The sequence below is a fragment of the Pseudoalteromonas sp. MIP2626 genome, from assembly GCF_013414205.1.
In the GTDB taxonomy this organism is placed as follows: Bacteria; Pseudomonadota; Gammaproteobacteria; order Enterobacterales; family Alteromonadaceae; genus Pseudoalteromonas; species Pseudoalteromonas nigrifaciens.
In genome coordinates this window covers 1-405,789 of record NZ_JAATTW010000001.1, presented here as the reverse complement: position 1 = coordinate 405,789, position 405,789 = coordinate 1, and the positions used below count along the sequence as shown (strand labels likewise).

Annotated in this window: 351 protein-coding genes, 8 tRNA genes, 7 pseudogenes and 2 riboswitches; of the genes and pseudogenes, 208 read left to right on the top strand and 158 right to left on the bottom strand. The window is 39.9% G+C overall.

The window, feature by feature from the left end; genetic code table 11:
- The first annotated feature begins 158 nt into the window (after positions 1 to 158).
- The 3 genes from HC000_RS01815 (at position 159) to HC000_RS01805 (ending at position 3,686) form a co-directional block, all read left to right on the top strand.
- Positions 159 to 234: transfer RNA gene (locus HC000_RS01815), tRNA-Glu, on the top strand.
- A 193-nt stretch (positions 235 to 427) separates the two neighbouring features.
- Complete coding sequence (locus HC000_RS01810; RefSeq protein WP_179806772.1) at positions 428 to 3,295, top strand: pitrilysin family protein; 2,868 nt, start codon at positions 428 to 430, stop codon at positions 3,293 to 3,295.
- Positions 3,296 to 3,419: 124 nt separating this feature from the next.
- Complete coding sequence (locus HC000_RS01805) at positions 3,420 to 3,686, top strand: DksA/TraR family C4-type zinc finger protein (protein ID WP_179806771.1); 267 nt, start codon at positions 3,420 to 3,422, stop codon at positions 3,684 to 3,686.
- A 53-nt stretch (positions 3,687 to 3,739) separates the two neighbouring features.
- Here HC000_RS01805 and gloA read toward each other — a convergent pair whose 3' ends face one another.
- Positions 3,740 to 4,141: a lactoylglutathione lyase gene (gene gloA, locus HC000_RS01800; RefSeq protein ID WP_179806770.1), complete on the bottom strand. Its 402-nt coding sequence runs from the start codon at positions 4,139 to 4,141 to the stop codon at positions 3,740 to 3,742.
- Positions 4,142 to 4,903: 762 nt separating this feature from the next.
- Here gloA and fbaA point away from each other — a divergent pair.
- Positions 4,904 to 5,986, top strand: a complete 1,083-nt coding sequence (gene fbaA / locus HC000_RS01795) for a class II fructose-bisphosphate aldolase (protein WP_179806769.1) — start codon at positions 4,904 to 4,906, stop codon at positions 5,984 to 5,986.
- A 232-nt stretch (positions 5,987 to 6,218) separates the two neighbouring features.
- Here fbaA and HC000_RS01790 read toward each other — a convergent pair whose 3' ends face one another.
- The 15 genes and pseudogenes from HC000_RS01790 to HC000_RS01720 all read right to left on the bottom strand — a co-directional run bounded on the left by HC000_RS01790 (position 6,219) and on the right by HC000_RS01720 (position 19,778).
- The gene (locus tag HC000_RS01790; protein WP_179806768.1) at positions 6,219 to 8,126 is read right to left on the bottom strand and encodes an aminotransferase class V-fold PLP-dependent enzyme; all 1,908 of its coding nucleotides are present in this window, start codon (positions 8,124 to 8,126) and stop codon (positions 6,219 to 6,221) included.
- 514 nt (positions 8,127 to 8,640) lie between these two features.
- Positions 8,641 to 9,690, bottom strand: coding sequence for a GGDEF domain-containing protein (locus HC000_RS01785; RefSeq protein WP_179806767.1), 1,050 nt, complete (start codon positions 9,688 to 9,690; stop codon positions 8,641 to 8,643).
- A gap of 218 nt (positions 9,691 to 9,908) precedes the next feature.
- Positions 9,909 to 10,209, bottom strand: a pseudogene (locus HC000_RS01780) (integrase core domain-containing protein); the annotation flags it as partial.
- Positions 10,210 to 10,421: 212 nt separating this feature from the next.
- The gene (gene nth / locus HC000_RS01775; protein WP_041454385.1) at positions 10,422 to 11,057 is read right to left on the bottom strand and encodes an endonuclease III; all 636 of its coding nucleotides are present in this window, start codon (positions 11,055 to 11,057) and stop codon (positions 10,422 to 10,424) included.
- A gap of 40 nt (positions 11,058 to 11,097) precedes the next feature.
- Positions 11,098 to 11,796: an electron transport complex subunit E gene (locus HC000_RS01770; RefSeq protein WP_041454386.1), complete on the bottom strand. Its 699-nt coding sequence runs from the start codon at positions 11,794 to 11,796 to the stop codon at positions 11,098 to 11,100.
- The gene (gene rsxG, locus HC000_RS01765) at positions 11,793 to 12,434 is read right to left on the bottom strand and encodes an electron transport complex subunit RsxG (RefSeq protein ID WP_179806766.1); all 642 of its coding nucleotides are present in this window, start codon (positions 12,432 to 12,434) and stop codon (positions 11,793 to 11,795) included. Before rsxG ends, HC000_RS01770 begins: the two co-directional genes overlap by 4 nt.
- Complete coding sequence (rsxD, locus tag HC000_RS01760) at positions 12,431 to 13,489, bottom strand: electron transport complex subunit RsxD (RefSeq protein WP_179806765.1); 1,059 nt, start codon at positions 13,487 to 13,489, stop codon at positions 12,431 to 12,433. Before rsxD ends, rsxG begins: the two co-directional genes overlap by 4 nt.
- The gene (gene rsxC, locus HC000_RS01755; protein ID WP_179806764.1) at positions 13,486 to 15,906 is read right to left on the bottom strand and encodes an electron transport complex subunit RsxC; all 2,421 of its coding nucleotides are present in this window, start codon (positions 15,904 to 15,906) and stop codon (positions 13,486 to 13,488) included. The genes rsxD and rsxC overlap by 4 nt, the downstream gene beginning before the upstream one ends.
- A gap of 8 nt (positions 15,907 to 15,914) precedes the next feature.
- On the bottom strand, positions 15,915 to 16,469 hold the full coding sequence (rsxB, locus tag HC000_RS01750) for an electron transport complex subunit RsxB (RefSeq protein WP_058373000.1): 555 nt from the start codon (positions 16,467 to 16,469) through the stop codon (positions 15,915 to 15,917).
- A gap of 1 nt (position 16,470) precedes the next feature.
- The gene (rsxA, locus tag HC000_RS01745) at positions 16,471 to 17,052 is read right to left on the bottom strand and encodes an electron transport complex subunit RsxA (protein ID WP_011327791.1); all 582 of its coding nucleotides are present in this window, start codon (positions 17,050 to 17,052) and stop codon (positions 16,471 to 16,473) included.
- Between the two features lie 273 nt (positions 17,053 to 17,325).
- Complete coding sequence (locus HC000_RS01740) at positions 17,326 to 19,269, bottom strand: EAL domain-containing protein (protein WP_179806763.1); 1,944 nt, start codon at positions 19,267 to 19,269, stop codon at positions 17,326 to 17,328.
- A gap of 150 nt (positions 19,270 to 19,419) precedes the next feature.
- Positions 19,420 to 19,496 (bottom strand) — tRNA-Asn (locus HC000_RS01735).
- A gap of 22 nt (positions 19,497 to 19,518) precedes the next feature.
- Positions 19,519 to 19,595 (bottom strand) — tRNA-Asn (locus HC000_RS01730).
- Between the two features lie 16 nt (positions 19,596 to 19,611).
- Positions 19,612 to 19,688: transfer RNA gene (locus tag HC000_RS01725), tRNA-Asn, on the bottom strand.
- A 13-nt stretch (positions 19,689 to 19,701) separates the two neighbouring features.
- Positions 19,702 to 19,778: transfer RNA gene (locus HC000_RS01720), tRNA-Asn, on the bottom strand.
- Between the two features lie 1,049 nt (positions 19,779 to 20,827).
- Here HC000_RS01720 and HC000_RS01715 point away from each other — a divergent pair.
- The 4 genes from HC000_RS01715 (at position 20,828) to HC000_RS01700 (ending at position 26,485) form a co-directional block, all read left to right on the top strand.
- The gene (locus tag HC000_RS01715) at positions 20,828 to 22,204 is read left to right on the top strand and encodes an MATE family efflux transporter (protein ID WP_179806762.1); all 1,377 of its coding nucleotides are present in this window, start codon (positions 20,828 to 20,830) and stop codon (positions 22,202 to 22,204) included.
- On the top strand, positions 22,201 to 24,195 hold the full coding sequence (gene uvrB, locus HC000_RS01710) for an excinuclease ABC subunit UvrB (protein WP_179806761.1): 1,995 nt from the start codon (positions 22,201 to 22,203) through the stop codon (positions 24,193 to 24,195). The genes HC000_RS01715 and uvrB overlap by 4 nt, the downstream gene beginning before the upstream one ends.
- A 2-nt stretch (positions 24,196 to 24,197) precedes the next feature.
- A complete protein-coding gene (locus HC000_RS01705; protein WP_179806760.1) occupies positions 24,198 to 25,136 on the top strand; it encodes a class I SAM-dependent methyltransferase in 939 nt (312 codons plus the stop codon).
- 308 nt (positions 25,137 to 25,444) lie between these two features.
- Entirely contained in the window at positions 25,445 to 26,485 is a 1,041-nt protein-coding gene (locus HC000_RS01700) for a hypothetical protein (protein ID WP_179806759.1), read from the top strand.
- Here the strand turns inward: HC000_RS01700 and HC000_RS01695 are convergent.
- Complete coding sequence (locus HC000_RS01695) at positions 26,480 to 26,722, bottom strand: hypothetical protein (RefSeq protein WP_011327800.1); 243 nt, start codon at positions 26,720 to 26,722, stop codon at positions 26,480 to 26,482. The two genes, HC000_RS01700 and HC000_RS01695, sit on opposite strands and share 6 nt — an antisense overlap.
- Before the next feature lie 185 nt (positions 26,723 to 26,907).
- Between HC000_RS01695 and HC000_RS01690 the strand changes: the two genes are divergently transcribed.
- Positions 26,908 to 27,357: an isoprenylcysteine carboxylmethyltransferase family protein gene (locus HC000_RS01690; protein ID WP_058373006.1), complete on the top strand. Its 450-nt coding sequence runs from the start codon at positions 26,908 to 26,910 to the stop codon at positions 27,355 to 27,357.
- Positions 27,358 to 27,419: 62 nt separating this feature from the next.
- Here the strand turns inward: HC000_RS01690 and queC are convergent, their stop codons facing one another.
- Positions 27,420 to 28,076, bottom strand: coding sequence for a 7-cyano-7-deazaguanine synthase QueC (gene queC, locus HC000_RS01685; protein ID WP_179806758.1), 657 nt, complete (start codon positions 28,074 to 28,076; stop codon positions 27,420 to 27,422).
- 146 nt (positions 28,077 to 28,222) lie between these two features.
- Here queC and queE point away from each other — a divergent pair, with 146 nt between their 5' ends.
- From queE to HC000_RS01665, 4 genes are all read left to right on the top strand, one after another.
- Entirely contained in the window at positions 28,223 to 28,888 is a 666-nt protein-coding gene (gene queE, locus HC000_RS01680) for a 7-carboxy-7-deazaguanine synthase QueE (RefSeq protein WP_058373007.1), read from the top strand.
- Between the two features lie 157 nt (positions 28,889 to 29,045).
- Positions 29,046 to 29,789 (top strand): class I SAM-dependent methyltransferase, encoded by a 744-nt coding sequence (locus HC000_RS01675; RefSeq protein ID WP_179806757.1) that lies wholly within the window; start codon positions 29,046 to 29,048, stop codon positions 29,787 to 29,789.
- A gap of 427 nt (positions 29,790 to 30,216) precedes the next feature.
- Positions 30,217 to 30,678, top strand: a complete 462-nt coding sequence (locus HC000_RS01670) for a flavodoxin family protein (RefSeq protein WP_179806756.1) — start codon at positions 30,217 to 30,219, stop codon at positions 30,676 to 30,678.
- Between the two features lie 102 nt (positions 30,679 to 30,780).
- Complete coding sequence (locus tag HC000_RS01665) at positions 30,781 to 31,023, top strand: DUF2789 domain-containing protein (RefSeq protein WP_011327807.1); 243 nt, start codon at positions 30,781 to 30,783, stop codon at positions 31,021 to 31,023.
- Between the two features lie 188 nt (positions 31,024 to 31,211).
- Here HC000_RS01665 and bcp read toward each other — a convergent pair whose 3' ends face one another.
- On the bottom strand, positions 31,212 to 31,691 hold the full coding sequence (bcp, locus tag HC000_RS01660) for a thioredoxin-dependent thiol peroxidase (protein ID WP_058373011.1): 480 nt from the start codon (positions 31,689 to 31,691) through the stop codon (positions 31,212 to 31,214).
- A gap of 14 nt (positions 31,692 to 31,705) precedes the next feature.
- A complete protein-coding gene (locus HC000_RS01655; RefSeq protein ID WP_179806755.1) occupies positions 31,706 to 32,242 on the bottom strand; it encodes an ACT domain-containing protein in 537 nt (178 codons plus the stop codon).
- A 353-nt stretch (positions 32,243 to 32,595) separates the two neighbouring features.
- On the opposite strand from HC000_RS01655, the gene bamC reads away from it, so the two are divergent.
- On the top strand, positions 32,596 to 33,654 hold the full coding sequence (gene bamC, locus HC000_RS01650) for an outer membrane protein assembly factor BamC (protein ID WP_179806754.1): 1,059 nt from the start codon (positions 32,596 to 32,598) through the stop codon (positions 33,652 to 33,654).
- A gap of 65 nt (positions 33,655 to 33,719) precedes the next feature.
- Complete coding sequence (locus HC000_RS01645) at positions 33,720 to 35,135, top strand: YjiH family protein (protein ID WP_179806753.1); 1,416 nt, start codon at positions 33,720 to 33,722, stop codon at positions 35,133 to 35,135.
- Positions 35,136 to 35,180: 45 nt separating this feature from the next.
- Here the strand turns inward: HC000_RS01645 and HC000_RS01640 are convergent, their stop codons facing one another.
- Positions 35,181 to 35,327 (bottom strand): DUF2897 family protein, encoded by a 147-nt coding sequence (locus HC000_RS01640; protein ID WP_011327813.1) that lies wholly within the window; start codon positions 35,325 to 35,327, stop codon positions 35,181 to 35,183.
- 94 nt (positions 35,328 to 35,421) lie between these two features.
- Positions 35,422 to 35,949 (bottom strand): acyloxyacyl hydrolase, encoded by a 528-nt coding sequence (locus HC000_RS01635; protein WP_179806752.1) that lies wholly within the window; start codon positions 35,947 to 35,949, stop codon positions 35,422 to 35,424.
- Positions 35,950 to 36,194: 245 nt separating this feature from the next.
- Between HC000_RS01635 and HC000_RS01630 the strand changes: the two genes are divergently transcribed.
- Positions 36,195 to 36,788 carry an ABC transporter substrate-binding protein gene (locus tag HC000_RS01630; RefSeq protein WP_179806751.1) on the top strand — a complete coding sequence of 198 codons (594 nt, stop codon included), beginning with the start codon at positions 36,195 to 36,197 and terminating at the stop codon, positions 36,786 to 36,788.
- A 221-nt stretch (positions 36,789 to 37,009) separates the two neighbouring features.
- Complete coding sequence (locus HC000_RS01625; protein ID WP_179806750.1) at positions 37,010 to 38,347, top strand: ankyrin repeat domain-containing protein; 1,338 nt, start codon at positions 37,010 to 37,012, stop codon at positions 38,345 to 38,347.
- A 58-nt stretch (positions 38,348 to 38,405) separates the two neighbouring features.
- Here HC000_RS01625 and HC000_RS01620 read toward each other — a convergent pair whose 3' ends face one another.
- From HC000_RS01620 to HC000_RS01600, 5 genes are read right to left on the bottom strand one after another with little or no spacing between them, the layout of a single operon-like run.
- Positions 38,406 to 38,855, bottom strand: coding sequence for a DUF2069 domain-containing protein (locus HC000_RS01620; RefSeq protein WP_179806749.1), 450 nt, complete (start codon positions 38,853 to 38,855; stop codon positions 38,406 to 38,408).
- Positions 38,852 to 39,406 carry an NAD(P)H:quinone oxidoreductase gene (gene wrbA, locus HC000_RS01615; RefSeq protein ID WP_011327818.1) on the bottom strand — a complete coding sequence of 185 codons (555 nt, stop codon included), beginning with the start codon at positions 39,404 to 39,406 and terminating at the stop codon, positions 38,852 to 38,854. The genes HC000_RS01620 and wrbA overlap by 4 nt, the downstream gene beginning before the upstream one ends.
- Entirely contained in the window at positions 39,406 to 39,753 is a 348-nt protein-coding gene (gene arsC / locus HC000_RS01610; RefSeq protein WP_058373018.1) for an arsenate reductase (glutaredoxin), read from the bottom strand. Before arsC ends, wrbA begins: the two co-directional genes overlap by 1 nt.
- A 53-nt stretch (positions 39,754 to 39,806) precedes the next feature.
- Positions 39,807 to 41,264 (bottom strand): M48 family metalloprotease, encoded by a 1,458-nt coding sequence (locus HC000_RS01605; RefSeq protein ID WP_011327820.1) that lies wholly within the window; start codon positions 41,262 to 41,264, stop codon positions 39,807 to 39,809.
- A gap of 1 nt (position 41,265) precedes the next feature.
- Positions 41,266 to 41,931: a hypothetical protein gene (locus HC000_RS01600; RefSeq protein WP_058373020.1), complete on the bottom strand. Its 666-nt coding sequence runs from the start codon at positions 41,929 to 41,931 to the stop codon at positions 41,266 to 41,268.
- Positions 41,932 to 42,076: 145 nt separating this feature from the next.
- Here HC000_RS01600 and HC000_RS01595 point away from each other — a divergent pair, with 145 nt between their 5' ends.
- From HC000_RS01595 to HC000_RS01545, 11 genes are all read left to right on the top strand, one after another.
- Complete coding sequence (locus HC000_RS01595; RefSeq protein WP_011327822.1) at positions 42,077 to 42,295, top strand: hypothetical protein; 219 nt, start codon at positions 42,077 to 42,079, stop codon at positions 42,293 to 42,295.
- The gene (locus HC000_RS01590) at positions 42,288 to 43,361 is read left to right on the top strand and encodes an AI-2E family transporter (RefSeq protein WP_179806748.1); all 1,074 of its coding nucleotides are present in this window, start codon (positions 42,288 to 42,290) and stop codon (positions 43,359 to 43,361) included. The genes HC000_RS01595 and HC000_RS01590 overlap by 8 nt, the downstream gene beginning before the upstream one ends.
- Before the next feature lie 133 nt (positions 43,362 to 43,494).
- On the top strand, positions 43,495 to 45,753 hold the full coding sequence (locus HC000_RS01585; protein ID WP_179806747.1) for an aminotransferase class V-fold PLP-dependent enzyme: 2,259 nt from the start codon (positions 43,495 to 43,497) through the stop codon (positions 45,751 to 45,753).
- Positions 45,754 to 46,025: 272 nt separating this feature from the next.
- Complete coding sequence (gene pgi, locus HC000_RS01580) at positions 46,026 to 47,672, top strand: glucose-6-phosphate isomerase (RefSeq protein ID WP_179806746.1); 1,647 nt, start codon at positions 46,026 to 46,028, stop codon at positions 47,670 to 47,672.
- 299 nt (positions 47,673 to 47,971) lie between these two features.
- On the top strand, positions 47,972 to 49,447 hold the full coding sequence (gene zwf / locus HC000_RS01575; protein WP_179806745.1) for a glucose-6-phosphate dehydrogenase: 1,476 nt from the start codon (positions 47,972 to 47,974) through the stop codon (positions 49,445 to 49,447).
- Entirely contained in the window at positions 49,447 to 50,157 is a 711-nt protein-coding gene (gene pgl, locus HC000_RS01570; RefSeq protein ID WP_179806744.1) for a 6-phosphogluconolactonase, read from the top strand. Before zwf ends, pgl begins: the two co-directional genes overlap by 1 nt.
- 342 nt (positions 50,158 to 50,499) lie before the next feature.
- A complete protein-coding gene (locus HC000_RS01565) occupies positions 50,500 to 51,204 on the top strand; it encodes a SapC family protein (RefSeq protein WP_011327828.1) in 705 nt (234 codons plus the stop codon).
- 121 nt (positions 51,205 to 51,325) lie between these two features.
- Positions 51,326 to 52,360, top strand: a complete 1,035-nt coding sequence (locus HC000_RS01560) for an isoaspartyl peptidase/L-asparaginase (RefSeq protein WP_179806743.1) — start codon at positions 51,326 to 51,328, stop codon at positions 52,358 to 52,360.
- A gap of 127 nt (positions 52,361 to 52,487) precedes the next feature.
- Positions 52,488 to 56,375 (top strand): ATP-dependent RNA helicase HrpA, encoded by a 3,888-nt coding sequence (gene hrpA, locus HC000_RS01555; RefSeq protein WP_179806742.1) that lies wholly within the window; start codon positions 52,488 to 52,490, stop codon positions 56,373 to 56,375.
- A gap of 76 nt (positions 56,376 to 56,451) precedes the next feature.
- Complete coding sequence (locus HC000_RS01550; RefSeq protein WP_086998104.1) at positions 56,452 to 56,832, top strand: response regulator; 381 nt, start codon at positions 56,452 to 56,454, stop codon at positions 56,830 to 56,832.
- An 8-nt stretch (positions 56,833 to 56,840) separates the two neighbouring features.
- Entirely contained in the window at positions 56,841 to 57,137 is a 297-nt protein-coding gene (locus HC000_RS01545; RefSeq protein ID WP_179806741.1) for a PilZ domain-containing protein, read from the top strand.
- A 79-nt stretch (positions 57,138 to 57,216) separates the two neighbouring features.
- Here HC000_RS01545 and HC000_RS01540 read toward each other — a convergent pair whose 3' ends face one another.
- Positions 57,217 to 58,407, bottom strand: a complete 1,191-nt coding sequence (locus HC000_RS01540) for a class I SAM-dependent methyltransferase (protein ID WP_179806740.1) — start codon at positions 58,405 to 58,407, stop codon at positions 57,217 to 57,219.
- A gap of 140 nt (positions 58,408 to 58,547) precedes the next feature.
- Between HC000_RS01540 and HC000_RS01535 the strand changes: the two genes are divergently transcribed.
- Together HC000_RS01535 and HC000_RS01530 are read left to right on the top strand one after the other, a co-directional pair.
- The gene (locus HC000_RS01535) at positions 58,548 to 59,219 is read left to right on the top strand and encodes an HD domain-containing protein (protein ID WP_041454389.1); all 672 of its coding nucleotides are present in this window, start codon (positions 58,548 to 58,550) and stop codon (positions 59,217 to 59,219) included.
- Positions 59,206 to 59,637, top strand: coding sequence for a VOC family protein (locus HC000_RS01530; RefSeq protein WP_086993303.1), 432 nt, complete (start codon positions 59,206 to 59,208; stop codon positions 59,635 to 59,637). The genes HC000_RS01535 and HC000_RS01530 overlap by 14 nt, the downstream gene beginning before the upstream one ends.
- A 1-nt stretch (position 59,638) precedes the next feature.
- Here HC000_RS01530 and HC000_RS01525 read toward each other — a convergent pair whose 3' ends face one another.
- The gene (locus tag HC000_RS01525; protein WP_179806739.1) at positions 59,639 to 60,634 is read right to left on the bottom strand and encodes a two-component system response regulator; all 996 of its coding nucleotides are present in this window, start codon (positions 60,632 to 60,634) and stop codon (positions 59,639 to 59,641) included.
- Between the two features lie 3 nt (positions 60,635 to 60,637).
- Entirely contained in the window at positions 60,638 to 63,961 is a 3,324-nt protein-coding gene (locus HC000_RS01520; RefSeq protein WP_179806738.1) for an MHYT domain-containing protein, read from the bottom strand.
- A gap of 162 nt (positions 63,962 to 64,123) precedes the next feature.
- Here HC000_RS01520 and HC000_RS01515 point away from each other — a divergent pair, with 162 nt between their 5' ends.
- A complete protein-coding gene (locus HC000_RS01515; RefSeq protein WP_179806737.1) occupies positions 64,124 to 64,810 on the top strand; it encodes a SprT family zinc-dependent metalloprotease in 687 nt (228 codons plus the stop codon).
- A 76-nt stretch (positions 64,811 to 64,886) separates the two neighbouring features.
- Here HC000_RS01515 and HC000_RS01510 read toward each other — a convergent pair.
- Positions 64,887 to 64,971 (bottom strand) — tRNA-Tyr (locus HC000_RS01510).
- 49 nt (positions 64,972 to 65,020) lie between these two features.
- Positions 65,021 to 65,105, bottom strand: a tRNA-Tyr gene (locus HC000_RS01505).
- A 112-nt stretch (positions 65,106 to 65,217) separates the two neighbouring features.
- On the opposite strand from HC000_RS01505, the gene HC000_RS01500 reads away from it, so the two are divergent.
- From HC000_RS01500 to HC000_RS01490, 3 genes are all read left to right on the top strand, one after another.
- Positions 65,218 to 65,745 carry a VC2046/SO_2500 family protein gene (locus HC000_RS01500; protein ID WP_179806736.1) on the top strand — a complete coding sequence of 176 codons (528 nt, stop codon included), beginning with the start codon at positions 65,218 to 65,220 and terminating at the stop codon, positions 65,743 to 65,745.
- Positions 65,746 to 66,027: 282 nt separating this feature from the next.
- A complete protein-coding gene (locus tag HC000_RS01495; RefSeq protein WP_011327840.1) occupies positions 66,028 to 66,330 on the top strand; it encodes a DUF6172 family protein in 303 nt (100 codons plus the stop codon).
- Between the two features lie 307 nt (positions 66,331 to 66,637).
- Positions 66,638 to 67,558 (top strand): diguanylate cyclase, encoded by a 921-nt coding sequence (locus HC000_RS01490; protein WP_179806735.1) that lies wholly within the window; start codon positions 66,638 to 66,640, stop codon positions 67,556 to 67,558.
- Between the two features lie 218 nt (positions 67,559 to 67,776).
- On the opposite strand, the gene HC000_RS01485 is transcribed toward HC000_RS01490, so the two are convergent.
- Both HC000_RS01485 and HC000_RS01480 read right to left on the bottom strand, forming a co-directional pair.
- Positions 67,777 to 68,256 (bottom strand): YchJ family protein, encoded by a 480-nt coding sequence (locus HC000_RS01485; RefSeq protein ID WP_179806734.1) that lies wholly within the window; start codon positions 68,254 to 68,256, stop codon positions 67,777 to 67,779.
- 40 nt (positions 68,257 to 68,296) lie between these two features.
- Positions 68,297 to 68,731 carry a SulA-like leucine-rich domain-containing protein gene (locus tag HC000_RS01480; protein ID WP_011327844.1) on the bottom strand — a complete coding sequence of 145 codons (435 nt, stop codon included), beginning with the start codon at positions 68,729 to 68,731 and terminating at the stop codon, positions 68,297 to 68,299.
- Between the two features lie 437 nt (positions 68,732 to 69,168).
- On the opposite strand from HC000_RS01480, the gene HC000_RS01475 reads away from it, so the two are divergent.
- Complete coding sequence (locus HC000_RS01475) at positions 69,169 to 70,461, top strand: NCS2 family permease (RefSeq protein ID WP_050754470.1); 1,293 nt, start codon at positions 69,169 to 69,171, stop codon at positions 70,459 to 70,461.
- A gap of 76 nt (positions 70,462 to 70,537) precedes the next feature.
- Here the strand turns inward: HC000_RS01475 and HC000_RS01470 are convergent, their stop codons facing one another.
- Positions 70,538 to 71,296 (bottom strand): hypothetical protein, encoded by a 759-nt coding sequence (locus HC000_RS01470; protein WP_179806733.1) that lies wholly within the window; start codon positions 71,294 to 71,296, stop codon positions 70,538 to 70,540.
- A gap of 286 nt (positions 71,297 to 71,582) precedes the next feature.
- Between HC000_RS01470 and cysB the strand changes: the two genes are divergently transcribed.
- Positions 71,583 to 72,560: an HTH-type transcriptional regulator CysB gene (gene cysB / locus HC000_RS01465; protein ID WP_011327847.1), complete on the top strand. Its 978-nt coding sequence runs from the start codon at positions 71,583 to 71,585 to the stop codon at positions 72,558 to 72,560.
- A 115-nt stretch (positions 72,561 to 72,675) separates the two neighbouring features.
- Here the strand turns inward: cysB and HC000_RS01460 are convergent, their stop codons facing one another.
- From HC000_RS01460 to pabB, 3 genes are all read right to left on the bottom strand, one after another.
- Entirely contained in the window at positions 72,676 to 74,052 is a 1,377-nt protein-coding gene (locus HC000_RS01460; RefSeq protein WP_011327848.1) for an L-serine ammonia-lyase, read from the bottom strand.
- Positions 74,053 to 74,152: 100 nt separating this feature from the next.
- Entirely contained in the window at positions 74,153 to 74,728 is a 576-nt protein-coding gene (locus HC000_RS01455; protein WP_011327849.1) for a CoA pyrophosphatase, read from the bottom strand.
- Between the two features lie 16 nt (positions 74,729 to 74,744).
- Positions 74,745 to 76,085 (bottom strand): aminodeoxychorismate synthase component I, encoded by a 1,341-nt coding sequence (gene pabB, locus HC000_RS01450; protein ID WP_089368018.1) that lies wholly within the window; start codon positions 76,083 to 76,085, stop codon positions 74,745 to 74,747.
- A 165-nt stretch (positions 76,086 to 76,250) separates the two neighbouring features.
- On the opposite strand from pabB, the gene HC000_RS01445 reads away from it, so the two are divergent.
- The 6 genes from HC000_RS01445 (at position 76,251) to HC000_RS01420 (ending at position 87,392) form a co-directional block, all read left to right on the top strand.
- Positions 76,251 to 77,777, top strand: a complete 1,527-nt coding sequence (locus tag HC000_RS01445) for a fumarate hydratase (protein ID WP_011327851.1) — start codon at positions 76,251 to 76,253, stop codon at positions 77,775 to 77,777.
- A 622-nt stretch (positions 77,778 to 78,399) separates the two neighbouring features.
- Complete coding sequence (locus HC000_RS01440) at positions 78,400 to 79,440, top strand: Glu/Leu/Phe/Val dehydrogenase (RefSeq protein WP_089368020.1); 1,041 nt, start codon at positions 78,400 to 78,402, stop codon at positions 79,438 to 79,440.
- A 123-nt stretch (positions 79,441 to 79,563) separates the two neighbouring features.
- Positions 79,564 to 80,202, top strand: a complete 639-nt coding sequence (locus HC000_RS01435) for a chloramphenicol acetyltransferase (RefSeq protein ID WP_080516808.1) — start codon at positions 79,564 to 79,566, stop codon at positions 80,200 to 80,202.
- Positions 80,203 to 80,389: 187 nt separating this feature from the next.
- On the top strand, positions 80,390 to 83,227 hold the full coding sequence (locus HC000_RS01430) for a two-component regulator propeller domain-containing protein (protein ID WP_346010160.1): 2,838 nt from the start codon (positions 80,390 to 80,392) through the stop codon (positions 83,225 to 83,227).
- A gap of 58 nt (positions 83,228 to 83,285) precedes the next feature.
- Positions 83,286 to 84,110 carry a M90 family metallopeptidase gene (locus tag HC000_RS01425; RefSeq protein ID WP_179806731.1) on the top strand — a complete coding sequence of 275 codons (825 nt, stop codon included), beginning with the start codon at positions 83,286 to 83,288 and terminating at the stop codon, positions 84,108 to 84,110.
- A gap of 99 nt (positions 84,111 to 84,209) precedes the next feature.
- A complete protein-coding gene (locus tag HC000_RS01420; protein WP_179806730.1) occupies positions 84,210 to 87,392 on the top strand; it encodes an amidohydrolase family protein in 3,183 nt (1,060 codons plus the stop codon).
- Positions 87,393 to 87,521: 129 nt separating this feature from the next.
- On the opposite strand, the gene HC000_RS01415 is transcribed toward HC000_RS01420, so the two are convergent.
- A complete protein-coding gene (locus HC000_RS01415) occupies positions 87,522 to 87,863 on the bottom strand; it encodes a hypothetical protein (protein WP_011327857.1) in 342 nt (113 codons plus the stop codon).
- A gap of 150 nt (positions 87,864 to 88,013) precedes the next feature.
- Here HC000_RS01415 and HC000_RS01410 point away from each other — a divergent pair, with 150 nt between their 5' ends.
- The 3 genes from HC000_RS01410 to HC000_RS01400 all read left to right on the top strand — a co-directional run bounded on the left by HC000_RS01410 (position 88,014) and on the right by HC000_RS01400 (position 91,178).
- A complete protein-coding gene (locus HC000_RS01410; protein ID WP_179806729.1) occupies positions 88,014 to 88,766 on the top strand; it encodes a Nif3-like dinuclear metal center hexameric protein in 753 nt (250 codons plus the stop codon).
- 370 nt (positions 88,767 to 89,136) lie between these two features.
- On the top strand, positions 89,137 to 89,469 hold the full coding sequence (locus HC000_RS01405) for a YnfA family protein (protein WP_179806728.1): 333 nt from the start codon (positions 89,137 to 89,139) through the stop codon (positions 89,467 to 89,469).
- Between the two features lie 527 nt (positions 89,470 to 89,996).
- On the top strand, positions 89,997 to 91,178 hold the full coding sequence (locus HC000_RS01400; protein WP_179806727.1) for an MFS transporter: 1,182 nt from the start codon (positions 89,997 to 89,999) through the stop codon (positions 91,176 to 91,178).
- 324 nt (positions 91,179 to 91,502) lie between these two features.
- Here the strand turns inward: HC000_RS01400 and HC000_RS01395 are convergent, their stop codons facing one another.
- From HC000_RS01395 to HC000_RS01385, 3 genes are all read right to left on the bottom strand, one after another.
- Positions 91,503 to 92,267, bottom strand: a complete 765-nt coding sequence (locus HC000_RS01395) for a YdcF family protein (protein WP_179806726.1) — start codon at positions 92,265 to 92,267, stop codon at positions 91,503 to 91,505.
- Positions 92,268 to 92,320: 53 nt separating this feature from the next.
- Positions 92,321 to 93,208, bottom strand: coding sequence for a LysR family transcriptional regulator (locus HC000_RS01390; RefSeq protein ID WP_011327866.1), 888 nt, complete (start codon positions 93,206 to 93,208; stop codon positions 92,321 to 92,323).
- Positions 93,209 to 93,724: 516 nt separating this feature from the next.
- Positions 93,725 to 96,094 (bottom strand): GGDEF domain-containing protein, encoded by a 2,370-nt coding sequence (locus HC000_RS01385; protein ID WP_179806725.1) that lies wholly within the window; start codon positions 96,092 to 96,094, stop codon positions 93,725 to 93,727.
- Between the two features lie 206 nt (positions 96,095 to 96,300).
- Here HC000_RS01385 and pyrC point away from each other — a divergent pair, with 206 nt between their 5' ends.
- The 9 genes from pyrC to HC000_RS01340 all read left to right on the top strand — a co-directional run bounded on the left by pyrC (position 96,301) and on the right by HC000_RS01340 (position 105,581).
- On the top strand, positions 96,301 to 97,353 hold the full coding sequence (pyrC, locus tag HC000_RS01380) for a dihydroorotase (RefSeq protein ID WP_179806724.1): 1,053 nt from the start codon (positions 96,301 to 96,303) through the stop codon (positions 97,351 to 97,353).
- 492 nt (positions 97,354 to 97,845) lie between these two features.
- Entirely contained in the window at positions 97,846 to 98,049 is a 204-nt protein-coding gene (locus HC000_RS01375) for a cold-shock protein (protein ID WP_002961702.1), read from the top strand.
- A gap of 1,453 nt (positions 98,050 to 99,502) precedes the next feature.
- A complete protein-coding gene (locus tag HC000_RS01370) occupies positions 99,503 to 100,273 on the top strand; it encodes a DUF3450 domain-containing protein (RefSeq protein WP_058373057.1) in 771 nt (256 codons plus the stop codon).
- A gap of 6 nt (positions 100,274 to 100,279) precedes the next feature.
- Entirely contained in the window at positions 100,280 to 101,644 is a 1,365-nt protein-coding gene (locus HC000_RS01365) for a MotA/TolQ/ExbB proton channel family protein (RefSeq protein WP_179806723.1), read from the top strand.
- Positions 101,644 to 102,168 (top strand): MotA/TolQ/ExbB proton channel family protein, encoded by a 525-nt coding sequence (locus HC000_RS01360; RefSeq protein ID WP_011327873.1) that lies wholly within the window; start codon positions 101,644 to 101,646, stop codon positions 102,166 to 102,168. The genes HC000_RS01365 and HC000_RS01360 overlap by 1 nt, the downstream gene beginning before the upstream one ends.
- Positions 102,169 to 102,182: 14 nt before the next feature.
- Positions 102,183 to 102,587, top strand: a complete 405-nt coding sequence (locus HC000_RS01355) for a biopolymer transporter ExbD (RefSeq protein WP_007583867.1) — start codon at positions 102,183 to 102,185, stop codon at positions 102,585 to 102,587.
- Complete coding sequence (locus HC000_RS01350) at positions 102,587 to 103,204, top strand: energy transducer TonB (protein ID WP_089368026.1); 618 nt, start codon at positions 102,587 to 102,589, stop codon at positions 103,202 to 103,204. The genes HC000_RS01355 and HC000_RS01350 overlap by 1 nt, the downstream gene beginning before the upstream one ends.
- 11 nt (positions 103,205 to 103,215) lie before the next feature.
- Positions 103,216 to 104,475, top strand: a complete 1,260-nt coding sequence (locus HC000_RS01345) for a tetratricopeptide repeat protein (RefSeq protein WP_179806722.1) — start codon at positions 103,216 to 103,218, stop codon at positions 104,473 to 104,475.
- 62 nt (positions 104,476 to 104,537) lie between these two features.
- Complete coding sequence (locus tag HC000_RS01340; RefSeq protein WP_179806721.1) at positions 104,538 to 105,581, top strand: hypothetical protein; 1,044 nt, start codon at positions 104,538 to 104,540, stop codon at positions 105,579 to 105,581.
- A 26-nt stretch (positions 105,582 to 105,607) separates the two neighbouring features.
- On the opposite strand, the gene HC000_RS01335 is transcribed toward HC000_RS01340, so the two are convergent.
- The gene (locus HC000_RS01335) at positions 105,608 to 105,934 is read right to left on the bottom strand and encodes a conjugal transfer protein TraR (RefSeq protein ID WP_179806720.1); all 327 of its coding nucleotides are present in this window, start codon (positions 105,932 to 105,934) and stop codon (positions 105,608 to 105,610) included.
- Positions 105,935 to 105,994: 60 nt separating this feature from the next.
- On the bottom strand, positions 105,995 to 106,975 hold the full coding sequence (locus tag HC000_RS01330) for a tRNA-dihydrouridine synthase (protein WP_086993336.1): 981 nt from the start codon (positions 106,973 to 106,975) through the stop codon (positions 105,995 to 105,997).
- A gap of 217 nt (positions 106,976 to 107,192) precedes the next feature.
- Between HC000_RS01330 and HC000_RS01325 the strand changes: the two genes are divergently transcribed.
- From HC000_RS01325 to adk, 11 genes are all read left to right on the top strand, one after another.
- Positions 107,193 to 107,627: a hypothetical protein gene (locus HC000_RS01325; protein ID WP_179806719.1), complete on the top strand. Its 435-nt coding sequence runs from the start codon at positions 107,193 to 107,195 to the stop codon at positions 107,625 to 107,627.
- 122 nt (positions 107,628 to 107,749) lie between these two features.
- On the top strand, positions 107,750 to 108,577 hold the full coding sequence (locus tag HC000_RS01320; protein WP_179806781.1) for a DUF692 domain-containing protein: 828 nt from the start codon (positions 107,750 to 107,752) through the stop codon (positions 108,575 to 108,577).
- A gap of 45 nt (positions 108,578 to 108,622) precedes the next feature.
- The gene (locus HC000_RS01315; protein WP_179806718.1) at positions 108,623 to 109,375 is read left to right on the top strand and encodes a putative DNA-binding domain-containing protein; all 753 of its coding nucleotides are present in this window, start codon (positions 108,623 to 108,625) and stop codon (positions 109,373 to 109,375) included.
- Positions 109,376 to 109,447: 72 nt separating this feature from the next.
- Positions 109,448 to 109,570 carry a hypothetical protein gene (locus tag HC000_RS18485; protein WP_011327883.1) on the top strand — a complete coding sequence of 41 codons (123 nt, stop codon included), beginning with the start codon at positions 109,448 to 109,450 and terminating at the stop codon, positions 109,568 to 109,570.
- A 164-nt stretch (positions 109,571 to 109,734) separates the two neighbouring features.
- Positions 109,735 to 110,280, top strand: a complete 546-nt coding sequence (gene apt / locus HC000_RS01310; RefSeq protein ID WP_179806717.1) for an adenine phosphoribosyltransferase — start codon at positions 109,735 to 109,737, stop codon at positions 110,278 to 110,280.
- 3 nt (positions 110,281 to 110,283) lie between these two features.
- A complete protein-coding gene (dnaX, locus tag HC000_RS01305; RefSeq protein ID WP_179806716.1) occupies positions 110,284 to 112,806 on the top strand; it encodes a DNA polymerase III subunit gamma/tau in 2,523 nt (840 codons plus the stop codon).
- A gap of 63 nt (positions 112,807 to 112,869) precedes the next feature.
- Positions 112,870 to 113,196, top strand: coding sequence for a YbaB/EbfC family nucleoid-associated protein (locus HC000_RS01300; protein WP_011327886.1), 327 nt, complete (start codon positions 112,870 to 112,872; stop codon positions 113,194 to 113,196).
- Positions 113,197 to 113,202: 6 nt separating this feature from the next.
- Positions 113,203 to 113,811, top strand: a complete 609-nt coding sequence (gene recR / locus HC000_RS01295) for a recombination mediator RecR (RefSeq protein ID WP_179806715.1) — start codon at positions 113,203 to 113,205, stop codon at positions 113,809 to 113,811.
- Positions 113,812 to 114,162: 351 nt separating this feature from the next.
- Positions 114,163 to 114,876, top strand: a complete 714-nt coding sequence (locus HC000_RS01290; RefSeq protein ID WP_179806714.1) for an RluA family pseudouridine synthase — start codon at positions 114,163 to 114,165, stop codon at positions 114,874 to 114,876.
- 110 nt (positions 114,877 to 114,986) lie between these two features.
- On the top strand, positions 114,987 to 116,900 hold the full coding sequence (htpG, locus tag HC000_RS01285; RefSeq protein WP_179806713.1) for a molecular chaperone HtpG: 1,914 nt from the start codon (positions 114,987 to 114,989) through the stop codon (positions 116,898 to 116,900).
- A 164-nt stretch (positions 116,901 to 117,064) separates the two neighbouring features.
- A complete protein-coding gene (gene adk / locus HC000_RS01280; protein WP_011327892.1) occupies positions 117,065 to 117,709 on the top strand; it encodes an adenylate kinase in 645 nt (214 codons plus the stop codon).
- Between the two features lie 74 nt (positions 117,710 to 117,783).
- On the opposite strand, the gene tpx is transcribed toward adk, so the two are convergent.
- Positions 117,784 to 118,365 carry a thiol peroxidase gene (tpx, locus tag HC000_RS01275; protein ID WP_179806712.1) on the bottom strand — a complete coding sequence of 194 codons (582 nt, stop codon included), beginning with the start codon at positions 118,363 to 118,365 and terminating at the stop codon, positions 117,784 to 117,786.
- Positions 118,366 to 118,590: 225 nt separating this feature from the next.
- Here tpx and HC000_RS01270 point away from each other — a divergent pair, with 225 nt between their 5' ends.
- Both HC000_RS01270 and HC000_RS01265 read left to right on the top strand, forming a co-directional pair.
- On the top strand, positions 118,591 to 119,595 hold the full coding sequence (locus HC000_RS01270) for a response regulator (RefSeq protein ID WP_179806711.1): 1,005 nt from the start codon (positions 118,591 to 118,593) through the stop codon (positions 119,593 to 119,595).
- A 5-nt stretch (positions 119,596 to 119,600) separates the two neighbouring features.
- Complete coding sequence (locus tag HC000_RS01265; protein WP_179806710.1) at positions 119,601 to 120,572, top strand: diguanylate cyclase; 972 nt, start codon at positions 119,601 to 119,603, stop codon at positions 120,570 to 120,572.
- 78 nt (positions 120,573 to 120,650) lie between these two features.
- Here HC000_RS01265 and HC000_RS01260 read toward each other — a convergent pair whose 3' ends face one another.
- From HC000_RS01260 to HC000_RS01245, 4 genes are all read right to left on the bottom strand, one after another.
- On the bottom strand, positions 120,651 to 122,165 hold the full coding sequence (locus tag HC000_RS01260; protein ID WP_179806709.1) for a SpoVR family protein: 1,515 nt from the start codon (positions 122,163 to 122,165) through the stop codon (positions 120,651 to 120,653).
- Between the two features lie 19 nt (positions 122,166 to 122,184).
- Positions 122,185 to 123,468, bottom strand: coding sequence for a YeaH/YhbH family protein (locus tag HC000_RS01255; protein ID WP_179806708.1), 1,284 nt, complete (start codon positions 123,466 to 123,468; stop codon positions 122,185 to 122,187).
- Positions 123,469 to 123,498: 30 nt separating this feature from the next.
- Positions 123,499 to 125,421: a PrkA family serine protein kinase gene (locus HC000_RS01250; protein ID WP_179806707.1), complete on the bottom strand. Its 1,923-nt coding sequence runs from the start codon at positions 125,419 to 125,421 to the stop codon at positions 123,499 to 123,501.
- 210 nt (positions 125,422 to 125,631) lie between these two features.
- Entirely contained in the window at positions 125,632 to 126,213 is a 582-nt protein-coding gene (locus HC000_RS01245) for a Fe-Mn family superoxide dismutase (protein ID WP_179806706.1), read from the bottom strand.
- Between the two features lie 266 nt (positions 126,214 to 126,479).
- On the opposite strand from HC000_RS01245, the gene HC000_RS01240 reads away from it, so the two are divergent.
- Positions 126,480 to 126,818, top strand: a complete 339-nt coding sequence (locus HC000_RS01240) for a Grx4 family monothiol glutaredoxin (RefSeq protein WP_004335359.1) — start codon at positions 126,480 to 126,482, stop codon at positions 126,816 to 126,818.
- Positions 126,819 to 127,001: 183 nt separating this feature from the next.
- A complete protein-coding gene (locus HC000_RS01235; RefSeq protein ID WP_179806705.1) occupies positions 127,002 to 127,970 on the top strand; it encodes an IS30 family transposase in 969 nt (322 codons plus the stop codon).
- A 630-nt stretch (positions 127,971 to 128,600) separates the two neighbouring features.
- Here HC000_RS01235 and recN read toward each other — a convergent pair.
- The 3 genes from recN to nadK all read right to left on the bottom strand — a co-directional run bounded on the left by recN (position 128,601) and on the right by nadK (position 131,869).
- Positions 128,601 to 130,274, bottom strand: a complete 1,674-nt coding sequence (recN, locus tag HC000_RS01230; protein WP_179806704.1) for a DNA repair protein RecN — start codon at positions 130,272 to 130,274, stop codon at positions 128,601 to 128,603.
- 75 nt (positions 130,275 to 130,349) lie between these two features.
- A complete protein-coding gene (locus HC000_RS01225; RefSeq protein ID WP_179806703.1) occupies positions 130,350 to 130,907 on the bottom strand; it encodes a hypothetical protein in 558 nt (185 codons plus the stop codon).
- 77 nt (positions 130,908 to 130,984) lie between these two features.
- Positions 130,985 to 131,869, bottom strand: coding sequence for an NAD(+) kinase (nadK, locus tag HC000_RS01220; protein ID WP_179806702.1), 885 nt, complete (start codon positions 131,867 to 131,869; stop codon positions 130,985 to 130,987).
- Positions 131,870 to 132,036: 167 nt separating this feature from the next.
- Between nadK and HC000_RS01215 the strand changes: the two genes are divergently transcribed.
- Together HC000_RS01215 and grpE are read left to right on the top strand one after the other, a co-directional pair.
- Positions 132,037 to 133,002 (top strand): HrcA family transcriptional regulator, encoded by a 966-nt coding sequence (locus HC000_RS01215; RefSeq protein WP_179806701.1) that lies wholly within the window; start codon positions 132,037 to 132,039, stop codon positions 133,000 to 133,002.
- Positions 133,003 to 133,059: 57 nt separating this feature from the next.
- Entirely contained in the window at positions 133,060 to 133,671 is a 612-nt protein-coding gene (gene grpE / locus HC000_RS01210; protein ID WP_011327905.1) for a nucleotide exchange factor GrpE, read from the top strand.
- Positions 133,672 to 133,697: 26 nt separating this feature from the next.
- Here the strand turns inward: grpE and HC000_RS01205 are convergent, their stop codons facing one another.
- Positions 133,698 to 134,900 carry a Bcr/CflA family efflux MFS transporter gene (locus tag HC000_RS01205; protein WP_179806700.1) on the bottom strand — a complete coding sequence of 401 codons (1,203 nt, stop codon included), beginning with the start codon at positions 134,898 to 134,900 and terminating at the stop codon, positions 133,698 to 133,700.
- 402 nt (positions 134,901 to 135,302) lie between these two features.
- On the opposite strand from HC000_RS01205, the gene HC000_RS01200 reads away from it, so the two are divergent.
- Entirely contained in the window at positions 135,303 to 136,100 is a 798-nt protein-coding gene (locus HC000_RS01200; RefSeq protein ID WP_179806699.1) for a M48 family metallopeptidase, read from the top strand.
- A gap of 93 nt (positions 136,101 to 136,193) precedes the next feature.
- Here the strand turns inward: HC000_RS01200 and HC000_RS01195 are convergent, their stop codons facing one another.
- Positions 136,194 to 136,982 carry a nucleoside-binding protein gene (locus HC000_RS01195; protein ID WP_179806698.1) on the bottom strand — a complete coding sequence of 263 codons (789 nt, stop codon included), beginning with the start codon at positions 136,980 to 136,982 and terminating at the stop codon, positions 136,194 to 136,196.
- Between the two features lie 115 nt (positions 136,983 to 137,097).
- Positions 137,098 to 138,411: a Na+/H+ antiporter NhaC family protein gene (locus HC000_RS01190; protein WP_179806780.1), complete on the bottom strand. Its 1,314-nt coding sequence runs from the start codon at positions 138,409 to 138,411 to the stop codon at positions 137,098 to 137,100.
- 308 nt (positions 138,412 to 138,719) lie between these two features.
- On the opposite strand from HC000_RS01190, the gene dapB reads away from it, so the two are divergent.
- From dapB to ribB, 7 genes are all read left to right on the top strand, one after another.
- Positions 138,720 to 139,523: a 4-hydroxy-tetrahydrodipicolinate reductase gene (gene dapB, locus HC000_RS01185; protein ID WP_179806697.1), complete on the top strand. Its 804-nt coding sequence runs from the start codon at positions 138,720 to 138,722 to the stop codon at positions 139,521 to 139,523.
- Between the two features lie 359 nt (positions 139,524 to 139,882).
- Entirely contained in the window at positions 139,883 to 141,019 is a 1,137-nt protein-coding gene (carA, locus tag HC000_RS01180) for a glutamine-hydrolyzing carbamoyl-phosphate synthase small subunit (RefSeq protein ID WP_179806696.1), read from the top strand.
- 16 nt (positions 141,020 to 141,035) lie between these two features.
- Positions 141,036 to 144,254, top strand: coding sequence for a carbamoyl-phosphate synthase large subunit (gene carB, locus HC000_RS01175; RefSeq protein WP_179806695.1), 3,219 nt, complete (start codon positions 141,036 to 141,038; stop codon positions 144,252 to 144,254).
- Between the two features lie 53 nt (positions 144,255 to 144,307).
- Positions 144,308 to 144,784 carry a transcription elongation factor GreA gene (greA, locus tag HC000_RS01170; protein ID WP_011327913.1) on the top strand — a complete coding sequence of 159 codons (477 nt, stop codon included), beginning with the start codon at positions 144,308 to 144,310 and terminating at the stop codon, positions 144,782 to 144,784.
- Positions 144,785 to 145,306: 522 nt separating this feature from the next.
- A complete protein-coding gene (locus HC000_RS01165) occupies positions 145,307 to 146,152 on the top strand; it encodes a magnesium transporter (RefSeq protein WP_011327914.1) in 846 nt (281 codons plus the stop codon).
- Between the two features lie 207 nt (positions 146,153 to 146,359).
- A complete protein-coding gene (locus HC000_RS01160) occupies positions 146,360 to 147,418 on the top strand; it encodes a S66 peptidase family protein (protein WP_089368110.1) in 1,059 nt (352 codons plus the stop codon).
- A 64-nt stretch (positions 147,419 to 147,482) separates the two neighbouring features.
- A riboswitch (FMN riboswitch) is annotated at positions 147,483 to 147,662 on the top strand.
- A 159-nt stretch (positions 147,663 to 147,821) separates the two neighbouring features.
- Positions 147,822 to 148,475, top strand: coding sequence for a 3,4-dihydroxy-2-butanone-4-phosphate synthase (ribB, locus tag HC000_RS01155; RefSeq protein ID WP_179806779.1), 654 nt, complete (start codon positions 147,822 to 147,824; stop codon positions 148,473 to 148,475).
- 72 nt (positions 148,476 to 148,547) lie between these two features.
- Here ribB and HC000_RS01150 read toward each other — a convergent pair whose 3' ends face one another.
- Positions 148,548 to 149,204 carry a nitroreductase family protein gene (locus HC000_RS01150; RefSeq protein WP_086993412.1) on the bottom strand — a complete coding sequence of 219 codons (657 nt, stop codon included), beginning with the start codon at positions 149,202 to 149,204 and terminating at the stop codon, positions 148,548 to 148,550.
- A gap of 168 nt (positions 149,205 to 149,372) precedes the next feature.
- On the opposite strand from HC000_RS01150, the gene HC000_RS01145 reads away from it, so the two are divergent.
- Both HC000_RS01145 and HC000_RS01140 read left to right on the top strand, forming a co-directional pair.
- Entirely contained in the window at positions 149,373 to 150,308 is a 936-nt protein-coding gene (locus HC000_RS01145) for a LysR family transcriptional regulator (RefSeq protein ID WP_179806694.1), read from the top strand.
- A 120-nt stretch (positions 150,309 to 150,428) separates the two neighbouring features.
- Positions 150,429 to 151,052: a LysE family translocator gene (locus HC000_RS01140; protein ID WP_011327920.1), complete on the top strand. Its 624-nt coding sequence runs from the start codon at positions 150,429 to 150,431 to the stop codon at positions 151,050 to 151,052.
- A 62-nt stretch (positions 151,053 to 151,114) separates the two neighbouring features.
- Here HC000_RS01140 and HC000_RS01135 read toward each other — a convergent pair whose 3' ends face one another.
- The 3 genes from HC000_RS01135 to HC000_RS01125 all read right to left on the bottom strand — a co-directional run bounded on the left by HC000_RS01135 (position 151,115) and on the right by HC000_RS01125 (position 157,297).
- Positions 151,115 to 152,785, bottom strand: a complete 1,671-nt coding sequence (locus HC000_RS01135; RefSeq protein WP_179806693.1) for an RluA family pseudouridine synthase — start codon at positions 152,783 to 152,785, stop codon at positions 151,115 to 151,117.
- 184 nt (positions 152,786 to 152,969) lie between these two features.
- The gene (locus tag HC000_RS01130; protein ID WP_179806692.1) at positions 152,970 to 156,119 is read right to left on the bottom strand and encodes an efflux RND transporter permease subunit; all 3,150 of its coding nucleotides are present in this window, start codon (positions 156,117 to 156,119) and stop codon (positions 152,970 to 152,972) included.
- Between the two features lie 2 nt (positions 156,120 to 156,121).
- Positions 156,122 to 157,297, bottom strand: a complete 1,176-nt coding sequence (locus HC000_RS01125; RefSeq protein ID WP_011327923.1) for an efflux RND transporter periplasmic adaptor subunit — start codon at positions 157,295 to 157,297, stop codon at positions 156,122 to 156,124.
- A gap of 160 nt (positions 157,298 to 157,457) precedes the next feature.
- On the opposite strand from HC000_RS01125, the gene HC000_RS01120 reads away from it, so the two are divergent.
- Positions 157,458 to 157,721, top strand: a complete 264-nt coding sequence (locus tag HC000_RS01120; protein WP_011327924.1) for a YkgJ family cysteine cluster protein — start codon at positions 157,458 to 157,460, stop codon at positions 157,719 to 157,721.
- Positions 157,722 to 158,132: 411 nt separating this feature from the next.
- On the opposite strand, the gene HC000_RS01115 is transcribed toward HC000_RS01120, so the two are convergent.
- A complete protein-coding gene (locus HC000_RS01115) occupies positions 158,133 to 160,001 on the bottom strand; it encodes a TonB-dependent receptor (protein WP_179806691.1) in 1,869 nt (622 codons plus the stop codon).
- A 163-nt stretch (positions 160,002 to 160,164) separates the two neighbouring features.
- Here HC000_RS01115 and HC000_RS01110 point away from each other — a divergent pair, with 163 nt between their 5' ends.
- Positions 160,165 to 160,674: a peptide-methionine (S)-S-oxide reductase gene (locus HC000_RS01110; protein ID WP_179806690.1), complete on the top strand. Its 510-nt coding sequence runs from the start codon at positions 160,165 to 160,167 to the stop codon at positions 160,672 to 160,674.
- 144 nt (positions 160,675 to 160,818) lie between these two features.
- Here HC000_RS01110 and HC000_RS01105 read toward each other — a convergent pair whose 3' ends face one another.
- The 4 genes from HC000_RS01105 to HC000_RS01090 all read right to left on the bottom strand — a co-directional run bounded on the left by HC000_RS01105 (position 160,819) and on the right by HC000_RS01090 (position 166,070).
- Entirely contained in the window at positions 160,819 to 161,364 is a 546-nt protein-coding gene (locus HC000_RS01105) for a DUF4136 domain-containing protein (protein ID WP_179806689.1), read from the bottom strand.
- A gap of 109 nt (positions 161,365 to 161,473) precedes the next feature.
- Entirely contained in the window at positions 161,474 to 164,248 is a 2,775-nt protein-coding gene (locus tag HC000_RS01100) for an ATPase (protein ID WP_179806688.1), read from the bottom strand.
- Positions 164,245 to 164,793, bottom strand: coding sequence for a hypothetical protein (locus tag HC000_RS01095; RefSeq protein ID WP_058373159.1), 549 nt, complete (start codon positions 164,791 to 164,793; stop codon positions 164,245 to 164,247). The genes HC000_RS01100 and HC000_RS01095 overlap by 4 nt, the downstream gene beginning before the upstream one ends.
- 5 nt (positions 164,794 to 164,798) lie before the next feature.
- Positions 164,799 to 166,070 (bottom strand): hypothetical protein, encoded by a 1,272-nt coding sequence (locus HC000_RS01090; RefSeq protein ID WP_179806687.1) that lies wholly within the window; start codon positions 166,068 to 166,070, stop codon positions 164,799 to 164,801.
- 231 nt (positions 166,071 to 166,301) lie between these two features.
- Here HC000_RS01090 and nhaD point away from each other — a divergent pair, with 231 nt between their 5' ends.
- Positions 166,302 to 167,549, top strand: a complete 1,248-nt coding sequence (gene nhaD, locus HC000_RS01085) for a sodium:proton antiporter NhaD (RefSeq protein ID WP_089368114.1) — start codon at positions 166,302 to 166,304, stop codon at positions 167,547 to 167,549.
- A 132-nt stretch (positions 167,550 to 167,681) separates the two neighbouring features.
- Positions 167,682 to 167,854: riboswitch (Lysine riboswitch) on the top strand.
- 75 nt (positions 167,855 to 167,929) lie between these two features.
- Positions 167,930 to 169,321 carry a lysine-sensitive aspartokinase 3 gene (lysC, locus tag HC000_RS01080; protein ID WP_179806686.1) on the top strand — a complete coding sequence of 464 codons (1,392 nt, stop codon included), beginning with the start codon at positions 167,930 to 167,932 and terminating at the stop codon, positions 169,319 to 169,321.
- On the opposite strand, the gene HC000_RS01075 is transcribed toward lysC, so the two are convergent.
- Positions 169,298 to 170,041 (bottom strand): 4'-phosphopantetheinyl transferase superfamily protein, encoded by a 744-nt coding sequence (locus HC000_RS01075; protein ID WP_179806685.1) that lies wholly within the window; start codon positions 170,039 to 170,041, stop codon positions 169,298 to 169,300. The two genes, lysC and HC000_RS01075, sit on opposite strands and share 24 nt — an antisense overlap.
- Before the next feature lie 173 nt (positions 170,042 to 170,214).
- Between HC000_RS01075 and HC000_RS01070 the strand changes: the two genes are divergently transcribed.
- Positions 170,215 to 171,540, top strand: a complete 1,326-nt coding sequence (locus HC000_RS01070) for a sodium-dependent transporter (protein ID WP_179806684.1) — start codon at positions 170,215 to 170,217, stop codon at positions 171,538 to 171,540.
- 53 nt (positions 171,541 to 171,593) lie between these two features.
- On the opposite strand, the gene HC000_RS01065 is transcribed toward HC000_RS01070, so the two are convergent.
- The gene (locus HC000_RS01065) at positions 171,594 to 172,088 is read right to left on the bottom strand and encodes a glutathione peroxidase (RefSeq protein ID WP_179806683.1); all 495 of its coding nucleotides are present in this window, start codon (positions 172,086 to 172,088) and stop codon (positions 171,594 to 171,596) included.
- A gap of 118 nt (positions 172,089 to 172,206) precedes the next feature.
- On the opposite strand from HC000_RS01065, the gene HC000_RS01060 reads away from it, so the two are divergent.
- Positions 172,207 to 173,088, top strand: a complete 882-nt coding sequence (locus tag HC000_RS01060; protein ID WP_179806682.1) for an NAD(P)-dependent oxidoreductase — start codon at positions 172,207 to 172,209, stop codon at positions 173,086 to 173,088.
- A 174-nt stretch (positions 173,089 to 173,262) separates the two neighbouring features.
- Here HC000_RS01060 and sbcB read toward each other — a convergent pair whose 3' ends face one another.
- The 6 genes and pseudogenes from sbcB to HC000_RS01030 form a co-directional block, all read right to left on the bottom strand.
- Positions 173,263 to 174,708, bottom strand: a complete 1,446-nt coding sequence (gene sbcB / locus HC000_RS01055; protein WP_179806681.1) for an exodeoxyribonuclease I — start codon at positions 174,706 to 174,708, stop codon at positions 173,263 to 173,265.
- A 163-nt stretch (positions 174,709 to 174,871) separates the two neighbouring features.
- Entirely contained in the window at positions 174,872 to 175,720 is an 849-nt protein-coding gene (locus tag HC000_RS01050; RefSeq protein WP_179806680.1) for a putative phage abortive infection protein, read from the bottom strand.
- 199 nt (positions 175,721 to 175,919) lie between these two features.
- On the bottom strand, positions 175,920 to 177,125 hold the full coding sequence (locus tag HC000_RS01045; protein WP_179806679.1) for a hypothetical protein: 1,206 nt from the start codon (positions 177,123 to 177,125) through the stop codon (positions 175,920 to 175,922).
- A gap of 34 nt (positions 177,126 to 177,159) precedes the next feature.
- Positions 177,160 to 177,420 (bottom strand): annotated as a pseudogene (locus HC000_RS01040) (S24 family peptidase); the annotation flags it as partial.
- 442 nt (positions 177,421 to 177,862) lie between these two features.
- Entirely contained in the window at positions 177,863 to 178,021 is a 159-nt protein-coding gene (locus HC000_RS01035; protein WP_179806678.1) for a hypothetical protein, read from the bottom strand.
- A gap of 13 nt (positions 178,022 to 178,034) precedes the next feature.
- The gene (locus HC000_RS01030; protein WP_179806677.1) at positions 178,035 to 178,742 is read right to left on the bottom strand and encodes a zeta toxin family protein; all 708 of its coding nucleotides are present in this window, start codon (positions 178,740 to 178,742) and stop codon (positions 178,035 to 178,037) included.
- A 293-nt stretch (positions 178,743 to 179,035) separates the two neighbouring features.
- Here HC000_RS01030 and HC000_RS01025 point away from each other — a divergent pair, with 293 nt between their 5' ends.
- Together HC000_RS01025 and HC000_RS01020 are read left to right on the top strand one after the other, a co-directional pair.
- Positions 179,036 to 180,286 carry a sodium:proton antiporter gene (locus tag HC000_RS01025; RefSeq protein WP_179806676.1) on the top strand — a complete coding sequence of 417 codons (1,251 nt, stop codon included), beginning with the start codon at positions 179,036 to 179,038 and terminating at the stop codon, positions 180,284 to 180,286.
- Between the two features lie 237 nt (positions 180,287 to 180,523).
- The gene (locus HC000_RS01020; RefSeq protein ID WP_011327941.1) at positions 180,524 to 180,931 is read left to right on the top strand and encodes a hypothetical protein; all 408 of its coding nucleotides are present in this window, start codon (positions 180,524 to 180,526) and stop codon (positions 180,929 to 180,931) included.
- 121 nt (positions 180,932 to 181,052) lie between these two features.
- Here HC000_RS01020 and HC000_RS01015 read toward each other — a convergent pair whose 3' ends face one another.
- Together HC000_RS01015 and HC000_RS01010 are read right to left on the bottom strand one after the other, a co-directional pair.
- Positions 181,053 to 182,222 carry an MFS transporter gene (locus tag HC000_RS01015; protein ID WP_179806675.1) on the bottom strand — a complete coding sequence of 390 codons (1,170 nt, stop codon included), beginning with the start codon at positions 182,220 to 182,222 and terminating at the stop codon, positions 181,053 to 181,055.
- 423 nt (positions 182,223 to 182,645) lie between these two features.
- Positions 182,646 to 183,593 carry a sodium-dependent bicarbonate transport family permease gene (locus HC000_RS01010; protein ID WP_179806674.1) on the bottom strand — a complete coding sequence of 316 codons (948 nt, stop codon included), beginning with the start codon at positions 183,591 to 183,593 and terminating at the stop codon, positions 182,646 to 182,648.
- 108 nt (positions 183,594 to 183,701) lie between these two features.
- On the opposite strand from HC000_RS01010, the gene HC000_RS01005 reads away from it, so the two are divergent.
- The 5 genes from HC000_RS01005 to HC000_RS00985 all read left to right on the top strand — a co-directional run bounded on the left by HC000_RS01005 (position 183,702) and on the right by HC000_RS00985 (position 187,327).
- The gene (locus HC000_RS01005) at positions 183,702 to 184,655 is read left to right on the top strand and encodes a LysR substrate-binding domain-containing protein (protein ID WP_179806673.1); all 954 of its coding nucleotides are present in this window, start codon (positions 183,702 to 183,704) and stop codon (positions 184,653 to 184,655) included.
- Positions 184,656 to 184,850: 195 nt separating this feature from the next.
- Positions 184,851 to 185,258, top strand: a complete 408-nt coding sequence (locus tag HC000_RS01000; RefSeq protein WP_179806672.1) for a hypothetical protein — start codon at positions 184,851 to 184,853, stop codon at positions 185,256 to 185,258.
- A gap of 87 nt (positions 185,259 to 185,345) precedes the next feature.
- Positions 185,346 to 185,849, top strand: a complete 504-nt coding sequence (locus HC000_RS00995; RefSeq protein ID WP_089368158.1) for an Mpo1-like protein — start codon at positions 185,346 to 185,348, stop codon at positions 185,847 to 185,849.
- A 50-nt stretch (positions 185,850 to 185,899) separates the two neighbouring features.
- A complete protein-coding gene (locus tag HC000_RS00990; protein WP_179806671.1) occupies positions 185,900 to 186,691 on the top strand; it encodes an SDR family oxidoreductase in 792 nt (263 codons plus the stop codon).
- A gap of 42 nt (positions 186,692 to 186,733) precedes the next feature.
- A complete protein-coding gene (locus tag HC000_RS00985) occupies positions 186,734 to 187,327 on the top strand; it encodes a DUF2238 domain-containing protein (protein ID WP_179806778.1) in 594 nt (197 codons plus the stop codon).
- A 30-nt stretch (positions 187,328 to 187,357) separates the two neighbouring features.
- On the opposite strand, the gene HC000_RS00980 is transcribed toward HC000_RS00985, so the two are convergent.
- Positions 187,358 to 187,780 carry a GNAT family N-acetyltransferase gene (locus tag HC000_RS00980; protein WP_179806670.1) on the bottom strand — a complete coding sequence of 141 codons (423 nt, stop codon included), beginning with the start codon at positions 187,778 to 187,780 and terminating at the stop codon, positions 187,358 to 187,360.
- 159 nt (positions 187,781 to 187,939) lie between these two features.
- On the opposite strand from HC000_RS00980, the gene HC000_RS00975 reads away from it, so the two are divergent.
- Positions 187,940 to 188,164, top strand: a complete 225-nt coding sequence (locus HC000_RS00975; RefSeq protein WP_179806669.1) for a hypothetical protein — start codon at positions 187,940 to 187,942, stop codon at positions 188,162 to 188,164.
- A gap of 70 nt (positions 188,165 to 188,234) precedes the next feature.
- Here HC000_RS00975 and HC000_RS00970 read toward each other — a convergent pair whose 3' ends face one another.
- Positions 188,235 to 188,414: a DUF6435 family protein gene (locus tag HC000_RS00970; protein WP_041454400.1), complete on the bottom strand. Its 180-nt coding sequence runs from the start codon at positions 188,412 to 188,414 to the stop codon at positions 188,235 to 188,237.
- Positions 188,415 to 188,641: 227 nt separating this feature from the next.
- On the opposite strand from HC000_RS00970, the gene HC000_RS00965 reads away from it, so the two are divergent.
- The 3 genes from HC000_RS00965 to HC000_RS00955 all read left to right on the top strand — a co-directional run bounded on the left by HC000_RS00965 (position 188,642) and on the right by HC000_RS00955 (position 191,960).
- A complete protein-coding gene (locus HC000_RS00965; protein WP_179806668.1) occupies positions 188,642 to 189,685 on the top strand; it encodes an FAD-binding oxidoreductase in 1,044 nt (347 codons plus the stop codon).
- Positions 189,682 to 190,734 carry an acyl-CoA desaturase gene (locus tag HC000_RS00960; protein WP_179806667.1) on the top strand — a complete coding sequence of 351 codons (1,053 nt, stop codon included), beginning with the start codon at positions 189,682 to 189,684 and terminating at the stop codon, positions 190,732 to 190,734. Before HC000_RS00965 ends, HC000_RS00960 begins: the two co-directional genes overlap by 4 nt.
- A gap of 224 nt (positions 190,735 to 190,958) precedes the next feature.
- Positions 190,959 to 191,960 (top strand): branched-chain amino acid aminotransferase, encoded by a 1,002-nt coding sequence (locus tag HC000_RS00955; protein ID WP_346010161.1) that lies wholly within the window; start codon positions 190,959 to 190,961, stop codon positions 191,958 to 191,960.
- Positions 191,961 to 192,069: 109 nt separating this feature from the next.
- Here HC000_RS00955 and HC000_RS00950 read toward each other — a convergent pair.
- A pseudogene (locus tag HC000_RS00950) lies at positions 192,070 to 194,654 on the bottom strand (TonB-dependent receptor).
- A gap of 202 nt (positions 194,655 to 194,856) precedes the next feature.
- Positions 194,857 to 195,165, bottom strand: a complete 309-nt coding sequence (locus HC000_RS00945) for a DUF962 domain-containing protein (RefSeq protein ID WP_179806665.1) — start codon at positions 195,163 to 195,165, stop codon at positions 194,857 to 194,859.
- Between the two features lie 158 nt (positions 195,166 to 195,323).
- Between HC000_RS00945 and HC000_RS00940 the strand changes: the two genes are divergently transcribed.
- Complete coding sequence (locus HC000_RS00940) at positions 195,324 to 197,480, top strand: prolyl oligopeptidase family serine peptidase (RefSeq protein ID WP_179806664.1); 2,157 nt, start codon at positions 195,324 to 195,326, stop codon at positions 197,478 to 197,480.
- A gap of 88 nt (positions 197,481 to 197,568) precedes the next feature.
- Here the strand turns inward: HC000_RS00940 and HC000_RS00935 are convergent, their stop codons facing one another.
- Positions 197,569 to 198,861: an anti-phage deoxyguanosine triphosphatase gene (locus tag HC000_RS00935; RefSeq protein WP_179806663.1), complete on the bottom strand. Its 1,293-nt coding sequence runs from the start codon at positions 198,859 to 198,861 to the stop codon at positions 197,569 to 197,571.
- 190 nt (positions 198,862 to 199,051) lie between these two features.
- Between HC000_RS00935 and HC000_RS00930 the strand changes: the two genes are divergently transcribed.
- Both HC000_RS00930 and HC000_RS00925 read left to right on the top strand, forming a co-directional pair.
- Positions 199,052 to 199,861 (top strand): glucosaminidase domain-containing protein, encoded by an 810-nt coding sequence (locus HC000_RS00930; RefSeq protein WP_179806662.1) that lies wholly within the window; start codon positions 199,052 to 199,054, stop codon positions 199,859 to 199,861.
- Positions 199,854 to 200,522, top strand: a complete 669-nt coding sequence (locus tag HC000_RS00925) for a DUF2987 domain-containing protein (RefSeq protein WP_179806661.1) — start codon at positions 199,854 to 199,856, stop codon at positions 200,520 to 200,522. The genes HC000_RS00930 and HC000_RS00925 overlap by 8 nt, the downstream gene beginning before the upstream one ends.
- Before the next feature lie 71 nt (positions 200,523 to 200,593).
- Here HC000_RS00925 and HC000_RS00920 read toward each other — a convergent pair whose 3' ends face one another.
- Positions 200,594 to 201,772 carry a GGDEF domain-containing protein gene (locus tag HC000_RS00920; protein ID WP_179806660.1) on the bottom strand — a complete coding sequence of 393 codons (1,179 nt, stop codon included), beginning with the start codon at positions 201,770 to 201,772 and terminating at the stop codon, positions 200,594 to 200,596.
- 139 nt (positions 201,773 to 201,911) lie between these two features.
- Positions 201,912 to 202,802 carry a TIGR01777 family oxidoreductase gene (locus HC000_RS00915; protein ID WP_179806659.1) on the bottom strand — a complete coding sequence of 297 codons (891 nt, stop codon included), beginning with the start codon at positions 202,800 to 202,802 and terminating at the stop codon, positions 201,912 to 201,914.
- 172 nt (positions 202,803 to 202,974) lie between these two features.
- Here HC000_RS00915 and HC000_RS00910 point away from each other — a divergent pair, with 172 nt between their 5' ends.
- A complete protein-coding gene (locus HC000_RS00910; protein WP_179806658.1) occupies positions 202,975 to 204,009 on the top strand; it encodes an AI-2E family transporter in 1,035 nt (344 codons plus the stop codon).
- 50 nt (positions 204,010 to 204,059) lie between these two features.
- On the opposite strand, the pseudogene HC000_RS00905 reads toward HC000_RS00910, so the two are convergent.
- The 6 genes and pseudogenes from HC000_RS00905 to HC000_RS00880 all read right to left on the bottom strand — a co-directional run bounded on the left by HC000_RS00905 (position 204,060) and on the right by HC000_RS00880 (position 208,381).
- Positions 204,060 to 205,153: pseudogene (locus HC000_RS00905) on the bottom strand (FAD-dependent oxidoreductase).
- A gap of 102 nt (positions 205,154 to 205,255) precedes the next feature.
- Entirely contained in the window at positions 205,256 to 205,666 is a 411-nt protein-coding gene (locus HC000_RS00900) for a hypothetical protein (RefSeq protein ID WP_179806657.1), read from the bottom strand.
- Positions 205,653 to 206,990, bottom strand: coding sequence for an ATP-binding protein (locus tag HC000_RS00895; RefSeq protein ID WP_011327965.1), 1,338 nt, complete (start codon positions 206,988 to 206,990; stop codon positions 205,653 to 205,655). The genes HC000_RS00900 and HC000_RS00895 overlap by 14 nt, the downstream gene beginning before the upstream one ends.
- Positions 206,984 to 207,658 (bottom strand): response regulator transcription factor, encoded by a 675-nt coding sequence (locus tag HC000_RS00890; protein WP_179806656.1) that lies wholly within the window; start codon positions 207,656 to 207,658, stop codon positions 206,984 to 206,986. Before HC000_RS00890 ends, HC000_RS00895 begins: the two co-directional genes overlap by 7 nt.
- Before the next feature lie 3 nt (positions 207,659 to 207,661).
- Entirely contained in the window at positions 207,662 to 207,919 is a 258-nt protein-coding gene (locus tag HC000_RS00885; protein ID WP_011327966.1) for a PepSY domain-containing protein, read from the bottom strand.
- A gap of 159 nt (positions 207,920 to 208,078) precedes the next feature.
- Positions 208,079 to 208,381, bottom strand: coding sequence for a YciI family protein (locus tag HC000_RS00880; RefSeq protein WP_058373227.1), 303 nt, complete (start codon positions 208,379 to 208,381; stop codon positions 208,079 to 208,081).
- Positions 208,382 to 208,569: 188 nt separating this feature from the next.
- Here HC000_RS00880 and HC000_RS00875 point away from each other — a divergent pair, with 188 nt between their 5' ends.
- Both HC000_RS00875 and HC000_RS00870 read left to right on the top strand, forming a co-directional pair.
- Positions 208,570 to 209,994: a sodium-dependent transporter gene (locus HC000_RS00875; RefSeq protein WP_179806655.1), complete on the top strand. Its 1,425-nt coding sequence runs from the start codon at positions 208,570 to 208,572 to the stop codon at positions 209,992 to 209,994.
- Between the two features lie 198 nt (positions 209,995 to 210,192).
- A complete protein-coding gene (locus tag HC000_RS00870; RefSeq protein ID WP_058373229.1) occupies positions 210,193 to 210,462 on the top strand; it encodes an HU family DNA-binding protein in 270 nt (89 codons plus the stop codon).
- Between the two features lie 83 nt (positions 210,463 to 210,545).
- Here HC000_RS00870 and trpA read toward each other — a convergent pair whose 3' ends face one another.
- The 6 genes from trpA to HC000_RS00840 are packed head-to-tail and all read right to left on the bottom strand — an operon-like array spanning position 210,546 to position 217,164.
- On the bottom strand, positions 210,546 to 211,367 hold the full coding sequence (gene trpA, locus HC000_RS00865; RefSeq protein WP_058373230.1) for a tryptophan synthase subunit alpha: 822 nt from the start codon (positions 211,365 to 211,367) through the stop codon (positions 210,546 to 210,548).
- Entirely contained in the window at positions 211,364 to 212,548 is a 1,185-nt protein-coding gene (trpB, locus tag HC000_RS00860; protein WP_011327971.1) for a tryptophan synthase subunit beta, read from the bottom strand. Before trpB ends, trpA begins: the two co-directional genes overlap by 4 nt.
- 7 nt (positions 212,549 to 212,555) lie before the next feature.
- The gene (trpCF, locus tag HC000_RS00855) at positions 212,556 to 213,920 is read right to left on the bottom strand and encodes a bifunctional indole-3-glycerol-phosphate synthase TrpC/phosphoribosylanthranilate isomerase TrpF (protein ID WP_179806654.1); all 1,365 of its coding nucleotides are present in this window, start codon (positions 213,918 to 213,920) and stop codon (positions 212,556 to 212,558) included.
- Positions 213,913 to 214,980 (bottom strand): anthranilate phosphoribosyltransferase, encoded by a 1,068-nt coding sequence (gene trpD, locus HC000_RS00850; RefSeq protein WP_179806653.1) that lies wholly within the window; start codon positions 214,978 to 214,980, stop codon positions 213,913 to 213,915. The genes trpCF and trpD overlap by 8 nt, the downstream gene beginning before the upstream one ends.
- Positions 214,981 to 214,991: 11 nt before the next feature.
- Positions 214,992 to 215,594, bottom strand: a complete 603-nt coding sequence (locus tag HC000_RS00845; protein ID WP_179806652.1) for an aminodeoxychorismate/anthranilate synthase component II — start codon at positions 215,592 to 215,594, stop codon at positions 214,992 to 214,994.
- 1 nt (position 215,595) lies between these two features.
- Complete coding sequence (locus HC000_RS00840; protein WP_179806651.1) at positions 215,596 to 217,164, bottom strand: anthranilate synthase component 1; 1,569 nt, start codon at positions 217,162 to 217,164, stop codon at positions 215,596 to 215,598.
- A 487-nt stretch (positions 217,165 to 217,651) separates the two neighbouring features.
- On the opposite strand from HC000_RS00840, the gene HC000_RS00835 reads away from it, so the two are divergent.
- The 5 genes from HC000_RS00835 to HC000_RS00815 all read left to right on the top strand — a co-directional run bounded on the left by HC000_RS00835 (position 217,652) and on the right by HC000_RS00815 (position 221,406).
- Positions 217,652 to 218,506 carry a PHP domain-containing protein gene (locus HC000_RS00835; protein WP_179806650.1) on the top strand — a complete coding sequence of 285 codons (855 nt, stop codon included), beginning with the start codon at positions 217,652 to 217,654 and terminating at the stop codon, positions 218,504 to 218,506.
- Positions 218,503 to 219,123, top strand: coding sequence for an L-threonylcarbamoyladenylate synthase (locus HC000_RS00830; protein WP_179806649.1), 621 nt, complete (start codon positions 218,503 to 218,505; stop codon positions 219,121 to 219,123). Before HC000_RS00835 ends, HC000_RS00830 begins: the two co-directional genes overlap by 4 nt.
- Positions 219,124 to 219,219: 96 nt before the next feature.
- Positions 219,220 to 219,972, top strand: a complete 753-nt coding sequence (locus tag HC000_RS00825) for a ScpA family protein (RefSeq protein ID WP_231617945.1) — start codon at positions 219,220 to 219,222, stop codon at positions 219,970 to 219,972.
- 233 nt (positions 219,973 to 220,205) lie between these two features.
- Positions 220,206 to 220,760: a cytochrome b gene (locus tag HC000_RS00820; RefSeq protein WP_179806648.1), complete on the top strand. Its 555-nt coding sequence runs from the start codon at positions 220,206 to 220,208 to the stop codon at positions 220,758 to 220,760.
- Positions 220,761 to 220,827: 67 nt separating this feature from the next.
- The gene (locus HC000_RS00815) at positions 220,828 to 221,406 is read left to right on the top strand and encodes a YceI family protein (RefSeq protein ID WP_179806647.1); all 579 of its coding nucleotides are present in this window, start codon (positions 220,828 to 220,830) and stop codon (positions 221,404 to 221,406) included.
- 35 nt (positions 221,407 to 221,441) lie between these two features.
- Here the strand turns inward: HC000_RS00815 and HC000_RS00810 are convergent, their stop codons facing one another.
- Together HC000_RS00810 and HC000_RS00805 are read right to left on the bottom strand one after the other, a co-directional pair.
- Positions 221,442 to 222,293 (bottom strand): transporter substrate-binding domain-containing protein, encoded by an 852-nt coding sequence (locus HC000_RS00810; protein ID WP_179806776.1) that lies wholly within the window; start codon positions 222,291 to 222,293, stop codon positions 221,442 to 221,444.
- Between the two features lie 137 nt (positions 222,294 to 222,430).
- On the bottom strand, positions 222,431 to 222,598 hold the full coding sequence (locus HC000_RS00805; protein ID WP_007375427.1) for a hypothetical protein: 168 nt from the start codon (positions 222,596 to 222,598) through the stop codon (positions 222,431 to 222,433).
- Between the two features lie 341 nt (positions 222,599 to 222,939).
- Here HC000_RS00805 and HC000_RS00800 point away from each other — a divergent pair, with 341 nt between their 5' ends.
- Positions 222,940 to 223,503 (top strand): hypothetical protein, encoded by a 564-nt coding sequence (locus HC000_RS00800; RefSeq protein WP_218910903.1) that lies wholly within the window; start codon positions 222,940 to 222,942, stop codon positions 223,501 to 223,503.
- Between the two features lie 225 nt (positions 223,504 to 223,728).
- Positions 223,729 to 224,979, top strand: a complete 1,251-nt coding sequence (gene icd / locus HC000_RS00795; protein WP_179806646.1) for an NADP-dependent isocitrate dehydrogenase — start codon at positions 223,729 to 223,731, stop codon at positions 224,977 to 224,979.
- A 12-nt stretch (positions 224,980 to 224,991) separates the two neighbouring features.
- Here icd and HC000_RS00790 read toward each other — a convergent pair whose 3' ends face one another.
- Positions 224,992 to 225,438, bottom strand: coding sequence for a hypothetical protein (locus HC000_RS00790; protein WP_179806645.1), 447 nt, complete (start codon positions 225,436 to 225,438; stop codon positions 224,992 to 224,994).
- 313 nt (positions 225,439 to 225,751) lie between these two features.
- Here HC000_RS00790 and HC000_RS00785 point away from each other — a divergent pair, with 313 nt between their 5' ends.
- Positions 225,752 to 226,120, top strand: coding sequence for an MliC family protein (locus HC000_RS00785; protein WP_011327986.1), 369 nt, complete (start codon positions 225,752 to 225,754; stop codon positions 226,118 to 226,120).
- Positions 226,121 to 226,232: 112 nt separating this feature from the next.
- Here the strand turns inward: HC000_RS00785 and HC000_RS00780 are convergent, their stop codons facing one another.
- On the bottom strand, positions 226,233 to 227,180 hold the full coding sequence (locus HC000_RS00780) for a LysR family transcriptional regulator (protein ID WP_011327987.1): 948 nt from the start codon (positions 227,178 to 227,180) through the stop codon (positions 226,233 to 226,235).
- Positions 227,181 to 227,282: 102 nt separating this feature from the next.
- Here HC000_RS00780 and aceK point away from each other — a divergent pair, with 102 nt between their 5' ends.
- The 7 genes from aceK (at position 227,283) to HC000_RS00745 (ending at position 234,052) form a co-directional block, all read left to right on the top strand.
- Positions 227,283 to 229,061 (top strand): bifunctional isocitrate dehydrogenase kinase/phosphatase, encoded by a 1,779-nt coding sequence (aceK, locus tag HC000_RS00775; RefSeq protein WP_179806644.1) that lies wholly within the window; start codon positions 227,283 to 227,285, stop codon positions 229,059 to 229,061.
- A gap of 89 nt (positions 229,062 to 229,150) precedes the next feature.
- Positions 229,151 to 230,113: a zinc-binding dehydrogenase gene (locus HC000_RS00770; protein WP_179806643.1), complete on the top strand. Its 963-nt coding sequence runs from the start codon at positions 229,151 to 229,153 to the stop codon at positions 230,111 to 230,113.
- Between the two features lie 83 nt (positions 230,114 to 230,196).
- Positions 230,197 to 230,448: a DUF2999 domain-containing protein gene (locus tag HC000_RS00765; RefSeq protein ID WP_058373242.1), complete on the top strand. Its 252-nt coding sequence runs from the start codon at positions 230,197 to 230,199 to the stop codon at positions 230,446 to 230,448.
- A gap of 141 nt (positions 230,449 to 230,589) precedes the next feature.
- Positions 230,590 to 231,240, top strand: coding sequence for a signal peptidase I (gene lepB / locus HC000_RS00760; protein ID WP_179806642.1), 651 nt, complete (start codon positions 230,590 to 230,592; stop codon positions 231,238 to 231,240).
- A gap of 150 nt (positions 231,241 to 231,390) precedes the next feature.
- Complete coding sequence (locus HC000_RS00755) at positions 231,391 to 231,807, top strand: DCC1-like thiol-disulfide oxidoreductase family protein (protein WP_179806641.1); 417 nt, start codon at positions 231,391 to 231,393, stop codon at positions 231,805 to 231,807.
- 52 nt (positions 231,808 to 231,859) lie between these two features.
- Positions 231,860 to 232,384 (top strand): DUF2937 family protein, encoded by a 525-nt coding sequence (locus tag HC000_RS00750; protein ID WP_089368178.1) that lies wholly within the window; start codon positions 231,860 to 231,862, stop codon positions 232,382 to 232,384.
- A 111-nt stretch (positions 232,385 to 232,495) separates the two neighbouring features.
- Entirely contained in the window at positions 232,496 to 234,052 is a 1,557-nt protein-coding gene (locus HC000_RS00745) for a phospholipase D family protein (RefSeq protein WP_179806640.1), read from the top strand.
- An 89-nt stretch (positions 234,053 to 234,141) separates the two neighbouring features.
- Here HC000_RS00745 and HC000_RS00740 read toward each other — a convergent pair whose 3' ends face one another.
- Complete coding sequence (locus HC000_RS00740; protein WP_179806639.1) at positions 234,142 to 234,678, bottom strand: DUF3365 domain-containing protein; 537 nt, start codon at positions 234,676 to 234,678, stop codon at positions 234,142 to 234,144.
- Positions 234,679 to 234,859: 181 nt separating this feature from the next.
- On the opposite strand from HC000_RS00740, the gene HC000_RS00735 reads away from it, so the two are divergent.
- On the top strand, positions 234,860 to 235,042 hold the full coding sequence (locus tag HC000_RS00735) for a hypothetical protein (RefSeq protein ID WP_179806638.1): 183 nt from the start codon (positions 234,860 to 234,862) through the stop codon (positions 235,040 to 235,042).
- 28 nt (positions 235,043 to 235,070) lie between these two features.
- Positions 235,071 to 235,859 carry a hypothetical protein gene (locus HC000_RS00730; RefSeq protein WP_179806637.1) on the top strand — a complete coding sequence of 263 codons (789 nt, stop codon included), beginning with the start codon at positions 235,071 to 235,073 and terminating at the stop codon, positions 235,857 to 235,859.
- A 58-nt stretch (positions 235,860 to 235,917) separates the two neighbouring features.
- Here the strand turns inward: HC000_RS00730 and metG are convergent, their stop codons facing one another.
- Entirely contained in the window at positions 235,918 to 237,939 is a 2,022-nt protein-coding gene (gene metG, locus HC000_RS00725; RefSeq protein WP_179806636.1) for a methionine--tRNA ligase, read from the bottom strand.
- Between the two features lie 176 nt (positions 237,940 to 238,115).
- Here metG and apbC point away from each other — a divergent pair, with 176 nt between their 5' ends.
- Both apbC and dcd read left to right on the top strand, forming a co-directional pair.
- A complete protein-coding gene (gene apbC, locus HC000_RS00720; protein ID WP_179806635.1) occupies positions 238,116 to 239,192 on the top strand; it encodes an iron-sulfur cluster carrier protein ApbC in 1,077 nt (358 codons plus the stop codon).
- 6 nt (positions 239,193 to 239,198) lie between these two features.
- The gene (gene dcd / locus HC000_RS00715) at positions 239,199 to 239,783 is read left to right on the top strand and encodes a dCTP deaminase (RefSeq protein ID WP_011328000.1); all 585 of its coding nucleotides are present in this window, start codon (positions 239,199 to 239,201) and stop codon (positions 239,781 to 239,783) included.
- A gap of 17 nt (positions 239,784 to 239,800) precedes the next feature.
- Here the strand turns inward: dcd and HC000_RS00710 are convergent, their stop codons facing one another.
- Together HC000_RS00710 and HC000_RS00705 are read right to left on the bottom strand one after the other, a co-directional pair.
- Complete coding sequence (locus HC000_RS00710) at positions 239,801 to 240,586, bottom strand: CLCA_X family protein (RefSeq protein ID WP_179806634.1); 786 nt, start codon at positions 240,584 to 240,586, stop codon at positions 239,801 to 239,803.
- A gap of 32 nt (positions 240,587 to 240,618) precedes the next feature.
- The gene (locus tag HC000_RS00705) at positions 240,619 to 241,212 is read right to left on the bottom strand and encodes a tRNA-uridine aminocarboxypropyltransferase (protein WP_179806633.1); all 594 of its coding nucleotides are present in this window, start codon (positions 241,210 to 241,212) and stop codon (positions 240,619 to 240,621) included.
- Positions 241,213 to 241,349: 137 nt separating this feature from the next.
- Between HC000_RS00705 and HC000_RS00700 the strand changes: the two genes are divergently transcribed.
- Complete coding sequence (locus HC000_RS00700) at positions 241,350 to 241,694, top strand: Hpt domain-containing protein (protein ID WP_179806632.1); 345 nt, start codon at positions 241,350 to 241,352, stop codon at positions 241,692 to 241,694.
- Between the two features lie 130 nt (positions 241,695 to 241,824).
- Positions 241,825 to 243,042, top strand: coding sequence for a pyridoxal phosphate-dependent aminotransferase (locus tag HC000_RS00695; RefSeq protein ID WP_089368185.1), 1,218 nt, complete (start codon positions 241,825 to 241,827; stop codon positions 243,040 to 243,042).
- Positions 243,043 to 243,113: 71 nt separating this feature from the next.
- Here HC000_RS00695 and HC000_RS00690 read toward each other — a convergent pair whose 3' ends face one another.
- Genes HC000_RS00690 through HC000_RS00675 form a run of 4 tightly spaced genes read right to left on the bottom strand, consistent with a single transcriptional unit; the run spans position 243,114 to position 246,028 of the window.
- Positions 243,114 to 243,581, bottom strand: coding sequence for a glycine zipper 2TM domain-containing protein (locus HC000_RS00690; protein ID WP_011328005.1), 468 nt, complete (start codon positions 243,579 to 243,581; stop codon positions 243,114 to 243,116).
- Positions 243,582 to 243,597: 16 nt separating this feature from the next.
- Complete coding sequence (gene lpoB, locus HC000_RS00685) at positions 243,598 to 244,218, bottom strand: penicillin-binding protein activator LpoB (protein ID WP_011328006.1); 621 nt, start codon at positions 244,216 to 244,218, stop codon at positions 243,598 to 243,600.
- Positions 244,219 to 244,229: 11 nt separating this feature from the next.
- Positions 244,230 to 244,655 (bottom strand): YcfL family protein, encoded by a 426-nt coding sequence (locus HC000_RS00680; protein WP_011328007.1) that lies wholly within the window; start codon positions 244,653 to 244,655, stop codon positions 244,230 to 244,232.
- Between the two features lie 8 nt (positions 244,656 to 244,663).
- Entirely contained in the window at positions 244,664 to 246,028 is a 1,365-nt protein-coding gene (locus HC000_RS00675; RefSeq protein ID WP_179806631.1) for an adenine DNA methylase, read from the bottom strand.
- A 204-nt stretch (positions 246,029 to 246,232) separates the two neighbouring features.
- Between HC000_RS00675 and HC000_RS00670 the strand changes: the two genes are divergently transcribed.
- Positions 246,233 to 247,105, top strand: a complete 873-nt coding sequence (locus HC000_RS00670; protein ID WP_179806630.1) for a DMT family transporter — start codon at positions 246,233 to 246,235, stop codon at positions 247,103 to 247,105.
- Here HC000_RS00670 and HC000_RS00665 read toward each other — a convergent pair.
- The 4 genes from HC000_RS00665 to HC000_RS00650 are packed head-to-tail and all read right to left on the bottom strand — an operon-like array spanning position 247,102 to position 249,761.
- Positions 247,102 to 247,785: a M15 family metallopeptidase gene (locus tag HC000_RS00665; protein ID WP_179806629.1), complete on the bottom strand. Its 684-nt coding sequence runs from the start codon at positions 247,783 to 247,785 to the stop codon at positions 247,102 to 247,104. The two genes, HC000_RS00670 and HC000_RS00665, sit on opposite strands and share 4 nt — an antisense overlap.
- Positions 247,785 to 248,915 carry a succinyl-diaminopimelate desuccinylase gene (gene dapE, locus HC000_RS00660; RefSeq protein WP_011328012.1) on the bottom strand — a complete coding sequence of 377 codons (1,131 nt, stop codon included), beginning with the start codon at positions 248,913 to 248,915 and terminating at the stop codon, positions 247,785 to 247,787. The genes HC000_RS00665 and dapE overlap by 1 nt, the downstream gene beginning before the upstream one ends.
- Complete coding sequence (locus tag HC000_RS00655; protein ID WP_086994314.1) at positions 248,915 to 249,259, bottom strand: ArsC family reductase; 345 nt, start codon at positions 249,257 to 249,259, stop codon at positions 248,915 to 248,917. Before HC000_RS00655 ends, dapE begins: the two co-directional genes overlap by 1 nt.
- Positions 249,260 to 249,263: 4 nt before the next feature.
- Positions 249,264 to 249,761: a PTS glucose transporter subunit IIA gene (locus tag HC000_RS00650; RefSeq protein ID WP_179806628.1), complete on the bottom strand. Its 498-nt coding sequence runs from the start codon at positions 249,759 to 249,761 to the stop codon at positions 249,264 to 249,266.
- A gap of 538 nt (positions 249,762 to 250,299) precedes the next feature.
- On the opposite strand from HC000_RS00650, the gene yfbV reads away from it, so the two are divergent.
- Positions 250,300 to 250,746: a terminus macrodomain insulation protein YfbV gene (gene yfbV, locus HC000_RS00645; RefSeq protein WP_011328017.1), complete on the top strand. Its 447-nt coding sequence runs from the start codon at positions 250,300 to 250,302 to the stop codon at positions 250,744 to 250,746.
- A 13-nt stretch (positions 250,747 to 250,759) separates the two neighbouring features.
- On the opposite strand, the gene HC000_RS00640 is transcribed toward yfbV, so the two are convergent.
- From HC000_RS00640 to xthA, 3 genes are read right to left on the bottom strand one after another with little or no spacing between them, the layout of a single operon-like run.
- Positions 250,760 to 251,581, bottom strand: coding sequence for an L-histidine N(alpha)-methyltransferase (locus HC000_RS00640; RefSeq protein ID WP_179806627.1), 822 nt, complete (start codon positions 251,579 to 251,581; stop codon positions 250,760 to 250,762).
- Complete coding sequence (locus HC000_RS00635; RefSeq protein WP_041454686.1) at positions 251,578 to 252,225, bottom strand: energy-coupling factor ABC transporter permease; 648 nt, start codon at positions 252,223 to 252,225, stop codon at positions 251,578 to 251,580. The genes HC000_RS00640 and HC000_RS00635 overlap by 4 nt, the downstream gene beginning before the upstream one ends.
- Positions 252,226 to 252,229: 4 nt before the next feature.
- Positions 252,230 to 253,036 carry an exodeoxyribonuclease III gene (gene xthA, locus HC000_RS00630; protein WP_011328020.1) on the bottom strand — a complete coding sequence of 269 codons (807 nt, stop codon included), beginning with the start codon at positions 253,034 to 253,036 and terminating at the stop codon, positions 252,230 to 252,232.
- 313 nt (positions 253,037 to 253,349) lie between these two features.
- On the opposite strand from xthA, the gene HC000_RS00625 reads away from it, so the two are divergent.
- The 3 genes from HC000_RS00625 to rluB all read left to right on the top strand — a co-directional run bounded on the left by HC000_RS00625 (position 253,350) and on the right by rluB (position 255,483).
- A complete protein-coding gene (locus tag HC000_RS00625; protein ID WP_058373266.1) occupies positions 253,350 to 253,871 on the top strand; it encodes a calcium-binding protein in 522 nt (173 codons plus the stop codon).
- Between the two features lie 152 nt (positions 253,872 to 254,023).
- The gene (gene scpB, locus HC000_RS00620; protein ID WP_086994328.1) at positions 254,024 to 254,614 is read left to right on the top strand and encodes an SMC-Scp complex subunit ScpB; all 591 of its coding nucleotides are present in this window, start codon (positions 254,024 to 254,026) and stop codon (positions 254,612 to 254,614) included.
- Complete coding sequence (gene rluB, locus HC000_RS00615; protein ID WP_011328023.1) at positions 254,611 to 255,483, top strand: 23S rRNA pseudouridine(2605) synthase RluB; 873 nt, start codon at positions 254,611 to 254,613, stop codon at positions 255,481 to 255,483. The genes scpB and rluB overlap by 4 nt, the downstream gene beginning before the upstream one ends.
- A gap of 285 nt (positions 255,484 to 255,768) precedes the next feature.
- Here the strand turns inward: rluB and HC000_RS00610 are convergent, their stop codons facing one another.
- Entirely contained in the window at positions 255,769 to 256,515 is a 747-nt protein-coding gene (locus HC000_RS00610) for a YciK family oxidoreductase (RefSeq protein WP_011328024.1), read from the bottom strand.
- Between the two features lie 206 nt (positions 256,516 to 256,721).
- Between HC000_RS00610 and HC000_RS00605 the strand changes: the two genes are divergently transcribed.
- Together HC000_RS00605 and sohB are read left to right on the top strand one after the other, a co-directional pair.
- Positions 256,722 to 259,133 (top strand): VolA/Pla-1 family phospholipase, encoded by a 2,412-nt coding sequence (locus HC000_RS00605; protein WP_179806626.1) that lies wholly within the window; start codon positions 256,722 to 256,724, stop codon positions 259,131 to 259,133.
- 100 nt (positions 259,134 to 259,233) lie between these two features.
- Positions 259,234 to 260,250 (top strand): protease SohB, encoded by a 1,017-nt coding sequence (sohB, locus tag HC000_RS00600; protein ID WP_179806774.1) that lies wholly within the window; start codon positions 259,234 to 259,236, stop codon positions 260,248 to 260,250.
- An 85-nt stretch (positions 260,251 to 260,335) separates the two neighbouring features.
- On the opposite strand, the gene HC000_RS00595 is transcribed toward sohB, so the two are convergent.
- Positions 260,336 to 261,667, bottom strand: a complete 1,332-nt coding sequence (locus HC000_RS00595; protein WP_011328027.1) for a dicarboxylate/amino acid:cation symporter — start codon at positions 261,665 to 261,667, stop codon at positions 260,336 to 260,338.
- A gap of 185 nt (positions 261,668 to 261,852) precedes the next feature.
- Between HC000_RS00595 and HC000_RS00590 the strand changes: the two genes are divergently transcribed.
- Together HC000_RS00590 and topA are read left to right on the top strand one after the other, a co-directional pair.
- Positions 261,853 to 264,564 (top strand): Ig-like domain-containing protein, encoded by a 2,712-nt coding sequence (locus tag HC000_RS00590; protein ID WP_179806625.1) that lies wholly within the window; start codon positions 261,853 to 261,855, stop codon positions 264,562 to 264,564.
- 253 nt (positions 264,565 to 264,817) lie between these two features.
- Entirely contained in the window at positions 264,818 to 267,535 is a 2,718-nt protein-coding gene (gene topA, locus HC000_RS00585; RefSeq protein ID WP_179806624.1) for a type I DNA topoisomerase, read from the top strand.
- Positions 267,536 to 267,687: 152 nt separating this feature from the next.
- On the opposite strand, the gene HC000_RS00580 is transcribed toward topA, so the two are convergent.
- Positions 267,688 to 267,930 carry a hypothetical protein gene (locus HC000_RS00580; RefSeq protein ID WP_011328030.1) on the bottom strand — a complete coding sequence of 81 codons (243 nt, stop codon included), beginning with the start codon at positions 267,928 to 267,930 and terminating at the stop codon, positions 267,688 to 267,690.
- A gap of 224 nt (positions 267,931 to 268,154) precedes the next feature.
- On the opposite strand from HC000_RS00580, the gene HC000_RS00575 reads away from it, so the two are divergent.
- Complete coding sequence (locus tag HC000_RS00575) at positions 268,155 to 268,697, top strand: TIGR00645 family protein (RefSeq protein WP_011328031.1); 543 nt, start codon at positions 268,155 to 268,157, stop codon at positions 268,695 to 268,697.
- Between the two features lie 60 nt (positions 268,698 to 268,757).
- Here the strand turns inward: HC000_RS00575 and HC000_RS00570 are convergent, their stop codons facing one another.
- Positions 268,758 to 270,383, bottom strand: coding sequence for an alpha-glucosidase family protein (locus HC000_RS00570; protein WP_179806623.1), 1,626 nt, complete (start codon positions 270,381 to 270,383; stop codon positions 268,758 to 268,760).
- A gap of 660 nt (positions 270,384 to 271,043) precedes the next feature.
- On the opposite strand from HC000_RS00570, the gene HC000_RS00565 reads away from it, so the two are divergent.
- The 9 genes from HC000_RS00565 to HC000_RS00525 all read left to right on the top strand — a co-directional run bounded on the left by HC000_RS00565 (position 271,044) and on the right by HC000_RS00525 (position 284,187).
- Complete coding sequence (locus HC000_RS00565; protein WP_179806773.1) at positions 271,044 to 273,830, top strand: TonB-dependent receptor; 2,787 nt, start codon at positions 271,044 to 271,046, stop codon at positions 273,828 to 273,830.
- A gap of 98 nt (positions 273,831 to 273,928) precedes the next feature.
- The gene (locus HC000_RS00560) at positions 273,929 to 275,425 is read left to right on the top strand and encodes a tryptophan halogenase family protein (RefSeq protein ID WP_179806622.1); all 1,497 of its coding nucleotides are present in this window, start codon (positions 273,929 to 273,931) and stop codon (positions 275,423 to 275,425) included.
- A complete protein-coding gene (locus tag HC000_RS00555) occupies positions 275,426 to 277,282 on the top strand; it encodes a glycoside hydrolase family 13 protein (RefSeq protein ID WP_179806621.1) in 1,857 nt (618 codons plus the stop codon).
- 107 nt (positions 277,283 to 277,389) lie between these two features.
- Positions 277,390 to 279,261: an alpha-amylase family glycosyl hydrolase gene (locus tag HC000_RS00550; protein ID WP_179806620.1), complete on the top strand. Its 1,872-nt coding sequence runs from the start codon at positions 277,390 to 277,392 to the stop codon at positions 279,259 to 279,261.
- On the top strand, positions 279,251 to 280,744 hold the full coding sequence (locus tag HC000_RS00545; RefSeq protein WP_179806619.1) for an MFS transporter: 1,494 nt from the start codon (positions 279,251 to 279,253) through the stop codon (positions 280,742 to 280,744). Before HC000_RS00550 ends, HC000_RS00545 begins: the two co-directional genes overlap by 11 nt.
- A 171-nt stretch (positions 280,745 to 280,915) precedes the next feature.
- Positions 280,916 to 282,637, top strand: coding sequence for an alpha-amylase family glycosyl hydrolase (locus tag HC000_RS00540; protein ID WP_179806618.1), 1,722 nt, complete (start codon positions 280,916 to 280,918; stop codon positions 282,635 to 282,637).
- Positions 282,638 to 283,017: 380 nt separating this feature from the next.
- Entirely contained in the window at positions 283,018 to 283,437 is a 420-nt protein-coding gene (locus HC000_RS00535; RefSeq protein WP_179806617.1) for a hypothetical protein, read from the top strand.
- Positions 283,438 to 283,533: 96 nt separating this feature from the next.
- The gene (locus HC000_RS00530) at positions 283,534 to 283,755 is read left to right on the top strand and encodes a hypothetical protein (RefSeq protein WP_089368207.1); all 222 of its coding nucleotides are present in this window, start codon (positions 283,534 to 283,536) and stop codon (positions 283,753 to 283,755) included.
- 114 nt (positions 283,756 to 283,869) lie between these two features.
- Positions 283,870 to 284,187, top strand: coding sequence for a hypothetical protein (locus HC000_RS00525; protein ID WP_179806616.1), 318 nt, complete (start codon positions 283,870 to 283,872; stop codon positions 284,185 to 284,187).
- Between the two features lie 32 nt (positions 284,188 to 284,219).
- Here HC000_RS00525 and HC000_RS18480 read toward each other — a convergent pair.
- Positions 284,220 to 284,417: pseudogene (locus HC000_RS18480) on the bottom strand (IS110 family transposase); the annotation flags it as partial.
- Between the two features lie 253 nt (positions 284,418 to 284,670).
- Here HC000_RS18480 and HC000_RS00520 point away from each other — a divergent pair.
- Entirely contained in the window at positions 284,671 to 284,967 is a 297-nt protein-coding gene (locus tag HC000_RS00520) for a hypothetical protein (RefSeq protein WP_179806615.1), read from the top strand.
- A gap of 16 nt (positions 284,968 to 284,983) precedes the next feature.
- On the opposite strand, the gene HC000_RS00515 is transcribed toward HC000_RS00520, so the two are convergent.
- Complete coding sequence (locus HC000_RS00515) at positions 284,984 to 285,601, bottom strand: trimeric intracellular cation channel family protein (protein ID WP_179806614.1); 618 nt, start codon at positions 285,599 to 285,601, stop codon at positions 284,984 to 284,986.
- A gap of 293 nt (positions 285,602 to 285,894) precedes the next feature.
- Complete coding sequence (locus tag HC000_RS00510) at positions 285,895 to 286,911, bottom strand: LacI family DNA-binding transcriptional regulator (protein ID WP_179806613.1); 1,017 nt, start codon at positions 286,909 to 286,911, stop codon at positions 285,895 to 285,897.
- A gap of 471 nt (positions 286,912 to 287,382) precedes the next feature.
- Here HC000_RS00510 and glk point away from each other — a divergent pair, with 471 nt between their 5' ends.
- The 5 genes from glk (at position 287,383) to gap (ending at position 293,287) form a co-directional block, all read left to right on the top strand.
- Positions 287,383 to 288,381, top strand: coding sequence for a glucokinase (gene glk / locus HC000_RS00505; RefSeq protein ID WP_179806612.1), 999 nt, complete (start codon positions 287,383 to 287,385; stop codon positions 288,379 to 288,381).
- Between the two features lie 26 nt (positions 288,382 to 288,407).
- A complete protein-coding gene (locus HC000_RS00500; RefSeq protein ID WP_011328046.1) occupies positions 288,408 to 289,421 on the top strand; it encodes a LacI family DNA-binding transcriptional regulator in 1,014 nt (337 codons plus the stop codon).
- Between the two features lie 348 nt (positions 289,422 to 289,769).
- Entirely contained in the window at positions 289,770 to 291,623 is a 1,854-nt protein-coding gene (gene edd, locus HC000_RS00495) for a phosphogluconate dehydratase (RefSeq protein WP_179806611.1), read from the top strand.
- A 30-nt stretch (positions 291,624 to 291,653) separates the two neighbouring features.
- Entirely contained in the window at positions 291,654 to 292,286 is a 633-nt protein-coding gene (eda, locus tag HC000_RS00490; RefSeq protein ID WP_011328048.1) for a bifunctional 4-hydroxy-2-oxoglutarate aldolase/2-dehydro-3-deoxy-phosphogluconate aldolase, read from the top strand.
- The gene (gap, locus tag HC000_RS00485) at positions 292,283 to 293,287 is read left to right on the top strand and encodes a type I glyceraldehyde-3-phosphate dehydrogenase (RefSeq protein WP_179806610.1); all 1,005 of its coding nucleotides are present in this window, start codon (positions 292,283 to 292,285) and stop codon (positions 293,285 to 293,287) included. The genes eda and gap overlap by 4 nt, the downstream gene beginning before the upstream one ends.
- An 88-nt stretch (positions 293,288 to 293,375) precedes the next feature.
- Here the strand turns inward: gap and HC000_RS00480 are convergent, their stop codons facing one another.
- From HC000_RS00480 to HC000_RS00465, 4 genes are all read right to left on the bottom strand, one after another.
- Complete coding sequence (locus HC000_RS00480) at positions 293,376 to 294,662, bottom strand: leucine-rich repeat-containing protein kinase family protein (protein WP_179806609.1); 1,287 nt, start codon at positions 294,660 to 294,662, stop codon at positions 293,376 to 293,378.
- Between the two features lie 74 nt (positions 294,663 to 294,736).
- Complete coding sequence (locus HC000_RS00475; RefSeq protein WP_011328051.1) at positions 294,737 to 295,450, bottom strand: YebC/PmpR family DNA-binding transcriptional regulator; 714 nt, start codon at positions 295,448 to 295,450, stop codon at positions 294,737 to 294,739.
- A 210-nt stretch (positions 295,451 to 295,660) separates the two neighbouring features.
- Entirely contained in the window at positions 295,661 to 297,742 is a 2,082-nt protein-coding gene (locus tag HC000_RS00470) for a M13 family metallopeptidase (RefSeq protein ID WP_179806608.1), read from the bottom strand.
- Between the two features lie 189 nt (positions 297,743 to 297,931).
- Entirely contained in the window at positions 297,932 to 299,722 is a 1,791-nt protein-coding gene (locus tag HC000_RS00465; RefSeq protein ID WP_179806607.1) for an ABC transporter ATP-binding protein/permease, read from the bottom strand.
- Positions 299,723 to 299,859: 137 nt separating this feature from the next.
- On the opposite strand from HC000_RS00465, the gene HC000_RS00460 reads away from it, so the two are divergent.
- The 8 genes from HC000_RS00460 to HC000_RS00425 all read left to right on the top strand — a co-directional run bounded on the left by HC000_RS00460 (position 299,860) and on the right by HC000_RS00425 (position 308,528).
- Positions 299,860 to 300,426 carry a hypothetical protein gene (locus HC000_RS00460; RefSeq protein WP_179806606.1) on the top strand — a complete coding sequence of 189 codons (567 nt, stop codon included), beginning with the start codon at positions 299,860 to 299,862 and terminating at the stop codon, positions 300,424 to 300,426.
- Positions 300,427 to 300,534: 108 nt separating this feature from the next.
- Positions 300,535 to 302,373 (top strand): protein translocase subunit SecD, encoded by a 1,839-nt coding sequence (secD, locus tag HC000_RS00455; RefSeq protein ID WP_179806605.1) that lies wholly within the window; start codon positions 300,535 to 300,537, stop codon positions 302,371 to 302,373.
- Positions 302,366 to 303,307 carry a protein translocase subunit SecF gene (gene secF / locus HC000_RS00450; protein WP_179806604.1) on the top strand — a complete coding sequence of 314 codons (942 nt, stop codon included), beginning with the start codon at positions 302,366 to 302,368 and terminating at the stop codon, positions 303,305 to 303,307. Before secD ends, secF begins: the two co-directional genes overlap by 8 nt.
- A 109-nt stretch (positions 303,308 to 303,416) precedes the next feature.
- On the top strand, positions 303,417 to 303,893 hold the full coding sequence (locus HC000_RS00445; protein WP_179806603.1) for a transcription elongation factor GreAB: 477 nt from the start codon (positions 303,417 to 303,419) through the stop codon (positions 303,891 to 303,893).
- Positions 303,894 to 304,068: 175 nt separating this feature from the next.
- Positions 304,069 to 304,572 carry a transposase gene (locus HC000_RS00440; protein WP_089368219.1) on the top strand — a complete coding sequence of 168 codons (504 nt, stop codon included), beginning with the start codon at positions 304,069 to 304,071 and terminating at the stop codon, positions 304,570 to 304,572.
- 846 nt (positions 304,573 to 305,418) lie between these two features.
- A complete protein-coding gene (locus HC000_RS00435) occupies positions 305,419 to 306,813 on the top strand; it encodes a RimK family protein (RefSeq protein WP_011328058.1) in 1,395 nt (464 codons plus the stop codon).
- A complete protein-coding gene (locus tag HC000_RS00430; protein WP_172459230.1) occupies positions 306,813 to 307,970 on the top strand; it encodes a GNAT family N-acetyltransferase/peptidase C39 family protein in 1,158 nt (385 codons plus the stop codon). The genes HC000_RS00435 and HC000_RS00430 overlap by 1 nt, the downstream gene beginning before the upstream one ends.
- Before the next feature lie 42 nt (positions 307,971 to 308,012).
- Entirely contained in the window at positions 308,013 to 308,528 is a 516-nt protein-coding gene (locus tag HC000_RS00425) for an MgtC/SapB family protein (protein WP_179806602.1), read from the top strand.
- A gap of 28 nt (positions 308,529 to 308,556) precedes the next feature.
- Here the strand turns inward: HC000_RS00425 and HC000_RS00420 are convergent, their stop codons facing one another.
- Both HC000_RS00420 and HC000_RS00415 read right to left on the bottom strand, forming a co-directional pair.
- On the bottom strand, positions 308,557 to 309,792 hold the full coding sequence (locus tag HC000_RS00420; protein ID WP_179806601.1) for an EAL domain-containing protein: 1,236 nt from the start codon (positions 309,790 to 309,792) through the stop codon (positions 308,557 to 308,559).
- Positions 309,793 to 309,861: 69 nt separating this feature from the next.
- On the bottom strand, positions 309,862 to 310,872 hold the full coding sequence (locus HC000_RS00415; RefSeq protein ID WP_179806600.1) for a helix-turn-helix domain-containing protein: 1,011 nt from the start codon (positions 310,870 to 310,872) through the stop codon (positions 309,862 to 309,864).
- 127 nt (positions 310,873 to 310,999) lie between these two features.
- Here HC000_RS00415 and HC000_RS00410 point away from each other — a divergent pair, with 127 nt between their 5' ends.
- A complete protein-coding gene (locus HC000_RS00410; RefSeq protein ID WP_179806599.1) occupies positions 311,000 to 312,907 on the top strand; it encodes a beta-ketoacyl synthase in 1,908 nt (635 codons plus the stop codon).
- Positions 312,908 to 312,979: 72 nt separating this feature from the next.
- Here the strand turns inward: HC000_RS00410 and HC000_RS00405 are convergent, their stop codons facing one another.
- The gene (locus HC000_RS00405; protein ID WP_011328064.1) at positions 312,980 to 313,396 is read right to left on the bottom strand and encodes an MgtC/SapB family protein; all 417 of its coding nucleotides are present in this window, start codon (positions 313,394 to 313,396) and stop codon (positions 312,980 to 312,982) included.
- A gap of 292 nt (positions 313,397 to 313,688) precedes the next feature.
- Here HC000_RS00405 and HC000_RS00400 point away from each other — a divergent pair.
- Positions 313,689 to 313,928: pseudogene (locus HC000_RS00400) on the top strand (BCCT family transporter); the annotation flags it as partial.
- Between the two features lie 211 nt (positions 313,929 to 314,139).
- Here HC000_RS00400 and fghA read toward each other — a convergent pair.
- Both fghA and HC000_RS00390 read right to left on the bottom strand, forming a co-directional pair.
- Positions 314,140 to 314,982, bottom strand: a complete 843-nt coding sequence (gene fghA, locus HC000_RS00395) for an S-formylglutathione hydrolase (protein WP_011328066.1) — start codon at positions 314,980 to 314,982, stop codon at positions 314,140 to 314,142.
- A gap of 58 nt (positions 314,983 to 315,040) precedes the next feature.
- Complete coding sequence (locus tag HC000_RS00390) at positions 315,041 to 316,162, bottom strand: S-(hydroxymethyl)glutathione dehydrogenase/class III alcohol dehydrogenase (RefSeq protein WP_011328067.1); 1,122 nt, start codon at positions 316,160 to 316,162, stop codon at positions 315,041 to 315,043.
- A gap of 129 nt (positions 316,163 to 316,291) precedes the next feature.
- On the opposite strand from HC000_RS00390, the gene HC000_RS00385 reads away from it, so the two are divergent.
- From HC000_RS00385 to hflX, 7 genes are all read left to right on the top strand, one after another.
- The gene (locus HC000_RS00385; protein ID WP_086996014.1) at positions 316,292 to 317,164 is read left to right on the top strand and encodes a LysR family transcriptional regulator; all 873 of its coding nucleotides are present in this window, start codon (positions 316,292 to 316,294) and stop codon (positions 317,162 to 317,164) included.
- A 138-nt stretch (positions 317,165 to 317,302) separates the two neighbouring features.
- Positions 317,303 to 318,520, top strand: coding sequence for a lipoprotein-releasing ABC transporter permease subunit (locus tag HC000_RS00380; RefSeq protein WP_041454692.1), 1,218 nt, complete (start codon positions 317,303 to 317,305; stop codon positions 318,518 to 318,520).
- Positions 318,513 to 319,211 carry a lipoprotein-releasing ABC transporter ATP-binding protein LolD gene (gene lolD, locus HC000_RS00375; RefSeq protein WP_011328070.1) on the top strand — a complete coding sequence of 233 codons (699 nt, stop codon included), beginning with the start codon at positions 318,513 to 318,515 and terminating at the stop codon, positions 319,209 to 319,211. The genes HC000_RS00380 and lolD overlap by 8 nt, the downstream gene beginning before the upstream one ends.
- Positions 319,201 to 320,445, top strand: coding sequence for a lipoprotein-releasing ABC transporter permease subunit (locus tag HC000_RS00370; protein ID WP_179806597.1), 1,245 nt, complete (start codon positions 319,201 to 319,203; stop codon positions 320,443 to 320,445). The genes lolD and HC000_RS00370 overlap by 11 nt, the downstream gene beginning before the upstream one ends.
- Positions 320,446 to 320,579: 134 nt before the next feature.
- On the top strand, positions 320,580 to 321,053 hold the full coding sequence (locus HC000_RS00365; RefSeq protein ID WP_011328072.1) for a DUF1456 family protein: 474 nt from the start codon (positions 320,580 to 320,582) through the stop codon (positions 321,051 to 321,053).
- Between the two features lie 433 nt (positions 321,054 to 321,486).
- Positions 321,487 to 322,839 carry an NADP-specific glutamate dehydrogenase gene (gene gdhA / locus HC000_RS00360; protein WP_011328073.1) on the top strand — a complete coding sequence of 451 codons (1,353 nt, stop codon included), beginning with the start codon at positions 321,487 to 321,489 and terminating at the stop codon, positions 322,837 to 322,839.
- 208 nt (positions 322,840 to 323,047) lie between these two features.
- Entirely contained in the window at positions 323,048 to 324,394 is a 1,347-nt protein-coding gene (gene hflX / locus HC000_RS00355; protein WP_179806596.1) for a GTPase HflX, read from the top strand.
- 264 nt (positions 324,395 to 324,658) lie between these two features.
- On the opposite strand, the gene HC000_RS00350 is transcribed toward hflX, so the two are convergent.
- Both HC000_RS00350 and HC000_RS00345 read right to left on the bottom strand, forming a co-directional pair.
- Positions 324,659 to 326,392, bottom strand: a complete 1,734-nt coding sequence (locus HC000_RS00350) for an AMP-binding protein (RefSeq protein ID WP_179806595.1) — start codon at positions 326,390 to 326,392, stop codon at positions 324,659 to 324,661.
- A 183-nt stretch (positions 326,393 to 326,575) separates the two neighbouring features.
- A complete protein-coding gene (locus tag HC000_RS00345) occupies positions 326,576 to 327,022 on the bottom strand; it encodes a DUF3010 family protein (RefSeq protein ID WP_011328076.1) in 447 nt (148 codons plus the stop codon).
- A gap of 382 nt (positions 327,023 to 327,404) precedes the next feature.
- Here HC000_RS00345 and thrS point away from each other — a divergent pair, with 382 nt between their 5' ends.
- From thrS to HC000_RS00295, 10 genes are all read left to right on the top strand, one after another.
- On the top strand, positions 327,405 to 329,315 hold the full coding sequence (gene thrS / locus HC000_RS00340) for a threonine--tRNA ligase (RefSeq protein ID WP_179806594.1): 1,911 nt from the start codon (positions 327,405 to 327,407) through the stop codon (positions 329,313 to 329,315).
- A 61-nt stretch (positions 329,316 to 329,376) separates the two neighbouring features.
- Positions 329,377 to 329,937, top strand: coding sequence for a translation initiation factor IF-3 (gene infC / locus HC000_RS00335; protein ID WP_080516827.1), 561 nt, complete (start codon positions 329,377 to 329,379; stop codon positions 329,935 to 329,937).
- A gap of 212 nt (positions 329,938 to 330,149) precedes the next feature.
- Complete coding sequence (rpmI, locus tag HC000_RS00330) at positions 330,150 to 330,350, top strand: 50S ribosomal protein L35 (protein WP_004587840.1); 201 nt, start codon at positions 330,150 to 330,152, stop codon at positions 330,348 to 330,350.
- 15 nt (positions 330,351 to 330,365) lie between these two features.
- Complete coding sequence (gene rplT / locus HC000_RS00325; RefSeq protein ID WP_011328079.1) at positions 330,366 to 330,728, top strand: 50S ribosomal protein L20; 363 nt, start codon at positions 330,366 to 330,368, stop codon at positions 330,726 to 330,728.
- A 273-nt stretch (positions 330,729 to 331,001) separates the two neighbouring features.
- The gene (locus HC000_RS00320; protein WP_179806593.1) at positions 331,002 to 332,819 is read left to right on the top strand and encodes a M14 family metallopeptidase; all 1,818 of its coding nucleotides are present in this window, start codon (positions 331,002 to 331,004) and stop codon (positions 332,817 to 332,819) included.
- A 1-nt stretch (position 332,820) separates the two neighbouring features.
- The gene (locus HC000_RS00315; protein WP_011328081.1) at positions 332,821 to 333,462 is read left to right on the top strand and encodes an MBL fold metallo-hydrolase; all 642 of its coding nucleotides are present in this window, start codon (positions 332,821 to 332,823) and stop codon (positions 333,460 to 333,462) included.
- A gap of 94 nt (positions 333,463 to 333,556) precedes the next feature.
- The gene (locus tag HC000_RS00310; RefSeq protein WP_011328082.1) at positions 333,557 to 334,015 is read left to right on the top strand and encodes an Lrp/AsnC family transcriptional regulator; all 459 of its coding nucleotides are present in this window, start codon (positions 333,557 to 333,559) and stop codon (positions 334,013 to 334,015) included.
- 132 nt (positions 334,016 to 334,147) lie between these two features.
- Positions 334,148 to 335,704, top strand: a complete 1,557-nt coding sequence (locus HC000_RS00305; protein WP_179806592.1) for a SulP family inorganic anion transporter — start codon at positions 334,148 to 334,150, stop codon at positions 335,702 to 335,704.
- A 195-nt stretch (positions 335,705 to 335,899) separates the two neighbouring features.
- Positions 335,900 to 336,970 (top strand): histidine kinase, encoded by a 1,071-nt coding sequence (locus HC000_RS00300; RefSeq protein WP_011328084.1) that lies wholly within the window; start codon positions 335,900 to 335,902, stop codon positions 336,968 to 336,970.
- Positions 336,970 to 337,794, top strand: a complete 825-nt coding sequence (locus tag HC000_RS00295; RefSeq protein ID WP_089368227.1) for a LytTR family DNA-binding domain-containing protein — start codon at positions 336,970 to 336,972, stop codon at positions 337,792 to 337,794. Before HC000_RS00300 ends, HC000_RS00295 begins: the two co-directional genes overlap by 1 nt.
- An 81-nt stretch (positions 337,795 to 337,875) precedes the next feature.
- Here HC000_RS00295 and pyk read toward each other — a convergent pair whose 3' ends face one another.
- The gene (pyk, locus tag HC000_RS00290) at positions 337,876 to 339,312 is read right to left on the bottom strand and encodes a pyruvate kinase (protein WP_011328086.1); all 1,437 of its coding nucleotides are present in this window, start codon (positions 339,310 to 339,312) and stop codon (positions 337,876 to 337,878) included.
- 337 nt (positions 339,313 to 339,649) lie between these two features.
- On the opposite strand from pyk, the gene gndA reads away from it, so the two are divergent.
- Positions 339,650 to 341,023 (top strand): NADP-dependent phosphogluconate dehydrogenase, encoded by a 1,374-nt coding sequence (gene gndA / locus HC000_RS00285; RefSeq protein ID WP_011328087.1) that lies wholly within the window; start codon positions 339,650 to 339,652, stop codon positions 341,021 to 341,023.
- Positions 341,024 to 341,281: 258 nt separating this feature from the next.
- Here gndA and ansA read toward each other — a convergent pair whose 3' ends face one another.
- Positions 341,282 to 342,292: an asparaginase gene (gene ansA, locus HC000_RS00280; RefSeq protein WP_011328088.1), complete on the bottom strand. Its 1,011-nt coding sequence runs from the start codon at positions 342,290 to 342,292 to the stop codon at positions 341,282 to 341,284.
- Positions 342,293 to 342,364: 72 nt separating this feature from the next.
- Positions 342,365 to 344,230 carry a signal peptide peptidase SppA gene (gene sppA / locus HC000_RS00275; RefSeq protein ID WP_011328089.1) on the bottom strand — a complete coding sequence of 622 codons (1,866 nt, stop codon included), beginning with the start codon at positions 344,228 to 344,230 and terminating at the stop codon, positions 342,365 to 342,367.
- 316 nt (positions 344,231 to 344,546) lie between these two features.
- Here sppA and HC000_RS00270 point away from each other — a divergent pair, with 316 nt between their 5' ends.
- The 6 genes from HC000_RS00270 (at position 344,547) to HC000_RS00245 (ending at position 349,356) form a co-directional block, all read left to right on the top strand.
- Positions 344,547 to 346,508, top strand: a complete 1,962-nt coding sequence (locus HC000_RS00270; protein WP_179806591.1) for an NADPH-dependent 2,4-dienoyl-CoA reductase — start codon at positions 344,547 to 344,549, stop codon at positions 346,506 to 346,508.
- A 225-nt stretch (positions 346,509 to 346,733) separates the two neighbouring features.
- On the top strand, positions 346,734 to 347,282 hold the full coding sequence (locus HC000_RS00265; protein WP_179806590.1) for an NAD(P)H nitroreductase: 549 nt from the start codon (positions 346,734 to 346,736) through the stop codon (positions 347,280 to 347,282).
- A gap of 324 nt (positions 347,283 to 347,606) precedes the next feature.
- Complete coding sequence (locus HC000_RS00260; RefSeq protein ID WP_179806589.1) at positions 347,607 to 347,984, top strand: hypothetical protein; 378 nt, start codon at positions 347,607 to 347,609, stop codon at positions 347,982 to 347,984.
- Positions 347,985 to 348,138: 154 nt separating this feature from the next.
- Positions 348,139 to 348,229: transfer RNA gene (locus HC000_RS00255), tRNA-Ser, on the top strand.
- Between the two features lie 50 nt (positions 348,230 to 348,279).
- Positions 348,280 to 348,666 (top strand): hypothetical protein, encoded by a 387-nt coding sequence (locus HC000_RS00250; protein ID WP_179806588.1) that lies wholly within the window; start codon positions 348,280 to 348,282, stop codon positions 348,664 to 348,666.
- A gap of 69 nt (positions 348,667 to 348,735) precedes the next feature.
- Positions 348,736 to 349,356: an FKBP-type peptidyl-prolyl cis-trans isomerase gene (locus tag HC000_RS00245; protein WP_011328094.1), complete on the top strand. Its 621-nt coding sequence runs from the start codon at positions 348,736 to 348,738 to the stop codon at positions 349,354 to 349,356.
- Between the two features lie 232 nt (positions 349,357 to 349,588).
- On the opposite strand, the gene HC000_RS00240 is transcribed toward HC000_RS00245, so the two are convergent.
- The 6 genes from HC000_RS00240 to ubiG form a co-directional block, all read right to left on the bottom strand.
- Positions 349,589 to 351,955: a TonB-dependent receptor gene (locus HC000_RS00240; RefSeq protein WP_179806587.1), complete on the bottom strand. Its 2,367-nt coding sequence runs from the start codon at positions 351,953 to 351,955 to the stop codon at positions 349,589 to 349,591.
- Between the two features lie 273 nt (positions 351,956 to 352,228).
- Positions 352,229 to 352,498 (bottom strand): class I ribonucleotide reductase maintenance protein YfaE, encoded by a 270-nt coding sequence (yfaE, locus tag HC000_RS00235; RefSeq protein WP_011328096.1) that lies wholly within the window; start codon positions 352,496 to 352,498, stop codon positions 352,229 to 352,231.
- Positions 352,498 to 353,628 (bottom strand): class Ia ribonucleoside-diphosphate reductase subunit beta, encoded by a 1,131-nt coding sequence (gene nrdB, locus HC000_RS00230; protein WP_011328097.1) that lies wholly within the window; start codon positions 353,626 to 353,628, stop codon positions 352,498 to 352,500. Before nrdB ends, yfaE begins: the two co-directional genes overlap by 1 nt.
- Positions 353,629 to 353,695: 67 nt before the next feature.
- The gene (gene nrdA, locus HC000_RS00225) at positions 353,696 to 355,978 is read right to left on the bottom strand and encodes a class 1a ribonucleoside-diphosphate reductase subunit alpha (RefSeq protein ID WP_011328098.1); all 2,283 of its coding nucleotides are present in this window, start codon (positions 355,976 to 355,978) and stop codon (positions 353,696 to 353,698) included.
- A gap of 412 nt (positions 355,979 to 356,390) precedes the next feature.
- Positions 356,391 to 357,071 (bottom strand): HAD-IA family hydrolase, encoded by a 681-nt coding sequence (locus HC000_RS00220; protein ID WP_179806586.1) that lies wholly within the window; start codon positions 357,069 to 357,071, stop codon positions 356,391 to 356,393.
- On the bottom strand, positions 357,071 to 357,781 hold the full coding sequence (gene ubiG, locus HC000_RS00215; RefSeq protein ID WP_086996055.1) for a bifunctional 2-polyprenyl-6-hydroxyphenol methylase/3-demethylubiquinol 3-O-methyltransferase UbiG: 711 nt from the start codon (positions 357,779 to 357,781) through the stop codon (positions 357,071 to 357,073). Before ubiG ends, HC000_RS00220 begins: the two co-directional genes overlap by 1 nt.
- 177 nt (positions 357,782 to 357,958) lie before the next feature.
- On the opposite strand from ubiG, the gene gyrA reads away from it, so the two are divergent.
- The 10 genes from gyrA (at position 357,959) to HC000_RS00165 (ending at position 368,933) form a co-directional block, all read left to right on the top strand.
- Positions 357,959 to 360,658, top strand: a complete 2,700-nt coding sequence (gene gyrA / locus HC000_RS00210) for a DNA topoisomerase (ATP-hydrolyzing) subunit A (protein WP_011328101.1) — start codon at positions 357,959 to 357,961, stop codon at positions 360,656 to 360,658.
- A 324-nt stretch (positions 360,659 to 360,982) separates the two neighbouring features.
- Positions 360,983 to 362,065 (top strand): 3-phosphoserine/phosphohydroxythreonine transaminase, encoded by a 1,083-nt coding sequence (gene serC, locus HC000_RS00205; protein WP_011328102.1) that lies wholly within the window; start codon positions 360,983 to 360,985, stop codon positions 362,063 to 362,065.
- Positions 362,065 to 363,342 carry a 3-phosphoshikimate 1-carboxyvinyltransferase gene (gene aroA, locus HC000_RS00200; RefSeq protein WP_179806585.1) on the top strand — a complete coding sequence of 426 codons (1,278 nt, stop codon included), beginning with the start codon at positions 362,065 to 362,067 and terminating at the stop codon, positions 363,340 to 363,342. Before serC ends, aroA begins: the two co-directional genes overlap by 1 nt.
- A gap of 105 nt (positions 363,343 to 363,447) precedes the next feature.
- Positions 363,448 to 364,158 (top strand): (d)CMP kinase, encoded by a 711-nt coding sequence (gene cmk / locus HC000_RS00195; RefSeq protein WP_011328104.1) that lies wholly within the window; start codon positions 363,448 to 363,450, stop codon positions 364,156 to 364,158.
- Between the two features lie 95 nt (positions 364,159 to 364,253).
- Positions 364,254 to 365,921 (top strand): 30S ribosomal protein S1, encoded by a 1,668-nt coding sequence (gene rpsA, locus HC000_RS00190; RefSeq protein WP_011328105.1) that lies wholly within the window; start codon positions 364,254 to 364,256, stop codon positions 365,919 to 365,921.
- A 63-nt stretch (positions 365,922 to 365,984) separates the two neighbouring features.
- Positions 365,985 to 366,272 carry an integration host factor subunit beta gene (gene ihfB, locus HC000_RS00185; protein WP_011328106.1) on the top strand — a complete coding sequence of 96 codons (288 nt, stop codon included), beginning with the start codon at positions 365,985 to 365,987 and terminating at the stop codon, positions 366,270 to 366,272.
- Positions 366,273 to 366,294: 22 nt separating this feature from the next.
- The gene (locus HC000_RS00180; RefSeq protein WP_011328107.1) at positions 366,295 to 366,576 is read left to right on the top strand and encodes a LapA family protein; all 282 of its coding nucleotides are present in this window, start codon (positions 366,295 to 366,297) and stop codon (positions 366,574 to 366,576) included.
- Between the two features lie 2 nt (positions 366,577 to 366,578).
- Complete coding sequence (lapB, locus tag HC000_RS00175; RefSeq protein ID WP_086996072.1) at positions 366,579 to 367,715, top strand: lipopolysaccharide assembly protein LapB; 1,137 nt, start codon at positions 366,579 to 366,581, stop codon at positions 367,713 to 367,715.
- 45 nt (positions 367,716 to 367,760) lie between these two features.
- Positions 367,761 to 368,465, top strand: coding sequence for an orotidine-5'-phosphate decarboxylase (pyrF, locus tag HC000_RS00170; protein WP_011328109.1), 705 nt, complete (start codon positions 367,761 to 367,763; stop codon positions 368,463 to 368,465).
- A 102-nt stretch (positions 368,466 to 368,567) separates the two neighbouring features.
- Complete coding sequence (locus HC000_RS00165; RefSeq protein WP_257025378.1) at positions 368,568 to 368,933, top strand: hypothetical protein; 366 nt, start codon at positions 368,568 to 368,570, stop codon at positions 368,931 to 368,933.
- Between the two features lie 65 nt (positions 368,934 to 368,998).
- Here the strand turns inward: HC000_RS00165 and HC000_RS00160 are convergent, their stop codons facing one another.
- Together HC000_RS00160 and HC000_RS00155 are read right to left on the bottom strand one after the other, a co-directional pair.
- Entirely contained in the window at positions 368,999 to 369,829 is an 831-nt protein-coding gene (locus tag HC000_RS00160) for a S1-like domain-containing RNA-binding protein (protein WP_058373336.1), read from the bottom strand.
- A 2-nt stretch (positions 369,830 to 369,831) separates the two neighbouring features.
- The gene (locus tag HC000_RS00155) at positions 369,832 to 371,154 is read right to left on the bottom strand and encodes a DEAD/DEAH box helicase (protein ID WP_179806583.1); all 1,323 of its coding nucleotides are present in this window, start codon (positions 371,152 to 371,154) and stop codon (positions 369,832 to 369,834) included.
- Positions 371,155 to 371,350: 196 nt separating this feature from the next.
- On the opposite strand from HC000_RS00155, the gene HC000_RS00150 reads away from it, so the two are divergent.
- The 3 genes from HC000_RS00150 to HC000_RS00140 all read left to right on the top strand — a co-directional run bounded on the left by HC000_RS00150 (position 371,351) and on the right by HC000_RS00140 (position 375,129).
- On the top strand, positions 371,351 to 372,358 hold the full coding sequence (locus tag HC000_RS00150) for a rhodanese-related sulfurtransferase (protein ID WP_011328113.1): 1,008 nt from the start codon (positions 371,351 to 371,353) through the stop codon (positions 372,356 to 372,358).
- A gap of 157 nt (positions 372,359 to 372,515) precedes the next feature.
- The gene (locus HC000_RS00145) at positions 372,516 to 374,411 is read left to right on the top strand and encodes a putative nucleotidyltransferase substrate binding domain-containing protein (protein WP_179806582.1); all 1,896 of its coding nucleotides are present in this window, start codon (positions 372,516 to 372,518) and stop codon (positions 374,409 to 374,411) included.
- 7 nt (positions 374,412 to 374,418) lie between these two features.
- Positions 374,419 to 375,129 carry a 3'-5' exonuclease gene (locus tag HC000_RS00140; protein ID WP_011328115.1) on the top strand — a complete coding sequence of 237 codons (711 nt, stop codon included), beginning with the start codon at positions 374,419 to 374,421 and terminating at the stop codon, positions 375,127 to 375,129.
- 90 nt (positions 375,130 to 375,219) lie between these two features.
- On the opposite strand, the gene HC000_RS00135 is transcribed toward HC000_RS00140, so the two are convergent.
- The gene (locus HC000_RS00135) at positions 375,220 to 376,800 is read right to left on the bottom strand and encodes a BCCT family transporter (RefSeq protein WP_011328116.1); all 1,581 of its coding nucleotides are present in this window, start codon (positions 376,798 to 376,800) and stop codon (positions 375,220 to 375,222) included.
- A gap of 496 nt (positions 376,801 to 377,296) precedes the next feature.
- Between HC000_RS00135 and egtB the strand changes: the two genes are divergently transcribed.
- Both egtB and egtD read left to right on the top strand, forming a co-directional pair.
- Positions 377,297 to 378,571, top strand: coding sequence for an ergothioneine biosynthesis protein EgtB (gene egtB, locus HC000_RS00130; RefSeq protein WP_179806581.1), 1,275 nt, complete (start codon positions 377,297 to 377,299; stop codon positions 378,569 to 378,571).
- On the top strand, positions 378,568 to 379,554 hold the full coding sequence (gene egtD, locus HC000_RS00125; protein ID WP_179806580.1) for an L-histidine N(alpha)-methyltransferase: 987 nt from the start codon (positions 378,568 to 378,570) through the stop codon (positions 379,552 to 379,554). Before egtB ends, egtD begins: the two co-directional genes overlap by 4 nt.
- A 4-nt stretch (positions 379,555 to 379,558) precedes the next feature.
- On the opposite strand, the gene HC000_RS00120 is transcribed toward egtD, so the two are convergent.
- The 6 genes from HC000_RS00120 to pxpB all read right to left on the bottom strand — a co-directional run bounded on the left by HC000_RS00120 (position 379,559) and on the right by pxpB (position 384,594).
- Entirely contained in the window at positions 379,559 to 380,398 is an 840-nt protein-coding gene (locus HC000_RS00120) for a PhzF family phenazine biosynthesis protein (protein ID WP_179806579.1), read from the bottom strand.
- The gene (asnB, locus tag HC000_RS00115; protein ID WP_086996100.1) at positions 380,382 to 382,055 is read right to left on the bottom strand and encodes an asparagine synthase B; all 1,674 of its coding nucleotides are present in this window, start codon (positions 382,053 to 382,055) and stop codon (positions 380,382 to 380,384) included. The genes HC000_RS00120 and asnB overlap by 17 nt, the downstream gene beginning before the upstream one ends.
- Positions 382,056 to 382,212: 157 nt before the next feature.
- Positions 382,213 to 382,881, bottom strand: a complete 669-nt coding sequence (gene pcp, locus HC000_RS00110) for a pyroglutamyl-peptidase I (protein ID WP_011328121.1) — start codon at positions 382,879 to 382,881, stop codon at positions 382,213 to 382,215.
- A complete protein-coding gene (locus tag HC000_RS18660; protein ID WP_303394021.1) occupies positions 382,874 to 382,954 on the bottom strand; it encodes a hypothetical protein in 81 nt (26 codons plus the stop codon). Before HC000_RS18660 ends, pcp begins: the two co-directional genes overlap by 8 nt.
- A 42-nt stretch (positions 382,955 to 382,996) precedes the next feature.
- Positions 382,997 to 383,935, bottom strand: a complete 939-nt coding sequence (locus HC000_RS00105; RefSeq protein ID WP_179806578.1) for a biotin-dependent carboxyltransferase family protein — start codon at positions 383,933 to 383,935, stop codon at positions 382,997 to 382,999.
- Positions 383,932 to 384,594, bottom strand: coding sequence for a 5-oxoprolinase subunit PxpB (pxpB, locus tag HC000_RS00100; RefSeq protein ID WP_011328123.1), 663 nt, complete (start codon positions 384,592 to 384,594; stop codon positions 383,932 to 383,934). Before pxpB ends, HC000_RS00105 begins: the two co-directional genes overlap by 4 nt.
- 251 nt (positions 384,595 to 384,845) lie before the next feature.
- On the opposite strand from pxpB, the gene msrA reads away from it, so the two are divergent.
- The gene (gene msrA, locus HC000_RS00095) at positions 384,846 to 386,129 is read left to right on the top strand and encodes a peptide-methionine (S)-S-oxide reductase MsrA (protein ID WP_179806577.1); all 1,284 of its coding nucleotides are present in this window, start codon (positions 384,846 to 384,848) and stop codon (positions 386,127 to 386,129) included.
- Between the two features lie 327 nt (positions 386,130 to 386,456).
- Here the strand turns inward: msrA and HC000_RS00090 are convergent, their stop codons facing one another.
- The 9 genes from HC000_RS00090 to HC000_RS00050 form a co-directional block, all read right to left on the bottom strand.
- Positions 386,457 to 387,350 carry a LysR family transcriptional regulator gene (locus HC000_RS00090; RefSeq protein WP_089368239.1) on the bottom strand — a complete coding sequence of 298 codons (894 nt, stop codon included), beginning with the start codon at positions 387,348 to 387,350 and terminating at the stop codon, positions 386,457 to 386,459.
- A gap of 298 nt (positions 387,351 to 387,648) precedes the next feature.
- The gene (locus HC000_RS00085) at positions 387,649 to 388,305 is read right to left on the bottom strand and encodes a 3-oxoacid CoA-transferase subunit B (protein WP_011328126.1); all 657 of its coding nucleotides are present in this window, start codon (positions 388,303 to 388,305) and stop codon (positions 387,649 to 387,651) included.
- A 17-nt stretch (positions 388,306 to 388,322) separates the two neighbouring features.
- Positions 388,323 to 389,021, bottom strand: coding sequence for a CoA transferase subunit A (locus HC000_RS00080; protein WP_011328127.1), 699 nt, complete (start codon positions 389,019 to 389,021; stop codon positions 388,323 to 388,325).
- Between the two features lie 88 nt (positions 389,022 to 389,109).
- A complete protein-coding gene (locus HC000_RS00075; RefSeq protein ID WP_179806576.1) occupies positions 389,110 to 390,006 on the bottom strand; it encodes a hydroxymethylglutaryl-CoA lyase in 897 nt (298 codons plus the stop codon).
- Positions 390,006 to 392,009, bottom strand: coding sequence for an acetyl/propionyl/methylcrotonyl-CoA carboxylase subunit alpha (locus HC000_RS00070; RefSeq protein ID WP_179806575.1), 2,004 nt, complete (start codon positions 392,007 to 392,009; stop codon positions 390,006 to 390,008). Before HC000_RS00070 ends, HC000_RS00075 begins: the two co-directional genes overlap by 1 nt.
- 8 nt (positions 392,010 to 392,017) lie before the next feature.
- A complete protein-coding gene (locus HC000_RS00065; protein ID WP_011328130.1) occupies positions 392,018 to 392,788 on the bottom strand; it encodes an enoyl-CoA hydratase/isomerase family protein in 771 nt (256 codons plus the stop codon).
- Between the two features lie 12 nt (positions 392,789 to 392,800).
- The gene (locus HC000_RS00060; protein WP_179806574.1) at positions 392,801 to 394,408 is read right to left on the bottom strand and encodes a carboxyl transferase domain-containing protein; all 1,608 of its coding nucleotides are present in this window, start codon (positions 394,406 to 394,408) and stop codon (positions 392,801 to 392,803) included.
- A gap of 10 nt (positions 394,409 to 394,418) precedes the next feature.
- Positions 394,419 to 395,594, bottom strand: a complete 1,176-nt coding sequence (locus HC000_RS00055) for an isovaleryl-CoA dehydrogenase (RefSeq protein WP_011328132.1) — start codon at positions 395,592 to 395,594, stop codon at positions 394,419 to 394,421.
- 39 nt (positions 395,595 to 395,633) lie between these two features.
- Positions 395,634 to 396,068: a MerR family DNA-binding transcriptional regulator gene (locus HC000_RS00050; RefSeq protein WP_011328133.1), complete on the bottom strand. Its 435-nt coding sequence runs from the start codon at positions 396,066 to 396,068 to the stop codon at positions 395,634 to 395,636.
- A 330-nt stretch (positions 396,069 to 396,398) separates the two neighbouring features.
- Between HC000_RS00050 and HC000_RS00045 the strand changes: the two genes are divergently transcribed.
- From HC000_RS00045 to HC000_RS00015, 7 genes are all read left to right on the top strand, one after another.
- Positions 396,399 to 397,580, top strand: coding sequence for an acetyl-CoA C-acyltransferase (locus HC000_RS00045; protein WP_179806573.1), 1,182 nt, complete (start codon positions 396,399 to 396,401; stop codon positions 397,578 to 397,580).
- Between the two features lie 91 nt (positions 397,581 to 397,671).
- The gene (locus HC000_RS00040) at positions 397,672 to 399,162 is read left to right on the top strand and encodes a CoA-acylating methylmalonate-semialdehyde dehydrogenase (protein ID WP_011328135.1); all 1,491 of its coding nucleotides are present in this window, start codon (positions 397,672 to 397,674) and stop codon (positions 399,160 to 399,162) included.
- A gap of 125 nt (positions 399,163 to 399,287) precedes the next feature.
- Positions 399,288 to 400,445 (top strand): acyl-CoA dehydrogenase family protein, encoded by a 1,158-nt coding sequence (locus HC000_RS00035; RefSeq protein WP_011328136.1) that lies wholly within the window; start codon positions 399,288 to 399,290, stop codon positions 400,443 to 400,445.
- 10 nt (positions 400,446 to 400,455) lie between these two features.
- Positions 400,456 to 401,253, top strand: coding sequence for an enoyl-CoA hydratase (locus HC000_RS00030; RefSeq protein ID WP_179806572.1), 798 nt, complete (start codon positions 400,456 to 400,458; stop codon positions 401,251 to 401,253).
- Entirely contained in the window at positions 401,253 to 402,395 is a 1,143-nt protein-coding gene (locus HC000_RS00025; RefSeq protein WP_011328138.1) for an enoyl-CoA hydratase/isomerase family protein, read from the top strand. Before HC000_RS00030 ends, HC000_RS00025 begins: the two co-directional genes overlap by 1 nt.
- Before the next feature lie 4 nt (positions 402,396 to 402,399).
- The gene (gene mmsB, locus HC000_RS00020; protein ID WP_086996141.1) at positions 402,400 to 403,290 is read left to right on the top strand and encodes a 3-hydroxyisobutyrate dehydrogenase; all 891 of its coding nucleotides are present in this window, start codon (positions 402,400 to 402,402) and stop codon (positions 403,288 to 403,290) included.
- 9 nt (positions 403,291 to 403,299) lie between these two features.
- Positions 403,300 to 404,070 (top strand): SDR family oxidoreductase, encoded by a 771-nt coding sequence (locus tag HC000_RS00015; RefSeq protein ID WP_086996146.1) that lies wholly within the window; start codon positions 403,300 to 403,302, stop codon positions 404,068 to 404,070.
- A gap of 73 nt (positions 404,071 to 404,143) precedes the next feature.
- Here the strand turns inward: HC000_RS00015 and HC000_RS00010 are convergent.
- Positions 404,144 to 405,107, bottom strand: a pseudogene (locus HC000_RS00010) (integron integrase).
- A 257-nt stretch (positions 405,108 to 405,364) separates the two neighbouring features.
- On the opposite strand from HC000_RS00010, the gene HC000_RS00005 reads away from it, so the two are divergent.
- Complete coding sequence (locus HC000_RS00005) at positions 405,365 to 405,703, top strand: YkvA family protein (protein WP_179806571.1); 339 nt, start codon at positions 405,365 to 405,367, stop codon at positions 405,701 to 405,703.
- The last annotated feature ends 86 nt before the right edge of the window (positions 405,704 to 405,789 follow it).

Sequence of the window (405,789 nt, the reverse complement as noted above, 5' to 3'; positions counted from 1 at the left end):
CTAGAGGCCTAGGACACCGCCCTTTCACGGCGGTAACAGGGGTTCGAATCCCCTTGGGGACGCCACTTACTTATTTTTAATAGGGAAGTGCAGTGTTATTAAGAAAGCTTGCCTGAAACAAGTCTAAAAATTCAGTTGTCCTAGTGACACATTTATGTGTCCCCATCGTCTAGAGGCCTAGGACACCGCCCTTTCACGGCGGTAACAGGGGTTCGAATCCCCTTGGGGACGCCACTTACTTATTTTAATAGGGAGTGCAGTGTTATCAGAATAAAGCTACAAATTAATATCCTCATTTCATACTTCATTTTTATATCAATCTATTTACACTTAGTTACAAAACCAAACCTATAATCGCTCCATATTCCTTGTTGTACTTTTAATTAGTCTTTAAACTCATTGAGTTAATTTAAATATGGACTAAAAAATGAAACTCACAAAAATTGCACTTGCTGTTTTACTTGCATCAGGGTTAGTTGCATGTAATAGCTCAACTCAAGCTGTTGATAAAAATATTATTACAGAAGCATCAATCCCAGGCGTTACACTTATTGAATTAGTGAAATCAAACGCAGGTGAAATCAACATACCGTATAAAAAATATAAACTAGATAACGGTTTAACTGTAATTGTGCATGAGGATCATTCAGATCCCTTAGTACATGTAGATGTAACTTACCATGTTGGTTCTGCACGCGAAGAGTTGGGTAAGTCAGGCTTTGCTCACTTTTTTGAGCATATGATGTTTCAAGGCTCAGAGAATGTTGCTGATGAAGAGCATTTTAAAATAATCTCTGAAGCAGGTGGTACTTTAAATGGTACAACTAACTCAGATAGAACAAATTATTTTGAAACAGTACCAGTAAATCAACTAGAAAAAATGTTGTGGCTAGAAGCCGATCGAATGGGCTTTTTACTCGATGCTGTAACCCAAGAAAAATTTGAAGTACAACGCGAAACGGTAAAAAATGAGCGCGGTCAACGTGTTGATAATCGTCCCTATGGTCGCTTAGGTGAGCGTATAGCACAAGCAATGTACCCAGATGGGCATCCGTATTCTTGGCCTGTAATTGGTTTTATGGATGATTTAAATCGCGTAAACGTGAATGACTTAAAAGCATTCTTTTTAAAGTGGTATGGTCCTAATAATGCAACGCTTACTATTGGTGGCGATATCAACGCTAATGAAATACTGCCATTAGTTACTAAATACTTTGCACCAATTCCAAAAGGCCCTGAAATCCCTACAGTAGAAAAAACAGCTGTAACACTCAATGCTGATAGATATATTTCAATGGAAGATAAGGTACATTTACCTTTATTAAGTATGAGTTTCCCAACTACTTACGCTCGCTCTGAAGATGAAGCACCACTGGATATACTTGCAGAAATATTAGGTGGGGGGAACAATTCATTACTATACAAAAATCTAGTTAAAAACCAGCTTGCAGTTCAAGCAAGTGCAAACCATCCATGCCAAGAGTTAGCGTGTTCAATTAGTATTTATGCTTTACCTAATCCAACAGCAGGAAAAACGTTAGCTGATATGGAAAAAATCATTCGTGATTCATTTGTAGAATTTGAAAAACGTGGTGTTACACAAGACGATTTAGATAAAGTAAAAGCTAAAATAGAATCAGGTGCTATTTTTGGTCTGCAAAGTGTATCAGGAAAAGTCTCTCAACTAGCCGCATCTGAAACGTTTACAGGTAACCCAAACTCAGCTAAAGATGAAATTACACGTTATAACAAGGTTACAAAAGCCGATGTTATGCGTGTTTTTAATCAATATATCAAAGGTAAACCTGCCGTTATTATGAGTGTTGTGCCAGAAGGGCAAACTCAGCTAATAGCAGCTCCAGATAATTTCACACCTAAAACGCATGATTTTGGTGGCCCGTCTACAACCTCTGCTGATGATTTAGTAGCGAGAAGAGCTGTTGATACGTTTGATCGAAGTGTACATCCAGTAGCAGGTACAAATCCTGCTGTGGATGTGCCTGCACTTTGGCAAGCTAATACTGCAAACGGTATTAAAATATTAGGTACTCAAAGTACAGAAACGCCAACGACTGCTATTTTCATTAAAGTTCCGGGTGGCTTGTATAATGAACAAGCGAGTAAAGTGGGTTTATCGTCAATGACCGCATCGTTAATGAGTGAGGCTACGCAAAACTACACCACAGAGCAAATGAGTAACGCGCTTGAAAAGTTGGGTAGCCAAGTAAGCATATACACTGATAAAACACATACAAATGTATATGTTTCTAGCTTAACTAAAAATCTAGATGCAACATTAAAGCTTGTAGAAGAAAAGTTATTTAAACCGGCATTTAATGCAGATGACTTTGAGCGTAATAAAAAGCAAATCATTCAAAATATTCAACATTCAATGAAGGATGCTGGGTATTTAGCCTCTAATACGTATAGCAAATTACTATACGGAAATAACATAGCTTCACTACCAGGTAGTGGTACTGTTGAAAGTATAGAAGCCATTACGCTCGATGATGTTAAAGCTTTTTATAATGCAAATTTTAAACCGCAGGGTGCTCAAGTTATTATTGTTTCTGATTTAAAAGAATCAACAATTGAACCTAAAATTAAAGCGGCACTTACAAACTGGCAGGGCAAAGGTTCAAGCGTTGATTTGGATTTTTCTGAGCCAAAAGTACAAACAAACGTAATTTATCTTGTAGATAAACCTGGCGCACCGCAATCAGAAATTCGTATTGGTAAGCGTGGCATGGTTGAAGATATTACCGGTGAGTTTTTTAAAGCTAATTTAATGAACTTTGCACTGGGTGGCACGTTTAACAGTCGTATTAATCTAAATTTACGCGAAGATAAAGGCTACACTTATGGTGCTCGCTCTCATTTTTGGGGTGATAAAATATCTGGTGGCTTTACTGCCTCTGCAGCAGTAAGAGCAGATTCGACTGCTGCGTCTATTACAGAGTTTACCAACGAGCTTAATAATTATGCTCAAAATGGTGTAACAGACGAAGAGCTTATGTTTATGCGCAAAGCTATTAATCAAAAAGATGCGCTTAAATACGAAACACCTAATGCAAAACTTGGCTTTTTAGCACAAATATTAGAGTTTGATTTAAAACCTAGCTTTGTAAAAGAAAGAAATGAAATTGTTAGTAGTATCAGCAAAGGAGAAGTTAACGCCTTAGCTAAAAAACATTTAAACACTAAAGAGATGGTTTATTTAGTTGTTGGTGATGCCAAAACATTGCGCCCTGAGCTTGAAAAGTTAGGCATGCAGGTGATTGATTACAGTTTATAACTGTTAAGATTAATCGATTAAAAACAAAAAGCCGCTAAAAGCGGCTTTTTTGTTCTATTCAGTGCCAATAAAGCTGTTAATAGCTATTATAAATATAAACGTCCAACTCATTAGGAGGTTATATATGGCAAGTGGATGGGCACGAGAAGGTGCAGTTCAAGATCAAATAGACGCAAGTGTTAACGATGCTGTTCAGTACGCTCGCAGTAATTTGGCTTCAGGCTCAAGTGCTGAGTTGTGCGAAGAATGTGATGCTGCTATCCCTCAAGCGCGTAGATTGGCGTTACCCGGTGTTCGCTATTGCGTTACATGCCAGCAAGCAATAGAAGGTAAGAGCGCAACAGCAGGAGCTTTTAATCGCCGAGGTAGTAAAGACAGTCAACTGCGCTAAAAAAGGTGCTAAAGCACCTTTTTTAATTTAAAAATACTTGTTTAGATACAAATTTAAAAACGAGTCATATCTTCTTTTTTCTGAATAAGCTCAATTGCATAGCCATCGGGGTCTTTTACAAAAGCAATTTCAGTGCTGCCGCCTTTTACCGGGCCAGGCTCACGACTCACATTACCACCGGCTGCTTTAATATCGGCGCAGGTTTGGTAAATATCGTCAAACTCAATTGCAATATGTCCATAAGCATTGCCTAAGTCGTAACTGTCTTGATCCCAGTTATAGGTTAGCTCTAATACCGTATTGTCTTTTTCGTCTCCGTAACCAACAAAGGCTAAGGTATAACGATATTCTTCGTTATCTGCACGGCGTAACTCTTTCATCCCAAGTACTTTGGTATAAAATTCGATTGATTTTTCTAAATCAGCAACACGTAACATAGTGTGTAATAAACGCATTTAAGCACCCTTGGATTGTCTTTAAATTTAAAAATACTGTTACAACATGGCTAAGGCTGCGCAAAATAGCGCTTATTATAAAAGTAAGCTAAAACTCATTTTTATAATATATCTCCTGTTTGCTTAGCAACTACTTTGGCAATACACAAAGTAAAGCACTGCAATTTGAGACTCAAAATATAATTGTGTATTCAGCGCAGGCCTCAAAATATAACAGTAGTAAGTCTTGATGCACATTCTATGGCTTTCATATAGATTTGCAATACATCTAGGTTGCACAACCTCTTAAACAACTTCACTATGGCATTTATTTAGCGTGCAGAATCTAATTGCTCTGTTTCTACTAAGGCGCAAGCTTAGTTGAGGTATTAAAAGCAATAAAAACACCTGGTGAAGCTTAAAGTAGGTACAGGTACAGTCATAAATACAGCTATACTAGAGCAAGTATGTGCAGTGGGTACCGATTTTATAGGTACAACTGCTACTTAACCAAAATCACTCAGCGAACTTGTTAACTGTAATGTGCCTGTATTACCCGATGTTTTTAATACCGTGATATTATGGCGTTAAAATACAGCTTTGATGAGCAAAAACACTTTGCGCCATCTTTGTGTGATGGTATTGATTTTTTATCGGCTGTATTTTTTTGCTCTGTTAGTTTTTGCCGTAACAGGCGTTGCTAAAAAGGGTGAGTAGAGCAACAAAACTGGCGAGCAATTACAGATGCTTGTATAAAAGCTTTAAAACAGTAAGGAACCAATAATGAATTATTTAGCTACAACTATTCAACCCGGCGTTATAGTTGGCGATGAAGTTAGTGCGGTATATAAGCATGCCCGTACAAATCAATATGCATTACCTGCAGTTAACGTTGTTAGTACCTCGTCTATAAATGCAACTCTTGAAGCCGCGCAAACAATGAAGTCACCGGTTATCATTCAACTTTCAAATGGTGGAGCGCAGTTTTTTTGTGGTAAGGGCCTGTCGCTACCTGAGCACCAAGGGGCTGTACTTGGCGCGGTTAGTGCTGCTAAGTATGTTCATTCTGTTGCTAAGCATTATGGTGTAGCGGTTATGCTGCATACCGATCATGCTTCAAAAAAATTACTACCTTGGATTGATGGTTTATTAGATGAAGGCGAGCAGCATTTTGCACTTACTGGCAAGCCGCTTTTTAGTTCGCACATGATCGATCTTTCAGAAGAATCTTTAGAAGAAAACATTGAAATATGTGAACGTTACTTAGCGCGCATGGCAAAAATAGGCATGACCCTGGAAATTGAACTAGGGTGTACCGGTGGTGAAGAAGACGGGGTAGATAACTCACATCTCGATAGCTCTGCGCTTTATACTCAACCAGAAGATGTAGCTTACGCTTACGAGCGCTTAAGTCGTATTAGTCCAAACTTTATTATAGCGGCGTCATTTGGCAATGTTCATGGGGTATATAAACCGGGTAATGTTGTGCTTACTCCTACTATATTAAAAGACTCACAGGCCTATGTAGCAAAACAATTTGGCTTAGAGCATAACGCAATCAATTTTGTGTTTCATGGCGGTAGTGGCTCTGAGTACGATAAAATTGCAGAGTCGTTAACATACGGCGTAGTAAAAATGAATATCGATACAGATACGCAGTGGGCGTGTTGGAACGGTATTTTAAGTTATTACCAAGACAAACAAGCGTATTTACAAGGGCAAATTGGTAACCCAGATGGGGACGACAAGCCTAATAAAAAATATTATGACCCTCGCGTATGGCTTCGTCATACAGAGCAACATATGGCTGCAAGACTAGAGCAGTGTTTTAACGATCTAAATTGTGTAAATCGGTACAGCTCATAAAAATAGCTTGTTAGTAAGCTAAGCAGAGTTACCAGGTGTTTTAGGCTCAACAGATCTGTTGAGCCTTTTAATATTAATAACACTATTTTCTATGGCTAAATTATTTACTCGCTAAATAAAATACAGCTAAGCATTAAAATAGTAATTCAAAAATTATCTCAATAACGCTTTATACAGCAGCAATGCCTAGCGACACTGCTGCCCAGTATAAAGACTATAACCAAAAAATGCCTTACTTCTTAACCTTGCCTTTAAGAACATAGATCTCGCCATCGAAGCTTCCCTGAATCGTCAATCCTTGTCCCGCTAACTCTTTGAGATACTCAATATGATCTTCAGTGATATGCTGCCCCGGAACCAACAGTGGGATGCCAGGTGGATATGGCGTAACTAAACCGGCACAAATGCGGTTGTTGCTTTTGCTAATAGGCACAGATTCACGCTCACCATAAAAAGCATCGCTTGGAATACAAGCTAGGTCAATGGCAGGCAAATTCTCCGGCAAGCGGGAGCGACGCGTCGATGTTGAGAGCTTCACCTTACCGCTGTCGAGTTTTTTTAATGCATTGTACAGACGAATGATCTTCGAGCGTGTGCCTCCAAGCGTAAGTAAAACCAAGATAGTGCTGTGGGTGTATTTTTCTATTTCTAGCCCAATTTCATCCAGCAGGAATTTATGAATATCCTTTAATGAATAAGGCAATTGACTAATATCGATGAGAATTTTTAGTGGATCATGGCCCATATTGTCTCCGCTAAAATGCGGGAATATTTCCATAAAGTCTTGCTTACCAAGCACTTTAATATGGTTGAGCGAGGCCATTTGTTGTTTAAATTCTTCCACATGTTTTAACAAGGCATTGAGCAGCTTATAGCCTTCCATTTCTAACTGCTTTTGGCACACGTCAAGCGACGCTATAAGCTGATACTTCGGCGATGTGCTGGCGTAAATACTGTAAATCTCTCGAAAAAAATCGGCATCAAAATCAGGATCGTTAATATGAATATAAGACGCCTGAGAAAACGCCGATACCACTTTATGCGCAGAATGGGTGATATAGTCAGCCCCAGCATGAATGGCAGAATAATAGCGTAAGCTGGGATGAAAAAGGGAGTAAGCAAACCACGCTTCGTCAATAAACACTTTAATACCATGTTGATGGGCAAAAGCTACCACTTGTTTCAGATCGCTAAGTAAGCCATCGTAAGTGCAACCAGTGAGAACCAGCAATTTTGCATCGGTATTTTGCTCGATCGCCTGCTTTATGTCGGCCAACGAAGGTGGCGCAAAAATCCCATATTTAGGATTTAAAATACTCGATAAATAAATAGGAAAACTAGCTGATTGCAATATGCCATAGTGCACAGACTTATGACAATTTCGATCGATGATTACTTTATCGCCCTTGCGCAGCAGGGTCTGTAAAATGATTTTATTTGAGGTAGATGAACCGTTCGTAACGAAATAGGTATGCTTAACTTCAAACGTTGCCGCTGCTGATTCTTGAGCACGGCCAATGGTATTGGTACTGTCTGACAATGAACCTAACGAATCGACTGAAACCGACAGGTCGCCAACAAATACATTGCGGCCATAAAACTGATAAAAATCTTTGATATAAGGAGAGTTTCTAAAGCTAGAACCGCCGCTATGGCCAGGCGTGTGCCATGAATCGTTTGCTTCGCCAACATAACGGCGATATGCCGTCCAGAATGGGGTTTCTCCTCGATCATCGAAGTCGTTGATCATATAACCTAAAATTGCTTCAGGGTCAGAAATCACCTCATCTTTAAAAAAGAAAGACTCAATTTCCCCCGACTCGTTGACTATTTCTAACCCTTTAGTGTCGTCGCCGATAACATATACAGGCAACTCGATACGGATCCCTTTTAACTGCTCGATAAAGCGACTATATGTTCGCTCGCCCTTGTTGTGTACATCCCAACTGAGAACAACAGCTTGAATATCACCATCTTCCTCTACATATTCCAACGCTTGCTTCAGATCAAGACATTCAATTATGTCGATATGAACATCATTTCGCTCAAAGTTAGGGATCGTTTTCGACAGATTCGTAGAAAGCTCTTGCAAGATGATAGGGTCTTGTTCAATTAACAAGATACGAAGTAAAGGTAACATAGGCGTTTTCGCAATAAAATTTCATAATGTTTAGTAGCATAACCAAAGGATTGATACTTGTGAAATTAATAGTTTGAAAATGCGCCAATAATTACGCAAAATCACGAATAAATAGATTTTATTTAAATTGACTTACAAGGTATGAAAAATCAAAGGTGACTAAAGTCAGGCACCTACTTTAATAAACAAAAAGTAATACTGGAATGCGCATTAATTATTGAGTTGAAGTAGCTCATATCTGACTTACAGCTATGAGCGAGAAGCGGACAGTGATAAATTTATGATGTATGAATTCAAGATTTGCCCCCCATTGGTCACATTGATTTTCAGGACACTGTGGTTTTTCCTAACAAAAACCCATGAATTAAATTATTGTAAATAGTGTAAGAGCCGTATAACAAGTCACTCCACTCGGATAAATTACTCGCTTCGCTCCCAATTTACCGGTGAGCAAAGCGTTATGTGCTTTTTACTAAAGTAAGGTAGTTTCATTTACAATATCAGAACCTTATTCTTAATAAACGGTTTGGTTTTTTCCGTTACCTTTTGCTTTATATAAATTCATATCAGCCTCCTTGATGGCAGCATCCAGTGTTTCCGTTATTAATATTTCTTTAATACCGGCACTAATCGTAAAATATACTGTTTTATTATCAATAACCATCGGTGATGACTTCAGTGTATTATGAATTTTTTCAACCAATTTGAACGCGCCCTCTTTATTTGTGTTCTCTAAAACAATTAAAAACTCTTCACCGCCCCAACGTGAAACTATATCGCTGCTACGACACGTTTTATTGAAAATATTAGCTATATATTTAAGTGCTTCATCGCCGACCTGATGCCCATACTGATCGTTTGTTTTTTTAAAGTCATCAATATCAACAAGAATGATTGCAACACCATCCTTATCATTTTTCGCAATAGCGCTTTTAGAAGCTAGTTCTTTCATAGCGTGTCGTCGGTTAGGTAAATTTGTTAAAGGGTCTGTTGTTGCTAGTTCTTCATTTTTTTTAGCTAATAAAGTTAATTTTTTGATATGTGTTTCTCTAAATAATTCATAAAAGCCACTTAACAATGCCACTATGGCAAAAGAAAAGGTAATTCTTAATACATATTTAGGTGAGCTATAGTCATAAAAATCCAAATAACTATTTAAAGTAAAAGCAAGTATGACACCAATGATAAACACAATAATATTAATTATGCCTACCCTTAATCCACTGATGAAAAAAGTTACCGGTGAAACAATAAATATCCAAATAGGGCCTGTTCCATCAACTCCACCTGTAACAACCAAATAAAACATTAAAATATAGAGGGTGTATAAAATTATTGCAGCGGATACTTGTTCTTTTTCAGGAGTAAACAACGGAGAAATAAATAGCAAGGAAGAGGCAAAAAACAAAGACGATATTAGAAGAATAAAAAATAATAAATATTCTGTATTTAAAAAAGCGATAACCGACATTAAAGCTGTTGTTATAAGCCCAACAATGGCGAATAATTTAAGTATAAATTTTCGTTCCGATAAAGCTGAGTAGATTTCAAGATTGCTTATCATATTCTTATCCCTTTTGACAATATATAATTCCATTTTTTACTTTGCGTGAAAACATTGAGCTAATCAATTTAGTACATGAATCGGCGCTAAATATCGCACGATGAAAGCGCTTACATTTAATGTATATTAAATAGATCTATTCGAATTGACCAGAATATAATAAGCTAAAATAAATTATGGAAGTTGCTTCTGTTCCGACCTGAAATAGGTTGACGGTTTTAATTAAAGACTAGTAGTTTTTGCTCCTGGCCTTTTTTGTGCACTTTGCTTGGGGTTTTCATTCCCAAACTTAAATGTGGTCGTATTCCATTGTATATGAATATCGATTCTACAACGAGTTGCTTTAAATCTTCAATATTACGACATTTATACAATAAACATTCTTGTTTCAATATACCATTAATTCTCTCTGCCAGTGCATTTTGATAGCAATCATCAGCTGAGGGTAATACCACTATTATCCAACACTGTTTGATAAACCTGTGAACAATATTGTAACCCTCTATCTGAATGATGAATAACGCGGTAAGTCGGGCTGTTTCTAGTAAACTCATCATTTTTTTCGGATGGCGTGGCTTCGCTACTTATCCGGCTACCCTGTACAGTAACGTTAAAAGGTAGGTTGGTTAAGCCGAAGGCGCCACCCAACAAAGTTTCAGATTCACGCCTTGAAGGCCCGTTAATGGCACACATGGGACTGTCAGATTTAATCGAGTCTTATTAGCTGCTTTTTATTCTTCGGTCTTTTCTTTAAATTCACATAAATCTTCGATGATACAACTGCCACACTTAGGTTTGCGCGCCACGCAAGTATAACGCCCGTGCAATATAAGCCAGTGGTGTACATCAACCTTAAATTCTTTAGGGACTACTTTTTCAAGCTTTTGCTCAACGGCTACAACATCTTTACCCATGGCGAGTTTAGTACGGTTAGAAACACGAAATATATGCGTGTCTACGGCGATTACAGGCCAGCCAAAGGCTGTGTTGAGTACTACGTTTGCGGTTTTTCGGCCAACGCCAGGTAGGGCTTCTAGTGCTTCTCGGTTTTCGGGAACTATGCTGTTGTGTTCATCCACCAAAATTTGGCACATTTTATAAACGTTTGCCGCTTTAGAATTAAATAAGCCGATGGTTTTTATATAATCTCGAAGTGTATCGTGCCCTAAATCTAAAATGGCTTGTGGTGTGTTAGCCACAGGGAACAGCTTTCGAGTGGCTTTATTAACGCCTACATCGGTTGCTTGCGCTGAGAGCGTTACAGCGACAAGTAACTCAAACGGGCTTGAGTATTCAAGCTCGGTTTCTGGGTGCGGGTTATCATCGCGTAAGCGAGTAAGAATTTGGTGGCGTTTTTCTTTATTCATATTACTTAAGCGCACACCTTATTAATGTGCGCTTTTCCTATTAAGTTAAGCTAGTAACACGAGCACGAGGGCCTTTTTCAGGCTCTGGTGGGGTAACTTGTTTTGACTTTATTTGTGCGTCAATTACATTTTTAGCGGCAATAAGTAGCCCAAGACCTAAAAAGGCACCCGGTGGTAAAATTGCGAGTAAAAATTGATTATCAAAGCTAAATACTTCAATGCGCAGGCTTTGCGCCCAAGGGCCAAGTAACAAGTCGGCGGCATCAAATAAAGTGCCTTGCCCAATTAGCTCTCGCATTGCGCCTAAAACAACAAGCACAATCATAAAGCCCAAACCCATCATTAGCCCATCAAACGCTGATAAGTGAACTGGGTTTTTAGACGCGTATGCTTCAGCGCGACCAATAATGGCGCAGTTAGTAACAATTAACGGAATAAAAATACCTAACGATTGATAAAGGCCATAGGTATAAGCGTTCATTAATAGCTGCACTATAGTTACAAAGCCAGCAATAATCATAACAAATACCGGTATACGAATATCTTTAGGTACCCAGTTTCGCACTATTGATACACTAATGTTAGAACCTACTAAAACAAGCAGTGTAGCCAGCCCTAAGCCAAGTGCGTTAGTAATTGTAGACGTAACAGCAAGCAGTGGGCAAAGGCCTAATAGCTGTACTAGGGCAGGGTTGTTGACCCACATACCGTCTTTATATAGTGTTTTTAATTCACTCATTTAGTTACCTCTACACATTCGGCATTAGGTGCTGCAAAAATAGCATCAAATTCACTTTGAGCAAATAATACGGCATTTTTTACCGAGCCAACCACAGCGCGAGGTGTAATGGTTGCACCGGTAAATTGATCAAACTGGCCACCGTCTTTTTTAACCGCCCAACGTGCATCGCTACTGCTTTGTACAGTTAACGTTTTAAAGGTAGTGATCCACGGTGATTTTTTAACTTCTACTTTATCGCCAAGCCCAGGGGTTTCTTCGTGCTTAGTGGTACGCACACCGGCAATACTACCGTCACTTAAAACCGCGGTTAGTAAGTTAATATCACCACTGTAACCACTTGGCGTTACGTGCCTTACAATAAGTGCTACAGGTTCATTATTTTTACGGGCACGGTAAACTATTTGATTAGCGTAAGGGCCTAGTCGTTCATCTGAAATAATAACGCAATCTGTTGATAGCTCGTTGTCGTAAGTACTCGGGTCGAGCACTTCTTGTAATTGCGAAGTAAGGTGCAATAGCTCTTGCTCTGCTATTTTATCGGCGGTAAGCATATTAATAGAGGCAACCAGCCCTGTGGTCACTAATGCAAAAGCAGTTAAAATAGCGCCGTTTTTAGCCATAGAGGATAGTATCATTTTGCTGCTCCGTGGCCATAAGTGCGCGGCTGTGTGTAGTAGTCAATTAAGGGAACAGCAATATTGAGCAGTAATACACTAAAAGCAACAGCATCGGGGAAACCACCAAAAGTGCGAATTAAATACACTAATAAGCCAATTGCTGCGCCATAAATTAAGCGCCCTTTATTGGTTGTGGCAGCCGACACCGGATCGGTAGCAATAAAAAATGCAGCCATCATAGTGGCACCACTTAATAGATGAAATATTATACCGGGCTCTGTACCGGGCGCCGCTATATAACCTATGCCACTGCACAGTGCTAAGCTTGCAATAAAACTTACTGGGATATGCCAGTTAATTATTTTTTCTTTTAAAAGGTATAAACCACCGGCTAAAAAGCCTAAGTTAACCCACACCCATCCATGTCCAGCCCACTCATTAAATATCGGCTTTTGCATGCTTTCGGTTACGGTTAAACCATGAGCAATATCTGTTTTAATAGTGTCCAGTGGGGTTGCCATAGTAATGCCATCTATACCTGCACGTACTTGATCTAAACTAAAACCGGTGGCAGTAAAGTCGGTAAAAACAACCTTAAGCTGCTCGGTAAAACCAATCGGAGTATTTAATAACTCGGTAATTGGCATCCACGCGGTCATTTGTACCGGAAACGAAATTAATAATAATACATAAGCGGCCATAGCAGGGTTAAATAAATTAAACCCTAAACCACCATAGAGCTGTTTAACTATAACGATGGCAAATAAACAGCCAATAATAACTATCCACCAAGGAGCTAATGGCGGAATACTTAATGCAAGTAGTACTGCGCTAAGCCACGCACTGCCATCACTTAACGCAGGCCAAACGGGGCGTTTGCGAAGTAGCATTACTGCAGCTTCAAATACACTTACAGCAATCAGCGCTAATATGAGCTGAATAAGCACACCTGTACCAAAAAAGATGAGCTGAGCAATTAGCCCAGGAATACACGCAGCAATAACGCAAAGCATTAATCGGGTTAACGATTTATGGCTATGGCTGTGAGGCGAACTGGCCATGGTTAATTTCACGACTGATCATTTCCTTCTTTTTGAGACTTTTTGGCTTTTGTGCGGGCAATAGCAGCAGCTACTGCGGCTTTTTTCTTGTCATCGTTCGCTTTAGGCTCGTCGGCTTTAGGGCTAGATGCGGCGTCGTTATTCTCAACAGCGCTCGTTACTTGCGCATCATCAGTTGTATTTTCAGCATCGGCTAACGCTTTAGCGGCCTTTTTCGCTTTGGCGCGAGCAATGGCTGCGGCTACAGCAGCTTTTTTGTCATCTACGGGCGCATCGTTTTGCGGTGTATCGTCAGTTGTACTTTCAGCATCGGCTAACGCTTTAGCGGCCTTTTTCGCTTTAGCGCGAGCAATGGCAGCGGCTACAGCTGCTTTTTTGTCATCAACGGGTGCATCGTTTTGCGGCGCATCGTCAGTTGTATTTTCAGCATCGGCTAATGCTTTAGCGGCTTTTTTCGCTTTGGCGCGAGCAATGGCTGCGGCTACAGCAGCTTTTTTGTCATCAACAGGGGCATCGTTTTGCGGTGTATCGTCAGTGGTATTTTCAGCGTCTGCTAGTTGCGCGGCTTTTTTCGCTTTAGCGCGAGCTATGGCAGCGGCTACAGCTGCTTTTTTGTCATCAACAGGTGCATTGTTTTGCGGCGCATCGTCAGTGGCATTTTCAGCGTCTGCTAGTTGTGCGGCTTTTTTCGCTTTAGCGCGAGCAATAGCAGCAGCTACGGCTGATTTTTTATCATCAGGGCTTGCTGGCTCATCACTTTGTGCTTTTTGCTCTTTATATTGTCGAGCTTGTTCTTTACGCAATGCGCGTTCTTTTGCTACTTCGCTATTATCAGGTTCAAGTGCATCGCCTTGTTGCTTTTTAGCTTTAGCACGTGCAATAGCAGCGGCTACGGCTGATTTTTCATCGCTATTAGCTGATTTGCTTTTAACTCTTGCTAAAGCATCGGCTACTTTTTGTTTTTCGTCTGGTGTTTTAACTGCAGGTTTACGTTTATGGCGATTTTGTCGCTCAGCTTGTTCGCGATCAAGGCGCTCTTTTCGCGCATCAAAACGCTCTTTAGCACGATCTGCTTTAATTTTTTCTGCCTGCTGCTCTTTTATTTCTACTTTGGCTACCCGGTAATACTGCACTAGTGGTATTTCACTTGGGCAAACGTAGGCACATGCACCGCATTCTATGCAGTCAAATAAATTATGTTCTTGTAGTTTGTCGTATTCTTTTGACTTAGCAAACCATTGTAATTGCTGAGGTAATAAAGAAGCAGGGCAAGCATCTGCACAGGCGCTACAGCGTATACAGGCTTTTTCTGGACCGGGCTCTGCAAGCTCTTTATGATCGGGCGCAAGTATACAGTTAGTGGTTTTTACCACGCCAATACGAATTGTTGGCAGGGTAAAGCCCATCATTGGGCCGCCCATAATTACTTGTTGTTGTGGTACAGGTGAAAAACCTTGGCAATCGAGCAAGTGCTTTATTTCGCTGCCTAATAAAGCCCATACATTCCCAGGTTTATGAATAGTATTACCCGTTACTGTGACTACGCGCTCAATTAAGGGTTTACCTTCATAAACGGCTTGTTGTATAGCAAATAAAGTACCGGTGTTATGTACCAGTATACCAACATCTGCCGGAATACCATTATTAGGCACTTCGCGATTAGTAAGCAGTTTAATAAGCTGTTTTTCGCCACCAGAGGGGTAAATAGTGGGCACTTTTTGCACCAATATTAAGCTGTTATGCTCCGCTGCTTGTATCATTGCAGCAATCGCTTCTGGTTTGTTGTCCTCTATTCCCACTAGGCATAACGTAGGATTGAGCAGTTGTTGCATTAGCTCAATACCTTGCACAATTTGCTTGGCATGCTCGCGCATTAGCATGTCATCAGCTGTTATATAAGGTTCACACTCAACCGCATTAATAATTAAAAATTCGATAGGTTGCTTGGTATCGGCTTTAACATAAGTTGGAAAACCAGCGCCCCCCATACCACTAATGCCCGCTTGATGAATAATATTAATAAGTTCATCGTGGCTTAGCGTTGCTGGGTTTTTAATTGGGTTAAGCTCGCACCATAAATCTTTACCATCGGGTTCAATAATTACACTCAGCTCAGGCAGGGCAGAAGGGTGCGCCGAAGGCATTAACTTTATGTCGGTTATTGTGCCTGAGGTTGGCGCATGCATAGGCACCGACCAGTTAGCAGTAGGTATGGTTAAAGCTTGGCCTTTTAAAACGTGCTGGCCTTTTTCAACAATAAGTTTACCGTTTGCGCCTATGTGCTGTTTAAGTGCAACTACGAGTTTGTCGGGTAGTGGCAAGCGAGTAATACTGGCACTATTAGAGAGTGATTTTTGTTGTGGTGGGTGAACGCCGCCAGGGAATGGCCAAACGACCCCTTTTTTTATTTGTTCAAGTAACTTATCCACTCAAACCTCTAATCTATTTGTGTAACGGGAATTGCATTTAACTGCCATTTCCAGTTTTGTTTAGTTTCGGCTACAGGGAGCATATCAATGCAATCTACAGGGCAGGGCTCTACGCATAAATCGCAGCCAGTACATTCATCAATTAATACAGTATGCATTTGTCGAGTTGCACCAACAATGGCGTCAACCGGGCATGCTTGTATACACTTGGTACAGCCAATGCATTCGTCTTCGCGAATATAAGCCACCGTTTTAATTGGTTCAGCTTGCTCTCCGCCAGCTAATGGCTTGGGGTCAACGCCCATTAAATCGGCGAGCTTTTTCATGGTGGCTTCGCCGCCAGGAGGGCATTTGTTTATTTCGTCGCCATTGGCAATCGCTTCGGCGTATGGTCTACAGCCAGGGTAGCCACATTGGCCGCATTGAGTTTGCGGTAAAATGGTATCAATTTGTTCAACAATAGGGTTACTTTCTACCCTAAAGCGAATAGCGGCAAACCCTAAAATTAGGCCAAAGACTAATGCCAGTGAGCCTAGTGCTATTAATGCATAAAACAAGGTCATATTAAAACTTCACTAATCCGGTAAATCCCATAAACGCCATCGACATTAAGCCTGCGGTAATTAAGGCAATAGAGGCACCTTTAAAGGGGGTAGGAACATCGGCCGCTGCAAGGCGCTCTCGCAGGGCAGCAAACAATACAAGTACTAACGAAAAACCAACTGCGGCACCAAAACCATAAACCGCCGACTGTAAAAAGGAATGATCTTCTTTAATATTAAGTAATGCAACGCCTAATACAGCACAGTTTGTGGTTATAAGGGGTAAAAATATACCCAGTAAGCGATATAAAGTAGGGCTTGTTTTACGTACTACCATTTCAGTAAATTGTACTACCACGGCGATTACTAAAATAAAGCTCATGGTGCGTAAATAGGTAATATCCAGCGGTATTAAAATATATTGGTTAACTAAATAGCTGGTTACAGAGGCAAGGGTAAGCACAAAAGTGGTAGCCAAAGACATACCTATAGCCGTGTCAAGTTTACTCGACACCCCCATAAACGGGCACAAGCCTAAAAATTGTACCAATACAAAGTTATTAACCAGAACAGTGCCAATCAATAACAATACATATTCTGTCATGTGTGCCTCGCGCTATTAAAATCCAATGCATTATCCATTTTTCTGCCGAGATAAACAACATGTGGAGTAGTTATCAGTCAAATAAATAAGGTAAAATAATTAACGCATAATGAAGATGTAAAATTACTGTAATTTGTTTGTAGAGTTTACTTAACGTTATGGTTTTAGTATGGGTTTAAAGTACTAGGCGGTAGTGAAAATAAAGCAAAAAAGAGCAACAAGTGCTCTTTTTATTAATTAAATAACCTAAACTTTGTTAACTACTGCCTTAGATCAAATGTCTTTAGGTTTTTCTATGTAATAACCTTGTACACCATCTAAGCACAGGGTTTCTATAATGTGCTTTTCTTCTTGGCTTTCGACCCCTTCAGCAAAAACACTCACACCAATTCTGTGTGCTAAGTCGACCATTAAGCGCATAAAATATTGATTGTTTTTATCATCTTCTAAGCCGCGGGTATAACTGGCATCCATTTTAATAAAGTCTGGTTTTAAATCGCGGAAAAACTTAAACGACGTTAAGCCAACACCAAAGCGTTCAACGGTTATGCGAGCACCAACGCGATGAATCATGTCAATAAAGCGTTTACTCGCTTTAATGTTTTGCTGGAGTCCAAACTCGCTTACTTCAAAAACAAGTTTTGATGCAATATGGGTGTCTTTTAATAATCGGCGTTCTAACCAAATTACAAACTGGTCGTTGTGCGCACTTGAAGGCGTAACATTTAAACCAAAAAACTTTTCTGAAAGGTTTCTGCTTTTTATTTTTTCAAGTGAAGAGTCAATAATTAGCCTGTCGATTTCTATAGCCATGTCGAGCTTTTCGGCCATGGCTAAAAATGAGGCTGTAGGCAGCATTTGATTATCTTCGGTTTTAAATCGCACCTGAATTTCAGCATACGCTTTAATATTTTTTCCCAAAGGCATAATATTTTGCATTACTAAATGCACACGTTTTGCTTCAATTACTTCATTTATAACTTTGCGCCAATTTTGATTACCAAATCCAGCACTTACATTATTAATTAAATCGCTTTCGCGTTGTACATGCCAAGCGTTAGCATGTTTTGATTGCGCCATACTCATGGCGTTATCTACTACCGAGAGCAGTTCACCAAGTGGTTTTGCTTTTTCGTAAGCAACAATACCAGTATTAGCTACTGAGCTAAGCTCTTGGGTTTGTTGATACTGAGTAAAGCGAGATTGTAAGTTTTCACCAAAACGTTCGGCTTCTTTTAGCGGTATATTAGGTAATATAGCTACAAAATCAGAGCTGTTAAGTCTAAATACTTGGCTACCAGTATAGGTGCCACTAATGTGCTTAATAATATCAGCCACACCTTTAATGTATTCATCACCTTTTTGATAACCGCGGGTTTGGTTAATCGATTGCAGTTCACTACATCTAATTAAAGCGAGTGTACCAAAAGTGCTTTTTTCGCTGTTTTCTATATTTTTTTCATAATACTCAACAAACATATTCCGATTGCCTAAATCGGTTACGCCGTCTTTATAGGCTTGATGTTTTATTGTGAGTGCTGCATTTTGAAGGTCTTCATTTTTACTTTTCAAAAAGTGCGATAAGCGATTAAAGCTAGGAACTAAGCCCTTTCCTTGGTTTTTGAGCCTGCTTGTGTCAAGGCTTACTTCTAGGTCATGATCTAGCTGGTTTTGATTTATATAAACATCGATAACATCAGCCACGTCCATACTAACTCTTTGATTTACTCTATGAGAAAGGCTCTTCATTAACGCCATAGGAATAAGGACTAAAAAAGTACTAACAAGCACAATAATAAAAAACGCGCTTTGTAATAAGTGTGCAAAGCGTTGCACATTAAGTGTAAATTCTACTTTTATATCAGTATTACTACCGCTTACAAACTGAGGACGTACCGAGTTAAAGTTTGTTTGTACAAATTCGGCAATAAAAGGCAGTGCAGGGGAGTGCGTTACTTTAAATACTTCAGTTCCTTGATTGTCTCTAAGGATGAAGTTTGCAAAAGTATCGTTATTAGTAATAGCGCGTTTAAAATTGTTTGTTGATATATCAGATAAAGTTAAACCATCTATATAGTTTTGAACTGTAGCTTGTGCATTCTTTTGCGCTTCGTTAACTGTGTAATTAAAGCTAATAGCTATAAAATAACTACCAACGGCAACACATGCTAACCAAGAGAGTATTTGTATTAATATGAGTTTTTTAAAGCCTGCCATTTTTTCAATCTTTTAATTGTCAGAAAGGGAAGGAATCAAATCCTTGATTTATAAACTAATCGTAACACGAAAATTGAGTGAATATACTATAGTTATTAATCAGAAAGGGTAGTAGATATTGAGAGGAATGTCTATGGAATTATTAGCTATTGGCTCCCCCTCCCCGACTCGAACGGGGGACCTGCGGATTAACAGTCCGTCGCTCTAACCAACTGAGCTAAGGGGGAACTACTATCATAAACATAAACTTGGCTCCCCCTCCCCGACTCGAACGGGGGACCTGCGGATTAACAGTCCGTCGCTCTAACCAACTGAGCTAAGGGGGAACTACTATGATAAACTTGGCTCCCCCTCCCCGACTCGAACGGGGGACCTGCGGATTAACAGTCCGTCGCTCTAACCAACTGAGCTAAGGGGGAATCGTAAAAAACTTGGCTCCCCCTCCCCGACTCGAACGGGGGACCTGCGGATTAACAGTCCGTCGCTCTAACCAACTGAGCTAAGGGGGAAGCGTCTTGCCTTTCAACGGGGCGAAATATTAATGATCCAGCCGCAAAGTGTCAACACATAAAAGATCATAAATACAAAAAAGAACTCTATTCGTTGTTTTTGTGTTCGATCTGCACGTTTTATAGCACAAATGCCAAAATTAAAGCGCGTGATTTTTATGAAAAAGCACTTTTGTTTTTTAAAATTATTAAATTAAAGGGCGTATTTACTTAATTTAAAATACAAAAAACAGCCATTACACCTAAAAATAGTGCTCAATATTATAAAAACATTACCGTAAAGTGCTTACACAGGCAGTGTGGTTTTTAAAATTTAACGCTTAAAATCGATTTAATACTTAAATTTTATAACAAACGAATACGGCAAAAATTAAAAACATCTTTATTTAATTACGTATTAGCTAATAATTAGCCAACCGTAAAGGTTTGTACAAAAACAACACAATCAATAGCTTAAATAATATTATTTACACCTTTAGGTTACTTAAAAATGCAGTGATTGCAGCTAGCAGCAAGCTTTACATTAAAGCCCAAGAAAGTTTTCATATTGGTAACGTGGATAAGTTTAATACGGCATTTTATTTGATCCCCCGTAACCCCTTTATAAATGCGGCTTTGAATGAGTTATCCACGGTTTCTGTGGATAACTCTGTTTATTAAACTTTATGAACTTCAGTACCCCCAGTATTTTAGGGGGCTGCAACGATTTCAAGTCTTTAAAAATGTTTTTTTAAATCATTAAAAAACAGTGCGTTACAAATTGATGCTGAAAGCGACTCTAACGATAAGTAAAACTTTTCGTGACGATAAAGTAAAAAAATATGTTGTGTGATAATGCACCATTTATGAAGCATTAAATGTTATAAAAGTAATTTAAATGATCTATATTTGTTTTTTGGCGCTCTCAGGGTGAATTTATACGCTAAGGCTTAAAAATCAAGCTTTACTCCTTGGTTGGGTATTTAGTTCTCTATACTCAATAAAGCATGGCTTGAATTGCCCAGATGCTTTAAAATGTTTAGCTCAGTAAAAAGAGGCCAACTTATTCTATGCGCGTAATTTCAGAAAAACATACTCGCCCTGATTTACTCAATGATCCTATCTCGCCAACACTAAAAAAAATGACCATTCCAATGATATTTGGTTTGGTGTCTTTGATGATGTTTAACATTGTTGATACGTTTTTTATTAGCTTATTAGGAACAGAGCCATTAGCAGCTGTGAGCTTTACATTTCCGGTTACTTTTATGGTAATAAGCTTAGCCATTGGCTTGGGCATAGGCACTTCTGCGGTTATAGCAAAAGCCTTGGGCAGCCACAAAGTAAATGAAGCACGTTTTGATGCCAGTGTTTCTTTATTAGTAGCTGTGGTTTTGGTACTTATATTATCTTTTTTTGGTTATGTGTTTATTGACCCCATATTTACCTTATTAGGGGCCGGTGAAAACGTATTACCGCTAATACACCAGTATATGAATATATGGTTTTTAGGCAGCGTGTGTTTAATAACACCTATGATTGGCAACTCGGTATTACGTGCCAGCGGCGACACTAAAACCCCTAGCTTAGTTATGGGTGGGGCAGGGCTAATAAATGCCATTTGCGATCCCATACTTATTTTTGGCTTTGGACCAATTCCGGCATTAGGTATTGAAGGCGCGGCTATTTCTAGTGTTATTGCCTGGTCGGTAGCGGTAGTCGTTATTTTATATATATTACTAAAAAAACGTTTATTGAGCTTAAAAGCAGGTAAGCAAACGGTTATTGGCGCTATTAGTAAAATATTAAAAATTGGGTTGCCAGCAGCAGGGGCAAATATGCTTACGCCAGTTGCAATGGCGGTAATGACCGCATTAGTAGCTCACCATGGACCCGAAGCGGTTGCTGCATTTGGGGTAGGGAGCAAAATAGAATCTATTGCCAGCTTGTTGGTATTGGCGCTGTCGATGACATTACCGCCATTTATAAGCCAAAACTTTGGTGCCAGTAAATTATCAAGAGTGAAAGACGCTTATATTGGTACATTAAAATTTGTAATGGTATGGCAGTTTATTATTTATATATTACTAATTGCTAGTGCAGGCGTGTTAAGCCAGTTATTTGGTAAAGAACAAGCCGTTATTGATGTTATAAAACTATTTATTTACACCATCCCATTAAGTTACGGCTTACAAGGGGTGATCATATTATCAAACTCATCGTTTAATGCTTTGCATAAACCGATGAATGCGTTGTTTTTAAGTGTTATTCGCTTATTTATTTTTTATTTACCCTTTGCGTATATAGGCAACGAACTTGCTGGCTTATTGGGGTTATTTATTGGCGCTGCTGTGGGTAACTTATTTACCGCTTTGGTAGCCTATAAATGGTTTATGAAAGAGCTTGAAACATTAAGTAGTCAATCGTTACAGGAGTGCAGTCATTGAGCGATCATTTTCAACTAAAGTCACACTTTAAGCCTGCGGGAGATCAGCCTACCGCGATTGCGCAGTTATGCGAAGGGCTTGAAGCCGGGCTTGCTCATCAAACCTTGCTAGGTGCTACCGGTACAGGTAAAACCTTTACCATGGCTAACATTATTAACGACTTAAACCGTCCAACCATAATAATGGCACATAACAAAACCTTAGCCGCGCAACTTTATGGGGAAATGAAAGAGTTTTTTCCTAAAAACGCAGTTGAATATTTTGTTTCTTATTATGATTATTACCAGCCAGAAGCCTATGTGGTTTCTAGTGATACGTTTATAGAAAAAGACGCATCCATTAACGAGCACATTGAGCAAATGCGTTTAAGTGCTACAAAAGCGCTGCTTGAGCGCCGCGATACTATTATTGTAGCCTCAGTGTCGGCCATTTATGGTTTGGGCGATCCAAAATCATACATGAAAATGATGCTACTTTTAAAAGTGGGCGAAAAAGTGGATCAGCGCGACATGCTACGCCGCTTAGCCGAAATACAATATACCCGTAACGATGTAGACTTTAGCCGCGGCACATACCGAGTACGTGGCGAAGTGGTTGATATATTTCCTGCAGAATCAAGCACATTTGCAATACGTGTAGAGATGTTTGATGACGAAATAGAACGCTTAAGTATTTTTGACCCCCTTACTGGCGCAATTGAAAAACACATAGTGCGCACCACTATTTACCCTAAAACACACTATGTAACCCCGCGTGAAAAAATTCTTGGGGCTATCGAAAAAATACAAGAAGAGTTAAAAGATCGCCGAGCGCAGCTATTAAGTGCTAACAAATTAGTAGAAGAGCAACGCGTAACGCAGCGTACGCAGTACGACATTGAAATGATGCGCGAGCTAGGTTATTGCTCGGGTATAGAAAACTACAGCCGTTACTTATCGGGGCGTACACCGGGCGACCCGCCGCCAACTTTACTTGATTATTTACCCGACGATGCATTAATGATTATTGATGAATCGCATGTAACTGTGTCGCAAATCGGCGCTATGTACAAAGGCGACAGAAGCCGTAAAGAAAACCTGGTTGAATATGGTTTTAGAATGCCATCGGCCATGGATAATCGGCCACTGCGCTTTGAAGAATTTGAAGCTATTTCGCCACAAACAATTTATGTATCGGCAACCCCGGGCGACTTTGAATTAGATCGTTGCGTAGGCGCAATTGCAGAGCAAGTAATTCGTCCAACAGGACTGCTTGATCCACTTATTGAAGTGCGCCCAGTGGGGGACCAGGTTGACGACTTGCTTTCAGAAATTTATAAAAGTGTTGAAAAAGGTGAACGCGTACTGGTTACCACGCTAACCAAACGTATGTCGGAGGATTTAACCGACTACTTAAGTGAGCACAATGTAAAAGTGCGCTACCTCCACTCAGACATAGACACCGTAGAGCGAGTCGAAATTATTCGCGATTTACGCGCTGGAGTGTTTGATGTGTTAGTAGGTATTAACTTACTACGTGAAGGCCTCGATATGCCTGAGGTAGCACTAGTAGCAATACTTGATGCCGATAAAGAAGGCTTTTTACGCTCAGCGCGTTCCATTATTCAAACCGTAGGCCGCGCCGCACGTCATTTAGAAGGGCGCGCAATTTTATACGGTGACCGAATTACAAAATCGATGGCTAAGGCGATGGACGAAACCGCACGTAGGCGCGAAATTCAACATGCTTATAATATTGAACACGGTATTGAACCACATTCGTTAGCCAAAAAGATTCTAGATTCGATGGACGTAGGCGAAGAAGCAGGGTCAAAAGATAACCTTAGACTCATTCGTAAAGAGTCTAAAAAAGTACTTAGTGCTAAAGAAATCACAGTGCAAATTAAGCAACTCGACAGTAAAATGCACGCTTACGCCAGTGATCTAGAATTTGAAAAAGCAGCCTCAGTGCGTGATGAAATACACGAACTCCAACAACAGTTGATAAATTAATTATGACCCCTAATTTTACTCCACTTATTGACGCATTAGCCAATGCCCCTTTATTAAAAAACGAGCTGTGCCGCGTGTTTCATGGCCGCGGCCATAGCGTAGCAGCGCTGAGCCATATTAACTTAGACTTTTACCCACCTAGTTTGTTTTTAGTCTCTTATGATGAAATAGATGAGCCAACGCTGAGCGAACTAACCAGTGTGCTGTGGCAATGGGGGCAGCAGCATCACCCTGAGCTTATTACTGCTCTTGTGTATCAGCAACGCGCGGGTGTACAAAGCCAAAACACTCTGGTTTATGGGCAATTGCCTAGCCAGCATGTGGTAAAAGAAAACGGTATTGGCTTTTTAGTTGATTTAACCAGCCGCCAAAATACCGGAATATTTCCTGATATGCGCAGCGGACGTGAGTTTGTGCAAGCAAACAGTAAACAGGCAAAAGTGCTTAACTTATTTTCGTATACCTGTGGGTTTTCGCTGGCGGCAATGCAAGGCGGAGCCGATCATGTAATGAACATGGATATGAGCAAAGGCGTGCTTAGAGTGGGTAAACAAAATCATCAGCTCAATGGCTTTGATAAAGGGGTGAGCTTTTTACCGCATGATATTTTAAAGTCGTTTGGTAAATTAAAAAAAGCAGCACCGTTTGATCTCATTATTGTTGATCCGCCAAGCTTTCAAAAAGGCAGCTTTATTTTAACGAAAGACTATCAAAAAGTGCTGCGCAGGTTACCTGAGCTATTAAGCGATACAACGCAGCTATTACTTTGCGCTAACAGCCCAGAGCTTAGTGAAGAGGCTTTTAAAGCCTTAATTACAGAGCACACAGAGGGCGCTATTGAGTTTGTTGAGCGTTTAGCTGCTACAGAGCGTTTTATTGAAGTAGACCGTGACAGAAGCTTAAAAGCACTTGTTTATAAAACGTCGCAAACAGCAGCCTAACTTAAATTGTGACTATTAATTAATAACCAGTTTTTAGTTAATAGTTACCAGTAAAAAATGAGCCGTGGCGCAATGTTTAATACATGCGCCATTTTTATTACTAAGGCGTTATTTACCCTAAAACAGCGTTTATGAGGGAAGTGGGTAGTTTTATTTTTAAGGCAGGCATTCCTGCACCCGATCATCACAAACACAGAGCTTAATTAATTAAATATTAGCCACTTAGAATTGCACATAAAAGTGATCTAATATCATCGTTAATAACGTAAATAGCTACAGACAATACATTGCCATGTGCGAACCAATTTATGCCAAATAAAAACACCCACTCTATACCTTTCGTCAATAATAAAAAATGGCAATACAGTTACGAGCAGCCAATATCGTATGCCCCTTTAGTGCAATTAAAAAATAATAATTGGGTTGTTCCACAGCATTTTTTACGCTACCAACACACACTTGAAAGTGTTAACACGGTGCTTGAAAATATCGACTTTTCGGCGCACTTCAGAGTGGTTGCTGCTCAGCAAAATGAACAGCTTTACTTACAAGTGGCAGTGCTTAGCCCAGACAATTATTCAAATAATTCAACCAGCGAATCAAACAGTGAATCAAATAATACTCGGGCAAAAAAATTATTATTTGGCAGGCGCTGGCTAGTAGAAAAAAACCTACCGACTTCAGAGCTTATTCAAACTGCATTTTTAGCACTTAAAATAGCACGGGAACACGAAGTGCGAGAGCTGTTGCAGTTAACGCATAAAGGGGCAACAAGTACGCCATTTAATAACCACCACGACTTGTCATTAATGGCGCAAAACCCTGAGCTGGTAAGTAATAATAGTGATCAAGCGAGCGCTCAATCAGTAGCTAAACGGCTAATATTTGCTGGTATGGGTATAGAGCTTAAAAACCATCAAGTAATAACCAGTGAGCAGCATTTATATACGCTTGAGCTTAACTGTAGTGATTGCCAATTAAATGAGTTTAATAATAAAACCATAGCATTTTTAACAACCGATACGTCGGCAAATAGCTTTTTACATGGCTTTATTACAGCGCTGGTAGCCATTAGCAATGAGTATGTAAGTGAGCACTTTAAATATAAAAATTTTGCACGCTTTAGCAAACAGGTAATAGCCGAGCAAATAGGGGAATTAAGTATAGCTATACGTTCGCCAGACGCGGTAGGCTTGTGCTCTATGGGCAAGCAGCACGCTAACCAATTAAACTTTGAAATAGATAGCACCCGAGCACCACAAGGCTGCGGTCAGGTTATTGGTGGTTTTTTAGCTGCCCACGGTATTGAGCAGCCAGAAAACGCTCATTTATATGAAAATTATTTATAACTTATTTATTTCTTGTTTTACGTCAAAACTTGAATCGGTAACTATGGTTTCAAGAGTTTGCACACGCTCTTTTAATGCTTGAACTTGTGCACTTACTTCAGCAAGGTGCTTATTAGCATCGCTATTATTATTTTGCATACGGTGTTTAAATTCTAAATGTTTTTTGTACATATCGTATATGACTCCAGAGCCAACAGATATAAGTACAATTAATACAATCATGGTAGTGCCCGACATAACCGCTTCCTATTAATTACTTTGGTTAAAGTATAACCGTAATACATTTACGATAAAGCGCCTAATTGTAACTTTATTTTTCTAAATGTTGATTGCCGGTGTGCTGGTAGTTTATACATTGGCTATATTGTGTAATGATTAAGCAAAGAGTTTGCCCCTTGTATTAACTAATTAAGTGAGCTGCTATGTTAAATAATAAAATTCCCCCACTTGTTGTTGTGCTTTTTTTTGCATTAATAATGGCCTTAATTGCACATTATAGTGTGATTGATTTTAGTGCCTTTATTTTATATTTAACGGTGAGTTTAGTAACTATAGGCTGCGTGTTTTGTATTGCCGGATTGGTTAGTTTTCGTTTGGCAAGCACCACAGTAAACCCAAGTAAACCAGAACAAGCAACAAATTTAGTTACCAGTGGCGTTTATAGGTTTTCTCGTAACCCTATGTATGTGGGTTTTGTATTTATACTACTAGGGTGGGGTATTTGGTTAAGCTCGTTATGGGCACTTTTGTGTGTGGCGGGGTTTATTGCCTACTTAACACTATTTCAAATTATTCCTGAAGAGCGAGCGCTTACTAAGCTCTTTGGTGAGGATTACACCCAATACAAAAACAAAGTAAAACGCTGGCTATAAATAATAACTAAATAAACAAGCACCCATAAAAAAGGCTATCGATGATAGCCTTAATAAACTGTTTATTCGTATTCTAACGGGTCGGTTAAGTTATTTACCGCAAATGCTTCTAAGCGCTCTTGGCATGCTCCACATTTACCACAGGCTTTTTCACGGCCGTTATAACAGGTCCATGTTTGGCTGTAATCTAAGCCCATTGCAATACCATCGGTTAAAATATCAATTTTTGTATTGTTTAAATACGGGCTAAAAATTTCTACGGCATCGTAGTTGGCAATGCGGCACACATCATCCATTTTTTGCACAAATTCAGGACGACAATCAGGGTAAATAGCATGATCCCCAGAGTGGGCACCATAATAAACTTGGCTCGCTTTAAGCGACACTGCATAACCTACCGCTAAAGACAGTAAAATCATATTACGGTTTGGCACTATTGTGCTTTTCATACTGTCTTCTTCGTAATGACCTTCGGGTACTTCAATATCATCAGTTAAAGATGAGCCGCCAATAATTTGATTAATAGCCGAAATATCAACAATTTTGTGTGGCACATTTAATTGCTTACATACCTGGGCTGCCACTTTAAGTTCTTTTACATGACGCTGACCATAGTCAAACGATAAGGCATAAACATCATGTCCTTGTTGCAGGGCCTTATTTAATACGGTAAATGAATCCATACCGCCGGAATAAATAACTACTACTTTTTGCGTCATATCTGGTTTTGCTCTTTAGTTTTAATAGAGGTTTATATCAGGGCACGATATACTACATGCCCACGGCATAAATAACAATTTTTGCGCTGCGCTATTTAGTCCTTAATGGTAGCAATTTTGCTGCTTGATCGTAAGTGAGTTCTCTTTTGTACAAAATAAATGAAGTGTTTGAAACCATCCAAGGTGAAGCTAGTTTTACTGGTACACCGTCTATATTTTTGCGTTTGCAAGGTTGCCCAGTAGGGTGCTCTTGGTGCGATACAAAACAAACATGGGATGTTGATAATGTGTACAAAGTGTCGCTTGACGAAACAGTAGAAAAAAAGGCCGACTCAGATCATTGGGCACAAGCCAGTGCAGCAAACATATTAGCGTTATTTCAATCACGTGGTTATACCGCAAAGCATGTGGTGATCACAGGTGGCGAGCCTTGCATGTACGACTTAAACCCAGTGTGTAATTTATTGCACGAAAACGGTTTTAGCACGCAAATAGAAACCAGCGGCACCTTTGAAATACTTGCCCCAGCGCAAACATGGGTTACAGTATCGCCAAAAATTAATATGCGCGGCGGTTTTGAGGTACTTACAACCGCCATGCAGCGCGCCGACGAAATTAAACACCCTATTGCCATGCAAAAGCATGTTGAGGAGCTAGAAGAGCTGTTTGCTAAAACAGGTGTTAATCCTAAATTGGTTTATTTACAGCCTATTAGCCAAAAAGAGTCTGCAACTAAATTGGCTATTAAAACCTGTATTGCTAAAAACTGGCGCTTATCAATTCAAGTACATAAGTATTTAGGGATTAGTTAATACCTGCTCCACATAAAGCTATATTACGTAGGTCGGATAAGCGAAACGCTATCCGACAACCCTTAATTACATCTACCCTAAAGCTTACTTCGCTAATAGTGCTTATTAGTTTACTATGCGCCACCCAAATTACTTACCCTTTAATAGCTAGGCTAATATGTCCGCAAATGCTTTATACACAGATCTCTCTGGTTACTATGATTTAATGTGCGCTGATATAGATTATCAAGCCCAAAGCCATTTTATTAAACGGTTACACCAAATTTTTGGTAATGGCGCAAATACACACCTAGATTTAGCGTGCGGCACAGGCCCGCATGTAAGGCATTTTATTGATTTTGGCTATATAAGCAGTGGCCTCGACATTAATCAACCTATGCTAGATAGAGCCGCTATTCGCTGCCCAGAAGCGCAATTTACATTGCAAAATATGAGCGAGTTTACCGTAGCGCAGCAGCAAAATTTAATTACCTGTTTTTTGTATTCAATTCACTATTGCGATGGTATTGAAAAATTAAAAGCATGTATCATTAGCGCACATAACGCACTAAAAACCGGTGGTATGTTGTGTTTTAACGCGGTTGATAAAAATACTATAAATAACGATTCATTTGTAAAACATACAGCGACTAGCGAAAATAGTTTATTTACCTTCAGCTCTGGTTGGCATTACAGTGGCGCGGGCGAAAAACAGTCGCTAAAACTGCGTATTGAAAAAGTCACAAGCGCTGAAACATTCATCTGGAACGATGAGCACCCTATGGTGGCGCTTAGCTTCACTGAGCTAAAAGCAGTCTTGCAGCCTTATTTCGAAATCCATATGTTTGAGCATAACTATGAGCAAATAACCCCGTGGAATGGCAATTCGGGCAATGCTATTTTTGTTTGCGTAAAAATTTAAGACAAACGACGTTGGTTGGGTAGAGCGCAGCGAAACCCAACGAATACGCACCTCCCCTAATAAACCCGCATTATATATTTGAAAACGTAGGTCGGATAAGCGAAGCGCCATCCGACACAGCAAAATACCTTACCAATTATTATCAGCATTTAGCATTGTCGTACGATTGGAGAACAGTCGTTATTAATTTATCGTGATGTCTGAAGTCCAAATTTGACTCCTTTCCCTTTGTCTGTTTGCTTTGTCTCCACAGGCGGCATTTTTTCACGTGGCCTTGCTGAGCGGTGGCAATTTGTGCCGATATTTTATCTAATGCATAGTATTAACTTATCAATGGCTTTATCTTATAGTATAAAAATTCTACTCTATCGGCAGTAAAACAGCTGGCGAAAAACAGTTGCCGCTAAAACACAAAAGCAGGAAAACTATGAAAACACTGTTAATTGTTGCCCATGCGCCCTCTAAAAATACCCAGTTAATGGTTAATGCTGTTTTGAGAGGGGCGCAGCACCCTGATATTGAGCAAGTACAAGCCCGCTGGGTATCACCATTAAACGCTACACCTGAAGATGTATTAGCTTGCGATGCGATAATTATGGGCACGACAGAAAACCTCGGCTATATGAGTGGTGCATTGAAAGATTTTTTTGACCGCTGTTATTATCCTTGCTTAGATGTAAAACAGAGTTTGCCTTGTGCATTATTTGTTCGTGCTGGTAACGATGGCACTGGTACTTGCCGAGCAGTTGAATCAATCTGTAACGGCTTGCGTTGGCACTGGGCTCATCCGCCCTTAGTGTGCCGTGGCGACTGGCAACCAGCGTTTATTGACCAATGCGAAGAGTTAGGTATGACCATAGCTGCCGGGCTTGATGTGGGTATTTATTAATGGGCCATAACACTGAATAACCCCGCGGCTTACCCAGGCTGAGTATACTTACCTGCGCTAATATGCTAAGGTCAAAATTAAAATAATTGTAGGGGAAACAAAATGTTAGCAGAATCAGAATATACGATGAATAACTTGTTTGCGCAATTAGGATTAGACAGTTCGGATGACGCCATTAATGAGTTTATCGAAAAAAACCAATTGGCAGCGGGCGAATCATTAAAAGAATCTAAAATTTGGAATGATAGCCAACGCACGTTTCTCCAAGAGGAATGGGATAAAAACAGCATGTGGACTCAAGTCATCGATGATTTAAATTTACTTTTATCAAACGTCGCTGAGTAAAAAGTTATTGTAGTTATCAGATAATAAATATGTCGATCATGAGCGTAGCAAATATAGCGCACCGCTCAGGCGGCTAATAGTTGCTGTGAGTTCGCCTTTCGATGAAAAATATAATTTAATTAACACGTACAAAAAAGCGTTGCCCTTGAGCAACGCTTTTTTGTGTCTAATTTCTAACAGCGAGTAACTTACTCTGCCGCGAGATAATCCAACACTACTTGATGGTGATCTTTGGTTTTAAACTTATCAAACAGGTGTTTAATTTTGCCGTCTTGACCGATTAAAAATGTCAGGCGGTGAATACCATCGTATTCTTTACCCATAAATTTTTTGTAGCCCCAAATCCCAAATGCGTCTGCAATGGCATGATCTTCATCTGAGAGTAAATCGAAGTTAAGTTCTTTTTTAGTTTCGAAGTTTTTAAGGCGTTTAATTGGATCTGGGCTTATGCCTACTACGCGGGTGTTAAATTTTGCCAGCTCTGCTTGCTGGTCGCGTAGGTTTTCGGCTTGTACGGTACAGCCAGGTGTTGACGCCTTAGGGTAAAAGTAAACCAGTACCTGTTGCTGTTTTAACAACTCGCTTAAAGTAATTGTTTCGTCGTTTTGGTTTTGTAAGCTAAAAGCGGGGGCGTTATCGCCGGCTTGTAATGGGCTGATTTTGTTCATACTTGCTCCTTAATTTAACGAATACGTCTAAATATATAGTCTACATTGAGAAGGTGAGAAAGTTTTTCAAAACTAATTTTAAATTGGTCTACATCTACTTCAACAGGAATATTAAACTCTAGTTCACAACGCATTCTCATTACTGCTTCTTCGTCATCATAAGTGTCTGACTTTAATGAGCAAATAATAATATTGTTGTCTGCAAAAAAGCGCGTAACTTTACTCAAAGTACCGGGTGTGTCGGTGCCTGTGTATTCTAGTGTATAACCGGCGCGAAATGTTCCTTGGTTATGACTTGCTGTGCGCTTCATCATAGTGAGCAAACCCAGTTCCATCGCTTTAGTAGGTAGGGTGTGTTCTATGCGGCTAATGGCCGACATATCACCGCTAAGTAGCATGATAAATGTAAATTCGTTACCTAAAATAGCAATGCGGCTATCTATTATATTACAGTGGCAATCGCTTACTAGCTGAGTTAACTCACTAACTATGCCAGACCTGTCTTCGCCAATAGCTGTTAAAACAATTTGATGATTTGAGTGTGCAGTCATGGGTTTAAATACCTAAGTTACTTGAATTACAACAGCGCAGTTGGCAACACAAAAAGTAAACACATAAAGTTGCGTGGCGGCGAAGTTTAACACAAAAACGCGTTTAAACTACACAGGCTGCTAATTTAGCAGTTTAAAAGTACAGTGTTTCTTGTTTTTACAAGCATGGGAAAGTACCATAGCCCAAATGTGTCTATTTGTTGCTTACTTTTGTTAACAGAGGTGAGTATTAAGCAACCAGACAACCAAATTATAACTGTAAAGTTAATATTGATTTTACACTGAACCAAATCGGCATTACCCACTCATATACTTGTTAAAACAATTAAAGGGTATGCTAAGGAGAAATATCTGTGCAGTATTGGATCCCAAAAGCACTAACAGTAAGTGTATTGGTAAGTTTATCAGGATGTAGTGTATTTACTAATGATGCACATGACGAGCGTAATTATCGCGCTCATGAAGCAGTTAAAGTGCCTGCATCGTTATCACAACCCGCTCAAGATCCAACATATAAAATGGATGTAGGCCAATATAGTAATAATCCAGATGCTACAAATTACCGTCCGCCGGCTCAGGTACTTACAGTAGCAAAGGGTAGTTGGGTTGAAGAAACAGATAAAAACGCCCGTGTTTATTTTGATAAAAACGATGGCATTGATGACCTAGATGAGTTTATTTGGGAGTCTATTAATGCGGTTTTAGCCGACAATAACACGCAAGCGACGAAAGCAGACAAGCTATTAGGCATTATAGAAACAGATTGGTACGCTATTATTAAACCTGAAGAAAGCTGGTTATGGGATAGCGGTGAGAGTGTTGATTTAGAACGCTTTAAATTTACAATTGAAGAAAAATCGCATCAGCGTACGGCTTCATTAAGTGCTGAACTTATTGACTTTAAAGGTGATCAGCCTTTAAGTGATTTATTTAAGCAACAGTTAGAAGTACGTGCACTTAACCAAGTTATTAGCGAGTTTGATTATCGCTATCGTCAACTTGAAGTTGATATGCGCAAACGCCAAGGTATTATTTCTTTAGAGATGGGCTTTGATAACAAAGGTAATGCAGCACTTGTAACTGAGCAGTCGTATGAAGCTGTATTTGACCGTTTTTCAGGGTTTTTAGAACGCTTGTCGTTCACTATCGTAGAAATTAACCAAGATACAGGCTTAATTACCGCAGATTACAAAAAACCAGAGTCAAGTGTATGGGATTCTATTTGGGGTGACGAAGTAACCCAATTACCTATTGATGAAGGTCAATATCAAATATTAGTAAGTAAAACCAAACAAGGCGGCACTAGCCTAACCTGGATGGATGAACAAGGCGATACGCTTGAGCCAGGTACTATGAATGGTTTACAGCAAGCATTAGTGGCTGCACTCATTCAGCGCGGTATTAATATTTAATAATAATAAACTTTTACCACAAAAAGAGCACTTTGCTCTTTTTGTGGTTTTTATAGGTTAAAAATATGTCTCAGTTACCCACTTCGTCGCAGTATGATATGCGCACTTGGCTTACCTTTTTAGTTCCTTCGCTAATTGGTTTGTTTTTATTTATGACACCAATCCCTATTGCTGATGGCATGACCATTCCCATTGCATTAATGGCTAAAGCAATTAAAGAGGGAATTAGCTCTATTATGATTGAGCTACTTACATTCATTATTTGTGTAACGGGTGTGCTCTCGCTATTAGCTAAAGTTGTTAAGCCTAGCTTTATTAAAAAGTCTTTTATACTAAAACACTTATTTGATGTTAACTGGCTTTGGCTAGGTATTCGTTTACTGGGTATGCTGTTTATTGTTTTGACCTTTATTAGTCAAACCGGCGCAGACGTAAGCTCGGTGCTTCCTGCGTTTTTATTACCGGTATTTAATGCCATTACTTCGGCAGATACGGGCGGCTTGGTTTTAAACGACTTATTGCCTATTTTGTTTTCGGTATTTGTTTTAGCAGGTTTATTACTGCCGCTGTTATTAAATTTTGGGTTATTAGAGCTAGTGGGCACCTTGTTTACTAAACTTATGCGTCCATTATTTGGTGTGCCAGGGCGCAGTGCAGTTGACTGTGCGGCGTCGTGGTTAGGTGATGGTAGCGTAGGTATTTTAATGACCGCGCGCCAGTACGAAGAAAAACATTACACTGAGCGAGAAGCGGCCATAATTGGTACTACTTTTTCGGCAGTTTCGATTACCTTTAGCTTAGTGGTTATTGAACAAGTGGGCTTAGAGAGTCACTTTGCACCGTTTTATTTAACAGTGTGTTTAGCCGGTGTGGTTGCAGCAATTATTGTGCCGCGCTTACCGCCGTTACGCTTCAAAAAAGATAGCTTTATAGATGGCAGTAAACGCGATGAGCATGCTGAGTCTGTACCAAGTGGTAAAACCTTGTTTGGCCATTCTTTAGATGTTGCGTTAGCTAAAGCGCATAGATCGCCAGGGTTTAAAGGCACGTTAAAAGAAGGCTTACACAATGCATTTGATATGGTGTTTGCTGTATTACCTGTCGTAATGGCGGTAGGTACCTTTGCGTTAATTATTGCCACGTACACGCCCATTTTTCAGTATTTGGGTATGCCGTTTATTCCATTTTTAGAGTTGCTACGAATACCAGAAGCTGAGCTTGCTTCACAAACGATTATGGTTGGTTTTGCTGATATGTTTATTCCTTCAATATTAGCAGCAGGCACAATTGAGAGCGACGTAACTCGCTTCATTATTGCAGCAATGAGTGTAACGCAACTTATTTATATGTCGGAAGTGGGCGCACTTTTACTAGGTAGTAAAATACCGGTAAATATTTTTGAATTGTTTATTATTTTTATTCTTAGAACCTTAATCACTTTACCGGTTATTGCCCTAATGGCGCACTGGTTAGTTGGTTAGCTGGTTAGTGAGTTATAAAGATTAAGCAGTAAAAAGCCCTGATATTCAGGGCTTTTTTGTATCTGTAGAGTTAGTTTTATCGGGCTTTGTTTTTTTAAAGGGTAAATTTGCCGAGTGCTTTAGCAGTGCAAGATTACCAATAATAATAGCAAATACAATGATAACAATAACAACCATGTGCCAAGTTTGCATAGCAACGTCCGTTAATTATAAGCAAAGTATAAGTGTGAATGTTTTAGTTTAAAACAGCAACAAAGTGACTTAAAAAGTGGCGCTTATGTTGTATTTAAAAGCGCTTTGCTACCGATAGAGTTAAAAAGTTTAGCCCAGGGTTGGGATCTTTAAAGCCCGCATTAGAGTAATGAATAATTCTTAGCGCCACATTAGTTTTACCAAAGTCAGCAACTAAGCCAATTCTGTCTTCAAACTGATAGTGAGTGCTAATGTTTTTACCCGCAAAATAGATTTCATCAACCAATGAAATACCAATACCCGCCTCTACATATATGGGGGTATTGTTAATGCTAAATGCTGGGAACAACAGCACAGGCGACATGGCAAGCACTACATTAGACTGTGTTTTATCGCCATGGTTATATTGCCAAAGGTTTACACTGGTTTCGAAATAAAAGCGCGTATCGCCAAGTAATGACTGCAACCCAGTAGGATAATATTGATGGGCTAGCTTAAAGCCATTTACGCCTCTTTCGCCCTTGAGCAGATCAATTGCGTAGCCGTGCTGCGATTGTGCGAATGCATGTTGACTCGTAAATAATAAAACAAATATAAATAATGATAAAAATGACGTTTTCATAGGTGTCAGTGCTGCGCTTGAGTTAAATAGTGACTAAATAGTAAGGGCGCAACATGGGTGTTTTCAATGGGACAAAAATACGCTTGTATATAGGGTGTTAACCGAGGTTGATTAACTAATTGAATTTATTTACTTTGTTTTATTGGTGCTAAATTGGCATTAATAAGTTGCTTATTTAAGTCTATTTAAAGGTGTAATTATCGCGTAAATTAGCGTCATCTTAATCACACAGACAATAATTTATTATGAAGTTTTTAAAACTGTTTCTCGTTGTAGCTGTATTTTTTAGCAGCTCACTTTTTGCTCAAGCGCAACAATCTCCACAACAACTCCTGAAAAGCGTAGCCGATACTTTATTTGCCGATATAGCCCAAGTTAATGCCAAAGGCGATGCAAGTAAAGAAGACATGTTTAACATTGTTGAGCAGCGCTTAATGCCGCATATTGATATAAAGTTTGTAGCATTTAAATTATTAGGCAAACATATAAAGGGCATTGAGCGCGAGCAAGCAGTTAACTTTATTGGTGCAGTAGATCATTATTTAACAGGTACTTATGCCGGCGCATTAATGAAGTACACAGGGCAAAAAGTAGTTTTTGAGCAAGATAACGCTTTGAGCGACTCACAGTACGCAACGGTTAAAACCCAGATAATAGAAGCAAATGCGCCTACTATAAATTTACATTTTAAATTGCGCTTAGGGAAAGATGAACAATGGAAAGTATACGATATAGTTGCAGAAGGTATTTCATTGCTCAGCGCCAAGCAAAAAGAAATTATACAACGTATTTCTGATGTAGGTATAGAGAGCGTTATTAGCGAATTAAAAAGCAACTAATAGTACATTATGTGACCCTGATTAAGTCCAGCTCCAACCAAATAAGCAGCCAACTAGTTATGTAGTTGGCTGCTTTTTTATTTTATAAGTATTGCGGTACTTTGCGCTAGCGTGGCGATCAAGGTGTGCTAGAATATCGGCTCGTCGATTAAGCGTGGTGTCAGCTAAAAGCTGCTATAACTGACCACTGTCCCAAGCTACACTGGAGTTGTGTTGTTTTAATGGAAAATGTACTGATTTGGCCAAAGGAATACCCATTACTTATCAAAGGACTTGTAGAACAAAATGGTGCCTTTATTTTAGATGCTTTAGAAGCTTGGCCTGCCTGTCGTTCTACCCATGAAGATGATGGTGTATGTACTACTGTTTTACCGCCCATATTTTATTTAGCGTGGTTTACTCCGCTAGAGCCTTTTGAAGAGTGTTATTTTCAACATATTTGCGAGTATGATGAAAGTGCACAAACGTATATAAGCGCGGTAAAAGAACATTATTTTGATAACGAATATACCCCCGAAAGCTTAGTACTTATGCTTTGCCAACGGCTCGAAAAATACGCGAATGTATCGGCGCAAAATGAGATTGATACACCGCAGTCGTTATTTAGTTTATTTTTTGCTAAACGCTACTTTACTTTAATTGAGCATGCGTTAAATAATCGCAGTAAATTATCGGCGGTTGACACGCTAGCTTTGTGGCAAGAAGTTGATTTTAGAGAGCGTTTAAGTGCTTATATTCCTGGTTCAATTGCCGATATTGAGCATTTAACTGAACTGGCAAGTGAAAAAGTGGCTAAAGGCAAAGACTACTTTACTTTACTCACTCAAGTATCGCCGGATGTAGACTCTGTGGTGTTACTTGAAAAAGCTTTGCTTGCTCATTTAAATAAAAAAACCGCTAAGCAAATGATGGCCATGCGCTTTATTGAGCAAGGCGCAACCGGTACGCTTGCCGATGAGCACAATAAAACGGCCTTTATGTGGGCTGCTGAAAAAGGCTACGTTAATGTAGTTGAAACCCTGCTGAGCCAACAAGATAAAAAAGCAGTTGATGATAAGGGTAATACTGCGCTGCACTATGCTGTGCTCTCTAAAAACGAATCGCTAATGGTATTGCTGCTTAAGGCGGGGTATGACTTTAGAGTACGTAATAACGAAGGGCTTAGCTGTTATCGTTTAGCGGTGAGCATAAAAGCGAGTAACTTAGTAAAGTGCCTTGAGCGTGACTTTGGTATTAAAGAGTTGTCGCCTGAAGGGCAGTTTGATCGCATTAAAAAAGTGCATGCGCTACATGCTCTGGTTACTTTATTATTGCCGGTGCAATTGTTTTTCTTTTTTGATGAAACAATAACCATAAAAAGCGAGTTAACATTAACTCTGACTATGATTGCCGCGGTGTGTTTCTTTTTTGCGGCTACTTTAAAGCGCTGTGCGCTATACCCGCACATTAAACACCCGTGGGGATTATTTGTATTAAGGGGCTTTTCTTTAGTTAGCCTAGTAGGGCAGTTAGGTTTAGCCGCTATTGTAACCCTTGCTGCATTAAGCTCTTTAGTTTAATGATTAACATAAATAAAAAACGCGCTAATTAGCGCGTTTTTTGTATTTAAATTATAATTTAATCTATTTTTTCGTGCTCGTGCGCTGCTTTTTCTTCGGCGAGATCGTCTTTTAATTTACGAATTTTTAAGCCAAGTTCTTGCCCACGATGCCTAGCATAGTAGGTACAGCCAATAAACATAGCAGAGGCAAATAACAGCTCTAACAATACCCATATTAGCTCATCTTGCGCTACCCAAAGCAATGTAAGGCCATGAATAAAATAAAGCATAACAATAAAGTTTGCCCATGCATACGTATATGCTTTGTCTTGAATTATGCCTTTAAGAGGAAATAATAATGGCAGTATGTACACAGCAAAAATAAAGCCATTGCTGTGGCCTTCTCTCGGTGCATATACAAACATCCATAACGGCATTAAAATTAATAAACCGACATAACCAAAAATCGCGGTACGTTGAAATTTAACAGTAATTGGCTTTTTAGCTGGAATTTCAGCTGTTTTCATTGAAGTTTTCTCGCAATTTGAGTGAGGCGTTTGCCAACACTTTGGCATATTTTAATTTCGTCTTTACTTAATTCAGTACTATTACTACTACCAGCAACATGTGTTGCACCATAGGGTGTGCCACCGGTTTGTGTTGCTAGCAATTCGGGTACATCGTAAGGCACACCAAGTAACATCATGCCATGGTGCAGTAACGGCAGCGATAAGTTAAGTAATGTAGCTTCGTTGCCGCCATGCATACTGCTTGACGACGAAAAAACACAGGCTGGTTTGTCAATTAATTGCCCTTTTAACCATAATTCGCTGGTGGTTTCCCAAAACATTTTTGCTTGAGAGGCCATCATACCAAAGCGAGTAGGTGTGCCAAAGGCAAGACCATCACAGTTTATTAAATCGTCTTTAGTGATAATAATGTCATGTGGGTTTTTAGCTACAAAAGTACGCAACAGGGCGCTCGCCCCTTGTTGCTCTATAGACTCGGCAATTTCATGGGCCATAGCTTCAACTGAGCCATGGCTTGAATGGTAAAGCACCACTATGGTTGTGCTCATTATAAAACGCTTAATACGTTTTCTGGTGGGCGACCAACAGCAGCTTTGCCATTGTTAACCACAATAGGGCGCTCGATTAGTTTTGGATTTTGTACCATAGCATTAATAAGTGCAGCTTCACTGGTTTCATCTTTTAAGTTTAGCGTTTTGTAAATGTCTTCTTTGGTACGCATTAACTTGCGTGCAGATGTAAAACCCAGCTGCTTAACTAATGTAGTTAGCTGCTCGCTACTTAAAGGCGTATTTAAGTATTCAACTATACTTGGCTCAATAGCTTTGCTTTGTAATAAAGCTAAGGTTTCGCGTGATTTAGAGCAGCGCGGATTATGATAAATAGTAACAGACATAAAATGGTTCCAATAAATGAGTTGCGGCCATTTTAGGCCAAGCGCTTGTAGACTTAAAGCCTAGCAAGCTCTTTTTGTAAAAGTCGGTATTGTGTAAGTAGTGCTTTTAACCTTTGTTGTTTAACTAGCTCGTTTGGCTCAATAAAGTTAAGTGCTTTTTGTATTTCGTCGGCAGCTTTTAAATAAGCGCCGTATTGCGATAATACATCGGCATTGGCTTCGTGATAGGCGGCGAGTTTTTCTTGCTTTTTATAGGCGTCGGTTAATAGTTGCTTACCTAAGCTGTGATCTGGTTTTTCTAGTAAAAAGCTTTTTAAGATGTTTTCGGCAAGCTCGTATTGCTTTGCTTCTAGTGCTGCGTTGGCATAGTTTAGTGTAATTACCTGATTATTAGGACGATAATTGTTTAATTCTGCTAAATAGGTAACGGCTTCAGCGGCCTTTTTTTGCGCTATTAATAAATCGGTATAGGTATCTATATAAAATAAATTTTTAGGGTCGCTTTTTAATAGTTCATCTAAAATTGGCTGCGCTTCATCAAGCTTTTTTTGATCCAGTAAACTAATGCCTAAGCCATATTTTAGGGCAGCATTATTGTAGCTATTTTCGCGAATTAACTTTCTAAACAGTGATTCTGCTGCTTCTGGTTTATTGTCGTATCTTGCCAGCACGCGACTTTTTGCTAAGTTAAACTCAAGGCTCGGGTTTACTTGGCGTTTAGGGTATTGCTGCGCGCGTAATCTTACATCAGACACACGACTTTCAGGAAGCGGGTGAGTAAGTAAAAACGCAGGTGGTTTATATTTATAACGAATTTGCGCAGCTAGCTTAGTTAAAAACTCACTTGATGCGCGAGGATCAAAGCCCGCATTATTAAGCGTTTGCATACCAATACGGTCGGCTTCTTGCTCTGCTGAGCGGCTATGCGTTAGTTGGCTAAAAGCCGATTGTGTTTGGCTTGCTGAAATAATAGCAATACCAGCATCGGGCACGACTACAGCGGCTAAAATACCGGCAATCATTCCGGCTATGGTCATTGCGCTGTTGTCTTGTTGTTGCTGTAAGCGCCGTGCTAAATGGCGCTGGGTAACGTGGGCAATTTCATGGCCAAGTACCGATGCAAATTGACTTTCATCATCAGCTTGCGCAATTAATCCTGTGTGTACGCCAACATGGCCGCCATAAAATGCAAAGGCGTTTATTTCAGAGTTATTTAACCAAAAAAATGAAAACGGAAACCGCACATCATTGGCGCTAGCTACAAGTTTGCGGCCCACTGTGGTTAAGTACTCATCAAGCACAGGGTCGTTAATTATTGGCGACGATCCTCTAATTTGCATCATCATTACTTCGCCAATCGCTTGTTCTTTTTCGAGCGGCAGCACTTGTAAGGCTGAGGTCCCTAAATCTGGCAATTTAAAGTTTGTTTGCGCCTTTAAAGGCTCACTTACTAATAGGCTAAATGTAAGCGCGGCACTACATAAAGTGATAAAGGCTGATTTTAGCTGCATTTTATTCCCTGTTAATTGGTTCACCAAGAGCAATTTTGGCAATGTTTATTTCGTCACTGCATGCACGGCTGTCTTTTTCACATAATTGATAAAGCGCTTTTATTGTGACCCCATCTAGCTTTACTACGTTCAATTGTATTTGTAAAAAAGTAATAATTTTATGCACTACCTTGTGTGCGTGTAAAATAATAGCTTTATCGGCTTTGTCTCCACGTTCAAAATAAAAGCCAATAAATGTATGTAATTGATTTATTCTAATTAAGCACTTCATGGAAAGTGGATCCCATACTTTAAATTCCATAAAACGATTGTTTTTAACGTATTGATCAATAATAACATCTTTAGCGTACGGTTGAGCCCAAAGCTCAAAACCACGATCGGTAAATACTTGATGCAGTGCAATGCGTGGCTTTTTATTACAGTGAATTTCGCCTAGCTGGCTTTCGTAGCCGTCAAGTAGATCAAGGTTCCAATTACGTTTGTCTAAAAGGCTTTTTACTGCATTATCGAACCCATGCTCTAAAATACCTTCAGCTTCGCTGACCGATGAGGCAACAAGGTGATAAAAAGGTGGTAACTCGCCCCAATTTATTTGTTTTTTATACCAATTAATCTCTTTGAGTGTTGGATTACTGGGTAATTGCGCTTTATTATGCGTGCCAGGCATTAACCTATCCTTACTGCTAATTATGCCCTAAGGATAAACTATTGCCGAGGTTGTTTTAAGGAAAAGTTATGCATGTTCACACTTAATACATTTTAGGTGGTGACTATGGGACTTATTATTGATGTGAACTCAAGGTGAAACGAGTATGCTAGAGCAAAATTTATCAGCTTATAAATGCCCACAGCAGTTTATTCAATTTAAACTTGGGCTGCGTAAAGCCGTGTCGTTACAACAAAGTATTACTTTTAGTTTTAATAATGCAGAAAATATAAACGACATTGAACGATTTTTACAAAAACATGCATATTGTTATACCTTAAATAAGCGCCAAGGAATGTTATTAGTGGAGCCATTACGTGTTTGAATATATAAAAGCCTGGTACGAAAAAAAGTTTTCTGACCCTCATTCAGTTACTTTATTATTTTTATTATTGGCGTTAGTAGCCTTATTATATTTTATTGGCTCCTTGATAGTGCCGGTATTGGTGGCACTTATTATTGCCTATTTACTCGATTGGCCGGTGCTGCATTTAGAGCGTTTTGGGTTAAGGCGTTTTACCGCTACAGTAATTGTTATGCTTATATTTACAGGTATTATGCTGACACTTATTTTAGTTATTGGCCCTGTGCTGTGGCAGCAAACCAGTAATTTATTTCAAGAAACACCGCATATGGTAGAGCAAGGCAAATCGTTTTTATTGGCCTTGCCTGCGCAGTACCCTAGTTTAATTACTGCAGAACAAGTACAAACCATTGTATTAACAGTAGAGGCTAAAGTAATTGAATTTGGCCAAGTGGTGCTGTCGGTGTCGCTCACGTCTTTAAAAGATGCGGTTGCGTGGTTAATTTACTTAATTTTAGTGCCTTTGTTAGTGTTTTTTATGCTTAAAGACAAACTAGAACTTAGCCACAGTATTGCTAAACTTATTCCACAACAACGCCGCTTAATAATGCAGGTGTGGAATGAAATGAATCAGCAAATAATGAACTACATTCGCGGTAAAGTGTTTGAAATACTGATTGTTGGCTCGGTGTCGTTTATTGCCTTTACGGTACTTGATTTACGCTATGCAGCGTTATTGGGTGTATTAGTGGGCTTTTCGGTGTTGATCCCTTTTGTGGGCGCGGCTTTGGTAACCATTCCGGTGGCGGCAGTGGCGTTGTTTCAGTTTGGAATTGAAACCCAATTTTGGACCGTTTTAATTATTTACGGCATTATTCAAGCGCTTGATGGCAATGTACTCGTGCCTTTGTTGTTCTCTGAAGCGGTTGATTTAAATCCGGTATTTATTATTGTAGCGGTATTGTTTTTTGGAGGCTTGTGGGGTTTTTGGGGCGTGTTTTTTGCCATTCCGCTGGCGTCATTAGTCAAAGCGCTGATCAATGCGTGGTCATCTACTCAAGAAGAAATTATTAAAGAGCTGAGTTAAAAGTTAGCACCGCTTTAAGTATAAAAAAGCATAGAAAACGCATCTTTAAAACTAATTGATTATTATCTATTACCGCCAAAACTATGTAATATTGGTATAAGATATATTTATTAGCAATAAGGTGCGTTTTTTAATGTCTGAGTTTTTATTACCCGATGAGCCAGTAAAACAAGTTTACCTTGATGCAAATGCAACGACCCCTGTGTTGCCATGCATAGTTGATGTAGTGTGCCATGCAATGCAAACCTGTTTTGGTAATCCTTCTAGCCCACACATAACGGGTATTCAAGCTAAGCACTTATTGGAGCAAACTCGACAAAAAGCACGCGCGGTAATTGGCGCTAATAATGGTGATATTTTATTTACCTCTGGGGCAACCGAAGGTATTCAAACGGCTGTAGTGTCTACGCTGATAAATGCTAAAACCCATAATAAAAAAAATCCGGTGTTACTTTATGGCGCTACAGAGCACAAAGCAGTACCAAACACCCTAAAACATTGGAACCAAGTGCTAGAAATTAACGCTCAAGTACTTGCCATTCCGGTTGATAGTAACGGCATTTTAGACTTAGATTTTATTGCTCAGCATGTTGATGATGCGCTGATGATTTGCACTATGGCGGTTAATAATGAAACCGGTGTATATCAAGATCTAGCGGCAATAGAGCAGGTTATTCGTAGTCGCAATAGCAGCGTGTCTTGGATGGTCGATTGCGTTCAAGCATTAGGTAAGCAGCAGCTTATGTTGAGCGAAACAACAATAGATTACGCACCGTTTTCGGGCCATAAACTCTACGCACCCAAAGGCATTGGCTTATTATATATTCGCCAAGGCAGTGCGTATACGGCATTTATAGCTGGTGGTGGGCAAGAAAGTGGTATGCGCTCAGGTACTGAAAACCTTCCTGGTATTGCAGGGCTTAATAAATTATTTAGTTTGTTATTAGATAAAACCGATGACACGTTTAAATCAACTGCTGTGCTTGCGCAATATCGCAGCCAATTACACAATGCAATAAGCGACACGTTTGGTGCCATTACCTTTAACCATGATTTTGCATACTCTGTACCTACCACACTTAATTTTGCGGTTAACGACTTAACCAGTAAAGAAGTTATTGATTTATTTGATGCTGCTGGCATACGCGTGAGCGGCGGCTCTGCGTGTAGCACTGGCGCTTCACAAAGTTTTGTACTAGATGCAATGGGCGCAAGTCAGTGGCAAAGTGAAAACGCCATACGTTTATCGTTTGGACCTGCCGCCACACAGCAAGACATTGACCATGCCTGTGAGCGAATTCGCGCCCTTAAGCAAGTATTACAAGCAAATTGCCTGGTAGTATCCGACAGCGCTACACCTGCACAGGAATTATGTGCACTTGGCTTAACCCAATTTAGGCACCAAGGCGCGTGCAGCTGGTTATATGTTAATAGTGATAACCAAGCGGTGATCATCGACCCTATTATCGAGTTAATACCGCGCTTTGAAAAAATAGCCAATACGCAAAATTTAACCATAACCGCTATTTTAGACACCCATGTACACCAAGATCGTAATAGTGCAGTTGCCTTATTACGCAGTGTGTTAGCAGCACGTTTAGTAGCAGGAGAGGTTGATCAATTAGGTTGGCCAGTTAACCAAACGGTGATTAATTTAAATGGGCAGCGCCTAGAAAAACTTGCCACACCTGGGCATAGCCAAGATAGCGTGAGTTACTTATTAAAAGAAGCCTCGGGTGAGGTTCGTTATTGTTTTTGTGGTGATCTCATTTTACCAGCGGGGCTTGGTAATACTCACTTGCTTGGTGGTAGTGCAGAGCAAATGGCTGACTCGTTAATATTACTAGCGCAGCAGTTAACCCCGGAGGCGATTATTTGCTCAGGACACGATTACCAACAGTGTTTTGCCATGAACTGGGCGGTACAGCAACAGCAAACTCCTTTATTGAGCGCGTTGTTATCTAAGCAAATAACGAAAAATGAATTTGCTGCTAAAAAACAGCAGCACGATGAGCAAAAACAAACAGCTAATAACAACCAGCTTTGTGGTTATGTAAATGCCCAACCAGATACAAATACACAGCAATTGAGCTACTCACAGGCAAAAGAGATGCTCAGCCACGGCAATGTATATTTAATTGATACGCGCGAACCCTATGAGCATGGCGCTAATAATATTTCATCGTTGTTAAATGTTGCTACAGCTAAAACTTTAAATATTCCGCTAAGCCGTATGGCAAATGCAATAGTAGAGCAGCAGCTAGATAAAAATAACCAATATATTTTAGTGTGCCGCAGTGGTAACCGCTCAAAGTTGGCAGCAGCTAATTTAATTGAGCTAGGTTATACCTCGGTTTATAATTTAAATGGCGGTTTGGCACTGGGAAGTTAAAATTAGTCAGCAAATAAATATAAGTAAGGCCGACATTTGTCGGCCTTTTTATTTATTTGCCAAATTAAGCTAAGTGAGTCGCCTCTGAATGGGTTGTTAAATTAATATATTAATTTTATGATACCGGTGTCAAAAGCAAAAAATTACGTTATCATTCACAGCATAAAATATAAAAACAGCTCATTTTTAACTTTGCTATATATGTTAATTAACTAAGTTTTATATAATAAATACATTTAAATCAATAGATTAATATTTTAGGGGATGTTTACATGACTAACCGTTCGCAATTAGCAAGTTGGCAAGCGCTTGAAAAAAGTGCAACCAAGATGAAACAAAGCCATCTTAGGGATTTATTTGCTAAAGATGACGCGCGTTTTTCTCAGTTTTCTACGCAAATCCCTGGATTATTATTTGATTACTCAAAACAACGTATTGATAAAGATGTTTTTACACAATTAATTGCATTGGCTAAAGAGTGTGACATTAGCGCTTGGCGTGAAAAAATGTTTAACGGTGAAAAAATTAATATCACCGAAAACCGAGCCGTTTTACACACAGCATTACGTAACCGCGCTCATACGCCACTTATTGTTGATGGCGAAAATGTAACTGAGTTGGTTGATAACGAACTTGCTAAAATTAAACTGTTTGTTGAAAAAGTGCGCAGTGGCAAGTGGTTAGGTTACAGTGGTAAGCCAGTAAAAGATGTAGTAAGTATAGGTGTAGGTGGTTCAAACCTTGGCCCGCAAATGGCAACCGAAGCATTAAAAGCGTTAAGTGACGATACCTTAAATGTACATTATGTGTCGAATGCTGACGGGGTACAAATTGCCTCGGTATTAAAAAACATTGATGCAGAAACAACCTTGTTTGTTATTGCATCAAAAACGTTTACCACGTCAGAGACAATGACCAACGCTAAAACAGCGGTTGATTGGTTTTTACAAACAGCTAAAGATAACGCCGCTATTGCTAAGCATTTTGTTGCGGTGAGCACTAATTTAGAAAAAACAGCCGAGTTTGGCATTAGTAACGACAACGTATTTACTATGTGGGATTGGGTTGGTGGTCGCTTTTCATTATGGAGCGCTATTGGTTTACCGATTGCATTATATGCAGGGTATGACGCTTTTGAAGCAATTTTAGAGGGTGCATACGAAGTTGATGAGCACTTTAAAAACGCGCCATTAGAGCAAAATATTCCGCTTATTATGGCATTGTTAAGCGTGTGGAATACCAGCTTTTTAGGTTACACCTCGCAAGCTATTTTACCTTATGACCAAGCGCTGCACATGTTGCCTGCGTACTTACAACAAGGCGAAATGGAAAGTAACGGCAAGCATGTTAACTTTGCCGGTGAAACTGTGCCTTATACAACAGTGCCAATTATTTGGGGTATGACCGGGATTAACGGGCAACACGCATTTTACCAATGTTTGCATCAAGGTAATGTGATTGTACCGGCTGATTTTATTGCCTCAATTAAGCCGCAAGTAAGCGTTGAGAAGCATCACGATATTTTATTATCGAACTTTTTTGCGCAAACAGAAGCACTAATGAATGGCGTAGATGAGCAAGAGATCACCGCAGATTTAACCGCTAAGGGTAAATCTCAGGCGCAAATAGATGAGTTACTAAAGCACAAAGTTCATCAAGGCAACCGCCCAACTACCTCTATGTTACTAGATAGCGTAGACGCTAAAACGGTAGGGCGCTTAATTGCGTTGTATGAGCATAAGATTTTTTGCCAAGGCATTATTTTAGAAATTTGCTCATTTGATCAATGGGGTGTTGAGCTAGGTAAAGGGTTAGCATCAAAAATAGAAGCAGAGTTAGTTGATGAGCGCGTAAAATATGCTCATGATAGTTCAACTAATGGCTTAATGGCGTATTATAAGCAACATCGTACGCAGTAAAAAATTAGCTTAGTAACATAAGCAACCAAATACCTTTGAACGGGTAGCGCTGGTGTACTTAGGGACTGTATTTTTGTGAGAGGAATTACAGTTCCCTAAGGCCCATTTTTAAGCGCAGATGATAAAATTAAAAATAAATAGCCAGCAGTACGGTTAAATAAAAAACATCATCATCACAGCATAACAAAGCAGGTTTTTGTGCAAATATATTTATAAAAACCGACATCATTCAAGCAATAAACCGCTATATCTGATTACCTAACGGGTAGTGCCAGGTAGCACAAACGTAGAGAGTAACTATGCTTAATCCTTTTGATATTATAATTTTTGGGGGCGGTGGTGATCTTGCGTTACGCAAATTACTACCTGCAATGTATCGAGCATATCAAGAAGGTAATTTACCTGAAGGCTCACGTATTTTGCCAACGGTACGCGAAGAAACCCAACGTGCTGAGTACATAGAAACAGCACACAAGGCCTTAAAAGAATTTTTAGCAAAGGATGAGTTTAATGCTAAAGATTGGAAAGCTTTTGCTACTTTTTTAGTACCTGTTGTTAGCAATGTAACAGCCCCTGACGATAACTGGGATGTGCTAAAAGGTATTTTAGATGAGCACGACAGCACTAAATCTCGCGTATTTTACTTATCACTACCACCTGCTGTATACGGCACTTGCTGTGAAATTTTATCTGTTAAAAACTTAATAACGCCTACTTCACGTGTAGTGGTTGAAAAACCTATTGGTTATTGTGGAGAATCTGCCGAGGCTATTAATGGAAAAATCGCCGAGTATTTTAGCGAAGAGCAAATTTTCCGAATTGATCATTACTTAGGTAAAGAAACCGTTCAAAACTTAATGGCACTGCGTTTTTCAAACTCGTTGTTTGAAAACATGTGGGATGCTAAATCAATCGATAATATTCAAATTAGCATTTCAGAGACTGTGGGCCTTGAAACTCGTGCAGGCTTTTACGACAAAGCCGGTGCACTGCGTGACATGGTTCAAAACCACTTGTTACAGCTGTTATGTTTAGTAGCAATGGAGTCGCCGCATAAACTTAATGCCAGTAGTATTCGCAACGAAAAGCTCAAAGTATTAGAAGCGCTGCGTCCACTTATTGGCAGCGACGTAGATAAAAATATTATTCGTGGTCAATATGTACCAGGTGACCTAAACGGTAAAATTGTACCAGGTTACTTAGAAGAGCTTAATGAAGGTTCAAGTAAAACCGAAACCTTTGTGGGTATTCGAGCGCATATTGATAACTGGCGTTGGGCAGGTGTGCCATTTTATTTGCGCACGGGTAAACGTATGGCTAAACGCTGTGCTGAAATTGTAGTGCAATACAAAAAAGTATCACACAATGTGTACGAAGACAGCGTTGGCGAAATAGAGCCAAACCGCTTGGTTATTCGCCTGCAACCAGAGGAAACTATTCAGTTAACCTTGATGTCTAAACGCTTAGATAATCTTGAGATGCAGCTTGAGCCAGTAACGATGAATATTGAGCTTTCACAAGCCTATAGCAATGGTTTTCACTCAGATGCCTATAAGCGTTTAATGCTAGATGCAGCCGCTAATAATCCTTCGTTATTTATCCATCGTGATGAAGTACGCCAAGCATGGAAGTGGATTGATCCAATCATCGACCGCTGGCAAGAAAAAGGCAAACCGGCGCTTTATCGTGCAGGTAGCTGGGGCCCAGAAGATGCAGACGAATTATTAGCAGAGAACAACCATGTATGGTTTAACACCGGTGATAAGGGAGCATAATGGCAACTATAATTGAAAAGTTTTTTGATAGTAAAGAGGCGCTTACAGCAGAGTTGTCGGCAACACTTGAACAATCATTACGTGATGGCATAAGCAATGATGGTCGTGCAGTATTAATGGTATCGGGCGGCTCATCGCCTGCTGCGGCGTATAAGCATTTATCAACCCTTGATTTAAATTGGCAACATATTGATGTTGCTATGGTTGACGAGCGCTGGGTAGATGCGAGCCACGAAAAAAGTAACGAAGCATTTATTAGCAGCACGTTATTACAAAATTATGGTGCAGCGGCTAACTTTGTCACGATGAAAAATAGCGCCGAGACAGCGCAGCAAGGCACTGCAGTGTGTGAAGCTGCCTATGCTGCGCTAAAACGCCCGTATGATGTGACTATTTTAGGTATGGGCCCTGATGGCCATACTGCGTCATTATTCCCACATGCAGAGGGTTTAGACGTTGGCCTAAGCTCGGATCAACTGGTGTGTGCAATTAATGCCATTGAAAGTGATGTAACTGGCAGTATTACTGAGCGTATGACACTTACGTTAAACGCGATAGCGCAATCTAAAGTGGTGAAGCTACTTATTAGCGGTGATGAAAAGCTCGCTGTGTACAAGCAAGCCAAAGCGGGTGGAGATGTAAACGACATGCCACTACGCGCAGTGCTAAATCACCCAAGTATTAATATTGAGGTTTATTGGGCGCCGTAATTTTAATTGAGTGCGAATAAACAAATTAAAAGGCAGCTATAACTAGCTGCTTTTTTTATTTGTGTAAATATCACTCAAAACAACGTAGTTAGTAACATGGTTTTGTTAAAACTGATTAACATTAAAAACAAGCCTGTATGTTAAATAGTCTTTTGGCGTATTCTTTTTAAGCAGCTTTTACCTTTGTTATGTGTACGTTTTTTGGCAAGATGCAGATTTATTTAAATTTTATTTTATCATAGCGGTTGTCATAAAAGTTTCCCTTCCTTTTTTTGCTCAAAAGCATTAGCCTAAAGGTATTAACAAAGAAACATACAAATTAAAAATAAACGGAGCAGTAACATGGCGGAGCAACAAGTACAGCCTTTACACAACGAAAAACATGCCAATACTAAAATTAAAAACGGCATCAATGTAGAATTTATGAAAACGCAACATTTAGTGCCAGTAGTTGCACATGAATTTGCGCGTATAGCGAATGAATTTCCAATGTCTTTCGTTAAAAATAACGAAACAGGCACTTTTCAAGCAGTTGCTATGTTTGGCCTTGAGCCAGGCGAAAACTTGTTTGTTGAAGGCGATAAGTGGACGGCAGCATTTGCACCAATGGCTACGACTCGCTACCCACTAGGTTTAGTAAAACACCCAGATCAAGACCAATACGGTATTGTTATTGACGAAGCGAGCCCATTAGTTGGCGAAGAAGAAGGTAATGCGTTGTTTGAAAACGGCGAAGAAACTGACTACTTAAAGCGTCGTAAAGAAGCCTTAGTATCGTTTATTGAGTTTTCTCAGATCACAGATGCTTTTACTAAGTTTTTAGCAGATAAAGAGCTTTTAGTAGCGCAAACACTAACAGTTGATATTAAAGGCGAGAAAAAAGACATCAACGGTATTTACCTTATCGATGAGAAAAAACTTAATGAATTAAGTGATGCTGACTTTTTAGAGCTACGTAAACGCGGTTATTTAGCACCAATATATTCTTTTTTAACGTCTACGCATCAAGTAGCACGTTTAGCTCGTTTAAAAGCGCAACAAGCGTAATAATTAAAACCAGCAAAAAAAGCGCCTTTGGGCGCTTTTTTTATGTGTTTAAACTTACTTTACTTGATAAATAGTTAGCGACCATCCACATTAGTTTCACTGAAGTTTATAAGAGCTCATTATGAAAAAATCACTTTTAATGGCGCTTATCGCCACTAGTTGTATTAGCGTAAGCAATAACGCCTTAAGCGCAGAAGTACCTTTTGCTATTGCCATTCATGGCGGTGCGGGCACGATTGAAAAAAGTAAATTTACGCCCAAAGAAGAGCAAGCTTATCGTGCTAAATTAACCGAAGCGGTAGAGGCCGGTTATAAAGTACTTGAGCAAGGCGGCGAAAGCTTAGATGCCATAACGGCAGCGATTCAAGTGATGGAGCAGTCACCATATTTTAATGCCGGGCGTGGTGCGGTTTATACTTACGATGGCAGCCATGAGCTAGACGCATCAATTATGGATGGTCGAAATCGTCAGGCGGGCGCTGTTGCAGGTGTTAAGCATGTAGAGAGCCCAATTAATTTAGCGCGCTTGGTTATGGATAATTCAGTACACGTCATGCTCAGTGGCCAAGGCGCTGAAGAGTTTGCTAAAGAGCAAGGTATTCCCTTAATCGAAAATAACTTATTTGATACCGATCACCGCTATAAAGCATTATTAAAAGCAAAGCAAAAATTAGATAAAGCCAAAGCAACCAGTAAAGATTACCAAGCAGCGCATAAAGCTCTGCCTAATAACTATAAAATGGGCACGGTTGGTGCGGTAGCACTGGATAAAAATGGCAATTTAGCAGCTGGTACATCAACCGGCGGTATGACCGCAAAACGCTATGGCCGTATTGGTGATGCGCCGGTAATTGGTGCAGGAACGTTTGCGGAAAATGAATCGTGTGCGGTATCGGCTACCGGCCATGGTGAGTATTTTATTCGTTACAATGTAGCCAGCGATATTTGTGCGCGCGTTAAATACCAAGGTAAAACCATAACGCAAGCAGGGGACGAAGTGATTAATGGGGTACTTGCACCAATAGGCGGTACGGGCGGTGTTATTATAGTGGATACTAAAGGTAATATTAGTTTGCCGTTTAATACCTCAGGTATGTACAGAGCCAGTAAATCAAATACCCAAGCCACTTATGTAGGCATTTTTAAAGGCGAATAAGCGCTTTATTTGTTTGGCTGGTGGCTTATATAACAAACTACTAAGGGTTATGTACTTTGTAGGATTAACCCCAGCCATTTAATTTGCTACAATTGCGGCTCTTTTACTAATTTTATAAGGTATGCGGGTGGTAAACCTAGGTCAGTTGTTTGGCGAGCTAAAGACGTGCTTGAAAAAAGATCAATTCATTTTTAAAAAACGCTTACATGGCGTAAAAAAAATAACCGATGAGAATAAGCATGCCAACGCGCTTGAAAAAATAGCGGCCGACATTACCCGTAGCCAAGCACTGCGCGCGCAGCGTTTAGCCGCTCTGCCTAAAGTGACTTACCCAGAGCAATTACCGGTGAGTCAAAAAAAGGATGTGATTAAAAACGCCATTGCTAATAACCAAGTGGTTATTATTGCAGGTGAAACAGGTTCAGGTAAAACCACGCAAATTCCTAAAATGTGTTTAGAGCTGGGGCGTGGGGTTGATGGCTTAATTGGCCACACTCAACCAAGGCGACTAGCAGCACGAACGGTGGCGAATCGTATTGCAGAAGAAATGCAGTGTGAACTTGGCCAACAAGTTGGTTTTAAAATACGCTTTAGTGATCAGGTCTCGAATAATACCTATATTAAGCTAATGACCGACGGTATTTTACTTGCCGAAATTCAACAAGATCGATTTTTAAATCAATACGACACCATTATTATTGATGAAGCGCACGAACGTAGCTTAAACATTGACTTTATTTTAGGTTATTTAAAAAACTTACTTCCTAAGCGCCCCGATTTAAAAATAATAATTACCTCAGCAACGATCGATCCGGAGCGTTTTTCAAAGCACTTTGATGATGCGCCAATTATAGAAGTATCAGGGCGAACCTTCCCGGTTGATGTACGTTACAACCCAGTTACTGAGATAAATAAAGAGGATATGGAAGCCGAAGGCGACCAACTGCAAGGTATTTTTGATGCAGTAGATGAGCTGTGTGCAGAAGGCCCCGGCGACATTTTAATATTTTTAAATGGTGAGCGTGAAATACGCGATACCGCCGATGCTCTCAGTAAACGTAATTTAAAACACACTGATATATTGCCGCTTTATTCGCGTTTATCAAGCGCCGAGCAAAACCGTATATTTGCACCGCACTCGCGCCGCCATATTATTTTATCGACCAATGTGGCCGAAACATCGTTAACCGTACCGGGGATTCGTTATGTAATTGATCCGGGTACGGCGCGTATTAGCCGTTATAGTTACCGCACCAAGGTACAACGCCTGCCGATAGAGCCAATATCGCAAGCCAGTGCAAATCAGCGTATGGGGCGTTGTGGCCGGGTAGAGGCGGGTATTTGTATTCGTTTATACGCCGAGGATGACTTTTTATCGCGCCCTGAGTTTACCGACCCTGAAATATTACGTACTAACTTAGCCTCGGTTATTTTACAAATGTTAGCGCTGGGTTTAGGCGACATGGCGCAGTTTCCATTTGTACAAGCTCCAGATAGTCGTAATATTAGCGACGGTTTAACCTTGCTTGAGGAACTTCAAGCCGTACATCCCACTAAACGTAACGACAAAACAGCGCTTACCCAGTCAGGGCGAGAATTAAGCCGTTTACCGGTCGATCCGCGTTTAGCTAAAATGGTGTTAACCGCACATAAGCTAGGTGCGCTGCGCGAAGTAATTATTATAGTGGCGGCACTGTCTATTCAAGACCCCCGTGAACGCCCGCAAGAAAAACGTGCTGCGGCAAACGAAAAACACGGCCGTTTTGATGATCCTGATTCAGACTTTATTGCATTTTTAAATCTGTGGAATTACTTAGAAGAGCAGCAAAGCGAGCTGACTAATAGCCAGTTTAGAAAACTTTGCCAAAAAGACTTCCTCGCTTATATGCGCCTTCGTGAGTGGCAAGATATTGTTTATCAAATAAGTACCGTATGTAACGAAATGGGTATGAAAGCCACATCGAATGCTGCCGACGGTGAGCAAGTTCACAAAGCATTACTGAGCGGTATGCTTAGCCATATTGGCTTTAAAGATGAAAAACAAATTTATAAAGGCGCGCGTAATAGCCAGTTTCATATTTTTCCGGGGTCGGGGTTATTTAAAAAGAGCCCAAAATGGTTAATGTCGGCAGAGTTGGTAGAAACCAGCAAATTATATGCCCGTACTAACGCTAAAATAGACATTAACTGGGTTGAGCCACTGGCGCAGCATTTGGTTAAGCGCAGTTATACTGAGCCACATTGGGAGAAAAAACCCGGTGCGGTAATCGCCTTTGAGCAACAAACCTTGTACGGCCTGCTAATCGTTAATAAACGCCGCTGTGTGTATAGCAATATTGATCCTAAAGTGAGCCGTGAGCTGTTTATTCGCACTGCATTAGTTGAGCAAGAGCTGGGTTTAAACGAAAGTTTTTTAGAGTTTAACCGCGAGCTGATTGAAGATATTCAAGTGCTTGAAAACAAGTCGCGCAGGCGCGATATTTTAGTTGATGAGCAAACTTTATTTGAGTTTTACGATAAAAAAATTCCAAAAGAAATTAATAATCGTGCAGCATTTTTAAAATGGTATAAAACGCAAAAAAAACAAAATAAACACTATTTGCAAATGAGCCGCGATGACTTAATGCAGCATGGTGCAAGCAGTATTACTGAGTTTGACTACCCAGATACTTGGCAGCAAGATAATTTAATTTTGCCCTTAGCGTATCATTTCGATCCCGGTCAAGCGGTTGACGGTGTGGCAGTACAAATACCGGTTGCGCTATTAAACCAAGTACAAGAAAGTGGCTTTGACTGGCATATACCTGCGTTTCGACATGAGTTAATAAGTGGTTTAATTAAATCCCTGCCTAAGTCACTGCGCCGTAACTTTGTACCTGCGCCTAACTATGCCGATGCTGTTTTGGCGGCCATTGAGCCATTGCAGGGGAGTTTAATTGACGCACTTAGTAATCGACTATTAAAAATGACAGGGGTGCGAGTTGACCCTGATGCCTGGGATTTAAGTGCCTTGGCAGCGCATTTACGTTTGCAGTTTGAAGTACGTGGCGATAACAATAAGTTACTTGCGCGTGGCCTAGATTTAGCCAAACTTAAAGCACAGCTACAAGGCGAAGTAACGCAAACATTATCCAAAGTAGCCGATAAAGGCATAGAAAAAGTAGACTTAACGCAGTGGGATTTTGGTGAGCTACCTAACTCATATGTAAAAAAACAAGGGCAATACGAAATTAAAGCGTACCCGGCGCTGGTGGATAAAAAATCTACTGCTGCTATTGAGCTTTTCGATAACGAAGTAAAAGCACAGGTTGCCCATCAACAAGGGCTGCGCCGATTAGTATTATTAAATGTGCCTTCACCAATAAAGTATTTGCAGCAAAACTTACCAAATAAGGCTAAGCTTGGATTGTATTTTAATCCTTTTGGTAAAATAGCCGATTTAATTGATGACTGCATTGCCGCCGGTGTTGATAGCTTATTATTAAAGTACGGTGACATTCGCACCAGCGACGCATTTGAAAGTGTAAAAGAGCATATACGGGGTGAGCTTGGCGACGCTGTAGTTGAAATTGCCACGCAAGTAGAGCAAGTGTTAAGTATTGCCCATGCCTTACATAAAAAAATGAAAGGACGCGTAGATTTAACCATGATCACTGCGCATGGTGATATTAAATCGCAATTAGAGTCTCTTGTTTTTAAAGGTTTTGTAAGCCAACATGGGGCAACTAAGCTAAGTGACTTAATCCGTTATTTAAAAGCGATTCAAAAACGTTTAGAAAAGTTACCCATAGATCCAAATCGCGATAGATTATGTGTACTTGAGCTTGATAAAGTGGCTCAAGAATATAAAAAGCAAGCAAACAAAACCCCTAAAGGGATGCCTATTCCAAAAGAAGTAGAAGCTATATTTTGGATGCAGCAAGAGCTGAGAGTGTCTTTATTTGCACAGACCCTGGGTACTCCGTATCCAATTTCGGCAAAACGTGTGTTAAATGCAATAAAAGAAATAGAGTAAAAGGTGTATCTATTATTAAGCTTAAGTGCTTAATAATAGAACTTATTTTTTGTTTTGAGAAGGAAACGACATAGCCATGTCCTCATCAATAGAACATAAAGTACAACAACTACTAGTGGTAGACGACGAGTATTTTAATTATGAAATACTCAAAGCAGCACTTAGCGCAAAGTTTGCTGTTAATTATGCCGATTCTGGAACAAGCTGTTTAGCCTCTGCTATTGCTAATCCACCCGATATTATTTTGCTTGATGTATGTATGCCAGGGCTGGATGGTTACGATACGTGTAGAATGCTTAAACATACACCTGAGACAAAAAACATCCCTATTGTTATGGTGTCTGGGCTGGAGTCACCGCTTGAAAAACAAGCTGGGTTTGACGCAGGCTGTGATGCTTATGTGGTTAAGCCGTTTTCTGTACCACTGTTGTTAGAGCAAATTAATAAAATAGTATAGGAAAAATTATGTTTACAGATGATAAGCGAAATTTTCGACGTATGCAGATCAATACTCCGGCAAAACTAACCACAATAGAGCCGATTGCTGGTTTAAATTATACTGCCGAATGCGTGGATTTGAGTGCGACTGGGTTGTCGTTGCATTTAGATGAGCTACTTGAGCCAAACACTATTTTATTGGTACATATAGACTCAACTCATCCGAGTATTGCGCCTTTAGATGCAACGGCTAAGGTGATACGCGCCAGCAAAGAAGATGACGGTACAATAACTGCTGGACTTGAGATAATACAGTTTAATTAGCTTTTTAGCTTAGGCAGCATGGTTATTACCCATTAAAATAGGTAATAACCATGCATAAATACTGATCAAGGCCTAGGCGTTAGTAAACCTTACAAATTAAGCCTTTTAAGTAAAAACCTTCAGGGTAACTACCCGCAATAGGATGATCGGCAGCTTGGTTTAAACGCTCCATAATAAGTAAGTCTTTACCAGCATCAAGGGCTGCATCAGCCACCACTTTTTGAAACAAATTTTGCTCCATTAAGCCCGAACACGAGAAGGTTAATAAGGTGCCACCTGGTTTTAATATTTGCATAGCAATCATGTTGATATCTTTATAGCCACGACACGCACCAGTAAGTTGTGCTTTGTTGTCGGCAAACTTTGGCGGATCCATTACTATAGTGTCAAACAATACACCGTCTTCGCGGTATTGACGCAGTAACTTAAATACATCTTGCTTCACAAAATCAACCTTATCTAAATCAAGATTGTTATGCTCAACATTGCGCTTAGCTGTATCGAGAGCTGGCTGCGATACATCTACGTTAGTTACGTGTTTACAGCCGCCACGCAGGGCATACAACGAAAATGTACCCGTGTAGCTAAAGCAGTTTAATACGGTTTTATCCTTAGAAAAGCGTTCAAGTGCAGCGCGGCTATCGCGTTGATCTAAATAAAAGCCGGTTTTATGGCCATCAATAATATCAACTTCAATTTTAAAGCCATTTTCTGCAATGAGTACTGGGGCAGTTGGTTCATTGCCCCATAATGCTCCTTTAATTGGCTCAAGGCCTTCTTTGGTACGTACTTCTACGTCTGAGCGCTCGTAAATGCTCATACCAGGGAATATAGCCATTAACGCGCCAACAATTTCACCTTTATGACGCTCAGCACCCGCGCTTAGTAATTGACACACTAATACGTTGTCAAACTTATCTATGGTAACGCCGGGTAAAAAATCAGATTCTGCGGCGCAGAGTCTAAAGCCGGTTAAACAACCTTCTTCGATTACTTGGCTACGGGCTTCTAGTGCACGGCGTAGGCGGCGTTCAAAAAAGTGTTGATCAATAACTTCTTTTTCGTCAAAGCTCCAAACACGGGCACGAATTTGTGAATGTGGGCTATAAGCTGCTGTTGCTAAAAATTTACCTTCACTGTCGTGAATAGTAACTGTGTCACCTAGGCCTGGTTTACCTTTAATTTTTTTGATGGCTTTGGAAAATAACCAAGGGTGTTTTCTTTTTAATGATTTATCGCGGCCAGCTTGCAGGTAAACGGCAGATGTCATAAAGCTTCTCAGTAGTAATAAATAAGCGCTGTATTTTAGTCAAGGCAAGGGCAACATACAATGAATGTTTTGCATGGAGCCCATAAATCGCGGTAAAGTATGGCTAATTCAATATGTTAATTAGGTATTTGGAACACGTTGTGACAGACATAATGTTAAGCCCTGAGCTGCAGCAGCTCAATTTACAGTGCAGAGCCTTTATTACCACACTAATTCATGCCGATGTGGCGCATGATATAACCCATATTGAACGCGTAGTTCGGGTTGCTATTAAATTGTGCGATGCAGAGCAAGCTAATATGAAGGTAGTGCTCCCGGCTGCATGGTTACACGACTGTGTTGCCGTGGCTAAAAACCACCCAGATAGGGCTAAAGCCTCTACTATGGCCGCCGATAAAGCGATTGCTTTTTTAGCTTCTATTAATTACGACGCGCAATTATTTACTCAAATTCATCATGCAATAGCGGCGCATAGCTTTAGCGCCAATATTAAAGTGAACTCAGTAGAAGCACAAATAGTGCAAGACGCAGACAGAATGGATGCACTAGGCGCGATTGGTATAAGCCGCTGCATGAAAGTAGGTGGCTCAATAAGTCGATTACTATATAACCCGGATGACCCATTTTGCCTACAACGCGAAGCAGATGATAAAAAATACACGCTTGATCACTTTTTTATTAAGTTATTACACATAGCTCAAAGCATGAATACTCCCTCGGCTAAGGCCGAAGCACTAAGACGCACTGAGTATATGCATGACTTTTTAGAGCAACTAAAGTCTGAAATAGGAGAGCAGCGTGAGTATACCTAAGCTAGCTGGGATTGATCATTGTCATTTAAATGTGGATGATTTAGCGCAAGCGGTTAAATGGTATGAGCGTGTTTTAGGTTTTAGTGTGGTTGAAGCGCTCGCCTTTTGGAATGAAGATGGCAAAGGGCCATTAACCCTTGAAGATGCAAATGCTACCACGCGTTTAGCGTTATTTACTGCACAGGGACGTAGTAAAGGCATTGCTTTTTTAGCCACTGGGGAGCAATTTATTGCATGGCTTGAGCATTTTGAACACCTGAATATTAAAACAGTATTAGCTGATCACGGCGTTACGTTTTCAATTTATTTTAAAGATAACAGCGGAAATAGCCATGAAATTACCTCTCATGACTATACGCAGATTAAAACTGTGTATCCGCAGGTATTATTAGGCTCGCATACAGCCAAAAAGAGCTAAATTAAAATCGCTCCTGATGAGCATTTTTTATGGCAATAATATCGTCAATTTTGCCAATAAATAGCTCAACCAATTGCGGGTCGAAGTGTTTACCGGCTTGTTGTTGCATATGTTCTATAGTTTGCTCTATGCTCCAAGGCTCTTTATAGGGGCGTTTTGAGGTAAGTGCATCAAATACATCGGCAATGGCAACAATACGGCCTTCCAGCGATATGGCTTCTCCTTTTAGGCCATTGGGGTAGCCAGTACCATCCCACTTTTCATGATGTTCAATTGCCAGCACATGCGCCAGTTGTAATAGTGGCGATGATGAATTTGCTAAAATTTGTGCACCAATTAAAGCGTGCTCTTTCATGTGGGTAAACTCATCGGCAGTTAACTTTCCGGGTTTTAGCAAAATGGCATCCGGAATACCTATTTTACCTACATCGTGCATAGGGGCTGCTTGGCGTAATAATTCGGCGTGTTGCTCATCCATACCCAGCGCCAATGCAAGTACTTTGCTGTATTGACTCATACGTATAATATGCTCACCGGTATCGGTGTCTTTATATTCTGCAGCACGACCTAAACGCTGTACTAAATCGACATGAGCTTGTTTTAGCTGCTCAGCTTGCACTAACGACAGGTGAGTTTTAACCCGTGCCCGTACAATAGCAGGGCTAATGGGTTTGGTTATATAGTCTACAGCGCCTAGTTCAAAACCCTTAAACTCATCACTTTCATCACTTAGTGCAGTAACAAAAATAATAGGAATATGCGATGTAGCAGGGTTAGCTTTAACAATTTGGCATACTTCAAAGCCATTCATATCGGGCATCATAATATCGAGTAAAATTAGCTTTGGCAGTTCTTTTTCAAGTAATGCTATAGCGGCAGCGCCCGATTTAGCAAACGACATCCTATATTGATTACCAAGCACCTCGCGCATTACTTTTAAGTTTGCAGGCTCGTCGTCAACAATTAATATACGCGGCTTATCTAGAATAAAATCCATTAATTAATTCTCCTTTATGGTTAACTTTTTAAGTAAATTTGCTAATTTAACTTGCGCGTTATCAAAGTCGAATTCATCAAAGGCACTGGCTATTTCATCTATATCTACTTGTACTGATACTATACATTTACGTTGTAACTGTTCGAGAAGATCATCATTAAGTTCGGCATTTTGTGCATCAGCATAGAGTTCTTGGCAAATATCTATCAGCTCAGCTGTTGATAACGGCTCAGCATTGTCGATAAGTTTGGCAGGCTCTTTACATATAGTGCTTGCTAATAATTGGCCGATAAGCGCCAATTCAGTTTTTATATCTGCCAAAGCGCTGGTTAGCGCAGCTTCATCGTCTGCGTTCTCTAAGCGCGTTAACAGTGTCATTAAGGTTAATAACCCTAAATTACCAGCCACGCCTTTTAAAGTATGAATAAGCGTATAAACACTTTTAATATCGCTTAGTTGGAGGTTAAATAAGCTTATAAATTGCTTTTCGTTGGTATTAATAAATTTAGTAATTTCGGTAAGCTGTTTACATTTAGAGCCCCACAAAGCTAACCCTTTTTCAAAGTCTATGTGCTTGGCATCGGGGTCGGTTTGCGCAATTAATGTTTCTTTGGCTAAGCTAAGTCCAAGCACCAGTGCTATTTCTTGATTAAGTTGGTTTATATCAACCGGCTTATTAGCAAACCCATTCATGCCTGCATTTTTAGCGGTTAGTTTATCTTGCTGTAACACGCTGGCTGTTAAGGCAATAATAGGCGTAAATTTTATTTGTTTTAGCTGCTCCAATTCACGAATTTTAATGGTGGCTTCAATACCGTCACATTCAGGCATATGAATGTCCATTAAAATGACATCAAAGTCTTGCTGATTAAACGCCTCAATTGCTTTTAAGCCGTTACTTGCAGTGCTTACTGTGTGTTGATCTCGCGAAAGTAATATAGAAAGTAGCTCTGTATTTTGCTCTATATCATCAACCACTAATATTCTAAGTGGAGGCAATTGGGTATGTAGGCCTTCAAAATAATCTATTTTATTTTCATCACCAACAGTAAAAGGTAATGAAAAGTAAAAGCAGCTGCCTTTATCAACTTCACTCACTAAATCAATTGAGCCATGCATAAGCTCTACTAATTGTTTACTTATTGTTGTACCTAAACCCGTGCCACCAAACCGACGTGTGGTCGTGCCATCGGCTTGCACAAAAGGCTGAAAAACCGCTTTAATACGATCTTTAGCAATACCAATGCCTGTATCTTGTACTTCAAAAAATAGGTGATTATTTTGTGTGGTACTTACGGTAACAGTAACAGCGCCTTGCTCGGTAAATTTAATGGCGTTACCAATAAGGTTTGTAAGTATTTGCCTAAGGCGGTCGGGATCACCGTAGTATGCGGTGCTAACTGATTTATTAATATTAAGCGTTAAATTAAGGTTTTTCTTTTTAGCTTCTAACCAAAAAGTGGAAATAATACTGTCGATAACGGGCTTTAAATTAAAATGCACAGGCTCAATGGTTAGTTTTCCACGTTCTAACTTTGCAGAGTCGAGAATCTCATTAAGCAGGCGCAGTAAAGAGCGTGCTGCACTATTAACCGTAACAAGGTGCTTTTGCTGCTCTTTACTTAGCGGTGTATCCATGAGCAGATCGCTAAAGCCAATAATTGCATTCATAGGGGTGCGTATTTCATGGCTCATATTTGCCATAAAAGATTGCTTAGCATTGGCAGCTTCTTCTGCTTGCAGTTTAGCGTGCTCTAATTTTGCTTCATACTCTTTGCGCTCAGTAATATCAACAAGTACACCATCAATCCACTGTGCAACATCGGTATTATTAAAGTCAAAACTACCTTTCTCTAATACCCATACAGTTGCGCCGTTGCGATGGCGAATTCTATATTCAACAGAGTATTGACGCTTTTCGGTAACGGCATTAGTGAGCGTGGTAATAATCATTTGTTGATCAGACTTTAAAATCAGGTCTGTAAACTCAATGTGTTGCTCAATAAATTCATCCGGTGTATAGCCAGTTAAATCCAATATACTTGGGCTAACAAATAGCATGGTCCAGTTAGTATCAAATTTACATCTAAAGGCAACGCCTGGCATATTTTGCATTAATGAGCGATATTTTTGCTCATTTTCAACGACCGTTTTTTGTAGTGCTCGTTGCTGCGTTAAGTCAGTAATAAAGCCAACATACAAAGGAGGTTGTCCAGTTTGCGTCACTTGGCCAATACCAAGGCGCACAGGGATCAAATGGTTATCTTTATGTTTGGCAAAAGTATCGCGGTTTATGCCTATAATACCGCTTAAATCAAGAGTCATATCGCCAGACGATGACGCATTGTTTAGGGCGTTATTATCATTTAAAAGAATCTGTACACTTTTACCTTGTAACTCATGTTCTTGCCAACCTAAAATCTTACTCGCAGCATCATTAAAGCTTAAAATAATACCTTGATGATCAATAGTCACAATGCCATCTATTGCTGTTTCTAATATGGCGTTTAACCGCGACTCGTCGGCTGATTTTTCTTCAAGTAGCAGTTTATAGCGTACCATGCCATTAATCACAGCAACCACACTGGTTATTGCAACAGTTGCAGTGGCAACCGCAATAGCAACAAATGTAAGCCCTGCAGACGCATTTTCGTCTGCGTAAATAAGTGGGGAGGTTGCTACAAAACGAGTTGCTGCCATACCCATATAATGCATACCAGTAACGGCAAAGCCTAATATAACGGCGCTGGTTGAGCGAATTTGTAACTGCGATAACCGAGGGAAAATTATTTCAAGATTAAAGCGGCTATATAAAGCTATAAACGATAGGGTAACGGCCACCAAAATAGACAACCCAAACATAACTGGGTCATACCTTAGCATAGGCGCAAGCTCCATCGCCGCCATACCACTGTAATGCATGGTGCCAATACCCGAGCCTAATAATACCGAGCAAACAGCTAATACTTTAAAGTTACCATTGCTTTTTACCAGTATAGATACTGCATATTGGCACGCCAAAAATGCGGGTATGAAAGAGAGTAAGGTAATAGTTGGGTTATATTTAATGTTAGTACACAAAGAAAAAGCCAACATACCAATAAAATGCATGCTCCAAATACCCGCAGAAAAAACAGCAGCTGCGGTTACGGTAGCTAAACGTTGATAGCTTGGGAAAGTAGTTTTTTTAGCTAAGTCAATGAGTTTTGTAGTAAAAAAAGCGGCAAATATCACTATTAAAACTGAAAGAGAAACCAAGAGAGGATCGTAAACCCCGTTTATAATTAAACTAGGATCTTGGTCAGTAATAAAGAAAGCTGATAACATGGCGGCTCTAAATAGGCATTTTAATCGCGTAGTTTAATAGAATTAATTAATTAATAAACAGTTAATTTTATGATTGCTTATTAAGCTATAAATAAACAACGCTGCATTAATTAACTATTAGACGAAAAGTAGCCCCTAGCTAGTACAGTGTGAGAGATTAATTTGTTTGCTTACCAACTAAAAAAAAGTACCCGACGAAAGACCGTCGCTATTAAAGTGCATAATCAAAATGTAACGGTATATGCACCCCATCACGTACCAAAAAAAATGCTCGATAACTGGTTATTAGAAAAAAAATCATGGATTGAGGCGCAGCTGCAAAAGCAGCTTACTTTGGTTGATACAAAACAGTATCCACTTAAGGACAAAAAAATCTGGATTTTTTCAGAGGCAATTAATTTAACGTTTCAGCAAGGCAATACCTCTACAGTGGAACGCCAACAAGATGGCCTGCTTATTACCGTTTCTGCTCGTGTTAAGCATCAGCAGCAAAAGTACCAATTACTTTTAGAGGCGTATTTAAAAGAGCAGTTAACCGCATACATTGAAATGCGACTTAATGACTTTTGCACGCAAATGCAAGAAGCGCTACCTAACGATTTAAATATTGCAGTTTATAAACGCAAATGGGGAAGTTGTAATAGTAAAAGGGCGCTAACATTTAACTTATTATTGATTGGTGCACCCCATAGCATTATTGATTATGTAATAGTGCATGAGCTGGCGCATTTACGGTATTTAAATCATAGCAAAGCATTTTGGCAGCGCGTGGCACAATTTTGTCCCGACTATAAAGCAAGTACGTTATGGCTAAAACAACATGGTATGAGTTTACAATGGGTATTTTAATGTTTAACTAAGAAAAAACACGGAGATTACTAACAAGGAATGTAGTAACTATATAACTAGGAAATAAGTAGAAAAGTGGTGGAGGGAGCTGGATTCGAACCAGCGAAGGCTGAGCCGTCAGATTTACAGTCTGATCCCTTTGGCCGCTCGGGAACCCCTCCACACTAATTTTGTTACATTTGGCCCCACTTAACTTAGCGGTAAGAAAAGTGGTGGAGGGAGCTGGATTCGAACCAGCGAAGGCTGAGCCGTCAGATTTACAGTCTGATCCCTTTGGCCGCTCGGGAACCCCTCCAATGCAACGGCGCTGATAATAGCAAACATCGTATTTAAGTAAAGAAAAAAGCTAAAGAAAAATGAAATAAAGCCGATAAATAGGTATTACTTACTTCAATCGGCTAAAGTCTATGCAAATCGGTGATTTGTTAATCACAGAGAGTCAGCTCAATACTCGACTCAATAAAAGTGTGCATGAAAAGCGCCGAGGAGAGTTTGCGCTTTTACTCGCTATGCTATCTCATGATGCACTCGATTTTAGCCAATTCCATTTACCAAAAACAGAAATTGAAGATTCAACTGTTGGCGAAGACACCCTTCGTAAACAAATTGGAGCAGGTCCAAAGCAACTTTTAGCGCCAGATAAGTTTGATATGTTGATAGGGCAGTTTAACGCCTCACTATTAATGCAAGCAGGGGAACGCGCTGGAATGGGCGATATTAAATTAAATCACTGTTTAAACCCTGAACCACTGTTTATAAGAGATGATGTAAGCCATATTCCGCTTCAGGTGCGTGATAATTGTGAATTAGCAGTGCGCAGGCGTATAAATAACACACAAACGCAACTATCTAACCCGCAACTCGATGCTGCTGCCTTTTACGAAAGCCTAAATAATGATGCGCTACACCACCCATTGCATGTAGTAAGTGCCTAATTATAAAGCATACGCTGTAACTGCTTTGCAATCACCAATCATATTAATAGGGCTTTGCAAACGATTGTGCCACCACTCTAACTATTAAGTTACTTGTCTGTAATATAAAGCTGCTAACTTTCTACACTTAAGCGCATTTTAGCGATACTTTATTTTATTAATGGATTAATAATTGATTTAATATAAAAAAAGCATCCAAAAATTAAATGCAATTGCTATAATAGGCTCAAATGGTATGACATTAAATGCCGTTATCATTAAACCAAGGTAATTAGGAACGTAATGAAGAAAATATTCACGCTAAATCACGAGAAAATCAAATATCCTCGTATGGTTGACGCCGCAAAGCATGAAGTGAAAAAATATTTGAAAAGAGAGCGTAACAAAACTCTACCACTCGATGCTGATTACTGGGCGTTTGATTGTAAGTTTGGTAATACCGCTGAAGATGCACAAGTAGTGCACGTTGCAGAGCTTAGTAATCATATAAGCGAAATAGAAAAGCAAAGCTTAACTTCTTTTTATGTAGAAATTTTAGCGCGCCCAGCTCAACGTCAACAACCAGATTTGGATGACGACGAATAAGACGCTTATAAAGTAATTTGCGTAATTTTTAAAATGGGCCCTAGTGGCCCATTTTTTGTTTGTACGTTTATACAAACGCGATTTAAAACTTGAGCATTCAAGTACAAGCAGCTTATAAGCAGTGCTTACTTTCAGTATTACCCTGAAAATTATGGCCGTGATTTTCTAAAACAATTAACAACAACTCTGTATCGCCATTTTTATATTTGGTTGTAAGTTTGATTAAAAACCCAACTTTAATACATTTGCATAACATAAGGCTGTATTATACTGTGATAGTTAATAATTATAGAAAACAGTAGTATTTATGCCATTAAATTATGCCGATAGCGATTTAAAACTTAGCCTTAAAGCCTCAAAAGTCCTCATTGTAGATGATCAGTTACTCAGCTTAATTGTACTGAAAAAAATACTATCAAAGCACTTTATTGTTAATACCGCCAACAGCGGTGAAGAAGCAGTTGAAATATGTAAATCAAATACTCCCGATATCGTACTGCTTGATATTTCAATGGACGGCATATGCGGTATAGAAACCTGTTTAAAACTTAAAACGACGACACAAACCCAAGATATTCCCGTTATATTTGTTACCTCCTTTGAAAACCAAGAAGAGGACTGCTGGGAAGCGGGCGCGGTAGACTTTATTCAAAAACCGATTAACCCAGAAACCTTATACAGAAGAGTAAGAGCGCACTTAACTATTAAGCTGCAACATGACTTATTAAGCCAAAAAGTGTTTCTTGATGACTTAACTAAAGTATTTAACCGTCGTTATTTTGATACTCATATTAATAAAATACAATTGAGTGCATTAAGAGAGAATGCAGAATATGCTTTATTACTTATGGATATTGATTACTTTAAGCAATACAACGATATTTATGGACACGTAGAAGGCGACGCTGTTTTACACTTAGTTGCTCAAACAATTGCCAACAGCCTACAAAGGCCAAGCGATTTTGTTGCTCGATATGGCGGCGAAGAATTTGTGGTTGTGCTACCGCATACCAACGAGGAAGGCGCTCGCTGTGTTGCTGAAAAAATTAAAAGTAACATATCCGGCTTGGGTGTTTTACATAAGTACTCAGAGTTTGAATTTGTCACTATAAGTATAGGTGGGGCTACGTTATTGCAATCAGACGAAGGCAGCATAGATATTTTGCAACGCGCAGATAAAAAAATGTACGCCGCTAAAGCACAAGGGCGAAATAAGGTGTGCTTTTAAAGCGCAGCGAGCCCAGTAGCAAAATATACGGTAGAGCAGTTATTAACGCAGTAGGCCTATAGGTATGTAAGTAAATAGCCAATAGCTGCTCGAAAGTAAAATTTTATTTTAGCCATACACCGCTTCATAACAGCGATTGCTAGGTATGGCTATTTGTATTTAAGGTTTAGTTGCCTGTAATTACCTACTTTACTCACCGCACAGTTAGTTGCAGTTTGTTATATGCTATGACACTTTTTATATTTTTTGCCACTTTGGCAAGGACAGTTATCATTTCTGCTTATTTTAATATCGGCTACCGGAAATAGTGTGCCTTCAAGGTAGCGCCACTGCCCATCTTGTTTAATAAACAACGACTTTTCGTGCAACTCGCAATATAGGTTTTGGTAAAAGTAATTTACTTTAAATGTTACAAAGCCTTCGCTTGCATCGTGCTCAGTGTCGATAACGGTTAGCTTTATAAAGCGGCAGCTATCTGCAAAGTCTTTAATCTCTTTTACAGGGTTTTCTGCCTGCTTTTCACTTGCATAAGTTTGATAAACATAAGTTGCATTTTTAAGTACATATGCACTGTAGCGAGCACGCATAAGTTGCTCAGGTGTTTCAGCTATTTTTGATGCTAAATGAAGTGGTTCACAGCAGTCAGCATAGTTTTGCTGGCTGCCACAAAAGCAAGGAGAAGTCGTTAATGAGGTCATAATACTAATATAAAGTGTTTAAAACACGAGTTTAACAAGCTTATTGAGTCAGTGGTATCTCAAGGTTGTGAGTATTTTTAGTAAAACAGTAAAGCTTAGTATTTGTAGTGCTTAAATTTAATGATAGCTGTGTCAGCTGTTGATCATTAATAATATCGGTCCAGGTAATAACCGCAGCAAAGTTTCCGTTGTGTAGCGCCGAGCTAAGTACATATTCTAAGTTTACTAAATGTTTTTGCCTGATCACCAGTAATTTGCTGGTATCAATGGAGCATGAATCAAGTAAAGCTTTACTTGGTACATGGTCAGGTGCAATCAGCAGTGTCCATGCATTTAAGCTATTGTATTGGTGTAATACTTTAAGCAATTCAAAGGTTGCTGAAATTTCATCTTCAATTTGAATTAAATTCACACAATCACTTTTATCGTCTTGCTGATAACTTTTAACGGTTCTTACGGTAATAGGCTGTAACATAAATCTCTCACTCACTGGGTTTTTATACAGTACCTGTATACAGTAGTTTATACAGTGTTATGGTGCAAGTGTTTTTTTGCTAATTATTTGTACAGTCATTCAGTTTTAAATTTTCACACGGATAAAAAAACAAAAATAACTATTAAAAACAGAGCGTTAATATTTTAGATTTGTACTTTATATTTTTTACTAAAATTATGCGGCGAATAACACCTATACAGTGCTTTATGCTCTATTATTTACGTTAAAGTAAAACTAATTATTTAGCATGTAAGCACGGTAATTATTATTTTTAAAACCTAAAGTACATACGTATTACCGTGTCATATTTATTATTTCAGCTACTTCAATAACTTAATGCATAACAAGGTAAAATGTCCGGTATTTCGCTATTTTTATGCTAAAATCTCGCCACTTTTTACTACCTTAAGTTTGTTATGCTCGAAGCCTTATTTAAAATCCGCGCAAATGATTCCTCAGTACAACGTGAATGTGTTGCCGGTATGACTACTTTTATTACTATGGTTTATATTGTTTTTGTTAACCCAGCAATGCTTGCCCAAGCAGGAATGGATCAAGGCGCTGCGTTTGTAGCTACATGTATTGCAGCTGCAATAGGCTGTTTTATTATGGGCCTATGGGCCAATTATCCGTTAGCGTTAGCACCAGGTATGGGATTAAATGCTTTTTTTACCTATGGCGTTGTTTTAGGAATGGGTTATACCTGGGAAGCGGCATTAGGTGCTGTGTTTATGTCGGGTTGTATATTTTTATTTTTAAGCTTATTTAAAGTACGAGAGTGGATTATTAATGCCATTCCACTGGTGCTTAAACAAGCAATAGCGACCGGTATTGGTGCTTTTTTAGCGCTAATTGCGCTTAAAAGTGCAGGGATCATAGTATCTAGCCCAGCAACCTTAGTACAGCTAGGTGATATTACTGCGCCTGGGCCATTACTTGCTATTTTAAGTTTTTTTGTGATTGCGGCATTGTTATATCGCGACTTTAAAAGTGGTGTGTTAATTAGTATTTTACTAGTAACTGGTATTGCTCTGGCTTTTGGTTTGGTTGAATATCAGGGGGTTATGTCTATGCCGCCGTCAATTTTACCAACTTTTATGCAACTTGATTTTAGTGCTGCATTTGAGCTTTCAATGTTGAGTGTTATTTTTGCATTTTTATTTGTAGATTTATTTGATACCTCGGGCACCTTAGTTGCGGTCACGCAAAAAGCAGGGCTTGCAGATGAAAAAGGCAATATGCCACGTTTAGGGCGCGCCCTTAGTGCTGATAGCACTGCAACTATTGCCGGTGCAATGTTAGGTACATCTACTACTACATCTTATATAGAGTCGGTGGCTGGTGTTTCTGTAGGAGGACGCACAGGCTTAACAGCCGTTGTTGTGGGTATTTGTTTTTTATTGATGATGTTTTTTGCGCCACTAGCGCAAATGGTGCCAGCCTATGCTACTGCCGGTGCTATTTTATATGTTTCGGTACTTATGCTACAAAACTTAAAGTTTGTAAACTGGGACGACATGACAGATGCCATTCCTGTTAGTGTGGTGTTATTAATGACCCCGCTGACATTTTCTATTGCTCATGGTATTGCGCTTGGGTTTATTTCTTACACCGCGGTTAAAGTGTTATGCGGTAAAAAGGATCAAGTAAGTATTAGTGTGTGGATTTTAACGGCATTGTTTATTGTTAAGTTTGCATTTTTATCTTAAAAAACTTATTTATCTATCAATAAAAAAAAGCCCATACAAAATTGTATGGGCTTTTTTTATAAATTTTAGTGCCAATTTACCATTTCTTTTTCGGAGCAAATAATATGTCTAGGTCATCTTGCTCTTGCTCAGTTTTCTTTTTAAGTGCACTGGCATTAGATGCTCTTAACTCAACACTAATAGCTTCTAAGTAGCCTTCTACTTCTTGGTATTTAGCAGTTACATATGGATCGCTATACGATACCGCACTGAGTGAAGCATGGGCTTTTTCAAAATACTGCCTAGCTGAACCTACCATGCCTGCAGAGCGCGCCGATAAACCACGTTTAATTTGGCTTTCAATATTTATTTGTAACTGCAGTTTTTCCATTCGTTTGTCTTCAATTACAAATAGTTGGCTATCGAGGTTACCTTTATTGTGCTCAGAGCGTAGAATAATACGTAATTTTTTTATGCCCTGTATTAGCGATACCAATTGCTTATCGTTACTTGGCAGTGAAAGCGATTCGCTATTGCTTCCTTGAACTGGGTTGTTTAAACGCTCTTTCGCTTCATTTAAACGGTTTTTTAATATTTTAGAACCAGGTGAAAGCGATACCATGGTACTAAGCGCATCATGATTACGACGCTGTAAAACACGAAGTGTGTTATCTGAAAACGGGATATTAGCGTTATTCATTAACGCTTCCTCGGTTTCCTCAATGATAGCTTTTTGTTTGGTTAGTTCTTTACGGCGATCAGCTTCTTGTTTTTCTTTATGCTGTTGCACCGCACTTACCCAAAGCGCAATCACAATAAGAGCAACAATGAGTATAATTATAATAGAGACGATCATGTTACAGTTCTCGGGTTCTAAACCTAATTGCTCAATCTTACATTAAATATATAAGAACAGGAAAACTTTGCGCTAATTAACTATAAAAGCAGGCTAAGAAAGCGTTTAAATCTTAATGCTTTATATGATAATCATTGCTATCTGAAGTATATTTATTGTGCTAGCCTAAGCCTATATTTATTAAATACGATATTATCAATTAAAACCTACCATTTGTCGGGTGGTCAGTTTTTAAAGATAAAGTATTTACCCCCTCAAAAACGAATAATAACGAAAATACATAGCTATGAAATTACAACAACTTAGATATATTGTAGAAGTTCAAAATCATAAATTAAATGTCTCAGCAACAGCTGAAAGTTTATTTACCTCACAACCAGGTATTTCTAAGCAAGTGCGCATGCTTGAAGATGAGTTAGGTATTCAAATTTTTGGTCGCAGTGGTAAACATTTAACGCATGTAACGAGTGCCGGTGAAGAAGTCATTAATATATCGCGCGAAATCCTCTCAAAAGTGGAAGGTATTAAAGCGGTTGCTCATGAGCATACTTTACCTGATCAAGGTAAGCTTAATATTGCCACTACTCATACCCAAGCACGTTACGCATTGCCGAATGTTATTAAAGGGTTTATGAAAAAATACCCCGCAGTGTCACTTCATATGCACCAAGGTACACCGCAGCAAATATCAGATGCAGCTGCACGTGGCGATGCCGACTTTGCTATTGCAACAGAAGCGCTACACTTATATTCAGACCTTGTTATGCTGCCTTGTTATCATTGGAACCGTAGTATTGTGGTGGCAAAAGACCACCCATTAGCTAAAAAAGCCAATAGTATAACCGTGGCTGATATTGCAAAATATCCGCTTATTACTTATGTATTTGGCTTTACTGGCCGCTCAGAACTAGATAAAGCATTTAGTGCCCATGGGCTTGAGCCGCACATAGTATTTACCGCCACCGATGCCGACGTTATTAAAACGTATGTACGCTTAGGATTAGGTGTTGGAGTGGTTGCGTCAATGGCGATTGACCAGGTCAGTGATACAGATTTAGTGTGTATTGATGCCAGCCATTTATTTGAAGCGAGTACCACTAAAATTGGTTTTAGAAAAGGCAGTTTTTTACGCACTTATATGTATGACTTTATTGAACGCTTTGCACCACACTTAACAAAAGAGCGAGTAGAGCGTGCTAACTTATTACGCAACCAAGAGGATGTTGATAAGTTATTTGCTGATATAGAATTGCCAGTTAAATAATTGTTTTAGTGTCGAGTATTTTAGGTGTTTAGTATTTAGCTATCTATATTAAAGTTACTAATAAAAAAGGCGCCTGTTTTTAAACAGGCGCCTTTTTTAATTATAATTAAGTGTGTTAACACTCAATTATATTAACGGCTAAACCACCACGAGCGGTTTCTTTATATTTAGTTTTCATATCGTTACCGGTTTCGAGCATAGTTTTAATCACTTTATCGAGTGATACTTTTTGCTCACCACTACCACGAATTGCAAGGCGTGACGCATTAATTGCTTTTATCGCGCCCATGGCGTTGCGTTCAATACACGGTACTTGCACTAAGCCACCAACTGGGTCACACGTAAGCCCTAAGTTATGCTCCATGCCAATTTCGGCGGCATTTTCTACTTGCACTACATTACCACCTACAATTTCGGTAAGTGCGCCTGCAGCCATTGAGCAAGCCACGCCCACTTCACCTTGGCAACCTACTTCGGCACCCGAAATAGAGGCGTTCTTTTTATATAAAATACCGATAGCGGCGGCGGTTAATAAATAACGCGTAACTATATCGCGATCGACTTCTTTTATAAAAGTATGATAATACATAAGTACTGCTGGTAAAATACCCGCTGCGCCATTGGTAGGCGCGGTTACAACACGGCCGCCTGCGGCGTTTTCTTCATTTACAGCTAAAGCAAATAAGTCGACCCAATCCATAGCACGTAGGGGGTCGTTACTTACTTCAACATTAAGTTTTAAATGTAAATTAGGAGCACGACGTTTTACTTTTAAACCGCCTGGTAAAATCCCTTCGGTACGCATACCACGCTCAATACAGGCTTTCATTACCTGCCAAATATTAAATAACTCGTCTTTAATGTCGTTTTCGCTGCGTAGTGTTTTTTCGTTATGCATCATTAAAGTAGATACACTGAAACCCGACTCTTTACACATTTCCAGTAATTCTTGTGCGCTACCAAACGGAAAAGGTGCAGGGTTTTCTTCACGAATATCAAGCGCTGCTTGTTTTTCGTTTTCAAAATCTTGATCGGTAACAATAAAGCCACCGCCAATTGAGTAATAAATTTGGCTATAAACCTTCTCGCCATTATTAGAGGCAATAATTTCCATTGCATTAGAGTGCTTAGGTAGCGTTTTACGACGGTGAAAAACAATAGCCCCTTGCTTTGGGAATTTAGCCTTATGCGTTTGATTTAAATAAATAACTTGTTCTTTTTCAATTGTGGCTAAAATAGTATCAACCAAATCGGCGTCGATGGTTTCAGGATCATACCCAGCAAGGCCAAGTATTACTGCTTTACCCGAGCCGTGGCCAATACCAGTTTGGCCTAACGATCCATATAGCTCTACTTTAATGTCGGTAACGTTTGCTAATAATTGTTTTTCTTGTAGGTCATTAACAAATAAACGAGATGCGCGCATTGGGCCAACGGTATGTGACGAAGAAGGGCCAATACCAATACTAAACATATCAAATGCACTTATCATAATGTGTCTCTTCTGTGTTTACTCAGCACTAGGCTGCTTTTTTGAACGGTCGTGTATAGTAACGCTAAATTGTGACTATGTAACCATTAATCAAGAACATTTAAACTGGTAAGGCGAGTTGTTTTGTAAAGTTTTTAATGATGCTTGCAGTTGCACCCCAAAGTAAACCATGTGGGGTATTGTAACCATATAAAATAATGGTTTTACCAAAACGCTGAAAAGGCAGGGGCTGCCAATTAGCCTCGTTAGTTAAATCACGCAGTGGTAATAAAAAACTAGCTTGTACCTCATTATGATCGTTCTCCCAAATAGTGTGTTTATTAAGCATGCCAACAAAAGGGCTAATGTTAAAGCCGGTGAGTGTTGAGTACAAAGGTAATTGGCCAAATACTTTAACATTACTGGGCGTAATATTTAGCTCTTCATGTAGTTCACGCAGGGCAGTAGTGCGAAGCGTAATATCACTTGCTTCAAACTTACCACCGGGCAAGCAAATTTCACCGGGATGATGGTGCAAATAAATAGGGCGCTTACACAGTAAAATATGCGCATGATCATCTACATCAATAAGCGGCAACATGACTGCGCTGGCACGCTTTTTAGGGGTATCTATTCCTTGATCTGGCGCTGCCGTAGGGCTTAACTGAAACCGCGCTATAATGTGTTCACTATTCAAAGCGACCTACTGTTATTTATAATAATGGAAGTATTTTATTTACTTTATCGTATGTTTCTTGATATTCCAATGCAACTTTAGAATCAGCTACTATGCCACCACCGGCCCAGCAGTGTATTTGTTGAGCGTGGCATACTAAAGTACGAATAGTAATGCTGGTATCCATGTTACCACAAGCACTTAAATAGCCTATTGAACCACAATAAATACTGCGACGATGCGGTTCAAGTTCTTCAATAATCTCCATTGCTCTCACTTTAGGCGCGCCAGTAATCGAGCCCCCAGGAAATGCTGCAGCGAGTTGATCAACCGCCGTTTTACCCTCTGCCAATGTAGCTGTAACGGTACTAACTAAATGATGCACCGCCGGAAAGCTCTCAATAGCAAATAACGAGGGCACCTGAACCGATCCTGGTTTGGCTACTTTACCTAAATCGTTTCGTAATAAATCAACAATCATTACATTTTCGGCGCGATCTTTGGCAGAGTTTGCCAATAATTGTGCTTGTTGGGCGTCTTGCTGCGGATCCGCTTTTCGCGGTAACGTGCCTTTAATCGGCTTAGTTTGCACTTGGTTATCGCTTACTAATATAAAACGCTCCGGAGAAATAGACAAAATTGCGCCTTGCGGATGGTTTATAAAGCTAGAAAACGGCGCTTTATTCGCTGCTGTTAATTTAACGTAGGCAGCCCAAGGCGAGCCTTCATATTGGGCACTAAAACGCTGTGCTAAATTTATTTGATAGCAATCGCCTGTTTTTAAATAATCTTCAATTACGGCAAATTTTTGCGCATAATCAGCGCGGCTCATATTAGATTGCCACGCCGTTTTAAGTGCAAAGCTAGGCATAATGGCAGGTTGTGCTAAATACTGCTGATAAAGTGCTAAGCGATTAACCTTAGGCTGGGCAATATAAAACCAACTGTTTTGTTGTTTATCGTATATGAGTGCATCTAAGTACAAGCCAACGGCCATTTGTGGCAAGTCTATATCGTTTATAGCGCTACTTGGGAGGTTTTCAAGTGTGCGGCCTAAGTCATAACCCAAATAACCCAGCCAGCCACCACTAAAGGGTAGGTTGTTGGCCGCTTTGTTGTTATTAAGTTTTAGCAGTTCGCTGTTCATTATTTCAAAGCAGCTTCTTGCATCGGGTTGGTTATTTAAAATACTGAGGTTGTTTTGTACTTCCAGTGTGCTTTTGGGCTCGATGGCAATAATATCAAAACGACTGTCTACATGCTCACTATTGGCCGAATCGAGTAAAATGGCATAAGGCAAGTGGGCAAAATGCGCAAATACATCAATACAGCTTTGTGTTATGGCTAATTTTATACAATTATTTTTATTGTTTAGCATTTACTACCCCTTTAAGAACTGGCTCGAAACGGGCGAGGAGGGTATCATAAGTCAAATTTTTTTGGCAGCGTTTAGTTGCTTCCCAAATTAAAAACAGTGCAAACCACCGTCACCGGTTTGATATAGCTTACGCGACACCGCGTAACGGTAACTTAAGGAACCACTATGAGTACAATCCGTCAGCAAGACTTTATAGATAGCATTGAAGATGCTTTGCAGTATATTTCCTTCTATCATCCCCTTGATTTTGTTCAAGCGCTTGAAAAAGCCTATAACAAAGAACAAAGTAAAGCAGCAAAAGATGCCATCGCACAAATTCTAATTAACTCGCGTATGTCGGCTGAGGGCAAGCGTCCGCTTTGCCAAGACACAGGTATTATTACCTGTTTTGTTAAAGTAGGTATGGATGTTAACTGGGATAAAACCGATTTAACCGTTCAACAAATGGTTGATGAAGGCACACGCCGTGCATACTTAAATCCAGACAACCCGCTGCGCGCCTCTATTGTTGCAGACCCTGCAGGTACTCGTAAAAACACCAAAGACAATACCCCTTCAGTTGTACATATAGATTTAGTAGCGGGCGGTAAGGTTGAAGTAATGGTAGCGGCTAAAGGCGGCGGCTCTGAAAACAAAAGTAAAATGGTTATGTTAAACCCATCTGACGATGTGGCAGAATGGGTAGAAAAAACGCTACCTACAATGGGCGCAGGCTGGTGTCCGCCTGGCATGCTAGGTATAGGTATTGGTGGTACGGCTGAAAAAGCGGCAGTAATGGCTAAAGAGTCGTTAATGGATCCGGTAGATATTCATGAATTAATGGAACGCGGTGCAGAAACCACAGAAGAAAAGCTACGTTTAGAAATATTTGAACGCGCTAATAAATTAGGTATTGGCGCACAAGGCTTAGGCGGTTTAACAACGGTTGTTGATGTTAAAATTAAAACAGCACCAACGCATGCAGCGTCAAAACCGGTCGTGATGATCCCTAACTGTGCGGCTACTCGCCACGTACACTTTACCCTTGATGGTTCAGGCCCAGCAAACCTAAAAGCACCTAAGTTAGAAGATTGGCCACAAGTAACCTTTGAAGTGGGCGAAGGCACACGTCGTGTTGATTTAAATACCTTGACCAAAAAAGATGTGCAAGAATGGAAAATGGGTGAAACTGTTTTACTTTCGGGTACTATTTTAACGGGTCGAGATGCCGCGCATAAGCGTTTGCAAGACATGATCAACTCAGGCGAAGGTTTACCTAAAGGCGTAGACTTCGATAATAAATTTATTTATTACGTAGGCCCAGTAGATGCTGTACGTGACGAAGCAGTGGGCCCTGCGGGTCCGACAACGGCTACGCGTATGGATAAATTTACCGATATGATGCTAGAAAAAACCGGCATTGTAGGCATGATAGGTAAAGCAGAGCGTGGTCCTGCTACGGTTGAGTCTATTAAGCAGCATAAGTCAGTGTACTTAATGGCAGTTGGCGGCGCGGCGTATTTGGTATCTAAAGCAATTAAAAAAGCACGTGTTGTTGCTTTTGAAGATTTAGGTATGGAAGCCATCTACGAGTTTGAAGTAGAAGATATGCCAGTAACAGTCGCTGTTGATAGCGAAGGCGCTAATGCGCATACGCAAGGCCCTGCAATTTGGAAAGCTAAAATTGAAGAGCTAGATAGTAAGCTAAAGTAACTTAACTTACTTAATTTACTAAATATACAAAGCGAGCCCAGTGCTCGCTTTTTGTTTAACTTAAACTAAATAACCTGATCTCTGGATAATAAACCTATCTCAAACAGCTATTTTCAGCGCTAACTGCGTTGAATTCACTGAAAATCTCTGGCTAGAGAAAATAAAGATAAATATAACTATGATTCAATACGTTAGTAAATCTCTTAACCAGAGTTCAGGTTAAATAACCTGTTCTATTGCCCGTAATTTAATTTGCTTAGCAAAAGAGTAAACAGCTCTGACCAGTTCTCCTAAACCAACACCTTTTAAGGCAAGCCTGTGCAGCATAAGCGTTTGCATATTATGCTTGCGTGTAATTTAAACTTTACAGTTACTTGGTGTGTTACGTTCACGTAAGCGTAAACTTTGTGGTATTTGTTGTTTTTAGCATTTAAAACTTAAATACGCTACTTTTTAGTGTTTTTTATGTGCTTTATTGCTTTTATTTGGTTATTTAATTCAATACCGTTTTGCGCTTGGGTTTATCCTCTCATGGTATAGCGAAGCGTTATCCGAAGTGATAAAGTCTCGGCAATTTCATGCATGCATACCCTTTAAGGGTAACTATTTCGGAGTATTAAAAGTGGTTGTGTTTAATCAAGTTGAATTTGATAACCATGAACAAGTGGTTTTTTGTACTGATAAAGAGTCGGGTTTAAAAGCAATCATTGCGGTACATAATACTAACCTAGGTCCGGCAGTGGGCGGATGTAGAATGTGGGATTATGCAAATGATGAAGATGCAGTTTACGACGTGCTGCGTTTATCCAAAGGCATGACCTATAAAAATGCAGTTGCGCGCTTGCCATTTGGTGGCGGTAAATCTGTGATTATTGGTAATGCTAAAGAAATTAAATCTGAGCAATTATTCCGTGCTTTTGGTCGTCAATTAGAGCGATTAAACGGCAGCTACTATTCAGCTGAAGATGTAAATATCAACTGCGACGATGTTGCAATGATGAACAAAGAAACCAGTTATGTACTTGGCCTTGAAGGCAAAAGTGGTAACCCATCACCATTTACAGCATACGGTACGTTTTTAGGTATAAAAGCGGCATTAAACCATCAGCGTGGTCATCAAAACTTTGCTGGTATTAAAGTAGCAGTACAAGGGTTAGGGACAGTTGCTTATACTTTATGTAAGCATTTGTCAGAGGCAGGCGCTGAGCTATATGTTACTGATATTAACCAAGCAGCAATTGACCGTGTTGTTAATGAATTTGGTGCTACAGCCGTTGGCATTGACGAAATTTACGATTTAGACGTAGACGTGTACGCACCTTGTGCACTAGGTGCAACTATAAACGATGCAACTATACCGCGCCTTAAAGCTACTATAATTGCAGGCTGTGCCAATAACCAGTTGGCACAATCGCGCCATGGTGAAATTATTCGTGAGAAAGGTATTTTATATGCACCAGATTACGTAATTAACGCCGGTGGTATTATTAATGTTTATTATGAAACGCTACCAGAAGGGTACAGTGCTGCTGCGTCAAATAAACATGTTGAAGGTATTTTTGATACCCTAACTGAAATTTTTGCGCGTAGTGAAAAAGAGCAAAAATCTACGCATTTAATTGCTGATGAGCTTGCACAAGAGATCCTTAAAAACGGTCTTTAATCGGCTAAATAAGTTAACCGTAAATATTAGGGCGTGCAATTGCACGCCTTTTTTTTGTTTATACGTTAAACTTAATTTTTTATTTTATGTGTTTATTTATCTATGTCTTCTTCGCCTGTTTCTATGCAGCCTATTGATTTTGATAGCTGGCCCCGTAAACAACATTTTGAGTTGTTTAAACACTTTTCTCAACCTTACTTTAATGTGTGTGTACAGCTAAACGCGAAGGCCTTATATAATTACTGTAAAGCGCATCAGCTGTCTTTTTTTCAGGCCTATACTTATGCCACACTTAAAGCGTGCCATGCGTACCCGCCAATTATGCTGCGTATTATTAATGATAAGCCATGGTTACTAAGTAACACCCGCGCTAGTGTGGTTGAGCTGGCAGCAGATGACTCGTTCAGGTTTAGTTACTTTAGTGATAAGGCCAACTTTACTGAGTTTGCCGTGCATGCCAGCGCAGTTAGTTTTAATGCTAAATCGCAGCCTTTATTTTCTGACGCCTTTGCACAAACCGAAGGGCAGGCCGACTTAATTCATATTTCGGTGTTACCTTGGCTAAATTTTAGTGCTTTTTCGCATGCGTTTAGTGAAGGGAAATGTTTAGGGATCCCTAAATTTGTATTTGGTCAGCTTAATAAACAGCAGCAAACTATGCCCTTAGCCATTGATGTACATCACTCTTTAATGGATGGTTTACACGTGGCAAAGTTTATAAACATTTTACAAGATACATTTGATAACTTTTGTAAAGATTAGTTAATGAAATGCTACTGCAGGCTGTGGTAGTATTTTCTTAGTTTAGCTGGTTTTGGTTGGTTTTTAATCACTTAGGATTGCTTTAAATTTGGTGGGTAATACTAATTAATCAATAATAATTATAAAGGTCGCAGTGATGAAGCATTTAGGGATTTTATGTGTATTTTTCGTCATGTTCACGTGTCAGGTGCAGTCACAAGCTCGTTTACCTCTAAGTGATTATTTTTTTGAAACATGGAATACCCGCTCAGGCCTGCCTCACAATAGTATTAATAGCTTAGCGCAAACTCAAGACGGTTATTTATGGATAGCAACATGGGAGGGTTTAGCGCGCTTTAATGGCCAAGAATTTAAACTATTTACTCGCGCTGAAATAAATAATATTCCCGACTCAGGGCTTCGTGCACTTACTCCTACCGATGACGGCGGCTTATTAATAGCCGGTGCAAGAGGTGGTATCAGCTTATATCAATATAGACAGTGGAATACTCAGCCGAGTGCCTCAGCTATGGTTAATCACATAATTAAAAGTAACGATGACGGGTTTTGGCTGGCATTAGAAAACGATGGCGTATTTTACCGCGGGGCTAATAGTAAACACGATCAGGCCATTGTTCATAATGTTAGCGCCTATCGTGTGCTTGAAGATGCCAATGGCGTTATTTGGGCTGCTACTAGCGATGGTTTATATAAAATTGTTGATCAGCAAGCAAGCTTAATAACAGCCGATGACGGGCTACCCAATGCAGCAGTTTATACTCTACTACTTACTCGCCAAGGGAAATTAATTATTGGCAGTGAGCGCGGCGCTTATATTCTCAAAGACGCAGTATTTACTGCCATCCATCCACAGCTCAGTGTCGAGTCTATTTCTAGTTTATTAGAAGATAACCACGGTGATTTATGGTTTGGCACTATTAATAAAGGTATTTTTCGACTCAGTGTGGCTGGGCTTGAGCAATTAGATGCGAAAGGCGGACTCCCTGCTAATAGAATATTGTCTTTATTACAAGATAGAGAAAACAGTATTTGGGTGGGCACTAATGCGGGGCTTTTTAGATTAAGAGAAGCGCCATTTACCGCCTGGACTACTAAGCGGGGTTTAGCTGGGGATTATGTGCGAACAGTATTATCGCACTCCGATGGTAGTTTATGGGTAGGGAGTAGTGCTGGCCTTAACAAAATTAAAAATAATAATGTAATTCAAATAGAAGGCACTAAAGAAGGTTCTCCCTATTCGGTATTGAGCTTACTAGAAGACAAGGATGGTGATGTATGGATTGGCACTTATACATCGGGTGTACTAAAGGTCAGTAATAATAAAATAACACCTTATTTAAATCGTAGTAATGGCCTTGGGAGTAACGAAGTAAGAGGGCTATTACTCGACTCTAAACAGCGGTTATGGATTGGCTCTGCTATGGGGTTAACGCGAGTTGAAAAAGATGGCTCATTAGTACAATTTACCAATAAAAAAGAGCTGCCTAGCGGTTTTGTTTTAGCACTTAGTGAAGACAAAAAAGGCAACATTTGGGTTGGCACCGGTAATGGTGTTGTGGTGTTTAATATGCTAACTGAGCAATTTAGTGCCATAAGCTTTCCTGCGCAATTTGCTGCCGAGTATGGGTTTGGTTTTTATTTTGATGACGACTACACATGGATTACTACAGATCGTGGGTTAATGCGCTATGAGTATAGTACAGAGAAAATGGCTATTTTAGGGCGTGAGCAAGGACTGCCAGTCGATAAGTTATTTCAAATTGTGGCCCACAAAAATTCATTTTGGTTATCGAGTAACCGCGGGGTTATTCAGGTTGATCGCCAGCACGTTAATCATGTTCTAGATGAAAAACAAAAAAATATAAATATTCCACTTGTATTCCAACTTTATGACGAGGGCGATGGCATGCTCAGCGCACAAGTTAATGGTGGCTCGACCCCATCAGCAACAGTGCATAAAGATGGCACAATTTGGTTTGCTACTGCAAAAGGAGTAAGCGCGCTAAAACCTGAGTTATTGCAAGCATCAACTAAAGTAGACTTACCTACTATGATTGAGAGCTTTAGCGTTAACGGCAGAGCAACAGCGCTCCCATTAGATGGTGAAACAGTATTATTGCCGCCTAATGTTTCTAGGTTATCTTTTCAGTATGCGGGTTTGAGTTTTATTATGCCGCAGCGTTTAAGTTTTCAAACACAGTTAGAAGGTTTTAATAAAGAGTGGGTAAACCGCCAGCACATGACAGGTGCAGAATACACCAACTTACCTGCAGGTAAGTATACGTTTAAGGTGCGCGCCGGGTATCCAAATACGCAATGGCAGCAAAATGAGCAAAAAATTAGCTTTATAATTCAGGCGCATTATTGGCAAAAACTGAGCTTTAAATTAACACTGTTTTTTACTTTTTTGGTCACTATATATGCTATTTATAAATACCGCTTATATCATTATAAAAAAGTAGAGGCAGAGCTAACCAAACGAGTAGAGAAGCAAACACAAGACCTTCAAGATCAAGCCAATGCCTTTGCTTATCAAGCTACTCACGACCAACTTACTGACATGCCTAACCGGCGCGCTTTTGATAGTTGGTTAGCAGCAAACTTTGCCACTTATAAGCAGGAAAATAAAATATTAGCTATTGCTATCATGGATATAGATCACTTTAAGCGAGTGAACGATGGCTGGTCACACATTGTTGGTGATAAAGTTATTTGTGAAATAGCCAAAATGCTTAAATCGCGCTGTGAAGGAGAGCAACAAGTAGCTCGCTGGGGCGGGGAGGAATTTACCTTAGTATTCCCTAACAAAACAGCAGCAGAAGCAAAGCTCATGTGTGAACTATTACGCGAGGATATTGCAAGTAACGATTTTTCAGTAATTGCAGAAGGGTTGCATCAAGTAACCGTAAGTTTTGGTGTTTCTGACTCCAATAATATAGACGATTACGACCGACTGTTATCAGGAGCCGATCAGGCATTATACAAAGCAAAAAACGGTGGCCGTAATCGTACCGAAATCATGTAATTGAAAAGTGCCTCAGTTGCACACATATAGAGAGTATACATTGAGCGAAGGCATCAGCATGATAAATGGATTGTTAATTGTTACCTTAATTATTTTTGTGGTTATTTTTTGGCGTTGGCCTGCTATTCAAAATAGATTATGGCGACGTAAATATAAAACTCTTGAGCTTAATTCGCAGCAAAAAGATATTTTACTGCGTTGTATGCCTATTTATAAAAAAATGACCGATGCCGATAGAGCAAAGTTAGAGCGCCATATTATGTGGTTTTTAAGCGAAAAACGCTTTGTAGGGTGCGATGGCTTAAAACTAACTGGCGCAATGAAGTTAATAGTTGCTGCAGATGCCTGCCTGCTAGTGCTCAATAAGCCTTGGCCTTTGTATAAAAACGTAAAAGAAATACTCCTATACCCAAGTGCTTATTATGCACCACAGTCAACGCGTGATAGTGCTGGCTTAGTTAGCTATCATAATGCAGTTAGGCTTGGAGAGTCGTGGCCAGGAGGTACACTAGTACTTAGTTGGCACGATGTACTAGAGGGAAATAGATTACCCAGTGATGGCCATAACTTAGTGTTTCATGAATTCGCGCATCAGCTAGATCAAGAAACCGGCAAAACAACCGGCACGCCGTTACTTAAAACTGCAGCCGAGTATAAAGAATGGGGGCGCGTATTTAGTCGTGCCTTTAATCAGTTAAAAAGTCATGTTGCTTATAGTATGGAGCATGTTATTCATAGTTATGGTGCGACTAATGAGGCTGAATTTTTTGCGGTGATCACCGAAACCTTTTTAGAAAAACCAGCAGAGCTGCGCCGATATGACCCTGAAATTTATCGCTTGCTGGTGGACTATTATCAATTTGACCCTATAGTCTGGCATTAATTTACGGCATTTCATCCTATAACGCTGGCAACTTGTCGGCGTTTTTGTTGCAATCATGTAAGAGAGTTACATAGAGCAACAATAATAAGTGAGAATTGCATGAAAAAAATGCTGCAAACGGTGCTAGCTTTATCTGTGTCATTGGCATTAGGCAACGCACAAGCCCAACAAGACGATGAGCCAAAATGGCAAGTAGATTCACCTAAAGGGCAATTTGTAGACGCCACCATTAGTGTTGATCAAGGCACATGGATGAACTTAGATATTAGCCCTGATGGTAAAACACTGGTGTTTGATTTACTTGGCGATATTTATACTATGCCAATAAGTGGTGGCAGTGCCACACAACTAACCTCAGATATTGCATGGCAAATGCAACCGCGCTTTAGCCCAAATGGTAAACACATTGCTTTTACCTCAGATCAAGGGGGCGGCGATAATATTTGGATTATGGATTTAAACGGCGAAAACCAAAGTGCAGTAACCGACGAAACCTTTCGCTTATTAAACAGCCCTGCATGGAGTCCTGATGGCGACTACCTAGTTGCCCGTAAACACTTCACCGCAAGTCGCTCATTAGGGGCAGGCGAAGTATGGCTTTACCATAAAGCGGGTGGCAAAGGAGTACAGCTTACTAAGCGAGCTGACGATCAAAAAGACTTGGGTGAGCCGATGTTTTCGCCCGATGGTCGTTATGTGTACTTTTCACATGATGCAACACCTGGTAAAACCTTTCATTATTCAAAAGACTCTGTAGCGGGAATTTATAAAGTAAAACGTTACGACCGTGAAACTGGCGAAATTGAAACGGTGATTAGTGGCATGGGTGGCGCAATAAGACCAACACCCTCACCCGATGGTAAAAAGCTTGCTTATATAAAGCGTGATGACTTTCAAACTAGCCTGTATTTATACGACTTAACTAGCGGTGAGCATACTAAACTCTACGATAAGTTAGAGCGTGATATGCAAGAAACCTGGGCTATTCATGGTGTTTACCCCACGATTGCTTGGACGCCAGATAACCAACAGCTGGTATTTTGGGCTGGTGGCACAATACATAAACTCGATGTTAGCGATAAATCGGTAGAAACCATTGCTTTTAAAGTACAAACCACTAAAAAAATTCAAAAAGCAGTGCGTTTTACACAAAACCTCGATACAGATGAATTTGATGTAAAAATGCTGCGTAACGTACAAATTAGCCCAGATGGTGAAACGGCTATTTTTGAAGCGTTAGGACACATTTATAAACGTGATTTAGAATCAGGTAAAATTAAACGCTTAACCAAACAAACCGATCATTATGAGCTATTTCCGCAGTACTCGCGCGATGGCAAAAAAATAGTTTACGCCACATGGGACGATAACGAGCAAGGCCAAGTACGTGTGGTTTCTGCGAGCAGTGGCCGTGGCGACACTATAACTGAGCAACCGGGTAAATACGTTGAGCCTACCTTTAGCCCAGACGGTAAAACAGTGGTTTATCGCAAAGCCACTGGTGGCAGTATTTTAAACCCTAAGTGGTCGCTAAACCCAGGCGTTTACAGCGTAAGCACTAAAGGTGGCAAAAGTGAGTTAATTTCAAAAAGTGGTTATCAGCCACAGTTTGGTGCAGCTAACGATCGGGTTTACATTATGAGCCCATGGCCAAAACCAACGCTTAGTGTAGTTGAGCTTGATACTAAAAAAGTACGTAAGCTTTACGAATCTGAGCATGCCACCGAATTTAGAGTATCGCCAGATGGCCAATACCTTGCGTTTGCGGAGCGTTTTAAAGTATTTGTAACACCGTTTGTAGAAAGCGGTAAAACGCTTAATATTAGCCCCACAGACAACCAATTTCCTATTGAGCAGCTCTCTGTTCGTGCGGGAGAAAGCATTAGTTGGAGCGCTAACAGCAATAAGTTATATTGGACCTTAGGCCCTGAGCTTTACCATGCCAGCCTTGAGGGTATGTTTGCTATTAACAAAGCTGACGATAAAGACTTTAAAGTAAAAAGTGGAGATAACATTAGCTTTAGTAAAAAAATGGCTGAGCCAAAGGGCATGATAGCCCTAACTGGCGCTAAAATTATTACTATGGATGGTGAAAAAGTGATTGAGAATGGCGTGATTATCACCGATGGTAAGCATATAAAAGCCATTGGTACAGCCGCTGATATAAGCATTCCTAAAGGTGCTAAAGTAGTTGATGTAACAGGCAAAACGATTATGCCTGGGATAGTCGATGCTCATGCGCATGGCTCGCAAGCAAGTGATGAAATTATTCCACAACAAAACTGGAAAAACTTTGCAGGGCTTGCATTAGGTGTAACCACAATTCACGATCCATCAAACGATACCTCTGAAATATTCACCGCCAGCGAAATGCAAAAAGCAGGCATGATAGTTGGCCCGCGTATATTCTCTACCGGTACGATTTTATATGGCGCCAATATGCCAGGGTATACCTCGCATATTGACTCGTTAGATGATGCTAAATTTCATTTAGAGCGTTTAAAAAAGGTCGGTGCATTTAGTGTTAAATCGTACAACCAACCGCGTCGCGAGCAACGCCAGCAAGTAATAGAGGCTGGGCGTGAACTGCAAATGATGGTAGTGCCTGAAGGTGGTTCATTACTACAGCATAACTTAAGTATGATAGTAGATGGGCATACAGGCATTGAGCATTCAATTCCAGTAGAGCATATTTACGACGATATAAAACAGCTGTGGTCACAAAGTGATGTAGGTTATACGCCAACGCTGGTTGTAGCCTATGGCGGTATTTGGGGCGAAAATTACTGGTACGATAAAACGGATGTGTGGAATCACCCACGGTTAAGTAAATTTGTACCTAAAAACCAATTACTACCACGCTCAATGCGCCGTGTTAAAGCACCTGAGTATCACTATAACCACTTTAACAATGCCCGCGTAGCTGCTGAGCTGCAAGACTTAGGTGTGCTAGTTAACTTAGGTGCGCATGGCCAACGTGAAGGTTTAGGTGCGCACTGGGAAATGTGGATGTTTGCCCAAGGTGGTATGACCCCACTTGAAGCAATTAGGGCCTCAACACTTGATCCTGCTAAGTACTTAGGGCTAGATAAAAACGTCGGATCGCTTGAAGTAGGTAAACTTGCTGATTTAATGGTAATTGATGGCGACCCGCTAAGTAATATCCGCGACTCAGACAAAATTGACTACACCATGATCAACGGCCGCTTATTTAATGCCGCAACTATGGTTGAAGTGGGTAAAAAGCAGCGTAAACCACTTTATTTTGAAAACAACAAATAGCATTTAAAGTTAGAGTTTAAATAACCCATAACACATTTAAAAGCGGCTAACTTAGTTTTAAGTTAGCCGCTTTTTTATAGGCATAAAAAAACCGCTTAACGCGGTTTATTTTAAAATCAAATTAGGTTGTTAAACAACACCGCGCGGTAAACGACAGTCGTGCTCTTTACGCGCTAATTCTACAATCCAAAACTCTTCAGCTGTGTAACCGTCTTCATTTTCGGTAACAACAGTAAATGGTGCTTTTTTCTGTGCTTTAGCAGGCGCAGCCACTTTAGTTTTTTTCGTTTTAGCAGTTTTGCCAGAAGTTAACTTTTTAGTTAACTCTGCTACATCAGCTAGGCGTAGGTTTTTTCCGCCATCGATGCTGTACCAGCCTGGTTTTGTAGTGATTTCAGGTTTTTTACCGTTGGCAGCTTCATACGCTGATTCAAAGGCAGATAACACTGCTGTTTTGTCTAGTTTGCTCATTAGAGACCCTATACGTTGTTAACACAGATAAAGAAGTCCTATTTATACCTATTTTAAAAGTGTTTTTCAATTTTTTGCGATTTTCCTTCCATTTTAGCCCATAAACAGCCAAAATTTGCACAAAATTCAGTGTTAAGTAAGGTAACTTGTATGCAACGTCGAGAATTTAACCAGCTGTTAAATGACATTTTAAAACCCCACACAATTAATGATTTCTGCCCAAATGGCCTACAAGTTGAAGGCAAAAATGAAATTAAAACCATAATTACTGGTGTTACTGCAAGCCAAGCACTGATCGATGCTGCAATAGAAAAAAATGCTGATGCAATATTAGTGCACCATGGGTACTTTTGGAAAGGCGAATCGCAACCAATTACAGGTATGAAAAAACGCCGCATTGGTGCGTTGTTAGCAAATGACATTAACTTATTTGCTTATCATTTACCGCTCGATATACATCCGGTACTAGGTAATAACGCACAATTAGCACTGCTGCTAGATATTGAAATTGAGGCGGGTTTAGAGCCTGTTGCAAACAGCGTAGCGATGAAAGGGCGTTTAAAAACACCGTTAACGGGTGAAGAGTTTGCCAATAAAATAGCCCAAGTGTTAAACAGAACACCACTGAGCAGTTTAGTACGAACCGATAAAATAGAGACAATTGGGTTATGCACAGGTGGCGGGCAAGGTTACATTGACCTAGCTGCAGAGCAGGGCCTTGACGCCTATTTAACCGGCGAAGCGTCGGAGCAAACTATTCATAGCTCGCGCGAGCAGAATATTGACTTTTTTGCCGCAGGGCACCACGCCACAGAACGCTACGGCATTAAAGCATTAGGCGAGCTGCTCGCTCAAGAGCATGGTTTTGACGTCACATTTATTGACATAGATAACCCAGTATAAATAGTTGAAAATGTAATACATACAGAATCATCATTAGCTACCTAGCTGCTATATAAAGTTAAGTAGCAGCTAGGTGATTAATTAGCTAATGGCTAATGCATTGAGAAATTATTTATAAAGAGATGAGGCTCATCATTAGCTGCCATGGTTTTGGTAAATAACGCAAAAACCGTATTAATACATGTGTTAGTGAACGTTGCGGCTGTGGAGTTTTTACTACATGCAAAGTAACAGTTTAAAATTAAGCTATTAATATTAAAAACTATTTTATATTTAAGCAGCTATCGCGTTTTAGGGCTTAGTGTTTGAAGGCTTTTTCTATAACTAGAAGCTTCAGAGTCTCGAATATAAGTAATGATAGGAGTCACTTTTGAGCGAAATAAAAATATTTAGTCTTTTTTTAATTACTGCCTTGGCAGAAATAATAGGCTGTTACTTACCATACCTTTGGTTGCGCGAGGGGAAATCGGTTTGGTTACTGGTTCCTGCAGCCCTTAGCCTGGCACTATTTGCTTGGTTATTGTCGTTACACCCAGCCGCTTCGGGTAGGGTTTATGCCGCTTATGGTGGCGTGTATATTTTTATGGCTATTTTGTGGTTGTGGATTGTTGATGGTATTCGTCCAATTACATGGGATCTGGTGGGTTCCGGTGTAGCACTTGTGGGTATGGCTATCATTATGTTTGCTCCACGTAGCGTATAACAACAGTACCTGAGGTAATAGGTTGTAATTACAGCGTAGTTAAAAAAACTGCATATATTCGTAAATTATCAGGTCTAAATCAGTTCAACCGCACATTAAAAATGTAGCTCTAATTGTTGAGAACTACGACTATGCTATTTAGTTTTATACTAAGAAACTTCAACTTATACTCCTCGGAAATACTGATTTAGGCGGCAGGAAATGCTGAGTTTAGGTTTGTTTTTAAATGCTAATGACACGAATTTACTTTTGGCTCAAGGATCGAAAACGAGCAGGCACAAGCTGTTGGTTACCAAGTCTGGGTGTGTTTTGCTATTTTACAGACCAACGATTTCTGGCGAGACTATGAGATAATGAAAGCAAATGGGGTTGTGTTTAATTATCAACCACTAGTTGAAGAGTATGCGACTGTAGTGTTTATAGAGTAACAAATGGGCTTTACTGCAACTCAATAGCTGTTTTCACCACATACTTAATCTGGCCACATCCAAGCCAATAAATTTAAAAGTTAAGAACCGATAAAAACTATGAGCACTGAAAATATTTCTCAAAAAAACGCTAGCTTTTTCCCTTGGCTGATTATGATCTTAATGTCGTCAGTGACCTTTGTAGGAATACTGTCGGAGTTGATGCCCTCAGGTGTTATGCCTTTAATGATGGCCGATCTTAATATTAGTGAAATGCAAACAGGTAATTTAGTGGGTTACTACGCCATTGCGTCAGCGATATTTGCAATTCCGCTCATTTCAATGACCATGCAATTTAATCGTAAGCACTTGCTACTGCTTTTATTGAGTGGCTTTGCTGTTTCAAACATTGTGGTTGGGCTGATTGATAATTATAACGTTATTATTTTTCTTAGGATTATCGGAGGCATTTGTGCAGGTGTGATGTGGCCAATGATTGCAGCCTACGGTATGCGACTGGTAGATGAGGAACATCATGGTAAGGCTATTGCGGTTATTATGGCAGGCACCACGCTGGGAATTAGTATTGGTATGCCCATAATGACCACTATTGGCAATGAATATGGTTGGCGAAGTGAGTTTACTGGCTTTGGGCTGGTTATTATTGCTATTGCAGTTATTAGCTTTTTTGCTTTGCCTTCAGCGCCCGGTGAAAAGCTGACCAAAAGCTCCTCACCTTTTGCGGTATTAACAAATCCAGCTGTACTAGTTATTCTTGTGCTTACCTTGCTTGGTGTAACCGCACATTATGGTGCTTATGTGTACATTACAAGCCTGGTTGAGGAAATTGGTTTAGCGGGTGGGATTGAAAGTGCTTTATTGTTTTTTGGTGTAGGTTCGATGATTTCTGTTTTTTTAGCTATAAAACTTATCGATAAATACCTGCGGCTATTAACAATCACCATGTTTGCATTACTTATTATTGCTATGCTCACATTACTCATATTTGGCAAAGTTAAGGGCATAGGGCATTTTTCTTTTTTTATATGGGGTCTTTCGTTTGGTCCATTAGTCACTTTAATGCAAGCAGCGGTTAGCAGGCAGGTAAAAAATGCCAAAGATGTTGCTACTTCAGTTCAGTCATCGGTATTTAATTTATCCGTTATGATCGCATCTTCTGTTGCTGGGCTGCTGCTGGGGAATTACTCCCCGATGAGCTTGGTGTACTTTGCCGTTGTTTTATCTATTCCGGGTATTATCATCGCATTTTTTGCGAAAAAGACTTTAAGTAAGGCGTTTTAGAAAAACTTACAGATACCGAAAATGACAGTTGTAGCTTGTTTATGCAGTAAAAGGGCCTAGATTGAGAGCTCTATTTACCTGCTTTGGCATTTTGAATTTGACTCTAAGCGCGATGTAAAATCACTTCTTGTTGGCTAACAAAGTAATCAAAGCCGTCATCGGTAAGTGGACTAACACGCGTGATTTTTTGGGATGCTATGCCGCTCACTGACAGAATGTACGACACTTATAACTGGCGAAAAGAGTTATAAATTAATAAAACCGGACACTTATTTAAGTAATCCGGTTTGATACACTTTTTGTAATAACGGCGCTGCACTTACGTTAAAGTGCTTCTGGGTCTGTCCAGCGGCGCATGCTGATCCACGCTTTACCCACTACTTCATGGCCGTATTGTGTTACTACATGCAAAGCTTGGGCATTTGGTACGAGTTGTTTGTGCCAAGGCAATACAGCAAAGTTATGATAGTCAGTTGCCGCTGTTATTACCTCAACGCCTTGGGCGGTAAATAAGTCTTTTGCACGCGGCATATGTAAAACAGAAGTAACCAATGCCACTTTATAGTCAACTAATATGGGGGCTAATAACTTTGCTTCGGCTGCGGTATCCATAGCAGCTGGGTTTTGCACTAAGCGATTTTTATTAATACCTAAACTTATTGCTGTTTTGTACATTAAGCTACTATTAGTAACTTTTTGGTATCCGCCGCCCGATACAATAAGTTGTGCATTTGGGTAGAGTTTGGCTAGCTTTATGCCTTCGACTAAACGAGTAAGTGCGCAGTTGCCAAGTTGGTTATTAGCACTTAAAGCCGTGTTGGGGTTAATGTCGCAACCGAGTACGACTATTTTATCAATTTTTGGCTGTTTTAATGAGTTAAATGCCAGTGCGGCTGGCTCGTTATTTTTTATAATTAGGTTAGCAACCAGCGGTGTGCTGAGTAAAAGCAGCGTCGCTAAGCTTATAAAAGATAAAAGCAAAGCAGGCCTTTTACCTCTAAATGCCAAAAGCAGCATAATAAGTGCAAATAGACCCAATAAAGGCAGTGGCATTAATAAACCACCCAGTAATTTTTTAATGGCAAACATAATGAGTAATATAAAAAGCTAAGTTAGCTTTATATTACTCATGTGTAAGGTGTTTATCGACCGTTATTTAACTTACAGGTATTTAAAAAGTGACGATAAACAGGGTTGTCTTTCATTTCTTTTTTCATCGCTAAATACATAGGGCGAGTTAATCCTAATGCTCCTAGCGGAATTGACTTAATTAATCCTTGGCTTTCGTAAGGTGTAACCAGCCAGTCGGGTAATGCAGCCACGCCCATACCCGCACTAACGAGTTGAAAAATAAGTAACCCCTGGTCAACTGTTTTAAGTGTGCCATCAAAACGGGCATTTTGAATAAAGTGTTTAAAAATATCTTGGCGTTCACGCGGAATAGGGTAGGAAATAATAGTTTCGTTTTTTAAATCAAGCGCCGTTACATAGGCTTTTTTAGCAAGATCATGGTCGGGGGCAACAATGAGCTTTAATTTAAAGTCGAATAAATGGGCGTATTCTAGCTGGTCGGGTTCGCGTATATCTGAGGTGAGCACTAGGTCTAGTTCATCACTTAATAAATCAGGAATAGCGTCGTAGCTAAAACCGCGTTCGTAATCAATTTTTATATCGGGCCAAAAATTATTAAATTCTTTAATTGTTGGCAGTAACCAATGAAAGCACGCATGGCATTCAACACTTAAGCGCATTTGTGAAATAGGCTGGTTTAAACTTTCTTTTAAGCGGCACTTGGTTGCTTCTACTTTTGGTAATATTTCGTGGGCTAATTCAAGTAATAGCATACCCTGGGGGGTAAATCGTACTGGTTGGGTTTTTCTCTCGAACAATTGGCAGTCTAATTTGTTCTCTAAATCTTTGATTTGATGTGATAAAGCCGATTGCGTTAAAAATAACTCACGTGCGGTATTAACCAAAGATCCCGTTTCTTTTAAGGTAGCAATGGTTTTTAAGTGTTTAAGACCAATCATCTTTAAAAATTCTCATGAAAAAGGTGAGTTTAACTCAGAGTAAGCACATATTACGCTTTTACAAAAAACGTTTCAACGTCTAGAAGGCTGTTAATTGTGTTTTATTAGTAACCTCTATGCTTAACATTAAGTTTTTTAATCATGAAAGTCATTTTAAAATAGATTTGATGGATTTTGCATGAGTTTAGCTCATGTTGGGTTTTGGTGTAATTACTAAAAATATTGTGGGCGAGCATGGATTTATTACAAAGGTTTTAAATGTTGATTACCCGAATGACACTGACCAAGTGTATTAGGATATTAATACAGCTAAGATGCCTAGTATTGCATGGATAAATCCAGATTGTGGTTTAAAACCAGATCATGGGACAAGCACTTACCAACATGGTTAAAACAACCAAAGAGCTGCGTGATGAGTTAAAGGTTAGATCTACACCTTAAAAATGTAGCTTACGTATATTACTTATATAAAAATAATCGTAAAAATAAGCCAGCAATAATTAGCTGGCTTTTTTATTATAGTGGGGCGTCGATTAGTAAAATAGCTTCTTGGGCTGTTACCGGTTTTGATTTTAAATAGCCTTGCCCGTAATTGCACTGCGTAGTTTGTAAAATAGCGAGTTGCTCAGCAGTTTCAATCCCCTCAGCAACCACTGCAAGATTAAGTGATATTGCTAGCGACAAAATAGCATCAACGAGTGGGTTGGCTGAGTCATGTAAGTGATCAATAAAGCTCTTATCTATTTTTAAAATATGAATAGGTAGCTGATGCAAGTAACCAAGCGCTGAGTAACCTGTACCAAAGTCATCAAGGCAAAGCTTTACTTTTAATGGCGATAAGCCTTCAATTATTTGCGTAGCTAAGTCTAAATTTTCGATTAATCCCGACTCTGTAATTTCTAAACACAAAGATCCCAGCGGGAGCTGATATTTATTATAAATAGCGTGAATTTGTGCCACAAAATCTAAACTGGCAAAGTGACGAGACGATACATTAACGGTGACTTTTAAAAATCTGTGTCCTTGTTGATGCCAAGTGCTAATTTGTTGTGCGGCTAAATCTAATAAATGTAAGTCTAAATTAATTATTTGCCCGGTTTTTTCAGCAATTTGAATAAAGTCATTTGGCGGTACAAACCCTTTACTGGGATGATGCCAACGAACAAGTGCTTCAAAACCGATTACTTCACATGTTGCAATGGTAAATATAGGCTGAAAATACAGCTCAAACTCATTGTGCTCTATACCGTGTTGTAAGTCGTTTTCAATATCGGCATGTGTTTTAAGCTTTTTACGCATAATATTATTAAATAGCTTAACTTGTCCGCGTCCTGTCGATTTAGCTTCGTACATAGCTGCATCAGCTTGTTGCAATAAAATATAGGCTTTGTCGCTTTCGTTATCACTAAATGCTACGCCAATACTTGTAGATGCTTGTAATAGGTGTCCGTCAATATTAATTGGCTTTGAAAGAGCAAGTTGTATGCGTTTGAGTGCATCGGTTACCTGATTGCGGTGAGTGATGTTTTCCATAAAAATAGCAAACTCATCCCCGCCTAAGCGTGAAAATGTGTCGGTATTGCGTACTGTGCCTTTAATTAGTTGGCATATTTTTATTAAAAAGTGATCACCAACTTCATGACCAAGTGAGTCATTAATACTTTTAAATCGATCAAAATCTAAATAGAGTAACGCGTGACTAGTGCCTTTTTTTACTCTTGCAAGGCGTAAAATAGCATGCTTAATTCGCTCAATAAGTAATGAGCGATTAGCTAGGCCAGTAAGATCATCGTGCAGGGCGCGGTGCTCTAATTCTTGGCGAGCTAATTGGCGGTCAATCGCCATACTTATTTGCCGGCTAACATAGGTTAGCAGCGCATTATCGTGTTGGCTGTAATGTAACGCTTTATCGTAACTTTGCACTACTATAACGCCGCTATGGCGATCGTTGACCCTAAATGGGACACCCAACCAAGATTCTGCTCGCCTACCCACCATTTTAAAATGTTGTTGTTCTACATGGTGTAAAAACTCACTATTAGTGAGCAGTAAAGATTGCTCTGTAACTAGTAAATAATACGAGGCAGTGTCTTTTAATTGCTCTTTTGAAATTTTTTGATGGCTGTTGGTTTTAATACCTTCCTCAACAATATAAACAATATCTAACACGTCAATTTGTTTATCGTATAGCGCTATAAAAAAGTTATCAGCAGGCAGTAAACTATCAATAATTAAATGCAGTGATTCAAAGAAAACGTCTAAATTTTTAGCTTTATAAGTTAAGTTTGCAATTTGCAGCAGGCTATTTTCTAACTTTTGGGCATTATTTAATTGTAAAACCGTTGTTTGTAAGCTGTTTACTGTATTAACTTGGTTTATTTTGGCACTTAATAAATGAGCAACCGTGGTGAGTATTTCGAGGTGCGAGTTAGTAAAATAATTTTTAATTGGGTGCTCACAATCTATAACCCCTAAAACATGATCCTTGTATATAAGCGGAACACATATTTCAGATTGAGCAGGGCGCTCATCAGCAATATAGCGGCTATCTTTGGTTACATCGCCAATCATGATTGCTTTAGCTGTGGTTGCTACATGGCCGGTGATACCTTCATCAAAGCGGATCACTTTTCGCTGTGCTTGATATTCTTTGCGCTCACTGGCAACGCCCATAGAAGCGGCTTGAATAAGCGTTAAATTGGCAGTATCAGCAAGATAAATAACACAATCAACAAAGCCAAGCCTATTAATTACTTGGGTAGTTACATATTCAAATAGCTCATCAAGCGTATCTAATTGCAGTAAGCTTGAGGAGAACTGATTAATTATACTCAGCTGATCGGTTTTAACTTCGAGCGCTGTAGTGGTATCTACTTTGTTAGGCATAGCAAATAATGTGGTTCTTAGTTAAGTATAAATACGGGTACTAATTTAACATGGTATTAACTTTCCCACAAAACAAAATGATAATTGCTTTATGCTAACTGTAAAGTTTAATTGCAGCGCTACGCAGGTTGATTATTTATAATAAGATCTTTACTCGAAAACGTCCTATGCCTATGATCGGATAAATTTAGCTTAGGGACCAACTCATGACCGTTAAAAATACAGACTCTGCAGCAACACTCACTATTACCAGACCAGATGATTGGCACGTACATTTACGTGATGGCGATCAATTAAAAGACACGGTTCGTGATATTAGCCGTTATATGGGCCGCGCAATTATTATGCCTAACTTAATGCCGCCAGCAACCTGCACAGATACGGCATTAGCTTACAGGGAACGTATAATGGCTGCAGGTCCACAAGGCAAATTTGAGCCTTTAATGGTGCTATACCTTACAGATAAAACAACCCCAGATGAAATAAAAAAAGCCAAAGCTACCGGCAAAATAGTTGCAGCAAAACTATATCCGGCAGGTGCTACAACAAACTCAGATTCAGGTGTTACCTCAATTAAAAATATTTACCCTGTTTTAGCTGCAATGCAAGACGTAGGCATGCTGCTGTTAATACACGGTGAGGTGACAGATTCGTCTATAGATATTTTTGACCGTGAAAAAATATTTATCGAAACGATTTTAGGTGACGTAGTAGCTGACTTTCCTGAGCTAAAAATAGTACTTGAGCATATTACAACCAAAGATGCGGTAGAGTTTGTAACCAATGCGCCGGATAATGTTGCAGCAACAATCACTGCTCATCATTTACTTTACAATCGCAACCATATGCTAGCAGGGGGCATTCGCCCTCATTATTACTGCTTACCTATTTTAAAGCGTAATATTCACCAACAGGCTTTAATGGCTGCTGCAGTAAGTGGTAATAAAAAATTCTTTTTAGGTACTGACTCTGCGCCTCATTATAAAGATAAAAAAGAAGCTGCGTGTGGTTGTGCAGGAGCTTATACCGCACATGCTGCTATTGAGTTATACGCAGAGGCATTTGAAGGTGCCGGTAAACTAGACAAGCTAGAAGGCTTTGCAAGCTTTTTTGGCCCAGACTTTTATGGCCTTGCACGTAATAAAGACACCATTACTTTAGAAAGAAGCCCGTGGCAAGTGCCTGCAAGTTATACGCTTGGCGACTCACAAGTAGTACCTATAAAGGCAGAAGATACAATTGACTGGCAAGTTAAGTAGCTTGGTTGCCTAAAGGACCTAAAATTTTAAAGCCGTTTATCTAAGCTAAGCGGCTTTTTCATTTTTTAAACGGAGTTTAAAGTTTAGGTAGAATCAGCTGGTAATTTTAGAAAAGCGCTTTAGATTTATTGTTAGATGATTATAGAAAATACTAAAGCGTTTAATAGTATTGCCAGCAAGGTGACAATTACAGGATAAAATCTATATTTATTTGCTTTTAAATTAACCGTTTAAGAAAAAAAATCAGAAACAACGCATTATTGATAAATATTTTCTAATTAATAGAGCGAAATAAAATTTAATGTGCTAATCTTAACTTGCTTTGAGTTTTTGCCTAATGAATTTACGGATGTTGTGCTGCGTTTAAGGTTACCGGTTTGGTTATTACTTCTTCCTGTACTGTACCTCCATATTTTTGAGCATTGATTCAAGGAGGATATTGCCATAATAATATGGCTGAATTTTAATTATTGACTTACAGGAAAATTTAGTATGTCGGTTACTGGTAAAGTAAAGTTTTTCAACGAAGCTAAAGGCTTTGGTTTCATTGAACAAGAAAATGGTCCTGACGTGTTTGTACATTTCAGCGCAATCACTGGTTCTGGTTTTCGCACTCTTAGCGAAGGTCAAGCAGTGACATTCAGCATCAAGCAAGGTCAAAAAGGCCCTGAAGCTGAGAACGTAGAAGCAGCATAATTTATTATGTGAACCTTCGTTCAACGTGGTGAAACAGGCTACTGTTTCACCATAATTTTCTTTTTAAATAATCCACACTCCCGCAAATAAAATCAAAATAATTACCTCAAAATATTTTAATTATCACTTACCAGTTTAAACACTATGCAGTCATATATTATTTTAATAATTCGTATTAGTAAAAACACCATCACTCAATAAATAAAATCACCCTTTTTGTATTTGCTATTTGTGGTTAAAAAACCACAAACACAGCTAATCATGGGATATAAAGTTTAATACTAATACTAACCCAATTTAAAATATGGCCATTCTAGCTTATTAAATAGTTTATACGCTGTGTTGAAAGTAGCTTATAAAAGGCAGCTATTAATTTAAATCCCCTTGCTATTTAACTCCCACTGAATTTAAACCAGCTTTAAGAAGTTTGCTACAAGGTCATTAAGGGTATTAAAAGTAACTTGTGAACGCATGTAAGATGCGTATATACGTGCTGCAAGCGTACTAAGGCGCGACAGTGACAACAGGGTATGACAGATTATCAGCCCATAGTTTAAGGGGTAAGCAGTCCTTAGGTTTAGCTTTAATGCAGTGTTAAATCAATTCACATCATTTTAAATTAATAAAAAATAATCAGGCTATTGAATTAAATGCTCATTAGCTGCGTTAAACATTATTTTTAGTCACTGCACGTACGTAATAAGGAAGAAGTGGTTGCGAAGTAATATTTCATAGCAACAAAATATAAAACCTTCATTAAGAGCAAGAAACCAGCTCACCATTAAACAACTCTTTTAATTAAGCATATTAATATTATTGCCTTAAGGTCTGTAGTAATTATCAACTACCCTAAAATAAGCTTACAGATACAGTTTTAGCAGCAAACACTGAATATAAACATTGTGCTAATAGGGCGGTAATGCTTTATATTATTTTTTATATTTTAAAAAATAGATGAACCGTATTTATTGTTTTAATTCTACCTTTATGACTAGTTTTTTATAATATAGTACACAGTAATTATTATGGAGTGAGTTGTAGATTCTCTATGATACAAATGTGTTTCGTGTATAAAACGCTCAAAAATTGTTAAAGATAAAATAATAGAAGGTTATTTATATTTTTTTTTTAGTCTCTAAATAGTTAATATTAAATGTTATAATAATGTTTACTTTTAAGTTGTTAATTATGAATGTTGTTATTACAAAAGGGTTTCATGAAAGTATTTGCGGTAAAGTGGTTGCAATAATGTTAATATTGTCAGGTTGGTATATTAAATAACTAGTTCATATGCATATTTATTTACAGGTAATGCTAAACATCAAGTTGACATGACTTACTGCATTTAGCATTATTGAAAGGTTGATATCTATTAAAAGATATCAGGGTTGTCTTCCTCTTGTAGGTTGATAATTAAATTATAAAAGTAACATTACTTAATTGGTTGGGAACTATGTCTGTTAAAATCAGAAAGAGTCTTGTAGCAACTGCGTTGGTTGGCGCATTTGCATTTGCAAGCAGCAATGTGATTGCAGATCCTTTGAATGACGTGCAACAAGCAGGTCAGCAAATTCAAAAGGCTGCAGTTAAGTCTCAAACTAAAATTGACAATGTATATGGTCAAACTCAAGAGCTAATAGCTGAGTACCGTAGCATCGTTGATGAGACTGAACTTATGAAAGTGTACAACGATCACGTAGCACGTTTGGTTGATGACCAAAACGCGTCTATTGAATCGTTTGACCGTCAAATAGCAACTATTGATAACACTAAACAAAACGTTGTGCCTCTGATGTATCGCATGATCGATACGCTTGAGCAATTCATCAAAGCGGACGTTCCATTTAATCTTGAAACGCGCTTAGGTCGTGTTGAAAGATTACGTGAAATCATGTCTTCTTCTTCTGTAACAACGTCTGAGAAATTCCGTCAAGTACTTGAAGCTTACACAGTAGAAACATCATACAGCTCAGCTGTAAATGCTTCACAAGGTACACTTGATGTTGATGGCCGTAGCATTAACGTTGATATCGGTCGTTTAGGTCGTATTACTTATGTTGCACAGTCTTTTGACTTAAAACATGCTTGGGTTTGGGATAACAACACTAAACAGTGGAAAGAATTAGGTGAAGAATACCTAAAATCTGTTAAAGAAGTGATCCGTATGGCACGTAAGCAAGCGACACTAGAACTTGTTAAACTACCAATTTTTGGCGCGGAGTAATCAATAATGAAGAAACTATTTAAAGGTTTTGCTGTTGCAGCAGTACTAACTGTTTCTGCAGGTACCGCGCTTAATGCACACGCAAATACGAATGCATTAGATAAAATTCTTGAGCAAGTAAAGCAAGAGCGTATCTCTGAAGGTAAAATCAATAAGCAACGTGAGCAAGAGTTCTTATCAGAACGTGCTGACAAGCAATCATTACTTAATAAAGCGAAAAGCCAATTAGTTGCTGAAAAGTCACGTGGCGATCGTTTAACTAAAGAATATGCACAAAACGAAAACACCCTAGCTGAGAAAGAGCAAGCACTACAAAATGCTCAAGGTACACTTGGTGAAATGTTTGGTGTTGTACGTCGTGCAGCTCAAGATGCTATCGGTTCTATCGAAGCGTCATTAGTAAGTGCTGAAAAGCCAGGTCGTGCTGAAGTATTACGTTCATTAGCTGCGGCTAAAGAGCTTCCTACAGTTCGTGAGTTAGAAGAGCTTTGGATTTCACTTCAAACTGAAATGACTGAGTCTGCTAAAGTTTCTACTTTTGAAACTGAAGTTGCTGGTCTTGACGGTAACCCGTCAATGAAGAAAGTAACACGTATTGGTAACTTTAACTTAGTTACAGACGACGGTTACTTAATTTATTCACCAGAAACTAAGTCGATTCAACCACTTGGTAAGCAGCCTGATAGCTACATTTTAGACGGTATTACTGACCTTGAAAAAACATCACCTGACAACTATGCTGGTGTATATGTGGATCCAACACGTGGCGCGATTTTGCGTATTAACACTCAAAAAGCAACACTTATGGAATACTTCCATCAAGGTGGCGTAGTAGGTTACATAATTACTGCGTTGTTAGCTTTAGGTATGTTAATTACTCTAATCCGTTTTGTTGACCTTACGCTTACTACAAGCAAAATTAAGAGCCAACTTAAAAATGTTGCTACACCGAATACAAATAACCCATTGGGTCGTATTCTTAAAGTGTACCATGACAACAAGAATCAAGATGTTGAAAACCTTGAGCTTAAACTTGATGAAGCGATTCTTCGTGAAACGCCACGCATCGAAGCTGGTATCAACATTATCAAGATCCTTGCTGCCATCGCACCATTACTTGGTCTACTAGGTACAGTAATCGGTATGATATTAACGTTCCAAACAATCACATTGTTCGGTACGGGCGATCCGAAGATTATGGCTGGTAATATCTCTCTAGCACTTGTAACTACAGCGCTAGGTCTAATTGCTGCACTACCACTAATTCTACTTCACGCACTTGTAGCTGGTCGTAGTAAGTCGGTATTACACATCCTAGATGAGCAAAGCGCAGGTATCGTTGCGACTCACGCGGAGAAGGAGAAAGCCTAATGCTAGTCCTGATGGAGATATGGGAATCTATCAGGGATTTTGTTGGCACAGGCGGCCAGGTTTTATACGTGGTCGCGATAGCACTCTTTCTGATGTGGGTTTTAATGATTGAGCGCTATTGGTTCTTACTTGCAGAGTTTCCGCGTTTATCGCAAGAAATTATTGCAAAGTGGGATGCCCGCCAAGACACTACGTCTTGGTACGCACACAGAATCCGTGAAGCATGGATTTCTGAAGCGTCTGAAAAATTAGATCAGCGTATGTTGTTGATTAAAACATTAGTAGCTGTTTGTCCTTTAATAGGTTTGTTAGGTACTGTTACGGGTATGATTTCGGTTTTCGAAACCATGGCTAGTCAAGGTACTGGTAATGCACGATTAATGGCATCAGGTATTTCAATGGCAACAATCCCAACAATGGCTGGAATGGTTGCGGCACTATCTGGAGTGTTTTTTAGCTCACGTCTTGAGACAAAAGCTAAAATGGTGAAAGCCAAACTTGTAGATAACATGCCTCATCACTAGAGAGAGAATTAAATATGGCACGTAAACAACGTTTTCGTGAAGAAGAAGAAGCAGCGGTCGATATGACGCCGATGCTTGACATCGTATTTATCATGCTTATTTTCTTTATCGTAACTACATCGTTCGTTAAAGAGGCTGGTATCGAGGTCAATAAACCAAAAGCTGCCCAAGCTACTAAGCAAAAAAATGCTAACATTTTTATTGCTATACGTAGTAACGGCGAAATCTGGGTTGATAAACAACAAATTGATGTTGAACGTATTTCAGCAAAAATTGAAAGTTTATTAGCAGAGCAACCTACCGAAGTTGTGATTATACAAGCTGATAAAGAAGCTAAGCACGGCACGGTAGTTAAAGTGATGGACCAGATTAAAGCGACGGGTGATAACCTAAGAATTTCAATCGCTGGAGATCAGTAATGATTCGTTTTCTGTTTTCACTGATTGCAGGTGGGGCAGTTACTTTCGGCTTGTTCTACTTCATGGCATTCCTCATCTCTGGTGGGGCTGACCGTAATACTGAACAAAAAGAGCAGATCATAGTCGAAATAATGACGAATCCGCCTGAATCTAAGGTGCAGGAAAGAAGGCGTGTTCCGCCTCCTCCTCCTCCACCGCCTAAGCAGCCGCCTAAACCGCAGCCGCCACAGCCGGAAAATAACAACCCTAATCCTGGTGGATTGTCATTTAATATGCCAAGCATCGATGTGGGAAGCACGGCAGGTGGACTAAGTGGTCCGGGTGCATTTGGACGAGATGGTGATGCGACACCTATCGTTCGTATTGAACCAAAATATCCAACGCAAGCAGCACGTGATGGTAGAGAAGGTTGGGTTCAACTTTCGTTCACTATCGATGAGTTAGGTGGCGTGGTTGACGTTGATGTAATTGACGCTGACCCGAAACGTATCTTTGACCGTGAAGCTAAACGTGCATTGCGCAAGTGGAAGTACCGTCCTAAAATTATTGATGGTAAGCCACAAAGACAAGTTGGTTTACAAGTTCAATTAGACTTTAAACTTAACCAAGGCAACTAAGGAGGCGAGTAATGAGAAATTTATCTAAAGTAACTGCTCTTGCAATTCTTATGTCTGTGTCGGGTGCAGCTTTGACTGCACCTGTTTTAGCGGCGCCAAATTACGCAAAAATAGAAGAGCGTAAAAAAGCAAAAACTAAAATCATGGGCGAGCGTACTGGTAAAAAGGTAATTAAAGCGTTTGACTTGTATAATGAAGATGATGTTGATGGTGCAATTGCTTTACTTAAAGAGTTAGATCCGTCTAACGATTTTGATAAAGCAACTGTAAATCGTTACTTAGGTAGTATGTATGCTCAAAAAGAGCAATACAAAACAGCCATTAAGTATATGAAAGCAGCGGTTGCACCAGATGTATTAAACTTTGCCGATCAAGCACAGGGTTTAAAAACCTTAGGTGACATGTATGCAGGTACTGAGCAATATAGTGCTGCAAAAAAAGCCTACGCTGATTGGATGGACTTTACAGGTGAAGAAGATCCGAAAGTTTATACTCGTATTGCGCAAGCAAGTTACGAACTTAAACAGTTTAAGGATGTTATAGAACCTGCAGATAAAGCTATTAAGCTTGAAAAAGAGCCTACAAAAGCTCCTTATCAACTTAAGTTAGCTTCATATTTTGAACAAAAACAGTATCAAAATATGGTTCAAGTTGCAGAAGAAATCGTTCGTGTATGGCCAGATGATAAAAAATCTTGGGTAGGCTTAGGTAAGTATTACTTACAAACTGAAGACTACAAAAAAGGCCTTGCAACTATGGAAGTTGCATACAAAAACGGTTACTTTGAGAACGAAGTTGAATACAAAGTACTAGCTAACTTTTATTCTTTAAACGAAATACCTTATAAAGCGGCATTAACGCTTGAAAAAGGCGTTAAAGAAGAAAAAGTACAACGCACTAAGCAAAATATCAGTGCAATTGCTAGTAACTATCATCGTTCAAAAGATATTGAAAAAGCCGCTAAGTATTACGAAGAAGCTGCAAAATTTGATAACGATGCTGAGCTTTATCGCAAAGCCGGTTCGTTACTTTTACAATCTGAAAACTTTAGCGCTGCAGTTGTTCGTTTGAACAAAGCACTAGAGTTAGGCTCTGATAAAAAGGGCACTATTTATTCAGATTTAGCTGAAGCGTACTACTACCAAGCTAAGTATAAGCAAGCACATGCTGCAATTACTAAAGCTATGGATGACCCTCGCACACGTAAGTTTGCAAAAGGTTGGGCTACGTATATTAAAGATAAAGCCGCTCGCAACGGTGTTAAAATTTAATTTTTAATGTATATTAGCAATTTATAAAAAGCCCCAATGGGGCTTTTTTTATTGGGATGAACATGAACAAAACGCTTATTTTTTCTTTTTTACTGTGTCTATTTTTGACCTCTTGCTCTAAGCAACCACAACCGTACACATCATTCGATGAAGCGCAGCACGCATTAAAATCGCTTAACCTAGCTTTACACCAGCCAAAAAATAGTAAACACACAGAGCTGCGAAGTGAGCAATTGCCTTTTACAGATGCGTATTTACAAAAGCGCCACGTTATTTATCAAAGCTTAATGCAAATGCAACTAACTAAGTCGCAAACTGAGCAGGTTAATTACCTTGTTATTGCAGAGCGTTTTCCTGAGCGTTACTTTGCCTGGCCAGCACATACAAATGTTTTAGTTAATTTGCTTAACTTAGCAAATTCAGAGAGTGACTATCAAAATATAAGTAATTGGCTTGAATTTGTGCAGCTACAATTAGAGAGCGCGCAGTTAAGTAATTTAAAGTTAAATAAAATTGAGCACAATTTAATAAAAAATTATGTACTTAGCGCACTTAACGATAAAAATATGCCAAATAGCTTATTAGCTCAACTTAATATTTTAAAAAAATATTTAGCGCAATATAGTCCAAGAGGAAGTGTAGGGCTATACGGTTTAGCTAATGGCAGTGAGTGGTATCAAAGTAAGTTAAACTATTTTAGTGGTGTTGTGCACTCTCCGCTAGAGTGGCTTACTATTATAAATGAGCAGCTAAAAAAAGAGGAAAAAAATCGAGTTAATCAGGAGGTTAGCCAAATTTATCCGAACTCATTTTTGGTGCAGTTTACTAATAGCGATAAAGAAGTGCCAGGTTTAGATTGGTTGTCGGGGTTTAGAGACTTACCCGCTATAGCTGAAAATAAATCACTTTTAGCGCAGCAAAAAACGCTAATGTTAGCAATGATGGAAACTGATGTAGGGCTGCATATTCATGCGTGGACCTTGCCACAGGCTAAGGTTAACTTAGTAAAGCGCTTAAATATTAGCGAAGTAAATGCAACAAGGTTGGTTAAAGATATAGTGCTTTACCCTGGGCAAGCGTTTAGCTTTGCTCAGCAATTACTTTAACTGTCCGCCAGTGACTCAATGTGCGCTTATTTAGCGCACTGTTCACAGCGTTGTGTAGCTGGATCTAATTCGAGTAAAGCTGTTGTTATAGGCTCTTCACAATCACAGCAATAACCGTACTGACCTATCTCAATTTGACTCACAGCAGCCTCTAAAGTAGTCATTCGTTGAATATACTCACCGTATTCTGGGCCGAGCTTTTGCGCTGCCAAGTCGAGCCACTCTGCATTTACTGTTTGCGTTAATAAAGATAATAAATGCTGGTGAGATAAATGCGCTGATTGAGAAAGTAAGTTTAATATTGTTAATTTTACTTCCTCTATTTCATTAATTAACCTTTGCAGATGTTGCATCGCGTATAACCCCTTTATAATTAGCATTGAGCAATAGGGGTATTATCTAGGTAGATTTACTTACGCGTTATGATTTGCATCAAACTGTGGCGCTTTGGCATACTTACTTAGTACCTCTGCGACATCTTCTTTGGCCTTTAATCGACGGATCTCATCAAATAATGTTATCGCCTGTGGGTACTGACGTTTTAAGTAACCTAGCCACTGCTTAGTACGCGATGCAAAGTACTTTTCATCTTTAGCGGGGTCGTGATGAATAGCTGAATTTATTAAATGATAAAGAATATGCTCCCACTCGAGCCCTACATAAGGTTCATTATTTATATTCGCTTTAATTTTTTTTGCTAAATCGGGATGAGATAACGCACCACGACCAAGCATTAAGTCGGTACAAGCACTGCGTTTTTGGCACAACATAGCATCTTCTACTTGCCATATTTCGCCATTGGCCACAACGGCAATATTTTTATCTTTAATTAAAGGTGGGATCTTTTCCCAATAAGCAGGTGGGTTATAGCCATCACGTTTAGTGCGAGCATGAATTGCAATACTACTTGCACCAGCGCTGACAACAGCATCTACTATTTCTTGGCTGTTACTGTCATCATCAAAACCAAGACGAATTTTTGCACTCACTTGATGCTTGCTATCAACGGCGTCTCTTACCGCTTTAATTATTTCATACATGTGCTCGGGATCTTTAAGTAGTACAGCCCCACCTTTACTTTTATTAACTGTTTTTGCAGGGCAGCCAAAATTCAGGTCTATGCCGTGAGAGCCCAAGCTAATTGCTTTAACTGCATTTTCTGCAAGCGCACCTGCAACTTGACCTAATAACTGAATGCGTACCGGTGTACCAGCACTAGTGAGGCCATTATTGCTAAGTTCAGGACAGTAACGATAAAAAACCTTATCCGGTAAGCAAGCATCAACAACACGCACAAACTCAGTCACACATAAGTCAAAACCACCTATATTGGTAAGAAGTTGGCGCATTTTGAAGTCAACAACACCTTCCATCGGTGCTAAAACAAGTTTCATAGAGAGATTAATTATGGCTAAATAAAGGGATGTGTAGTGTAACCGTTAATCATAAATTGATAAATCCGTAATTACCGCGCATAGTTACTTTAGTCAAAAAGTTTACAAATAATTAAACTAAAATGAAATTTTTATTTTTTATACAGGTCTACTTAAACACATACTCGTATTTTCCAATTTTTTGGTTATACAATCTTATTAAAAAGAGAGTCACATAATGAATACAATCAAAAAAAGTTCAATCGCGTTAACACTAGGTGCAGTTGTTGTCGGCTCTGCAAGCTTTGTATCAGTGGATGTGCAAGCAAATCCTTTTGAGTTTCAACAAATGGTTACCGGTTATCAAATAGATGCTACCGAAGGTAAGTGCGGCGAAGGTAAATGTGGCGCAGATGCAAAAGCTAAAAAAGAAGGAAAATGCGGCGAAGCTAAATGCGGCGCAGATGCAAAAGCTAAAAAAGAAGGCAAATGCGGCGAAGCTAAATGCGGTGCAGATGCAAAAGCTAAAAAAGAAGGCAAATGTGGCGAAGCTAAATGCGGTGCAGATGCAAAAGCTAAAAAAGAAGGCAAATGTGGCGAAGCTAAAAGTGGCGCAGATAAAAAAGCCAAAAAAGAAGGCAAGTGTGGTGAAGGTAAGTGTGGCGGTCATTAAATTTTATTAAGGTATTTAACTTTACTTCAAGTTAAATACCTTAATAGCATATAGAATAAAGGGCCGGTTGGCCCTTTTTGTTGAGAGTGGTTATGACACAAATTATAAATACTGACCTAGGTATGGTTGGTTTAGGCTTACGTAGAGAAATGCTTGACGAGTTACTATCGCATGTACCTAAACAAGTCGATTTTATGGAAGTTGCTCCAGAAAACTGGCTAAAATTAGGCGGGCGTTTTAAAAAACAATTTAAAGCATTAACCAGTGCTAATAGTTTTGCTTGTCATGGCTTATCGCTTTCAATTGGTTCAACTGCGCCAATTGATATTGAATTTGTAAAATCACTAAAAATGTTTTTTGATGAACATGATATAAAAATTTACAGCGAGCACTTAAGTTACTGCTCTGGCACTGGGCATATGTACGATTTAATGCCTATTCCGTTTACTTTAGAAGCGATTGATCATGTAGTGCCGCGTATCAAACAAGTACAAGATATATTAGGGCGGCAAATTGCCATAGAAAATGTGTCTTATTACGCAGCCCCTGGGCAGCAAATGTCAGAGCTGGCGTTTACTAATGCTATTTTAGAGCAAGCTGATTGTAAGCTGTTACTCGATGTGAATAATATTTATGTGAACTCAGTAAACCATGGTTATGACGCAGAAGCCTTTTTAACCGGATTACCTACACAACGTATTGCTTACGGCCATGTAGCCGGGCATTACAATGAAGCAGATGATCTAATTGTAGATACCCATGGTGCAGATGTAATTGACCCAGTTTGGCAGTTGCTCGATAAAGCGTACCAAGCTCACGGTGTATTTTCGACGCTGCTCGAGCGAGATTTTAATATACCGACCATTAATGTATTAACTAAAGAGCTGGATATTATTCATAACCTGCAAGCAAAATACTTTGATAAATCACTAATCAAACAGCGAGCTTAATAAGTATGTCTGAACCTAGGGTGCCTGCAAAAGGAGTATTTAGTTATGAGCTTTATTGAAATACAAAACGAATTTATGGCGCATATTCGCAAACCCAGCCAAAATAAAAAGCCGCAAGGGATTGAAGATAGACGCATGGCTATTTACCGCGATTTATTTTTTAATAATATTGTTGGGTTTATTTCGTCAGGTTTTCCGGTGTTAAAAACCTTATACAGCGATAAACAATGGCAAATGCTTATTCGCCGATTTTTTAGTGAATATGATTGTCACTCGCCGTACTTTTTAGATATAGCAGGGGAGTTTATTAATTACTTATCAAGTAATTATGAAATGCAAAAATATGATCCGCCATTTATGCTCGAACTTGCCCATTATGAATGGATTGAATTAGATGTAGCTATTACACAGCAGGCTGAAGATGAGCAACTCATAGATTCTGATCAGGTTGCCTCTGCGCGTTTATACTTATCAAGTACCGCGCGTAATTTAAGTTACCAATTTGCGGTGCAAACAATAAGTAGGCAGTTTCAGCCGCAACAGCCATCAGTACAACCTAATTATTTTGTAGTATATCGCGATGGCGATGATGAAGTTCAATTTTTAGCAACGAATGCCATGACAGCCTTGTTATTATCGATTATAAGTGAGCATGATGGTTTAATACTCGATACTATTTGCGAGCAAGTAACCCGCCATGCTGTGCTGTTTAGCGCTGCACAAATTGCCCAAGGCGCACTCGTTACCTTACGCGCTATGGCTCAGCTTGGGATTATAGTGACAAAAAATCAAGCTTAAGCTCTTTATAGATTATTTTACATCGTTTATTATGACGCCCTTATGTGTCGTGCTTAATAAAAGGTTGTAACAATGTCAGATGATAAAGAATTTAAAGATCCGTTCAATGCAGCGTACTTTTTTGGCTTCGTAGCTATATTTGTAGGTATTGGTTGCTTAAATGCAATTGTTGGCTGGTTTGCTGTGTTATCTTAATTATTTATCTCAAGGCTGTTGTTACCAACAGCCTTATTTTTTAAAACTTCCCCTCGCCTGAAACGGTTAAAACACCTTTTATAATAACGTCAAACTCGCAATCAAAGGTCACTTAAGGTTATAATCAGCTGCTTTGTAATATAAACCATTGAGCAGTTAAAATTATGACTCAAGTAACACCAGCAATTATCAAAAACAGCATAACTACTATTGCTGATTACCCTAAAGCGGGCATTATGTTTCGCGATGTAACGACACTAATGGCAAACCCAGATGCATTTAAAGCGACTATCGATGCTTTTATTGCTGCATATAAAGATCAGGACTTTACCAAAATTATTGGTACTGAATCACGAGGTTTTATTTTTGGTGCACCCTTGTCTTATGCTTTGGGTATTCCATTTATTCCAGTGCGTAAGCCTGGCAAACTGCCGCGTGAAGTTGTTCGTCAAGACTACCTACTTGAATATGGCGAAGACACATTAGAACTGCATGTAGATGCTATCGTTCCAGGTGACAAAGTATTGCTTGTGGATGACTTACTAGCAACCGGTGGTACTATTGAAGCAACCATTAAATTAGTGCAAAAATTAGGTGGCGAAGCCACTGATGCAGCATTTGTTGTTTCATTACCAGAGCTTGGTGGTGAAAAGCGTATCGCAAAAATGGGTATTAAAATCCTAAAATTGGTTGAATTCGAAGGCGAGTAATCGATGAGTTATCAGGTTCTAGCGAGAAAATGGCGTCCACAAACCTTTCATGAATTGGTTGGACAGTCTCATGTTAAACAAGCGCTGGTTAATGCGCTAACGCAAAATAGACTGCACCACGCTTATTTATTCACTGGAACCCGAGGTGTGGGTAAAACCACAATAGCGCGTATTTTTGCTAAAAGCTTAAATTGTGATGAAGGCATTTCGGCAAATCCGTGTGGTCAATGTAGTAGCTGTAAAGATATAGAAGCAGGACGTTACATTGACCTACTCGAAATAGATGCAGCTTCGCGCACTAAAGTAGAAGACACCCGCGAAATACTCGATAACGTACAATACGCACCCACACGAGGGCGCTATAAAGTATACCTAATCGATGAAGTTCACATGCTTTCTAAGCACAGCTTTAATGCGTTACTAAAAACGTTGGAAGAGCCGCCTGAGCATGTAAAATTTTTACTTGCGACTACCGATCCACAAAAGCTACCAGTCACTATATTATCTCGCTGTTTGCAATTTAACTTAAATGCGTTATCGCAAAATGAAATAAAAACTCAGCTTGAACACGTACTGACGCATGAAAAACTGAACTTTGACAACGATGCTTTGCGCATTATTGCCAAAGCTGCAGACGGTAGTATGCGAGATGCACTTAGCTTAACCGACCAAGCTATAGCACAAACTAATGGTGATATTAACAACCAAGCGGTACAAACTATGCTTGGTTTAATGGACACGCATTATAGCCAAAGTTTACTAGCCGCGTTACTTGCCCAAGATGGCGCAGCGCTAATGAAAGAAGTAGCAAATGTTGCTAGCAGAAACCCTAACTTTGTGGCCTTACTAGATGATTTAATTGCATTAACGCATTTGACACAGTTAAGCCAATTAGTACCTGAAGCTGCCGCTCTTGATGAAACAAATGCCGATTACATCACGCATGTTGCTCAAAATACAAATCCACAGCAAATTCAAATTTACTATCAGCTACTGTTAAACGGGAAAAAAGATCTACAATGGGCGCCAGAGCCTCGTTTAGGCTTTGAAATGATTATGCTAAGGCTGTTAGCGTTTCAACCAATTGATACACAAAACCAGCAACCAGTAGCTGTAAATACACAGCCTGTGCAAAGTAATACAACAAAGGCCAGTGCCTTACGTGATATTTTAAATAAAAGTAAACCGCTGCCAAGCACAGCTCAAAATAATGATACAACGCAACCACAAATTATTGAGCCAAAACCAGCTGAGGTCGCTAAGCTATCAGAGCAGCAAAACGTAACGCCCGACACTCTTAATAATCACTCTAATACAACGCAGCAGGTTTCTACTACTGTATCAGCAGTAGAGCAAGCAGTTGTTTCGGCTGTGCAAAATGAAACGACGAGTGAGCAATTAGTTACTCAGCAACATCAGCATACAAATGACGTAACTGACGAGCAAGCGCAGCGTCAAAGCGAAGATGAAGCCTACTTACAGCAAAGTAATTTAGAGCACTCATTAGCAGCACAGTTTGATGATGTTATTAGTAGTGCGGTTGATCAAGGGTTTAACCCTGCAACAAATACGGCAGCGCCAGCTCAGCAAAGCCAAGCAACAGACACCTCAATTAGCGAACAAGAAGCGCGAGCACAATCTGCTATTGCACGTATTTTAAGAGATAGAAATATATCGGGTGCGGGTAAGCTCTCAAATGCAAAAGAGACTGAACAGCAAAATACAGCAAATTTAAGCTCTGCTAACACTCGGCCGAGTCGCTTTACTGTTAATAGCAGTGACAGCAATGAGCAAAATGTTACAACAAATAGCGATGCAATTAATCACAGTAGAGCTAACAATAATGCGCAGCAAACACACACAGATAATCCGCCGCCGTGGCCTAATGATTTCGCAGGTGAGAGCGAAAAAAAGCCACAGCTCCCACTAGCGGGGAGCCAAAACAAGGCAGCAAGCCAAGCTCAGTTTGAGTCAAAGCCTGAGCGAAAAATAGACTTTAAAGCAAAGCACCAAACAATTACCGAAAATTTAGCCCCTGAGTTACTTGAGCAAATTAACCCGCAAAAAGTACCCGAAGTTGTTGTAGCGCAGCCTAGCATTCCAGCGCCTGATGATTTTCAGAGCCCAATAAGCGAAATTCGCTTTGCGCATCAGCAAGACGAGTGGGCATATTTAATTAAACGCATGGGATTAGGCGGGCGTATGCGCCAGTTTGCGTTGCACTCTATTTTTACTAAGCAAGGCAATAATTTGCATATAGATGTTGATGAATCACAAAAACATTTAGATACGCCCATGCTACGCCAAAGGCTTGATGCGGCGTTATCCAGTATTTATGAGCATAATGTAACACTGAGTATTAATTTTGCTAAAGGGGTGATTGATTCGCCTTATTTAATTCAGCAAAAAATTGATGCAGGTCGTCATCAGCAAGCAATAGATGTGATCACCTCAGACGATAATATAGTACAATTTCAGCAGCTATTTAGCGCCGAAATTGACGAAAACAGCATTCAGGCATTGTAATTTATTACAACAGCCCTTATTTAGTAACCTAGTTAATGTATTAAAAAAGAAAGAGAGAAAGTTATGTTTAAAGGTGGAATGGGTAACATGATGAAGCAGGCGCAGCAAATGCAAGATCGCATGCAAAAAGCCCAAGACGAAATTGCAACATTAGAAGTTGTAGGCGAAGCCGGTGCCGGTTTAGTTAAAGTAACTATGCTAGGTAACCACAACGTTCGTCGCGTAGAGCTTGATGAGAGCTTAATGCAAGACGACAAAGACATGATTGAAGACTTACTTGCAGCAGCATGTAACGATGCTGTTCGCCGTGTAGCAGACGAAACACAAGAGCGTATGGGCAAAGTAACTGGCGGTATGCAATTACCACCAGGTATGAAAATGCCGTTTTAAGCCTATATGCAACTTTCAGCTAGTTTAACTCAGCTTATAGAGGCATTGCGCTGTCAGCCGGGCATTGGCCCTAAGTCAGCGCAACGTATTGCTTTTCATTTACTGGAGCGCGACCGTAAAGGCGGCACTCAGCTTGGCAATGCACTGACAAGAGCTATGACGGCGGTTGGTCATTGTGAGTCATGTCGCACTTTTTGCGAGCAGTCGCAGTGCGACATTTGTTTAAGTACTAAACGCCAAGACAGCGGCATATTATGTGTTGTTGAATCGCCAAGCGACGTACTTGCTATAGAGCAAACGGGTCAATATTTAGGGTTGTACTTTGTATTAATGGGGCATTTATCGCCTATTGATGGTATTGGCCCTAAAGAAATTGGCCTAGATGTTTTAGAGGAAAAGCTGGCACAAAGCGGTATAAGTGAGGTGATTTTAGCAACCAACCCTACGGTTGAAGGCGAAACCACGGCACATTATATTGCTCAGCTTTGTCATAAGTACAAAGTAGGTGCCTCACGTATTGCTCATGGTATACCGGTAGGTGGTGAGCTTGACTTAGTCGACGGTACAACGTTAATGCATGCCTTTAGTGGCAGGCGCACGGTAACACAAGACTAACTTATAACTGCTGTTAGAAATTGTAAAAAGCCTGCATAATTAAGTTATGTGGGCTTTTTTGTTGTACGTAAGCCAACTAGATTAAAGACGTGCATTGCCAGTATGATCATGTTTTTATAATTGGATTGCTATAAATATTAAGCCTACTAATTCAGGCATAGTAAGTAACCTAAACTCCGGATAATAAACCTAGCTCAAGCAGCTATTGACGCGTAAATTCGCCTTGTTTTCACTGAAAACCTCAGGCTAGAGAAATTAATTTAAATATAATTATGATTCAATACGTTAGTAAATCTCTTAACCAGAGTTTAGGTTAAGCAGTATAACCAGTCCTAATTTTAAGGAATAATTATGCCGACTCCTGACTCCGATACCATGATTATAGTTGATGATTTTGTAGCACCACAGTGTGATGGCTTGGTTGAAATCCTCTTTGCAGATGAAGACATTTTACTGATCAACAAACCCAGTGGTTTGTTGAGCTTGTCGGGGAAAAACCCGCTCAATTGGGATTCAGTGCATTATCGTTTAGTGAATGGGCAAGCCGGTATTACGGCTGCTTACCCAGAGGCTAAGTTACCGCACAGGTTAGACTTAGGTACATCGGGCATTATGGTTGTGGGATTAAACGCAGCGGCTTCTAAGCATCTAAATAAACAGTTTCAGGCGCGTACAATTAAAAAGCGCTATGTAGCTATGTTACACGGGTGGTTAATTGACGACGAAGGGAAAATTAGTGCGTCGATAGCAAAAGATAAACTGCTTTTTCCGCGGGTTAAAATTTGCGAAGCCACAGGCAAAACTGCCGTAAGTGAATATAAAGTGCTGCAGCGCCTAACGCAACCACAGCGAACCTTAGTGCAATTTACACCCATTACAGGGCGTACGCACCAATTGCGTATTCACAGCCAGTTTATAGGGCACCCTATTTTAGGGTGCGATTTATATAACAATGCACAAAGCGAGCATATGGCAGGGCGCTTACAGCTTCATGCAAGCGATTTGTATTTTCAGCACCCGGTAAGCAATGAGCAAATTCATATGCAATGCGCTAGTACGTTTTAGTTTTAAGACAATATTGGTTGGGACTTTTTTTATTTTTTCCCTTGAAGTTCTAGCAGCTCCCCCCATATTAAGTGCATAACGCAGACACTTTGCAAATTGGAGATATATAAATGACTGCAGCACAAAAAGAAACATTAGGCTTTCAAACAGAAGTAAAACAACTATTAAACCTGATGATCCATTCTCTTTATTCTAATAAAGAAATATTTTTACGTGAACTTGTGTCAAATGCCTCAGATGCAGCAGACAAGTTACGCTTTTTAGCATTATCACAAGGTGATCTGTACCAAGGCGACGCTGACTTACGTGTACGTATTAGCGCTGACAAAGAAGCTAACACTATTACTATTTCTGATAATGGTATTGGTATGACACGCGATGAAGTAATTAGCTCTTTAGGGACGATTGCTAAGTCGGGTACTGCTGAATTTTTCAAAAACTTAACTGGCGATCAAAGTAAAGATTCGCAGTTAATTGGTCAGTTTGGTGTTGGTTTTTACTCAGCATTTATTGTGGCAGATTTAGTAACGGTACGTACCCGTAAAGCCGGCGAAACAACAGCTTACGAGTGGGAGTCTCAAGGCGAAGGCGAGTACACGCTGCAAGAAATTGAAAAAGAAGGCCGTGGTACCGACATTATTCTACATCTTCGCGAAGAAGAAAAAGAGTTTGCTGATGAGTGGCGTCTGCGCAGCATAGTGACTAAATACTCGGATCATATTTCGACCCCAGTACAAATGTACAAAGCAGAAGTACCAGAGTCTGAAGGTGAAGATGGCGAAAAAATCCCAGCAGTACCAGGTGAATGGGAAAGTATTAACCGCGCTACGGCACTGTGGACTCGTGATAAGTCAGAGCTTTCAGATGACGAATACAAAGAGTTTTACAAACACGTAAGCCACGATTGGGAAGATCCACTAAGCTGGGCGCATAACAAGGTAGAAGGTAAAACTGAATACACTAGTTTGTTATACATCCCTAAAAAAGCGCCATTCGACTTATGGAACCGTGATCGCCAAAGTGGTTTAAAACTGTACGTACAGCGCGTATTTATTATGGATGACGCTGAACAGTTCATGCCAAGTTATTTACGTTTTGTAAAAGGTTTATTAGATTCAAACGATTTACCACTAAACGTATCTCGCGAAATTTTACAAGACAACAAAGTAACGCAAGCTATTCGTAAAGGGTGCACATCGCGTATTATTAAAATGCTTGAGCGTATGGCTAAAAACAAAGCTGACGATTACCAAGTATTTTGGAATGAATTTGGTCAAGTGATCAAAGAAGGCCCTGCAGAGGATGCAGCTAATAAAGAAGCAATTTGTAAACTATTACGTTTTTCTTCTACGCATACCGATTCAGCAACGCAAGATGTATCGCTTGAGCAATATGTTGAGCGCATGAATGAAGGCCAAGACAAAATATACTATGTAGTGGCTGACACGTTTACTGCTGCGAAAAACTCTCCACATTTAGAGATTTTCCGCAAAAAAGGCATTGAAGTATTACTGCTAAGCGACCGTGTAGATGAGTGGATGATGAGCCACTTAACTGAATTTGCCGATAAGCAACTACAATCAATCACCCGTGGTGATTTAGACTTAGGTAAGCTTGACGACGAAGAGACTAAAAAAGCGCAAGAAGAGTCTGAAAAAGAAGTTGCCGGTTTAGTAGAGCGTATTAAAACAGCGCTAGGTGATGAAGTTAAAGAAGTGCGCTTTACGCATCGTTTAACCGACTCTCCAGCATGTGTTGTTAGCGATGACAACGACATGAGCTCACAAATGCAAAAGCTAATGGAGTCGGTTGGTCAAGCTGCTCCTGAAGCAAAACCTGTGTTTGAGCTAAACCCAGAGCATCAACTTGTTAAGCATTTAAATGATGAGCAAGACGAAGATAAGTTTGCACAGTGGTCGCATGTACTACTTGACCAAGCGCTACTTGCAGAGCGTGGCACACTTAAAGATCCTACAGGGTTTGTAACTCGCTTAAATAAACTAATGCTTGAATTAAGCAAATAAGCTTAAAAAATGAAAGATTAAGTTAAAAGGGAACGTAAGTTCCCTTTTTTATCCGCTATAAGCCCGCGAATGACTTATCAATTAGTATAAGTTGCTTGAGTATCGGCGGCGCTTATGGAAGAATTCAGGCTTCAAAAAACAAACTATTACTAAGGGACAATGATATGCGCATTATTCTTTTGGGCGCGCCGGGTGCAGGTAAAGGCACTCAAGCTCAGTACTTGATGGATAAATACGGTATTCCACAAATTTCGACTGGTGATATGTTACGTGCAGCAATTAAAGAAGGCACTCCACTGGGTCTTGAAGCAAAAAAAGTAATGGATGCAGGCCAGTTAATTTCTGACGATATTATCATTGGTTTAGTAAAAGAGCGTATTACTAAAGCTGATTGCGAAAATGGTTTTTTATTAGACGGTTTCCCACGCACTATTCCACAAGCTGATGCAATGAAAGAAAATGGCGTAGTGGTTGATCACGTTATTGAATTTGATGTTGCTGATGAAGTGATTGTTGAGCGTATGGGTGGACGTCGTGTTCATCCAGGTTCTGGTCGTGTTTATCACGTTGTTTATAACCCACCAAAAGTGGCAGATAAAGACAACGAAACAGGTGAAGAGCTTATTATTCGTGCAGACGATACAGAAGAAACAGTACGTAAACGCTTAGGTATTTACCATGAGCAAACTATGCCATTGGTTGATTACTACCAAGCAGAAGCTGCTGCGGGTAACACCCAGTATCATAAGCTAGATGGTACACAAGCTGTTGATGCTATTAGCAAACAGCTAGGTGAGCTATTAGGCTAATTTACAGTCCTATATTAAATAAAAAACCGCTAATGTAAAATTTAGCGGTTTTTTTGTGCAGAATTTACGTTAATTTAGAGTGCCTTTAGTTTTTCAATCACGCTGGCGTATTCTGGTTCAGTTGCAAGGCTACTCACTAATTGCTTATAAACCACGTTATGGTTTTTATCTAAAATAAGTACAGCGCGTGTTAATAGCCCCATATCTTTAATTATAAATCCATACTTCTGACCAAAGTCGTGCCATACCGAATCAGAAAGCACAATTACCTTATCTATGTTCTCAGCTTTGCAAAAACGTTTTTGCGCAAAAGGTAAATCGCTACTAATGGTGAACATGGTTATGTTTGGAAATTGTTGTGCTACTTTTTCGTTAAAGTGTTTAGTTTGTAGGCTGCAAATACCGGTATCTAAACTAGGTACTACGCTAATCAAAACGGCTTGGCCTTTATACGAACTTAATGTAACAGGGGTAAAGTTAGCGTCGACCACTTTAAACTCTGGTGCGCTATCACCTACAGCAACTCCCTTACCTAATAAAGTAACAGGTTTACCTTGTGCAGATACTTTACCTGCATCAAGCGTATTTTCGGTATAATCGGCGGCAAAAGCCACAGAACTAAATGCACTTAATGCAAAAATTAACGAGCGAAACATAGGGTATTTCCTTTTAGATTCAGGCTGTAATAGCGTTAAGTGTATTATACTGCGAAGTGCTCACCAAGTAGAATAAGCCTGTGCTTTTATTTATTAATCAAAAATTGTAAACAAGGTATACTTTGATATAACATACATATGTAAAAAATATGTGTATAAAAATAATAATTAAACCTTTATTAATGCAGTTTGATACCTAGAGTAGGGTCAAAATAGAGAGAGAATATGTCGACATCGGTACTAATATGTGATGATTCAAAATTAGCTAGACGCCAGTTAGCTCGATCTTTGCCAGAGGATTGGGATATTAAAATTGAATTTGCGCATGACGGTGTAGATTGTATAAACCAAATAAAAAAAATACAGCCCGAAATTCTTTTTCTTGATTTAAATATGCCGGAAATGGATGGCTATGAAGTACTTATAGCGATACGAGAGCTGGGTCTTAATGTGCTCACTGTGGTGGTTTCTGGCGATATTCAGCCAGCGGCCCATGAGCGTGTATTAGAGCTAGGTGCAATTGATTTTATCCAAAAACCTTGCTCCACAGAAAAGCTAGCCACTATTATTGAACATCACGGCATTAAAGACAAAGCAATACGAGAACGCCTTGCGCATTCGTTAGGGGAGCAGGTAGACCCAGATGTGCGAGATATATACCAAGAGCTCACTAACGTAGCCATGGGGCAAGCAGGAGATTTGCTGGCAAGACTACTAAATGTATTTGTTAAGTTGCCCATACCGAATGTAAATATTTTAGAGGTAAATGAGCTTGATATGGCGCTGCGCTCAATTGATAACAGCACCTCAACCTCGGGTATTTGCCAAGGCTTTATAGGCGGTGGTATATCAGGAGAAGCGTTATTACTTTTAAATGACTCGAGCTTTAAAGAAATAGCATCGCTAATGAACTACGACGGTGAGCTTAACGAAAAAGTAGAGCTAGAGCTGTTAATGGATATCAGCAATATACTTATTGGCGCTATTTTAACAGGACTCTCTAAGCAGCTCGACATGACATTTAGCCAAGGGCATCCCATAGTGCTGGGCCAACATAGAGATGTATCAGAGCTGGTTAAATCTAACAAACCACGCTGGCAACGTACCTTAGCAATTGAAATAAGTTACGGTATTGAAAACCACGATATAAACTGCGATTTGATGTTGTTATTTACCGAAGACTCACTAAAAACTTTGAAGTACAAAGTTGCCTACCTATTAGAAGATTAACGATTATGTCAGCTGATTTAAATATGAATGAAATCCATTGGTTAATGGATATGTTTAATACTGTTGATGTGGGCCTAGTGGTGCTCGACAGAGAATATAAAGTGTGTGTGTGGAATGGTTTTATGGAAAATCATTCAGGATTACTGCCAAGCGCAGTTAAACACAAAGACTTATTTGACTTATTTCCTGCAATAGATGAAAAATGGTTTAGAAGTAAATCTGAATCTGTATTTGTATTAAAAAACCGCTCATTTACAATTTGGGAACAGCAGCCTTATATTTTTCGCTTTAAAAACTATCGGCCAATTACCGGTAAAGCAGATTATATGTACCAAAACGCTACTTTTATCCCATTAACAAATACCCGTGGTGACGTTGAGCATATATGCATTATTATTTACGATGTAACCGATGTAGCCGTTAATAAAAAAGAACTCGAACAGTTAAATAAAAAACTTGAGCAAGTGAGTCAAACCGACAGCTTAACGCAGCTAGCTAACCGAGGGCATTGGGAGCATACGCTACGACAAGAGTTTTTGCGTACTAAACGCAGTGGTGGTTGCAGTACTTTATTAATGTTTGATATTGACCACTTTAAAAAAGTGAACGATGAGTACGGCCACAGTTGTGGTGATGAGGCATTGCGTCATATTGCAAAACTACTAAAAGACACTTTGCGCGAAACCGATATAGCAGGGCGCTACGGTGGCGAAGAATTTGCTATCACCTTACTCGACACTGATAAGCAAGGTGCACTGATAATAGCTGAGCGTTTACGCGAGCTAATAGCGGCAACTCCGGTGGTTTACAAAGATCAGCTAGTGAGTATGACGGTCAGTATTGGCATTGCCTCTTATAGTAATGAATTTAAAAACCATGAACGCTGGATTGAGGCGGCCGATAAAGCACTTTATAATTCAAAACATAATGGTAGAAATAGTATTACTATATTTGACGATATAAAAAATGACGCCTAAGCGTCATTTTTTATATCGGTTAGTTAACGCAAGTATACAGCGTTGTTTAATAAATCTATTATCCATGACCTAGGTTATTTACTGTGTAGTATGACGATAATCATCTATTGGGCATTGGCTAAGAATAGAAACCTCACCGCTACTCGACTCTTGCTCTAGCTTTACTTTAAACCCCCATAAACGGTACAGATGTTTAAGTACTTCATTGTGTGAGTTAGCGAGTGGAATATTATTGTGCGGCACATAACGTAATGTAAGTGATCTGTCGCCTCTAATATCAACATTATAGATTTGAATATTAGGCTCGTGATTACTTAAATTATATTGCGCCGACAGCGCTTCTCTTACTGCTTTATAGCCATTATCATCATGAATAGCGCCTATTTCTAAATGAGGGTTATTTGTATGATCAACAATAGTAAATAATTTAAAGTCACGGATCAGTTTAGGTGATAAAAACTGGCTTATAAAACTCTCATCTTTAAAGTTTTGCATTGCAAAGTGCAGCGTGTCGAGCCAATTACTGCCAGCATACTGCGGGAACCAGCGTATATCTTCCTCTGTTGGCTGCTCACAAATACGGCGAATGTCTACCATCATATTAAAGCCCAGAGCATAAGGGTTTATACCCGAGTAATATTGGCTATTATAAGGTGGTTGATAAATCACATTAGTATGGCTTTGTAAAAACTCCATCATAAATGAATCAGTCAATTTTCCTTCGTCATATAAGTGATTCAAAATAGTATAATGCCAAAATGTAGCCCAACCTTCATTCATCACCTGGGTTTGTTTTTGCGGATAAAAATATTGCGATATTTTACGTACAATCCGAATGATTTCACGCTGCCATGACTCTAGCAGCGGCGCATTTTTTTCAATAAAGTATAAAATGTTTTCTTGTGGCTCTTGTGGAAAATGACGCTCATGCTTTTTAGCTTCTTGTTGTTGCGCAGGAATAGTGCGCCACAACTCGTTTACTTGTGATTGTAGATAGTCTTTTCGTTCTTGCTGGCGCTTTTGTTCTTCAAATAATGAAATACGTTGCGGGCGCTTGTATCTGTCTACGCCGTAATTCATTAGCGCATGGCAAGAGTCGAGCAGGGTTTCTACCTCAGTAATACCGTATTTCTCTTCGCAGCGGCTAATGTACTTTTTAGCAAACAGTAGGTAATCGATAATTGAGCCGGCGTCGGTCCAGGTTTTAAATAAGTAATTCCCTTTAAAAAAAGAATTATGCCCATAACAAGCATGCGCCATAACCAGTGCTTGCATGGGCAGGGTGTTTTCTTCCATTAAATAGGCAATACACGGATCGGAGTTAATGACGATTTCGTAGGCTAATCCCATTTGACCGCGTTTATAATTTTGCTCAGTTTGAATAAACTTTTTACCGTATGACCAATGGCTATAGCCTATAGGCATACCAACGCTAGAATAGGCATCCATCATCTGCTCAGCGGTGATCACTTCAATTTGATTAGGGTACGTGTCTAAGCGGTAGTGCTGTGCAACACGGGCTATTTCATCACGGTACTGGGCCAATAACTCAAAAGTCCAATCTGGGCCATCACTTATATGTTTATCCTTCATATTTACTACCTCGCTTAGGCTATGCAGCCCCTTGCTGCTGACGACCTTTTTTAAATAGCTCTCTAAAAATAGGGTAAATATCCTCAACGCTTTGAATATGTTGTATGGCAAAATTAGCATGGCTTTGGGTGATGTCTTGATACTCGCGCCATAAACTTTGATGCGCCCGTGTGGTTATTTCTATATAGGCAAAATAGCGCACTGCGTTTAATAATTTATTACGCAAAATTTGTCCACATTGCGGTGTGTCGTCTGCCCAGTTATCACCATCAGACGCTTGCGCGGCATACACATTCCATTGTTCAGAGTTGTAGCGCTCTTTAATTATTTCGTCCATGAGTTTAAGGGCACTCGAAACAATCGTGCCGCCGGTCTCTTGGGAGTAAAAAAACTCTTGTTCGTCAACTTCTTTAGCTTGCGTGTGATGTCGAATATATACCACTTCAATGTCTTTATAGCTGCGTGTTAAAAACTGATATAGCAAAATATAAAAGCGCTTAGCCATGTCTTTTGTGGCCTGATCCATAGAGCCAGACACATCCATAATACAAAACATCACGGCTTTGCTGGTAGGATGAGGGCGTTTTTCGTAATTACGAAAACGTAAGTCGTAATTATCAATAAAAGGCACTGCCTTAATTTGCTTTTTAATCAGTTCAATTTCACTACTTAACAGCACAATAGCAGCTTTATCAGGATGTGCTTGTGCAAGTAAAATAACTAACTGAGCTTCAAGCACTGCTAATAAACGCTTTTTACCTGCGCTCATGGCCACGCGCCGTGCTAACGAGCCTTTGAGTGAGCGTACAATATCAATATTACTTGGCATACCATCGCTGCAAAAACCAGCGCGATGAGTTTTCATTTGTACTAGTTTGTCGAGCTGATTTTCTTGCAGGTTTGGCAGCTCTAAATCCTCAAACAACAAATCTAAATATTCATCCTTTGAAATCGAAAATACAAATTCGTCTTGACCTTCTCCCGAGTCGCTCGCTTCACCGCCTCCTGCGCCACCACCTTGCCCACCTTTAGGGCGCTCTACTTTATCGCCAGTAGAGAACTGATCGTTCCCTGGGTGTATTTGTTCTCTATTGCCGCCTTTGCCTTGATGAAATGTAGGTTCGCTAATATCGCGCTGCGGAATAGAAATGCTCTCCCCCGAGCTTGCGTCGGTGACACTGCGTTTATTAATCGCATCAGAAACCGCTTCTTTAATTTGTTTTTTATAGCGCCTAATAAAGCGCTGGCGATTAAGCGTGCTTTTATTCTTTGCGTTTAATCGCCTATCTATAAAATGCGCCATTAATTACCTCCTAAACTACCAACATGAAGGTTATTGCGATTTTCTAACCCGTAAATACCACTCAGATAACAACCGCACTTGTTTTTGTGTGTAGCCTTTTTCGACCATACGATTAACAAAGTCTTCGTGTTTTTGCTGATCCTCGGCAGAGGTTTTGGTATTAAACGAAATAACGGGTAGTAAATCTTCGGTGTTAGAGAACATTTTTTTCTCGATCACAGTGCGCAATTTTTCGTAGCTGGTCCACAGTGGATTTTTACCGTTATGGTGCGCTCGAGCCCTAAGCACAAAGTTTACTATTTCGTTACGAAAATCTTTTGGATTAGAAATACCCGCTGGCTTTTCTATTTTTTCAAGTTCTGCATTAAGGGCATCACGGTCAAATAGTTGGCCAGTATCGGGGTCGCGGTATTCTTGATCTTGAATCCAAAAATCGGCGTAAATAACATAACGGTCAAAAATATTTTGTCCGTATTCAGAGTACGACTCTAAGTATGCGGTTTGCAGCTCCTTACCAATAAACTCAACATATTGTGGAATTAAATAGCCTTTTAAAAAACTCAAATAACGCTCTTCGGTATCAGATGCAAACTGCTCACGCTCAATTTGTTGTTCTAACACATAAAATAAATGTACTGGGTTCGCAGCAACCTCAAGGGTGTCAAAATTAAATACTCGCGATAAAATTTTAAAAGCAAAGCGGGTAGAAAGCCCTGTCATACCTTCATCAACCCCAGCATAGTCTCGATACTCTTGATACGATTTAGCTTTTGGGTCGGTGTCTTTTAGGGTTTCGCCGTCATATACTCGCATTTTTGAAAAAAGGCTCGAGTTTTCAGGCTCTTTTAACCGTGATAACGTTGTAAACTGCGCTAAAATTTTAAGTGTTCCTGGGGCGCACGGCGCGTTGTACAACTCACTGTGCTGAAGTAGCTTATCGTAAATTTTAATTTCTTCGGTAACACGTAAGCAATAAGGAACCTTAACAATATATACCCGGTCTAGGAATGCCTCATTGTTTTTATTGTTTTTAAAAGTTTGCCACTCAGATTCGTTTGAGTGGGCTAGTATCATGCCGTTAAAGGGCAGAGCACTAATACCTTCAGTACCGTTATAGTTACCCTCTTGGGTGGCAGTTAGCAGAGGATGCAGTACCTTAATAGGCGCTTTAAACATCTCAACAAACTCCATTAAGCCTTGGTTTGCTAAACATAAAGATCCAGAGTAGGCGTAAGCATCGGGATCATTTTGTGCAAAATGTTCTAGTTGGCGAATATCTACTTTACCCACTAGTGCCGAAATATCTTGGTTGTTTTCATCCCCAGGCTCTGTTTTGGCAATCCCTATTTGATTTAAAATAGAAGGGTAGCGCTTAACCACTTTAAATTGGCTAATGTCGCCGTTAAATTCTTTTAAGCGTTTTCCGGCCCAAGGCGACATAATGGTTTTTAAATAGCGAGGTTTAATGCCGTATTCTTGTTCAAGTAATTTAGCATCTTCAATCGGGTCGAATAAAGACAGTGGATGGTCGTTTACAGGGGAGCCTTTAATAGAATAAATTGGTACTTGTTGCATCAAGTATTTAAGTTTTTCGGCAATTGATGATTTACCACCACCAACCGGACCCAATAAATAAAGAATTTGTTTACATTCTTCAAGGCCCTGAGAGGCGTGTTTTAAATAAGAAACAATTTGCTCGATGGCATCTTCCATACCATAAAAATCAGCAAAGGCAGGGTAGCGCGCTACAACACGATTAGAAAACAATCGACTTAAGCGTGCGTCTGTTGCTGTGTCTATCATTTGTGGCTCGCCAATTGCCATTAGTAGACGCTCAGGAGCGCTTGCGTAGGCAGATTTGTCGGTTTTACAAATATCTAAAAACTCAGCGATACTGTACTCTTCTTCTTGTCCAGCTTCATATCGTGCTTGGTAATGATCAAAAATCGTCATAAAGACCTCCAAAACCCACTTTAAAAATAGCTTAACTTCTTAAAGTCTAGTCACGATTTTGAATTTTTGTGCAATAAAATTAAAAATTTATATTAAAAATGATGATCTTGACTTTTTAATATAAGAGGTACTAGTGCGAGGAGGTGGGAATTGACCAAGCATAAAAAAAGACGCCGTAGCGTCTTTTTAAATTTAGCTTTTAAGGGCTAATTAAGCGAAGTTAGCGTTCGCAAATTCCCAGTTAACTAGCGACCAAAAACCTTTAAGGTAATCTGGACGAACGTTACGGTAATCGATGTAGTAAGCGTGTTCCCATAAATCCACAGTTAGGATTGGAGTAACGCCATCATCAGTTAATGGTGTAGCAGCGTTAGAAGTGTTAACTATGTCTAGTGAACCATCAGCTAGTTTAACTAACCAAGTCCAGCTTGAACCAAAGTTATTAACTGCTTTGTCGTTTAATGCTTCTTTAAATGCATCAAAAGAGCCCCATTTAGCATTGATTGCATCAGCAATCGCGCCAGTAGGTGCACCACCGCCATTTGGCGATAAACTGTTCCAGTAGAACGTATGGTTCCAGATTTGTGCAGCGTTGTTAAACACGCCACCGTCTGATGAACATACGATTTCTTCTAGAGATTTGTTTTCAAACTCAGTGCCTGGGATCAAGCCATTAAGTTTAACAACATAAGTGTTGTGGTGTTTACCATGATGAAACTCAAGAGTTTCTTTTGAAATATGTGGCTCAAGTGCATCAATTGCATATGGTAGTGACGGTAGTTCAAATGCCATTTTTTATCTCCATCTTCTTTTAGTTAATAGTCCATTTAGTAATACGTAATGCCTGTTGGAACAGGCCAGTTATCTATACCAAACGGGAATATAGTGTTACTATAATTGTTGAGTATTCTACTCAAGTTTTAGCAAACAGCAATGCTATTGCTAAAGACTATTTCAATTGCGGCTTTATTTGCCCATTTTAAGTTATAGATCTATGGTCTCACTGAGTTATTTTCAAGGCCTAGGTATATTAAATTATCGTCATTTTGAGGTTGTAGATGGAAACCATTGATAAAATTAAACAGCAAATTTCAGAAAACCCAATAATCCTTTTCATGAAAGGATCGCCTAAGTTGCCTAACTGTGGTTTTTCTTCACAAGCATCGCAAGCGTTAATGTCATGTGGTGAACCATTTGCATATGTTGATATTTTACTTAATCCAGACATTCGTGCTGAGCTTCCTGCTTATGCAAATTGGCCTACATTCCCACAGTTATGGGTAGATGGCGAATTAGTTGGTGGTTGTGATATTATCATCGAAATGTTTCAGCGTGGTGAATTACAACCATTAATTACTGAAACAGCAGCTAAATATAAAGAAGCTGACGCAGAATAATATATCTCAATAAGCATGCTTTTTAAGGTGTATTGATACAAAATTTTGCTAAAACAATAAAACCACTTTTATAGTGGTTTTATTGTCCTAGATTCAAATTGTAAGTGCATAACTTGTTTTGGCTAGATTAAGTGGTCAGTTGCTCATAAGCTAACTGCTTTTTCTCCGGCAAGAGATTTTACAATGAGACATTACAAACAACTGACCTATGCGCAAAGATGCCAGATCGCCGTTCTAAAGAAAAGCGGTTTTACGCAACAAAGTATTGCTGAGCTAACTAATTTATCGCAATCTACCATTTCAAGAGAGCTTTCTAGAAATACAGGTAAGCGAGGTTACAGATACAAACAAGCTCATGAGCGGGCTTTGTTTCGCCGAAGAAGTGCAAGAAAACCGCTTAAGATGACACCAGAAATGATAGCCTTAATTACCCAGAAGCTTAATGAGAAGTGGAGTCCTGAACAAATAACGGGATGGTTGCGCAAAGAAAGTGAACGGTCTGTCAGCCATGAATGCATTTATCTGTATATCTGGGAAGATAAAAAAGCAGGTGGTGAGTTATACCTACATCTGCGCCGACACGGTAAGAAATATCACAAGCGCAGTCATGGTAAAACAAACCGAGGGCAAATAAAAAATCGCGTTAGCATTGAAGTACGTCCACAAATAGTTGATGAGAAAGGCCGTATCGGAGATTGGGAAATAGATACCGTCATAGGTAAAGGTCATCGAGGCGCCCTTGTTACCATTGTAGAGCGGGTCACCCAATTCACTGTATCAACTCAGGTGGCAGGAAAAACAGCACAAGCCGTCACTGCGGCGACGATAGAACTATTAAGGCCATATAGGTCAGCGCTTCATACCATCACGGCTGACAATGGAAAAGAGTTCGCTTATCACGAGCAAATCACAGAGGCTTTAAGTGTTCCTGTTTATTTTGCTCACCCTTATCATTCATGGGAGCGCGGATTGAATGAAAACACGAATGGATTACTACGTCAGTATTGGCCGAAGAGCACAGATTTTAAGGCGGTAACACCAGCGCAAGTTATACCAGTACTTGAGCAACTTAATAATCGTCCGAGGAAGACACTTGGATTTGAAACGCCTGCAAAATTGATGCAGGATCACTTGGCGGCTAAAGCCGCCTAAACGTTATGCACTTCAGATTTGAATCCGCGTGTTTTTATTAATCGTTTCTTTTGCATTATTTTAGGGTTGAAAATTTACAAAACAGCCCGAACTTTGAAAGCATATCCACTATGCAACCAGAGCCTCCAGCCTTAAAAAGATAACGTAGCTTATCAATAAAATACCTACTAAAAGCCAACATCAAAGCATTACATTAAAACGCTTTACTACACTGTAAGTTCTTTATTTATTGCTTGAATAAAATGCAGGAACACTTAGTCCATAGAAAAATAATCTAAAGAGGGCCGGCCTTTTGCTTTTGCGCGTTTTAAACCTAAATAACAGGCTAAATTACATAGTAATTGCAATGTAATTATTACCCCACAACTAATAATAAAATTGTTTAAAGTGGCTGTGGTATTATTCATTATAAAAACCAGCGTGACCAATAACTGCCAAACCAATGCTGTATTTAAATAGCGCAATAAAATCTGCTTAAAGTGAGTATGTTTAAAGGTACTCAAAATCAGAAAAACGAGGCTAACGATTAACACTAACCAGCCCGCAGTTAAACAAAAGTAGGCAACTGTATTTTGCATTTTAATCCTTAATCCTACTAATCACTTATCAAAATAAATGCACAAACTAATATTAAGCGTGTGCCATTATTAGCTCTTTAGCGTTTGCTTTTGCTGTTTTACTTATATTGTCACCCCCTAATAGGCGGGCTATTTCGTTAACTCTGCCATCTTTGTTTAAAGGCAGCATTTGGGTAAAGGTTTCTCCATTTGCTATTTCTTTAGCAACAAAAAATTGTTGATGCGCGCTACTGGCTACTTGCGGTAAATGGGTAACACAGATCACTTGGGTAGACTTACCTAATTGACGCAATAACTTACCAACAGCAGAGGCCGTTGGCCCAGAAATACCCACATCAACTTCATCAAAAATGAGAGTAGGTGTTGTGACTTTTTGCGCAATAATGACCTGAATAGCTAAACTTATACGCGACAGCTCACCACCCGAAGCAACCTTTGCTAATGGTTGTAATGGTTGCCCTGGGTTGGTTGACACTAAAAACGATACATTGTCGTAACCTAAGCTATTGGGTGCGCGTTCGGTTTCTTGAGTTAGGGCAATTTCAAATATGCCGTTTTCCATTGACAGGTTTGCCATGCTGTCACTAATTAAGCGGTTGAGTGTATTAGCATACTCACGGCGGCTTTGGCTTAGTTGTTCACTAGCATGTTGATAATGGCTAAGTGTATTTTCAATTTCAGATTCTAACTGCTCTAAGCGAGAGCTGTTATTACTAATAGACTCAAGCTCTTGGCTAATAGCTTGGTGAAACTCAACCAATGCTTGCGGTTTAATATGGTGTTTACGCGCTAAATCCATAGCGCCGCTTAATCTGTTTTCTACCTCTACTAAGCGAGCTGGGTCTAAATCGGCCTGTTCAGTGTAACTGCGTACTTCTCGGCTAGCTTCCTCTACTTGTACAGCGGCCTCTGCAAGCAATGTAGCTACGCTTGCTAACGTTTCGTCATATTGTGCCAGCTCAGAAAATTGTTGCGCGCTGTGTTGCAATAACGAACAAGCATTTTGCTCATCACTTTCGTATAAATGCTGTAACTCACGTTGACACGTTTCTAAAATCGTTTGGCTATTACTTAATTTGTAATGTTCAGCTTCTATTTGTTCAAATTCACCATCTTGTAGGGCAAACTCGTTAAGCTCTGCTACTTGGTACTCTAATAGTTGTTTTTGCGCAGCTTGTTGCTGCTGTTGTTGTTGTAAGTGTTTAAATTCTTTTTGTAAATTAGCAAATTGCTTATAGCTTTGGCTAACGTCACTGACCAAGTTATGATGTCCAGCATAGGCATCTAGTAGCTGCAGTTGATGCTCGGCTTTTAACAAGTGTTGGTGGGCATGTTGGCCATGAATAGAAATTAAATACTGGCCAAGTTCTTTTAGTTGCGCTGCTGTTACGGCACTGCCATTAATGTAGCTTTTGCTGCGGCCACTTTTACACACCACGCGGCGCAATAAACATTCGTTATCGGCGTTGCTCAACATATGTTGTTCTAAAAAAGCATGAGCGAGGGGCAAATTACTTAAATCAAATTGCGCGCATACTTCCGCTTTATCTGTGTTTGGGCGCACAGCAGAGGCTTCGGCGCGCTCGCCTAGGCATAGCGAAAGGGCATCAATAGCAATCGACTTACCCGCACCCGTTTCACCGGTAATTGCGGTCATGCCGTTTTGCCACTCTGTACTCAAATTACTTACAATTGCGAAATTCTTAATTTCTAAACCAATTAACATACTGTTTATCCATCCAGTCAATTAACTGTTAATTTATACAGTGTTTTGGTTTTTTGCAAATTAAATTTTTATGACTTACGCAATTTCTTTATCTTGAATATTTTTAGAGTGGCTATTAATGTCGCTTATTTCGTCAGCATTATTAATATTATCAGCGAGTTGTTCTATGTCTTCTGTTTTAATATTAACAATAAGAGCGGGTAAAATAGTTTGATAAAAAGTCTTGTTATATAAAATACCTTGCATAGGAAGTTCTGCTACAAAGTACTGTATGTTATCGACTAAATTTTGTGAGTAGTTGCTTTGATAAGTTTTAATTAACTCGTTCGACAGTACATTAATAAGTAAATCGGCAGTGCTTTCTAACTGGTTTAGGTTTTCATCTGTGTGAGCTTGCACCACAAAAAAATTACTTACAATTGCTTGTATACGTGGCAGGTATTTGGGGCGGATAAGCTTAGCGTCAAGTAACTCATTGAGCTTTAGCTTTAAGCGAGTATTAACTTGTGATACTCGAGCATTAAAAAGCTTTTTTTTCGCTTCGATGGCTTTTTTGCGGTTATTTTCAACAATTAAATAACTAGCTAATAATGTAATTAATAATAATAAAGCAAAAAAAACAATATAAGTCATTGCCGCACAATCCTGATTTGGTTAGCTATTTTATAAAAAATATATTTTGATCTAAAGCACGATACTTAGCAATAAAATTAGTATAAACGACTGCCCCAATTGAGCTTTTGGCGTAATACGTTGTAATAAGAGTAATTTTTAGGATGAATAAGGCGCAGCTTTTTATCGGCTTTTTTTATTACTACCTCATCACCGGGTAAAACGGCGAGCACCACATGACTGTCGCAGCTAACTTGCAAGCTATCGGTGTTTTCAAGGCTTAGTTTTAAGCGTACTTCGTTATCGGCATCAACTACCAGCGGACGGCTCGATAAAGTATGTGGAAACATAGGTACTAGCGCTATTGCGTTAAGCTCAGGAGTAAGGATAGGGCCGCCCCCCGATAGTGAATAAGCAGTTGAGCCGGTAGGGGTTGATACAATAAGTCCATCTGAGCGCTGAGAAAACACAAAGTCGTTATTTATAAAGGCTTCAAACTCAATCATGTGTGCTACTTTGTCGGCATGTAAAACGGCTTCGTTTACAGCAGAGTTAGCACTTTTAAGCTCGTTATGACGATACACTTCTACTTCAAGTAAAAAGCGCTTTTCTTCAATATACTCGCCGCTGAGTACCTGCTCTAAACTGGCTTCAAAACCCTCGGGGTTTAAATCGGTTAAAAACCCAAGGTTGCCTCGGTTTACACCTATAACGGCTATATCAAAGCGGGCTAATACACGCGCTGCGCCAAGCATATTGCCATCGCCACCTACTACAATGGCTAAATCAGCTTGTTCACCTAAGTCGACCAGTTTAACTAACTTATTTTTGGGTATATCAATAAGTTGGCTTCCTGTACGTTTTTCTACAATAACTGTAAAACCAAGCGCAAGTAAAAATGTATGCAGGCGTTGCAAGGTTGCCGCCGCATCTGGATGATTTGGTTTACCAATAAGGCCGATAGTGCGAAAAGGAGAATCCATAATAAATACACAGCAAGTTTTAATATTTGTAGAGTAACCTAAAACAGAAGTGTTTGAAAATACAGATCGTTAGCAATACTGCCATGAATTTATCCTGCAGCTCATTAATTTAGGTGTCGTATAGCTAATCACTTGAAATTAAGAAGCTCTGCCCCGATATAAAGCACATGAGACAAGATGCAGTAACCATGAAACTAAACCCACGAGATCAACAAATTTTTGCGGCAGTAATGAGCACGTATTGTAATGGTGAGGGTTTACCTGTGCCATCAACAAAAATTGCCAAGCTAAAAGGTATGGCAGTTTGCTCGGCTACAGTACGTAATGCCATGGCACGTTTAGAAAAAGTGGGCTTGCTCTATTCACCCCACACATCAGCGGGGCGCGTGCCAACAGACTACGGATTTGATTATTGGTTTGAGGAATTTTTTGCACTCGCCGATATAGCTAATTACTGGCAACCTGTGCAAACACAATTAGTTGAATTAGCGCATGGTTTAAGTCAGCGTTATCAGGTGTGTTGTTGTGTTGGTTTGCCACAAGTACGCTCGCAACAAGTATTTAGAGTGGAAGTGCTCGATTTTGATTCCACTGATTGGTTAATCTTATTAATAGACAGAGCAGGGCAAAGCCATAATATTTGTATTAATAAGCCCGATGACGCAAGTGATACTGTGCGTTATCAGTTTGCCACGTGGTTAAATACAGTATTTAGCCAACAAACCTTAATAGAAGGTTTGTACCGTATGCAGGCAATGGCTAATACTGCGCCGCGTAACTGTCATGATTCACTTAACCAGTGGACGCGTGAACTAAGCCAAAAGCTTGGATCTGATAATAGTATTGTGGTTGGTGAAAACTATTTGTATAAACAAATAGATTGCGAGCAAAGCCTAAACATTGGGGTGTCTTTTTTAAATTTTGTTGAAGACAAACTAGTATTTAAAAATGGGGTGTCGGTACTTAATACTGAAAACCTACCTTTTTCAGATTGTAACGAATTGATTGTGATTAGCTTGCCGTACTTTCAAAATCAAGAATATCAGAGTCGTTTTTGTGTAATTTGTCCAAAATCAGCGCCAATCGAAAAAATAATCCAAGAATTTAAATTAATTGAGACATCTAACTCTTGAATCTTTTAATTCAATCCCCATAATTACCGCAGTTGTAAAGAATTGGAGCACATATTTATGTCTGAGCAGAGACAAAACCCAGAACAAGAAGTAGAACTAAACGAAGACCTAGCAAAAATGGAAGCTGACGTTGAAGCCGCTGTACAAGCAGCAGAAGAACACGCAGAGCAAGAGCAAAGCCCTGAAGCTGAAATTGCAATGTTATATGCAGAGCTTGAAGTAGCAAAGCAAACAATAGCAGATCAAAAAGACGGTGTAGTTCGCGCCGCTGCTGATGTTGAAAACATGCGTCGTCGTGCCGCACAAGACGTAGAAAAAGCACATAAATTTGCACTAGAGAAGTTTGCTAACGAATTGCTCCCGGTTATTGATAACTTAGAGCGCGCAATTGAGTTTTCTGATAAAGAAAACGAAACGCTAAAGCCTGTGCTAGAAGGTATTAGCATGACGGTAAAAAGCTTTAACGATGCAGTTGCAAAATTTGGCGTTGAAATTGTTAACCCACAGGGTGAGCAGTTTAATCCAGAATTTCATCAAGCTATGTCAATTCAGCCAAGCAACGATGTATCGCCAAATACAGTATTAGCGGTAATGCAAAAAGGCTACACCTTAAACGGACGTTTATTACGCCCAGCTATGGTTATGGTATCTAAAGCAGCTGACGCTTAAGTTGTTATAAATGATTTAAAAATGCCTCAATTTGAGGCATTTTTTTTGCCTTTTAAATAGTGAACCAATTGCACTAAAACAGTGAGTATTACAGCGGCAAACATCAAGCTTGAAAAAGGCACGGCACTTTTAGCATGTAGTATTGCTAATAGCGGGCCGACCAAAGCACCACTACCAAAGCGTAACGTGCCAATAACCGCGGTTGCTGTGCCTGTATTTGCTTCAAATTTCATTAAAATAAGTGAGTCGGCATTACTGGCTATTATACCTAAGCTCATCATCAGTGGTGCAATAGCGCCAACAATAAAGTAAAGCGACAGCTGCATAACACTAAAAGTAAGTAGCGCAGAGCCTGAAAGTAAGCCAAATATTAATCCGTAGTAGAGCATTTTACGAGAGCCAATTCGCGGCACAATGCGAGTATTTAAAAAATTCCCCAACATGAGCGCTACAACGTTAAACGCAAACAAAATGCCAAATAACTGCTCCGATACTTTAAATAGGTCTAAGTATACAAACGGCACTGAGGTTAAAAAACAAAAAAATCCAAACGATACAAACATAGAGCTTAAAATATCGGCGCGTGCATCTTTGTTGCTTAGTATTGTTTTATAACTATTAAAAAATAATGGCAGCCCTTTAAGCTCACTTTTAAAAATAGGAATGTCGATTAAATACACATGCACAAAAGCTAAAATAATAAAACTGTAGGCCGCTAAAATTAAAAATATGGTAGACCAAACAGAAAACCCTAAAATAAGCGAACCAATTGAAGGTGCAAGTAACGGCGCTACCATCATAATCATCGACACATAGGACATGCCTTTGGCGGTGTTTTTTTGATAAATATGCCTAATTATTCCAGGTACTACCACGGTTGCGGCTGCACCGGTAAATGCCTGCACGGTACGCAATACCCAAAATGCATATATATCGGTAGTAAAGGCAAGAGCTAATGACGTTATACCAAATAAAGTTAAGCCAATTTTAGCCAGTTTACGGCGACCAATTTGATCGGCAATAGGGCCAAAAAATAACATCCCTAATGCATAGCCCGCTAAATAAATACTCAACGATATTTGTACGTTAGGCATACTGGTTTGTAAGTCACCCGCAATAACTAACATTGCCGGTAAATACATATCAATTGCTAAAGGCGTAATTGCCACAATACTGGCGAGTAAAGGCAATAAAATACGGGTGTTAAAAGACGAAGCCGAGGCAGGCATGTATAAACTCAATCATTACTAAACAGGATGTGTAGTGTAACAGGGCATGCTGATTGGATAAACTTAGTTTGCCTGCTAAGTTAATTTTAATGGGCAAATAACCTGATCTCCGGATAATAAACCTATCTCAAGCAGCTATTTTCAGCGCTAACTGCGTTGAATTTACTTGCAATAGGCCAGCTATTGACACGTAAATTCGCCTTATTTTCACTGAAAATCTCTGGCTAGAGAAAATAAGATTAAATATAACTATGATTCAATACGTTAGTAAATATCTTAACCAGAGTTCAGGTTAAATAAACAACAAAAATTTATCGTTACTTGCTAAAAAGCAATTATTTTAAACAGTGGTGGTATTTGCTATTCTAGTGCTAACAAACAAATATGATTTGAGGGAATATAATGAAAAAACTCGTGATAGCTATATTAGCTACTGCAGTGCTGGCTGGCTGTAAAACATCACCAACAGGGCGCACCCAAATAGCGCTTTATTCTGATCAACAAATGAGTGAAATGGGCACAGCCAGTTTTGCTGAGATGAAAAAAAATCAGCCTATTAATAAAAATCCACAAACTAACGCGTATGTAAATTGTATTGCAGAGCAAGTAGTGGCTGTATTACCAAAAGAATACGCGTCGCAAAATTGGGAAGTAGTGGTATTTGAAGATGAATCTGCTAACGCTTTTGCACTACCTGGTGGTTACATTGGGGTTCATACGGGCTTATTAAAAATAGCCACCAATCAAGACCAACTAGCAACAGTGCTAGGGCACGAAGTAGGGCACGTAATTGCAGAGCATTCGAACGAACGTGTATCGCAAAGCTCAATGCTACAAACCGGTATGCAACTTGGTAGTGCAGCACTTGAAATGGGAAATGTTGGGTATCGTAACGAAATTATGCAGGGCTTGGGCTTGGGCGCACAATATGGTGTTGTATTGCCGTTTAGCCGTTCGCACGAATCTGAAGCTGACGAAATTGGCTTGGATTTAATGGCGCAAGCTGGTTTTGATCCAAAAGAGTCAGTTACTTTATGGGAAAACATGAGCAAAGCGGGTGGTGGTGCAACGCCTGAGTTTTTATCAACTCACCCAGCACCAGCAAGCCGCATTAAAGACTTACAAGCACAAATGAGCCAAGCATTAGGCGAGCAAAAAACAGCAAGAACACAGGGTAAAAACCCACAATGTAAGCTGTAATCTAGTTTAACTACAAATAAAGCCCTGTGAGTAACTACTCACAGGGCTTTATTATATTCATTATTTTCTGAGTAAAGAGCTGTTGATTAAAGCTTAAAATGTCCACTCAACATGAAGTTGTGGTACCGACTCTGTTACATCAGTACCAAATTTGTGATGCCAATATTGCCATTCCATCCCTAGTAATAGGGTGTTTTCTTTCATTTCAAGGGCATGACCTAAATCCCAGGTAATGATAGGCTGCGCTAAAAACCACGCACGCACATCTTGACCAAATTCATTTTCACGCTCAGCAATGTATTCAACATGGCCTTTTACATTAAATTTTTGCGTGCCAATCATAAATGGGTAGTCAAACGCAACATCAAACATCCAGCTATTAGTCTCTATTGGTGCGCCACCTTTTGCTACACCTTCACTGTCATCAATGTAGGCAGTTACTAGTGTCTGAAAAAAGTTAAATCCAGGTACATCCCAGCTCAATTTAACACCTGGTAAGTATTTCATTACCTTGGCGTCTCCTGCTACGTTAATACCGGCGGTTAAACCAACATCAATTAACGCGCCCGAACCAACCTGTTGGCCAGTAATAGCCGATAGGCTAACGGTTGAATACCATTCGCCATAAAAATCACGGTCTTGAAAGCCATCTTCAAGATCGTCTTTACTGTAATCAATAAAGAAAAAGTTATCGCCGTAATCATAACCAGATGCGTGCTGAATTGAATACACAGCGGTATCTGACTCTTGCTCTGTAAATGGGTTTGTTTGCTCGCCATAATTAATGTGTAGAGCAGTGCTGCTCCAGTTAGCAGCAACAGCTGAGCTAGATAAAACGCAAGTGCTTAAATATAAAGCAGGAAGTAATTTTTTTAGTTTCATAATAATAATTAGTGTGACACGCGGGAGCGCTAGTATAAGCAAAGGGAGGTGGTTTGTTAATTATTATATTACACGTTGTAGCTTAATCACTAAGCTACAACGTAGTAGCGTTAATTTATGCTTTATTTCTGCGCAGACAAATAACCGCAATCGCACTAAAAGCTAATATAAAGCAGTAGTAAGAAGAAGTTGATACTTCCCATGGGCTAATTTTAAATGTAGCTCCAAGTAGTAATGCTTGCGCGCCATAAGGCAGTGTACCTTGCGTTACACAGGCAAATATATCGAGCAAACTGGCTGAGCGTTTGCCTGTAATGTTACCATCATCTGCAAGCTTTTTAGCAATTGGGCCGGTAACAATAATAGACACTGTGTTATTAGCAATACACATATTGCTGGCCATTACTAACGCTGCAATACCAAGTTGGTCTGCCACTTTTCTATGCCACTTAGCAATTACTTTAGTAATTGATTGGATTTTTTGCGCTATGTAATCCAGGCCACCATTAAGGCGAATAAATTCAGACAGACCGCCTATAAACATCGACAGCAAAAATATTTCTTGCATGTCGGTAAAGCCTTTATAAATATCTTTTACAAAGCTGGCGCCTTCGTAACTGCCAGTAAAGCCCATAAGTGCAGCAAAAATAATACCGCTAAGCAAAACTACAAATACGTTAAAGCCCATTATCGCAAGCACTAAAATAAACGCATAAGGCAACACTAATAAAATGTCGTAATCTTTGGTTTCAACAACTTGAGCAGCGGGTGTTAAATATAACAACAACGCAATTGTAACAATAGCGGCCGGAATAGCTATTTTAAGGTTTTCTTTAAACTTATCTTTCATTTCACAGCCCTGAGTACGGGTGGCTGCAATAGTGGTATCCGAAATTATCGATAAGTTATCACCAAACATTGCGCCCGACACTATAGTACCGGCCATAAGTGCTGGATCTATACCTGTTTTAACCGATACTGCATACGCTATAGGGCCAATAGCACCAATAGTACCCATTGAAGTACCCATGGCGGTAGAAATAACGGCGGCAATTAAAAACAATCCAGGGAGTAATAAAGAAGGTGGAATAATTGACAAACCAGCGTTAACAACCGCATCAACGCCACCTGTAGCACCGGCAACAGCAGAAAATGCACCCGCTAGTAAGTAAATTAAACACATGGTAATTATGTTGTTATTACCTACACCTTTAATAAAGGTTTCGACGCTTTGGTTGATTGAAGTTTTATTTAAAATAAAAGCCAGAATAATGGCAGGTAAAATAGCAACGGGGGCAGGTAATTGATAAAAAGCGTAATCAACCCCTTGCGATTGTAAATATAAGCCTGAGCCTAAAAATATCGCTACAAATGTAAGTAGGGGAAGCAAAGAAAGAATTGCTTTATTTTTGTTAAATGATGGCTGCATCATATTCCTCGTATTATTGAAAAAAGATCACAGCCAAAACTCCTCTTTTAGCTGTGTTTAGCGAATCCTCCACTGTATTTAAACTAGGAGACCACTGCGCCCGCAAGCCAAAGACCAAATCGACGCTGAAAAAGAAGTTTAAATGTATAGATGGCTAAAGTAAACTGGTATTATTATTTAAATTAAAACTGTGACCTGACTATTACATGCTATTTAGGTAATATCTAGCCTAGTAAATAGCGTTGATTGATCAATAGTATCTTCGGGCGATCCACAAGGTGCTGCAAATTAAAATATTAGGTAAGGTAATGACAAAAAATAGAATCGGTGTTTTTGGTGCCAACGGCAGAATGGGCTCAGCCTTATTAGAAGCAGCAAGTACAAAAGAGTATAGTGAACTTGCTGCCGCTTATGTGCGCAGTAGTTCACCGTTATTAGGCATTAATGTTAATCAACTAAACAGTGCTGCAGATAAAACAGTAACCTTTAGTGATGAAGCTAATATAACGAATGTTGATGTATTAATTGATTTTACTTTGCCAGCCGGCATGCGCACGCATTTACAAACAGCGGTTAAGCAAGGTGTACCTATGGTAATTGGTACCACGGGGCTTAACGAAGCCGATATGACATTACTACACGAGGCTGCAAAGCATATTCCTATTGTATTTGCGCGCAATTACAGTGTGGGGGTAAATGTATTACTTAATTTAGTGCAAACAGCTGCCACTAAGTTTGGCGATGATATGGATATTGAAATTTTTGAAGCGCATCATCGCCATAAAATAGATGCGCCGTCGGGCACAGCGCTGGCCATTGGCGAAGCCATTGCTGATGCAAAAGGCTGGGATCACGACGATGTTGCCGTATACGACCGCAGTAAAGTTGAGCAGGCTAAGTCGCAAAATGAAATAGGTTATTCGGTGCTCAGAGGCGGCGACATAGTAGGTGAACACACCGCATACTTCGCAACAATGGGCGAAAGGCTCGAATTAACCCATAAAGCAAGCTCAAGAATGACCTTTGCATTAGGTGCTATAAGAGCTGCAGGCTGGTTAGTAAATAAACCGGCAGGACTTTATGATATGCAAGATGTACTAGATTTGAAGTAGTTAAGTTGTTCTTTCGGCTGTTTGGGTCTGAATAAAGGTACAAGCAGTTATTTATTATAATTTACTAAATAGCGTTAGATCTAAAAGAAAACTTAATGTAAAATGCAGCCAATTTGCCAAAAATTAATAATCGCGTGTTTCCAATTATACCCAAGTGGCTTGAAAAAAGCAGGGTTCAGTGGGAATAAAGTCGTTTAAAGGCAAGAAAAAATGATTAAGGTTTAAAGCTCGTTATCGACGTCATTTAACACTGTTTATAAAATTACTTTATCCACAAAACTCGCTTTAACAATCGCCTGGGTATTGGCGGGGCGTTAAGCATTTTGCTTAGCCTCGTTTTTTACTGTTAGGAGGTTAATTTGACTAAATCCGCTCTGTTAGTCCTAGAAGACGGCACAGTGTTTCGCGGTACTGCAATCGGCGCTGACGGCATGTCAGTAGGTGAAGTAGTATTCAATACGTCTATGACTGGTTATCAAGAAATTTTGACTGACCCATCATACGCGGAACAAATCGTAACTTTGACGTACCCACATATAGGTAATACGGGTACTAATAGCGAAGACGAAGAAGCGAATCAAATATGGGCCAAAGGCCTAGTGATCCGTGATTTGCCACTGCTAGCAAGTAATTTTCGTAGCGAGCAATCGTTAGATGATTACTTAAAACAACGTAATATTTTAGGTATTGCGGACATCGACACCAGAAAGCTAACGCGTATTTTGCGTGATAAAGGCGCTCAAAACGGGTGTATTATAGCCGGTGACGAATTAGACGAAAACAAAGCGCTTCAAGCCGCGCAAGCCTTCCCAGGCTTAAAAGGTATGGATTTAGCAAAAGTAGTCTCAACCAAGGAAATGTTTGAGTGGCGCGAATCAAGCTGGACATTAGGCGAAGGTTTTAAAACCTTAAACGCGGCTGATGAAAAGTTTCATGTTGTTGCCTACGACTTCGGTGTTAAGCGTAATATTTTACGTATGCTTGTAGATCGTGGTTGTAAATTGACTGTAGTACCAGCGCAAACCTCTGCCGCTGACGTACTAGCATTAAACCCAGATGGTATCTTTTTATCTAATGGCCCGGGCGATCCAGCACCGTGTACTTATGCCATTGATGCAACTAAAACCCTTTTAGAAACCGAAATTCCTATTTTTGGTATTTGTTTAGGCCATCAATTATTAGCGCTTGCCTCAGGTGCTAAAACAGTCAAAATGAAGTTTGGCCATCATGGTGCCAACCACCCAGTTAAAGACTTAGAACGTGATGTAGTGATGATCACCGCACAAAATCATGGTTTTGCTGCCGATGAAGCTACGCTACCTGATAACCTGCGTGCTACGCACACATCGTTATTTGACGGTACTTTGCAAGGTATTCATCGTACAGATAAGCCAGCGTTTAGCTTCCAAGGTCACCCTGAAGCAAGCCCAGGCCCGCACGATGCCGCCCCATTATTTGATCACTTCATCGATTTGATGCAAGCGCGTAAACACTAATTTAACCGGAGTAATAATGCCAAAACGTACCGACATAAAAAGCATTCTTATCTTAGGCGCAGGCCCAATTGTTATTGGTCAGGCTTGTGAATTTGACTACTCTGGTGCACAAGCGTGTAAAGCACTGAGAGAAGAAGGCTATCGAGTTATATTAGTTAACTCAAACCCAGCAACAATTATGACCGACCCTGATATGGCCGATGCGACGTACATCGAACCAATTCACTGGGAAGTTGTAGAAAAAATTATCGAAAAAGAAAAGCCAGATGCAATCCTACCGACTATGGGTGGGCAAACAGCATTAAACTGTGCGCTTGAATTAGACAAGCACGGTGTATTGGCTAAGCACGGCGTTGAGCTAATTGGCGCAACAGCAGATGCAATCGACAAAGCAGAAAACCGCGAACGTTTCGATACAGCAATGAAAAACATTGGTTTAGAATGCCCACGTGCTGAAATTGCTCATTCAATGGATGAAGCAAGAGACATCATTACACGCATTGGCTTACCGTGTATTATCAGGCCTTCTTTTACTATGGGCGGCACCGGTGGTGGTGTAGCGTATAACCTAGAAGAGTTTGAAGAAATTTGTGAGCGCGGCTTAGACTTATCGCCAACGAACGAATTGCTAATTGATGAATCACTGATTGGTTGGAAAGAATACGAAACAGAAGTTGTACGTGATAAAAACGACAACTGTATTATTGTTTGTACCATTGAAAACTTTGACCCTATGGGCGTGCACACGGGTGATTCGATCACAGTTGCACCAGCGCAAACATTAACCGACAAAGAATACCAAATTATGCGTAACGCCTCTATGGCGGTATTACGTGAAATTGGTGTTGAAACCGGTGGCTCTAACGTACAGTTTGGTATTAATCCTGCAGATGGCCGTATGGTTATCATTGAGATGAACCCACGCGTATCACGCTCATCAGCATTAGCGTCAAAAGCAACGGGTTTCCCAATTGCTAAAATTGCTGCAAAATTAGCTGTAGGCTACACACTTGACGAGCTACAAAATGATATTACTGGCGGTAAAACACCAGCGTCGTTTGAGCCGGCAATTGACTATGTAGTTACAAAAATACCTCGCTTTAACTTTGAAAAATTTGCCGGTGCGAACGACCGTTTAACCACGCAAATGAAATCAGTAGGCGAAGTAATGGCGATTGGTCGTAACCAACAAGAGTCATTACAAAAAGCATTACGTGGCCTTGAAGTGGGTGCAACTGGTTTTAACCCAATTGTGGCGCTTGACGACCCTAAAGCAAAAGAAATTATCATTCGTGAACTACGCGAGCCAGGTGCAGAGCGTATTTGGTATATTGCCGATGCAATGCGCCATGGTATGAGCGTTGAGGATGTTTACGAGCTAACAAAAGTTAACCGCTGGTTCTTAGTACAAATAGAAGACATTTTAAAAGACGAAGCAAAAATTAGCGACGTAGGCATGGCTGGTTTAAATGCCGACTTCCTACGCAAGTTAAAGCGTAAAGGCTTTGCTGACCCACGTATTGCAGAAATTGCTGGCGTATCAGAAGCTGAAATTCGTAAAAAGCGTCATTTGCTCAATATATTACCAGTATACAAGCGTGTTGATACCTGTGCTGCAGAGTTTAGCTCAGACACAGCCTACATGTACTCAACTTACGATGAAGAGTGCGAAGCTAATCCAACAACCCGTGACAAAATCATGGTGATTGGTGGCGGTCCTAACCGTATTGGTCAAGGCATTGAGTTTGATTACTGTTGTGTACACGCCTCGCTTGCACTGCGTGAAGATGGTTATGAAACCATTATGGTTAACTGTAACCCTGAAACGGTATCTACCGATTACGACACCTCAGATCGTTTATACTTTGAACCAATTACCCTTGAAGACGTGCTAGAAATTGTACGTGTTGAAAAGCCAGTGGGTGTCATTGTGCAGTACGGTGGTCAAACACCGCTTAAATTAGCGCGTGAACTTGAAGCGAATGGCGTGCCTGTGATTGGTACATCGCCAGATGCAATCGACCGTGCAGAAGACCGCGAACGTTTTCAACAATTAGTTGAGCGTTTAAATCTACTGCAACCAGAAAACGCTACGGTAACATCAACTGAAGAAGCAATTTTAAAATCAGTTGAAATTGGCTTTCCATTAGTAGTACGTCCATCGTATGTACTAGGTGGTCGCGCCATGGAAATTGTATACGACGAGCAAGACTTACGTCGCTACATGACCGAAGCAGTACAAGCCTCAAACGAAGCACCAGTATTATTAGACCGCTTTTTAGATAACGCGATTGAAGTTGACGTTGACGCAATTTGCGACGGCGAGCAAGTAATTATTGGCGGCATCATGGAGCACATAGAGCAAGCGGGTGTTCACTCAGGTGACTCAGCGTGTTCATTACCTGCTCATACGCTATCGCAAGAAGTACAAGATGTAATGCGCAAGCAAGTTACTGATATGGCACTTGAGCTTGGTGTGGTTGGTTTAATGAATACTCAGTTTGCTGTTAAAGATGGCTTAGTGTATTTAATTGAAGTTAACCCACGTGCTGCACGAACTGTACCGTTTGTATCAAAAGCAACCGGTGTTGCACTTGCAAAAGTAGCTGCACGTTGTATGGCGGGTCAGTCTTTGGCAAGCCAAGGTATAACTAAAGAAGTTATTCCTCCATATTACAGCGTAAAAGAAGTTGTTTTACCATTTGCTAAGTTTCAAGGTGTGGATCCAATCCGTGGCCCTGAGATGCGTTCAACCGGTGAAGTGATGGGTGTTGGTGATACTTTCGCCGAAGCGTTTGCAAAAGCACAATTAGGTGCAAGCAATACTTTACCACGCGGTGGTCGCGCGCTATTATCCGTGCGTGATAGCGATAAGCCACGTATTGTTGAACTAGCTAAAATCATGACAGACCTTGGTTTTGAAATAGATGCAACAGGTGGTACAGCTGCTGCACTTGAAAATGCTGACATTGCGGTTCGCCGTGTAAATAAAGTATTTGAAGGGCGCCCGCACATTCTTGATAGAATCAAAAGTGGCGAGTATAGCTATATTGTTAATACCACAGAAGGTCGCCAAGCGATTGAAGATTCGAAGGTGTTACGTCGTGGTGCTTTACAGCACAAAACCAACTATACTACGACCTTAAATGCGGCGTTTGCAAACTGTACAGCAAACCAAGCAGATGACCGTGGGAAGGTGACGTCAGTTCAAGAACTACACCTGCGATTGAACTAAGGAAATGTGCCAAGGCCGTTAAATTGCGGCCTTGGGATTAAGTGAGAAAAAGTATGCAAACAATTCCGATGACAGTTCGTGGTGCAGATTTACTGCGCAAAGAACTTACCGAATTAAAAACAGTTACCCGTCCTAAAATCGTCAGCGATATTGCAGTTGCACGAGAGCATGGTGACTTAAAAGAGAATGCTGAGTATCACGCTGCGCGTGAGCAACAGGGTTTTTGTGAAGGCCGAATTCAAGAAATTGAAGCTAAGCTTTCAAATGTACAAATAATTGATGTAACTAAAATGCCTAATACCGGCAAAGTTATTTTTGGTACAACAGTTACTATTGTCAACGTTGAAACTGATGTTGAAGTTAAATACCAGATTGTTGGTGATGACGAAGCAAGTATTAAAGATAATCGTATTTCGGTTAATTCACCGATCGCACGAGGTTTAATTGGTAAGCAAGCAGATGATGCTGTGAACATTGAAACCCCTAAAGGCACCGTTGAATACGAAATCATCGAGGTTGAGTATATTTAATAACTCACTTTACGTATAAATAAAAGCCAGTGTATTAATACACTGGCTTTTTTGTTTTAAAGTGTTTAAAAGTGTTAAAACAGCCCTTATAAATTGGCCTTAAAAATTTTACTTTGTTACCATATACAGGCTGCAAATTAAGCAGTTTACTCGGAGATATTTATGAACGATACCGACCATCCCTCTAGATTGAGGGCAGAAAAATAACCCGTATTGGTATTTATCTTCTATAAATCTACCTAAGCGGTAGAGTAATTTTATTCTTTCCTATTTTTCTTCTCTCAGACACCTAGATATAAATAATGAAATTAGCCTTATTAAAGTGCTGATTATAGTTACTAGTACGCTGGTATTTTAATCAGTCATATAGTTTCATTATTTGATGGTCGTTACCTTATGCTAATGTGTTTTACTCCTAATTAATGGCTATTAGCTAAGCAGTAGTTTTAACTGTTTGAACGCCATGTTATTAATTTAAATAAAATACAATTAGCCTAGCATTAGCCAATCGGGAGATTCGCCATGACGGTAATGAGCAAAAACTACGTAGAAAATAACCCACACTTTTCTCAAGCAGAAATAGGGGCGGCTAGAAAAGTGTTTTTAGCGCACAGCTATAATAAACAAGTGCACTTATTAACAATAATGGATGTTGAAGAAGCGGTTGCTATTTTACAGCACTGTTCAATTACTTATGTACAAGACTTAATAAGTCGTTTAGAAAAAGACGGTTACGACAAACTCGCTCGACACTATGCGCATCAGTTGGGTTTTATTCACTCAGAAGTTGAAACAGCGCAAAGTTATTTAAATACCTCGGCACTGGGGCATGTGCAGCAGCGTATTGGCTGGATCATAGTATTAGCGTTATTAGGTATAGTGTCTGGGTTAATTATTACTCAATACGAAGACACATTAAGCCAGTTAGTATTGTTGGCAGTGTACATGCCGGTTATTGCGGCTGCGGGCGGTAACACAGGCTCACAAGCGGCTACTTTGGTAATACGGGCGTTAGCAACAGGCGAGCTGAAAAAAAGACAATGGTTTGCTGTGTTTCTTAAAGAAAGCCAAATTGCAGTGTGTCTTGCGTTAGCGGTGGCGGGCGTAATGGTTATTCGCATCTTATTTTTTAGCGATGTTAAATCTGCCGGTGGGTTCGATTTAAATATAATTGCGATGGCCATCGCAGTGGCATTGTTTATTCAGGTAACTATTTCTACTACGCTAGGGGGGTTATTACCTATTTTAGCGCGGGCACTTAAGCTAGACCCCGCGGTATTAGTGAGCCCTGTATTGGCATCAATTGTTGATATATCGGGGATGTGGATTTACTTTACCGTAGTTAACTATTTTTTAGAAATTGGTTAAATCAAAAGTTTTAGGTTTATATGTTTTGCGCTAATCACTTAACACTCAGTAATTAGCGCAAAACTTAGTTTGAATTTATTCTTGCACATTTCCCCCTCTACCAATTACTTTTAACTAAAATTTCTTTAGGTTATTCATCTGCCATCAATTTGATCTATGCTGATATGGAGCAATACGGTTTAACGTCCTCTCAAATAAGGATAAATAATGGCTAATATACTTTACCCGGCACCTTTAAAAGTAGGTTCTAAAATTGCGGTGTGTTCGCTTTCAGAAGGGATCGCGGCTAAATATCATGCTCGTTTAGAGAGTGTAATAAACGGTTTAAAACAGCGTGGCTATGAAGTAATTGAGGGGGCGTTTTTACGGCGCAGCGAAGCAACAGCAGAATTAGCTACCAAAGCCCATGCAGAGCAGTTAATGGGCTTTTTAGTTGACGATAGTATTGATGCAATTATGCCTCCCTTTGGTGGCGAACTTGCGATGGAAATACTGCCGCAACTTGATTTTAATGCTATTAAACAGGCTAAACCCAAATGGCTTGTGGGGTTTTCAGATGTGAGTACTGTGGCCTGTGCACTCACTGCTAAATGCCAATGGGCAACGCTGCATTGTGCCAATTTAATGCAATTGCACCCAAACGAAAAAAGCCCGTATTGCTTACAAATATTTGAAACCCTAAGTTATGCAGCAAATAGTGAGTTTACACAGGCACCATCAACACATTATCAAAAAGTAGCCCCCGATTATGCACAGCACCCAGAAGCCTTATTTAATTATACCGAGACGACTCAGTGGCAATGCTTAAATTACTTTGATCAGCGTACTATCGAAATGTCGGGGCGTTTATTTGGAGGCTGCCTAGATACCGTGGGTTTATTACTCGATTCACCATTTTTAGACCTGCATGAATTTAAAAAGCACAGCGCGCCCGAAGGGCTAATTTTATACTTAGAAAATTCAGAGTTAACCCCCACTACTGTAGCGCGATTTTTACTGTCGTTAAAACTAGCCGGTATATTTGACGACATTAACGGCATAATTATCGGCCGCAGTGAAATTACACAAGGCAAAAACCCCGAATTTGACTATCGCCACGCATTAAATGTAGCGCTTGGGGGCTGTATGTTTCCGGTTATTATAGATGCAGATATAGGCCATATTGCACCTAACTTAAATTTAATTAACGGTGCTACTTGCACATTAATTGCCGATATAAACGAAGGCAGAGTAATAAAAGCATCATTAAATACGTCGCTCTCTTAATTGGCTTTGAATAACGTGCCGATACAGGGGTATAATAAGCTGGCTTTTATAATTCGTTATTTAAGTACATTCTCAGGGCGGGGCGAAATTCCCCACCGGCGGTATGTTTAATTACTATTTTAATTACATTTGTAGTGTTTAAATAAGCCCGCGAGCGCTTTGTTGTTTTATATAATATCAAAGGTCAGCAGATCTGGTGAGATGCCAGAGCCGACGGTTACAGTCCGGATGAAAGAGAATATGGCTTAAATATAGCGTTAATAGTGCGTGGCTTTTGGCTGTGTGCTATTTATGTTTTTTAATTTAAGTTATTGTTGGTACTTATACTTTAATGCTTTTAGAGTTTATTTTATCGATCCTTTCAGTGTCCTGAATCTATTTATTTTTAATCAGGAATATAATGATGATTCAGTCTCTACTTACTCAATTTGGCGAGCCGTTAACGCGCGTCGAAAATGCCATTACCGCACTACAGCAAGGCCAAGGCGTATTGGTTGTTGATGACGAAAACCGTGAAAACGAAGGTGACTTTGTATTTTCAGCCGAGCATTTAACCACCGCCCAAATGGCTGAGATGATCCGCGAAGGCAGCGGCATTGTGTGTTTATGCATGGGGGAGGAGCGCATAAAACAGCTCGACCTACCGCAAATGGTTACTCATAACACCAGTCAAAACAATACCGCTTACACCATAACCATTGAGGCCAAAGAGGGCGTAACTACAGGCGTTTCTGCAGCCGATAGAGTTACAACGATTAAAGCCGCCACAGCCGACAATGCTAAACCTGAGGATTTATCGCGCCCAGGGCATGTATTTGGCTTAAAAGCTAAAACGGGTGGAGTACAGGTACGCCGTGGTCATACCGAAGCATCTGTAGATTTAATGCAACTTGCGGGTTTAAAGCCGTTTGGCGTTATTTGCGAGCTAACTAACCCCGATGGCTCAATGGCGCGTTTACCTGAGGTGAGCGGTTATGCAAATAAGCATAATATGCCAGTGGTATCGATAGAGGATTTAGTGCAGTACATTCAAATTGCACAACAAAAAGTAAGTTAACTGCAATAAAAAACCCCTGTTTAATTTAATTAAACAGGGGTTTAAATTATTAAAAACGGGCGATAAACGCGATTATAAAACCTGAATTACTTGCTCAGCGTCTAAACGCGATTTAGGTAACTTAGCATTATAGTCCTCAGCGCTATCGTGATAGCCCAGCGCTAATGCGACATCACATACGTAACCATCTAATTCTTTCGCAAAAATTTCACCAAGTAACTGCGCATCTACGCCTTCCATTGGGGTTGAGTCAATGCCTAAACGAGCTGCTGCGTGCATGGTATTACCAAGTGCAATGTAAGTTTGCGCTTTAGTCCAAGTTGCATTATTGCCTTGCTCATCGGTATTCATATCTACAAACGCAAACGCGCCAAAAGCTTGTTCACGGTTTTCGCTTTGCGTGCGACCATTTTTAATATCTGTGTCTATAACGTGTGCGTAATCATCACGGGTATAGTTAGTTTTGTGAGCAAAAAGCACAATATGCGATGCTGTTTTTGCGTGCTTTTGATTAAACTGAAACATATTTGCAAAGCTGTCATGAAAACGTTGCTTAGCTTGATCAGACTCAATAACAATAAACTTCCACGGTTGCGAGTTAATTGATGAAGGCGATAAACGCATAGCTTCATAAATTACGTTAAGGTCGTGATCGCTAATACGTTTAGCTGCATCATAATGTTTGGCCGTGTGGCGTTTTTCTAAATCGCTAATAATAGGGTGAGTCATGGTTTTCTCCGGGTAAATTTAACTTTAAAACAATCATACTTAACAGATAAAAATTAACGATTGGTTAGAGTAATAAGTGCTTAGTGCGAATGGCAGCTAATATACGCTTTGCTTTGTGAAAAATAAACAGCATAATAATTGAAACATTATCAAATAAAAATAGATAATATGCAGATAGACGATCTTAAACTTATTTTAAAAGTTGCAGAATTTAGAAGCATTACTTTAGCCGCAGCAAAATGCGATATGCGCACCGCAACCGCGAGTGCTGCCATTAAACGTGTAGAGTTAGCCCTTGGCAGTGAGCTGTTTATAAGAACAACACGCCACTTACGCCTTTCGGCAGCGGGTGAGCGTTACATTCCTCAGTGTGAGCAAGCACTTGCAGTGCTAGAGCAAGCAAAACAAAACCTCAAAGGCGAACATGATGAAATTGAGGGAGAGCTGCGCGTTGCACTGTCATCAGATTTTGGGCGTAATTTAGTGATCCCCTGGATTGATGAGCTTATGGATAATTATCCTAAACTCAGTTTAAGAACGCATATAAGCGACAGTAACGTTGATTTTTATCGTGATTCGGTCGATATAGCGCTGCGTTATGGATCTCCAAGCGATACTAATATGTATGGTTTTAAAATTTGTAACGTACCACGGCTCCTTTGCGCCACTAAAGAATACTTAATAGCACATGGTAGCCCCAATCACCCAGACGAATTGAATCGTCATCAGGGCATGTTTTATCAACTACAAGACATTATAAATAACAGCTGGGAATTTACCGACGGGCAAAGTAAGTTTAAAGTTAAAATGCAAGGTAAGCGTGCCTCTAACGATGGCGATTTAGTTAGACGCTGGTGCGTTGCCGGTAAGGGGCTGGCGGTTAAGTCAGCGCTCGATATAGCAGATGATTTACTGGCCGATAGGGTGGTTACGGTGATGCCAAATTATCAACATGTTAGCGGTGAGTTATGGCTTATTTGCCCAAGCAGGCAGTCAATTACTCCCGCGGTGCGTTTACTGCGCGATGTGTGCCGTGAAAAATGCCGCACAATTATAAAACAGTTAATTGCCAAAGGTATTATTGATAAAAGTGTATTGGACTAGCCATTTATTTACGCTTGATAATTTTAAGTGTAGGGTATAAATATAAGGCTTTAGCTTAAGGTGGTAAATATTAAGTCGGGCAGTTAAATTTAAATAAAGGACTTTTAATAAGGTGTGCTTATGGATTATTTAGTTGCAACCGTATTTTTTGCTGTATCAGCTTCGGTCACTCCTGGGCCAAATAACATCATGCTTATGACCTCAGGGGTAAATTTTGGCGTGCGAAAAAGCCTACCTTTACTTACGGGGATCTGTATTGGTTTTGCCTTAATGATACTACTGATAGGCTTAGGCTTTGGGCAATTATTTGCGTTGTTCCCTAATTTGCATTTAATTATTAAGTGCTTAGGAACACTGTACTTGCTGTATTTAGCATGGCTCATTGCTAAATCTGGCAGTGTAAACTCAACAAACAGTCAAACCAAGCCGCTTACTTTTATAAAAGGAGCACTATTTCAGTGGGTAAATGGTAAAGCATGGGTTGTAGCCACTGGTGCTATTGCGGCGTTTACAACCGTTGGCGCAGGTTATTACGGGCAAAGTTTTACATTAGCGCTGACGTTTTTGTTGGTTGCTTTTCCGTGTGCAGGAGTATGGTTGTTTTTTGGTACATTATTAAAGCAAGTATTAAAGTCTGAACGTTATAGACGCTACTTTAATTATACTATGTCGGCGTTACTGGTTTTATCGGTAGCACCTGTGGTGAAAGAAATTACGCTGCAGGTATTCTCCCAAGGCGTTTAAACAAAACACCCTGAGAGCAAATTTAAACAATAAGAAGTCAATGGGCCTAGGCTCGACCATTTTTAAAAGTCGGGCGCTACTTCAAACTCTAACTGCTGATGATAAATCGGGTGGCAAAACGATAAGTACTCGGCATGTAAATGTAATCTATTGGCTTTTTCACCGTAGTGATCATCACCAACTATGGGCATATTTAAGCCTAACTTATGCGCGCAATGTACTCTTAGCTGGTGCGTACGCCCCGTTTTAGGGTAAAGGTGCAAGCGGGTAATATTATCTTTTCGCTCTAACACCTGCCAAGTAGTAAGGGATGCTTTACCGTGTTGATAACACACTAATTGGCGCGGTTTGTCATCAAAATCTAAGCGCAGAGGTAAATCAATTGTACCACTGTTTTGAACTACATTTCCGGCAACTAAAGCAACGTAACGTTTTTCTATGGTACGCTCTATAAACTGTTTTTGCAGGGCTTTATGCGCTCTTTTATTGAGTGCAATAATTAATAACCCTGACGTTGACATATCTAAGCGATGCACAATGAGCGGGCCGGTAGCGTGTGGAAATTGTGTTTTAATGCGCAAATAAACCGAGTCTTCAATATTAACCCCAGGAACGGACAAAAATTCAGCAGGTTTATTGATCACTAATATATCGTGATCTTGGTAAATAATAGTTAAATCTTTACCAATAGCAGGGTTGATCAATAATGGATTTTCTTCTACATGTAAGCCTTTGAGCATATGCCCTAAAATAGGTTGGCATTTACTATAACAAGACGGGTAGTAATGTTTATGATGCCTAATAGCTGATTTAGGCGCAGCGCCCCACCAAAATTCTGCTAAAGCTAAAGGTTTTAAATTATGTTGATACGCATATTGCAATAACTTAGGCGCGGCGCAATCTCCTGCGCCTGCTGGTGGCGTATGCTCAGGCAAGGGTGCAAAAATAGCGTTTAGATCTTTAGTTTCGTTATTAGCATTTAAAAATTGGTATTGCGCAAACAGCTTTTTTTGTAAGCTTTTAGAAAGTGTTTTACGACGTTTTTTTAAGTGTGCAATTTCATCAGTAATATTATTTAGAGCTTGCTGCAGGGTGTCGAGTTTACTTTGCCATTGCTGCTTTAGTGCTTGCAGTTGCTTTTTTTCGACAATACTTTGCCCAGCTAACTGAATTTTTAGCTGCTCAAAGTCAGTTGGGGATAACTGAGTGCTTGCATCAGTGCGTTGTTGTTTACGCATTCGGCGGCTAACTTGCATTAACGCTTGCTGCGCTTCTAACTGCTGCTGATAAGTGGCATTGGCTTGGTTAAATGCGTTATTAAGAGTGCTAAATTGCTCACTATTTTCTAGCTGCTCAATTTGGGCGTTAATATTATTAATAATGCTGCTTTGTGCTAAATACTCAGCATCGTGTAGCTGCATATCGGCCACGGCAGGTACAAAGTTAATTTTACTGCTTACGCCCTCAAGTTGCCCTGAGTAAGCGGCTAAATAACCAAGCTGTTGCTGATTATTTTGCACCACTAGTACACCAAACATTTTACCCGACTCTTCATTATTAGCTGGATTTGCCAAGTACTCTAACTGTGTTTCGAGCTGTTGTTGCAACTGCTCGGTTGCTGCTACAGCAATTGCTTTAGGCTCATAGTAAAAAGGGAAAGTGAATTTTTCTGGCAGCGCAATGTGATTTACAGGCGCTGAAAATGGCGTAAAGCAAGAAGCAATATTTGGCATGGGCAATATAATAATGAAGTTTTTAACGAAATAATTAGCCAATATAATAACATAGTCGTTGCTATGTCACTAAGTGTGTTGTGTAACCTGTGTTATCCATATTTCAGGTAAGTTGTGGCGTTGCGATTAAAAAAAGCTCGGTATTAAATACCGAGCTTTGTAGGTTGGGTTGGGCTGTTTATAATTAACTATTTGTTGTGGTTGGGTGGCCATCTACCATTTGGGGTTTACCGCGCATTTTAGCAATTAAGCGCTTAGTGTCCTCTAGCGCCACATACTGACACGGAATAAGTATTAGCGTTATTACGGTGGCAAATAACACCCCAAAAGCCAGTGATACAGCCATAGGAATAACTATTTTAGCTTGTAAGCTGGTTTCCATAATAATAGGCATAACGCCAATAAACGTAGTCACTGAGGTGAGTAAAATTGCTCTAAAGCGCCGAGCGCCAGCTTGCATTACCGCCTCTTTAATAGGCACACCTTCAGCGCGTGCTTTGTTTACAAAGTCAACCATCACGAGCGAATCGTTTACCACTACACCGGCCACGGCAATAATGCCAAACATTGATAAGCTACTCATGGTCATGCCTAAAATCATGTGGCCAAACATAGCGCCAATGACGCCAAATGGAATAACCGACATAATAATAAGCGGCTGCGAGTAAGAGCGTAGCGGAATAGCCAGTAGCGCAAATATAATGATCATCGATAATGCAAAATCGCGTTTTTGTTCATCAGCACTGTCCATTTCTTCTTGAACACGCCCAGCTACGTCGCTTTGTACACCCGGATAGCTTTTTAATAAAGCGGGCAGGTACTGATCCCGAATTTCCTCTGCAATAGCAAAAGGCTCTGCTTTGTCGGTATTTACCGCTGCCCACACATTAACGGTGCGTTTTGAGTCTTCGCGTCGAATACGATTTACCCCATCAACTAAACTTACTTGCGCTATTTCGCTAAGCGGTACTTCTGCGCCGCTTGGAGTAATAATACGTACACTTTGAATATCGCTAATAGAATTACGCTCATCTTCGGGGTAGCGTATCATTACTTTAATTTCTTCACCTTCGCGTAAAATACGCTGTGCTTCTAGACCGTAATAACTAAAGCTCACCTGCGACGCTACATCGGCAAGGGTTAAGCCCATACTGTAGGCAAGCGGTTTTAAATCAAGTTGTACTTCGTCGGTGGCGCTTTGCATTGAGTCGTTTACATCGCCCACACCTTCGATAGTTTGTAACTTGGCTTTTAATTTAGCGGCAACTTCTTTAAGTACGGCAGCATTTTTACCTTCAAGTTTAAAGCTAATATCACCATCATCACGGCCACCGTTCATTATGCTATCTTCAATGGTGAGGGTTTTAACACCCGGCAATGGAGGCATTTGCTCGCGCCACGATGCACTTAGCGCAAAGGTGTCTATGGGGCGTAAATCGGGCTCTACTAAAATAGCCATAATATTGGCTTGTGTACGGCCACGTAAACTGACCGATAAATCGCGGATCATCGATTTACCATATTGCTGTTGTAGTTGTTGATCTACTTTTAGCAGCACACTTTCTATTTTTTGTGCCGTCTCTAAGGTGGCTTGCTCAGAAGAAGCCAAGTTCATTTCTATTCGAATACGTGGAAAATCATGCGGTATTTTAGGATTAGGAACAAATTTAACTAATCCTCCTGCAAACATCCCAGCGCTAATAATTAATAAGCACATAAAGCCTATTATTACTGTGTAACGATAATGAATACAGTGGCCAATAAAGGGCGTGTAATAATGGCTAACAAAGCTTTTTAAGCCGTTATCCATTACTGTACGAATACGATACAGTGGGTTTTTAGGGTTAGGTTTACGCTTACTCATAGCAGCAATATGTGCGGGTAAAATTAGTTTTGATTCAATCAAGGAAAAAATCAAACATAAAATAATCACGCCACCAATCGCTTTTGAAAACGCAGCACCTGGGCCTGTTGCTAAAGTTTGTGGTAAAAAGGCGGCAATAGTGGTCAGTACGCCAAAAGTTGCTGGTATAGCAACGCGTTTAACTCCGCGTACTACGTTATCTAGAGTGTGGCCGTGCTTTTCTATTTCGGCGCTCGCCGACTCGCCAACCACTATGGCGTCGTCTACTACTATGCCGAGCACTAAAATAAAGGCAAATAATGAGGCTAAGTTAATTGTCACGTCTAAAAAGCCAATTGGCATAAATAAAAATGCGCCTAAAAACGACACGGGTAAGCCCATCATCACCCAAAACGCTAAGCGTAATGGTAAAAATAAAGCCAGTACTAGCATGACTAACAAGCCACCCCAAATCATGTTATCGACCATCATATCAAGCCGACCTTCAAGGTAGTAAGTTAAATCAAGAATAGGGGTTAGCTTTACACCTGCGGGTAACTGCGATTCTTTTGCTGCCATGTAACTTTTAAGTACTTTGGCTACGTCGGTAATATCTTGATCTTTTGAGGCGTTTATTTCAAACGACAATGAATTTTTACCATTGTACTTTGAATATTGTAGGCCCTCGGCAAAGCCATCGTTAATAGTAGCTACATCGCCTAAATAAATTTGTGCGCCGTCGGGCAGGGTAATAAGCGGCAATTTTGCAAACTCGTTACCCCGGTAGGCTTGCTTTTCTACCCGCATAGAAATATAGCCATTTTTTGAGCGAATTTGCCCAGCCGACATATTGGCCGAAAAGCTTTGTACGGCGCTGGCAATATCTCTAAATGTTAAACCGTACTCACGCAGTTTATCTGGGCTCACTTCTATGCCTATTTCGTAATCTAGGCCAGCATTAAACTCAACCAAATTAATATTAGGCAGGGCTTGGAGTTCGTCTTTTATGTTATTACCTAGCTCTTTTAGCTGGTAGTTGCTCATGTCGCCATACAGCGCGAGGATCATAACCTCTTGCTCGTACTTATCGCGGCGCACCACAGGGCGCTCCATATCGGCAGGAAAAGTATTGATTGAATCAACCTGAACTTTTATTTCGTCAAGTACGTCTTGGGGATTATATTGCTCTTCTATTTCAACCCAGGCTTGCGAAAACCCACGGTTAGAATAAGTGATAAGGCGTTTTATGCCTTCAATTCCTTCTAGGTTTTCTTCTATTTTTATGGTTATACCTTCTTCAACCTCTTGCGGAGCAGCCCCAGGGTAAACAGCTTGTACGCTGATCCAATTACTTTCAAACTGTGGAAACATCTGTTTGCGAATAGTAAATGCCGTTAAAATACCGCCAATTAATATAAAAATCATTAATAGGTTTGCGGCTACGGGGTTTCGGGCAAACCAGGCAATTAAGCCTTTTTCACGAGTACTCATGGTTATTCCTCTTTAAGGGCAAGCTGGGTTACATCGCTATTAGGCGTGGTTTCTTCAATTTTAACGGCCATGCCCTCGGTTGGGTATTCAAGCGCTGAGGTAATAAGCTGATCACCCTCATTTAAACCTTGATTGGCTATTATCATGCCGTTTTGCTCACGAATTATATTGAGGGTTTTAAACGATAGGGTTAAGTTATTATTTAAAATGGCAATTTTATTATTTTTTACTAAATGATGCGGCACAATAATAGCGTTATCGAGTGCGCGTCCCTCAATAGTGGCATTAATGTAAGAGCCAAATCGCAGTGGTTGGCTGTTATTAGCATAAGGAGTAGCAAGCTGCGCGACTAAGTAACTCATTCTACTTTTTTGATCAACCACGCCTTCACTGCGTATTATTTTAGCTTGCCATGTTGTTTGCTTACCTGCGTACTGGGCGCTAAAAGTGACGTTTGCGTTTATGCCGCCGTTGCTTAAGAATTGCAGCTCGTTATCGGCCACGGGTAAACGTACTTCAGCAACTGCTATAGCACTTAATGCACCCAACCGACTTCCTTGATTTACCACTGAGCCTAAGCTAATGCTGCGCTCATTAATAATCGCGTTGTAGGGGGCTTTTATGTAAGTGCGTTCAAGGTTGCGGTTAGCGCGTTTAACACTGGCTTGCGCTGAGCGGTAACGTGCCATTTTTTCGGCGAGTTGCGGTTTACGTAAATACAGCTGAGATGCAATTGCATCGCTGGCATCGGCTTTAATTCGCTCCCATTCTGCTTTTGCTACGTGGGCTTGAGCACGTTCTATTTCGAGTGCAGAACTTGCTTGGGCTAAACCAGCCTGGGCTTCAATTAAGTCGGCTTCGTAATCATTTGGATCAATTCGTGCTAAAATATCGCCTTGTTTTACAAATGCGCCTTCAACAAACTGCCCGGCAACCGAAATAACTTGCCCACCTACTTGTGCAATTAACTCTGTTTTATCTTTTGGTTTTACAATACCGTAAGATTTTACATCGAGTGTTATTGCATCAAGGTGAACGTGTTGCGTGGCAATAAGTGGGCGAGTATCTTGTTCTGGTTTTTCTTCGGGTGGCGTTTTCATGGTTGAAAAAGCGAAAGCTAACGCAATTCCGCCAATTAAAACCGCAAACGGCAGTATTATTTGTTTTTTAGAAGCCACGAGGCATTCCTTCATAATTGTGGTGACCAGCTAATAATGCGCAACAAAATGTTTACAAAGCATTTAAAGATGTAACAAGGTATTGCGCTTCACTACCTGTTTATTTAAGGCATGACTAAAAAATGCAGCAGCAAACAAATATATTTATATTGAGGTTATTATGAAAACACAGCCTATGGCGTGTCGGTTAGGCTGTGGGGCATGTTGTATTGCGCCAAGTATTAGCTCACCCATTCCAGGAATGCCAAACGGTAAAAAGGCCGGAGAGCGTTGTATTCAGCTAGATGAGCGTAATTTATGTAAGTTATTTGGCGACGCTAGTCGGCCAAAAGTGTGCAGCGATTTTAGCGCCACACTGGATGTATGCGGTACAACTAACGCGCAGGCTTTAGCGCTTATTACTGAGCTTGAAGAGTTGACTTAATCCTCGTTTTTAATACACACATATTTACATTTATTTATGAATAAGTGTTTTAAATACTTGAATGCAAAAATTGAAAGCCGCGCTTTTCGCAGCAGCAAGCTCAACGCTTACGATTAAAGTACAGGTTTGTGGCTGTTTTTGTAGATGCGAAGCTTGCTTGCGTGACGGGCAAAGCCTGTAAAGTGATTTACTTACAAAGAGGTTAAGAGACGCTGCGCTTTTAGAGGAAGAGATAGACCCGAAATAAGTCCTTATTATCCGAACTTAGGATTATATATTGACTCATTTACTCCCATTATCGGCTGTTTGTACAATAGTGTTTTACTTTAAATAATTGAACTGTGCTTTTCACGTGAGCAAGCCTATCATCTACAACTATCTGGTAAATAATAAGCTTGCTTGTGTAGTGCGCTACCAGCTATAGGTTGCGCTTAGCGTATATTGCTCGCCCCGTCCAGGAGTGCCCGGGATCTCTTGAAACGATTCATTCCACAGGTTATCTGCGGCCAATGTAATAAATAAGTTTTTAATCTGCGGCGGCATTATTTTTAAGGTTAAATGAGTGAATAACGCATCATCACCGCCACTGCGCAGCGTATTTTCATGTTGTTTGCGCCATTCGTTATCTATACGAAACTCTAAAATATCTGTTGGGTTCCAAATAGCCGCAAGGGTTAGCCTATGATCGGGGTAGTTTAATGCGTAAAAGCTAGCATCTATATCGGCTGCGCCATAATTCTCTGATTTTTTTAAAAAGCTATAACTGGCAATAATTTCTGCGTTATCAAAATGCTTAGTGGCAAGAAACTCAACCCCCGAGGTATTAATATCTACCGGATTGGCAAAGCGGGCAGAAGTGGCATCTAAACTATAAGTCCAATCGGTTAAGTTATCATCTTGGCGATAAAAAACAACAGAGTTAAAGCGCCAACTTTGTTGTTCTAATAATAAGCCCAGCTCGAGGTTTTTAGTGGTTTCGCGTTCAAGGTTATAGTTACTTCTAAACAAACCGCCAGTGTCACTGCCGCCAATTGCGGTATAGCCTGCTACTTGGCTTGCCTGTGCATACGATAAATAAACAGTGCGCTCAGTGCCGTCGCTGTTTTGTGTATTTAAAGTTATATCACCAATAAGTGAAATTTCAGAATCGTCACGATTGGTATCGTCAAAAGCCGCACCAAGGCGAATAGTAAGGTGTTGATCGCTCTCAAGTGCCATTTGGTACTCTGGCAGCACGCTTACTTTATAATAATTACGAGAGGTGAAATTATTTTCAAGCGTGGTCGATTCTATCGAATCATTAATAAATTGCGCAGAGTAATTGAGTGCAAAAGACGCACTGTGTGCATGGCGCCCCGAAAGTGCTAGTGATTTAACGTCGGTTTGATGAAACGCTTCGAACGACATTGGGTTTTCACGAGAGTGCACATAGTGATCCTCGTGTTTACGATAATACGTAGATACTTCAAACGAACTCTCTGCGCCATAGTTTTGTTTATGGTTGAGCATAAATAGCTGAGTTTTAAGATCTTCAGTTTCGTTAACTCCAAACGGAGTATACAAATTTGGCCAACCAAAAAACTTTTCTTGAGAGCCAAAAAACAGATCGGTTTGTGAGTCTGGGCCCACTAATTGAACACGGCTTGAGGCGCGGGTAAAGTCATGATCGCCATAATCAATAGAGCCATCACTTTGTGAGTGAGAAAACTCGCCTTCTACACCCAACTGCCAATCGGAAATACCATCCAATGGTATATTTATGCCCGCATGCAGGCTTTGTAAATTAAAGTCGTTGCTGCCAACCCCAAGTGATACGCTACCACCGGTACTAATAGGCTTCCAAGCAAACGATACTGTACCAACGGAACTGTTAACGCCATAAAGTGCATTATCTGCTGCGGTGAATATAGCTGGGCCACGTAACATTTGTGGCGCTATAGGAATTTCGGCAAAATAATGTCCCGACTGCGGATCGAACAATGTTGCGCTGCCAACCCTAAAACCAGTATTTTCGAAAATACCACCACGAATAGTTACATCGGCTTGTGCTTCGGCCATATTACGCGATTGCACATCAACACGCGGATCATACTCTAAATTAGAAACCGGTGAGTCGAAGGTGCCCACGGGTTCTTTATTTGCTGTAGGGGAAGCTTCAACCGTTATTTGCTCTATTGCTGTGGCATTTTTAGTTTGTACTTCAGCGTAGGCAAAGCCAGTAACACTGCATAGCAATGTAGGTAATAATACAGGTAATATAAGGCGCGGGGCACGATTCATGTTTTTCTCATTTTTGTATATGTAATTGTGCTAACAATTAAATCCGAAACACCTTGTTAAGGCGTGATAAAGTAGTCAAATAATTGTAATTTGGCTTGGTATTGTATATTAATCTTAAAAAATTGCATTTGATAATCATTCGTAAAGTAGGGTAATTGATTTTATGAGCACAGTACAAACAAACGAAAATTCGCATCTAGAAAGCATTTACTTTGCTGGAGGCTGCCTTTGGGGGGTACAAGAGTTTATTAAGTACTTACCCGGCGTTGTTACCACTGAGGCTGGGCGAGCTAATGGCACAAATAATAATACACAAGGTGAATACGACGGTTATGCCGAGTGCGTTAAAGTAACCTTTGATACAACAGCCGTGACACTCAATAAACTGATTGAATACTTTTTTGAGATTATTGACCCTTACAGTGTTAATAAGCAGGGTAACGATGTTGGTTTAAAATACCGTAGTGCTATTTATAGTAAACAGCAATGTCACTTAACAATTGCAAACGACTATATAAATCAACGCGCTGATGCAGATAAAATAGTGGTACAAGTTCAGTTGCTAACCAATTATGTTCCCAGCGATGCAGAGCACCAAGACCGGTTAACTAATTTTCCCGATGACTATTGTCATATCCCACCTGAGTTATTACATAAATATAAATCGAAATAAAGTTAAAGTCTGCTATATAAATTACGCTAAAAGCGACTGCTTTTATCAGCAGGCTCTGTGGCTATAGTAAAACTTTAATAAAAAACATTCAGCCACAAAAAAGCTCACAAATTGTGAGCTTTTTATGTGCTTTAAAACCTGCCGCTACTTTTGTGGCGGGAAGTTATTTAAAATTTTAGCGACTGTTTTTCTAACCGACAGTTCACGTTGCTCAGGAGATTGGTTTTTCTTTAATCGACCATCTTCAGCGCCGCGCCATACTAACTGGTTTGATTCACGGTCAATAATATCAATAACTAAAGTACCTACTTCGTATTCACGAGCAGATATATCGTTTTGATACCCTAAACCCCACGAACTCCAACGAGCGCCGTAGCCAATGTTAAAAGAACTTACGTCTAGCTCTTTATCTACCGACGCATGGTAGTTTACCAGCACGTCTGCTTGAGCAGAATCGGTTAAGCTCATGCCCATTTTTTGATTAAGCTCACTGCTTATTGCGCTGCGTACACGTTTTTCCATTAACGCGTTAATTTGATAGTTATTGGTATCTTTTGTTAAATCAGCATTTTCTACCCACGCAAAGGTTTTATAGTTAGCAAAGTTTGCTGACTTGTCGTAATCCCAATCTGCGGTTTGCGTACAAGCAGTTAAAAACGCAAGTGCGGCTACAATAAAAATATTTTTCATACAGTTTGCTCCTAATCTTTTTTATAAAATAACACACATTGTTAGGCAGTGTGATATTTAAGCGCTTAACAACAGTTTAGCTGCTATAGCTGAACCATTGATTAATTACTTAATGTTCCACTTCTATCCAATCTTTTTCGTCTACCCAGTTTTGTGCACCGTCTTTAACTGAACGAATTGGCACAATATAATCGCAGCTTGTTTGCGGTTTAACTGACGCAAATATAGGGACGAAGCCAAAGCTAAGCGCGGTTTCAATAATTGCCTTTTGATTTTGCGGATCAATGTCGGCGGCTTCATCTATGTATATAGGTATACGGTATAAATTTTGTTCTTGTGAGCTTAACAAATAGCGAATAAACAACATACCACATAATAACTTAATAGTTATACGCGTACCGTTGGAACCCGCCGAGTCTATTTTGTCAAAGTGTTCGGTATCGCCTGCGCGATTAACTACTTCAAAACGAATATCAAATAAATCGGTGAGGGTAAGGCCAGCTTTGTCGGATGCGAGCTTAATTAAATGATCTTTCGCCTCGTTTACTGCGCTTTCGCTATAGGGTTCTTGGCTGAGTAAATCCAGCGTGTCCCCTTGTTCAAACTGATGCGAGGTACTAATTATAGTATCTATGCTATCAACTAACATTTTGCGCGGTATTACATTAATTTTAAATGCTTGCAGGTTCGAAATGCGATGCTGGCTAATGCCTTTATTAAAGCTGTTCATTTCGCGGCGCAGGCGGTCTAAATCTTCGCGCAGGCCCTTAATGGTTGCGGCTACTTCAGTTAGAGCCACGCGCCCTTGACGCTCAACGGCATCGCGTTCGTTATCAATGTTATGAAACGCACTAATGAGTTTTTGATACTTACTAAATTCATCGTTTTCGTTATCAAACTTGGTAATACCGGCGTTATAAATATGCAAATAGGTATTACGTACGTTTATCTCAAAGTTACGCAGCTCTTGGCAGTCTTTATTAAAGTGATGCACTAGGTCGCTTAAATTATCAAAGTCTATTGTTACCTCTATCATGTAAGGGGTAACTTTGCCGCTGTATAAATCAAGGGTGTGGTCAATTCGCTCACTTTTAACTTGGCGCAAACGATCAGACTGGCGATTAATTTGCGCCTGTTTTGATTTAATTATTGAGCGTCGGTCGCTAATTGAGCCGCTATTTTTTTGAATGTCTTGTAGGTAGTCGTCAACCTGATCGCGCTCGGCTAACAATTGCTCTTTTAGCATGGTTTGTGCTTCTGCCGATTGCAGCATAGTGTCAAACTGCTCTAAACGTTTAAGGGCAGCCTCGGCGCTCATTAGCTCATCGTACAAGGTGTCTTTTTCTTTTTGCTTGTCGGCCACATTTGCAGCTACATCGCGCTGTTGCTTAAACTCTTTTAAAGCCTGTTCAAGGGCGCTTAGCTGAGCAGTTAGCTGCTCTTTATTTTCGCCGCTTTGCATTTGTACAGGGGAGAGCTTTTTAAGCTTAATACTCGCACCAGGCAGAGTAAGTACGCCGCCTTTAACGTTTTCACTTAAGTGCGATAAAAATTCCCCAAACGCATCTTCGTCATCAATACTTATATCGCCATTGCTGGTGGTTGCAAACGAGAGCATGTCGGGGTTTAAAATGCGCGAAATTTCTTCCACTTCTTTTAACGACAGTTCTTCGCGCATGCGGGTAAATAAATTAAACTCCAAGTTTTTAAGTTGCAGCTTTAAGCTCTTAATTTGTTTTTGGGTTTCGCTAATACGGTAGTCAAGAGTATGCAGGCTTTGCCCTTGTGCGCTGGTAATAGAGTGCGAAAGCGACTCGTAGTCTTGCTTTAACTGGGTTAGGTTCGTTTTAAGTGTGGCTTTGTTAACCAGTTCAAATTCATTTTTAAGTGCGTTAAAATCTAAAAACCATTGCTCTATTTGCGTTTGCCTGCGCTCTATATCGCGCGACTGCTGCACGTACAAACTTTGCTTTTGTTCAAACTCGTGTTTTTCGTGCTCTATGTTTTCAAGCGCTATTGCTAGCTCTTGTAGTTGCGATTCTTGGTAGTTGTCAAAGTCAATGAGTGCCTGGTCAATTTTTGGAGCATAAGCCGCTAATTTACCTTTTAGTACGGTTTGGTTCTCTAGCATCGACTCAAGCGCGGCTATGGGCTCTTGCATCGATTCAAGGGCGTGTAACTCGCGTTTACTGCGGTTTACTTTGTCGAACGAGCGACGCCACACTTCATAAAAGTCGACCTTAGAGTTAGACATATGGCGCTCAAATACACGTAGCATAAAGCGTTTTACATCGGCGGCACCGAGTTTATGTAAGTTAAGAATACGGCGAAATATTTCTTTATAAATAGTAGAATCTTGAACGTTATTAAGCGGGATCATTTTTAAGTTGATCTCGTCGTCAAATGGGGTTGCGCCGCCGGTGAGTAGGGCGTTTAGCTCTTGCGCTTTTAACTCTATGGGGTTGTAACCAAGCTGTTTTAAATGGCTGAACAGCTTAGTGTATTTAATAATGGTTTTACCTTGGGTGTACTGCTCTAAATCAAGCTTACCTTGGTAGCAAAAATATTGGTGCGCATAACCGGCAATTTTACCCAAACCAGCTACACCAATTACTACTGAGCCATGGGGCAGGTTTGCTTCAAGCAAAATGTAGGATTGATCGGATGAAAAATAAAACTTACGGGTTTCGTCTAAATCGTGGCCATCCCATTCGGTTAGGCGTAAATCGTTAATAAGCGGAAACTGCAGGGCATTTATTACTGAGCTTTTACCGGTATTGTTGGGCGCACAAATAGAGCTGCTTTTATCCAGCGGGATCACACATTTTGCGTAACCTGCAGTATTGAGTAGGGCGAGTTTACTTAGTCCGTATAAATTTTTCATTGCTCGTCCTCTGTTAGGTAGGTTTCTTCGTTTACTTCCATTAAGGCATCTATATAGCGATGAATTGGGGCTTGTAGCATAAAGCCTGCTTCTACTTCGCGTGCCAAACCTAAGCGTACCATGCGCAGGTACACGTCTTTGCGCAGATCGGAGCCCGAAAATATCTCCAGTTGATCAAACAAGTGTTTGTTAATTTGCACTAAGGTTTGCATTAACTCTAAATCGTTTACTTCGTCGAACAAGGCGCGCATTGGGTCTTTGCCGGTGTTGGCGTAGTGCTCAATTAAAATATAAATAGTGAGCGCAATAGCCCGGGATATTTTGCCCATATTGGGTGTGCTTTCGTCGCTGCTAAAGTAATAAAAGCCACGGCTGTCGTGTTTTAGCTCGTTACCTAGGGCGCTAAATAGCGCACTGTAAGCGTCTATGTTTTGATCCAGCTCTTGCCACATTAGGTTGTCTTGTTCGCAAATATGATAACCCGCCACTAATTTTTTATTAATTGCTTGTAAGTGGGTAAGCTCGTTTAAGTTTATTTGTGTCATGGTGATTACTCATCTGCCTTACTAGGTGTTTGCGGCTGTGAATTATAGGGATAAAGAGAAAAATACTGACCGGCAATTTTAAAGCGTGCTTTTTCATCGCTTTGGCTTTTTTCAAGCTCGTCGTCACTCACTAATTTTTGATACAAAAACAGCATTTCTTCGGCATCTAAATTGGGGTAACTTTCGTCTAAAAATTGCAGCAATGGTTGCGGCTTTTTACGTTTTGTATTGAAGCGTTTTGCAAAGCTGCTTTTAACATCGTTGTAATCGGGAATGTTTGGCGTTTGAAAAGGCGGTACATCTTGCTGATCGGGCAATTGGTATTCTTGGTGTTCAAACTCAACCAAACTTGCCATATAGGCAACTATATGGCGTTGTTGCCCCAACGAGTAACGCTGTGCGTCGCTCACAAAGTGTGGTTGCACCGCTGTTAGCATGTTATCTACGCCATTTTTACGCACTAATCCAAGCACTTTTGCAGCTTGGCGGGTAATTAAGTTATTTCGGCGTAGCTCTTCACGCAGCGGCATTAGCATGTCGGCACTTTTACGCAGGCTTTCGCGGCCTATTAAATGCATTTCGAGAATACGGGTACGTAATTGCTCTAGCATGCGTTTGTCGGTATATGCTTTACCCGATTGCTCAATACGCTCTATTTGCGTACTAATTTGCTGCTCTATAAGGTTAAAACAGGCATGAAATTCGCCGCGAATATCAACCATTTCAAGCATTGGCTCTATGTATTCGTCAAACGCTTCTATTACCGCTTTATAACGTTTTTGCAGCGATTGCACCGCGTTATTAGATTTAGCTTGCTCAACAATATTTAAAATAGCGTTTTCGTTGTGTGCGTATAGTTTCATTATTTTGCGCACCCGATCATCCATAATACGGCTAAAACGGCGTAAGTCGTCAAAATCTTCCACTTCGCCCGCGTTAGCTAAGCGATCGCCAAGGCGGGCTAAGTCCTCTACTAATACACTAATTTCTTGTGCTAAACCTAAATGCTCTTCTTGCAGTAAAAAAGTAGCAAAGTCGGCAATGGCACGGTTTATTTCAAGCTGCGAGGATTTAGCCAAAGGAATTATAATATCTTGATTTAACAAGCGATTAGTTTCTTTATAAATACGATCGTTATGCCATGTAGGTTGTTTGTGCTTAATGGCATTTTGCAAATCTTTAATACTAAAGTCGGCCATTTTAAAACGTTTAAATAATAGCTCTAGCACCCCCCAATGTTCGCTAAGGGTATTTAATAGCTTTTTAGCTGGGATCATAAGGCGTTTATACATCCTAGTATGTTGTTAAATAACGAGCTAAATAAGCGAGTTATTCATAATTTTAATAGCGCTGATAGCTATATGGTATTCGTTTTTACAACGATTTAATAATAGTTTTTATCAGGTCATAGTGATAACATCCGCACCGAAAATAGGCACACGAAATATGCGGCTCTATTTTCTTCATAGGTTCAATTTTTACATTATTCCAAAGGTTGTTCAATTATCATGGTTTCCTCTATTATCCTGACTTTAATAGCGATTGCATTTTTGCTGATTGTTATTGAGGATATAATCCACGTAAACAAAGCTAAAACGACACTTTTTTTTGGTACGCTCTGCTGGATTATCTCTTTTATCTTCCCTATTAATGGGCAAAGCCCTGATACGATTCAATCACTCCTTAATCATAATATTTTAGAAATTGCCTCCTTATGGTTGTTTTTAATGGCGGCAATGACCTTTGTTGCCTATTTAAACTCAAAAGGGTTTATCGAAAATATTGTTAATCGGATTATGCCAAAACGAATTAGCGAACGTAAGTTAATGTTTTTGGTTGGTGTTTTTGCATTTATATTCTCTTCTATTTCGGATAACGTAACCGCTACGCTTATATCTTTAGCGGTGGTTTTATCATTAAAACTTGAAGCCAAAAAGCTAATTAGATACGCCACGCTGATAATTTTTGCGGTTAACTCTGGTGGTGTGTCGTTAATTACCGGTGATGTAACCACGTTAATGATATTTTTAGATGGCAAAGTAACTATTAGCAATTTGTTATTGTTAATTGGGCCAGCATTTGTAAGTGTGATGCTGTTAGCTGCGCTGTTATCAATTGGCTTAAATGGCCAGCTCGACTTTACTAAAACCAAGCAAAAACGCATTGAAAAAACCGATATTACAATTGCAGTTATCTTTTTATCTACGGTTATTGCTACCTTAACGCTGAGTGTTTTATACAGTGTACCGCCATTGCTTACCTTTTTGTTTGGTTTGTCTATGATGTTTTTAGTAGCGCAATTTTTAATGCGTAAAAAAGACATAAACAAAGACATGATAGATTTTATTCGTGAAATAGAATACGACACCTTATTGTTTTTTGTAGGTGTATTATTACTGGTAGGGGCGCTAAAAGAAGTTGGTATGTTAAGCCACTTTAGCGACCTGTACACAATAATGGCACCTGAATACGCAAATTATTTAATGGGTATATTGTCGGCAGGTGTTGATAACGTACCACTTACTGCTGCGCTATTAAAAGCAGATATAGTAATGACACAGCAGCATTGGCTGTCGTTTACCTATGCCACAGGTGTAGGGGGCTCTATGTTAATTATAGGCTCTGCGGCGGGTATTATTGCCATGAGTAAAGTTAAAGAACTAACCTTTATGAACTACTTACGTTTGTCGTTTTATTTATTAATTTGTTACACCGTAGGCTATACCGGCTCGTACTTAATGGCTGGTTTTGTTTAATATTAGTTATTAAAGTGCTTGACAGCTAGATGTCTAAACGATAACTTTCAAAGCCCCAGTAATGTATTGAGCTTTTCAATATATTGCTGGGGTTTTGTTTTATTAGTGATTGCTAAAATAGCCATTAATACAACATTCAGAAGAGGTGCGATACTTAGGTATTTAATGTGAGGTGACGAACGCCGTTGAGCATTAAAGAGGGAAGTACTCGCCGAGAAAAATAACACGTCGTCGTCGTTATTTTTCGGTTTATGGGGCTGAATCCTCAAAACTGTCACCAATATAGGTGGAGAGCTTCTGGCAGTGAATTTTCTTACCTTATATTTGCTGCCAAGTTCTTCTTGTTTTATTACGGTTTGGATGCCGTGAAAGGAGACGAAATGACAACCCAATCAGTGCCACATGTAGTATTAGGCAACAAATCAAATTATACCGTTGCTAAATTTGGCGGCACCAGCGTAGCTAACTTTGCAGCTATGGATCACAGTAGTAAAATAATAGTAGCAGATAAAAGCGTGCGTATTGTTGCGCTAAGCGCCAGCGCAGGAGTCACTAATCATTTAGTTGAGCTGTGCAATAGCAGCCTTAGCGCAGATGAGCGCCAAGCGCATATTAACGGTGTGTTGGCGATTCAGCAGGCTATTTTATCCGAATTGAGTTTAGATACCGATTTAGCGCAGGGCTTTGCTCAAACGTTAGCGGTATTTGAAAAACTAGCCAGCCAAACGCTACAAACAAAAGCGTTACATGACGAACTATTAAGTTTTGGCGAGCGATTATCAACTTATTTATTTACCCAAGTGCTGCGCTCAAAAGGTTTAAATGCAATACGCTTTGACGTGCGCCAAGTGCTTAAAACCGACAGTCAATTTGGTAAAGCAACTCCTAATGTTGCAGCTACTGCGCAAGCGGCAAGCGCATTACTTATTCCGCTGTTAGACGATCAAGTAATTGTTACACAGGGCTTTATTGGCAGTGACGAACACGGCCAAACGACCACTTTAGGGCGCGGCGGATCAGACTACAGCGCGGCATTACTGGCCGAGGCTATTCATGCTAAAAGTGTACATATTTGGACTGACGTAGTGGGTATTTTTAGTACCGACCCGCGTTTATGTGTAAAAGCCACGCCTATTGCACGCCTCAGTTTTGATGAAGCTGCCGAAATGGCTACCTTTGGTGCAAAAGTATTGCATCCGGCAACTATTTTACCCGCCAGTCGCAGCCATATTAATGTGTTTGTAGGGTCGAGCCGTGAGCCGCAGCGCGGTGGTACTTGGATTGAGCGTGAAAAATCGCAACTGCCAGGAATTCGCGCAGTAACACAACGTAAAAACCAAATATTACTTACCCTTAAAAGCCCCGAAATGCTATTAGCTAGTGGCTTTTTAGCCCGAGTATTTACCATTTTAAGTGAGTTTAACATTTCGGTAGATTTAGTGACTACTTCTGAAATTAGCGTAGCAATAACGCTTGATAACGCGCCTAATGCATCGCGCCCAGAGCTTGATCAGGGTTGCTTAGATAAACTTGCTGAGTTTTGCCATGTGTCGGTAGAAAACAACTTAACCTTAGTGGCGCTTATTGGCTCAGAAATACAGTTGCGCCAGCACGAAATGAACTTAATGCAGGTATTAAGCGACTTTAATATACGGCTAATTTGCCACGGTGCAAGTAAGCATAACTTGTGCTTTTTGGTCGAGCAAGGCGAATCCGACAACGTAGTGCAAGCTATTCATAGCCGACTACTAGAGAGCGATTGCGCGGCCTAATACAGCTAAATTAATAAGAGAGCACTGCCAGTCAGTGCTTTTTTCGCTCACTACACTTATATCAAATTCACCCACCACTGAACTGCTGGCATTAAGCTGCGCGCAAGTTAACTCGGTAAACACATTAGGGCTTAGCAATTTGGCAATAGGGCGGCTAGTGGCTTTAGCGAGCGCTTCTTTTAAGGTCCAAATTCTAAAAAAGTGTTTAGCTTGATCCTCTGCATTGCTGGGCTTGGTGATCAGCGCAATTTCATCGGTATGATAAAAATGCTTTGCGAGTTTTTCAAAAGGGCGCTTTGTACTTATTTTTTCAATATCGAAACCAAACTGGGCTTTTGTAGGGTTAAGTGCAGCGCCAACAAAACCATTAGAATGCGATATACAGGTATTAATAACGGTGTGGCTGTTATTAATGTGTAGCGCTAATTTACTTGTTTGTAGGTTAAACTCTGAGCTTATATTACATGGCTTAATGCCCGCCATATTAGGGTGCGAGGTTATAACTAAATACTTAAGTAATAATCGCGTGGCTAAATACTCTTGCTTGGCAGATACGCTTTTACGGCGGTTTATTATTTGCAGCTCAAAAGGGCTTAAATAATCAGGCAAATTAAATTGGCTTATATCGAGCGTTTTAGCGTCAAACAATAAAATAGGGCTTTTATTGTTACTAAAAGGCTGATTAATTTGCAGGGTGTTTTTAAAGTAAAGTGAACTCATAAACGCTCAAAATAATAATAAATTTAATACCGATTACCTGCTTGTATGCATAAGCTGAACATATAGTGAGCGGTTGTTAGTTGTTGTGCGCGCTAGGTGCATTTTTATTACTAAGGCGCGATGAAATATGGTTTAATTCACAACAGCTAAAATAATAACAGATTTGTAGGTGTATGACACAAGTGCGTGATGGTTTTCAAAGTCGACTTGGTTTTGTATTGGCCGCCGCTGGCGCAGCGGTAGGTTTAGGTAATATATGGGGTTTTCCTACGCAGGCTGCTAACCATGGTGGTGGTGCTTTTTTGCTGGTTTACTTTATTGTTATATTTTTACTTGCTTTGCCGGCTTTATATACCGAGCTGTATTTAGGGTATTACGCCCAAGCTAATCCGGTAAAAGCACTTAGGCAAGCATGGCAAAATAAAGCCCCTAAAGTAGGCGCGGCTGCAGGTTATATTGGCCTTGGCGGCGCTATTGTAATGCTTAGCTTTTATTCAATAGTGGCGGGGTGGATGCTGTCGTATGCTATTGAACCAGTAACTACATTTTTAGGTTTTAGCGGCGCTAGTGAATTTTTACATAGCGACTCTGCGCTGCGTAATTTTGTGTTTACCCCACTTATGCTTATTTTAACCGCGAGTATTATTTTAAAAGGGGTTAAATCAGGTATTGAAACCTGGTCACGGCGTTTAATGCCGGTGCTGCTAGTATTGCTAATTGGTTTAATTATTTATATTGCAACGCTTGATGGTGCAAGTGATGGTTTTGCTGCGTATTTAATACCAGACTTTAGCCAAATACTCGACCCTAACTTAATTATTGCAGCTATGGGGCAAGCCTTTTTCTCTTTATCCTTAGGTGTGGGCTGCATGATGATTTACGGCTCGTATTTAAAACCCGGTGCTAATTTACCAAAACTGACTGCCAGCGTAGCACTACTTGATACCAGTGTGGCATTTTTAGCTGGTTTACTTATTGTGCCTGCTATATATGTGGCGCAGCACAACGGCGTAGAAGTATTTAGTAACGGTAAATTAATTGGCGAAGGGCAGCTTATTTTTGCCATTTTACCCGCGTTATTTAACACCATGGGCGATATTGGCTTATTGGTTGGGTTATTGTTTTTTGTATTAATGTCGATAGCCTCGGTTACTTCTACTATATCAACCACCGAAATACCGGTGGCGTTTTTAGTCGAAAACCACAGTGTTGACCGCACTAAAGCTACGTGGCTGGTTAGTGGCGTAGTGCTAGTGTTTGCCAGCTTAATAATACTTAATTTTGATTGGTTATTTGGCTTGGTTATTATGGTATTTACTCAGTACCAATTACCGTTAATGGGGTTGTTTTACTTTGTTACTGTGGGCTGGTTATGGCAGCGCGGTAACAAACTACACCAAGCAACTAGCGGCGCGCATTACTGGTTTGCTCAGTACATACGTTTTGTTTGCCCAATATTAATGACCTTGGTATTTGCCAATGTGGCATTTAGTAGCTAAACGTTACTACAGGTAATAAATAAAACGGGAGCTTTTGCTCTCGTTTTGCTTTGTTATTTAGCTGTTAGCAATAACTGATTTTCAATTGCCTGCTTTAACGTTTCTGGCTTGGTGCGCGGCGCATAACGGGAAACAAGTTGGCCTTGCGAATTAATTAAAAATTTAGTGAAGTTCCACTTTATTACTCGCCCTTGCGAAATGCCTCTGGTGTGCTGCTTTAAGTAATTAAACAAGGGGTGGGCTTCTGGGCCGTTTACCATTACTTTGGCAAATATTTCAAATGTGGTATTAAATTGCGTTTTATAAAAGCTGTTAATGGCTAAATTATCAAGCGGTTCATTTTGGCCAAATTGATTGCACGGAAACGCCAAAATGGTAAACCCACTGTTTTTATATTGCTGATACAGCTTTTCTAAAGCGGTTAACTGCGCCGAAAAATGACATTCACTGGCAATATTTACAATAAGTAGCGTTTTGCCTTTTAACTGCTTAAAAGAAAAAAGCGCCTTGTTACAGCACTCTGCGTTAAATTGATAAATACTATCCATAGATCACCTACTTAATTTCCTATTAAATAAACTTTATAAAGACTTCATTCGCTTTTTTATCAACCGATTGACATAATCAGGCATGGTTTTTAAGTTATCAGTTTAATAGGTCATTTTTATGTCAATGAAAGTAGCATTTATTGGTTTAGGCGTAATGGGTTACCCAATGGCGGGGCATTTAGCAAAAGCAGGGCACAGTGTGTACGTTTATAACCGTACTCAAGCTAAAGCTCAAAAGTGGGCTAACGAATTTAGCGGCAACTTTGCAGCCACTCCACGCGAAGCTGTAAACGGTGCCGACATTGTATTTATGTGTGTGGGTAACGACGACGATTTACGCTCGGTAGTATATGGCGAAAACGGAGTGTTAGCCGGTATTAAAGCGGGCAGTATTTTGGTCGATCATACCACTACTTCAGCTACAGTGGCGCGCGAAGTGGCAGCAAAAGCGGCGTTATTAAAAGTCGACTTTATTGACGCGCCAGTATCGGGTGGCCAAGCTGGCGCCGAAAATGGCGTGCTTACGGTAATGGCTGGTGGCAGCGAAGCTGTATTTGCTAAAGTGCAACCTGTTATGACGGCATTTAGTCGTTTTAGCCAATTGTTAGGTGGCGTAGGCTCGGGGCAATTATGTAAAATGGTTAATCAAATTTGTATTGCGGGTGCAGTACAGGGCTTAGCCGAAGGCTTACATTTTGCAAAGCAAGCAGGGCTTGATGGTGAAAAAGTAATAGAAACTATTTCTAAAGGCGCTGCCGGTTCGTGGCAAATGGAAAACCGTTACAAAACCATGTGGGCAGGAGAATACGACTTTGGTTTTGCAGTTGATTGGATGCGTAAAGACTTAGGCATAGCGCTAGATGAGGCTAAAAATAATGGCGCAACGCTAGCAATGACAGCCACAGTAGATGGGTACTACGCCGATGTGCAAGCATTAGGCGGTGGCCGCTACGATACATCAAGCTTACTTGCGCGTATTGAAGCACAGCATAAAAAATAACGTTTACCTTGAGTATATCGTTGTAGACGCCAAGCTGGTTTGCGTATAAAAACGTAGTTTTAAAATGGTAAAGATATTAAAAGCTTCGCCTATCAAAATTCAAAAAAAACGCGACGCTTAAATTACTATAGCGTCGCGTTTTTATATGCGTTGTATAAGTACGTCTAAAGCAAGCTACATGCTTTGTGCGTAATTATACAGCGCCTTTAAAATAGTTAGGTTTTTTTCACTGTCGTCATGCTCATGGGCTAAATTTTCCAGCGTGATCATAAAGTCTTGAGCGTTAATTGAGGGTTGATCTTCCCCGTGCATTAACTTGTTTTGACAATACTGACGCCATTGATCCAGCTCTTGCTGGTTAAGCGTTTGCGGCCAGTTACGGGCGCGGTATCTAAACAATAAAGTATTAAACTTTTTGTCTTCAAAATCGAGTTTTAAATCGGCTAAGTCTTCGGGTTTTGCACCGCGAATAATCGCAAATTTAGCTTTATCAGCATGGCTAGTAAACCCATCGTAAAGTAAATAGTCAACGTTAGTTGTTGCGCTGTAATCGCCTTGTTCGTTAAACACCTCAGTTACTTTATCGCGCAGCTCGCTATTGGCTTTTAACACCGCCAAGTTTTTTAAACATTGCTCGCGGTCAATGCCTAAACGCGCTGCATTTTCAGGTAATAACGTTTTAGCAGGTGCTAAAATAGGGCACTTGTTTAAATGCACTAGCTTTAATCCTACTGGTAACTCGTCTTCAGCTAAATCAATACGCTTGGTATATAAACGTTTACGTAATTGCTCAACACTTAAATCAATAAGTACTTGTGGGCTTTGAGTTAAATCAAAACAAATTACGGCATTTTTATTTACCGGATGAAAGCTCATAGGTGCAACCCAGCTAGTACAGCCTTGCGTTGCTGGAATGCGTGAGCTGGTATGCACAAGCGGGGTCATGTTAAATACATCAACCAACTCAGCCAAGGCTTTTTTACCACGTAAACTAAAAAAGAAGTTATACAGCTTTGGCTGCTTGTCTTTTATTAGTTTAGCCAATGCAATAGTAGCGGTTACATCGCTTAGTGCATCGTGCGCCGCAGCGTGTTCAATACCGTTGGCAACGGTTAAATGCTCTAACTTAAAGCTTGGACTACCGTCTTCTTTTAACGGCCATTCAATGCCCTCTGGGCGTAGCGCATAACAAGCACGTACTAAATCAATAATGTCCCAGCGGCTATTGTTGTTTTTATATTCGCGCTCGTACGGGTCGTAAAAGTTACGGTAAAAGCTATAGCGGCTTACTTCGTCATCAAACCGAATACTGTTATAACCAGCAACACAGGTATTTGGCACACTAAATTGTGCATGAATTTTTGCTATAAATTCAGCCTCAACCAAGCCTTTTTTCATCGCCACTTGTGGCGTAATGCCGGTAATTAAACACGCCTCAGGATGCGGTAAGTAATCCGCCTGCGGTTTACAGTATTCAATAAGCGGCTCACCAATAATATTTAAATCAAGATCGGTACGAACACCCGCAAACTGGCTCGGCTTATCCTTTTGCGGACTAGCCCCCCAGGTCTCGTAGTCGTGCCAATAGATTGTTGCTTGATTTTGCTCTTGATATGCCATGCGTAAAACCTTGAGTAGTTAACTTTAAAGTGCCAAAAATAGCGCCAAGTTACTAAAATTATGAATTATTTAGATTATGGCATATGGGCGGGGGAGTTTATAGTTTTGGGTGAGAAAACGAGTTTTATTATAAGAAAGCCCACTGTTAGCAGGCTTTTTAGTACTACTGGTTTACCAGGTTTTTGAACTTACAATAATCCATAATTTGAGTGTTCTGGCCAAAGGCTGACTTAAGGAACGTGCCATTTGTATCTTTTAGTATGTACTGGTCGGTTTCATTACTAGTCAAATGTAGCGTTGGGTTATTTATTGTGAAAGTTGCGATGTTATCACCACCTAAATTGTAGGTGATATCTAAATGCTCGAGTAGCTCGAAGTGAATTACTAGCTTTCTGAATTGGCCATTATCAACACTAGAGCATAAACAATTCAAAAATAGAAGTGTTAGCTCTTGGTTTGATAATTGAGCTCTTAAGATATTACTGTACTTCTTTTGAACTTGATAACTTGAGGTACTCGTTTTTATAAGTTTAAGTAGTTGATAAAGGTTTCTAAAGTAGCTGCCAAACTGTTTGTTTTCATATAGATAAAAACAATTGAAAACATGTATAATTGATGGTTTTTTACCAACACGCTCGTGAGCATCTTTCATGGATATCAACAACTTATTAAAACTAAATATTCCCGGTTGTTGTAAATTATTACTAACAGTTAGAAAGTAAGGGATTTTTAGTTCATCACTTATAGCATCAAGTGAGTCACTATAACTATAATTAAATCTATCAAGCAGACTACTATGCAATTCCAACATATTAAAAAAGGTAGTTTCAAAGCTTTGTACTGCCAATAAGCTAGCTTGCTCTTCTAATGCTTTTGAGGAGTTGGCAAGTTCATTACGTGTAAGTTCTAGCTCTTTATTACTCACTTGTAGGGCTTTTTCATTTTGCTTTATAGCCTTAGTGCCTTGCTCAATAGCTTTTTCACTTTGCTCCAGCGCTTTTTTATTTTGCATTAGTGTATAAGCAATTAAAATTAAGCTTAATAGAGCGAATGTTGGATTTAGTACACCGCCAAAAAAGTCACCAACTGCGCCCCAGTTACCTATCGTTGAAGCTGGGCCAAACCCAAATTTCGATACAAAAAATATAATTGCGATAATGGCGGCTAGCCCTGCAATTCCACAAATTATAAAAACAATCCTTTTCATACTCTTAAGTCTTTTTTAAAGATGATAGTAATTTTGTAATTTGATCCATTCCATCAAAGGTGCTAGGTAGGTTTTCCGCGTCGCTAATAATCCCACTAAAAATAAGATTCTCAAATTTCTCTAAAACTGCGGGATCATCTTTTTTAATATCTTTAGAGTAATCTGCATAGTTTTGAATGAACTGGCAAAGCGTTTGTCTTAACTCAATTTGTAAAACTTGGGCTTGTACTGACTTATAGTTGTGTAATACAACTCTGAAGAAGTATATAAGGATTAGCTCTAAGGATATTAATGGCAAGAAGGCTAACAAATGAGTAAAAGGGGTATGGCTATTTAAATCACTACTTGGGCTATAAACAGTCACCATTCCATATAGAGGAAAAATAATTAATGCAAATGATAGTATGAGCAAAAAGATGAACGAGTTTGTTGATTCTTTTTGTTTTCTTATAGCTAAATTATTAAACCCTTTATATAAGCCAACAAAATTAAAAGCTGTTTCATATCTACTTAACGTGTTTTCTAAATCTTTTACTTCTTTTAGTTTCTCAGTCAAGGAGGATTCATGGTCAAGTTTTAACTTAAGCAGCCGTTCTTCTAATCTAGAAGATTCGGTATGAAGCACGTCAATTTTACTTACAGATTTATCTAGTGATTTAATTGCCTGAACCTCTTTACTAAAGTAGAGGTTTTTCATCAAATCTAGAGGTACAGTATATTTAGCATTAAGTAGGGCAGCTTTGTACTCTGAGTCAAACTTATCACTTTCAGTATAGCAGTCTAAGTTCTTTTTAAACTGCTCAATTGATTCATTATTAAGTAACTTACTACTGTTTAAATCCGTTTCAGAAAAAAAAGTTACCTCCATTAAAAAATTTATGCATATCAGATATAAATCCCGAATATCAGAATTTTCAAATTGAGAATCAATCCCCAGCTCATTTGATAAATACTTATAGTTTTTGAGATAATTTATGAATTTCTCACCATATTTATGAATGCTTATTTCACAAAATATATCCCAAGAACTTGGTGAAGTATAAATCTCCCTCACAATAATTAATATATCTTTAAAAAGGTTATTTAATAATTGAATTCCATCTGAAGAATCAGTGTTATTAATTCTTTTTTCAAAACCTTTATCTGCAAGATTATGATTTAATAAAAACTTGTTAATTATTTCATAATTTACATTGTTATGAAAAAACATAATTAGTCCTTTAATTTTATTGTTATTAACAGCTTTACAGTGACTTACCGGTAAATATTACTTTTCCAACCAAGGTACAGTTGCCGTTTATCGGTATTAGTTGTTCAGGCCAATTAGGGTTGGCGGCTTTTAGGAATTTGTGGCCGTTTTCGATAATAAGCTGTTTTAATGTAGCTTGGTTGTCGTCTAGGTGGGTTACTACGTACGAACCCTAAATGCACTCTGCTTCAGGGTATACAAAAATCAAATCACCCTCATCAAACTTTGGCTCCATGCTAATACCTTGCACTTAAAGGCTAGAACACTGTAGCTAATACGTTAGGCGCTATAGGATTTAACTTCAATTGTACCTATATTGCTGGAAACAATACATAAAAGTATTTAACATTGAAGATTATTTCAAAACAGCACCCATTTATAATAATGAAAAAACTAATAGAATTCACTATTTTCGCTTACTCATGATTTGTCAGTGTGCTTTAGCTGAACCGGCTAAAGTTCAAGAATACGGCTGTGATATGTAGTACGAGCTAACTGGTAAAGGTAAGCTAGCTATTATTTTACTTGAAGCAGGTGGTTCTGCGAAAATAAAATAATAGCTCAGAGGAATATGCAGCAGAGGCTTTGCTTCAATAAAGCTTGGTGATGTGAAAAATGGAATATCGAGTCAGTATTTAGCTTTTTATTTTGGTAAGTATTAAAAAGGCCGCTATTTAGCGACTTTCAGAAAGCTTATATTAACTACACGCTTGTGCTTTTTTAATCATTTCATTTTGTTCAGCAATTGTATCTTTAATCACTTTATCAAAAAACTTACGTTTTTCTCTTGAAGATGCATTACGAACGAAGTCTGAGAAAGGTGTAGACTTAACTTTTTCGCGTTTACTTTCAAACATAGCCATACTCCTATTATTTACTGCTTGTTATAGCCTCTAATGAAGCCCGATTATACTTTTTGCCAAGTAACAGGTCAATATCAGTAATATTAAAGTGGGGCTTTTCACGTGTTCCGTCAAGGTTTTTTTCCATAAAAATAATATCAATCTTATCTCTAAATAACTTTTTTAATTCACTGACGACAAGTTGAGAGTTAATGAATTGCTCGATAAAAACATCTTTAGGTACACGTCGCCCTTCTACGATCTCTCTAGCTTTAACTAATTTCCATGCTTGAGCAGGTTCTTGATATACGAAAATAATTAATACATATCTGTTTTTACTTAAAGAACGTTCAATATTAGACTTTGCTTTTGTTAGGCTTGAGAGTGTTGAATCGAGAACAAAACTTACTTTTTGTTTTAAAGCTCTATCGTGTATTGCTTCAACTAATATGGTTGCAGGTTTTTGAAATAAAGGTGAGTTAATACCGTTGTAATCACCAAACTGCTTTCGAAGTTCATCGTTCTCAATGTGTACTACATTTGCATTATGTTCGGTCTTAAATTGCTTGATAATATTCTTAGCAGTTTCTGTTTTACCCGCACCTGGAGAACCAGCCATAAAAACTGAAACAGCACTTTCTTCTTCTGGTAAATGATCAATGAACTTTTTTGCAAATGTTTTTTTCATTGCTTTAGCCTGTGCTAAAGCTTTTGATTCAATTTCGCCATTGTTCATGAAAAACCTTTAAGCTTTGTCAGGTAAGTCGGTTCAACTATGATGTTTGATTTGTGTACATCTTTGAGTATACATTTTTTAGATTGAATTTAAAGATGTAGGCTTATGTACTTAATCTTTTAATTAAAAAGATAAATATTATAAAAGCTTATTTACTGATATTAATGTCAGATATCAGTATTTTGACTATGCTAATTTAACGCCAACAAACGTAACCTTATAATTAAACAAGCGCTATTCTTCTGTCTTGCTCGTTTTGAGCAAAAGTTATTACATATATTGAGGCTTAAATTATGGCATCAGCAACTGGCCTAACCGTATTTGATATAAGTGCTATATTTTTATCGATTACCGCATTACTAACCTATGTTAATCATCGCTTTATTGGTTTACCTACAACCATTGGGGTTATGGTTATTTCTATGTTGGTATCGATTGCTGCAATATTTTTGGGCTTTTTAGGGTTTGATCAGCTAATAGATTACGAAGTTAGTTTACTTGAGCAATTAGATTTTACGGAGGTTTTGCTCGATGGCATGCTTTCAATGTTGCTTTTTGCCGGTGCTTTGCACGTTAATGTAAGCGATTTAAAGCGTTATAAACTGCCTATTGGTATTTTGGCTTGTGTGGGCACTTTGTTATCTACCGTTATGATTGCAGCAGCCCTTTATTATATGTTGCCCTTGCTGGGGTTTAGCTTGCCATTTATTTGGTGTTTATTATTTGGTGCTTTAATATCGCCAACGGACCCTATTGCTGTGATGGGAATTTTACAATCTGCTGGTGCTCCTAAAAGTATTGAAACTGTGATTGCTGGTGAGTCGTTATTTAATGACGGTATTAGCGTAGTTATTTTTTTACTTTTGTTAGGGATTTTGTCTAGCGGTGATATTCCAACAACTTATTATGTAGCAAATATGCTGGTGGTAGAGGTTGGTGGCGGTATTGTTTTTGGTTTAGTGCTGGGCGGTATTTTGTATTACTTGCTAAAAAGTATTGATAGTTACCAAGAAGAAGTACTACTGACTTTAGCCGGTGTTATTGGTGGTTATGCGCTTGCAAGCCATTGGCATCTGTCGGGGCCGCTCGCAATGGTAATGATGGGGCTGATGGTTGGTAATCGGGGGCGTAGCTTGGCTATGAGCGGAAAAACTCGCCATTATGTTGATTTGTTTTGGGAGCTAATAGACGAAATTTTAAATGCAATTTTGTTTGTTTTGATTGGGCTTGAAGTAGTAATGATAATTTACTCAGGTAATTTATTTATTGCCGCAGGTTTAACCATTTTAATTGCTCTACTAGCGCGGCTTATTGTGGTTGGCATTACCACCACAACTTTTAGGCAACAGCTAAAATTGCCGACGGGGGCTTGGAAGGTTTTGACGTGGGGCGGTTTGCGCGGCGGGATTTCGGTAGCATTAGTACTTCAGCTACCTACAGGCTCCGAACGCGATATTTTATTGGCACTAACCTACGCTGTTGTGGTGTTTTCTATTTTAGTGCAAGGCTTAAGTATTGGTAAAGTTGCGAAAAGTATTCGTTAGATACAAATAACATGAAACGTTAATCCGCCGAAGAATAATAGCCACTCAGGCAATTTACTTTTTTGTAAAATATTTCACATTACTCAGTATAACTTTAACTACGCACCACTAGACTAAAGTCTATAGGTTAGTTTAATTCACCTATCGAGTTTATTTTAATCGTTTGTCGATTTTGTGTTAATTCTCTAAAGTTCAGTTGTCGGCAACAAGCACGACTTAACTAATAGGACTATGACCATGAAATTAACACTTATCAAAACTATCGCTCTTAGCTCACTACTTACATGTTCAGCTGCTGCAATGGCTGAGCAAAGTGATTACAAATTAATGGTTATTGAAACCGCAACTGCACCACAGCAGTTGGAGCAATCGTTTAACAGCTGTGCGCTTAACGTTAAGTCAAAAAATTACGCTGAAGCTGAAGCCGTGTGTACACAAGCAATTGCACTATTAAATAATGCACAAGGCTCTAAGTTTAAACTACGCCAGCTTACATCGTACGCGTTAAGTAACCGTGGTGTTGCACGTTTAAAAGCAAATAACGAAACTGCTGCAATCGCTGATTTATACGAGGCAGTGCAGCTTAATAAAAACGCACTTGTATCTCATAATTTAACGCGCGCTAAACAAGAGCTATCTTTATAAAAAGCATAAACAATAAAGAGTGATACCTTTCTAAAGTATTCTTATTAATTGTGAATAACAAAAAATGCCGCTCATTTTACTGAGCGGCATTTTTGTATCACTAATTTATGTGGTTATTAGCTTAGCCTGCAACGGGTGTGCTACCTGTTGGAATGTCTTTCATGCTTTTAATTAGCATGTAAATACAGGTGGTGGCTAAGCAGCCGCCTAAATAAAGTAAAATACCATCGCTTGCATCAGAGAAGTTGGCCGCAAGCATTGGGCCTAGCACAGAGCCTAGGCTGTAGCTTAAAAGCATGATTTCGGTTGCTGATACAATTTTAGCCATAGGCAAAGAGTCGCAAGCGAGCGTAATGGCAATAGGGTAAAGTGCAAAACTTGCTGCCCCTAACACTAAGTAGCTAATAACTAAGCCGCTAAAGCTGGTTGTTTGCAATATACCTAACACGCTTGCTGCACCTAAAAAGCAAAACATTGCCATGAGTAAGTTTTTACCCATACGAGTTGATAAGTAACTTACAAGTGGCTGTACTAACATGCCGCCAAGAATAATAATTGCCATTAACAAACCTGTGTATTGAGCTTGCTCGCTTTGTGCTGCGATATATACAGGCATTAATCCGTAAATTGGCCCCAGTAATAGCCCCGACGCTAAGCAACCTAATATTGCTGGGCGGCTAAGGGTTTTAATTTCTTTTAATGGCAGTTTTTGTAGTTCTTGGCTATCTGGTTGGCCTGATGTAATTAATAACGGTGCTAAAATTGCTAGCAATAATAAACCAACAACAAATAAGTAGGGCACAGCACCTACCGTGCCTAGCGGTGCTATAGCAAGTTGGCCTACTGCGCTGCCGCCATAAAGCGAGGTCATGTAAAGGCCTAAACGTTTAGCACGAGCTTTAGGCGTGTTGGTCATTAATAACCACGATTCAACCACCACAAATACACCTGCAACGGCCATACCGGCAACAAAACGCGCCATTAACCAAACCCCAGCTTTAGGCATAACTAGCTGAGCAAGAACACTTAAAATTAATAAACTAAGAAATAAAATAAAAGCAAACCTGTGGCCTATTTTTACCACTATGCGTTCAATGCATGTAGCGCCAATAAGTAAGCCAAAATAAAATACACTCGCTAGCCATGGGGCAAGATCTACATCGAGTTTAAATGCCGATAGCGATAGCGGGATCAGGCTCATTAAAAAGCCAGAAGCTATAGCAAAAAAAGACAAACCGATAACAGGTGCTAACGGGTTATTTGACTTGCTAGTAGCAACGAATTCTATCATTAGAATTATCCGATTTTAAGGTCATAAATAAACGCTGTTTACCGACTCTGTTTTAAGGCGATTATTTAATGTTGGTTGATTTTGCGGCGAATGTAGGACTCTTTTGAAAGGAAGTAAAGTGATTTTTTATTAATCAATGAAAATAAATTTTTAACTGCACAATTACGTAAAATAAGCGCACAATTGCGACGTATTTGTGTTTTAAACGTATTAAAATTGTATGGTTTTTGTTATTTTATTTGCTTGGTTTAATGCGATAAGAGCAATAAATTTAAGCCATTGAGCAAACCATTAGTAAGTGTTTTTAAGTTATAAACAGTTGCGGCACAACAAATAAAAGTAACAGCCTTTAAAACGATTACTTTTATGTGTTGTAAACGAGCGGTTTTAATTTATGCAGCTGAGTTAAAACTAAACGTTTGATTACTGCATTAGCAGCGCTAATTGATGATACAAACCAATACCTATTAAAACATTAAACGGAAAGGTAATACCTAAAGAGCACAGCATAGCAAGGCCAATATTCGCTTCTGGAATAGCGGCTTTTATGGCTGCAGGCGCTGCAATGTATGAGGCACTGGCAACTAGGCTCCCTAAAACTACAATTGAACCCATTTCCAGGTGTAAAAGTGTACCGACTGCTACGCCAAGCGTGCCCAAAAATAAAGGGGTAATAATAGCAAATAAAGCTAACTTCCAATGATGCCAAGGCACAGGGCGCAAAGTTTGCGCTGCGGTTAAACCCATTTCAAGTAAAAATAATGCCAGTACAACCTTAAAGCCGTTAGTTAATAAGCTGGTAACTTGGCTACCTTGTTGCGTGCCGTACATTATGCCAATAATTACACCGCCAACGAGTAAAATAACGCTTTTATTGGTTAGTGCTTCGTGCCAAACCGCTTTTAAAGACAGCTTTTTAGTTGGTGCACTTTCTTTATTAAATTTTCTATATATTAGCAGGCCAACAATAATAGCCGGCAGCTCTAGCATCACTAAATATAAAGTTACTTCAGCGCCTACAACCAAACTAGACGACTCTGCGTAAGCAAGCGCAACAGCAAATGTACCCGCACTAACAGAGCCATAATGCGCCGCAATACTGGCACTATTAGCATGAGAAAGTGTAATAACGTACTTTAAAATAGGGTACAGCATTAAAGGAATAAGCCCGCCAAGCAGCATAATGGCCCCCATTTCTGGGAGTAGTTGCCAATTTAAATTACCGTGTAAAACCATACCGCCTTTTAAACCAATAGTAAGCATTAGCAGCAGGCTTAGGGTTTCGTAAGTGGCTTTGGGTATAGCAAGATCAGAGTGTATAAGTCCGGCGATTAAACCTAATATAAAAAACATAACAACAATATCGGGCACGGTGTTTCCTAGTTGTAAAATTAAGTGGCGCTATTGTAGAGAAAACTTTGTATAGTAAATAATAAAATGAACAGTGGTTATATATAGATAATTATCTATGAGGTGGGTATGGATTTAAGACATATATCGTTTAGATTACTAGAAGTGTTTATGAGTGTAGTAAAAACCCGTTCGTTAAGTGAAACAGCAAGGCAGCTTTATTTAACGCAACCTACTGTTTCACTACAAATAAAACGCTTACAAGAAGAAATAGGAGAGCCACTAATAACTATGCAACAGCAAAAGTTACAGGTAACCGAGGCTGGCCTTGAGCTATTTAGAACCTGCAAGCAGGTGTTTGCTCATTTTGAAGATTATCAAGATTTTTTAGCGGAATTACGTGGAGGCGAGCGAGGGCGATGTAAAATTGCCATGGTAAATACGGCGCAATATATTTTGCCTAAATTGCTCGGTCCTTATAGTAATTTGCATCCGCATGTAGAGTTACCACTGGAAATAGGCAATCGCGAAGAGGTATTAGCCCGCTTTGAGCGTGGAGAAGACGACATTTACGTTTTTAGCCACCCACCATCGTTAGAGCAAGCCCAAGCCGCTCGGTTTTTACATAATCCATTAGAGTTTATTGTGCCTAATAATCATCCTCTATTGAATGAAAAAACCGTAACATTGGCGGATTTAATGCCATATCGATTTTTACTGCGTGAAAACGGTTCTGCCACACGTATGCTATTTGAAAGTGAGCTACAAAGCCGAGGTTTAATGCTTAGCGATAGTGTACAAATGGCGAGTAACGAAGCCATACGTGTTGCAGTATCATCGGGTATGGGAATTAGCTTGCTGTCGCATCATGTTTTACCAAAAGGTGATAATAGCTATACAAAACTGCATGTTATCGATACCGATATAGCCAGCCAATGGTACTTTGTAATGCGTACCGACAGACACATTTCGCACGCAGCGCGCAGCTTTTTAAAATTTGCCCAAGCTAATTTAGAGCATTACCTCGATACAAAATGGGTGCGTAATGAACTCCATACATTACATTTAGAACCTAAAAATTAAATAAGCAGTCGTTATGTTGCTATCAATACATAGTTATAAAAACACCGATAATAACTTAGATCTAACTATTTATTATTTTGCTTTTATTTTAAATAAAATTAAGTAAGGTTTAAGTTTATATTTTGTTAGGGCTTTTTTACTTAGTTGGAACCAAAATTGCTGCATAGCTTGTAACACAACAATGGGTTTGAGCTAATGACAACAATAACGTTTAAAAATCAATACAGTAACTATAATTCCCCTAGTGTAAATAAAGCGGCAAGCCCAAGCGAAGTTGCGGCAACCAATCCCCCCATTGATGAAAAAGCAAGTGATGTTAAGGGCATAAACTCAGCCCCTAAAGAGCAATCATTTTTAGAAAAAGCTCAAGAAGCGCTTGTTTATCAGCGTTTAGGTGTAAATAAAGACAAAATAGACGAGTTAAAAGCGGCAATAGAGGAGCTTACTAAAGAGTTACAAGCGCAAGGCGCTGATCTTGATGTAATTGCAGATAAAATTAACGAACTTGAAAAAATGCTTGAGCAAGAATACCAACAAGGGCGCGATCGAATGGATATGAAACCTCAGCATGAGGCGGGTAAAATAATTTCTGCACTTGTTTAATTTACATAATATTGAATAGTTTACATTGTTATTGTGCTTACTTTTGCTAAGGTAAAAACTTATAACAAAAATAAACAAGGATTACTAATGAAAACCCTGCAGCAGCAACTAGGTAACTACGGGCTTTACCACCGTTCAAAACGCAATGTACTCACCCACCTGTTAGGCATTCCGCTCATTGTATTTGCCGTATTGTGCTTATTGGCGCGCATTCAGATCCCGTTGGGAGGCCTTGTTATAGATGGCGGGCAACTTATTGTATTTGTTTCAGTTGTGTATTATTTAATGTTAAGTGTGTCGTTGGGCCTTATTATGGCTGTGCTATTAACTATATTACTTGTTGGCGCGCAACCTATTGCAGCTATGGCATTTACGCCTTGGTTAACGATTAGTATAGGGCTGTTTGTATTTGGTTGGATTTTACAGTTTGCTGGCCACTATTTTGAAGGTAAAAAACCCGCGTTTATAGATGATATATCGGGGCTTATTATTGGCCCTTTGTATGTAACTGCAGAGCTATTATTTATGTTGGGCTGTTATAAAAAGCTAGAGCAACAAGTAACCGACATTGCTGGCCCAACTAAGCCATAAAACAATAACAAACGTGCTGTGACTAAAGCATAAAAATACGGTAACAAAGTATGGATTATAATAATAAAACAGTGTGGATCACCGGTGCGTCATCGGGCATAGGTAAGGAGCTGGCAATACAGTTTGCAGAGCTGGGCGCTAGCGTTATTTTATCGGCGCGTAATGTTGACAAACTGACAGCGCTTAAGGCTGAACTAAAAGGAGAAGGGCATTTAATATTGCCACTCGATTTAGCAAAGCCCGAAGAAGTATTGAGTAAAGTTACCGCGGCAATAAATGAGTTGCCCGCAATCGATATTTTAATTAATAACGGCGGGATATCGCAGCGTAGTTTATTTTTAGAAAACGACTTTAAAGTGTATCGCCAATTAATGGAGGTTAACTATTTTGGTTTAGTGGCGTTAACTAAAGCGGTATTGCCCTCTATGGTTGCAAGAAAAAGTGGCTCGGTTGTGGCTATAAGTAGTGTGGCAGGAAAGGTAGGCTCTAAACTAAGAACCGGTTACTCAGGTACTAAATTTGCAGTGGTGGGGTTTATGGATTGCCTGCGCGCAGAAGTAAAAGAGCATAACATTCATTGTTTAACAATTTGCCCAGGTTTTATAAAAACCGCGATTGCGCACAACTCATTAAACCCGCAAGGTGTTGCACAAAATAAATCTGAGCAAGCTATAGAAAATGGCATGGATGTTAAAGTAGCCGCATCAAAAATGATTAACGCTATTAATAGCAAAAAAGATGAAGTGATTGTTGGCCAAGGTTTAAGTGGTTGGGCTCCTACCATTAAACGCTTTTTTCCGCGTTTATTTAACCGTTTAACTGCAAAAGTTAACTTTAAGTAATACCAAAATTCAAGAAAGCTATAGTTGAGTATAAAAATGATAATAAAGTATATATGGCTCGGATTATTTTTTAGCGTGCTGATCTGGTCGGGCATAAACCCAAAAGATCAATTTACTTGGTTTTTAGAAGTGCTACCAGCGATTATTGGTGTGGTAATTATACTTTGCACCTATAAACACTTTAAGTTAACCCCTATTTTATATTGGTTTATTTTAGTGCATTGTATTGTGTTGATGGTGGGCGGCTATTACACCTATGCTGAAGTACCGCTATTCGATAATTTATTTGGCAGTGAGCGCAATAACTACGACAAAGTAGGGCACTTTTTTCAGGGTTTTGTACCGGCATTACTAGCACGCGAAATTTTACTGCGTAAAAATGTAGTTAACGGTAAAGGGTGGCTAATAACCTTTGTTATTTCAATATGCTTAGCCTTCAGTGCTTTTTATGAACTACTAGAGTGGTGGGTGGCAGTGTTAAGCGGCGAAAATGCCGAAGCGTTTTTAGGCACCCAAGGTTATATTTGGGATACCCAATCAGATATGGGATTAGCACTATTAGGTGCTATTTGCTCGCTATTAGTGCTTTCTAAAGTACACGACAAGCAGCTAAAAAACGTTAAAGATTATGGATGAGTTATTATGCTTAGGCGTTTATAGCGCTTGTTAATAGATCTTTCGTGACATATAGAAAAACCGGTCTTCTTCTTTGTCTATTACGAAACCATTTCTCGTATACAGATGATACGCAGGACTAATTTTAAAAACTCGTAGTCTAAGTAAATTAACACCAGCTTTAATCGCTAATCGTTCGCACTCTGCCAGAGCAGCTGCCCCAATTCCCTTATTTTGAAATTTCTCACTAACCTGTATATCTCGGATATAACATCCTTCATTATCAAAGGCTAAACGAATTGCGCCAACGAGCGAAGTATTATAAAGAATATCCCAATTTTCTAAGTCTAGAATTTGCTCTTGTATCTTAGATTGTTCCCAGCAAACCGAATAATGTTCATAGTATGAACGCATATTTTTATATGTAATATCTGCCGATGCATAAAGATCGACTGTTGCTTGATATGAAATCACTGCAAATCTCCCTGCTTGAGTTACTTATATGGATAATGAGTCCCACTTTTTGAGTTATCACACCCCCAAAATAGCGTTTATTATATTGTTCAATAATTCCACTTAAAAACGCCTATGTAAACAATTGTTTATATGGGGGTATAAAGTAAGTTTACTGTTATGCCTAAAACAACTTTTAATAAGGTTATAGGGCAAAATATAAAAACGGTTTCAATGCGCGGTAGTTGTCGCTTAATAATTTATTTGGTTTTATTGAGTGGGGTTTATTTAGTAGTTAAGTTTTTAAGTGATTTTATGGGCGCGGGGAGGCTGATTAATACTTATTTGCTGCTTTTACTTGAAAGTAATCAGAAAATACCACAGCGGTATAAAAAGGAAGTTTGAATTTATTAGTTATTTTACTAAATGCTGCCCGGTGTTTTTAATGCAAAGAGCAGCGTTTAACTATATGCATTTACTTGGCTTTTTTAGCCTCAAGAGTTTCTATTTCACTCCAAATTTTTTCTGCCTCGGCGCTTAACATAGCGTAGCTTTTAATATCGCCTTTACGCTGTGCCTGCATGCCTTGCTCTAATTTTGCGTCGTACTCTTTGCGTAGTTTTTTGCTTGGATCTGATTTAAATATCGAAAACATGCTTACTCTCTTAATTACTTTTAATGTATTTGCTTGATTGAGTATACATACGATGCCGCGTGGAAAATCGATTATTAAAGTATAAATTAGTCCTGCAGCTAAATATTGAATAATTACTCTAACAGGGTTGAAATCACAAATATTGAGCGTACACTTGTGCGCTGAAAGTTTGGGAGCACACGTGTAAGCCTAAAGTGTTTTGAATCGCAATAGAGAATTAAGTGCTTATGATCACGCAAATATTAGATCAATTTTCAAAATGGTTTTTACACCATCAAAGTTTTGCCAGTTATATAGAGCCAATTATGCAGGTGTTTAAACCCGCATGGCGCGCTGGGCAATATAGAGCGCAAGTAGTTGACGCAGTTAGCCTTAATGGGAGTTTTTTAAGTGTGCAACTTAAGCCAAGTAAACAATGGCCTAAGCATACTGCTGGGCAGCATATAAGTTTAACCCTTGAAATTAACGGGCGATTATTAACGCGTGTTTTTACTGTGGCTTCAAGCGCTCAGCAATTTAAAAACACAGGCTTAGTGCGTTTACTAATCAAAACAAATCCACAAGGGCGTTTTACAAGTTTACTAAATAACACCTTAAAAGCGGGTTTGTGGTGCAGTATTTCTGCGCCAAACGGCGACTTTGTATTTAAAAACACACATACACCGGCCACTTTTATTGCTGGTGGGTCGGGCATTACCCCCATGCTGGCTATGCTTGATGATTACCTAAGCCAAACAGCGCAAAAGGTGTTGTTAGTGTATTACGCAAAAGTAACTGAACATCAATGTGTTGATGAGTTGAGTGAACTGGCAGCACGGTTTGCGCATTTTTCGTTTTTATTATTAACACGTGAGCAGGCAAGCGATATAACCAGCAATATTAAACCATGGGAAAACCCCGATATTTATTGCTGTGGCCCTGCAGCCTTTATGCAAACGGTGAGTGACTTTGCTAAAAAGCATGATTTAAATTACTACCAAGAGGCATTTGGTTTAGCGTTGCCGCGCTTAAAAGACGACAGCCAATTTAATGTAAAAATTAACAGTGGCGCGCATGTGGTATTGGGCAACGATGTTTTGCTAACTCAGTTTGAAGAAAAAAAGCTACCCGTTAAACGCGGTTGCGGCATTGGTATTTGCCATCAGTGCCAATGTATTAAAAAGTCGGGCGTGGTACGCAATTTAAAAACCGGTGAATTGAGTGATAGCGGCGAGCAGTTAATTCAACTTTGCGTAAGCCAAGCGGTAAGTGATTTGGAGCTACAATTATGAAAACCATTAACTTTGAGCAATTAGAAAAAGAATTAAATGCCATAAAAATGGACACCCTTGGCAAAGTAGGCCAGCAAGATGCTGATTATCTTCGCGCTGTTGTACGTAAACAGCGAGTATGCGAATGGAGCGGGCGTATTTTACTTATGCTTGGTTTTATTGTGCCATTACTGTGGGTTGTGGGTGTGCTGTTACTCGCCCTTGCTAAAATTTTAGATAATATGGAAATTGGCCACAATGTAATGCATGGTCAGTACGATTGGATGAACGACAAGCAACTTAATTCACAAAACTATGAATGGGACATAGCCTGCGATGGACAAAGTTGGCAACGCGTGCATAACTTTGAGCACCACACTTATACCAATATTATAGGTAAGGACCGCGATTTTGGTTATGGCTTATTAAGGTTAAGTGACGATTTTAAATGGCGTTTAAAAAACACGTGGCAATTTATAACCTATTTAAATTTAAGTGTGTTATTTCAATGGGGGGTGTCGTATCACGAACTGGCAGGCGAGCGCGTGTTTATAGGTAAAAAGAAGCCACACCGCGATGGTGCCGTGTTGCATAGTACCTTAAAACAGCGCTTTTTTAGTAAAGGCGCGCGCCAATTAATTAAAGACTATGTGATATTTCCGTTACTTGCTGGGCCATTATTTTTGTGGGTATTAGCGGGTAATTTAGTGGCAAATTTAATTCGTAACTTATGGACATCGACCATTATATTTTGTGGTCACTTTACTGAGCAAACCCACACTTTTAAAGAACAAGACTGTGTAAACGAAAGCCAAGGGCAGTGGTATTACCGCCAAGTACTGGGCTCGTCAAATATAAAAGGGCCGCGTTGGTTTCATGTATTAACCGGGCATTTGAGTTTTCAAATTGAGCATCACTTATTTCCAGATATGCCTTCGTCGCGCTATCAAGAAGTGGCATCGCAAGTACAAGCTGTATTGCAAAAACAAGGGATTACCTACAATACGGGAGGGTTTTTTAGTCAATATGCCTCGGTGTTAAAGCGTATATTTCGGTATTCGTTTAAATAATGATTAATAAAGTAGCAGTAACGGTAATGCCTGCATTAAATAATCGGTTAGTGTAAAGGCGTTAGCTGATTATTGCATTAAAGTGTTGTAAATGGCTTTTTTGATTAAATAACCACCACCACATGCAAAAAACTCTTCTAATTAATTTAAAAACAGGCCGGTTTGCTATGGTTAAGTAGTAGTTGGTTGTCATACAATGGGGAAAAATAGACCACACAAGAGAGATTAAAATGGCCGCATTTGGTACTGTGTTTATGCCGCAGATGATTCAAGCTCGTTTTTCTGATAATAAATGGAGCGAAAGCTCAATTGTCCCTTCTGATAAGCTTGAACTGCATCCTGGCGCTCACGTTTTACATTATTCAAGCACATGTTTTGAAGGCTTAAAAGCCTTTCGCCATGAAGATGGCTCAGTCTATATTTTTAGAATGGATGCAAACATTGCGCGCATGCAGCAGAGTTCTGAATTGCTTAGTTTACCAAGTGTTGATGCCGAGATGCTAAAAACCATGATTATTGATATTGTGCGCCAATACGCTGATGAAACGCCTTTACCACCGGGCTCTATGTATATTCGCCCAACGCATATTGGTACTGAGGCAGCAATTGGTAAAGCCGCTGCGCCTTCTATGAGCTCATTGCTATATACTTTGTTATCGCCAGTAGGTGATTACTTTAGTGGCGGTGCAACGGCACTGCGCGTATTACTTGAAGAAGATGGTATGCGCTGTGCGCCGCACATGGGCATGATAAAAAGTGGTGGCAACTACGCCAGTGCACTAGGACCAATTTCAGCAGCACGTACTAAGCATCAGGCAGATCAAATTTTATTTTGTCCAGGTGGCGACGTACAAGAAACCGGTGCAGCTAACTTTATTTTAATTGATGGCAACGAAATTATTACTAAAGCGCTCGATAGCACGTTTTTACATGGTGTTACCCGTAATAGTATTTTAACCATAGCTAAAGACTTAGGTATGACGGTAAGCGAGCGTAACTTTAGCGTTACTGAACTTTTAGAGCGCGCAGCTAAACCGGGCACTGAAGCAGCACTTTCGGGTACTGCGGCAGTATTAACACCAGTGGGCACCTTTATTCATAATGATAAAGAATACCAAGTTGGTAACGGCGAAGCAGGCCCAACTACGGCGCGCCTGCGCCAAGCATTGAACGACATTCAATGGGGTAAAGCTGCAGATACACACGGTTGGTTAACTAAAATTTAGTTTTTAATTTAACCCACTAAAAAGCCACCTAATTAACTTTAATTAGGTGGCTTTTGTATTTTTGCTATTTAATTAGCGCTTAGGTTAAATAACTTTACACCTTAGCGGATTAAAATCTCATTTCTATTTTGCCGTAAACGTAGCGGCCATTAAAACCAAATGGCGAAAAGCTTGAGTACGAAAATAAGCGTGAGAATGTAGTTACGTCATCAACTAGGTCGCGGGTTGGATCTGGGTATACATCAAAAATATTATTAGCACCTAAGCTTACCGATACATTGTCAGTTAGTGCATAGGCTACATCTAAATCGGTGATCCATTTAGGTTTTAAAACTTCGTTACGCTGTGCAATATCCGATGGATCTTGGGTTTCGCCGTAGCGAGTGTTTCGTAGGGTGGCGCGCCAATCATCCATAGTCCAAACCGCGCTTAAGTTATATTTATTACGCGGGGTACTTACTTCAAAGCGACGTAGTTCGTTACCAGAGAATAAGTTGTCTTGATCAAACCCAGCGCCTTGCAGCTCTGCAGGTGGGGCAATAATGTCGGTTACTTGGTTTTTGCCATAGTTAAAGCCTAAATTAAATGCCACATCGCCGTAGTTATCTGTAATTAAATTATATGAAGCAACCACATCAACACCGCGAGTTTTGCTATCAATAGCGTTTAAGAAAAATCGCCCTTGATTAGCGCCCGTACCTTCGAGTAAATCGGCAATAGCAGCGCCAGATAAGTTATTCGACAGTACAATACGGTCATCAATAAGTATTTGATAGTAATCTACCGATAAACTGAAATTAAAGTCGGTTGACCAAGTAAAGCCTATTCCATAGTTGGTGGCTTCTTCGGCATCTAGGCCCGGTGATCCGAGTGCTTTTGCAACGTTACTGCTGGGTGCAAAAGTACCGGTTTGTGTGGGTTCACCATCAACAAATACAGTAGCAACTGAAGTAAAATGTTGTTGCTGTAGCGAAGGCGCTCTAAAACCGGTTGATACTGAGGCGCGCAGCGCTAAATCTTCGGTTAGTGTATAACGTGTAGCAATTTTACCATTTAAGGTATCGCCAAAGTCAGAGTAATCTTCGTAACGCGCTGCAACGGTTAAGTTCCAGTTATCGGTAATGTAGGCTTCTAAATCTACGTATAAACTTACATTATGGCGGCTGTTATCGCTTGCCGATTCAGGGGTAAAACCAGGAAATACTTGTGAGCCTGCTGAACCAAATGGGCCGTTTACCGGATCGGTTACTGCACCACCTGGGCCAAATGTGCCTTGGGCATAAGAGGCTTCTTCGCCTGCTTGAATTTCGTAGCCTTCGCGGCGATACTCAGCACCTACAGCAATGTTTAAACCGCTGGCTAAAAAGTCGACATCAACCTCGCGGCTAAAATCAACATTAAGCGTAAGTTGGTCGTAGGTAAGTGTACCGGCATCAAAACGTGTTTGGCTGCTTGGCCCATACGAGGTATTTACGCTATCTATTACACCAAATTCAAAGTCATCTAGCCCGTATACGGCAGACACATCGTAATTCCACTCACTCACAAAGCCTTTAACACCCAGTGCGAGAGAAAAGTCGTTTATATCTGAAGTGATCACCGGTAAAAAGCCGTCGGGGTAAATATCGGTGACATTACGATTATCTTGCGCGCGGCGGTAAAAACCACCACCTTCGCCTTCGCGTTTACTATAAGAGCCAAAAGAATATAGCTCAGCGTTATTGGTTAGCTCATATCCTGCGTTATAAAAAACAGAAAGGTCTTCTACATTGCCATTACCAAAATTATGATTGTAGCGATCCCAGGTTAACTCGCGCGGATCGAGTGCGCCATTTACGGAGCCATCATCTAAACGAGCGTAGTTTTCACGTTGGTCGTAGTCAGAGCGATTGGTTGAATGACGATCGCGATATTCGGTAGATATATTTAAAAAACCATTATCGCCTAGCTCAAACCCCATATTGCCTTGCAGTGTTAACGTTTGGCCATCGGTTAATGAACGGTCGCCCCCTTCGTTAAAGGCTAAATTACCATTAGCATCTTCTGATACCGATTTAAGTTCAGGCACGCCATCCATTTCGGTCATGTTTGCGCCATAAATAGCCGAAAAAGAACCGCCACTACTAGCATTTTTAAGTACTATATTAATAACACCGGCTATTGCGTCGGAGCCATATTGTGCAGCAGCGCCATCACGCAGTACTTCAATTCGGGCAATCATCGCATTGGCTGGAATAGCATTTAAATCAACTGATGATGAGCCACGACCCGTTGAGCCATTTAAATTAAGCAACGCATTACTATGGCGACGCTTACCATTAACAAGCACTAAGGTGTGATCGGGTGCTAAACCACGCAGTTGAGCCGGGCGTACATGGTCACTACCATCGGTAAGTGATGCTTGCGGAAAGTTAAAGCTAGGCAGTAAGCTACTAAGCAGGGCGTTGGTTTCGGTTTGACCTGAGTTTTTAAGCGAATCGGCACCAATAATATCAATTGGAACTGGGCTGTCCTCTACAGTTCGGCCTAGTCGCGTGAGCCAATAACACTAATTTGTTCAATATTTGCCTCGGCTTGGGTGTCTTGCTCAGCAGCAGATGCGTACATAGACCCTAGTAATGCCGCCGATACGCTTAGCGCTCATACCGTGAGTGGCGTTGATTTTTGCAGTTTTAATAATAATTTATTATTCATGTTGATTCCCTCATTCAAAAACGCAGTAAATTAGTTCAGTTAAATTTGCAGTAACAATAGAGCTAATTTAAATTACATCTTTTAACATATATCCAAGCAGCAAAGGCAGTCAATTGAATAACATTCAATAAACATTATGTTTACTTGAAAGTGAGGTGTTAATAATAGAAATTGATTATCTAGAGTTTAAGTTAGCTATAGTTCACCACTTTATTTGTCCAATGAGCATATCTTTAAACATAACCCAGTCGCCACACAAACTGTAAAAAGGGTGCTTGAAGGTAGCGGGTCTGTTTTTGTCAAAAAAGAAATGCCCAACCCAGGCAAAACCATAGCCAATTACTGGTAACAACCACAATAAACGGTATTGTGATTTAAGTACCGCTACGCCAATAACAAAAAGTACTAAAGTGCTGCCAATAAAGTGTAAGCGTCGGCACGTAATATTGCGGTGCTCTGTTAAGTAGTAGGGGTAAAATGCTTTAAAGCTATTAAATTTAGGGCTGGGCATGTATTGCTCTTATTTATTTATGCTGCGTAATCTTATTAAAGCCTAAATTTACACTTGTTTACAGCGACAAGTGGTATTGAACGTATCTAGCTAGACAAACTAGCTTAAAGTTAATAACTTAGGCCTACTATTAAAAACCAATAATAATGGAGAGATAAATGTTTAAAAAAACCCTAGCATGTGCTGTTCTTGTAGCACTTAGCGGCTGTTCAGAGCCAACTAATACCGCAACTAATAAAGAAGCTAAAGCACCCATGAGCCAAGCAAATTCAGTAAACTACCCAGTAACTAAAAAGGGTGATGTAGTAGATAACTACTTTGGCGAAACACTGGCCGACCCATATCGCTGGTTAGAAGATGATATGAGCGCAGAGACTGCCAATTGGGTTAAAGCACAAAACAAGGTAACCTTTTCGTATTTAGAGCAAATTCCTTATCGCGATAAGTTAAAGCAGCGTCTTGAAAAGTTAATGAACTACGAAAAAATAGGCGCTCCCTTTACCGAGGGCGATTACACCTACTTTTATAAAAACGATGGCCTGCAAAACCAGTATGTTTTATACCGCAGTAAAGAGGGCGGTGACGTTGAGGTGTTTTTAGATCCAAACAAATTTAGCGACGATGGCACTACGTCTATGTCGGGGCTGTCGTTTTCAAAAGATGGCTCATTACTCGCGTATCAAATATCGGAAGGCGGCAGTGATTGGCGCAAAATTATTATTATAGACACGCAAACTAAAGAGCAAGTGGAACAGGCTTTAGTTGATGTGAAATTTAGTGGCATAGATTGGTTAGGCAACGAGGGTTTTTACTATTCTAGCTACGATAAACCTGAAGGCAGTGAGTTGTCGGCTAAAACCGATCAGCATAAAGTGTACTATCACACCTTAGGATCTGATCAAGCAACCGATAAACTGGTGTTTGGTGCAACCGATGAGCAAAAACATCGTTATGTAGGAGCAGATGTAACGCATGATGGCCGTTATTTACTTATTTCGGCTAGTACTTCTACTTCGGGTAATAAACTATTTATTAAAGACTTAACTCAAAAAAATAGCGAGTTTGTGACTATTGTAGGAAACACCGACTCAGATACATCGGTTATTGATAACGAAGGCAGTAAGCTGTTTTTAGTGACTAATTTAAATGCTCCAAATCAAAAAGTAGTGACGGTAGATGCAGCTGATCCTGGTCCGCAAAACTGGCAAGACTTTATTCCCGAAACCGAAAATGTATTAAAGCTTACTAAAGGCGGTGATACCTTTTTTGCAAATTACATGGTTGATGCTATTTCAAAAGTGAAACAGTACAACAAAAAGGGTGAGCTAATTCGTGATATTACCTTACCGGGTGTGGGCACTGCGGGTGGCTTTAGTGGCAAAAAAGAGCAAACAACGCTGTATTACTCTTTTACCAATTATAAAACCCCAGGAACGACTTATACGTTTGATGTAACTACGGGAGAGTCGGGTGTTTATCGTAAGTCTGGGGTTGATTTTAATAGTGACGATTACACCTCTGAGCAAGTGTTTTATAACTCAAAAGACGGCACTAAAGTACCTATGATAATTACCTACAAAAACGGTATAAAGTTAGATGGTTCAAACCCAACAATTTTATACGGTTATGGTGGGTTTAATATTAGCTTAACGCCAAGCTTTAGCCCAACGACTGCCGCGTGGCTTGAACAAGGCGGCGTGTATGCGGTGGCCAATATTCGCGGTGGTGGTGAGTACGGGAAAGAGTGGCACAATGCAGGCACTAAATTACAAAAACAAAATGTATTTGATGATTTTATTGCCGCAGCTGAGTATTTACAAAGCAAAAAGTACACATCTAAACAGCGTTTAGCTCTACGTGGTGGCTCAAATGGTGGCTTATTGGTAGGCGCAGTTATGACCCAGCGACCTGACTTGTTTCAAGTAGCGCTGCCGGCTGTAGGCGTACTCGATATGCTGCGTTACCATACATTTACTGCAGGCGCAGGCTGGGCGTACGATTATGGAACCAGTGAGCAAAGCAAAGAAATGTTTACTTACATAAAAAACTACTCACCGCTGCATAATGTAAAAGCGGGCATAGAATACCCTGCAACTATGATAACAACAGGGGATCATGACGATAGAGTAGTGCCTTCGCACTCATTTAAATTTGCTGCGGAGTTACAAGCTAAACAAGCGGGTGCAAATCCTACGCTTATTCGTATTGAAACAAACGCCGGACATGGTGCAGGCACACCAACGAGTAAAATTATTGATTTGTACGCGGATATGTATGGCTTTACGCTTTATAACATGGGAGTTAAGTCACTTTAATTACGGCTTTTTGAAAGTGAAGTAACCACAAAAAAACCGAGTAAATTAACTTACTCGGTTTTTTTATTAATCGTTTATAAGCCACTCATTATTGAACGGGTGAAAACAGCCGTTGATAGGTTTTATAGGCGTATTCATCACTCATACCGCTGAGGTAATCGCAAATAATACGCATACCTTGGTTTTGTTTTTGCGCCTCTATGTACTGGGCTTGCGTGGTTTCGGGTAATAACCGCAGCGGATCGCTGGCAAAAGCGGTAAATAATTCAATCAGTAGGTTTTGCCCTTTAAACTCAATTTGTTGCATTTTAGGATTACGAATTAAGCGCTGAAAGACAAAGTGTTTAAGTATTTGCAGTACACTTTCGTACTGAGTTTCTAGCTTGGCTGTGTATTTTAAAATAGGGCATTCGAACGCTTCGTTTTGCACATCTAAATGAATATGAATGATAAAGGTATTAACCAGTTCGCCTATGGCATCTTTGCGCTCAAAATCATGCTTTGAAAACAGTCGTAAAGTGAGTGATTCGAGCATGTCGTTTAACCAGCTAAAGTTAAGCGCCTGCAGTTGTGGCAAAGCATGGGTTTGCCAATCATCAAGAGTGAGTACTTTGGTGGCTATGGCATCTTCTAGGTCGTGTACCGCATAAGCTATATCGTCGGCATGCTCCATTATGGCGCTATCAAGCGATTTATAGCTGGTTTTAGCGCGGTACTTATCTATTGCCGTGTGGTTGCTTAATAAGGTTTTATCGTTTTGACTTAAGGGCTCTATTATCCAATTGAATATAGCCGCATCGTCGTTATATAAGCCTTTAGCTGGTCGCCAATCGTCTGCTTTAATAAATGTGCGCTCAGGGTTTGCTTTAGGAATAGTGTGCCAAAGCTCATTTATAAATGCAGGGTATTTTATAAAGCCCAATAAGGTACGGCGCGTAAGGTTCATACCATGGCCGTCGCTGTATGGTTCAAGCTTGGCAACAATACGCAGCGTTTGCGCGTTGCCTTCAAAACCACCCTGTTCGCGCATCATATAATTAAGTGCAATTTCGCCGCCATGGCCAAACGGCGGGTGGCCAATATCGTGGGCTAAACATAGGGTTTCCAGTAATCCGGTTGACGGAAAATGGCTAAAGTCGCTGTGTTGTACTTTTAAATGGCGCAGTATGCCGGTGCCAATTTGCGACACTTCTAATGAGTGAGTAAGGCGAGTTCGGTAAAAGTCGTTTAAGCCAATACCCATAATTTGAGTTTTAGCTTGCAGACGCCTAAACGCAGCAGCATGAATAATTCGTGAGCGATCAACCTGCCACGGTGAGCGATTATCATTAGGGCGATGTTTATATTGTTCTATAATTCGGCTTTGCCACTGTTTGTCCATACTACTGACTCGTAATTAGTTAATAACGTTAGAATATACCCATGAACTATAAATTGCGAGTGCACACGTTGTACGGTATTTGCGCAGTTAGTGAAAGTTCGCCTTTATAAAGTGGCTTAGGTATAATAACGCTTCGTATGTATGTATGTGCATTACCCATACATAATTTAAAGTTTTATTGAGAGAGTACATGTTAAAAAACATTATAAAGTTTTTATTAGCCGCACTTTTTATTTGGGCACTGGCGTTTCCTTTTTTACAAAGTGACGAGGGTGATTCAGATGAGCAAACAAGTTCAGAGCAACCTACAAAGCAAAAGAAAAAAGAAAAACCACTGCACAGTGTAACGCTACCAAAGTTTTCTGAGTTTGCGGATGTAAAAGATAAAAAGCGGGCATTTTTTAACTTTATTAAACCGCATGTAGAAGCCGAAAATAAAAAGATTTTACAGCAACGCGCTAATTTAGAAATTGCCCGAATGATGCTTGAAAACGACCTAGCGTTAGACGAAAAACAGAGCAATGATATTGTTAAAATATTAAAGTCGTACGACCTACCCACCACAGTAAATAGCTTCACGCTTAAACAAGCACTTCGCCGTGTAGACGTGATCCCTAAAGAACTAGCCCTAATGCAAGCTGCTAATGAGTCTGCGTGGGGAACATCGCGATTTGCACGTATTGGCCTGAACTTTTTTGGCCAGTGGTGTTATTCAAAAGGCTGCGGTATGGTCCCTGGTAGACGCGATACCGGTGCTGCACATGAAGTGGCTGCGTTTAAGTCGGTGCGTGCTGCGGTTAGCTCTTACTTTAAAAATATAAACACCCATAATGCTTATAAAGAGCTGCGATCTATTCGCGAAAACTTACGTTTAGAACAACAACCCATAGCAGCAACATTATTAACGCAGGGTTTAATGTCGTATTCAGAGCGTGGTGAAGCGTATATAGAAGAGCTAAACACTATGATTAACCAAAATAGAGCTTACTTTGATGAATAAAAGTGTATTAAATATAGTTACAGTATTGTCGTTAACACTACTGAGTGTTACCGCATTAAATGCCTCTGCTAGAGAGTTTGTAATGTCGTACGATGGCTTTTACGATCGCTTAAAAGTGGTTAATAAAGGTGATTTTCAATATGCGCGAGTTAATTTTTATATTAGCGATATTGGCACTAACGAAGCCTGTGCAATTAAAAGTGGCACAATTTTAACCGAAAATAACGAATACCCGCTCAATTACACCGAACAAGCGCAATTATTACTGCCTTTTGATAAGCAACTTGATACAGATAAAGCGGTTATTGTGGTGCAACCGCAAAACCCGATACACGACTGTCAGTTAAAATTACAAATAGAAGCGAATGAACTTGAAGGCTTAAGTTTTACTAAACAGTCGTTATTTACTATACACACTGAACTTGACGAACTGTTGGCTGATTTATCGGGCTTTTTTGTTAGTAAATTAATGTGGTTTTTATTACCAGAACAAAAAGGCGTAGTTGTTACCTTTAAAAAGCCAATGCATTTTGATGATGAAAGCATTGAGTGTAAAAAATCAGTGTGCTATTTCGCTGTTGCAGATAATTGGCAAGACGATACTAAAGAATTAGCTGATATTGCAGATGTTATAAAAGTAACACCTTGGATAACTAAATAAATATAATTTTTATAAAAATTACTTAAAGCGGCTTTTGCCGCTTTTTTATTTAGCTGAACTCTAGTTAAGTATTATATTGCGGAAGTGTTGGCTTGCGAGAAGAGGGCGTGATCGTATTGGCTAACTACTTTGTCGCGGCCTGTTTCTTTTGCAAGGTATAGGTGTTTGTCGGCGTGTAATAATAGCTCTTTTAAATTTAGCTGGTTAATAGTGGTACTACTAACACCGGCACTAACAGACAGAGGAATGGGTTGATCATTACAATAAAATGGTTGCTGACGAATATTAACGCTTAATTGCTCTGCCAAGCTATTTGCTTGCTCAAGCGTATAACCATTAAGCAACACTGCAAACTCTTCTCCCCCTATTCGCGCTGTTATGCCAATATTCATAAATAATTGGCTGATATGTTGCGCTATCCATTTTAATGCTTGGTCGCCTACATCATGGCCATATTTATCGTTTACACGCTTAAAAAAATCTATATCTAACATAATTAAAGCAAGGGTATGATTTTTATCGGCTGTATTGGCCTTAATGTTTTTACAGGTAGAGAAAAGCCCGCGGCGATTTAATAATTGCGTTAGCGAATCATTATTGGCCAAGTTAATCAGCTTAGATTCTGAATTTGCAAAAATAATAAAAGGCAAAATTAGAGCACAGAGTGTGGTAATAAAAAGGTGCGCTATTAATAGTATGTGTAACTGGGGCTTAAAGTCATCATTATTTGAGGTTATAAAGGGTAGCAACAATAAAATTGCTTGTCCTAACATCACTAAGCTATGTGTTACTAAGCCTATTATAAGTAATCGTTGCTGTAATTTAGCAGCGCAGTGTGTTTTTAATAAAATAAAAGCGCCGTATAAAAATAAAACGGCAACCATAAAGCTTGTTAGTATTTGGCTTAAAACATGATTGTATACAAGTACGAGTAATAAAGCGCATAAGCCATAAAGGTAAGCCAAAGGGGTTAAGTTTATTACAGCTTTGTTGTTAAACTTACTTAAGCCGATTACAAGTAATAGTGGGCTAAGTATAATAAATAAGTTTGCAAGGTAGTGGGTTAGCCATGGGAGGTTTAGCTGTTCTTTAAAGCTCACAAGTAAAATAGCGGTGGCAAACGAGAAACAAGCACCGCCAAACAACAAAAAGCTAGTTGTTTTTTTGTGTAGGTAAAAAGAAGTAAACAGTATACCTATCAGTAAGTTAAAAATAAAAGATAGGCTAATTATAGTCGGTAAGTGCAGCATGTTGTAAGTACTCTTAAATATAAGTGGCAGAGCAATTCGCTGCGTCCGTGTATTATATACTGTTATAATTTTAAAAAAATCGTTGTAAAGCATTGTATTTATAACTAAATAAGTATTTATAAATGCTGAATGACTGTGCTTATACTAAACTCTCTAATGCCGAATCTATGTCAGAAAAATGAAATCGGTAGTTATGCTCTAATGCTTTTTGGGGTAAAACATATTGTCCGGTAATGAGCAGATCAGCCATTTCGCCCATTAACAGCTTTAACACAAGCGCTGGCATAGGAATTAGCGCGGGCCGAGATAACGCTTTACCTAAACTTTTGCTAAATACTTTGCTACTTACAGGGTTTGGCGCAGTTGCATTAATAGGCCCAGTCATATTTTTATGTTTTATAATAAATAATATTAACTGCGTCATATCGTCAATATGGATCCACGACATACCTTGCTCGCCATTGCCAATAGGGCCGCCTAAACAAAGCTTAAACGCTGGTAGCATTTTGCTCAATGTACCGCCTTTTTTTGCTAATACTATACCAGTGCGCAGTAAACACACGCGGGTGCTAGCTGATTGAGCTGCTAATGCTGCGTTTTCCCAGTCTTTACAAAGCTGGTGGCTAAACTCATCGTGGGGTTTATTATTTTCTTCATCAATTGGGGTAATGCCTTGGCGACCATAAAAACCAACTGCACTGCCTGATATAAACGTATGCGGTGGGGTATTGGATGCAGCGATTGCTGCGGATATTTGCTTTGTTAGCTCAATGCGGCTCTCGCGAATAATCGATTTTTGCTTATCACTCCAGCGCTTATTTACAATGGGCTCTCCCGCAAGGTTAATTACTACATCAATATTATTAAAATCAACCGCGTCTATGTTGGTAACTGCATTTATTTTATGCCCTAAAAGTACGTTTGCTTTTGTAGGGTTACGGCTTAGTACAGTAATACTATGATGGTGGGTTAAAAAAGGACAAAGGTGTTGGCCAATTAAGCCAGTAGCTCCAGTAATAAAAATATGCATAACACAGCCTTATTTTTTAAATGCTAGCAAGTGTTTAAAATTTATACTCGCTAGTGCTTGGTTTTGCAAATTTATACGTGTAATGCAGTTTTATGATCACTTAGTAAATATTTCATTTTATTAGCTTTTGCCTTACACTAAAGGCTAATAAAAAATAATAAGGATCATAATATTGGCAAGTTTAACTGGGGTAAATAAAAGCTTAATTATTTTTGCTGCACTGGTTATTGTGCTCGCAGGGATCAAGTCGGCTAGCGCTATTATTATTCCCTTTATTTTAGCGGCGTTTATTGCAATTATTTGCAGCCCGCTAATTAAATTTTTTGCTCGCTATCGTATTCCCAAAGGCATTGCTGTTGTTTTTGTGGTGCTTATTATTGTTGGACTAGGCGTTAGCCTTGGCGGCTTGGTAGGGCAGTCAGTTAACGATTTTTCGCAGCAACTTCCGCAATTTAAAGTTAAATTAAAAGAAGAGTTTGTTTGGCTGGTTGATATAGCGTCGCAGTACAATATTTTAATTAATAAAGACCAAATATTATCTATGTTTGATCCAGGTAAACTGGTTGATGTTGCCACCAATATGCTCGCCAGCTTAGGTGGTGTAATGGCGAATATGTTTTTAATTATTTTAACCGTGGTTTTTATGCTATTTGAAGGGCCGTCACTTAATCATAAAATACATTCGGCGCTTAACGATCCTGATAAAAAAATGAAACAAATTAATCGCTTTTTAGACTCAATTAACTCTTATTTAGCTATTAAAACCTTAGTAAGTTTAGGAACGGGTATATTAGCTGCTTCTTTACTGTGGTTTTTAGATGTCGATTATTTTGTATTGTGGGGTGTATTAGCCTTTATGTTTAATTACATTCCAAATATCGGTTCAATTATTGCTGCTGTACCTGCGGTATTATTGGCACTTATAACGCAAGGCCCTTTAGTTGCTGGTTTAGTGGGAGCCGGATATTTAGTTATTAATACTGTGATGGGTAATATAGTAGAGCCTAAATTTTTAGGTAAAGGGCTGGGGCTTTCTACCTTAGTGGTGTTTTTGTCTTTGATATTTTGGGGCTGGTTATTAGGCTCTGTAGGTATGTTGCTGTCGGTACCTTTAACTATGATAGTTAAAATAGGGCTTGAAGCAAGTGACGAAGGTCGCTGGGTGGCAACATTACTAGGTACAGGCGAAGAGCTTACTGAAAACTAATTTATAGCAAAGTAGTATATTACTTTGCTATAAGCATAACTTTACGGCTATTAAACTTTTAAAGCATTAATAGCCGTATTTGCTGCGTTAATTGCACCTTCTAAGTATCCTGCCTCTTGCTGCGAAAACTCGCTGCCAACAAAATGAATATTTAAGTTAGCTAACTGTGAGCTTAGCCCCGAGTAGTTAAACTCTGGGTGTTGCGAAGGCCCTGTTTTATCATCTTTATTTGCCACATAGGAGTCAGCTGCCCAGTCCTTAATAAAATACCCTGTAGCTGCGTATACTTCATCGCCATAAAAATAAGCAAGTTGCTCTATACACGCTTGTTTTAATTGCTCAGTGGTTACTGTACTGCGCGTTGAGTAAGGTACACCAATAAAGCCAAATAGGGCGGGGTGAGTATTATGACTGGCGCTTGCATCGTGAACCTCTACTAATGGGCCGACACGGCTAAAACATTGGCCAGATAAGTTTTTATCACGCCAAAAAGCATGTTCAAAAGTTGCTATAAATTTAGCTTGCCTGCCATCCATGTAGGCACTGCAGTTAAGCGATTTATAAGTGTTTGGTTAGCCCAAAGATCAGGGGTTAAGTGTTGGGTTATCATACGCGGGGGGAGCGCTGCAATTAGTTGCTTTGCGCTAAATTGCTTAACTTCGTCATTGTGATTAGCGGTTATATGCCAAGTATTGTGTTGTTTATGTAATTTAACAACGTGATGCTCTGTTAGGATTGAAGCTGGGTTAAGCTGCTCATACAAGGCTTTAATTAAGCTGTACATGCCGCCTGTTAATCTTAGGAGGTGCATTTCGCCTGCACCGGCTATTTGTTGCGGCTTTAGCGTTTGTGCAGCCTGATATAACACATCGCCTTGTGTGTATTGTGCAAATACAGGTAAGCGTAATAACGAAATAAGTTGTTGAATTTTAGGTTGATGATCAAAAATCCAAGTAGGGCCTAAATCAAAGCTAATAGCACTATTGTGAGTAGTATGTGCTGCTTCAATTCGCCCGCCTAACTGTGGTTTTGCTTCTAATAATAGGTAGGGAATATTACGTTTTTGTAGCAGGTATGCACTATACAACCCAGCTAAGCCGCCACCAATAATAATAACGGGTTTATTTGTAGTGGGTTTGCTCATAGTAACCTTTTATACCTTTATGGTTTGCATTGTAAGGCGCTGGACTATTTATTAATATCGCTACTCATGTCGATATTAATAGCGCAGTACTTATTTTAAATATTAAAGAGGCCGCTTTAAGTCTAAAGTAAATTGCTCTACTAGTGATAACTCGCAGGTTTTATAGGTTATTGCGGCACTTAAAGCGTTAGGTAACTTTAATGAGTAGCGCCACTGGCAACTATGCTTAATATAATTTTCGTTACTGGCAATGCTTTTTATAAACAGCTGTAAAATTTGCGTATTGCCAGTTTCAAATTCTAATTTGTTTAACTCAAATTTGCGCTTTTGAATCCAAGTGTTTTGCAGTTGTTTAGCTGTATTTAATTGATCATCAAGGCACTGAATGTAACGCTTAGTAATCTCTGGTGTTGCTTGATCAGGTAATTTACATGTTTGCTGGGCAAAGCTTACTGAGCTAAAAAATAATAAAGTTAAGCTTAATAAATAAATTATAAGGTTACTTTTTTTCATGGTAATTAAACTCTAGCATAAACTTGGCTCCGCCTAATTGCTCAGACTTAGAAATTGTGAGTAAGCCACGATACGACTTAACTAAGTCAGATACGATTGCCATACCCACACCATGGCCGCTTTCGTAGGTATCTAAGCGTGTGCCTCTGGTAAGTAGAGATTCGCGTTTGTCTTGTGGTACACCTGGGCCGTCGTCGCTAATACTAATACACAGGGTTTTACCTTGCGCTACTTTAATAGTTACTTGTGAGCGACATGCTTTACAGGCGTTATCAATTAAATTACCGAGTAATTCCATTAGGTCGGTTTTATCACCTAAAAAGTAATCTTTTTTACCTACTTTACAATCAAAAATAATATCTTTATCGCGGTATACTTTACCCATAGCGCTTAAAATAGAGTCTAAAACAGGTTTAATAACGGTTTGTTTTTTCCAAGTGTCGGAAGCACCTGTAGCAGCACGTTTTAATTGATGCTCGATCATCACATTAATGCGATCGAGTTGTTCTTGTGCATCGGCATCATTTGCCAATGGACTAGACTTTAGTACGGCCAATGGTGTTTTAAGTGCGTGGGCTAAGTCGCTTAATGACGCTCTATAGCGCTCTTTTTGGCGTTGTTGCGACTCAAGTAATAAGTTTAAATCAGCTTTTATTGTTTGTAACTCTACAGGGTATAAGCCTTTTATTTCTTGTATATCGCCAGACTCTATCGCTTTAATTTCTTTATCTAGGCGCTGCAGTGGGCGGGCACTCCAAATAAAACCAATAGCCATTAACCCAGCAATTGCTATTCCCATTATAAACATCCAATCAACCAGCGTTTGTTTAAAGCCATCCATAAGCTTTACTAGCGCGTCGTTACGCTTGAGTAAAATAAAGCGTGCTTGCTCAGACTGATCAATATTATTGAGAATAACGGTTAAGCTTAGTTGCCAATAGCTGGTGTTATTATACTCTACACGCCTAAAATCAGCAGCGCCCGCTTTGGGCTCAATATATTCTGGCGTAAAATTAACATTCACCGCCGACTCAGAATACCAAATAGGTACATCATCGCGGTATATCATTGCGTAGGTATCTGAATTTAAATTATTAAGTTCGGGGGTTAAAATAGTGCTGGGCATAATAATGCCGCGCTCAGTAAAGTCGACTTCAGAAATAAGGGAGTAGAGGTGAGCTTCGAGATTTTTTTCTGTCGCATCAACCAAAGAGGCATAATAAGCGGTGCCTATAGAGTAAAACAAAATAGGCAGGGCGACTAATAAAACAAAGACAAGGATAAATCCTTGCCTTATTTTTAACGATATTTGCGGTGCTACCACTGGCTTTTAAGCCTGTAGCCGCGTCCTCGTAGTGTTTCTACAGGGTTTAATACGCCTTCAGGATCTAATTTTTTACGTAAACGCAGAACAAATACTTCAATTACGTTCGAATCAAGGTCAAAGTCTTGGTCGTAAATATGCTCAGTAAGCTCTGATTTAGAAATTACCTTTTGCGGATTAACCATCAGGTATTCTAGTACTTTGTATTCGTATGCAGTTAAGCTTAACTCTTTATCGTCAACCCAGACTTGCTGCGAGCGAGTATGAATTTTAATTGGTCCTGCTGTCATTTCTGGGTTTGCTTTACCTGCGCTACGGCGAATTAGTGCATTACAACGGGCAATTAGCTCCTCAACATGAAACGGTTTTGTTAGGTAGTCATCTGCACCGGCATCTAAGCCTTCTACTTTATCTTGCCAACGATCACGCGCTGTTAATATTAAAATAGGAATGGTAATACCTTGAGCTCGGGCTTTATTAATAAGCTCAATCCCGTCTATTTTAGGTAAACCTAAGTCAACTACAGCCATGTCAAGAGGGTACTCGGTGATATGAAAAAGACCCGATTCACCATCGTGGCATAAGTCTACGCTGTAACGTTCTTTTTCTAGAGCATTACGCAGGTTATCTGCTAAGTGTAAATCATCTTCTATAACTAAAATTCGCATCAATCAATCCTTTTTCACTTCGCCAGTTTTTTTATTTATTTTTAAATCTACGACGTGGCCGTCAGATTTTAAAATTCGTACAGTATAAAAATTTATTTTTTCGGTAATTTTTAATGTCGTACCGTCAGTGGTTTCTTTTGCAAGTACTACCGCTTTCTTTTTGCTTATCTCAACGCTATTAACCTTAGTTATTGTATTAGCTTGCAGCGTATTAGCAAAACAAATACAAGCGAAAAAGTTGAGGATTAATAATACGCGCATGACGGGACTCCTAGATCAGACCTACTCAGTTTAGTAAACCGAGTTACCAAAATTCAATTAAATACTTAATAAGAATTTTACGGCAACAGTTTAGTAATTAACGAGTGAACAAACCCTGAATTTTATACTGAGATCATTCAGCGTTAGGTACATGTGTTATTAAGCAGGGAATACTTTTTTATACGGTTTAACAATTGAGTTTTCGTATACGCCAGCCGCAACATAAGGGTCGGCTGCTGCCCATTCTCGGGCGGCTTCTAAAGAGTCAAACTGAGCAATTACCAGTGAACCGGTAAAACCTGCATCACTTGGATCTTCATTATCGATAGCCGGAAGCGGGCCTGCAGTCAGTAAACGGTTTTGCGAATCAAGTTCACTTAAGCGTGCAAGGTGCGCTGGTCGGGCCTCTTTACGCAGTGCTAAGCTGTTTTCAACATCGATTGAATAAATCATGTACAACATACAGAATCTCATAAAATTTGTTAAATTTATTTAAGTGTATACTAGCATAGCGTTGAAAAATGGTGAATTAAAAGTGTTTACAGCTTTGTTTACAGTGAGAATGTTTTTTTACTGTGTAATTGCTTGAAAAGCGTTGCGTAACACTGGTAGAGTCCCATGGATAAGATAAATAATAACAAGGTTTATACATGAGTGAAAATAGAGAGCATTTTAGCTCCCGCCTAGGGTTTATATTAGCAGCGGCGGGCTCTGCTGTGGGCATTGGTAATTTAGTGGGCTTTCCTGTTTCTGCAACAAAAAACGGTGGTGGCGCATTTTTGCTCGTCTATGCCTTGTTTGTCGCATTTATTTGTTTACCTGTAATGATGGCTGAAATGGCCATGGGCCGTAAAGCGCAAAAAGATCCCCTAGGTTCATACAAAATATTGGGCAACAACGACACAAAATGGAAGTTGGCTGGTTTTTTAGCTGTGTTTACTCCTTTTATGATAGCGGTTTTTTATATGGTTATTACTGTATGGATTTTTGGCTATTTAATGCAAACCGCACTTGGTAATTTAGATTCGCTGGCAAACCCTGGACACTTTGGGCTGTTTATTAATAGCTACACTGTATTTGCTTATATGGCAGCAGTGGTACTTGTTGTTAACTTAATTTTGTTAGGTGGTGTAAAGCAAGGAATAGAAAAAGCGGCTAAATTTTTAATGCCGGCATTATTTGTCATGTTAATTGTGTTAGTGGGTTATGTATTAACGCTAGATAATGCGATGGCAGGTGTTAAGTATTATATTATTCCTGATTTTTCTAAAATGAATGCCAGTGTGTTAAATGGTGCGTTAGCGCAAGCATTTTTCTCATTATCGCTTGGTATGGGTATTTTAATGACGTATGCGTCTTATATATCTAAAAAGGATGATATTGTAGGCAGTGCAAAAATGGTCGCGATTACCGACTCATTGGTTGCGTTTGTTGCAGGTTTAATGGTGTTACCGGCTATTTTTAGCTTTGATCCAAATACAGATCCAGCCACGCTTTCTGATTCATCAGTATCGATGATATTTGTATACCTACCTAAAATACTGTTAGCACTGCAACATGATATTGGTTACTTTGGTGCATCGGCAGTGGCGTTTTTATTCTTTTTATTAGTATTTTTTGCTGCAATTACATCACTCGTTTCTATTGTAGAAGTACCTACAGCAACATTGAGCGATCGCAAAGGTATAAGCCGTAAAAAAGCATTGGGTATTTTAACCTTAGCCACAGGCGTGCTTACAGTTTTATGTACTATGTCGTTTGGTATGATAGATAGCTTAACGTCGTTTACTGGTTACGGCGGTGAAAGTAAGAGCTTTTTTGATGTGGTTTACGATGTATTTTACGATACCATCTTACCGTTTAACGGTTTAATGGTGTGTTTATTTGTAATGTACCGCTGGAAAAAAGCAAATTTAAGTAAAGAGTTGAGTATAGGCTCGCCTAATTATGCAGGCAGCTTTATGGAAAAGTATGTTAACTTTTCGCTTTCAACGTTTATTCCAATTATTTTAGCGACTATATTTATAAACACAGTTGCAACTAAGTTTTTTGGATTGAAATTATTTGGTTTTTAAAAACTGATTAATATTAATTAAGCCGCGTATTTCGCGGCTTTTTTATGTCTGTAGTAAATGTATAGCTAATATCAATTGTATTAACGCTGCAGGGTTGACTTGCGTCCTTGTAAGCCTTAGCCTCCCTGACTTTATTTTATATTATGGTTAAATTCCCACGCTTAACTAATTCATTTTGCGTGTATTTAGGAGCATTCAATGAATAAAGCACAACTAGTTACCGCTATGGCTCAAAAAAGTGAGTTAACTAAAAAAGACGCACAAGCAGCACTTACCAGTTTACAAAAAGTAATTACTAAGTCGCTTGCAGAAGGGGATCAAGTACAAATAAACGGTTTTGGTACTTTTGCATTAAGCTATTACCCTGCACGCACTGGGCGTAATCCACAAACCGGTGCTAGTATTGAAATTGAAGGGGCTAATAAAGCGGTGTTTAAAGCTTCTAAAACGTTAAAAGACCTTCTTTAATTTCATTCTCTGTTAAACACTTTTTTTATAAAAACGAAAAGGGCATTTTTAAAATGCCCTTTTTTAATTTCCGTAGGAACTAATTAAAGCGCTGTAGCAGCTTTCATTTTAGTTACAAAGGCTTTTAATTGCGCTGTCATGGTAGGTAAGTCATCAAGGTTTGCTTCGATAATTTTAACCACTGCCGAGCCCGAAATAGCCCCAGCAGCACCGGCATTTAATGCAGCTTTTACATCATCAGGCGTTGAAATACCAAAACCTAATAGCGCAGGTGCGCTATGGTATTCTTTTAATTTAGTTACAATGTTGCCCGCTGGCATTTGCGCTTTTTCGTCAGTGCCGGTAACTCCCGCACGCGACAGTAAATAAGTGTAACCTCTGCCATACGATGCGCATGCGCGAAGCGTGTCGTCATCAGCATTAGGGGTGGCAATAAAGATAGGGTCTACACCGTTTGCCATGGCTGCCTTTCTAAATGTTTTTGACTCATGTAGTGGCACATCGGCCACTAAAATAGAGTCTACGCCGGCGGCTTTAGCATCTTTATAAAAGGTGTCGATACCGCGTTTAAAAACTAAGTTTGAATACAGTAATAAACCAATTGGAATATCTGCATTGTACTGGCGTATTTGCTTAATAATATCAAAGCAGTCTTGGGTGTTAATGTGCACATTAAGGGCGCGAATATTCGCTTTTTGTATTACTGGTCCATCTGCAATTGGATCTGAAAACGGAATACCAAGTTCAAGGGCATCAGCGCCGCCATCAATTAAACTTTTAATAATAGCAATACTTTGCTCTTTACCGGGGTCGCCAATGGTTACAAAGGGTACAAATGCCCCATGTTTTTGCTCATTAAGGGTGGCAAACATTTTACCGTAGCGATCTGTATTTACTTGGCTCATATTTGACCTCCTTGCGACAATACATTGTGAACGTGGGCTAAGTCTTTATCGCCTCGGCCACTTAAATTAACCACTATAATGCTTTCATCAGTTAGCGCTTCTGCATATTTAAGTGCATAAGCTAGGGCATGGCTAGATTCAAGTGCCGGAATAATACCTTCATTTTTGGCAAGCGACTGAAAAGCGTCTAGTGCTTCGGTGTCGGTGATGGCTACATATTGTGCACGACCTGTTTCGTGTAAAAATGCATGTTGCGGCCCAACAGCCGGGTAATCAAGACCAGCAGATACAGAGTACGACTCTTCTATTTGGCCGTCGTCATTTTGCATAATATAGGTGTAAGTGCCGTGCAATATACCTTTAGTGCCTTTACAAATAGTGGCACCGTGCTCGTGTGTATCTAAACCTTTACCTGCAGGTTCAACACCAATGAGCTTTACACTTGGCTCGTTAATAAAATCACTAAACATACCAATGGCATTTGAGCCGCCGCCAACACAGGCAATAACGGCATCTGGTAGGCGGCCTTCAGCTTTAAGCACTTGTTGTTTTGCTTCTTCGCCAATAATTTTTTGGTATTCACGCACAATAGTAGGGAATGGGTGTGGGCCCGCTGCAGTACCAAGTAGGTAATGCGCATCTTGATAATTTGCTGACCAGTCACGCAGTGCTTCGTTTACAGCATCTTTTAATGTGCCAGATCCCGCTGTTACCGGAATAACTGTCGCGCCCATTAGCTCCATTCTAAATACGTTTGGTTGCTGACGTTCAACGTCTTTTGCGCCCATGTAAATACGGCATTTCAAACCCAGTAGAGCACAGGCAAGTGCTGTAGCAACACCATGTTGGCCTGCACCTGTTTCGGCAATAACCTCTGTTTTACCCATACGTTTAGTTAATAACGCTTGGCCAAGTACTTGGTTAGTTTTGTGCGCGCCACCGTGCAGTAAATCTTCACGCTTTAAATACAGTTTAACCTTTGGATTTTTAATTAAATTACGCGTTAAAGTAAGTGGCGTAGGGCGACCCGCGTACTCGTTAAGTAATTTTGAAAGTTCAGCCTGAAACTGTGGATCTTTTTGTGCTTTATTAAATTCGTTTTCTAACTGCTTAAGCGCAGGGACAAGTAGCTCGGGTACAAACATACCGCCAAACTCGCCAAAATAAGCTGGATTTTTCATTTTAACCTCAATAATTTCTAATACTTGTAAATGCGTTTTGTAATTTGTTAGGGCACTTTTTACCCGGAGACTGTTCTACTCCAGAATTAAGGTCTAGCCCTAGGGCGCCTTGAAAAAGTGCCTCTTTAATGTTCTCAGGATTTAAGCCTCCAGCAAGCATAAAGGGGGTGGTGGCATCACGCAGCACCGACCAATCAAAGGTTTTACCTGTACCGCCAGCTTGGGTGTTGCTGTGGGTGTCGTACAAAATGCGATCAACACCGTTTACTGGAGTCGGCAGCGCATCTTTTATTGCCTGTGCTTTCCAAACTTCGCAGTCGGTAGGTAGTTGTGTACGCAAGGTGGTAATGTAATCGTCACTTTCTTGACCGTGTAATTGCACAGCCGCCAATTTTAATACACTTGCGTAGTGGGCTACTTGCTCTATAGGCGCATCTACAAATACCCCAACAAAGTTAAGTGGTGCACTTTGGCTAAGCTCTATGGCGCAGTCTAAGTCGACATAACGAGGCGATTTAGGATGAAAAATTAACCCGCCATATACGGCACCATTTTCATACGCTGCAAGCGCATCTTGGCTGCGCGTTAAGCCACATACTTTGTTATCGCCTAAAATAACTCTTTTGCAGGCTTGCTCTAAATCGCGTTCGCTCATAAGTGAACTGCCAATTAAAAAGCCATCGCAAAGTGGCGCTAATCGTTTTACGTCTTGGTGGGTGTAAATACCCGACTCCGAAATAACGACTTTATTAGCCGGAATAAGTTTACGTAGTTTTTCGGTAGTGGCCAAATCTGTGCTTAAATCGCGTAAATCGCGGTTGTTAATGCCAATTATTTTAGCATCAAGGGCAAGCGCACGGTGTACTTCTGCTTCATTACTTACCTCAGTTAGCACCGACATATTTAACGAGTCAGCAACGCTATGCAGTGCTTTATAGCTTTCATCGTCAAGTACTGAGAGCATTAATAATATAGCGTCGCCGCCATAAATACGCGCCATATATACTTGATACTCGTCTATAAAAAAATCTTTGCAAATAAGAGGCTGCTCTACTTGGCTACGTACAAACTCTAAGTAATCAAAGCTGCCTTGAAAATACTTGGTGTCGGTTAGCACGCTCATACAGCTGGCATACTTTTTATAAACCGAGGTAATTTCAGTTAAATTAAAAGGCTCTCTAATAAGCCCTTTAGACGGCGATGCTTTTTTACACTCTAAAATAAACTGAATGCCAGGGGCTGCCAGTGCTTTATAAAAGCTGCGAGTTGTAGGCACCGCAAGGTGCTTAAAGCTATCTAGTGGGCGAGCGGCTTTGCGCTCAATTAGTTCTAATTTTTTATCAGCAACAATTTTGTCTAATACATTAGCCATTACTTACCTCAATAATTGCATTTAGTGTGTTCATGGCTTGCCCTGAACTTAATAACGAGTGTACTTGTTGTGCGCCGTCTTTTAGCGATTGTGCTTTACCACTTAGGTATAACAGTGCGGCCACATTAACAATAATAGCGGCATTATGCGCTTCATTACCCTTACCTTGTAAAATAGCAAGAGAGACATTAGCGTTGTATTGTGGGCCTTCACCGGTTAGTTGTTCAAGTGAATAGTTTGCAAGGTCAAAGTCACTTGGGTTAAGCGTATACTCGCTAATGTTGCCATTATTTAACTCAACCACAGTAGTTGGGCCGTGCAGAGCAATTTCGTCGGTGCCAGAGCCATGTACTATCATTGCGCGCTTCGTGCCTAGGGTTCTTAATGTTTGTGCCATAGGTAGGCATAAATTGGGGTCGTATACCCCGAGTAACTGTACTTCAGGTGCTGCTGGATTTACCAAAGGCCCTAAAATATTAAAAATAGTGCGTGTTTTAAGGGCAGTACGCACTCCCATTGCGTGGCGTACGCCTGGGTGATACTGAGGTGCAAACAAAAAAGTAAAGCCTGTTTGCTCTAAGCAATTAGCAGCTTGTGCTGGCGTCATTTCAATATTGATGCCCAGTGCTTTGAGTAAATCGGCAGAGCCTGAGTTACTCGAGACACTGCGATTACCGTGTTTTACCATGTTAATACCTGCCGCTGCTGCAACGATAGCAGCGGTAGTGCTAATATTAATTGTATTAGAGCCATCGCCACCGGTACCGCAGCAATCAGCAAGCTGGTTACTGGTAGTATTAAAGGCGAGCGCATTTTCTCGCATAGACGCTGCAGCGCCAGCTATTTCATCGCTGATTTCGCCTTTTGATTTTAACGCTATAAGTAGCGCACTGAGCTCAATATCACTCATGTTACCTTGCATTATTTCATCAAACAGCGCTTTAGATTGCGTGTAGCTTAATGATTGGTTGCTTATCAGTTGCTCAATTGCAGTTTGAATGCTCGCATTGTGCATATTAGCACTGAGAACATTCATGTTTTGCTTGGCTTGTATACTCATAATGTTCTCCTTTATTGGCTAGCGGTTAAGTAGGCAATGCTTTGCTGTAATAGCTGCGCGCCGTTTGGGGTTAAAATAGACTCAGGATGAAACTGATACCCTAAAGCCTTATCATCATGATGATAAATAGCCATAGGAATATCTTGGTACTGGGCAATGACTGCAATATTATCGGGCACTTTAGTGGCCATTAAAGAATGATAACGCGCTACGGGCATAGTGCTGCCCATACCGTTAAATACCGGGTGAACACCTAAATCAATAATTGACGACTTACCGTGAACAGTTTCACCAGCATGGCCAATTATGCCGCCATAACTTTGGGTTAAAGCTTGCTGGCCTAAACAAATACCCAGCATAGGGAAGTGACCTTTAGTAAGCGCTATTAAATCCATTAAGCAGCCTGCATTGCTAGGTGTGCCAGGGCCTGGCGAAAGCACTAATAGCACTTGGCCTTGCTCTTGGCGCATTTTATTAAAAATAACTTCTGCGCTAATATTGTTTCTGTAAACAACAAGTTCACAGCCAAGCATAGTTAGCTCGTCAACTAAGTTATAAGTAAACGAGTCAAAGTTATCTAAAAAGTAAATTTTAATTGGGTGTTGCTGGCTCATGTTAACCCGCCTCGTAAGTAGATTTAATAGCGGTAATAACCGCTTGTGCTTTAGCACGGGTTTCGTTTGCTTCTGACTGCGGATCTGAGTCAAACACCACTCCGGCCCCGGCTTGCACGTAAGCAATATTATTTTTTACAAAGGCTGAGCGAATAACAATACAGCTATCCATAGCGCCATCTCCGGTTAAATAGCCTACAGCGCCGCCGTAGCTACCACGGCGCTTACCTTCGGTTTGGCGCACAAGTTCTGCCGCGCGTACTTTTGGTGCACCAACTAAGGTTCCCATGTTCATACATGCTTGGTATGCGTGTAGTGCATCAAGCTCTGGCTTTAGCGTGCCGACAACGCGCGACACTAAATGCATTACTTGAGAATAGCGGTCTACTTTTAATAGCTCTTTAGCAAAGCGCGTACCGGCTACGCTAATACGGGCAACATCGTTACGGGCTAAATCAACTAGCATTAAATGCTCAGCGCGCTCTTTTTGATCGTTTCTGAGTTCAAGCTCGATGCGGCTGTCTAAGTCTAGATTTATTTGACCATTAGCAAATTTGCCACGCGCTCGAGTACCTGCAATTGGATATACTTCGACCTGTTTTGATGCCACAGTATATTTAAGTGCTGACTCGGGGGATGCACCAAATAAAGCAAAGTCTTCATCGCGCATATAAAACATATACGGGCTGGGGTTTTGCTGTTTAAGTTTGCTATAAGCATGAAGTGGGTCAGGGCAAGGCAGCGAGAAAGTACGCGAAGGCACAACCTGAAATATATCGCCATCTACAATATTCTTTTTCAGCTTAATTACTTGCTCGCAGTAAGTTTCGTCGCTTATATCAACAGCAACATCGCATTCACCGCTTTGCATCTTGGCGCTAAATTGTGCAGCACTATCGCATAAGGTATTTAAGCGCTCTAGCTCTTTACCTACTTCAAAGCAGTTTGCATGTACGTCGGGGCCATTAAATACATTACCAATAAGTTCTGTGGTTTGTTTTTGATGATCAATAACAACTAAAGTTTCGGCTAAATAAAACACGTAATCGGGGCAGGTGTTTTCGCCGTCTGGTACATCAGTTAACTGTTCAAAATTGGCTACCATGTCGTAGGCAAATACACCGCCTAAAAATACCGAAAAAGGATTGTTGGTGGTGCTTTTAATACTATTAATACAGGTGCGCAGTGCACTGAATGCATTATCGGCAACCAGCTTACTTGCTTCGTCAATACCATTGTTTGAACTTAAGTACTCAAGCGTTAATCTTGTATCGTTTAGCGTGGCTTTACAGCTTTTTACATTAGCATGTAAGTAGCTTAGTAACTGTTGCCCATTATTTGATTGCGCTGTAATAGTTACAGTTTTACCCTGACATACAATACGCAGTGCACAATCAACTAAAATTAAACTTTTAACACTGTCTTTAGACTCAATTTCGGCCGACTCAAGCAGTAGCGAATTTGGCTTATCAAGTGCGCTATATAGTGCAAGCGGGCTACTAATGTAGTCGCGTACTTGCGTAATACTGGTTACTTCGCCTGGTGTTGTAGTTATGTGACTAAAAATCAAACCTCATTCCCTCAAAAAAATAAAACCCCGCAATGCTGTGCAATGCGGGGTTTAAATAACGATATCTAAATTACAAACAGATCATTACCGTCCCGCTAAATTAAGCGCCACCAACGATGTGTAAGAGTAAGATTGTTATTCATGTTTTTTAGCCTCTAATGCTTTTATTTTTTCCAGTCGTTACTGGTTAAAAAAGATACGTGTAAATAATAATTATAAAATTTAGTGATAAAAAAACCCGCACAGTTGCGGGTTTTGAATATTTGTTAGACACGACAATTCACCACCCGAAAATTACGAGTGCCACCACCAAATAGTGTTTAGAGTAGAATTGTTCATTATTGTTAATGCTTATAGTGTCTTTAAGTGCGTACAGTAAAACGTATCATATGCTTTGATGTCAAGTGTTTATTTAAAAACAATTTAGTTAAAAAACTTGTTATACTAATAACGATACTTTCCACACTTAATTTTAAGTAGTTTTCTTTTGATAAAATATGATTTACATAGCCATACAACACACTCCGATGGGCAGCTAAGCGTTGCAGAGCTATTGCATCGTGCTGTTGATAAAAATATAGATGTGTTTGCTATTACAGATCACGACACTGTGGCGGCCATAAAACCTGCTCAGCATATTATTGATACCGAAAACCTACCATTATCGCTGATCACCGGAGTTGAAATATCAACTCGCTGGGAAAGCTTTGAAATTCATATTGTGGGATTAAATATTGATACTGAAAATTCAGACCTAACGGCTTTATTGCTAGAGCAACAGCAAAAACGCGAAACTCGCGCGTTAGAAATAGGTACACGTCTAGCTAAAAATGGCTTTGATGATATTTACGAACAAGCAAAAGAGCTTGCAAAAGATGCGCAAATTACTCGCGCGCATTTTGCTCGCGCTTTAATAGCACGCGGTGTTGCAAAAAACTTTCCCGGGGTATTTAAAAAATACTTAGGGCGCGGTAAAACCGGTTATGTGCCAAGTAGTTGGTGCGATATGCAAACGGCTGTTAAGGCGATTCATGCCGCTGGTGGAGTGGCGGTTTTAGCTCACCCTAGTAGTTATCAAATGTCTAATAAATGGCTACGTAAATTATTGGTTGAGTTTAAATCTGTTGGCGGAGACGCAATAGAAGTTGCTCAGCCTCAGCAGGCACCAAGTGATCGCCAATTTTTAGGCGAGTTAAGCCGTGAGTATGATTTGTTATGCTCGCAAGGGTCTGATTTTCATTTTCCGACAAGCTATTTAGAGCTTGGTAAAAATCTATACTTACCTAAGGATTGCCGCGGCGTTTGGCAAGCTTGGGAAAAGCAAGAAGGAGCAGCAACATGAGTCAACTATTTCATATTCATCCAGAGAATCCACAATCAAGATTAATTCAACAAGCTGCCGATATAATTAAGCAAGGCGGCGTTGTTGTTTACCCTACAGATTCGGGGTACGCCATAGGGTGTAATATTGGTAATAAACAAGCAAAAGAGCGTATTGAGCGTATTCGTGGCATAGAAAAGCACCATAATTTTACTTTAGTGTGCCGCGACTTATCTGAGCTTTCTACTTATGCACGTGTAGATAATCAAACCTTTAGATTAATAAAAAACAATACGCCAGGGCCTTATACTTTTATTTTTAAAGGCACTAAAGAAGTACCAAAACGTTTATTAAACGACAAGAAAAAAACCATAGGTATACGCGTTATAGCGCATCCTATTGCGTGTGCATTGCTAGAAGAACTTGGCGAGCCACTCATGTCCTGTTCACTTATTTTACCTGGTGAAGAATACACAGAGTCAGATCCAGATGAAATTATTGAGCGATTAGATAAACAGGTAGATTTAATTATCCATGGTGGTTATTTAGCAGAGCAAGCAACCACAGTGGTTGATTTATCTGAAGATGAAGTGCAAATTTTGCGTGTTGGCTGTGGTGATACCAGTCCGTTTGAGTAAAAAGCAGTGAACGAAGAAAACACCAAACCAATAAGCACCCCCATTGAAAAGCCAGTGCAGCAAAAGCTGCCACTGGCTTTTTTACATGGTAAAGCCATGGTCGATAAACCTTCAGATTTATATATTCCGCCAGACGCGCTGGAAATTATTTTAGAAACGTTTGAAGGCCCGCTCGACTTACTGCTGTATTTAATAAAAAAACACAAGCTTGATGTACTCGAACTGTCTATTTTTAGTATTACAGAGCAATACATGAGTTATGTTGAAATGATGACTGAGTTTCAACTCGAACTTGCGGGCGAGTATTTAGTCATGGCCGCCTTATTGGCGCAAATAAAATCTCGTTTACTGTTGCCCGTACACAAAGAGCTAGAAGAAGAGGAAGATCCTCGCGCAGAGCTTATTAAACGTTTGCAAGAGTACGAGCAATTTAAAAAAGCCGCCGAAAACTTAGATGAAATTCCACGTGTAGGCCGTGATATTTTTGTAGCTCATGCTGCTATGCCAGTAGCTGAAAATACCACTGAGCAGCTTCCTGAAGTGCAGCTTAAAGATTTACTTTTTGCCCTGAGCGATATAATGGCACGCGCTAAAACTCTAGAGCATCATCTAATTAGCGCCGAAGTACTTTCTACCCGTGAACGTATGAGCCAAATATTGCAGCAGTTATCACACACTCAATCGGCTTTACCATTTAGTGCGCTTTTTACGGTTAATGAAGGGCGAAGCGGTGCTGTGGTGAGTTTTATTGCAATACTTGAGCTGGTAAAAGAAGGGTTAATTACCTGCCTACAAGTCACATCTGATAGCCTTATTTATGTGAGCCTCAGTAAAAATACTACTCAATAGTTATTAATAAGCACTCAAAAACAGTCTCTTTTAATAACGATTACAATTACCAGTAGTTATTAAAAACCTCCGCTTGCAAGTCCCATAATTCTCTATTTATTATTTACTAGTTAATAAAATTGGCTGCATAAATATACTTCTGTGCGTATATGCACTTAAAGTGTTTGTAAATGTTATTCCTATTTATGCTCTTGCGCGATACTGTAGGTGTAATAACATAAAGGAATAAAGACATGTTTAAAAACTCGCCTGCATCTTATGGGCTTATTGCGATTATTTTACATTGGCTAATGGCATTAACTATCTTTGGTTTATTTGGCCTTGGTTTGTACATGGTAGAACTTACCTACTACGATAGTTGGTATAAAGGCTCATTAGACTTGCATAAAAGCATAGGTTTAACCTTAGCTGCGGTGTTTTTGTTTAGAATTTTATGGCGCACTTTTTCGACTCAACCTAAGCCACTGGGTACTAACAAAGCGATGAACCAAATAGCGCACACTGCCCATATTATTATGTACATTATTTTGGCGGTTATTGTTGTAGCAGGCTATTTAATTTCTACCGCAGATGGGCGAGCTATCGAAGTGTTTACCTTATTCAATGTGCCAGCAATAAACTTTACATTTGACGGACAAGCCGATATTGCTGGGGAAGTGCATTATTACGCGGCCTGCATTTTAATTGGTTTTGCCGTATTGCATGCATTAGGCGCTTTAAAACACCATTTTATAGATAAAGATAAAACATTAATTCGAATGATTAAACCAATGAACACTAAAAAGTAAATAGCCAATTTGAACTCAGGTTAGCTATTTATGTTAACGGGTATTTACCAATAAAAGGATGATTACAATGAAAAAATTACTATTAAGTACCGCGGTATCAGGTGCTATGCTGCTATCGGCAAGTGCAGTAAACGCTGCTGACTATGTGATTGATACACAAGGTGCACACGCGTTTGTAAACTTTAAAATAAAGCATTTAGGCTATAGTTGGTTACACGGTCGCTTTAATACCTTTGACGGTACATTTAGTTACGATGCAAAAACGCCAAACGCATCACAGATCACGGTAAACATTGATACCACGAGTTTAGATTCTAACCACGCAGAGCGCGATAAGCACCTACGAGGTAAAGATTTTTTAAATGTTAGTAAATACCCAACGGCAACGTTTAAAAGCACTAGCGTAAAGTTTGATGACGACGACTCTGGTGAAGTGACGGGTGAGTTTACTTTGCATGGCGTTACTAAAACCATTACCTTTGAAATAGATAAAGTAGGCGAAGGTAAAGATCCATGGGGTGGTCATCGTGTCGGTTTTGAAGGCGAAACTAGCCTTAAGTTAGCCGATTATGGCATTGACTACAATTTAGGCCCTGCATCAACTCATGTTGATATTGGTTTATCTATTGAAGGTATTCGCAAGTAATAGCTAAAGTAAACACTGTCGATAAAAACGTCACATTATGTGGCGTTTTTTGTTTCTGCTATGCGTGTTTTAAGCTTTACTTTTAAATGCTGAGGTAACCAGCGCATTAATATTTGCGTATAAGCTTGGGTTTTTTTAATTATTTTTAGTTGTTCATTTAACAAAGCAATGTGTTTGGCACCTTGCTGGTTTTTAGTGCAACCTATATAGCCATAACTTAATTCAGGCGACTCTAGAAGCGGCCGCTGTGTTAGATTTTTATCAAAATTCATAGATTTAGCTAAATAGTAGTGCTCGCTTGGATAACCTAATAACAAATCAATGCGTTTTAAATTAAGCATATAAGTAAGACTTGCTAAGCTATCTCGGGTGGGTCTAATAATTAAGTTTATATCGGGTGTGGTATTAATAAGCGTGTCTATTTCGTTGCCGTAAGAGCGGCTCATAGAAATACCTAAAGTTAATTTATCAGCCGTAATTAAAGAGGCTAACGACACCGCTTTATCTGCAGGTAGTTTAAGTGCTTTACTGAGTTTAATATGCATAGCGACTGATGGCGAAAGGCCTGTGGTGGAGCTTTCATTAGTAAAGTAAATGCGCTCTTCTCTAAAACTATTTTTATACAGTGACAAAGCACAGGTGTTGGCTGAGGTATTGGAGAGTTCTTGGATAACTCTGCCCGAAGGAATGAGTATTCTATTAAAAGTAATATGGGGGAGTTGTTTTTCGAGTAAAGAAATAATGCTTTCGTCGCGACCTTGGCGTTTGTTTTCCCCATTTAAAATGTAGTAGGGGGCGAAGTCATGCGTTAACCAGTTAATGGTATTAGCATTGCTTGGCGAGCTGAATAAGCTAAGTATAAAAACGACTAAAAATGCGCGGAGCATTACAAACATTACCCACAATTATTTTATTAACCTTAAGTGTAGCTAATAAAGTGATAAAAAGTAAAATGCCAGCAACAAGGCTGGCATTTAATTTTGATTATTGCGCTAATAAGTAGGCAAATTATAATCTGTGTAGGTTAACTAGCTTTTAGCCATTTAACAAATTGACGCGCATCGCTTGCTTTTTGAAACAATGCATTTTTTAAACCTTGTGTATCACTAAAAATTACACGATGTTTGTTTACTGAAATTGACTGCACTGGATGTGCAATTTGGATCATAGACCCATTATATTTATAAGACATAATAAAACTCACTTTATTCTTGTTATTTATTCTGCGCTATTTTTTATAGCTATATGCAGTTAATAAATTAACGATGTTGTGTTTAGCTTCATTACAGTGTTGACGATCTTTATGACACTTTTGCGATGATAATAAAATCATCTCGGTATTATTTAAGGGGTTCTCGCCGTACAATAACTTAGCTTTTGAATATACGTTTTGCGGGGCTTACTGGATCAGGGTAAATGGTTAACCGCGGTGGTTTATTTAAACCAGAGAGGGAAGGTAACCCAGTTGTATTTTATATGCAAGCTTTTTGTTATATTATTTATGACAGCCACTATCAATAACTTAAAAGGGAAATGATACAATACCTAGTTATCAGCGATATTTACGGTAAAACACCTTGTTTACAGCAATTAGCTAAGCACTTTAATGCTGAAAACCAAATAGTTGATCCCTATAATGGAGTTCATCAAGCCATTGAAAATGAAGAGGAATACTATAAGTTATTTATTAAACACTGTGGCTATGACGAATATGCAGCCAAGCTCGAAGAATATTTTAATAAATTAAGCAAACCCACTATTTGTATTGCATTTAGTGCCGGTGCTAGCGCTGCATGGCGGGCACAAGCGAGGACTACAACTACACATCTTAAAAAAGTAATTGCTTTTTATCCTACGCAAATACGTAATTATTTAAATATAGATGCTATTCATCCATGTGAATTCATTTTCCCTGGGTTTGAACCGCACTTTAATGTAGATGAATTAATAACTAATTTATCGGCCAAAAACAATGTGCGCTGTTTAAAAACACTATACCTGCATGGCTTTATGAATCAGCAGTCACAAAATTTTAGTGAATATGGTTACCAATATTTTTATAAAGTTATAAAAACAGCGAATAGCGAAGCGCATTAAAAATGCCCGGCTGCAAATAATAAGTGCGTATAAAAACCACTAAGATTACTTTTACAGTTTTAATTATTATAAGCTGCGCCAATTCAAAAACTCATTTATTAACAGCTATAAAATGGCAAGTTCTGACTATTCATTACTGTAATAGTCGCTATAAAAAGCAACTGCAGACACGCTTAATTTAACATGCTTTAATCGAGGGTAATGTACTTTTGATGGATGTTAGCTTTGCAGTATCAACATATTAATGTGCCCGAACAGGGGCAAAGCATAAAAATAGCAAAAAATGGCCAATGGCAAATTCCGTTGCAACCTATTATTGCTTACATTGATGGTGATGGTGTAGGCCAAGATGTGATGCCGGTAATGCGAAAAGTGGTTGATAGCGCGATAGCGCATTGTTACCAAGCAAAGCGAAAAATTCATTGGATGCAAGTATACAATGGTGAGCAAGCAGCCAAATTATATGATGGTGATTGGTTTCCACAAGAAACAATAAATGCAGTAAGAGAATGTAAAATAGCGATTAAGGGGCCATTAACGACTCCTTTGGGTGGTGGTTTTCGCTCGCTTAACGTTGCACTTAGACAAGAAATGGATTTATTTGTCAATATGCGCACTATAAAAGGCTTTAGTGCATTGCCATCGCCGTTAAAAAATCCTTATTTAACTAATATCACTGTGTTGCGCGATAGCAGTGAGGATGTTTACTCGGGTATAGAGTGGCAAGCTGGTAGTTTTGAAAGCGAAAAAGTACTCGATTTTTTATGCGAAGAAATGGGGGTTACGCGTTTAAGGTTTTCCCAAGAATGTGGAATTGGCATTAAAAACATTTCTAAAGAAGGCTCAGAGCGCCTAGTACGTTACGCAATTAATTACGCGCTAAAAAATAACAGCGAATCGCTGACTTTAGTGCACAAAGGCAATGTGCTTAAATTTACTGATGGTGCATTTAAACGCTGGGGCTTTGCACTCGCTAAGCGTGAATACCAAGCCATTGACGATGAAAACGGCCGTTGGTTACATATTCCACGACAAGGGCAGCCACCACTTATAATTAAAGAAGTTATAGCCGATAACATGTTACAGCAGTGTTTAATGCACCCAGAGCAATTTGATGTAGTTGCAACGACTAATCAAAATGGTGACTTTTTAGCAGATATGCTTAGCGCACAAGTAGGTGGAGTAGGCATAATGCCGGCGGCTAATTTAAATAATGAGGTAGCATTTTTTGAACCCACGCACGGTACATTTGCGCGTATTGCTGGGCAAAATAAAGCGAATCCGAGCAGCAGTATTTTAAGTGCGGTATTAATGCTTAAGTTTATGCAGTGGCATGAGGCGGCTAATTTAATAGAAAATGCCTTAGAGCGCACGTTAGCGGCGGGAGAGGTTACGTTTGATTTGCTATCTGAGCCTCATAACTCGATGCCCTTAAGTTGTACAGATTTTGCACTTAGGGTCATCGAGCACTTTTAAACAACACCATTATTAGGCTGCAGATACGTTAACAAGGTTTACGCGATGCGTACATGCACGATTAGTTAACTGCGCAGCACGATGATAAATAGCATGTGCATCTTGGTCGGTATTAAATGTGCCGCTAAGCGTATCCATTAACGCAACTACAATAATGGCCGGAACTTGGCAGCAATGCTCATCCAGAACAGCTTCTGTTGTTTGCGAGTCTACATTGCAATAAGGGTGGTTATTATGCTGATAAGCATTAAGCAATGTTTGCACGTCTAAAATATCATCCGCATTATGTTTAGTTTTACGACAAGTACAGCCAAATTCATCGACTAAAGTGGCAAGTACCTGGTAAATATCATCGCTTGGCATCGCCGCTTGTGGTGCTAACTGCTGCTCAATAAATTGATGAAAATGGCTATTAATAAACAATCCGTCTTGTTGGGTGAAGCTTGATGAAGTTTGCATAATTATTACTCTTAGTTAGTTGGCTTAACTTCACTCTAGCGCTAACTCTAGTATTAATAAAATTGTTGTTTTCAATAACTGATATTGATTATATCAATACTGTTAAATTACGACGAATTTTAGTGTGTTTAGCAAGGCTACATTAAGCCTAATTAGCTTACAGTAGCCACAGTTGTTAATTTTACAAACTAGATACAGAGGCTAAACCACACTGGTATAAGTATCTATTATTAGTAAGTTAACAGATAACACTTAACAATAACCTTGTTACACAGGCAATGGTTTAACCACTAACTAACAATAAAGAGCTGCTATGAAAATTTTTGCTCCTGCTATTATTATCACCACATTAATGCTTTCGGCTTGTGGTAATGAGCCACAAGACAACAGCCACACCGACGTAAAAAACACGGCACAAACAGCGGTAATAGTGCATAACTATCAGTGTGAAAGTGGTAATACAATGGCGGTAACTTACCCCTCTACAGACACTGCAACAGTTGACTATTTAGGTACAGAATACGAAATGAAGATTGCTGTGTCGGCTAGTGGTGCGCGCTATATGAATGACAAGTACGAGTTTTGGACTAAAGCATCAGGTACTGGCTCTGAAGGCACGCTGTTTAGCCATATGCAAGATGGTAGCACGGGTGATGCAATTGAAACATGTACAGCGCTATAAGCCTTATTAATACGCATTAAAGCCTAAGTTTAGGCGAATTTAACGAGTAATTTGCAACACCTACTGTGCAAGTTACTCGTTGTAAATTTTATATACCTTTGCACTAGTATTACTATCTGTCGGCAATTGTTTTTGCAAATTCCAGTAGTTCTCTGCGTAACCATTGGTGCGCCGATGCATGATGCAACAATGGGCTCCAGATCATTTTTACCTCAATAGGTACAATTTGAAAAGGTACTGGGCTGATAACCAAGTTAGTATGCGTAGTTAACAGCTTAGCTTGGCGACGTGGTAATGTAGCAATTAACTTATCTGACTGGCACAGTAAACTGGCAATCATATAGTGGCGTGTAAAAACGCGTATTTTTCGAGTTTGTTCTAATTGCCACAGTGCTTCGTCTACCCATCCTAACTTTTGCTTACCAGATTTATTAGTAACAGCGGGCTCAGGCCCCCAACCTGCACGATTTACCCAAATATGTTCGCTTTTTAAGTAATCTTCTAGGCTCGACTGTTGTAAAAATTGATTATTGGGGTGCGTTAAACAACAATAGTTATCGCGCCAAACCGTAGCTTGGTGAAACGAGCGTGGTAGGCCATTAAAGCGGTTAATTGCTAAATCTATGGTGCCTTTTTCCATATCTTGCAGATTTACATCACTTGGGCTGAGTATATCAAAGTTTATTCCTGGGTTTTTACTCAACTGCTCAGTTATAAAAGGGGCGATTAACGTCGACTCTAAATAATCGTTTGCCATAATTCTAAACGTTACTTTGGCACTTGTCGGATCGAATAGCTCAGTGGGCTGAGTAATTTCTTCAGCCATTTTAAGTAATAACTCTATTTCGGGCTTTAGTGCCAGCGCTTTTGCTGTGGGCGCCATAGAGCCTGAAGCCCGCACCAAAAGCGGGTCGTCAAATAAGTCACGCAGCCGCTTTAACGCATTACTCATAGCAGGTTGGGTAAGTGCGAGTTTATTAGCCGCTTTAGAAACACTTTTTTCGTCTATTAGTACGTTTAGGTACACAAGCAAGTTGAGATCGACATTTCTTATATTCATTTAATCAATCTTATTTATTTACTGTATTAATTATCTAAATTAAAGCCTGCTTGCTAAGGTGTAAACAACTAAAAAATAATAGCCGTAATAAGCTTAGTAAATATGCCAGATACAATAACGAATAAACTGCAAAATAGTACAGTGCAAGATGTGATTGCGACTAAGTTAGCGCGCGCCGTTTTTGCTGGGTTTGAAGCTATGTTTGCCACCTTTTTAAATATAACCTTGGGCGCACAAAGCCGCTTTGAACAGCGACAATATCACGAGGTACAAAGTGCTATGCGCGAGCGCTTACAAGTGTATGAGCGCCAAGTTAAAAGTGTAAGTGAAGCGGTAAAGGTTATTGCCTACGCGGAGTTAAGCTGTCCACAGACCTGGCAATTAGCTAAAAATATTTATGGCAACATGGTAAAAAATCATGAAAACGAGCCAATAGCGCATACTTTTTTTAATTCTACCTTTGGTGCTATTTGGGACGATAAAAAAATACGTACTGTGCATTTATTTGTATTAAAAGCTAAATATCGTACTCAACCTCGACCATACGACAGCTTAGTTAAACGTATTTCATTACAGCATGGCTTTAATAGCGCAATAAAAACGCTGATCACTAATCAGGTTTTTAGAGTGCCATTTAGTAATTTAAACCAAGATGTTGCCACCCTGCAGGCTACTTTAACGCAAGGTGCTAAGCAGCAATGTCGGCAAGTCTATGAGTTAATAAACTTAAACGACGGCTATATAGAATACGCATATTCACATTTTTATAGAAACAAAGCCTGTTACTTAATAGGCCGATGCATTGCTAAAAATGGCGATAATATGCCCTTTGCTATTGCCATTTTAAATACCCCTAACGGGCTTAAAATTGATGCGGTAATGATGGGCGCCGATCAGCTAAGCTTACTATTTGGTTTTGCGCGTACGTATTTTATGGTCGATACCGACCAGCCAGCGCGTTATGTAGATTACTTAAGTGTACTTATGCCGCATAAACAGCGCTTTGAGCTATTTAATGCGATTGGCTTTATAAAACATGCCAAAACAGAGTTTTATCGTTATAAGGTAGATACCACTAAAAATAGCCCCGCGAGTTTTAAATATGTAGCTGCGCCAGGTACACCGGGCATGGTAATGCTAGTGTTTACTATTGCTGGCTCCGACCATGTTTATAAAGTAATTAAAGATAAATTTAGCGCGCCAAAAACCGCCACTAAAGCGCAAGTAAAAGAAAAATACAACTTTGTAAAACAAGCCGATAGAGTAGGGCGACTGGTAGATACGCATGAGTTTAGGTATTTAGCGTTTGATTTAAGCCGCTTTAGCGAGCAGTTACTGCAACAAATGAAAGAGCACATTGGGTCCAGTTTAATTATTTCGGGCAAGGCGCTTATTTTAAAACATGTTTATGTTGAGCGAAAAATGACGCCGCTTAATTTATACATAAATGATTGCGACAGCAAAGCACTTTCACAAGTGATGCTAGATTACGGCAGAGCAATTAAAGACTTAGCAGGTGCTAATATTTTCCCTGGCGATATGTTAATGAAAAACTTTGGCGTTACGCGCTGGGGGCGGGTAGTGTTTTATGATTATGACGAAATTTGCCCACTTACCGATTGCAACTTTAGAGAAGTGCCGCAAACGCAAAATGCGCTAGAAGAGCTAAGTTCAGACTCGTATTTTGATATAGAGCCAAATGATATTTTCCCGAGTCAATTTAAAGTGTTTTTTAGTGCTAATGAATTGGCATTTAATGCTTTTAATAGTCATCACAGCGATTTATTTAACGCCCAGTTTTGGCAAACGTGCCAACAACAGGTACAACAAGGCTATTTACCCGACGTGTATCCATATAAACAAAGTTGGCGCTTTAAATAAGGTGTTTTGATCCCCATATATAAATTACATTAATTTAATTATGCAACGTTTAGTAATAGCGTTTAGTTATATAAAGCTTAGGAGTGGCAATGAAATACATTTCTCATGAAGATGGCATACTTGCATTTAATGAAACCAATAAACCGGTTTTAAAGAGCCATGAAGTACTGGTAAAAGTAGCCGCCATTGGTGTAAATCGCGCCGATTGTATGCAGCGCCAAGGTAAGTATCCGGCGCCAAAAGATGACAGCCAAATATTAGGATTAGAGTGCGCAGGCACCGTTTGCGATATTGGTGGTAAAGTTGATAAAATTTGGCTAAATAAACGCGTTTTTGCTTTATGTGCTGGTGGTGCTTACAGTGAATATGTTGCGGTTGATGCCAAACAGCTAATGGAATTACCTGATGATGTATCTATGAGAGAGGGCGCTGCAATAAGTGAAGTATATTTAACAGCATTTGGTGCTTTGTTTGAATTAGGTAAATTACAAGCTGGGCAAACGGCGTTAATTCATGCAGGTGCAAGTGGTGTGGGTGGTGCTGCAATCCAAATGGCTAAAAGTGCAGGAGCAACCGTGGTTATAACCGCAGGTTCAGATGAAAAATGTGCACATGCCAAAGCACTGGGTGCCGATCATGCTATAAACTATAAAACCACTGATTTTGTAGAATATATGAAGGCTAATAACCTAACGGCTAACACAATTGTAGATCCTGTTTCGGGCAGTTATTTAAACAAAAATGCGGCCGTTGCGGCTATGGATTGCCAAATTGTAATGCTGGCATTTTTAGATGGTCGTTTTGCTGAAGTTGATTTTGCCCGTTTACTGCAAAAACGTATCTCGTTTCATGCATCAACACTTAGAAACCGTAGTATAGAGTTTAAACGTGCATTAAGAGATGATTTTGTAGCGCGTTTTTATAGCGATATTGCAAGTAAAAGCTACGATTTTAATTTATATAAAGTGCTACCTTGGAGCCAAGCAAACGAGGCTCATGCTATTTTAGAGCGCAATGAAAACGCCGGTAAAGTAGTGTTAAGTGTAGAATAAACCAGTACGTGTAATGTATAGGCATTGTTTATGTCTCTGGTAGTCAATATAATTTAGTTATAACACACATAATAAGGTTAATAATGAATCCAATTATCGCCACTTTAAAAGAGCATAATGTTAGCGACGAGCAAATAGCCGAGCTATTTGAAGCATTAACGCAAAACCCAATGATGGCAATGGCCATGGTGCAACAACTTGGTATACCACCTGAAAAACTACAGCAACTAATGGCAGTAGTGATGACTCAGCCGCACTTAATTAAAGAAGCGACAGACGAGTTAGGTTTAGACTTTTCGAAAGTACAAGCCGCAAAAGATAAGTTAAATCAGTAATCCCTCCGCACTTTTAACCAAGGTATAACCTTATACCTTGGTATTTTAGCTCACCTTAAACATGTTTTGTTACATTAGTAATTGAACTGCGATTGATTTTTAGCGTCTTAGTTTTAGTCGATAAAATGGTGGGAATATTGTATGAAAACACTGATTAAATTTTGGAAAAATAACCGTTCATTAATCATATTTATAGCGTTAATGAGCGTATTTAGAAGTGCAGTTGCCGATTGGTACGAAGTACCTACAGGCTCTATGCGGCCCACCATTGAAGTAGGCGACAGAGTTTTAACAAATAAAATGGCTTATGACTTACGCTTACCCTTTACGCATATACCACTAATGAAGTTAGGCGACCCACAAGTAGGTGATATCATAGTATTTGATTCAAAAAAAGCTGATAACCGCTTAATAAAGCGGGTAATAGGCGTACCTGGCGATACTGTGTCACTTGAGGATAACGAGCTTATTATTAATGGTAAAAAGCTTAACTATGCTAGTTTGCACAGTAATTTAGGTTCACTTGATAAAATTGAAAATTTAAACGGTCATAAACACTCAATAAGAGTAGCCAATAGAGCGTCGCGATTAGCAGGGTTTGATAAAATCACAATCCCGAATAATTACTATTTAGCCATGGGGGATAACCGCGATAACAGTGCCGATTCTCGCGTAATAGGCTTGATCCCGCGTAGCGAAATGTTAGGTAAAGCAGAGCGAGTAATTGTATCGCTTGATTACGATAACTATTATTTACCGCGAACTGATCGATTATTAAAAGCGCTTGAATAAGCGTGTTTGTATTTTAGCAGCTAAATAAAAGCCCGGGTTATACCATTGAGTTGTATTGCATAAAGTAATAAAACGAATGTAAATTGATGGTAATTATAGTAGCTTGATATTCCTGCTATTTTTTAACACCTGTTCAGCAGAGTCAATAATATGAGCTTAAAGACTAAAAAATCGCCTATATTACTGTTCGATGGCGTATGCAATTTATGCACAGGCTCGGTACGCTTTGTGATTGAACATGATCCATATAAAAAATTTCGCTTTGCGTCATTGCAGTCAACTGTAGCAAAAAACTTACTCAAGCAGCAGGGAAGTGAAGCTACAAGTAAGCTGGGTTCTGTGGTGCTTATTGACGATAGTGGCATTTGGTTTAAGTCAACAGCGGCACTTCGTACTGCTGGGCAGTTATCGGGTTTATGGCCGTTGTTGCAAGTGTTACTCATAATACCTCGGCCATTACGAGATTGGGGTTATGATTTTATTGGTGCTAGACGTTATAAGTGGTTTGGGCGTACCAATGCCTGTTGGTTGCCAGCAGAGGACATAAGTAATCGCTTTTTAGATTAAATTTATAAATAGACTTTTAACTTTAATACGCAAATGCTAAGGGAAATTGCTCATGATAGTAAGAATATTTGATAAGCTAACCTTTGCCGTAGCATTAATTATAGCGTTGCAAGTACCGCAACTTACGGATCATTATCAGCAACATTTAGCAGGCTTGTATCAGGCAACAAAATGGCAAGTTGATGGTTATAAAGCCACCGCCCAAATGCATGCGTTTCCCAGTGTTAAAGCAATGATTGATAGACACTTACGCAATAGCGAGCCAAGTGTTAAAACTGATGCACAACAAAAGCTGTTAACCCTTGATTTATTTGCAGATTTAGAAGGTGGAATGACTATATTTAAACAGGGTAACTTTTTTGAAAAACTAATTTATATGTTTACTCCCACCCGTTTCGATATATTAAAAAATACTATTGATAACTTTAAATTAGGCATACCGCTTACTTTTACCGGTATTGCGTTTGGGCTAGTATTTGGTTTTTTATTAAATCAATTAATTATGCTACCTTTTACAATTTACTCAGTTAAAAAAAGGGCAAGTAAAGTTAACACTATCGAGAAACCAGCCCAATAATAGTATAATCATTTAAATCACCTATATAACTAGGCTCACATATTATGAGAACTGATAGCATTTATGCGATATTTATCGGCAATTTCTCTTTGTTTATTTATGGTTATAAGCATGCTTTTTGGCTGCGCTAGTTATCCTAAGGTTCAAGCCGAACCTAGCTATGCATTTAGCAAAACGCAAAATACTAGCTTAGCTAAAGGCATAGCATTAGAGGCGAGTAAACACCCTGAGAGTTCGGGGTTTTATCTACTTGGTGATGGCCTTGATGCATTTGCAACTAGGCTGTTATTAATAGAAAAAGCCGAAATGTCTATTGATGTGCAGTATTACTTATTTCATAACGATACTACGGCCAAAATATTCACTCATTACTTACTTCATGCAGCCGATAGAGGCGTGCGGGTACGCATGTTACTAGATGACTTTGGCCACGAAAGCCAAGACGCTTTATTTAGTGCCTTGGTGCAACACCCTAATGTGTCAGTACGGTTATTTAATCCGTTTTCAAATCGCACTTTACCTTATGTTGATTTTTTAACTAATTTTAAACAGATCAATAGGCGCATGCATAACAAGTCGTTTATTGTTGATAATCAGGCGGCTATTATTGGTGGCCGTAATATTGGAGATACTTATTTTTCTGCTAATATTTACACTAATTTTTCTGATTTAGATGTACTTGGCGTGGGAGAATTTGCACCACGCGTGGCCACTGCATTTGATTTATATTGGAATCATTCACTCTCGGTAGCGATTAAACATATAGCGCCAGCATCAAGTGCAGCTAAACTAGAACAAGTACGAAAACAACTCGCTAAAACATACACTAGTGAGCAAAGTAAAGCCTATTTAAGGCGTTTAGAGTCGCTGGATATTATTGATAATTTGCTACGCGGACAGCTAGCACTTTACTGGGCAAACTCTGAACTAGTATACGATCACCCTGATAAAATAATGAATATGGGTGATGATAATACCGGTTATATGGCCCCAGCATTAAGTAACTTACTAAATGATGCACACAGTGAAGCATTAATTGTTTCACCTTATTTTATTCCCGGTGATGCAGGCGTTGCAAGCTTAAAGCGTTGGATTAATACCGGTGCTAATGTGACCATTTTAACTAATTCGCTCTCGGCCAACGACGTACCCGTTGTGCACGCCGGCTATGCAAACTATCGTGAGTCACTTATAGAGGCGGGCGTTAAATTATGGGAGTTACGCGCTACAGTAAAACCTAAGTCTAAGCCTAAAATTAAATCTAAAGATAAAGCAAAACATAAAAAAATCACCGATTTAGCTGGTTCATCAAAAGCGAGCTTACACGCCAAAACAATGATTTTTGATCGTAATACACTTTTTGTTGGCTCAATGAACTTAGATCCACGTTCAATTAATTTAAATACCGAAATAGGTGTTGTAATTTATAGTGACAAAATGGCAAGCACAGCAGCAGATATATTTTTAGAAGAGTTACCTCGCCATGCATGGCGGTTAGATGTCACTAAAACTGAAAATTGGTGGGGTTTTAATCACGACTTACTGTGGTTAGATGAATCAATTACACCCACTAAAGTGGTAAGTAAAAACGCTGAGCCAGAGGCCAGCACCTGGGTACGTTTTCAGGCTTGGTTATTTGGCTATCTGCCTGTGGAACACTTACTTTAATATGTGTTAAATAAGGCAGAGTAACCCCAGTATTAATACTTAACCAGCACTCAGGGTAAGAGGTTTAACAGTTTGAATAATAATGGTATTTAAGGGTGTTTTTTTACAACAAAAGCGCCTCGTATATCTCCCAAATTAAAACCAGTTGCTTTATCACTTGGATAAAGCTCAGTTAATTTATTTTTTACTTCAGGCTTTAATTCACTACCATGGCAAGCTAAGCAAGCTTGCCCTGTAGGAATTGCTTTAACTAAATACCAAGCATCGGCTTTTTGTTCTTGATGTTCAATACTTGCTATAGGTTCGCCATTTTCTTTACGCTGCTCAAAATCGAGCAGTATTGAATTTAACCACTCGTTAGCTTGGTTATTAGGATTACGCACTTTTAATGATGTACGACTAATTTCCCACTCATTCGCACTGTGTTGTAGTGCAATAGCCGGCGCACTAATATTGCATACTTCAATTGCTGCAACAGGGCCATTTGCTTTCATGGTACTTACTAAAACATTTTTTAAATCAGTTGAAAATGCTTTAACAGTGCTACGAGCAAAGTACGCATCGTCGCTATTAGCTAATACGCTTGATGAAACAAACAAGCTGGTAAATAATAAAATAGAGCGCATAATACACCTTTATATATTAGAGGCTTCTAATGTACAGCTGGGCAATAATTTGTTCAAGCTTTTTTATCGCTAATTATCCGAAGCTCAGATTAATTAAAGTACTGTATAAATTATAGCTGCAAAGAGCTTAGCTAAATGATGGTAAACCCAAAATATAAATTACATAATAAGGTAGCTAATAATGACAATTAAAAATGATGACAGCGCTGAATATGCATTATCGCAGCAAAGTAGGGCGCTTGATGATCCGCTAGAAGCAATTAAAAACATGCGTTTAGAGCAGTTGGCCGTATGTAAGCTAAAAGCCGATAAAGAGATGCAAACTATGAAAGCAGAATCTACCCCTGACAAAAATATACAATAACGTAAAGCAGCTTACTGGAGTTGTTTTTATGAATAAACATATTACGCTTTCGTTTTTAGCTTGGTTAGCGGCTATTTTTTTAGGGGCTGCAGGTATATATGGTTTATGGCCTTCACCACAGGGTAAAGTGCTTTTAGCTATTGAAATAATAACCTTAATTATTCTGTTATTTAATAGCGCCAGTATTACCCGCTGGGTATATAAACACACTAAAAACAAACAACAACGTTATATCGCCCTATTATGCATGGCCTCCTTAGTCTTATGCATTTGTGGAGACGTGGTAAATTTTAATTTAAGCAATCAATATTACCGTTATAACGAGGTAATTAAGCACGACTATTTAGCTGACTCTGTGTGGTTTTTTGTACCCGGATACAGCTTACTCTTTATTGCTGTACTACTGGCGAGCCGTAGTTTAGTTATGTATCCATTATATTATGTGGCTGCTTATTTAGGGGGCACGCTATTAATATCGCTGCTTTGTTTTTATTTTATGCATATTCCAGAGGCAGGTTATTATGTACTGCTATTAACCGGGCTTCATAGTTTTGTTATAACCAGTGTGGGATTAATGAGTTTAGTACTGCTTAATACATATCGCAGGTTAAACGCGCCTTTGGGAGTATGGCTGGTTAGTTTAGGGTTAGTATTAGCGGCAATTGCCGATGCATTAATTGGTTTATATTGGATTTATGGGAATAGCGGTGAAGGGTACTTTCCACAAATTAGGTATATAAATTGGATAATTTATATTAGCTCGCAATGCTTAGTTATTCATTTAGCTAAAATAAATATAACCTATAAGTTAGGTTAATAATTTACTTACAAAAAAGCCGCTAATAAATTCAGCGGCTTTTAATATATAAGAAAGCTTACATTACACGCATGCCAGGCTCTGAGCCGTCGTCTGGGTTAAGAATGTAAATCTCTTTACCGCCAGGGCCTGCAGCTAATACCATGCCTTCTGACATGCCAAAACGCATTTTTCGTGGTTTAAGGTTAGCAACCATAACAGTAAGCTTACCTTCTATATCCTCTGGAGCGTAAGCTGATTTGATACCCGCAAACACTTGGCGCGTTTCGCCGCCTAAATCAAGTGTTAGCTTAAGTAGTTTATCGGCGCCTTCTACGTGCTCAGCTTTAGCAATTTTTGCTACGCGTAAGTCTACTTTTGCAAAGTCATCAAATTCAATTTCATCACAAATTGGCTCTTTAGCCAGTGGGCTATTAGGGTCAATAGTCACTTTTGACTCTAAGCTTTCTTTTGACTCTTCAACCATTTTATTTACTTTGTCCATTTCTACACGTTGCATTAACGGTTTAAATTTATTGATAGGGTGGCTTACTAATGCATTTTGCACACCGTCCCATGCAAGGTCGTCATTTAAGAATGCTTCTACGTTATCGGCCATTTCAGGCAGTACAGGCTTTAAGTAGGTAATTAACACGCGGAATAAATTAAGCCCCAATGAGCAAACTTCGTGTGCTTCTTGTTGCTTAGTTTCGTCTTTAATGAGTACCCAAGGTGCTGCGGCATCTATAAATTGGTTTGCTTTGTCGGCAAGCGCCATTATTTCGCGAATTGCACGGCTAAACTCACGGTTTTCGTAATGGGCTGTAATGCTTGGTGCCGCTGCTTGAAATTCTTTAAGTAACTGTGGTTGCATAACGCTTGCGCTTAGCTTGCCATCAAACTTTTTAGTAATAAAGCCCGCACAACGGCTTGCTATATTTACTACTTTACCTACTAGGTCTGAGTTTACGCGTTGCGCAAAGTCCTCTAGGTTCAAATCAAGATCAACAATGCCACCGCTTAATTTTGCCGCGTAATAGTAACGTAAATATTCAGGGTTTAAATTATCTAAATAAGTACGCGCTTTAATAAACGTGCCTTTAGATTTAGACATTTTTTCGCCATTTACGGTAACAAAACCGTGGGCAAATACGTTAGTTGGCTTTCTAAAATTAGCGCCTTCTAACATTGCTGGCCAAAATAAACTATGAAAATAAATAATGTCTTTACCAATAAAGTGGTAAAGCTCAGCGTCTGAATCTGCAGCCCAAAAAGCATCAAAGTCGATACCATTTTTATCACACAGGTTTTTAAAGCTGGCCATATAACCAATAGGCGCATCTAACCAAACGTAGAAGTATTTACCCGGTGCGTTTGGTATTTCAAAACCAAAGTAAGGCGCATCACGGCTAATATCCCACTGTTGCAGGCCATCAGTAAACCACTCATCAAGCTTGTTAGCCATTTCTTGCTGAATAGTACCCGAGTGTAACCACTCTTTTAACATGCCTTCAAATGCTGGCAAATCAAAAAAGTAATGCTCAGAGTCTTTTAAAATAGGCTCAGCACCAGACATAACCGAGCGCGGGTTAATTAAATCTGTAGGGCTGTATGTTGCGCCACATGAGTCGCAGTTGTCGCCATTTTGATTTTCAGACTTACAAGTTGGGCACGTACCGGTTACAAAGCGATCGGGTAAAAATATGCCTTTTTCTGGGTCGAATAACTGCGAAATAGTGTGCCTTTTAATATGGCCTGCATCGTTTAGGCGATTATAAATAAGCTCACTCAGCTCTTTGTTTTCTTGGCTGTGGGTACTGTGATAATTATCAAACTTAATATTAAAGTCGGCAAAGTCGCGTTGACGCTCAATACTTACTTTTTCTACCGCTTCTTCAGGCGTGATCCCTTGCTTTTGCGCGTTAAGCATAATAGGCGTGCCATGGGCATCGTCGGCGCAAACATAATAGGCTTCGTGGCCTTGGAGTTTTTGAAAACGTGACCAAATATCAGTTTGAATATATTCCAATAAATGACCTAAGTGAGTAGGGCCATTTGCATAAGGTAATGCGCTGGTAATCAGGATCTTTCGCTGTGCCATAATCATTCCGAATTGACGGTTCCTATTAAGGAACGGATGAAAATCATTAATTTATTTACAAGCTAAGCGCTAACAACGCAACAGCTTGTGGATTTGTATTAATTGACTGGTGTTAATGCCCTGAATGTTACATAATTCCGAGGCACTTTTCATCAAAGAAACGTTATTTAATTACTATGTTTGGACTGTCGAAACTATTCTCTTCTAAATCGGTGCAAAAACAACCGATCTTTGCTGCCTTAGCCGCGTATCGTAGTGCCGCTTTTGCTGTGGGTATTGATGAAAGCTTCATTAAGAATATCACCCAAAACGATGACAAATCGCTCGCTATTACTTTAATTTTGCCATTTGCGGCACAATCAGAAATGCCAATGGTGGCAGAGCATGTCACTAACGCTCTCAAGGTGGCAGTAACTGTGTCGGCCACGGTAGAGCTTAAAGAGCCTGCAAAATTTAAAGCAATTAAACATATTGTGCTTATTGCCTCAGGTAAAGGCGGTGTGGGTAAATCGACTACTGCTGTTAATTTAGCAGGCGCGCTGCACAGCGAAGGCGCAAAAGTTGGCATTTTAGATGCCGACATTTATGGCCCGTCAATCCCTATGCTTTTAGGCTTGGTAGGCGCAGAGCCCGTCACTAAAGATAACAAACAGTTACAGCCTTTTGATGCAAACGGCATTAAAGCGCAATCAATCGGCTTTTTAGTACCTAGCGATGACGCCACTGTATGGCGCGGGCCTATGGCATCGGGGGCGCTTAGCCAGCTGCTTAATGAAACCGATTGGGGCGAGCTTGATTACCTTATTGTTGATATGCCACCAGGTACGGGTGATATTCAACTTACTATGAGCCAAAAAGTACCGGCAAGTGGCACGGTAATTGTTACCACACCACAAGATTTAGCCTTAGCCGATGCACAAAAAGGCATCGCCATGTTTAATAAAGTAAACGTGCCAGTGCTGGGCTTAATTGAAAATATGAGCCATTATATTTGCAGCCACTGCGGCGAGGCAAACCACGTATTTGGTAAAGATGGCGCACAAAAACTAGCACACAAACACGGTGTGCCTGTGCTATCACACATTCCGCTTGCAATAGATATTCGAGAATACTCTGAGCAGGGCAAACTTATTGCTTGCGATAACACTGCAGCAATAAGCAAAACTTACAGCGCAGCAGCGCGGCTTATAGCCAGCACGCTTTACTATCAACAGCATCACAACTCGGTAGAGATTGTGATTACGGATGATTAATACACCATGAGACTTTCAGATACACATATTAAAGAATACCTAAACGATGGCCGTATTGTTATTGAGCCTGCACCCACAGATGAGATGATTTCGGGTGTTACTGCCGACTTACGCTTAGGTAATAAATTTAGAACTTTTCATGCACATACAGCAGCATATGTAGATTTAAGTGGCCCTAAAGATCAGCTCAATAAAGCCATGGAGTCAATCATGAGCGACGAAATTGTGCTAGATGAAGGCGAAGCATTTTTTTTACACCCAGGCGAGCTTGCACTGGCTATTACCTATGAAAAAGTAACACTGCCAGCAGACATTGTAGGCTGGTTAGATGGACGTTCATCGCTGGCACGATTAGGTTTAATGGTGCATGTAACCGCGCATCGTATTGATCCCGGTTGGAGTGGTAATATTGTTTTAGAGTTTTATAACTCAGGTAAACTTCCTTTGGCACTAAGACCTATGATGAAAATTGGTGCTATGAGCTTTGAAACACTTACAGGCCCTTGTGCTAATCCTTACAATACGCGCAAAGATGCTAAGTACAAAGATCAAAACAGTGCCGTAGCAAGTCGTATTAGCGACGACAGGTAATGATTAAATAAAGCACTTTACTTATCTAACTTATGAAGCGCATAACCTAGTAGTTCAAAATACTGGTTAAGCGCTTTATTTGCAGTGTTAATGTGCTCATCATCTGGGTATATTAAATCACTACTTTTTAGCCCACTGACTAAAAAGCTATTTTTTATATGCGGGTGGCTGGCTATACAGGCTTCAAAGCAACGCGCTGCTAGCTCCTCGGGCATACTCATGTAATTCATATTTTTTGCTTTATCGTATTCAATGCACGTTTGTACAAAGCGGTTTGCAGCAATGCCCTGTGCATCTAAAAACACGTTTTTGTAAAAGTCATTAAGCGTATTATTGAGCGGATGCGATAAATTAGGCGTGTTTGATAACCACAGTTTAGACGCAAAACCAAAGCGTGGTTTTGCTGCAAATAAATGCTCACTTATATGATGATCAAAAGCATGAAACCATTCATGGGCGAGCGCACCACCGCCGGCATTTTTTGCAAGTGCAAGCGTTTGGCTAGCTGCATTATAATGCGCTTGTACATGCTTTTGTCCGCCAGCACCAAACGCAAAATTGAGTTTACCGCGCAGGCCAATTGCTTTAGGTGGTAAGTGCAGTATTTGTGCTAAATCGGCAAGTGCATCATAAATTAAATTAGCACCAATGTAGCGCTCTTCTTTGTTTACCCATTTACCTATCACCATAGATCTAAAACCGAAAGTGTCTCTTATATCGCTAAAATCAACTTGATCGTCAAAACGATAATCGGGACCTTGACGGCTAAAGCCGCGTTTTAATCTATTTTGATAGTTACGCATCGCTAATATCATTTATAAAAACTAATCATACATTATAAGTAACGTGCTTTTACGTGAGCAGGCATGTGTTGGGTTTGTTTTTGTATTAATTCATCAAGTAAATTATAAAGTGGGGCAGGGTTTAACTGTTCAATAAGCTGTAAGCTATGTGCAACGGCCTCAAGCGTTGACAAGCTATCTGCGCGGGGAGCTTTACGTATTGTGTAACGATTTTTAGGTAAATTAGCAAAGCTTACAGTTTTAAATCGTTGCAGTAGCGAGCTTAGCTGTAAAATTTTATAGGCTTTTTTCCATGTACCATCAATAACAATTAAGTGCGTAATAGGCAGTAGTGTGTTTAGCGCGTCGTTATTATCTAAATTTATAGCCTGCTCATTAGGGTAAAGTAAAACGGTTGAGCTGGCAGGTAGGGCACGAAGCTGCGCAAAGTCGTTATTACTTTCGCCTTTGATTATTTGGCAATCAGCTAGGCATAAATTTAATAATTTAGCCGTGTTTTTTGTTACCTTTTCTTCACTAGGGTGCTGTAAAATAATTACTTTTACTTTATTGTTAATAGAGGTTACAGCACTGCAAATACAAGTATTAAGTGCGAACAAACAAAAATTACACAGTGGGCGAGCCATTTAAACTACTTTTGGTGAAGGTACATTATGAGTAATTATACATTTATAAGGTAATTAAGTTGGATTTTTTTACGCTTAGCTATAGAGTGTTATAGATTAAGGTTAATTAAGTATAGATTGTTTTTAAGGGTTAAAATATGACAGAAGTAAGTATTAACGAAGCAGCATTAGAGAGTATGAAATCGTTATTAGGTGAGCAATTTGCAGCTACTCTCGACTTTTGTTGTGTGGAATTTGAGCGCTTAGGCTCAGAAGTGTTGGCCACAATAGGGCAAGACAAGGAAGCCTCGGTGCGCCACGCTCATAGTTTAAAGTCGAATGCGGCTCAATTTGGTGCCGATAGCTTGGCCGCGGTAGCGGGTGAAATTGAACAAAGTTTAAATAACGATAACTTAGCTCAAGCCACTGCTGCATCAGCGCAGTTAATGACGCAAGTGGCGCAATCTCAAACGCTATTAAATAACTGGTTGGCATCACGTTAAGCAGATAAGTAAAGGCGTAGGTTTAGGCATTAAACATGAATTTATTTCAGTATTAAGTTACTAAATTGACTAGTGTTTTACGTCTTTACTAAGTTATTCTAAGGGTTATTCGTGCCCTTTAGAGGTAGTAATGTCAGAAATTAAAATGAGTCATAAATTAGACGGTGTCTGTTATGACATTCGCGGCCCTGTTTTAGTGCAAGCTAAAAAAATGGAAGACGAAGGCCAAAAAGTTTTAAAGCTAAACATTGGTAATCCGGCTGCGTTTGGCTTTGATATGCCAGAAGATATGCACCGCGATATTATTCGCAATTTATATTCAGCCCAAGGTTATTGTGATTCTAAAGGGCTTTATTCGGCGCGGGTGGCTATTTATCAGCATTATCAACAACGCGGTTTATATAATTTAGATGTAGATAACATTTATATTGGCAATGGCGTTAGCGAACTGATTCAAATGGTTACGCAGGCATTGTTAAATAATGACGATGAAGTGCTTATCCCCGCTCCCGATTACCCTCTGTGGACCGCTGCAGTTAAGCTCTCTGGTGGCAATCCGGTGCATTATTTATGTGATGAAGAGCAAGATTGGTTTCCGGATATTGCGGATATAAAAAGTAAAATCACCTCTAAAACCAAAGCATTAGTATTGATCAACCCAAATAACCCGACAGGGGCTGTGTATAGCGATGATTTACTGCAGCAGTTAATTGACATAGCGCGTGAGCACAAGTTACTACTGTTAAGTGATGAAATTTACGAAAAGATTTTATACGACGGCATTACGCATAGCTCAATTGGTGCACTGTGCGACGATGTGCCTATTATTACCTTTAACGGTTTAGCAAAAACGTACCGTGCTGCTGGCCTAAGAATGGGCTGGATGGTGTTAAGTGGGCGTACGTCGGTTATGAGTGACTTACGCAAAGGCCTAGAAATTTTATCATCTATGCGTTTGTGCGCTAACGTACCTGCTCAATATGCCATTCAACAAGCATTGGGCGGAGTACAATCAATCGACAACCTAATTAATCCAGGCGGGCGTTTGTATGTACAGCGTGATATAGCGTGGCGCGGGCTCAATGCAATAGAGGGTATTAGCTGCGTAAAACCAAAAGGTGCCTTATATGCTTTTGCTAAAGTAGATACCGCGCGCTTTAATATTAAAAGCGATGAGCAAATGATGTTTGATTTACTCAAAGCCGAAAAAATATTACTGGTGCATGGGCGTGCATTTAACTGGCCTGAGCCTGATCATTTTAGATTGGTGTTTTTACCCAACAAAGATGATTTAACGGATGCGATGACTAAAATGCAGCGCTTTTTTAAAGATTACCGACAAGGCTAACTTTTAAAACACACAAAAAACGAGCCAATTTAGGCTCGTTTTTACTTATGCTAAAGTTAATATAATTGCTATTAATAGGCTTTATCAACACGTACGCTGTTATCGTTTAAATACACCAGCCTTACACTATCGCCTTTGCTAAAGCGCATTGATTGGTCTTGATTTTGAACCACCATAAATTGATCGCCATTTTCAACTTGTATTAATAACTCTACTAAACGAGTTTGTTGGTAATGGCTTTTTTGCTGTTGATTATGCGCTACATTGCCGCCTATCACTGAGCCCAAAATAGTAGCAACAGTACGCCCGCTGCCACCGCCAAACTGATTACCAACAACGCCGCCAAGCAAAGCGCCGCCAAATGTTTTCCAACCACTACTTTGATCTTGTACTAGCTCTTGCTCAGTAATATTACGCACTGATTGCACATCGCCAAATAGCACTTGTTGTACTGCTACTGCTTTATTGCGCTCGTAATTAGCCAATGCAGGTGCGCTAATCGTAAGTAATGTACACATTAATACAGTAATCGCTTTCATAATTAACTCCTATTGACTACCAGCCAAAGGTTGATTTTTCTTTCGTTTTACGAATTTCTGTTTCGTCAGCCCATTCAACTAAGCCACTTTCCATATCCATTAAACGCATGGTAAATTTATAGTATACGTCTGATTTGTCAGCATTGGATTTAACTATGCTTGATAAGTTGCCGTACAGCATATACTGCGCACCAATTTGTTTACCAAATGCCACAGCAGTCGTGGGGTTAACTAATGCATCTTCGTTTTGAAATTTAAGCTGCTCACGTATAGCTTCAACTCGGGTCATATCAACAAATCTAAATTTTCCGCTACGCAGTAACTGAGTTGAAATAGAGTCGGTGATTGATTCGGTATCAATGTGCTCGCTGGTTTTGTTTTTAATTCTTTCAACAAATACCACAGGGCGTTTATTGGCGGTCATGGTGCCAACAACCGGAGAGCTTAATAGTGAATCGGTCATTTGGCTGGCTACTTTTTGTAAATCGGTAGAGCCAAAGTTAATGTCAGTGGTTTCTACGGCTTGTGCGTCGCCATAACTAACTACCGCTTTATTTGCACAACCACTTAATACTAATGCACTTAAACCAATAAGCGCGTAAGTTGAAGCTGTTTTGAATTTTTTACGTATGATCATTGTTATTTCCTTTATTCTTTAAATTCTTGCGCATCGGTAGACACTTCTCTTACTGCTAATGAGAAGGTAACTGCATCTGGGCTGGGTGCTAGGCCTGATAATTGTGTTTGTGCAAAGCCAAATAAGGTAATTGCTTGCCAAGGGGAGTGATTGCCCTTAATAACAAAGCCGTCTTTGTCGTACCAATTAAATTGATACTGTAAGTATTGCGACTTTTTATATTGGCTTGCTAAGGTAACTACCACGTCAGTTAATTGGTTTGTTTGACGTGTTTTTACGTCACTAATAGCTAGTTTCTCACCAAGCTCTGGGTTATCAACACGTAGTTGCTGATTAAATGTTTTATTACCTTGCTCAATTGCTATACCCGATGTGTCTGGTTTGCCAGCACAGGCACTGAGTATTAAAACCGCAAATAATGGCATTATGTATCTCATAATCGCTCCTAGAGTTGTACTACATGATAATTAAAGTAGTTATTTATAGAGGTTAGATAAATTAAGGTTAACCTTTGCTTACTAACGGTAAAATTTATTGGCGCTTGCGTGCCTATGGTTAATGAATGTGCGCCGCTGTTTAAGCTACTTCGCGCCACACTTATTTGATTTGGTAGCGTGAGCCAACTGCGTGTATCGGCTTGCTCAGAGGCTAAGTTATAAATGTTCGCAATTATATTCCCTACGTCTCCGGTGCTACGCGCCAGTTCGGCTCGTACTTTTTCTTTGGCGACTAAACGCAGTATTTGCCGCGCTATTCTGGCAGGTATTTGATCTTCTAACGTTTTAGCAGCCAGTGATTCTATGTGCACTAGCGGGCTTAATACTAAGTTTTGGGCATTAATACTGATGTTATTAATGCTACGAACATAGGCGTTGTCTTTATAAACTGGCATAGCTAAGCTATAAAAACGTGCATTACCACCAGAGGTAAAAATAGGTAAACGTAATTTAAATTCGTGTTGCTTAGGCACTAAGCCTTGTTCAAATAATATAACTACTTCGCCTTGTTCAGACGGTATATTTGCTGCCTCACCAAAGCGCTTTTTAAAGTCGCTTAGGTCTTGATCAAAGCCTTGTTTTTTAGCAAGGCGAAGTACATCACGTTGCAAATAAATATTGTTGGGTTGTATTTCGAGTGCTTTTTTATAGTCAATGTAGGCATCATCATACTGTTTACTGCTTTGGTACAATAAAGCGGATAAATAAAAAGTATAAGCATTTTGAAAGCCATTTTTAACGTCTCGGGTAACCTTACTCATACTTGGATAATGCTGCTGCGCTTCTTTTGTAGCGGAATCTAGCGCTGCCTGATTTTGAATAAGTGCGTCTACTTGTACTTTATTAGCTCGCCTAACTTCAACTAATGCACCTTCAACATCATTTTTATATACGTAATTAAGCGCTTTATAACTATGCAGCATGCTCATTTCATAAGGGGCGGGTATATAAGTAATAGCCGAGTCGTTGGTAAATAAAGCATTACTTTGTTCAAGCCCACTACTGAGCTGAACTTTGGCAGCCTCGCGCTTGTTTTGTACTTGTTGATAAACGTTTTCAAATTGGCTTTGCGCATCGGTTTGCATATTAGCTAAGTCGGCAAGGCGCGCTTGCTCTAATTGATTAAGTAAGTAGCTACTGTGCATACTACTATTTTTAGCAATAAGCGACTGCGCTTGCGCTATGTTGTTACTCTCTATTGCTTGTCTTACAGGGGTTACTTGAGTCGCATAGTCATTAAATAGATCGCTAAATCCTATGGTACTACAACCACTTAAAATAAAACAAAAACTAAATATTAAGCTACGGCGCACTGAGCACTCCTTTAAATTTACTTAATAAGATTAACATACACCCATTAAAAAAATATGTGAAATATTGTAAAAAAGCGTAGCATAACTGCCGAGCAGTGAACGAAGCGTTAATCGTATTAATATTGTAATGTTATTATAATAACTAAATCTAAAAATCATTAAATTAGCAGTGTTAACTGTACTTATTTTAGCTAAGGATTGTTTTTGAAAACAACGTTGTACACTTTAAGTGCTTTAATTGCGTTTGCCGCTAACTCTTTATTGTGCAGAATGGCGCTCGCACAAGGGTATATAGATGCATGGAACTTTACTGTTATTCGCTTACTTAGCGGGGCTGTATGTTTAGCCATTATTATGCTGCTTTATACTAATACTACAAAACGTAATGGTACGTTTAATAGCGAAATATTAAAAGATACAGGAAGTTGGCGAAGTAGTATTAGTTTGCTTGTTTATGCATTGTGTTTTTCTATCGCGTATATAGAGCTTGATACCGGCACTGGTGCACTTATTTTATTTTCCGCGGTACAACTTACTATGATTGGCTGGGGAATTTATAAAAAAGAGCAATTGAGTCTATTACAATGGTTGGCATTTATAAGCGCTTTTGCCGGTTTTGTTTATTTAATGTTGCCCTCTGCAGCAATACCTTCATTATTTGGAGCGACCCTTATGGCCATTAGTGGCATAGCGTGGGGTGTTTATAGTATACGAGGCAAAGCTTGTATATCACCACTGAGAACCTCTGCATTTAACTTTATTCGCAGCTTAGTTGCTTTGCCTATATTGCTAATAATAGGTATGGGTTATATAAAAAGTATCCGCATAGAAGGGGTGTTACTTGCATCTGCCAGTGGCGCAATAGCTTCAGGTATTGGTTACAGTATTTGGTATACGGCAATGCCAAAATTAAAAAGCACCCAAGCAGCAGTGGTGCAGCTATGTGTACCTGTGCTTGCTGCCATTGCGGGCGTGGTGTTTTTATCTGAGCAGTTAACCGTGCAATTTATAGTTGCCAGCAGTGTTATTTTGGGGGCAGTGCTGGTATTTACGCTCAATAAAAAACAGCCCTGTTAAACAGGGCTAACGTTTATTATAAAGCGCTCATAAAGCATGGGTAAGTTGGCTAAAATAGCCTCTTTGGCTAATAGGTCACTATTACTTATACACTCATGAAGTACTTGCAGACTAAGCATATTAACCAGTAATTGCGACTGCTTAATATGGCTAATATGCCAAAGCTCGGGGGCTACACCACCTAAGTCATGCTGATAAGGCCGATAAAACCCAAATAGTGCTAAGTTAGCATCTAGCCAGTCGCTCAGTGGGGCAAATGGGCCGCTTTGTTGATATTCATCGGGCGTGAGTTGCAACTGGTAATCATCACTCACTGCCGCTTTATCAAACACATCTAAATCGGTCCCTAAATGATGCCTACTTGCGCCAGGCAGTGCAGAGTAGAGCATAATGGCAATACATTTATCTATATCGCTTAAGTTATCTAATTCAACAACTTGCTGTTGTTTATTATAAACAGGGCGTGCACCTGAAAATTTAGCGTTAAAAATAGCCGCTTGGCGGTTAAAGTCACGAAAGCTGGAAGCTATTGTAAGCTCAAACCCTGCTGTTTTTGCGGCACTTTGCAGTGCTAAAAAATCATTAACGATATTGCAGTGCAAACGATGATTTTGAATTTGGGTTAAATGCGTATCACTTTGTCCTGTAATACACATTGTGGTTGTTTTTTTTGAGTCCATTACGTTAGTAGGTTTTCTAAAATTTGCTCGTAAATATCGCACAGTGCAATTAAGTCATCGGTACTTACACATTCATCTACTTTATGAATAGTGGCATTGCGCGGGCCAAGCTCAATTACTTTAGCGCCGGTTTGAGCAATAAAACGCCCATCTGATGTACCGCCAGTCGTTTCTAGATTTGTTGTTAAACCGGTTACCGATTTAATTGCCTTTACTGTGGCGTCAACCAGTGGGCCGTGCTCTGTTAAAAACGGTTGGCCGTTTACAATCCAGCTTAATTCATAATTTAAATTATGCTGCTGTAAAATAGCGTTAACGCGTTGTTGTAATTGCGTATGAGTAACTTCAGTACTAAACCTAAAGTTAAACTGTACTTCTAACTCCCCGGGGATCACATTACCGGCCCCAGTGCCGCCATTTATATTTGAAATTTGAAAACTAGTGGCGGGAAAGTACTCGTTACCGTGATCCCATACTGTTTGGCTTAGCTCAGTGAGTGCAGGGGTAGTTAAATGAATAGGGTTTTGCGCTAACTGCGGGTATGCCACATGCCCTTGTATACCTTTAACAGTTAAAAAGCCGGTCAGTGAGCCTCGGCGTCCATTTTTAACTACATCGCCTAATACATCACGAGATGAAGGCTCACCAACTAAACACATATCTATTTTTTCACCGCGAGCTTCAAGAGTGTCAATTACCCGAGTAGTGCCGTTTATAAATGGGCCTTCTTCATCTGAAGTAATTAAAAAAGAAATAGAGCCTTTATGGTCTGGGTGCTTTGTTACAAAACGTTCAGTAGCAACCAGCATAGCTGCCAATGAGCCTTTCATATCGGCTGCACCGCGCCCGTGTAATAAACCATTTTCAACTAGGCCAGAAAATGGCGGGTACTGCCAGTTTTTCTCAGGGCCTGTGGGGACTACATCGGTGTGCCCGGCAAAACAAAAATGTGGCGATTGCGTCCCTTTGCGTGCCCAAGTATTTAAGGTATCGGTAAAAAATAACGATTCGATGTTAAAGCCAACTGCTTGCAATCTATCGTTCATCATTTGCTGGCAGCCAGCATCTTCAGGTGTTACTGATTCGCGTTGTATTAAGGCTTGCGCTAGAGCGATTACGTCATTTGTCATTATTTAAAAATCTCATCGTATTGTGCTGCTTTAAAACCTAAGTGGTACTCGTTATTATTAACCAGTACAGGGCGTTTTATCATTGCAGGCTGCTCAACTAATAACGGTATCGCTTTTTCTTTAGTTAAGCTTTGTTTTTCATCATCGCTTAAAGCGCGATAAGTGGTGCCACGCTTGTTTACAAGCTGCTCCCAATCAAGTTTATCAGCAAAGTTGCTAACCATACTCTCGTTTACGCCATCTTTGCGATAGTCATGAAAAGTAAACTCAATGTTGTTATCGGTTAAGTATTTTTTAGCTTTTTTTATAGTGTCGCAATTGCTTATGCCGTAAAGGGTGATCATAAATCTACTTCTTTTTAATAATAGTTAATAAAGTATCGACACCCGCATTTACCTGCAAGTGTGAAAAGTGAAATGTACCTAGGCTGTGGCCATTGAGCAAAATTAAACTTGCTAGCATAGGTGTATCAAGTTCGCGTAAATCAAAATAAGCAAGGCGTTGGCCTTTACTTATTTTGCTACCATTTAACTGAGCTATGTGGGTATGGGTAATGTGTTGCGAGCTCGCAATAGTTAAATTAATCAGTACTTTTAGGCCGTTTTTAGCTTGTAAAATAAATTCGGTGCCGGCATTTTTTGCCTGCAGCAAAGTGCCGTCAAACGGGGCTAATATTTTATGGTTGTTTAGCTGTACCATAATACCTGGGCCTAATGTGCCAAAGCGAAAAAGTGGTTCGGGGTGTTCGTTAAGTGCTATTACTTTTCCTGAAAATGGGCTAGTAATATTAATGGCATGACGAGGTAATTTATTCTGAGCTAAATAATCTATTGTTTGCGGTTTCATAAGTCACTCAAAAATTACGTTATAGCCATCTTTTTTCAAAGCGGTAATAGCTAAATCTACGGTGTGTTTTTTTACTAATATATAATCGGTATCGACTGTACTATGCAATTGTAATGCTTTTTTTGATATTAAAAGCCCGACGAACAGCAATAACTATAAGGTTATAGTATAGATCATTAACCTTAAATTAAAGCAGTAACAGCAACTAAGCTAGTTGTGGTTACGTTAGCAAAAGTGAGGTTAATTATGTTGTCCACATTTTCTGTGGATAACTGTGGGAATTGTGGCGTATAAGTGGCTTAACGTACTGATTATAATGTTTAAAATTATTAGTTTAGAAAAGATCCATTTAGCACTTAACAGCGTATGTATTAATATTGAGACGAAATATGTTCAAACAAAAGGCCTTAAAGTATGAGTGATTTTTTACTCGTTTAGTGTGTTTTTATGAAAATTCCATATAAAATAATTTGTGTTACACTATCATGATAACAACCAATGTTATTGGTAGTGTTGATATTATGTATGAGGAGTCATGATGCAAAAAAGTGTGATGTCGCAAGTACAAATAGGGCGTGTGTACGCTAAAAAATGGCCAATGCGAAAAGAATTAGCTCCTTTGTTTGCTGAGTTTAAAGTAATAAAGGCGACAGAGTTGGCGATTACGGTAATGCCAATATTAGCCATGCTAACGTTATTTTTTCAGTTAAATTACCTTGGCTCTGACTTTTTACCGCAAGCAATTGCAAGCGCGCTTTTTTTTATATCGCTCCCTTTACAAGGTTTGTTATGGTTAGGAAAACGAGCGCAAACCGAGTTAGAGCCTGCTATGCAACGTTGGTATAACGAGCTTTATGCTAAAATGGTGGCTAATGGCTATCAAGCACAGCGCAGCGAAAAAAAGCCCCGTTACTTGGAGCTTGAAGAATTACTTAACGATATGTTTGATAAAATGGACAAAACGTTCACTAAAGAGCAATTTTAAGCGCCTGTTGCCTTTATATGTGCGCAACAGCTATGCTTTTATCTCTTGTGAATTGTGTAATATAAAACGATAAGGTGACATTATGTTCACCTTTTTCTTCGAGTGCTAGCCAGTGCTCGGGTCTGAACTTCCACGCGAATGGTGTCATCATTATTAAGTTTTTAACGTCGCTAAAGTTTAAGGTAACTTGCTCAGTGATGAGTGTTTGCGATGTTTGTGTAAACATTGCAGGTACTTCTATTTGTGTATGTTCATTAACACTTGAGTAAATATACTCTTTTAACTCTTTTAAATGCTGAGGTCCGGGGCTTGCCACTACGAGTGTTGAACCGGGTTTAGCAAGTCTTGCTAGTTCTTGAGTAAATAATGGTGCGAATACACTGACCAATACATCGGCAAAGTAGCTTTTAAAAGGTGCTTGTCTAATGGATGCCACGCTAAAGTGACAATTGCTGTAGCGTTTTGCCGCATATTTTACCGCCGCCTTCGATATATCAACCCCGTACACAGTAGCTTGGGTATTACTAGCTAAAGCTTGGGTATAAAATCCTTCACCACACCCTAAGTCAATAATATTATTAGCTGCTATATTACTAATAATTTGGCCAAGTTCGTGCTGTAAAAAGGCATAATAGTTGCGCTCTAAAAAAGCGCGCCTAGCTTGCACCATTTCTAATGAGTCACCAGGTTGTTTTGAGTTTTTTTGCTGTACAGGCAATAAATTTACATAGCCTTCTTTTGCAAAGTCAAAACTATGGTTGTTTTCACAGCGAAGCATATTAGCTGTTTTTATTAGTAAGTTGCTACACAGTGGGCAGCTATATTCAAGACTCATGAGCCTAGGTAGTCCTTATCGTAAAAAGTTTTTACCCAATGTGGGCGATAAGTGATCATAATTGTAATAGCCATACCGTTTAACATGGCTTCTGGCAGCCAAATAATAGCGCTTAAGTAAACGTAATTATCTGCTAATTGTTGCCAGCTATATTGACCAATAGCAAGATAAAATAATGCCCCTAAAGCTATTTTTATACAGGCGATAAACCCAGCCGTAATAAACGCACATACAAATATATAAACAAAAAAGTGGCGCGGTAAATACTGATAACTAACAATAAAAGCCAAGTAGCTCAATAAAATAGGAATAAATGCGCCAATAAGCAATTGCACTGGCAGTAACTCAAACTCAATTAAACCAAATGCGGCTAATAGCGCCGTTGCCAGAACACTACTTAAAATAGTTAAACGCCAACCGAGTATAAGTGTAGCTGCAGTAATACCTAAAATATGTAAATCAAGGCCCGTTAAAATACCAGCTTTAATGCGCCATAAAACAGCAAACACCAACGCACATGCAAGTACTCCTGTTTGGCGTATGGGTACATTGTAGAGTGCTTTATAGGTCGCTTTATCAATACTAAATAAGCTTATAGCGATTACAAGGGCCCAAAGTAGCCCTTGCATTGGGAGGCTAAGCATAGGGTTATTTAAATTCAGACCAAATAGGGGCATGATCTGATGGCTTTTCGATGCCACGTAATTCGTAATCTATACCTGTGTCTATACAACGTGCGGCTAGCTCATGTGTTGCAAGTACAACATCAATTCGTAGGCCTCGGTTATCTAAAAACCCTTTTGAGCGGTAGTCAAACCACGAGTATTGATCGCTGGTTTCTGGGTTTTGCTCTCTAAAGGTGTCTTTAAAGCCCCAATTAAGTAATGTTGCCAGCCATTCACGCTCTATCGGTTGAAAAGAACATTTACCGGTTTTTAACCAACGTTTAGCATTTACTTCGCCAATACCTATATCTAGGTTGGTAGGTGAAATATTAATATCGCCCATTACAATCACGTCTTCATCAGGGGTATGATTTGTTTGCAGGTGGGTCATTAAATCTTTATAAAACTGACGTTTATATGGGAACTTGGTTTCGTGATTAATGTTTTCACCTTGCGGGAAATAACCATTCATTACCGTTAAATCACGGCCATTGTCTTGCTCTACGGTAACACTGATCATGCGTTTTTGTGATTCTTCAGTATCAGTGGCAAAGCCTTTAAATACCGATTTAGGTTCTTTTTTGCATAACATAGCCACGCCGTAATGGGCTTTTTGGCCATGATAATAAACGTGATATCCCATTTTTTGTACATCTTCTAGTGGGAACGCTTCGTCATGAACTTTAATTTCTTGTAGGCCAATAATATCGGGTTGATGTTTGTCGATAATAGCTTGTAATTGATGAAGACGCGCACGCAGACCATTGATATTGAAAGAAATCACTTTCATAGCATATACCTTAAAATTGGTTCTATATAATGCGTTAAATTATATCAGTAAATACACTTACATAACACGCCCGAAACAAGGAAGTTATTGGCTGAACTTTTAAGTGTAAAAACACTCGCTGTAATGTCCGGTATTACACCAATATTTTTGCAAAAATTACAAGGCATGAAGCAAAGCTTTCATTACTATAATGTATTACGTTAGTTTTTTACTTATATTTTAGTTGTAACCAATTGATTTTAAGGGGTTAGTGTTTTTGGCATTTAACTTGTATTAGTTAAAGTGACATTAATTAACTACAAGGATACGTCTTATGAAAAAGTTAACATTAGCCTCTACTATTTTAGCAACGTTAAGCTTAGCAGCTTGTGCATCTAACCAAGGGTTAGATAAAATTGATAGTGACTTTGCAAGTTTAGATAACGATAGTGATGGTTTTATTTCGAAAGTTGAAGCCGATGACGATAATATTTGGCAACACTTTTCAAATATTGATACCAATATGGATAATCAAATAAGTCGCAATGAATTTAATGCGTACATGCAATTAAATACCGGAAAAGTTGCCACAGACAGTGAAGTAAGCGAATCAGCATTTAAAGCGGATATTACTAAATTTGATAAAATACAAAGCAGTTTCTCGAGTTTAGATAACGATAAAAGTGGCTATATTTCGGTAGAAGAAGCAGACGATGATGATATTTCAAATCACTTTGGCTATATGGATGTAAATAAAGACAAGCGTGTTAGCAAACGTGAATTTGTAACTTACATAAAAAAATATGGCAATGCAGTCGCTGAAGACGACGCACTTAAAAGCGCCAATAACAGCTAAGCACACCATTTTAAAGTGTGAGGAAGGAGCCAGTGCTGTGCACTGGCTTTTTTTGTGGCTTTGATTTACTAAATTGCTCGATATGTTTTCCTACTTTGCTGTAGTTCTGGCATAATAGTTTGCTGTGTGTGTTTATTAGTTTAAGAGCGTTTATGGTGGGTCGGCGAGTTAGTGATGAGCAATTAATTGAGATCATTGAAGCGGCGATTTTTGTTGCTGACAAACCATTAAGTAAACGTCATCTAAAGGATGTTGTTTTAGCCGATTTAGCAATATCTATGGTGCGTATAAACGATGCAATAACAGCAATACAAACACATTTTCAGACCCGTGGTATTCGTTTGGTAGAAGTAGGCAGTGGTTATCGTTTTCAGGCATGTAGTAGCTTAAGCCCTTGGCTAAGTAATTTATGGCAAGAACGCGCGCCCAAATATTCGCGTGCTTTGCTCGAAACATTATCGCTAATTGCTTATAGGCAACCAATTACACGCGCCGAAATTGAACAAGTGCGTGGTGTTACTACGGGGTCAAATATTATTAAAACACTACTCGAAAGAGAGTGGGTTAAAGTGGTAGGCCACAAAGAAGTGCCGGGTAAGCCGGCGCTATATGCGACTACTAAACAATTTTTAGATTATTTTTCGATAACAGGTTTAGATAATTTACCTGCCTTGCCAGAGCAACAGCAAAGTAAAATTAACCAGTTATTAAGTGATCCTTCTGTGAGAGAACCATCCGAATGAGTGTTATACAAGGTGAAAAGTTACAAAAAGTCCTAGCCCGTGCTGGCGTAGGCTCACGCCGTGAAATGGAAAAATACATTGATGCAAACCGCGTTAGCGTTAACGGCAAAGTGGCTAAATTAGGCGATCGTGTTGAAGAAACAGATTCAATTCGCGTTGATGGCCATACAGTAAAAATTGAAGAAAAAGCGGATAGAATTTGTCGCGTAATTATGTATAACAAGCCTGAAGGTGAGTTAAGCACGCGTAAAGATCCTGAAGGTCGTCGTACTGTATTTGACCGGCTTCCTCGTATTGATGGCGAGCGCTGGATTGCGGTTGGCCGATTAGATATTAATACCGCAGGCTTGATGCTATTTACTAACGATGGTGAATTAGCAAACCGACTCATGCACCCAAGTTACGAGGTTGAACGTGAATACTCAGCCCGTGTATTTGGTGAAGTAACCAAAGAAACCATTAAAAACTTAACCCGTGGTGTTGAACTTGAAGATGGCCCAGCAAAATTTCTAACGGTTAACCCTATGGGCGGTGAAGGTATAAACCGTTGGTACAATGTAACGCTTAATGAAGGACGTAACCGAGAAGTTCGTCGTTTATGGCAATCACAAGAGGTGGAAGTTTCTCGCCTGATCCGTATTCGTTACGGTAAATTAGAGCTGGATAAGCGCGTACCACAAGGTGGTTGGATTGAATACGACCTAGACACTGTAAACTATTTACGTAAAACAGTTAAGTTAGGACGTGAAACACAAACTAAGCTTTCTGTAATGCCTGAAAAACGCAAAGATAAGCGTGCCAAAATAAACCAAATACGTAAAGCGGTTAAAAAGCACAATCAGCGTGTTAAACCAACTAAACGTAAGTAACCTGCTATTTAGTTAAATTAACCTGAGCTCCGGATAATAAACTTATCTCAAGCAGCTATTTTCAGCGCTAACTGCGTTGAATTTACTTGCAATAGGCCAGCTATTGACGCGTAAATTCGCCTTGTTTTCACTGAAAACCTCTGGCTAGAGAAAATAAAATTAAATATAACGATGATTCAATATGTTAGTAAATCTCTTAACCAGAGTTCAGGTTAAATTAGTTAGGCATTAAAAAAGCCGCTCAAAATTTTGAGCGGCTTTTTTGTATCTACATTAGAGTAATAGCTATTTTTTTACTTGTGCGTCAAGCGACTCGCCATTCACATTACTCGAATCATCACTCATTAAATATAAGTAAGTAGGCATTAAGTCTTCAGGTGTTGCAAGTTTATCTCGGTCTTCACCAGGATAAGCACTAGCGCGCATTGAAGTGCGTGTAGCACCAGGGTTAATACAATTAATACGTATATTGGTTTTACCTACTTCACATGCCCATGTTTGCATCATGCCCTCTACAGCAAATTTCGAAATAGCATAAGGCCCCCAAAATTCGCGACCTTTACGGCCCACGCCAGATGATGTAAATACCACGGATGCATTTTTAGATTTGCGCAGTACCGGAAACAGCGCTTTAGTGATCATAGCTTGCGCGGTGACATTAACCTTCATTATGTTTTCAAAAGTTGACGAGCAAAAGTGCTCAAGTGGCCCTAACGTGCCTAAAATGCCCGCATTATTTAATAAACCATCAAGACAGCCAAATTGAGACTCTATAGTGGCAGCTAGATCGCGGTAGTTTTGCTTAGTTGCGCCTTTTAAATCCATAGGGACTATTGCCGGTTGTGGATAACCTGCTTTAACAATTTCATCATAAACACATTCTAGTTTATTAGTTGTTTTGCCTAATAAAATAACAGTTGCGCCGTATTTAGCGTATGTAATTGCAGCTACTCGGCCAATTCCATCACCTGCGCCGGTGATTAAAATAACTTTATCTTTAAGTGCATTTTCAGCAGCTTGATAGGTGTTCATAAAAGTACCCATGGATGAATTTTTTTTGATTTTAACATAGCAAAACATTAAGTAATCGAATTTATTGTAAATTTAGGTGGCGAAAGTAGAAAGTTTACGTTAAGTTTAACTGGTCTAATGTCTCATTAATAAACTGATTACATTGTTTTAACTTAATATACTTAATAAACACACTATAAAAATAAGATATGTGCGGAGCCAACAATATGAAAAAAATGCTACTCTCACTCTCGGTTACAGCTGCTCTTGCAGGTTGTGGCGGCGGAGAAACGCTAGAAGATGTTAAAAACGATTCGGTTACAGTTATCCCAAAGGCGACGGTAAAGTTTGATCCCGCTAATGGGGTTATATCTGTACCCAATGATTTATTAATGAGCGGTACCCAAGATGGTACTTTAAATATTCCTGGGGAGTTAAATGACGCTAATGTGTCAATTCCTCGTGCTGCTTATGCTAACCCTCAACTTGCACTAGGTGCGCTTGATGGCTGGTCTACTCAAGTTCCTTTTAAAATAGATTTAACTTTCCCACCAAATGTAAGCCTAGATGCCACCTCTGCAGGTACACCAGGTTCAGTACGTATTTTTGAAGTAATAATGGGAGCAAGTTTAACAGATGAACAATGCTCACAAGCACCTGCAGGTGCTGCCTGTAAATTAGTAGGTGAACTACAATTTGGTGTGGACTTTATCACCCAAGCATCTGGTGATGCGGTGGCGGTTATTCCACTTAAGCCATTTAAAGCCGGCAGCTCTTATATTAATGTATTAACCACAGAGCTTAAAGACTCACAAGGGCGTGCTATTGAGCCGTCATCTACTTACGCTACAGTAAAACAAGAAGCGCCGTTAATTACGCCATCACAACTAGCGCTACAGGGGGCTGTTAATAGCTACGAAAATGTGGTTGTTAGTTCAGGCAATATTACTAAAGATGAAATTATTTTTTCTGCTGCAATGACCATGCAATCGGCAGGCCCTGTGCTTGGTACAATTAAAAAGTTATTAGCAGCGAGCCTGCAAAATCCAAATTTAACTAAACCGGTGCTGAGCATTCCAAATCAAGATATGACCACAGTAAAAGGAAAATTCAGTTATTTCCCTGATGTGTTTGCGGGCGTACAATATCAACGTGGTAGTATTAATCTACCCCAGTATTTAGGCACGCCTACAGGTAAAAAAAATAGCGATTTAAACGACACTTATTGGCAAGGCATGTGTGATAACGCAGTTGCTGTATTGGGTTATAAAGCACAAGCAGGTGCTGCATTTCCTACTGATCCAATTAGTGAAAATGACGGCGCATGTGCCGCATTAAGCGATGGAAAACTACGTGATTTAGGGTTAGATAGCACGCGTCATTTAACCAAATATAATTCTATACCAAAAGAGCAGAGTGTAGAAAAAGTACCAGTGCAAATTACCAAACCTATTTTGCCTATAATTAATGGTGTGCGCGCAAGTTTACAATTAGCACCTATTGCTATGCCTGAAAGTGGCTGGCCTGTAGTTATTATGCAGCACGGTATTACTACCAATAAAGAAACCATGCTTGCTTTAACGGCGCAGCTTTCTATTCAGGGTTTTGCCACAATTGCAATTGATCATCCGCGCCATGGCGAGCGAGGAATTGATGTAGATGCTGACGGTAACGATGACTTTAATGCAACCACAGGTTCGGTACTTAGTTATATGAATTTAAGCTCACTACTAGTTGCCCGTGATAGCTTACGTCAGTCGTCGGCTGATTTATTAGCACTAAGATTAGGTATTAATTTTTCAGGCGACCCAACTTTAAACCCACGAGATGTGAGCTATGTTGGTCACTCACTGGGTTCAATTGTAGCGCCGGCGTTTATTGCCCAAGCAAATAGCCCAATGGCTGAATCACTTGACCCACTGTTTAACGTTAATACAGTTGCGCTTGCAAGTGGCGGCGGTGGTATTGCCAGTTTCTTATTAGAATCTGCAACATTTGGCCCATTTATTCAAGGCTCGGTGTTATCACAAGCAGGTACAACCGAAGCAACTGAATTTAATGCATTTTTACAAGGTGATGCAATTTCTAACTGTGGTGCGTTACAGTCTGATATGCAAGCCTTCTTAAGCTGTGGTTACACCGAATATGCAACGGCTTTAACTATGGCTGGCGAAACGGGTAAGCTGGCAAATATTAAAGGCGTAATGACACAATTTGCTTTTGCAGCACAAACTGCACTAGATAGTGGCGACCCAACTAATTATGCCGCAACCGTTAAAGCACTCGAAACGCCTGTATATATGAACGTGGTAGTGGGCGATGGCAATAAGCCAGACCAAGTTATACCTCCAAGTGTTGCTAGCAATCCGCTTGCAGGTAGTTTACCACTGGCCAACTTTATGGGCTTAGAAACAGTGAGCACATCACAAGCACCTAGTGCCACGCCGTCTAGCTATTTAGTTAAATTTACAAAAGGGCATCACGGTTCAGTATTAACACCAGCGCCTAGTGAAGAGGCGGGATCGGATGCTGCAGGTAGCTTAGCTGCTAACTCTGAAATGCAATTGCAAATTGCAACTTACTTAGCCGCTCGTGGTCGTTTGTTGTTAATTACAAATAGTGATGTTGTGACCGATTAATAGCTTACAACGCAATTAAGTAACCAAAGCCACTGTTTAGTGGCTTTTTTTTGTTAAAAAGCATGCTAAATTAGCTGAAATTTATAAATGGAGAAAAGTGTTGGAATTTTTATACGAATACGGTTTGTTTTTCGCTAAAACGGTTACTTTTGTTATTGCTATAGCCATTATTTTAATGCTGATAGTTGGTGCGGCAGTTAAGCCAAAAGCTAAAAAGGGTGAAATACAAATAGATAATATATCTGAGCAACTAGATAATATTAAACAAAGCTTTTTACACAATACTTTAGGTAAAAAAGAACTTAAAGCACATCAAAAAAAGCTTAAGGCAGATAATAAAAAAAATGACAGTAAAGAGCCAAAACCGCGATTATATGTGGTTGACTTTATAGGCAGTATGGATGCACATGAAGTAGAGAGTTTAAGAGAGGAAATAACCGCTATTATTTCTATTGCAGATGCGAGCAAAGATAAAGTACTTATTCGTTTAGAAAGTGGAGGTGGGGTAGTACATGGTTATGGGCTTGCAGCTTCACAGTTACAGCGCATTAAAAATGCAGGTATACCTTTGAGTGTTGCTATAGATAAAGTAGCAGCAAGCGGTGGTTATATGATGGCCTGTGTTGCTGATGAAATTATTGCAGCGCCATTTGCTATTGTAGGCTCGATTGGCGTAATAGCGCAAATACCTAACTTTAATAAAATATTAAAGAAAAACGATGTTGAATTTGAGCAAATTACTGCGGGGGAGTTTAAACGTACTCTTACTTTATTTGGCGAGAACACCGATAAAGCACGTGAAAAATTTCGTGAAGAAATTGAGCAAACTCATGGCTTATTTAAAACTTTTGTAAGCACGCAGCGCCCAAGTTTAGATATAAGCTTAGTTGCTACAGGTGAGCATTGGTTTGCGACTCAAGCAATAGAGAAAGGCTTGGTGGATGTTATAAAAACCAGTGATGATGCTTTGCTTGAACAACAAGATGAGCGTCAAATTTATAAGATTAAATATAAGATTAAAAAAGGTTTAAGTGACAAGTTAGCACTTGGCTTTAGTAGTGCAGTTAATAAGGCAGGGGTTAATTTAGTTTCTAAGTTTAAATCATTAAATCCATAAATAGTGGATTACTTTAAGCTTAATTAGCTTTGGCCAATAAAAAACCCTTGAATTAATCAAGGGTTTTTTAATGCGAAGTTATTTACTAATTCATAGATTTACTTATGTTTTCTAAATCTTTCGCGGCATTTGGGTCATTATAAATAGACTCATCTAGCTGACCTTCAGATTTAGCAACCACACAGGTAACCATACAGTCACCCGTAATATTAACTGCAGTGCGGGTCATATCTAGCAATCTATCTACACCAATAATTATTGCAATACCCTCTACTGGTAGGCCTACTTGATTAAGTACCATTGCTAACATAATTAAGCCAACACCCGGTACGCCGGCCGTGCCAACAGACGCTAACGTAGCCGTTAAAATTACCATTAAGTAATCAGAAATGGTTAAATCAACACTAAACACTTGTGCAATAAATACAGTGGCAACCCCTTGCATAATGGCAGTGCCATCCATGTTTATGGTTGCACCTAGCGGAATAGTAAATGAAGCAACAGAGTTATTAACCCCGAGTTTTTTAGTGGCTGTTTCAAGAGTAATTGGCATAGTTGCACTTGAACTTGAAGTACTAAAACCAAACAAACAGGCGTGTTTCATTTTCTTTAAGAAAATTACAGGGTTTAAACCAGTCAATAGTTTTAATAACAAACTGTAATTTACAAACGCATGTAATAATAAAGCGGCAACCACTACAAAAAAGTACTTAGCCAAGCTAACAATTAAGTTTAACTCTATGGTAGTAAATAACTTTGCCATTAAGAAAAACACCCCGTAAGGCGCAACGTTCATTAACAAAGTAACTAGTTTTAAAATTACCGTATTAAGGTCTTCAAAAACCACCGCTACGCGTTTTCCTGCATTACCACTAAGTGCCATAGCAATACCAAACAGTAATGCGAAAACAATAACTTGAAGCATATTACCTTTTGCCATAGCTTCAAAAGGGTTGGTTGGAAACATATCTATAATAACGCGCGCTAAGGTAGGTGCCTCAGATACGTCGTAACTTGCATCTGTTGGCAAGTCAATACCTACGCCAGGGCTAAACAGTAAAGCCAAAGTAATAGCCAGAGTAATAGCTAAGGCTGTGGTAATTAAATATAAACCAATTGATTTACCACCCAAGCTGCCTAATTTTTTAGGATCGCTTAAGCTACATGTGCCACACACTAAAGATACAAATACTAAAGGAACAACCAGCATTTTTAAGCTGGCAATAAATATTTGCCCACCAATGTGAAAAATTCCATCAACAAAAAAAGCTTTAATTGGCAAAGAGAATAACCCAAGTGGTATTAGGTAATCGTCTTCACCAGCTAATATAGCTTGAAATAAAAAGCCTACGGCAATACCTAATGCCATGCCTATCATTATGCGAGTTGTTAAGCTCATTGAACGTATTTTCGACATATTTCCAATCTATTTTTTATAAATTAGGCATAGACTAACAGCATGTAATTTTTTTTACAGAAAAAACGTCAACTTTTTAAAAATTTTTATCGCAAAAAAGAGTAAAAATCTGAGACTTTAGACTAAGTTATAGGTTAACATTAAGTAAATAAGTTTAACTTAGTAATAGCGCAACGGAGAAACCTATGCCTTTAACTCGTTTGCTCAGCATTATATGGCTCAGCACATTACTCATCGCCTGTGGCGGTGGTGGCTCACTGGAAAAAGAAAGTGGAACCGTTGGCGGTGATACTGGAGGCACCGGTGGAGACGTTGTCGAACAAGCAATTCAAGTTGAACTTGATTTTGAAGATAGAATTGTTACTGCCGATAACCCGCTAGAGGTGGTTGCAACGGTAACCGGAAGTGATGGTCAACCTGTTGTGCGTCAAGAGGTAAGCTTTACCACAACACTGGGTTCTTTTATACCGGCTACAGGTAGCGCTTTAACAAATTCCAGCGGTGTTGCAACTATCGAGCTTAGCGCGGGTAGTGTTGAAGGAGCAGGAACCATTGTTGCCAGCTACGAAGATGCCACAAATAAACTTGGCTTTTACACGGCAGGTGATGAGCCTCAATCGAATGACTCAACCGCAAACATTGACATTAAAATTTTACAAAACTGTCCTGATAGCTGGTTAAATATAGACAGAGATTCTATAGAGCTTGATCCATCTGACTGTTCTCAAAATAGTAATTTACTTGGGCAACAAGCTATTGTATACGCAAAAATCACAAAACCTGGCAGTAATACGCCAGCAAGTAATGTACTGGTTCAAGCGACAACAACGCTAGGTATTTTATTACCTGAAAGCTTAACGGCTAAAACGGATGCGTTTGGTGTTGCTATTTTGAATTTATTGCCTGGCAGTAGCTCAGGTGTTGGCCAAGTTGAGTTAACCGCTCAGGGCGGCGTTGCGAGTGCTTTATTTGAAATTAACGCTGTTCAAGTAAATGTAAATTTAAGCGCGGGTATTGCAACTGGTGATGTGTTGTCTGCAGGTTCTACTACTATTATTACCGCTCAGATTGTAGATGGCAGCAATAACTTATTCACCACTCCACTTGAAGTACAATTTACCTCGGCATGTGCAGAAGAATCTACTCCTAGAGCCACTATCGATAGTGTGGTAACTAGCATTGGCGGCACAGCAAGAGCAACTTATAAAGCGGATGGTTGTAATGGTATAGATACGATTACAGCAACCGTGGTTACCGGTGGCAACGTTGCTACTAAAACAATTAATATTAATGTAGCTGCCGCTCAAACGGGTTCAATCGCGTTTATGGGTGTGACCAATCAAGTGTTAGCTATTAAAGGAGCTGGCGGTCAGACTCTCACTGAAAATTCAGAGCTTACCTTTAAACTTTTAGATATTAATGGTAACCCTGTTGGTCAAAAGCAAATTGATTTTGCTCTTTCGCAAAACCCCGGCGGCGCGTTGCTAGACAGTGCATTTCAGTTTACCAATAATGAAGGTTTAGTAACTGTAAATGTCCGCTCAGGAAGAGCCGCAGGAGTTTTATCTGTTATTGCATCACATCAAGTTGAGGCTGGCGACACATCACAAAATAATGTGATCTCTATTGTCTCTAATGACATAACCATTACCACTGGTGTGCCAGATCAGGATAGTTTTACGCTTGCAGTGCAAACATTTAATACCGAGTCATTAAATGAAGCCGGGGTGACAACAGACTTAACTGTATTTGCAGCCGATCACTTTAATAATTTTGTTCCTGATAACACGGCAATTTATATAGCCAGCGAAGGTGGTGCAGTAGGCACAATAGATGATCAACAATTTACACCTTTATTACTTTGTCGCACCATAGATGGTGTGTGTAAAGCGCAGTGGCGTAGCCAAAACCCAATTCCTTATCATTACAGCATTTATAAAAACTCTGTGGCTGATAAGTGTGACCGTTTTTTTGGTCAAGCAGCACCTTGTACATTAGGTATCAGAGAGTCACAACTAGACACAAACGGCAATCTACTTACCTATCTTGATAGTAGTGGTAACCCGATATCACTTGCGGATGCGCCAAGTAACGCGCCAATAGATTATCCATTAGGTGGTCGTGTAAGCTTGCTAGCATACTCAGTGGGTGAAGAATCATTTAATGATGTATCTGCTAACGGTGAATTTGATCAAAACGAGTTTGATTCTACATTACAAGATTTACCTGAAGCATTTATAGATTTTAATGAAAACGGTATTTTTGACGGAAATTTACCCGCACCTGCGAACCCTATAAATTCTAATGGCGGTGAGGATGAGTGGTATGTGGAGCGCTCTGGTGCACTAAATAATGGTCAGTTTGATTCCGGCGATGGCATTTACAATGGCTTGTTATGTAGTGACGAGGCGCTTGCTGCAAATGCATGTACGCGTGAAACAGTAAATGTACGCGATCGTTCAGAGTTAGTGATGTCTGGAAGTACACCTTACATTAGAGCTGTAACGGCTTTAGATGACTGTAGTTTAAGTGATGGTATTCGCTTAGAAGCTTCCGATATGGCGGGTATGTGTGACATAAACCTTATTGATATTAGCAATTCCACACCTTACAGCGCGATTTCAGTGACTATCTTCTTCAGTGATATTCATAATAATCCATTGCCTGCAGGTACTACAGTTACTGTCACTGCCGACAATGGTGTGTTAAGAGGGTTAACAGATTACACCGTTGTGAATACTGCTCAACAAGTGCCTATCTCTGTTTCAGTAAATATTACAAAAGAGGCTGAGCCAAATGATGTTGATTCTGGCTTTTTATACATCGAATTTGTGACCCCTGGTGGGGTGAAAACTCAATATACCGTGATGTCGATTTTAGACGAGCCTAAGGTTTAAAATTAATAAAGCATAGAAAATGCCAACCAATAAGGTTGGCATTTTTGTTTCTATTCTATATATTTCACATCAATTATTCAAAAAGCACTGGTTTGATTAAATTTACAACAGAAATTGTTTGTTTATTCAGTAAATACTGAAAAATTTGTATTAAAAGCTTGTAACAGTTAGTGTTTGTAGATATACCTATAAATATTCGCGCCGCATGAGTCGGCTAAACACATTTAAAAAACTAGGTTAGAAATAGGCAACTATGGGCAAATCGCTAGTAATTGTAGAGTCACCTGCTAAGGCTAAAACAATTAATAAATACTTAGGTAATGATTTTATCGTAAAGTCCAGTATTGGACACGTGCGAGATTTACCTACTTCAGGTTCTGGAAAAAACAAAGTGCCAGCGACTAAAACGCCGGCTGAAGTGCGTAAATTACCACCTGAAGAGAAAGCAGCGTATAAAAAGCAACGAGACTATTCTAACTTAGTCGCGCGTATGGGCATTGACCCTGATAAAGGCTGGGAACCACATTACGAAATACTGCCAGGAAAAGAAAAGGTAGTACAAGAGCTTAAAAAGCTTGCCGAAAACGCTGACCAAATATACCTCGCAACGGATTTGGATAGAGAAGGGGAAGCAATTGCTTGGCACCTCCAAGAAATTATTGGCGGTGAGCCTGCAAAATATAAGCGTGTGGTTTTTAACGAAATTACAAAAAACGCAATTCAGCAAGCATTCGAAACACCCGGTGAGCTTAATACCGATATGGTATATGCGCAGCAAACACGTCGTTTTTTAGACCGTGTTGTTGGTTTTATGGTATCTCCTTTACTGTGGGCAAAAGTGGCACGTGGACTTTCGGCTGGACGTGTTCAATCGGTAGCAGTACGCTTACTCGTTGAGCGTGAACGCGAAATTAAAGCGTTTATACCTGAAGAGTTTTGGGATATTCATGCTGACGTTAAAAATGCAGAGTCAGAGTTACGCTTAGAAGTAGCCAAACAAGCAGGCAAGCCATTTAAGCCAGTAAATGAAGCTCAGGCAAGCGCAGCAGTTAAAAGCCTTGAGAATGCAGAATATAAAGTTATAAGCGTTGACGAAAAACCAAGTAAAAGTCGCCCAAGTGCGCCTTTAATCACCTCAACTATGCAACAAGCAGCCAGTACACGTTTAGGCTATGGCGTTAAAAAAACCATGATGCTAGCGCAGCGCTTGTACGAAGGCGGTTACATTACCTATATGCGTACCGACTCAACTAATCTGTCAAAAGATGCGGTTGCTATGTGTCGCGAATATGTAACAGAGCAATTTGGTGAAAAATACTTACCTAAAGATCCTATTAATTATAGCTCAAAAGGCAATGCACAAGAGGCGCATGAAGCAATTCGTCCATCTAGTGTAACTGTGCTTTCGGGGCATATTGAAGGGGTTGATGCCGATGCTAAAAAACTATATGAGCTAATTTGGCGTCAATTTGTAGCGTGCCAAATGGTACCTGCAGAATACGACTTAACGACATTAACGGTAGCAGCAAATGACTTCCAACTAAAAGCCAAAGGCCGTGTGCTACGCTTTGATGGTTGGACTAAAGTACAGCCTGCTATTCGTAAAAAGAACGAAGAAGATCAGTCTTTACCTGCAGTAACAGTAGGCGAAACATTAACGTTAATTGAACTTGACCCTAAGCAACACTTTACTAAACCGCCAGCGCGTTTTAGCGAAGCGAGTTTAGTAAAAGAGCTTGAAAAACGTGGTATTGGCCGCCCATCTACTTATGCATCTATTATTTCTACTATTCAAGATCGCGGTTATGTACGGGTTGAAAACCGTCGTTTCTTCGCTGAAAAAATGGGTGAAATAGTTACCGACCGCTTAGTAGAAAATTTTGAAGACTTAATGAACTTTGACTTTACTGCCAAAATGGAAGGTCGTTTAGATGATATCGCCGAAGGCAAGCGCATTTGGACCGAAGTACTCGATAAGTTTTATGCCGACTTTTCAACGCAATTAACTGTTGCGAAAGACGAGCCTGAAAATGGCGGAATGCGTCTTAATGAAATGGTCGAAACTGATATTGAATGTCCGACTTGTAGCCGTAAAATGGGTATCCGTACCGCATCTACTGGCGTGTTCTTAGGGTGTACTGGTTATAACTTGCCACCAAAAGAGCGTTGTACAACAACGATGAACTTAGTATCGGGCGATGAAGCAGTTGCCGCAGACAGTGCCGATGCAGAAGATCTTGAAACTGAAACATTAATGCAAATGAAACGTTGCCCAATTTGTGAAACGGCAATGGATTCATACCTAATCGACGAAACCCGTAAATTACATGTATGTGGTAATAACCCAGCATGTAGTGGCCATGTAGTTGAGCAGGGCACGTTTAAAATTAAAGGCTATGACGGGCCTCTTATTGAATGTGATAAGTGTGGCGCGGATATGGAATTAAAATCGGGACGTTTTGGTAAGTACTTTGGTTGTAATAACGATGAGTGTAAAAATACCCGTAAGTTACTTAAAAACGGTGAAGCTGCGCCGCCAAAAGAAGACCCTGTTCACATTACCGAATTAGAATGTGAAAAGTCAGATGCGTATTTTGTTTTACGTGATGGCGCTGCAGGTATTTTCTTGGCTGCAAATACCTTCCCTAAATCGCGAGAAACACGCGCCCCCAAAGTAGAAGAGTTACAGCGTTTTAGAGATCGTATTTCGCCTAAGTTTTACTACTTAGCTGATGCACCAGCACAAGATCCTGATGGTAATCTTGCTGTTGTGCGTTACAGTCGTAAGAATAAATCACAGTATGTAATGACCGAAGTCGACGGTAAAGCGACCGGTTGGACTGCGCATTATGTTGCGGGTAAGTGGGTTGAAGAAGCGAAGAAAAAAGCAGCACCAAAAAAGAAAGCAGCTGCCAAAAAAGCGCCTGCTAAAACTAAGGCTAAAGCAAAAACTAAAAAAGATGATGAATAAATAATACTAATATAAGTATTTAATTTTTCTCTTTTTGAAAGCAATAAAAAACCGGAATACACTTTGAGTGTCGATTCCGGTTTTTTTATATCTAATTAAAAGTGTTCGCAACGGCTGTATTAGCAATAGACTTAATTAGACAATAAACTTAATTAAATTTTTACTGCAGAGACCTTTTTGTAGCCTTCTGATACAAGCTCATCATTCACGCACTTTAATACATAGCCATAAAGCTCTTCATTGCTTACGTCGTCATCTTTAGCCCAGTTAACACACATTTCTGTGTATTCTTTAACTGTTTCAGCTGAAGCGTCCGCCGCATCTTCTGCAACCACATTAAGTGCAGACAGTGCAAATAGAGGTGCTACGATTAATGCTAGCAATGCTTTGTTCATTTGTTTATTCCTAAAAAATTTTATGACAATTGTTATTTAAAACAAGTGTACCCAAACCAGAACAACTCTGTTGGTATGCTGATTTTTAATCGAATTTGAAATAAAAGATAACGAAATATTTTTATCGTCAGGATAAGGAATACTAAAATTGCAATAGGCTCAACTCATTGTATTAGAATAGGAAATAAGTTAATGTTAAATTTTAATGGTAATTAGGATCATACATGGACGAATCATCAAGCTCTAAGCCAACCAAAACAAATAAAATAGAATCGGTATTGGAGTGTTTTATATTTAATGGACGTTGGTTAATAGCACCATTTTTTGTTGGGTTATTATTTGCGGTAATAGTATTATTAATAAAGTTTTTTAAGCAGCTTTACTATATGGGGAGCTCAGTATTTAGTGCGTCTAATCAAGATATGTTAGTTGCTATTCTAACATTGGTTGACACCACGCTTTTAGCTGGCTTGTTAATGATAGTTATTTTTAGCGGTTATGAGAGTTTTGTGTCTAAGCTTAAAACTAATAACCATGAAGACAGACCTGCTTGGATGGGAAAAGTTGGCTTTTCCGGTTTGAAAATGAAACTGATCAGTGCAATTGTTGCTATTTCTGCTGTAGAATTATTAAAAGTATTTTTAAACTCAGCACAATATTCATCAGATCAGCTTATATTTAAAATAGTAATCCACCTAACCTTTGTTGTTTCAGGGGTACTGTTTGCGTTTACCGATTATTTAAACTGTAAAACTAGCAGTCATTAAGTTGTAAGCTATAAAAAAGCCTGAGCGTACTCAGGCTTTTGTTTTTATATTAAATGACTTTTAGCTACATTGGGCGTAATAGCAGCCAAAACCATTCATTATTAGCTGGTTATTACTCAAAGTAGCATTGTGATGCGAAAGCGTGTCATACGCTTTAGTTATAGCTACCGGCAAACTTAATCTTGCTTGTTGCGCACTTAAATTAAATACACACAGCATTTTTTCATTATTAAGTGTTCTATAAAACGCCAGGATCGGTTCAGCCGTTTGGATAAACTCAATATCGCCTGTAATCATCACCGCTTGCGTTTTACGCCAAGCCATAAATTCACGGTACGCGTTTAAAATAGAGTTTTTATCGCTATTTTGCTCTGCTACCGATTGAGATTTGTGTGCTGTGTCTACAGGCAACCAAGGCTTATTTTCACTAAACCCAGCATAATCTACTTGCTCATTTTCCCAAGGTATTGGAGTTCTACAGCCATCACGTCCTTTAAAGTTAGGCCAAAATGTAATTCCGTAAGGGTCTTGTAAGTCTTCAAAGGCCACGTTTGCTTCGCCCAAACCTAGCTCTTCCCCTTGATACATACATACACTACCACGCAGTGAAGCGAGTAGGGCTGTAAGCATTTTACATTGGGCAGGGTTAATTTCGCCATTGTCGCTCCAACGGCTCGCAACACGTTCTACATCATGGTTACTAAACGCCCAGCAAGGCCAACCTTCAGTCATTTGCTGCTCAAGCGTTTGCACTGTTGTTCTAATGTATTCACTAGAGTAGTCATCAGTGAGTAATTCAAAGCTGTAGCCCATGTGTAGCTTATCGTCACCTTGGGTATACTGCGCCATGGTAGCGAGTGAATCTTCAGATGATATTTCACCCAATGAAACCGCACCTGGATACTTATTAAGTAAGGCACGAATATCTTGCATAAACTCGATGTTTTCTGGTTGGGTGTTGTTGTAATAGTGATACTGAAACGCGTACGGGTTATCTTCACTAAAACCGCGGCCTTGGCGCTTATCTTTTGGTTTTGCAGGATTGTCGCGTAATTGCGCATCGTGGTAGCAAAAGTTAATTGCATCGAGCCTAAAGCCATCTACACCTTTTTTCAGCCAAAATTCCACGTTATCAAGCACAGCTTGTCTAACATCTGGATTATGAAAGTTTAAATCGGGCTGCTCGGTAAAAAAGTTGTGTAAATAATACTGACCTCGGCGCGGCTCCCACTGCCATGCCGGGCCGCCAAAAATAGATAACCAATTATTAGGTGCTGTACCATCTTCTTTTGACTCAGCCCAAACATACCAATCAGACTTATCATTAGTGGTATTTTCGCGGCTATCTAAAAACCATTGATGTTGATCAGAGGTATGGCTGAGTACTTGGTCAATAATAATTTTAATATCGCGGGCATGCGCTTGTTCAATTAGCGCATCAAAATCGTTTAAATCACCAAATATTGGGTCAATATCTCGGTAGTCGCTAATATCGTAACCAAAGTCTTTCATTGGCGATTTAAAAAAAGGTGAAATCCAAATAGCATCAACACCTAAGCTTTTAATATAATCAATGCGATTAATTATCCCCTTTAAGTCACCAATACCATCATTGTTGCTATCTTGAAAGCTACGCGGATAAACCTGATAAATTACCGCACCTTTGTACCACTGCTGTTGGGCCATGCTTTTCTCCGTCATTGCACACCGTATTTCGATTACGCTAAATATGGTTTGTTAACTCACCATATAATATTTCTAAAACCATACGTGAAGCCCGTGATTTTGTAAAAATACTGCATACGTATGCAGTAAAATACACACTTTTTAAGTATTAAAAAAATCACTAAAAACCAATTAAATATTTTAAATTAGCGAGAAAACAACCTTACCAATTAAGGTTTTTAAATTGATTTATAGGTTAATTCTTATTTTAATCATTATTAACAATGGCTTGAGTTAATCGCCTCTATACTTCATTGGTCTTACCAATTGTACGCCCAACAATAAGCGTATACAGAGCAGGGATCAGCTTAAATATGGTTATTTTTATTCAGTTTAAATTTAACAACATGCTCCTTTTATTGATAAATATAATTACTTAACTAAATTTATTAAGAAATTAATGTAAAGTTATAAAAGGCAATAAAAACAATGATTTATGATGTTTCAGGTTGTTTTTATGTTAATATGATGTCAATGTGCAAGTGTTGAATACGTATGCATAAAGTTGTTAATAAAATGAAGAGAGCGTTAACATTAATCCTGACAACAAAATTAGCTCACTTTGTTTGACTATCACTCAAACAAAGCGAGGATCACACTATGGGTAACGGGAAAAACATCATGTCTATGTTCAAACCAAGTATATTAACGTTGGCATTAACAGCTGCTGGTTTATCAAGCTTTGCTACTGCTGCCGCGCAAGAAAATACAATAAAAAAAGAAGACGTTGAAATCATCGAAGTTAAAGGTTTTCGTGGCAGTTTAGTTGAGTCAATAAACACCAAACGTTTTTCTACACAGGTTGTAGAGTCAATTTCTGCTGAAGATATTGGTAAATTACCAGACTCATCTATTGCAGAATCTATTGCACGCTTACCGGGTTTAACCGCGCAGCGTCTTGATGGCCGAGCAAGTCGTGTAAGTGTGCGTGGCTTTAGCGAAAATGAAAGTGCCACTACCTTTAATGGTCGCGAGCAAGTTTCTATTGGTGACAACCGTGGTGTTGAATTTGACCTGTACCCATCAGAAATAATGAGCGGTGTAACCGTTTATAAAACGCCTAATGCAAGTCTTGATGCAGAAGGTATTGCTGGTGTAATCGACATGCAAACCGTTAAGCCTTTAAGTAAAGGTGAGCGTGTGATCATGTTTAATGGCCAATTAGAGCAAACAGGTTTTGATAAATTAAACCCTGATGGCAACGACAGTGGTTATCGCGGCACAATTTCGTACATTGACCAGTTTGCAGATGACACCATAGGTGTTGCGTTTGCTTATAATAAAATGAGTTCACCAAACCAAGAAAAACGATGGAACTCATGGGGCTACCCTGAATTTGAAGCAGCTGGCGAGCAATATTCTATATTAGGTGGTGCAAAACCTTATGTGCGCTCATCAACACTTGAACGTGATTCAGCAATGTTTGTACTTGAAGCCGCACCAACTGATCGTTTAAACATGACGTTTGATGCGCTTTATGTTGATTTTTCAGATGAGAAGATATTACGTGGTATAGAAGTACCTTTTGCATGGGGCCAAGGCACAATAGATGCTTCAAGCGCTGAAATAGATGAGTCGTCTGGTTTTATCACCAGTGCAGTTACACAAGGGCAACGAGTTGTCGTTCGTAACGATTATGAAGAACGTAATGCTGAGCTAACGCAATTTGGTTTTAACACTAAATACGATATTAATGATTCATGGTCGTTAGAGTTTGATGCCAGTGTATCTGAAGTAAAACGTGAAATTTGGAGTATCGAAAGTTACTCTGGTACAGGGCGTGGCGATGCAAATGGCGTGGCTGATAACATAGGTTATGCCTTTGATGGTGGCAATACTGGCGCGCAATTTAGTCATGAATTAGATTACAGTGATTATGATCTTATTCAATTAGGCGGCCCGTTATCTTGGGGAGCGAGTTCAGCCCTTAACGACAAATACGGTTTAATGGGCACTGCTTATGAAAACACAGCACAAGACGGTTTTATTAATGCCCCAGAAATTAACGATGAACTACAAACATTAAAGCTTGCTGCGAGCAAAGCACTCGAAAATGAGTATTTTAGTAAAGTAAGCTTTGGTGTTTCATATCGGGATCGCGAAAAAAGTAAGTTGTCTGAAGGGTATTACATGACCTTAAAAGACTTCTCGCTTGCCAGTCCAGGTATGTTGGCTATTCCTGAGCAATACCGTGAAGGGTCTGCTAGCTTAGACTTTATTGGTATGGGTAACATGGTTGCCTACGATACAAACGGCTTAGTAAACGATGGCTACTACGACCTATTACAAGAAAGCCTTACAAACCAAAAGCACAAAACGCAATCTTGGACTGTTCAAGAAGAAGTAATTGCAGTATTTGCACAGCTAGATATTAACGCAGAAATTGGCTCAATTCCGGTAACGGGTAATATTGGTGCGCGTTATGTACAAACAGATCAATCATCACAAGGCTCTGCTGCTAATACAGTTAATGGCTTAGTGGTTGTAACGCCTACCGATGTTAGCCATGACTATAGCCACTTTTTACCAAGCATAAACTTATCGTTTGCAATTGATGAAGAGCAAACAATACGTTTTGGTGCAGCAAAAACAATTTCGCGCGCACGTCTTGATGAAATGAATGCATCAATAAATGCCACTTACAGCCAAACACAACCAGACGATAACGGTAATTTTTGGAGCATTTCGGGTGGTAATCCAAAGCTTGAGCCTAAAGAAGCAACAGGCTTTGACCTAAGCTACGAAAACTATTTTGATGCAGAAGGTTACTTTGCTGCAGCATTCTTCTACAAAGATATTACGCAATGGATTTTTGATGGTACCTATGATGTAGATATGACAGGTGTTGCAGACCCATCTACAGGTGAAATTCCAGCTACGTCTACCGGCACAGGCTCAGGTAAAGTAAATGGCGGTGAAGGCGACCTTTGGGGTTATGAGCTATCTTTATCATTACCATTTAGCGTATTTCATCCAAGCCTAGAAGGTTTTGGTTTAATTGCTAGCCATACAGGTGTAGAGCAAGACTTGAGTGATCAAAATGGTAACGAATATGAGTTACCAGGCTTATCAGACCAAATCGACAGCTTAACCTTTTATTATGAGCACAGCGGTTTTCAAGCACGTACCAGTATGCGCAAACGTAGTGACTTTAAAGGTGACGTATATGGTTTAGGCTTTGAAACCACTCAAGTTGATATCAAAGGCGAAACAATTTGGGATGCACAATTAGGTTATGACTTTAGCGAAGGCGGTTTTGATAGCTTAGCTGGCTTAAGTGTTACCTTCCAAGTGCAAAATATTACCGAAGAACCTTTTGTATCGCTGCAAGGCGATAACGACCTACAAATACGTGACTACCAAGATTATGGCCGTACATTTTTACTAGGCTTTAGTTATAAACTCTAGTTTTATTTAGCGTTGAAAAGCCCTTGTGATTTGCTTTACAAGGGCTTTTTTATATCACATTCAATACTGGTTTATTCAACAACCATGGTGAAAACTAAATGAATAATAAAATAACAAATGTGGTAATTGCCGGTGGGGGCACTGCAGGATGGATCACGGCAGCCTTATTAAATAAAGTATTGGGTAACGTGATCAACATCACCTTAGTTGAGTCTGATCAAATAGGGACTATTGGCGTAGGAGAGGCGAGTATTCCGCCAATTTCGCATTTAAATGGCGCGTTGGGCATAAATGAACATGAGTTTATTAATGCCACTCAAGCAACGATTAAATTAGGGATTGAATTTGAAAACTGGCGCGAGCAAAATCATAAATATATGCATGCCTTTGGTAGCATAGGTAAAGATTTTCCATTTTGTGAGTTTCATCACTTTTGGCTAAAAGCAAAACAGCAAAACCACGCCCCCGACTTGTGGGATTTTTCTGTTAACTACCAAGCGGCAAAAGCAGGTAAATTCGCCCATTTACGTAATTTGCCTAATACCCAATTACCAGGGTTACATTATGCTTATCATTTTGACGCAACCTTATATGCCAAACTGTTAAAAAAACTTGCGCAGCAGCGCGGTGTTAAACGTGTAGAAGGTAAAATAAAAAGCGTGCAGCAGTGTCAGCAGTCAGGTGATATACAAGCATTAACACTTGAGAGTGGCTCAGTAATTAAGGGCGACTTATTTATTGACTGCACTGGGCTAAGTGCATTATTAATTGAAAAAACCTTAAATACAGGCTTTGAAGACTGGTCGCATTGGCTACCTTGCGACAGCGCAGTTGCAGTGCAAAGTGAATCAGCGAATGAGCCAGTACCTTATACTCGCTCTATTGCCCAAAATGCTGGTTGGCAATGGCAAATACCTTTACAGCACAGAGTTGGTAACGGCTTAGTGTTCTCGAGCCGCCATTTAACAGATGACGAAGCAAAGCAGCAATTACTCGCTAATTTGCCCGGCAAAGCAATAACAGAGCCGCGGGTGATCCGTTTTAAAACGGGGCGCCGACGCTTACAATGGCATAAAAATGTAGTTGCTATTGGACTCTCAAGTGGGTTTTTAGAGCCGTTAGAGTCAACCAGTATTCATTTAATTCAAACAGCGGCTATTCGATTAATTAAGTTGTTTCCGCATAATGGGATTAAACACTCGCAAGTAACTACATATAACCTGCAAAGTAAAACCGAAATAGAACGCATACGCGACTTTATAATTTTACATTATAAGCTTACCACCCGCACAGATAACGCATTTTGGCGTCAATGTCAGCAAATGAGTATTCCCGAAACGCTGCAACAAAAAATAACCTTGTTCAAGCAAACAGGCAAGCTCATTCGAGAAGACGACGAACTTTTTGCCGAGCCAGCGTGGCAGCAAGTAATGATAGGTCAGGGGCTTGAAGCAGATGATTATCACCCATTAGCCAACGCCCTAACTGATGAGCAGCTGCTCGCATTATTTTCTGATTTAAAAGCTTTGATTAACCACACGGTTGAACAACTCCCTTCTCATAGTGAATTTTTATCTAGGATGAAAAATAATTAAATGAAAAAGCTAATTAAAGCACTGTTTGCTACAACATTGTTTACTGCAATACCATTTACTGCAACAAAGGCACAGGCCATGTCTGTATCGCCACAAAATTGGTGGGTTGGCATGCAAAATGAGGCATTGCAACTTATGTTGCATGAGCCAAACATTGCTAAACAACAGTGGCAATTAATCCCCTACAATGGGGTTAAGTTAATCAGTATTAGCAAAACAGATAACCCTAATTATGCGTTTTTAAACCTAAAAATAACGCCGCAAGCAAAGCCTGGTGACTTAGTGTTTACCAGCCCAACGGGTGAGCGCTTTGAATACCCGTTACATACTCGCAGCAGCAATAGTGCCAAGCGTAAAGGCTTTAACAGCCAAGATACCCTTTATTTAATTAACCCAGACCGTTTTGTAAATGGCGATAGCAGTAACGACACCGCAGCAGGCATGTTAGAGGCCGCTGATCCAAAAAGTAAAGGCGGGCGCCACGGTGGCGACTTGCAAGGGGTGATCAATGCACTTCCATATTTAAATGATTTAGGGGTAACTCAATTGTGGTTAACCCCAGCGCTTGAAAACAATATGCCAAGCTACTCTTACCATGGTTATGCTATTACTGACTTTTATAATATAGATCCCCGTATGGGCAGTAATGAACTCTACCAAGAGCTGTCAAATAAAGCGCAGCAACAGGGGATTGGTTTAGTGATGGATTTTGTACTTAATCACTTTGGCTCTGAGCATGTGTGGATGAGTGACAAGCCAACGTCTGATTGGATTAATTTTAATGGTGAGTTTGCCAATGGTAAGCATGCCACTAGTCATGCAAGGCAAACTATTCAAGACCCTCACGCCAGCCAGTTCGATAAACGCCAATTTAGCGATGGCTGGTTTGTAGAAACCATGCCCGATTTAAACCAGCGTCAACCTTTGTTGGCAACCTACCTAATTCAAAATACAATTTGGTGGATTGAGTATGCAAATTTAAGCGGTATTCGAGTAGATACATATTCATACTCAGACAAAGCTTTTTTAGCCAATTGGACCAAAGCAATTATGAGCGAATACCCAGCGTTTAATATTGTTGGTGAAGAGTGGACTACCAATCCAGCAATTGCATCGTATTGGCAAGCGGGCAAAAATAACACCGACGGTTATACTTCAAGTTTACCCAGTGTGATGGACTTTTCGCTGCAAGAGGCGCTCATTCAAGCTTTAAATGAAGATGAAAGCTGGAACACAGGTTGGGTTAAAGTATACCAATCACTTGCCAATGATTTTTTATACCCTAATCCAAATAACCTTTTAGTATTTGCCGATAACCACGATATGAGCCGTGTTTATACTGAGCTAAAGCAAAATCTAAATAAAACCAAAATGGCGATGACCATGCTGCTTACCACCCGCGGTATTGCACAAATGTATTATGGCACCGAAGTATTACTCGATAACACAGGCAGTAATGACCACGGCGATATTCGTATTGATTTTCCGGGCGGCTTTGCTGGGCAAACAGTTAATGCCTTTACAGGTAAAGGGCTCACAAATGCACAGCGTGATATGCACCAAACCCTACGTACGTTACTTAATTTTAGAAAGCAAAGCCCTGCATTAGGTTATGGCAAGCTAACGCATTTTAGCCCACAGCAAGGTATTTACAGTTATGCACGTATAGCCGATGAGCAAATAGTGTTGGTATTTTTGAATAAAAATAAGCAGGCTAAAAATTGGTCATTAGAGTATATGCAAGAGGTGCTTAAGCTGCATACAACAGCAACAAACTTGTTTACTAAGCAGCAAATTAATTTAACAGATGCAATAACATTAGCACCCATGAGCGCCACAGTATTAGTGATAGAGTAAATTGCTTAACTGAATACGTATGCAGCGGCTGTCAGTCAGTCGCGCTTCACACTAGTATTAAATTCATAACAAAAACGACAAAGTAGTAAAGTAGCACTATGACAATAATGAAGATAATTAAATATAGCCCTTTGCTTTTAGCCAGCAGCATTTACCTAACAGGCTGCTCAGATAGTGAAGTACAAGCTAATCAAATTAATGAGCAATTAACTAAATCTGCAGATGAGATCAGCAAACCTGTTGTATATCAAGTATTCACTCGTTTGTTTGGTAACACTCAAACGGCGAATGTACCTTGGGGCACTAAAGAGCAAAATGGGGTTGGCAAATTTGCCGACTTTAATGACGCCGCATTGCAAGGTATTAAAGATTTAGGCACCACCCATGTTTGGTATACCGGCGTGTTGCATCATGCGCTGGTGGGCAATTATAGCCAATACGGGATAAAACAAGACGACCCTGATGTAGTTAAAGGTCGTGCGGGTTCGCCTTATGCAATAAAAGATTACTACGATGTAAACCCAGATCTTGCAGTAAACCCAGAGCGCCGCTTAGCAGAGTTTTCTGCACTTATTGAGCGCACTCATCAACATGGTATGAAAGTGGTTATTGATATTGTGCCAAACCACGTGGCGCGTAACTATCATTCAATTGCTAGGCCTGCTGGTGTAAAAGACTTTGGCGAGCAAGACGATACCAGTAAAGAATATGCGCGAGATAATAACTTTTATTATGTGCCAGGGCAGTCGTTTCAAGTACCTAGCTCTGATCAATATCAAGTTTTAGGGGGAGATGCACACCCATTAGCCGATGGCTTGTTTAACGAAAGCCCTGCTAAATGGACAGGAAACGGCGCACGTGCAGCCAAGCCCGATATAAACGACTGGTACGAAACTGTAAAAGTAAACTATGGGGTTAAACCCGATGGCAGTTATGACTTTCCAACCCTACCTGCAAACTTTGCAACTAAAGATGCCCGAGCGCACTATGAATTTTGGCAAGACAAAAACCTACCTAACAGCTGGTATAAATTTCGCGATATTGCACTATTTTGGTTAGATAAAGGCGTAGATGGCTTTCGCTATGACATGGCCGAAATGGTGCCGGTTGAATTTTGGAGCTTTTTAAATTCGGCAATCAAAATGCAAAACCCTAATGCCTTTTTACTTGCCGAAGTATATAACCCAAAAATGTACCGAGGTTATATTCATCAAGGCAAAATGGATTACTTATACGACAAGGTGGGTTTTTACGACACGCTAAAAGCTATTATGCAAAATAAGCAAGCTGCGAGTACTATTTTTGATGCACAACAGCAAGTTGCCGATATAGAACAGCACATGCTGCACTTTTTAGAAAACCACGACGAGCAACGTATTGCCAGCCCCGATTTTGCAGGTAACGCGCTATGGGGCAAACCAGCCATGGTGGTATCTACGTTAATTAGCCGCTCGCCTAGCTTGTTATATTTTGGCCAAGATGTAGGCGAAGATGGCTCTGAAAACGCCGGGTTTGGCACGCCAACCCGTACCAGTATTTTTGATTATATTGGCGTTCCTGCGCATCAAGCGTGGATGAATAACGGCCAGTTCGATGGTGCTAATTTAACACCTGAGCAAGCTAGCTTACGAGAATACTACAAAGCCATTATGGCGTTAAATAACTTACCTGCGGTAGTGGGCGGCGACATGCACGCTTTAAACGTAAAGGGTAGCGACAGGGTTGTTGCGTTTTCACGTAGTTTAGGTCGCCAAGTGATTTTGGTACTAAGCAACTTTAGCGAGCAACAACAAACAATCACTATTAACTTAAATAGCCAAACAACTGCAAATATAGGTGCAAATTTAGCGTTACACGATTTACTCGAAACACATAACGGTGTGTTAGTGAGTAATAACGACCAAGGTGCAAGTTTTACACTTACCCTTAATGCACTAAGTAGCGCGGTATTAACCAATAAGGTAAATAATGAACAATAATAATAGCAATAAACCCGACCTAAGCTTTTGGCAAATATGGAACATGTGTTTTGGTTTTTTAGGGATTCAATTTGGGTTTGCCCTGCAAAACGGTAACGTTAGTCGTATATTTCAAACGCTTGGTGCCGACATTGATGATATACCTATTTTATGGGTAGCCGCTCCGCTAACGGGGTTAATTGTACAACCTATTATTGGTTACTGGAGTGATAAAACCTGGGGTAAGTTAGGTCGCCGCCGTCCGTTTTTTTTATATGGTGCAATTTTAACTACACTGTCGTTATTTATAATGCCTAACTCACCAACGCTGTGGGTTGCAGCCGGTATGTTGTGGATTATGGATGCGTCAATTAACGTTACTATGGAACCGTTTCGTGCTTTAGTTGGCGACAACCTACCTAAAAAACAGCGTGCAACAGGTTATGCCATGCAAAGCTTTTTTATCGGCATTGGCGCTGTCGTTGCATCAGCACTACCATGGATGATGGCTAACTGGTTTGGTATTGCCAATACTGCACCGGCTGGGCAAATTCCTGATTCAGTAAAATATTCGTTTTACTTTGGCGCGGTAATTTTATTGGTTGCTGTAGGTTGGAGTATTCTAACCACCAAAGAATACTCGCCAGAGCAACTCGCTGCATTTAATCAACAAGAAGAGCCTGCTTCTCAAAGCCAACCAACAGCTAATATTAACTTTAGCAAAGGGGGCATAATATTTAGTGTTTTAGGCTTAGCCGTTTTAGCCTTGGTAAGCGCCTTAAATTTAGAAAAAGAACTGTATTTATTGGCTGGTGGTTTAGTGAGTTTTGGGGTTGTTCAGTTTATAGCGGCAGCCTTGCAAACTAAACAACTTACATCGGGCGGTTTTTATCAGGTATTAAACGACGTATTTACTATGCCCGAAGCCATGAAGCAGCTGGCGTGGGTGCAGTTTTTTAGCTGGTTTTCGTTATTTGCAATGTGGATTTATACCACTTCAGCGGTAACGGGTTTTCATTACGGCAGCAGCGATACCAGTTCCCCAGCTTATAACAACGGCGCTGACTGGGTAGGTATATTATTTGCCGCGTATAACGGCTTTGCAGCACTTGCTGCAATATGTATTCCGATAATAGTTAAGCGCGTTGGTTTAAAGCTCGCCCATTGTTTTAACCTAATTTTAGGCGCGCTGGGCTTAGCCAGCTTTATTGTTATTAAAGATCCCACCTTACTTATTTGGCCAATGATAGGTATTGGCTTTGCGTGGGCGTCTATTTTATCACTGCCATACGCCATGTTAAGTACCTCGGTGCCGAGCAGTAAAATGGGTGTTTATATGGGCATATTTAACTTTTTTATTGTTATACCCCAGCTGTTAGCCGCCAGCATTTTAGGGCTTATATTACGCCACTTTTTTGAGAATCAACCAATATACGCTTTGTTAATAGGCGCGGTGTCGTTTTTACTGGCAGCCGTTGCCGTATTGCGCGTTAAACAATCTTAATTTTTATAAATAAAAGCAAATTACTGCCTCTACCATTGCATTTTTAAGGCAAGGGCAGAGGCAGCAAAATAACTAACCATTAGGCTAAAACCATTCGCAACATATTACAGTTACACTTTAATTGAATGGTATACAGCAATTAGCATAAACAACAAAAACAAAGGGGATAAAATGAAAACCTTTACCTTGAGTGCATTAGCACTGGCACTAACATTAACTGGTTGTAAGCCAGCGCCTGCGCCATCAACAAATACTAACACTAATAACGCAGTAACTACTGCGCAAACTAAAGCAGTAGAACAGCCAGCAGATTGGTGGCAAAGTGCCATATTTTATCAAATTTGGCCGCGCAGCTTTTACGACAGCAATAACGATGGTCATGGCGACTTTAATGGCATGAGCGCAAAACTCCCATACCTAGAAGAGTTAGGTGTAAATGCACTGTGGTTAACACCTATTTTCGAAGCGCCTTCTTATCATGGCTATGACTTTACAGAGTTTTATAAAGTTGAAAGTGACTATGGCAGCATGGCTGAGTTTGAAGCGTTTATAAAAGCGGCTGATGACAAAGGTATGAAAGTTATACTAGATTTAGTGATCAATCATATATCTAGTCAGCATGATTGGTTTCAACAATCTGAAAAACAACAAGCGCCATTTAGCGACTATTTTGTATGGCGTGACGATATGCCTAAAGCAGGCAGTGGTTGGGGGCATGCTTGGAGCGATAACGACAAGCCAGAAGCCGTATGGCATTGGAGTGAAACGCGTAAGCAATATTATTATGGTGCATTTGGTGCAAGCCAACCCGATTTAAATTTACGCCACCCAGATGTGGCTAATGAAATGAAAAAAATGGCAAAGTTTTGGCTCGACAAAGGCGTAGCAGGATTTAGGCTTGATGCAGTACGCTTTGCTATGGAAGGCGGTGCAAATGCACAAGCCGACACCCAAGAAACGATAGAATATTGGCAAGACTTTAATCAATATATAAAAAGTGTAAATCCACAAGCTTACCTAGTAGGCGAAGCATGGGCCGACCTTCCTATTGCCGCAAAGTACTATGGGGAAGGTAAGGGGCTAGATCAAGGCTTTGACTTTGAAGTAGGCTATAAAATTTTGAGCTTACTTAAAACCGATACCGACACAGATGTGCTCTTTGGTACTATGCCATCTAATGAGCAGCACAAAGGTAAAAATGCACTCATCCTTGATGAAAACCTACAACAACGTAAAGACTCACAAGCACCACTGCACTTTTTTACACCGTTTTTAACTAATCACGATCAAGAACGTGTTGCTTATCAACTTAAAGAGCACGATGGTAAAGCAAAACTAGCTGCGGCCATGTTATTTAGCTCGCCAGGTACGCCGTATATTTACTACGGTGAAGAAATAGGCTTAACGCAGCAGCGCATCGGTGACGATGTTTATAAACGTGCGCCTATGCAGTGGGACAATAGTCATCAAGCGGGCTTTACGCAAAGTGACAATAGTTGGGTTGAAGAAACGGCATTATTTGGTGATGATTTTGCAAACTGGTGGCCAGAGTTTCTTGCTAAGCAACTAGCAGCAGGCGATCGCAGCGTTGCAGCGCAGCAAGCACAACCAAACTCAGTTTGGCGTTTATATCAGCACTTAATCGCAATGAAAAAGCAGCGCCCAGAATTTACTATTAACGGCAGTTACCAGCTAACGCAGCACGACAATGGCATAGTAGAAATAACGCGAGAGTTAAGCGGCAGCAAAAGTGTTTTTGTACTTAACCTAACGGACAAAGCTCAAAGCATCAGCAGTATTACACGCGACGGTTTAACAGCCAGTTGGCAGCACGATCTCAATGGCGATCAACTTGCCGCTTACGGTTTATTGTTACTAAATAACACACTGTAAATAGCATACTTATTATAGGGGTTAACATGCGTTAGCCCCTATTTGTTACTACGCACAGCCCCCCGTTCGCTCTTTGTTGTAATACACAATTAAAAAGAGAAGTTTCACAAAGTCACACATCAGATCACATTAAAGTAAAGCTGTGCATATAAGCACTTACTTGCATTTTGCCCTATAACATTATTAAAAGTCGTTTTGGGATATTTTAACAAAGACAATTTTATAACACACGTAATCACTTGTTTACATTGGAGTTGTTTGGTGCAACTATTGAGCTATGTAATATACGCCGTTTTGGGGTGTTATAAACCCCCATAGTGGTGTTCAATAAGCTGTTAGGTGTATATTAGCTCGATGAAAATTAGGAGTATATTAGCTCGATGAAAATATTGCTATCCCTTTTGGCTCTTGTTGCATTATCTGTTGAAGCGGATGAGTGTTCGATGAATACGCCCGAGCAAACATTAGAGTGCTACGGTGAATATACTAGAGCCAAAGATGTAGACTCGCTAAAAACAATCTACTGGGAGCTTAAATCGTTTCACTTTTCAGACAAGGTTCTAGAAGAATCTGCATATAAAGTCATTGAAAGAAAAGTCTATGAAAAAGACCTAGAACTAGGCGGCGCATTGTCTGAAGTTCCACTTTGGGCAAAGAAGGGGAACGTGGAGCTTATATCAGAGCAATCTACGAATGGTGCTAAAAATACATACAGCCATATATTCAGAAAGATAAACGACAAATGGTATATGGTTGGACATAGTGCCCACGGTGTTGATGACTTCGATGAAGATTGGTAAACACCTAACAAAGCCAGCCAGTGTCGCCAGCAAGCTGGCTGGACTCGTTTCACTCGCCCCTGCTGGCAGGCGTTATAAACCACAAGGAGAGTTCATTTGAATATCAATGCTACTTTGTACGGCCAATTTGTAATCATTTTCGCGCTGATCATGGGCGCACTATGCTATTACGTAGCCCGTCGTAAAATGCAAAAGCCAGCGGCTGCGGGTTTACTCGGTGCTGTTTTGTCACTTATTCCAATCTTTAGCGTAATTTATCTATTCATACTGCTGTTTAAAAAAGATGTTGGTTCAGCATCGGCGGCAGTAAGTGAGTAAGGTGGTTTATAACAAGGCCAGTCACGGCGACGTCTTTTCCGCTGCGGCTTCGCGTTCACTACAAAGCCGCGCATGCTGGCGGCGTTAGGTATACAAGCAAACAAGGGTGCATAATTGAATTATTTAAATTGGTTACAAAAGGTATTTCCTAAACTGAAAGATACCCCAAATGAAATTATTATCTCATATGTTGATGAAGCGAAATCTGATACTGAACTTCTTAGAGAGTTTATTAAAGTCTTAGGAGGTTTGCTCTTTATTCTCCCGTTTAACCTATATCTTTACATCTCTGGTATTCAATCATTTACCAGTCCTTTATATTGGATGCTAGTTATTGTTTCTTTTGGTGTTGGCGTTTTTATTGGACTTTATTGTGAACAAAGATTGATTAAAAGGCGCCTTAAAAAAATAGTGCAGTTAAAGTATACCTAACAACACGCCCTGAGGTGGACGACTAGTAAAATTTAGCTATTAATTGCAAATTTTACTAGTGGTGAGCCTCTGCGTTTTAATGCTGCTAAATACGTCGATTCATCGTAGGGTGTATTCGTTTTCCAACACCTAAATACAATCCTTATCCATTTAAATGCCAGCGATTTAATAATGCTTTTATGTGGCTTGCCCTTGGCTTTTTGTTGCTCATAATACGCTTTAGCCCAAAACAGATAACTAATAAAAAGCCAGTTCTCTCAACAGCTAGCCTCATGAAAATGAGGGGGAGCTTTAAAAAAGCCAATTAAAACACCAATTAAAACAACCAATTAAAACAATACCTAGCTCTCACTTTATATTCTGCATAAAATAACGTAATAAATTGAACCAAAATAGGAACTCGGCTATGGTTTGTTTATCAATAAAAATAAATAAAAAACGAGTTTATCTACAGGCTCGTTATGTGAAAAGGGATTTTTAATAATGGCACTTTTTTATATTTCACTCGGAGCTGTTTTCTTTTTAATAGCTATCGCCTGGTTTGGGTTTGTAGCTTTATATTCTCAAGTAGAAAATTCAGGATTCGGTTTTGGTTTTATTATGGGGGTATTTCCTACGTTACTTAGCATGTTGCTTATAGTGCCTAGTACGCTGTATAGAACTGTTTTTGTATTTACGCAAAAGCCAAAGCAAACAATGAAAGCTAAAGTTACTTTAGCAATTGGGCTGCTAATCACCTTACTTTATAGTGGTGCCATTATTAAGTTAGCTTTCATATAACAACATGCAATATTAGTTACTTAGCGGGTTCTAATAAACTAAACACAGGTAAGCGCCATTTAAAGCGTACCGATGCCATACGTATTAAGTACCCTGTAACTAAGCTAACAATAATACTTATATTGTCATCAATATTATAGTGATGCAGTACTAGGTATAAACACGCCACAATAAGTGAAACGCTGGCATACAGCTCGTGGTGTAATACCAATGGCGCTTGACGACATATTAAATCACGTAACAAACCACCAAATACGCCAGTAACTATGGCTGCAACCACGCAAATACCATAGTGTAAACCCATATTTAGCCCAACTTGGCAGCCAATAATACTAAAAGCAGCTAGGCCAAGGGCATCTAAGCGCATAAATATGCCTTTAAACTTAACTACCCATTTAGCCAACCAAGTGGTGATAATGCCGGCCATACAGGTAATTAATAAATATTCTGGATGTTGCACCCACGTAAGCGGGTAGTTACCAAGTAAAATATCTCGAACGCTACCACCACCTATGGCGGTGGCACTGGCTACCAAGCTAACGCCAAACCAGTCCATTTTCATTCGGCCAGCGCTTAGCGCTCCGGTCATGGCTTCTGCTGTAATACCAATAATAAAAACAATACTTAATAGCATGAGATAGTCACTTGAAATTTACACTTATAATAAAGGCGTGATTGTATAGATAAAATAGCAAAATAACGAGTGAGAAATCACGCTAAAAACGCTTACTTCAGATAAGAAAAACTAATACGAAACTTATGCGTAAATAGGCTGTTAAATTGGGGTGAACCTTTGGGTTGGTTGTAAAAGGTGAAGGACAATAGGCCGCAAACAATAAAATAAGTTACTTTGAATTTTAAGCCGTTATTGCCCTAGAGCCACTTTATATTGTTGGGTGGTATTTAAAAGCAAGGTAATGCAGGCTGTTAACTTGAGCCTCGGGCAATTAATATTGGAGGGAGTAGGGTACTTTGTACTGCTTCGCCTCGAATTAGTTTTAATAGATTTTCTACCAACATTTGTCCGGCTACTGTGGTGTTTTGTTCTACCGTGGTTAAAGGTGGGTTGGTATAGCTGGCAATGGCGATGTTATCGAAACCTATTACGGCAACATCTTTTGGTACGCTAATACCGGCTTCTTTGAGTGCGCGTATTGCACCAATGGCTATTAAATCGCTGGCTGCAAAGAGTGCATTAAATTTTATGTTATTGGCTATTAGTGAGCGAGTGGCATGATACCCCGACTCTTCAGTCGATATTGCATTTGCTGTTTTACGTTCGTTTAAGGTTACGTTATTAGCGCTTAGTTCATCTTTAAAACCTTGAAAACGGGCAAAAAACTCAGGGCTATGATCCGATGCGTCGCCTATAAACGCGCAGTCGGTTCTGTTGCGCGCAATTAAATGCGCTGCAGCTAGTTTTCCGCCACCATAATTGTCGCAGCACACAGTCAGATCGGGGCGATTGTCGACCGTTGCCCCCCAGCAAACAAACTTGGTGTTTTGCTCAAGCAGGGTGTTAAATTTAGGTTGATAATCTAAGTAATCACCATAACCGAGTAAAATAATACCATCGGCGCGGTGGCTATCTTCGTAGTCGGCTTGCCAATCGGCACTGGCCGATTGAAACGACACCAGTAAATCGTAACCTTCTTTAGCACAAGCGCGGGTAATACTGCCTAGCATGGCTAAAAAAAACGGGTTAATTTGTGATTCATCAGAGGTTGGATCTTCAAACAATAATAGCGCTAAGGTGCTACTTTGTTGGGTGCGTAAATTGCTGGCGTTTTTGTCTACTTTATAGTTGAGTTTTTTAGCTATATCGAAAACGCGCTTACGGGTTTCTTCGTTTACCAAGGGGCTGTTACGTAAAGCACGAGATACAGTTGATTGCGACACTCCAGCATAATGGGCTATATCAAATGACGTTGCTTTACCTTTCATGAGCACTACTTAAATAACAAAGAGAATAATGCAGCCATTCTCGTTTATTAATGATTTATTTCAAGCTAATTTATCAATTAAGCACTTTTTTAGTTGATCTACCCATGACACCGGTGTCATAATGAGGGCGTTTTATCATTTTGTTGTCAAAACGTATTGGCTGCCTATATTTTTATAGGCAGCATTTTTTTACTGTGATAGCTGCTTTGGGGTGATAGCCTAAAGTAATAAAAAGAACAATGGGTTACCCGTTGTAAAATAATAAGCATGAATCGCTTATACTAATCGTATTAAAGAGTGGACTATTAAAACGCAAAAAAATAACGCCAAAAAAATGGTTTAACCACAAGGCGAAAGTAATCATATAAGTTGTTTTATATGAATTGTTTTTAACGCAGTGAGTAAGTTATTTAATTAGTTAAAATGTTCATTTTTTTAATAAGATTAGTATTATACAAAAGAGATAACACTATGAGCTTACACTCTTCTGCCCAATTTGATCCTATTTTAGTTGCCGATATTGGTGGTACCAATGCGCGGTTTGCACTAATTACTGCCTTTGATGCAGCAAAAAACGAATTTGTTATAGAATATAATCATACCTTTCCTAGTGCCGACTTTGGCTCGTTACAAAATGCAACACGCCATTATTTATCAATTGTGCCTCATATTAAACCTGTGCGCGCGTGTTTGGCGGTGGCAGGCCCTATAAAAGCAGGGCAGGTGCATCTTACTAATTTAGGTTGGCATTTTAGCGTTAGTGAGTTTAAACAGGCTTTTTCTTTTTTGCAGCTTGAAGTTATTAACGACTTTGCTGCATTTGCCTACGCTGCCCCTTATTTAGATAGTAACCAAAATGTGGTTATTAAAGCAGGGCAAGCCGATGAAAACTCAAACATTGCAGTTATGGGCCCAGGCACAGGATTTGGTGCAGCTTGCCTAGTTAGAACAGCGCAGTCTAGTGCGGTGCTTAGCTCTGAAGGCGGGCATATATCGCTGGCTGCCGTTACCGATTTAGATGCAAAGTTACTTATAGAATTACGCAAAGAACATCCGCATGTGTCTTTAGAAACTGTTTTTTCAGGCCCGGGTATTGCCCATTTATATAAAGCGATGGCGGCGGTTAAAGGTATTACTGCTAAGCATTTAGATGCCGCGCAAATTAGTAATTTAGCCAATACCGGCGAGTGTGAGGTTTGCGATGCAACCCTAAACCAGTTTTGTGACTGGCTTGGTAGTGCCGCAGGCGATTTAGCATTAGCTTATGGTGCGTTGGGCGGTTTATTTATTGGCGGTGGTATATTGCCACGCATGCAATCGCGCTTGTTAGAGAGTCGTTTTGTTGAACGTTTTTCACAAAAAGGTATTATGTCGCAATATAACGGGCAAGTTCCTGTTACGCTAGTAACCCAAGGTAATATACCTTTGATTGGCGCTGCGGCGTGTTTGCATAATAGTAAGCAGGAATAATGCTGCTGGTATTTGGAAGTAAATAGATGAAAAAAGTCACCATAAATAGTGTAGCGAGTTATGCGGGGGTTTCTAAAAAAACAGTCTCTCGGGTGTTAAATAACGAGCCAAATGTAAGTGCAGCTACCCGCGAAAAGGTACTTAAAGTATTTAAAGAGCTTGATTATACGCCTAATCCTATTGCCCGTGGTCTTGCTCAAAATCGCAGTTTTATTATTGGTTGTATTTACGATAATCCAAGTAAAAGTTATATTACCCGTGTGCAAACAGGCGCATTGGCTGCCTGCCAAGAAAACAATTACAATTTATTAATTCATCCTTGTGAGCTGCGCGGTGAAGCGCTAATTAATAATATTGATCAGTTACTGCAGTCATCACGCTTAGATGGCATTGTATTAACGCCGCCTTTTTCGGACTTTGCTGAACTAGTTGATTTTTTAAAATCGAAAAAAATACCTTATGCACGCGTTGCCTCTGCAGTACTTGAAGATGATTCGATTTCGGTGCGCAGCAATGACGAGCAAGGGGCATTTGAAATAACCGAGCATTTAATTACACTGGGCCATAAATCAATTGCTTTTATTAAAGGTCATCCCGATCACAGTGCCACTGAACAGCGTTTTAAAGGTTACCGACGTGCGTTAGCAAGCCATGGTATTGAATTTGAAGAGCGTTTAGTAGAAGAGGGTAACTTTAGTTATCATTCAGGGGTAGACAGTGCCCGTAGTATTTTAGATTTATCGCCACGGCCAACCGCAGTATTTGCTTCAAACGATTACATGGCAGCCGCCGTACTTAAATTAGCAACTCAACGCAGTTTACGTGTGCCCGATGATATTTCAATTGCTGGCTTTGATAACGCCCCTATAGCACGCCATATTTGGCCTGGGTTAACTACCATAGCGCAGCCAGTTGAAGAAATGACCAAACAAGCGGTTACTCAGCTTATTGCTCATATTATTCAGCCACAAGAGGTTGCGTATCAGGTGACCCTAGAGGCGCGTTTAATTACTCGCGAGTCGACGGCGCAGGTTAAATAAACTCAACTTAAAACGAATATTTACAGTAGCCCGAATGTGCACAAAGCATATTCGGGCTTTTTGTTGGCTGTCGTTAAATATAACGATGCTGTACAACATTATTAAATGACTATTTATAAAAAATTGTTGGCTATGTTAAAAAAAGTGACTATTTTTATTAGACAGGGTTGACACCGGTGTCATGGTCGTGCGTTAATACAGTGACACCGGTGTCAGGGAGGTTGTGAGAGGCCCTCTGATAAGGTACCTTTGAACGGGTAAGCCAAAGATGCTCAGTGCAATTAATTACGTGGAGTCTTTAATTGCCACTGAGCCTTTATCCTCTAACGAATAGAGCTGAGTTTAATTATGTTGCATCCACGAATTCAAGAAGTCACCGAACGTATCATTACGCGCAGTAAAGCAACCCGCCAAGCTTATTTAGATCGCATTTCGCACGCAAAAAAACAAACAAGAGTTCGTGCTGGATTAGGCTGCGGTAATATTGCCCACGTTATGGCTGCGTGTAGCACCGATGACAAAGCGCGTTTAAAAGCCGATGAGCAACCAAACCTTGCAATTATCAACTCATATAACGATATGCTTTCGGCACATGTGCCTTATAAAGATTACCCAGATTTAATTAAAAGCATTGCTACTAAATACGACGCTACAGCTCAAGTGGCAGGCGGCGTACCAGCAATGTGTGATGGCGTTACGCAAGGGCGTGACGGCATGGAATTGTCACTTTTTTCACGCGATGTAATTGCTATGTCTACGGCAATATCGTTATCGCATGATGTGTTTGATGGCGTTTTTTGTTTAGGCGTATGCGACAAAATAGTCCCAGGGTTATTAATTGGTGCACTGTCGTTTGGCCATTTACCGGTGTTCTTTTTACCGGCAGGACCAATGCAATCAGGCATTCCAAATAAAGAAAAAGCCCGTATTCGTCAAAAGTTTGCGCAAGGCTTAGTAAGCCGCGAAGACTTGCTAGAAGCCGAAAGCGCGTCTTACCACAGTGCTGGTACCTGTACTTTTTACGGTACTGCTAACTCAAATCAAATGTTAATGGAAATAATGGGCTTACACCTTCCTGGTAGCTCGTTTATTAACCCATACACAGAGCTTCGCGATGGTTTAACCGGTAATGCGGTAGAAACCATGCTTAAGCAATTAACCGACGATAAAGACAGCCCGTGTTTAGCGGATGTGATCAGCGAAAAAACTATAGTAAATGGTTTGGTTGGTTTGCTATCTACCGGTGGCTCTACTAACCACGCCATTCACATTGTGGCTATTGCCAAAGCGGCAGGTATTCAAATAACGTGGAAAGATATGTCTGATTTATCAGCTGAGGTTCCACTATTAACGCGTATTTACCCTAATGGCTCTGCTGATGTAAATCATTTTCAAGCAGCCGGTGGTATGGGCTTTTTAATGCGTGAACTTGCCAGCGCAGGCTACTTGCATACCGACGTTAAAACTATGCTAGGCGATGGTTTAGCACCCTATATGACCGAGCCGCGTCTTGATCAAGACAACAGCTTAATAATGAGTGATGCAACCGGCCCAAGCAAAATTAAATGGGTAGCTTGCCCTGATAACTCACACGATGAAGATGTACTTCGCCCAGTGAGTAATCCGTTTAGTAAGCAAGGTGGTTTACAACTGCTTACGGGTAACTTAGGCAAAGCGGTTATTAAAGTATCGGCAGTAGCAATTGAACATCAAGTAGTAACCGCCCCAGCTAAAGTATTTAGCTCGCAAGGTGAGTTACAAGATGCTTATAGCCGCGGCGAATTAAACCAAGACTTTATTGCAGTGCTAAAAGAGCAAGGCCCTAAAGCTAAAGGTATGCCAGAGCTACATAAATTAACACCTGTAATGGCAACGCTACAAGATCAAGGCTTTAAAGTAGCTATTGTAACTGACGGTCGTATGTCGGGCGCGTCGGGTAAAGTACCTGCGGCAATTCACTTAGCGCCAGAAGCAGTTGAAGGCGGCATAATTGCTAAAATTCATGAAGGTGATTTAGTTACTTTAGATGCACCAAACGGCATATTAAAAGTACATGTTAGCGATGAAGAGCTTGCTAAACGTGAACTGCAATTAAGCCTACCAAGCTTAACCTTTGGCACAGGCCGAGAGTTATTTACCGGATTTAGAAATATCGTAAGCAGCGCCGATTTAGGTGCGAGTGCTTTCGGAATTGAAGAATAATCAGCCATTGTGGGTAATGAGGAACACGTAATGAGTATTGAAAAAATATTAGCATCGGCGCCAGTTGTGCCAGTAGTGGTAATCGAAAAATTAGAAGATGCAGCGCCACTTGCTAGAGCCTTATATAACGGTGGCTTAAAAGCGCTGGAAATCACTTTGCGCACGCCCATTGCGGCAGAAGCGGTAAAACTAATGAAAGCAGCTGTACCTGAGGCCTATGTAGGCACAGGTACGGTAGTTGATAAAGCCAGCTTTGATGCTTCGGTAGCTGCAGGCGCTGACTTTATGGTAAGCCCAGGGGTTAGTGACGAGCTACTTGAACTGATAAAAACGAGCGATATCCCGTTTTTACCAGGCGCTGCTACGCCAAGCGAAGTTATGAAACTAGCGTCGCACGGTTTTAAGTATTTAAAGTTTTTTCCGGCAGAAGCCGCAGGCGGAACCGCCATGCTTAAATCAATCGGTGGGCCATTACCCGATATTACTTTTTGCCCAACGGGCGGCATAACGCTCGCTACTGCACCTAACTACTTAGCACTAAATAATGTTATTTGTGTGGGTGGTACCTGGATGTTAGATAAACAACTAATTGAAAATAAAGACTGGCAAGCTATTGAAGCGCTTGCTCGACAAGCTTGTGAAGTAAATAGGAGTCAAAAATGATTAACGTAGCAATTAATGGCTATGGCCGTATAGGTCGCAATGTATTGCGTGCACTTTACGAGTCGGCACAAAATAATGAGATTAAAATTGTTGCAATTAACGATTTAGCCCCAGCTAATGTTAATGCTCATCTTACGCAATTTGACTCAGTACACGGACAATTTGCTCATAAAGTAACGCTAGCCGATAACACTATGCTAATTGGCGACGATGTTATTACTTTAACGCAAGAGCGCGATCCAGCAAATTTACCGTGGAAAGCGTTAAATGTTGATATTGTTTTAGAATGTACTGGTTTGTTTACTAGCCGCGAAGCTGCTGCTAAGCATATTACTGCTGGCGCTAAAAAAGTAATTGTTTCGGCACCGGGCAAAGATATGGATGCAACCGTAGTGCATGGCGTTAACAGCGAAGTACTTAATGCACAAAGCCAAATTATTTCAAACGCTTCGTGTACTACTAACTGTTTAGCACCGATTGCTAAAGCAATTAACGACACGGTAGGCATTGATCAAGGCAGCATGACCACTATTCATGCATATACCAACGATCAAAACTTATCAGATGTATATCATCCTGATCTATACCGTGCACGCAGTGCAACGCAGTCGATGATCCCAACTAAAACTGGCGCAGCTGCAGCTGTTGGTTTAGTGCTACCTGAACTTGCAGGCAAGTTAGATGGTATGTCGGTACGTGTGCCTACAATTAACGTATCTTTGGTTGATTTTACGTTTATTGCGAAGCGCGATACCAGCATTGAAGAAATTAATGCAATTATGAAAGAAGCGTCAACGGGCTCAATGAAAGACATTTTACAATATAATGAGCTGCCGCTTGTTTCTATTGATTTTAACCATAACCCAGCGTCTTGTGTGTTTGATTCAACACAAACCAGAGCGAATGGTAAATTGGTTAAAGTTATGGCTTGGTACGATAACGAATGGGGTTTTTCAAACCGCATGTTAGATCAAGTTAAAGCGTTAGGTAAGTTTTTATAATTTTAGAGTTTAAGGTTATATAAATAACGTTAAAAACCACGCATTGCGTGGTTTTTTTGTGCCATTTATAAATTTACTACGCTTTACTTTACAACTGTGTAGTTAGCTGTGTGCTTAACTGCGAAAGTGTGGGGCGCTGTATAATATCAGTTGTCATGCATTGCTTAGCTAGTTGCGCAAGCTTAACGGCTATTGCATTATTGTCGCTGCAAACACTTAGTAAATCATCAATTAAACAACCTAGCGCGCGTACTTCAATTAATTGCATTTGCTGGCGCTGATATTCACTCAACATAGCTAAATTAGTTGCTGCACCAAAATCGCCAAATAACACATCTGCGTTTTGGTTTACCATAGTGTTATGCGCATACACATCGCCATGGCTTACTTTATTTGCATGCAAATGCTGTAGGGTACTGGCCATTTGTTGCACAATTTTATAAATAGCTTGGCTACTATAATTACAGCCATCTTCGAAGGTGTCGCGAGTACACGTTTGTAAACTTGGCGGTAATCCTAAATTGCTAAAGGTATTATCTATTAGCTCCATTACTAAACCAAGTTGGCTGCCTTGCTCTATATAGGCAAGTACCTTAATTAAATTGGCATGTTCATTTGCCTGCAAGCAGCAATTAACTTCATCAAGCGGATAACCATCGCTGGTTATTGCGCCTTTAAACAACTTAATAGCTACCGCTTTATCTGCTGCTTTTGCAAGGTGAATAACGCCAGAGGCGCCTTGGCCAATAACCTGCTGTAATGTGTAATCACTCAGTGGCTTATTCTCTAAACTGCTTTTTGTTAGGCACTGCGCTTTATTAAAGGTGTTACCAGCAAAGGCCAGCCAAGTAAGTTTTGGTAATTCAAATAACCAGTTATCTAGGTGCGTTAAGTTATTGGCAGATAAGCGCACTAATTCTAAGTTTGTACACTGCTGCATACTGCTTGGCAAAGTGTGTAACCGGTTACCCGCTAAAGCAAGTTTGCGCAGCTGTTTAAGCTCGCCGAATGACTCGGGTAATTGCTCAATACGGTTGTCGGTTAATATTAACCACTGTGTTGTAAGCGGCAGGCTATGCTGGGCAAACTCACTAATTTGATTGCCTTTAAAAGCGATCATAACAAGTGCTGGGCATTGCGCTAAAACAGCAGGAATATGCTTAAACTGATTAAACGATAAAAACACCCGTTTAAGGCGGGTTAAACTGGCAAACTCTGCGGGTAAATCACTTAGGTTATTATTAGATAGGTCGAGTACTTCTAGGGTGTCGGCAAGGGTAAAAATTTCTTTTGGGAAATCAGTGAGGCTTTCCACCAATTGTAAGTGGCGAGCACCGCTTAAAGCACCGCTGCGTAGTTGTTCAAGGGTATTCAAAATTAACTAATCCATTTTACAAAAACAAAAAGGCCAAACTAAGTTGGCCTTTGATCACGTTTTATTATTAACGCTTAAAACTCTGCGTTGTGGTAAACGTTTTGTACGTCGTCGCAATCTTCTAGCATAGCTAAAAAGCGCTCCATAACCTCAACATCTTCGCCTTCAATAGGCGCTGCTATTTGGGGTACAAACGAAATTAAATCTTCGTCAAATTCAGTAACGCCCATTTCTTCAAGTGCTGTGCGAGTATTGTTGTACTCAGTATGTGGTGCAAATACAGTTACCTTGCCGTTTTCAACTTCTACGTCGGTTACATCTACATCAGCCATCATTAGTGCTTCAAGTACTGTTTCGTCGTCATCACCGTCAAATACAAAAATTGCAAGGTGATCAAATAAATGCGAAACCGAGTTTTGTGCACCAATTTTAGCGTTAGCTTTAGTAAAGCAAACACGTACATCAGCAAAGGTACGTTTATTGTTGTCGGTTAAACAATCAACAATAATCATACAGTTACCCGGGCCGTAACCTTCGTAACGTGTGGCTACGTAGTCTTCACCGCCGCCGCCTTTTGCTTTGTCTATTGCGCGGTCAATAACATGCGCCGGTACTTGGTCTTTTTTAGCGCGCTCAATTAAACGACGTAGCGATAAGTTACCGTCTGGATCGGTACCGCCATTTTTAGCACAAATATAAATTTCTTTACCGTACTTAGAATAAACTTTAGTTTTAGCACCCGCAGTTTTAGCCATTGAATCTTTTTTGTTTTGGTAAGCTCTTCCCATCTGCGTTTCGCCTTTAAATATAAGTATTAAAATAATTTTCAGGGGCATAGTTTAAAGGTAAATGTGGGGTAGGGCTAGTAACTATTAAATAGATTAATGCAGATAAAAACAGGATGGGTTGAGTTTTATGCTAAAGGCTATAAAAATAACTGGGCAGAAAAAATATAACCCGCAATGGCGGGTTATATTTAATTGCAATTTAGCGCTCTATTACCAAATGCGTACGCGTTGATCCTCAGGAAGATACAATTCATCGCCTGGTTTTACATCAAATGCTTTGTACCATGCGTCGTGGTTACGCGGGGCTTGTGCTCTAAAGCGACCCGGCGCATGCGTGCCACCGCGTAGCTGATTTAACATGCTTTGCTCGGTGCGTTTTTCTTTCCATACTTGTGCCCAAGCAAGAAAGAAACGCTGATCGCCAGTAACACCGTCAATAACCGGTGCTTCTTTACCGTTTAAGCTCAGTTTGTAGGCATGATAAGCCATGGCTAAACCACCCACATCACCAATATTTTCACCTAGGCTATTACGCCCGTTAACAAAGTTACCTTCAATTGGCTCATACTTATTGTACTGCGCCGCTAACTGGTCGGCTTTTGCGTCAAATGCGGCGCGATCGGCATCAGTCCACCAGTTACGTTGGATCCCATTTTCGTCTGATTTAGAACCTTGGTCGTCAAAACCATGGCCCATTTCGTGGCCAATTACTGCGCCAATGCCGCCGTAGTTTACTGCTGCGTCGGCATTTGGATCGAAAAATGGTGGTTGTAAAATTGCCGCTGGAAATACAATTTCGTTAAATGAACTGTTGTAGTAAGCGTTAACGCGCTGTGGTGTCATACCCCAACGGTTACGATCTGTTTTTTGCAGCTCTTTTGCAACGCTTTCGGCTTGAAAAAACTCACGCATGTTTTTTACGTTGCCGATTAAGTCGTTATTACTAATAGTTAAACCTTCGTACGACTGCCATATATCTGGGTAACCAATTTTTGGTACAAATGCAGCTAGTTTAGCGCGCGCATTTACTTTGGTTTCTGCGCCCATCCATTCTAGGTTATCAATACGCTCACCTAATGCGGTACGCAAGTTTTCGACCAGTTCAGACATTTGTTGTTTTGACGACTCAGGAAAATAACGTGCTACGTATATTTTACCAATAGCAAAACCAAGTGAATTGGTGCTCGACATTTCATCTATAGCACGTTTCCAACGCGGACGCGGCTCTTGCTGACCATTTAACTCTTTACCAAAAAATGCAAAATTAGTATTAAAAATATCTTCAGAGAGCAAGTTAGCGTTACCACTTATTGCGTGGTAGGTTAAATAATCTTTCCATACCGCTAAGTCTTCTTGATTGATTAATTCAATCATGGCTTTTATTGGCTCTGGTTGCGATACATTTAACTGCGGTACTTTGTAGCCTGTTTGAGCAAAATATGCATCCCAGTTAAAGTCAGGGTAGGCAGTGCTTAGCTCGTCGCGTTTAATTTGATTTAATGTAAGGTCGCGGTTACGGCGCTTTTCGCGTGGCCAATGGCCTTGTGCAATTTTGGTTTCTAGCTCTAAAATTGCCTGTGCGCGCTCATTGGCGTTATCTGCATCGGCAAATTTAAGCATGTCGGCAATATGAGCCACATAGGCGCTACGCGTATTAACAAAACGTTCTGAGTCTTCAAGGTAGTATGAACGATCGGGTAAGCCTAAACCGCCAGCCCCTAACGACATTTCGTATTTATTAGGATCTAAGCGGTTAAACCACATGCCACCACCAAGCGGGGCTTTAACACCGGTTAACCAAGACTGACCAAACATTTTGGCTAAGTCGTCGGTTGATGATATTTCACTTATTTGCGTTAAAAGCGGCTTAATTGGTGTTATGCCTAGCTTATTAAGTGCTTTGGTGTCCATGTAGGCGTTGTAAAAGTCGGCTACTAGTTTTTCATCGGCATTTAAGTCTTTACGCGCGGCAATTTCTTCAATAATTACTTTAACGCGGTCTTCGCTGCGCTCGGCCAATGCCGAAAATGCGCCATAGCGGGTTTTATCAGCAGGCATGCTGTAATTGTCATACCAAGTGCCACTGGCGTACATAAAAAAATCGTCGCCTGGTTTAACCGCTTCGTTACGTGCAGCTAAATCAACACCAAAACTACCCAGCTCTGCTTTTTCTGTTGTTGCGGCTATTGGTGCAGTAGGTGCTGGTTGTACTTGCGTTTTTGATGTTTGTGGCTCTGAACAGCCGGTAATAAATGTGGCAGCTAATGCAGCTGCAATTAAACTCTTTTTCATTGTGTTCCCCTGAGCTTTCACTCTGTTTAATTAATATTTTTTATTATTGTAAATATTATCTTAACCTGGGTTCAGGTTATTTTAGTAATTGTTATTTATAAGAGGCTGCTAAACAAACCTTTTGAGGTGAATCACCCTAGAGGTCGATAAAATAGCAAATAAAGTCTTTATACGAGCAATTGTAATGGTTTATGTGTTTTTTGCTTGTTCTTGCTGCAATTGCCACATTTGCGCATATTGGCCGTTAAGGGCTAGTAACTCAGAATGTGTGCCTTGCTCAAGAAGCTCGCCTTTATGCAATACTAAAATATTATCGGCATCGATTATGGTTGATAAGCGATGGGCAATCACTATGCTGGTATGGTTTTGTGTGACAGTGCGCATAGCCGTTAAAATAGCTTGCTCGGCATGGGAGTCGAGGGCTGAGGTGGCTTCGTCAAAAATTAAAATAGGCGATTTTTTTAAGATTGCGCGGGCAATGGCTATGCGTTGTTTTTCGCCGCCCGACACTTTTAAACCACGTTCGCCTACTAAGGTTTTATCGCCTTTATCAAGGCTGTTTATAAACGCTGTTAAATGCGCCATAGCAATGGCTTGATCTATTTCGGCCTCGCTGGCTGTTGGCCTGCCATAAGCAATGTTTTCGCGTATTGAAGTATTAAATAGCACGGTATCTTGCGGCACTATGGCTATAGCTTGGCGTAAACTGTGCAAAGTTACGGTGTTTATAGGTTGCTTATCTATAGTGATACTACCAGATGACACCTCATAAAAACGATACAAGAGCCTAGCTAATGAGCTTTTTCCTGCGCCACTTGTACCGACTATTGCTACCTTAGTGCCGGGTTTTACGCTAAAACTAACATTGTTAAGAATAGGGCGGTTAGCATCGTAACTAAAGCTTACATTGTTAAAGCTAACCTCACCTTTAGTGAGTGTTAGTAGTTGTGATGCAGGAGTGTCGGCAATGTGTGGTTTTTTGTTGAGCAGCCCGAGCATGTTTTCAAGGTCGGTAAGGGCGCGTCTTATTTCGCGATATACAAAGCCTAAAAAGTTAAGCGGTAAAAACAGTTGGATCATATACGCGTTTATCATTACGAGTTCACCAATGCTAAGTGTACCGGTTACTACTTCGCTTGAGCCTAACCACATAAGTGCGGTAATGGCGCTGGCTATAATTAACGCTTGCCCAGAGTTTAGTGCCAATAACGACATGCGGTTTTTTAATCGGGCTTTTTCCCAGCGTGCTAAAAAGGTGTCGTAGGTGCTGGCTTCAAACTCTTCATTGTTAAAGTATTTTACTGTTTCGTAGTTTAGTAAGCTGTCGATAGCGCGGGTATTACTTAAGTTGTCGGCGGTGTTAGCTTCGCGAATAAAGCGATTGCGCCACTGGGTTACGGTTACTGTAAAGGTAATATATATGGCAACTGCAAGTAGGGTTATAAGCGCAAACCAGATAGAAAACAAAGTGCCAAAAATTAATGCAACAGTAAGAATTTCAAATAGAGTAGGCACAATGTTAAACATTAAAAATCGCATTAAAAAGCTCAAACCGCTGGTGCCACGCTCTATATCGCGACTTATGCCACCGGTTTGCCTATTTAAATGAAAAGCCAGTTCAAGCGAATGCAAATGCTTAAACACCTTTAGGCCTATGTCGCGCATGGCGTGTTCGGTAACTCGCGAAAAAACCGCATCGCGTATTTCACCTAAAAACACGCTGGCAAAGCGCAGTGCACCGTACATAATAAGCAGTAGGGTAGGAATAAAAAGCACTGGGTGAATAGATTTATCAACGCTATCAATAATTTCTTTTAGTGCCCACGGCATAAGTAAAGTAGCACCTTTAGCGCCTACCAGTGCCATAGCTGCAATAAAAACTCGCCCTTTAAATTGTGTTATATACGGCCAAAGTGTTTTTATACTTTGGCGCAGGTTCATTGCGTCGGGGCGTTTTACTGAGCTTTGTTTAGAGCGCATGAATGATCTCGGTTTTTATAATGGGTATAAATTGCTGTGGATTTAATTTTTCATCAAGCTAAATACTTAATTAGACTATTGTATTTTAAATAGCTGCCCTTATATACTAGTAATCCTTAATTAAAGTTTGAAAATTGATGTTTAAATTTCGTTTGTTTTTAACTGCATTTTTGCTTATTACTGCACTTTTTAGTGCATGTAGCGAAGCCGCGCCAGTTAAACATGGTTTAAACACTGCAAATTCTACTTTAATATCTGCTGCTTTTTCAGCAGCTCCTTTCTCACTAGATACTACTTCATTAGATGCTACTTCATTAGATGCTACTTCATTAGATGCTACTTCATTAGATGCTACTTCATTAGGTAATGTTTCATTAGGTATAAGTCACCCCTCCATATTAGTTAAAGTATTGCATGCTAAACAACAAACTAAGCCTAATAAAACAGCGTTTGATGCACTGCAACCTAGGCTAACTGCCAGTAATTCATCGTTGTTTTTATTTAGTGCGCAAACAGAGCCTGAATACGACGTTATTTATGAGTTTTTTATTCATACGCTTGCAAGGCAGTTTTATTTACAACCTAAAGCTATAAGCACGGCACTACCTTGGTATACGGTTGTTTCTAATAGTAAAAAGTCTCGTATTAGTGGCTGGAAAGAAGCTAACTTACTTTACAGCGCTACCAACACTCATCACGCTTAATTTCCTTATTTAATAATTAATAGGTTTTAACTTTTAAAGTTTTAGCTTGCAGATTAATTGTGCTTTTTTAAGCGCTTATCAGCTAGTTGCTGATAGTAAGGAATAACAATGTTGAGTTTTAAAAATAATAAAAAGCCGTTTATGGCTAAATTTAAATTAAGCACCTTTGCTATGTTGGTGGTATTACTGCTATTGGCAATAAGTGCGTTACCTAATTTATATCCAAACCAGTCATGGTTGTATGTTAGCGCAGCCCCACACACCGAAATACAAACACCCCCGAGCACCAATACCCTAGTTACATTTTTAAATGAGCAAGGCTTAAATGTGGCGCAAGCGCATGAGTCGCAAGCAACAATAAATGTGCTGCTTAACGAGCCTACAAAAAGTGCCCAGGCACAAGCGGCTATAAAAGCGCAATATGCAAATACTCAGGTTAAAATTGTGGAGCGTGCTACCAGCCCAAACTGGTTACAAAGCTTTGGACTTTCGCCAATAAAGCTTGGTCTAGATTTAAACGGTGGAGTGTTATTTGTACTTGATGTAGATTTAGATAAAGCCATTGATGAGCAATTAGTGAGTGTGTATCAGCAAGCTAAATCAATCATAATTAAGCAAAAGGCACATGGAGTAAAAGCGCTGCAAACTCAAACTGGGTTTGAAATAAATGCTCTACCTAATGCAGCTGATAAATTACCCTCTGTTATTAAAGAGCTGCAAAGCCGCTTTGCTAACTTAGCAGTAGTAACAAACAATAATGGCACAGTTAAAACGGCGCAATTTAGTTACTCAGAGCAAGGGCGTAGCGCGTTTAACAAAGAAGTAATGAGCCAAACTCTCACAACTCTACGTTCGCGAATTGAAGAGCTGGGCATAACCGAAGCGGTAACGCAGCGCCAAGGTAAGCAGCGCATTCGTATTGAATTACCCGGAGTGCAAGATCCTACCGAGGCAAAACGCATTATTGGCGCAACGGCATCCCTGGGGTTTTATCAATTAAAAGCTGTGGGTGGGCAAACCTTTAATTTACAGACGGGCGGTACTATAAAACTCGACCCTGTGCCAATTTTTACCGGTGAGCACATTAATAACGCTCATGCTGGGCGCGACGATTGGAGCAAACCGCTAGTGCAGTTAAGCCTTGATAGCCAAGGCGGCGATGCTATGTCGGCATTTTCTAAAGCTAATATAGGTAAACCTATGGCGACGGTTTACTCAGAGTATTCGCAAAATGCTAAAGGAGAGGTAGTTAAAAAGAGTGAGGTTATTAATGTAGCCAATATTGCTCAGCACTTAAGTTCGCGTTTTAGCATAACCAATATGCAAAGCCCACAAGCCGCGGCCGACTTAGCGCTATTGTTACGTGCAGGCTCGTTAAGTGCGCCGGTTACTATAGTGCACGAACAAACCATAGGGCCAAGCTTAGGCAGCGAAAATATAAGTAACGGCTTAGCCGCCCTAATGTTAGGTATGGGTATTACTTTGGCATTTATGTCTATGTGGTACAGACGTTTAGGGTTAATTGCCAACGTAGCACTTATTTTAAATTTAACCTCATTAGTGGGTTTAATGTCGTTATTGCCTGGGGTAGTGCTTACGCTTCCCGGTATTGCCGGATTGGTGCTAACCATAGGTATGGCAGTAGATACCAACGTCATTATATTCGAACGTATAAAAGAAGAGCGCCGTAAAGGCCGCGCGCCTTATCAAGCTATTGAGCAAGGGTATAAGCAAGCATTTAGCACTATTTTTGATGCCAATATTACCACTATGATCACTGCACTTATTTTATACGGTATAGGTTATGGGCCAGTGAAAGGCTTTGCAATTACTTTGGCGCTGGGTTTAGTAACCAGTATGTTTACAGGCGTGTATGTATCGAAAGTGTTGAGCCAAAGTTTGTATTTAAAATTGGGTAAAAAAAGCGGAGTAAGTACAGATGCTTAATTATTTTTTAAAAGGCGAAACCGGCACACGCATGCGTTTTATGGGCTTGGTTTTAAGTACAGTATTAGTATTGCTATCGGTAGTAACCTTAGCGCAAAAAGGGCTTAACTTTGGCCTAGATTTTACCGGTGGTTACTTAACAGAATTTACGACTAACCAAAGTATTGAGCTAAAGCAGCTTAAAACTTTTATAGCTAAAAACCACAACGGTGAGTTTGAGCTAACAGCGCAAGGGAATAACCACTTTCAATTAAGAGAAGCGCCAGCTATTAATCAATCTGCGAGTAATAGCAGCAACGATTGGCAAAGTGCGGTAACACAAAGCACCGACATAAATGCCACGGTATTGTCATCGGCCTATATTGGCTCGCAGGTGGGCGATGAGCTATTTGAACAAGGCTGTTTGGCACTTCTAGCAGCTATGGTTGCAGTAATGCTGTATTTAGCGATAAGGTTTGAATGGCGTTTAGCCCTTGGCTCGGTAGTTGCTTTAACACACGACTTAATATTGGTGCTGGGTTTGTTTTCGCTATTACAGCTTGAATTTAACTTAACCGTATTAGCCAGTTTATTGGCAATTATAGGCTACTCACTTAATGACTCTATAATTGTTGGTGACAGGGTGCGTGAGCTATTAAGAGTTAAATTAAATGCCAGTATTAGCGTATCCAGCATTATAAATAGTGCGATTAAAAGCACCCTAACGCGTACCTTAATTACCTCAGGCACCACTTTAGCCACAGTAGCAAGTGTGTGGCTATTAGCTGGAACACCGCTGCAAGGCTTTGCTATTGCGTTATTTAGTGGCATTGTTGTGGGTACGTTTTCATCTGTTTGCATTGCCGCCACCTTGCCCGAGCTAATGGGGTTAAGTGCTAAAAACTACGAAGTGGAAATAGACAGCCAAAGCCAAGCGCTCATGGATATGCCATAAAGGCTCAAAGCATACAAATAAACAAAGCTTAGGGGCCAAACTATTGTGTTTAGCCCCCGTAGCAATGTTAAACTGCTCGCAATATTTTTACTGTATGTGTGTAAACCTCATGAACAAAGCCCACGTTATTGAACACCTTAAGTTTGCCCTAGAGGCGCAGCTTACCACCGCAAAAGTGGCCGCTAAAACAGCGCACGACACCGCCACGCACGAAGAAAACATAGCAGAAAACAAATACGATACCCTAGGGTTAGAGGCCGCCTATTTAGCCCAAGGCCAAGCGCAGCGCGTAAACGATTGCTATAAAAGCATGGAGTTATTTAAGCCCATATTTAATCAGCCAGCCAGCAGTAAAATAGCCATTGGCTCGCTAGTGTGCTTAGAGGGTACAAATGAGCAGCAAAAATGGTTTTATTTAGGCCCAAGCGCAGGTGGGTTAACCGTAGAGGTTAAAGGTTTAACGATTGCCGTTGTAACCCCCGGCGCACCACTAGGTAAGCTGTTATTAAATAAACAAATTGATGATGGCATTAGTTTAACCATTGCCGATGTAAAGCACGATTATGACATTGTAGAAATTTTATAAAATATTGGTTGTAAGCAAAGCCCATTTTTAAGCACCACAAAACGTATTTATTCCCCCTCATTTTATTGTCGGATGGCATGGCTTCGCCATTTATCCGACCTACGTCAATGTTGTATATATCCTAAATTTACGCTTTATTTATTTGATGCGCTTTAAATAATATAGTGAGAATAAAATGCAATATCGTAGGAATTATGTAAAAGGAGGGTCATATTTTTTTACTGTTAATTTGCTCGATCGTAATAAGTCGTTATTAGTTGAACATATTGATTTATTACGCGAGGCTATTCGCTTTGTTAAATTACGAAGGCCATTTTACATTGACGCATGGGTTGTGCTACCCGATCACCTTCATGCGGTTTTAACCTTGCCAGATAACGATAGTGATTACTCTGGGCGTTGGCGTGAAATTAAAAAGCGATTTTCAAAATCACTCCCAAAAACAGAATTTTTAACTCAAACAAGAAAACGTAAAAATGAGCGGGGAGTTTGGCAACGCCGCTTTTGGGAGCATACAATTAGGGATGATAATGATTATTGGCATCATGTTAACTACGTGCATTTTAACCCTATGAAACATGGCTTAGTTAGTAGGGTTGCTGATTGGCCTTATTCAAGTTTTCACAGAGCAGTTAAGCAAGGTGTTTACACGAATAATTGGTGTGGTGAAAAACCATAAATTATGTGTCGGATGGCGTGGCTTCGCCATCTATCCGACCTACAGCAATGTTTTATTGTGTAATTTCATACATATGGAATATTTAAACGTAGGTCGGATAAGCGAAGCGCCATCCGACAATCAAGCCGCATCACAATAATATTTTATCACCCGAAAGAGCCAAGGCAAGGTTATAAACACTTACCGTTCCCATAAATTATGTGTCGGATGGCGTGGCTTCGCCATTTATCCGACCTACAGCAATGTTTTATTGTGTAATTTCTTACATATGGAATATTTAAACGTAGGTCGGATAAGCGAAGCGCCATCCGACAATCAAGCCGCATCACAATAATATATTATCACCCGAAAGAGCCAAGCCAAGGTTATAAACACTTACCGTTCCCATAAATTATGTGTCGGATGGCATGGCTTCGCCATTTATCGACCTACATCAATGTTTTATTGTGTAATTTCTTACATATGGAATATTTAAACGTAGGTCGGATAAGCGAAGCGCCATCCGACAATAAAGCAGCATCACAATAATATCCCGCCATCAGGCAGAGCCAAGCCAAGGTTATAAACACTTACCGTTCCCATAAATTATGTGTCGGATGGCGTGGCTTCGCCATTTATTCGACCTACATCAATAATTTTCATCTTCACGCTAAAAATATCTCGTTTGTTAGTTTATCAAAAAGGCCTTATAAAGCAGATGTGGTTTAGGATTACCTAAACTAAAGCACCCATCTTATTAAGTGACACGCGCAATGCACCACTTAGTACGATGGGTGTTTCTATTTTTAATGCTTAATTATAAAAAATTAAGCATGCTTTTATAATTAGACTTAACTAGGAAAAGTCGTGTTTAAAACCTTAATTGTGGTTGATAACAACGAGCAAACTCTTGCTCAATCATTCGAAAATGTTATTACGTTTAATACTTACCTACGTGACTATCCAAAACGTGATGAACCTAAAACTCGCATTATTAACTTATGTGATTCAAGCCAATACTTGAGCAAAGGTTACTATTGCTCGCTACTCGCTGAAGCGCGTAAGCACCAAGTATTACCAAGTGTAAAAACAATAAATGCGTTACGTAGCGGCCAAGCACCTATGCACAATGTTGGCCAAATAGATGGCGCTCTATACTTTGGTAATGCTACTAACGATGAGCAAACAAAAGCGGCTAAATCGGTATTTAAACAATACCCGGCGCCTATTTTATTTGTTGATAACCAAGGCTTATTACAACAAGGGTCGTTATCGTCATTAGATGAGCAACAGTACAGCGATTTTGTAGCTAAGTTGAATAACTTTACCCAAACGCAATGGCGTATTACTGCGGAGCGACGTCGTTTTCGCTGGGATATGGCAATACTTGTTGATCACAATGAAAAGGTGCCACCAAGCGATAAAGACGCAATAGCAAAGTTTATTAAAGCAGCGGCTAAACATGGTATTAATGCCCAAGCATTAAGCTTTGACGAAATAGACAATATAGCCCAGTTTGATGCGTTATTTATTCGTCAAACTACAGCAATTGACCACCCAACATATCGCCTTGCTAGCAAGGCACAAAGCTTAGGTTTAGTGGTTATTGACGATGCGGAGTCTATTTTACGTTGTTGTAATAAAGTGTATTTACACGATGCGTTTAACTATCAAAAAGTACCTAGTTTAAAAACAGTGGTTGTGGCTGATCAGTCAAGCGACACCCTTGAGCAGTTAGAAGCGGCGTTTACCTACCCGTTAGTATTGAAAATGCCAGAAGGCTCGTTTTCAAAAGGGGTATATAAAGTAACAAACCGTGCTGAGCTGGAAGCTAAGTTAACTGAGCTATTTGAATTTAGTGCTTTAGTGCTTGCACAAGAATACATGTACACCGAATACGATTGGCGAGTAGGTGTGCTAAATGGCCGTGCAATTTACGCGTGTCGTTACTTAATGGCGCGTAACCATTGGCAAATTTATAACCACGATGCTAAACGTTTTTTCTCTGGTGGCTTTGAAACATTGCCAACCTTTGAGTTACCAAAAGCGGTATTAGATGCAGCATTAAAAGCGTGTAAAACAGTGGGTAAGGGTTTATATGGCGTTGATGTAAAAGAACATCAAGGGCGTGCTTATGTACTTGAAGTAAACGATAACCCAAGTATTGATCATAAAGTAGAAGACGGCTATTTAGGCGATGAGCTTTATATGATCATTATGGATGAGTTTAAACAACGCCTTGAAGCGAGGGGTCGTGGTTAATGGCAAAAGCCATGGTTGAGAGTGTGGTTAATGAACAGACTGAGCAAGTGGTTATTCGCCAAGCGCTTATCAGTGATTTAACCGCGCTTACAGCACTTGAAAATGCTTGCTTTAGTAACGACAAGCTTAGCCCGCGCAGTTTAAAGCGCTGGCTAAGTGCTAAGCACGGTATTTTATTAGTTGCCGAGCAAAATAATGCGTTATGCGGTTATGGGCTAATTTGGTGCCATAAAGGCACTCGTCTAGCGCGTCTTTATTCGCTTGCGGTATTACCTACCATGCAAGGCAAAGGCATTGCAAAAATGCTACTTATTGCACTTGAAAAAGCCACCGCAGAGCGTGGGCGAATTTATCTGCGTTTAGAAGTGGCTGTAAATAACGACAGCGCAATTGGTTTGTATAAAAGCTTAGGTTATCGGGTGTTTGGTCAATATAGCGATTATTACGACGATCACAGCGATGCGCTACGCATGCAAAAAAACATTCGTAAAACCAGTGAGCTTAAGTTAGCACGGTTAACTCCGTGGTATCAGCAAACTACTGAGTTTACCTGTGGTCCTGCGGCGTTGTTAATGGCTATGGGGAGCTTAGATGCTAGCACTGAACTGACTCAATCGCATGAGTTGTCGTTATGGCGAGAAGGCACTACTATTTTTATGACCTCTGGGCATGGCGGCTGCCATCCGTTTGGTTTAGCACTGGCGGCACATAAACGTGGTTTTAACAGCGAGGTAATTGTTAATACCCTAGAGCCGTTGTTTTTAGATGGCGTGCGCAGTGAAAATAAAAAAGTAGTATTAGCAACGGTGCATCAGCAGTTTGTAGATGGCATAACCGCTGCTAAAATACCGCTTAGTAATAAAGATGTTGAGCTTGAAGACATTGAGCGTTGGCTGAAGCAAAATTTTAGCGTGCTGCTATTAATAAGCACTTATCGGTTTGATGGTAAAAAATCACCGCATTGGGTGTGTGTTACGCATTTAGATGAGCACTGTGTGTATGTTCATGATCCGTTTTGTGAGCCAGGAAGTGATAGTCAATTGGCTATAGATTGCCAATATGTGCCCATTGCCCGCAGCGACTTTAGTAAAATGTCGGCGTTTGGTAGCCAACGCTTAAGAACAGCTGTGGCTATTGCTAAATCAAAAGATTGTTAAAATAAAATTAAACTATTCATATATGAATAACGAGGAAATTACGTGTTTTTACCTGATTTATTTGATGTAGCTCCTTACTCATGGGCTGCAATTGGTACGGCGGCATTTTGTGGCGCTATTATTGGTATTGAGCGCCAATTACGTGGCAAACCTGTGGGTATTCGTACTTCTGCGTTAATTACTTTAGGTACCTATTTATTTTTATCGACTGCGTTTAATTTACAAGGCGATGTAATTGACCACTCTCGCGTAGTGGGGCAAATAATTACTGGTATTGGCTTTTTGGGCGCAGGCGTAATGCTAGCTAAAGACGGCGCTGTGGTAGGAGTAACGTCGGCAGCAACCATTTGGGTGTTAGCGTCTATTGGTGTAATGATAGCCACCGAAAACTTGGGCGCAGCTATTAAGCTTTCTGTGCTGGTGGTCGGTATTTTATACGGTGTTGATGTGCTTGAAGCTAAGTTTAAAAGTTTAAGTAAAGGCGTGCACACTAAAGTTAAAATTTATTCTAAGCGCTATTATCGCAAAAGCGAAAATAAAACAGAGCGCCACTTATAAAGTGGCGTCTTTATAATTAAATTTATAACTAACTTAATACTAATTTTTGATGCACTAAAGCATCGCAAAGTGCTTGTGGGCGGCCTAAATAATAGCCCTGAACCTTATCGACATTTAGTTTGCGTAGGGTGTTTATTTCTTCTAGTGTTTCTATGCCTTCGGCAATAATATTACAGCCAATGTCTTTAGCAAATCCGCATAACGCTTTAGCTAATAAGTATTTACGACGATCGCTATTAATGTTTCGGGTAAGGCTAATATCAAGTTTAATAATATCTGCTTGTAGCTCCAAAATATGCTGAAAAGAAGAATACCCCGCACCAACATCGTCTATAGCTAGGCGTATGCCTTTTTTACGCAGTGGCGCGAGTGCCGTTAACATTTCATTGTAGTTGGCAATAGGAGAGTGTTCGGTTACCTCCAATACTATATTACTGCAATCAGAAATAGCAGCTAATGCATTGGCAACGGCACCACTTAGTATATGCTCTGGAGAGGTGTTAATTGACACATACACCTCTTTATTAAAATGACTCATATTGCCTAAAACATTGTTTATTGCCAACATTTCTAGGGCTTCACCTAAACCAAACTGTGCTGCTTCATCAAACCAAATGTTAGGTGTTCTATAGGGCTCAACAAAAAAGCGAGACAAGGATTCGTAACCCGAAACTTTATTTGTGTTTAAGCTATATATAGGCTGGTAGTAAATTTCAATATTGTTTGTGTTTATAATATTAAGTACGTTAGATTTAATAATTTGTTTTGCTTCATTGTCTTGTATTTGCGTATCAATAAGCTGCGAAGCCAGATCTGAAATTAAATTTAAAAACGCCAGATCACGCTTGTTTAATGTGTCGTCTTTTTGCTCGTTATAGCAGCAAAATGTGCCATAAATATCGCCGTTAGATAAGGTAATTGGCACCCCAATATAAGCGCCAATATTAAGCTTTTTAGTAACCGGCATATCGCGGGTTATACTATTTTTACTGGTGTCAGGTATTATATTATCTAGTTCATTATTGGCTAATTTATTACAGTAGGTTTCGTTTATGGGATCAAAATTACCTACTTTTACAATCTCGTTAGGGCGTTTGGTATCTACTAATTTAAATATACGTTTAGAGTCTTTAAACTCAGAAATAAAAGCAACGTCCATATCAAGGTGTTTACGAATAAGTGCTAGCAAGCGAGTTAGTCTAATATTGAGATCAGTCTCTGCTTCAATATCTAATAGTAAATTTTCGCTAAAATTTACATGCATATTTCCAACTTCCTTGTGTTTTAGTTAATGGTTTATATTATTACAGTAGCCTGACTTGTTTTTAAAGTATTAGCCAAACAATTTTTTTCTCACTACTTTACGATACTCACTGGGTGTTTGGTTCAGTATTTTTCTAAATATTCGCGTTAAATGACCTTGATCGTTATAGCCAACTTCTAACGCTACTTCCTGAATTGATAAATTTGACGAAGCGAGCAACTCTTTAGCACCTTCTACTCGTAACTGTTGCCAATACTCAATAGGGCTTTGGTTGGTAGCTGCTTTAAAGCGCCGCGTAAAAGAGCGATAGCTTAAATTAAACTGTGCGGCTACATCCTGTAAATTAAGCTCTGTTGCTAAGTTGGTTTTTAACCAAAATTGAATTTGGGCAATTAATTCATCGGGATGGCGATCAACCGCACCTTCAAGATAGCGCTGATCTTCGTAGGGTTTGCGTATTTCGTGGGAAAAATTGCGCTCAACATGCTGCGCTGCAGCTTTGCCATAATACTGGCTAATAATATGCACTATTACATCGGCTAGGGCGTTTAGGCTGGCTACGGTATAGAGTCGCTCTGATTGAGTAATAAAAAAGTCAGGCTTTAACAGTACCTTGGGGTAGTCGTGACTAAATTGTTTAGCGTAATGCCAATGGGTGGTTGCTGGGTGCCCGTCAAGTAACCCGGCCTCTGCTAGTAAACAGTTGCCAGTGCCTACACCTATAATATGGCTGCCATTTGTAAAACTTTGCCCCAGCCAAGTAACTATATTTTGATTAGTGCGTACAACTGGGCGCGGGTTTCGCCAAATACCGGGCACTATTACTAAATCGCAATAGGGGGTATTGCTGGTGGCGCAATCGGGAAGGATTGCCAAGCCGGTACGATTACTTATTGGTTCATGGTTTTTAGCAACTAAATAAATAGCGAGTGGCCTAAAGTTTTGTTTATTAATATGGCCTTTTGCAAAAGCTTCGCCCGCTCTCAACATTTCTATAGGGAGGGTTAAACTCGTTATTAATAAGTGTTGGTAAACAGCAATAGCTATATTTAATGGGGGGTTACTCTGTTTATCAGTCATATAGATGCTCCGACCAGTTAGGGTTGGCCTTTTATTCTTAATATTTGGCTATTAAAGCACAAAGCGTGGTGCGTAATCCATTTAAACTGGTGTCATATTCTTATAACACGTTTTTTAAAGGTAAATTATGACCGCATTACCCGTAATTGTAGGCATGGGAGGCATTAATGCCGCTGGCCGTACTTCTTTTCACCAAGGTTACCGCCGTATTGTGTTAGACAGTTTAAGTGCACAAGATCGTCAAGAAACGTTTTTAGGCCTCGCCACCTTGATGAATTTAGTTAGTGTTGTTGATAATCAACTACAAGACACTCAAGGTAACAATGTTGAGCAAAGCGACATAGAAGCACGTTTTGGTGAACAAATAATTGCCGGTACGCTTATTCGTAAAATCGAAAACGAACATTTTGATCCAGACGCTACCCCATGGCAGCAAAAAATGACGCTAAGCAACTCGGATGAGAATGCGATTGTGTTTGAAACCCGTGCTCGCGATTTACCACAACCGGTACCTGCAAGTTGGCAGGTAGAGCAACTCGAAGGTAAAAAAGTTAAAGTTACTATTGCCGCAGATATAGATGTTAAACACGCTTCAACTCGCGACAACCCGATTAAATCGGCAGGGCAGTTTCCTACAGGGTTTGATCCATCTGTAATGTATAACAGCCGCTATCAGCCACGTGGTTTGCAAGCAACTATTTTTGCTGCTACCGATGCAATAAAATCAACCGGGCTTGATTGGCAACATATAATGAATAGCGTAGAGCCAGACAAAATTGGTACTTATTCGGCGTCTGTTATTGGCCAAATGGATGACACAGGTTTAGGTGGCTTAGTTAAAGCTCGCCAGCAAGGCGACCGCGTAAGCACTAAGCAATTAGCGCTGGGTTTTAATACTATGTCGACCGACTTTATTAATGCGTATGTAACGGGCAACGTAGGTACTACGTTTTCAACTTCGGGCGCATGTGCTACGTTTTTATATAACTTACGCGCAGCGGTTAACGATATACAAGCAGGGCGCACCCGCGTTGCTGTGGTAGCCAGTGTTGAATGTGCTATTACGCCAGAGGTTATAGAAGGCTTTGGTAACATGAGCGCACTGGCAAACGTTGAAGGTTTGCGCCGTTTAGATAACTTAAGTAATACAGATGAGCCCGACTATCGTAAAAGTAGCCGCCCGTTTGGCGAAAACTGTGGCTTTACGCTAGGTGAAGGCGCGCAAGTGGCTATTTTAATGGATGATGCTCTAGCACTAGAGTTAGGCGCTGACATTATGGGGTGTGTGCCAGATGTATTTGTAAATGCCGACGGGATTAAAAAGTCGATTACTTCACCAGGGCCGGGTAACTACATTACTATGGCAAAATCGGCGGCACTGGCAAGTAGCTTATTAGGTAAAGAAGCCCTGCAACAGCGCAGCTTTATATTAGCCCATGGTTCAAGTACGCCGTTAAACCGTGTAACCGAGTCATTAATTTATCATAAAGTGGCACAAACCTTTGCTATTGATAACTGGAAAGTAACTGCGCCAAAAGCATATGTTGGCCATACTATTGCTCCTGCAAGTGGCGATCAGTTAGCTATAGCATTAGGTGTATTTAGCCACAATATTATGCCTGGTATTACGACTATAGATAAAATAGCCGACGATGTTTACGCTGATCATCTAGATATTAGAAACAGCCACTATGATTGCGGTGATATGGATATTGCATTTATTAACTCAAAAGGCTTTGGTGGTAACAATGCTACCGCTACAGTATTGTCTGCAAAAATAACACTGCAAATGCTTGCCAAGCGCCATGGCAAAAGCGTTATGAATGATTATGCTAATAAAAATGTGGCTGTAAAAGCAGCGCAACAAAGCTATCAATCACAAGCTGATTTAGGCCAATACCAACTAATTTATCGTTTTGGTGATGGCTTAATTGACGACAACGACATTGTTATAGATGAGCAAAGCATACACCTTCCTGGCTTTGAAAAAGCGATTGCTTTTAATACAAAAAATCCCTATCAAGACATGTTTTAAGCACACATTCTTGTTTGGTAAGGCGCTTTTCTAGCGCCTTTTTTGTTTTTATTAAGATATAAAATTAAGAGGTTACTTAAACTTTTTAATATAGCGTAATGTTATAAAGTTAATAATGGCCAGTAAAATAGCTATTTCGTAGCGACTGTAGGCCACAGCAATACCAATTAAACCCATATTCCAAATGCTCGCCGCGGTGGCAGTACCTGAGGTAGATTGGTTATTTTTTAAAATTGCGCCACCGCCAATAAAGCCGATACCGGTAATGATCCCCTGCAACATTTTTGATTGTGCTTCAGAGGAGTCAAGTACAGACAACGCAATTAACGCATAACCACATGATGCCACCGCTACTAACGGAAAGGTACGCAGCCCCGCACCATCTTGGCTGCGCTCTCTGTCGTAGGCCATTGGCAAAGCGAGTAAATAAGCTATGCCTAAGTGAATCAGATTATCAACGATTTCGTGCCACTGTAAATCAATTTCCATGATATTGCCTTTTTAGTTAATCTTAATAACTAGCTAGCAATCTGTAAGCCATTTATTTAATATTTTAAATTCAGTAATTTAGGTTTGCCTTTATTTTTATTCTGCCTGGCTTGGTAATAGTTACACTACTATTTTACTATTTTACTAAGAGTTAGTTTGATATCGCTTTTGAATATCCATATTCATTTACTTATATTAAAGGTAATTATGTACATCACTTGCCTTTTAAAAAAACAATAAATACAGCCACTAAACTTGAAAAAAAACGCGTTATTACTGCGCGTTAGCAACCTCTGATGATTCTGCCGTTTTGGTTATACGCCAATTAAGCGGCGCAAATAAAACATATACTTGGAGTTTATACGCCTGGTCGTTTGCGTTGGGAGTGTATGCTTGCGTATTATTAGTTCAAAATAACGAGCCTTTAAATCACAGCGTTGCGATTGTAGGTGCATTCCCTTTTTTGATTATATATTTACTGCAATTAATTGGTTTTGTTAAGGAGTTTATAAAAAAGGAAGTGCATGAGTAATGTGCTTTGTTTAACACCGTTAAAATTTAAAATTTAAAATTTGATTTTATTTTACAAGGTCAGCATGCTCTAAATAAGCTTATGGGTAGAGCCACAGCAAGCAGGGTAATAAAAGGCGAGTGAATACTGATGCAAGTAAGGACGTTTTTTAATAGTTTAAAATAATGTGTAGAGGGTTCTCTACACATTATTACTACAAACAATAATATTGTTATGCAGACAAATACTGATGATGAAATACCAAGTGCTGATCAATAAAGCTACTGATAAAAAAGTAACTATGATCGTACCCGGTTTGCATTTCTAGGGTCAGTGGGTAGTCTTTTTGTTTTGCAACAGCCACTAAATTTTGTGGTTTTAATTGCTCGTCTAAAAAGTTATCGGCATCGCCTTGGCTCACTAACATTGGCAAGTAGTTACTTTGCTCAGCTTTAGCCATTAATTTGCAGCTGTCGTATTGCGCCCATGTTGTTTTATCGGCTCCTAAATAACCCGTAAACGCTTTAACGCCCCATGGGCAATTAATAGGGTTTACTATAGGGCTAAACGCCGAGGCACTAACATAATCCTGTGGGTTTTTTAGGGCGATCATCAACGCACCGTGGCCGCCCATTGAATGACCACTAATTGCTTTTGTGCTAGTCACTGGAAAGTGCTGCTCTATAAGCGCGGGTAATTCATTCACTACGTAGTCGTACATATTAAAATGAGTGTTGTAAGGGGCTTGTGTCGCGTTAACATAAAACCCAGCGCCTTGAGCAAAATCGTAGCTGTCTTCGTTAGGAACATTATCCCCACGAGGGCTAGTGTCGGGTGCCACAATAGCAATACCTAGCTCAGCTGCTTTTTTGAATGCGCCTGCTTTTTGCATAAAGTTTTCGTCGGTGCAGGTTAAACCTGAAAGCCAATAAAGTACCGGTACTTTATTACTTTCACTAGCGCCGGGCGGCAAAAAAACGGCAAAACGCATAGTACAATGAGTGCTTACAGCGCTGTGCGTATATTGTTTATGCCAGCCACCGGATACTTTTACACTTGAGATATTTTCTAACATGATAATCCTCAAAAGCCGCTTATATCCACACCGTGAATACAAGCGATTGGTTTATTGCTTAGTAATGAATAACGGTACGAATGCTTTTGCCTTCGTGCATTAAATCAAATGCATCATTAATGTCTTCAAGGCCCATTGTGTGGGTAATAAAGTCATTTAGTGCAAACTCGCCAGCCATGTAACGTTCTACAATTTCAGGTAGTTGTGAGCGGCCTTTAACACCACCAAATGCGCTACCACGCCATACACGCCCAGTAACTAATTGGAATGGACGAGTAGCAATTTCTTGGCCAGCGCCTGCTACACCAATAATTACCGACTCACCCCAACCTTTATGACAACACTCAAGTGCTGAGCGCATAACATCAACATTACCAATACATTCAAACGAGTAGTCAACGCCGCCATCGGTCATTTCAACAATTACGTCTTGAATTGGCTTGTCGAAGTCTTTTGGATTAATTAAATCGGTTGCGCCAAGCTTGGTTGCTAACTCGTATTTAGAGTTGTTTATATCGATACCGATAATACGACTCGCACCGGCCATTTTTGCGCCAATAATAGCTGATAAACCTATGCCACCTAAACCGAAAATAGCTACAGTGTCGCCCGCTTTTACTTTAGCTGTGTTTGTTACTGCGCCCATACCTGTTGTTACGCCACAGCCTAGTAAGCATATTTCTTCTAAAGACGCTTCTTTGTTTACTTTAGCTAAAGAGATTTCTGGCAGTACTGTGTACTCAGAGAAAGTTGAGCAACCCATGTAGTGGTAAATTGGCTGACCGTCTTTATAAAAACGTGTTGTACCGTCTGGCATTAAGCCTTTACCTTGGGTTTCGCGCACAGCAGAACACAGGTTAGTTTTGCCCGAGGTACACATTTTACATTCACCACATTCTGCGGTGTATAAAGGAATAACATGATCGCCAATTTCTACGCTGGTTACGCCTTCTCCGATTGCATATACAACACCAGCGCCTTCGTGGCCTAAAATTGCAGGGAATATACCTTCAGGATCTTCACCCGATAATGTAAATGCATCGGTATGACATACACCAGTAGCGGTAATTTTTACCATTACTTCGCCTTTTTTAGGCATCATCACATCAACTTCTTCAACACTAAGTGGTTGATTAGGACCCCAAGCAATAGCTGCTTTTGATTTAATAAATTCTGACATGTGCTTATCCTTTGTAGTGGGTAGATAATAATTGTAGCCCCAATTTTCTTGGGTGATGTAGCTATTGTATTTGTTTCTCAAATAATGATAATCTCAATTTTATTAAAACACTTTTTCAGAACTGTAACAATGGCACGATGGGATGGAATAGACGAATTTATTGCGGTAGGTGAAGAAGGTAGTTTTACCGCTGCAGGCAAAGCAATTGGGCTGTCGGTTGCGCATATTAGCCGCCATGTTAGTGCGCTTGAACAACGCTTAAATACACAGTTGCTAACGCGCACAACGCGTAAAGTGGTTTTGACCAAAGAAGGTGAGGTGTTTTTACACCAAATAAAGCATTTACAACATGCAATGGATGATGCCACGCAAAGTTTAGCGCAACAGCAAAGTACGCCAAAAGGTAAAATTAATCTAACAGCCCCGGTAATGTATGGCGAGAGCTTTATTATGCCAATAGTGCATAATTTTATGCACGACCACCCCGATGTAGAAGTCGTTGCTACGCTCAGTAATGAGCAAGAAAACTTATTAGAAGGTGGTTTTGATCTGGCTATTAGACTGGGGCATTTAAAAGACTCGAGCTTAAAAGCACGGCGCTTAAGTGCACGGCGTTTTATTATGTGTTGTGCCCCTGATTATTTAACCCGATTTGGCGAGCCACACACATTAGGTGAGCTAATAAATCATCAATGTTTAGTGGGGAATAGTCGTTATTGGCGGGTAAACGAAGGAGGGCGCGAAAAGCATATTAAAATAGCTGGGCGACTGCAATGTAATAGTGGCTGGGCGTTGGTAGATGGCGCTAAAAAAGGTTTAGGGATTATTCAGCTCCCTAATTACTACATTGAAAACGAGTTAAAAACAGGGCAGTTAGTGCCTATTTTAACATCCTATCAGCCGCTGCAAGAAGGGGTATGGGGTGTGTATCCGCCTCGACAGTTTGTGGCAACTAATGTAAGGGTGCTACTTGATTATTTAGTCGCAGGACTAAAAGCTTAATAGCGGGTTAATCATTTAATTTTTATTCTAGCCAAGTATCAGATTTTTAAATATTTATTACATTTAGTGGCATACCCAAGTACGGATTATTCGTGTTATTATAAGTTACTATTTTTAGGATAAGTGTTTAAAAACAATATGTTTCAACCGGTTAGTTTGTTTATTGGGCTTAGATATAGTCGCTCCTCAAAAGGGAATGCGTTTATTTCATTTATCTCGTTTTTTTCTATTGCCGGTATTGCGATTGGCTTAATGGCATTATTTACTGTCAGTTCAGTAATGAATGGCTTTGAAAGCAGCTTAAAAACCAATATGCTTGGGCTTATTCCGCATGTTGAAGTGCAAGCTAATAAGCGTACTGCAGCGCAAATGAGTAGTTTAAAAGCAGATCTTGAACAATCTCCTTATGTAAGTACTGTAAGCCTTTATCAGCATGGTGAAGCTATATTACAAACCAATAAAGATTTACACGGTGTGTTGCTGCAAGGCTTATATGGCGATGACGGCTCGCTCTATAAAATTACCGATAAAATAGTACAAGGAAATTGGCAAACAGTACTTAATAAAAACTATAGCATTGCCATTAGTCGCTACCTGAGCCGTAAATTAGGTGTTGGTTTGGGAGATAAGCTGCGGGTTATTATGCCAAATGCTTCTACCTATACACCGCTTGGGCGTATGCCTAGCCAACGCTTGTTTAAAATAGCAGCCATTTACGAAACCGGCTCTGAAATTGACATGGGGCTGGCTTTTACCAGTGGTGCGTCGTTGCAACGCGTATTAAAGTTGGATCAAAACACTGCACCTAATTTAAGTATTTCTTTGTATGAACCCTTTGCATTGGATGAATTTATACAGGCCAGCAAACTAATATTAAAAGATCATACCTATACAGATTGGCGTAGCAGCCAAGGCACATTATTTGCTGCTGTAGCAATGGAAAAACGGATTATGTCGATGTTATTAGGGCTTATTGTACTGGTTGCGGTATTTAATATTGTCTCTGCGCTAACGATGATGGTAAGTGAAAAACAAGGCGAAGTCGCTATTTTACAAACCTTGGGTTTAACACCATCTCAAGTACAAAAAGTGTTTATGGTGCAAGGACTTTATAATGGCGTGATAGGCACCGCAGTAGGGGCATTTTTAGGTGTATTACTTAGTTTATATATTAATGAGTTATTAGCATTAGTAGGGTTAAATTTGATGGCAGGTATAGAGTTGCCGGTAAAATTTGATGTGCCAAGCCTAATTGTTATCGCTTGTTCGAGTATTGCTATGAGCTTTTTAGCCACTGTTTACCCTGCGCGCAAAGCCGCAAAAGTAAAACCAGCCGAGGTATTGCGTTATGAATGATTTAGTTATTAGTTGTGAAAATTTAAATAAAGTTTATCAAGATGGTAGTAACCAAGTTGCAGTATTAAAAGGGGTTGATTTAGCCCTGCAACAAGGTGAAATGCTGGCTATTGTGGGCAGCTCTGGTTCGGGTAAAAGTACCTTATTGCATATACTCGGTACGCTCGATACTGCAACATCTGGCAGTGCTAAAATTAAAAATCAAGAAGTGGCTAAGCTCTCCCGTACAGAGCAAGCGGCATTTAGAAATAAAAACTTAGGCTTTATTTATCAATTTCATCATTTACTGATGGAATTTAGCGCGGTAGAAAATGTAGCTATGCCGCTTTTAATTAAAGGACTAAGTGCTAAAGCTGCGAAAGTAGCTGCATTAGAAATGCTTGAAAAAGTGGGCCTAGCACATCGTAGCTCTCATAAGCCGTCGGCACTGTCTGGTGGTGAGCGCCAACGAGTGGCAATTGCGCGCGCGCTCGTTACTAAACCGGCATTAGTGCTTGCCGATGAGCCAACCGGTAATTTAGATAAACAAAACGCGATTAAAATATACGACTTAATAAATGAGCTTAATAAAAGTTTAAATACCAGCTTTGTGGTGGTAACACACGACTTAGAGCTGGCCGACAAACTCGGTAAAATAGCCTATTTAGATGATGGAAAACTTACTATTAAAGAGTCGCAACATGTTGCTTAGTGCGTTTATAAGTAAACGCTTTAGAGCGTATTCTGGTCATAAAGATGAAAAAAATGGCTTTGTAAGCTTTATAGCTAAAGCATCTACTGTGGGTATTTTATTGGGCGTTGCGGTTTTAATAGTTGCGCTGTCGGTAATTAATGGCTTTGAGCAGCAATTAGTGCATCGCTTATTAAGCGTAGTGCCGCAGGTTGAATATGTAGCGCCTAATAGGCCAATTGCTAATTGGCCACAAAAAGTTGAGCAGCTTCAGCAGCAAGATCATGTAACCGGCGCCGCGCCATTTATTGCAGTTAACGGCATGGCGCAATTTAAAAGCCAATTAAAAGCAGTAGAAATACGCGGGGTTGAGCCTTCATTAGAGGGGAGCGTGTCGGCTATTAATCAATTTACCAAAGGCAAATTGGTGAGCCAGCTTGGCATTGATGAAGTTATTTTAGGCAAGCAAATAGTTAACCAGCTCAATGCCAGCGTGGGCGATAGTATTACCTTACTTATTCCTCAAATAGCTCAGCAAGGGCAGTCATTATTAGCCCCTAAGCGAGTAACGCTGTTACTTGCAGGTATTGTTGAAATGGGGGGGCCAATAGACAGCACAGCTGCATTTATCCACCTTAATAAAGCGCAGCAAACATTAGGTTACGATGAAAGCCAAGTAACCGGGCTTCGCCTAAGCGTTGATGACGTATTTACCGCGCATCAAATTGCGCTACGGGTAGGGCAAACCATAGACGACTATGTATACATTTCTAGTTGGTTTAGAACGCAAGGCAGCTTATACCAAGATATACAAATGGTGCGTACCATAGTTTATATTGTGGTGTTTTTAATTATAGCTGTGGCAAGTTTTAATATTGTGTCCTCATTGGTAATGGAAGTACGCGAAAAACAAGGCAATATTGCTATTTTAAAAACGATGGGCGCAAAAGACAGTACCATTTTAGCTACCTTTGTAATGCAGGGGTTAACGCAAGCTTTTGTAGGTGTGGTATTAGGCAGCTTAATTGGTGTGGTACTGGCAATAAATATTAGCGAATTATTTACTTGGCTCAGCCAACTCTTTGGCGCAAATCCACTTCAAGGAGTTTATTTTATAGAGTTTTTACCCAGTAAGTTAGTGTGGCAAGATATTGTGGTAACAGTTGTTGTTACTTTTATTTTAGCGGCGTTAGCTACTATTTATCCGGCGTGGCAAGCAACAAGAGTTGACCCTGCAAAAGTGCTGGGTAATTAGCGGCATTGGTAGCGTGTGCGCTGCTAAATAAAAACTAATAGGGCAGTATTGGCAAGTCTGTTAAACTAGGGCGCTTATTTACAAGCTAACAATAACTAACCATTGGGTTAGCATTTACTACTCTGGGATTTACTTTGACAAATAACGATATTTTACGCCGCATTCGCTACACTTTTAATTTAACCGACACCGCTATGGTAAATGTTTTTGCTGCAGCTGAGCATACGGTTACTACAGAGCAAGTAATTGCTTGGTTAACTAAAGAAGGCGAAGAGGCTTACACTGAAATAAGTGATACAGAGTTTGCAACTTTTTTAAATGGTTTTATTAATACGCAACGTGGTAAGCGCGAAGGCGATCAACCTGCTCCTGAGAGCAAGTTAAATAACAATATTATTTTTATGAAGCTGCGTATTGCTTTAAATATGAAAGCGGAAGATGTGATTGCGACGCTGGCACTCGTTGACTTTAATTTGAGTAAGCATGAGCTAAGCGCGTTTTCTCGTAAAGTAGATAACAAGCACTACCGCGTATGTAACAACCAGGTACTTCGTTTATTTTTAACGGGTGTACAACAGCAGGTTCGTCCACAAAGCACTGCTGAGTAAGCAAGGTAAAGCCATTACTCTTTCAAAACGCTAAAACAGCCCTTGTTTTAGCGTTTTGTTGTTTTTAAGTTAAATATATTTCAACTTGTTACACGCCCACTTTAAAATTGTTCAATACCGCTTAATAAACTAGCAATTGAATGAGATCATTTAAATATCAAGTAATTACCTCCTTTGTTAGCTGTTTGTTTAGTTTTAGCAACTGCGCACTGTATTTTTATATTGTTAAAGTGAATAAAAATTTGGCTAGTCGCTGTTTTATTTTTACACAACAGTAAAATAATTCAACTTGAATGACGTGCAACACCACTCTTTCTAATGGTAAGGTGTATGAAAATTATGATTTTAAAATAGATTTATATTCAAAAAACAAACTCAATCATACTTACCCGAATTCTCAAATTTTAAAAATAGCTTACACGGAAGAATAATTATGAATTATATACATAGTACGATAGCTCAATTAAAGCAAACTAGCCCCGCGCAAAGTGAGTTTTATCAAGCTGTTGAAGAAGTACTAGAATCTTTAGAACCTCTTTTTGCAAAAACTACAAATTATCAAAAAGAAGCCATTATAGAAAGAATGGTAGAGCCAGAGCGTCAACTAATGTTTCGTGTACCTTGGGTTGACGACGAAGGTAATATTCAAGTAAATAAAGGCTATCGCATTGAATTTAGCTCTACCTTGGGCCCATATAAGGGGGGCTTACGTTTTCACCCGAGTGTTAATGCCAGTATTATTAAGTTTTTGGGTTTTGAGCAAGTGTTTAAAAACTCATTAACCGGCCTACCTATTGGTGGTGGTAAAGGCGGTGCTAACTTTGATCCAAAAGGGCGCTCAGACGGTGAAATAATGCGTTTTTGCCAATCATTTATGAACGAGTTATACCGCCACATTGGCCCAACTACCGACGTACCTGCAGGGGATATTGGTGTTGGCGCACGCGAAATTGGTTATTTGTTTGGCCAGTACAAGCGTTTAACAGGGCGTTACGATGGTGTGTTAACCGGTAAAAGCCTAATGTGGGGTGGCTCGTTAGTTCGTAAAGAAGCAACTGGCTACGGCGCAGTGTATTTTGCAAACTACATGCTACAAAACCGCGATGATAGCCTAGCTGGAAAACGTTGTTTAATTTCGGGCTCGGGTAATGTTGCTATTTATGCGATGGAAAAGCTGTATCAATTAAATGCAAAACCAATTACCTGTAGTGACTCTCGCGGTACGTTATTTCATGACGCGGGTATAGACTTAACGCTTATTAAAGAGTTAAAAGAGCAGCAACGTGGCTGTTTAAGCAAATATAAAGAAAGCTACCCAGAAGCTACTTATATTGCTCGCGCAGATTACCCAGAAGATGGGCATGCAGTGTGGCGTTTTAAAGCCGATGCTGCGTTCCCGTGTGCCACTCAAAATGAGTTAACTCAAGGCGATGCAAAAGCGCTACTAAGCAATGGCTGTATTTTGGTGAGTGAAGGTGCAAACATGCCTTCGACCAAAGACGCGATTGACTGCTTTATTAAAGCCAAAATAGCTTACGGCCCAGGTAAAGCTGCTAATGCGGGCGGCGTTGCAACCAGCCAATTAGAAATGGCGCAAAATGCCAGTATGCAAAGTTGGACTTTTGAAGAAGTGGATGCAAAATTACAGCACATAATGAAAAACATTTTTAATATTGCTAACGAAACAGCGGCAGAATTTGGCCAACCTACTAACCTGTTACTTGGCGCTAATATTGCTGGTTTTCGCCGTGTTGCCGATGCAATGATAGAGCAAGGCGTAGTTTAACTAAAATAGTTTAAAGCAATTGCAGCTTATTGCTGTGAGAGCCTGTACTTAAAAACACCCCATAAATTTAGCTATTTATGGGGTGTTTTATTTAAATAACCGCTTAAGTTAGTTATAACGCTATAAAGCCAAGCTATAACAGCGTAGGATCAGGCTACTTTCGAATGAAAATAGGTTTGCACTTCGCGGTGCATTAACATAAAAAACTATGCAACTAACTGCAAAAGCATCACTTCCTAACGCATTACTTATTTCTATTAGTACACCTCACTTTAAAGGCGATGAAGCAACTGAGTCGCTTGCAGAGTTGGCACGCCTAGTTACCACTCTTGGCTTTAAAGTAGTTGGCACACAATCACAAAAGCAAAGTTCTACCCAAAAAGTAAATGTACTTGGCTCAGGCAAACTGGCTGAAATAGCGCGCCTTACTGGAAATAAAGGTTCTGCTGCAGATGAGGATGAAAATTTTCTTGATGACGATCCATTATCCGACATGCCATCAGAAATTCCATCAGACGGTTTAGATTTTGCTTGTGCCGATGTTGTCGTTTTTGACTGCGATTTAACGCCTTCTCAACTACGTAATGTTGAGAACCAGTTAGGTGTGGAAGTATTTGACCGCACCGGCATAATTATTGAAATATTTAGCCGCCATGCGCGCACTAAAACAGCAAAATTACAAGTTGAAATTGCTCGCCTTAACTATGTAGCGCCGCGTCTGCGTGAAACAACTACCGGCGATAAAGAACGCCAAATGGGTAAGGGTGCAGGTGAGACAACGCTTGAACTTAACCGTCGTAAAGTACGCGACCAATTAGCCGAGTTAAAGCGTGAACTGGTAAATGTTCAAGATGTAATGATGGACAGACGAGAACAGCGCTCAGAGCTATTTTCGGTTGCTTTGATTGGTTATACCAATGCGGGTAAATCGTCGATGATGCGCGCAATTACGGGCAGTGACGTAGAGGGCGAAAACAAGCTTTTTGCTACGCTGGATACCACAGTTCGTGCTTTGTATCCAATAACGCAACCACGCATATTGGTATCTGATACAGTTGGTTTTATTAAAAAATTACCGCATGACTTAGTTGCTTCATTTCATTCAACTTTAGCCGAGGCACATGATGCGTCGTTATTGTTATATGTAGTTGATGCCTCGGATGCGTCTTTTCGCTCACAACTAGATGTAGTGCATAATGTATTGGCAGAAGTGGGTGTTCAAGGCAGTAAAAAGTTATTAGTACTGAACAAATCAGACCAACTTAGCGATGAGCAACAACAAGCATTAATGGCTGAATTTCCTGATGCTATGATGACATCAACACGTAACCCTGCTGATATAGCTAAACTACATAAGTACATTGTTGATACTGCACAAAGCGACATGATTGAAGAAGAGGTTATTATTCCTTACACCGCCAAAGGTATAGTGGGTGAAATTCGCTCGACCATGAGTGTCATTAAAGAAGAATATGAATATAGCCATATTAAGCTCACAGTACGCTCCAATGCGATTGACTTAGAAAGGCTAAAAAAGCGTATGCTTGATTTATAGTTAACCTGAACTCTGGTTAAGAGATTTACTAACATATTGAATCATCGTTATATTTAATTTTATTTTCTCTAGCCAGAGGTTTTCAGTGAAAACAAGGCGAATTTACGCGTCAATAGCTGGCCTATTGCAAGTAAATTCAACGCAGTTAGCGCTGAAAACAGCTGCTTGAGATAAGTTTATTATCCGGATCTCAGGTTAGTTAGTGCACGTTTGCTATAATAATAGCGCAGCCTGTTTTAGGCTGCGCTTTGTTAAAGTTGATAATTATGAAAATGCTTTTTCTGCTAACTCTTCTTGCATTTGTTCGCGCATTTTAAACTTTTGCAGTTTACCGGTTACCGTCATAGGGTAATTTTCAACAAAACGAATATGGCGAGGCACTTTAAAGTAAGCCAATTTGTCTTTTAAAAATAACCGTATTTGCTCTTCATCTAAAACCGCATCTTCTTTTGGTTGGATCCAGGCGCATACTTCTTCACCGTATTTTTCGTCGCTAATACCAAATATAGCGGCATCTTGAACACCTGGGTAGGTATAAAGCACTTCTTCTATTTCGCGGGGATAAATATTTTCTCCGCCGCGAATTATCATGTCTTTAATGCGGCCAACAATACTAACAAAGCCCTCACTGTCCATTACCCCTAAGTCGCCAGAATGCAGCCAACCATCTTGATCTATAGTCGCTTTGGTTTTTTCTTCATCGTTCCAGTAGCAGCGCATAATACCTGCACCACGACTACATACCTCACCCGATTGCCCTACGGGTTGAATATTACCTAGCTCGTCAATTATTTTAACTTCGGTATGCGCTAATGCACGGCCTACTGTGGTTACTTGGCGCTCAATTGATGAGTCGGTTTCAGTAATATTATTAATAGGGCTACACTCAGTTTGGCCATATGCAATAACTACTTCGTGCATATTCATTAAAGTTTGTACTTTGCGCATTACTTGCTCGGGGCAGGTAGAGCCGGCCATTACACCAGTGCGTAATGTACTTAAGTCGTAATCATTAAAGTTACTTAATTCAAGCTCACTAATAAACATGGTCGGTACACCATGCAGTGCTGTACAGCCTTCATTTTGTACTACTTCGAGAGTTGTTTTCGGATCAAATGCATCCCCAGGATAAACTGCTGTAGCCCCTTTGCTCATAGACACTAAACTGCCAAGTACCATACCAAAGCAATGATAAAGTGGCACAGGTATGCATATTTTATCTTTATTGGTAATGTGCATGGCTTCACCAACAAATAACGCATTATTTAAAATGTTTTTGTGGGTAAGCGTTGCCCCTTTGGGGTTGCCAGTGGTGCCAGACGTAAATTGAATATTGATATCTTGATTGCAATTAAGTGTTGCGGCGACTGAATCTAACTGCTGTTTATGCTCTTGAGTTGCAAGTGCGGTTACTTCAGCGAATGAAAACATGCCAGGGCTTGCTTCATCACCAATTCTAATTACGTTTTTAAGCGTGGGAAGAGCAGCGGCATTAAGCTGACCTTTTTCGCACTCTGCTAGCTCTGGCGCCAAACTTTGTAGCATTTGCAGATAGTTGCTGCCTTTAAATTCGGAAGCAGTAATTAAGGTGGTGCACTCAACGCTGTTTAAAGCGTACTGCAATTCGCTGGGGCGATAAGCTGGGTTTACACAGACCATAATTGCGCCAATTTTAGCGGTGGCGAACTGAGTTAAACACCATTGAATGTTATTTGGTGACCAAATACCTACTCTTTCTCCAGGCTTAATACCCAGTGCAAGTAAACCCATTGCTAATTGATTAACTTGATGCTGAAATTCTTTATAGCTCAAGCGAATGTTTTGATGGTGCACAACCACGGCTAATGCGTCGGGGGTATTGTCGACAATGCTATCGAAGTAGTCACCTATGGTTTGTTTGGTTAATGGGGTACTTTGTATTCCTTTAAAATAACTCTGCAATAGCGGCATAGGGTTTATTTTTTCTATTTCTTTAACCGCTTTTGTTGTTACATTCATGTCATTCTCCGTATCAGTAGATATGAATTGCTTGAATGATAAATAAACATATATTGTCGACAAAGGGAAGGGGGGTAGACTAATGTCTTAGGTTTGTTGCTGAAAATGAAATAAGCAAAAATAAAGCAAAAAAAAACGCGCCTTACACTGTAAGTACGCGCTTTTAGCAACGACTAAATGAGGTTACATTTCGTCGCTGCGGTAAGTTTTTTTCATAATATAAACGTAAGCGTTTACAAAAGCATTTTCTTGATACTTTTTAAGACCGGTATCCTCAAAGTCAATGGGGATAGGGTTGCGCTTAACTTGCTCTTTAATTTCGGTTGTTGTAAATAATTTTACATCAAGGTTTTCGATTAGCTGAATCGCGGTTTCCATTTTAAAACCATTAGCACTACCAGCAAATTTACCTTTTGGAGCACGTTGACGTATTGCAACAGAATCAATTTGGTAATCTTGCATTAGCTTGGCAAAATCAAACTGAAACTTACGCATTACTTCTGTGTCGTTACCGTTACCTAAGGTAAAGCGTGTTTGGCGCACGTCGCGAATATCAAATACGTCATTATCTTTACTTAAAATACAAAGTAGTACATCACTACCGGTAATATCTACACCACATGTTCTCATTACTATTCTCTAATATAACTTAATTACCCAGTATTATACGCAACATCCATTAAATTGCGAGAGTAAGCACTTAAGTCAGTTGTAAATTTAACGGCGATTAGATTTATTATATTGATGCAATAAAATCTGCGCCGAAACATTATTAATTTAGCCTTTATAACAAAATAGCAGGTGTTTTAGCCGCTTTAAACTTGTAATTAGTAGCGTTGCACGCGACAATATCTTTTTTGTAGTTGAGCAGACTCAGCATCTACATTAGCCAAATTTGGCGAAAAATAGTCAATGCTTATTCGTAAGAGCGTTGTCGAGTCATTCTCATTTAATTAATTTAAAAAATACACGTGATACATTGTAGGTGTCACCACTGTAGCAAGGATTTATAATGCCAGTTATTACTCTCCCTGACGGAAGTCAACGTAGTTTTGAAAACCCAGTAAGTACGCTAGATGTTGCCAACGATATTGGCCCAGGACTCGCTAAAGCGACCATTGCTGGCCGTGTTAATGGCGAGCGTGTTGATGCATGTGACCTAATAAGTGAAGATTCGCGCCTTGAAATCATCACCGCAAAAGACGACGACGGCTTAGAAATTATTCGTCACTCGTGTGCACACTTAATTGGGCATGCGGTTAAACAGCTTTTCCCAGATGCAAAAATGGCAATTGGTCCTACTATTGATAACGGCTTTTATTACGATATTGATATGGAACAGTCGTTATCTCAAGATGATCTTGACGCGATTGAAAAGCGTATGTTGCAACTTGCTAAAACAAACTACGATGTAGTTAAAAAAACCGTAAGCTGGCAAGAAGCACGCGATGTATTTGCAGCGCGTGGTGAAACATACAAAATAGAAATTTTGGATGAAAATATCGCTAAAGATGACCGTCCAGGGTTATATCATCACGAAGAATATGTAGACATGTGTCGTGGCCCTCACGTACCTAACATGAAATTTTGCCAAAACTTCAAAATAATGAAAGTAGCGGGTGCATATTGGCGTGGTGATTCAGAAAACAAAATGCTACAACGCATTTACGGCACTGCGTGGGGCGATAAAAAGCAACTTAAAGCGTATTTAAAACGCCTTGAAGAAGCTGAAAAGCGTGATCACCGCCGTATTGGTAAAGCACTTGATTTATGGCATTGGCAAGAAGAAGCGCCAGGCATGGTATTTTGGCACAACGATGGTTGGAGCATTTACCGTGAGCTTGAAGATTTTGTGCGTGAAAAGCTACGTGAATATGATTACGAAGAAGTAAAAGGTCCAATGATGATGGATCGTTCGTTATGGGAAAAATCAGGTCACTGGGAAAAATATGCAGATGCTATGTTTACCACAGTGTCTGAAAAGCGTGAATACGCGATTAAACCAATGAACTGCCCAGGTCACGTACAAATATTTAATCAAGGTTTAAAATCGTACCGCGATTTACCACTACGTATGGCTGAGTTTGGTTGTTGTCATCGTAACGAGCCATCGGGTGCACTACATGGCTTAATGCGTGTACGTGGCTTTACCCAAGATGATGCGCACATTTTCTGTACCGAAGAGCAGATAATGGACGAAGTTTCAGCGTGTATTAAGATGGTTTATGATACATATGAGACATTCGGTTTTGAAAAAATCGTGGTTAAGCTCTCAACACGTCCAGAGCAACGTATTGGTGAAGACCATATGTGGGATAAAGCAGAGCTGGCATTAGCCGAAGCACTTAAACTAAACGAGATTGAATTTGATTACCTACCAGGTGAAGGCGCATTTTACGGCCCTAAAATTGAATTTACTTTGTACGATTGTTTAGACAGAGCGTGGCAATGTGGTACAGTGCAACTAGACTTTGCATTACCGGGTCGTTTAGGCGCAACTTATGTTGCTGAAAATAACGAACGCCGCACCCCAGTTATGATACATCGTGCTATTTTAGGTTCTATTGAACGCTTTATTGGTATTTTAACTGAAGAATACGCTGGTTTATTCCCTACGTGGCTTGCGCCAAAGCAAGTGGTAATTATGAATATTACCGATAAACAAGCCGATTATGTTAAAGTAGTTGTACAAAAATTAAATAAACTTGGAATTAGAGCCACTGCTGACTTGAGAAATGAGAAGATTGGCTTTAAAATCCGAGAGCATACACTTAAGCGTATTCCTTACTTACTTGTTGTTGGCGATAAAGAAGTTGAACAACAAGAAGTAGCAGTACGTACCCGCACAGGTGAAGACCTTGGCAAATTTAATGTTGATGACTTTGTAGCTAAAATTAGCGAAGAGATAAAAAGTCGACAATAAAAAATCGAGCGTGTAAGGCATTTACAAACAGCCAATTACACGCTTACTATTATTGATATTCTTGGAGGAACGTACTATTAGAGGCGGCAAGAAAGGGCAACAAACAGCCCAAAAAAATCGTATTAACGAAGAAATTACAGCTCAAGAAGTTCGCTTAATTGACATTGACGGCGAGCAAGCTGGAATTCAGTCATTAAAAGACGCGCAAACTATGGCTGATGCAGCGGGTGTTGATCTTGTAGAGATTAGCCCGAACGCTGAGCCGCCTGTTTGTAGAATCATGGACTACGGTAAGTTCATCTTTGAAAAAAGCAAAGAACTAAAAGAGCAGAAGAAGAAGCAAAAGCAAATCCAGATAAAAGAAATCAAATTCCGTCCTGGTACGGATGAAGGTGATTATCAGGTTAAGCTGCGCAACTTACGTAAGTTCTTAGAAGCTGGCGATAAAGCTAAAATTACGATTCGCTTCCGTGGTCGTGAAATGGCTCACCAAGAAATTGGTATAGAATTATTAAACCGTATCAAAGGCGATTTGGAGGAGCTTGCAGTTGTTGAGTCTTTCCCTAATCGCGTTGAAGGTCGCCAAATGGTTATGATGATGGCGCCTGTTGCTAAAAAATAATTTTTAAGCGATAATACGCACCGAAAATAGCTCAGGTCTGCAAGTAATATGTAAATATTCACCTGAGTTAACCGGTTTTAAAGTAAGATTGCAGCATTTATGCTGAGTTTTCACCGGAACATGGCAGTAAGTTAGGCCTGAAAGTGGAGCTATAGCAATATATCTCACGCCTGCTTACTAATTTAAATGCAATACAATTTGGAGTTATTGCAATGGCTTATAAGCTAAAAAGTCACAGAGGCGCAGCTAAGCGTTTCAAAAAGACTGCTTCTGGCGGTTTCAAGCGTAAACAAGCGCATCTTCGTCATATTCTGACTAAGAAAACTTCTAAGCGTAAGTTACACCTACGTCCTAAGATGATGGTTCATAAAAATGACCATGGTCTAGTTTCACGTATGTTACCGTTCGCTTAATAGGGGTTTTTAGAAATGGCAAGAGTTAAACGCGGCGTTGTCGCACGTGCACGTCACAAAAAAGTTTTAAAACAAGCAAAAGGTTATTACGGAGCACGTTCACGTGTTTACCGTGTAGCTTTCCAGGCTGTTACTAAAGCGGGTCAATACGCTTACCGTGACCGTCGTGCGAAGAAACGTACTTTCCGTCAATTATGGATTGCACGTATCAATGCTGCTTCACGTCAAAATGGTCTGTCTTACAGCCGTTTTATCAGTGGTCTTAAAAAGACATCTGTAGAAATCGATCGTAAGATCCTTGCAGATATCGCTGTTTATGACCAAGTTGCATTCGCAGCGCTTGTTGAAAAAGCAAAAGAAGGCCTAGCGGCCGCTTAAGCTTTTTTATATAAGTATTAAAAAGGAGCCTATGGCTCCTTTTTTTGTGTTCGGCGTATAGTAATTATTCCGCAGTTTGCTTTTATCATTAGTATAAACTGCATAGTATATTGAATTTTAGTAAATTTATTGTTCCCCTTAATAATTCGCTAAACACAAACAAAGTGCTAAATGTTATTGGCTGCTTTTTTTTGTTGAATCACCGCACTTTCATCATATAAAAATGTTTAATTGATATAATTTATTTAATTAAGGCGTTTGTTAGAGAATTTTATGTTTGCAAGTTTATTGGTTTTATCAGCTAGTGTGGCGTATGACAGCCATTTACCTCCTTTGTTGCCATGGCAAGGGCAAAGTATATCCCTAATGCAAAAAGCAGGTCCGCTGACTACTGACTTTGAACTATCCTCTGGTGAAGCATCACCAAGTTATGCCGAGACGATGGCTTTTGTAGACAGACTGGTTGCTGCGAACCCAACGCAATTTAAAGCTCAAACAATTGGTTACAGCAATAGCCAACGGGCTATAAAAATGTTGATTGCCAGCGAGCAAGGGTATTTTCAAGCCAGTCAAATAGCAAACGATACTAAACCAACCATTTTTGTTCAAGCCGGTATTCATGGCGGAGAAATTGACGGTAAAGATGCCATGTTTATGTTGCTCAGAGATATAGCAACAGGTAAGCGCCGCGATATATTAAAAAACGTTAATATTTTATTTATTCCTATTTTAAACGTAGATGGCCACGAGCGCAGTAGTGCATTTAACCGTATTAATCAGCGCGGTCCGGTAAAAATGGGCTTTAGAACCAATGGCAATAATCTAAATTTAAATCGTGATTTTACTAAACTCGATACACCAGAAATTAAAAGTGTTTTAAAAGTAATTAACGACTACAACCCTAATTTGTATATTGATGTACATGTAACCGACGGTGCAGATTATCAATACGATGTAACCTATGGCTACAATCCGGTGTTTGCTAGCGAGTCGCCGGCGGTATCAGATACACTCAATCAACTTTTTAAACCTTTAATAGATGAAAAGCTGGTATCGCAAGGACATATACCAGGACCACTGGTATTTGTTATGGACAAGCGCGAGTTTAAAAGTGGCCTAGCGGGTTGGGTGGCTACGCCAAGATACTCTAACGGCTGGGGAGACTTAAAGTCATTACCGACCATTCTCGTTGAAAACCATTCATTAAAACCCTATAAACAACGAGTTTTGGGGACGTATGTGTTTTTAGATGGCGCAATAAGTGCGCTTGCTGAGCATAGTAATGAATTATTAGCTGCGGTAAAAAAAGAGCTAGCATTTATTCCTAAGCAACTTAGTGTTAAGCGCGGCTATGCTGAGCAAGCAAACGAAATAGAATTTAAAGGCATAAGTTACGCGCGAGAACAAAATGCACTTTCTGGACAAGTAGAAGTTAAATATTTAGGTAATAAGCAAGACTACACTAATCTTCCTATTTATTGGCAAAAAGAGGTGCTGCATACAGTTGACGTACCTAAAGCATTCTTTATTCCGCCAGTGTATAGCGACCTTGTAGCAAAACTTAAATTGCATGGTGTGGAGCTTACTCAGCTTGAGGGGGTAAATACTCAACCATTAAAAGTAGCGAAAGTAAAAGATTACACTTTTGATAAAGCCCCCTTTGAAGGGCGATTTAGAGTCTCGGCAAACTTTGATTATGTTGCTGCAATTAATGTTGATTTAAATGGCTGGTATCAAGTGAACACGCAGCAAAAAGCAGGCGAGTTGGCGGTGCATTTATTACACCCCGAAGCGCCTGACTCATTTTTTGCGTGGGGCGAATTTAATACTATTTTTCAGCGTACTGAGTACATGGAAAACTATGCATTAATTCCTTATGCCCGCCAAATGCTCAAAAATAATCCTAAATTAGCGCTCGCGTTCGATAAAAAGATTAATGACGATAAGGTATTTGCCAAAGATGCCGATGCGCGCTTAAATTGGTTATATGAGCAGAGCCCATTTTACGATCAAGCTTATTTAAAATATCCAATATTAATGTCTTTTGAAGAAGACATTGTACTTGCTGAGCAAAAAGATAAAGAAATTTAAGATGCATATAATTACAATACCCGTTACTGCTTTTGCACAAAACTGTCGCATTATTGCATGCTCGCAAAGCAAACAAGCTGTGGTAGTAGACCCAGGTGGCGATTACAACAAAATTGTGGCGGCATTAAAACAGCACGATTTAACGTTAACAGCAATTTGGTTAACGCATGGCCATTTAGATCATGTTGGTGCGGCTGATGCCTTGCGTAATACCTATAGCGTAAAAATAATTGGCCCACATAAGGATGAGCACTTTTGGTTTGAAAATTTACCAATGCAAGCACAAATGTTTGGTTTTGCAGCGGTTACTGCTTTTTATCCAGATGAGTGGCTAGCACACGACGATATAATACGCGTTGGGGAGTTGAGCTTTATCGTAAGGCATTGCCCTGGGCATACTCCTGGTCATGTGGTGTTTTATCAGCCACAACAGCAGTGTGTTATTGTGGGTGATGTAATATTTAAAGGCTCAGTAGGGCGCACGGATTTCCCCAAAGGGGATGCTCAGCAGTTAATTACCTCAATTAAAACGCAAATAATGACGCTCCCCGATAATACCCGCATACTTGCAGGGCATGGCAGCGATACGAACGTAGGCTACGAAAAACAGAACAATCCTTTTATAAGTGGGCAGTTTGGTTAATGCTGAGTAAATAATTTTTTTGCCAAAAACAAGCAGACTGTTTTTTAAAACACATGTATAATTTAGCCAGTTTATCTGATAAATAAGAAATAAAATGTCTCTAAATCACGTAGATCGCCAAATTTTGGCACTTTTGCAGCAAGATGCTAGTTTATCAACCGCTGAAATAGCAGATAAAGTAGGTTTGTCGCAATCTCCTTGTTGGCGCCGTATTGCTAAGCTAGAGCAAGATGGTTACATAAAAAGTAAAGTTGCACTTTTAGATGAGAAAAAGCTGGGCTTTGATATGCTGGTTTATGCTCACGTGCGTTTATCGAACCATGGAAAAAAGAATCTTGCTGAATTTGAAAAACTAATATTGAGTTACGATCAAGTAACGGAATGTTACACTATGGCAGGCACCATGGACTTTATGCTGCGTATTATTTCACAAGGTATTGAGGGCTATGAGCACTTTGTACGTGATAACTTGCTTAGCTTAGAGTACGTTCAAGAAGTACATTCTAATGTGACCATGACTTGCGTTAAACGCAGTACCGCTCTACCTCTGTAACCAAATATCTATTAACGCTAAGTACTTATTGCTTAGCGTTAATGCCCTACTGACAATTGTTAACTGGGCGCTAATTTGATAGAATTCAGCGCTTTTTTTGTTACCCGTCTATGAAAACACTTGAGGAACTCAATGTTTAACTTACTCAGCAAAGCGCCAAGCTCTGCTAAAAACGATATCCTATCTGGATTAACCGTGGCATTAGCCTTGGTCCCAGAAGCTGTTGCGTTTGCCTTTGTTGCAAATGTAGAACCTTTAGTTGGACTCTATGCCGCGTTTATCGTTGGTTTAATTACGGCTATTTTCGGTGGTCGCCCTGGCATGATTTCTGGCGCAACCGGTGCCTTAGCTGTTGTTATGGTAAGTTTAGTATTTGATCATGGGGTTGAATATTTATTTGCCACTGTGCTGCTAATGGGCATACTGCAAATACTGGCTGGAGTTTTTAAGCTCGGAAAGTTTATTCGTATGGTGCCGCATCCGGTAATGCTTGGCTTTGTGAACGGCTTAGCCATCGTTATATTCTTAGCTCAGTTGGGGCAGTTTAAAGTTCCCGATGGCATGGGCGGTCAGCAATGGATGACAGGGAATCCTCTGTATATTATGTTGGGGTTAGTGGCACTAACCATGGCTATTATTCATTTTTTACCTAAATTAACTACAGCAATCCCATCGTCATTAGTTGCGATAGTAACGGTTACAGCCATTGTAATTGGCTTTGATTTAGAAGCGCACACTGTACTTGATTTCCTAAAAGGGATGACAGGCGATGAAGCGGTAACGATTGCTGGCGGTTTACCAGAATTTCATATTCCAATGGTGCCATTTACTCTAGATACTTTTATTATTATTTTTCCTTATGCACTTATTTTAGCAGCGATTGGTTTAATTGAATCTTTATTAACGCTGAGCCTAATTGACGAAATTACAGAAACGCGTGGGCATAGTAACAAAGAGTGTATAGGCCAAGGCGCTGCAAATATTACCTGTGGCATGTTTGGTGCTATGGGCGGTTGTGCCATGATAGGTCAGTCAATGATCAATATTAACTCAGGTGGGCGTTCGCGTTTATCGGGCATTAGTGCTGCGCTAATATTACTTGCGTTTATTATTTTTGCCTCAGGTTTAATTGAAATGATCCCACTGGCTGCTTTGGTTGGTGTGATGTTTATGGTGGTGTTGGGTACTTTTGAATGGGCAAGCTTTAAAATGATGAAGCGTGTACCACTGTCTGATGCATTTGTAATTGTATTAGTGTCGGGTGTTACCGTTATTACCGACTTAGCCATTGCAGTGTGTGTGGGTGTGATTGTATCGGCATTGGTATTTGCTTGGCAGCATGCAAAGCATATATACACAACCAACTATATTGATGAACAAGGTGCTAAAGTATATGAATTACATGGACCGCTGTTTTTTGGTTCGGTTAAAAACTTTGTTGAATTATTTGATGTAAAGAACGACCCTAACGATATTATTATTGAATTTAAATATAGTCGTGTGGCCGATCACAGTGCCATTGAGGCAATTGACAGCTTAGCTGATAAATATAAAAAAGCAGGCAAAAAATTACACCTACGACACTTAAGTAAAGACTGTACGCAACTGCTGCATAAAGCACGCGATTTAGTTCAAGTTAATGTAATTGAAGACCCAACCTATAAAGTGGTATCTGATAAGCTTGCTTAATTTAAATTAAGCAATAATTTAGTAAATAAATACGTTAAAAGCGAAAGGTTTATTCCTTTCGCTTTTTTATGCGTAACAATAGATACGATCAATACCTGTTTGCGGCAAGGCTCTTAAAAAGCAAGATGGTTGGTAGTGCTAAGCGTTTACATAACTCGATATAATAGTGACAAATACACAGGGTAATAATTTATTTTGAATTGGCAATCTTTGATTGATAACAGACAGCGTTTTTTTTGGCTCTTGCAAGTAGCAGGCTGGATTGGTTACGCCTTGGTAAATTATATCGGCTCTAAAGTATTTGAAATGCGCGATATTTACGTATTTGTTATTTTATTAAATGCCTACGCAGGCTGTTTAATGACAGTGCCGCTGCGCTATATTTACCGAAAAATTTGGCATGCTTCACCTTGGGTATTAATGCTGGTTGTATTTAGCGCGTCCTATATTACGGGCACTTTATGGGCTGTGGTACAAAAATTTAATTTATGGGAAATATACCGCCATGGCTATCGGCCAGAAGAATGGTTTTACTACCTGCAGCAAGGCTTAGATTCGGTATACATAATTTTATGTTGGAGTGGTTTATACTTTGGCGTTAAGTATTACCAGCTATTACAAAGTGAGCGTCAAAAAGCACTAAAAGCCACTACCATGGCGCACGAAGCTCAATTAAAAATGCTTAGGTATCAGTTAAATCCGCACTTTTTATTTAATACCCTCAATGCTATTTCTACATTAATTTTGGTAAAAGAGAACAAAGATGCTAATTTAATGGTGTCAAAATTAAGCGACTTTTTACGTTATACACTTAATACAGATCCAATTAAAAAAGTGCCGCTAGAGCAAGAGTTACATGCCTTAATGCTTTATTTAGAAATAGAGCGAGTGCGGTTTGATGAACGCTTAAAAGTAAATATAGAAATTAGTGAGCAAGCAAAGCAGGCATTAGTGCCGAGCTTGATTTTACAACCTATTATAGAAAATGCGATTAAGTATGCAATTGCACACTTAGTAGAGGGCGGTGTAATAGATATTAAGGCGCAAGTGTTTGCTAATGAATTATTACTTGAAGTAGGTGATAATGGACCAGGAACAGAACTAATTAATGGTCAGTTGGTAAATGCTCAAGGTGTAGGCGTTGCAAATACCAAGGATAGATTAAAAACGCTCTACGAAAATAATTATTCGTTTGTATTATCGCATAATACGCCAAGTGGATTAAAAGTTAATCTGCGAGTACCGTTTGAGAAGGCAGTAAAGTAATGATAAAAATAAAAACACTTATAGTTGATGATGAGCCGTTAGCACGTAGAGGCTTAGCTGTAAGGCTTGAAGAGTTTGCTGACATTGAAGTGATCAAACAATGTAGTTCCGGTGCCGATGCGATTGAAATATGTAAAAATCAAAAAATAGATCTCATTTTTTTAGATATTCAAATGCCTGGTATGAACGGTTTTGAAGTTGCACGCGCGTTAAGCGAAAGTACACGAGTATTACCAGCTATTGTTTTTGTTACTGCTTTTGATCAGTTTGCAGTTAAAGCATTTGAAATACATGCTTTAGATTACATTTTAAAACCCGTTGATGACAACAGACTTAAGCAGGCGGTAGAAAAAGTGCATACTTATTTAAAAACGCAGCAAGACAACGCCCATAAGAAAAAACTAGCAAGCTTTGTCGCTGGGATCACAGGTAATAATTGCGAAGAAATACTTAAAAAATTAGCCACAGGCGACACATTAACGGATAGACGTTACCCAGAGTCGCTTGCCGTAAAAGAGCAGGGCGAAATAATTCGTGTGCCAGTTGTTACTATTCAATGGGTTGATGCTGCGGGTGATTATATGTGCCTACATTGCCAAGATGGGCAAACGCATATATTACGTAAAACCATGAAAGAGCTTGAACAAGAGCTTGATCCGCAGTTGTTTGTACGCGTGCATCGCAGTGCAATTGTAAATACTAAACAAATCAGTAAATTGGTCACTCAAGTAAGTGGTGAATATTTATTAGTACTTGAAAACGGTCAAGAGCTTAAAGTAAGCCGTAGCTACCGCGATAAAGTAAAAGCAGCATTAGCGAGTTAATATTTCAGTTAGTGATTGCAGAGTAGATACAAAAAAAGCGAGCTTAGCTCGCTTTTTGTATTTAAGTTACTGTATTAAATATTAGCTTACAGTAACAATTTTCATGGTGTTAGTTGCGCCCACAGTTTCCATAGAGTCGCCGTGAGTAATAATAACTGTATCACCAGACTCTAAAGCACCTTGTTCAACAAGTGTTGCAAGTGCCGCTTTAACCATGCCGTCTTTTTCAGTTTTAGTAGAATCAAAAAATACTGGATAAACACCACGGTATAGCGCAGTTTGTCCTAGTGTACTGGCATGGCGAGATAACGAGTAAATAGGTAAACCTGAGCTAATACGCGACATTAACTTAGCCGTACTACCTGATTCAGTTAAGGTAACAATTGCTTTTACTGAATCTAAGTGGTTTGCTGCATACATAGCCGAAAGGGCGATAGATTCTGCATTACTTGAAAAACGACTGTCTAAACGATGTTTAGAAACATGCGTTTCTTTTTGCGACTCAGCACCTAAACAAACTCGCGCCATAGTTGCAACGGTTTCTTCAGGATAATCCCCCGCGGCTGTTTCAGCCGAAAGCATTACGGCATCAGTACCATCAAGCACTGCGTTGGCAACATCCATTACTTCAGCACGTGTTGGCATTGGATTGTCGATCATCGACTCCATCATTTGCGTCGCAGTAATAACGGTACGGTTTAATGAGCGCGCACGGCGAATAATGAGTTTTTGCTTGCCCATTAGCGCGGCATCACCAATTTCAACACCTAAATCACCGCGGGCAACCATCACCGCATCAGACGCAAGAATAATATCATCAACGGCTTCTTGTGTTTCAACGGCTTCTGCACGTTCAATTTTTGCCAATAACTGCGCTTTTGAACCTGCGGCTTCAGCCAGTGAGCGTACGTAGCGCATATCATCGCCACTGCGTGGGAATGAAACGGCTATATAGTCAACGTCAATTTCTGCAGCTGTAAGTAGGTCTTCTTTGTCTTTTTCTGTAAATGCCGGCGCAGTTAAGCCGCCGCCTAAACGGTTAATCCCTTTATTGTTAGATAAAACACCGCCAACAGTTACAGTACAATGTACTAAGTGGCCAACAACTTCGTTAACGCGTAGCTGAATAAGGCCATCGTTTAACAGCAGTAAATCATTAGCGCTTACATCGTTAGGTAGTTCTTTGTAATCTATACCAACAGCGTTAATATCGCCTTCGCCTAACTCCATTTTTGCATCAAGGGTAAATTTGGCACCAACAGCAAGGGTTACTTTACCTTCTTTAAAGGTAGAAACACGAATTTTAGGGCCTTGTAAGTCAGCAAGAATAGCAATATGTTTACCTAAGCGTTTAGCAATTTCGCGTACCGCTTGGGCGCGGTCTTTATGATCTTGTGCCACACCGTGCGAGAAGTTTAAACGTACGACATTTGCACCTGCGCAAATAATTTTTTCTAAGTTGTTATCTCTATCAGTAGCAGGCCCTAGTGTCGCGACTATTTTTGTGCGTCTTAGCATTTAATTCTCCTGTATGCTTAATTTTAAGCAGATTGACGGTTATTTTGTTTTATAAAGCAGTTACCATTAGCAGGTAAAGTTTTAGTTATGGGCAATTTTTATTGTATTGCCACTATTATATACAAAATGAATGTGCGATCATTATGACACCGGTGTCAGGGGGCGTCAATGATCTATAAATTTTTAATCTAGCGACTATTTCTCCCCCTGAGTCCGCTGTTGTTTGATATAATTACATTGTGATAAAAGTATATTTTTTTGCTCATGATATAATACACGTGCCAAAGTATTTATTTAAATTAACTAACCAATTAGTTGTTACCGAGGAGGGCACTAAATGCAAGTTGCATTAGTAGGGTTAGGCGTTATGGGGAAAAACCTTGCCCTAAACTTAATTGAAAAGGGCATAACGCTGGTCGCTTATGACAAAAACCCCCATGCGGGTGAAGAGTTATTGAGCTGCGCTAAGTCAGAAGGTTTAGCTGATAAGCTGCACATTGTTTCTGATTTAGGAGACATGGTTAGACGTTTAGAAGCACCGCGTTCTATTTTGTTGCTTGTTCCTGCGGGCGAGTTGGTTGATGCTGTATGCAGTGAGCTAATAGAAGCAGGCGTACAGTGCAGCGATATTATAGTTGACTGTGGTAACAGTAATTATAAAGACGGTATTAACCGCAAGCTTAAATACCAAAATAAATTTGAGTTTGCCACTATGGGGATTTCAGGCGGCGCAGAAGGTGCTCGTCATGGTCCTGCAATGATGGCAAGCGGATCTGAAGGTGGTTGGGAGCGTGTCGAGCCATGGTTTACAAAGGTTGCTGCAAGTTATAAGGGTGAATCATGTTTCGCTCGTGTGGGCCAATCAGCCAGTGGTCACTTTGTAAAAATGGTTCATAACGGCATTGAATATGCGCTAATGCAACTTATTGCTGAAGTGTATCAATTGCTGCGTCATGGCACTGGGCGTTCACCTAAAGAAGTAGCAGAAATTTTTGACGAATGGTCGCAAGAGCATTTAAACAGCTACTTATTGTCTATTTCTAGCCACATATTGTCACTTGAAAATCAAAATAATGTACCACTTGTGGACTTAATTGATAATAAAGTGGGTGCTAAAGGCACAGGTTTATGGACTGCGCAAAATGCATTAGAGCTTGGTATTGCAGTACCGTCTTTAGTAGCTGCAGTGCAAGCACGTCATTTAACGAATGTTTATGACACAACTGCTGCACAAGAGATGACTTACGCCGATAGAGCAACCACTAAAGTTGAAATTGACTTAGTTGAGCTTAAAGATGCATTTACCTTAGCGAGCTTACTTGCTTATCGCCAAGGTTTGGCTTTAATTAAAGGCGCGTCGCGTACGCATCAGTGGAAAGTAGATTTGTCTAAAACACTGCAAACATGGCGTGCGGGTTGTATTATTCGTGCTGATTATTTAGATAGTGTTGCACAAGGCGTTGAATTTATTGACACCCTTGATAAAGAAGTATTTGCACTGCGTAAAATAACAGGCCAAGCAATGATGACAGGCTTAGCGTTTCCGGTGCTTAGCTCATCGCAAACTTACTTTGCTACATTAACCACTCCAAGTAATGGGCATTTAGTACAAGCCCAGCGTGATTACTTTGGTGAGCATGGGGTTAAAACCCATACAGGTGAAGTGTGTCATTTAACAGACCTAGTTGAGATTGACGCGAAAGTACGTTAATCAACCTGATCTGCGGATAAAAAACTTATCTCAAGTAGCTATTTTCAGCGCTAACTGCGTTGAATTTACTTGCACTAGGCCAGCGATTGACGCGTAAATTCGTCTTGTTTTCACTGAAAACCTCTGGCTAGAGAAAATAAAATATAATTATGATTCAATACGTTAGTAAATCTCTTAACCAGAGTTCAGGTTAATTATTAAAACGACAAAAAAAGCACGCTAAATTTAGCGTGCTTTTTTAATTTTAAGCCCGCTAAATTAACGGGTTAACTCACCGCGTAAATTGTCTTGCATTAAGTGGCGAATTGTCTCTACTTCAAGGTTTTGACTTAATAAGTAATGCAGCTTAGTTAAGCAAGCCTCTAATGTCATATCGTAACCACTGATCACACCTATATTAAGGAGCGCGTTACCCGTTGCATAGCCGCCCATATTTACATGACCTTTTATGCATTGGGTTAAATTTATAATAATAACGCCGCGCTTGCTGGCTTGCTCTAAAATAGTTAAAAATTCAGGATCTTGTGGTGCATTGCCTACGCCAAAACTTAATAATACCAATGCTTTAATGCTACCGTTTACTAAGCTTTTCACAACCTCGGTACTAATACCCGGATATAAATGCAGCACACCAATAGGCTGCGTTGTAATGGGGGTTACTTGTAAATCGTTTTCAACATAGGGGCTTAATTGGCCTTTTATAAGTTGAATATTAATACCTGAAAGCGCTAAAGGCTCAAGGTTTGGTGAGGCAAATGCATCAAATCCATCGGCATGGGCTTTAGTGGCTCGATTACCACGAAACAACTGATTATTAAAAAATAAGCTTACTTCAGCAATAGGGTAGTTTGCTGCTAAGTACATAGCATTGAGTAAATTCACTTGCCCGTCTGAGCGCAATTGCGACAAGGGAATTTGTGAGCCGGTAACGATTACAGGCTTAGTTAAGTTTTCAAACATAAAAGATAAGGCGGCGGCGGTATACGCCATAGTGTCGGTGCCGTGGAGGACAACAAAGCCATCATAGTCTTGATATTTGTTTTTTATATCATCTGCTATTAACTGCCAGTGAGCAGGCGTCATATCAGAGGAATCAATTAAAGGGCAATACTCGTGAATATCAAAAAGTGGCATTTCTTCACGGTTAAATTCTGCATTATTGACCACAGTCTGAGTTAAGAACCCTTCAGCCGGAATATAGCCGCGACTCGATTTTTTCATCCCAATTGTACCGCCAGTGTAAGCGATGTAAATGCGTTTACGTTTCATAAAAAAAGCCCAGTAAAATAACTGGGCTTAGTATAACTTTAAATACAACTGCTTATAAAGGCAGATGCACTTTTATTGTGCGACAGAGCAAGCTAAACAGCGCGCATAAACACCTTGTGGATCGTTATAATCTTTAAGGTTATCTATTTCACTACTTAAACGCTTAACCACACTTTGTAAGTTAGCTTGCGTTGCAAGAACCGAGGTTGTTGCGTTGTTACTGCCAAGCATAGATTTAACCGACGCATTACCTAAAATATCTTGAATCATTTTTTGTTGCGGGCTCAAGCTTTGTTTAATCGTTTTAACATCGTAATGATTTAGTTTAGCAAGTGCTGCTGCCGCTTTAATTGCGTCTTGCTTATCACCTAGTTTATCGATTAAGCCTAGCTCTTGTGCTTTTGCTGCGATCCATACACGGCCTTGCGCAATATTATCAACTTGCTCAGGTGTCATGTTACGTGCATCTGCAACCACATCTAAAAAGCGTCCGTAGGCCTCCTCAACACTCATTTGAATTACTTGCGCCATTTTGTCATCAAGCGGGCGAGTAATAGAAAACCCAGCCATGTCGGTTGTTGCCACGCCATCCGAGTAAACACCAAGGTTAGATAAGGTGTTTTCAAAGGTCATAAAGGTGCCAAATACGCCAATAGAGCCGGTAATTGTGCTTGGCGCAGCCCAAATTTCATTCGCTGCTGAAGCAATCCAATAACCGCCAGAAGCTGCAACAGAGCTCATTGAAGCAATAACAGGTTTACCTGCTGCTTTAAGTGCTAACACCTCAGCGCGAATAACTTCAGAGGCAAACATACTGCCGCCACCCGAATCAATGCGCAGTACTACGGCTTTAACTTTGTCATCTAAACGTGCATTACGCAGTAGTGCAGCTGTAGAGTCGCCGCCAATTTCGCCGGCTTTGCGCTCACCATCTACAATTGTACCTCTAGCAACAACTACCGCGACTTTTTCTGTCATTGGGTTATCAAATACAACAGGGGGCTTAACTAGGCTTAAATATTGACGAAATGAAACTTGTTTAAAAGTTTTGCCTTTTTCATCAGCGCCAACTAAATCAATTAACTGTTGGCGAACTTGTTGATTGGTTTTTAATGTATCGACCCATTGATTATCTAGCGCATATTGACCCGCGTCGCCATTTGCAGCTGTCATTTTTGCTAAAAATACATCCATGGTTTCGTCAAAGTTTGATTCATCAAAAGGACGTACTGCAGCAACATCTTGTTTGTATTCATTCCAAAGTGCTGTTAACCATACGCGGTTAGCTTCTTTAGCTGCATCCGACATGTCATTGCGAATAAACGGCTCAACTGCCGATTTAAACGTACCAACACGGAATATATGCTGCGTTACTTTTAACTTTTCAAGTGCTTCTTTAAAGTACAGTGGGTACATACCAAAGCCTTCAATTGCTACACTGCCATAAGGGTGCATAGCGACTTCATCTGCATGTGCTGCAATGTAGTATTGAGCTTGAGTGTAGTAATAACCAGAGGCAATAACCTTTTTACCCGTTTGTTTAAATGCTTCAAGTGCCTTGGTAATTTGTTTTAATTTATTTAAATGCGCTTTTGGCATTTCTTGTAAATCTAACAGTATTACGCTGATGCGGTCGTCTTTTGCGGCTTCGTTAATAACCTCAACTATATCATCGAGTAAAATTTCACCCGGTGATTCAGCGTTTGAAGTAGCATCACTAATTGCTGCTTCAATAGGATCTATATAGGTTTTTTCTTCAACAATAGGGCCGTTAAGGTTTAGTCTAAGTACTGAACCATTTTCTACAATTATTTTATCGCCGTCACTTGAAAGAGACACAATAAAAACAATAACCAGTAATAAAAATAAAATGTTGAGTATTAAACGACGAGAAAAATTTATCCCAGTCCAAATACCTTTAAATACTTTTGCAATCAAAATAGATCCTTAATTTGGTACAACTAATACATTACAAGCATCTTAGCTCAGAATATAAATAAATTTAACTGCTAAATCGTAACGAAGTATTTATAAAGCTAATTATGCCACTGTTGCTATTCACATTTTTATCAATATAAACTTCAGTTGCACTTTTTGAAATTAAAAAAGTAGGCTTGTAATAGCCGAAAAATGGGTATTGTTAGCCTAATGTGCAACAGTTTATTAAAATACTAAGTTCAGATATTGCTTATTGGTCGGTATTAAAGCAGAATTGATCAATGCACACAGGTTAGACCAGTTAATGGGGCACAGGATGTTAGAACAACAATTACAATTAAAACACACACAATTACGTAACCGCTTAGTAATGGGCTCAATGCACACCGGTCTTGAAGAAGGTTGGCATAACCGCAAACGCCTACGTGCTTTTTACGAAGCACGTGCTAAAGGTGGTACTGCCATGTTAATTACCGGGGGCTATAGCCCAAATTTACGCGGTAAATTAACGCCTATTTCGTCATCCTTTAATAGCTATTATGATGTTTTTAAACATCGTGCTTACACCAATGCAGTACACAAGCATGGTGGTAAAATATGTTTGCAACTACTTCATGCCGGGCGTTATGCGTATCACCCTTTTAATCAAGCTCCGAGCGCAATTAAAGCACCTATAAGTCCTTATAAGCCAAAGGCAATGTCGTTAAGCTCAATTAAAAAAACTATTAAAGACTTTGCACATTCAGCCTACATGGCTGAAAAAGCAGGCTACGATGGCGTAGAAGTAATGGGCTCTGAAGGGTATTTAATTAATGAGTTTATGGCACCGCATACGAATAAACGAGATGATGAGTTTGGTGGCAGTTTAGAAAATAGAATGCGTTTAGCCGTTGAAATAGTTAAAGCGGTTAGGGCTAAGGTATCGGAGCAGTTTTTAATTATTTTTAGACTGTCGGTAATGGATTTAATTCCTAATGGTTCTACCCCTGAAGAAGTAACTATTCAAGCGCTTGAACTTGAAAAAGCGGGTGTTGATATTTTTAATACAGGAATAGGGTGGCACGAAGCGCGAGTTCCTACAATTGCAAGTATGGTTCCGCCTGGGGCGTTTAAAGAAGCATCAAAACGCTTAAAAGATGTAATTAAAGTACCCGTTATCGCGGTAAACCGTATTAACACCCCAGAAATAGCTAACGAAATACTAAACGCAGGCGATGCCGACTTAATTTCGATGGCGCGGCCATTACTGGCTGATCCGGAGTTTTTTAATAAATATAATAATCAGTTATCAAAGCATATTAATATTTGTATAGGGTGTAACCAAGGGTGTCTGGATCACGTATTTAAAGGCAAACGTGCTACTTGTTTAGTTAACCCACAAGCAGCTTTTGAACTCGACTACCCACTAGAAAAAACGACTAAAGCTAAAAAGGTATTAGTAGTTGGTGCAGGGCCTGCGGGTTTATCATCAAGTTGTTATTTGGCAGAAAAAGGCCATACGGTAACGCTGATTGATCAAAAAATGCAAATGGGTGGGCAATTCAATTTAGCCATGCAAATACCTGGGAAAGAAGACTTTAATCATACCTTAGCGTATTACACTAATGAGCTTGAACGTTTAAACGTAACGGTTGAGTTAGGTAAAGCATACGACGACAGCATGCTTGCACACTATGATGACATAGTATTTGCCACAGGGGTAAGGCCGCGTGAGGCAAGTATTGAATGCAGTGATGGTAAACGCGTATTTGCCTACGATGAAGTTATTCGTGGTGAAGTAGAGTTAGGTAAGTCAATTGCTATATTAGGGGCCGGTGGAATCGGGTTTGATATGGTGGCTTTTTTAAGCGAGCAAAAGTCGCAAAGTATTAGTGACTTTAAAAGCCAGTGGGGTATTGAGTGCGAACCTAAACCCCATAAAGATGATCGCCAACTGTATATGCTAAAACGCAGTGCAGGTCGCTTTGGTAGTGATTTGGGTAAAACAACAGGCTGGATCCATCGCCAAGTAGCTAAGCAACATAGCGTTAAACAAATTGCTGATTGTCAGTATCATAGTTTTGATAAAAATGGTTTAACCATTACAGTTGCAGGAGATAAGCAAGTATTAGCAGTAGATACTGTGATTGCCTGTATTGGTCAGGTTTCTAATAATGAAGTATTGGCAAAGCAAAGCGACAACGCCAAAGTGCATGTTATTGGGGGCGCTAAGCTTGCCACTGCAATTGATGCTAAACGTGCTATTTATGAAGCGCTGCAAATTGCCAGAGAAATATAACATTTTGGCTTAGCCAATAGGCTAGGCTAGTCTAACTTGTTATAACCAATTGGCTACTGCATACTATACCCCGCTATTTAGGCGGGGTATAAGTTTATCCCGCCTGTTAATATACAGCTTAGGCTGTTTATCTATTATTCTCGCTAAAATAAGCACTGATATTACAGCGCTTTATTTTTCTATGTTAAATCAATGCTATGCTAGCTTTTATTTTGAGAGATGGTTATGAACGCGATTGAATTATTATTGACCCGTCAATCTGACGCCAAATTAACAGAGCCAGGCCCAAATGAAGAACAACTCGCGGTGATCCAGCAAGCTGCGCTACGTGTTCCCGACCATGGTTGTATTGCACCTTGGCAATTTATTGTTGTACAAGGCGATGCGCGCCATAAATTAGGCGACATTTTTCAGCAAAGTGCAATTGCAGAGCAACAAGCCGAAAAAATGATTGAGCGCACAAAAGAGCACCCGTTGCGCGCGCCTATGATTATTATTGCTATAGCAAAGTATCAAGAACATCCAAAAGTCCCGCGAATTGAGCAAATACAAAGCGCAGGGTGTAGCGTATTTGCTATGCAACAAGCGGCTTTTGCACAAGGGCTTAGTGGTATTTGGCGAACTGGTTTTTTTGCGCAAAGCCCTGCAGTTAAACAGGCATTAAAATTAAATGAGCAAGACGAAATAGTGGGCTATTTGTATTTAGGCACGCCGGCTGTTGAGTGTAAAAAGTCGCCTCGTCATAAAACTGTTGATTTTTTCAGCTACTTATAAAATAAGATGAACTTTTTGCCCTACTTATACTCATACACCATTAACGCTTGTATGTTAGAGTGGATGTGTAAGTAACCAGAACTCTTGATAATAAATCTATTTCTAGCAGCTATTTTCAACGCTAGAGAAAATAAGTTTAAATATCATTATTATTAAATGTGTTAGTAAATACCTTAACCAGAGTTCAGGTTAAGTAGTTTAGCTGTGAGAAGTGCTAGGATGCGTAATCTATAAAACTCCTTCTGCAGTTTGTTTTTTAATCGATTGTTTTTTGATAAAGTATGGAAAGTCTTAATAAAAACAAAGATAAAGAAGACGAAATTAATGGGAAATTTATTTTTACGTGAAAAAGAAAGTTGGCTAGCTTGGTCTTTTTGGGGTGCTATAGGCGCTTTTATAACTCTTTATGTTGCAATGAGTACCAGTAAAGCACATTTTATTGTTGCCTCAGCAATGGCTGTATTAGTTATTTTAACCTGGTGGATGCAACAATCTAAACGCTATGACTTTGGTCGTGCATTTAAAATATGTTGTTATGTGTTATTGCTCACCGTATTGCCTGCATTTTTGGTTGTAGTAGTGCCTAGTGATGATTTAAATCGATTTGATTTAATATTTCAAAGTGCAACATTTTTAACTTTAAGTTTATTTGTGTGTTTGCTTTGCTCTTGGATTGCACGCAGGCCAAAGCAATATTATTAAAGTAAACATCTTTGTTAAATTTAGTTGTCGCTAAATTAATAATCATTGGTATTTAAATACATTGCTTTAATTATAAGCATAAAATTATTTTTAACTATTTTATGCTTATAATCCTTTACAAACTTGGCATTTACCCCTATTATTCGCGCCGTGCGGAGAGATGGCAGAGTGGTCGAATGCACCGGTCTTGAAAACCGGCATGGGTTTATAGCCCATCTAGGGTTCAAATCCCTATCTCTCCACCATTATTTAAAAAAACCGCCTTATTGGCGGTTTTTTGCTTTGTGGAACTTGTATGTCAAAATCAACTAACCTTTCAACCTCACAGCAATTAATTAAACACGTTTTATTATGGGTTGTGTTTGCTTATTGTTATCAAAGTGCAATAAGTTTATTAGTCAAAATGGCACTTGATGCTCAACCAAATAATCCCGTTATAACTGCTTTTGTTTATGCCCTCGGTTTTAATATTTTAGTGGCTCATTTAATTACTAAGTACGATAAGTTTTGGCCGGTTATTGGCTCAGTATTTATAGGTTTAGTTGGGCTTGTGGTAATTCCATTTTTATTATTTGGTACTAGTGGATTACTCACTTTAGCGCTACTTGTTGGAATTTTATGCAGTTTACCAGTGAGTACCTATATTGTTGGCCTAATTAAAGTAAAACACAGCAAAAACTAGCCCCAAAGCGGGTTTATTTTGTGATAGCATAGTCGCGTCTTTTAACTAACAAAACGTGAAAAACACATTATGTCAGATAATTTTACTACAGATGCTGAAAAAGCAAGTTACGGTATTGGCTTACAAATGGGTGAGCAACTTAAGTCTAATCCTTTTGAAGGCTTAAACCTAAATTCAGTGTTTGAAGGCATGAAAGATGCGTACGCAGGTAGCGCTTTTCAAGTTGAGATCCCTGAGATCCAAGCTGCTTTTGAAAAAATCAATGAAGAAATTCAAGCTCGTCGCGAGCAAGAATCACAAGTACTTGCTGCTGAAGGCATTGCATTTTTAGAAGAAAATGCAAAACGTCCTGAAATCACAGTAACTGAGTCAGGTCTTCAATACGAAGTAATTACTACAGGTGAAGGCGATAAGCCAACAGCTGAGTCTACAGTACGTGTTGATTACCACGGTACATTAATTAATGGTACTGTTTTTGATAGCTCATACGAGCGCGGTCAACCTGCTGAATTCCCAGTAGGTGGCGTGATCAAAGGTTGGACTGAAGCATTACAAATGATGCCAGCGGGTACTAAATGGCGTCTTTACGTTCCTCATGACCTTGCTTATGGTGAACGTGGTGCCGGTGCTGCAATCGCACCTTACTCAACACTAGTATTTGATGTTGAGCTACACGAAATTATTGCTTAAGTATTCTTAAGCAATAAATAAAAAACCGCATTCATTAAATTGAATGCGGTTTTTTTGTGTCTTACAGTATATTTAACTTTTTCTATTGCTCATTTACGCTCATTCACTTCTCTTTTTAAAAAGTATTTAAAGTAAAATATGTATAAAGAGGATGAAAAACACTGCACTTTAGCAAGCAATAAGCCCCAGCATGGCTAGAGCTTATTAACGATTAGGGAGTTAAAGTATATTGTTAAAAGTAGCCGCGAATACCAAAGCGGAAGTTTCTACCTGGTAATGGTGCGGTGTCTTTAATAAATGAGCTATGTACAAAACCAAGCTCATCAGTAATATTATCAACGTTGATATACAGTTGTGTATCAAGGTTACCTAAATCTAGCTGATAGTTAGCTTGTGCATCAAATAAAGTATAACCATCGGTTTTAGTCTCGTAGGCGGTAATATCGGTTTGTGAAAAATAATGGGTACCGGTTAATGCGAATTGCCAATTACCTAAGTTGTATTGCAACTCAGAGCCTAATTTATTAGCAGGGATACGAGGTAAGTTTTCATCGTCTTGCTTTAGTTTTGCTCGCGTAGAGTCACCAAATACTTTAACCAAGGTGCTTGCGTTAACTTTATAATGCGCATCAAACTCTAAGCCATACAGCTCGGCGTCTTTACTGGTAAACTGATACACCGCCACACCATGGTCGTGGCCGTTATCAGCCGCTTCTAAACCATGTTCTTCATCAAATACTAAGCCAGTATTTTCTTGAAAGTAAAAGTTTTTAATATCATTATAAAAAAAGTTTACAGAGTAACCAAAGTCACCGCTAAAGCGTCTAAAACCTAAATCAATATTGGTTGAGGTTTCTTGTTTGATATTCTCGGGTTCAAAATGCGCTTCACCGTCTTCAATATGATAGCCTAGGCCAAGCTCATAGGTACCAGTTGCAATGTGTAAGCCATTAGATAATAGCTCTGCAGAGAGCGGGGCACGTTCTGAGTGTGAAAGACTCATTGCCATACTATATCCAGGGGTATATTGCCAAATAGCACCCATTGAAGCGCTAAGGTTAGTAAAGCTTTTAGTGTAGTCAAGTACTTCAGCATTGCTTGTTTGCGTGTCATCATGGCTATGCTGATGCGTTGCTATTTGGCTTTTTATTTTATAGTCTTCAACTCGCGCACCTAACTCAATAGTTACATCACCAAACTCACGTTCTTCTAATAAATATAAAGCATTAGTGGTCGTTACACTGGCTGGCGTAAATGCTTCTTCGCCGTTGGCATCATAATCAGAATCACTGTAGTGATAACCCACCATGCCGTGCCAATCAGCTAATTTATGTTCTATGTTTAAGCGTGCTTCAGTGGTTTTGTTTTTAAATGTAGTGCCTATTTCACCATTTTCAATTTCACTGTGTAAGTAATCTGTATAGCCTAAGCGCAAATTAATGGTTTCAATCCAATTATTATGTAGCGCATAGCTTAATAGACCTTGCCAGCGATCTTGCTCTAACTGGGCAAAAACAGGTGTTTCTTCATGTGCTTCATCACTATGGGCATCGCCGTCGGCTGCATGATCGTGTTCATGTCCGTGATCATGCTCATGACCTGGAATACCATAATCCGTTTTTATTTTACCGTAAGAAAACCCAACCGTTAAATGCTCACCTACGTAGCTAGTACCAAAGTTAACGGTTTCACTGTCGATAAAGGTGTTTTCTACAGAATCTTTACTTTCAACATCACCATCTTCGTGAAGCTGGTTAAATCGTGGTGTTTGATAGTCATCGCCGCTGCGTTTAGTGCCATCAAAATGAAAGTTAAAATTATTATAACCCGTCTCTAACTTTGCAGCGTAGGTATTCGCGTTGGATACCGAATCGTGACTGTATTCTACTGCACCGGTTAATTCATCTATATTGCTCGTAGGAATACGGTTATCAACTACGTTTACCACACCACCAATAGCACCAGAGCCATACAGTAGGGTACTTGGGCCACGTAGTACTTCTATTTGTTCAGCAGCTAAGCTGTCGCTAGAAGTAGCATGATCAGGGCCAATACGCGATGCATCACTGCTGTCTAAGCCATTTTGCATAATTTTAACCCGAGGGCCATCTAAGCCACGAATAATTGGGCTTGATGAAACAGGGCCAAAATAACTCGCGTTAACTCCCGGTAAGCCTTTTAGGGTTTCGCCAAGCGTTGGCTTTGACTTGTTTCTTAGCTCATCACCAGAGAGTACATTTACCGGAGAAATCATTTCTAAGCTACTTTTGTGCAAGGCCGATGCAAACACAACTACAGTTTCAATAGAGGTTGGCTTTAAAGCAATTGCAATATTGTTTGATGACTCGGTTACCGTAATGCGTGAATCGCTATAGTTATCTTTGCTAATATGCAGCTGGCCGCTCGCATCAAGCTCAATGGCAAACTCGCCAAGCTTGTTAGTTTTAACGCTTTGAGATTTACCGTGTACATGAATAGTGGCGTTTTCAATAGGTTGATTTTTTTCATCTGTTACTTTGCCATTAACAGTAGCAGCAAGTGCAGAGTGAGAGCATAAAACAGAAAAAATTGCAGAAGAAATTAATGTTAGCTTAGTCATGAGTCTTTAAGTTCGTGGTTGTTATGTTGTGATATAATATAACACTACAAAAGCGACGGTTCAATGATGTTATAGTATAACCTTATCGATTTTAGTAATTAATTAGCAGGGAAATCTGCAAGGCTTTGATTGTTAACAATTTATAAAGGTTAATTAATTTGGTTTATGAATATGTTTTTTATAAAGGGCTAAAAAGTACTTTTAAACTAAGTGGTTTAAAAGTACTTAAAACTGATTAGAGAGTGATTTTTAGACTGTTTGGTTTAAATGAAGTTAAAGTTTAATATGTATGTCGCCATTAGGTTTGCAGCAGCACAACAGTATTTCGCCGTCGCGTACAAACGCTAGAGGCTCTTCATTATAATCAACTTTACCCGACACTAAAGTCGCTCTGCAGGCACCGCAATAGCCTTCGCGGCATTGAAAGGCCACTTCTATCTGTTGAGATTCTAGGCAGTGTAAAACAGAAGGGCAGCCAGTGCTAAATTCTATGCACTGGCTGTTATCTGCAAGCGTAATGCTTGCAGTAGGTCGATCAGTCATTATAAATCAAAGTCACCAAATTCAGAGGCATCAACTTGCGAGTCTATTTGACCAACAAGGTAGGAGCTAATTTCAGCTTCTTGTGGTGCTACTTGCACGTTATCTGACACCAACCAAGAGTTTATCCATGGGATAGGATTACTGTTGTTTTTAAACTGTGCAGGAAAACCAATGGCTGTCATTCGAGCGTTGGTAATGTATTCAACGTACTGACATAAAATGTGTTTATTTAAGCCAATCATTGAGCCATCTTTGAATAAGTACTCGGCCCATTCTTTTTCTTGCTCTGCAGCGTCCACAAACATTTTAATTGCTTCGTCGCGGCACTGCGCGGCAACAATCGCCATTTCTGGATCGTCTTTACCGTCTTGCATAATATTTAAAATATGCTGAGTGCCAGATAAATGTAGCGCTTCATCGCGGGCAATAAGCTTGATTATTTTAGCGTTACCTTCCATCAATTCACGCTCAGCAAACGCAAACGAGCAGGCAAAGCTGACATAAAAACGAATCGCTTCTAAAATATTTACCGACATCATTGCCAGGTAAAGTTTCTTTTTCAGCTCAAATAAATTAACAACAACAGATTTACCGTTAATCTCGTGTTTGCCTTCACCGTATAAATTGTAAAGCGACACTGAGTTAATTAAATCATCGTAGTATTTTGTTACCGCATCGGCACGTTCACTAATTTTATCATTGCTAACTATGTCATCAAAAATAAGTTCAGGTGCTTGGGTAACATTACGAATAATATGCGTGTACGAGCGGCTATGAATCGTTTCACTAAACGCCCACGTTTCTATCCATGTTTCTAACTCTGGTAGCGATACAATAGGCAGTAGGGCCACGTTTGGTGAACGCCCTTGTACGCTATCAAGCAATGTTTGATATTTTAAGTTACTTAAAAATATATGCTTTTCATGATCAGGTAATGCTTGAAAGTCTAAGCGGTCTTTGCTTACGTCTACTTCTTCTGGGCGCCAAAAAAACGAAAGCTGCTTTTCAATTAGTTTTTCAAAAATAGGGTATTTTTGTTGATCATAACGAGATACGTTAACGGTTTGGCCAAAAAACATTGGCTCTTCCATTTGGTTATTATGTTTACGACTAAAGGTAGTATAAGACATGTTTATCACTCAAAAAACTATCAGAATAAAGCGGGCTTAGTGCCCGCTTAAAATAAAAACTCAAAAATTAAATTTTACACGCGCCGCCTGCGCAATCATCATCTTCAAGATCCGGTGTATCTTCTTGTGCATCAGATGCACCATCGCGGGTATTGTGATAGTACAAGGTTTTAACACCCAGTTTGTAGGCGCTAAGCAAATCTTTTAATAAGACTTTCATCGGTACGCGACCGCCTTCAAACTTACCAGGATCATAATTTGTATTGGCCGAAATAGACTGGTCAATAAATTTTTGCATTATACCCACAAGTTGTAAGTAACCATCGTTTGAAGGAATATCCCACAGTAACTCGTAGTTATCTTTTAAACGTTCATATTCAGGTACAACTTGCTTTAAAATACCGTCTTTACTTGCTTTAACGCTAATATGACCACGTGGTGGCTCAATACCGTTTGTTGCGTTAGAAATTTGCGACGATGTTTCTGATGGCATTAGCGCACTTACTGTTGAGTTACGCATACCGTGCTCTTTAATGCTGGCACGTAATGCATCCCAATCAAGGTGTAGTGGCTCATCACAAATTTTGTCAAGATCTCGCTTGTACGTATCTGTTGGCATTATACCTTGAGAGTAGGTTGTTTCGTTAAACTTAGGACATGCACCACGCTCTTTAGCAAGCTCGTTTGATGCTTTCATTAAGTAGTATTGAATCGCTTCAAATGTTTTGTGCGTTAGTGCATTTGCGCTGCCATCTGAATAACGCTTACCGTTTTTAGCTAGGTAGTATGCGTAGTTAATTACGCCTATTCCTAGAGTACGACGACCCATAGTGGCATTTTTTGCAGCCGGTACTGGGTAGTCTTGAAAATCAAGTAAGTTATCTAAAGCGCGTACAGCAAGCTCAGCCAATTCTTCAAGTTCATCTAGTGACTCAATAGCCCCTAAGTTAAATGCAGAGAGTGTACATAGCGCAATTTCGCCTTCTTCGTCGTTTACGTTATCCAACGGCTTAGTTGGTAATGCAATTTCTAAACATAAATTAGATTGGCGAATAGGTGCCACTTTAGCAATGAACGGGCTGTGCGTATTACAGTGGTCAACGTTTTGTAAGTAAATACGACCGGTACTTGCACGTTCTTGCGCAAACATTGAGAACAGTTCAATAGCTTTAATGCGTTTTTTACGAATTGATTCGTCTTGTTCGTATTTTACATAAAGCGCGTCAAACTCGTCTTGGTCTTCAAAAAATGCATCGTAAAGGCCTGGCACATCAGAGGGGCTAAACAAGGTAATGTAGTCGTCTTTAATTAAACGCGAGTACATTAGTTTATTAAACTGTACGCCGTAATCTAAATGACGCACGCGGTTGTCATCAACCCCGCGGTTATTTTTAAGTACTAACAGGTTTTCTACTTCTAAATGCCAAAGCGGGTAGAACAAGGTTGCTGCGCCGCCACGTACACCGCCTTGCGAACAGCTTTTAACCGCTGTTTGAAAGTGCTTATAAAAAGGAATACAACCCGTATGGTACGCTTCGCCATTGCGAATATGGCTACCCAGTGCACGAATGCGACCTGCGTTAATGCCAATGCCGGCACGTTGCGATACGTATTTAACAATTGCAGACGAGGTGGCGTTAATTGAATCAAGGCTGTCGCCACACTCTATTAATACACACGAGCTAAACTGGCGTGTTGGCGTACGAACACCTGCCATAATTGGCGTAGGCAGTGAAATTTTAAACAATGAAATCGCATCGTAAAAACGTTTTATATACGCAATACGTGTATCGCGAGGGTAGTCAGCAAATAAGCTAGCAGCGACTAAAATATATAAAAACTGCGCGCTTTCATAAATCTCACCGGTTACACGGTTTTGAACTAAGTATTTACCTTCAAGCTGTTTAACCGCAGCATAACTAAAGTTAAGGTCACGGCTGTGATCTAGGTATTCGTCTAATTCGTCAAGCTCTTGCTCGGTGTAATCTACCAGTAGGTGAGCGTCGTAGCGTTTGTCGCCAACCATTTTTGTTACATGATCAAATAAACGTGGTGGCTCAAATTGGCCATACGCTTTTTTACGTAAATGGAATACAGCTAAACGTGCTGACAAATACTGATAATCAGGAGATTCTTTTGAAATCTGATCGGCTGCAGCTTTAATGATGGTTTCGTGAATATCTTTAGTACGAATACCGTCGTAAAATTGAATGTGTGATTTTAATTCAACTTGCGAAACCGAAACGTTATTTAACCCTTCGGCGGCCCATTCAATAACGCGATGGATCTTGTCAAGATCAAGTGGCTCTTTACGGCCGTCACGTTTGCTTACAGATAACTGTTGGTTCATAGTTTTGCCTGTATTCCTTGGAAATTAAGTATTTTGACCAATGATTAATACTCCAAAATAACAGAGTATCTATTCATTTATTATTGTTTACACCAATTCAGGCGATTTTATTGAATAACATTTAGCCACAATATCTGGTGTTGTTCAAATTAGAGATCACAAGATAGTGTGGTCCGCGTTGTTTTGCAAGGGACAGAATTGCCCCTAATTGTGGATAACGTCGGGATAACACATTTGTGTTAGTAAGCATTAACCTTCGAACATTCGGTTAAGTTGAAATTTACAAAAATCAACTAAGGATCTACTAAATTTACGCTTTTTAAAAATATATTTTGACTGCTTTTTTTATCAGCAGGCTTTGTGTGAAAACTAACACAATCACAATATATAGTGTTTAATAATTAACATAGCACTATATATGGTTAAAACCTTCAATAGGGCTTTGCCAATTAAAATCGGCCTGCCAGCTCAAAACTTCGGTTAAGTTAGGCACGTAACCCCAAAGTGCGGTTGCGGTGTGCATACCTGCCGCTTTACCTGCTTGAATGTCACGCAAAGCATCGCCAATGTACAAGCAACGATTTGGTGCAACGCCCATTAGCTTGGCACAATGTAGTAAAGGTAAAGGCGAAGGTTTAGCTTCAGCTAAAGTATCGCCACTGATAACCACGCAGGCATTTTTTAAAGCAGGGATCGCGGCTACTAAAGGGGCGGTTAAAAATCCGGGTTTGTTAGTCATGATCCCCCATTTGATGTTTTTTCGCTCCAGTTCGATAAGTAGTGGCTCAATACCAGCAAAGCACGTGGTGTGTTTGGCTATATTAGCCGCGTAGGCATCAATTAATTGCTTAACGAGTTGTGCTTGCGGTTGCTCACCCCATTTATCTTTAAAACCGACCTCTAACAAGGCTGCTGCGCCATTAGATGCAGCAGCGCGATATACCTCACGACTTACTGTATCTAATTGCTGCGAACGCAGTACGGTATTTAAAGCTGCACCTAAGTCATCAGCGGTATCGAGTAAAGTGCCATCTAAGTCAAATAAAAAAGCATCGTACTCTATAGTAGGTGACGTTGATTGAGAGCTGACCATTACGCTAACTTCTCAAAATGCAGAATATAATTTACGCTTACGTCGGTATTAAGCGAGTACTGCTTAGATAATGGATTATAAGATAACCCAGCACTGGCGCGCACTTTTAAACCCGCTTGTTCAGCCCAGGCAATTAACTGTGCTGGTTTAATAAACTTTTTATGATCGTGAGTGCCTTCAGGCACCATTTTTAATAGCTTTTCTGCACCAATAATGGCGTATAAATAGGCTTTAGGGGTTTTATTAAGTGTTGAAAAAAACACATCAGCACCGGGTTTTGCAAGCTCTGCAACAGCATGAATAATAGAAGCCGGATCGGGTACATGCTCCAGCATTTCCATACAGGTTACTACATCAAAGCGAGCAGGGTGCTCGGATGCATATTGTTCAGCAGGTACTTTAATATACTCTACATGTACGCCTGTCTCTAGGCTGTGTAATTTGGCAACAGTTAAAGGCTCTTGGCCCATATCTATGCCGGTTACCTTTGCCCCCATGCGCGCCATGCTTTGGCTTAAAATACCGCCGCCACAACCTACGTCTAGTGTTTCTTTGTCAAATAGACCGCCAGTTTTATTGGCTATAAAGTCTAAACGTAAGGGGTTTATTTCGTGAAGCGGTTTAAATTCCCCGTCTAAATCCCACCACCGCTCTGCGATGGCCTCAAATTTTGCAATTTCTGCGTGATCTACATTTTGATGTTCGGTCATAAAATACTTCCTCGTCAATCTGGGGGCATTATATAGGGCTAAATTGGTAAATCGCAAAGTTTTGCGCCTGTAAATCTAAATAAATTGTGGTAGCATGTTTCTTTAGCAATAATAACAAATTCTCTTGATACCTAATAGTGGGTGTTTAAGAGCTGATACTGAAGGAATGTGATATCAATGACTGATCTCGCCCATGGCATTCTGCCAGTCAATATTGAAGACGAGTTAAAAAACTCCTACTTAGATTACGCAATGAGCGTAATTGTAGGACGTGCATTACCAGACGTGCGTGATGGCTTAAAACCTGTTCACCGCCGCGTTTTGTTTGCAATGAACGAGCTTAGTAATGATTGGAACAAGCCTTACAAAAAATCGGCACGTGTTGTCGGTGACGTAATCGGTAAATACCACCCACACGGCGATAGTGCTGTTTACGACACTATAGTACGTATGGCACAGCCATTCTCACTGCGTTATATGCTAGTAGATGGTCAAGGTAACTTCGGTTCGGTTGATGGTGATTCAGCAGCGGCAATGCGTTATACAGAAGTACGTATGGCAAAAATGTCGCATGAATTATTAGCCGATCTTGAAAAAGAAACGGTTGATTTCGTTCCTAACTACGACGGCACTGAGCAAATCCCTGACGTTTTACCAACCAGAGTTCCTAACTTATTAGTAAACGGTTCATCGGGTATTGCGGTAGGTATGGCAACAAACATTCCACCTCATAACTTAACTGAAGTGGTAAATGGCTGTTTAGCACTCATTCAAAACCCTGAATTATCTATTTTAGAGTTAATGGATTATATCCCGGGCCCAGATTTTCCAACTGCTGCAATTATCAACGGTAAAAAAGGCATAGAGCAAGCCTATTTAACTGGCCGTGGTAAAGTGTACATGCGTGCCCGCGCTGAAATAGAAGTAGATGAAAAAACGCATCGTGAAACTATCATTGTTCACGAAATACCTTATCAAGTTAACAAAGCGCGCCTAATTGAAAAAATTGCCGAGCTGGTTAAAGATAAAAAAATTGAAGGTATTAGTGCACTACGTGATGAATCAGATAAAGACGGTATGCGTATCGTTATTGAGATTAAACGTGGTGACGTAGGCGAAGTTATTTTAAATAATTTATATGCGCAAACGCAGTTACAAACTGTGTTTGGTATGAATATGGTTGCGTTAATTAACAACCAGCCTAAGTGCTTTAATTTAAAAGAAATGCTTGAAGAGTTTATTATTCACCGCCGTGAAGTAGTAACTCGTCGTACTGTTTTTGATTTACGCAAAGCGCGTGACCGTGCACATATGCTAGAAGGTTTAGCAATTGCACTGGCAAACATCGACCCAATTATTGAGCTTATTCGTAATTCACCAACACCTGCTGAAGCAAAAGTTGCTTTAACAGCGCGTTCGTGGGAATTAGGTAACGTAAAAGCCATGCTTGATAAAGCAGGCGAAGACAACGTTGCCCGCCCAGATTGGTTAGCTGCTGAGTTAGGTATTCGCGATGGTCAATACTTTATTTCTGAGCAACAAGCTCAAGCAATCCTAGATTTACGCTTACATAAGCTAACGGGTTTAGAACACGAAAAGATTCTAACTGAATACCAATCGTTATTAGATTTAATTGCTGAGCTTTTACATATTTTGGCAACACCAGAGCGTTTAATGGAAGTTATTCGCGATGAGTTAGTTGAAATTAAAGCGCAATATGGTGATGAGCGTCGTACTGAAATAAATGCCGCAGCACACGATATCAGCCTTGAAGATTTAATTACCGAAGAAAACGTAGTAGTAACGCTTTCTCACGAAGGTTATGTTAAGTATCAGGCTCTGTCTGATTACGAAGCGCAGCGTCGTGGTGGTAAAGGTAAATCGGCAACGAAGATGAAAGATGAAGATTTCATTGAACGTTTATTAGTTGCTAATACGCACGATACTATATTGTGTTTCTCAACGGCTGGTCGTTTATATTGGCTTAAAGTGTATCAGTTACCACTTGCAAGTCGTGCAGCGCGCGGCAAACCAATTGTTAACTTATTACCACTTGAGGCAGATGAACGTATTACCGCTATATTACCAGTACGCGAGTATGCAGAAGATAAATACATCTTTATGGCAACCGCATTTGGTACAGTGAAGAAAACACCACTAACGGCATACAGTCGTCAACGTGCAAGCGGTATTATTGCGGTTAACCTAAATGAAGGCGATAGCCTAATTGGTGTTGATGTTACCGATGGCAGCAACGAAATTATGTTGTTTACCGATGCGGGTAAAGTAGTACGCTTTAAAGAAGCAGAAGAAACAACGGTTGTTGATGAAAACGGTAACCCAGTACTAGACGAAGAAGGTAACCCTGAGATTCGCTTCAAAGGTGTTCGTCCTATGGGCCGTACAGCTACAGGTGTTCGTGGTATTAAAATGCCTGAAGGACAACGCGTAGTATCGTTAATTGTGCCTAAAACAGATGGTGCTATTTTAACCGTGACTGAAAACGGCTACGGTAAACGTACTTTACTTGAAGACTACCCAGCGAAGAGTCGTGCGACTCAAGGTGTAGTGTCTATTAAAGTAAGTGAGCGTAATGGTGCGGTTGTAGGTGCTGTACAAGTTGACGATAACGATGAAATAATGATTATTTCAAATCGTGGTACCTTAGTACGAACTCGCGTTAATGAAGTTTCTACGGTTGGACGTAACACGCAAGGTGTTATTTTGATCAGAACTATTGACGAAGAGCAAGTAGTTGGTTTACAACGTATAGAAGAGATTGAAGTTACCGAAAGTGACTTAATTGATATCGAAGACGTCGAAACAGTTGATACGGTTATTGATGAAGTAGCGGATGATAATCCTCCTTCAGAATAATTGAGATTAAAAAAGCGGCCTTGGCCGCTTTTTTTAATGGTGTTGAATAAAATTAATATTAATAATACTGCGCAATAAAATAATTTTTACAATAGCAAAAAGACTCAATTGCAAGACGTTAATTTATATATATAGTTGTTCTCAGTAATTGTTTTATATTGCTCTGTTTGCTGCATTAATGCAGCCTTATAGGTAATGAAGGCTTTAATACTATGAGTGAGGCTATAGCCCACTTAATAATCACAGCTTTAATTTAATGTGTATAACCTGATTGAATGGTAATCGGGTGTTTAATTTTTTAATTACTGGAATGAGGAAAAGGTAATGAGTAAGTATAATTTTTGTGCGGGGCCGGCCATGTTACCGCCAGCAGTAATGAAAAAAGCACAACAAGAATTTATAGATTGGCAAGGTTTGGGTGTATCGGTGATGGAAATGAGTCACCGTAGTAAAGAGTTTTTAGCGCTCACTAAAAAATGTGAAGCGAGCCTGCGTCGTTTAATGAATATTAGCGATGAATTTGAAGTGCTGTTTATGCATGGTGGCGGTCGCGGTCAATTTAGTGCTGTGCCATTAAATTTACATCAGGAAAATAAATCAGCGGTTTACTGCGAAAACGGCGTATGGTCAAAAAGTGCAACGGATGAAGCAAATAAGTTTACCCAAACTACTGCTATCGATGTTCGTAACGATACCGATGGTCAATTTTCGATTAAAGCAGTGGCAGACTGGCAGTTGCCAGCAGATGCGTCGTACATTCACTATTGCCCTAACGAAACCGTTGATGGCTTAGAGATTTTTGATGTACCGAGTCATCCAACAGCGCCAATTATTGCAGATATGTCGTCAACTATTTTATCGCGTGAAATTGACGTTAATCAATTTGATTTAATTTACGCTGGCGCACAAAAAAATATAGGTCCTTCGGGCATTGCAATCGTTATCGTACGTAAAACATTACTAGCACGTGAAGGGCTTCCTAAACCAGGTATTTTAGATTATGCACTAGAGGCCAAGCAGGGCAGTATGTTTAATACGCCACCAACATTTGCATGGTATTTAGCGGCTGAAGTATTCCAATGGCTTGAGCAAAATGGTGGTGTAAAAGCCATGGAAGCACAAAATATTGCAAAAGCTGAACTACTTTATAATTTTATCGATAATTCTGATTTTTATTCTAATAAAGTAGCTAAGCATAGTCGCTCGCGTATGAACGTCCCTTTTTGGTTAAATGATGAAAGCTTAAACAGTAAGTTTGTTGCTCAATCAAACGAAGCGGGCTTGCTAGCACTCGAAGGCCATAGAATTGTAGGTGGAATGCGCGCCAGTATTTACAACGCAATGCCACTTGAGGGCGTGCAAGCGCTTGTTGATTTTATGGCTGCTTTTGCAAAGGAAAATAGCTAATGGAACAATTACGCTTAGAACCTATTTCGTGTGTTAATGGCAGCGTCACTCTGCCGGGTTCAAAAAGCTTATCAAACCGTATATTGTTATTAGCGGCATTGGCAAATGGCACTACTGTTGTTGAAAACTTACTTGATAGCGACGATATACGCCATATGTTGGGCGCGTTACAATTATTAGGTGTTAACGTTAGTTTAAACCAAGAGCGAACAGTTGCTACAGTACAAGGTGTTGGTGGGGTATTTAAAACCCCAAGAGAGCCTTTGTTTTTAGGTAATGCAGGCACAGCTTACCGTCCTTTAACCGCTGTACTTGCTGCGGTTGCAGGTGAGTACGAACTGATTGGCGAGCCACGCATGGAAGAGCGCCCAATAGGGCATTTAGTCGATGCGCTGCAAGCACTTGGCGGTGATATTACTTACAGCAAAAATAAAGATTACCCACCGCTTAAAATTATAGGTGGGCAAATTAACGGTGGTGAAGTTGCAATTGACGGCAGTATATCAAGTCAATTTTTAACTGCATTACTAATGGCTGCACCACTGTTTAATGGTGATACCAAAATAACGATTAAAGGCACTTTAGTATCTAAACCCTACATTGATATTACCCTTGATGTAATGGCACGCTTTGGAATAGAAGTTGAGCATAGTAATTATGCAACTTTTACCGTAAAAGGTGGTCAACAGTACCAGTCACTTGAACGTATTATGGTTGAAGGCGATGCGTCTTCTGCATCTTACTTTGTAGCTGCAGCTGCAATTGCCGGTGGCGAAATTGAAATTAAAGGTGTCGGTGCTAAATCGGTGCAAGGCGATATTGGCTTTGCTAAAGTAATGGAACAAGTGGGCGCTAAAATAGATTGGTATGATGAGCGTTTAGTTGTTCGTAAAGGCCAATTAAACGGTGTTGATATTGACGCAAATGCCATACCTGATGCAGCAATGACATTAGCCACTGTGGCTCTATTCGCTAAAGGGCCAACGGCTATTCGTAATATTTATAATTGGCGCGTAAAAGAAACCGATCGACTACACGCTATGGCAACTGAGCTCAGAAAAGTGGGCGCAGAAGTTGTAGAAGGGCACGATTTTATAGAAATCACTCCCCCGAAACACTTTAACGATGTAGCAATTGATACTTACGATGACCATCGCATTGCCATGTGTTTTGCTATGGTTGCCGTAGGTGGAAAGCCAATCACGATTAATGATCCTAAGTGTACTTATAAAACATTTCCGACATTTTTCAATGTATTAGCATCAGTTAGTGAGTAGGTTTTTGATGTTAATTAATAAAAAGTTACACACTAATAGCGATCTATTTAAATAACTGACGTATAATATTGCGGTTTACTTAGGTGTGCATTGTAGGAGGTTTAAATGCAGGCGTTATTAATGCCCGTGATCACCGTAGATGGCCCAAGTGGTTCAGGTAAGGGAACTGTTTGTCGCTTGTTAGCCGAAAAGTTGGGATGGGATGTACTTGATAGTGGCGCAATTTACCGCGTTTTATCTCTAGCGGCACTTCACCATCAAATCGCATTAGATAACGAAGATGCATTAGTTCCCTTAGCTGCTAACTTAGATGTACAGTTTTTGGTAGATAGTCAAACTAATGCAGCAAAGGTTGTTTTAGAAGGTGAGGATGTAACCACCACAATCCGTAACGAAGAAGTAGGGGCTGCAGCATCAAAAGTAGCAGCACTACCTCGCGTACGCGAAGCGTTATTACGTCGCCAACGCGCATTTAGAACTGAACGAGGTCTAATTGCTGATGGTCGTGATATGGGTACTGTGGTTTTTAAAGATGCACCGCTAAAAATATTTTTAACCGCCAGTGCACAAGAACGCGCCAAACGACGTTTTGTTGAGTTGAATGCTCGCGGTCTTAATGTTACACTGAGTGGTCTATTAAAAGACATTCAAGAGCGTGATGATCGCGATATGAATCGTGCCGTTGCGCCACTTGTGCCTGCAGAGGATGCTATTGAGCTTGATACTAGCGAGCTTAATGCACAGCAAGTATATGATAAGGTATTAACTTTATTGGATACGGCTATCTCTGAAGGTCGGCTTCCTAAACGAAGCTAAACACATTTTATGCACCAGCAGGATGCCAGTGCTATTTTAACAACCCCATGCAGCATGGTTGCTTATTGGTATAATATATAGAGACGTATATTCGTATGTCAGAAAATTTTGCGCAGTTATTTGAAGAAAGCTTAAAGGGTTTTGAAGCAGAGCAAGGCTCTATCGTTAAAGGTACAGTAATCTCAATCGAGAACAACATTGTACTTGTAGATGCTGGTCTTAAATCAGAAAGTGCTATCCCTGCTGAGCAGTTCAAAAATGCTGCTGGTGAACTTGAAGTTGCTGTTGGCGACGAAGTAGATGTTGCACTAGATGCAATTGAAGACGGTTTCGGTGAAACTATCCTTTCTCGTGAGAAAGCGAAGCGTCACGAAGCGTGGATCCGTCTTGAGAAAGCATGTGAAGAGCAAGAAACTGTTACTGGTGTTATCAACGGTAAAGTTAAAGGCGGTTTCACAGTTGAAGTTGATTCAATCCGTGCTTTCCTACCTGGTTCACTTGTTGATGTTCGTCCAGTACGTGACACAACTCACCTTGAAGGCAAAGAGCTTGAATTTAAAGTAATCAAGCTTGATCAAAAACGTAACAACGTTGTTGTTTCACGTCGTGCAGTTATCGAATCTGAAAACTCACAAGAACGTGAAGAGCTTCTTGCTAACCTTGTTGAAGGCCAAGAAGTTAAAGGTATCGTTAAGAACCTTACTGACTACGGTGCATTCGTTGACCTTGGTGGTGTTGATGGTCTACTACACATTACTGATATGGCGTGGAAGCGTGTTAAGCACCCTTCAGAAATCGTTAATGTTGGCGACGAAATCGCAGTTAAAGTTCTTAAATTCGACAAAGATAAAACTCGTGTATCTCTAGGCCTTAAACAGCTTGGCGAAGATCCATGGGCAGCTATCGCTGGTCGTTACCCAGAAGGTTCTAAACTTTCTGGTCGTGTTACTAACCTTACAGATTACGGCTGTTTCGTGGAAATCGAAGAAGGCGTTGAAGGTTTAGTTCACGTTTCTGAAATGGATTGGACTAACAAGAACATCCATCCTTCAAAAGTTGTTAGCCTTGGCGACAGCGTTGAAGTTATGGTTCTTGAAATCGACGAAGAACGTCGTCGTATTTCTCTTGGTCTTAAGCAATGTATTGCTAATCCTTGGCAGGAATTTGCTCGTCTACAAAACAAAGGCGACCAAGTTACTGGTAAGATCAAATCAATCACTGACTTCGGTATCTTTATCGGTCTTGACGGTGGTATTGATGGTCTTGTACACCTTTCAGACATTTCTTGGAATACACCTGGCGAAGACGCTGTACGTGAATTCAAGAAAGGCGACGAAATCACTGCTATCGTATTGCAAGTTGACCCAGAGCGCGAACGTATCTCTCTAGGTGTTAAGCAAATCGAAGCTGACCCATTCAATAACTACCTTGATGCAAACAAAAAAGGTGCTATTGTTAAAGGTAAAGTGACTGAAGTTGATGCTAAAGGCGCAACTATTGAACTTATCGAAGGCGTTGAAGGTTACATCCGTGTAGCTGATATCGCTCAAGAGCGCGTTGAAGATGCAACTACTGTTGTTTCTGTAGGCGACGAAATTGAAGTTAAATATGTTGGTGTTGATCGCAAGAACCGCACTTTAAGCTTATCTGTTAAAGCTCTTTTCGAAGCTGAAGAGAAAGAAGTAATAGAAAAGCTTAAGAAAGACGAGCCAGTGTTTGAAAACGCAATGGCTGCTGCTTTCGCAAATGCACAAAAAGACTAATTAATCAGTCTTTAATTGGAAGGGCAGTTTATGCCCTTCCATTATTTCTTTTAAGGAAATGCTATGACTAAGTCAGAACTGATAGAAACACTTGCACAGCAACACGCACACGTTCCAGTGAAAGATGTTGAAAATGCAGTAAAAGAAATTCTTGAACAAATGGCCGGCTCATTATCTTCTTCAGATCGTATTGAGATCAGAGGTTTTGGTAGTTTTTCTTTGCATTATCGCGCTCCACGTACCGGTCGTAACCCTAAGACTGGCGAAACAGTAGAGCTAGATGGTAAACATGTACCACATTTTAAACCAGGTAAAGAATTACGTGATCGTGTAAACGAGAGCATTGCCTAGTTAACTTATTGGAGTAGGGTACTTGTTTAAGGTATTAAAAATTATTCTGGTTGCACTTTGCTTGATCAGTGCATTTGTATTGGGTTCTCAAAATCCACAATTAGTACAAATAAACTATATTATAGCCAGCAATACATTGCCTTTAGCCGTTATAATAAGTATTTGCTTTTTATTAGGTGTTGTAATTGGTTGTTTTGTAAGCTTTAAATTGTTTTCACAACTTAAGTGGCAAAATTATCGTTTAAAAAAACAGTTAGCACCTGAACAAAATAAAAAAAAGCCTGCTGCTGATAAAGACTCATAATTATGATTGAGCTGTTATTTTTACTACTTCCTGTGGCTGCCGGTTACGGCTGGATAATGGGAAAAAACAGTGCTAAAAATCAAGCTCATCAATTTAATCGGCAGATCACCTCTGAATATAGTAAAGGCTTAAAGTTTTTACTCGACAGGGAAGAAGATCAAGGCCTTGAACATTTAATTAATTTACTAGAAGTTGCAGCTGACTCGGTTGAACATTATTCAACGCTTGCAACTATGTTTCGCCGCAGAGGCGAGCTAGACCGCGCAATAAAAATTCACGAACTCCTTTTAAAACACCCAAGCCTTAATGAGCAACAAGCTGCTGCTAGTCGTTTAGAATTAGCAGAAGATTATGTTATGGCTGGGCTATTAGATAGTGCCGAAGAGCATTTAGTTTGGCTTGTTAAAATGGACCACAGTGAAGCATTAGATCCTATTATCACTCTATATTCGCAAACCCGAGAGTGGCAAAAAGGGATTAATATGTTTGAAGCGCATAGTGAATTATTTTCAAAAGAACAACACTTTAAAGCCATAGCTAACTTTTACTGTGAGCTGGCGTTAAGTGATAATAACCCCTCATTAATGCGCAAAGCCATTAGTTTGAATCATAAAGCGATACGTCCTTTATATGAACTTGGTTTGTCTGCATATACTAAAGAAGACTACGTAAAGGCAATTTACTATTGGCGCGAATTAATTTGCCAATTTACATTTTTTGCTCCTTTATTTGTCGATAAATTAGCACATTGTTATAAGCATCTAAATTTAACTCATCAATTTCATCAGCTGATCAGTGAGTTACTCGACAAAGGTGGCGTGCTAATAAAAATACAACATTGCCAAGCTTTGTTAGAGCAAGGTAATACAGAGCAAGCTTTTGAGTTTTTAACTGATAGCTTAAAGCGCCAACCAACCATACGCGGGTTTAGTTTTTTATTACAACTAATGGGCGCTCAAGATAAAAATACTAAAGAGGTGCTCGACCAAATAGATAAACTGGTCACTTCTTATATTGCCACCAAACCAGACTTTCAATGTCAGCATTGTGGCTTTACTAGTTATACAATTTATTGGAATTGTCCTTCTTGTAAGCATTGGGAAACTACTGTACCAAGCAAGGGCTTAGACGGATTTTAATCTTTTAGTTTTCAAATAACACTTTCGCTATAAAGTAGGATAGTTATGCCTTTCGAAAAATCAAAAAAAATTCTTATTGCACTCGATTACGATGATCAGCAAGCCGCTTTAGACTTTGTAAAACAGCTATCACCCGATTCATGTCGCCTTAAAGTAGGTAAAGAAATGTTTACTTACTTTGGCCCTGCATTTGTAAAAGAGTTAATTGATTTAGGTTTTGATGTATTTTTAGATTTAAAATTTCATGATATTCCTAACACAGTGGCAAAAGCAGTGACTGCGGCGGCAAAAATGGGTGTATGGATGGTTAATGTGCATGCAAGTGGTGGCTTTGAGATGATGAGCAAAGCTAAACAAGCACTAGCTCCATTTGGCGATAAAGCCCCATTATTAATTGCTGTTACCGTGCTAACGAGTATGGATGAGACAGAGTTAAAGCGTTTAGGCGTAGAAAAAACACCACAAGAGCAAGTTATTTATTTAGCGAAGTTGGCAAAAGAAGCAGGACTTGATGGTGTTGTTTGCTCTGCTCAAGAAGCACAACAATTAAAAGCAGAGTTAGGCGCAGGCTTTAAGCTAGTAACGCCTGGTATTCGCCCAGTAGGGAGTGATGCTGGCGATCAAAAACGCATTATGACTCCTAAACAAGCTATAGATGCAGGCAGCGATTACTTGGTGATCGGACGTCCAATTACTCAAGCAGACAATCCTGTTGCTGTTTTGGCAGATGTTAATAAATCTATAGAATAATTTAACAAAAGTTCAGGCTTTATTGCCAGAACCCTTGCGAGATGTTTGTTTTATGTTACATTAATAAAATCAAAATGCAGTAAGGGTTTTATTTTGAGACTAATGTTAGGTTCTATAGTGATTATTGTTGCTGGATTTTCAGTAAACAAATATGTTTTTTCTAGTAAAGTGTATGATGGAGTAACGGCAGTTACGGATATTGTTGCTATATATCCCGTAAATATATTCGATTTTAAACAAACAATGCAAAATTACGCTTATCACCTTTGTTATAAAAATGAGGATAGATTAAGTCAACAGCATGTAACTTCACACGAATGTGTAGATAGCCATGATAGCCTTAAACGAGATTGTGAAGATAAAGTATTTCGTTTAGCGCCATTAAATTTGCAAAATAAAGAAGAAGTGCTCAATTACGCTAAGCAATATACACAATGTACTTTGCCGTATAAATATATTATTGGGTAGTGAAAGGTTAGTTATAAGCGCTAAGTGCAGCACTTAGGCTACACTCAACGCATAATAATAAATTGTTATTTTAAGCGAATGGATTTCGCTTCAATTTCTATTAATCCTAGTTTAAATAATCCACCAATTGCCTTTTTATAATTAGCTTTACTGGTCGAAAATATTTTCTTAATTGTTTCAGGATCAGACTTATCACCTAAAGCAATAACGCCACCTTCCTCTTTTAGCTTTTCCATTATAACATCGCCAAGATTACTAACTTTAGCCATACCTGGTTTTTCTAATACAACGTCAATTTTGCCATCTTCACGCACTTTTTGAATAAAGCCTTTTAGTTTTTGCCCTACAAATAAGCTTTTAAATACCATATTGTAAAAAATAACACCAAAGTGAGATTCTTCAATAAGGACTTTGTAACCAATGTCAGTTTTACCCGCTATGATCAAATCGACTTCTTGTAAATGGGTGTATTGCGGCTCATCTTTAGATAAAAAACGATTAAAGTTATTTGATGCACAAATACGCTTACTGGCATTGTCTAGGTACAAACGCACTAAATACGAATGACCTTCTTGCATACGCGGTTTTTGCTCATTAAACGGCGCTAGTACATCTTTTTCTAAGCCCCAATCTAAAAAGGCACCAATACTATTAATTTCTTTAACACGCAGTAGGGCATATTCACCTACTTGTGCATGAGGCTTTTTAATTGTTGCTGTAGGTAAATTAGCATTATCTAAAAATATAAATACGCTAATGCTATCACCAGCTTCAAGCTCATGTTTTATTTCTTGTTTTGGTAAAAATACTTCGCCTAAATCGTGGCCGTCTAGGTAAGCACCTTCGTTACTAACTTCTTTTACAAATAAGGTTTGTGTGGTTCCAAGGTAACTCATAATTATTCCTGTTCAGGCTTTTTTCTGCGGCGCATAGGAGTATCGCCATCAATATTAATAGGGGCTTTAATGGGAGCTGATGGTTTTTTAGGCTTAGCTTTGCGTTTAAACACTGGCTTTTTAGCTGCTACTGTTTTTTCTGTGGCTAAAATTGCAACTGGTTTCTTTTCTTTAATCCCTTTAAATTTAGCTTTTAAACCATCAACGCTATCAAACTTTAATTCATCATTTAAGAATGCTTTAATTGCTAAATAACTTGGCCAATCTTTAGGGCCTACTAACGACAGTGCGCTGCCTTTAAAACCAGCTCGACCTGTACGCCCAATTCGGTGAACATATTCTTCAGCGTGTTTAGGTAAATCAAAATTTATAACATGGGTAACACTGAGTAAATCTAAGCCACGTGACGCAACATCTGTGGTTATTAATATTTTGAAGTTTTCACGGCTAAACGCATCCATAATATCGAGACGCTTATTTTGTGCTAAATCACCTGCTAATGGCTGTGCTTTAAAACCTTTAGCGCAAAGCGCTTCGCTCAAACGGCTGGTATCTGCACGGGTAGCTGTAAATATAATACATTGGCCAACATCGTCTTGATTCAAAAAGTGCTCAAGTAAGGCTTCTTTATGATCAAGATGATCAGCAAGATATAAGCTTTGTTTAATATCTGAGTGTTGCTCGTTTGCAGCGCTGAGCATTATTTGCTTAGGCTTTTTTAATAAGTTGCGTGATAGTGCATCTACTTGTGCATGATCTAGTGTAGCCGAAAACAATAGTGTTTGGCGCAGGCGATGATCGGCCAAGTCATTAATCATTTTAAGTTGTTCGGTAAAGCCTAAATCTAGGATACGGTCTGCTTCATCAAAAATAAGTAGCTCAAGACCGCTCAATTGTAACGTACGCTTTGTAAGGTGATCGGCTAGACGACCTGGTGTTGCAACTACAAACTGCGGATCGTTTCTAAGCGCTTTAATTTGGTCATTAAAATTTTCGCCGCCGAGTATTTTTACGGCTTTAATGTTTGTACCTGCGATTAATAAACGCAGTTGTGTAAATACTTGCGTAGCAAGCTCACGTGTTGGAGCAACAATAAGTACCCGAGGATCGCGTTTACTGAGTGCTTTTTGTTTCATTACTCGTTGAACAGCGGGTAATAAAAACGCCAAGGTTTTGCCTGACCCTGTTTTAGACTGGGCGAAAATGTCATGCCCTGCAAGTGCTGTAGGCACTGCATGTGCTTGAATGTCGGTAGGCTGGGTGATCCCTTGATGTGCTAGTTGTGTTTCAAGGCGATTATCAATCCCAAGATCAGTAAAGTGCAAGGTGTGTTTCTCCAAAATGAGCAAGTTATATCTTAATTCTATCGGCGCATTATAGCCCACAGAGGCGTATGGCTAACAGTAAAATGCAAATTATAAGGCTAATTTTTGCATTTAATCACAAAAAGCGTAAAATACGCGCCCAAGATGCGCCGGATTTACGATTCGGTATATATTAAAAAGCAAAATAGGAATAAATATGACGGCTGTTCATAAAGACAATTTAACCAGCGAGCACTTTATAGTGTGTGCACTGTATAAATTTGTAGCATTACCTGAGTTTGAAGCGCTTAGAAAACCATTACTAGATGTAATGGAGGCAAATGAAGTTCGCGGTACTTTACTAATCGCCTCTGAGGGTATTAATGGTACGGTTTCAGCTAAACGTGCTGGCATAGATAATCTTCTTAAATGGCTTGAACAACAGCCAAGCCTTAATAACATTGTTACTAAAGAATCTTACGATGACGAATGCCCATTTTACCGCACCAAAGTAAAACTAAAAAAAGAAATTGTGACTATGGGGGTTGAGGGCATCGATCCGCTAAAAGTAGTGGGTAGTTATGTTAAGCCAAATGAATGGAACGCATTAATTTCAGACCCAGAAGTGATACTTATAGATACCCGCAACGATTACGAAATTGAAATAGGCACCTTTCAAAACGCAGTTGATCCTAACACCAAAACATTCCGTGAATTTCCGCAGTGGGCTAAAGAAAACCTTGATCCAAGCAAGCATAAAAAAGTAGCTATGTTTTGTACTGGCGGTATCCGCTGTGAAAAATCAACAGCGTATATGAAAGAGCAAGGCTTTGATGAAGTGTACCATCTTGAAGGCGGTATTTTAAAATACCTTGAAGAAGTACCAAAAGATGAAACCATGTGGGAAGGCGAATGTTTTGTATTTGATAATCGTGTAGCGGTTAATCACGACTTACAAAAAGGCTCGTATGACCAATGTCATGCGTGTCGTATGCCGATCACCGAAGACGAAAAGTTAAAAGCTGAATATATGGAAGGCGTGTCGTGTCACCATTGTATTGATAATGTAAGCGATGAGCAGAGAGAACGTTTTGCTGAGCGACAAAAGCAAATAGAGCTTGCACAAGCGCGTGGCGAAGGCCACATTGGTAATGAAGCACAAGCTATTTTACAGCAACGTAAAGAGGCTAAAAACGCTAAAAAACAAGCCCAACGTAGTAAATAATATTTTATTAAATTAATTTAAAAAGAGTCATTATTGACTCTTTTTTTGTATCCACTATATGTTTTAACCTAAGATTGGTAATGTTAGTCTTTAGGTAATACCAATTGCATTAAATTAGTATAAAACACATCATAATATCGCTATGTAGGAAGCAACTATGCAAGCCGAACAAATAGAAATAGCGCAGTTTTTAGCACAGCATCCCCCTTTTAACGATTTACCCATTAAAGCGCTTAACGAGCTGGCGCAACAAGTTGAAGTTGCATACTTTAGAGCGCAAACAGAGATTTTACAGTTAGGCCAAGATATTGCCGACTTGTACGTTATAAGAAGCGGCTCGGTAGAAATGTATCGCCGTAATGGCGAGCTTTATAATCGTTTAGCCGTGGGTGGAATATTTGGCCAAATGGGCCTATTGATGAACCGCAAAGTGCGTTTTCCGGCCACTGCACTAGAAGACACATTGGTTTACTGCATTAATGTTGAACTGTTTAATCGTTATTGCGATGAGTTTGATGCATTTGCTGATTACTTTGAAACCGATGGCAATGTACGTTTGCACCAAGCTATTGTTGAGCAAGCCGACAGTAACGATTTAACGACAGCAAAAGTAAAGTCGCTTATTCATCGCGATGTAGTGACAGTATTAACCACTTCTACGGTGCAAGATGTTGCCAAATTAATGAGTGAAGAAGCGGTTTCATCAGTACTGGTTACAGATATAAATAAGCCCATTAACGACGACCCGGAAGAGGATGATGGCCAAGTAGTTGGCATAATTACCGACCGAGATTTACGTAATAAAGTGGTTGCGCCAGGATTGTCGTTTGATACTCAAGCACAGCATATTATGTCTACTAACTTAGTGATTTTAGATGCTAATGCCTACGTTTTCGAAGCTGTATTAGCGATGTTAAGAGACAGCCTGCATCATTTGCCGGTAGTGCAAAAACGCAGGCCGATTGGGGTAATATCACTGTCTGATATTTTACGTTACGAGTCGCAAAGTAGCTTGTTATTAGTGCGTGGTATTTTGGCTCAGCAATCAGTGGAAGACTTAACCCATTATGCCCGCCAGTTACCTAATGTATTTGTGCGTATGGTTAACGAAGATGCAAACTCTCATATGGTTGGTACAGCCATGGCAGTGATTGGCCGTACTTTTAAGCAAAGGTTATTAATATTAGCTGAAGAAAAGTATGGGCCAGCTCCCGTGCCTTATTGTTTTATTGCTTTAGGCTCCATGGCGCGCGATGAGCAACTGATAGTAACGGATCAAGATAATGCGCTTATTTTAGATGACAGTTACAACGATGAGTTACATAACGAGTACTTTCAAAACATTGCTGATTTTGTTTGTGATGGTTTAGCACAATGCGGCTACACCTATTGTGATGGCGAAATTATGGCGTCATTTAAAAAGTGGCGTAAAACTCGCTCTCAATGGTTTGAGCAATTTGCAGATTGGATAGCAAAACCAAAACCACAAACGTTATTACACAGCTCTATATTTTTTGATTTGGACGGCGTTTGGGGTAAAACAAAATGGGCCGATGAGCTCAAAGTCTTTGTTGCTAAACAAAGCAAAGCAAATAGGGTGTTTTTGGCAAATATGGCTGCTAATGCGCGTAATCGAACGCCGCCTCTTGGGTTCTTCAAAGGTTTTGTTTTAGAGCATAACGGCCAGCATAAGCACTCAATGAACTTAAAACGCCGTGGTACCGCACCACTTTCGGATGTTATACGGGTGCATGCATTAGCGATTGGTTCACGCAAACAAAACTCGTTTGACCGCCTTGAGGATATAATTGCCGCAAAAAGTTTACCCGAGGGTAAAGCACAAGATTTACGAGATGCGCTGGAGTATATAGCTATGATGCGAATTCGTCATCAAGCATTACAAATAGAGCAAGGTGAAGAGCCCGATAATAATTTAGATCCACATCAACTTTCACCGTTTGAGCAGCGTAATTTAAAAGAGGCATTTGCGATTCTTGAAAAAGCGCAAAACTATCTAAAATTTAGCTTTATTTCAAATACAAATGTGAAGTGATTTTTCTATGAGCAAGCAAAAGCAAGCAATAGTTGACTGGTCGCTTAGGTATCAGCAATTAGCAAATAGCAGTGAAAATGCCTTGTTACAGCAGTTTTATGCATCGGCTTTTAATCAGCCTGCTGCAGCAATAGCTGATGTGCCATTTGTAGCGATGGATTTTGAAACCACCGGCTTAGATAGCGAAGCAGATGACATAGTGAGTGTGGGTTTAGTGCCTTTTAACTTACAGCGAATATACTGCAAGCACAGCCGCCATTGGGTAGTACAACCGCGCAGAAACTTACATGAAGAATCAATAATCATTCATGGTATTACGCACTCAGAGGTTGATGATGCACCAGACTTTAATCGTATTATTGAGCCTTTACTTGCCGCGCTAAGCGGTAAAGTCGTGGTGGTACATTATGCAGCAATTGAGCGGCCATTTTTAAATAATGCGTTGTTACTTAGGCTGCACGAAGGCATAGAGTTTGCGTTAGTTGACACTATGGATATTGAAAAAAGAGCATTAACAGCACGCCAGGGTTTAATAGGGCGGTTATTTAACTCTAAAATAGGCTCGTTGCGATTAAATGATTGTCGTAAGCGCTACTCACTTCCTGCGTATAATAACCATAATGCCCTAACCGATGCATTGGCCACAGCTGAGTTGTTACAAGCGCAGCTGAGTCATCATTATCGCTTAGATACGCCGATAGATGATTTGTGGATATAAACTTTATTTTATAGCTATAAAAAACGCCGCATAATTTGCGGCGTTTTTATTAGTACTTTTTATAATTACCAGTAAGGGCAGTAAGTACGGTTACTTTTTAGTACGAGGCTCAGTACGTAAGCCCAACAGTAAGCTTAAACACATAAACAACAATACAATAGTAAAAGGTAACCCGGCAGATATAGCGCCAGCTTGCAGCGCTTGTATAGCTTCAGTTCCACCTATCCAAAGTAGTGCGGCAGCTACCGCACCTTGGGTTACAGCCCAAAAGATACGTTGTGGTACAGGTGCATCAATTTTGCCACCAGCCGTGATCGAATCAATTACCAATGAACCAGAGTCCGATGACGTAATAAAAAACACCAATACTAAAATAATCGCTACAAACGATAAAATGTTAGACAAAGGTAATGCATCAAACATTTGGAACATAGCAAGTGGTACTTCAGTAAGGCCGTTAGTACCTAGCTCACCTACATTATTAACCACCTGATCAATAGCAATACCGCCGTATATAGACATCCATAAAATAGTAACAGCAGTAGGCACTAGTAATACCGCAATTAAAAATTCACGTATAGTACGACCACGAGAAACACGCGCAATAAACATACCTACAAACGGTGACCAGGAAATCCACCACGCCCAGTACGATACAGTCCAGCCATGCATCCAGGTTTCATCTTCACGACCATGAGGATTACTTAAGGGAATAATATTTTCTACATAGCCCATTATGGTAGTAGGAACATTACCTATAGCAACAGCAAAGCCAACTAAAAATACAAACACAAGTAAAACCAAGGCAATTAACATATTGGCATTACTAAGTACTTTTACTCCGCCATCAATCCCTCTAACTACCGAAATAATAGCTAAAAGTGAAACCCCAATAATAACTAAAATTTGTGAACCAACACCACCAGAGGTACCAAATACATGATCTATACCTGCAGAGGCTTGTTGTGCTCCTAACCCTAGTGAAGTTGCAAGACCAAAGAGTGTTGCAAGCACAGCTAAAATGTCGATAAGGTGGCCAGGCCATCCCCACGCTCTATCACCTAAAATAGGATAAAAAATAGAACGGATAGACAGTGGTAAGCCTTTGTTATAAGTAAAGAATGCAAGTGAAAGTGCGACAACTGCATAAATAGCCCACGGATGTAGACCCCAATGGAACATAGTTGCGCCCATTGCTAGTTTTGCTGCCTCTGGTGTATTAGGAGCTACATTTAAAGGTGTTTCAAACCAGCCAGTATAATAAGCAAGCGGTTCTGCAACACCCCAAAACATTAAGCCAATACCCATACCTGCAGCAAATAACATAGCTAACCATGAAAGGCGAGAGTGAGTAGGTACTGCATCATCTCCCCCTAAACGTATTTTACCGTAAGGCGATACAATAAGTGCTAAACAAAAAATAACGAAAAAGTTAGCAGCCCACATAAATAAGGCATCAAAGTTATTAATAATATCTGTTTTTATACTATCAAGTGCAGACTTAGCTGTTTGTGGATCGGTAACTAAAATAGCGATCAAAAAGATGACAATCAGACCAGCACTTATGCCGAAAACAGAGTTATGTATATCTAACCCCCATTTTTGTACGTTGTCTTGACCTACGGTATAGTCCGTACTATCAATACTATATTTGTCATGCTCTTCGCTCATGCAATACCTCATTTGTTGTTCTAACCCTGGATGTTACCCAGTGTCGTAATTAATTATATTAGCCTTGTAATTATATTAGTTTAAACACAAATAATTAGAAGACTAACTAATCTGATTTTTGATCATTAACTTTACTAGTGTATGAGTTAAATACTAAATGTAAATGATTTTGTATTTAGACTGCTGATATTATAGTCAAAATGATGATATTTGTTGCTTTTAAGTATAAAAAATAAACACTCTCTAACTTGTTAAATTAGTTTACTATTTACTAATACATATACGAGAACACTTATAAATCAGCGCATATTATCCGAAATCAGAATTATAAAAACACATAGGTAAATAATTACTGTCACGGAGTATGTAAATACTAATAAGCTGCTAATTAAAGGTGCCTAATATAAACGCCCCTTTAATCTAGGAATACTTAGTATATGATTTAACATTAGGTTATATTTTAACAGTAAAGTAGTTAAAGGAGTAAATTGCGACTATGACTAATGATATTAAACATTTAGTTGGAAAAAATGAGCTTAGTGAGCATTTTAAATCGGTACGTAAATATAGCCTATCACTCATTAGTGCGTTAAGTGCAGAAGACTGTCAATTACAAGCAATGGCCGACGTAAGCCCAAGTAAATGGCATCTTGCGCATACCAGTTGGTTTTTTGAAACATTTTTACTCTGCATTCATAGCCGTAATTACAAAGTATTTAACCCTGAGTTTAAAATATTATTTAATTCTTACTACAACGGAATTGGTGAGCAATTTAAGCGGGGTAACAGAGGCAGCCTATCGAGGCCGAGTCTTGATGACGTAATAGCATACAGACGATATATTGATGAAGCTGTTATAAGCGTGTTAAATACTGCAATAACCCCAGAAATAGAGCAAATAATTACTCTTGGCCTAAATCACGAGCAACAACACCAAGAGCTAATGTTGATGGATATTAAGTATAACTTTTCTATTAACCCAATATTTCCTGCGTTCCAACCACTAAAGCCAACTCAAGTACCAAACCAGCAATCCAGTGCTGCTATAAAATTTATAAACTTTGACCAAGCAATTATAAACATAGGGAGCAATGCTGAAAACCAATTTGCCTACGATAACGAACAACCTAAGCACTCTGTGCTGGTTCATCCATTTAGCTTTGCTAATAGATTAGTGACTAATGCAGAGTATTTAGGCTTTATTAATAGCTCAGGCTATAGCAACCCGCAACATTGGCTAAGTGACGGCTGGGCACATATACAGGCTAATAATTTAACACAGCCATTGTATTGGCATTATATAAACGGGGAGTGGTTTGAGTTTACCCATTACGGATTATTACCCCTTAACTTAGCCGCGCCGGCTTGTCATGTTAGTTATTATGAGGCCAGCGCTTATGCAAGTTTTGTTAATGCACGCCTGCCCACAGAGTTTGAATGGGAATATGCAGCCCAGCAACACGCACCAAGTAATACAGCGCACACGTCACTTTTATTGCCAAATATGGCCGATAGTAGCGCTGCTATTGGGCAGCTTACAGATAGCTGCTGGCAATGGACAAACAGTGCTTATTTACCTTACCCTGGTTTTAAGCCAATAGCAGGCGTGGCAGGAGAGTACAATGGTAAGTTTATGAGCAATCAAATGGTATTACGTGGCGGTTGCGTGTTAACTCCTGCTAATCATTTACGTACAACCTACAGAAACTTTTATTATCCCCATCAAGCCTGGATGTGTAGTGGTATAAGACTCGCTAAGGATAAAACATGAGCCAAATGACAACAATAAAGCAGTGCAGTATAAATACCTCTATAAGCAACTGTGAGTTTTTAACAGATGTAATAAGTGGCTTAACCCAGCAACAAAAATCACTCCCCTGTAAATATTTTTATGACGACAAGGGGGCTGCATTATTTGAGCAAATAACAAGGCTGCAAGAGTATTACGTAACCCGTACTGAGCTGGCTATTTTAGAAAGGTACTCAAAAGAGATTGCACAAATCCTACCTGAAAGCTTATCAATAATAGAACCCGGTTGTGGTTCAGGCAAAAAAATTGCCCACTTATTAGCTCATATGAGCAAAGTAAAAACGTTTGTACCGTTCGAAATATCTACAGAAATGCTTAACTATTCATTAGCGCATTTATCGCCATTATTCCCTGAACTGGTTATTGATCCGTTATTAGGCGACTTTACCGATAGCGCAATGGTTAAACAGCTTATTAAAGAAACCGCCCTCGATAGCCAAACTAATTTAGTGTATTTCCCGGGCTCCACCTTAGGTAATTTTAACACGCTTAAAGCCATTGAAATAATGAGAAACTTTCAGCATTTATGTGGTGTAAATGGCTATGTTTTAATCGGGATTGACTTGGTAAAACAGCGCCAAGTACTGTTAGATGCATACGACGATAAACTCGGTGTAACCGCTGCATTTAATAAAAACTTATTACAACGAATCAATGACGAACTAAATGGATCATTTAACTTAGCCAATTTTAACCATGAATCACGTTATAACGAGCAGCATAACCGCATAGAAATGCACTTAGTGAGCCTTTGCGAGCAAACAGTGATAATTAATAACCAACAAATTAATTTTAAACAAGGTGAAAGTATTCATACCGAAAATTCTCATAAGTACACCCTAGAATCGTTTAAACAGCTTGCGGCACAAGCTAATTTAAGTTTAGAGCAAACATGGCAAGACGATAATAATTACTTTGCCTTATGCCTATTAAGGCCGCTATAAATTATTAGTAAATAACAACTTGGCCGTTGTTAAGTTCATAGTTTAACAACGCGCCATTAGGCGATTGCTGTATAAGCGTAACTTTATTTAAACCGTATAGTCTAAATAATAAGGGTGCAATAACCGATACTGCTGAACCCGTTGCGGTATCTTCGTTTACACCAAACTGCGGGGCAAAGTATCTAAAATGTGCAATGGCATTTTGTGCTTGAGTATTTTGTACTGTTAGCGCAATAACCGCATTTTTATGCAGGTGACTTAGGGCTTTAGAATCAACTTGTAAGCGTGTTAAATCGTCTTGTGCATTGAACAATAACAAGGTGTAACCGTTTTTATTGGCACTGCTGTACGCGGCTTTTATTGATAATGAAAATACTCGCTGTAATTTACAGTAGCAGGGGGACTTTATCGACTCAATACTTGCTAATACCAACTGAGCCTGTTGCCTGTTAATTTTTATTTTAAAACGCTCATTACAGCTTGTAATAAATACCTGTGGGCAATAAGAAAAATAATGAAGTAAAAAGTTAGCTGCAGCCAAAGTGCCATGCCCACAGCGCTTAATTTCACTTGTTTGGTTAAACCAGCGAATTTTACAATAAGGTTGAGTTATCTCATTTTGATTTAAAAATACAGTCGCAGGATGATTCGATTTTGACGCAATATATTGCATTAATTTAGAGGTTAAGCCCTTTTTATAAATAACAATTAAAGCACTTGAACCGGCTAAGTTAGCTGTGTGGTTATAAAAAACAGCTTGGGACGATGCGAGTGTTATAAAGCGCCACACAAGCCATGCTGGCTTGTGTGGCGCTAAGCAAATTCGCTTAGCTTTTGCTAGCATACGCATCGTTATGAATAAGCGCGGCACGTCCAGAAGGGTCAGCATTATTTTGAAACGACGCATCCCATGCCAGCGCTTCGGGCGTAGAGCACGCTACCGATTTGCCATAAGGCACACATTTAGCGGCGGCATCACCAGGAAAGTGAGATTCAAAAATAGCGCGGTAATAATATGCTTCTTTAGAATCGGGGGTATTTATAGGGTATTTAAACTTTGCATTGGCAAGCTCTTGATCGCTCACTTGCTCGTTTACAAACACTTTTAAGGTATCAATCCAGTTATAACCTACACCGTCTGAAAACTGCTCCTTTTGACGCCATAATACTTCCTCTGGTAAATAATCTGCAAAGCCTTCGCGTAAAATATGCTTTTCTATTTTTCCCTCTGTACACATTTTAGCTTGTGGGTTAATACGCATTGCCACATCCACAAACTCTTTATCTAAAAATGGTACGCGAGCTTCAACTCCCCATGCTGCCATCGACTTATTGGCACGTAGGCAATCAAACATATGCAGTTTAGATACTTTACGGTTAAGCTCTTCATGAAACTCTTGTGCATTCGGCGCTTTATGAAAATACAAATAGCCACCAAACAGTTCATCTGCCCCTTCGCCCGATAGCACCATTTTAATACCCATGGCTTTAATTTGTCGGGCCATTAAATACATAGGAGTAGAGGCACGAATAGTGGTTACATCGTAGGTTTCTATGTGGTAAATCACTTCGCGCAGGGCATCTATACCTTGCTCAATAGTAAATATAATAGGGTGATGAATAGTGCCTATCATATCGGCTACTTTTTTAGCCGCGGCTAAATCAGGTGAGCCCTCAAGGCCAACAGAAAAAGAATGCAATTTAGGCCACCATGCATCGCTTTCGTCGTTATCTTCAATTCGTTTTGCCGCAAAACGCTGGGTTATAGCCGATATAAGCGACGAATCTAAGCCACCAGAGAGTAATACGCCATAAGGCACGTCGCACATAAGCTGGCGTTTAACGGCAGCCTCTAGTGCGCTTTTAACATCTTCGGCCTTTGCGCTGTTATTTTTAACGGCGTCAAAGCTTTGCCAATCGCGTTTGTAATACGCTTTAAGCTCGCCATCTTTACTGCTTAGGTAATGCCCAGGCGGAAATTCTTCAATGTGCTTACAAATTGGTGAAAGGGCTTTTAGCTCTGAAGCTACGTAAAAGTTACCGTGTTCATCGTGACCGGTGTAAAGCGGAATAATACCAATATGATCGCGGCCAATAAGGTAACTGTCATTTTCTTCATCGTATAAACAAAATGCAAAAATGCCATTTAAATCATCTAAAAAGTCGGCACCTTTTTGTTTGTAAAGCGCTAAAATAACTTCGCAGTCAGATTCTGTTTGAAAGGTAAAATCGGTGGTTAAATTTGCCGCTAATTCTTTATGATTATAAATTTCACCGTTTACCGCTAAAATATGTGTTTTTTCTGGATTATATAAAGGCTGTGCACCGCTAGAAACCCCTACAATAGCTAGGCGTTCATGTACTAAAATTGCTTTTTTCGATGCATAAACACCCGACCAATCAGGGCCGCGGTGCCTTAATAACTTCGACATTTCGATGGCTTGCGTACGCAACTGTACGGGATCAGATTTTATATCTAACACCCCAAAAATTGAACACATAGACTACCCCTCATTCTTGTTTTTATGTGTATTGCAGAGCAAAAAAACTCTGCGACTCACCTTTGTTTTAGCAGAATTAATAACGTAAGTCACACCGCATTTACAAAATAATAAGAATAATTTATGCACCAACATAGCTCGTATTGCACCAAAATGATTAATGTGTGGTGCCGGCTGCTATTTTTACATCGCGCTCATTGCTCAAAGCTTCAGCTATCATTACCTTTAGCGCATTTATTACCACTTCTTCACTCATGCTTGGTGCGCCATTATGGTGCACTGCTTGGCTTGGTAAATAAGGAATATGAATAAAGCCGCCTTTCATTTTTGTATAGTTTTCGTTTATATAATGCAGCAAACCATACATCACATGGTTACACACATAAGTACCGGCAGTATTAGAAATGGCCGCAGGAATATCACTTTCATGTAAGGCGCTTAGCATACGTTTTATTGGTAAATTGCTAAAATAAGCATCGGGGCCATTTTTTGCAATTGGGGTATCAATAGGTTGCTTACCGGCATTATCTTTAATGCGCGCGTCATCTATATTAATCGCAATACGCTCTATAGATATTTCGCTACGTCCACCAGCTTGGCCAACACATAAAACTATCGCCGGGTTATGGGCCTCTATCGCTTGGTGTAATTGCGCAATAGAGGTATTAAACTCACACGATAACTCAATAGCACATACTCTATGTTTCATTATTATATGGTCGTCGAGCTTTTGCACTGCTTGCCAAGAGGGGTTAATGGTTTCGCCATCAAAAGGAGTAAAACCGGTAATTAATACGCACGCCATAGGGTAAGTTGATTTAGTCATTGAACACCACGCTATACATTAAAACAATATTAACGGCGAGTAAGGTTACTGCCGTAGGAGTTTGTACTTTTATTACACTATGCTTCTATTTATATTTAAATCGAGCATAACCGTCCTATTTTTTATTATTGCTATTATTGAGTGCCAAACTGAGCTGATGTAAATGAGTATTTTGTTTATGTTGGGCTCTGTGTGCTTGCTCTAGGGTTACATATTCAAATTCTATATTATCGGCTGCTCTAAACTGTGCAAATTGATGTAAGTCAGCACTGATCACTGTACCTAGTAGCGGATAGCCGCCGGTAGTTTGGCCATCATTAAGTAATACTATGGGCTCTCCGTTGGGGGGCAATTGTATGCTCCCTGGGTTCACAGCCACAGAAGGTAATGAATGTGTGTGCATCAGATTATCTGTATTATTTACTAACCTTACGCCCATTCTATTACTGTTAGGGCTGGCTTTAAATTTACCCGAAGTAAAACTATGCAAAAGTGTTTTACCTAATAACTTTGCGTGCGGGCTAGGGTGCAAGCGGATAATTTTACGTTGCGGTGGAGCAATAGCCCCCATTTTTATAAAAGGGCCATTAAAAGGCTTAATTGGAATGCAGTCACCACTGCTGAGTGCTTTGCCATCGAGCCCACCAAAGCATGCATTTAAATCAGTTGCTCGAGAGCCCATTATTAGTGGGCACTGCACGCCGTCTTTTACTGCAATATATGCTCTTAACCCCGCTCGTCCTGTGGCAAAGCTTAATACTTGTTTATTTTTAATAGCGTATGTCCAACCTGGGTAAATCGGCTGTTCATCAAGCTTTGCCTGTAAATCAGCGCCTTGGATGGCAATGACAGTATCGCAGTTAAATTCAAGCTCACATAAGCCCACAGTTACTTCAAGCACCGCATCGTTGTCGTTATTACCAAGGAGTCGATTAGCTATTAATTGTGCACAGGGGTCTAAGCTGCCAGCTTTACTTACTCCTAAATGACGATAGCCAATTCGGCCAAAATCTTGAATAGTGAGTTGTACGCCTGGTTTTAGTACTTTTATCATGCGCCTGCTCCTTGGTTTTTTAGCGCTACAAACTCAAGGGTATCGCCTGGTTGCATTAAGCAAGGTTGAGAATGAGAGCTATTAAATAATGTGGTATTGGTATGGCCAATAATATGCCAGCCACCGGGAGTGTCGCTAGGGTAAATACCGGTTTGGGCAGCGCCAATAGCCACCGCACCTTTAGGTACTTTAATGCGAGGCTCAGCGCGCCTTGGGGTATGTAGGCGTGTATCTAAACCATGTAAATAGGCAAATCCGGGCTGAAAGCCTAAAAATAAAACGTGATACTGAGCTTTGCTATGTATACTAATTACCTCATCAATACTTAAATTATGAAAGCGGGCTACATAAGCAAGATCTTCACCCTCGTATAGGGTCTCTATTAAATGGTGTTTACCAGTAAAAGTACTGCTTTTAAGCTCATCCCATAATAATGGTAATGCCTCTAGCCATTTAGTTAAGCCCGCAGATGACTTTAAATACAAGGTGAGGGAATTCATTCCTGCAACTAAGTCGGTAAACTCTGCGGTGTTTTTACAGTGCGCAGCTAAAGCCCAAATTTTTTTTTGTATAGTTAATACATTGTTTGCGTCTAAATGTGCTGCATCTATCAATAAGCTATTGTTACTAAGTGCATAAATTATAGGAGCCGAACTCATAAAACAAACCTGTTAATACAACATGTTTCAAAGCTAACATAGTTCTATTGATTTATTTACACCATTGCGACCAGCAAAATGGATTAAGAGATAAAATATAAACCTTATAAGCCGCTCACTCGTATTTAATTACTTACCAAGTTGAAATAATAATTCAACAGGTAAGGTCTTTATTAAAGCCTGTTACTATTTTTTGTTAAAAATACATTCGCAACAGTAACCGGCCTTAGCATTTATTTAAGAGGTAGTTTATGTCGTATCAGGGTTTAATTTATTTATCTAGCGTTGCTATTTTATTTAGCGCAAGCAGTGTTGCTTTATCAATGGAAAAAGTAGTGCAAAGTAATGTTCAAGCGACTATGCACGTAGAAACACTAGTACTTGGCTCAGGTTGCTTTTGGGGCGCTGAAAAGCGCTACGAAGCACTTAATGGTGTTATTGATGCTGAGTCAGGTTATGCCGATGGAAACGGCTTTAAAGCCACTTACAGCAATATAACCAGTCAATCACGTCGCTTTGACGAGGACAATTACGCCGAAGTTGTGCAAGTTACCTATAACAGCAATATTATTAGCGCAAAGGAGCTACTCGAAAACTACTTTGAAAGCCACGACCCAACACAAAAAAATCGCCAAGGTAACGATGTAGGCACTCAGTATCGCTCAATTATTTTAACTACCACCACTGAGCAAGCGAAAGTAGCAAAGCAAGTTAAATCGCAATATCAACAACTGCTTACGCAAGCAGAGTACGGCACTATAGCCACTATTATTAAGCCACTTGACACTTTTTATGCAGCTGAAGAATATCATCAAAATTATTTAGAAAAAAATCCAAATGGCTATTGTCCCGATCACTCAACTGGCGTGGTGTTTAACAAAAAACCGCCCGAACAAGTAGATAACTCCGCTTTATTAATGGGTAAACAAATAGTGGTATTAGACTCACGCGAATACTGTCCATACTGTGAAAAATTTAAAAGCGCTGTAGCTAACGACTACAAAGGTAGTATTGCTATGAGCTTTCGCCACGCCGATCAACTCCAAGGTTTAACCATTAAGTCGGCAACCTGGGCAACCCCCACTATTTTATTTTTAGAAAATGGCACTGAAGTATACGGACGTCAAGGCTATGCAAGCCCAGAGGCGTTTTACAAAGCCCTTGGCGCATTTAAACTAGGCGATAGTGAAGCCTATAAAGTTGCATTTAATTCAAAAACCGATCGCGCTTATTGTAAAGAATACAAAATTTTTAAAAATACACCCGATGGCACCTTTGTCGATAAGCTAAGTGGCGAGCCGCTATTTGATACCCGCGATAGGTTTAACTCTGGAACTGGGTGGTTATCGTTTACGCATCCAATAAAAAGTAGCGTTACTGAACATGACGACAGTAGCTGGGGAATGACTCGTATTGAGCTGCGCTCTAAAAGTACTGGCATACACTTAGGGCGTTTATTCCCCGGGGAAGGCCCACGCGGTACAGACCGTTATTGTATAAATGCTACGGTTCTTGAATTTATACCAAGGGATTAAAAATACGTGAGATATACAAAAGCCCAGTAAACTTAACTTTTACTGGGCTTTTTAATTAAGGCTTTAGCTAAAAAGCAGTATTAAAGCCTAATTTATTTTTAGTAAATATTATGTGGATTGCCTAAAAATAAAAACAGTTCAAGCCAAGTCACCACCTAACTTGAACCGTTTTTTACACTGACAACATCTTACACACACAATATAAGATTCTTTTACCAGCTTAATTATCAAACCTTAAATTAAGCTGCGATACTTTCGATAGGTGAACTTTAGATTTATTGAGCATTAATCACAAACGATAAAAATACACCCAATGAGTGAAATAAATTAATCTATAGGTTTGGTTTGTGTATTTTTAAAAGTAGCTATAACCCACTTAGCAAATAAATCAAGCGGATGATTTACATTACTTGGCTCGTGTTGCACTAAATAGTACTTGTCTTTAGTGGTTAGCGGGCGCTCGAATAGCTTATATAACCAGAGTTCGTCTAGCCAGCTTTGGCTTATAGGCAGAGGAATAAGCGCAATACCCATACCTTGCTGCGCTGCTCGTGCTACACCAAACATGCTGTCAATTTGTATAATTTGGGTTGGTGAAAAGTCAACTATTCCAGCTTTCTCGGCCCACTGATGCCATGCCCAAGGGCGTGCTTTGTGTAATATAAGCGGCACTTGATTAAGGGCTTTACAATGGTCATCCTTCCATTGTGCTAACAAATTTTTATTGCAAGCAGGTATATACTCTAAGTTAAACAGCTCTGTTACAACACCTTCGGTTGGCTTATTCGAGGACAGCACTATTGATAAGTCACTATGTCGGGTTAGCTCTTTACGGGTTTTAAGCGTATCCATTTGTAAATTAATATTAGGGTGCGCCGACGTCCATTCGCGCAATCTAGGCATTAGCAACTCGCTTGCAAAAAACTCAGGCAAGGTAATCGTTAAATTTGTATTTTGCTGCATTTGGCTAAATTCATTAATTGTGCTCTCAAGCGTACTAACTATTGGCGATATAGCTTCAAAAAAGTCCTTTCCAGCTGCAGTTAAACTAATCGAGCGGGTTTTACGCACAAAAAGCTCAATGCCAAGTTGTTCTTCTAGTTGTTTAATTTGATGGCTTACAGCCGAAGGCGTTAAATACAGCTCATTTGCTGCATGCTTAAAGCTTAAACTTCGTGCCGCGAAGCAAAATGAGCGAAGACCACGTATAGGAGTTTGCATGTTTTCCAATATAAAGTTGTTTGAGTCGCCTATATAAGGCAATAACTGAACCAATTATTAAAATCAATAATATCAGAAGGTTGAAAGTTTTACTGCATTAAGTTCACAATAATGGTGCAACAAGGTAACAAGGTGGTGCAGGGCAGTTACAAGTTAGCGTAAAATTTCAGCTTCTTAAAATAATAATAAAACTTAGAAAAATAGGCAAAAAAAATCCCTCGTTAGAGGGATTTTGGGTAACTCAGCGCCATTGGCACTGGGAATGAGGTCGGTACAAGGTAAAGTTTAAACCTAGGGCTTAAAACACCATTTCAGGTACTTCACCGTCAACAAGTAATTTACCTGCTGTTTTACTAATAATTTCATCTACAGATACGCCCGGAGCGCGCTCTAACAGATGAAATGCGCCGTCTTTAACTTCTAGTACGGCTAAATCTGTAACTATTTTTTTAACGCAATTAACGCCGGTAAGCGGTAATGTGCAGGCCTCTAATAGCTTTGAGTCGCCATGCTTACTGGCGTGGGTCATGGTTACAATAATATTTTGTGCGCCTGCAACTAAGTCCATTGCGCCGCCCATGCCTTTAATTAGCTTTTTAGGGATCATCCACGATGCTATGCTACCGTTTTGATCTACCTCAAAAGCACCCAGAACTGTTAAGTCTACATGACCACCGCGTATCATGGCAAAACTATCTGCACTATTAAATATGGCTGCACCTTTCGCAGCTGTCACGGTTTCTTTACCCGCGTTAATCATATCGGCGTCTAGCTCTGCTTTAGTTGGGTATGGTCCCATGCCTAACAAGCCATTTTCGGACTGTAACATAACTTCAATATCGTCTGGAACATAGTTTGCGACGAGTGTCGGAATTCCTATGCCTAAATTAACGTAATAGCCATCTTTTAGCTCTTGTGCAACGCGCATTGCAACTTGTTCACGTGATAATGCCATAATATTAATGCTCCTGCTTAATCTCGTGTAGTAACACGCTCAATGCGTTTTTCAAAGTTGCCTTTAATAACGCGGTTTACATAAATGCCAGGGGTATGAATTTGGCTTGGCTCAAGTTCACCCGGCTCTACAATTTCTTCTACTTCGGCTACCGTAATTTTACCAGCGGTTGCGGCAAGTGGATTAAAGTTCATTGCAGTGTGGCGAAACACTAAATTTCCGTAACGGTCGGCTTTCCATGCTTTAACAATAGCAAATTCACCGGTTATCGACTCTTCTAAAATATAAGGGCGACCATTAAATTCTTTTACATCTTTACCTTCGGCAACGGGCGTACCGTAACCTGTTGCGGTGTAAAACGCCGGAATACCTGCACCACCAGCACGCATTTTTTCTGCCAAAGTGCCTTGTGGTGTAAGCTCTACGTCAATTTCGCCACTGAGTAACTGTTGCTCAAATAGGGCATTTTCGCCAACGTATGAGGCAATTACTTTTTTAATTTGTTTGTCTTGTAATAAAATGCCCAAACCAAAGTCATCAACACCGCAGTTATTAGACACCACAGTTAGCTCTTTGGTTTTCATTTGCTTAATTTGTTTAATTAAGCCCTCAGGAATACCACATAAACCAAAACCACCGGCAATTACGGTATCGCCGTCTTTTAATCCTGCCATTGCAGCTTCGTAACTAGAAACTACCTTATCAAATCCGGCCATGAGTCACTCCTCATTGTGTGCTTAAATTGTTTAACTAACTATATGATAGTTAGTTTATAAATACTTTGTATAAAAATTATTTGGGATGTTATTTAGCATGCAATGCAATCGACACTTTACTTACGGGTTGTTTGCCAAGCGCTTTTGTTATTTGCCATCCTGCATCACTAAGCCTTTGTAAATCAATTGCGTGCTCAATGCCAAGCCCTTGCAGTAAGTAAACTACATCTTCGGTGGCAACATTTCCTGACGCCCCTTTAGCGTAAGGGCAACCACCAAGGCCTGCTACTGCCGCGTCAACCGTTGCTATACCTAAGTTTAGTGCCGCGTAAATATTTGTGAGCGCTTGGCCGTAAGTGTCATGAAAATGCACTGCAAGCTGCGACTTATCAATGTGCTGTAATAGCAAAGTAAGTAACTCAGTTACCTTTTTAGCTGTGCCTACACCTATGGTATCGCCAAGGCTTATTTCATAACAGCCTAGTGCGAGTAGCTTTTGGCTAACATAAAGTACAGCTTGAGGGTCTATTTCGCCTTCATACGGGCAACCTAAAACACAACTTACATAGCCGCGTACTTTAATGTTATGCGCTTTGGCAAACTCCATAACGTCGCTAAAACGCTCAATACTTTGCTCAATACTGCAGTTAATGTTTTTTTGACAAAACGATTCGCTAGCCGCTGTAAATATGGCAAATTCTTTAATTCCAGCGGCATGCGCAGCTTGTGCGCCTTTTAAGTTAGGGGTTAACGCACTTAAGTTTACATCGGGCAAATCAAGAGCTGATATCACATCAGCTGAGTCTGCCATTTGCGGCACCCATTTAGGGGATACAAACGCACCGGCTTCAATGTCTTTTAAACCCGCAGCAGCAAGCGCGTTAATAAGCGCTACTTTGTCGGCAGTGGTTACTGCTTTTTCGTTTTGTAGGCCATCGCGCGCGCCTACTTCAACAATACGCACTTTTTGCGGAAAAACGCTCATTATGCGCCTCCCTTAGCAGGGTCACTTGCAACTGTCGTATCTTCAACTATAGCCAGTAACGCGCCATGGCTTACCAGTTCACCTTCGGCAAAACAATAGCTTTGTAAAATACCATCGTGCGGGGCGTTGAGCGTATATTCCATTTTCATCGCTTCAATAATAACCACAGGGTCACCTTTGGTAATACTACTGCCAAGCTCAACTAAGTGTTTTACTACCGTACCATTAAGTGGCGCAGCTAAAGGCAGGGCATCACTTTGGTGATCGCTAATATAGTGCTTATTTACTAGCTCTAGGCGAGTTTGCAGTGCTTTGTGCATTACGGTGATCACGTTATTAACGCGACTTACGTGGGCTGTGTGTTTTTCGCCGTTTATAAATACACTACAAAGGCCATTATTTAAACTGCCTTGAACATTAAATACGTGCTCATTATGGGTAATACTGTAGCCATTATTCGTTTTAACCGCATTAAGGGTTAAATCAACAAACGCAATTTTAACGCTTTGCGGTGCATTTAGAGCAAAGCCACTGAGTTGTTGCCAAGGGCTTGTATTTGGCGCTTCTTGAGTGCTAACTAGCTGCTCTAAATAAGTAAAGGCTGCAATAAGCTGGCTTGCTTGGAGCAGAGATTGATCAACCGCCACTAACGAATCGCCTTGCTCGGCAATAAAGTGAGTGCTAGGCGCGCCTTGTTTAAAGCTAGGGTGCACAGCTAAGTTATGTAAAAAGCCAATGTTAGTACTAAAGCCCGCTAAGTGAAATTGCTCAAGCGCGTGTTGTAAACGGCTCAGCGCTTGTTCGCGATTATCATCATGCACAATTAACTTGGCTATCATAGGGTCGTAGTATGGGCTAATTTCGTCGCCGGCTGCAATGCCAGTATCAATGCGCACAAACTCACTGTTTAGCGGAGTATAAAGTGCTTCAATTGTGCCTGAGCACGGAATAAACTCATTAGCAGGGTCTTCAGCGTAAATACGCGCTTCAAAGCTGTGGCCTTGCAATTTAATATCAGCTTGTTTGAGTGGCAGTGTTTGCCCGCCGGCAATATTAATTTGCCACGTAACTAAGTCAACACCAGTAACCATTTCGGTAACCGGGTGCTCTACTTGCAGACGCGTGTTCATTTCCATAAAGAAGAACTCATCGCCACACAGTAAAAACTCAACTGTACCTGCACCGCGATAGTTTATTGCAAGAGCACAACGCACCGCGGCTTCACCCATTTCTTTGCGCAACTCGTCTGATAAACCCGGGGCAGGGGCTTCTTCAATTACTTTTTGATGACGACGTTGCAACGAGCAGTCACGATCGCCTAAATAAACACAGTTACCGTGGTTATCGGCAAACACTTGTACTTCTACGTGGCGTGGTTGGTTTACGTAGCGCTCTAGTAATACTAAGTCGTTACCAAAGCCAGCAACGGCCTCACGCTGTGCGCCTTCAAGTGCGCTAATAAATTCATTAGCATTATTTACCACGCGCATGCCTTTACCACCGCCACCAAATGCTGCTTTGATCAGTACCGGGTAGCCAATTTTTTCGGCCTCTGCTTGTAAAAAAGCAGGATCTTGCTTGTCGCCATAATAACCAGGTACTAATGGCACATTAGCCGCGGCCATAATTTCTTTAGCACGCGTTTTAGAGCCCATAGCTTCAATGCTGCTTGCTGGTGGTCCAACAAATACAATATTATTTGCTTCACATGCGTTGGCAAACGTGCTGTTTTCAGACAAAAACCCATAACCAGGGTGAATACAATCTGCGCCGCTGTCTTTTGCTACTTGCAGTATTTTATCGGCAACTAAATACGAGTCTTTACTTGGCGCTGGGCCAATGTGGTAGGCTTCGTCAGCCATTTTTACATGCTGCGCGTGTTTATCAGCGTCGGAATACACAGCAACTGTGGTTAAGCCCATTAATTTAGCACTGCGCATTATTCTGCATGCTATTTCACCACGGTTAGCAATGAGTATTTTTTGTAATTTATTTACGTTCATAATTAATCCTACAGTTGCCATTGTGGTGGACGTTTGTCAAAAAAAGCGCTTAAGCCTTCTTGGCCTTCATCCGATACACGAATTTTGGCAATACGATGAGCGGTAAGCTCAATTAGCTCATCGGTTATTTCTTTATTTGCTACATCGTTAATAAGTGCTTTTGCCGCTTTTACTGCAACCGGGCCATTATCAATCAATGTTTGCAGCATAGCGTCGAGCGCACATTCTAAATTACCGGTTACTTGATGAATTAACCCAAGTTGCTTAGCGGTATGCGCATCAAATACCTCAGCAGTTAAAAAGTATCTACGCGCTGCACGCTCACCAATGGCTTTAATTACATAAGGGCTAATAACCGCAGGAATAAGCCCCAGCTTTACTTCGCTTAGGCAAAATTGTGCATTGTCTTGGCATATTGCAATGTCGCAACAGGCAATTAAACCTAAAGCGCCGCCAAACGCAGCGCCTTGCACGGCACAAATAGTAGGGTGCGGGCTTGTTGCTAACACTTGCATTAATTTAGCTAACTGCATTGAATCGGCTAAATTATCGTTAACATTGTTATCTGCCATCGATTTCATCCAGGCTAAATCGGCACCAGCTGAAAAATGTTTGCCCTCAGTTTTTAACACCAAGGCGCGAATATCGAGCGTATTAGCATGTTCAATACATTTTATAAGCTCTTGAATGACTTCGCTGTTAAATGCATTGCGTTTTTCGGGGCGGCTTAAAACGAGTACCGCCACATTTGATTTTGTTATTTGTAGAGTAACTGACATTTTACGCTCCGATTACATTCTAAATACGCCAAATTTCGACTCTTGCACTGGTGCATTACTAGCGGCACTTAAGGCAAGTCCTAAAACGCTACGTGTGTCGGCAGGATCAATAATGCCGTCATCCCATAAGCGGGCGCTGGCATAATACGGATGTCCTTGCTCTTCGTACTGAGCAATAATTGGCTGTTTAAAGTCACTTACTTCTTGCTCGCTCATGCTTTGGCCTTTACGGGCTAAACCGTCTTGCTTAACTTGCGTCATTACACCGGCTGCTTGCTCGCCGCCCATTACAGAAATACGCGCATTGGGCCACATCCACATCATGGTAGGTTCAAATGCACGGCCACACATGCCGTAATTACCTGCGCCATATGAGCCACCAATCAGTACGGTAAATTTAGGCACATCGGCGCACGATACCGCCATAACCATTTTAGCGCCGTGTTTAGCTATACCTTCGGCTTCGTATTTTTTACCTACCATAAAGCCGGTTACGTTTTGTAAAAACACTAAAGGAATGTTGCGCTGCGTACATAGCTGAATAAAGTGCGCGCCTTTTTGCGCCGACTCACTAAACAAAATACCGTTGTTAGCGACTATGCCCACTGGGTGGCCATAAATACTCGCAAACCCCGTTACTAGGGTTTCGCCAAAGTAGCGTTTAAATTCGTCAAACGATGAGTCATCAACTGTGCGCGCTATTACTTCGCGTACATCAAATGGCTTTTTAAGATCGGTGCCAACAATGCCGTAAAGCTCGTTAATATCATAACGAGGTGCTTTAACTTCCTCTAGCAACGGCGCAGTAGGGCGGGTGTAATTAATACGCGCTATACATTGGCGCGCAATCGACAACGCATGTTCGTCATTTTGCGCGTAATGATCGGCAACCCCCGATGTTTTACAGTGCACGTCGGCACCACCAAGCTCTTCGGCGGTTACTACTTCACCGGTTGCAGCTTTAACAAGAGGCGGACCCGCTAAAAATATAGTGCCTTGATCTTTTACAATTATGCTTTCATCGGCCATGGCCGGTACATAGGCACCGCCTGCGGTACATAAACCCATAACCACAGCAATTTGTGGAATACCTTTACCCGACATACGGGCTTGGTTGTAAAATATACGGCCAAAATGCAGCTTATCTGGAAATACATCATCTTGCTCTGGCAAGTTTGCACCGCCCGAATCAACTAAATAAATGCAAGGTAAATGGCAACGTTCAGCAATATCTTGCGCGCGTAAATGCTTTTTAACCGTTAGCGGAAAGTAAGTACCGCCTTTAACCGTGGCATCGTTTGCAATAATCATGCATTCAACACCTTTAACACGGCCAATACCTGCTACTACACCGGCACACGCAATTTCTTGCTCGTAAACACCAAAGGCGGCAAATTGCGAAATTTCTAAAAATGGCGAACCTTCGTCAATTAAAGTGCTAATACGGTCGCGTACAAATAATTTACCGCGGCCTTCGTGGCGCTCTTTTAATGCAGCGCCGCCACCTTGGCTAATGGTTGCCACTTTATTACGTAAATCATCTACCAACGCCGACATATTTTTATGGTTTTGTACAAACGTTGGATCGTGAGGATTAACGCTCGATGTTAAAATCGTCATTATTTAATCCTTAACGGCTTTCAGTGAAAAGTTCGCGGCCAATTAGCATACGGCGTATTTCTGAGGTACCTGCACCAATTTCATATAATTTGGCGTCACGTAGTAGGCGGCCCGTTGCGTATTCATTTATATAACCATTGCCACCTAAAATTTGAATGGCATCTAGCGCCATTTTAGTTGCCAGCTCTGCTGCATATAAAATAGCACCGGCAGCATCTTTACGGGTGGTTTCACCGCGATCACACGAGCGAGCCACTGTATATACATACGAGCGTGCGGCGTTCATTTGCGTATACATGTCGGCTACTTTGCCTTGAATTAACTGAAACTGACCAATAGGCGTATCAAACTGTTTGCGCTCATGAATATAAGGTACAACAATATCCATACACGCTTGCATAATACCCAGTGGGCCTGCTGCAAGTACTACGCGCTCGTAGTCTAGGCCGCTCATTAATACCTTAACGCCTTCGTTTAAGTTACCTAAAATGTTTTCTTCGGGTACTTCGCAGTTTTCAAATACCAGTTCACAGGTATTTGAGCCACGCATACCGAGTTTGTCGAGCTTTTGCGCGGTTGAAAAACCAGGAAAGTCGCTCTCTACAATAAATGCAGTAATACCTTTTGCGCCCGCAGTTAAATCGGTTTTAGCGTAAATAACTAAAGTATGCGCATCTGGACCATTGGTGATCCACATTTTATTACCGTTTAAAATGTACTTATCGCCTTTTTTCTCGGCTTTAAGTTTCATTGAAACTACGTCTGAACCCGCATTTGGCTCGCTCATAGCAAGGGCACCAATGTGCTCACCGCTAATAAGCTTAGGCAAGTATTTTTCTTTTTGGGCTTGCGTGCCGTTACGATTAATTTGGTTTACACACAGGTTTGAATGCGCACCATAGCTTAGGCCAATAGAAGCACTTGCACGGCTAATTTCTTCCATGGCAATAACATGCTCTAAATAACCTAAACCAGCACCGCCAAATTCTTCAGCTACTGTCATTCCCAATAAACCCATTTCGCCCATTTGTGGCCAAAGTTGATTTGGGAAAGCGTTATCAAGGTCAGTTTTTTCGGCTAGTGGGGCAATTTCTTGGCTGGCAAAGCTGTTTACATGTCCGCGGATCATATCGGCGGTTTCGCCAAGGCCAAAGTTCATTTCTTTATATAGTGAAATAGTGCTCATGATTCATTCCTGTGTGATTGATTAAGTTAATACCGCGTATTACTCATCTATTTTATTAAGTGTGTCGCGGCAACGGCGCTCGGCTGTTACCAATTCCATAAGAACAACTTTAATGTCGTCCATTTGTTGTGATAGGTCGGCTTTTTTCTCGCTAATAAGGTCCAGCATAGTTACCAGCTGCTTAGCACTTGATTTGTCGGCGTCGTAAAGTTCAAACAAACGTCCTGTTTCTGCCAGCGTAAAACCTAAGCGTTTACCACGTAAAATTAATTTTAAGCGTACTTTATCGCGTTTAGAGTAAATACGGGTTTGGCCATTTCTACTTGGCGTAACAAGCCCTTGGTCTTCATAAAAGCGGATAGAGCGGGTGGTAATGTCAAACTCCTTTGCGAGTTCGCTAATACTAAAAGTTTGTTCGTTATTGGCAGGCACAGTGGCCGACGTTGCAAAGCTTGTTTGATTATCTGGTTTCATAATAGTGTTTTACCTCATTCGAATAACCCCAATATAAGTGAAGTTTACGTAAAGGTAAAGCAAGATGTTTGTGTAATACTTTAGACTAATGAAAATGGCGAGTAAACTTTCATTAAAGTTAGGCTTTAAAGCCTGCGTAGGCGTTTTTACTGAAGTGTAATGAAACATAATACAAATAAGTTTACAGTTTTTACAGTCAACTAAAAGTTGATTTTAGATTTACGTTGGCGTAAACGTAAATATTATGTATGCTCGTAAACAGATTATAAATAAATTGTTTGGTTCAGCGCATTAAATTGCACGGTGCCAATTACTAAATGGAGCCTTTTTATGACTACTGAAGCCGTTGTTATTGTAGCAGCAAAACGCACCCCTATGGGTGGATTTATGGGCGCACTTAATGATGCGCAATCAACTGAGCTGGGGGCAACCGCTATTGCTAGTGCATTGGCAGAAACAGGCCTAAGCACAGATGCTATTGATGAAGTAATTATGGGCTGTGTACTACCTGCGGGTGTAGGCCAAGCGCCTGCTCGTCAAGCAATGTTAAAAGCAGGCCTAGCACTTAGCACGGGGGCTACCACTATAAATAAAGTGTGTGGCTCTGGCTTAAAAGCGGCAATGTTGGCACATGATCTAATTAAAGCGGGCTCTATAAACTCAGCAGTTGCTGGTGGCATGGAAAGTATGAGTAATGCACCGTACTTTATTCCCAAAGCTCGCGGTGGTATGCGCATGGGGCATGGCGAAATTAAAGATCACATGATGAGCGATGGCCTTGAAGATGCTTACGACAACAAAGCTATGGGTTGTTTTGCACAAGACACCGCTGATGAATACGGTATTGGCCGTGAACAAATGGATAACTTTGCACTAAGCTCGCTTACCAAAGCAAAAGCCGCAATTGAAAACGGCAGCTTTAATAACGAAGTTGCACCGCACACTATGCAAACACGCAAAGGCGACGTTGTCGTTGCTATTGACGAGCAGCCAGGTAATGCCCGCCCAGAAAAAATTCCGAGCCTGCGTGCTGCATTTAAAAAAGACGGCACTATTACAGCCGCTAACTCATCGTCAATTTCAGACGGTGGCGCAGCACTTATTTTAATGAGCGAGTCAAAAGCCAAAGAGCAGGGCTTAACCCCGCTTTGTAAAATTGTAGCGCACAGCACGCATTCTCAAAAACCAAGCGAATTTACAGTAGCGCCAGTGGGCGCAATGAACAAGGTACTAGAAAAAGCCGGTTGGACTACAGACGATGTTGACCTGTGGGAAATTAACGAAGCGTTTGCCATGGTTACTATGCTTGCTATTAACGAGCTTAAACTAGATGAAAGCAAAGTAAACGTAAATGGCGGTGCTTGTGCATTGGGCCATCCAATTGGTGCAAGCGGCGCACGTATTTTAGTAACGCTTATTCATGCACTTAAAAATCGCGGCCTTAAAAAAGGCGTAGCGTCTTTATGTATTGGTGGCGGTGAAGCCGTTGCCATGGCAGTAGAAGCACTTTAATTTTTTATCACAAAATAATAATCAATAATCAATGCAGCGCTAATTATAATAATAAAGCTGCACTAACACTCTTATAAAACAGGATTTAATTATGCACCAAGTACCACTACTGATTAATGGCGAATTTATTCAATCAAGCTCAAAAGAACTTATTGACGTAATAAACCCAGCCAACCAAGAAGTGCTAGCCCAAGTACCTTGCACCACAGACGCAGAAATGGATGCAGCTATTGCCTCGGCTTCAGAAACGTTTAAAACGTGGAAAGATGTGCCAATTACTGAGCGCGCGCGCATTATGATGAAATACGCTGCGCTATTAAAAGAGCACCACGACGAGCTTGCCACTATTATTTGTCATGAGCTTGGTAAAACATTTGAAGACGCTAAAGGCGATGTATGGCGTGGTATTGAAGTAGTTGAGCAAGCGGCTAACGCACCGTCATTAATGATGGGCGAAACCATGGAAAACGTAGCGCGTAAAATCGATACTTATTCTTACATGCAACCCTTAGGTGTGTGTGCGGGTATTACGCCGTTTAACTTTCCGGCAATGATCCCATTATGGATGTTTCCGCTGGCAATTGTGTGTGGTAACACCTTTATTTTAAAACCGTCTGAGCAAGATCCACTTACGCCAATGCGCTTAGCTGAGTTATTTATGGAAGCTGGCGCGCCAAAAGGCGTGTTACAAGTAGTACATGGTACAAAACCACAAGTAGATCGCATACTTGAGGACAAAGCAGTACGCGCTATTTCGTTTGTTGGCTCGTGTGGCGTTGGCGCTTATATTTATTCAAAAGGCACAGCAAATCTTAAACGCGTACAAGCGTGTGTGGGTGCTAAAAACCACATGGTTATTATGCCTGATGCCAGCAAATCGCATGTGGTAAATAACTTAGTTGGCGCGTCGGTTGGTGCCGCTGGTCAGCGTTGTATGGGTATTTCGGTTGCGGTATTTGTTGGCCAAGCAAAAGACTGGGTTGATGAAATTAAAGCGGGTTTTGAAGGTGTACGCCCAGGCGTATGGGATGATGCAGGCGCAGCGTATGGTCCGCAAACATCACCGGCTGCAAAAGCACGTATTTTATCGCTTATTGCCGGTGGTAAAGAGCAAGGCGCTAAGTGTTTAATTGACGGCTCAAACTTTACGGTTGAAGGCTACGAGCAAGGTAACTGGGTAGGCCCAACGTTGTTTACCGATGTAACTAAAGACATGGACTTATATAAAGAAGAAATTTTTGGTCCCGTACTGGCGTGTATGTTTGTAGATACATTAGATGAAGCCATTGCCCTAATAAACGACAGCCCATACGGTAACGGCACATCGCTGTTTACCTCAAGCGGCGCGGTTGCGCGTAAGTTCCAACACGAAATTGAAGTAGGCCAAGTAGGTATTAACGTGCCAATTCCGGTGCCACTGCCGTTCTTTTCGTTTACTGGTTGGAAAGGCTCGTTTTATGGCGACACTCACACTTACGGTAAGCAAGGTATTCGTTTTTATACCGAAACTAAAACCATTACTTCACGTTGGTTTGAAGACGACATAGCGTCGGGTCCAAATATGAGCATTAACTTAAAGTAATTACTCATAATAAATAGTTTAAAAAGCATAATTAATAATAAAGAAGGGCACGAAGGTAACTCCTATTACCTTCGTTGCTCTTCACTAATCACCTAGACAACACATAACTAATTGAAGAGGTCTATATGGACTTTAATTTATCAGATGATCAGCAAGCATTTGCTCAAACAGCACGTCAGTTTGCTGACTCAGAACTCGCACCGTACGCCGCTAAGTGGGATCGCGAACATATTTTCCCTAAAGACACGATTAAAGCTGCAGGCGAACTAGGTTTTTGTGGCCTTTACACGCCAGAAGAAGCCGGTGGCCTTGGCTTATCGCGCTTAGATTCAAGCATTATTTTTGAGCAACTTGCTATGGGCTGTACCGCAACAACAGCCATGTTAACCATACATAATATGGCCACTTGGATGGTAGCAAGCTTTGGTACTGACGCCGCTAAAGACAAATACTGCGAACAACTGGTTACTGGCGATTTACTGGCATCGTATTGTTTAACCGAGCCGGGCTCTGGTTCAGACGCCGCATCGCTAAAAACCAAAGCAGTACGCGATGGCGACGAATACGTAATTAACGGCTCAAAAATGTTTATTTCGGGCGCGGGCGAAACCGAAGTATTAGTCGTTATGGCGCGCACCGGATGCGATGGCCCTAAAGGTATTTCGGCCTTTATAGTACCTGCCGACGCTAAAGGTGTTGAATACGGTAAAGCCGAAGAAAAAATGGGCTGGAACGCACAACCTACACGCTTAATTAGTTTTGAAGATGTACGTATTCCGGCGCATAACTTATTAGGTGCAGAAGGCGAAGGTTTTAAATTTGCTATGCAAGGCCTTGATGGCGGGCGCATAAATATTGCAACCTGTTCAATTGGCACAGCACAAGCGGCGCTTAATACGGCTCGCGAATATTTAAAAGAACGTACTCAGTTTGGTAAACCACTGGCCGCGTTTCAAGCGCTGCAGTTTAAAATTGCCGATATGAACACCGAGCTTGTAGCCGCGCGCCAAATGGTAAGGCTGGCTGCGTTTAAGCTTGATAATAACGACAGCGAAAAAACCACGTATTGCGCCATGGCAAAACGTTTTGCCACAGATGTAGGCTTTACAGTGTGTAACGACGCCCTGCAAATTCATGGTGGCTACGGTTATATTAAAGAATACCCATTAGAGCGCCATGTACGTGATGTACGTGTACACCAAATTTTAGAAGGCACTAACGAAATAATGCGCGTTATTATAGCGCGTCGTATTTTAGCAGAGTCAGCCAGCGAAGTTTTATAAGGAGTTATTTATGTCAGAGTCAAATACTAAGTCTAAACCTAGCATTGAATTAACGACCGAAGGTCATGTAGCCATATTAACTATGTCAAACCCGCCAGCAAATACCTGGACCAAAGACACATTAATTGCCTTAAAAAACACCGTTAATAAGTTAAACAAAAATAAAAATATTTATGCATTAGTGCTTACTGGCGAAGGCGAAAAGTTTTTTAGTGCCGGTGCCGACTTAAACTTATTTGCCGGTGGCGATAAAGGCGTAGCCGCTGAAATGTCACGCGTATTTGGCGAAGCATTTGAAGCACTTAGTAACTTTAGAGGCGTGTCGGTTGCGGCTATTAATGGCTATGCCATGGGCGGTGGTTTAGAAGTAGCACTCGCGTGTGATATTCGTATTGCCGAAGAGCAAGCACAAATGGCGCTTCCTGAAGCTAAAGTAGGTTTACTACCGTGCGCTGGTGGTACACAAAATCTAGCATGGCTAGTAGGGGAAGGCTGGGCAAAACGCATGATTTTATGTGGCGAGCGCTTAAAAGCCGACAAAGCACTGCAAATTGGCTTAATTGAAGAAGTTGTTCCACAAGGCGAAAGCTTTGCTGCAGCACTTAAACTAGCTAACCAAGTGGCCGATCAAAGTCCGTCTTCGGTTGCAGCATGTAAAACATTGATTCAAAAAGGGCGTCATCAGCCTATGGCGAGCATTTTACCGCTAGAACGTGAATTGTTTGTGGCCTTATTTGACACCGAAGATCAGCAAGAAGGTGTAAGTGCCTTTTTAGAAAAGCGTCGTGCAAATTGGGTGAACGGCTAATGAGCGGCTTAACATTATTAAATCATGCAGATGACGCAGTCGTATTCGAAACGGCAACCGCGTCAAACGGTGCTTTAATAGCGTTTGCTACGCTAAATGCACCAAAGTCGTTAAACGCCCTTAATTTTGAAATGATCAAACTATTAGAGCCGCAACTAAAAGCTTGGGCGCAAGACAGCAGTATTGCCATGGTGGTATTAAAAGGCGCAGGCGACAAAGCCTTTTGTGCTGGCGGCGATGTTGTAAGTTTGCACCACGCTATGGCTCAAGGCAGCGCAAGCGACTTAGTAGAGGATTTTTTTACGCAAGAGTATCGCCTTGACTATTTAATTCACTGTTACGAAAAGCCATTATTAGTGTGGGGTAACGGTATTGTAATGGGCGGCGGTTTAGGCTTAATGGCTGGTGCAAGCCACCGCGTAGTAACCGAAACATCGCGTATAGCAATGCCTGAGCAAACTATTGGCTTATACCCAGATGTTGGCGGCAGTTATTTTTTACATAAAATGCCTCACAGTGTTGGGTTGTTTTTAGGGCTTACGTCAGCGTCTATAAATTGCGACGATGCCCGTTTTGTTGCCCTTGCCGATCACTATGTAAAAGCAGACAAATACGATGCACTTTTAGCGGGTTTACTCAGCATTAAATGGGGTAAAACGGCCAGTTTAAATCACGAAAAACTTACTACGCTGTTAACTGATTTAGATCAGCAATCAGGGCGTTTGCCTAAAGGTAATATCAAAGCAAATTTGGCAACTATTCAAGAACTTGCTGAGTTTACTACGCTACAACAACAGGTTGACTATATTTTAAACTTAAACACAGACGACAAATGGCTACTAAAAGCGCAAAAATCGCTTAAGCATGGTTGTCCGCTAAGCTGTGCGTTAGTAAGCCGCCAATTAAAAACCAGTAAAGGCAAAAGCCTTGCTGAGTGTTTTAGAATGGAGCTAGGTATGTCGGTACGTGCTGGCGAAGTGGGTGAGTTTCAAGAAGGTGTACGTGCATTGTTAATCGACAAAGACGGTGCGCCAAACTGGCAATACAAAACACTCAGCGACGTGCCAAGCTCAGTGGTAGATAGCTTTTTTGAAGATCGCTATGGCAATAACCACCCACTTAAACAATTACAACAAGGCTAAAGCTATGAGCAAACTCAATATAGGATTTATTGGTTTAGGCAATATGGGTGGGCCCATGGCGGCAAACCTTATAAAAGCAGGGCACACGGTAAGTGTGTTCGACTTAAATCAAAATACAGTTAACGAGCTAAAAAGCAAAGGTGCAAACGCAGCCGCAGATGCCACGCAATGTGCCAACAACGTAGACATACTTATTAGCATGTTACCTGCTGGCAAGCATGTTAAAGCGCTTTATTTGGGCGAAAACGGGCTAATTAACAGCTTAAGCAAAACCACCTTAGTTATTGATTGCTCAACCATAGATGCCGAATCGGCGCGCGTGGTTGGTAAAGAGTTAGCACAGCAAGGTATTAGCTTTGTAGATGCACCGGTATCGGGTGGCGTTGCAGGCGCAACCGCCGGCACACTTACCTTTATAGTAGGTGGCGATAAAGCCGCGTTCGACAAAGCCAATACTGTGCTGGTTGATATGGGCAAAAATATTTTTCATGCAGGCGACATTGGCGCAGGGCAAGTTGCAAAAATATGTAATAACATGCTGTTGAGCATTTTAATGGCAGGCACCAGCGAAGCACTACAAATGGGCATAAATAATGGCCTAGATCCTAAAGTACTTAGCGACATAATGACCGCAAGCTCAGGGCGTAACTGGACGTTAGAGTTATATAACCCGTGTCCGGGTGTAATGGAGTCGGCTCCTGCAAGTAACGAATACAAACCAGGCTTTATGGTCGATCTAATGGCGAAAGATCTAGGCTTGGCAATGGAAGCAGCAAAGCAAAGTAAATCAGCCACGCCAATGGGTTCAATGGCCAACGACTTATACGCTACATTGCAGCACCAAGGTGCGGGTACTGAAGATTTTAGTGCCATATTTAAATTATTTTCGAAGTAGGGGTAACGCGTGGAAATTAAAAATAACACGGTAGTAATAACCGGTGGCGCACAAGGCTTAGGTTTTGCTATGGCGCAAAAGTTTGCAAAAATGGGCGCAAACATTGCCCTAATCGATATGGCGCAAGATGCACTTAACACAGCAACCGAGCAATTAAGTCAACTTGACGGCGTAACTACGCGTATTCAAGGCTACGCTGCCAACGTTACCAACGAGAGCGAAATGGAAGCGGTATTTAACACCATTAATAGCGACTTTGGCCATATTGGTGTATTGATCAACAACGCCGGTATTTTACGCGATGGCATGTTTATTAAAGCTAAAGACGGCAAAGTAGTTAAAAAAATGTCGCTTGAGCAATTTCAATCAGTAATAGACGTAAACCTTACTGGCGTGTTTTTGGCAGGCCGCGAAGCCGCCAGCCATATGATTGAGTCGGGCAAAGGTGGCGTTATTGTAAATATGTCGAGCGTAGCGCGCGCCGGAAACATAGGGCAAACAAACTACGCTGCTTCAAAAGCAGGCGTTGTAGCGCTTACTACTACATGGGCTAAAGAGCTTGGCCGTTTTGGTATTCGCGTAGGCGCAATTGCACCAGGTGTTATAAGCACCGCAATGACCGACGTAATGAAACCAGAAGCTAAAGAGCGCATGCTTAGCGTAACCCCAGTAGGGCGTTTAGGTGAAACTGCAGAAATAGCCCATACCGCACAATATATTATCGAAAACGACTTTTTTACCGGTCGCGTAGTAGAAATAGACGGCGGCATTCGTTTGTAAAATGAATTGGTTTAAGATTAATTAAAAAAGCATAACTCGTGTGGGTTGTGCTTTTTTGTTTTTAATAGAGTAGTTACAACCTTGAAAAAGGGCTAATAACACCATTAGCGCCTTGCTGTAAAACATGGGTATAAATTTGTGTTGTACGAATATCGCTGTGCCCAAGTTGTGTTTGTACTGTGCGTATATCAGCGCCGCTTTGCAGTAAGTGCGTAGCGAATGAGTGGCGCAAAGTATGTGGCGTAACGTGTTTATTAATGTGTGCATTAAAAGCCGCTTTTTTTACAGCGCGCTGTAATTGCTTTTCATCAATATGATGGCGCCTTAGCTGTTTACTCTCAGGATCAATACTGAGTTTATAAGATGGAAATAAATATTGCCAACCCAGCTGTTTGTTATGATTTGGATATTTTTTACGTAATAAATGCGGCATATACACGCCACAAAACAGCGGGTTATTTAGGTCTAATTGTAAATAATTATCGACTAATTGAATTTGTGTTCGTATTTGTGGTATCAGTTCTCCTGCAAGCGTTACAACACGATTTTTGCCCCCTTTACCATCCCAAATTCGAACACAGTTATAATCAAAGTCAATATCTTGTATCCGCAAACGTAGTACCTCCATTAACCGCATACCGCTACCATAAAGTAGTGCACACGCTAAATAATGCTTTGTAATACAGTGTTTAAATAACGCTGAAACTTCTGTTTGTGTAAGCACAACGGGTAATTTCCTAGGGCGTTCACTTTTTATAAGAATCTAATGATAATGAGAGAGGACTTTTAATTATTTCTTTATATAGAAAACTTAGCGCATTCAATGCCTGGGCTTGTGTGCCTTGCGCTACATTTTGCGAGTTTACTAAATGATTTAAATATAATTCCACTTGAGTATCCCCCATAGAGCTTGGGTGTTGCATATTATTAAAGCGGATATAGGCAGCTATCCAAAACAAATAAGCTTCAATAGTGCTCTTTGCATAACGCTTGCTATACATATGATCTTTAATCATGGTTAGAAAGAGAGATTTCATAAATGATATTCAATTATTTAAGTCTGATACTGTGTATATAGACAGTTGTTTGTATTTTGTCCAATAACATTATTAAAAGTCGTTTTGGGGTATTTTAACAACGGTGATTTTATAACATACGTAATTACTTGTTTACATTGTAGTTATTTAGTGGAACTATTGAGCCATGTAATATACGCCGTTTTGGGGTGTTATAAACCCCCAAAGTGGTGTTCAATAAGCTGTTATGTTTTTCAATCAAAAATGGAGTAATAAAATTGTCAGATAATCAATTTGAAAAAGAATTTACCGAAGATAGTTTTTGGGATAAAACTAAGAACTTTGCAAAAACTGCAGGAGAAACCGTTCTAGAGCCAGCATTGAAGCTTTATTATTCAGCTCAAGACTCTGACACACCGACTTGGGCTAAAACTACTGTTTATGGTGCTCTTGGATATTTTATTTCGCCAATAGATGCTATCCCTGATATTACACCTATCGTTGGCTATTCTGATGATCTTGGTGTTTTAGTTGCAGCAACTGCCGCTGTAGCGGCTTATATTAAAAATGAGCATGCAGTCAAAGCAAAAGAAACTCTAAAACAATGGTTTGGCTAAGCAAAAACATAATCGGGTAGCCGGAGGTCTCTAACCTCCAGCCCCCACACCACCCATCATGCGGGTCCGCAATGGGCGGTTCATCT

Bases quoted from the DNA above. Each gene is read 5' to 3' on its own strand.
- HC000_RS01810 (WP_179806772.1), top strand. From the start codon at position 428: ATGAAACTCACAAAAATTGCACTTGCTGTTTTACTTGCATCAGGGTTA.
- HC000_RS01805 (WP_179806771.1), top strand. From the start codon at position 3,420: ATGGCAAGTGGATGGGCACGAGAAGGTGCAGTTCAAGATCAAATAGAC.
- gloA (WP_179806770.1), bottom strand. From the start codon at position 4,141: ATGCGTTTATTACACACTATGTTACGTGTTGCTGATTTAGAAAAATCA.
- fbaA (WP_179806769.1), top strand. From the start codon at position 4,904: ATGAATTATTTAGCTACAACTATTCAACCCGGCGTTATAGTTGGCGAT.
- HC000_RS01790 (WP_179806768.1), bottom strand. From the start codon at position 8,126: ATGTTACCTTTACTTCGTATCTTGTTAATTGAACAAGACCCTATCATC.
- HC000_RS01785 (WP_179806767.1), bottom strand. From the start codon at position 9,690: ATGATAAGCAATCTTGAAATCTACTCAGCTTTATCGGAACGAAAATTT.
- nth (WP_041454385.1), bottom strand. From the start codon at position 11,057: ATGAATAAAGAAAAACGCCACCAAATTCTTACTCGCTTACGCGATGAT.
- HC000_RS01770 (WP_041454386.1), bottom strand. From the start codon at position 11,796: ATGAGTGAATTAAAAACACTATATAAAGACGGTATGTGGGTCAACAAC.
- rsxG (WP_179806766.1), bottom strand. From the start codon at position 12,434: ATGATACTATCCTCTATGGCTAAAAACGGCGCTATTTTAACTGCTTTT.
- rsxB (WP_058373000.1), bottom strand. From the start codon at position 16,469: ATGACCTTGTTTTATGCATTAATAGCACTAGGCTCACTGGCATTAGTC.
- rsxA (WP_011327791.1), bottom strand. From the start codon at position 17,052: ATGACAGAATATGTATTGTTATTGATTGGCACTGTTCTGGTTAATAAC.
- HC000_RS01740 (WP_179806763.1), bottom strand. From the start codon at position 19,269: ATGGCAGGCTTTAAAAAACTCATATTAATACAAATACTCTCTTGGTTA.
- HC000_RS01715 (WP_179806762.1), top strand. From the start codon at position 20,828: ATGCGCGTAATTTCAGAAAAACATACTCGCCCTGATTTACTCAATGAT.
- HC000_RS01705 (WP_179806760.1), top strand. From the start codon at position 24,198: ATGACCCCTAATTTTACTCCACTTATTGACGCATTAGCCAATGCCCCT.
- HC000_RS01700 (WP_179806759.1), top strand. From the start codon at position 25,445: ATGCCAAATAAAAACACCCACTCTATACCTTTCGTCAATAATAAAAAA.
- HC000_RS01695 (WP_011327800.1), bottom strand. From the start codon at position 26,722: ATGTCGGGCACTACCATGATTGTATTAATTGTACTTATATCTGTTGGC.
- HC000_RS01690 (WP_058373006.1), top strand. From the start codon at position 26,908: ATGTTAAATAATAAAATTCCCCCACTTGTTGTTGTGCTTTTTTTTGCA.
- queC (WP_179806758.1), bottom strand. From the start codon at position 28,076: ATGACGCAAAAAGTAGTAGTTATTTATTCCGGCGGTATGGATTCATTT.
- HC000_RS01675 (WP_179806757.1), top strand. From the start codon at position 29,046: ATGTCCGCAAATGCTTTATACACAGATCTCTCTGGTTACTATGATTTA.
- HC000_RS01670 (WP_179806756.1), top strand. From the start codon at position 30,217: ATGAAAACACTGTTAATTGTTGCCCATGCGCCCTCTAAAAATACCCAG.
- HC000_RS01665 (WP_011327807.1), top strand. From the start codon at position 30,781: ATGTTAGCAGAATCAGAATATACGATGAATAACTTGTTTGCGCAATTA.
- bcp (WP_058373011.1), bottom strand. From the start codon at position 31,691: ATGAACAAAATCAGCCCATTACAAGCCGGCGATAACGCCCCCGCTTTT.
- HC000_RS01655 (WP_179806755.1), bottom strand. From the start codon at position 32,242: ATGACTGCACACTCAAATCATCAAATTGTTTTAACAGCTATTGGCGAA.
- HC000_RS01645 (WP_179806753.1), top strand. From the start codon at position 33,720: ATGTCTCAGTTACCCACTTCGTCGCAGTATGATATGCGCACTTGGCTT.
- HC000_RS01640 (WP_011327813.1), bottom strand. From the start codon at position 35,327: ATGCAAACTTGGCACATGGTTGTTATTGTTATCATTGTATTTGCTATT.
- HC000_RS01635 (WP_179806752.1), bottom strand. From the start codon at position 35,949: ATGAAAACGTCATTTTTATCATTATTTATATTTGTTTTATTATTTACG.
- HC000_RS01630 (WP_179806751.1), top strand. From the start codon at position 36,195: ATGAAGTTTTTAAAACTGTTTCTCGTTGTAGCTGTATTTTTTAGCAGC.
- HC000_RS01625 (WP_179806750.1), top strand. From the start codon at position 37,010: ATGGAAAATGTACTGATTTGGCCAAAGGAATACCCATTACTTATCAAA.
- HC000_RS01620 (WP_179806749.1), bottom strand. From the start codon at position 38,855: ATGAAAACAGCTGAAATTCCAGCTAAAAAGCCAATTACTGTTAAATTT.
- wrbA (WP_011327818.1), bottom strand. From the start codon at position 39,406: ATGAGCACAACCATAGTGGTGCTTTACCATTCAAGCCATGGCTCAGTT.
- arsC (WP_058373018.1), bottom strand. From the start codon at position 39,753: ATGTCTGTTACTATTTATCATAATCCGCGCTGCTCTAAATCACGCGAA.
- HC000_RS01605 (WP_011327820.1), bottom strand. From the start codon at position 41,264: ATGCAGCTAAAATCAGCCTTTATCACTTTATGTAGTGCCGCGCTTACA.
- HC000_RS01600 (WP_058373020.1), bottom strand. From the start codon at position 41,931: ATGCCTGGCACGCATAATAAAGCGCAATTACCCAGTAATCCAACACTC.
- HC000_RS01595 (WP_011327822.1), top strand. From the start codon at position 42,077: ATGCTAGAGCAAAATTTATCAGCTTATAAATGCCCACAGCAGTTTATT.
- HC000_RS01585 (WP_179806747.1), top strand. From the start codon at position 43,495: ATGTCTGAGTTTTTATTACCCGATGAGCCAGTAAAACAAGTTTACCTT.
- pgi (WP_179806746.1), top strand. From the start codon at position 46,026: ATGACTAACCGTTCGCAATTAGCAAGTTGGCAAGCGCTTGAAAAAAGT.
- zwf (WP_179806745.1), top strand. From the start codon at position 47,972: ATGCTTAATCCTTTTGATATTATAATTTTTGGGGGCGGTGGTGATCTT.
- pgl (WP_179806744.1), top strand. From the start codon at position 49,447: ATGGCAACTATAATTGAAAAGTTTTTTGATAGTAAAGAGGCGCTTACA.
- HC000_RS01565 (WP_011327828.1), top strand. From the start codon at position 50,500: ATGGCGGAGCAACAAGTACAGCCTTTACACAACGAAAAACATGCCAAT.
- HC000_RS01560 (WP_179806743.1), top strand. From the start codon at position 51,326: ATGAAAAAATCACTTTTAATGGCGCTTATCGCCACTAGTTGTATTAGC.
- HC000_RS01550 (WP_086998104.1), top strand. From the start codon at position 56,452: ATGTCCTCATCAATAGAACATAAAGTACAACAACTACTAGTGGTAGAC.
- HC000_RS01545 (WP_179806741.1), top strand. From the start codon at position 56,841: ATGTTTACAGATGATAAGCGAAATTTTCGACGTATGCAGATCAATACT.
- HC000_RS01540 (WP_179806740.1), bottom strand. From the start codon at position 58,407: ATGACATCTGCCGTTTACCTGCAAGCTGGCCGCGATAAATCATTAAAA.
- HC000_RS01525 (WP_179806739.1), bottom strand. From the start codon at position 60,634: ATGGATTTTATTCTAGATAAGCCGCGTATATTAATTGTTGACGACGAG.
- HC000_RS01520 (WP_179806738.1), bottom strand. From the start codon at position 63,961: ATGTTATCAGCTTTCTTTATTACTGACCAAGATCCTAGTTTAATTATA.
- HC000_RS01500 (WP_179806736.1), top strand. From the start codon at position 65,218: ATGCAAATCGGTGATTTGTTAATCACAGAGAGTCAGCTCAATACTCGA.
- HC000_RS01495 (WP_011327840.1), top strand. From the start codon at position 66,028: ATGAAGAAAATATTCACGCTAAATCACGAGAAAATCAAATATCCTCGT.
- HC000_RS01490 (WP_179806735.1), top strand. From the start codon at position 66,638: ATGCCATTAAATTATGCCGATAGCGATTTAAAACTTAGCCTTAAAGCC.
- HC000_RS01485 (WP_179806734.1), bottom strand. From the start codon at position 68,256: ATGACCTCATTAACGACTTCTCCTTGCTTTTGTGGCAGCCAGCAAAAC.
- HC000_RS01480 (WP_011327844.1), bottom strand. From the start codon at position 68,731: ATGTTACAGCCTATTACCGTAAGAACCGTTAAAAGTTATCAGCAAGAC.
- HC000_RS01475 (WP_050754470.1), top strand. From the start codon at position 69,169: ATGCTCGAAGCCTTATTTAAAATCCGCGCAAATGATTCCTCAGTACAA.
- HC000_RS01470 (WP_179806733.1), bottom strand. From the start codon at position 71,296: ATGATCGTCTCTATTATAATTATACTCATTGTTGCTCTTATTGTGATT.
- cysB (WP_011327847.1), top strand. From the start codon at position 71,583: ATGAAATTACAACAACTTAGATATATTGTAGAAGTTCAAAATCATAAA.
- HC000_RS01460 (WP_011327848.1), bottom strand. From the start codon at position 74,052: ATGATAAGTGCATTTGATATGTTTAGTATTGGTATTGGCCCTTCTTCG.
- pabB (WP_089368018.1), bottom strand. From the start codon at position 76,085: ATGCTAAACAATAAAAATAATTGTATAAAATTAGCCATAACACAAAGC.
- HC000_RS01445 (WP_011327851.1), top strand. From the start codon at position 76,251: ATGAGTACAATCCGTCAGCAAGACTTTATAGATAGCATTGAAGATGCT.
- HC000_RS01435 (WP_080516808.1), top strand. From the start codon at position 79,564: ATGCAGCCTATTGATTTTGATAGCTGGCCCCGTAAACAACATTTTGAG.
- HC000_RS01425 (WP_179806731.1), top strand. From the start codon at position 83,286: ATGATAAATGGATTGTTAATTGTTACCTTAATTATTTTTGTGGTTATT.
- HC000_RS01420 (WP_179806730.1), top strand. From the start codon at position 84,210: ATGAAAAAAATGCTGCAAACGGTGCTAGCTTTATCTGTGTCATTGGCA.
- HC000_RS01415 (WP_011327857.1), bottom strand. From the start codon at position 87,863: ATGAGCAAACTAGACAAAACAGCAGTGTTATCTGCCTTTGAATCAGCG.
- HC000_RS01410 (WP_179806729.1), top strand. From the start codon at position 88,014: ATGCAACGTCGAGAATTTAACCAGCTGTTAAATGACATTTTAAAACCC.
- HC000_RS01400 (WP_179806727.1), top strand. From the start codon at position 89,997: ATGAGCACTGAAAATATTTCTCAAAAAAACGCTAGCTTTTTCCCTTGG.
- HC000_RS01395 (WP_179806726.1), bottom strand. From the start codon at position 92,267: ATGTTTGCCATTAAAAAATTACTGGGTGGTTTATTAATGCCACTGCCT.
- HC000_RS01390 (WP_011327866.1), bottom strand. From the start codon at position 93,208: ATGATTGGTCTTAAACACTTAAAAACCATTGCTACCTTAAAAGAAACG.
- HC000_RS01385 (WP_179806725.1), bottom strand. From the start codon at position 96,094: ATGCCTAACAAAGTAGATACCACTACAGCGCTCGAAGTTAAAACCGAT.
- pyrC (WP_179806724.1), top strand. From the start codon at position 96,301: ATGACCGTTAAAAATACAGACTCTGCAGCAACACTCACTATTACCAGA.
- HC000_RS01375 (WP_002961702.1), top strand. From the start codon at position 97,846: ATGTCGGTTACTGGTAAAGTAAAGTTTTTCAACGAAGCTAAAGGCTTT.
- HC000_RS01370 (WP_058373057.1), top strand. From the start codon at position 99,503: ATGTCTGTTAAAATCAGAAAGAGTCTTGTAGCAACTGCGTTGGTTGGC.
- HC000_RS01365 (WP_179806723.1), top strand. From the start codon at position 100,280: ATGAAGAAACTATTTAAAGGTTTTGCTGTTGCAGCAGTACTAACTGTT.
- HC000_RS01360 (WP_011327873.1), top strand. From the start codon at position 101,644: ATGCTAGTCCTGATGGAGATATGGGAATCTATCAGGGATTTTGTTGGC.
- HC000_RS01355 (WP_007583867.1), top strand. From the start codon at position 102,183: ATGGCACGTAAACAACGTTTTCGTGAAGAAGAAGAAGCAGCGGTCGAT.
- HC000_RS01350 (WP_089368026.1), top strand. From the start codon at position 102,587: ATGATTCGTTTTCTGTTTTCACTGATTGCAGGTGGGGCAGTTACTTTC.
- HC000_RS01345 (WP_179806722.1), top strand. From the start codon at position 103,216: ATGAGAAATTTATCTAAAGTAACTGCTCTTGCAATTCTTATGTCTGTG.
- HC000_RS01340 (WP_179806721.1), top strand. From the start codon at position 104,538: ATGAACAAAACGCTTATTTTTTCTTTTTTACTGTGTCTATTTTTGACC.
- HC000_RS01335 (WP_179806720.1), bottom strand. From the start codon at position 105,934: ATGCAACATCTGCAAAGGTTAATTAATGAAATAGAGGAAGTAAAATTA.
- HC000_RS01330 (WP_086993336.1), bottom strand. From the start codon at position 106,975: ATGAAACTTGTTTTAGCACCGATGGAAGGTGTTGTTGACTTCAAAATG.
- HC000_RS01325 (WP_179806719.1), top strand. From the start codon at position 107,193: ATGAATACAATCAAAAAAAGTTCAATCGCGTTAACACTAGGTGCAGTT.
- HC000_RS01320 (WP_179806781.1), top strand. From the start codon at position 107,750: ATGGTTGGTTTAGGCTTACGTAGAGAAATGCTTGACGAGTTACTATCG.
- HC000_RS01315 (WP_179806718.1), top strand. From the start codon at position 108,623: ATGAGCTTTATTGAAATACAAAACGAATTTATGGCGCATATTCGCAAA.
- HC000_RS18485 (WP_011327883.1), top strand. From the start codon at position 109,448: ATGTCAGATGATAAAGAATTTAAAGATCCGTTCAATGCAGCGTACTTT.
- apt (WP_179806717.1), top strand. From the start codon at position 109,735: ATGACTCAAGTAACACCAGCAATTATCAAAAACAGCATAACTACTATT.
- dnaX (WP_179806716.1), top strand. From the start codon at position 110,284: ATGAGTTATCAGGTTCTAGCGAGAAAATGGCGTCCACAAACCTTTCAT.
- HC000_RS01300 (WP_011327886.1), top strand. From the start codon at position 112,870: ATGTTTAAAGGTGGAATGGGTAACATGATGAAGCAGGCGCAGCAAATG.
- recR (WP_179806715.1), top strand. From the start codon at position 113,203: ATGCAACTTTCAGCTAGTTTAACTCAGCTTATAGAGGCATTGCGCTGT.
- HC000_RS01290 (WP_179806714.1), top strand. From the start codon at position 114,163: ATGCCGACTCCTGACTCCGATACCATGATTATAGTTGATGATTTTGTA.
- htpG (WP_179806713.1), top strand. From the start codon at position 114,987: ATGACTGCAGCACAAAAAGAAACATTAGGCTTTCAAACAGAAGTAAAA.
- adk (WP_011327892.1), top strand. From the start codon at position 117,065: ATGCGCATTATTCTTTTGGGCGCGCCGGGTGCAGGTAAAGGCACTCAA.
- tpx (WP_179806712.1), bottom strand. From the start codon at position 118,365: ATGTTTCGCTCGTTAATTTTTGCATTAAGTGCATTTAGTTCTGTGGCT.
- HC000_RS01270 (WP_179806711.1), top strand. From the start codon at position 118,591: ATGTCGACATCGGTACTAATATGTGATGATTCAAAATTAGCTAGACGC.
- HC000_RS01265 (WP_179806710.1), top strand. From the start codon at position 119,601: ATGTCAGCTGATTTAAATATGAATGAAATCCATTGGTTAATGGATATG.
- HC000_RS01260 (WP_179806709.1), bottom strand. From the start codon at position 122,165: ATGAAGGATAAACATATAAGTGATGGCCCAGATTGGACTTTTGAGTTA.
- HC000_RS01255 (WP_179806708.1), bottom strand. From the start codon at position 123,468: ATGGCGCATTTTATAGATAGGCGATTAAACGCAAAGAATAAAAGCACG.
- HC000_RS01250 (WP_179806707.1), bottom strand. From the start codon at position 125,421: ATGACGATTTTTGATCATTACCAAGCACGATATGAAGCTGGACAAGAA.
- HC000_RS01245 (WP_179806706.1), bottom strand. From the start codon at position 126,213: ATGGCATTTGAACTACCGTCACTACCATATGCAATTGATGCACTTGAG.
- HC000_RS01240 (WP_004335359.1), top strand. From the start codon at position 126,480: ATGGAAACCATTGATAAAATTAAACAGCAAATTTCAGAAAACCCAATA.
- HC000_RS01235 (WP_179806705.1), top strand. From the start codon at position 127,002: ATGAGACATTACAAACAACTGACCTATGCGCAAAGATGCCAGATCGCC.
- recN (WP_179806704.1), bottom strand. From the start codon at position 130,274: ATGTTAATTGGTTTAGAAATTAAGAATTTCGCAATTGTAAGTAATTTG.
- HC000_RS01225 (WP_179806703.1), bottom strand. From the start codon at position 130,907: ATGACTTATATTGTTTTTTTTGCTTTATTATTATTAATTACATTATTA.
- nadK (WP_179806702.1), bottom strand. From the start codon at position 131,869: ATGGATTCTCCTTTTCGCACTATCGGCCTTATTGGTAAACCAAATCAT.
- HC000_RS01215 (WP_179806701.1), top strand. From the start codon at position 132,037: ATGAGACAAGATGCAGTAACCATGAAACTAAACCCACGAGATCAACAA.
- grpE (WP_011327905.1), top strand. From the start codon at position 133,060: ATGTCTGAGCAGAGACAAAACCCAGAACAAGAAGTAGAACTAAACGAA.
- HC000_RS01205 (WP_179806700.1), bottom strand. From the start codon at position 134,900: ATGCCTGCCTCGGCTTCGTCTTTTAACACCCGTATTTTATTGCCTTTA.
- HC000_RS01200 (WP_179806699.1), top strand. From the start codon at position 135,303: ATGAAAAAACTCGTGATAGCTATATTAGCTACTGCAGTGCTGGCTGGC.
- HC000_RS01195 (WP_179806698.1), bottom strand. From the start codon at position 136,982: ATGAAACTAAAAAAATTACTTCCTGCTTTATATTTAAGCACTTGCGTT.
- HC000_RS01190 (WP_179806780.1), bottom strand. From the start codon at position 138,411: ATGCAGCCATCATTTAACAAAAATAAAGCAATTCTTTCTTTGCTTCCC.
- dapB (WP_179806697.1), top strand. From the start codon at position 138,720: ATGACAAAAAATAGAATCGGTGTTTTTGGTGCCAACGGCAGAATGGGC.
- carB (WP_179806695.1), top strand. From the start codon at position 141,036: ATGCCAAAACGTACCGACATAAAAAGCATTCTTATCTTAGGCGCAGGC.
- greA (WP_011327913.1), top strand. From the start codon at position 144,308: ATGCAAACAATTCCGATGACAGTTCGTGGTGCAGATTTACTGCGCAAA.
- HC000_RS01165 (WP_011327914.1), top strand. From the start codon at position 145,307: ATGACGGTAATGAGCAAAAACTACGTAGAAAATAACCCACACTTTTCT.
- HC000_RS01160 (WP_089368110.1), top strand. From the start codon at position 146,360: ATGGCTAATATACTTTACCCGGCACCTTTAAAAGTAGGTTCTAAAATT.
- ribB (WP_179806779.1), top strand. From the start codon at position 147,822: ATGATTCAGTCTCTACTTACTCAATTTGGCGAGCCGTTAACGCGCGTC.
- HC000_RS01150 (WP_086993412.1), bottom strand. From the start codon at position 149,204: ATGACTCACCCTATTATTAGCGATTTAGAAAAACGCCACACGGCCAAA.
- HC000_RS01145 (WP_179806694.1), top strand. From the start codon at position 149,373: ATGCAGATAGACGATCTTAAACTTATTTTAAAAGTTGCAGAATTTAGA.
- HC000_RS01140 (WP_011327920.1), top strand. From the start codon at position 150,429: ATGGATTATTTAGTTGCAACCGTATTTTTTGCTGTATCAGCTTCGGTC.
- HC000_RS01135 (WP_179806693.1), bottom strand. From the start codon at position 152,785: ATGCCAAATATTGCTTCTTGCTTTACGCCATTTTCAGCGCCTGTAAAT.
- HC000_RS01130 (WP_179806692.1), bottom strand. From the start codon at position 156,119: ATGAGTACTCGTGAAAAAGGCTTAATTGCCTGGTTTGCCCGAAACCCC.
- HC000_RS01120 (WP_011327924.1), top strand. From the start codon at position 157,458: ATGAAAACACAGCCTATGGCGTGTCGGTTAGGCTGTGGGGCATGTTGT.
- HC000_RS01115 (WP_179806691.1), bottom strand. From the start codon at position 160,001: ATGAATCGTGCCCCGCGCCTTATATTACCTGTATTATTACCTACATTG.
- HC000_RS01110 (WP_179806690.1), top strand. From the start codon at position 160,165: ATGAGCACAGTACAAACAAACGAAAATTCGCATCTAGAAAGCATTTAC.
- HC000_RS01105 (WP_179806689.1), bottom strand. From the start codon at position 161,364: ATGAAAAATATTTTTATTGTAGCCGCACTTGCGTTTTTAACTGCTTGT.
- HC000_RS01100 (WP_179806688.1), bottom strand. From the start codon at position 164,248: ATGAAAAATTTATACGGACTAAGTAAACTCGCCCTACTCAATACTGCA.
- HC000_RS01095 (WP_058373159.1), bottom strand. From the start codon at position 164,793: ATGACACAAATAAACTTAAACGAGCTTACCCACTTACAAGCAATTAAT.
- HC000_RS01090 (WP_179806687.1), bottom strand. From the start codon at position 166,070: ATGATCCCAGCTAAAAAGCTATTAAATACCCTTAGCGAACATTGGGGG.
- nhaD (WP_089368114.1), top strand. From the start codon at position 166,302: ATGGTTTCCTCTATTATCCTGACTTTAATAGCGATTGCATTTTTGCTG.
- lysC (WP_179806686.1), top strand. From the start codon at position 167,930: ATGACAACCCAATCAGTGCCACATGTAGTATTAGGCAACAAATCAAAT.
- HC000_RS01075 (WP_179806685.1), bottom strand. From the start codon at position 170,041: ATGAGTTCACTTTACTTTAAAAACACCCTGCAAATTAATCAGCCTTTT.
- HC000_RS01070 (WP_179806684.1), top strand. From the start codon at position 170,215: ATGACACAAGTGCGTGATGGTTTTCAAAGTCGACTTGGTTTTGTATTG.
- HC000_RS01065 (WP_179806683.1), bottom strand. From the start codon at position 172,088: ATGGATAGTATTTATCAATTTAACGCAGAGTGCTGTAACAAGGCGCTT.
- HC000_RS01060 (WP_179806682.1), top strand. From the start codon at position 172,207: ATGTCAATGAAAGTAGCATTTATTGGTTTAGGCGTAATGGGTTACCCA.
- sbcB (WP_179806681.1), bottom strand. From the start codon at position 174,708: ATGGCATATCAAGAGCAAAATCAAGCAACAATCTATTGGCACGACTAC.
- HC000_RS01050 (WP_179806680.1), bottom strand. From the start codon at position 175,720: ATGCAAAATAAAAAAGCGCTGGAGCAAAGTGAAAAAGCTATTGAGCAA.
- HC000_RS01045 (WP_179806679.1), bottom strand. From the start codon at position 177,125: ATGTTTTTTCATAACAATGTAAATTATGAAATAATTAACAAGTTTTTA.
- HC000_RS01035 (WP_179806678.1), bottom strand. From the start codon at position 178,021: ATGTTTGAAAGTAAACGCGAAAAAGTTAAGTCTACACCTTTCTCAGAC.
- HC000_RS01030 (WP_179806677.1), bottom strand. From the start codon at position 178,742: ATGAACAATGGCGAAATTGAATCAAAAGCTTTAGCACAGGCTAAAGCA.
- HC000_RS01025 (WP_179806676.1), top strand. From the start codon at position 179,036: ATGGCATCAGCAACTGGCCTAACCGTATTTGATATAAGTGCTATATTT.
- HC000_RS01020 (WP_011327941.1), top strand. From the start codon at position 180,524: ATGAAATTAACACTTATCAAAACTATCGCTCTTAGCTCACTACTTACA.
- HC000_RS01015 (WP_179806675.1), bottom strand. From the start codon at position 182,222: ATGATAGAATTCGTTGCTACTAGCAAGTCAAATAACCCGTTAGCACCT.
- HC000_RS01005 (WP_179806673.1), top strand. From the start codon at position 183,702: ATGGATTTAAGACATATATCGTTTAGATTACTAGAAGTGTTTATGAGT.
- HC000_RS01000 (WP_179806672.1), top strand. From the start codon at position 184,851: ATGACAACAATAACGTTTAAAAATCAATACAGTAACTATAATTCCCCT.
- HC000_RS00995 (WP_089368158.1), top strand. From the start codon at position 185,346: ATGAAAACCCTGCAGCAGCAACTAGGTAACTACGGGCTTTACCACCGT.
- HC000_RS00990 (WP_179806671.1), top strand. From the start codon at position 185,900: ATGGATTATAATAATAAAACAGTGTGGATCACCGGTGCGTCATCGGGC.
- HC000_RS00975 (WP_179806669.1), top strand. From the start codon at position 187,940: ATGCCTAAAACAACTTTTAATAAGGTTATAGGGCAAAATATAAAAACG.
- HC000_RS00970 (WP_041454400.1), bottom strand. From the start codon at position 188,414: ATGTTTTCGATATTTAAATCAGATCCAAGCAAAAAACTACGCAAAGAG.
- HC000_RS00965 (WP_179806668.1), top strand. From the start codon at position 188,642: ATGATCACGCAAATATTAGATCAATTTTCAAAATGGTTTTTACACCAT.
- HC000_RS00960 (WP_179806667.1), top strand. From the start codon at position 189,682: ATGAAAACCATTAACTTTGAGCAATTAGAAAAAGAATTAAATGCCATA.
- HC000_RS00945 (WP_179806665.1), bottom strand. From the start codon at position 195,165: ATGCCCAGCCCTAAATTTAATAGCTTTAAAGCATTTTACCCCTACTAC.
- HC000_RS00940 (WP_179806664.1), top strand. From the start codon at position 195,324: ATGTTTAAAAAAACCCTAGCATGTGCTGTTCTTGTAGCACTTAGCGGC.
- HC000_RS00935 (WP_179806663.1), bottom strand. From the start codon at position 198,861: ATGGACAAACAGTGGCAAAGCCGAATTATAGAACAATATAAACATCGC.
- HC000_RS00930 (WP_179806662.1), top strand. From the start codon at position 199,052: ATGTTAAAAAACATTATAAAGTTTTTATTAGCCGCACTTTTTATTTGG.
- HC000_RS00925 (WP_179806661.1), top strand. From the start codon at position 199,854: ATGAATAAAAGTGTATTAAATATAGTTACAGTATTGTCGTTAACACTA.
- HC000_RS00920 (WP_179806660.1), bottom strand. From the start codon at position 201,772: ATGCTGCACTTACCGACTATAATTAGCCTATCTTTTATTTTTAACTTA.
- HC000_RS00915 (WP_179806659.1), bottom strand. From the start codon at position 202,802: ATGCATATTTTTATTACTGGAGCTACTGGCTTAATTGGCCAACACCTT.
- HC000_RS00900 (WP_179806657.1), bottom strand. From the start codon at position 205,666: ATGAAAAAAAGTAACCTTATAATTTATTTATTAAGCTTAACTTTATTA.
- HC000_RS00890 (WP_179806656.1), bottom strand. From the start codon at position 207,658: ATGCGAATTTTAGTTATAGAAGATGATTTACACTTAGCAGATAACCTG.
- HC000_RS00885 (WP_011327966.1), bottom strand. From the start codon at position 207,919: ATGCGCGTATTATTAATCCTCAACTTTTTCGCTTGTATTTGTTTTGCT.
- HC000_RS00880 (WP_058373227.1), bottom strand. From the start codon at position 208,381: ATGTTGTACATGATTTATTCAATCGATGTTGAAAACAGCTTAGCACTG.
- HC000_RS00875 (WP_179806655.1), top strand. From the start codon at position 208,570: ATGAGTGAAAATAGAGAGCATTTTAGCTCCCGCCTAGGGTTTATATTA.
- HC000_RS00870 (WP_058373229.1), top strand. From the start codon at position 210,193: ATGAATAAAGCACAACTAGTTACCGCTATGGCTCAAAAAAGTGAGTTA.
- trpA (WP_058373230.1), bottom strand. From the start codon at position 211,367: ATGAGCCAAGTAAATACAGATCGCTACGGTAAAATGTTTGCCACCCTT.
- trpB (WP_011327971.1), bottom strand. From the start codon at position 212,548: ATGAAAAATCCAGCTTATTTTGGCGAGTTTGGCGGTATGTTTGTACCC.
- trpCF (WP_179806654.1), bottom strand. From the start codon at position 213,920: ATGGCTAATGTATTAGACAAAATTGTTGCTGATAAAAAATTAGAACTA.
- trpD (WP_179806653.1), bottom strand. From the start codon at position 214,980: ATGAGTATACAAGCCAAGCAAAACATGAATGTTCTCAGTGCTAATATG.
- HC000_RS00845 (WP_179806652.1), bottom strand. From the start codon at position 215,594: ATGAGCCAGCAACACCCAATTAAAATTTACTTTTTAGATAACTTTGAC.
- HC000_RS00830 (WP_179806649.1), top strand. From the start codon at position 218,503: ATGAGTCAACTATTTCATATTCATCCAGAGAATCCACAATCAAGATTA.
- HC000_RS00825 (WP_231617945.1), top strand. From the start codon at position 219,220: ATGGTCGATAAACCTTCAGATTTATATATTCCGCCAGACGCGCTGGAA.
- HC000_RS00820 (WP_179806648.1), top strand. From the start codon at position 220,206: ATGTTTAAAAACTCGCCTGCATCTTATGGGCTTATTGCGATTATTTTA.
- HC000_RS00815 (WP_179806647.1), top strand. From the start codon at position 220,828: ATGAAAAAATTACTATTAAGTACCGCGGTATCAGGTGCTATGCTGCTA.
- HC000_RS00810 (WP_179806776.1), bottom strand. From the start codon at position 222,293: ATGCTCCGCGCATTTTTAGTCGTTTTTATACTTAGCTTATTCAGCTCG.
- HC000_RS00805 (WP_007375427.1), bottom strand. From the start codon at position 222,598: ATGTCTTATAAATATAATGGGTCTATGATCCAAATTGCACATCCAGTG.
- HC000_RS00800 (WP_218910903.1), top strand. From the start codon at position 222,940: ATGATACAATACCTAGTTATCAGCGATATTTACGGTAAAACACCTTGT.
- HC000_RS00790 (WP_179806645.1), bottom strand. From the start codon at position 225,438: ATGCAAACTTCATCAAGCTTCACCCAACAAGACGGATTGTTTATTAAT.
- HC000_RS00785 (WP_011327986.1), top strand. From the start codon at position 225,752: ATGAAAATTTTTGCTCCTGCTATTATTATCACCACATTAATGCTTTCG.
- HC000_RS00780 (WP_011327987.1), bottom strand. From the start codon at position 227,180: ATGAATATAAGAAATGTCGATCTCAACTTGCTTGTGTACCTAAACGTA.
- aceK (WP_179806644.1), top strand. From the start codon at position 227,283: ATGCCAGATACAATAACGAATAAACTGCAAAATAGTACAGTGCAAGAT.
- HC000_RS00770 (WP_179806643.1), top strand. From the start codon at position 229,151: ATGAAATACATTTCTCATGAAGATGGCATACTTGCATTTAATGAAACC.
- HC000_RS00765 (WP_058373242.1), top strand. From the start codon at position 230,197: ATGAATCCAATTATCGCCACTTTAAAAGAGCATAATGTTAGCGACGAG.
- lepB (WP_179806642.1), top strand. From the start codon at position 230,590: ATGAAAACACTGATTAAATTTTGGAAAAATAACCGTTCATTAATCATA.
- HC000_RS00755 (WP_179806641.1), top strand. From the start codon at position 231,391: ATGAGCTTAAAGACTAAAAAATCGCCTATATTACTGTTCGATGGCGTA.
- HC000_RS00750 (WP_089368178.1), top strand. From the start codon at position 231,860: ATGATAGTAAGAATATTTGATAAGCTAACCTTTGCCGTAGCATTAATT.
- HC000_RS00745 (WP_179806640.1), top strand. From the start codon at position 232,496: ATGCTTTTTGGCTGCGCTAGTTATCCTAAGGTTCAAGCCGAACCTAGC.
- HC000_RS00740 (WP_179806639.1), bottom strand. From the start codon at position 234,678: ATGCGCTCTATTTTATTATTTACCAGCTTGTTTGTTTCATCAAGCGTA.
- HC000_RS00735 (WP_179806638.1), top strand. From the start codon at position 234,860: ATGACAATTAAAAATGATGACAGCGCTGAATATGCATTATCGCAGCAA.
- HC000_RS00730 (WP_179806637.1), top strand. From the start codon at position 235,071: ATGAATAAACATATTACGCTTTCGTTTTTAGCTTGGTTAGCGGCTATT.
- metG (WP_179806636.1), bottom strand. From the start codon at position 237,939: ATGGCACAGCGAAAGATCCTGATTACCAGCGCATTACCTTATGCAAAT.
- apbC (WP_179806635.1), top strand. From the start codon at position 238,116: ATGTTTGGACTGTCGAAACTATTCTCTTCTAAATCGGTGCAAAAACAA.
- dcd (WP_011328000.1), top strand. From the start codon at position 239,199: ATGAGACTTTCAGATACACATATTAAAGAATACCTAAACGATGGCCGT.
- HC000_RS00710 (WP_179806634.1), bottom strand. From the start codon at position 240,586: ATGCGTAACTATCAAAATAGATTAAAACGCGGCTTTAGCCGTCAAGGT.
- HC000_RS00705 (WP_179806633.1), bottom strand. From the start codon at position 241,212: ATGGCTCGCCCACTGTGTAATTTTTGTTTGTTCGCACTTAATACTTGT.
- HC000_RS00700 (WP_179806632.1), top strand. From the start codon at position 241,350: ATGACAGAAGTAAGTATTAACGAAGCAGCATTAGAGAGTATGAAATCG.
- HC000_RS00695 (WP_089368185.1), top strand. From the start codon at position 241,825: ATGTCAGAAATTAAAATGAGTCATAAATTAGACGGTGTCTGTTATGAC.
- HC000_RS00690 (WP_011328005.1), bottom strand. From the start codon at position 243,581: ATGAAAGCGATTACTGTATTAATGTGTACATTACTTACGATTAGCGCA.
- lpoB (WP_011328006.1), bottom strand. From the start codon at position 244,218: ATGATCATACGTAAAAAATTCAAAACAGCTTCAACTTACGCGCTTATT.
- HC000_RS00680 (WP_011328007.1), bottom strand. From the start codon at position 244,655: ATGAGATACATAATGCCATTATTTGCGGTTTTAATACTCAGTGCCTGT.
- HC000_RS00665 (WP_179806629.1), bottom strand. From the start codon at position 247,785: ATGGACTCAAAAAAAACAACCACAATGTGTATTACAGGACAAAGTGAT.
- dapE (WP_011328012.1), bottom strand. From the start codon at position 248,915: ATGACAAATGACGTAATCGCTCTAGCGCAAGCCTTAATACAACGCGAA.
- HC000_RS00655 (WP_086994314.1), bottom strand. From the start codon at position 249,259: ATGATCACCCTTTACGGCATAAGCAATTGCGACACTATAAAAAAAGCT.
- HC000_RS00650 (WP_179806628.1), bottom strand. From the start codon at position 249,761: ATGAAACCGCAAACAATAGATTATTTAGCTCAGAATAAATTACCTCGT.
- yfbV (WP_011328017.1), top strand. From the start codon at position 250,300: ATGCAAAAAAGTGTGATGTCGCAAGTACAAATAGGGCGTGTGTACGCT.
- HC000_RS00640 (WP_179806627.1), bottom strand. From the start codon at position 251,581: ATGAGTCTTGAATATAGCTGCCCACTGTGTAGCAACTTACTAATAAAA.
- HC000_RS00635 (WP_041454686.1), bottom strand. From the start codon at position 252,225: ATGCTTAGCCTCCCAATGCAAGGGCTACTTTGGGCCCTTGTAATCGCT.
- xthA (WP_011328020.1), bottom strand. From the start codon at position 253,036: ATGAAAGTGATTTCTTTCAATATCAATGGTCTGCGTGCGCGTCTTCAT.
- HC000_RS00625 (WP_058373266.1), top strand. From the start codon at position 253,350: ATGAAAAAGTTAACATTAGCCTCTACTATTTTAGCAACGTTAAGCTTA.
- scpB (WP_086994328.1), top strand. From the start codon at position 254,024: ATGGTGGGTCGGCGAGTTAGTGATGAGCAATTAATTGAGATCATTGAA.
- rluB (WP_011328023.1), top strand. From the start codon at position 254,611: ATGAGTGTTATACAAGGTGAAAAGTTACAAAAAGTCCTAGCCCGTGCT.
- HC000_RS00610 (WP_011328024.1), bottom strand. From the start codon at position 256,515: ATGAACACCTATCAAGCTGCTGAAAATGCACTTAAAGATAAAGTTATT.
- HC000_RS00605 (WP_179806626.1), top strand. From the start codon at position 256,722: ATGAAAAAAATGCTACTCTCACTCTCGGTTACAGCTGCTCTTGCAGGT.
- HC000_RS00595 (WP_011328027.1), bottom strand. From the start codon at position 261,667: ATGTCGAAAATACGTTCAATGAGCTTAACAACTCGCATAATGATAGGC.
- HC000_RS00590 (WP_179806625.1), top strand. From the start codon at position 261,853: ATGCCTTTAACTCGTTTGCTCAGCATTATATGGCTCAGCACATTACTC.
- topA (WP_179806624.1), top strand. From the start codon at position 264,818: ATGGGCAAATCGCTAGTAATTGTAGAGTCACCTGCTAAGGCTAAAACA.
- HC000_RS00580 (WP_011328030.1), bottom strand. From the start codon at position 267,930: ATGAACAAAGCATTGCTAGCATTAATCGTAGCACCTCTATTTGCACTG.
- HC000_RS00575 (WP_011328031.1), top strand. From the start codon at position 268,155: ATGGACGAATCATCAAGCTCTAAGCCAACCAAAACAAATAAAATAGAA.
- HC000_RS00570 (WP_179806623.1), bottom strand. From the start codon at position 270,383: ATGGCCCAACAGCAGTGGTACAAAGGTGCGGTAATTTATCAGGTTTAT.
- HC000_RS00565 (WP_179806773.1), top strand. From the start codon at position 271,044: ATGTCTATGTTCAAACCAAGTATATTAACGTTGGCATTAACAGCTGCT.
- HC000_RS00560 (WP_179806622.1), top strand. From the start codon at position 273,929: ATGAATAATAAAATAACAAATGTGGTAATTGCCGGTGGGGGCACTGCA.
- HC000_RS00555 (WP_179806621.1), top strand. From the start codon at position 275,426: ATGAAAAAGCTAATTAAAGCACTGTTTGCTACAACATTGTTTACTGCA.
- HC000_RS00550 (WP_179806620.1), top strand. From the start codon at position 277,390: ATGAAGATAATTAAATATAGCCCTTTGCTTTTAGCCAGCAGCATTTAC.
- HC000_RS00545 (WP_179806619.1), top strand. From the start codon at position 279,251: ATGAACAATAATAATAGCAATAAACCCGACCTAAGCTTTTGGCAAATA.
- HC000_RS00540 (WP_179806618.1), top strand. From the start codon at position 280,916: ATGAAAACCTTTACCTTGAGTGCATTAGCACTGGCACTAACATTAACT.
- HC000_RS00535 (WP_179806617.1), top strand. From the start codon at position 283,018: ATGAAAATATTGCTATCCCTTTTGGCTCTTGTTGCATTATCTGTTGAA.
- HC000_RS00520 (WP_179806615.1), top strand. From the start codon at position 284,671: ATGGCACTTTTTTATATTTCACTCGGAGCTGTTTTCTTTTTAATAGCT.
- HC000_RS00515 (WP_179806614.1), bottom strand. From the start codon at position 285,601: ATGCTATTAAGTATTGTTTTTATTATTGGTATTACAGCAGAAGCCATG.
- HC000_RS00510 (WP_179806613.1), bottom strand. From the start codon at position 286,911: ATGAAAGGTAAAGCAACGTCATTTGATATAGCCCATTATGCTGGAGTG.
- glk (WP_179806612.1), top strand. From the start codon at position 287,383: ATGAGCTTACACTCTTCTGCCCAATTTGATCCTATTTTAGTTGCCGAT.
- HC000_RS00500 (WP_011328046.1), top strand. From the start codon at position 288,408: ATGAAAAAAGTCACCATAAATAGTGTAGCGAGTTATGCGGGGGTTTCT.
- edd (WP_179806611.1), top strand. From the start codon at position 289,770: ATGTTGCATCCACGAATTCAAGAAGTCACCGAACGTATCATTACGCGC.
- eda (WP_011328048.1), top strand. From the start codon at position 291,654: ATGAGTATTGAAAAAATATTAGCATCGGCGCCAGTTGTGCCAGTAGTG.
- gap (WP_179806610.1), top strand. From the start codon at position 292,283: ATGATTAACGTAGCAATTAATGGCTATGGCCGTATAGGTCGCAATGTA.
- HC000_RS00475 (WP_011328051.1), bottom strand. From the start codon at position 295,450: ATGGGAAGAGCTTACCAAAACAAAAAAGATTCAATGGCTAAAACTGCG.
- HC000_RS00470 (WP_179806608.1), bottom strand. From the start codon at position 297,742: ATGAAAAAGAGTTTAATTGCAGCTGCATTAGCTGCCACATTTATTACC.
- HC000_RS00465 (WP_179806607.1), bottom strand. From the start codon at position 299,722: ATGCGCTCTAAACAAAGCTCAGTAAAACGCCCCGACGCAATGAACCTG.
- HC000_RS00460 (WP_179806606.1), top strand. From the start codon at position 299,860: ATGTTTAAATTTCGTTTGTTTTTAACTGCATTTTTGCTTATTACTGCA.
- secD (WP_179806605.1), top strand. From the start codon at position 300,535: ATGTTGAGTTTTAAAAATAATAAAAAGCCGTTTATGGCTAAATTTAAA.
- secF (WP_179806604.1), top strand. From the start codon at position 302,366: ATGCTTAATTATTTTTTAAAAGGCGAAACCGGCACACGCATGCGTTTT.
- HC000_RS00445 (WP_179806603.1), top strand. From the start codon at position 303,417: ATGAACAAAGCCCACGTTATTGAACACCTTAAGTTTGCCCTAGAGGCG.
- HC000_RS00440 (WP_089368219.1), top strand. From the start codon at position 304,069: ATGCAATATCGTAGGAATTATGTAAAAGGAGGGTCATATTTTTTTACT.
- HC000_RS00430 (WP_172459230.1), top strand. From the start codon at position 306,813: ATGGCAAAAGCCATGGTTGAGAGTGTGGTTAATGAACAGACTGAGCAA.
- HC000_RS00420 (WP_179806601.1), bottom strand. From the start codon at position 309,792: ATGCATGTAAATTTTAGCGAAAATTTACTATTAGATATTGAAGCAGAG.
- HC000_RS00415 (WP_179806600.1), bottom strand. From the start codon at position 310,872: ATGACTGATAAACAGAGTAACCCCCCATTAAATATAGCTATTGCTGTT.
- HC000_RS00410 (WP_179806599.1), top strand. From the start codon at position 311,000: ATGACCGCATTACCCGTAATTGTAGGCATGGGAGGCATTAATGCCGCT.
- HC000_RS00405 (WP_011328064.1), bottom strand. From the start codon at position 313,396: ATGGAAATTGATTTACAGTGGCACGAAATCGTTGATAATCTGATTCAC.
- fghA (WP_011328066.1), bottom strand. From the start codon at position 314,982: ATGTTAGAAAATATCTCAAGTGTAAAAGTATCCGGTGGCTGGCATAAA.
- HC000_RS00390 (WP_011328067.1), bottom strand. From the start codon at position 316,162: ATGTCAGAATTTATTAAATCAAAAGCAGCTATTGCTTGGGGTCCTAAT.
- HC000_RS00385 (WP_086996014.1), top strand. From the start codon at position 316,292: ATGGCACGATGGGATGGAATAGACGAATTTATTGCGGTAGGTGAAGAA.
- HC000_RS00380 (WP_041454692.1), top strand. From the start codon at position 317,303: ATGTTTCAACCGGTTAGTTTGTTTATTGGGCTTAGATATAGTCGCTCC.
- lolD (WP_011328070.1), top strand. From the start codon at position 318,513: ATGAATGATTTAGTTATTAGTTGTGAAAATTTAAATAAAGTTTATCAA.
- HC000_RS00370 (WP_179806597.1), top strand. From the start codon at position 319,201: ATGTTGCTTAGTGCGTTTATAAGTAAACGCTTTAGAGCGTATTCTGGT.
- gdhA (WP_011328073.1), top strand. From the start codon at position 321,487: ATGAATTATATACATAGTACGATAGCTCAATTAAAGCAAACTAGCCCC.
- hflX (WP_179806596.1), top strand. From the start codon at position 323,048: ATGCAACTAACTGCAAAAGCATCACTTCCTAACGCATTACTTATTTCT.
- HC000_RS00350 (WP_179806595.1), bottom strand. From the start codon at position 326,392: ATGAATGTAACAACAAAAGCGGTTAAAGAAATAGAAAAAATAAACCCT.
- HC000_RS00345 (WP_011328076.1), bottom strand. From the start codon at position 327,022: ATGAGAACATGTGGTGTAGATATTACCGGTAGTGATGTACTACTTTGT.
- thrS (WP_179806594.1), top strand. From the start codon at position 327,405: ATGCCAGTTATTACTCTCCCTGACGGAAGTCAACGTAGTTTTGAAAAC.
- rpmI (WP_004587840.1), top strand. From the start codon at position 330,150: ATGGCTTATAAGCTAAAAAGTCACAGAGGCGCAGCTAAGCGTTTCAAA.
- rplT (WP_011328079.1), top strand. From the start codon at position 330,366: ATGGCAAGAGTTAAACGCGGCGTTGTCGCACGTGCACGTCACAAAAAA.
- HC000_RS00320 (WP_179806593.1), top strand. From the start codon at position 331,002: ATGTTTGCAAGTTTATTGGTTTTATCAGCTAGTGTGGCGTATGACAGC.
- HC000_RS00315 (WP_011328081.1), top strand. From the start codon at position 332,821: ATGCATATAATTACAATACCCGTTACTGCTTTTGCACAAAACTGTCGC.
- HC000_RS00310 (WP_011328082.1), top strand. From the start codon at position 333,557: ATGTCTCTAAATCACGTAGATCGCCAAATTTTGGCACTTTTGCAGCAA.
- HC000_RS00305 (WP_179806592.1), top strand. From the start codon at position 334,148: ATGTTTAACTTACTCAGCAAAGCGCCAAGCTCTGCTAAAAACGATATC.
- HC000_RS00295 (WP_089368227.1), top strand. From the start codon at position 336,970: ATGATAAAAATAAAAACACTTATAGTTGATGATGAGCCGTTAGCACGT.
- pyk (WP_011328086.1), bottom strand. From the start codon at position 339,312: ATGCTAAGACGCACAAAAATAGTCGCGACACTAGGGCCTGCTACTGAT.
- gndA (WP_011328087.1), top strand. From the start codon at position 339,650: ATGCAAGTTGCATTAGTAGGGTTAGGCGTTATGGGGAAAAACCTTGCC.
- ansA (WP_011328088.1), bottom strand. From the start codon at position 342,292: ATGAAACGTAAACGCATTTACATCGCTTACACTGGCGGTACAATTGGG.
- HC000_RS00270 (WP_179806591.1), top strand. From the start codon at position 344,547: ATGTTAGAACAACAATTACAATTAAAACACACACAATTACGTAACCGC.
- HC000_RS00265 (WP_179806590.1), top strand. From the start codon at position 346,734: ATGAACGCGATTGAATTATTATTGACCCGTCAATCTGACGCCAAATTA.
- HC000_RS00260 (WP_179806589.1), top strand. From the start codon at position 347,607: ATGGGAAATTTATTTTTACGTGAAAAAGAAAGTTGGCTAGCTTGGTCT.
- HC000_RS00250 (WP_179806588.1), top strand. From the start codon at position 348,280: ATGTCAAAATCAACTAACCTTTCAACCTCACAGCAATTAATTAAACAC.
- HC000_RS00245 (WP_011328094.1), top strand. From the start codon at position 348,736: ATGTCAGATAATTTTACTACAGATGCTGAAAAAGCAAGTTACGGTATT.
- HC000_RS00240 (WP_179806587.1), bottom strand. From the start codon at position 351,955: ATGACTAAGCTAACATTAATTTCTTCTGCAATTTTTTCTGTTTTATGC.
- yfaE (WP_011328096.1), bottom strand. From the start codon at position 352,498: ATGACTGATCGACCTACTGCAAGCATTACGCTTGCAGATAACAGCCAG.
- nrdB (WP_011328097.1), bottom strand. From the start codon at position 353,628: ATGTCTTATACTACCTTTAGTCGTAAACATAATAACCAAATGGAAGAG.
- nrdA (WP_011328098.1), bottom strand. From the start codon at position 355,978: ATGAACCAACAGTTATCTGTAAGCAAACGTGACGGCCGTAAAGAGCCA.
- HC000_RS00220 (WP_179806586.1), bottom strand. From the start codon at position 357,071: ATGGTCAGCTCTCAATCAACGTCACCTACTATAGAGTACGATGCTTTT.
- ubiG (WP_086996055.1), bottom strand. From the start codon at position 357,781: ATGACCGAACATCAAAATGTAGATCACGCAGAAATTGCAAAATTTGAG.
- gyrA (WP_011328101.1), top strand. From the start codon at position 357,959: ATGACTGATCTCGCCCATGGCATTCTGCCAGTCAATATTGAAGACGAG.
- serC (WP_011328102.1), top strand. From the start codon at position 360,983: ATGAGTAAGTATAATTTTTGTGCGGGGCCGGCCATGTTACCGCCAGCA.
- aroA (WP_179806585.1), top strand. From the start codon at position 362,065: ATGGAACAATTACGCTTAGAACCTATTTCGTGTGTTAATGGCAGCGTC.
- cmk (WP_011328104.1), top strand. From the start codon at position 363,448: ATGCAGGCGTTATTAATGCCCGTGATCACCGTAGATGGCCCAAGTGGT.
- rpsA (WP_011328105.1), top strand. From the start codon at position 364,254: ATGTCAGAAAATTTTGCGCAGTTATTTGAAGAAAGCTTAAAGGGTTTT.
- ihfB (WP_011328106.1), top strand. From the start codon at position 365,985: ATGACTAAGTCAGAACTGATAGAAACACTTGCACAGCAACACGCACAC.
- lapB (WP_086996072.1), top strand. From the start codon at position 366,579: ATGATTGAGCTGTTATTTTTACTACTTCCTGTGGCTGCCGGTTACGGC.
- pyrF (WP_011328109.1), top strand. From the start codon at position 367,761: ATGCCTTTCGAAAAATCAAAAAAAATTCTTATTGCACTCGATTACGAT.
- HC000_RS00165 (WP_257025378.1), top strand. From the start codon at position 368,568: ATGTTAGGTTCTATAGTGATTATTGTTGCTGGATTTTCAGTAAACAAA.
- HC000_RS00160 (WP_058373336.1), bottom strand. From the start codon at position 369,829: ATGAGTTACCTTGGAACCACACAAACCTTATTTGTAAAAGAAGTTAGT.
- HC000_RS00150 (WP_011328113.1), top strand. From the start codon at position 371,351: ATGACGGCTGTTCATAAAGACAATTTAACCAGCGAGCACTTTATAGTG.
- HC000_RS00145 (WP_179806582.1), top strand. From the start codon at position 372,516: ATGCAAGCCGAACAAATAGAAATAGCGCAGTTTTTAGCACAGCATCCC.
- HC000_RS00140 (WP_011328115.1), top strand. From the start codon at position 374,419: ATGAGCAAGCAAAAGCAAGCAATAGTTGACTGGTCGCTTAGGTATCAG.
- HC000_RS00135 (WP_011328116.1), bottom strand. From the start codon at position 376,800: ATGAGCGAAGAGCATGACAAATATAGTATTGATAGTACGGACTATACC.
- egtB (WP_179806581.1), top strand. From the start codon at position 377,297: ATGACTAATGATATTAAACATTTAGTTGGAAAAAATGAGCTTAGTGAG.
- egtD (WP_179806580.1), top strand. From the start codon at position 378,568: ATGAGCCAAATGACAACAATAAAGCAGTGCAGTATAAATACCTCTATA.
- HC000_RS00120 (WP_179806579.1), bottom strand. From the start codon at position 380,398: ATGCTAGCAAAAGCTAAGCGAATTTGCTTAGCGCCACACAAGCCAGCA.
- asnB (WP_086996100.1), bottom strand. From the start codon at position 382,055: ATGTGTTCAATTTTTGGGGTGTTAGATATAAAATCTGATCCCGTACAG.
- pcp (WP_011328121.1), bottom strand. From the start codon at position 382,881: ATGACTAAATCAACTTACCCTATGGCGTGCGTATTAATTACCGGTTTT.
- HC000_RS00105 (WP_179806578.1), bottom strand. From the start codon at position 383,935: ATGATAAAAGTACTAAAACCAGGCGTACAACTCACTATTCAAGATTTT.
- pxpB (WP_011328123.1), bottom strand. From the start codon at position 384,594: ATGAGTTCGGCTCCTATAATTTATGCACTTAGTAACAATAGCTTATTG.
- msrA (WP_179806577.1), top strand. From the start codon at position 384,846: ATGTCGTATCAGGGTTTAATTTATTTATCTAGCGTTGCTATTTTATTT.
- HC000_RS00090 (WP_089368239.1), bottom strand. From the start codon at position 387,350: ATGCAAACTCCTATACGTGGTCTTCGCTCATTTTGCTTCGCGGCACGA.
- HC000_RS00085 (WP_011328126.1), bottom strand. From the start codon at position 388,305: ATGGCATTATCACGTGAACAAGTTGCAATGCGCGTTGCACAAGAGCTA.
- HC000_RS00080 (WP_011328127.1), bottom strand. From the start codon at position 389,021: ATGGCCGGATTTGATAAGGTAGTTTCTAGTTACGAAGCTGCAATGGCA.
- HC000_RS00075 (WP_179806576.1), bottom strand. From the start codon at position 390,006: ATGAGCGTTTTTCCGCAAAAAGTGCGTATTGTTGAAGTAGGCGCGCGC.
- HC000_RS00070 (WP_179806575.1), bottom strand. From the start codon at position 392,009: ATGAACGTAAATAAATTACAAAAAATACTCATTGCTAACCGTGGTGAA.
- HC000_RS00065 (WP_011328130.1), bottom strand. From the start codon at position 392,788: ATGTCAGTTACTCTACAAATAACAAAATCAAATGTGGCGGTACTCGTT.
- HC000_RS00060 (WP_179806574.1), bottom strand. From the start codon at position 394,408: ATGACGATTTTAACATCGAGCGTTAATCCTCACGATCCAACGTTTGTA.
- HC000_RS00055 (WP_011328132.1), bottom strand. From the start codon at position 395,594: ATGAGCACTATTTCACTATATAAAGAAATGAACTTTGGCCTTGGCGAA.
- HC000_RS00050 (WP_011328133.1), bottom strand. From the start codon at position 396,068: ATGAAACCAGATAATCAAACAAGCTTTGCAACGTCGGCCACTGTGCCT.
- HC000_RS00045 (WP_179806573.1), top strand. From the start codon at position 396,399: ATGACTACTGAAGCCGTTGTTATTGTAGCAGCAAAACGCACCCCTATG.
- HC000_RS00040 (WP_011328135.1), top strand. From the start codon at position 397,672: ATGCACCAAGTACCACTACTGATTAATGGCGAATTTATTCAATCAAGC.
- HC000_RS00035 (WP_011328136.1), top strand. From the start codon at position 399,288: ATGGACTTTAATTTATCAGATGATCAGCAAGCATTTGCTCAAACAGCA.
- HC000_RS00030 (WP_179806572.1), top strand. From the start codon at position 400,456: ATGTCAGAGTCAAATACTAAGTCTAAACCTAGCATTGAATTAACGACC.
- HC000_RS00025 (WP_011328138.1), top strand. From the start codon at position 401,253: ATGAGCGGCTTAACATTATTAAATCATGCAGATGACGCAGTCGTATTC.
- mmsB (WP_086996141.1), top strand. From the start codon at position 402,400: ATGAGCAAACTCAATATAGGATTTATTGGTTTAGGCAATATGGGTGGG.